Here is a 340,636-nt window from a genome sequence, read left to right on the forward strand (position 1 = left end):
GGGGTGAATCGCTTCACGCCCTGCTGAGCCCGTCTGCGTTGCCGCTTTGCCGTCTCAGTGGTGGCGCATTATAGGGAGTTCTCGCCGGGTGACAAGCACTAATTTCAACTTTTTTATCACCCGGTTAATGTTTGCACAAAACCGGTTATTTATGCCTGTTTAATGCGCGCCGGCAGCTCTGCCAGGCTATTTAACACCCAATCTGCTGCTGCTTCACCTTCAGCGGTAACCGTTTTACCGCTGCGCACCAGTACGCGGGTGCCGACGCCAGCTGCCTGCCCTGCCAGCATATCTTCCAGCTTATCCCCTACCATATAAGAAGCGGCCATATCGATGTTCAGCTCCTGCTGCGCAGACAGCAGCATTCCAGGCTGAGGTTTACGGCAGTCGCAGTTTTGACGGTAAGCAGGCACGGTGGCATCCGGCAGGTGAGGACAATAGTAGATGCCGTCCAGGTCGATATCGCGATCGGCCAGTGACCAGTCCATCCACTCCGTCAGCTGCATAAAGGTATCTTCCGTAAACATCCCACGGGCAATACCCGACTGGTTAGTGACCAGCACCAGCGCGTAACCCATCTTTTTCAGCGCCTGCAGCGCTTCAATGGTGCCTTCTATAAACTGAAAATTGTCGATCTCATGAACATAACCGTGATCAACATTTAATGTGCCATCACGATCGAGAAAAATAGCCGGGACTGGGTTCGCCACGTAAATACTCCTGCTGCAATTAATAGTGCTAAGTATTGCATGATTGGGCATAGCGAGAGAATGGCAGATTGCATTACGTCGATTGATTTAGACGTCTGGATGCCTTACCATCCATTTAGCTTTCGTCCAGCTTCGCTGCTCGAATATTGATACACCACGGACAACGTCAGACGATAATAATTAACTAATGATTAAACTCGAAAATATCACCAAAGTGTTCCAGCAGGGTTCACGCACAATACAGGCGCTCTCCGGTGTCAGCCTGCATGTGCCGGCGGGACAGATTTATGGCGTCATCGGTTCGTCAGGCGCGGGCAAGAGTACGCTGATCCGCTGCGTCAACCTGCTTGAGCGCCCTACCTCCGGTCGTGTGCTGGTCGACGGACAGGATCTCACTGCACTCTCTTCCGGGCAGCTGACGCTGGCACGTCGCCAGATCGGCATGATTTTTCAGCACTTCAATCTGATGAACTCGCGTACAGTGGCCGGCAATGTGGCGCTGCCGCTGGAGCTGGGCAATCTGTCACGCGATCAGATCAAAGCGCGCGTTAGCGAGCTGCTGGAGCTTGTTGGTCTGAATGACAAGCATGACAGCTGGCCGGCTAACCTCTCAGGCGGGCAAAAACAGCGTGTGGCTATTGCGCGTGCGCTGGCCAGCAATCCCAAAGTACTGCTGTGCGACGAAGCCACCAGCGCGCTCGATCCGGCGACCACCCGTTCAATACTGGAACTGCTAAAAGACATTAATCGCCGCCTCGGCATTACTATTCTGCTTATCACCCACGAGATGGATGTGGTTAAGCGCATCTGCGATCAGGTTGCCGTGATCAGTAACGGTGAGCTGATTGAAAAAGATAGCGTCAGCGAAGTCTTTTCACATCCAAAAACGCCGCTGGCGCAGCAGTTTATTCAGTCGACGCTGCATCTGGATATTCCGGAAGATTATCAGGAGCGCATGCGCGCGCAGCCTGCCGCGCAAACTGTGCCGCTGCTGCGCCTGGAATTTACCGGAAAATCTGTTGATGCACCGCTGCTGTCAGAAGCTGCCCGCCGCTTTAATGTGAATAACAACATTATCAGTGCGCAGATGGATTATGCAGGCGGAGTCAAGTTCGGCATCATGCTGGCAGAAATGGATGGCAGTGAAACAGATACGCAGGCCGCGATAAGCTGGCTGAAAGAACATCATGTGAAAGTAGAGGTATTAGGTTATGTCTGAAGCGATGCTGTGGTTACTGACGCGCGGCGTCTGGGAAACGCTGATGATGACCTTTGTCTCTGGCTTTTTCGGGTTTGTTATTGGCCTGCCGGTCGGCGTACTGCTGTATGTTACACGCCCCGGTCAGATTCTGGCGAACAGCACGCTTTACCGGGTGCTCTCTGCTATCGTCAATATCTTCCGCTCAATCCCGTTCATTATATTGCTGGTCTGGATGATTCCGTTTACCCGTGCAATTGTCGGCACCTCTATCGGCCTGCAGGCGGCCATTGTCCCGCTGACCGTTGGCGCCGCGCCGTTTATTGCCCGTATGGTTGAAAACGCCCTGCTGGAGCTGCCGACCGGCCTGATCGAAGCCTCCCGCGCGATGGGTGCCACGCCGCTGCAGATCGTCCGCAAGGTGTTACTGCCGGAAGCGATGCCAGGCCTGGTCAACGCAGCCACCATTACGCTCATTACGCTGGTTGGCTACTCTGCTATGGGCGGTGCCGTGGGTGCGGGCGGTCTGGGCCAGATTGGCTATCAGTATGGCTATATCGGGTATAACGCTACCGTAATGAATACTGTACTGGTGCTGCTGGTCGTGCTGGTATATCTGATTCAGTTCTGCGGCGATCGCATTGTTCGCGCGGTGTCGCATAAATAAGCCAATAACATCAATACTTCTCTATTAAGGAAAGGATATGTCTTTCACATTTAAAAAGATTGCCGCAGCAGGTGCTCTGATTGGTGCTATTGCTCTGGCCGGATGCGATCAGCAGGCAAAAGATCCCAACCATATCAAAGTGGGCGTGATTGTCGGTGCTGAACAGCAGGTTGCTGAAACTGCCGTTAAAGTGGCTAAAGATAAATATAACCTCGACGTCGAGCTGGTGACATTTAACGATTACGTGTTACCTAATGAAGCGCTGAGCAAAGGGGATATTGATGTTAACGCCTTTCAGCATAAGCCCTATCTGGATCAGCAGATCAAAGATCGTGGCTACAAGCTGGTATCGGTTGGCAACACCTTTGTTTACCCGATTGCCGGCTACTCTAAAAAGATTAAGTCGCTGACCGAACTGCAGGATGGCGCGCAGATCGCCATCCCTAACGATCCGACTAACCTGGGCCGCTCCCTGCTGCTGCTGCAGAAAGCGGGACTGATTAAGCTGAAAGAGGGTGTTGGCCTGCTGCCAACGTCTCTGGATATTGTGGAAAATCCGAAGAACCTGAAGATTGTTGAACTGGAAGCGCCACAGCTGCCACGCTCGCTTGACGATCAGCAGATTGCACTTGCGGTTATCAACACAACGTATGCCAGCCAGATTGGTCTGACCCCGGCAAAAGATGGCATCTTTGTGGAAGATAAAGATTCCCCATACGTTAACCTGCTGGTGAGCCGTGAAGATAATAAAGACGCTGAGAACGTGAAGAAGTTTGTTGAAGCGTATCAGTCAGACGAAGTGGCTGAGTCTGCGAATAAAATCTTTAACGGTGGCGCGGTTAAAGGCTGGTAAGTTCACTTCTTTTCTCTCCTGAGGGCGGCGCTGGCCGCCCTTTCTATTTCTGCATGTGGCTGCTGACTTGTTATTTGCGGGCGTCCTTGTTTCAATAACGCCACTTTTATTACAGGAGGATGTTGCCATGCGTTTTTTACCGCTCTGCCTGTTGGCGTTGATGCTGACCGGGTGCGTTCGTGAATATCACCCGATAAGCAGCGCTCCGTCTCGTCCGCAGCAGTCATCCGCTCAGCCGCAGCGCAAGCCGGCTCCGCGCCCGGCTCCGGTGAAAATCTATACCGACGCAACCGATCTGGTCAGCAATCCTTTCCGCGATCTGGGTGAAGTGTCTGGCGAAGATTGCCAGAGCAGCACGCAGGATTCGCCTCCCAATATCAATACCGCGCGTAAACGTCTGCAGATTAAAGCAGCAGGTATGAAAGCCAACGCCGTGCTGCTGCACAAATGTGAAATTGTGACCAGTACGCCAGGCTGCTACCGCCAGGCGATCTGCCAGGGCTCAGCGCTGAAAGTTTCCGGTCAATGAGTGAGTTTGCCGTTGCGCAGATTGGCGTGATCCGCTCCCCGTGGAAAGAGAAATTTGCCGTACCGCGCCAGCCGGGACTGGTTCAGGATGGCGGCGGTGAACTGCATCTGCAGGCCCCGTACAATCAGCCGGAAGCCGTACGCGGTCTGGAGGCGTTCAGCCACATCTGGATCCTGTTTATGTTCCATCAGACCATGGCCGGCGGCTGGCGCCCTACTGTCCGTCCGCCACGCCTCGGCGGTAACGCGCGTATGGGCGTGTTTGCGACGCGATCAACGTTTCGTCCTAATCCGGTAGGCATGTCGCTGGTTGAGCTGAAAGGGATCCGCTGTGAAAAATCGCAGGTTATTCTGCAGCTCGGCAGTCTTGATCTGGTCGATGGCACACCGGTCATTGATATCAAGCCCTACCTGCCGTTTGCCGAAGCGCTGCCCGACGCGCGCGCCGGGTATGCTCAGGCTGCACCTGAAGCGGCCATGCCGGTGCGTTTTTCAGCCGCCGCTCAGCAGCAGATTCAGCAGCAGGCGCATATTCCCCAGCTGCAGCGTTTTATTAGCGACGTTCTGGCCCAGGATCCGCGTCCCGCCTATCGCAAAAGTGAATCGCTGGATCGTGAATATGCCGCCTGGCTGCTCGATTTCAACGTGCGCTGGCGCATTGATGAAGCGGGTACTGAGGTCATTGCCGTGGATCCACGCTAAAACAGGCTTTTGAGCGCTGTTTCTCGCTGGTACACTAACGGCCAGTAACGGTCTGCTCTTCTTCTTCCATATAACTGGAATCATAATTAATGCGTACTACTCAATATCTGCTCTCCACGCTTAAGGAGACGCCTTCCGATGCAGAAGTGATCAGCCATCAGCTGATGCTGCGTGCCGGGATGATCCGCAAACTGGCCTCCGGACTCTATACCTGGCTGCCGACCGGGGTTCGCGTGCTGCGAAAAGTTGAAAACATCGTGCGCGAAGAGATGAACAACGCCGGCGCAATTGAAATCTCTATGCCGGTGGTTCAGCCGGCCGACCTGTGGGAAGAGAGCGGGCGCTGGGAGCAGTATGGCCCGGAGCTGCTGCGCATTAAAGATCGTCACGAACGTCCGTTTGTGCTCGGTCCGACGCATGAAGAGGTCATTACCGATCTCATCCGCAACGAGCTGAGCTCTTATAAGCAGCTGCCGCTTAATCTGTATCAGATTCAGACCAAGTTCCGCGATGAAGTGCGCCCGCGGTTTGGCGTGATGCGTTCCCGTGAGTTCATCATGAAAGACGCCTACTCCTTCCATACCTCGCAGGCGTCGCTGCAGGAAACCTACGATGCGATGTATCGCGCCTACAGTCAGAGCTTTACCCGCATGGGTCTCGATTTCCGCGCGGTGCAGGCTGACACCGGCTCTATCGGCGGCAGCGGTTCACATGAATTCCAGGTACTGGCGCAGAGCGGTGAAGATGATGTGATCTTCTCCAGCGAGTCAGACTACGCCGCCAACATTGAGAAAGCTGAAGCGCTGGCTCCGGCTGGCGAGCGTCCGGCGGCAACACAGCCAATGACACAGTTTGCCACGCCACATGCCAAAACCATCGCGGAGCTGGTTGAGCAGCACCAGATCCCGGTTGAGAAAACGGTTAAGACGCTGATTGTGAAGGCGAGTGAAGAGAGCGGCCATCAGCTGGTTGCTCTGCTGGTGCGTGGCGATCATGAGCTTAACGAAATCAAAGCTGAACATCTCGATATCGTCGCTTCGCCGCTGGAAATGGGCAATGAAGAGGCGATCCGTGCCGTAACGGGCGCAGGCTTTGGTTCTATCGGTCCGGTCGGTCTGACCATCCCGGTCATTGCGGACCGTACCGTGGCAAAAATGAGTGATTTCTCCGCCGGTGCCAACATCGACGGTCAGCACTTTGCCGGCATTAACTGGGGCCGCGATCTGCCGGAAGCGCGGGTTGAAGATATCCGCAATGTGGTCGAGGGCGATCCAAGCCCGGATGGTAAAGGCGTACTGCAGATCAAGCGCGGTATCGAGGTGGGTCACATTTTCCAGCTCGGCACCAAATACTCCGATGCGATGAAAGCAGCCGTACAGGGCGAAGATGGCCGCAACCAGATCATGACCATGGGCTGCTACGGTATCGGTATCACCCGCGTGGTGGCTGCCGCAATTGAGCAGAACCATGACGAGCGCGGCATTATCTGGCCTGCGGCGCTGGCACCGTTTGAAGTCGCTATTCTGCCAATGAATATGCATAAATCTTTCCGGGTTCAGCAGCTGGCGGAATCGCTCTACAGCGAACTGCGCGCCAGAGGCATCGACGTTATCCTCGACGATCGTAAAGAGCGTCCCGGCGTGATGTTTGCGGATATGGAGCTGATTGGCGTGCCGCACACCATCGTGATTGGCGATCGCAATCTCGACAACGAAGAGATTGAGTACAAATCCCGCTCCGCAAGCGAGAAGCAGATGATTAGCCAGCATGAGATCGTCAGCTTCCTGGCCAGCGCGCTGAATAAGTAATGGCAAACGCCTCCTCCGGGAGGCGTTTTTTTATCGTACTTTGCCGCGCATCGCTTTTACGCTGCTGCGCCGCGATTTCCCCTCCAGCCGCCGTTCCTTTGACGCGCGCGTGGGCCGCGTCGCGCGTCGCGCTTTCTCCACCGTGGTTAACTCGCGGATCAGATTGATCAGGCGCTGCAGCGCGGCCTCACGATTCATCTCCTGACTGCGATACTCCTGCGCTTTAATAATGACCACGCCTTCTGCCGTGATCAGGTGATGACTGGCAGCGAGCAGCCGCGTTTTATAAAACTCCGGCAGCGATGATGCGCGAACATCAAACCGCAGGTGAATAGCCGTCGAGGTTTTATTCACGTGCTGCCCCCCTGCCCCCTGAGCGCGGATAGCCGTCAGCTCTATTTCACTCTCCGGGATCTCAACCGTGCGCGACAGCATAATCATCTGTCACCTGCCGGTTCACACGGCGTTCTGTACTGAATTTTCCTGTTCATCAACTTAACCTTTTGTGCGCCAGCCAGCGTCCGGCAGGCCGTGCCAGCCGCTGTTCTGCCACTTTTCTTTCTCTGTTTCCCCGCTTACCCTGGCTGATTTCCGGGAAACCCCTGTGTTATAGTCGCCAGGCAACCAGGGTATTTATGCTCTGCTGAGGAGGTGCATGTGCAAACGTATTGTGAGTTAGTTCGCCAGAAATATGCTGAAATCGGCAGCGGTGAGCTGGGATATGTGCCCGACGCGCTGATGCGCGCGCTGAATGCACTCAATGATATCGCCGCTCATTCCGCGCTAAACTCTTCTGTCAGGGATCAGGCAGCCTGGGCTGCTGCAAACTTAATGGTGAGCGACTATGTTGACAAATGAAGCTTATAAACCCATCAATTGCGATGACTACGACAACCTGGAACTCGCCTGTACCCGACACTGGATGCTGTCACTGCAGCTGAAAAATGGCGACCAGCTGAAGGCGAAAGCGCGGGATATGGTTTCGCGCAAAAACGTCGAATATCTTGCGGTTGACCTCTCCGGGGAAACCCGCGAGCTGCGTCTCGATCACATTGCCAGCTTCAGCCATCCTGAACTCGGCACCGTGGTGGTCAGCGAAGACGAGTAGTCTCGCAGCGGGCGGACCCTCTCCGCCCGCGTTCCTTACGGCTTAAGTCCGCTATAGTAAGCCGCTAAATCCTCAATATCGGTATCGCTTAGTCCCGCCACAAACGCTTTCATCACCTCTGCCTGACCGCCGCTGCGCTCACCTTTCTGATAGGCGTGCAACGCATGCGCCAGATAAGGCGCCTGCTGCCCGGCAAGATGAGGATAGAGAGGGATTGCGCTTTTGCCCTCAGCACCGTGACACGCCATACAGCGAGCTGCTTTCTCTGCGCCCGCGGCCGCATCGCTTTCTGCCCATAGCGGCAGCGATACAAAACATAGCACAGCCGTCAGCCAGTGCCTCATGATACCTTCTCCCTGTCAGGCTGATGCCAGATCGCCTGCCAGCCCCGATCGCTGCAGGCAGCGCCTTCATGGGTAACAAACAGGCCCGGCGCGCAAATCAGCGTCTGGTTATAGTAGAGCAGTGGAATACGTTCCCGCTGCCAGGGCGGGATCGCCAGCTCCTGCCACAGTTTTTTCATTTCGCGTCCGCCCGCCCGCCCCAGCAGATGATAGTAGCCGCGCGCCTGAAAGCGAACGCAAACCGTTTCATCCGCCGCAGGCAGACGCAGCTCCGCGCGTGAGAAGTCAGCCAACAGCTGCCCCACCCCGCCGGGCAGCGCCAGCGGTCGGGTAAGCTGCGGCCAGCAGCATTCCTGGTCACGCAGCGACGGCTGTGGCGGCAGCCAGTAGAGCGCATCGCGATAGCGGCGCAGCGTAAAATTTCCCAGCTGCAGCGCCGGCTGTGCATCAGTCCGGCTTTCGATAACATCGGTACTGATACGCTGCAGCGCCGCACGTGACGGCATCGCCCCACCCTGCCTGGCGATCCAGCGGCGCAGCAGCGCGTTACGCCGCGCTTCGCTCATGCTCTGCAGCGGCGGGAAATGCAGTGCGCCCTGTGGCGTAAGCAGCTGGCTCAGCTCCTGCTGCAGCAGCTCATCCAGCAGCTGCTCCTGCTCTGCGCAGAGCGCGGCGCTGCGGGCGCTGGCGGCGCTGAAGTGCGGCCAGCGCTGATGCAGCAGCGGCATAATCTGCTGACGCAAAAAGTTACGGTCGTAGCGGCTGTCGTTATTGCTCTCATCCTCAATCCAGCTGAGCTGGTGCACAGCCGCCCACTGCTCCAGCTGCTCACGGCTGAGGCTGAGCAGCGGACGCAGATGTTCACGCCCCTGCACTGTGCGCCGCGGCGGCATCGCCGCCAGCCCCGCCGGGCCGCTGCCGCGCTTTAGCGCCAGCAGCAGCGTTTCGCACTGATCGTCCAGATGCTGCGCGGTGAGCAGCTGTTCATCCGGCTGCAGCCGGGCGAACAGCGCCTGATAGCGCTCTCTGCGCGCCGACGCCTCCACGCCTCCGGCCCTGGCATCAACCGTTACCGGCAATACGTCGCAGGCGATATGCCAGCGCTGACACTGCTGCCGGCAGTGTGCCGCCCACCGTTCGGCGTGCGGACTCAGGCCGTGATGCACGTGCAGCGCCCGCACGCGCAGCTGCGGATGCTGCTGCTGCCAGCAAACCAGCTGATGCAGCAGCACGGTGGAGTCGAGCCCGCCGCTGAATGCCACCACGTAGCGACCGGCAGGATCCAGCAGCGCAGCAAGGTGGGAAAAAGACATAGTGCCGTTCCATCTGATGATGCCGCCTGATTGCGGCATTCTGCGGCGGCTATTTTACGCCTGATAAAGCTCCAGCGGCAAACCATCCGGATCGGTAAAAAAGGTGCAGGCTTTACCGGTCAGCGCATCGATACGCACCGGTTCGCAGGTCACGCCTTTCTCTGCCAGCGCGGCAACCGACTGTGCGACATCCTCAACGCAGAATGCCAGATGGCGCAGGCCGCAGGCTTCAGGTGCGGTTACGCGCGGCGGCGGGGAGGGAAATGAGAACAGCTCAATGGTATAGACGCCGTGGAGGCCGAGGTCGCCTTTCCATGAATCCCGCTCAGCGCGGTAGTACTCTCCCAGCAGGGAGAAGCCCAGCACATCGCAGTAGAACGCTTTGCTGCGCGGATAGTCAGTGGCAATAATCGCAATGTGGTGAATCTGTTTGATCTGTAGCATAGCGGCTCCGAAAAAAAATCTGAGCCGCTAAGCCTACGTGCCGGACGTCAGCGTGACCAGAGGCATTTATCCGAAGTCAGGGCTGGGGCGCGTCGCGCAGTACCCGCACCAGATAACGTCCATCCTCTGTCAGCGTGGTGCCGTGAATATCGGTTTCAAAGCCGGGGTAGTGGCGCCCGATGGTGCAGAGCATCAGCAGAAAGTCGAGCACGGCCCGGCTCTGTTCTGTGATCATCTCACCGGGCATGACCAGCGGCACGCCTGGCGGATAGGGCAAGATCATATTGGCGGAGATACGCCCCACCAGCTCGCGGATATCCACGGTTTCAACCTCGCCTTTGACCTGATGCTGGAACGCCTGATGCGGCGTCATTTTCATTTCAGGCAGGACATCAAACGCTTTCAGCATCAGCCGCGGCAGATCGTGCTGCAGGATCAGCTGGTGGATCCCCTGCGCCAGCGTCTGAATCCGCATATTGCGATAGAAATCGGGATCCTCCGCATAGAGATCCGGCAGCATATTTTTCACGCGCAGATTGAGATCGTAGGCGCGTTTAAATTCGGTCAGACCGCGCAGCAGACTCATGGCGCGGGTTTTATCGATCCCGATACTGAACAGAAACAGCAGGTTATAAGGCCCGGTTTTCTCTACTACCACGCCGCGCTGATCGAGGAATTTCGCCACCAGCGCCGCCGGGATCCCCTCTTCTGCCATCGCGCCCAGCTCGCTCATACCGGGCGTCAGGATCGTGACTTTAATGGGATCGAGATACATATGATCGCGATCGGCCTGCTGAAAGCCGTGCCACGCCTCTTCCCCCGGCTGGATCGGCCAGCACTCTGCCTCATCCACCTGCTCCGGCTGCCAGATATCAAAGAACCAGCCGTCCGACTCTTCACGCAGCCGCTGGATCTCGCGCCGGAAGTGCAGCGCGCGCTCGACCGAACGGTTGATTAGCCGCTTACCCGGGTTGCCGCGCAGCATCGCCGCAGCGGTTTCAATCGATGACACAATACCGTAGCTCGGCGAAGTGGTGGTGTGCATCATATAGGCTTCGTTAAAGGTATCGTGGTCGTAGTCGCCCTTGATATGAATCAGTGAAGCCTGAGAAAACGCGGCCAGCAGCTTATGGGTGGATTGCGTTTCATAGATCACCTTGCCTGGGATCCGTTCACCGCTCATGCCGCTTTTTCCGCTGTAGATGGGATGGAAATTGGTATACGGCACCCAGGCGGAATCGAAGTGGATCGACGGCACATCCAGCGTCTGCTTGATATATTCCGTGTTGTAGAGCAATCCGTCGTACGTTGAATTGGTGATCACCGCATGGACCGGCCAGCTGGCGCGCGGCGTGCTATCCACTTTGCTCTGAATACTGTCCCGGGTAAATTCACGCTGCGGAATACCGCCCAGAATGCCCAGCGAATTACGCGTTGGCTTGAGCCAGACAGGCACGATATCGCTCATCATCAACAGATGGGTCAGCGATTTGTGACAGTTGCGGTCAATCAGCACCGTACTGCCTGCCGGGGCGGCGTACATACCGACAATTTTGTTTGAGGTTGAGGTACCGTTGGTCACCATATAGCTCTGCTCTGCCCCAAAGGTACGGGCAATATACTCTTCGGCGTCGAGATGCGGGCCGGTATGATCGAGCAGCGAACCCAGTTCAGTGACGGAGATAGAGACATCGGCTTTAAGCGTGTTGGCACCGAAAAAGTCATAAAACAGGCTGCCGACCGGGCTTTTCTGAAAAGCGGTGCCCCCCATGTGGCCTGGCGTGCAGAAGGTGTATTTACCCTCTTTAACGTAGGTAAACAGCGCTTTGGTCAGCGGGGGTAGAATTTTATCGATGTACTCATCGGTATACTGGCGGATATGCAGCGCGATATCGTCTGCGGTGCTGAGCGCATATTCAAAAAACTGCAGCGCCATGCGCATTTCATTAACGCTGACGTCCATCTGCGAATGGGTGTTGATAAAGGCGTAGAGCGGCAGCGACTCATTGAGCTGGTTGATGTCGCTGCAGAGCGCCATGCTGTACTCATCCCAGTCAAATACGACGCCGCATACGCGCGGGTTGTGCTCAATCAGCTTCAGCAGGTCGCTGGCATTGCTGGGATAAACGGTGTGAAAGCCCTGCAGTTTCAGCGCGGCATCCAGTTCACGAATCGGTTCATCTTTGTAGAACGCGCCGTGCGGTCCCATGATCGCAATAATATTCAATGCTCACCTCCTGTGGTCTTGTGGCACAGAGTAAGGATAGCGAAAAGTGGCCGGAGAATGTTCCGGAATAGCGCCGTTGCGGGATCGCTGCCGCCACAAATGGCGCCCCTGCGGGATCGCTGCCGGGTTTTTGTAGGGTGCGCATTAATGCGCACCGCTATAAATGCCGCACCTGCGGGGTCATTGCGCGGGTTTTATCAGGTCGCCATAAATGGCGACCCTACGGGATCGCTGCCGCCATAAATGGCGATCCTGGGGGATCGCTGCCGGATTTTTGTAGGGGCGCATTAATGCGCACCGCTATAAATGCCGTGCCTGCGGGGTCATTGCGCGGGTTTTATCAGGTCGCCATAAATGGCGACCCTACGGGATCGCTGCCGTCATAAATGGCGCCCCTGCAGGATCGCTGCCGCCATAAATGGCGACCCTGCGGGATCGCTGCCGGGTTTTTGTAGGGGGCGCATTAATGCGCACCGATATAGATGCCGTGCCTGCAGGGAACTCAGGCCCGATCGTGGAAAACAGACATAAAAAAAGCGGACCGGAGTCCGCTTTTTTGCTGCAGGGCTTACCTTACGCGTAACCGTAGTTCATCAGGCGCTGGTAGCGGCGATCGAGCAGCTCTTCCGTGCTCAATCCGTCGAGATCGGCCAGGTCGGCCAGCAGCTGCTGCTTCAGAGAAGCGGCCATATCAACCGGACGACGATGCGCGCCACCCAGCGGCTCAGGAATGATCGAGTCGATCAGCTTCAGCTCCTGCAGACGCTCAGCGGTGATGCCCATCGCTTCTGCCGCCAGCGGCGCTTTGTCTGCGCTTTTCCACAGAATTGACGCACAGCCTTCCGGTGAGATCACTGAATAGGTGCTGTACTGCAGCATATTCACTTTGTCACCCACGCCAATCGCCAGCGCGCCACCGGAGCCGCCCTCGCCAATCACGGTGCAGATCACCGGAATTTTCAGGCCAGACATTTCACGCAGGTTACGGGCAATCGCTTCAGACTGACCGCGCTCTTCAGCGCCCACGCCCGGATAAGCACCCGGCGTGTCGATAAAGGTGATGAGTGGCATCTTAAAACGCTCTGCCATCTCCATCAGACGCAGCGCTTTACGATAGCCTTCTGGTGCAGGCATACCGAAGTTACGGCGAATTTTTTCTTTGGTTTCACGCCCTTTCTGATGACCAATGATCATCACCGGACGGCCATCCAGACGTGCGATACCACCCACAATCGCTTTGTCGTCAGCATAGGCGCGATCGCCTGCCAGCTCGTCAAAGTCGTCAAATGCGTTGCGCACGTAGTCCAGCGTATAGGGACGCAGCGGATGACGCGCCAGCTGCGCGACCTGCCATGCACCTAAATCGGAGAAGATTTTACGGGTCAGTTCAACGCTTTTCTCGCGAAGGCGCTGAATCTCTTCATCCAGATTAATATCGTGTTTCTCATCTGAACGGCCAATCGATTTCAGCGAATCGATCTTCGCTTCAAGTTCAGCGATCGGCTGTTCAAAATCCAGGTAATTAAGACTCATAATGTTCCTGTTTTAGTCAAACTCCAGTTCCACCTGCTCCGATCCTACTAACGACCGCAGGTCGTTAAGTAAACGATCGCTGGGCGAAATACGCCACGCTGCACCAAAGCGCAGCTTTGCCCGCGCATCTGCTCTCTGATAATAGAGATGTACCGGAATGGTCCCGGAACGATGAGGTTCCAGAGACTGGCGGAGACGGTTTAAAAGCTGGTCATCAATTTGCCTGTCCGTCAGCGAGATAGCAAGTCCGCGCGCATATTTTTCCCGCGCTTCATCGATATCCATCACTTCCCTGGCGGTCATTTTAAGCCCACCGCTGAAGTCATCAAAGCTGACCTGTCCGCTGACGATCAGGATACGGTCTTTCTCCAGCAGCTGCTGGTACTTATCTAACGCATCGGTAAATAGCATGACTTCCAGACGACCGGAGCGATCGTCCAGAGTACAAATACCAATTCGGTTGCCGCGCTTGGTCACCATCACGCGGGCGGCGATCACCAGCCCCGCAGCAATAGTGACCTTGCCACGTTCAGTGGGATGCATATCTTTCAGCCGCATCCCGCCGACATAGCGCTCAATCTCTTTCAGATACTGATTAATCGGATGCCCGGTAAGATAGAGCCCCAGCGTTTCACGCTCGCCATCCAGCTGCACCTGCTCTGGCCACGGCGTAATTGACGCATACGATTTTTCGACCTGCTCCGGCTCTTCAGCCAGCACGCCAAACATATCTGCCTGCCCCGTCGCCTCTGCTTTCGCATGCTGGTCAGCGGCTTTCAGGGCATCGCTCAGAGCGCTCATCAGCGCCGCGCGATGGGGCCCGAGCCGGTCAAACGCGCCGGACATGATCAGCTTCTCCATCACCCGGCGGTTGATTTTGCGCGTATCGGTACGCGCGCAGAGATCGAACAGCTCTTTAAAATAGCCGCCCTGATTACGCGCTTCCAGGATCGCTTCAATCGGGCCTTCACCGACGCCTTTGATCGCGCCGATGCCATAGACAATTTCACCGTCATCGTTGACGTGGAACGGATAGAGGCCGGCATTGATATCCGGCGGCAGCACTTTCAGGCCCATGCGCCAGCACTCATCCACCAGCCCGACCACTTTCTCGGTGTTATCCATATCGGCGGTCATGACCGCAGCCATAAATTCAGCCGGATAGTGGGCTTTCAGCCACAGCGTCTGATAGGAGACCAGCGCATAAGCTGCAGAGTGCGATTTGTTAAAACCATAGCCGGCAAACTTCTCTACCAGGTCGAAGATTTTCATCGACAGCTCGCCGTTGATGCCCATGCTTTCAGCGCCCTCTTTGAACACTGAACGCTGTTTCGCCATCTCTTCCGGTTTCTTTTTACCCATCGCACGACGCAGCATATCGGCGCCGCCCAGCGTATAACCCGCCAGCACCTGTGCGATCTGCATCACCTGTTCCTGGTAAAGAATGATGCCGTAGGTGGGCTCCAGTACCGGCTTCAGACTCTCATGCTGCCACTGGATATCGGGATAGGAGAGCTCTTCACGGCCATGCTTACGGTCGATGAAGTTGTCCACCATGCCGGACTGCAGCGGGCCAGGACGAAACAGCGCCACCAGGGCGATCATATCTTCAAAGCAGTCAGGCTTCAGTCGCTTGATCAGATCTTTCATGCCGCGCGATTCAAGCTGGAACACCGCCGTGGTCTCCGAGCGCTGCAGCATATCGAAGCTTTTTTTATCATCAAGCGGAATAGCCGCAATGTCGATCGGCGGCAGCCCCTGCTTTTCACGGCGCGGATTGATCATCTTCAGCGCCCAGTCGATGATGGTCAGCGTACGCAGGCCGAGGAAGTCAAACTTCACCAGTCCGGCATACTCCACATCATTTTTATCAAACTGGGTGACGGGGAACTGGCCGTTTTCGTCGCAGTAAAGCGGGGCAAAATCGGTGATTTTAGTCGGCGCGATAACCACGCCGCCAGCGTGCTTGCCGGCGTTTCGCGTGACGCCTTCCAGCTTACGCGCCATGTCGATCAGCGCCCTGACCTCTTCATCAGCGTCATAGATCTCAGGCAGCTGCGGCTCAGCCTGAAACGCTTTTTCGAGCGTCATGCCCGGATCGGGCGGCACCAGCTTGGAGATGCGATCGACAAAGCCATAAGGATGGCCCAGCACGCGCCCCACATCGCGGATCACCGCTTTCGCCGCCATGGTACCGAAGGTGATAATCTGCGAAACCGCTTCACGACCATACATCTCGGCAACGTGATCGATCACCTGATCGCGCTTCTCCATGCAGAAGTCGACGTCAAAGTCGGGCATGGAGACACGTTCCGGGTTCAGGAAGCGTTCAAACAGCAGGTCAAATTCCAGCGGATCGAGGTCGGTGATCTTCAGCGCATAGGCCACCAGTGAGCCGGCACCGGAACCACGTCCGGGTCCGACCGGGATCCCGTTATCTTTTGACCACTGGATAAACTCCATGACGATCAGAAAGTAGCCCGGGAACCCCATCTGGTTAATAACGTTAAGCTCAATCTCCAGGCGCGCATCGTAGGCCGGGCGCTTCTGCGCACGCAGCTCTTCATCCGGAAAGAGAAACGCCAGGCGCTCTTCAAGCCCCTCGCGTGATTTCACCACCAGAAACTCTTCGGTGGTCATCTCGCCGGTCGGGAACTGCGGCAGAAAATATTCGCCGAGGCGGACGGTGACGTTACAGCGCTTAGCAATCTCCACGCTGTTTTCCAGCGCTTCCGGGATGTCCGAAAACAGCTCGCACATCTCCTCTTCGCTGCGCATATATTGCTGAGGACTGTAATGGCGCGGACGTTTCGGATCGTCCAGCGTATAACCGTCGTGGATCGCCACGCGGATCTCATGTGCATCGAAGTCCTCTTCATTAATGAAGCAGACTTCATTGGTTGCCACGACCGGTATCCCTTCTGCTATCGCCAGCTCAACGGCCGCATGCAGATAGCTCTCCTCATCGGCGCGTCCGGTGCGGAGCAGCTCAAGGTAGTAACGGTCGGGAAAGTGCTGCTGATAAAAGCTCAGACACTGCGCCACCAGCGCGTTATTGCCGCGCAGCAGGCTGCGCCCGACATCGCCGCGTCGTCCGCCTGACAGGACAATCAGCCCTTCGCCCAGCTCAATCAGCCAGTCGCGATCGAGGACAGGTCCGGCAATGCCGTAGCCGCGCTGATAGGCGCGCGAAATCAGCAGCGTCAGATTCTGATAGCCGGTGTTATTCGCCGCGAGCAGCGTAAGCTGCGTAAGCTCATCGCCCATGAGTTCACTGGCGACCTGAAAATCAGCGCCGATAATCGGTTTAACGCCGGCACCGTGGGCGCTGCCATAGAAGCGCACCAGGCCGCAGAGGTTGGTGTAATCCGTAATCGCTATTGCCGGCATCCCCAGCGCCGCGGCTTTTTTCACCAGCGGACCGGTCTTCGCCAGGCCATCGACCATGGAGTAGTCGCTGTGCACGCGCAGATGTATAAAACGAGGTTCAGCCATATCGATTTCCGGTTAAAACAGCGTCAGGCTTAATAAAGCGGCGCGGGTTGTACTGAGGCGTGCAGTTCGGCATCCAGCAGCGCATTGCGCACTGGCGCAAAACTGCGACGATGGTGCGGCGTGGCACCAAACTGTTTGAGCTTCGCCATATGAAGCGCGGTGGGGTAACCTTTATGCTGCGCAAAGCCATACTGCGGAAAGAGACGATCGAGTTCAGCCATTTCGCGATCGCGCGTCACTTTGGCAATGATGGATGCAGCGCTGATTTCCTGCACCAGACTGTCGCCTTTGATCACCGCCTGCGCAGGCATCGCCAGCGCCGGACAGCGATTGCCGTCGATCAGCACAAAATCGGGCGTCAGGTGCAGCCCTGCCACCGCGCGCTGCATCGCCAGCAGCGTGGCATGCAGAATATTGAGCTGGTCGATCTCTTCTGGCTCAGCCCTGCCGAGGTTCCACGCCAGCGCCTTTTCGGTAATTTCATCATACAGCGCCAGACGGCGCTTTTCCGACAGCTTTTTTGAGTCTGCCAGCCCAGCAATCGGGTTAGCAGGATCGAGGATCACCGCCGCCGTTACCACGGCTCCTACCAGCGGGCCGCGTCCGACTTCGTCCACGCCCGCAATACGTTGCGCATCAGGATAGATAAATTCAGCCATGAGCAATCTCCAGTACCGCATCCGCCGCCTGCTCATCGGCATTCCAGCGGATCTGCTGATGCAGTTGAGTAAAGGTTTCCAGCAGCGCGTCGCGTTCGGCACCCGCATGCAGCAGCGGCTCCAGCGCGGCGGCCAGCGTCTGCGGCTGGCACTCATCCTGCAGCAGCTCTTTAACCAGCTCCCGCCCCGCCAGCAGATTAGGCAGCGAGACGTAAGGCGTTTTGACCAGGCGCTTCGCCAGCCAGAAGGTAACGGGTTTCATACGATACCCCACGACCATCGGGCACTTTGCCAGCATACACTCCAGCGCCGCGGTGCCGGATGCCAGAATAGCCGCATCGCTGGCGATCATCGCCTGACGCCCTTTGCCATCCAGCAGGTGCATAGGCAGCTCAGGCGCAACCTCTGCTTTAATCTGTTCAAACTGCGCCCGCCGCTTTGCGTTAACCAGCGGAACCACGATTTCCAGCGCCGGGTAGCGCTGACGCAGCAGCTGCGCCGCGCGCAGAAAATCGGCGCTCAGCATTTCAACTTCTGCACCGCGACTGCCTGGCAGTAAACCGAGACAGATTGCGTCGGCTGCAATACCCAGCTCGCGACGCGCGGCCTGCTTATCAGGCTGCAGCGGCATCGCATCAGCCATGGTATGACCGATAAAACGACACGGCACGTTAAAGCGATCGTAGAACGCTTTCTCGAACGGCAGAAACGCCAGCACCATATCGGTATTGCGGCCAATCTTAAAGACGCGCTTCTGACGCCATGCCCAGACGGAAGGGCTGACGTAGTGCACGGTACGAATACCGGCGCGCTTCAGGTTGCCTTCCAGGGTGATATTAAAATCCGGCGCATCAATACCCACAAACACATCAGGGCGGAGCGCGATGAAGCGCTGCGTCAGGTCTTTGCGGATGGTCAGCAGACGTCGCAGGCGGCCCAGCACTTCGACAATGCCCATCACCGCCAGCTCTTCCATTTCGTACCAGACTTCGCAGCCTTCTGCCTGCATCAGCGGGCCCGCTACGCCGACAAAGCGTGCATCAGGATGACGCGCTTTCAGCGCGCGGATCAGGCCGGCACCAAGAATATCGCCGGAGGTTTCTCCGGCGACCAGGGCAATCGTTAAGGGACGCACTGACATGAATTAACGGATCAATCCACGGGTTGAACGGGCGAAGAAATCAAAGAACGGCTGGACTTCGCTGTGCTGCTGCGCCAGCGCCTCGATTTCAGGCTTGACCTCATCCAGCGTTTTACCGCTGCGGTAGAGCAGCTTGTAAGCGTTGCGAATAGCATGCAGCGCCTCTTTGCTGAAGCCGCGACGCTTGAGACCTTCAATATTGACGCCAAACGGCGTGGCGTGGTTACCCTGCGCAATAATGTATGGCGGAATATCCTGCGCCACGCCGGAACAACCGCCAACCATAACGTGAGCGCCGATAGTGCACCACTGGTGCACGGCCGTCACGCCGCCGATGATCGCAAAATCATCCACGGTAACGTGGCCGCCCAGCGTCACGTTATTCGCCAGAATGCAGCGGCTGCCAATCACGCAGTCGTGTGCAATGTGCGCATTCACCATCAGCAGGTTGTCGCTGCCAACTTTAGTCAGTCCGCCACCCTGCGTGGTGCCGCGATGAATGGTCACGCTTTCGCGGATCCGGTTGCGATCGCCGATTTCGGTGCGGGTAGGTTCACCCGCATATTTCAGATCCTGATTTACCTCACCAATAGAGACAAACTGATAGATCTGGTTCTCTTCGCCGATGCGCGTATGGCCATTAACCACAACGTGTGATTTCAATACCGTACCTGCGCCAATTTCCACGTCAGCACCCACAATACAGAAGGGACCGATATGAACATTTGCACCCAGTACAGCACCCTCTTCAACGATGGCGGTCGGATGGATGGTGGCGGTTGAATCAATCACTAATTATGCCTCCCGGCTACGGGCACACATCATGGTCGCTTCACAGACAATTTTACCATCCACTGTAGCAACGCCTTTAAAACGTGTCAGACCACGACGGGTTTTTTCGAAGGTAACTTCCATGATCATCTGGTCGCCTGGTACTACCGGGCGCTTGAAGCGGGCTTCATCGATACCGGCAAAATAATAGAGCTCGCCAGGTTCCAGTTTGCCAACGCTTTTAAACGCCAGAATACCGGTCGCCTGCGCCATCGCTTCTAAAATCAGAACGCCTGGGAAAATCGGTTTACCAGGGAAGTGCCCCTGGAAAAACGGTTCATTAACAGAAACGTTCTTTACCGCACGCAGATATTTGTGCTCTTCAAAATCCAGCACGCGATCCACCAGCAAAAACGGATAGCGGTGCGGCAGCAGTTCTAAAATCTCTTCGATTTTCAGAGTATGCGTTTCAGTAGTCAAAATACTCTTCCTGTCCTAAAAAATCTGATGGCAACAATAACACGGCCTGCACCGATCAAAATGATCTTTCGCAGGCCGCAAATCAGTTCGGTGGCGTTCGCTTCTCTGCGCTACCTGCTGCCCTTTACCACACTGAAGGGCAAAAGCAGGCAGGCGGCATTGTTATGAAAGCGGGTCGCGCGGATGTGCTTAGCTGTTTTTATCAACTTTGCGTTCGATGGCTTTCAGACGTTTGCTTATGTCATCGATATTCATCACCAGCGCTGCCGTTTTACGCCAGGCTTTGTTCGGTTGCAGTGGGATCCCTGAGGAGTAAACCCCCGGCTCTGTAATGGGACGCATCACCATGCCCATACCGGTTACGGTTACTTTATCGCAGATCTCCATATGGCCGTTAATGACGCTGGCGCCGCCAATCATACAGTAACGTCCAATCTTCAGGCTACCGGCCATGATCACACCTCCCGCAACGGCTGTATTGTCACCAATTACAACGTTGTGGGCAATCTGACACTGGTTGTCTATGATAACACCATTGCCGATCAGAGTGTTATCCAGCGCACCGCGATCGATAGTGGTGCAGGCACCAATCTCTGTCCGGTCACCAATGATGACCGTGCCGAGCTGAGGGATTTTCACCCAGTTGCCGCGATCGTTAGCATACCCGAAACCATCTGCACCGATGACAGTACCTGACTGAATCAGACAATCCTGACCAATCTGAATCTCATGATAAATCGTCACGTTGGCCCAGAGGCGCGTGCCGCTGCCAATCCGGCTCTTTTTGCCGACAAAACAGCCTGCACCAATCACGACGTTGTCACCCAGCTCAACGCCAGACTCAATCACCGCGTTCGCCCCTACCGACACATTTTGTCCCAGCGAGGCGGAAGGATCGATCACCGCGCTGGGCGCGATATTCTGCGCGGGCTGCGGCGTGGTGTCCAGCAGTTGTGCCATGCGGGCATAGGTAAGATAGGGATTTTTCACTACCAGGGCGGCAGTATTGCACCATTCCAGATCCGCTTCCGTCAGCACCACGGCTGACGCCTGAACGCTGGCGAGCTGCTCGCGGTAGCGGCTGTTGGCAAGAAAAGTGATTTGACCAGGGGTGGCGGATTGCATAGAAGCAATGCCGGAGATGACGATATCGCCATCTCCGTGCAATTCTGCATCCAACTGCTGGGCTAAATCAGCCAGTCGAATTGATGACATCGATTATTTAACCTGTTTCAGCACGTCAGCAGTAATGTCTTTCGCATTAGCAGCATAGGCTACGGCGTTAGCATCAATCACGACATCATAACCATCGCTGTCTGCCACTTTCTTCACGGCATCCTGGATACGGCTCAGCAGTTTGTTACGCTCTTCCATCTGGCGACGACGGTTATCCTGTTCGAAAGCCTGGGCTTTGCTGGAGAACGCTTCGCGCTGGGACATGATGTCTTTTTCCATGCGGCTACGCTCGCTCGCCTTCATGGTAGAAGCATCACGCTGCAGTCTCTGCATTTTGGTCTGCAGATCGCGTTCCTGGCCCTGCAGCTCAGTTGCGCGGCCTTTGAACTCATTCTCAAGCTGTTTAGCAACGGTCGCACGTTGCGGTAACTGCTGGAAAATGCTGGACACGTTTACCACTGCAATTTTGTCAGCAGCCTGAACGCCAGCGGAAACCGCTAAAGCAAGACCCAGACCTGCGGCACACAACAACTTTTTCACTATAAACTCCTTACCATCAACGTTTGTGTCTGCGACACAGTGTTTGGCTCGCTTAGCGCTTTGCTGCGCTAAGCTATGCCGTACTTCGCTTCTGCTTCCCTGCTCAGAACATTACCAGGTTTTACCGATGTTAAACTGGAACTGCTCTGCTTTGTCTCCCTCGACTTTCTTCACCGGCTGGGCATAGGAGAAGACCAGCGGGCCCAGTGGCGACATCCACTGCAGCGCCAGGCCTGCAGAGACGCGAATGTTGTTAGGATCGCTGTAGTCCGGAATATCCGCAGCGCGGGTGGCGGCCGTATTCTGCCAGTTAGTATCCCAGACGGTACCGGCGTCCACAAACAGTGAAGTGCGCACGGAGTTAGCGTACTTCTCGCTCAGGAACGGCGTTGGCGTGATCAGCTCAAGGCTGGCAATCGCCATCGCGTTACCGCCCACCGCATCATCTGACTTACAGATCCCGTTTGGATCGGTCAGATTACACGAGGAGGAGCGATCGTTAAGGTAAGCGGCTTTCGGACCAATGGTATTGGAACGGAAACCACGCACCGTACTGGAGCCGCCGGCATAGAAGTTCTCATAGAACGGCATCTCTTTATCCCCGATGCCGTCACCATAGCCCACACGACCACGTCCCAGGACTACCCAGGTGCCGTCACGGTTCAGCGGCACATACTGCTGCGTATCCAGCGTCGCCTTATAGAACGCGTTGTCTGAACCTGGAATCGTCACCTTACCGTTCAGGTTGGTGCGGTTACCGCTCGTCGGGAAGAAGCCGCGATCCAGCGTATTGTAGGTCCAGCCATAGTTAAAGGTAAAATCATCCGCAGAGAAATCGCCTTTATTATTGAGTCCCTGTGGACGCCCGACCGAGTCGAGGTAGCGCCACATTGCTACCTGCGGCCGCATGTTCGACAGATCGTTATGCACATAGCCTAAGCCAACGCGCAGGGTGTTGTTCTCATTAACCGGGAAGCCCAGCGTGCCATCAACACCGTAACTCTTGTTGGTGTAGTCTGACAGATCGGCATCGTCCGCTTTAAAGTCGTTATAGAACAGGCGACCGCCCAGACTCACGCCATCAACCGTAAAGTAGGGATCGGTCAGTGAGAATTCAGCATAGGTCTGATAATCATTTTTGGTGCCGCTGATACCAACGGTATTACCGGTACCGAGCCAGTTATCCTGGGTAACACCCACCTGGAAGCTGACGCCGCTTTCTGTACCGTAGCCCACGCCAAAGTTAAAGGTACCGGTGTTGCGCTCTTTAACTTTGTAGACCACATCCACCTGATCCGGTACGCCTGGTACGCGCTGCGTATCCACATCAACCGTTTCAAAGTAACCGGTGCGGTTCAGACGCTCTTTACCCTGGTCAACCAGATCGCTGCCCAGCCATGCGCCTTCCATCTGACGCATTTCACGGCGCAGCACGGCATCTTTTGAGGTGTCATTCCCTTCAAAACGGACTTTACGCACGTAATAGCGATTACCGGCATCAACGTTGATATGCAGCTTAACGGTTTTGTCAGCGTCGCTGATTTCCGGCTGCGTCACGACGCGCGGATAGGCATAGCCATAGCGGCCCAGCAGCTTTTTGATATCATCTTCCATCTGCGTCACTTTGGTGCCGTTGTAAAGCTCACCATTCGGGATTTTGGTCAGATGTTCAATTTCTGCTGAGTGGCCCGCCATGCTGCCGTTCACAATCACGCCGGCGATTTTATACTGGTCGCCTTCGTTGATGTTGACGGTGATATAGATGCCTTTTTTATCCGGCGTCAGGCTGACCTGAGTCGAGTCGATATTAAAGCGCGCATAACCGCGATCCAGATAGAAACTGCGCAGCGTCTCAAGGTCGCCGGCCAGCTTCTGCTTCTGATATTTGCGATCGCCGACTACGTTCCACCACGGCACTTCATCACGCAGCTGGAAGCGGGAGATCAGTTCATCAGAGCTGAACGCTTTGTTGCCCACGATGTTGATCTGCTGAATTTTGGCAGAGACACCTTCCTGGAAAACAAATTTCAGATCCACGCGGTTACGCGGCAGCGGTGTGGCAATCGCTTTTACGCTGGCGGTGTATTTACCCACGCTGTAGTAGAAATCTTCCAGTCCCTTCTCGATTGAAGAGAGCGTGGTGCGATCCAGCGCTTCGCCGACGCGAATGCCTGATGCCTCGAGGTTCTGCTTCAGCTGATCCTCTTTCACCGCCTTGTTACCGGAGAATGTGATGCTGGCAATAGTCGGACGCTCTTTGACCTGAACAATCAGGGTCGTTCCGTCGCGTAAAACCTGCACATCTTCAAAATTGCCGGTGGCAAACAGTGAGCGAATGGTGTTTCTGATATCATCATCATTCACCGTATCACCGACGCGTACCGGCATGCTGAGCAGAGCCGCGCCGACGGCGACTCGCTGGAGACCTTCGAAATGAATGTCGTTCACCACGAAATCGTCTGCACCGTAAACGGTGGCGCTGCTAAACAGCAGCGACGCTATGAGCAACTTTTTCATCGCCATCGTTGTTATGCGTTTTCCTAACACATCCCGCGCCTGTCTGCGTTCCAGACGTTACAGGCGAGAGAAATCATTGAAAAGTGCAAGCCCCATTAACAGCACCAGCAAAATTGAGCCGATGCGATAACTGAAGTCCTGAACTCGCTCGGACACCGGTCCTCCTTTGATCTTTTCGATCGCCAGAAAAAGCAGATGCCCACCATCTAAAACCGGTAACGGAAACAGGTTGATGATGCCCAGGTTGACGCTTATCAGCGCCAGGAACATCAGATAATAAATCACCCCGTACTCCGCTGATAAACCGGCACCCTGCGCAATCGAAATCGGGCCGCTCAGGTTATTCAGCTTTACATCACCTGTAATCAGCTTACCCAGCATCGACACCGTAAGCTTCATCAGCTGCCAGGTTTTGACCCCTGCCTCACCGATAGCGGCCACCGGCCCATACTGCTTCACCGTTTTATACGCGTCAGGCAGCGGCTGCACGCGCGGAATAACGCCAGCGAACCCCTCTTCAGGCTTGCCCGGCTTCGCGGCTGGCGTCAGCGTCAGGGACTGCCGGGCGCCATTTCGCTCAACCTCAAGCGCCATTGGTTTACCCGGGTTATCCCGTACCTGCCCGGCAAATGCCTGCCACTGCGTTAACGGCTGACCATCGACTTTAACGATCCTGTCGCCCGCTTGCAAACCGGCAGCGCTGGCGGGTGAATCAGCCTGTATTTCTGCCAGCGTGGTTTCAATCTGTGGCCCGCGTGGACGAATGCCGAGCGCTACCACCGGATCCTGCTTGTCTGGCTCAAACTGCCAGTCACGCAGATCAACCCGCTTCTGCTGAGTTGCGCTTTCGCCAAACTGAGAAACGGTCAGCGTGGTACTCTCATCACCGATTTTCCCAATCAGGGCCATGCGCACAGCATCCCAGTCAGGCGTTTCGATACCGTCAACTGCGTTAAGTTCCATGCCTGACTGAATTTGCGCTTCCGCCGCGACGGAGCCGCTCACAATTTCGCCAACCACCGGTCGTACGCCGGGCACGCCATGCATAAAGACCAGCCAGTAAGCGAAGATAGCGAAGAGGAAATTGGCAACCGGCCCCGCGGCGATGACAGCAGCACGCTGCAGCACGGTTTTGTTGTTAAACGCCTCGTGGCGGCGCTCAGCGGAAACGCTCTCTACGCGCTCATCCAGCATTTTGACATAGCCGCCGAGGGGGATCAGCGCAATAACATACTCTGTCCCCTGCCGGTCAGTCCGTCGCCAGAGCGCTTTACCGAAACCGATAGAAAAGCGTTCAACATAGATGCCGCAGCGGCGTGCCACCCAGAAGTGGCCAAACTCATGCACGGTGATCAGCACGCCCAGCGCGACGATGAAAGCAGCAAAACTCCAGAGAATGCTTAACATAGTGGCTGCTCCTAGAGGGTATGAAACACCAGCAGCAGCAGGCAGGCAAATACCGGCACGGCCGCTGTCAGGCTATCGATACGATCGAGGATACCACCGTGGCCGGGAATAAGATTTCCGCTGTCTTTAATGCCCGCTTCACGCTTAAACATACTTTCAGTGAGATCGCCCAGTACCGAGGCGAGCGTGGCAACAACGGCACACGCAATCAGCGTGCCCGGCGCCACCGTCAGCGGAGCCAGCAGCGCAAACAGCCAGGCGATGACAGCGGAGGAGAGCAGCCCGCCAAAAAAGCCTTCCCAGGTTTTACCCGGCGAGACTTTAGGCGCCAGCTTGTGTTTGCCGAACAGACGACCAAACATATAGGCACCCGAGTCCGCGCCCCATACCAGCAGCATAACGAACAGGAGCCACCAGGCACCGGCGAAGTGATCAATGTCGTAGTGATACTGCCGCAGCGCGATCATGCCCCAGAAAAACGGGACGATAGTCAGCACGCCAAACAGCAGACGAAGTGGACGCGAACCGCGCCAGAGTGCGGCAGAGGCGGGATAGAACAGCACCAGAAAGAGCGCAACGACCCACCAGCCAAGTGCGGCCCAGAGCGAGCTTTCCAGCTGAGGCTGATGCACATCGTGAGAATAGGACGGTAAGGTAAACAGCATCGCTGCCAGCAGCAGGCCGCAGAGCAGCGCCAGCCAGACGCGCTGCTGGCGGGTAGCCATACCGGCCAGCTGCCCCCACTCCCAGGCGGCGAGCATGCAGATAGCAATCGTGGTAATCGCGAAACCAGACAGCGGTAACCAGAATAGCGCAGCGATCACCAGCGGAATCAAAATAAACGCGGTGATCAGACGAGACTTCAGCAAAGGTTACCCCCAGGTAGCTCAGGCGCCGCCTGGTGCAGCGCCGCCATAGCGTCGCTCCCGCAGAGAGAATGCATTCAGTGCACCTTCAAAAACATGTTCATCAAAATCAGGCCAAAGAACATCGGTAAACCAGAACTCAGCATAGGCTATCTGCCACAGCAGGAAGTTGCTGATTCGATGCTCTCCCCCGGTCCTTATCACTAAATCCACCGGCGCCAGCTCCTGCATACAGAGGTAGGGAGCAAGGCTTTCTTCGGTTATCTGGTCAGGACGCAGCAGCCCTTCCTGAACCTGTTCGGCCAGTTTCCTGGCACCCTGGATAATATCCCAACGGCCGCCATAGTTGGCAGCAATGTTGAGGGTCAGTCCATTATTTTGTTGAGTCAGTTCCTCGGCGCGGCGAATGCGTTCCTGAATACGACCAGAAAAACGGCTGATATCACCAATAATGCACAGACGTACATTATGCTTATGCAGGCTCTTTACTTCACTGTCGAGAGCCCAGATAAATAATTCCATTAACGCCGTCACTTCCTGCGGCGGTCGGCTCCAGTTTTCACTGCTGAACGCATAGAGCGTTAACGCTTCCAGCTTGTGGCTGACCGCAAAGCTGACGGCACGGCGAACCGATTTTACCCCGGCTTTGTGGCCTGAAATACGCAGTTTGCCCTGATTTTTTGCCCAGCGACCATTACCATCCATAATGATGGCCACGTGACGTGGTGTGCAGTACGACCCGTCATCGATTGTATTGTGATTGTTGGACGACATAACGCGTAATAATTCCTTTCATCAGAAATGCTGTGTTTTCTGAATACATTGCGCCTGCGGCAAAGGCCGGCCCGTAAGCCGGATGACATCGAAACAATGTCGTGCCGTAAAACGCGAGCGACTATACCATTTTCAGCCAGAGCGAACAAATAGCGGGGCTATCAGCCAGCCAGAGTGACGCGTGACAGCAGTGCTTTTGCCCGCTGCCGCGCCAGCCGATCGATTTCCAGCACCTCATCAATACTGGCTGGCTCCGGAGAGCTGAGCGTGGCCAGTACTTCGCTGTTGAGGGCGGCAATGTCGGTAAAGCGAATCTGATGCTGCAAAAACGCTGCTACCGCGATTTCATTTGCTGCATTCAGCGTCGTCGTGGCCGCCTGCCCTGCAGTACACGCATCGATTGCCAGCTTCAGGCAGGGATAGCGTACGTAATCGGGTTCAGCAAACGTCAGCGCTTTCATTCGGGTGAAATCAAGCGGCGTGACGCCAGCGGCGATACGTGCAGGCCATGCCATGCTGTGAGCAATCGGTGTGCGCATATCAGGCGATCCCAGCTGCGCCAGCACGCTGCCGTCACAATAACGCACCATAGAGTGGATCACCGACTGCGGGTGCAGGATGACCTCCATTTGCGCGTCAGTGGCGTTGAACAACCAGCGGGCTTCAATGTATTCAAGACCTTTATTCATCATAGTGGCCGAATCAACGGAGATTTTGCGCCCCATTGACCAGTTCGGATGCGCACAGGCCTGATCCGGCGACATAGCAGCCAGATCGGCCAGTGGCGTGTCACGAAAAGGACCACCCGATCCCGTAAGGAGAATCGAGTCGATCCCGTTCTCCCGCAGATCAGCGTACCCCAACTGATGCTGTATGGAAGCGGGCAAACTCTGAAAAATGGCATTATGCTCGCTATCAACCGGCAGCAGCTGCGCCTGATGCTGACGCACCGCCTCCATAAACAAGCGGCCGCATGTGACAAGTGACTCCTTGTTAGCCAGCAGCACGGTTTTTCCGGCACGAATCGCTGCCAGCGTTGGCTGCAGGCCCGAGGCGCCGACAATCGCCGCCATCACCTGATCAACCTCATCCAGCGCCGCCAGATCGCAGGCTGCCTGAACGCCGGAGAGCACTTCGGTATCGACGTTGAGTGCTCTCAGTCGCTCACACAGGTCAGCAGCGGCGGTCTCATCAGACATCGCCGCATAGCGCGGCCGGAACTGCTGGCACTGCTCAGCCATCAGCGCGGCGTTCTGCCCTGCGACCAGCGCCGTGACCTGATAAAGGTCGGGATTCGCGCCGACAACCGCCAGCGTGCTGGTGCCAATTGAGCCAGTGGATCCCAGAAGGGTTAATTGCTTCATCATGCTATCCCTGTGAAGTCATCATGGGTGCCCGCAACGGCGCCAGGCACAATGTAAAACGCCGCCAGAGTGCATTCGGTACGAATACGGCTCTGAACGGCGTTTTATATCTGTTACAGGCAGGCGCTCACCTGCCTCCAGCAGATACAGATCGGGCTGACAGACTCAGAAGTCCATCAGCTCCTTCTCTTTTTCTGCCAGCGCAGCATCAACATGCTTGATGTGAAGGTCGGTCATTTTCTGGATATCATCCTGTGAACGACGTTCGTCATCTTCGCTGATCTCTTTATCTTTCAGCAGCGCTTTGATCTTATCGTTGGCGTCACGGCGAACGTTACGCACGGAAACACGCCCCTGCTCTGCTTCGCCACGAACGATTTTGATCAGATCTTTACGACGCTCTTCTGTCAGCGCAGGCAGCGGAACACGGATGTCGGTGCCGGCTGAACTTGGATTCAGGCCGAGGTCGGACGCCATGATCGCCTTCTCAACAGCCGGACCCAGAGAGCGATCGAACACGTTGATTTTCAGCGTACGGGAATCTTCCACCGTTACGCTGGCGAGCTGACGCAGTGGCGTAGGAGTACCGTAATATTCCACCACAATGCCGTCGAGCAGTGAAGGTGAAGCACGACCGGTACGCACTTTGCTGATGGTGCTTTTGAATGCTTCCACGCACTTTTCCATGCGTGTTTCGGCATCTTTTTTAATATCGTTAATCACGTTAAAACCCTTGGATTCGGTTTGACCTGGCCATTTCCGCACGCGTCGGAACTGGTATCGATAAACATCGATCATCCTGCTACCTGCTGCTGACGCACAAGTCGTCTGCAGCATCGATTATGTCAGGTAGTGGCGCAGCGTCAGGCACTGCGCTATCAGAATATACCTTATTTTACCTTGCGTCGGATATTAATGCGTAATCAGGGTGCCTTCTTTTTCACCCATTACCACACGACGCAGTGCGCCAGGCTTATTCATATTGAAGACGCGAATCGGCAGCGCGTGGTCACGCGCCAGCGTAAAGGCGGCCAGATCCATAACTTTCAGCTCTTTTTCCAGCACTTCAGCGTAGCTGAGCTGATCGTACAGCGTTGCGTCTGGATTTTTCACCGGATCGGCTGAGTAAACGCCATCTACTTTAGTCGCTTTCAACACGACGTCCGCTTCAATTTCAATACCGCGCAGGCAGGCAGCAGAATCGGTGGTAAAGAACGGGTTGCCGGTACCGGCAGAGAAGATCACTACGCGGTTATTACGCAGCAGGCTGATCGCTTCAGCCCAGCTGTAATTGTCACAAACGCCGTTTAGCGGGATGGCAGACATCAGACGTGCGTTCACATAGGCGCGGTGCAGCGCATCACGCATTGCCAGACCGTTCATGACGGTCGCCAGCATACCCATGTGGTCGCCGACTACGCGGTTCATGCCCGCCTGAGCCAGACCTGCGCCACGGAACAGGTTGCCGCCACCAATCACCACACCTACCTGGATGCCCAGCTCAACCAGCTCTTTCACCTCTTGCGCCATGCGGTCAAGCACGCTCGCGTCGATACCAAAACCTTCGGCACCCTGCAGGGCCTCGCCGCTCAGTTTCAGTAGGATACGTTGGTATACAGGTTTTGCGTTGGTCGCCATGGTCAATTCTTCCTGGAGGATAAGATGAATGAGAAGTTAAATCTGGTGGATCATCCGCTTAGCGCGTCAAAAAAGCTATTGGGATGAGACTGAAAATCGCTGCGCCAAAACGCAGACAAAAAAGAACCGCCTCGCGGCGGTTCCGGTCACTCATTAAGACTGTTTGGACATTGCAGCCACTTCAGCTGCAAAGTCGGTTTCAACTTTCTCAATGCCTTCGCCCACTTCAAAGCGGATGAAGTTGATAACATCTGCGCCTTTCTCTTTCAGCGCCTGACCCACAGTTTTGCTTGGGTCGATAACGAAAGCCTGACCAGTCAGAGAGACTTCGCCGGTGAATTTCTTCATACGGCCTTCAACCATCTTCTCTGCGATCTCTTTTGGCTTACCAGACTGCATCGCGATATCCAGCTGTACCTGGTACTCTTTCTCAACCACGTCAGCAGAAACATCTTCTGGCTTAACGAACTCTGGCTTGCTTGCCGCAACGTGCATTGCGATCTGCTTGCTCAGCTCTTCATCAGCAGCGGTGGTAGAAACCAGAACGCCGATACGCGCGCCGTGCTGGTAGCTGTTCAGCTGAGCGCCTTCCAGTACTGCTACGCGACGGATGTTGATGTTCTCACCGATTTTAGCAACCAGTGCAACACGCTCTTCTTCGAACTGTGCTTTCAGCGCTTCAACGTCGGTGATTTTGCCGGCAGTAGCTGCATCCAGAACTTTGTCAGCAAACGCCTGGAAACCGCCATCTTTAGCAACGAAGTCAGTCTGGCAGTTAACTTCCAGAATCACACCGTAACCATCAACGATTTTGGTTTTGATCACGCCGTCAGCTGCAACGTTGCCTGCTTTTTTCGCAGCTTTGATTGCGCCAGACTTACGCATGTTTTCAATTGCCAGCTCGATGTCGCCGTTCGCTTCGGTCAGCGCTTTTTTGCAGTCCATCATGCCTGCGCCAGTACGCTCACGCAGTTCTTTTACCAATGCAGCGGTAATTTCAGCCATTCCAGAATCCTCGGTTCGTTTCCGGGTGCATGCGCACGCGCAGAAACCTGTTGCGGAAAATTTACTCTGCCCCGCCAGCCCGTAACAGGGAGCGCGACAGACGGAGATAAATAAAAGGGGCCTGTGCGGCCCCTTATACAGATAACATCTGATGTCTAAGGGCTCTCAGAAAGAGCAATCCTTATTAAGCGTTTTCTAAAGACGCGTCTTCAGCCTGCTCAGCCAGGTCCTGTGAACGGCCTTCGCGCACGGTAGTGGCAACAGCAGTCAGGTACAGGCTTACAGCACGGATCGCATCGTCGTTACCAGGGATAACGAAATCAACGCCATCTGGATCAGAGTTGGTATCAACGATAGCAAATACCGGGATACCCAGGTTGTTTGCTTCTTTGATTGCGATGTGTTCGTGGTCAGCATCAACAACAAACAGCGCATCTGGCAGACCGCCCATGTCTTTGATACCACCCAGGCTGTTTTCCAGCTTGGCCAGTTCACGAGCACGCATCAGTGCTTCTTTCTTGGTCAGTTTGTCGAACGTGCCGTCCTGAGACTGAGTTTCCAGATCTTTCAGACGTTTGATTGACTGACGAACGGTTTTCCAGTTAGTCAGCATACCACCTAACCAGCGGTGGTTAACGAAGAACTGGTCGCAGCTCAGAGCTGACTCTTTTACCGCTTCAGCAGCAGCGCGCTTGGTACCAACGAACAGGATTTTACCTTTGCGAGAAGAGATCTTCTGCAGCTCAGCCAGAGCGTCGTTGAACATTGGTACAGTTTTCTCAAGGTTGATGATGTGAACCTTGTTACGTGCACCAAAAATGAATGGCTTCATTTTTGGGTTCCAGTAACGGGTCTGGTGACCGAAGTGAACACCAGCCTTGAGCATGTCGCGCATGGAAACAGTTGCCATGATTACCTCTAAAGTATGTTTGGGGTTGGGCCTCCATGTATCCCATACGACCGACCTCTTTCAAGGCACCCCGGCGTATGTGTCGATACATGTGTGTTTTAGTACACATAATGAGATTTATGCGCTTCCTGCCGTCTCGCTTTCGTAAGACAGCAGAGAATCGTCGGCGCGCTTTATACCATAACAGGGATAAATACGCCAGCGGTTGTTAGCGCAAAACGTGTGCGGCAATCCCGATTTGGCAGCCCATTTGCTGCCTGCTAACATGACTGCCACAGAACTCATTATTGTCGAAAATTTCGGCGATTGCGGAAAAATTCATGGCTATCTCAATCAAAACTCCTGACGAAATCGAAAAAATGCGTGTGGCGGGCCGCCTGGCCGCTGAAGTGCTGGAAATGATCGCTCCTCACGTTGTGCCGGGTGTCACTACCGGTGAGCTTGATCGCCTCTGCCACGAGCACATCACACAGCAGCAGCAGGCGGTTTCTGCCTGCCTTGGCTATCACGGCTTCCCTAAATCGGTCTGCATCTCGGTAAACGAGGTGGTGTGCCACGGTATTCCCAGCGACGATCGCGTCCTGAAAGAGGGTGATATCGTGAACGTTGATGTCACCGTCATTAAAGATGAGTATCACGGTGATACCTCAAAAATGTTTATTGTCGGCAAGCCCACTATCCTCGGCGAGCGCCTCTGCCGCGTGACGCAGGAGAGCCTCTATATCGCTCTGCGTCTCGTTAAGCCAGGCATCCGCCTGCGTGAGCTGGGACGCGCGATCCAGCAATACGTTGAGGCGCAGGATTTCTCCGTGGTGCGTGAGTATTGCGGTCACGGTATCGGCAAAGGCTTTCATGAGGAGCCGCAGGTGCTGCACTATGACGCCGACGACAGCGGTGTGGTGCTGCAGGCCGGCATGACGTTTACCGTGGAGCCGATGGTTAACGCAGGCGATTACCGCATCCGCACCATGAAGGATGGCTGGACGGTGAAAACCAAAGATCGCAGCTTGTCCGCGCAGTATGAGCATACTATTGTGGTGACAGAAACTGGCTGTGAGATTCTGACGCTGCGTGAGGATGACACTATTCCGGCGCGGCTGGAAAACGTCTGATCCTCTCTCTGCTACCCACTGAGCCGGCTTAATGCCGGCTTTTTAATGCGCGAAGGGGCATGTTGATGAGCGGTAACGTGACCGAGGCAGTACACAAAATTCTCACCGATTCACCCGCCGGCTGGGCTGACGACGCGCTAACGCGTGAACAGCTGAAAGCCGCGCTGGAGCAGTTTCAGCACGCGCTGAGCCTCGCCTTTGATGCCGGCAGCGACGTGGAGTCGCTGATCGACACGCGCACGCTGTTTATCGATCGTCTGCTGCGACGACTGTGGCGTTTCTTTGGTTTTGATACGCTAAGTGATATGGCGCTGGTGGCGGTGGGCGGCTATGGCCGTGGCGAGCTGCATCCGCTGTCGGACATCGACATTCTGATCCTCAGTCGCCAGCCCCTTGATGAGGCCGCCGCGCAGCGCACCTCTGAACTGATCACGCTCATGTGGGATCTGCGGCTTGAAGTGGGACACAGCGTGCGCACGCTTGAGGAGTGCCTGCTGGAGGGCTTATCCGATCTTACCGTGGCGACCAACCTGATTGAGTCGCGCATGCTGACCGGCGACGTAGCGCTGTTTCTTGAGCTGCAGAAGAATATTTTCAGCGAAGGCTTCTGGCCCTCGTCGCGCTTTTTTGCGGCCAAAATTGAAGAGCAGCAGGAGCGCCATCAGCGTTACCACGGCACCAGTTACAATCTCGAACCCGATATCAAAAGCAGTCCGGGCGGCCTGCGCGATATCCATACCCTGCAGTGGGTGGCGCGGCGTCATTTTGGTGCCACCACTATGGATGAGATGATGGGCTTTGGGTTTCTGACCGAAGCGGAGCGCAATGAGATCAACGAGTGTCAGGAGTTTCTCTGGCGCATCCGCTTTGCCCTGCATCTGACGCTGCCACGCTACGACAACCGCCTGCTTTTTGATCGGCAACTGACCGTGGCGCATCGCCTCAGCTACTCCGGCGAAGGCAACGAGCCGGTTGAGCGCATGATGAAAGATTTCTACCGCGTAACGCGCCGCATCAGCGAGCTGAACCAGATGCTGCTGCAGCTGTTTGATGAAGCGATCCTCGCCCTGCCAGCGACCGAAAAGCCGCGCGCGCTGGATGATGATTTTCAGCTACGCGGCGATCTGATCGATCTGCGCGACCCGGATCTGTTTCAGCGCGAGCCGCAGGCCATTCTGCGCATGTTCTATGTCATGGTACGCAACGCCTCCATTACCGGGATCTACTCCACTACCCTGCGCCAGCTGCGTCATGCGCGCCGCCATCTGCGGCAGCCGCTGTGCCAGATTGCTGAGGCGCGACGCACTTTTATGGCGATCCTGCGTCATCCCGGCGCGGTAAAACGCGCGCTGCTGCCGATGCATCGCCATAGCGTACTCTCCGCCTATACGCCGCTCTGGGGCAACGTGGTCGGCCAGATGCAGTTTGATCTGTTTCACGCCTACACGGTGGATGAGCACACCATTCGCGTGCTGCAGAAGCTGGAGAGCTTCGCCGATGAGAGCACGCGGCCAAAGCATCCGCTGTGTGTGGAGCTCTGGCCCCGCCTGCCCCAGCCGGAACTGCTGCTGATGGCAGCGCTGCTCCATGATATTGCCAAAGGCCGCAACGGCGACCACTCCATACTGGGCGCGCAGGATGCGCTGGAGTTTGCTGAGCTGCACAACCTCAACTCCCGGGAAACCCAGCTAGTGGCCTGGCTGGTGCGTCATCATCTGCTGATGTCGGTCACCGCCCAGCGTCGTGATATTCAGGACCCGACGGTGATCCAGCAGTTCGCCGAGATAATGCAGAATGAGAACCGCCTGCGCTATCTGGTCTGCCTCACCGTCTCCGATATCTGTGCCACCAATGAGAGCCTGTGGAACAGCTGGAAGCAGAGCCTGCTGCGTGAGCTGTTTTTTGCTACCGAGAAGCAGCTGCGGCGCGGCATGGAAAATAGCCCGGATCTGCGCGAGCGGGTACGCCACCATCGTCTGCAGGCGCTGGCGCTGCTGCGCATGGAGAACCTGAATGAAGAGCGGCTGCACCATATCTGGAGCCGCTGCCGCGCCGACTATTTCCTGCGTCATACGCCTAATCAGCTGGCGTGGCACGCCCGTCATCTGATTGACCACGACCTCAGCCAGCCGCTGGTGCTGGTCAGCCCGCAGGCGACGCGCGGTGGCACGGAGATTTTTATCTGGAGCCCGGATCGCCCCTATCTGTTTGCCGCCGTAGCGGGTGAGCTCGACCGCCGTAATCTCAGCGTGCACGACGCGCAGATCTTTACCAGCCGCGACGGCATGGCCATGGATACCTTTATCGTCCTCGAACCCGATGGCAGTCCGCTTTCACCCGATCGCCACCCGCTGATTATTCACGCATTGCAGCAGGCCATTACGCAGCAGGAGTGGGTGCCGCCGCGTACCCGTCGCCAGTCCGCGCGCCTGAAACATTTCAGCGTGGATACTGACGTGAAATTTTTGCCGACCCACACCGATCGGCGCAGCTATCTGGAGCTGATCGCGCTCGATCAGCCAGGACTGCTGGCGCGGGTGGGTGAAGTCTTTGCCGATCTCGGTGTGTCGCTGCACGGTGCGCGCATCAGCACCATCGGCGAACGGGTTGAGGATCTCTTTATCCTCGCCAACAGCGAACGGCGCGCGCTGAATGCCGAAATGCGCGATGTGTTACAACAACGGTTGACAGAGGCCCTTAATCCAAACGATAAAGTGTCCTGAATCACACTGCACAGATAAATTGAATCCTGTCCGGACACGTCCGGGCATCCGTATGACAGACTCAGGAAATAGCTATGCAACAGTTACAGAGCGTTATTGAATCCGCCTTTGAGCGCCGTGCTGACATCACGCCCGCCAGCGTCGACAGTGCCACCCGTGAAGCGATCAATCAGGTGATTGGTCTGCTGGACAGCGGCGAACTGCGCGTATCTGAAAAAATCGATGGCGAATGGGTAACGCATCAGTGGCTGAAAAAAGCGGTGCTGCTGTCGTTTCGCATCAATGACAATCAGGTTATGGAAGGGGCTGAAACGCGCTTTTATGACAAGGTGCCGATGAAATTTGCTGGCTGGGACGACGCGCGCTTTAAAGCGGCGGGTTTCCGCGTGGTGCCACCAGCAGCCGTACGCCAGGGCGCTTTTATTGCGCGTAACACCGTGCTGATGCCCTCTTACGTCAACATCGGCGCTTTTGTCGATGAAGGCACCATGGTTGATACCTGGGCCACCGTGGGCTCCTGTGCGCAGATTGGCAAAAACGTGCATCTCTCCGGCGGCGTGGGCATTGGCGGCGTACTGGAGCCGCTGCAGGCTAACCCGACCATTATCGAAGATAACTGCTTTATCGGCGCACGTTCTGAAATCGTTGAGGGCGTGATTGTCGAAGAGGGTTCGGTGATCTCAATGGGCGTTTATATCGGCCAGAGCACCAAAATTTACGATCGCGAAACCGGTGAAGTTCACTACGGCCGCGTCCCGGCCGGTTCAGTGGTGGTCTCAGGTAATCTGCCGTCGAAAGATGGCAGCTACAGCCTCTACTGCGCGGTAATCGTGAAAAAAGTTGACGCTAAGACGCTGAGCAAAACGGGTATCAACGAACTGCTGCGCACTATCGATTAACCTCTCTGAGCGCTTTTCTTTCTGGTGACGGCACTGGCAACAGTGCCGTCATTTTTTCTTTACACCCCGCCTGATATAACCTGTTTTGCGCCGCAAATTAACTGGTGCGTTTACTTTTCAAACAGTTCATAATCCGCGCCAGTTAACTCCGGACGCGCACTGTCTGACCCGGTTTTTCGTCTAAAGTTTATAAGTATGCCGTAAGCGTTCCGGATCTGGCCTGGAACGATTGATGACATGTCTGCGCGCTCACTCACTCTCAGAGGGAATTTAAACGCCATGTATGACAACCTGAAAAGCTTAGGTATCAGCAATCCTGAAGACATCGATCGTTACAGTCTGCGTCAGGAAGCGAACAACGACATCCTGAAAATCTATTTCCGCAAAGATAAAGGCGAATTTTTTGCCAAGAGCGTGAAATTCAAATATCCGCGCCAGCGCAAAACCGTGGTGGCCGAACATAACGGTCAGGGCTTCCGTGAAATTCAGGAGATCAGCCCTAACCTGCGTTACGTTATTGATGAGCTGGATCAGATTTGCCAGCGCGATCGGGTTGAAGTGGATCTGAAGCGCAAGATCCTCGACGATCTGCGCCATCTGGAGAGCGTGGTCTCTAATAAGATCGCTGAAATTGAAGCCGATCTCGATCAGCTGACCCGTAACAGCCGCTGATCCGCTTACAAATTGTGCTCAGGCCAGCGCTGCTGGCCTTTTTTACGCCCGCTCATCCAGCTGCAGCGCCACATACAGCAGCAGCCGATCGTCGAAATTGCCGAGATCCAGTCCGGTCAGTTCTGAAATCCGGTTCAGACGATACTCCAGCGTATTACGATGAATAAACAGCGCGCGCGCCGTGGCGCCAGGCTGCACGTTATGGCTGAACCAGGCGAGCAGCGTACGCCGTAATAAACCGTTGCTATCGATGCTTCTGAGTTTTTCCAGCGGACGCGCCAGCTCGCTGGCCTGCCAGCCGCCACGCAGGCTGTCGAGCAGTACCGGCAGCACCAGATCCTGATAAAAAAAACTGCGCTGCTCCGGCATACGCTGCTTGCCGACTGACATAGTGGTGCGGGCAGTACGCCACGAGCGCGCAATGCCGCCCGGTCCGGGAAAATAATTGCCCAGCGCAATCCGCATGCGCACCTGACCACTCTCTTTCATACGCTGCAGCAGCTGGTCAACGCGCCGGCGGTGATCGTCGTGATCGTAACGGCCGTGCGCGTTCAGCGCGGGTTTCAGCACCACCATCTCCGTCAGCGATACGATGGCGATAAGGTTATCGCGATCCGGGGTGGTCAGCAGCGTCTGCAGCTGCTGCAGCTCTGACATTGCGCTGTCCACGCCCAGCTGGCCGCTATCCACTTCCACTACCGCCACCACACGCGGCTGGTTAAGATCGATGCCCAGCCGCTGCGCCCATTCGTTCAGCGTCGGCGAGAGCGTGTCGCTGCGGATCAGGTTAAGCACCAGCTCTTCGCGCAGGCGGCTATCCTGTGCCAGCAGATGCAGCAGCCGCGCCTGTTCCAGCATCATCTCCGCCGTCATACAGACCAGTTCACCGTAATGCCGCAGGGCAGCAGGTTCTCCGGTCAGCCCGATAACCCCCACGATGCTGCCTTCAATACGCAGCGGCAGATTGATGCCAGGCCGCACGCCGTGCAGATGCTTTGCTACTGCTTCATCAATATCCACTACCCTGCCCTGCGACAGTACCAGCAGCGCACCCTCATGCAGCTCGCCGATACGTTCACGATCGCCGCTGCCAATAATGCGCCCGCGCGCATCCATCACGTTGACGTTGCTGTCGATAATTTTCATGGTGCGCGCAACGATATCCTGCGCCAGACGCGCATCAAGATGAGAGGTCGCCATGGATCACTTCCTGAGCAAGGGGCAAACCGACAGAATACGCATCCTGCTGACGGCTGACATTGTGCAATTGCACATAGTGGCGGAGAGATTGCGGAAAATGTTACCGGGCGCACAAAAGAAAAAAGGCGAGCCGCAGCCCGCCCGGTTTATGTATGGAGAATTACTGCATCAGGAGATAAAGCGACGCGTCATCGCGCAGAATATTGAGCGCCAGCACCGGCGGTTTGGTGTCGAGAATTTTACGCAGTTCACCCAGGTTGTTGATCGCCTGCTGGTTAACTCCGAGGATGATGTCACCTTTCTTCAGGCCGATACGCGCAGCCGCGCTGCCTGGTTTCACACTGTCAACGCGCACCCCTTTGTGGCCATTGCTCTCCACGTTGCTGAGATCGGCGCCTTCAATACCGGTGTAAATGGTTGCCGACTGCACTTTATCTTTGGAGCTCTGCTGCAGCTCTACCGTCACGCTCTGGGATTTACCCTCGCGCAGCAGACCCAGCTGCAGTTTGGTGCCCGTCGGCAGCGAGCCCACCTCAGCACGCAGGGCAGCAAAGCTGCTCAGCGGCTTGCCATTCAGTGAAACCACGACGTCGCCGGCTTTCACGCCCGCTTTTGCCGCCGCAGACCCCGGCAGAACCTGGCTGACAAAGGCGCCGCGCTGGGCATCAACCTTCATCGCTTTCGCCAGCTCTGAGTTCAGCTCGGTGCCGAGGATCCCCAGCTCACCGCGTTTAACCTGACCAAACTCCACCATCTGCGCCGTCAGGTTTTTGACCATCGAGCTGGGAATAGCAAAACCGATACCGATGTTACCGCCATCCGGTGCCAGAATAGCCGTGTTAATCCCGATCAGCTCACCGTTCAGATTGACCAGCGCTCCGCCCGAGTTGCCGCGGTTAATGGCGGCGTCTGTCTGGATAAAGTTTTCATAATTCTCCACATTCAGGCCGCTGCGGCCCAGCGCGGAGACGATGCCGGAGGTCACGGTTTCACCCAGCCCGTAAGGGTTACCGATTGCAACGGTATAGTCACCTACCCGCAGCGTATCGGAATCGGCCATTTTGATGGCGGTGAGGTTTTTCGCATCCTGCAGCTGAATCAGGGCAATATCAGACTGCGGATCTTTACCGATGATTTTGGCCTCATAGCGGCGACCGTCGCTGAGCTGAACCTGAATTTTTGTGGCGTTGTCCACTACGTGATTGTTGGTAACCACATAGCCTTTTTCAGCGTTAATAATGACGCCGGAACCCAGTGCGCGGAACGGCTGTTTTTGTGCGTTGCCCGGTGCGCCATCATCTGCGCCGCCGCCGCCCTGACAGAGCGGCGATCCCTGAAAGGGCGATCCATCCTGACAGAAAGGCGAATTATCGCCAAAGAACTGCTGAAACTGCTGCGGCATGCGCGGCGTTTTTACCGCAGTGCTGCCCTCAACGTTAATGCTCACCACGGAAGGCATTACTTTTTCCAGCATGGGTGCCAGACTGGGCAGCTGCTGGCTGGAGGAGGACGCCGTTTCAGCGGCAAATACTGCAGCAGGCGCGCACGCCATACTCAGACTCAGTGCCAGCGCACTCAGCATCAATCTGTTTTTTTTCATTCGTTTTTTCTCTCTGAAAGTTGCAGCCTGACCATTGCTGTGGCCGTCATAACGGAGATAAATTTTATACGCAAAAAAGGCGATAAAGTTTTGACTAAAGGTAAATATTTATGCGTCGTCTTTACAAAACTGGCCCTATTCTACCGCCATCATCCGGCGATATTCGTCCCACGCATAATTATCCGTCATGCCGCTGATGTAATCCTGAATAAGGCGGAAGCGATAATAGCGCTCCCACAATAGCCGCTGATATTTATGCTCAACGACGCGCGCGCGCATCTGCTGCTGATATGCCTTACGGTGTTTACCGGAGAGCTTATGAAACAGACGCGTCTCAATAGGATGGCCTGCCAGATAATCATCATTCATTAAGGTGGTAAATTGCTCATAATTGAGCTGCATCAGCGACTGATAGATCTCCAGCAGACCTTTAATTACCCGGTAACCCTGCAGCTCCAGCTGCTCTACTTCAGGGTGATTAAATACCTGCTGACGCGCCACGGTTTTAAACAGCTTCAGCAGACGCCCTTCATCACCATCATCTTCCAGCAGGGCGTGATTAAAATTGCCGGAAAAAATGGCCGGCAGGTTATCAACAAAGCGTCGTACCGCGTGGCCTACCAGCAGATTCTGCACGTTTACGCGCAGTGACATAAAAAACTGATCGCTGATGCTGCGCCGCTTTTTCTGATTCGCCTCTTTCCAGGCCTCACCAATGGTGCGGCTAAATGCATCACCGGGAATCAGCGGCCCCCAGGCTTTAACCAGCGCGTGATAGAGCGTATCCACGGTAAATATCGCTTTTTCAACGGCGTCATCCAGGTCGGCAATACAGTATGAAATATCATCCGCCGCCTCCATTATCCAGGTCAGCGGATAGCGATGATGTTCCGCCAGATCGGTGGCGACGCGCAGCTCCGCAATATATTCCCGTTCAGAGAGATAAAAGCCGGGTTTTTTCATCAGGACGCTGAATTCAGCCGGCTTCTCACCCTGCCACCAGGCGGGGGCAGTATATTTCAGAATGCAGGCGACCTGGGCATAGCTGAGGTTAAGCTGCAGCAGCGTGTGGACCAGCCGAATCGCCTGCGCATTCCCCTCAAAATTGCACAGATCCTGGCGAATCATTGCATTCAGTTCGTTAAAGTCAGCCTGCTGTTCGTCGCTGGCCACGCCGGCGACCAGCGGATCCACCAGCTCTGCCGGCAGATTATCTTCGAACCAGTCATTAATCGCCGCTTCACCAAAATGGCCAAACGGCGGGTTGCCGACGTCATGCAGCAGACAGGCCATCTCAACCAGCGTCTCCGCGGCGCCTTCAAAGCCGTCCAGGCCATACTGCTCCAGCCCGCCGCCCTGGGTTTTCAGGGTATGGAGGATCTCCTTGGTGATATAGCGGCCGGTCTGCTGAACCTCCAGCGAATGGGTCAGCCGCGAGCGTACGGCTGCGTTGCGCTCCAGCGGGAATACCTGGGTTTTCTGCTGCAGCCGGCGGATAGCGGCGGAGTTAATGATCCGCCCCCGATCGCTCTCAAAATGGCGGGTGATCGCGTATTCACCTTCCGGCGCTTTACGGCTGGTATAAGGGCGCGTGAAACCGATCTTCTTCCTGAAATTAATCGCCACCATAGCGGGCCCTCTTTTTGGTGAATTCATCGCTCTGAAGCCATGATAGACTATGCCTCAGTTTCCTCTTAAACATCTATAAACACAGCGAGATTCTTTATGAAAGCAGGCATTATTGGCGCGATGGAGCAGGAAGTTACCCTGCTGCGTGACAAAATTGAAAACCGTCAGACGCTGAAGCTGGCCGGATGTGAAATCTATACCGGCACCCTCAATGGCGTTGAGGTTGCCCTGCTGAAATCAGGAATCGGGAAAACGGCCGCCGCGCTGGGCACCACCCTGCTGCTGCAGCTCTGCAAACCCGATCTGGTGATCAACACCGGCTCTGCGGGTGGCCTTGCGCCGACGCTGCTGGTCGGGGATATCGTGGTCTCTGACGAAGTACGCTATCACGACGCTGACGTCACCGCTTTTGGCTATGTGCCGGGTCAGATGGCAGGTTGCCCGGAAGCGTTTGTGGCCGACAGCCAGCTGGTGACGGCCGCTGAGCAGACAATCAGCGAGCTGCAGCTGAACGCCGTGCGCGGCCTGGTAGTCAGCGGTGACGCGTTTATCAACGGTGCAGAGCCGCTGGCACGCATCCGCTCACAGTTTCCGCAGGCGATTGCCGTAGAGATGGAAGCCACCGCCATTGGTCATGTCTGTCACCAGTTTAACGTGCCGTTTGTCGTGGTACGCGCCATCTCTGACGTCGCCGACAAAACCTCACACCTGAGTTTTGATGAGTTTCTCAGCGTGGCGGCCAGACAATCCTCTCTGATGACAGAGCGCCTGCTTGCCCGCCTGACGCATGGCTAAGTGGCTGCTCGCCGGGCTGCTGCTGCTCTGCAGCGGCCTGGTGTCAGCGGCTCCGCGCGTCATTACCCTCGCCCCGCATCTTACAGAGATGGCCTTTGCCGCCGGTATCACACCGGTGGCGGTCAGCGCCTGGTCCGACTATCCACCCGCTGCCCGGACGCTGCCGCAGGTCGCGAACTGGCAGGGCATCGGCGTTGAGCAGGTGCTGCAACTGAAACCAGACGTGGTCCTGGCGTGGCGTGGCGGTAACCCGGCGCGTCAGATTGAACAGCTGCAGCACGCTGGCGTCAGGGTGGTCTGGATCGATCCACAAAGCCTGGATGAGATGATGGATACCGTGCAGTCGCTGGCGCGCTGGAGCCCGCGGCCGGAACAGGCTGTTTCAGCCGCGCAGGCGCTGCGGGCGCAGGAGGCCGTATTGCGCCAGCGCTACCGGCACGCTGCTCCGGTGGCGCTGTTTCTGCAGTTCGGGCAGCAGCCGCTGTTTACCGCTTCACGTAATACGCTGCAAAATGAGATCGTCACGCTGTGCGGCGGGCAGAATATTTTTGCCGACAGCCGGGTTAGCTGGCCGCAGGTCAGCCGGGAGCAGGTGCTGATACGGCAGCCGCAGGCGATTGTCATTAGCGGCGATACCGCACAGGCCGCCAGCGTCGCCCAATTCTGGCGCTCACAGCTCAGCGTACCGGTGATTGCCATTAACCCCGACTGGCTGAGCCGCCCCGGTCCGCGCCTGATGCTGGCCGCGCAGCAGCTCTGCGCTGCGCTGCATCCGCTAAAAAAATAAGCGCCCGCGCATAAAGTTCAGCCCGCATGTGTCGACAATAAAGAGAGCAGGCACGGCAGCCACGTAAGCTCCGTGCCCTTTTAGCGCAACGCGCTTTTGACTACACCAGGAATTCATCATGACCCGAGCTGTACTGCTGGCCATTATGCTGGCGGGCGCGGCGTCCGCCATGGCGGCTGGCACCAGCGGCTCGATTGCGGTGTCGCTGACTATCGTGTCGCGCTGCACTGTCTCATCCGCCAGTGCACCGGGGCTGCCCGCAGCTGACTGCGCGGGCGGTAGCGGCGCTCAGCCGCGTATTTCCCGGCAGACGCTCGCGGGCGATGCGCGCCAGCACGACACAACACAGTTAGTCACTATTGAGTGGTAGAACTGGCTGCCGGAACGGCAGCCAGAGTGGCATCAGATACTGAAAGAGGAACCACAGCCGCAGGTGGTTTTAGCATTGGGGTTGGTAACAATAAAGCGCGAACCTTCCAGACCTTCGGTGTAGTCCACCGATCCGCCCACCAGATACTGCAGGCTCATTGGATCCACTACCAGCGATACGCCCTGCTTTTCGATAGTCATATCGCCATCGTTCATCTGGTCATCAAAGGTAAAACCATACTGGAAGCCGCTGCAACCGCCGCCGGTGATATAGACGCGCAGTTTCAGCGCCGGATTCTCTTCATCCGCAATCAGATTTTTTACTTTATTGGCTGCTGCATCGGTAAACTGCAAAGGCAGCGCTGCTACGTCATCACTCATGTTTTACTCCGCGTAAACGTCCAGGTCAGAAAACAACCTTAATCACGCTATTATCTGCCAGCCGCCCGGTGCAATCAAGTAGCGCCCTTGACACTGTGTGCCCCTGAAATGAACTACAGTTTAAACCCTGCGTGCGCGAGGCCCCTGCTGCGCGCCGCGCGGCGGTTCACCGTCGCGGCATCTTCCCGTAGAATGGCGGGATGAATTTTTCCAGACAGCCGGAGCCAAACCATGAGTAAGTCAGAAAATCTATACACCGAAGCGCAACGTCTGATCCCGGGCGGCGTGAACTCCCCGGTGCGCGCGTTTACCGGTGTTGGCGGCGTACCGCTGTTTATTGAACGCGCCGATGGCGCCTTTTTGTATGACGCAGATGGTAAAGCCTATATCGACTATGTCGGCTCCTGGGGTCCGATGGTACTGGGCCACAATAACGCGACCATCCGCAACGCGGTCATTGAGGCTGCCGCGCGCGGCCTGAGCTTTGGTGCGCCAACTGAGATGGAAGTAAAAATGGCGGAGCTGGTGTGCGAGCTGATGCCGGGCATGGATATGGTACGCATGGTGAACTCCGGTACGGAAGCGACCATGAGCGCCATCCGCCTGGCACGCGGTTTCACCCATCGCGATAAAATTATCAAGTTTGAGGGCTGCTATCATGGTCATGCCGACTGCCTGCTGGTGAAAGCGGGGTCTGGTGCACTGACGCTGGGTCAGCCGAACTCCCCTGGCGTGCCGGCTGACTTTGCCCGCCATACGCTGACCTGCACCTATAACGATCTCGCCTCTGTCCGCGCGGCGTTTGAAGAGTATCCGGACGATATCGCCTGTATCATCGTGGAACCGGTTGCCGGCAACATGAACTGTATCCCGCCGCAGCCTGACTTCCTGCCGGGCCTGCGCGCGCTGTGCGACGAGTTTGGTGCCCTGCTGATTATCGATGAGGTGATGACCGGTTTCCGCGTGGCGCTGGGCGGCGCGCAGGCCTACTACAACGTGATGCCTGACCTTACCTGCCTGGGTAAAATCATCGGCGGCGGCATGCCGGTCGGCGCATTTGGTGGCCGTCGCGACGTGATGGAAGCGCTGGCACCTACAGGTCCGGTCTACCAGGCGGGCACGCTGTCGGGTAACCCGATTGCGATGGCAGCCGGTTTTGCCTGCCTGACGCAGATTGCTCAGCCAGGCACGCACGCCACGCTGACCGCGCTGACCACGCAGCTGGCTGAGGGCCTGCTGGCTGCCGCGCAGGCAGAAAATGTCCCGCTGGTGGTTAACCACGTGGGCGGCATGTTTGGTCTGTTCTTCACCGATGCTGAAAGCGTGACCTGCTACGCAGATGTCACCCGCTGTGACACAGAGCGTTTTAAGCGCTTCTTCCATCTGATGCTGAGCGAGGGGATCTACCTGGCCCCCTCCGCCTACGAGGCGGGCTTTATGTCGCTGGCGCACACGCCGGAAGATATTGAGCGTACCGTTGCCGCAGCGCGTCGCTGCTTTGCCCAGCTGTAACGCCGGACTGCTCTGACAGAGCCATAACAAAAAGGTGCGCCACGGCGCACCTTTTTTCTGTCACGCGCGGCGCAGCAGCCAGATGAAATAGGGGGCGCCAAAGAAGGTTGCCATCAGCCCAGCCGGGATCTGATCCGGAAACGCCAGCATCCGGCCGCACCAGTCAGCCACCAGCATCAGTCCGGCGCCGGTTACGCCAGCCATCATCATCTGCGGCAGCGCGCGCCGGAAGCCGAGCATACGCACAATATGCGGTGCCATCAGCCCGATAAAGCTCAGCGGTCCGACCGTCAGCGTCGCGGCGGCGGTCAGCGCGGCGGCCAGCAGCAGCAGCAGCAGTCGTGAGGCCGTCAGTGACATCCCCGCGGAGCGGGCGGTGGCGCTGCCAAGCGGCAGCAGCGTCAGCCAGCGGCTTGCCAGCGGCGCCAGCGCGACCAGTATCAGCGCGATAACCGCACTCTGCAGCGCCTGCGGCAGCGTGATGCTATAGGTGGAGCCGGAGATCCAGCTCAGCAGCCCCTCCATGCGCGGATCGCCGCTCGCCAGCAGCAGCATCAGCAGCGTGGCAAACGCGCTGTTCAGCGCCATCCCCGCCAGCAGCATACGCTGCGGTGAAAAGCCCCCCCGGCTGGCAACCAGCATAATGACGCCGAGCGTTAACGCTGCTCCGGCTATCCCTGCCGGCAGCAGCCACGCCAGCGCATCGCCCGGCACAAAAAAGAGCATCAGTACCACGCCGCACGCCGCCCCGGAGCTGATACCCAGCACTTCCGGGCTGGCCATCGGGTTGCCGGTCAGACGCTGGATCAGCGTACCCGCCACGCCCAGCATCATCCCTACCGCCAGCGCCGCCAGCACGCGCGGTGCGCGCCACGGCAGCAGCTGCTGCAGCATGTCACCGCTGACCCATGCCCAGCCCGTGGCGTTACGGCCAAAGCTGATACCGGCAACGGTCAGCAGCAGCAGCACCGCCAGCCCGGTCAGCACCCAGCGCAGCACACGCTGACGTTCGGCCGGCACCCGATCCCCGGCGTTCATCTCCGGTGGCTGAGAGCCGGCACGCAGCCGCGGCAGCAGCCACAGCAGCAGCAGCACGCCGGTCAGCGCCGTCGCCGTGCCGGTCGAAATCTCACGCCAGTACACCGTGAGCAACTGCACCGACTGGTCGGCCAGCCACAGCAGCAGCGCGCCAATCAGCGGAGCCAGCAGAATGCGGCTGAGCAGCCGCCGCGCACCCAGCATTTTTGCCAGCAGCGGCGCAAACAGGCCGATAAAACCGATAATGCCGGCAATGTTCACCAGCTGCGCGCTAAGCAGAATTGCCAGCGCCAGCGCGGCAACGCGCGCGACGGAAAGCGACAGGCCAAGATTTTTAGCCACGCCATCATCCAGTCCCATCAGCGTCAGCGGACGCAGCAGCGCCAGCGTCAGCACAAACGCCAGCAGCAGCCGGGGCCAGAGCAGCGCCACGTTGTGCCCGTCGAGCTGATTAAGCGCCCCGGTGCTCCAGAGGAACATATTCTGCAGCTGATCGTGATTAAAGATGGCAAAGACCTGATTGACCGCGCCGGCATACAGGCTCAGCACCAGTCCGGCGAGGATCAGCGTTACCGGTGAAAGCCGTCTGCCCCACGCCACGCCAAACACCAGCACGCCGACCAGCAGCGCACCGCCTGTCGCCGCAAACTGCTGCGTAAGCTCACCACCCGGCAGCTGCCAGAGCGTGGCAACGGTAATGCCGAGCTGGGCGCCGGAGGAGATACCGAGCGTAGCAGGCTCTGCCAGCGGGTTACGCAGCACCTGCTGAAACAGCAGGCCCGCCAGTCCCAGCCCGGCGCCGAGCAGCAGCGCCAGTGCCAGACGCGGCAGCAGACTGTAGTGAAAGACCATCTGGCGAATCGCATCGATATCGGGCGCGAAAAACGCCTGCGGCCACTGCGCCAGCGGCAGCGCGTGCTGCAGATTGATAAACGTCAGCAGCAGAGCGATAGCAAATATTGCGCTCAGCAGCGCGGCGGGAAAAAGAGAGATACGCATTAGCGGGGCTCCAGCGCGCTTTCCAGCACGCGTACAAATCGCAGGGCTGCCAGCGTGGCACCGTAATACCATACGGCCGGCACGCGCCGGAAGCGGCCAGCACGCACAAACGGCAATGCCTGCCACAGCGCGGTGCGGGTCACCTGCTGCATATCGCGCTGATTATCGTGGTCAAAGCAGAGCACCTCAACGTTGCCCACTTCAGCCAGCCGCTCCAGGCCGATGACCGCGCTGCCCCAGTAGCTGGTTTCACCCTGCCAGGCGCTGGTAAGACCGAGTCGCTGCATCACATCAAGAAACAGGCTGTTCTGCCCGAAAACAATGGCGTGCCGGCTGTCGAGCAGCGACATCAGCAGGATTGGTCGTCCGGCCCATCCCTGCAGGCGCAACCGGGCCGCCGCCAGCTGCTGTCCGGTCTCCTGCAGATGCTGCTCCGCCTGCGCCTCGCGCCCGATGCGCGCGCCCAGCTGCCGCAGCGAGTGTTGCGCAGCGCTGAACGGTTTGCCGTCGCCGCTGTGAAGCGAAAAACCCAGCGTCGGGGCGATATGCTGCAGCGTTTCTGCTGACGGACCAAAGCCGCTGTAGTACAGGATCAGCGAGGGATCCAGCTGCGTCATCAGCTCCAGATTAGGTTCACCACGCAGACCAAGATCGACGGTGCTGGCGGGCAGCGGCGGCTCGCCAACCCAGATATTGTAGTTGTGCACATCCGCCACGCCGAGCGGTGCCACGCCCAGCGCCATCAGCAGTTCAGCAGAGAGCCACTCCAGCGCCAGAATGCGTGAATTGTCCGGCACGGCGGCACGCAGCGGCGCACACTGCATAAGCGGCGAGAGCGCCAGCGCCGTCAGCAGACGACGACGGGTCAGTGAGATCATCCCTGCTCCTCAGCGAACAAAACTGACGGGTGCGCCGCCCTGCGGGTGCGGCAGTATGCCCATCGGAATACCGTAGATCGTGCCCAGCACGTCAGCCTGCATGATCGCCGCCGGTTCCCCTTCGGCGATAACCTCGCCCTGACGCAGCGCCACCAGCCTGTCGCAGTAGCGCGCCGCCATATTGATATCGTGCAGCACGGCAATCACGGTGAGTCCGCGCTCGCGGCTCAGCCGCTGGATCAGCGCCAGCACCTCGACCTGATGCGCAATATCCAGCGCCGACGTCGGCTCATCCAGCAGCAGGCAGCGGCTGTTTTGCGCCACGAGCATCGCCAGCCAGGCGCGCTGACGCTCGCCGCCGGAGAGGCTATCCACCAGGCGGCCGGCAAAGGGTTTCAGACCCACCAGCGCAATCGCCTCCTCAACCCGGTTGCGATCTTCCGCACCGTAACGTCCCAGCGCACCGTGCCACGGATAGCGCCCCATCGCCGTCAGTTCGCGCACCGTCATGCCTTCTGCCGCAGGCAGCTGCTGAGGCAGATAGGCCACCTGACGCGCAAACGCTTTGCTGTTCCAGTGCGCCACCGGTTCGCCGTTCAGCAGCACTTCTCCTGCCGTCGCAGCATGATGGCGCCCCAGCATTTTCAGCAGGGTCGATTTTCCCGAGCCGTTATGGCCAATCAGAGCGGTCACTTTTCCCGGTGTAAACGTGAGCGACAGCGGATGCAGCAGCGTGCGCCCCGGCACGTGAAAGCTGGCACTCTCCAGCGCAAAAGTGGTTTCGGCGTAGTGCGAATGCAGCATGGTACTCCCTGGCTAACGGGCGCAGCGCGCCCGGATATCAGTCTCAGAAACGGAAGGTAGCGGTACCTACGATACGGCGCTCAGCGCCCCAGTAGCAGGCGTAGTCGCGGTAGCAGCTGGCGACGTAGTCACGATTGAACAGATTGTTGACGTTGACGCCCACAGTCGAACCCGGCAGGCCGAAGCGACCCAGATCGTACTTCAGCGCAGCGTCTACCGTGGTGTAGCTGGCAACACTGAAGTTCTGGTTCACGTTGCTACCGCTGGCATACAATCCTTTGCTTTCACCGACGTAACGCACACCGGCACCGATAGTTACGCCCGATAGCGCCGTGTCATGGAAGGTGTAGTCGCCCCACAGCGATGCCATGTGCTTCGGCACCTGCACCGGCGTGCGGCCTTTCAGCAAGTTATCTTCGGTGTATTCCGCATCGGTATAAGAGTAAGCCGCCGTCAGGTTGATGCTGGCGTTCACCGCGGCTTTCGCTTCCAGCTCCACGCCGCGTGAACGGATTTCGCCGCTCTGCACGCTAAACTGCGGATTATCAGGATCGGCCGTCAGGTTTTTGGTTTTGGTGAGCTGATACACAGCGGCCGTCATAACAATCGGACGATCTTTCGGCACATATTTTACGCCTGCCTCATACTGCTTAGCGCGTGAAGGATCGAACGCCTGACCGTTCCCTGTCGCACCAGCATTCGGGATGAACGCTTCGCTATAGCTGAAGTAAGGTGCAATACCATTATCGAATACGTAGTTAACCCCGCCGCGCCAGGTAAATGCCTGATCATTCTGACGGTCTACGGAATTTTCCACCCGATCGGTAACGGAGTTCATCGCGTAATCGTAGCGGCCACCGAGTGTTAACACCCAGCGGTTCCATTCCATTTGATCCTGCGCATACAGGCCAGTCTGGCGCTGCTGATTTAAATGCTGATAAGGATTGGTATAAGGGGTATAGCTGTCATCACCATATTGCGGATTGAATGGGCTAAGACCACTGGCGACACCAAACTGACCATCAATGTCGTTACGGGTGCGCTGGAAATCAACGCCCAGCAGCAAGGTATGAGCTAAATCACCGGTAGCAAAGTTAGCCTGGGCCTGCGTATCAACCGCGAACTGGTTGAGTTTCTCTTTCGAGAATGCCGCATTACGGGTAATACGTTGATTATCAGGGTTATAACCGAAGCCATAAATGCTGCGGTAATCCGTACGCAGTTCGGCATAGCGCAGGTTCTGCCGCACCGTCCAGGTATCGCTGAAGCTATGCTCAACGCTGTACCCGACCATTTTGGTGTTGCGCGAAATCTTGTTGCTCTCTTCGCCTTCATCAAAATGGGTCGGCAGTTTGTAACTGCTGCCGTCCGGGCGGGTGATGCCCACCACCGTGCCTTCGCGCGGCAGCCAGCCGTAATAGCCGGTTTCCGGCTCATTCTGGAAGTAAGTCAGCAGGTCAACACGCGTATTTTCGTCCGGACGCCAGCTGAACGAAGGCGCAATGGTGTAGCGCTTCTCTTTGTTCATCGCCTGCTGCGCATCAGCGCTGCGCGCGAGGCCGGTCAGACGATAGCTGTAGACGCCTGCGTCATCGAGCGCGCCGCCAAAATCGAAGCCGGTTGAGAACAGATTGTCATTGCCCATCCGGAACTGCACTTCACGCAGCGTCTCCTGTGTGGGGCGCTTGCTGACCAGCGCCACTACGCCGCCCGGATTACTTTTTCCATAAAGCACCGATACCGGGCCGCGCAGCAGCTCCGCACGCTCCAGGAACCAGGGATCGGGGGCGAACTCTGAGTAGTTGTCGCCCTGCAGTTTCAGGCCATCCAGATACTGATTGGTGTTGGTTTCGCTGAAGCCGCGAATCGAGAGTGCGTCAATTACGTCAGAACTGCCGCGGTTACCGGTCAGTACGCCAGGGGTATAGTTGAATGCCCCTTTAACGCTGGTAACGGCATGCATCGCCATCTCTTCCTGCGTCACCACCGAAACCGACTGCGGGTTTTTCTCAATCGGCGTATCGGTTTTGGTGCCGGTGGCGCTCTGCTTCGCCGCAATGGTCGGAGCCGGGCCCCATGCACTCTCCTGCGCCACCGTGCCGGTATCGGCAGCGGTGACAACAACAATCTCTTCTGCCAGCGCCTGCGCGCTCAGCGTACCCAGTGTTAACGCAATGAATAAAGCCAGCGGGCGACGAGGCGTCAGCTCCGGCCGGAAAAAAGTAGTTCGCGCACTCATGAAGGAGTCTCTCAACAGATGAACAATGCGGGCGAATGAAAACGATAATGATTATCAGACGCAAAGATTCTAGGCGAAGCTGCGCGCGATCTGCAAGATGTAATCTGCGCCATCGCCGTAATTACTGCCCGATTGCAGCATCGATTGATCGCGGATAAAAAACCGGAGGCAAAAAAGGGGCGCCGTGGCGCCCCTGAGGAGGAGTTGCTATTTACTGCCGAACATATCTTTGATCCAGCCCGCCACGCCGTCAGAATCCTTTTGCTCATTCTGCTGCTGCTGGGGCTGTTGCTGCTGCTCAGACTGCTGCTGCTGTTGCTGCTGCTGGAACACCTGCTGCTGCTCCATCTGCTGCTGGCAGAGTGCGGCCGGATCCAGCGTCCAGACCGGCAGTGAACGCCAGGTACTGCTGCCGGATCCGCAGACGAAGTTACCCGCAGAATCAACGTTCATCTGCGTGATATCCTCCGGCGGCGTCAGGACCAGCGGCATCGGCGCCTGATTATCGAGATAGCGACGGTAAATCTGCATTGCACCGCTGGAACCATAGAGTTTCGACGTCTGGTTGTTATCACGTCCGACCCAGGTAATCGCCACTTCTTTACCGTCAACACCGGCAAACCAGCTGTCGATCAGATCGTTGGTGGTCCCGGTTTTACCCGCCAGGTGCGCTTTCGGATAGCGTGCGCCCAGGGCATGGGCGGTACCGCGTTCCGCCACCTGCTGCATGGTATAGAGCGTCAGATAGGCCGCCTGAGCAGGCTCCACGCGCTGCGCCTGCGGGAAGCTCTGGAACAGCACCGAGCCATCTTCAGCGATAACCGAACGCACCGCCGACAGCTCAGCCCGGTTGCCGCCGCTGGCGATCGACTGGAACGCCTGCGCCACTTCCACCGGCGTCAGGTTCAGCGCGCCCAGCAGCATCGCCGGCACCGGATGCAGCTGATCTTTCGACACGCCCAGTTTATTCCAGGTATCCACTACCGCATCCAGCCCCAGCGTCATGCCCAGATTAACCGTTGGCACGTTCATGGAGTTAGTCAGCGCATCCACCAGCATCACCTTGCCGCTGAAACGACGATCGTCGTTCATTGGCTTCCAGACGCTGCCGTTGGGCTGCTTCAGCGCAATCGGTTCATCCGCGATCCAGCTGTTCAGCCGGTAGCTGTTGGGCTGACTCAGTGCGGTCAGATAGGTAGCCGGTTTCGCCAGCGAGCCGATAGAGCGGCGCGCCTGCAGCGCGCGGTTATAGCCGGCAAACTGCGGATCGGAACCGCCCACCATGGCACGCACTTCACCGCTGAAGCGGTCTACCACCACCATGGCGGTTTCCAGATCTTTCAGCCCGCGCTGTTTCTTCAGCGTGGGGATCCCCTCTTCTACCGCCTTTTCCGCCGCGTCCTGTGAAACCGGATCGAGCGTGGTGAAAATTTTCACGCCCGAGAGATCTTTCACCTTGTCGCCCAGCTTCGCCTGCAGCTCATTACGCACCATCTGCATAAAGGCGGGCTGCGGGGTGATCACGCCGCCTTTTGGCTGTACGCCCAGCGGACGCGCCGAGAGCATGTCATACAGCTCCTGGTCGATCACCTGCTGCTGCTGCAGCAGACGCAGTACCAGATTACGTCGTTCCAGCGCCAGCTTTGGATTCCGCCACGGGTTATAGAGCGAGGCACCTTTTACCATTCCGACCAGCATCGCCTGCTGATCGAGGCTGAGCTCATCAACCGGGCGCCCGAAATAGTAGAGGCTGGCCAGCGGGAAGCCGCGGATCTGATCGTTACCGGCCTGACCGAGATAGACCTCATTGAGGTAGAGCTCAAGGATGCGATCTTTGCTGTAACGCGCATCCATGATCACCGCCATATAGGCCTCACGTGCTTTACGCCACAGTGAACGCTCATTGGTCAGGAACAGGTTTTTAACCAGCTGCTGCGTCAGCGTACTGCCGCCCTGTACCGCTTTTCCGGCGGTGATGTTGGCCAGAAATGCACGGCCGATTGAGTAAGGGCTGATCCCGTCATGCTCATAGAAGTGACGATCTTCGGTCGCGATCAGCGTATCGACCAGCAGATCCGGGAAGCCGGCACGCGGCACAAACAGACGCTGTTCGCCGTTAGGCGACTGCAGCATGGTGATCAGGCGCGGATCGAGACGAAAGAAACCGAAGTCGCGCCCGGTATCGAGATTTTTAATACCGGAGAGCTCATCGTTGCTGAAGGTCAGACGCGCGTTGATCTGCCCCTCTTTGCTGTCAGGAAAATCAAACGGCCGGCGCAGCAGATCGATAGTATTGCCTTTGACGCTGAACTCGCCCGGACGCGTAATGCGCGACACTTCGCGATACTGCGTGCCTTCCAGCAGCGCAATCATCTCTTTCTTATCATAGGCCATGCCAGGCTCAAGGCTGACCATGCGCCCGTAGACGGCGGCAGGCAGCTGCCAGACTTTGCCATCAATACGGCTGCGGATCTCAGAGTCGAGATAGACGCCCCAGGCCGCCATCACAACAACAACAACGAGGAAGAGCTTAATGAGCCAGCCTAACCAGCGGCGCTTGCCGCGCTGCGGGCCTTTACCCCTTCCTTTACTTTTCGGTGGCACCGGAGCGCTCTCCTCATAATCTTCATCAATATCAGTTTGCCCGATGTGGCCATCAGGCTCTTTGCGGTGCCCGCGCCGCGCGGTCGTGCGCGGCGGCTTTGGCGCTTTTCCTTTGCGCCCAATAGGTTCGCGATCGTTCCCAGACATACTCTCTTCTCTCCAGGCATAGCGGTAGCTGCGGCCGTTACTCTAACTGCTTTCTCCCGCGGCGCATGGCAGAACCCTCTGAATTCGATCCACAGGGTTACGGGGAAAACTTTTTGGTGCGCCTTGTTGGCAGGGCGCTGGCCGGATCGTCCGGCCATGGATGTTTGGGGTAGCGCCCTTTCATCTCTTTCTGCACCTCGGGATACGCGCCGCGCCAGAACGCCGCCAGATCGCGGGTGATCTGCAGCGGACGATGCGCCGGTGACAGCAGCTCCAGCACCAGCGGCACGCGGCCCTCAGCGATAGCCGGATTCTGCGCCTCGCCAAACATCTCCTGCAGGCGAACGGCCAGCGCGGGCGGATTCTCTGCGTGATAGCGGATGGGCAGGCGGCTCCCGGTCGGCACAGTGTAGTGAGTTGGCAGCGCACTATCCAGCCGCTGACGTTGCGACCATGTCAGCAAATGTAATAACGCCCGGCTGAGGTTAACGCCCTGCAGCCCTTTCAGATCGCGCACGCCCGCCATCTCAGGCAGTAACCAGCTTTCCAGTGTATCAAGCAATGCCGTATCGTCCAGCGGCGGCCACCCCTCTTCCGGCAACCACTGCGTCGCGCACTGCAGGCGCAGGCGCAGCTGCTCCGCTTCCGGCGTCCAGCCCAGCACCGACAATCCCTTTTCGCGTATCCAGCGCAGCATGGCGGGATGCAGGATCTCAGCGTCTGGCCGCGCCTGCGGCTGCGCGCTGAGCACCAGCTCGCCCAGCAGTTCGCGTTTCCAGGCGCGCAGCGTGCCTCTCTCCTCGTCCCACTCCACGTCAACCCGGCGGGTAATGAGCTGCGGCAGCGCTGCCCGCAGCGCCGTCAGGTCCACCGGCAGCGCCAGCAGCATGCGTGCATCCGCCGCGCCCGCCCCCTGCAGCAGCGCAGGCGCAATCAGGGCGGGATAGCGACTAAGGCCGTGATCCTCATCCAGCATGGCGCCGAGACCGTTTGCCAGCTGGTAGCGTGCGCTCTCGCCGCGCCGCTGCGCAATGCGGTCGGCAAAACCCGCCGCCAGCAGCAGCGGAATGCGATCGGCATCCACCCGTCCGCCGCTGGCGTGCAGCCGCTGCTGCCACTGCCGCGCCCGCCGCTGCCACTGCGGCTGGGGATGATTCAGCGCGTCACGCAAATCGACGCTGCCGCCGCGCGGCGGATCTTCGAGAATGGCCACCAGCAGCGCCGCGCTGGCAATGGCATCGCTCTCATCACCCGCCGCGCAGAGTATGGCCGCAAGACGCGGATCGCTGCCGAGCCGCGCCATTTTCCGGCCGGTGGCGTTAAGCCGACCGACGCTGTCCAGCGCGCCCAGCTGATGCAGCAGCGCGTCAGCCGCCTGCAGGTTGCGGGCCGGCGGCAGGTCAAGCCACTGCAGCTGCGCTACCGTGCTACAGCCCCACTGCAGCAGCTCCAGCCGCAGACCGGCGAGATCGCTGCTTAAGATCTCTGCGTCACTCTGCGCCGGCGCGCGCAGCGCCTGCTCCTCTGCCAGCAGATGCAGGCAGATACCCGGCTCCAGCCGGCCGGCACGACCGGCACGCTGCGTCATGGATGCCTGACTGATACGCTGCGTTTGCAGCCGGGTGACGCCGCTGCGGGCATCAAACTGCGCGACCCGCTCCAGCGCGCTATCGACCACCAGTCGGATCCCCTCAATGGTCAGGCTGGTCTCCGCGATGTTCGTGGCAAGCACCACCTTACGGCGGCCGGCGGCAGCAGGCAGAATGGCGCGCCGCTGCGCCTCCAGCGGCAGCGCGCCGTAGAGCGGAGCCAGATCGATATCGTCCCCCACCCGTGCGCTCAGCTCCCGCCTGACACGCTCAATCTCCGCCACGCCCGGCAGAAACAGCAGCAGCGAGCCGTGCTCCTCGCGCAGCAGCTGGGCAACCTCGCGCGCCACCGCCTCCTCAAAACGCGTCTGCGGATTGAGGCTGGCATAGCGGCGCGCGACCGGATAACTGCGTCCGGCCGATACAATGGCCGGCGCAGCGGGCAGCAGCGCCTGCAGACGCTGATTATCCAGCGTGGCGGACATCAGCAGCAGCTTCAGGTCATCGCGCAGCCCCTGCTGCACATCCATCAGCAGCGCCAGTGCCAGATCGGCCTGCAGGCTGCGCTCATGAAACTCATCGAGGATCACCAGCGCTACGCCCTCCAGCATGGGATCGCGCTGCAACATGCGCGTCAGGATCCCTTCGGTGACCACTTCGAGCCGGGTATGCGCACCGACGCAGCTCTCACCGCGCAGCCGGTAACCCACGGTTTCGCCCGACGGCTCGCCAAGCTGCTCCGCCAGCCGCTGAGCCACATTGCGCGCCGCCAGACGACGCGGTTCCAGCATAATAATACGCCCCGGCAGCGACGCCTGCTGCAGTAGCTGCAGCGGCAGCCAGGTCGATTTTCCTGCGCCGGTAGGGGCCGCCAGCAGCACCTGGGGCGAATGCTCCAGCGCCGTCAGCAGCGCAGGCAATACCTCGCTGACCGGTAATTCACTCACGCTCTTCTCCTGCTCTGCCTGTGCTAATATGGCGCGCATTGTACACCACCCGGCGCAGATCACCGGAGCACGCTTATGACCACACAACGCCTGTTTTTTGCTCTTGAACTGCCTGCTCCGCTTCAGCAGCAGCTGGTGCAGTGGCGGGCGGATAATTTTGCCGCTGAGGCCGGTACGCCGGTTGCAGCGGCTAACCTGCATCTGACGCTGGCGTTTCTGGGTGAGGTGAGCCGCGAGACGCAGGAGAGCCTGCAACAGCTCGCCGCGCGTATTAGCCAGCCCGCTTTTACGCTTGATCTGGATGATGCCGGACACTGGCCGCGCCCCGGCGTGGTATGGCTCGGCTGCCGCCGCGCACCGCGCGGACTGCTGCAGCTGGCGTCGCTGCTGCGCGCTCAGGCGGCACGACACGGCTGCGCGCAGAGCGCACAGCCTTTTCATCCGCACGTCACCCTGCTGCGTCACGTCACACAGCGCATTGCGCTGCCGCCGCGCGGGTTTCACTGGCAGATGGAGGCGACCCGGTTTGCGCTCTGTTCATCGCTCTTTTCCCGCGGCCGCACGCGCTACAAAACCGTGGCGCGCTGGCCGCTCACTTCAGCCTGAGGATCCACCATGCAGTTTACCCCGCCGCTCAAGCCGGCTCGTCTGGTGGCGCGCTACAAGCGCTTTCTGGCTGACATCGTGACGCCTGAGGGCGATCTGCTGACCATCCACTGCGCCAACACCGGCGCCATGACCGGCTGCGCCACGCCCGGCGACACGGTGTGGTACTCCACGTCAGCCAGCACAACGCGCAAATATCCGCACAGCTGGGAGCTGACAGAGACGCAGGCGGGCCACTGGATCTGCGTCAATACGCTGCGCGCTAACCAACTGGTGCAGGAGGCGCTGCAGCAGCAGCGTATTCCGGAATTATCCGGTTACACCCACTGCCGCAGCGAAGTGAAATATGGCACGGAAAAAAGCCGAATTGATTTCCTTCTGCAGGCAGAGGGCAGATCAAACTGCTATATTGAAGTCAAATCCGTCACCCTTTTACAGAATGGTAAAGGCTACTTTCCGGATGCGGTGACGGTCCGCGGACAGAAGCATCTGCGCGAACTCAGTGCAATCGCGGCAGAAGGTCATCGGGCCGTTTTGTTGTTTGCTGTTCTGCACACGGGGATTGAGGACGTTTCCCCGGCGCGCCATATCGACGCGCACTACGCAGAACTACTGGTACAGGCACAGCGCCGTGGCGTAAAAGTGTTTGCGTATCAGGCCACGCTTTCTCCTGAGCAGATGCAGCTCTCCCGACCGCTGCCGGTGGCAGCCTGCGCTGAGCTGTCATAATAGTGGCGATAAACTGTGTCAGGATGGAGCCGGAGGCGCGCTAAATACGCTTTTACTCACAGGCTTGTCAAGGTGTGTTCAGGAATAATTGCCAACCTTGATTGCTTCTGCTATTTATAGCGGCCTGTTTTTTTCCCTGATGGGAATCGATAAACCCAGAGCAGACAGGCCAGCCGTGCGGCAATCCCGCCGGGCAGTCTGAATCGCAACGGGTAGTGCGTGTTATCCAGGAGAAACAACATGCAAGAAGGGCAAAACCGTAAAACATCGTCCCTGAGTATCCTCGCCATCGCAGGTGTGGAGCCGTATCAGGAGAAACCGGGCGAAGAGTATATGAACGACGCCCAGCTAGGCCACTTCCGCAAGATTCTGGAAGCCTGGCGCAACCAACTCAGGGATGAAGTAGACCGTACTGTGTCACACATGCAGGACGAAGCTGCTAACTTCCCCGATCCGGTTGACCGCGCAGCGCAGGAAGAGGAGTTCAGCCTGGAACTGCGTAACCGCGATCGCGAGCGTAAGCTGATTAAAAAGATCGAGAAGACGCTGAAAAAAGTGGAAGATGACGACTTCGGCTACTGCGAATCCTGCGGTGTTGAAATCGGTATTCGCCGTCTGGAAGCGCGTCCGACTGCCGATCTTTGCATTGACTGCAAAACGCTGGCTGAGATCCGCGAGAAGCAGATGGCTGGCTGATGTCCATCCGCCTGTTCTCACCGCACAGCAGGGAAAATCAATCTTTCCCCGCCGTGCGGTGTATCTTCCAGTGACACCCTCTGCTATGTCCTCCTGTACTGGTCGTTTCGCCCCTTCGCCCTCCGGCGATCTTCATTTTGGTTCCCTGATTGCTGCACTTGGCAGCTACCTCAGCGCGCGCGCGCAGCAGGGCCGCTGGCTGGTGCGTATTGAAGATATCGATCCGCCGCGTGAAGTGCCGGGGGCTGCCATGCGCATTCTGCAGCAGCTGGAGCATTACGGGCTGGAGTGGGATGGTGAAGTGATGTGGCAGTCACAGCGGCATGAGGCATATCGGGCAGCGCTGGCCTGGCTAAGAACACACCGCCAGAGCTATTTCTGCACCTGCAGCCGCCGGCGTATTCAGCAGCTGGGCGGGTATTACGATGGTTACTGTCGCGATCGCCAGCTCCCGCCGGATAATGCGGCGCTGCGCCTGCGCCAGCATGCGCCGGTCCGGCATTTTACCGATCGGCTGCGCGGGGAGCTGCGGGCAGATCCGCAGCTGGCGGAAGAGGATTTTATTATCCATCGCCGGGACGGGCTGTTCGCCTATAACCTGGCGGTGGTGGTCGACGATCATGACCAGGGCGTTACCGAAATTGTACGCGGCGCGGATTTAATCGCCCCGACGGTGCGCCAGATCGCGCTCTGGCAGCAGTTTGGCTGGACGCCGCCGGCATACCTGCATCTGCCGCTGGCGATCGCCGCTGACGGCAATAAACTCTCCAAGCAGAATCACGCCCCTGCCCTGCCCGCTGGCGATCCGCGTCCGCTGCTGGTGCAGGCGCTGCGCTTTCTCGGACAGCCGGCAGAAGAAGGCTGGCAGGATAGCCCGCTGGCGTCGCTGCTGAGCCAGGCCGTTTCGCGCTGGGCGCCGGCGCAGATCCCGTTACATGACGCGCTAAAGCCGGATGAAACGACAACGCCATTCCTAAATGGTTCGCAACAGGCTATGATTAGCCGCTGATTTTATTACCACCCATTTTTTGTCACTGTCGAGGTGTCCCATTTTTACCCGAGTCGCTAATTTTTGCCGGAGAGTCCTCAAGCGTGACGAGGAGGTGCCTGAAGAGGTGGAAGCTGAAAACCAGATGACCATCATTCCCCCGGGAAAACCATAACATCTCACGCAAAGATATCAGCGAAAACGCCCTTAAGGTGCTCTATCGCCTGAATAAAGCAGGCTTTGAAGCTTACCTGGTCGGCGGTGGCGTGCGCGACCTGCTGCTGGGCAAAAAGCCGAAAGATTTCGACGTGACGACCAATGCCACGCCTGAGCAGATGCGCAAACTGTTCCGCAACTGCCGTCTGGTTGGCCGCCGTTTCCGTCTGGCACACGTGATGTTTGGGCCGGAAGTGATTGAGGTGGCGACGTTCCGCGGCCACCATCAGGAAGAGAGCGAAGACGATCGCAACAGCTCGCAGCGCGGCCAGAACGGCATGCTGCTGCGCGATAATATTTTTGGCAGCATCGAAGATGATGCACAGCGCCGCGATCTCACCATCAACAGCCTCTACTACAGCGTGGCGGATTTCACGGTCCGTGACTATGTGGGTGGCCTGCAGGATCTGCAGGAGGGCGTGGTACGCCTGATTGGCGATCCGGAGACGCGCTACCGTGAAGATCCGGTACGCATGCTGCGCGTGGTGCGCTTTGCCGCCAAACTCAATATGCAGATTGCGCCGGAAACCGCCGAGCCGATCCCGCGCCTGGCGACGCTGCTGAATGACGTTCCGCCCGCCCGCCTGTTTGAAGAGGCGCTGAAGCTGCTGCAGGCTGGCTATGGCTACCGTACCTGGCAGATGCTGTGTGAATATCAGCTCTTCCAGCCGCTGTTCCCGACGCTGGCGCGCCATTTTACCGAGCACGGCGACAGCATGATGGAACGCATGCTGGCGCAGGTGCTGAAAAACACCGATACCCGCCTGCACAACGATTTGCGTGTCAATCCGGCGTTTCTGTTTGCCGCGATGTTCTGGTATCCGCAGCTGGAATCCGCTGAGCGTATCGCGCAGGAGAGCGGCCTGACCTACTATGACGCTTTTGCACTCTCCATGAACGATACGCTGGACGAGGCGTGCCGCGCGCTGGCGATCCCGAAACGTATTACCACCCTGGTCCGCGATATCTGGCAGCTGCAGCTGCGTATGTCGCGTCGCCACGGCAAACGCGCATGGAAGCTGATGGAGCATCCGAAATTCCGTGCCGCTTACGATCTGCTGGCGCTGCGTGCTGAAGTGGAAAAGAACCCGGAGCTGCAGCGTCTCAGCCAGTGGTGGGGTGAATTCCAGGCCGCCGTTCCGGTTCAGCAGAAAACCATGCTGAACACGCTGGGTGACGATCCGCAGCCGCGCCGTAAACCGCGCCGTCCGCGCCGCCGCTCCACCGGTCCGCGTCGCGAACAGGGTAACAGCAGCAGCGCATCATGAATCGCGTCTATCTCGCCCTGGGCAGTAACCTTGCCGATCCGCTGCATCAGATTGATGCAGCGCTCGCGGCGCTCGATACGCTGCCGGAGACCTCCCGCGTGGCGACTTCATCATTCTATCGCACGCCGCCCTATGGTCCGGCCGATCAGCCTGACTACCTGAACGCGGTAGTGGCACTCGATACAGCGCTGCTGCCCGAGACGCTGCTGGATCACACCCAGCATATTGAGCTGGAACATGGCCGCGTGCGTAAAGCCGAGCGCTGGGGGCCACGTACGCTCGATATCGATATCATGCTGTTTGGTAATCAGGTGATCCATACGCCGCGTTTAACCGTACCGCACTATGATATGCACAACCGGGCATTTATGCTGCTGCCGCTGCTGAAGGTTGCGCCGGGCCTGCGCCTGCCCGATGGCCGTCCGCTGAGTGGCGTGCTCGCCACGCTGGACTGCAGTGAAATCACCCTCTGGTCTGTCTGAACCGCGATAATTTTCTGCCGGTCATATCCGCCCTGCAATCAATCCAGTACACTGCGCGCATCAGAAACGCCGGAGATTGCGATGAAACCAACCACTATCTCTCATCTGCGCCAGCTGAAAGCCAGCGGGCGCCGCTTTGCCACCCTTACCGCGTATGATTTCAGCTTTGCCCGCCTGTTTGCCGATGAAGGCATTCAGGTGATGCTGATTGGCGATTCACTGGGGATGACGGTGCAGGGGCATGACTCCACGCTGCCAGTCACGGTGGCTGATATCGCCTATCATACTGCCGCCGTGCGCCGTGGCGCGCCGCAGGCGCTGATCATGGCTGACCTGCCGTTTATGAGCTATGCCACCCCGGAGCAGACTTTTGCCACTGCCGCGCAGCTGATGCGCGCCGGTGCCAACATGGTGAAACTGGAAGGGGGTGCGTGGCTGGCGGAGAGCGTACGCATGCTGACCGAGCGCGCCGTGCCGGTCTGCGGTCATCTTGGCCTGACGCCGCAGTCGGTCAATATCTTTGGCGGTTACAAAGTGCAGGGCCGGGATGAGGCGGACGCGGAACGCCTGCTGGCCGACGCCCTGGCGCTGGAAGCCGCTGGCGCACAGCTGATGGTGCTGGAGTGCGTGCCGGTCGCGCTGGCGGCGCGCATCACCCAGGCGCTGACCATTCCGGTGATCGGCATCGGCGCAGGTAACGTCACCGATGGCCAGATTCTGGTGATGCATGACGCCTTTGGCATCACCGGTGGCCACATTCCAAAATTTGCCAAAAATTTCCTCGCCGAAACCGGCGACATTCGCGCGGCAATTCGCCAGTATATTGCCGACGTTGAGGCAGGCACCTACCCTGCCGCCGAACACAGCTTCTTCTGAATCCGGAGATTTATCGTGTTGATCATTGAAACGCTGCCGATGCTGCGCCGCGAGATCCGTCGCTGGCGCCAGGCAGGCAAACGTATCGCCCTGGTGCCCACGATGGGCAATCTGCATGATGGCCACCTGACGCTGGTTGATGAAGCGCGCCAGCGGGCTGATGTGGTCGTGGTTTCGGTGTTTGTTAATCCGATGCAGTTTGACCGCGCGGATGACCTTGCACGCTATCCGCGCACGCTGCAGGACGATTGTGAAAAGCTTAACCGTCACGGTGTGGATGTGGTGTTTGCACCGGCACCGCAGGCGATCTATCCGCAGGGTACAGAGAACCAGACGTTTGTTGAGGTGCCGGTGCTCTCTGCGCTGCTGGAGGGTGCCAGCCGGCCCGGCCACTTCCGCGGGGTCGCGACGATCGTCAGCAAACTGTTCAACCTGGTACAGCCTGACGTCGCCTGTTTTGGCGAAAAGGATTTTCAGCAGCTGGCGATCATACGCAAACTGGTTGCGGATATGGGCTTTGATATCGACATCGTTGGCGTGCCCACCGTGCGGGCGAAAGATGGGCTGGCGCTGAGTTCGCGCAATGGCTATCTTACTGCCGATGAACGCAGGCTGGCACCGGGCCTGAGCCAGGTCATGCAGAGTATGGCGGAGCGCCTCAGCAACGGCGAACGCCACATTGATGAGATTATTGAACAGGCGAACGCCGCGCTGCAGGAAAAGGGGTTTCGTCCTGACGGGCTGGCGATCTGCGATGCCGTTACGCTGCAGCCGCTGACAGTGGAGAGCCAGCGCGCGGTGATCCTGATGGCCGCCTGGCTGGGCAACGCGCGTCTGATTGATAATCAGCAAGTGGATCTGATGGCGTAAGCCGTCGTTTAAACAGCACCTTAAGGGTATACCGCGATGATTCGTACTGTTCTGCAGGGCAAACTGCACCGCGTCAAAGTCACGCAGGCCGATCTGCACTATGAAGGCTCCTGCGCGATCGATCAGGATTTCCTGGATGCCGCCGGCATTCTGCAATATGAAGCGATCGATATTTATAACGTGACCAACGGCCAGCGTTTCTCCACCTACGCCATCGCCGCCGAGCGGGGATCAAAAATTATTTCCGTAAACGGTGCTGCCGCGCGCTGCGCCTGTGCAGGAGACATCATGATTATCTGCTCTTACGTGCAGGTAGAGGATGAAGTGGCGCGCAGCTGGCAGCCAAAGGTGGCCTATTTTGAGGGCGATAATGAGATGAAACGTCTTGCCCGGGCGCTGCCGGTTCAGGTTGCGTAGCGTTCAGCCATATTGCGCTGAGCTGCCGGAAACACCAGGGGCGCCCTTCCGGCGCCCCTGTTTATTTTCCCGCTAAATAAGATTCAGGTGCGTAAGCCGCGACCGCGCTGGATCAGCATATACACCAGCACATAAAACACCACGATAAACGCTAACAGCACCGACAGCGTAAACACCAGCGGCACATCGTTAATGCCGAGGAAGCCGTACCGGAAGCCGCTGATCATATACACCACCGGATTCAGCTTCGAAACTGCCTGCCAGAAGGGCGGCAGCAGCGCCAGCGAATAGAAAACCCCGCCCAGATAAGTCAGCGGCGTCAGCACAAAGGTCGGGATCAGGCTAATATCATCAAACGTGCGGGCGAACACCGCGTTGAGCAGACCCGCCAGCGAAAAGAGCACCGCGGTCAGCAGCAGAGTGATGGCAACCATTGGCCAGGAGAAAACGTGGAACGGCACAAAGAAGAGCGAGACCGCCGTTACCAGGATCCCCACGCAGACGCCACGCGCCACGCCGCCGCCAACATAGCCGGCAATGATGATGTGGGTCGGCACCGGTGCTACCAGCAGCTCTTCAATATTGCGCTGGAATTTTGCGCTGAAAAACGAGGAGGCGACGTTAGCATAGGCGTTGGTGATCACCGACATCATAATCAGGCCCGGCACGATAAACTGCATATAGCTGAAGCCGTGCATGTCGCCAATGCGTGAACCAATCAGGTTACCGAAAATAATAAAGTAGAGCGTCATGGTGATCACCGGCGGAACCAGCGTCTGGATCCAGATACGCGCAAACCGGTTAATCTCTTTGCTCCAGATACTCTTTAACGCGACCCAATAAAGATGCGTCATGCTCTGCCTCCTGCTTTACCCTGTGTCAGTCCTACAAACAGCTCTTCCAGCCGGTTCGCCTTATTACGCATGCTCAGCACCTGCACGCCCTGCGCGCTCAGCTGACTGAATACGCTGTTAAGCCCCTGCTCGCGCATCACTTCCACTTCCAGCGTCGAGGTATCCACCAGGCGATACTGAAAGCCCTCAAGCTGCGGCAGCGCGCTGCGCGGGGCAAGATCGAGAATAAAGGTTTCCGATTTCAGTTTAGAGAGCAGGCCTTTCATAGAGGTATTCTCCACCAGCTCGCCGCTCTGAATAATGCCGATATTGCGACACAGCATCTCCGCCTCTTCCAGATAGTGCGTGGTGAGGATAATCGTGGTGCCTTTCGCATTTAGCTCTTTCAGAAACACCCACATTGAGCGGCGCAGCTCAATATCCACACCGGCCGTTGGCTCATCCAGAATCAGCAGCTTGGGCTCATGCATCAGCGCACGCGCAATCATCAGGCGGCGCTTCATACCGCCTGAAAGCATGCGGGCGCGCTCATTACGTTTGCCCCACAGATCGAGCTGGTTAAGATACTTCTCCGCACGCTTGTTCGCCTCTGCCCGTTCCACGCCGTAATAGCCCGCCTGGTTTACGACGATCTGCATCACGGTTTCAAACGGGTTAAAGTTGAACTCCTGCGGCACCAGCCCGAGCTGGCGCTTGGCATTGACCACATCTTTTTGCAGGTCGTAACCAAATACCCGAACGCTGCCGCCAGATTTATTGACCAGCGAGCTGATAATCCCGATGGTGGTCGATTTGCCGGCGCCGTTTGGTCCCAGCAGAGCGTAAAAATCGCCCGCCTCTACGTTCAGATCGAGACCTTTCAGCGCCTGTACGCCGCCGGGATAGGTCTTGGTCAGCCCGGAAAGTTCCAGTGCATAAGTCATTGCGAGTCCATATCCTGTTGTTGTGACATCAAAGCCTGATGAAAATGATAGTGCGCCCGCGCCAGACGTGCGGCGAATTCAGCAGAATTTATGTTGAAATCAGACGTGGTGCGCCTGCGGGGAGCGCATGACGCGCTGTATCGTGCAGAAAAGTGCATCAGGCCCGCAAGTCAGTCACTTACGGGCGGCTGATTCTATCCCGGAACGGCCAAAATGACCCAGGTAGATTGTGCGGTTATGCGTCCAGCATGGTGACTTTGCCGATATAGGGCAGATGACGATAGCGCTGCGCGTAGTCAATGCCAAAGCCCACAACAAACTCATCGGGAATGGTAAAGCCGACATATTCGACCGGCACCTCAACTTCACGACGCTCGGGTTTATCCAGCAGCGTGCAGATGGCCAGCGATTTTGGCTCACGCAGGCGCAGGATCTCGCGCACTTTGCTCAGCGTGTTGCCGGAGTCGATGATATCTTCCACAATCAGCACATCTTTACCGCGAATATCTTCATCGAGATCTTTCAGAATTTTGACGTCGCGTGACGAAGACATGCCGCTGCCGTAGCTGGAAGCGGTCATAAAGTCGACCTCATGCGGAACATCAATTTCCCGGCAGAGATCGGCCATAAACATAAAGGAGCCGCGCAGCAGACCAACCAGCACCATCTCGCTGCCGCTGTCGCGGTAGGCTTCACTGATCTGTTTGCCCAGCTCGGCAATACGGGTTGCAATCTCCTCACGAGAGATCATCACATCAACGGTGTGTTTCATTGCGTTCGCCTGGTTAAGGTTTTCAGAAAGCTCTGCAGTCTATCACAATGCGCCTGATGGCTAACCGCACCCGCAAAACGCAAACGATTACGTAGCAAAATTTCCCGCGATGGCATTAACTCTATAGCAGGGTTTACGCGCTTTATCCTGATTCAGCCGGAGCTGCTATGGCAAACTCATCCCGCAATAAAGAACCTTCCGATCGGCATACGCTGCATCCGGAAACGCAGATGCTTAATTACGGTTACGATCCGCGACTGTCAGAAGGTGCGGTAAAACCGCCGGTGTTTCTTACCTCAACCTTTGTTTTCAACAGTGCCGAAGAGGGCAAAGATTTCTTTGATTATGTATCGGGTCGCCGTCAGCCGCCTGCTGGCCAGAGCGGCGGGCTGGTCTATTCACGCTTTAACCATCCCAACAGCGAAATCGTTGAAGATCGCCTGGCGATCTATGAAGGCGCTGAGAGCGCGGTGCTCTTCTCTTCCGGTATGTCAGCCATTGCCACTACGCTGCTCGCATTTGCGCGGCCGGGCGAGGTGATCCTGCATTCGCAGCCGCTGTATGGCGGCACAGAAACGCTGCTGAGCAAGACGCTGCACGATCTGGAAATCAAAGCCGTGGGGTTCAGCGAGGGGACGGATGAAGATAAGGTTTATGAGGCGGCAAAGCTGGCGTGGCAGCGTGGCCGGGTCGCCCTGATCCTGATCGAGACGCCGGCCAACCCCACCAACAGTCTGGTAGATATCCGGCTTATTGCGCAGGTGGCGGATGTCATTGCACAGCAGCAGGGTTCGCGTCCGGTTATCGCCTGCGATAACACCCTGCTGGGGCCGCTGTTTCAGCATCCGCTGCAGCATGGCGCAGATATCTCGCTCTATTCGCTGACCAAGTATGTGGGCGGCCACTCCGATCTTATCGCCGGCGCCGCGCTGGGCAGCCGGACGCTGATGAAATCTGTGCGCGCGCTGCGCAGCGCGATCGGCACGCAGCTCGATCCGCACTCAAGCTGGATGATTGGCCGTTCGCTGGAGACGCTGGCGCTGCGCATGGAGAAAGCCGCCGCAAACGCGGAACGGGTCGCCGCTTTTCTGCGCGATCGGCCTCAGGTCGCGGCGCTGTTCTGGCTGCCCTATCTTGACGCCCAGAGTACGGCCGGTGAAACGTACCGGCGCCAGTGCAGCGGCGCCGGCTCGACCTTCTCTTTTGATATTCAGGGCGGTGAGCCTGCGACTTTCCGCTTTCTCAACGCGCTGACGCTGTTTAAGCTGGCGGTAAGCCTGGGCGGCACCGAGTCGCTCGCCAGTCATCCGGCCAGCACCACCCACTCTGGCGTGCCGCTGGCGGTACGTCAGCGCATTGGCATCAGCGACGCGACGGTACGCCTGTCGATCGGGATTGAGCATCCGGACGACCTGATTGCGGATATCAGTCAGGCGCTGGAGGCGGCTGACGGCGGCTGACGGCGATCGGCACAGATACCGCCCCTGCGTTCGTCTGGCCCCGCTACGCGACCGTGAAGCCGAGCATCATGCCGGTATCTTCGTGCTCCAGCAGATGGCAGTGTGCCATATAGGCATGCTCCGCGCTGGCGGCATAGTCGAACCGCACCACAACCTCGCTGCGCCAGCCGTTGACGTTAACCATATCTTTCCAGCCGGCGCGATGCGCGGCGGGCGGCTTGCCGTTTTCTGACAGGATGCGGAACTGCGCACCGTGAATATGGAACGGATGCAGCATCGCATCGCCCTCGCCTGAAATCGTCCACTTCTCGGTTTTACCCAGCGGCACGGCAAACATCGGCTTCTGCATGTTAAACGCTTCGCCGTTGATCTTATTGCCGTGGTGGAAATCGTATGCGGCAGCGCCGTGCGCAGTGTGATCCATCGGCATCGCGCCATGTTCGCTATGATCCATCGGCATGGCATCGTGTCCGCTATGCGTCTCTGCCGCGCCGTGGTCTGCCGCGCCCGCCATCGCCTGATGGCCATAACGATCCATCAGCGCCTGCATCCCCTGCTTATCCAGCTGCGGATCCATCATCAGCTGCAGCCAGCGGTTCTGTACGCCCTCGCTGGCGGGCAGCGGCGGCAGATCCACCAGCGTGTCCGGCAGCGTCCCGCTCGCCATAATGCGCAGCGGCAGGATCTGCACCAGCGGCAGCGGCCGATCAAACGGCGGCAGCGTCATCCCCATCTGCGTCACCGGCAGCGTGACGATATCAAAAGGCTGTCCGTCAGAGGTATCGATCAGCACCTCAAAGCGCTCGCCCGGCAGCAGTGACAGCGACGTCACCTGTACCGGTTCAGCGAGCAGTCCGCCATCGCTGCCCACCACATAGACTGGTCGTTTATCACTGGTGGCGATCTCCAGCGAGCGAGCGTTACAGCCGTTAAGCAGCCGCAGGCGTAGCCAGCCGCGCGGCACGGCGTGCTGCGGATACTGCACGCCGTTGGTCAGCATCATATCGCCAAACCAGCCTACCGCCGCGCGCATCACATCCAGCTGATAATCGATATGCGTGCCGGCGCTGTTAAGCTGTTTATCCTGGAAAATCAGCGGTACGTCATCCGCTCCCCACTGCATCGGCAGCCGCAGCTTGCCGGACGCTTCGTCCTCCAGCAGCACCATTCCGGCTAATCCCTGCGCCACCTGATGACCGGTTTTGCCGTGCAGATGCGGATGAAACCAGCAGGTCGCCGCCGGCTGATCGGGGGTAAAGCTCACCTGACGCGTGGCACCGGGCGCGATAATCGCCTGCGGGCCGCCATCCACCTCGCCCGGGATCGCCAGGCCGTGCCAGTGCACGGTAGTCGCTTCCGGCAGCCGGTTATGAATATTGACCGTGACGCGCTTCTCCCGCTGCAGGCGCAGAACCGGTCCGAGCAGGCTGCCGTTATAGCCCCACGTCGGCACCGCTTTACCCTGCCACTGCGTGCTGCCCGTCATGGCGGTAAGGCTGTAGTGACCACGCGCATCAGGCTCCAGCAGCGCAGGGATCGGCAGCAGCGGCCGCGTAGCCGCCATCAGTGAGCGGCTCCATAGCGGCAGTGCGCCTGCCGCGCTGAGCGCTGCGGTCAGTTTGAGAAAAGAGCGACGTTGCATACGCATATCCTTGTGGTAAAGAGAGACCCAGCCTAAACCCTGCCCCTGCGGGAGGGTCAAGCGCCGGGCAGCAAAATAGTAGCCCGCTATTCGCCAGGGTAAAAGAAGCGGAATCCGGGCGGTAACTGTGCTAACGTCAATGGATTGTCCTTTGCTGAGAACCATTATGACAAAAAGCGTTAAGATCCTGCTGCTGGCGGGACTCTTTGGCTTCTCCACCAGCAGTTTTGCGCTGAGCGAGTCTGAAGCGGAAGATCTGGCTGACCTGACGGCGGTCTTTGTTTACCTGAAAAATGACTGCGGCTACCAGGCGCTGCCGGATGCACAAATCCGCAAAGCGCTGGTGTTTTTTGCCCAGCAGAACCGCTGGGATTTGAGCAATTACAGCAGCTACAACATGAAAGCGCTGGGCGAAGAGAGCTATAAAGATTTGAGTGGCATTGCCATCAATAACGATAAGAAGTGCAAATCGCTGGCGCGTGATTCACTGAGCCTGCTTGCCTACGTTAAGTAAGGACGCGTTATGTGGCGCGGTGCCGGTTATCTGCCCGCAATAAACTGCCGGTAAGCCGCGATCACCGCCAGAAAGTCATCCACGCCGCAGAATGAGAGACTCTCTTCATCGTAGTAGGCCATGCCCTCTTCCAGTCCCTCATCCTCCAGCGCCAGCTGGTTAGCGCGGATCATCACCTCTTCCTCGTCCAGCCACAGCGTGTACTCATGTCCGATACGCTGCCACTGCTGATGGGTGCCTTTTACCGCACGCGCCGCCGCCTCTACTTCATCCAGCAGCCCGGCGTTGTCGCGAACCTCTTCATTAAACCAGTGGCCTACCGCTTCGTGATCCATCGACATGCGCACCCTGACCTGGCCGGTGATATCGCGTAAAAATTCATACTCCATTGGGTTACCTCATACCAGTAGCGCGCCGGACTGCACGTTTATGTGCATTCTGAGCGCAGCGCGCGTAATAAAGTGGGATCGCGCTCGCATTATGCCGGGAGTGCCGCGGGGAAAAAAGGCATAAAAAAAGGGGATGATTTGCATCATCCCCCGATTTACCAGCCGCGTTAGACGGCGGTCTGGAAAATCACGCTGTCCGCTTTCTCGGTATATTGACCCAGCTGGTCAAAGTTGAGGTAGCGATAGGTGTCGTCGGCGGTTTTATCCACTTGCACCATAAACTGCTGATACTCGTCCGGCGTTGGCAGCTTGCCCAGTAGCGAAGCGACGGCAGCCAGCTCGGCTGATGCCAGGAAGACGTTGGCGCCGTTACCCAGACGGTTCGGGAAGTTACGCGTCGACGTGGAGACCACCGTCGCACCGTCCTGCACGCGCGCCTGGTTACCCATGCAGAGCGAGCAGCCCGGGATCTCAATACGCGCACCGCTTTTACCAAAGACGCTGTAGTAGCCCTCTTCGGTAAGCTGCGCCGCATCCATCTTGGTTGGCGGAGCCACCCAGAGACGCGTCGGCAGCTGGCCCTTATGCGCGTCCAGCAGTTTACCGGCCGCGCGGAAGTGACCGATGTTGGTCATGCAGGAGCCGATAAACACTTCGTCAATCTTCTCGCCCTGCACGTCAGAGAGCCAGCGCGCATCATCCGGATCGTTTGGTGCGCACAGAATCGGCTCTTTGATATCCGCCAGATCGATCTCGATGACCGCTGCGTATTCTGCATCTGCATCGCCTTCCAGCAGCTGCGGATCGGCCAGCCATTTCTCCATGCCCTCAACGCGGCGCTCCAGCGTACGGCGATCGCCGTAGCCTTCCGAGATCATCCACTTCAGCAGGACAATGTTGGAGTTCAGATACTCAATGATCGGCGCTTTATCCAGCTTGATGGTACAACCGGCAGCAGAACGCTCAGCGGAGGCATCAGACAGCTCAAAAGCCTGCTCAACTTTCAGATCCGGCAGACCTTCAATCTCCAGAATACGGCCGGAGAAGATGTTTTTCTTGCCCTTCTTCTCTACCGTCAGCAGGCCCTGCTTAATCGCGTACAGCGGGATAGCGTGTACCAGATCGCGCAGCGTAATGCCCGGCTGCATGGCACCCTTAAAGCGCACCAGCACCGATTCCGGCATATCGAGCGGCATCACGCCGGTCGCAGCGGCAAACGCCACCAGGCCGGAACCCGCCGGGAAAGAGATGCCAATCGGGAAGCGGGTGTGTGAGTCACCGCCGGTGCCGACGGTATCCGGCAGCAGCATACGGTTCAGCCAGCTGTGAATAATACCATCGCCCGGACGCAGCGAGACGCCACCGCGGTTCATGATGAAGTCCGGCAGCGTATGGTGTGTGGTCACATCAACCGGCTTCGGATAGGCCGCAGTGTGGCAGAAGGATTGCATGACCAGATCGGCGGAGAAGCCGAGGCACGCCAGGTCTTTCAGCTCGTCGCGCGTCATCGGACCGGTGGTATCCTGTGAACCCACAGAGGTCATCTTCGGCTCGCAGTATGCGCCCGGACGAATACCCTCGACGCCACAGGCGCGGCCTACCATCTTCTGCGCCAGCGAGTAGCCGCGCGTGCTGGTGGCGATATCTTTCGCCTGCACAAAGATGTCGCTTGCCGGCAGGCCGAGTGACTCGCGTGCTTTCGTCGTCAGGCCGCGACCGATAATCAGCGGAATACGGCCGCCGGCGCGGACTTCATCCAGCAGCACATCGGTTTTCAGTTCAAAGGTCGCCAGCAGTTCATTGGTTTCGTGACTGCGAACTTCACCTTTATACGGATAAACGTCAATCACATCGCCCATGTTCAGGCGCTCAACATCCAGTTCGATCGGCAGCGCGCCGGCATCTTCCATGGTGTTGAAGAAAATCGGAGCAATTTTACCGCCGAGGCAGAGACCGCCGCCCTTTTTGTTTGGCACGTACGGGATATCTTCACCCATAAACCACAGCACCGAGTTGGTGGCGGATTTACGTGATGAGCCGGTACCGACAACGTCGCCGACGTAAGTCAGCGGGAAGCCTTTCTGCTGCAGCGCCTGAATCTGTTTGATCGGGCCAATATTGCCCGCATCGTCTGGCTCAATACCATCACGCGGGTTTTTCAGCATCGCCAGCGCATGCAGTGGAATATCCGGGCGTGACCACGCATCCGGCGCCGGAGAGAGGTCGTCGGTGTTGGTTTCGCCGGTCACTTTGAACACGGTGGTGGTGATTTTTTCAGCCAGCTTAGGACGCTTCAGGAACCACTCGGCATCAGCCCAGGATTGCAGGATTTTTTTTGCGTGGGCGTTACCCGCTTTGGCTTTCTCTTCCACATCGTAGAAGTTGTCGAACATCAGCAGCGTATGGGACAGCGCTTCAGCGGCAATCGGTGCCAGTGCTTCGTCGTCGAGCGCTTCAATCAGCGCGTGGATGTTATAGCCACCCTGCATGGTGCCCAGCAGTTCAACAGCTTTCTCGCGCGTAACCAGAGGAGAGTGGGCTTCGCCCGTTGCGACAGCAGCCAGGAAACCGGCTTTAACATAGGCGGCTTCATCAACGCCTGGCGGGACGCGGTTAACCAGCAGGTCAACCAGAAATTCTTCTTCACCCGCAGGCGGGCTTTTCAGCAGTTCAACCAGCGCGGCCATCTGGGAAGCATCTAACGGCTTAGGTACGATTCCCTGGGCAGCACGCTCGGCAACGTGCTTACGGTATTCTTCTAGCACGACGTTCTCCTCGCTCTCATTGTATAGCTTTCCGGTACACCTTGATGCTGTTAAACAGTAGGGTGAGGTGCCCGGTTCTGCGTCGGCCAGCATAGCAGGATTTCGCCTGATTGTTAATCTGTTTACAAAAAAGCAACATCCAGCCCATTTCCGGCATAACTGTCCGGGTATTCCCCTGCAGACGGAAAAAAAAGCGGCAGATATGCGGCGGGCGGTTTTCAGATCATAACTTTCAGCGTGGCAGAGAGTGCTCTGGCTAACCTTTAGTTATGCTTGCAGCGCGACAGCAAAAAAAACGGCCCCCGCAGGAGCCGTTGATCGCAGAAGTGAAACTTACTTCTTCTTCGCTTTCGCGTTTGGCAGATCGGTGATGCTGCCCTCAAAGATTTCAGCGGCAAGGCCAACTGATTCATGCAGCGTCGGGTGCGCATGGATGGTGAGCGCGATATCTTCGGCATCACAACCCATTTCGATCGCCAGACCGATTTCACCCAGCAGCTCGCCGCCGTTGGTGCCGACTACCGCACCGCCGATAACGCGATGCGTCTCTTTGTCAAAGATCAGCTTGGTCATGCCGTCAGCGCAGTCAGAAGCGATAGCACGGCCTGAGGCCGCCCACGGGAAGGTGGAGACTTCGTAGCTGATGCCCTTCTCTTTGGCTTCTTTCTCGGTCAGACCTACCCATGCAACTTCCGGCTCGGTATAGGCGATGGATGGGATCACTTTCGGATCGAAGTAGTGCTTCAGACCAGAGATGACCTCAGCGGCAACGTGGCCTTCATGCACGCCTTTGTGCGCCAGCATAGGCTGACCCACGATATCACCGATAGCGTAGATGTGCGGTACGTTGGTACGCATCTGCTTGTCGACACGGATAAAACCGCGCTCGTCCACTTCCACGCCCGCTTTACCGGCGTCGAGGCCTTTACCGTTTGGCACACGGCCAATGGCGACCAGTACCGCGTCATAACGCTGCGCCTCGGCAGGCGCTTTTTTGCCTTCCATCGACACATAGATACCGTCATCTTTCGCGTCAACCGCGGTGACTTTGGTTTCCAGCATCAGGTTGAATTTCTTGCTGATACGCTTGGTAAAGACTTTAACCACGTCTTTATCCGCTGCCGGGATCACCTGGTCAAACATCTCAACCACGTCAATCTCTGAACCCAGCGCATGGTAAACTGTCGCCATCTCCAGACCGATGATGCCGCCGCCCATGACCAGCAGACGCTTCGGCACTTCACGCAGCTCCAGCGCTGACGTAGAGTCCCAGACGCGCGGATCGTGATGCGGGATAAACGGCAGCTCGATAGGGCGTGAGCCTGCGGCGATGATTGCGTTATCGAAGTTGATGGTGGTTGCGCCACCCTCACCTTCAACCACCAGGGTGTTGGCACCGGTGAATTTACCCAGACCGTTAACAACTTTGACCTTACGGCCTTTCGCCATTCCAGCCAGACCACCGGTCAGCTGATTGATCACCTTCTCTTTCCAGGTGCGGATTTTGTTAATGTCTGTCTGCGGCTGACCAAACACGATGCCGTGCTCTTCCAGCGCTTTCGCTTCTTCAATCACTTTCGCGACGTGCAGCAGCGCTTTTGACGGGATACAGCCTACGTTCAGACAAACACCACCGAGGGTGTTGTAGCGCTCAACCAGAACGGTCTCCAGACCTAAGTCAGCGCAACGGAAGGCTGCAGAGTAACCTGCAGGACCTGCCCCAAGTACCACGACTTGAGTTTTAATCTCTGTACTCATCATGACCTCTTGTTAGATTGCCGGCGGTCAGAGCGACCTTTCCCAGGCTCATGTTACCCTGTCGCCACCGGGACATTTCACCGCGAGAGTTTACAGAATTGTTAATAAACTGCCAACCGCGGTAACAACTGAATGCTTACAACAAGGCCGGCATTTGCCGGCCTTGATTAACTTCACATCACCAGACGGCGAATATCAGACAGCATATTGTTGATGATGGTGATGAAACGCGCACCATCAGCACCGTCGATCACGCGGTGGTCAAACGAGAGCGAGATCGGCATCATCAGACGCGGTGCAAACTCTTTACCGTTCCAGACCGGCTCCATGGCCGATTTGGAGACGCCAAGGATCGCCACTTCCGGCGCGTTGACGATAGGCGCGAAGTGCGTCGTGCCCAGGCCGCCAAGGCTGGAAATGGTGAAACAGCCGCCCTGCATATCGCTGGCGGTCAGTTTGCCATCGCGCGCTTTCTTCGAGGTTGCCATCAGCTCACGCGAGAGTTCAGTGATGCCTTTCTTATTCACATCCTTGAACACCGGAACCACCAGACCATTTGGCGTATCAACCGCCACGCCGATGTTGATATATTTCTTCAGCGTCAGTTTCTGACCATCTTCAGACAGCGAGCTGTTGAAACGTGGCATCTGCTCCAGTGCCGCCGCAACCGCTTTCATGATGAACACCACCGGGGTGAACTTCACGTCCAGCTTGCGCTTCTCGGCTTCAGCATTCTGCTGCTTACGGAACGCTTCCAGATCGGTAATATCGGTTTTATCGAAGTGCGTAACATGCGGGATCATGACCCAGTTACGGCTCAGGTTAGCACCAGAGATTTTCTGGATACGGCCCAGCTCCACTTCTTCCACTTCACCAAACTTGCTGAAGTCCACTTTCGGCCACGGCAGCATGCCTGGCAGACCGCCGCCTGCAGCAGCAGCTGGCGCAGCCTCAGCGCGTTTTACCGCCTCTTTCACGTAAGTCTGCACATCCTCTTTCAGGATGCGGCCCTTACGTCCGGTGCCTTTCACCTTCGCCAGGTTAACGCCAAACTCGCGCGCCAGACGACGGATCACCGGCGTGGCGTGCACATAGGCGTCATTCTCAGCGAACTCACTTTTCGCGTCCGCTTTAGCTGGCGCAGGTGCTGCAGCCGCAGCTGGTTTAGCCTCTGCTTTCGCCGGCGCGGCGGCCGCTTCCGGTTTGGCTGCCGGTGCCGGCGATGGCGCGCCGCCTTCCACTTCAAAGATCATGATCAGTGAGCCGGTGCTGACTTTGTCACCGGTGGCCACTTTCAGCTCTTTTACCGTACCGGCAAACGGCGCCGGCACTTCCATAGAGGCTTTATCGCCTTCAACCACAATCAGCGACTGCTCAGCGGTGACTTTATCGCCCGCTTTCACCAGTACCTCGGTCACTTCAACTTCATCACCGCCGATATCCGGTACGTTTACCTCTTTCGCGCCTGCCGCTGCAGCCGGGGCGGAGGTCGCCTCTTCTTTCATCTGTGGTTTCGCGTCGGCAGCCGGTGCGTCACCTTCTGCGTCAAAGATCATAATCAGTGAACCGGTGTTCACTTTGTCGCCGGTGGCGATTTTGATCTCTTTCACTACGCCAGCAAACGGCGCAGGCACTTCCATTGAGGCTTTGTCGCCTTCAACGGTGATCAGCGACTGCTCTGCTTCAACCTTGTCGCCCACTTTAACCAGGATCTCTGTGACTTCGACTTCATCACCACCGATATCCGGTACGTTAACCTCTTTGCTGGCGGTTGTCGTTGCAGCAGCAGGAGCCGGCGCGGCTTCTGCTTTTTTCTCTTCTGCAGCCGGTGCAGCTTCCGCCGCACCCTCAGCGTCAAACACCATAATCAGCGAGCCGGTATTCACTTTGTCACCGACGGCGATTTTGATCTCTTTAACCACGCCCGCCTGCGGCGAAGGCACTTCCATCGAGGCTTTATCGCCTTCCACAGAGATCAGCGACTGCTCAGCTTCAACGCTGTCGCCCACCTTCACCAGGATTTCGGTGACTTCAACTTCGTCCGACCCGATATCCGGTACGTTAATTTCGATAGCCATTACTCTTTACCTCTTAAGCCAGACGCGGGTTAACTTTATCAGCGTCGATATCGAATTTAGCGATAGCGTCCGCTACCACCTGCTTCTCGATTTCGCCGCGTTTAGCCAGCTCACCCAGCGCAGCCACTACCACATATGACGCATCCACTTCGAAGTGATGACGCAGATTTTCACGGCTGTCAGAACGACCGAAGCCATCGGTACCCAGCACGCGGTAGTCGCTGGCTGGCACGTAGCTGCGGACCTGTTCTGCGAACAGCTTCATGTAGTCGGTTGACGCTACGGCCGGCGCATCGTTCATTACCTGAGCGATGTAAGGCACGCGTGGCGTTTCTGTCGGATGCAGCATGTTCCAGCGCTCGCAATCCTGGCCGTCCCGCGCCAGCTCGGTGAACGAGGTTACGCTGTAGACATCAGAGCCGATACCGTACTCTTTCGCCAGAATCTGCGCCGCTTCGCGCACGTGGCGCAGAATAGAGCCTGAGCCCAGCAGCTGCACTTTGCCTTTCTTGCCTTCGACTTCTTCCAGCTTGTAGATACCCTTACGGATACCCTCTTCCGCGCCCTGCGGCATCGCCGGCATGTGGTAGTTTTCGTTCAGCGTGGTGATGTAGTAGTAGATGTTTTCCTGCGCTTCACCATACATACGCACCAGGCCATCCTGCATGATCACCGCCACTTCATACGCGTAAGAAGGATCGTAGGAGATGCAGTTAGGGATGGTCAGCGACTGAATATGGCTGTGGCCATCTTCATGCTGCAGACCTTCACCGTTCAGCGTCGTACGGCCCGACGTACCGCCAACCAGGAAGCCACGCGCCTGCTGATCGCCCGCCAGCCACATCAGATCGCCAATGCGCTGGAAGCCAAACATGGAGTAGTAGATGTAGAACGGGATCATCGGCAGATTGTTGGTGCTGTAAGAGGTCGCCGCTGCCAGCCAGGATGAACCTGCGCCCAGCTCGTTGATCCCTTCCTGCAGAATCTGGCCTTTCTCATCTTCTTTATAGTAAGCAACCTGCTCGCGGTCCTGCGGCGTATACTGCTGGCCGTTCGGGCTGTAGATACCGATCTGACGGAACAGGCCTTCCATACCAAAAGTACGAGCTTCATCCGCAAGGATTGGCACCAGACGATCTTTGATCGACTTGTTCTTCAGCATCACGTTCAGCGCGCGCACGAAAGCGATCGTGGTAGAGATCTCTTTGCTCTGCTCTTCCAGCAGAGGTTTGAACTCTTCCAGCGTCGGCATTTCCAGCTTCTCAGTGAACTCCGCCTGACGGGTTGGCAGATAGCCACCCAGCTTCTCACGCTGGCCGTGCAGGTAGTTATACTCTTCTGAGCCTTTCTCGAAGGTGACGTAAGGCAGCTCTTCGATTTTCTCATCAGCCACTGGCACATTGAAGCGATCGCGGATGTAGCGTACGCCATCCATGTTCATCTTCTTGACCTGGTGGGCGATGTTTTTGCCTTCTGCAGTATCACCCATACCATAACCTTTAATGGTATGAGCCAGAATCAGCGTTGGCTGACCTTTGGTCTCCTGCGCCTTTTTCAGGGCAGCGTAGATTTTCTTCGGATCGTGGCCGCCGCGATTCAGCGCGAAAATCTCTTCGTCTGACCAGTCTTTCACCAGCGCAGCGGTCTCCGGGTATTTACCGAAGAAGTGCTCGCGCACATAGGCGCCGTCGCGTGATTTAAAGGTCTGATAGTCGCCGTCAACGGTTTCGTTCATCAGCTGAATCAGTTTGCCGCTGGTGTCTTTCTTCAGCAGCTCATCCCAGCGTCCGCCCCAGATCACTTTGATCACGTTCCAGCCAGCACCGGCAAAGATGCCTTCCAGCTCGTTGATGATCTTACCGTTACCGGTGACCGGGCCATCCAGACGCTGCAGGTTGCAGTTGATGATGAAGACCAGGTTATCCAGCTTCTCACGGGTCGCAATGGTGATAGCACCTTTGGATTCCGGCTCATCCATCTCGCCATCGCCAAGGAAAGCGTACACCGTCTGACCAGAGGTATCTTTCAGGCCGCGATGCTCCAGGTACTTCAGAAACTTCGCCTGGTAGATAGCGTTCAGCGGGCCCAGGCCCATTGAAACGGTCGGGAACTGCCAGAAGTCCGGCATCAGTTTTGGATGCGGATAGGATGACAGGCCGTTGCCGTGCACTTCCTGACGGAAGTTATTCATCTGCTCTTCAGTCAGGCGCCCTTCAAGGAACGCACGTGAGTAGATGCCTGGAGAAATGTGACCCTGGAAGTAGACCAGATCGCCGCCATCTTTTTCGCTGCGTGCACGGAAGAAGTGGTTGAAGCACACTTCATAGATTGTGGCAGAGCTCTGGAAAGAAGAGAGGTGTCCCCCCAGCTCCAGATCTTTCTTCGACGCACGCAGAACTGAAACAATGGCGTTCCAGCGAATTGCGGAACGGATACGACGTTCGAGAGAGGTGTTGCCCGGATAGTCCGGCTCATCTTCTGTCGCAATGGTGTTGATATAGTTGCTGATCGCTGCAGCAGCACCGCCACCGCCAGCTACTTTTACACCACCTTTGCGGGCAGCGCTCAGGACCTGATCAATCAGATACTGCGCACGCTCAACACCTTCTTCACGGATGACCGATTCGATCGCCTGTAGCCAGTCACGAGTTTCGATCGGATCCACGTCATTCTGTAAACGTTCTGACATGGGGGGTATTCCTTATCTGTGTCTAATACGTTGAATTATCAGGAGCCTGTCTGCTTGTGTTGTGCTTCAGGTTCACAGCACAAGAAGACAGGCCCGTCGTTTATGTCGCACGTTCGTTGCCGTACGTTATTCCTTGCGTTGCTGTAAACGACGCAGGGAGCGTTCACGACGGCTCTGCTCCCGACTTCTGTCCAGCAAGATTTCCTCTATAAACGCCAGATGACGATGCGAGGCTTCACGGGCCTGTTCCGGCTCGCGCGCCACAATCGCCGCAAAAATACTGGCGCGATGCTCGCTCACTTTCGCCAGCATTTCGCGGCGAGCGTAGAGCAATTCGAAATTCTGACGTACGTTTTGTTCCAGCATCGGGCTCATGGAGCGCAGCAGGTGCAGCAGCACCACATTATGCGCCGCTTCCGTGACCGCAATCTGATACTTCATGACGGCATCCGCTTCGGCGTCGAGATCGCCGCTCTCCTGCGCCTGCTGAATCTGAAGATGGCAGTCGCGAATCCGCTGCAGATCTTCATCGGTACCGCGCAGCGCTGCGTAGTAGGCAGCCACGCCTTCCAGCGCATGACGGGTTTCCAGCAGATCGAACTGAGATTCCGGATGCTGGGCCAGCAGCCCGACCAGGGGGTCACTTAAGCTCTGCCAGAGGTTCTGCTGCACAAATGTGCCGCCACCCTGGCGACGCAGCAGTAAACCTTTGGCTTCCAGACTCTGAATCGCTTCGCGTAGCGATGGACGTGAGACATCAAACTGTTTGGCCAGTTCGCGCTCGGGGAGCAGTTTCTCACCCGGCTGAAGGGTCCCTTCCATAATCAGGGATTCCAGCTGCTGCTCTATCGCATCGGAGAGCTTGGGCTGGCGAATTTTACTATAAGCCATCTTCCCTTCTTATAAGCCAAACGTCTGGAGTAAATTGGTAATACCAATTGAAAAATGGTGCCCGTAAAGTAACAAAGTATTCACCTTGTGTCTATATGGCCACTCTCTTACTTCCAGCCTGATATAGCCCTGAACCCAGGCATCATGCCTTAAGCCGCCGTAGTAACAGGAAAAAGAAACAACTGCGCGAAGTTGTTAACAGATTTCACTTTTACCAAACCTTACACTGCGAAAGCAGTTGTTCTCTTATATGTCATAAGCGAAAGCTATTCGTGTTTAAGCATTATTCATGGCAGAAATAGCGCAAGGGAAACCACAGAGTAAATCGCTGCTTTTTCCATCACTCCTTAGCACAAAAAGCAAAAGCAGGTGCAAAGTCGCGCGCTTATCACTATTCTGGTCGCCTGAATAGCGTCTCGCTACAGAGAGCCAGTCTGAATTCGTAAAGAAAAGATTACACGCAGTATCATAGCCTTAAGTGCGGGCACTGCAGGCGCACAATAACAATACAAAGAGGTTTGTATGGAACAACAGCATGGCGAAGCGCTGCATCGCGGCCTGAAGAATCGCCATATCCAGCTGATCGCGCTGGGCGGTGCCGTCGGCACCGGCCTGTTTCTGGGCAGCGCATCGGTTATTAAATCTGCCGGCCCGGCCGTGATTCTGGGTTATGCCATTGCCGGATTTATCGCCTTTTTAATTATGCGCCAGCTGGGCGAAATGGTGGTTGAGGAGCCGGTTGCCGGCAGCTTCAGCCATTTTGCCTACAAGTACTGGGGCAATTTTGCCGGCTTCGCCTCTGGCTGGAACTATTGGGTGCTCTACGTGCTGGTTGCGATGGCCGAACTCAGCGCCGTCGGCAAATATATTCAGTTCTGGTATCCCGATTTTCCTGCCTGGGCCAGCGCCGCTATTTTCTTTGTCGTCATCAATGCCATTAACCTGACCAACGTCAAAGTGTTTGGTGAGATGGAGTTCTGGTTCGCCATTGTCAAAGTCGTGGCCGTTATCGGTATGATCCTGTTTGGCGGCTGGCTGCTGTTCAGCGGCAACGCCGGTCCGCAGGCATCCGTCAGCAACCTGTGGGCTCAGGGTGGCTTTCTGCCGCACGGCATGACCGGGCTGGTTATGATGATGGCGATTATTATGTTCTCCTTTGGCGGCCTGGAGCTGGTAGGCATTACCGCTGCAGAAGCGGATAACCCGGAAGAGAGCATTCCTAAAGCCACTAATCAGGTGCTGTGGCGCATTCTGATTTTCTACATTGGCTCTCTGGCAGTGCTGCTGTCGCTGCTGCCCTGGACGCGCGTCACAGCTGACACCAGTCCGTTTGTCCTGATCTTCCATGAGCTGGGGGATGCGCTGGTCGCGAATGCGCTGAACGTCGTGATCCTGACGGCAGCGCTCTCGGTCTATAACAGCTGTGTTTACTGCAACAGTCGTATGCTGTTCGGCCTGGCCCAGCAGGGCAATGCGCCAAAAGCGCTGCTCAGGGTTGATCGTCGTGGCGTACCGGTTGCTACCATTATGGTCTCAGCGGTCGCTACCGCGCTGTGCGTGTTGATTAACTATCTGATGCCGGGAGAAGCCTTTGGCATCCTGATGTCTCTGGTGGTGTCGGCCCTGGTTATCAACTGGGCGATGATTAGCCTGGCGCATATGAAATTCCGCCGTAAGAAAGATCAGCAGGGTGTCACTACGCGCTTCCGCGCGGTGCTCTACCCGGCCGGTAACTGGCTCTGTCTGCTGTTTATGGCCGCCGTGCTGGTGATCATGGCGATGACACCCGGAATGGCGATCTCGGTATGGCTGATTCCGGTCTGGCTGGTTATTCTGGCGGTAGGTTACACCATTAAAAACAAAACGCAGAAAGCCTGATAGTTCCGCGTGCCCGGTTCATCTGACCGGGCACCTCTGCCGATCGTCCTCACACTTTTTCCCCTGCACCCGTTTTGTCCATCTACGTGACTCATTGTTGATCACCCCTGCCTGCCGTTTGCGCTGATACTTTTCGCTCCACTTGTCGCAGGAGACGACGATGAAAAGTGCTGCACTCTCATTCAGAGAAAAACTGGGATATGGCATGGGCGATGCCGGCTGTAACATGATTGGTGGCGCGATCATGCTGTTTCTGAACTACTTCTATACCGATGTTTTTGGCCTGGCACCGGCGCTGGTCGGCGTACTGCTGCTTTCAGTACGCGTGCTGGATGCGGTAACAGATCCCATCATGGGCGCGATAGCGGATCGTACTCAGAGCCGATGGGGCCGTTTCCGTCCCTGGCTGCTCTGGGTCTCAGTGCCGTATGTTCTGTTCAGCGTGCTGATGTTTACCACGCCGGACTGGAGCTATGAAAACAAAGTTATCTGGGCCTTTGTCACCTATTTCCTGATGTCGCTGACCTATACCGCCATCAATATTCCCTACTGTTCGCTGGGTGGCGTTATCACCAGCGATCCGGGCGAACGCGTTTCCTGTCAGTCTTATCGCTTCGTGATGGTGGGTGTCGCCACGCTGATCCTCTCACTCTCACTGCTGCCTATGGCGGAGTGGTTTGGCGGTGACAACAAGGCGCGCGGCTATCAGCTGGCGATGAGCGTGCTGGCGCTGATCGGCCTGGCGATGTTTCTGTTCTGTTTTGCTAACGTCCGCGAACGAATCCGGCCGGCGGTGCCGACGCATGACGATCTGAAGAAAGACCTGCGCGATATCTGGAAAAACGATCAGTGGGTGCGCATTCTGCTGCTGACCTTCTGCAACGTCTGTCCCGGCTTTATCCGCATGGCGGCCACCATGTATTACGTGACCTGGGTAATGGGCCAGTCGACGCATTTTGCCACGCTGTTTATCAGCCTTGGCGTGATTGGCATGATGGGCGGCAGCACGCTGGCAAAATATCTCACCGATCGCTGGTGCAAGCTGAAGGTCTTTTTCTGGACCAATATCGTCCTGGCGCTCTTCTCATGCGGATTTTACTGGATCGATCCACACGCTACCGTCACGGTGGTGGTGGCCTATTTCCTGCTGAATATTCTGCATCAGATCCCCTCGCCGCTGCACTGGTCGCTGATGGCCGATGTGGATGACTATGGCGAGTGGAAAACCGGCAAGCGTATTACCGGCATGAGCTTTTCCGGCAATCTCTTTTTTCTCAAGGTCGGGCTGGCGGTTGCGGGTGCCATGGTCGGCTTTCTGCTGTCAGTTTACGGCTATGACGCGGGTGCAAAACAGCAGTCCGCTACCGCCGTCAACGGCATTATGCTGCTCTTTACCGTAATACCCGGTGTCGGCTATCTGATCACCGCTGGCGTGGTGCGCCTGATGAAAGTGGATCGCAAGCTGATGCGCACGATTCAGGATGACCTGGCGCTGCGCCGCGCTAACTTTCGCGATTTGTCCGCCCCATCCCCGGCCGCAACCACTCAACCCGGAGAGATCAAATGACCTGGCCTAACCCTTTTATTACGCAGCGCGCCGATCCCTTTATTCTGCGGCACGGCGCTGGCTACTACTTTATCGCTTCAGTACCGGAATACGATCGGCTGGAGCTGCGCCACGCCAGCACGCTTGCGGGACTGCGTGAGGCACCCGCCGTTACCGTCTGGCGCAAGCCGGATCAGGGTGAATACAGTGAGCTGATCTGGGCGCCCGAGCTGCACCACATTAATGGTCAGTGGGTCATCTACTTTGCGGCGGCGCCGAGCCGGGAGATCAAAGAGGGGCTGTTTCAGCATCGCATGTATGCGCTGGTCTGCGATGATGCCGATCCGCTGACCGGTTACTGGCAGCCCTGTCGCCGGATCGAAACGCAGTTCGATAGCTTTGCGCTGGACGCCACCCATTTCGTCCATCAGGGTAAAAACTGGTATCTCTGGGCACAAAAAGATCCCGCTATTCCTGGTAACTCCAATCTTTATCTGGCTGAGTTGCTTAACCCCTGGACGCTTAAAGGCACGCCGGTGATGCTGAGCCGGCCTGAATATGAGTGGGAGTGTGCCGGCTTCAGCGTTAACGAAGGTCCGGCGGCGATCCGTCACGGCAACCGGCTGTTTGTGACCTACTCCGCCAGCGCGACCGATGAAAACTACTGTCTGGGTATGCTGAGTATTGACGTGCAGGCCGATCCGCGCGATCGCATCGCCTGGCAGAAGTCAGCGCGGCCGGTGTTTACCACCAGCTGGGAGAATCAGCAGTATGGGCCGGGACACAACAGTTTTACGACGGATGAAGCGGGACGCGACGTGCTGGTTTATCACGCCCGCAACTACACGGAAATTGAGGGCGATCCGCTGTGGGATCCTAATCGCCATACGCGCCTGAAATATTTCAGCTGGCGCGAGGATGGCACGCCCGATTTTGGCGTGCCTCCGGCGGATTACACCAGCGTGCCGTAGATAGTCAGGAGCGCCACCACCACCACCAGCACCAGCGAAGTGCGTTTTGCCAGCGCCACCGCCACGCGTGGGGTGGCGACTTTATCTGTGTGCGGATCGCGCGCCAGCGAGAACTGCGCCAGGCTGGTCAGCACCTGATACTGAGCGCGACGGAGGTCGCTCAGAGAAGCAAACCAGGCGGGCAGCGCCCGCTCGCCGTGCCCCAGCAGCGCATAAGCGACGCCCGCCAGCCGCACCGGGATCCAGTCCAGCACGTGCAGCAGCGCATCAACACCTGAGGCAGCGCGTGCCTGATCTGATGCGTGTCGTGCCAGCCAGCTCTGCCAGGCACGCAGAAAAGCGTACCCCACCAGCAGCACCGGCCCCCCGACCACGAACCAGAACAGCGGAGCGAGATAGAAACGGAAGTTGATCCAGATAAGCGCATTCTGCAGCTCGCGCAGAAACTCACGCTCGCTGCAGTTTGCCGGCACGCCATGGATCAGCGTCAGTTCTGCAGCCATCGCCTGGTGCGCCGCCTCATCATCACGGCTGGCAGCCTGCAGATAGTTATGATAGTGCTGTCGTGCAGAACCGGCGCCGATACAGAGCAGTCCGGTCACAATCCAGAATAGCAGCTGTAGCAGCCCGAACAGCAGGCCATGCAGACTCCAGACCACCAGCCACACCAGCAGCATGGCTGCTGCGGTCATCAGAAGCGTGCGCGGCAGCGAAAAGTGCTGCCGGCCACGGAACAGCGACTCCAGCCGGTGATCCAGCTGCCAGTGTTCGCCCATTTTAAACAGGCGTTCCCATCCCAGAACAAGTAACAAACTAAACAACGTCATAATGGCTCCTGCAGTGTCAGGTATTCTCCTGAGTAATACCCTGTTTATAGCGTGACCAGTCAAACGCCGGGCCCGGATCGGTTTTACGCCCGGGTGCGATATCGCTGTGGCCGGTAATACGATCGGTGGCCAGCGGATAGTGCTGCTGCAGCAGCGCGGTGACCTGCTGCAGCATGGCGTACTGGGCGTCGGTGTAAGGCAGCGTGTCGGTGCCTTCCAGCTCAATACCGATAGAAAAGTCGTTGCAGTTTTCCCGCCCGCTGAAAGCTGAAACGCCCGCGTGCCAGGCGCGCTCGTTTAGTGAGACATACTGTACCAGCTCACCGTCACGCCGGATCAGGCAGTGCGCTGCCACGCGCAGCTGCGCGATATCAGCAAAATAGGGGTGTGCATCGGCAGGGAGCGAGCCGGTAAACAGACGATCGATCCACGGCCCGCCAAATTCGCCCGGCGGCAAACTGATGTTGTGGATCACCAGCAGCGACGGCGCTTCATTGTCGGGACGTGCATTAAAGTGGGGCGAGGGCACCTTACGGGCGCTGCTGATCCAGCCCTGTTCCAGTTTCATCTCTCTCATCCTTAGTAAAATCAGGCTGAGAATATCACGATTCAGAGCAGGGTTTAGCGTCTTCGTGCGATAGCGCGCTTTCTCATCCTCCGGTCATTGCCGCTGCCGCTGCAAAAGCAGGTCAGCGTCATAACGCTTCAGGTGGCCCTGTTCAGTCCGGCGTTGTGAGCCCGCCCGGTACTGCAACTGTCGCTTGCTGCAACCGCTAAAAATGGCTGCGCGGCACGCTCCGTTTTTCAGGCGATACGCTTTCATCACCCGCGGGTGCTGCTTATCGTAGCGCTTCAGAAAAAAGGAGCCCTGCTATGGAAAGACAACGCGGTTTTACCCTGATTGAACTGATGATCGTCATCGGCATCGTCGCTATTCTCAGCGCAATTGGCCTGCCTGCTTATCAAAATTACTTGCAGCGCGCTGCGCTGACTGACATGCAGCAAACCATGCTGCCCTATAAAACGGCGGTGGAACTCTGCGCCATTGAGCGCGGGGGTCCGGCACAGTGTCAGGCTGGTGAACACGGCATTCCGGCAGCCAGAGGATCGCGCTATGTCGCCTCGCTCACCGTTACCAGTGGCGTGATTGCGCTTACCGGGCAGGAGAACCTCAGCGGGCTGAGCGTGGAGATGCAGCCAGTATGGAACGCGGCAGAAGGCATGCTTAACTGGCAGCGCAGCTGTACCAGCACCAGCAGCAGCCTGCGCGATAACTGTCTGAACCAGTTCCGGTTTGCAGATAAGGATGAGACTAATGGCTGAGCATGATCCGACACTGCTGGCGCTGTGCGCCCGCTATCAGGCGCGGCTGCTGCAGCATGATGACACCCGGCTGCGCGTAGCCGTTACCGATTCTCCCCACCCGCAGCTGCTGGAGGCGCTTCAGTTCGCCTGCCAGCGCCAGGTAGAGATCGAGTGCTGGCCGGCTGCCCGCATGGAGCAGGCGCTGCACCCGTCACTATCCGATGACCGGCTGCCTGAGCAGCGCAGTGCGGCCTCAGCAACCGAAGCGGTAAGCCAGATCTTGCATCAGGCCGTACAGCGACGCGCTTCAGATGTGCATATCGAGCCTCAGCCGCAGGGCTTGCGTATCCGGCTGCGCATTGACGGCGTGCTACATACCCTGCCGCACTTGCCGAAGGTGCAGCCGGCAGCCGTGCTGGCGCGGCTGAAGGTGCTCGCCGGGCTTGATATTGCAGAGCGGCGTCTGCCGCAGGATGGGCAGTTTACCCAGGAGATAAACGGCAGCGACGCCGCCTTTCGCCTCGCCACGCTGCCGGTCAGCCACGGTGAAAAAGCCGTTGTACGTTTGCTGCAGGGTGAAAGCAGTGCGATTGCGCTGGATAAACTCGGTATGCCGCTGGCCCAGCTGCGTCTGCTGAAACAGGCGCTGGTTAAACCGCAGGGGTTGATTCTGGTGACCGGCCCGACCGGCAGCGGCAAAACCTTTACGCTCTACAGCAGCCTCAGCGCACTGAACGTGCCGGAAAAAAATATTTGCAGCGTTGAAGACCCGATAGAGATCCCGCTGACCGGCATCAATCAGACTCAGGTGCGGCCCCGCAGCGGTCTCGATTTAATCGCGTACTGCGTGCCCTGCTGCGTCAGGATCCGGATGTGATCATGGTCGGTGAAATCCGCGACAGTGAAACGGCCAGTATTGCGGTAAAGGCGGCACAAACCGGCCACCTGGTTCTCTCCACGCTGCATACAAACTCTACCGCTGAAACGCTGACGCGCCTCAGGCAGATGGAGATCCCGGGCTATCTGCTGGGGCCAGCGCTGCAGCTGGTGATTGCACAGCGCCTGGTTCGTCGTCTCTGCCTGCACTGCCGCCAGCCAGCACAGGCTGTCGCTCATCTGCCTGCCACACTCTGGCCCGGCACCCTGCAGACCTGGCGTGCGCCAGGCTGCGACCACTGTTTTTCCGGCTACTATGGGCGCCTCGCGCTGTTTGAAATCCTGCCGGTTAACAGCAGGCTGCAGAACGCTATCTCTTCAGATATGCCGCTGGAACATGTGCTGACGCTCGCCAGCGAGCAGGGAATGAAAACCCTGCTCAGCGCCGGTCTTGAAGCAGTGAGCCGCGGGGAGACATCGTTTGAAGAGATGCAGCGCGTGGTAGGGCTGGATAATGGCTAAACTCTATCACTACCGCTGGCAGGCGCTGGACACCATGGGCGAGCTGCAGGCAGGAGAGTCGCTGCTGCGCGATCGGGCCGCGCTGCTGAATCAGCTCGCCGATCGCGGCATGCTGATCGTGAGCTGGCAACGCGGCCGCTGCTGGCGCAGACGCGACTGGAAATGGCAGCAAAAAATTGAGCTGATGCACCAGCTGGCTACGCTGCTAAAAGCGGGGTTACCGCTGGCTGAAAGTCTGATGCTGCTGGCGCAGGGGCATCCGCATGCCGGCTGGCGCGTAGTGCTCGCGGGTCTGCAGCAGCAGGTGCTGGCCGGAGAGACCTTTTCGCAGGCGCTGCGCACATGGCCCGATCTCTTTCCGCCCCTCTTTCCTGCGCTGATGCAGGTAGGCGAGACCACCGGACAGCTCGACAGCTGCTGCCTGCGCCTGGCGCAGCAGCAGACAAAGCAGCGCCTGCTGCGCCAGAAAGTTGGCAAAGCGCTGCGCTATCCGCTCTTTATCCTGCTGGTCGCGCTGGCGGTCAGTGCCGGTATGCTGTTATTTGTGCTACCGGAGTTTACTGCCGTCTATGCCAGCTTTGATGCACCGCTGCCCGCTTTTACCGCAGGGGTTGTCGCGCTGTCAGAAGGCATGCAGCAGACCGCGCTGCCGCTGCTGCTGCTCGCTGCCGGCTGCGCCATCGCAGCGCGCCAGATTATACGCCGCTCCGCGCGCTGGCAGCGGCGCCTGCAGCATTTTATCCTGCGTCTGCCGCTGATCGCCCCGCTCTGGCGCGGTGCGCAGCTTAGCCAGATTTATGCCATTTTGCAGCTGACGCAGCAGGCAGGGCTTACGCTGCTGCACAGCCTGCAGACAGTAGAAATGACGCTGACGGCGCGCCTGTGGCGCGAAGCGATTATACAGCTGCAGGCGCATATCGCTGCCGGTGCGCCGCTGCACCAGGCACTGCAGCAGCATACGCTGTTTACGCCGCTTTGTGCCCAGCTGACAGGAGCCGGTGAAGAAGCTGGTGCGCTTGATATCATGCTGTCCCGGCTGGCAGAGTGGCATGAAACGGAAACCTCAAACCGGGCGGAAGCGCTGGCTGCTGCGCTTGAACCGGCAATGATGCTGGTGATCGGTGCGATTGTGGGCACGCTGGTTATCGCTATGTATCTGCCGGTATTTGGTCTGGGAGAAGTGATACGTTAGCGGGCGCCTGCTGCGCCCGCCCGGCAGGTTTATCGGGTAAAAACGCGATTCTCCTGCTCTGCCACGCGGATAAACGTTGTACGCTTGGTCAGCTCTTTCAGACGTTCGGCGCCAACGTAGGTACAGGCTGAACGCAGGCCGCCCAGAATATCTTTGACGGTCTCTGCAACCGGCCCGCGCAGCGGCAGCCGTACTGTCTTGCCCTCCGCCGCACGGTATTGCGCTACGCCGCCCACGTGGCGTTTCATCGCCGATTCAGAGCTCATGCCATAAAACAGCATAAACTGTTCGCCCTGCTCTTCCACAAGCGTGCCTTCACACTCATCGTGCGCCGCCAGCATACCGCCCAGCATGACAAAATCAGCGCCGCCGCCAAACGCTTTAGCAATATCGCCCGGCACGGAACAGCCGCCGTCGCTGACAATCTGTCCGCCCAGACCGTGCGCGGCATCGGCGCACTCAATCACCGCCGACAGCTGCGGATAACCGACACCGGTTTTGACGCGCGTTGTGCAGACCGAGCCGGGGCCGATACCCACTTTGACAATATCCGCACCTGACAGGATCAGCTCTTCCACCATCTCTCCCGTCACAACGTTACCGGCGCAGATGGTCTTATCCGGAAAGCGTTCACGCGCACGCTGCAGAAACGCAACAAAGTGCTCTGAATAGCCGTTTGCCACGTCGATGCAGATAAACTGAAGCTGCGGTGAGAGAGCAAGAATCGCGTTCAGTTTAGTGAAATCCGCTTCTGACGTCCCGGTTGAGACCATGACGTACTGCAGCACGGAAGCGGGCACGCGCTGGATAAACGCCTGCCATGCATCAATACTATAGTGTTTATGAACTGCAGTAAGCACCTCAAAACCAGCCAGCGCTTCTGCCATGGTGAACGTGCCAACGGTATCCATATTTGCCGCGATAACCGGCACACCGCGCCACTCCAGAGCGGAGTGCTTAAAGGTAAAGGTGCGTGCCAGTTCAACATCAGACCGGCTTTTGAGCGTTGAGCGTTTCGGGCGGATTAACACATCTTTAAAGCCCAGTTTGATATCTTCTTCAATACGCATAGCAGAGGGTCCTGGTTAGTGAAAACGAACCGCAGTTCGGGTAGCGCTCACGGCTCCAGTGTCGTTATCATACGCGCCATAATGGCGGTGGCAAGGGTGCGAATTTCACTTTACTTACGCTACAATCCGGTAAATCCAGCCGATCGCTAAGTATGTGATCGTCTTCTCACTTTTGTGACACTGCCGCCCTCTGATGCGCTGCATACCGGGAGAAAAATATGCTGTTTACCGTTGCGCTTACCGGCGGCATTGGTAGTGGTAAAAGCACCGTCGCTAACGCCTTTGCCGCTCTGGGCGTGGAGATCATTGATGCTGATGTGATCGCCCGCGAGGTGGTAGAGCCGGGCACGCCAGCGCTACAGGCGATTGTAAAACGCCATGGCGAATCTATTCTGACGGCAGAAGGCACGCTCTATCGCGCTCGTCTGCGGGAGATTATTTTCCAGCAGCCGCAGGAGAAAAACTGGCTTAATCAGCTGCTGCACCCGCTGATTAATGCCCGCACTCAACAGCTCAGGGCGCAGGCGTCATCCTCTTATGTTCTGTGGGTGGTTCCCCTGCTGATTGAAAACAATCTGCAGCGCCAGGCCGATCGCGTGCTGGTGGTCGATGTGGATGAAGCGGTTCAGCTGCAGCGTACGCGTCAGCGCGACGGCGTATCGCTGAGCCAGGCACAACGTATTCTTGCTGCGCAGGTAAGCCGCGAACAGCGCCTCGCCTGCGCCGATGATATTATTGATAATAGCGGCACACCTGAGCAGGTGCTGCCGCGGGTTGCTGAACTTCACCAGCGTTATTTGCGCCTGGCAGCAACCGGACGGGATTAAGATAATGAGTACAGTTGTTCTGTTTGAGCATCCGCTGAATGAGAAGATGCGCACCTGGCTGCGCGTCGAATTTTTACTCAATCAGCTGCATGAAACGGTACCGGTGAATCATTCCGTTGCCGCACTGGGCGTGTTTCGCATTCTTGCCGACCTGCTGGATATTTTTGAGCGTGGCGATATGCGAACCGAGCTGCTTAAAGAGCTGGAGCGTCAGCAGCAAAAACTGCGCGCCTGGCTGGACGTGCCCGGCGTTGATGAACAGACGGTAAGCCAGCTCAGCAACCGCCTCAAACAGCTCTCCGCTGAACTGCTGAACGCACCGCGTATGGGCCAGCATCTGCGTGAAGATCGGCTGATATCGCTGGTGCGTCAGCGTCTCAGTATCCCCGGCGGCTGCTGCAGTTTTGATTTACCTGGTCTGCACATCTGGCTGCATCAGGAGCAGTCGCTGCGCGATACGCAGGTAGCTGGCTGGCTGGCATCGCTTGAGCCGCTGCGTAACAGTCTGATGATGATCCTCGATCTTATCCGCCAGTCTGGCGTATTTCGTCATCAGACCAGCCTGAATGGATTTTATCAGGACAATGCTGAAGGAGCAGACCTGCTGCGGCTGCGGCTGACGCTGGAGGATGCGCTCTATCCGCAGATTTCAGGTCATAAAAGCCGTTACGCTATTCGATTTTTGCCGCTGGATAGCGAACAGGGTGTGGTGCCTGCCCGCCTGAATTTTGAACTGGCCTGCTGTTAGAGGATATTATGCCGGAAGAGATGATTACCGTACCCTGCCCGAACTGCGGCAGAGATGTGATGTGGGATGAACTGAGCCCGTGGCGTCCGTTCTGCAGTAAACGCTGTCAGCTGATTGATCTTGGCGAATGGGCCGCAGAGGAAAAACGCATTCCCAGCAGTGGCGACCTGACTGACAGCGATGAGTGGAGTGAAGAGCAGCAGTAACGCAGCAGGGGCATAGCGCCCCTGTTTCAGAGTTCGTCTGCCACCAGACGGGCAATCAGCGCATGGTTTGCAGCCGGAAACTCCTCTGCAATAAGATCGCGCTGCGCCACCCAGCGCTGCGGCTGCCCCTCGCGTCCCCATGGCTCACCCTGCCACGCTTCCACCAGAAAGAAATGCAGCGTGACGCGCAGGTCATCATACGCATGGTCAGCCTGGCCGATTGCGGTCGCTCGGGTCACCTCAATACCGGTTTCCTCCATCAGCTCACGCTTCAGCGCCTGTTCCGCGCTCTCATTCTGCTCAATTTTTCCGCCGGGGAACTCCCACTTGTTTGCCATGTAAGAACTGGCTGCGCGCTGCGCAAGGAAAATCTGGCGGCTGGCATTACGGATAATGCCGACTGCGACCTGCAGGTGCTTCATAGAGTTGATCCCGCTTTATTATCAAAGAGCGCAAAGTGTAAAACAGCGCGGCGCGGATGTTAATAACCCGGCCTGAACGGCGTCATCACGGCAAAAAAAAGGAGCCCGCAGGCTCCTTTTCCGGGTCAGGCCAGACGGCCGTGACACTGCTTATATTTTTTGCCCGAGCCGCACGGGCAGGGATCGTTACGCCCGGTTTTACGATCGCCACCCTGGGCGGCAAGCGCCTCGGCGGCGGCGGTTGCATCATCCACGTGGCTCAGCTGCTGCTGCTGTGCCAGACGTTCAGCTTCTTCGCGACGCTGCTGCTCCATCGCTTCAACCTCCTCCGGCATCCGCACCTGAACCTTGCTCAGCGTGCTGATCACTTCATACTTCAGCGACTCCAGCATTGCCGCAAACATGGCAAAGGATTCGCGCTTATATTCCTGCTTGGGATCTTTCTGGGCATAGCCGCGCAGATGGATCCCCTGACGCAGATAGTCCATCGCCGCCAGATGCTCTTTCCACAGCGAATCCAGCGTCTGCAGCATCACGCCTTTTTCGAAGTTGCGCATCATTTCGGTGCCGACAACCTCTTCTTTCGCCACATAGCTTTCGCGCGCGCGGGTCATGATCCGTTCACGCAGCGTCTCTTCATGCAGATCCGGCTCTTTATCCAGCCACTCAGCAATTGGCAGATCGAGATCAAAATCGGTGCGCAGACGCTCTTCCAGTCCCGGTACGTCCCACATCTCTTCCAGCGACTGCGGCGGAATGTAGGTGTCGATTGTCGCCTTAAACACATCCTCACGAATGCTGTTAATGGTGTCAGATACGTCAGAAACATCCAGCAGTTCATTACGCTGGCTGTAGATGGCACGACGCTGGTCGTTTGCGACGTCATCATACTCCAGCAGCTGCTTACGAATATCGAAGTTGCGGCTCTCAACCTTGCGCTGCGCGTTAGCGATCGCTTTGGTTACCCACGGGTGCTCAATCGCCTCGCCTGGCTTCATGCCGAGTTTGCGCATCATGTTCGAAACGCGATCGGAGGCGAAGATACGCATCAGTGCATCTTCCATAGAGAGGTAGAAGCGAGAGGAGCCGGCATCGCCCTGACGACCGGCACGGCCGCGCAGCTGGTTATCGATACGACGTGATTCATGACGCTCAGTACCGATGATATGCAGACCACCCGCCGCCAGTACCGCATCATGACGCACTTTCCAGGCTTCTTTGATCGCCTGAATCTGCTCTTCGGTTGGATTCTCCAGCGCGGCCACTTCAGCCTGCCAGCTGCCGCCCAGCACGATGTCGGTACCACGACCCGCCATATTGGTTGCGATAGTCACCGCTCCCGGCTGGCCTGCCTGCGCCACAATATCAGCTTCGCTGGCGTGGAATTTGGCGTTCAGCACGCTGTGTTTAATCCCGGCGCGCGTCAGTTCATTAGAGACCACTTCTGATTTTTCAATCGAAATAGTCCCCACCAGTACCGGCTGGCCTTTTGCCGTACAGGTACGAATATCCTCAATGATGGCGTCGATCTTCTCTTTCTCGGTCATGTAGACCAGATCGGCCATGTCTTTACGTACCATCGGACGGTTGGTTGGCACCACGATAGTGTCGAGCTTGTAAATCGAGCTGAATTCAAACGCTTCGGTATCCGCCGTACCGGTCATACCGGCCAGCTTCTCATACAGACGGAAGTAGTTCTGGAAGGTGATGGACGCCAGCGTCTGGTTCTCATTCTGGATATCCGCGCCCTCTTTGGCTTCAATAGCCTGATGCAGACCATCAGACCAGCGGCGCCCCTGCATGGTACGGCCGGTGTGCTCATCAACAATGATGACCTCACCCTCTTTAACGATATAGTCGACGTCCCGCGTGAAGAGCGCATGCGCACGCAGCGCAGCGGTGACGTGATGCATCAGCATAATATTGGTTGGTGAGTAGAGCGACTCACCCTCTTCCATAATGCCCTGGCTGACCAGCAGCTCTTCAACCTTGACCAGGCCGCGTTCAGTCATGTGCGCCTGACGCGCTTTCTCATCGACCCAGAAGTCGCCTTCTCCCTGGAAGTTGTCAGAATCTTCTTTCTCCTGACGAACCAGGTGCGGGATGATTTTATTGACTTTGATATAGAGATCGGAGCTGTCTTCCGCCGGACCCGAAATAATCAGCGGCGTACGCGCTTCATCAATCAGAATGGAGTCGACTTCATCCACCAGCGCATAGTGCAGCTTACGCTGTACGCGCTCTTCCGGGCTGAATGCCATGTTGTCACGCAGGTAGTCAAAGCCATATTCGTTATTGGTGCCGTAAGTGATGTCAGCCGCGTAAGCTTCACGCTTGGCAACCGCAGGCATGCCTGGCAGGTTGATACCGATGCTCAGGCCCAGAAACTCAAACAGCGCGCGGTTGTTCTCTGCATCACGTTGTGCCAGATAGTCGTTGACGGTAACCACGTGCACGCCTTTGCCGCTCAGCGCGTTCAGGTAAGCGGGCAGCGTGGCGGTCAGCGTTTTACCTTCACCGGTACGCATCTCCGCAATGCAACGCTCATTCAGCACCATGCCGCCAATCAGCTGCACATCAAAGTGGCGCATGCCAAATACGCGCTTACTCGCTTCGCGTACGGTGGCGAACGCTTCCGGGATCAGGCTCTCCAGCGCTTCGCCCTTCTCCAGACGCGCGCGGAATTCATTGGTTTTGGCTTTCAGTTCATCATCTGACAGTTTGACGAACTCAGGTTCCATCTTATTGATGACATCTACAGCTTTGCGCATGCGGCGCAGCGTACGATCGTTGCTGCTGCCAAACACTTTCGTTAACAGTTTGATTAACATGTTCAATTTTTCTCTTATCAGCCGGGATATCGCGGCCGGTTAACTCTTAAAAACGGGAAAAGGTGCGTAATCAGGCAACGAAAGGTCCGGCGCGGATACCATCGCTGGTAGCCTGCCAGTCGGCAACGGCATGAGCTATCGGAGGATGATAGCCGTCGTGCAGCAGTGCCAGATGCGCAGGCTGCGGCTGCACAGGCGATGTCAGCAGCGCCTGCAGTGAATCAATCAGCGCCAGCTTCTGTACGGCCAGTGGCAGCGCGATTTCAGCTTCAGCTTCGGTGGCCGGTGACAGACTGAATGAGAGATGGCGGATCACCGTGCGGATAGCGTGCTGATGCCAGTAATCAACATTAGCACCGGGCCGGCGGGCGCTCTCCTGTAGCCGGATCAGGTGATCAAAGTGAACCACATTGCCGGTAAACAGGCTGCTGACAGGGGAGTCGCTGGCGGCGGAAGGCTCGGCGTTTTGCGCGCAGGCAGGCAGGCCAAGACTGGCCGCCACCATCCCCAGCAGGAGATGTGGCCAGAAATAGCGCCTGCCTAATTGTCGCCAGCGTGAAAAGAGTCCGATCACAATCCGTCCGCAACGTTAATAACACATTCATGCGCCTGACATGCTGTCAGACCGCTTATATGAGCGCCAGATAATAGCACTTATGTACGGCTTCCACAGCAGAGATCGGGCGGCTTACGGCGGATTTCACGCTTTTCGTACAGCATTTCACCAGACAGGCGGGCATTTTGCGGGCGGGCTTCCACGCCATCAGACAGGCGAAAAAAAACGGCGGATACCGCTGACCGGAGAGAGTGTCAGGGTATCCGCCGTTTTTATGACAGGCTGTTAAGCCAGTACTAAATTAGGTGCTTTAAATGCCAGCGGCAGCTCAGCTTCATCTTCGAAAGTGGCCCACTCCCAGGCTTCCTGCTTCGCCAGGACAGCCTGCAGCAGCTTGTTGTTTAATGCATGGCCTGATTTGAATGCCGAAAAGGCGCCAATCACATTGTGACCACACATAAACAGATCGCCGATAGCATCCAGCATTTTGTGCCGGACAAACTCATCTTCAAAGCGCAGGCCATCTTCATTCAGCACGCGGAAATCATCAAGGCCAATCGCACAATCTAAACTACCGCCCAGGCACAGGCCTTTAGACTGCAGATATTCAATTTCACGCATAAAGCCAAAGGTGCGCGCACGGCTGATCTGGCGTACAAATGCCTCAGCTGAGAAGTTAAGCTGGTAACGCTGCGAGCTTGAATCGATAGCCGGATGTTTGAAATCGATAGTGAAATCGAGCGAGAAACCGTTATAGGGTTTGATCTCAGCCCATTTATCGCCATCTTCTACCCGTACCGCCTGCTTAACGCGTACAAATTTTTTCGCGCTGTTAAGCTCTTCCACACCCGCGTCCATCAGCAGATAGACGAAAGGTGCTGCGCTGCCATCCATAATTGGAATTTCTGGTGCATCGACTTCCACAATGATGTTATCGATACCCAGACCCGCCAGCGCGGCGTTCAGGTGTTCTACTGTTGAAATACGTACGCCTTCATCGTTCACCAGGCAGGTACTCAGCATGGTGTCGCGCACGTATTTTGCATCAGCCGGGAAATCAACCGGTGGATTCAAGTCAGTGCGACGATAGATGACCCCGGTATTAGCCGACGCAGGGCGTAAAGTCAGCGTGACTTTTTTGCCGGTATGTAAACCGACACCAGTCGCCTGAACAATACGTTTTAATGTCCTTTGTTTGATCATCGCATTATCTCGCAATATTACCATCCGACCGCCAGTATAAATTACCGGCGGGCGAAGACTTTAGCACAAAGAGCGGGAAATCCCAATTATCAGCTTATTCTTAATCTGCCTGTTTACGCAGGAACGCTGGAATATCAAGATAGTCAGGCTCTTTACCGGAAGCGGCCGGCTGTTCGTTAACAACTTTCGCAGCAGGTTTCTGCTCCTGCGGCAGCGGCGCCATGCCGTGCTGCTGATAGCGGTGATCCATAACCGGCTGCGAAGCAGGTTTATTGGTTACCAGAGTGATTTCCGGACGCTTATCCATGCCGATGCCGGTGGCTACGACGGTGACACGCAGCTCATCATTCATTTCTGGATCCAGTGAAGTACCGATAACCACGGTCGCATTGTCAGAAGCGAATGCGCGAATGGTATTACCGACGGTTTCAAACTCATCCAGACGCAGATCGAAGCCGGCAGTGATGTTAACCAGCACGCCACGTGCGCCAGAGAGGTCGATATCTTCCAGCAGCGGACTGGAAATCGCCATTTCAGCAGCTTCTTCAGCACGATCTTCACCGCACGCCACGCCAGAACCCATCATGGCGTAACCCATTTCTGACATCACAGTGCGCACGTCTGCAAAGTCGACGTTCATCAGACCCGGACGGGTAATCAGTTCAGCAATACCCTGAACCGCACCTTTCAGTACATCGTTAGCTGCACCGAAAGCATCCAGCAGAGAAATGCCGCGACCCAGCACTTTCAGCAGCTTGTCGTTTGGAATCGTGATCAGGGAGTCAACGTGCTTGGAGAGCTCAGCAATACCCTGCTCAGCAAACGCCATACGTTTTTTGCCTTCAAAGTTGAACGGCTTGGTCACGACAGCAACGGTCAGAATACCGAGATCTTTAGCCACTTCAGCGACAACAGGCGCAGCACCAGTACCGGTACCGCCACCCATACCGGCTGCGATAAACACCATGTCTGCCCCATCCAGCGCAGAACGCAGTGCTTCGCGATCTTCTTCCGCTGAGGTACGACCGACTTCCGGGTTAGCCCCTGCGCCAAGACCTTTGGTGATATTGGTCCCGATCTGGATCGTCTGGCCGACCGCTGTTTTACGTAACGCCTGAGCGTCCGTGTTTACAGCAAAGAATTCCACACCTTCGATACGCTCGCGCACCATGTGCTCTACGGCGTTGCCACCGCCACCGCCGACGCCGATGACTTTAATCACCGCGTCATTGGTTAATTCCATAGGTTCAAACATGATTTCTCTCCGTTATGTGCCTGTTCGCCTGGAGATCATAAACATTGCCAGCATGATCTCCTTTTATCAAAATTAAAACTCTTTCTTCAGCCAGCTGTTGATTCGTTTGAACCAGTTGCCGACTGAAGCACGTTTTTCTGTTTCTGCATCACCGTTCAGGTGTGACTCTTTACCATAGTGCAGCAGGCCCACCGCCGTGGAGTAGTAAGACTCCTGAGCGTAGTCGGTCAGGCCCGTAATGTTCAGCGGCTGGCCGATGCGCACCTGCGTATGAAACACGCGTTGTGCACAGGCCGCCAGACCTTCAATTTGCGCCGCGCCGCCGGTTAATACAATACCAGCAGCAAGATGATGCTTCACACCCTGCTGGCGCAGCTGCTCCTGCAGTTGCAGAATCTCGTCGTTCACCAGATTCAGCAGCTCGGTGTAGCGCGGCTCAATGACTTCAGCCAGCGTCTGACGCTGCAGGCTGCGCGGCGGACGTCCGCCAACGCTTGGCACTTCTACATTCTCATCTTTGCCGACAATCGATCCCAGCGCGCAGCCGTGACGTACTTTGATCGCCTCAGCGTCAGTAGGCGGTGTACCAAACGCGTAGGCGATATCGCTGGTCACAACGTTCCCGGCATAGGGGATCACTTTAGTGTGACGCAGCGCGCCGCCGGTATACACCGCGATATCCATTGTACCGCCACCGATGTCGACAACACAGACGCCCAGCTCACGTTCATCTTCTGTCAGGACAGAAAAGCTGGAAGCCAGTCCGGCAAAAATCAATTGGTCAACTTTAAGTCCGCAACGTTCAACTGCTTTTACGATATTTTTCGCCATATCGTTGTGACAGGTGATTAAATGTACTTTGGCCTGCATACGGACGCCGGATAAGCCCACCGGATTCTTGATGCCTTCCTGGTAATCAATGGCGTACTCCTGCGGAATGACATGCAGAATGCGATGCTCATCGCGTACACGCACTGATTTAGCCGTATGGACAACGTTTTCCACATCATCCTGAGTCACTTCCTCTTCGGAAATCGGAACCATCCCGATTTCGTTCTGACAGCTGATGTGTTTGCCCGATAAAGCAAGGTAGACCGACGAAATCTGGCAATCCGCCATCAGTTCCGCCTGATCGATGGCGCGCTGTACGCACTTCACCACCGACTCCAGATCGTTTACGCCGCCTTTGTCCATACCCCGCGACGGGCAGCTGCCCACCCCGATAATATTGACCATACCATCAGGCAGAATTTCTCCAACCAGGGCGGCAACCTTCGCGGTGCCAATTTCAAGTCCTACTACCAGTTTTCTGTCCGTTGCCTTGATCATTATGGTTTAGCCTGTGCCTGGTTCTGTTGCTGATTACTGTCCTGTGGCTCAATCGGTGCCGGAACCCAGCCTACTGCGGCGCCAGAGTCATAGCGTAGATCAACATAATCAACACGCTTGCTTTCATTCTGGCCCTGCAGCTGCAGCTCCGGATAGAGCTCAATAAAACGGTTCAGACGCTTCATGGTATCGCTCCGCCCCAGTTCGATTCGGATATCGTCCCCGGTGACCAGCTGCCATGAGCGACGCGCCGTCATTGACGCGACCTTCAGGGTAAACTTGCTGGCCTGGAGCACATCCCGCAGGGAGTGATAGCCCGCCAGCACCTCTTTTTCACTGCCTTCCGGACCATAGAGCATCGGCAGATTCTCTTTGCCGATATGACTGGCCGGAACGCTGAAGGAGACGCCATCGGCATCTACCATGTGCGAGTCGTTCCAGCGCGCAACCGGAACATACTCCACCAGATTTATCTTCAGCTCATCAGGCCACTGCTTGCGCACGCTGACCTGTTTAATCCAGGGTAATCGTTCAATCTGCTGCTGAATGATATCCACATTCTGCGACATAAAGGTCCCCGGTGCGCCCAGTGACAGAATCGCCTGGCGAATATCATCATGCGTGGTGTAGTGGGTTTGCCCCGTTACGACCAGCTTTGACAGCGGCAGACGAGAAGCGTCATTCATCCACTTCAGGACCACCAGGCCACCGGCTATCATAGTGCCCAGCACCAGCAGCAGAAACACAATGCCAAACAGCCGTGCGCCGTTGCTGCGCCCGGTGCGGGCTCGCTCCTGAGGTTCGCGGTTGCGTACACGTAGCGCTGCCTGAGACATATCAGTCAGCCAGCGCCAGAATACGCGTCACCAGCTGCGGAAAGCTGTAACCCGCCTGCCGTGCCGCCATCGGAACCAGGCTATGGCTGGTCATGCCCGGCGACGTATTGACCTCCAGCAACTGAAAACGGCCTTCGCTATCGGTCATGACATCCACGCGTCCCCAGCCGCTGCAGCCCAGCGACTGCCAGGCAGCCAGCACCAGCTTTTGCAGTTCAGCTTCTTTTTCTGCACTCAGACCGCTGGGACAGAAGTACTGAGTATCGTCAGAAATGTATTTTGCTTCATAGTCATAGAAAGCGCTGGCTGTTTTAATTTTAATGGATGGCAGGATTTCTTCCCCGACAATTGCCACGGTATATTCATCACCGCTTAAAAAAGCTTCAATCAGTACATCATTGTCGTGGCGAAACGCTTCATCCAGCGCCGCTGGCAGCCCGTCAGCGCGCTCAACCCGGCTGATGCCTACGCTGGAGCCTTCACAGCTCGGCTTAACAAACAGCGGTAAACCCAGCGCGTCAATAGCGGTTGCGGTCTGCGCATCGATCCCCTGCTGATACTGCTCCCGTGTCAGCCAGACAAATTTGCCTGACGGCAGTCCCCTGCCCTGCCACAGCAGTTTGCTGCGCAATTTATCCATGGTGATAGCAGAAGCCATCACACCGCTGCCCGTGTAAGGCAGCTGCATAAAGTCCAGCACGCCCTGCAGCGTACCATCCTCACCACCGCGCCCGTGCAGCGCAATAAAGACTTTGTTAAACCCCTGCTCTTTGAGCGTCAGTACCGATACATCACGGGTATCCACACCGTGCGCATCAATGCCCATTTCCTGCAGGCCAGCCAGCACCGCGCTGCCTGAATTCAGTGACACCTCGCGCTCTGCTGAGGTGCCGCCCATTAATACGGCGACTTTATCAGCCATGACGCGCCTCCTGGTTCGGTGCAGGCTGCAGCTGGCTTTCAGCCAGCCGGCGCGCGATTTTGCCGATGTTGCCTGCGCCCTGCACAATCACTAAATCGTTACCAGACAGCAGGGGAGCCAGCGCATCCGGCAGCGCGTCATGCTCAGCCACCAGAATCGGATCGACTTTGCCGCGACTGCGAATCGCCCGGCAGAGCGAACGGCTGTCGGCGCCCGGAATCGGTGCCTCTCCGGCCGGATAGACTTCCAGCATCAGCAGTACATCCACCTGGGAGAGCACGCTGGCAAAATCGTCAAACAGATCGCGGGTGCGGGTGTAGCGATGCGGCTGGAAAACCATCATCAGCTTTTTATCCGGCCAGCCGGCGCGCGCTGCCTTGATCGTGACATCCACTTCGGTCGGATGATGACCGTAGTCGTCAACCAGCATCGCGCTGCCTGGCTTGCCGTTCACTGCAGCCGTATCAAACTCACCCAGCACGTCAAAACGGCGTCCGGTGCCCTGGAAACTCTCCAGCGCCGCAAGGATGGCCGCATCATCAATGCCTTCCTCACTGGCGACCGCTACGGCCGCCGCCGCGTTAAGGGCATTATGGCGGCCTGGCGCATTCAGGGTGACCTGCAGCAGCGGTTTATCGTGACGGCGCAGGGTAAAATGTCCCTGTGCACCGCGCTGCTCATAATTCTCTACCCGTACATCCGCATCGTCGCTAAAGCCGTAGGTGGTAATCTGGCGTCCCACGCGCGGGATCAGGTCGCGGATTACCACATCATCCACGCAGAGTACTGCGCGACCGTAAAACGGCAGATTGTGCAGGAAATTGATAAAGGTCTGTTTCAGGTTCTCAAAATCGCCCTGATAGGTATCCATATGATCTGCTTCGATGTTGGTCACAATGGCGACCATCGGCTGCAGATGCAGGAAAGAGGCGTCGCTCTCATCCGCCTCAGCAATCAGGTAGCGGCTGGTCCCCAGCCGCGCATGCGTACCTGCTGCTTTCACCAGGCCGCCGTTCACAAAGGTCGGATCCAGACCACCTTCCGCGTAGATACTGGTGACCATGGCGGTGGTGGTGGTTTTACCGTGCGTACCGGCAACGGCGATGCCGTGGCGGAAACGCATCAGCTCGGCCAGCATCTCTGCGCGGCGGATCACCGGAATACGCTGCTCGCGCGCCGCCACCAGCTCAGGGTTATCCTGCGCCACCGCGGTTGACACCACGACCACGCTCGCGTCGGTGACGTTCTCCGGACGATGGTTAAAGTAGATCGTCGCTCCCAGCGAAACAAGATGCTGGGTCACCGCGTTGGGTGCCAGATCGGATCCGCTGATGTGATATCCTTCATTCGCCAACACTTCGGCAATACCGCCCATGCCGGCACCGCCGATGCCAACAAAGTGGATGTGCCGGACGCGTCGCATCTCGGGCACAATTGAACGCAGTTTTGCCAGTTGTTGTGTATTCATCGCTCTCTGTTACCTGTTTTCCTGTTCGCATCCGCATACGGATGCAGGCCTATTCATCAGGCCCGAAAATTTACTTTGCAGCGCGCGCCACTTCGCGGGCAACGCGTTCGGTGGCATCCGGAATCGCGACCTGACGAGCCTGTTCAGCCATGGTCAGCAGCGTTGCACGGTCCCACTGGCGCAGCGTCTCCGCCACCCCTTCCGCAGTAAACTGCGGCTGCTCAAAAATTCTGGCCGCGCCCGCGTTTTCCAGCGGCAGCGCATTCCAGTATTGCTGGCGATCTTTATGCTGAAACGGCACGAAAATAGCCGGCAGACCTGCTGCAGCAATTTCGCTCACCGTCAGCGCACCTGAGCGACATACCACTACGTCCGCCCAGGCGTAAGCAGCGGCCATATCGTCAATAAATTCTGTAACCTTATGCTGCGGCTGACCCGCCGCCTGATACGCCTGCTGCACTATTGCCTGGCCGCCTCTGCCGGTCTGATGCCAGAGGGTAATGGCGTCGCCCAGTTCGGCGGCGACCTGAGGCAGCGTCTGGTTCAGGATCCGTGCGCCCTGACTGCCGCCAACGACCAGTACCCGCAGCGGACCGCTGCGATCGCGCAGGCGTTCAGCCGGCAACGGCAGCGCCAGCACATCGGTGCGCACCGGGTTACCGACAATATCCGCCGCAGGGAACGCCCCGGGAAACGCCTGCATCACTTTGGTGGCAATTTTTGCCAGCCACTTGTTGGTGAGTCCGGCGATGCCGTTCTGTTCGTGTAGCACGACCGGGATACCGCAGCTCCATGCCGCCAGACCACCCGGCCCGGAGACATAGCCGCCCATGCCCAGCACCACATCGGGCTGCCACTGTTTCATGATACGGCGCGCCTGACGCCAGGCGTTGAAAATCCGTACCGGAGCCAGCAGCAGCGCTTTGATCCCTTTACCGCGCAGTCCGCTGATGCGGATGAAGTCGATCTCAATACCGTGTTTCGGCACCAGATCCGCTTCCATCCGGTCAGCCGTTCCCAGCCAGCGTACCTGCCAGCCCTGCTCCATCAGATGATGTGCCACTGCCAGACCGGGAAACACATGTCCGCCGGTTCCGCCAGCCATGACCATCAGCCGTTTGCTACTCATCGGGCACCTCGGGTAAACGCCTGCGCTTTCGCCAGGCGCGTTTCATAATCGATACGCAGTAAAAATACGATGGCGGTCGACATAATAATCAGACTCGATCCCCCGTAGCTGATCAGCGGCAGCGTCAGGCCTTTTGTCGGCAGCATACCGGCTGCCGCGCCGACGTTAACCAGTGCCTGAAAGCTAAACCAGACGCCAATTGAGCAGGCGAGAAAGCCGGAAAAACGCTGGTCCAGCTCAAGGGCGCGACGGCCAATCGACATCGCGCGAAAAGCGACGAAGAATACCATTAACAGGGCTAAAACCACACCGACATAACCGAGCTCCTCACCGATTATCGAGAAGATAAAATCGGTGTGCGCCTCCGGCAGATACTCCAGCTTTTGCACTGAGTTACCCAGTCCCTGTCCCCAGAATTCACCGCGGCCAAACGCCATCAGCGACTGCGTCAGCTGATAACCGCTGCCAAACGGATCTTCCCACGGATTCCAGAACGAGGTGACGCGGCGCATACGATAGGGTTCAGCGATAATCAGCAGCACCACGGCAAAGATACCGGAGCCGATAATCGCAAGGAATTGCCACAGTTTGGCACCCGCGAGAAACAGCATCGCCAGCGTGGTCACAAACAGTACGACCACCGTCCCGAGGTCCGGCTGCGCCAGCAGCAGTACGGCGAGGATCACCATCACGCCCATCGGCTTACAGAATCCCCAGAAGTTATTGCGTACCTCTTCCACTTTGCGCACCAGATAGCTGGCGAGATAGCAGAACAGCGAGAGCTTTGAGAGTTCTGCTGGCTGAATACGCAGCGGCCCCAGTGCAATCCAGCGCGATGCCCCGTTAACCGAACTGCCTACGACCAGTACAATCAGCAGCATCAGCACGGACGCCACCAGCATGGCGTTGCTGTAGCGCTGCCAGAAATCCATCGGAATACGCAGGGTGACCAGCGCCATACCGAGTGCCAGCAGAATATAGAACGCATCGCGCTTGGCAAAGTAGAAGGGATCGTCGTTCAGACGCTGTCCTACCGGCATGGAGGCGGACGTCACCATCACAAATCCGATAATAGCCAGACCAAACGTCAGCCATAAGAGCGTGCGATCGTAAAGCACCACCGGTGCGTCGTCGCCATCGCGTGCGCCCATAACCCAGTCGCGCAGACGCACGGAGAGGAAACTGGCAATGGCGGTTCCGGGTATACGCATTAGCCAGACTCCTTCGCCAGCTGCGCGAAGAGATCGCCGCGCTGCTCAAAATTGCGAAACTGATCGAGACTGGCACAGGCGGGAGAAAGCAGCACCATGTCACCAGACTGAGCCGCCGCCGCAATCTGTGCGACCGCCTGCTGCAGCGTTTCGGTACGTGTCGCCACCTCTGGCCGCAGCGCAGCCAGCGCATCACCATCGCGGCCGTAACAGAACAGGCGGATATTATCGCCCTGCAGATAGCGCGCCAGCGGCGAGAAATCCGCGCCCTTGCCGTCGCCGCCGAGCAGCAGCCAGAGCGTACCCGCTACCTGTAATCCCTGCAGCGCCGCTTCGGTACTGCCAACGTTGGTAGCTTTAGAGTCGTTGATCCAGCGCACTCCGCGCGCTTCATGCACTAACTGGAAGCGGTGCGGCAAACCGCTATAGGTCGTCAGCGCTTTCAGGCTCGACGCGCGCGGGATAGCCACGGCATCTGCCAGCGCCAGCGCAGCCAGCGCGTTGGTGTAGTTGTGCTGCCCCACCAGCTTCATCTCAGCAGTGTTCAGGATCTTTTCACCGTGCGCACGAAGCCAGGTACTGCCCTGCTGCCGGGTCAGGTGATAATCGCCCAGGTCGACACCAAAGCTGATACAGCGCCGATCGGCGCCGCGCACCGGCATAGTCATGCCATCATCGGCATTAACGACGCAAATCGCCGCGTTTTCATAAATACGTAACTTGGCGGCGCGATACTGCTGCATGCCCAGTGGATAGCGATCCATATGATCTTCGGTCACGTTGAGGATCGTGGCAGCCGCTGCTTTCAGACTGTGGGTTGTTTCCAGCTGAAAGCTGGAGAGCTCCAGCACATAGAGCTGCGCGGGCGATTTCAGCAGCGTCAGCGCCGGCAAGCCGATGTTGCCGCCCACGCCCACCGCCCAGCCTGCTGCGCGGGCCATTTCACCCACCAGCGTCGTGACCGTGCTTTTACCGTTGGAGCCGGTGATGGCCACCACCGGCGCCTGCGCTTCGCGGCAGAAAAGCTCAATATCTCCCACGATCTCAATACCGGCGTCCGCTGCTTCGCTCAGCGCCGGATGCGCCAGCGCGATGCCGGGGCTGGCGACAATCAGATCGGCGGCCAGCAGCCAGTCGCTGTTGATACTGCCGGTATGACACGCTACCTGCTCCGGCAGCTTATCCAGGCCTGGCGGTGAGAGACGGGTATCCATGACGCGTGGCGTAACGCCCTGCCCCAGGAAGAAATCGACACAGGAGAGGCCGGTAATACCCAGCCCGATAATGACAACGTTTCTGCCCCGATAGTCAGCCATGATTAACGCACCTTCAGCGTTGCCAGGCCAATCAGCACCAGCATCAGCGAAATAATCCAGAAGCGCACGATAACGCGCGGTTCCGGCCAGCCCTTGAGTTCATAGTGGTGGTGAATAGGCGCCATACGGAAAATACGCTGACCGCGCAGTTTAAAGGAGCCGACCTGCAGGATCACCGACAGCGTTTCAACCACAAACACGCCACCCATAATCACCAGCAGAAACTCCTGACGCAGCAGCACTGCCAGCGTGCCCAGCGCGCCGCCCAGCGCCAGTGACCCGACGTCACCCATGAAAACCTGTGCCGGATAGGTGTTAAACCACAGGAACCCGAGCCCGGCCCCGACAATCGCGGTGCAGACAATGACCAGCTCACCCGCGTGACGCAGATAAGGGATATGCAGATATTCAGCAAACTTCACGTTGCCGGTTGCCCAGGCGACCAGCGCAAAACCGGCAGCGACAAACACCGTTGGCATAATCGCCAGGCCATCGAGACCATCGGTGAGGTTCACGGCGTTGCCGGTGCCCACAATGACAAAGTAGGCCAGCACCACATAAAACAGCCCCAGCTGCGGCATCACATCTTTAAAGAAGGGCACCACCAGCTGCGTGGCAGGCGTATCTTTGCCAGCCACAAACAGCGCAAATGCCACGCCGAGTGAGATCACCGACATCCAGAAATATTTCCAGCGCGCGATAAGTCCTTTGGTATCTTTGCGCACCACTTTACGGTAGTCGTCAACAAAGCCAATGGCGCCAAAGCCCAGCAGAACCACCAGTACACACCAGACATAGGGATTGGAAGGATAGGCCCACATCAGTACGGAGATGGTAATTGATGTCAGGATCATGATGCCGCCCATGGTCGGCGTGCCGCGTTTGCTGAAGTGCGACTCCGGGCCATCATTACGTACCACCTGGCCAATCTGCAGCTTCTGCAGCCAGGCGATCAGGCGCGGTCCCATCCATAATGAGATAAACAGAGCGGTCAGCAGGCTGACAATGGCGCGAAACGTCAGATAGGAAAAGACGTTAAAACCGGAATAAAATGCGACCAGATGTTCGGCCAGCCAGACTAGCATGTTCCTTTCTCCTTCAGTCCCTGTACTACCTGCTCCATGGCGGCACTACGTGAACCTTTAACTAAAATAGTGATCTCAGGATGCTGCACGAGCAGCACCTGCAGATGGTCGATCAGTGCGGCTTTGCTGGCAAAATGCTGGCCTCTGCCGCTGCTGTCGCTGATAAAGTGGCTGAGCTGACCGGTGCTGAGCACGGCATCCACGCCGGCAGCCTGTGCTGCGGCACCCACCTGACGGTGGCACGCTTCCGCTTCCTCGCCCAGCTCACCCATGTCGCCCACCACCATAACGCGGAAGCCAGGCATCTCACCCAGCACCTGCGCGGCGGCCGTCATCGACCCCACGTTTGCGTTATAACTGTCATCCAGCAGCAGCTGCGTCGCCGAGAGGCGCACCGGGAAGAGGCGTCCCGGCACCGGCTGCAGCGTTTTCAGGCCAGACTGGATGGCGGTCAGCGGCGCGTCGACCGACAGGGCCAGTGCCGCGGCGGCCAGCGCGTTGGCAATATTATGGCGGCCCGGCAGCGGCAGTTCGATAGCGATATCTCCACGCGGCGTGTGCAGCGTAAAGCAGGTCACGTCAGGCCGCAGTACGATATCGCTGGCGCGAAACTCCGCATCAGTCAGCGGCTGCGGCGAAAAGTGCCACAGCGTTCTGCCGGCAAAATAGGGCTGCCAGTTCGCGAGATCGTGACTGTCGGCGTTTACAATCGCCGTGCCGTGCAGCGGTAAACCGGCAAAGATTTCGCCTTTGGCTTTCGCCACGCCTGCCAGTGAACCAAAACCTTCGAGATGCGCCGCTGCAAGATTGTTGACCAGCGCGGTCTCCGGCTGTACCAGCGCCGTGGTGTAGGCGATTTCGCCCTGATGATTAGCACCCAGCTCAATCACCGCGTACTGGTGTGCCGCGGTCAGACGCAGCAGCGTCATCGGCACGCCGTAGTCGTTATTCAGGTTACCGGCGGTGTAGAGCGTTTCGCCACACTGGCGTAAAATCGCCGCCGTCATCTCTTTCACTGAGGTTTTACCCGATGAGCCGGTCAGCGCCACGACGCGCGCAGTCGACTGCTGACGTACCCAGGCACCAAGCTGGCCGAACGCAATACGCGTATCAGCCACCACCACCTGCGGCAGCGCAACCGGTAACTGCCGGCTCACCAGCAGCGCCTGCGCCCCGCTGTTCATCGCCTGCTCAGCAAAGTCGTGCGCGTCAAAACGCTCACCCACCAGCGCCACAAACAGGCAGCCTGCGGTGACTTTTCGGGTGTCGGTCGTGACTTCATGCAGGGTCGCATCGCTGCCGTGCAGCGTACCGCCGCTGATGTCAGCCAGCGTTTGCAGCGTAATCGGGATCATGCCATTACTCCCAGCAGTCGGGCGACGGTGTCGCGGTCCGAGTAATCGAGACGACGATTGCCGATAATCTGATAATCTTCATGTCCCTTGCCGGCGACCAGCACGATATCTTCAGCTTTTGCCTGCATCACGGCGCTGGTCACCGCCTGCGCCCGGCCAGGCACGACGCGTGCGCGACCCGGGTCGAGCAGTCCGGTCAGAATATCGTCCACAATCGCGGCGGGATCTTCGCTGCGCGGGTTGTCATCGGTGATCACCACCACGTCAGCAAACTGTTCCGCAATCGCCCCCATCAGCGGACGTTTGCCTTTGTCGCGATCGCCGCCGCAGCCGAATACGCACCAGAGCTGGCCCTTACAGTGAAGGCGCGCCGCTTCCAGCGCTTTCTCCAGCGCATCCGGGGTGTGCGCGTAATCCACGACAACGGTGGCTTTGCCCGGTGCACTGAATACTTCCATGCGTCCGCATACCGGCTGCAGGTCTGCAGCGGTTGCCACTAAACTCTTTAGCGGATAGTCCATCGTCAGCAGCGTGGCCAGCGCCAGCAGCAGATTGCTGACGTTAAAGGCGCCCATCAGGCGGCTGTCAAAGGTGCCATCTCCCCAGCTGGAGCTGAAGCGCACGCGTGCGCCACCGTCGTGATATACGACCTCAGTGGCATGGAGCCAGCGCCCGTGCCAGCCGGATGGCAGGTTGTTTGCCATGGTCACCGCGACCGCATCGGGCAGCTGCTGCAGCCAGCGATAGCCGGTCTCATCATCAGCGTTGATAATTGCGTCACCGATCTGATGTTCAGAAAAGAGCAGCCACTTGGCTGACTCATAGCTTTGCATGTCACCGTGGTAGTCGAGATGGTCGCGGCTTAGATTGGTAAATACCGCAGCAGCAAACGGTAATGCCGCCACGCGGTGCTGTACCAGGCCATGCGACGAGACCTCCATCGCTGCCAGGGTGGCGCCCTGCCCCACTAAGTCGTGCAGGATATGCTGAACCTCAACGGCCGAGCCGGTGGTATTCTCTGCTGGCAGCAGCTGACCATACAGGCCGTTACCCACGGTACCCATCACCGCGCCCGTCTCACCCAGCAGGTTAGCCCACTGCGCAATCAGCTGGGTGGTGGTAGTCTTGCCATTCGTCCCGGTAACGCCTGCCAGCTTCAGCTTGCTGCCCGGCTGCTGATAAAAGCGTCCCGCCAGCGCGGAGAGTCGCTGCGGCAGCTGCGCCAGATAGATCACCGGCACGCCGTGCAGTTCACGGATATCGCCGTCACTGGCCTCGCCTTCCGCTTCGGCAATCACGGCGGCAACGCCCTGCGCAATGGCCTGCGGGATAAAGCGCCGGCCATCCGCATGATGGCCCGCTACGGCGATAAACAGATCGCCGGCCGCCGCCGCGCGGCTGTCCAGCGTCATGTCACGAAGGGGACGCGCCGGCGCGCCGGCCACCCAGGGGGCCAGTAAATCGCGCAGGTTACGATCTGTCACTTGATGCCTCACTTCTGTTCTTCACTAATTCGTTTTTATCCACGACAGGCAGCGCGTCCGGCTCAATATTCATGGTGCGCAATACGCCGCCCATGATGGCGCCAAACACCGGCGCAGAGACTGCACCACCATAATATTTGCCGGCCTGTGGATCGTTAATCACCACGACCAGCGCAAAACGCGGCTGGCTGGCTGGTGCCACACCGGCGGTATAGGCGATATACTTATTGACGTAGCGGCCATCGGGACCGACCTTTTTCGCGGTGCCGGTTTTAATCGCAATGCGATACCCTTTGATAGCGGCTTTTACCCCGCCGCCGCCAGGCAGCGCCACGCTCTCCATCATATGCATTACCGTTCTGACCAGGTTCTCCGGAAAGACGCGCTCACCCGCAACTGGCGGATCCACTTTGGTAATGGAGAGAGGACGATTGATGCCGTAGCTGCCAATCGTTGCGTAGACTCGCGCTAACTGTAACGGCGTTACCATTAGCCCGTAGCCGAAAGAGAAGGTGGCCCTCTCTATGTCAGACCACCGTTGTTTTTGAGGGTATAAGCCACTGCTTTCCCCGACCAGCCCCAAATTGGTCGGTTTTCCCAGTCCAAAGCGCGCGTAAGTATCTACCAGCGCTGAGGAGGGCATCGCTAACGCCAGACGTGAAACCCCGACGTTACTCGACTTCTGTAAGACCCCGGTCAGGGTCAGTTCGTTATAGCGCGCCACATCTTTGATCTCATGACCATTTACGCGATATGGCACGGTGTTTAGTACGCTGTTCTCTTTCACCACCCCGCGCTGCAGGGCGGTCATTACCACCATAGGCTTCACCGTTGAGCCCGGCTCAAAAATATCGGTGATGGCGCGGTTACGCATGACATCTTTTGGCGTATTGCTGAGGTTATTCGGGTTGTAGGCGGGGCTGTTTGCCATTGCCAGCACTTCGCCCGTGCTGACATCGACTAGCACCGCCGTGCCCGACTCTGCTTTGTTAAAGGCGACCGCATTGTTGAGTTCACGATAGACCAGCGCCTGCAGCCGCTCATCAATACTCAGCGTCAGATTGTGTGCGGCACGGCTGTCGACCGACGAGATATCTTCAATGACGCGCCCGAAGCGATCTTTACGCACCGTACGCTCGCCTGGCGCACCGGTCAGCCATTTATCGAAGCTTTTCTCAATCCCTTCGATGCCCTGTCCGTCAATGTTGGTGAAACCAATCAGATGCGCAGTGACCTGACCGGCCGGATAGTAGCGGCGCGACTCCTGGCGCAGATAAATACCCGGCAGCTTCAGTTTTTTCACATAGTCGCCAATGGCCGGATTAACCTGACGCGCCAGATAGATGAAGCGTCCTTTGGGATTGGCATTGATGCGTGCGGCCAGCTGATCCAGCGGGATCGACAGCGCATCTGAGAGCGCTTTCCAGCGGCTATCAAGGGTGACGCCGCCGTGACCAATCAGCTCTTTAGGATCGGCCCAGATAGCATTGACCGGTACGCTGACCGCCAGCGGACGCCCGGCGCGATCGCTGATCATGCCGCGCGCCGTCGGCACTTCCTGCACGCGCAGCGAGCGCAAATCGCCCTCTTTAACCAGCCGATCGGGCTTGATCACCTGTAGCCAGGCGACACGCGACAGCAGCCCGCCCAGCGCGAGTAAAATACAGCCGCACAGCAAAGCAAAACGCCAGCTTACAAAGCTGGCCTTATCTTCCTGTTTTTTTAACTTCAGCGTTTTGCCTGCGCCGCTCATTGAGGTCTGCGATTCCTTATTTCTGCACCACAATATTTTCCTGAGAAGGATCAACGTGCCGCAGCTGCAGCTTATCGGTTGCGATCCGCTCTACCCGGCTGTGATCGCCAAGCGCGTTCTCTTCCAGAATCAGGTTGCGCCATTCAATATCCAGCGCATCGCGCTCCAGCACCAGCTGTTCACGCTGCGCCGTTAGCAGGCGCGTTTTGTGCGTTGTGGTCACGACCAGTACCGAAGAGACCAGTACGGCAATCAGCAACAACACCGGGATTTTGCCAAAGCGCAGCAGGTCTCCGCCGATGACGCCGGGGAGACTGTGCCGCTCATTGCCAATCATGGCGCGGTCCTTTCAGCAATACGCAGCACCGAGCTGCGCGCGCGCGGGTTTTCCCGCACCTCTGCTTCGCCCGGAATGAGCTTGCCCAGCGTTTTCAGCTCGCGTCCGCCCAGCGCTTTCAGCTGGCTTTCCGTCATCGGAATTCCCGCCGGAACCTGCGGACCACGGCTTTGATCGCGCATAAAACGCTTCACCAGGCGATCTTCAAGAGAGTGGAAGCTGATGATGGATAAACGGCCACCCGGAGCCAGAACAGAAAGCGCGCCTTTGAGGGCGGTATCAATCTCTTCCAGCTCACTGTTGATCCAGATACGAATAGCCTGAAAGCTGCGCGTCGCCGGGTGCTTAAATTTATCTTTTACCGGCGTCGCGGCGGCAATGACTTCAGCCAGCTCTTTTGTGCGCGTCATCGGCTGCTCCCGATTACGCTCTGTGATAGCGCGTGCAATGCGCTTCGCGAAACGCTCTTCGCCGTATGTTTTCAGCACAAAAGCGATATCAGCTTCTTCTGCCTGCAGCAGCCATTCAGCGGCAGAGTGACCCCGCGTGGGATCCATACGCATGTCCAGCGGCCCGTCGCGCATAAACGAAAAGCCGCGCTCGGCGTCGTCCAGCTGCGGTGAGGAGACGCCCAGATCCAGCAGGACGCCACTGATTTTCCCGGTCAGCCCGCGCGCGTCGACATAGTCTGCCAGCGCTGAAAAAGGACCGTGCACGATAGAAAAGCGCGGATCGTTAATCTCAGCGGCGGCCGCGATTGCCTGCGGATCGCGATCGATGGCCAGCAGCTGTCCATTTTCGCCAAGCTGCGAAAGGATCAGGCGTGAGTGGCCACCGCGACCAAAGGTGCCGTCAATGTAAATGCCGTCTTCCCTGATATTAAGGCCGTTTACCGCCTCATCCAGCAGCACCGTGGTATGTTTAAAATTTTCCTGCATAGCTATAGCGATAAGTCCTGCAACCGCTCAGATAGAGGTTCCTGAGCTGAATGTTCTGCGTCAATATCATCCCTGACTTGTTGATACCAGGTCTGTTCATCCCACAATTCAAACTTGTTGAACTGCCCAACCAGCATCACTTCTTTTTTCAGTCCCGCATGCTGCCTTAGAGTATTTGCCAGCAGCAGCCGGCCTGCACTATCCATCTGGCATTCGCTGGCATGTCCGAGCAGCAGACGCTGTACGCGTCGCTCTGCCGGATTCATACTGGATAAGCGAGCCAGTTTTTTCTCAATAATTTCCCATTCGGGCAGGGTATAAAGCAGCAGGCAGGGCTGATGCAGGTCGATAGTAGAGACCATCTGACCCTGAGACTCTGCGAGCAGTAATTCACGATAGCGTACCGGAACCGCTAACCGCCCTTTACTGTCGAGATTGACTAACGTTGCCCCGCGGAACATGCCAGCCTGACTCCTCAGCTACCGTTTTCACCACTTTATCCCACTTTTTACCACGAAACGAGTTTACGGAGCCGATGAAAACATTGTCAAGCCGCAACGGCAGGTGAATATCACTCTTTACATCCCGGAAAAATAAGCGGAAAGCGAAATAAAAAAGCGCGAGGAATGGCAAAGTAAAATTAAACCGATGAATAACAGTATAAAAATATCTGCCTGCTTCAGACATGATTAAATTTGATTCAGATTTGGCTTAAGTGCAGTAGCGCAGGGTTATGCGACAGCGGCGGCATTTTAGGGGATTTCTGAACGGAAGCCCAGCGCAAGCGCCTGCTGGCAGGGATTAAAGTGACTAACTTTTATCCAGCAGGATTAAATTGATCGCTGTTTTGTGAAAATTAATGGCTGTGATTTACGCTTTTTTACGTCAGATAATTAATTGCCCGCCAGATAGGGAATAAATGGCGGGCATCATCGCGTCCGCTAACTCATTTTGTCAGGCGACTTAACTGGCCGCGATGAAATAAGTTACGGCGAATGCGCGTTAACCCAGGCTTGGGTTTGCGGGGCTCATCAAGAGACGCCAGCACCAGCTCCAGAACTCGCTCTGCAACGTCGCGATGACGCTGCCCCACCGCCAGTACCGGACAATCAAGGAAATCGAGTAATTCGTGATCGCCAAACGTGGCGATCGCCAGATCTTTTGGCAACCGCCCTTCTCGTTTCAGCGTCACATCCATTACCCCCTGCAGCAGACCAAATGATGTGGTAAAAAGCGCATCAGGCATGGGATTTTCATCCAGATAGCGCTCAAACAGGGCAGCCGCAGCCGCGCGATCAAAACTGTTGCAGTAGAGGTAACTGACTGAACGCTCATCATCCTGCCAGGCTTCGCGGAAGCCCATTTCACGCAGAAAACTCACGGAAAGCTCCGGTAGCGCCCCCATAAACAGCACGTTTTTCACCGGGAGCTGACGCAATTCAGCCGCCAGCGCGCGTGCGTCATCCTGATCGGCACCGACAACGCTGGTAAAGTGCTCACGATCCAGCGCACGATCCAGCGCGACAATCGGCAGCGGATCGTTTATCCAGCGCTGGTAGAACGGGTGCTCCGGCGGCAGCGAAGTAGAGACGATGATGGCATCGACCTGACGCTGCAGCAGATGCTCGATACAGCGCATCTCGTTATCAGGCTGATCTTCTGAACAGGCGATAAGCAGCTGATAGCCGCGCTGGCGCGCCTGACGCTCCAGATAGTTAGCAATACGCGTGTAGCTGGTGTTTTCGAGATCGGGGATCACCAGTCCGATAGAGCGCGTGCGCCCTGCACGCAGGCCTGCAGCGACCGCATTGGGGTGGTAGTTATACTCGCGCACCACCGCCATCACTTTCTCAACCGTTTTGTCGCTGACACGATACTGCCGCGCTTTACCATTGATCACATAGCTGGCGGTGGTACGCGAGACGCCGGCCAGACGCGCAATTTCATCCAGTTTCACGATAACACCTTCATGTCGATAAGCCAGAGCTGGCGGAGATATCCGCAACGTAGCTGTGGATAAAATCTTTGTTACATCTAACCGCAGAAAACCAGCCTGAGCAACCGCTTTTCATCAGCAAACAAAGCCGGCGCATAAAATAAAAAAACCCGGCATTACGCCGGGTTAGAGTGAAGTGCGGTGATAACGGCGCGGGATTAACGCATGATTCGCTCGCCGCGTGATACGCCAACGATACCTGAACGTGCCACCTCAACAATCTCTGCCACTTCGCGTACGCTGTTGAGAAACGCATCCAGCTTATCGCTGGTGCCTGCCAGCTGAACCGTGTAAAGCGTCGGTGTGACATCAACAATCTGCCCGCGAAAAATCTCCGCGCTGCGTTTCACTTCTTCACGGCCATAGCCGCTGGCCTGAATTTTGACCAGCATGATCTCACGCTCAACGTAAGCACCCTGCCCCAGTTCAGTGACGCGCAGTACATCCACCAGCTTATGCAGCTGCTTCTCAATCTGCTCAATCACTTTTTCATCGCCCACGGTCTGAATGGTCATGCGCGACAGAGTAGGATCGTCGGTGGGCGCAACGGTCAGGCTCTCGATGTTATAACCGCGCTGGGAGAAAAGTCCGACCACGCGGGACAAGGCGCCTGACTCATTCTCCAGCAGCACCGATAGAATACGACGCATAATTAAGTCCTCTCCGTCTTGCTCAACCACATTTCATCCATTGAGCCGCCCCGAATCTGCATCGGATAGACGTGCTCGCTGCCATCAACGGTGACATCCACAAACACCAGTCGCCCTTTTGCCAGCGTATCCAGCGCCAGCTGCAGCTTCTCTTCCAGCTCGGCCGGATGCTGGATAGCGATGCCGACATGGCCATACGCCTCAGCCAGGCGGACAAAATCGGGCAGCGACTCCATATAGGATTGTGAATGGCGCCCGGAATAGATCATATCCTGCCACTGTTTCACCATGCCGAGGAAACGGTTGTTCAGATTGAGCACCAGCACGGGCAGATCGTACTGCAGCGCTGTCGACAGCTCCTGAATGTTCATCTGGATACTGCCATCGCCGGTGACGCAGATCACCGTCTCTTCCGGCAGCGCCATCTTCACGCCCAGCGCAGCCGGCAGGCCAAAGCCCATAGTGCCAAGGCCGCCGGAGTTGATCCAGCGACGCGGCTTGTCAAACGGATAGTAGAGCGCAGCAAACATCTGATGCTGTCCGACATCAGAGGTCACGTAAGCCTCGCCGCCCGTCAGACGCGCAATTGTCTCTATCACCGCCTGCGGTTTGATTTTATCGCTGCTGCGATCGAACTCCAGGCACTTACGGCTGCGCCAGGTTTCAATGTTCTGCCACCAGTCGCGCAGGCTGTCGTGCTGCTGTTGCCTTTCGCTCTGCGCCAGCAGCTCCAGCATCTGCACCAGCGTCTGTCTGGCATCGCCAACGATCGGAATATCTGCGCTGACCGTTTTTGAAATAGATGTCGGATCCACATCAATATGCATGATGGTGGCATTCGGGCAATATTTTGCCAGATTGTTGGTGGTGCGATCGTCAAAGCGTACGCCGATGCCGAAGATCAAATCGGCGTTGTGCATCGTCATGTTGGCTTCATACGTGCCGTGCATGCCCAGCATGCCGACGCACTGACGGTGCGTCCCGGGAAATGCGCCCAGCCCCATCAGCGAGGTGGTTACCGGGATGTTAAGCTGCTCAGCCAGCTGGCGTAGTTCCGCTTCGCATCCTGACGTGATCGCCCCGCCACCGGCATAGATTACCGGTTTATGCGCAGCCAGCAGCGTCTGCAGCGCGCGCTTGATCTGACCTTTATGGCCCTGCAGGGTCGGATTATAAGAGCGCATGCTGACGCTTTCCGGCCAGGCATACGGCAGCTTGTTTACCGGATTAAGGATATCTTTAGGCAGATCGATTACCACCGGGCCAGGGCGTCCGCTGGCCGCCAGCCAGAATGCCTTTTTCAGTACAGTGGGGATCTCTTCCGTGCTCTTTACCAGAAAGCTGTGTTTGACCACCGGTCGGGAGATACCGACCATGTCACACTCCTGAAACGCATCATAGCCAATCAGCGATGAGGGCACCTGGCCTGACAGGATCACCAGCGGAATCGAATCCATATAGGCGGTTGCGATACCGGTGATGGCATTTGTCGCCCCCGGGCCAGACGTCACCAGCACCACGCCAACTTCGCCAGTTGCCCGCGCCAGACCATCTGCCATATGCACTGCGCCCTGTTCGTGACGCACCAGTACATGGTCAATTCCACCGACCGTCTGCAGCGCATCATAGATATCGAGCACTGCTCCGCCCGGATAACCGAATACCTGCTTTACGCCCTGATCGATCAACGAACGGACGACCATTTCGGCTCCTGACAACATCTCCATTTTCTGCCTCCAGGCGTCAGGAACAGCCGCGACGGGCAGCGCTGTCCAGCGCACGGTGTCGCATCTGTTCCCTTATCGCCAATTAAGATCAAAATCTTATGTTTATGCTCAGAAGAAGGAATTCATTTCCGCCTTCCAGATATCGGGAATCTACCTGAATGAATTCTTTTGAGAGTAGGACGATTACCATAACCGCAGAGCCTGCGGGCTGCAAACCGCCAGGGCCTGTGACGTGCGTTCTCTGACACGCAAGCCTCTGACGTGTCGGGTCAGGGTGCGATGAATAAACTAATCGTCAGGCATAAATTCAGAGGAATATGCTGGCCTGGAGATTATTTTCAGCGAGTTGTAAGAAATATATTTTTGTTATCGCCTGCTGCTACAGCCCACAATATTTTTAACTTCTTTCTTTGCCGCGTGATTAACGTCAAAAATTGCCGGAGGCATTATATTATTCTGCCCTGCAGCCCGAGACTTGTATTTTCATCTGGCGTGAAAATTAAAATAGATAAATAAAATCAGCTGCTTAATCAAAATAATCGATTTGTAATAGCGCGCATTACATCTGACTCTGTGATGCAGTGCGCTATTTTTTTCGCGATCCTCCACAGGCGTCAATATTTCCAGCAGATCGCGCTTTTGGCGTAAGAAAAATAGCCGCTGGCTCAGGGTTGACATCACATCGCTAATCCAGTACCAATATGTACAGCACACATTTTATGGGGTCTGATTCATGTTTCGTTCTTTCCGCCTACTCGGTCTACTACTAAACGCATCCAGTTTGCGCGGTAGACTCGTGGGCGAAATCAACAACTGATTCCAACCCGCTGAAAGTTAAAAACCCGCGCCACTGCGCGGGTTTTTTTATGCTCGTTGCACCGGCGACGTTAATGCAAAAGGAAGATAACCATGAGCCAGCAAGTTATTATTTTCGATACCACTCTGCGCGACGGCGAACAGGCGTTACAGGCCAGCCTGAGTGTTAAAGAAAAATTGCAGATCGCCCTGGCGCTGGAAAGAATGGGCGTGGACGTAATGGAAGTGGGTTTCCCGGTCTCTTCACCCGGTGACTTTGAATCGGTACAGACCATTGCCCGTACGATCAAAAACAGCCGCGTCTGCGGGCTGGCGCGCTGTGTCGAGAAAGATATTGATGCCGCTTACGAATCACTGCGCGTCGCCGATGCGTTCCGTATTCACACCTTTATCGCTACCTCACCGATGCATATTGCGACCAAGCTGCGCAGCACGCTGCCGGAAGTGATTGAACGCGCGGTGCACATGGTAAAACGCGCACGCAACTACACCGATGATGTGGAGTTCTCCTGTGAAGATGGCGGACGCACGCCGATTGACGATCTCTGCCGCATGGTTGAAGCCGCCATCAGCGCCGGTGCTACCACCATTAATATTCCCGATACCGTTGGCTATACCCTGCCTGGCGAGTACGCCAATATTATCGGGCAGCTGGTTAATCGCGTGCCTAACATCGACAAAGCGATCCTTTCAGTGCACACCCATGATGATTTAGGGATGGCAACCGGCAACGCTATTGCTGCGGTACTGGCGGGCGCGCGTCAGGTTGAAGGCACGCTGAATGGTCTGGGCGAGCGTGCCGGTAACTGCGCGCTGGAAGAGGTGATCATGGCGATCAAAACCCGCCAGCAGATCATGAACGTTCACACCGCTATCAATCACCAGGAGATCTACCGCACCAGCCAGATTGTCAGCCAGATCTGTAACATGCCGATTCCGGCGAACAAAGCGGTGGTCGGCTCAAATGCGTTTGCGCACTCTTCCGGCATTCATCAGGATGGCGTGCTGAAAAACCGCGAAAACTACGAAATTCTGACGCCAGAATCGATCGGCCTGCACAAAATTCAGCTGAACCTTACCTCCCGCTCCGGACGCGCGGCGGTAAAACATCGTATGGAAGAGATGGGCTATAAAGAGGCTGACTACAACCTCGACGCGCTCTATGACGCCTTCCTGAAGCTGGCTGACAAGAAAGGTCAGGTGTTTGACTACGATCTGGAAGCGCTCGCCTTTATCAACAAACAGCATGAAGAGCCGGAATTTTTCCAGCTCAACGAATTCAACGTACAGACCGGTTCCAGCGTCACGGCAACCGCTTCAGTCCAGCTCGGCTGTGGTGAAGAGACCAAAGCGGATGCGGCTACCGGCAACGGTCCGGTTGACGCGGTCTATCAGGCAATCAATCGCATTACCGGCTTTGACGCCGAGCTGGTGAACTACAAGCTGACGGCGAAAGGCCACGGCGAAAATGCCCTGGGCCAGGTAGATATCGTAGTGAACTACAACGGACGCAAGTTCCACGGCGTAGGTCTCGCCACCGATATCGTTGAATCCTCTGCCAAAGCGATGATCAACGCACTCAACAACATCTGGCGAGCCCGACAGGTCGAAAAAGAACTGCAGCGTAAATTTAAAGAACAGAAGGAAACGGTGTAACTATGACTCACTCATATCATATTGCGGTCATGCCTGGCGACGGAATCGGCCCGGAAGTGATGGCGCAGGCGATGAAAGTGCTCGACGCGGTTCGCACCCGCTTTGGCATGCGTATCACCACCAGCGAATATACAGACCGGTTCCAGCGTCACGGCAACCGCTTCAGTCCAGCTCGGCTGTGGTGAAGAGACCAAAGCGGATGCGGCTACCGGCAACGGTCCGGTTGACGCGGTCTATCAGGCAATCAATCGCATTACCGGCTTTGACGCCGAGCTGGTGAACTACAAGCTGACGGCGAAAGGCCACGGCGAAAATGCCCTGGGCCAGGTAGATATCGTAGTGAACTACAACGGACGCAAGTTCCACGGCGTAGGTCTCGCCACCGATATCGTTGAATCCTCTGCCAAAGCGATGATCAACGCACTCAACAACATCTGGCGAGCCCGACAGGTCGAAAAAGAACTGCAGCGTAAATTTAAAGAACAGAAGGAAACGGTGTAACTATGACTCACTCATATCATATTGCGGTCATGCCTGGCGACGGAATCGGCCCGGAAGTGATGGCGCAGGCGATGAAAGTGCTCGACGCGGTTCGCACCCGCTTTGGCATGCGTATCACCACCAGCGAATATGATGTTGGCGGTATCGCCATCGATCGTCACGGTGAACCACTGCCGCCTGCGACCGTAGCCGGGGCTGAGCAGGCAGACGCAATTCTGTTTGGCTCTGTTGGCGGCCCGAAGTGGGAGCATCTGCCGCCGGCTGGCCAGCCGGAACGCGGGGCGCTGCTGCCGCTGCGCAAGCATTTCAGACTGTTCAGCAATCTGCGCCCTGCCGCGCTCTATAAAGGTCTTGAAGCATTTTGCCCGCTGCGCAGCGATATTGCAGCGCGCGGTTTTGATATTCTCTGCGTACGCGAGCTCACCGGCGGCATCTATTTTGGCCAGCCAAAAGGACGCGAAGGCAGCGGTGCACACGAGCGGGCGTTCGATACTGAGGTTTACCACCGCTTTGAGATTGAGCGCATTGCGCGTAACGCGTTTGAAGCCGCACGCAAGCGCCGTCATCATGTTACCTCCATCGATAAAGCTAACGTGCTGCAGAGTTCGGTGATGTGGCGCGAAATCGTGAATGAAGTGGCAAAAGCGTATCCTGACGTGCAGCTGGCGCATATGTATATCGACAATGCCACCATGCAGCTGATCAAAGATCCGTCGCAGTTTGATGTCCTGCTCTGCTCCAACCTGTTTGGCGACATTCTCTCTGATGAGTGCGCCATGATCACCGGGTCGATGGGCATGCTGCCGTCAGCCAGCCTGAATGAAGAGGGCTTTGGCCTGTTTGAACCCGCTGGCGGCTCTGCGCCAGATATCGCCGGACAAAATATCGCTAACCCGATTGCCCAGATCCTGTCGCTGTCAATGCTGCTGCGCTTCAGCCTGAACGCCGCCGACGCTGCTGATGCTATCGAACAGGCGGTCAGCCAGGCGCTGGAAGCGGGCCATCGCACCCGCGATCTGGCAGGCGACGGCCCTGCCGTCAGTACGGATGAAATGGGTAGCCTCATCGCGGGCTTCATTGCCGGAGAAAAATAAAAATGAAAAGCTTATACCAGAAGTTATTTGACGCACATGTCGTTCACGAAGCGCCCGATGAAACGCCGCTGCTCTATATTGATCGTCACCTGATCCACGAAGTGACCTCCCCGCAGGCGTTCGACGGCCTGCGCGCGCACGGCCGTAAAGTGCGTCAGCCGGAAAAAACCTTTGCCACCATGGATCACAACGTTTCAACCCAGACGAAAGATATCAATGCGTCCGGTGAAATGGCGCGGATTCAGATGCAGGAGCTGATGAAGAACTGCGACGAGTTCGGCATCCAGCTCTACGACCTGAACCATCCCTTCCAGGGCATCGTACACGTGATCGGGCCGGAACAGGGTATGACCCTGCCGGGTATGACTATCGTCTGCGGCGACTCACATACCGCCACGCACGGCGCCTTTGGTTCACTGGCGTTTGGTATCGGCACCTCTGAGGTCGAGCACGTGTTCGCCACCCAGACGCTGAAACAGGGTCGTGCGAAAACCATGAAAATCAACGTGTCGGGCGCCGCTGCGCCGGGCATTACTGCGAAAGATATCGTGCTGGCGATCATCGGTAAAACCGGCAGCGCCGGCGGCACTGGCTATGTGGTTGAATTCTGCGGCCCGGCGATTGAAGCGCTGAGCATGGAAGGCCGCATGACGCTGTGCAACATGGCGATTGAGATGGGCGCGAAAGCGGGTCTGGTGGCGCCGGATGACACCACGTTCGCCTACCTGAAAGATAAGCAGTTCGCGCCGAAAGGCGACGACTGGGAGCAGGCCGTGGCCTACTGGCGCACGCTGAAGTCAGATCCGGACGCAGTGTTCGACAGCGTGGTGACGCTGAACGCCGCCGATATTGCTCCGCAGGTCACCTGGGGCACCAATCCGGGTCAGGTGATGGCGGTGGATCAGGCGATACCCGATCCCGCCTCGTTTGCCGATCCGGTTGAGCGCGCCTCCGCTGAAAAAGCGCTGGCTTATATGAACCTGCAGCCAGGCGTAAAGCTGACCGATGTAGCTATCGATAAAGTCTTTATCGGCTCCTGCACTAACTCACGCATTGAGGATCTGCGCGCTGCCGCGGCGATTGCCAAAGGGCGTAAAGTGGCACCCGGCGTAATCGCGATGGTCGTGCCAGGTTCCGGCCCGGTTAAAGCGCAGGCGGAAGCGGAAGGTCTGGATAAAATCTTTCTTGAAGCCGGTTTTGAGTGGCGACTGCCGGGCTGCTCTATGTGTCTCGCCATGAATAACGATCGCCTGAATCCGGGCGAGCGCTGCGCCTCGACCAGCAACCGCAACTTTGAAGGCCGTCAGGGCCGTGGTGGCCGTACGCACCTGGTCAGCCCGGCGATGGCTGCCGCCGCAGCGGTCTCCGGCCGTTTTGCCGATATTCGTGAACTGACTCAGGGAGCTTAAGCGATGGCGACTAAATTAACGCAGCACACCGGTATTGTCGCGCCACTGGATGCGGCCAACGTCGATACCGATGCCATTATTCCAAAGCAGTTTCTGCAGAAGGTCACCCGCACTGGCTTCGGTGCCCACCTGTTTCACGACTGGCGTTTTGACGATGATGCCGGCACACAGCCTACCGCCAGCTTTGTGCTTAACAAGCCTGAGTTTGCCGGTGCCAGCATTTTGCTGGCGCGCGAGAACTTCGGCTGCGGCTCCTCCCGTGAGCATGCCCCCTGGGCGCTGACCGACTTCGGTTTCCATGTCGTCATTGCGCCGAGCTTTGCCGATATCTTTTACGGCAACAGCTTTAACAATCAGCTGCTGCCGGTGCGACTGAGCGAAGAGGATGTTGACGCACTGTTCCGGCTGGTTGACGCCAGTCCGGGCATGCGCTTTACGGTGGATCTGGAAGCGCAGACGGTCACGGCAGGCGATAAGATCTATACGTTTGAGATCGACAGCTTCCGCCGCCACTGCATGATTAACGGCCTGGACAGTATCGGCCTGACGCTGCAGCATGAAGAGTCGATCGCGCGCTACGAGCAGCAGCAGCCCGCTTTCCTGCGCTAATGATTAAACGCCGCTACGTCAGGTAGCGGCACGTTTTACGCGCCGGCGATCTCCGTCGCCGGCTGCACATCGCGCACGCGCGCGATCAGCAGCAGCGCCAGCACGGACATGCCCAGCGCCACCTGATAAACCGATTCATGCCCGAAGCGCTCGCTCAGGATCCCCTGCAGCAGGCCGGCTACGATCAGTCCGGTGGAGATAGAGGTGGTAAACAGCGTTGTTGCCGCGCCCGCCCGGCCGGGCATCAGATCCTGAAACCAGAGCATACCAATACCGGCGATAATGCCGATAAAAGCGGCGTTAAACAGCTGCAGCAGCATCAGCGCCGTTTTTGAGGTAAACAGCACCAGCCCGAGATAAAAGAGAATTGCCGCCACGCCCGCCATCAGCATCAGCGCGCGCTTGCCGACGCGCTTCGCGTAAAAGCCCGCCAGCAGCATAATCGGGATCTCCAGCCCGGCGGCCGTTCCCATCAGCAGGCCCGCCAGCTTTTCCGGCAGCCCCAGCGTGTTACTCATGTAGAGCGGCATATCAATAAAATACATGGTGTTACACGCCCACATGATTACTGAGGCGATAAACAGCAGCATCACCTGCGCATCTTTCCACGGGCTGACCTGCAGCAGCAGCTGCTCCGGCGTCGCCACCACGCGCGGTACCGACGGCAGGCCGCGCCAGATCAGCAGCATACTCAGTAAAAACATGCCCGCCACCACGGCGAACAGCGTGACGAAACCGAAATTAAGCGCCAGCGCAAAGGAGAGCGGCGGACCGATGACCCACGCCAGCGACAGCTGCGCCCGCATCACCGAACTGAACATTACCACTTCACGCGCTGATGCGTCCGCGTACTCCCGCGCCAGCGCAAATATCTGCGGCATTGCGACGCTGGCCAGCGCGGAGAGCAGCACGCCCAGGCTTATCAGCGTGGCGTAGTGACGGTTAAACGCAAACAGCAGCGCGTTCAGAATGGCCATCAGGCAGCAAAAGAGGATCAGATGGCGCCGGTCGCCGCGCGTGTCGGAGCGCTTTGCTACCAGCATACTGATCACAATGCCGCCGAGTGCGTTGATGGTGAAAAAGAGTCCGACCCAGAAGGGCCGTACCTGCACCTCGCGGGTCAGAAACAGGCTGAGGGTTGGTGCCTGCAGCGCACCCGCAACGCCTGCCATAAAGGTGACAGCCATAAAAGCGAGATAGACCGGATCGGGGCGGCGCTGCCGCGTTAACAGCGACTTCATGCAGAAATCCCTTTGGAAAAAACAGAAAAGAGTAGCGAAAGAGCGTAGACGATTTCACACCGCTATGAAAAAAGCCAGCAGAGAAAAATCTGCTGGCGGTGTAATTGCACCCTACTCAGAAAAAATGTGCCACACGGGCGACACAGCTGGTTGAGCGCCACCCGGATCGGGTGCCTCCCGCTCTTCCATTAGCTGGCAGTATGCCTCTATTATAGGGCAGCAAACACTGAGCGAAATCGCCACGGAGTTCCCCTTTTATGTCTTCACCTCGTCTGCAGCAGCAATTTATTCGTCTCTGGCAGCAGTGTGAAGGTCAGGATCGGGCGACAACGCTTGATGCACTGGCCAGCAGCCTGCACTGTTCGCGGCGCCATATGCGCAACCTGCTTCAGGCGATGCAGCATGAAGGCTGGCTGACCTGGCAGGCTGAGGCGGGACGCGGAAAGCGTTCGCAGCTGCGCTTCCGCTGTACCGGTCTGGCGCTGCAGCAGCAGCGGGCAGAAGCGCTGCTGGAGCAGGACGGTATTGACCAGCTGGTTCAGCTGGTTGGCGACAAAGCGCAGGTGCGGCAGATGATTGCCGCCCACCTGGGCCGCAGCGTGCGTCAGGGAAAACATATTTTGCGCGTGCTCTACTACCGTCCGCTGCAGAACCTGCTGCCCGCCTCGCCGCTGCGCCGCTCCGAAACGCACCTGGCCCGCCAGATCTTCAGCGGCCTGACGCGCATAAATGAGGAAAACGGGGAAATTGAACCCGATATCGCTCACCACTGGCAGCAACTCTCCGCGCAGCAGTGGCGCTTTTATCTGCGTCCGGCCATCCGCTTTCATCACGGGCGCGAGCTGGAGATGGCCGATATTCTCGATTCGCTGCAGCGCAGCGCCGCTCTGCCGCTATTTGCGCATATCTCGCAGCTGCACTCGCCGGCGCCCTGGACGCTGGATATCACTCTGACCCAGCCTGACAGCTGGCTGCCGTGGCTGCTGGGCAGCGTCAGCGCCATGATCCTGCCGCGCGAATGGCCGTCCCTGCCCGACTTTGCCCGCCAGCCTGCCGGCTGCGGCCCTTACAGCGTGGTACGTAATCAGCAGACGCAGCTGAAAATTACCGCGTTTGACGACTACTTTGGTTACCGCGCGCTGATTGATGAAGTCTCCATCTGGGTGCTGCCGGAAGTCAGTGACGAGCTGGTCTACTCTGGCGTAAAACTGCAGGGCAGCGAGGCGGATGAGATAGCGGAAGAGAGTCGTCTGGAGGAGGGCTGCTACTTCCTGCTATTTGACCAGCGCTCCGCCTGGGGACGCCATGCCCGGTTCCGCCGCTGGGTCAGCGACCTGCTTAATCCGGTTACCCTGCTGCATCATGCCGATCCCGGCTATCAGCGTTACTGGTTTCCTGCCTGGGGCCTGCTGCCGCGCTGGCACCATCGCCGCAATCTGCGGGCGGCGGACAAGCCGGAAGGCCTGACCCGGCTAACGTTAAGCTGGTACAGCGACCACGTTGAGCATGAGGGCATCGCCAGCGCGCTGCGTCCCCTGCTGGCGATGCAGGGGGTTGAACTGATCACGCGAGTGGTGAGCTACGAAGCGTGGTTTGCCGGCGCCGGAGAGAGTGATATCTGGCTCGGCAGCGTTAACTTCACTCTGCCGCTGGAGTACGCACTGTTTGCGCAGCTCTATGAGCTGCCGCTGATGCAGCACTGCATTCCGCTGGCGTGGCATGAGGATGCTGCGCGCTGGCGTGAAAAACGCCTGCCGCTGGCTGAGTGGGCGCGCCAGCTGGTGGATCAGGACTGGCTGCATCCGCTGTTTCACCACTGGCTGCTGCTGGAAGGCCAGCGCAGCATGCGCGGCGTACGGCTGAACACGCTGGGCTGGTTCGATTTTAAATCTGCCTGGTTTGCGCCGCCGGCGTTATGACGCTTTCACGCCGTGGCGGAAATGTCTACACTAAGCCGTTCTCAACGGGGTGCCTGCGTTGTCAGGCTGAGAGAAACCCGTCGAACCTGATCCGGTTAATACCGGCGTAGGGATTTGAGATGTGCCTGCCTCAGATCCTTTGCGACTCACTCATATCCTCTCCTTAAGGAGCGCAAAGTGTTAAAGAACGTTCTGCCTGTCCTGCTGCTGTTATCCGCGCCGGTATTCGCCGCCAGACCGCTACTGACCGTCTATACCTATGATTCGTTCGCCGCTGAATGGGGCCCGGGCCCGGCGGTAAAGAAAGCGTTTGAAGCGGAGTGCGGCTGCGAACTGCGCTACGTGGCGCTGGAGGATGGCGTCTCGCTGCTCAACCGTCTGCGCATGGAAGGGAAAAACAGTAAAGCGGACGTTGTGCTGGGACTGGATAACAACCTTCTGCAGGCGGCGGAGAAAACCGGTCTGTTTGCTAAAAGTCAGGTCGATACCGCGGCGCTGCAGCTGCCTGAGCGCTGGCAGAACGACACCTTTGTTCCCTTTGATTACGGCTACTTCGCCTTTGTATATGACAAAAACCGCCTGAAGAATCCGCCTGCAAGCCTGCAGGAGTTGGTTGAAAGCCCGGAGAAATGGCGCGTTATCTATGAAGACCCGCGTACCAGTACGCCAGGACTCGGCCTGCTGCTCTGGATGCAAAAAGTGTTTGGCGATCGCAGCGACGCGGCGTGGCAGAAGCTGGCGGCGAAAACCGTTACCGTCACCAAAGGATGGAGTGAAGCGTACGGCCTGTTTCTCAAGGGCGAAGGCGATCTGGTGCTGAGCTATACCACTTCGCCCGCTTACCACATTATTGAAGAGAAGAAAGAGAACTACGCCGCTGCCACCTTCAGCGAGGGGCACTATCTGCAGGTCGAAGTCGCTGCACGGCTGGCCGGCAGCAAACAGCCGGCGCTGGCGCAGCGTTTTATGCAGTTTATCGTCAGCCCCGCTTTCCAGCAGACAATCCCCACCGGCAACTGGATGTACCCGGTGATCAAAAGCGATCTGCCGGCTGGCTATCGGGCGCTGAACGTGCCGCAAAAAGCGCTGCAGTTTTCACCGGCAGAAGTGGCTGACCAGCGCGCCGCGTGGATCAGCGCCTGGCAGCGGGCTGTCAGCCGCTGATGCCCGGCTGGCTGATACCCGGCGCGCTGAGCGCGCTGCTGCTGTGCGCCGTGGCGCTGCTCGCGCTGGGGGCGCTGCTGACGGCGGCCCCGCTGCCGGACATGCGCACACTGCTCAGTGACAGCTATCTGCACCACGTGCTGGCGTTCTCATTTGAGCAGGCGCTGCTTTCGGCACTCTGCTCCGTGCTGCCGGCCGTGCTGCTGGCGCGCGCGCTCTACCGCCGCCGCTTTCCTGGCCGCACGCTGCTGCTGCGTTTATGTGCGATGACGCTGGTGCTGCCGGTGCTGGTGGCGGTATTTGGCCTGCTGAGCGTCTACGGCCGCAGCGGCTGGCTGGCGCAGCTCTGCACGCTGCTGGGTATTCCCTACCACTTCTCTCCCTATGGCCTGCAGGGTATTTTGCTGGCGCACGTCTTCTTTAACCTGCCGCTGGCCACGCGCATGCTGCTGCAGGCGCTGGAGAGCATTCCGCCGGAGCAGCGTCAGCTGGCGGCTCAGCTTGGGCTGCGCGGCTGGAATCTGTTCCGGCTGCTGGAGTGGCCCTGGCTGCGCCGGCAGATCCTGCCGACCGCGGCGCTGATCTTTATGCTCTGCTTTGCCAGCTTCGCCACGGTGCTGGCGCTGGGCGGCGGGCCGCAGGCGACCACGCTGGAGCTGGCGATCTACCAGGCGCTGAGTTTTGATTACGATCCCGGCCGCGCCGCGCTGCTGGCGCTGCTGCAGCTCAGCTGTTGTCTGCTGCTGGTGCTGCTCAGTCAGCGCTTCAGTAAAGCGATCCCTGCCGGCAGTCAGACGCTGCAGGGCTGGCGCGATCCGCAGGATAGCGGGTTTGCACGCGTCAGCGACACGCTGCTGATTGCTCTCGCGCTGCTGCTGCTGCTGCCTCCGCTGGCGGCGGTGGTGGCCGATGGCGTGCGCGGCGGTGTGGCCGGCGCGCTGCAGCAGCCGGCGCTCTGGCAGGCCACGCTGACCTCGCTGCGCATCGCCCTTGGCGCGGGCGCACTCTGTGTGATCCTGACGATGATGCTGCTGTGGAGCAGCCGCGAGCTGCGTCAGCGCCAGCATCGGGCGAGCGCACAGGCGCTGGAGCTGAGCGGCATGCTGATTCTGGCGATGCCGGGCATCGTGCTGGCCAGCGGCTTCTTCCTGCTGTTTACCGCCACCTCCGGGCTGCCGGCGCGTGCCGACGGGCTGGTGATCTTTACCAATGCGCTGATTGCCATTCCCTACGCCATGAAAGTGCTGGAAAACCCGATGCGCGATATCACCGCACGCTATGCGCCGCTCTGCGCTTCGCTCGGTCTCTCCGGCCTCAATCGCCTGAAGCTGATTGAGCTGCGGCTGCTGAAGCGTCCGCTGGCGCAGGCGCTCGCCTTTGCCTGCGTGCTCTCGATTGGCGACTTTGGCGTAGTGGCGCTGTTTGGCAACGCCGATTTCCGCACCCTGCCCTGGTATCTTTATCAGCAGATCGGCGCCTATCGCGGTGCCGACGGTGCCGCGACCGCCCTGCTGCTGCTGCTGCTCTGCCTGTTACTTTTTACTCTGATGGAAAAACTGCCGGGACGCCATGCTGACACTCACTGATCTTACTTATCTTTATCAGCATCTGCCGATGCGTTTCAGCTTCAGCGCTCAGGCGGGTGAACGGCTGGCGATACTTGGCCCGAGCGGCGCCGGTAAAAGCACGCTGCTGAGCCTGATCGGCGGCTTTCTGCCGGTCAGCCACGGCACGCTGCTGATTAACGGCCGCGATCACACCCGCAGCGTACCGGCGCTGCGTCCGGTCTCGATGCTGTTTCAGGAGAACAATCTCTTTCCGCACCTTTCGGTGCAGCAGAATCTGGCCCTGGGTCTGCATCCGGGCCTGAAGCTCACGCGCGACCAGCGGCAGCTGCTGGGGGAGATTGCACACCAGACCGGACTGCATGATTTACTGACGCGCTTGCCTGGCGAACTCTCCGGTGGCCAGCGGCAGCGGGTGGCGCTGGCACGCTGCCTGCTGCGCAACCAGCCGGTACTGCTGCTGGATGAGCCTTTTTCCGCGCTCGACCCGGCGCTGCGCCGCGAAATGCTGCAGCTGGTGCGCACGGTGTGTGACGCACGCAATATCACGCTGCTGATGGTGTCGCACAGTCTGGAGGATGCGCAGCAGATTGCCGCACGCAGTCTGGTGATTGCTGATGGCCGGATCGAGTGGGATGGTGAGACGGCGGCGCTGCTTCGGGGTGAGAGCAGCAGCGCCGCGCGCCTGGGTATTACGCCAGCTTAAGCAAAGAAGACTTTCCAGAGCAGCTGCAGGAAAACAGGCATCATCGGATGAAACAGCAGCGCGATAAACGCGGCGCTGCCCGCTATGGCCATCAGCGGCGCCAGCCAGCGCAGGCGCGCTTTCGGCAGGTAGCGGGTTGCCCAGTCGCGCGTTTTGTCACTGCGCCACCAGCGCCAGAGCAGCCAGCCGCCCAGCCAGAGCAGAATCGTTACCAGCAGCAGCAGCCATTTAAAGCTGTCGCCCTGCGCCTGCGGCACATCAATGGCCACACCGGCGAGGATCCCCGGCAGCAGATAGGCGGGCGGCCACAAAATACAGCCGATGATATTGGGCGGCAGAAATTTCCGCGCCGGCAGCTCAAGCATACCGGCCGCCAGCGGGATCAGCGGACGTGTCGGACCGACAAAGCGGCCTACCAGCACGGTAAACATGCTGTGCTGATGCAGCGCATGCTCGGTCTTATCCAGCAGGCTTTGATACTTTTTCAGATACTTCCAGCGGTGCAGCGGCCCCTGAAACTTCCAGCCGATACCGTAGGAGATCCAGTCGCCCAGCAGGCAGCCAATCAGCCCCGCCGCCCACGCCGGATAGAGGCCAATCTGACCGCTGCCCACCAGCGCCCCCAGGCTGGCCATCAGCACGGTACCCGGCAGCAGCAGACCCACAAACGCCAGTGATTCAAGAAAGGTCACCAGAGCAACGGCGAACAGCGCGTACTCCAGCGATTGTGTAAACAGGTGTTGAATCCAGGCTTCCATAGCTATCCTCTGCGGAATATGAAGGCTGGATTGTCCTGAGCCTGCGTCAGGGCGTCAAGCTTTTCCCGCTGCGCTGCAGAGAGTTGCCGACACTGTATAAACATCCATGGTATACTGCGCATAATTTCTTCTCCGGAGTTACCGTGACAGAACCGCGCGCAGGCTATCTGCTGACCCGCCACTGGCGGGATACCCCTTCAGGCAGCGAGATCACGCTGTGGCTGGCAACCGATGCCGGACCGCAGCGGCTGGTGCTGCCCGCGCAGGAGTCAGTGGCGTTTATTCCCGAAGCGTTCCGCCGTCAGACCGAAGCGCTCATCCGCGACGAAGCCCACACCCGTCTGCAGTCGTTGACGCTGAAAGATTTCCATTGCCGTCCGGTGTTTGGCCTCTATTGCCGCAGCCATCGTCAGCTGCAGCAGCTGGAGAAACGTCTGCGGGAGAACGGCATCAGCGTTTATGAAGCCGATATCCGGCCGCCCGAGCGCTATCTGATGGAGCGCTTTATTACCGCCCCGGTCTGGTTCAGCGGCGAGCCGCGCGGTGATACTCTGATCAACGCCCGCCTGAAGCCGCATCCCGGCTACCGGCCGCCTCTGCGCTGGGTGTCGCTGGATATTGAAACCACCGAACGCGGCGAGCTTTACTGTATCGGGCTGGAAGGCTGCGGTCAGCGTCAGGTTTATATGCTGGGCCCGCCCAACGGCGACGCCAGCGCGCTCAGCTTTGAGCTGATTTACGTTGAGAGCCGCCAGCAGCTGCTGGAGCAGCTTAACGCCTGGTTCGCGCGGCACGATCCCGATGTGGTCATTGGCTGGAACGTGGTGCAGTTTGACCTGCGGGTGCTGCAAAAGCATGCCGATCGCTACGGCATTCCGCTGCGCCTCGGCCGTCAGCAGCAGCCGCTGGAGTGGCGTGAACACGGCTTTAAGCCAGGCATCTTTACCGCCCAGCTCGCCGGCCGCGTCGTCATTGACGGCATTGAAGCGCTGAAGTCTGCCTACTGGGATTTCCCCTCGTTCAGTCTGGAATCCGTTGCGCGCGAGCTGCTGGGTGAAGGTAAAGCGATCAATAATCCGTGGCAGCGCATGGAGGAGATCAACTGGCGCTTTGCCCATGATAAACCCGCGCTCGCGACCTATAACCTGAAAGATTGCGAGCTGGTGACGCGCATTTTTCACCATACCGCCATCATGCCCTTTTTGCTGGAGCGGGCCAGCGTTAACGGCCTGGCGCTGGATCGGCACGGCGGCTCGGTTGCGGCGTTCAGTCATCTCTATATTCCGCGTATGCATCGCGCGGGGTACGTAGCGCCCAATCAGGGCGACGTGGCGCCGGAGGCGAGTCCCGGCGGCTATGTGATGGACTCCCGTCCCGGCCTCTATGATTCAGTGCTGGTGCTGGATTACAAAAGCCTTTATCCCTCAATCATCCGTACTTTTCTGATCGATCCCGTCGGGCTGGTTGAGGGCCTGGCCCATCCGTCTGACGCAGAGTCTGTGCCTGGCTTTCGCGAAGCGCGCTTCTCGCGTCACCTTCACTGCCTGCCTGATATCGTGGCGCAGATCTGGCAGGGGCGTGAAGCCGCAAAGCGCGACGGCAATGCGCCGCTCTCGCAGGCGCTGAAAATCATCATGAACGCCTTTTACGGCGTGCTGGGCACCAGCGCCTGTCGCTTTTTTGATTCACGCCTCGCCTCCTCAATCACGCTGCGCGGCCACGCCATCATGCAGCAGACGCGGGCGCTGATTGAGGCGGAAGGGTTTACGGTGATCTACGGTGACACCGACTCCACGTTTGTCTGGCTGCAGGGCAAATATAGCGAGGAGCAGGCAGCGGCCACCGGCCAGCGGCTGACGACGCTGATCAACCGCTGGTGGCAGCAGCATCTGCAGCAGACGCTCGGCCTGACAAGCGCACTGGAACTGGAGTATGAGACGCACTTCAGCCGTTTTCTGATGCCCACCATTCGCAACGCCGAACAGGGCAGCAAAAAGCGCTACGCCGGGCTGAGCGGCAGCGGCGCGCAGCAGCGTCTGGTGTTTAAAGGGCTGGAGTCAGTGCGTACTGACTGGACGCCGCTGGCGCAGCAGTTTCAGCAGCAGCTCTATGGCCGTATTTTCCGCGGGGAGCCCTGGCAGGCCTATATCCGTGAAACGGTCGCGCAGCTGATGGCCGGCCAGCTTGACGATCTGCTGGTGTATAAAAAACGCCTGCGGCGACCGCTGCATGAGTATGAGCGCAACGTTCCGCCGCACGTGCGCGCGGCGCGTCTTGCCGATGAACATAACCGCAGGCTGCAGCGTCCGCTGCAGTACCAGAAAGGCGGTTCCATCCGCTATGTGATGGCGACCGCCGGGCCGGAGCCGCTGGAGGTGCGTACCACGCCACTCGATTACGATCACTATGTCAGCAAACAGCTGCAGCCGATAGCGGATGGCATTCTGCCGTTTGTCGGTGACGACTTTGCTACACTGATTACCGGGCAGCTGGGGCTTTTTTGACAGGTGACGAACGCCCTGCCATCCAGTACCATAGCGCCCTTCCTGTATTTCAGCATGCACAACCTGACCAGACATCTGTCTGGCGCTTTGTTATTGCCTGAGAGCAGGCGAACGTCTTTAAGTCATTCAGAGAATCGAGCAAAAAATATATGGTATTTACACTGGGTCAACGCTGGATAAGTGATACGGAAAGTGAACTGGGACTGGGTACGGTCGTGGCGCTGGATACGCGCATGGTCACGCTGATGTTTCCCGCAACCGGCGAGAACCGCCTCTATGCCCGTCATGATTCTCCGGTCACCCGCGTGATTTTCAATCCGGGTGATACCGTTACCAGCCATGAAGGCTGGCAGATGCTGGTTGATGAAGTGCGGCATGAAAATGAGCTGGTGACCTACATCGGTACCCGTGCTGATACCGAAGAGAGCAACGTGGTGCTGCGCGAAGTGATGCTGGACAGCAAGCTGGTCTTCAGCAAGCCGCAGGATCGCCTGTTCGCCGGTCAGCTCGATCGCATGGATCGCTTCGCCCTGCGCTTTCGCGCGCGCAAATATCAGAGCGAGCAGTATCGCCTTGCCGTCAGCGGCCTGCGCGGCATGCGCACCAACCTTATCCCGCACCAGCTGCATATCGCACACGATGTGGGCCGCCGTCACGCGCCGCGCGTGCTGCTGGCAGATGAAGTCGGCCTGGGTAAAACCATTGAGGCGGGCATGATCATCCAGCAGCAGCTGCTGGCGGGACGCGCCGACCGTGTGCTGATCGTGGTGCCGGAAACGCTGCAGCATCAGTGGCTGGTAGAGATGCTGCGCCGCTTTAACCTGCGCTTTGCTCTGTTTGATGACGATCGTTATACCGAAGCGCAGCACGACAGCGACAATCCGTTTGAAACGGAACAGCTGATTATCTGCTCGCTCGACTTTGTGCGCCGCAATAAACAGCGTCTGGAACTGCTGGCGGATGCGGAGTGGGATCTGCTGGTCGTGGATGAGGCGCACCACCTGGCGTGGAGTGAAGCGGCACCCAGCCGCGAATATCAGGTGATTGAACAGCTGGCGGAGAACACGCCGGGCGTACTGCTGCTTACCGCCACGCCGGAACAGCTGGGGCTGGAGAGCCACTTTGCCCGTCTGCGCCTGCTCGATCCCGACCGCTTTCACGATTTCAGCCAGTTTGTCGCCGAGCAGCAGCACTATCGTCCGGTGGCCGATGCCGTCAGCTCACTGCTGGCGGACCAGGCGATCAGCAAAGATGAGATGAACCTGATCAATGAGCTGATTGGCGAGCAGGATATCGAACCGCTACTGCAGGTTGCTAACAGCGACCGCGACGGTAAAGAGGATGCGCGCAAAGAGCTGGTCTCAATGCTGATGGACCGCCACGGCACCAGCCGCGTTCTGTTCCGCAACACCCGTAACGGCGTGAAGGGCTTTCCAAAGCGCGAGCTGCAGCAGATCCGCCTGCCGCTGCCGGCGCAGTATCAGACAGCGATCAAAGTCTCCGGCATTATGGCGGCCCGCAAGTCGCCGGAGGAGCGCGCCCGGGACATGCTCTATCCAGAGCAGATCTATCAGGAGTTTGAAGGCGATAGCGGCACGTGGTGGAACTTTGATCCGCGCGTTGAGTGGCTGATGGGTTATCTCACCAGCAACCGCAAAGAGAAAGTGCTGGTGATTTGTGCCAAAGCGGCCACTGCGCTGCAGCTGGAGCAGGTGCTGCGCGAGCGTGAAGGTATTCGCGCGGCGGTGTTCCATGAAGGTCTCTCCATTATTGAGCGCGATCGCGCGGCGGCGTTCTTCGCCTCGCAGGAAGAGGGCGCGCAGGTGCTGATCTGCTCGGAGATCGGCTCTGAGGGCCGTAACTTCCAGTTCGCCAGCCGGCTGGTGATGTTCGATCTGCCGTTTAACCCCGATCTGCTGGAGCAGCGTATCGGACGCCTCGATCGTATCGGTCAGCTGCACGATATCCAGATCATGGTGCCCTGGCTGGAGAAAACCGCACAGGCGGTGCTGCTGCGCTGGTATCACGAAGGACTGGACGCATTTGAGCACACCTGCCCTACCGGCCGCGCTATTTATGACGCTGAATATAATCAGCTGATTGAGTTCCTGGCGGCACCGGAAAACCCGCAGGGTCTTGATGAGTTCATCCTGAAAAGCCGTAAGCAGCACGATGCGCTGAAAGCGCAGCTGGAGCAGGGCCGCGACCGCCTGCTGGAGCTTAACTCCAACGGCGGCGAAGCGGCGATGGCGCTGGCTGATACCATTGCAGCTCAGGATAATGATACCGAGCTGGTAAACTTTGCGCTCAATCTGTTCGACATTGTCGGCATCAATCAGGAAGATCGCAGCGACAATCTGATTGTTCTGACCCCTTCCGATCACATGCTGGTACCCGATTTCCCCGGCCTGCCGGAAGATGGCTGTACGATTACCTTTAACCGTAATCAGGCGCTGTCGCGCGAAGATACGCAGTTCATTACCTGGGAGCATCCGCTGATTCGCAATGGTCTGGATCTTATCCTCTCCGGCGATACCGGCAGCTGCGCCCTGTCACTGCTGAAGAACAAGGCGCTTCCGGTCGGTACGCTGCTGGTTGAGATGATCTATGTGGTTGAGGCGCAGGCACCGAAACAGCTGCAGCTTACCCGCTTCCTGCCGCCGACGCCGGTGCGCATGCTGATGGATCGCGCGGGTAATAATCTGGCGGGCAAAGTGGAGTTTGAGAGCTTCAACCGTCAGCTTAACGCGGTTAACCGCCATACCGGCAGCAAACTGGTCAACGCCGTCCAGCAGGATGTGCATGCCATTCTGACGCAGGCGGAGCAGGCCGTGGTGCCGGAAGCGCAGGCGCTGATTGCCGCGGCGAAAGCGGAGGCGGATGAAAAGCTGAGCGCGGAGCTGTCGCGACTCGAAGCACTGCGCGCCGTCAATCCTAACATCCGTGACGATGAGGTTGAGGCGCTGGAGAGCAATCGTGCGCAGGTGCTGGCCAGCCTGAGCGATGCGGGCTGGCGTCTCGATGCGCTGCGCCTGATCGTCGTAACGCACCAGTAAGCAGGCGAGGCTGACATGCTGATGGAACCCTACAATCCGCCGTCCGAACCCTGGCTGCATATTCTGTATCAGGACGCGCACATTATGGTGGTCAACAAACCGAGCGGATTGCTGTCGGTGCCGGGCCGGCTGGAGGAGCACAGGGATAGCGTGATGACGCGCATCCAGCGTGATTTTCCGCAGGCGGAATCGGTGCACCGGCTCGATATGGCGACCAGCGGCGTGATTGTGGTGGCGCTGAACAAGGCGGCAGAGCGCGAGCTGAAGCGTCAGTTTCGCGAGCGTGAGCCGTCAAAGCACTATGTGGCGCGCGTCTGGGGCCATCCGGCAGCGGAAAAGGGCCTGATCGATCTGCCGCTGATTTGCGACTGGCCGAACCGGCCAAAGCAGATGGTAAGTCACGAACTGGGAAAACCGGCTCAGACGGAGTATGAAGTGCTGGAGTATGCCGCCGATAACAGCGCGCGCGTGCTGCTGAAGCCCATTACCGGTCGCTCACATCAGCTGCGCGTGCATCTGCTGGCGCTGGGACATCCGATCCTCGGCGATCGTTTCTATGCACATGAGGCGGCGCTGGCGATGGCAGCCCGTCTGCAGCTGCATGCGGAGTCGCTGACCATTACCCATCCGGCCTTTGGCAGCAGCATGACGTTTCGTCAGCCAGCGGAGTTCTGACCTGCGTCACCCCGCCCTCTTTCCGGTAAAAAGGGCGGGATGGCCGGGCTATTTAAACCCTTTCTCTTTGCGGATCAGGTCGTACGCGGCCTGAATCTCCTGCGCTTTCTGTTTCGCCATCTCCATCATTTCCGGCGGCAGGCCTTTCGCCACCAGCTTATCGGGATGATGTTCACTCATCAGCTTGCGATAAGCGCGTTTAATGGTGGTGTTATCATCACTGCTTTTCACGCCCAGTACGCTGCAGGCGTCTTCCAGCGTGGGTCCGCGCTTCGCCTGCTGCCAGCCGCCGCCTGAGGCACCCGCGCCGCCAAACTGCTGGCCGCCTTCCATCATGCGCAGAAACTGATCGAACTGCTGGCGCGAGATCCCCAGCTCTTCGGCAATCACATACAGCACCTGCCGCTCATTCGGATGCAGAGAACCATCCGCAAATGCCGCCTGAATCTGAATTTCCAGAAACATCCGAATCAGATCGAAGCGGCCAAAACAGGCGCTGCGCAGCTCACGCAGTTTGTTACGTAGCGGATAGTCGCTCTGCTTGCCTTCACGAAAGGCGCGCTGCGCGGCAGTACGCGCTTCTCCATGCAGCTGCATACGATCCATAAACAGCGACGCAATCTGAATATCCGCTTCGGTGACGCGCCCTTTTGATTTGGTCAGATGTCCCATGACCTGAAACGTCGTGCTGAAAAACAGCGTCTGCCGCGACTGATTATTGGCAAAGTATCCCTGCCCTTTTACGCTGCGCACTTTATCAATCAGATGACCAATGATCAGACCCAGGACAATGCCCCAGAACCCCGCGCCTGACATCACGCCAAGCGCAAGACCAATAACTTTTCCCCAGTAGCGCATAAACTCCTCAATTCGCCATGCTTGTGGCTGAAAATTGCATTATCATACCTGTCATTTATCTCCGCGCCTAACGGCAACGCAGACAGAAAAGGATTAACGCTGGCACTACGCCGGGCGGTAAGTTAGTCTCTGTCCGGATTGTCGGCATGATGCCAGTGTCCATGGAATTATCGAAACCGCGTATGAAAAAACGTATACCTACCCTGCTGGCAACCATGATTGGTGCCGCACTTTATAGTCAGCACGCGCTGGCCGACGATTTGATGTCGCAGTGTATGCTGGGCGTGCCAAGCTACAACCGCCCGGTTATTAATGGTGACGCTAACTCCCTGCCGGTAACCATCAATTCCGATTCGGCAAAAGGCAATTATCCGGATGATGCAGTATTCACCGGTAATGTCGATGTGCAGCAGGGTAACAGCCGTCTGCGCGCTGACGAAATGCAGCTGCATCAGCGTCAGCAGGAGGGCCAGACCGCGCCGGTACGCACCGTGGATGCGTTGGGTAATGTGCACTATGACGATAATCAGGTCATCCTGAAAGGTCCGAAAGCCTGGTCCAATCTGAATACCAAAGACACCAACGTCTGGAACGGCAACTACCAGATGGTGGGACGTCAGGGACGCGGTGATGCCGACCAGATGAAGCTGCGTGGCAATAACCGGTATACCATCCTCGAAAATGGCACCTTTACCTCCTGTCTGCCGGGCTCTAACAGCTGGAGCGTGGTGGGATCAGAGGTGATCCAGGATCGTCAGGAAGAGGTGGCGGAGATCTGGAACGCGCGCTTTAAACTCGGCAATGTGCCGGTGTTTTACAGCCCTTATCTGCAGCTGCCGATCGGCGATCGTCGTCGTTCCGGTTTCCTGATCCCGAATGCGAAATATGGCAGTAATAACGGCTTCGAATTTATGCTGCCGTACTACTGGAATATTGCGCCGCAGGCGGATGCCACGCTGACGCCACACTATATGAGCAAGCGCGGTACGCAGCTGCAAACGGAGTTCCGTTACCTTACGGTGTTTGGCGCCGGCCTGATGGAGCTGGATTACCTGCCGTCCGATAAGCAGTATGAAAAAGATCGCGCGGCGCGCTCTTCTATTGAAGACGATCAGGACTCCAAACGCTGGCTCTTCTTCTGGCGCCATTCAGGCGTTTACGATCAGCACTGGCGCTTTGCGGCGGATTATACCAAGGTCAGCGATCCCTACTATTTCAACGATATCGACTCGAAATATTACAGCTCGACCAATAACTATGCGACGCAGAAATTCAGCATCGGCTACGCGGATACCAACTGGGATGCGACGCTCTCGACCAAAGATTTCCAGGTCTTCGGCAATACCAGCTCTGCCAACGTCTACCGTGCTGCGCCGCAGCTTGACGTTAACGCCTACCAGAATGATATCGGTCCGTTTGATGGCCGCGTCTATGCACAGGCGGTGAAGTTTACCAACGTCAGCAACCGGATGCCGGAAGCGACGCGTCTGCACATTGAGCCGACGCTGAATCTGCCGCTCTCCAACGGCTGGGCCAGTCTCGATACCGAAGCAAAACTGCTGGCTACGCACTATCAGCAGGACAATATCGAAAGCTATAACACCCGCTTTAATCCTGACGCCACAAACAACAACAGCGGACGGCTGAAAGATTCCGTAAACCGTACGCTGCCGCAGTTTAAAGTAGATGGCCGTCTGGTATTTGATCGCGATATGGACTGGTCGCAGGGCTATACCCAGACGCTGGAGCCGCGCGTTCAGTATCTCTATATTCCGTATCGCGATCAGAGCAACATCTATCCTTACGACTCTACGCTGCTGCAGACCGACTATACCGGCCTGTTCCGCGATCGCACCTATAGCGGTCTCGATCGCATCGCCTCCTCGAATGAAGTGGCAAGTGGCGTAACGACACGCATTTATGACAACGATCTGGTTGAACGTTTTAACGTTTCTGTAGGTCAAATCTACTCGTTTACTCCGTCGCGTACCGGCGTAAACCAGACAAATAAAGAAGATGATACCGGCAGCCTGGTATGGGCTGGCGACACGTACTGGAAAATCAGCGATCGCTGGAACGTGCGTGGCGGACTGCAGTATGACACCCGTCTCGACAACGTTTCACAGGGTAATACGGTACTGGAGTATCGCCGTGATGCCGATCGCATGCTGCAGCTGAGCTATCGCTACAGCAGCCCGGAATATGTCGCGCAGGCGCGTAACAACGCCAGCCTGATCAACAATCCGATTTATAAAAATGGCATTTCGCAGGTCGGTGCAACCGGCAGCGTACCGATTGCCGATGCCTGGTCGCTGGTGGGGGCATACTACTATGATACCCGCAACAGCCGTCCGGCAGAGCAGCTGGTAGGCGTGCAGTACAGTTCCTGCTGCTACGCTATTCGTCTGGGCTACGAGCGCAAGATTAACGGCTGGGAAAACAACGACAGTAAATATGACAACCAAATCTCATTCAACATTGAGCTGCGTGGCCTGAGTTCCAACTACGGCTTAGGCACTAATGAAATGCTGCGTCAGGGCATTATTCCCTATCAGCGCGCATTCTGATGTTGTGATGTTTGACAGGCGATCCCGCAGTGCGGAAACAATAATGGATAAAGTATGAAGAACTGGAGAATGCTGATTCTGGGTGCGGCGATGTCGGCCGGCACCGCTTTCGCAGCCCCACAGGTAGTTGATAAAGTCGCCGCCGTCGTGAACAACGGCGTGGTGCTGGAAAGTGACGTCGATAACATGATGCGCACGGTAAAATCCCAGGCGCAGCAGGCGGGTCAGCAGCTGCCTGAGGATCGTACGTTGCGTCATCAGATCCTTGAGCGTCAGGTCATGGATAACATTATTCTGCAGATGGGTGAAAAAGCGGGCCTGCAGATCAGCGATCAGCAGCTGGATCAGGCGATCCAGAACATCGCTGCGCAGAACCGTATGAGCATCGATCAGCTGCGCAGTCGCCTCGCCTATGACGGCATGAACTACAGCGACTACCGTGCACAGATCCGTAAAGAGATGCTGATCTCTGAAGTACGTAACAATGAAGTGCGTCGTCGCGTCACCATTCTGCCGCAGGAAGTTGATACGCTGGCGACGCAGATTGGTTCACAGAACTCGCAGGGCACCGAGCTGAATATCAGTCAGATTCTGCTGCCGCTGCCGGAAAATCCGACGCAGCAGCAGGTTGACGATCAGGAAGCGCTGGCACGTCAGCTGGTGGGCGAGATCAAAGGCGGTGCCGATTTCGGTAAGCTGGCGGTGACCTACTCAGCCGATCCACAGGCGCTGAAAGGCGGCAACATGGGCTGGGGTAAAATTGAAGAGCTGCCGACGCTGTTCTCACAGGCGCTGAGCAGCGCGAAAAAAGGCGATGTGGTCGGTCCGATTCGTTCCGGCGTGGGCTTCCATATCCTCAAAGTCAACGATCTGCGCGGTGAGAGCAAGAATATCTCGGTCACTGAGGTACACGCCCGCCATATTCTGCTGAAGCCATCACCGATCCTGAGCGACGATCAGGCGCGTGAAAAAATTACGCAGCTTGCCGCTGACATCAAAAGCGGAAAAACCACTTTTGCCGCTGCCGCCAAACAGTTCTCTGACGATCCGGGCTCTGCTAACCAGGGCGGCGATCTTGGCTGGGCATCACCCGACATCTACGATCCCGCTTTCCGCGACGCGCTGCTGAAGCTGCAGAAAGGTCAGGTCAGCGCACCGGTTCACTCTTCATTTGGCTGGCATCTGATTCAGCTGCTGGATACGCGCCAGGTGGATAAAACCGATGCGGCGCAGAAAGAGCGCGCCTATCGCCTGCTGTTCAACCGTAAGTTTGCAGAAGAAGCGCAGACCTGGATGCAGGAGCAGCGCGCCAGCGCCTACGTGAAGATCCTTGATGGCAACTGATAGCTATCGCGTTGCGATCACGCCCGGCGAACCCGCCGGGATTGGTCCCGATCTCACGGTGCAGCTGGCGCAGCGCAACTGGCCGGTTGAACTGGTGGTCTGTGCTGACGGCGAGGTGCTGCGGCAGCGTGCCGCGCAGCTTGGCCTGCCGCTAACCCTGCAGCCGTGGCAGCCTGATCGCGCACCGCAGCCGCAGCAGGCGGGTACCCTGACGCTGCTGCAGATTGATACAGCGCAGCCGGTGGTGCCGGGTCAGCTCTGCGTGGCTAACGGTGCCTATGTCCTGGAGACGCTGGCGCGCGCCTGTGACGGTGCGCTTCGGGGCGAGTTTGCGGCGCTGATCACCGGGCCGGTGCATAAAGGCGTCATCAACGACGCCGGCATTCCGTTTACCGGCCATACAGAATTTTTCGCCGATCGCGCCGATGGTGACCGCGTGGTCATGATGCTGGCAACCGAGTCACTGCGCGTGGCGCTGGCAACCACCCATCTGCCGCTGAAAGATGTCTCTGCCGCCATCACGCGCGAGAGCCTGCATGAGGTCATCACCATTCTGCATCAGGATTTGCAGCAGAAGTTTGGCCTGGCGCAGCCGCATATCTTTGTCTGCGGCCTCAATCCGCACGCTGGCGAAGGCGGGCATATGGGGCGTGAAGAGATTGACACCATTACGCCAGCGCTGGATGCGCTGCGTCAGCAGGGCATCCGTCTGACGGGGCCACTGCCGGCCGATACGCTGTTTCAGCCTAAGTATCTGCAACATGCCGATGCGGTGCTGGCGATGTATCATGACCAGGGATTGCCGGTCCTTAAATATCAGGGTTTTGGCCGGGCGGTGAATATCACCCTGGGCCTGCCTTTTATCCGAACCTCTGTCGATCACGGTACCGCGCTGGAACTGGCCGGTCTTGGGCAGGCAGAGCCGGGCAGCTTTATCACGGCGCTTAATCTCGCCATCACTATGATCAAGAGCAGTAATGAATAATCGCGTCCATCAGGGGCATTACGCCCGTAAACGTTTCGGGCAGAACTTCCTGAACGATCAGTACATTATCGATAGCATCGTCTCTGCTATTCATCCGCAAAAGCAGGAGGCGCTGGTCGAGATCGGTCCCGGTCTCGGTGCCCTGACCGAGCCGGTAGGCGAACGCCTGGACGCGCTGACCGTCGTTGAGCTGGATCGCGATCTGGCGGCTCGTCTGCAGACGCATCCGTTCCTCGGTCCCAAGCTGACCATTTATCAGCAGGATGCGATGACCTTTGATTTTGCTGCGCTGGCGCAGGAGAAAGGTCAGCCGCTGCGCGTGTTCGGCAACCTGCCCTACAACATCTCCACGCCGCTGATGTTTCATCTTTTCAGCTATACTGGTTCGATCAAAGATATGCACTTCATGCTGCAGAAAGAGGTGGTTAACCGTCTGGTTGCCGGCCCGGGCAGTAAAGCATATGGTCGTCTCAGCGTGATGGCGCAATATTACTGCCAGGTGATCCCGGTTCTTGAAGTGCCGCCGCAGTCGTTTACGCCGCCACCTAAAGTGGATTCTGCCGTGGTGCGACTGGTGCCTTATGCACAGCCGCCTTACCCGGTCAGTGATGTTAAGATCCTGAGCCGCATTACCACCGAGGCTTTTGGTCAGCGCCGCAAAACGTTGCGCAACAGCCTGGGTCATCTGGTTGCGGCGGGTGCGCTGGAAGAGTTAAATATTGATACCTCGCTGCGTGCTGAAAACGTCAGCGTTGCGCAGTATTGTCAGCTGGCAAACTGGCTGGGTAACCATCAGGCAAAAACAGCGGAGAACTAAGTGCATGAGTGATATGGCGCGCGTCTGTGTTCAGGTACTGAGTCAGTATGTGGAATCGCAATCCTCACCGGACGAGGATCGCTACGTGTTTGCCTATACCATCACTATCCGCAATCCCGGGCGCACGCGCGTTCAGCTGCGCAGCCGCTACTGGCTGATCACCAACGGCAACGGCCGCGAAACGGAAGTTCAGGGCGATGGCGTAGTGGGCGAGCAGCCGTTTATCGAACCGGGTGGCGAATACCAGTATACCAGCGGTGCGATTCTGGAAACGCCGATGGGCACCATGCAGGGCCACTACGTTATGATCGATGAAGAGGGCAGCGCCTTTAACGTCGATATCCCGGTGTTTCGCCTCGCCGTGCAAACCCACATTCACTGATCTCCCCCGCCCGGCTCGTCCGGGCGGCGCGTTTTACCGGACTGATATCATGAGTACATATCTGATTGGCGATATCCACGGCTGTTACGATGAGCTGCGCGCGCTGCTGGCGCAGGTAAGCTTTGATCCGCAGCAGGATGAACTCTGGCTGACCGGCGACCTTGTGGCGCGCGGTCCCGGTTCACTTGATGTGCTGCGCTACGTAAAATCACTGGGTGACAGCGTACGCATGGTGCTGGGTAATCATGACCTGCACCTGCTGGCGGTTTTCGCCGGCATCAGCCGTAATAAACCGAAAGACCGTCTGACGCCGCTGCTGGAGGCGGACGATGCTGATGCGCTGATCAACTGGCTGCGGCGCCAGCCGCTGCTGCAGGTGGATGAAGAGAAAAAGCTCGTCATGGCGCATGCCGGCATTACCCCGCAGTGGGATCTCGCGACGGCAAAAGCGTGCGCGCGTGAAGTAGAAGCGGTGCTCTCCAGCGACAGCTATCCGCTGTTTCTGGACGCCATGTATGGCGATATGCCCAACAACTGGACACCGGAGCTGAGCGGCCTGGCGCGCCTGCGATTCAGTACGAATGCCCTGACGCGCATGCGTTTCTGCTTCCCTAACGGCCAGCTGGATATGATCTGCAAAGAGGCGCCCGACTCCGCTCCGCCGCCGCTGCGGCCCTGGTTCAACGTGCCGGGTAAAATGGGCAGCGACTACACGCAGATTTTCGGCCACTGGGCCTCCCTTGAAGGCAAAGGCACACCCGAACACGTTATTGGTCTGGATACCGGTTGCTGCTGGGGCGGCACGTTGACGCTGCTGCACTGGGAAACACAGCAATATTATGTGCAGCGCTCCCGGCGTGAAGCCGTACTGGCCGCTGAAGGCGCCGCCGCGACTCCTCCGCTGAGCAACAATCCATAAAAAAAGCCCCGCGATGTCAGCGGGGCTTTTGCGCAGGGCGCGCATTTATGCACGCCTGGCAGGGATCAATTAACGACGACGATCCAGGATCTCAAAGCAGTAGCTGTGCGAATTTTGCGCATCCGCATCGTGGAACTCGCTGAACGTCGACTGCCACTCATCTGGCTCGTAATCAGGGAACTGCGTGTCCCCTTCCACTTCAGCATCAATGTGCGTCAGGTAAAGACGATCGGCGCGGGGCAACATCTGCTCATAGATACGGCCGCCGCCAATCACCATAATCTCTTCTGCGTCACCGGCTGCCTCGATTGCCGCTTCCGGTGAAGTAACCCAGGTCACCCCCTCGTGCGTACCGGGCTGGCTGCTGACCACAATATTGAGCCGGCCTGGCAGCGGACGGCCAATCGATTCAAAGGTCAGACGCCCCATGATCACCGGTTTATTCAGCGTAGTGCGTTTGAACCAGGCGAGATCGGCGGGTAAATGCCACGGCATGGCGTTTTCCATACCAATAATGCGATCCGCAGCCAGTGCTGCGATCAGACTAATCATGATTAAAAACCTGCTGGAAAAAATTGGCGCAATGATACGTAAAGGCGAAAGTTTCGTCGATAGGCCAGCCGTGCTATTTGCGTAAAGCTCTTTTGCCGCCAGATTCAGGCTGCCGGGCAGAGCTTTACACCGACTTTACTGCGATTAACGGAGAGAGCCGCCATATTCGCCTGCGCAGCTGGCACAACTCAGCGGCATTAGCGGCAGGATTTCAGAAAGGGTGTAAAGAAAAGCGCACTGAGCGGCTCCGCGGGGAGCCGCTGCACTCATCAGAAGTCGTAACGCAGACGGACCAGGTTCACGTTGCCGAGCGCCTTGCTGGTATCGGAGGTGATGACATATTCATAATCAACGCGGAAGCCGTAGTCGAGCTGCGCACTGATGCCCACGCCATTATCGATACGCTTATAGTGGCGTCCGTTGACGAACTCCAGGCGATCGCCCATCACGTAAGGCTGAAGGGTTTTCACCGCGTACTGGCCTATAGCAAATTTATAACCGGCAAAATACTCGATGCCCCACGCGTCATCCGCAAAGTAGTTTGTTGCGCTTTTCAGGCGGGTTGGCGCAAAGTTCTGATACCAGCCGGCGCCTGCCGCCAGCGTCCAGCTATCCGGCGTCCAGCTGACCGAGGTGCCCCAGATATTCTGATCGTAGCGCTCGCTGTCGCCGTTGCCCGGATTGCGTACGGTGGCACGGGTATAATTCCACGCGGTTCCCCACGCCAGCTCATCGCTGATGTGATAGTTGACACCCAGCGATCCGCCGCCGTTGCGCTTGTAGCGCAGGCCGTTACCCGGCAGATATTCGGTATCCTCAAACAGATAAGAGGCGTACAGATCGGCGGCGCCGGCACGGGTTTTATACTTCAGCATTTTGCGCGAGCGATAGCTGCCGTCGTAATCGCCGTTGATACCGACGCCGGAACCCTGGGCCAGCATGTCGTAATCCCAGATATCGGTTTTTGCGCCAACCACATCGTAATAGACGCTGTTTTGCTGACCAAAATAGAGTTCGCCGAGGCTGGCACTTTTAAAACCGGTATAGAGCTGACGACGTGAGGTATCGCGTGCGCCGCTGGCATAGTGATGGTCCCAGCCCCACCACGCCGGGAAGTTAACGCCCAGCTCGTAGTAGCCTACCCAGCTCAGATCTTCTGCGATCGCGTAGTCTGCGCCAAAGCGGAAGCGCGAGCCGCCGTCGTAGCCATTACGCTTGTAGGATGTGTCATTTACGCCATTCTGATGCATAAACTGCGGGCGAATACTGCCGCCCACTTTAAAGCCAAGGCGATCGAACGCATTGTTCGCCTGCGGGTCCTGCTTCAGCAGAGTAATTTCAGCCTGGCTGGCGAGCGGCGCAGCCATAAGTAACGCAGCCACTGCGCTAAGAGTCAAAGCACGCATGTTCATTTTATATTTTCCGGTGAAGGTAAAGGCTCTATGGTTGAGGGCGCCAGATAGTAAGGCGCCCTCACCGGATCGCGGGTTATAATTTTGTGCGAAAAATCTTAAAAAGAGAGACAGCAGCGCCAATAGCTAAAAGTTAAGCCAAATCAGCAGGTTTGCTACGGCTGTTCTGTTTCAGGCAAAAAAAAACGGCCCCATACGGGGCCGCTGTCTCTTACGGACGCTGCGCTTATTTGCCTTTCAGCTGCGCATGCATCTCCTGCACTGAAATCACTTTCTCAGTGGGATCCGCATTCAGGGCCATCGCCGTCGCGAAGCCGCCGTTCAGCGTGGTGTCATAATGCACTTTATACTGCAGCGCGCTGCGGCGAATCAGCTTAGAGTCTTCAATCGCCTGACGTCCCGCCGTGGTGTTAACAATATAGGTGTATTCACCGTTCTTCAGGCGATCCTGAATATGCGGGCGTCCCTCATGCACCTTATTGACCAGGCGTGGATTGATACCGGCTTCACCCAGCACCACCGCCGTACCGTGGGTAGCGTCCAGCTCAAAGCCAAACTTCTGCAGCTTAGCCGCCAGATCGACGATGCGCTTTTTATCGCCTTCACGCACCGAGAGCAGCGCACGACCGCTTTTCTTCATGTTGCTCTGCGCGCCCAGCATCGCTTTACCAAAGGCTTCAGCAAAGGTGCGGCCGACGCCCATCACCTCACCGGTGGAGCGCATTTCCGGCCCCAGAATCGGATCGACGCCCGGGAATTTATTAAACGGCAGCACCACCTCTTTCACCGAGTAGTAAGGCGGAATGACCTCTTCCGTCACGCCCTGCTCCAGCAGGGTTTTGCCCGCCATGACGCGCGCCGCCACTTTGGCCAGCGGTACGCCGGTAGCCTTGGAGACAAAGGGAACGGTACGTGCCGCACGCGGATTCACCTCAATCAGGTAAACCTCGTTATCTTTGACCGCAAACTGCACGTTCATCAGACCGCGTACGTTAAGTTCAAACGCCAGCTTCTCAACCTGCTGACGCATCACGTTCTGGATCTCGCTGCTCAGCGTATAGGCTGGCAGGGAACAGGCTGAGTCGCCGGAGTGAACACCCGCCTGCTCAATGTGTTCCATGATGCCGCCAATCAGCACCCGCTCGCCGTCGCAGATGGCATCCACATCGACTTCTACCGCATCATCCAGGAAGCGATCCAGCAGCACCGGCGCATCGTTAGAGACGGATACCGCAGTCTGGAAATAGCGCTTAAGATCCACTTCGTCATAGACGATTTCCATCGCACGGCCGCCCAGTACATAGGAAGGACGCACCACCAGCGGATAACCGATACCGGCAGCTTTCTCTACCGCCTGCTCCAGCGTGGCAACCGTGGCGTTAGCGGGCTGTTTCAGTTTCAGACGATCCACCGCCTGCTGGAAACGCTCGCGGTCTTCAGCGCGGTCAATCGCGTCCGGGCTGGTACCGATAACCGGTACACCCGCTGCTTCGAGCGCACGCGCCAGTTTCAGCGGCGTCTGGCCACCATACTGCACGATAACGCCTTTTGGCTGCTCAATCCGTACAATCTCCAGCACATCTTCCAGCGTAACCGGCTCAAAGTAGAGGCGATCGGAGGTGTCATAGTCGGTTGAGACCGTTTCCGGGTTGCAGTTAACCATGATGGTTTCATAACCATCTTCACGCAGCGCCAGCGATGCGTGGACGCAGCAGTAGTCAAATTCGATACCCTGGCCGATACGGTTTGGTCCGCCGCCCAGCACCATGATTTTGTCACGATCCTGATTCGGGTTCGCTTCGCACTCCTCCTCATAGGTGGAATACATATAGGCGGTATCCGTCGAGAACTCAGCGGCACAGGTATCCACCCGCTTATAGACCGGATGCAGATTGTACTGCTGACGCAGCTTGCGGATTTCGCTTTCTGCCACACCCGCCAGCGCTGCCAGACGCGCATCGGCAAAGCCTTTACGCTTCAGCGCACGCAGGAAACCGGCATCCAGTGCGTTAACGCCTTCACGTGCAACCTGCTCTTCCAGCCGCACCAGCTCTTCAATCTGTACCAGGAACCAGCGATCGATGTTGGTGAGATTAAATACGCCATCCACCGACATACCGGCACGAAACGCGTCAGCAACATACCAGATGCGGTCCGAGCCGGCGTCTTTCAGCTCGCGGCGGATGCGGGTCAGCGCATCGGCGTCATCCAGATCCACTTTTGGATCAAAGCCGTTAGCACCGACTTCAAGGCCGCGCAGCGCTTTCTGCATCGACTCCTGGAAGGTACGGCCAATCGCCATCACCTCACCCACTGATTTCATCTGTGTCGTGAGGCGATCGTTGGCACCCGCAAACTTCTCAAAGTTAAAGCGCGGGATTTTGGTCACGACATAGTCAATTGAGGGCTCAAACGACGCCGGCGTGCGGCCGCCGGTGATGTCGTTCATCAGCTCATCGAGCGTAAAGCCCACCGCCAGCTTAGCCGCGACTTTAGCAATCGGGAACCCGGTAGCTTTGGACGCCAGCGCGGAGGAGCGCGACACGCGCGGGTTCATTTCGATGACAATCAGACGCCCATCTTTCGGGTTGACCGAGAACTGAACGTTAGAGCCGCCGGTTTCAACACCGATCTCACGCAGCACCGCCAGCGAGGCGTTACGCATGATTTGATACTCTTTGTCGGTCAGCGTCTGCGCTGGTGCTACGGTGATGGAGTCGCCGGTGTGAATGCCCATGGCGTCGAAGTTTTCAATTGAACAGACGATGATGCAGTTATCATTTTTATCGCGCACCACCTCCATCTCATACTCTTTCCAGCCAATCAGCGACTCATCTATCAGCAGCTCGTTGGTCGGGGAGAGGTCGAGGCCGCGTTCACAAATCTCTTCAAACTCTTCGCGGTTGTAAGCGATACCGCCGCCGGTGCCGCCCATGGTAAAGGAGGGACGAATAATGCACGGGAAACCGACCTCCTCCGCAACCTTCAGCGCCTCTTCCATCGTATGGGCGATACCCGAACGGGCGGTATCGAGACCGATGCTTTTCATCGCCACGTCAAAGCGACGGCGATCTTCAGCTTTATCGATAGCGTCAGCCGTGGCGCCAATCATGGTCACGCCAAACTCTTCCAGCACGCCCTGGCGCTCCAGCTCCAGCGCGCAGTTCAGCGCGGTCTGCCCGCCCATGGTAGGCAGTACCGCATCCGGGCGCTCTTTTTCGATGATTTTGCGCACCACTTCCCAGTGGATTGGCTCAATATAGGTCGCGTCAGCCATTTCCGGGTCGGTCATGATGGTCGCCGGGTTGGAGTTAACCAGAATGACGCGATAGCCCTCTTCACGCAGCGCTTTACACGCCTGTGCGCCCGAGTAGTCAAATTCACACGCCTGACCGATAACGATCGGGCCAGCGCCAAGGATCAGGATAGATTTTATGTCAGTACGTTTTGGCATCGGAGGCTCCTGATTACTTCGCGTTTGAACGGTAGGCTTCAATCAGTTCGATAAAGTGATCGAACAGCGGCGCCGCATCGTGCGGGCCAGGACTCGCTTCCGGATGTCCCTGGAAGCTGAAAGCGGGTTTATCGGTACGATGAATACCCTGCACGGTCTGGTCAAACAGCGACACATGCGTCACGCGCAGATTGGCCGGTATCTGGCTCTCATCGACGGCGAAACCGTGGTTCTGTGCGGTGATCATCACAGTATTGTTATCGAGATCTTTTACCGGATGGTTGCCGCCGTGGTGACCCAGCTTCATCTTGACAGTTTTTGCACCGCTGGCCAGCGCCAGTAGCTGATGACCCAGGCAGATACCAAATACCGGGATTTCTGTCTCCAGAAACGCCTGAATCGCGCGGATTGCATAGTCGCACGGCTCCGGATCGCCCGGGCCATTAGAGAGAAAAATGCCGTCCGGATTAAGTGCCAGCACCTCTTCTGCCGGCGTCTGCGCCGGTACCACCGTCAGGCGGCAGCCGCGATCCACCAGCATACGCAGAATGTTGCGCTTGGCGCCGTAGTCATAGGCGACCACGTGATACGGCAGTGCGTCAGCGGACTGCTGCTCAGGCAGGCCATCCTGCAGCGTCCAGCTCCCCTGCTGCCACGTGTAAGTCTCCGTGGTAGCCACTTCTTTCGCCAGATCCATACCTTTCAGCCCCGGGAACGCCTGCGCTTTCTGCAGCGCCAGCGCGGCGTCCGGTGCGTCACTCGCAATGATGCAGCCGTTCAGCGCGCCCTTTTCACGCAGCAGACGCGTCAGCTTACGCGTATCGATATCAGCGATGCCGACAATATTATTGCGCTGCAGCCAGGCAGAAAGGCTCTCTTCACTGCGGAAGTTGCTGGTAATCAGTGGCAGGTCGCGGATCACCAGGCCCTGAGCGTGAATCTGGTTTGATTCATCATCTGCGATATTGACGCCAACGTTGCCGATGTGGGGATAAGTAAGAGTAACAATCTGGCGGGAATAGGAGGGATCAGTAAGGATTTCTTGATAACCGGTCATTGACGTGTTGAAAACGACCTCACCCACTGCCGAACCCGTAGCCCCGATGGCCCGACCGTGGAATTGGGTTCCGTCTTCCAGAACCAAGAGCGCTGACTTAATCAAAACATCCTCCAGGGAATAAACAGTCACAATATATGCATATTAATTCATAATGCTGGCCTGAATCAATGCAAAAACCGCCTGACTGCTCGATTTTTGGCAAATTGCGCGCATTCTAATGATCACCTCTGCTGATGTCTACCCGGAGAGGCTGTTTTTTTATCTTTTTCGGAGGCTATAACATAAATACAGTACAAACAGGTCAAAAGCAGCATCTTAGCGAGGTGATTAATCGGTTGCCTGCTCACCATAAACGCCAAATGAGGGAAGCCAGGGAAAATTTTTGACCAAATGGTCAAATTTAATCTTACAGGCTGATAAAAAGATGAGTTAACTTGAAAATAAAGCCATTACGAAGATATTTTATAACGAAGAGGTTATTTTGAAAAAAAATAAAGGGCAATAAGAATATTACCCTGTCAATCAATGCACTAGCGACTGAAAAACCACATCACGATGGCTCACAACAATCAATTTCTTGCTAAATTAAGCACGTCTCGCATGTCATAAAGACCACTTTTACGCGACTCAACCCATACAGCAGCCCGGACGGCACCTTTTGCAAAGGTCATCCGGCTTGAAGCCTTATGGCTAATCTCTATCCGTTCGCCGATATCAGCAAACAGAGCAGTATGCTCACCAATGATGTCGCCGGCGCGCACCGTGGCAAAACCGATAGTGTGCGGTTTGCGCTCACCGGTATGGCCTTCACGCGCGTAAACCGCATGATCCTCCAGCTTCCACTCCATGGCGTCCGCAATGGCTTCACCCATTGCCAGCGCGGTTCCTGAGGGCGCATCAACTTTATGGCGATGGTGCGCCTCAACGATCTCAATATCCGCATACTCTCCCATCACTGAGGCCGCCTGCTGCAGCAGATTCAGCATCAGGTTGACGCCAACGCTGAAGTTGGCAGCGAACACAATGCCGATCTCCTCTGCCGCTGCACGAATTGCGGCTTTTCCGGCGTCATCAAAACCGGTTGTGCCAATCACCATCGCCTTTTGATGCTGGCGGCAAAAGGCCAGATATTCCAGCGTGCCTTCCGGACGCGTGAAGTCGATCAGCACATCGAAATCGTTCACTACCTTTAACAAATCATCGGTGACGGTGACGCCGGTTTTACCGATGCCCGCCAGCTCACCCGCGTCTGTACCCAGCAGTGAAGAGCCGCTGCGCGCCAGCGCAGCGCCCACCGCCACGCCTTCCGCCTGATGCGCGGCCTGAATCAGATTACGTCCCATGCGGCCCGGCGCACCAACAATAGCTAAGCGGATATCACTCATATTTATTCATTCCTGATACAAAACTATGCATGCAAAGCGTAAACAGGTTAACCATCAGCTAACCGTCACGCCACAATAAAAAAGGGATATAAGAATTTCAGGACAGCGATAAAACATTATCAGTAAAAGCAATCCCGGCGGCTGGTTGTGGCGAGGCACGCAGCCGTACATAAAGAAAAGGCCGAACAATGTCGGCCTGATACGGTAGTAAATGTTAAGCGCTTACTGCACGTTGCGCACGTCAACACGCAGCTCTTTTGGCACTTCGAATACGATATTTTCCTCGCGGCCAATCAGCTCAATGGCCGCTTCACCACCGAGTTCGCGCAGGCGCTGGATCACCTGCTGTACCAGAATATCGGGCGCAGAAGCCCCTGCCGTCACGCCAATACACTCTACGCCGGTTACCCACTCCACCTGAATATCGTCCGCGGAGTCGATAAGCTTCGCCAGCTTGCCTGCGCGCTGCGCCAGTTCAGCCAGCCGGTTAGAGTTAGAGGAGTTTTTTGAGCCCACCACCAGCACCACTTCAGCATCCTGTGCCAGCACGCGCACCGCTTCCTGCCGGTTGGTGGTGGCATAGCAGATGTCATCTTTGCGCGGGCCGATAATGGCCGGGAAGCGCTGACGTAAAGCGTCAATGACGTCAGAGGTGTCATCAACTGACAGGGTAGTCTGCGTCATAAAGCAGAGGTTGTTCTCATCTTTGACGGTCAGCTTAAACACATCTTCCGGTGATTCCACCAGATACATGCCGCCATTAGGGTTGCTGTATTGCCCCATAGTGCCTTCCACTTCAGGATGACCGGCGTGACCAATCAGGATCGCCTCAACCCCTTTACGGCTGGCACGCGCCACTTCCATATGGACTTTCGTTACCAGCGGACAGGTGGCATCAAACAGCATGGTCAGATTGCGCGCTTTTGCCTCAGCGCGTACCGCCTGTGACACACCGTGCGCTGAGAAGATCAGAATGGCACCATCCGGCACTTCAGCAATCTCTTCGATAAAGATCGCGCCACGCTCGCGCAGGCTGCTCACTACATAGCGATTGTGCACCACTTCATGACGCACGTAGATTGGTGCGCCATACATCTCCAGCGCCCGCTCAACGATGCTGATAGCGCGATCCACACCGGCGCAGAAACCGCGCGGGTTAGCTAACAGGATTTGCATTGTTATCCTCCAGCACCGGATCGATCTCCAGTACTTCGATATCAAACCGGACAGGCTGCCCCGCCAGCGGATGATTGAAATCCACAGTGATTGAGTCACCGGAAATTTCACGGATTACGCCAGGCATCTCGCTGCCGCCCATGCCGCTGAACAGCATAATCGCACCGATTTCCGGCTCGCCCGCGTCGATAAAGTCGCGACGCGAAAAGTACTGGATCAGATCCGGGCTGCTGGCGCCGAACGCATCTTCCGGCGCCAGGGTAAAGGCGAGCCGATCGCCCGCTTTGCGCCCCAGCAGCTCGCGCTCCAGCGCCGCCGACAGGCTGCCGTCACCCAGACGGAACAGCGCAGGCTTGCCGTTAGCACGGGTGGATTCGGCAGTAGAGCCATCCTCCAGCTTGAGCGTGAAATGCACCAGCAGCGCGCTATCGGGCTGAACTGTCTCTGTCATCGGTTACCCTTACTCTCTTTTTCATCATGCCCGTGCCTGCAGCCGTGACCGGCGTGCAGGCAGCAGACGTCAGGATGTTGCTTTTTTGCCGCTGGGGCTGAAGAACCCCTCAAGCACCACCAGCGCCGCGCCGATGCAGATGCCGCAGTCAGCGATATTGAACGTGGCGAAGTGCCAGTTACCGACATAGAAGTCGATAAAGTCGACGACAAAACCGTGCCAGGCGCGATCGAACAGGTTGCCAAGCGCACCGCCCACAATCAGCGCATACGCAATATTGCTGAGCCTGTTGCTGGCGCGGTTGCGATACATCATCACCAGCAGTGCGACCACAATGGCAATGGCAATACCGGCAAAGAACCAGCGCTGCCAGCCGCCTTTGTCTGCAAGGAAACTGAACGCAGCGCCATAGTTATGCGCATAGAACAGATTCAGAAACGGCATCAGCGGCTGCGTTTCATGCAGCATCATATTGTTCATGACCCACAGCTTGCTGGCCATATCGATGCCGATAACGACCAGCACCAGCCAGCTCCAGCGCAGTCCGGTAGAACTGAGTTTAGTCATCAGGCAAATTTCCGTACTTCACCGTCGCCGGCTACGTTTGAGTAACAGCGTCCGCACACGTCGGCGTGCTCCGGATTCTGGCCTATGTCGGTAGTATAGTGCCAGCAGCGCGGGCACTTCTCGCCTTCTGCTTTATGCAGAGCGATTTTCAGCCCTTTCAGCAACTCGCTCTGCTGCGCCTCATCGCTCGCCGTTGCGTAATCGGCTACCGACGCGCCGGAGGTCAGCAGCACAAAGCGCAGCTCGTCGCCAAGCGCCTGCAGCTTCGCGCCCAGTTCCGGTTCCGCATAGAGCGTGACCGTCGCTTCCAGCGCGCCACCGATGCGCTTGTCGCTGCGCGCCTGCTCAATCGCTTTGTTAACTTCGCCGCGTACTTTCAGCAGATCGGCCCAGAACGCATCGTTCATCGGCTCATCCGCTGCAAGGCCGAACAGATTGTCATACCACTCTTCAGTGAAGACATACTGCGCGCGTTCGCCCGGCAGATGGCCCCAAATCTCATCAGCGGTAAAGGACATGACAGGCGCCATCCAGCGCACCAGCGCCTCCACAATGTGCCACAGCGCGGTCTGGCAGCTGCGACGCGCCAGGCTATCGCCCTTCGCGGTGTACTGACGATCTTTAATCACATCGAGGTAGAACGACCCCATCTCAATGGAGCAGAAGTGCATCAGACGCTGCACCACTTCATGGAAATCGTAGTTTTCATAGGAGGCAACGATATCCTGCTGTGCAGCCAGCGCACGTCCTACCGCCCAGCGATCGACCACGACCATCTCTTCTGGCTTAACGCAGTCAGTGGCCGGGTTAAAGCCCGCCAGGTTAGCCAGCAGGAAGCGTGCGGTGTTACGAATACGGCGATAGCTGTCGGCTGCGCGCTTCAGGATCTCATCCGATACCGCCATTTCGCCGGAGTAGTCGGTAGAGGCGACCCACAGGCGCAGAATGTCGGCGCCAAGCTTATCCATCACATCCTGCGGCGCTACCGTGTTGCCGATCGACTTCGACATCTTGCGACCCTGACCGTCGACGGTGAAGCCGTGGGTCAGTACCTGACGGTAAGGCGCTTTGCCTTTCATCGCCGTGGAGATCATCAGCGACGACATAAACCAGCCGCGATGCTGATCCGAGCCTTCCAGATACATATCCGGCGCGTGTCCCTCAAACTCCGGACGCGCATCGACCACCGAGAAGCTGGTTGAGCCGGAGTCAAACCACACATCCAGCGTATCCGGCACTTTCACGTACAGATCGGCGTCGTCACCCATCAGTTCGCGCGGATCGAGATCCCACCACGCCTGAATGCCATCCTGCTCCACGCGCTGCGCCACTTTCTCCATCAGCTCCAGCGTGTCAGGGTGCAGCTGCTCGCTCTCTTTATGCACAAACAGCGCCATAGGCACGCCCCAGGTACGCTGACGCGAGATGCACCAGTCAGGACGGTTGGCAACCATCGCTTCGATACGCGCCTGACCCCAGTCCGGGATCCACTGCACGCCTTTGATCTCTTTCAGCGACTGCGCGCGCAGCCCCTGCTGATCCATGCTGATAAACCACTGCGGCGTCGCCCGGAAGATGATTGGCGTTTTGTGACGCCAGCAGTGCGGATAGCTGTGCAGCAGCTTCTCCACATGAAGCAGCGCGCCCTTCTCTTTCAGCAGCTCAACAATCATGTCGTTGGCTTTAAAGACATTAACGCCATCAAGCGACGGATAAGTGCCCGGCAGATAGGTACCATCTGGTGCCACCGGGTTAGCGGTCTCGATGCCATATTTCTGACCGATTACGTAGTCATCCGGGCCGTGTCCGGGCGCGGTATGCACCGCACCGGTACCCGCTTCCAGCGTCACGTGCTCACCCAGCACCACTTTCGACTGAACCTGCGTCAGGAACGGATGCTGAAACAGCTGCAGTTCCAGCGCTGCGCCCTGGCATTCACCCAGCACCTGCCACTCGCTGATGCCGGCACGCTTCATCACGCTCTCCACCAGATCTTTAGCGAGGATCAGGCTGCGGCCCTCAATCTGGACCAGCTGGTACTCAAATTCGGGATGCAGGGAGATTGCGCGGTTGGCGGGCATGGTCCACGGCGTGGTGGTCCAGATCACCAGTGAAATTGGCCCCTCTGAGGCGCTGACGCCAAAGGCTGACCGCACCGCGTCGGCATCCAGCGCGTTGAACATCACGTCGATAGACGGAGAGGTTTTGTCGTAATACTCAACTTCCGCTTCCGCCAGCGCTGAACGGCAATCCATGCACCAGTGCACCGGCTTCGCGCCTTTATGCAAATGGCCGTTACCGATGATTTTACCCAGCGCACGGATGATGTTGGCTTCGGTCGTGAAGTTCATGGTCAGATAGGGACGATCCCAGTCGCCCAGCACGCCAAGGCGGATAAAATCTTTTTTCTGTCCTTCTACCTGCTCAGCGGCATAGCTGCGGCAGGCGGCACGGAACTCCGCCGCGCTGACTTTCTCGCCCGGCTTGCCAATCATCTGCTCAACTTTGTGCTCGATCGGTAAGCCGTGACAGTCCCAGCCCGGAACATAGGGTGAGTCATACCCTGCCATGCCTTTCGACTTAACAATAATATCTTTCAGAATCTTGTTAACAGAGTGACCAATATGAATATTGCCGTTTGCGTACGGAGGGCCATCATGCAGGATGAAGGTTTTTTTCCCTTTTTTGGCGGCGCGGATGATGCCGTAGAGATTGTCATCGTACCAGCGCTGCAGCATGCCCGGTTCGCGTTTGGCCAGATCGCCACGCATCGGGAACCCCGTTTCCGGCAAATTCAGGGTAGATTTATAGTCACTCATCAGATTCTCGATTCCGTCTGTCGGTCATTAAACCGGTGTTTGTAGCCCAAAGAATTGGCGGGCTGTCACCACATCTTTTGCAATTTGTTCTTTCAGCGCATCCAGCGAGGCAAAGCGCTGTTCATCGCGGATCTTCTGTTTCAGCACCACCTCAATATGGCGGCCATAGAGATCCATATGTGTGTCGAGCAGATGAACTTCAAGCTGCTGACGTAAACCTTTTACCGTCGGGCGGGTACCGATATTGGCGACGCCTGGCACCGGCTCTGCGGTCAGACCCAGCACTTCCACGGCAAACACGCCCTTAACCGGCGTGACCGCGCGACGCAGCGGCAGATTAGCGGTCGGAAAACCGATGGTCCGGCCCAGTGCATCACCGTGCACCACGCGACCTGAAATGCTGAAGGGATGGCCAAGCAGCTGTTGCGCCTGCGCAAAATCATCCTGCGCCAGCGCCTGGCGGACAGCCGTACTGCTGATGCGCTTACCGCTGTCGCAGAAGGTCTGGGTGCTGATGACCTCAAAGCCATACTCTGCACCCGCTTTCTGTAATAACAGGAAATCCCCTTCGCGACCAGCGCCGAAGCGGAAATCATCGCCCACCGCCAGAAAACGCACGTCGAGTTTTTCCACCAGCAGCTCGCTGATAAAACGCTGAGCCGGATAAGCGGCAAACTGACGATCAAACCGGATACAGAGCACGGCGTCGACGCCAGCGCGCTGCAGCCAGCGCAGTTTTTCACGCAGCCGCGTCAGACGGGCCGGTGCTTTTTCACCCGCAAACAGCTCCAGCGGCTGCGGTTCAAACAGCATCACCACCACCGGCAGGTTGCGCTTGCGGCCCTCTGCAATCAGCTGCGCCATTAGCGCCTGATGACCGCGATGCACACCATCAAAATTACCAATGGTCAGAACGCAGCCGCGATGCTGCTGTTTCAGATTATAAATACCGCGGATTAACTTCATGGCTGACTCAAACCGGTGGAAATCGGCGGATTATACCCTTGAATAGCGCTGAGGTTAACCCGTATACACGCCTTTCCTGCGCTGAAGCGCCCTCTGGCCCGCCGCCGGGCAACAAACCACCCTACCTGCTGAAGAAATTTCTTGCGAAATACTGTATTCAGAGCGGGGTTGCTGGTAGAATCTTGCGCCATCAATTACGTAAGCGGGTGTCGTGGTTAAAACGACGCTTATTTGCACAAATCCATTGACAAAAGAAGGCGCAAAAGGCATAGTCCTCGGCCTTTGATTTGTCCATATAGAACACATTTGGGAGTTGGACCTTGGCTAATATCAAATCAGCTAAGAAACGCGCCGTAACATCTGAGAAACGTCGCAAGCATAACGCGAGCAACCGTTCTATGATGCGTACTTTCATCAAGAAAGTATACGCGGCTATCGCAACCGGCGACAAAGCTGCTGCGCAGAACGCATTCAACGAAATGCAACCAATCGTGGACCGTCAGGCTGCTAAAGGTCTGATCCACAAGAACAAAGCTGCACGCCATAAAGCAAACCTGGTGGCTCAGATCAACAAACTGGCTTAATCGCCCGTCTGTTTATCGCTTTGTAGAAAGAACCGGCGTATAGCCGGTTTTTTTATGCCTGTTATCCGCCGCTGGCAGAGTAAGAGGAGGCTGACGCCTCCTCTCCGGTTAACGCAGCTTGATCCGCAACAGCGTATAGCCAATGACGGCCGACAGCAGCGAACCGCTGAGAATACCCAGTTTTGAGAAGGTCACCAGCTCTTCATGGGCGGCGTCAAACGCCAGCGAACTGATAAAGATAGACATGGTAAAGCCGATGCCGCACAGCACGCCAATGGCCATGATATCGCGTATCGTTGTCCCGCCCGGCAGCGCTGCCAGACGCAGCTTCACGGCCAGCCAGCAGAACAGCGTAATACCCAGCGGCTTACCGATCAGCAGCCCGAGAATAATACCCAGCGGCTCCGGTGACAGCACGTCACCAAACGTGATACCACTCAGTGAAATTCCGGCGTTAGCAAACGCGAACAGCGGCAGTATCAGCCAGTTTACCCACGGCATCAGGCCGTGTGCCAGGTGTTCAGCGGGTGAGTGCCCCTCTTTCTCCTCCAGTGGTACAAAGAAGCCAACTACCACGCCCGCCAGCGTGGCGTGCACGCCCGACTTCAGCACCGCGGTCCAGAGCACAATCCCGACCAGCATATAGACGGCAATGTTACGTACGCCACAGCGGTTAAGAATGGCCAGCACCACAATGGCGGCAGCCGCCACGCTGAGCGACAGCACAGAGAGATCGCTGGTGTAGAAGAGTGCGATAATCACAATCGCGCCGAGATCGTCGATGATGGCCAGCGCCATCAGGAACACCTTCAGCGCCACGGGAACACGACTGCCAAGCAGTGCCAGCACGCCCAGAGCAAATGCGATATCGGTCGCGGTCGGGATCGCCCAGCCGTTGCGCGCAATCTCATTGTCATGATTGAAAAACAGGAAAATCAGCGCCGGCGCAACCATACCGCCGAGGGCAGCAATGACCGGAAAAATGGCGCGATCGCGACTGGCCAGCTCGCCGCTGATTAACTCGCGTTTTACTTCCAGGCCAATCAGCAGAAAGAACAGCGCCATTAACGCATCGTTGATCCACAGCAGCAGATTCTTGCTGATATCAAGCGCGCCAAAGCGGATCTGTACCGGCTCAGCCAGGAAGCTCTGGTAGCCAGCGGCTGTTTCCGCGCTGTTCGCCAGCACCATAGCTGCGACCGCAGCCAGAATTAATACCATACCGTTGCTGGCATCGCTTTCTATAAAGCTTTTCAGCAACGTTTTGATTGAGCGGGGCTTATTCACTACTCCTCCTGAGCAAAGACAATTTGTTAAGGAGTGTAACCGCGTTAACCCTGTGATAAAAGCCGCTTACCGCGTCTTTACGCCAGTTTAAAAACAATAAAAAAGCGGAGAGTCACCTCTCCGCTTTCGTCTGCAACCCTGCCGCTGAATCAGCGCGTCAGGTCATCAAAGAACTTCTTCACACCATCAAAGAAGCTTTTTGAACGCGGGCTGTTCTTCTCACCGCTCGGACCACCAAAGCTCTCTTCCAGCTCACGCAGCAGCGCTTTCTGCTTATCGTTCAGGCTGACCGGGGTTTCCACCACCACACGACACAGCAGGTCGCCTACGGCGCCACCGCGCACTGATTTCACGCCTTTACCACGCATGCGGAACAGCTTGCCGGTCTGTGTCTCCGCAGGCACTTTCAGCTTCACGCGGCCATCCAGCGTCGGCACTTCAATCTCACCGCCCAGCGCCGCCATCGCAAAGTTGATCGGCACTTCGCAGTAGAGGTTGTTCTCTTCACGCTCAAAGATAGGGTGCTTCTTCACCGATACCTGAACGTAGAGATCGCCCGCCGGCGCGCCATGCTCGCCCGCTTCCCCTTCGCCACTCAGACGAATGCGGTCGCCGGTATCTACCCCCGCCGGAATTTTTACCGACAGCGTTTTCTGACGCTCTACGCGCCCATGACCATGACAGGCGTTGCACGGATCTTTGATGACCGAGCCGCGACCGTGACAGGTCGGACACGCCTGCTGTACGGTGAAGAAACCCTGACGCATCTGTACCTGGCCTGCACCGTGGCAGGTCGGACAGGTCTGTGGCTGCGTGCCCGCTTTGGCGCCGCTGCCGTGGCAGACGTCGCACTCTTCCAGTACCGGGATGCGGATCTCTTTGGTCACGCCGCGTACCGCTTCTTCCAGCGTCAGCTCCATGTTGTAGCGTAAATCGGCACCGCGTGATGCACGCTGACGGCGACCGCCGCCAAAGATATCGCCAAATACGTCGCCAAAGATATCGCTGAAGTCTGCGCCGCCGCCGCCGAAGCCGCCACCAAAGCCGCCGCCACCGCCGCCCTGTTCAAAGGCTGCGTGACCATACTGGTCATAGGCCGCACGCTTCTGAGCATCCGTCAGAATTTCGTACGCTTCCTTCACTTCTTTAAATTTTGCTTCGGCCTCTTTGTCGCCCGGATTGCGGTCCGGGTGATATTTCATCGCCAGGCGCTTATAAGCCTTTTTGATTTCACGCTCATCAGCCGATTTTGAGACGCCTAAGATCTCGTAAAAATCACTCTTAGCCATTTTGTTCTGCCCTTAACATAGTTGCACGGGCGTGGAGAAACTCCTACGCCCGTGCTGGTTTCAACGGCTGTCAGGCCAGCCGTCGCGCCCGGTCAGGGGCAATTATTTTTTATCTTTAACTTCTTCGAACTCAGCGTCGACTACGTCATCCTGCTGCTGTGCTGACGCGTCGCCGGCGTCCGCTGCGCCTGCCTGGCCCTGCTGCTGTGCCATCTCCATCAGTTTGCCGGAGACTTCCATCAGCGCCTGCATTTTCGCTTCAATGGCCGCTTTATCTTCGCCTTTCAGCGCGGTATTCAGCTCAGTCAGTGCAGCTTCGATAGGTGCTTTGTCTTCTGCAGAGAGCTTGTCGCCCGCTTCATCCAGCTGCTTGCGGGTGCTGTGCGCAATCTGGTCACCCTGGTTGCGCGTCTGTACCAGCTCTTCAAACTTGCGGTCAGATTCCGCGTTCGCTTCCGCGTCGCGCACCATTTTTTCGATCTCTTCTTCGTTCAGACCAGAAGAGGCTTTAATGGTGATTTTCTGCTCTTTACCGCTGTTTTTATCTTTCGCTGACACATGCAGAATACCATCAGCATCGATGTCAAAGGTGACTTCGATCTGCGGCATACCGCGTGGTGCAGGCTGGATGCCGTCGAGATTAAACTGACCCAGCGATTTGTTGTCACCGGAACGCTTACGCTCACCCTGCAGCACGTGAATGGTCACGGCAGACTGGTTGTCTTCAGCAGTAGAGAACACCTGACTGTGTTTCGTCGGGATAGTGGTGTTCTTGCTGATCAGCGCGGTCATTACGCCGCCCATGGTTTCAATGCCCAGCGACAGCGGCGTTACGTCCAGCAGCAGAACGTCTTTCACATCACCTGCCAGTACGCCACCCTGAACGGCAGCACCAACCGCTACGGCTTCGTCCGGGTTCACATCTTTACGCGGCTCTTTGCCGAAGAACTCGGTCACTTTCGCCTGCACCATTGGCATACGAGTCTGACCACCTACCAGGATGACATCGTTGATGTCAGAAACTGACAGGCCAGCATCCTGCAGCGCAACTTTCAGCGGCTCAATTGAACGGGTTACCAGATCTTCTACCAGAGATTCCAGTTTCGCACGCGTCACTTTGATGTTCAGGTGCTTAGGACCGGTCGCATCTGCCGTGATGTATGGCAGGTTAACGTCGGTCTGCTGCGCAGAAGAGAGTTCAATTTTTGCTTTCTCAGCGGCTTCTTTCAGACGCTGCATCGCCAGCGGATCGTTATGCAGATCGATACCCTGGTCTTTCTTGAACTCGGCTACCAGATAGTTGATCAGGCGGCTATCGAAGTCTTCACCACCCAGGTGGGTATCACCGTTGGTTGCCAGCACTTCAAAGGTTTTTTCGCCATCAACGTCATCGATCTCAATGATTGAGATATCGAAAGTACCACCGCCCAGGTCATAAACCGCGATAGTGCGGTTGCCCTGGCCTTTATCCAGACCGTAAGCCAGCGCTGCTGCGGTAGGTTCGTTGATGATACGCTTAACGTCCAGGCCTGCGATACGGCCCGCATCTTTAGTCGCCTGACGCTGTGCATCGTTGAAGTAAGCCGGTACGGTAATAACCGCTTCAGTCACCGCTTCACCGAGGAAATCTTCCGCGGTTTTCTTCATTTTCTTCAGCACTTCAGCAGAGATCTGCGGCGGTGCCATTTTCTGGCCCTTCACGTCCAGCCATGCGTCACCGTTGTCAGAACCGGTGATTTTGTACGGCATGATTTTGATATCACGCTGCACTTCTTCGTCCTGGAAACGACGACCAATTAAACGCTTGATAGCGAACAGGGTGTTCTGCGGGTTGGTCACTGCCTGACGTTTAGCCGGCTGACCTACCAGCGTTTCGCCGTCTGCGGTATACGCAATGATTGACGGCGTGGTGCGATCGCCTTCAGCGTTTTCCAGCACGCGTGCCTTGCCGCCGTCCATGATCGCCACACAAGAGTTGGTTGTACCCAGGTCAATACCAATAATCTTACCCATCTAAACGTCTCCCACGTAAATTCTTTGTCAAATTGGGTTGTGATGCAGAGATGTGGTCGTTACCGCCACTTTCAACTGCGACTGCAGGCTTTTTTGCTGCCTCACAACGCCCGATGACAAGTAGATGGGGCCGCTTCGATACGCATCAAGGGTTAAAAGCAAAAAATATTTCGATTCTTTTACCCGGACGGGATAAATGGCGGGAAAATGTACAACTTCAGCAGCAGTACGGCGGAGCAGCGCTGCCCGCCGTACCGGGCTCATCAGGATAAAGAGCGCGAGGAGTGCCCCGCTGGCTGACGTGCGTCACGCCACAGCCAGCAGCCGACAGCGGCACCGATCGCTGCCAGCACCAGTACATACCAGGCCGGTGCCATAGGCGTCAGCTGCATCATCAGCGTTACGCTGACGGGCGTCAGGCCGCCGAAAATCGCGTAAGCAACGTTGTATGAGAAAGAGATGCCGGTAAAGCGTACCGCGGGCGGAAAGGCGCGCACCATGACAAACGGCACTACGCCTACCACGCCGACGCTCAGCCCCACTACGCCGTACCAGAAAAACAGCATCTGCGGCGCGCTGCCGGTGTTTTGGAAAAAGTGCCAGCTGCAGAAAGCCAGCAGCAGCGATCCCGCTATCAGCGTACGCGCCGCACCCGCGCGATCTACGATCCAGCCTGCCAGCACGCATCCGACCAGCAGCATGACGGTCGCCAGGCTGTTGGCCTGCAGGCTCAGCGCAGCAGGCACGCCCTGTTTCTGCATCAGTGCAGGCGCCATTAAAATCACCACCACAATGCAGGCGGAGAGCAGCCAGGTCAGCAGCATTGAGATCGCGATACTGCGCTTGTGGTGCAGCAAAATAGCCTGCAGCGGCAGCCGTTCAGACAGCGTTTTTCGCTGCTGCATCTGCTGAAACACCGGGGTCTCATGCAGCCAGCGACGCAGGTACATCGCCAGCAGTCCAAACAGACCGCCAAGGAAGAATGGCAGCCGCCAGCCGTAGTCGCGCATTGCTGCTGGCGAAATCGTGCTGTTAAGCAGCGTCGCCACCAGTGAACCCAGCAGGATACCGGCAGTGAGGCCTGCGGTCAGGGTGCCGCAGGCAAAGCCGGTACGTTTTTCCGGCACGTGCTCAGCAACAAACACCCAGGCGCCCGGCACTTCACCGCCAATTGCCGCGCCCTGCAGCATCCGCAATAGCAGCATTAGCAGCGGTGCAGCGATACCTATGCTCGCATAGGTGGGCAGCGCGCCCATCGCCAGGGTCGGCAGCGCCATCAGCAGAATACTCAGGCTGAACATCTTTTTCCGGCCGACTTTGTCACCAAAGTGCGCCATAACGATGCCGCCCAGCGGTCGCGCCAGATAGCCGGCAGCAAAAATACCAAACGTCTGCACCTGACGCAGCCAGTCAGGCATATCGGGCGGGAAAAAGAGCTCGCCAATGACGGCAGCAAAGAAGATAAAAATAATGAAGTCGTAGAATTCCAGCGCCCCGCCAAGGGCAGCCAGCGACAGGGTTTTATAGTCCTGCCGGTTAAGTCGATGCGAGGTGAGCGAGTCCATAAGGGTGCGGTATCCAGAGCCGGGAAAGGTAGAGCAGACGTTACTATACCGGCAAACCCGCACCACACCAGCAAGGCTGAATTTTATGCCTGAAAAGTCTTATATTCAGAGGTTTGTCTCACGCCGTGCGCTTTTCGGACGAAATGCTGCTACCACCGCCGCATGCGTCTCGATATAGGGCCCCTCCAGCAGCTGTAAGCAGTAAGGCACGGCGGCAAAAATTCCGGGTACCCTTACGCTACCATCCTCCGCTTTTACCCCTTCCAGCGTCTCTTTAATCGATTTCGGCTGGCCGGGGAGATTGAGGATCAGCGACTGTTTGCGGATAACCCCTACCTGGCGTGACAAAATGGCAGTGGGTACAAACTGCAGGCTGATCTGACGCATCTGCTCACCAAAGCCAGGCATTTCGCGATCCGCTACCGCCAGCGTAGCATCCGGCGTCACGTCGCGGCGTGCCGGTCCGGTACCGCCGGTGGTCAGCACCAGATGGCAGAAACGTTCATCCACCAGCTCACAGATCGCCTGTTCAATCATCGGCTGTTCATCCGGCACCAGGCGCGTCTCCAGCTCGAAAGGTGTAGCCAGCGCACCGCTGAGCCAGCTCTCCAGTGCCGGAATGCCCTGATCCTGATAAATGCCGTTTGCTGCGCGATCGGAAACGGAAATTAATCCAATGCGTAAAGTATCCATAAGAGTATCGCTGTGGTTAGCCGCGTGGCGGCAAAGAAAGAGAGATGCAGAAAGGATAATACAAAGCGCAGAGCAGAGAAATGCGTAATGCCGCGGCGGCAAGGCACCGCCGCGGCGTCATGCTTACAGCAGTTCAGTCAGCATCTTTTCAAGTTTGCCCTGATCAACGGCAAAGTTGCGGATGCCTTCCGCCAGCTTAGTGACCGCCATCGGATCCTGATTATGCTGCCACAGGAACTCCGCTTCGGTCATTTTCGCCGGGCGCTCGCTGATCTCGCCGCTGTAGCTCAGCTTGCGCTCAACGCTGCCTTCGCTCTCAGCCAGCTCTTTCAGCAGGCCCGGAGAGATGGTCAGACGGTCGCAGCCCGCCAGCTCAATGATTTCGCCCACGTTACGGAAGCTGGCACCCATCACCACGGTTTCATAGCCGTGCTGTTTGTAGTAGCTGTAGATTTCAGATACGGACACTACGCCCGGATCTTCATGCGGCGCATACTCTTTTTTGTCGGTGTTCTGCTTGTACCAGTCGAGAATACGGCCTACGAATGGGGAGATCAGGAAAACGCCCGCTTCTGCACAGGCGCGTGCCTGTGCAAAGGAGAACAGCAGCGTAAGGTTACAGTTGATCCCCTCTTTTTCCAGCTGCTCCGCTGCACGGATGCCCTGCCAGGTTGACGCGAGTTTGATCAGAATACGATCGTTGCTGATACCTGCGTCGTTATAAAGTTTGATCAGGCTGCGCGCTTTCGCGATGCTCGCTTCGGTATCGTAGGAGAGGCGTGCATCCACTTCCGTGGAAATGCGGCCCGGGATCAGTTTGAGGATCTCCAGCCCGATGTTGACAGCCAGTTTGTCAGAGACCAGCGCCAGCTGCTCTTCCTTGTTGCTGCTCTGCTGACGTGCCCAGCCGATCGCTTCATCAATCAGCTTGCGGTATTCAGGGATTTGAGCAGCGTTGAGGATCAGGGAAGGGTTTGTCGTGGCATCCTGCGGCTGATAGAGCTTCATCGCTGCAATATCACCGGTGTCGGCGACCACGGTAGTCAGCTGACGCAGGGAAGTAAGTTTATCCGTCATGGTTCTCTTTTCTCTTTGGTTGACTGTCAGGGTATAAAAGGCTGAATCGATAATATCACGCGCAATCAGCGGCGCAACATCGTGGCGTGCCCTTTACGATAGCGCTGACAAATAGGAGTGATTTGCCGATTAATGCCGCTTTTTTGATACACTCCGCGCAATGCATTTTCCGTTAATGTCCTGATATTTAAGCAGGCGCACAAGGAGACCCGGTATGCTGATGGTGATTTCACCGGCTAAAACGCTGGATTATGAGAGCCCGCTTGCCACCCCCCGCTTTACCCAGCCTGAGCTGCTGGAAAAATCGCAGCAGCTGATTGACGTTGCGCGCGCCCTCTCTCCGGCTGATATCGCTTCGCTGATGCGTATCAGCGATAAGCTGGCGCACCTGAACGCCGAGCGCTTTAACCAGTGGCAGCCGCCCTTTTCGCCGGAAAATGCGCGTCCGGCTATTCTGGCGTTCAAAGGGGATGTTTATACCGGCCTGCAGGCTGAACGCTTTAGCGAGGCAGATTTTGATTTTGCCCAGCAGCACCTGCGTATGCTCTCAGGGCTGTACGGCCTGCTGCGTCCGCTGGATCTGATGCAGCCCTACCGGCTGGAGATGGGCACCCGACTGGCAAACCCGGCTGGCCGCGATCTCTATAGTTTCTGGGGCGATACGCTCACGGAAGCGCTGAATCAGGCGCTACAGGCGCAGGGGGACCAGGTGCTGATTAACCTGGCGTCAGATGAATATTTCCGGGCGGTAAAGCCGGCGAAACTGAATGCCCGGCTGATAAAACCGGTGTTTCTGGATGAAAAGAGCGGCCACTATAAGGTCATCAGTTTTTATGCCAAAAAAGCGCGCGGTCTGATGAGCCGTTTTGTAATTGAGCATCGTCTGACACAGCCAGATCAGCTGAAGCAGTTTGATGTGGATGGATACCGTTTTGATGCGGCAGCCAGCCAGGGAAATGAGCTGGTGTTTAAGCGTCAGGAGCAGGCATAAATCAATTGATGCCGGGGCGTCATCACGTTTCGCACGCACATCAATCCGGTCGCCATGAATGGCGCCCCTACGGGGGGATGGGATATCCGTAGGGGGCGCATTTATGCGCCCCTGGCGCTATCACGTTTCGTACGCACATCAACCCGGGCGCCATGAATGGCGTCATCACGTTTCGTACGCGCATCAACCCGGGCGCCATAAATGGCGCCCCTACGGGAACATCCGATATCCGTAGGGGGCGCATTTATGCGCCCCTGGCGCTATCGCGTTTCGTACGCACATCAACCCGGGCGCCATGAATGGCGCCCCTACGGATGGGGTACCTGTAGGGGGCGCATTTATGCGCCCCTGGCTGCCATAAACTACGCCCCGATCTGTTACTGCAGCAGGAATTTGCGCAGTGCGGCAAACTCTGCCGGCATCTGGTGTGACAGCAGCGGCAGATCGGCGCGATCGGCCAGCGCCTGCGGCAGCGTAAGCGTCTGCCCCAGAATCTCCTCTACGCTCTCGCGGAATTTCGCCGGATGCGCTGTACCGAGGAACAATCCATACTCACCTTCCTGCAGCTGATCGCGCAGCAGACGATAAGCGATGGCCGCGTGCGGCTCTGAGAGGTAGCCCAGCTCGGCCAGCTCGCGCATCGTGGCCTGCGTCGTCTCATCAGAGACCGCACCGTAAGCGAGATCGGTCAGACGCCAGGTTTTACGGCGGAACAGCTCTTCCACGCGCGGCCAGTTGTTCGGCTGGCTGACATCCATTGCGTTTGACAGGGTAGCCACGGTGGCATTTGGCTGCCAGGCACCGTTGCCGAGAAAGCGCGGTACTGTGTCGTTGGCGTTGGTTGCGGCAATAAACCGTTTGATTGGCAGACCGAGCGATTTCGCCAGCAGGCCAGCCGTGAGATCGCCAAAGTTACCGCTGGGTACGGAAACCACCAGCTGATTACGCTGCTCCTGCGGAAGCTGTGCGACCGCCTCAAAGTAGTAGCAGATCTGCGCCAGCAGGCGGCTGATATTGATGGAGTTAGCGGAGTTAAGGCCAATCGCTTTTTTCAGCTCCTCATCATCAAACGCCTGCTTAACCAGCGACTGGCAGGTATCGAAATCGCCATCAATCGCGATAGTTTCAATATTGCCACCCAGCGTACAGAACAGTTTTTCCTGCAGGGCGCTGATTTTGCCCTGTGGATAGAGGATTACTACACGCACATTGTCCATACCGTAGAAAGCGTGCGCTACGGCAGCGCCGGTATCGCCTGAGGTCGCAGTCAGAATAGTGATCTGCTCATCTGCGCCGGAGACATAGGAGAGCATCTGCGCCATAAAGCGGCCGCCGAAATCTTTGAATGCCAGCGTCGGGCCGTGGAACAGCTCCAGACAGGCGATATCTTCGCTGACTTTCGCCACCGGTGCCGGGAAGGTAAAGGCCGTTTTGACCCGCTCAGCCAGCTGATGCGGGGTAACTTCATCGCCGATATAAGCAGACAGGATTTTGCTGCTGCGGCTGACAAAGTCCATCTCCAGCATCGCATCGATATCGGTCAGTTCAAATTCCGGCAGCTCCAGTGGAAAGAACAGCCCCTGCTGCGAGCCCAGCCCCTGTTTGACTGCCTGCGAGAAGCTGACCTGCTCGTTGTGATCCTTAAGATTATAGAGTTTCATACGTTATCCCAGTTTACGTGCGCCAGCCGTATCAAGACGGCAGATATGGACGAAGCCTTCTTCATTCTGCAGATAGTGCTGGCTCAGCCAGTCTGCCATCCGCTGTGCCGTTGCCATCTCATTGCAAACAGCGAAAAGCGTCGGACCGGAGCCCGAGATGCCGCAGGCCAGCGCGCCAATATCGGCCGCCGCCTGCCGTGCTGCGGCGAAGCCTGGCAGCAGTTTGGTGCGGTACGGTTCGGCCACCACATCCTGCATTAACTTAGCCGCCAGCTGCGGCTGCCGGGTATGGCAGGCGTGGATAAAGCCAGCCAGCAGGCGGCCATGTTTAATCACATCCTGCTTGCGATATTGCGCCGGCAGAATCGCCCGCGCTTCCGCGGTAGAAACTTTAATGCCGGGATACGCCATAACCCACAGCCACTCATCAAAGCAGGGCACCTGCTGGCTGATAATCCCCTGCTCTTCAATCATCAATTGTACGCCGCCGAGAAAGCACGGAGCCACATTGTCATAATGTACGCTGCCAGAGATACGCCCTTCCAGCTCGCCCATCAGCGCCAGCAGTGCGGTATCGCTGAGCGGCTTGCCGCAGAATTCGTTCATCGCCATTAAGCCTGCCACGACGGAACAGGCGCTGGAGCCGAGGCCGGAGCCGATCGGCATATTTTTCTCCAGCGTCATCGCCACCGGCACTTCTTTGCCAGTCGCCTGACAGAAACGCTCCCAGCACTGATAAACGATATTTTCTTTGGGATCGTCAGGCAGCTTGCTGACAAACCGACCGCGATTCTCAAGGCTGAAACGATCGGCCGCTTCAACTGCCACACAGTCACCCAGCAGCGATCCATCCACCGGCGACACCGCGGCTCCCAGCACGTCAAAGCCAACGCTGACGTTGCCGATGGAGGCCGGTGCATAAATTTTTACCATCATTAAACTCCTAACTTCCACGACAGCGTACGCAGCAAATCAGCAAACACGCCCGCTGCGGTAACATCATTCCCTGCACCATACCCGCGCAGTACCAGCGGAATCGGCTGATAGTAGCGGCTATAGAACGCCAGCGCATTTTCACCGTTTTTCACTTTGCACAGCGGATCGTTGCCGTCTACCGCCTCAATTTTAACGCTGCAGTGACCATCTTCTGCAATCGCTCCGACAAAACGCAACACTTTGCCTTCATCGCGCGCCTGAGCGACGCGTGCTGCAAAGGCGTTATCCAGCTCCGGCAGACGCGCCATAAACTGATCCGCATCCGCCAGTTCAGTCAGACTGGCAGGCAGAAGCGGCTCAATAGTGATATCGCTCAGCTCCAGCTGATGCCCCGCTTCACGCGCCAGGATCAGCAGCTTGCGCGCCACATCCATTCCTGACAGGTCGTCACGCGGATCGGGTTCAGTAAAGCCCATCTCGCGCGCCAGCGTGGTTGCCTGGGAGAGCGACATCCCCTCATCCAGTTTGCCGAAGATAAAAGAGAGCGAGCCGGAGAGAATGCCGGAAAACTTAATCAGTTCATCGCCCGCGTTCAGCAGATTCTGCAGGTTTTCAATCACCGGCAGACCGGCACCGACGTTGGTGTCATAAAGAAACTTGCGGCGCGACTTCGCAGCGGCAGCCCGCATCTGCTGGTAGTAGTTCCACGAAGAGGTGTTCGCCTTTTTATTAGGCGTCACGACATGAAAACCTTCGGCAAGGAAGTCAGCATACTGGTCGGCCACCGCCTGACTTGAAGTACAGTCGACGATCACCGGATTAAGCAGGTGGTACTCTTTTACCAGCCGGATCAGACGTCCGAGGTTAAACGGCTCGCGCGCCTCACTCAGCGCCCCTTTCCAGTCTTTAAGGTCGATGCCATGGACGTTGGTCAGCAGCGCGCGCGAATTTGCGATCCCGCAGACGCGCAGATCGATATGTTTGCCTTTCAGCCACGCCTGCTGGCGATGCAGCTGATCCAGCAACGCACCGCCAACGCCGCCAACGCCGACCACGAACACTTCAATCACCTGATCGGTCGCGAACAGCATCTGATGCACAACGCGCACGCCGGTAGTCACATCGTCATTGCTTACCACGACAGAGATTGAGCGTTCGGAAGAGCCCTGGGCAATCGCCACGATATTAATATTGGCGCGCGCCAGCGCCGAAAAGAATTTTGCGGAGATGCCGCGCAGCGTGCGCATGCCATCGCCTACCACTGAAATCACCGCCAGCTGCTCCAGCACATCCAGCGGATCGAGCAGGCCCTCTTTCAGCTCAAGATGAAACTCCTCTTCCAGCACGCGCCGTGCGCGCGCCTGCTCGCTCTGGGGTACGCAGAAGCTGATACTGTATTCGGAGGAGGATTGAGTGATCAGCACTACGGAGATGCCGGTGCGGGACATCGCAGCAAACACGCGCGCGGCCATGCCTACCATGCCTTTCATTCCGGGGCCGGAGACGTTGAACATCGCCATGTTGTTTAGGTGGGTGATGCCTTTGACCGGATTTTCGTCATCGCTGCCCTCGCCGCCAATCAGCGTGCCGGGCGCCTGCGGATTAGCGGTATTTTTAATTAAGCAGGGGATCTGAAACTGTGCGATTGGCGCAATGGTACGCGGGTGCAGAACTTTAGCGCCAAAGTAGGAGAGCTCCATCGCCTCCTGATAGGACATCGACTTCAGCAGGCGCGCATCGGGCACCTGGCGCGGATCGCAGGTATAGACGCCATCGACATCGGTCCAGATTTCGCAGCAGTCAGCGCGCAGACAGGCGGCCAGCACGGCAGCTGAGTAGTCGGAACCGTTGCGCCCCAGTACGACCAGCTCGCCTTTTTCGTTACCGGCAGTGAAGCCAGCCATCAGGATCATATGATCGGCCGGGATCTGACTGGCGGCAATGCGACGGCTGGATTCAGGGATATCCACGGTGGACTCCAGATAGTGTCCTACGGCGAGCAGCTTCTCAACCGGATCGATCACGGTCACCTGATAGCCACGCGCCTGCAGCAGCGCCTCCATAATGGCGATCGACAGCTTTTCGCCCCGGCAGATGATAGCGGCATTGACCGCGTCCGGGCACTGCCCCAGCAGGCTGATACCGTGCAGCACCTGCTTAAGCTGAGCAAACTCCAGCGCAACAAAGGTGCTGACGCGCTCAACGTCAAACCCTGGCTGAGCGGCCGCAAGGCCCTGCAGGAGATCGGCAAAAATGCGCTCAGCGTCGCTGATATTCGGCAGAGGATCCTGGCCGCTGATGGTTTTTTCAATCATCGCCACCAGGTGATTAGTAATTTTTGCAGGTGCAGAGAGCACGGTGGCAACCTGTCCCTGCTGCGCATTGCTTTCCAGAATGTCCGCTACGCGCAGAAAGCGCTCTGCGTTTGCTACTGAGGTTCCGCCGAATTTCAGCACTCGCATGGTTAAAGCTCTCCTGAATTTTTGCCGAAAAAAAAGCCCGCACTGTTGAGGTGCGGGCTTCTTTTTTATTTTTCCTGTATGCGTCAGCCCGCACCGTTACCTGTGGTAATGGTGGTGGTAATAATTGTTGTGGTGTTCAGGCTGTCGTTACGCATTAAGATTTTTCTGTCTGTCTTTGTCTTGTCCGTCTGCCTTCCAGAAGTAAAGCAAAGCGCACGTTAAGTCAACGAATTTGTCTTTTGCCGCTGAACCTGAAGCCGGGCAGTGCTGCGCTGGATCGGGTAAATGGTGTTGCGATCGTTCAGCCCGGAGGCGAGATGCCCGATCAGCAACTACCCGCTCAGGATTTTGCCGAGTAATGCTCTGCCAGCTTTTTTTCCACATCGTGCAGCAGCCGGTGCAGCATTGCGCTGTCGCGCTGCTCCAGCAGACCGATGCGCTGATCGATCCAGTCCACCATCTTGGTGTCATCGCTCACCTCAAGCGTCGTGAGCAGCTGCTGAAAACGCTGACGCAGCGCCTGCAGCTGCAGCGCATTGGCCGTTTCTGCCGGAGTGACGGTGACCTGATTAAGCGAGGCGAGCTGATAGCAGTAGACCATTACCGCCTGTCCCAGATTGAGTGAGGGATAATCCGCCGCCATAGGAATACCGGTCAGCAGATCGACCTGATCCAGCTCCTCGTTCGTCAGCCCGCTATCTTCACGACCAAATACCAGCGCAATGCGCGGCAGCCACTGCCGCTTTTCCTGCAGAATCGTCTCTACCTGCGCAGGCGTTGCATAGTAGCGAAACTTCGCCCGGCTGCGCGCCGTGGTGGCGACAGAAAAATCGACATCGGCCAGCGCGTCACTTAGCGTGGCATACGTCTGAACATTGTCGAGGATTTCACCGGCGCCGTGCGCAACGCGCCGCGCCGCCGGATCCTGCCACGCATCGCTGGCGACAATGCGCAGCTCAGTAAAGCCCATGGTTTTCATTGCGCGGGCAGCGGCACCAATATTTTCCGGACGGGCGGGTGAAACTAAAATCAGGGGAAAAGACATAATTTTTCCAGTAGCAAATTAACACTATGCGCTATGGTGGCATGCAGCGAAAAAAATACCAATTGTTATGCGGTGATAAAGCAGAATGTTAATAATGTTAAACCGCTGGAATAAATTGTGCCGATGACATTTGTCGCAATCAGACAGATATTATGCGCTTATAAAACATAAATCCTGTTAATTCATCATACTACGTTAGCTATTTATGCAATTTCCATGCGTTCAAAACCGCCGGTTAAATGTAGCGAAAATGCTGCTTTTTGTGAGCTAAGCTGGCAATACAGGAGAAGTTTTTCATAAAAGTGTTAACGTGCTACACTTGCTTTTGATATAAGTCAACGAAGCGTTGTTTTTATGCTTATCGGTTGTTACTGGTGCTGTTAGGTTGCTGTTAATACGGTTAGGATAAACGCTATTCTGATCCCAACGGGGCGCACAGATATTCATTCTGACCGGCTGAGCTGACACTGAAGTTGACCTGATGGATGGTATATTCCGAAGATTATTTCGTACTCCGGCTGCGCACACGCCTTTATTCTGTCGCGGCAACGGCGGTACGCCCTGTTTTCGATTTGTTGGCAAATTTTAGGTAGCAAAACATGCAGACCCCGCACATTCTTATCGTTGAAGACGAACTGGTCACGCGTAACACGCTAAAAAGTATTTTTGAGGCGGAAGGTTACGTGGTCTATGAAGCCACTGACGGTGCTGAAATGCATCAGGTTTTAACAGACAATGACGTAAACCTGGTGATTATGGATATCAACCTCCCAGGGAAAAATGGATTGCTGCTGGCGCGCGAGCTGCGTGAACAGGCAAATGTCGCGCTGATGTTTCTGACCGGTCGCGATAATGAAGTGGATAAAATCCTCGGCCTGGAAATTGGTGCTGATGACTACATCACCAAACCTTTTAATCCGCGTGAGCTGACTATTCGCGCACGTAATCTGCTGTCGCGCACCATGAACCTGGCGATGCCGGGTGAAGAGCGCCGTCAGGTAGAGAGCTACCGCTTTAACGGCTGGGAGCTGGATATCAACAGCCGTTCCCTGATCAGTCCAAACGGTGAGCAGTATAAGCTACCGCGCAGCGAGTTCCGCGCGATGCTGCACTTCTGCGAAAATCCGGGCAAAATCCAGACGCGTGCCGATCTGCTTAAGAAGATGACCGGTCGCGAGCTTAAGCCGCATGACCGTACCGTGGATGTCACGATTCGCCGTATTCGTAAACATTTCGAGTCGACGCCCGATACGCCGGAAATCATCGCCACCATCCATGGCGAAGGCTATCGCTTCTGCGGTGAGCTGCAGGATTAAGTTAAACAATAAAAAACGCCCGTTCGGGCGTTTTTTTTAGCTGCTTTAGTGCCACGGCATAATCGGCACCGCGCTTAGCGCGTTTTTCGGCGATCCATCCACAACCTTATCTGAGTAGCTCAGATAGACCAGCGCGTTGCGTTTCTGGTCAAAAAAGCGCACCACCTGCAGCTTCTTAAACACCAGCGATGTCCGCTTACGAAACACGACTTCTCCCTGCGCCTTGCCTTGTGCGATTTTCTCGCTAAGCTCTACAGGCCCTACCTGCTGGCAGGAGATAGCCGCATCCGATGTATCTTCAGCCAGCCCCAGGCCCCCTTTGATACCGCCGGTTTTAGCCCGGCTGATATAGCAGGTGACATTTTTCACGTCCGGATCGTCGAACGCCTCGACCACGATCTTATGATCGGGGCCGAAAATTTTGAATACGGTGTCAACAGAGCCGATCTCCTCCGCCAGCGCGACGGGAGTGAGCATAAAAGTTGCCAGCGTGACTATAAGAGCGCGATTTATTGTCATTGGGTTACCATTGCAAAGGAAAGAGATGTGGCGATAATGTATCGTCACCAGAACAAAGAACCAAACCTGAACGGGTTATCACCCGCATTGATATAGCACAGTTGATCAACACACAAGCGCCGCGCGTTTGTGCATTTAGTGCTATTATTCGACGACTTCATCGTTGCGCCACCAGAGAGTTATGAGGATGTTTTATGGACCAAGCCGGTATCATTCGCGATTTGCTTGTCTGGCTGGAGAGCCATCTGGATCAGCCGCTTTCACTTGATAACGTTGCACTGAAAGCGGGTTACTCCAAATGGCACCTGCAACGGATGTTTAAAGAGGTTACCGGACACGCCATCGGGGCCTATATCCGTGCGCGTCGTCTCTCTAAAGCCGCCGTGGCGCTACGTCTGACCAGCCGCCCTATCCTCGATATCGCTCTGCAGTATCGCTTCGATTCACAGCAGACATTTACGCGCGCGTTTAAGAAACAGTTTAATCAGACGCCCGCCTGGTATCGCCGCTCATCCGAGTGGAACTCTTACGGTATCCGCCCGCCCATTCGTCTGGATAACCAGCCCGTGCCGGAAGCACAGTTTGTCACGCTGCCGGAGACGATTCTGGTGGGCCAGACGCAGAGTTATACCTGCGCGCTGGAGCAGATCTCCCGCTACCGTGATGAGATGCGCGTGCACTTCTGGAAACAGTTCCTGCTGGAAACCGACACCGTGCCGCCGGTGCTTTATGGTCTGCATCAGGTGCGCGCCAGCCATGAGAAAGATGATGAGCAGGAGATCCTCTATACCACGGCGGTCCCGGCCGATCAGCAGGCGCTGAATATGCAGTCAAATCAGCGCGTGACGCTGGAAGCGGGCGACTACGTGCAGTTCAGCTATGAGGGTCCGCGCGTCGCGCTGCAGGAGTTTATCCTGATGCTCTACGGCACCTGCATGCCGCTGCTGGGGCTGATTCGTCGTCAGGGGCAGGATATTGAGCGATTCTATACCCACGGCGGCAAAAAGCGCAGCGAACCGCCTGCCGATATCCGCTGCGAATACCTGATCCCGATCCGCCCGCAGCCCGTTAATTAATCGCCAAAGAACCTCGCCGGGCGCATTAATGCGCCCCTGGCCGCGGTAAAAAACGTCATCACGTCCCGTGCGCCTATCAACCCGGGCGCCATTAATGACGTCATCACGTTCCGTACGCGCGCCAACCTGGGCGCCATTAATGGCGCCCCTACATTTTCCGTAGGGGGCGCATTAATGCGCCCCTGGCCGCGGTGAAAAACGTCATCACGTCCCGAGCGCCCATCAACCTGGGCGCCATTAATGACGTCATCACGTTCCGTACGCGCGCCAACCCGGGCGCCATTAATGGCGCCTCTACATTTTCCGTAGGGGGCGCATTAATGCGCCCCTCTGGCCGCGGTGAAAAACGTCATCACGTCCCGTACGCGCATTGATACGGGCGCCATTAATGCGCCCCTGGCCGCGGTAAAAAACGTCATCACGTTCCGTACGCGCGCCAACCTGGGCGCCATTAATGGCGCCCCTACATTTTCCGTAGGGGGCGCATTAATGCGCCCCTGGCCGCAGTAAAAACGTCATCACGTCCCGTACGCGCATTGATACGGGCGCATTAATGCGCCCCTGGCAGCTCATCCAGTGCCGGGGCATCCAGATGCGAAACGTCGCCGGCGGTCTCTACGATCCAGCCAGACGCCAGCCAGGCACTCTGCTGATGATCCACGCGTGAAATCGAGCAGTTGCGCAGGCGCAGGCGTCGTTCCGCATGCGCCGGTAAACCCAGAATGGTGCTCACCAGGGCACCCAGCGCCATACCGTGGCTGACCAGCAATGGCCGGCTGCCGGCGGGCAGATCGAGGCAGGCGTTCAGCGCATCATGCATGCGCGCCGCCAGCTCGCTCATCGACTCGCCGCCGGGAATGCGCCCCGCTTCGGTGCCATCTACCAGCGCCTTGCGCCAGCGTTCTTCTTCTGCCGTCAGGCCATCAAGCGGACGCTGCTCCAGACAGCCCATATTCAGCTCGCGCAGACGAGCATCCAGCGTAACCGGGCAGCCGCAGGCGTCAGCGATAATCTCTGCCGTACGTCGGGTACGGCCTAAATCACTGGCGATAACGTGCGTAATGCCCAGCGTCTTCACCCGCTCACCGACCTGACGCGCCTGCTGTTCACCTTTATCCGTCAGAGCACTGTCGGACTGCCCCTGAATGCGTCGGGCCGCATTCCAAACCGTTTCACCGTGACGAACAAGATAGACCTGTAACATGCGTAATTTCCGTTATACTGCGACAAATTTGCCTTGAGGGTTCAACCAATTATGTACCATGTTGTCGCAGCCACCACCAATCCGGCAAAAATTCATGCGGTTGCGCAGGCGTTCAGCGACGTATTCGGTGAGGGATCCTGCCATATTCGCGGGGTAGCGGTCGAGAGCGGCGTGGCGGCGCAGCCGCTTAGCGATACGGAAACGCGCAGCGGCGCACGTCAGCGCGTGATTAACGCCCGCGCGGCTGCGCCAGAGGCAGACTTCTGGGTGGCTATTGAAGCGGGCATCGAAGACGACTGCGCGTTTGCATGGATGGTAGTGGAAAATGCACAGCAGCGCGGTGAATCACGCTCTGCCAGCTTTACGCTGCCGCCGGTTGTACTGGCAGGATTAGCAGCCGGGCGCGAGCTGGGCGATGAGATGGCGCGCCTGACCGGGGTTGACAATATCAAACATAAGGGCGGCGCGATCGGCGCTTTTACGCAGGGCCTGCTGACCCGCTCCAGCGTCTATCATCAGGCGCTGATCCTCGCGCTCTGCCCGTTTACTCATCCGCTTTATCAGCAGTAATCAGCCGCGATTCCAGCCAGCGTCTGAGTTCGGGCGGCGCCTCTTTCAGGCTGTTAGAGCCGCGCGTTATCGTCGCAATGCCCACGCCCAGCTCGTTTTTCAATTCGCGCTGGCTGATATCGCCATTGATCAACGCTTCGATAATGCGCAGCCGCGTGCCGAACGATTCACGTTCATCGGGCGTCATCATCAGCTGCAGCATCGGCAGCGCCACGTTATCGGCAAACGCATGCTGCATCAGGTCGATAAAACGCAGCCAGTGATCGTCAGTGGGCTGCTCAGAAAGGGATGAAGGCATAGTGGCTTCCGTACTCATTAACGAGTACGGAAGCATAGCACACTCAGTAACGCTGATTCCACTCGCTGTCGCTGAGAATCTTGTCAGGTTTCCCCATGAAGTAGCGATAGTAGGCGTCATACGCCAGCACGTTCTTCACGTAGCCCCGCGTTTCAGAGAACGGAATCGTTTCAATAAAGGCCACCGCGTCCAGTTTGCCGCCGCTGTTGTTGCGCCAGCTGCGCACCCGCCCCGGGCCGGCATTATAGGCGGCGGAGGAGAAGATGCGGTTCTGCCCGAACTGCTGATAGACATACTCCAGATACTGCGTGCCAATCTGGATATTGGTTTGCGGATCAAGCAGCTGGCTGCTGTTTACATAGCCGGGAATGTTGTACATCTTCACGGTATGCGCGGCCGTGGCTGGCATCACCTGCATCAATCCGCTGGCCCCGACCGGGGAGCGCGCTTTCGGGTTCCAGGCGCTCTCCTGGCGCGAGATAGCCATGGCGTAGCTCGGATCGATCGCCTTATCACCGGTATATTGCTGATACAGATTGCGCCACGCCAGCGGGAAACGCTCTTTCAGACTATCCCACATTTTTGCGCTAATCGTGGCCTGCACGCTCAGATCCCACCAGTCCTGCTGGTTCGCGTAGTGCGCCAGCATCTGCTGCTGCGTGCGGGTTTTACTGACGATCAGGTTTGCCCACTCGCTGCGCGCCAGGTTATCCATGCCCCAGTACATCAGCTCGCGTACGCGCGCCATCTCCGGTCCCTGCACGATGCTATTGTCCGCGGCCGGCGCGTCATCAATCTTCAGCGGATAGTCGGTGCCAAGACGCTGCGCCGCTACCATCGGATAGAAGCCGCGCTGCTGCATCAGCTTACGCAGGATCTCCTCAGCCTCTTCTTTGCGCCCCTGCGCTATCAGCAAATCTGCCTGCCAGTACTGCCACTCATCTTTTTCTTTCGCTTCCGGCGGCAGGCGCGCAATCCAGGTGTTGAGGCCACGCCGGTCGCTTTCGCTCAGCGCAAGGCGCACGCGACGTTCAATAAGCGCGGTGGATTCACTGTTCATCACTACGGCATCGCGCCAGCGCGCCTGCTCTGAGGTCAGGTCAGCCCCCATCATGCGCCATACCACCGCCTCTTTCAGATCCTGCTCTTCTGCCTGACTCATCTTCTGCGCTTTAACCAGCTGCGGGATCATCATGCGCGCGTTATCCATATCTTCGCGCGCCACGCGCGCAAAGGCGTAGCTGGTGGCCATACGGGTAAAGTCGGTCGGCCCCAGCGTGGCAGCAAACGTCGTTACGGTCTGCGGATTCTGCTGCAGGGCCAGCAGTGCGCTGGCGGTGGTCTGGTAATCCGCCGGCAGCATTTTTGCCAGATAGTTTACCAGGCTATCGTTGCCCGCTTTCATCGCCAGGCGGATACGCTCCAGAATGGTAATCGGCGAAAGCTGACCTGATGCCTGCCAGACTGAGAAGAGCCGGTCGCAGTCAGCGGGCAGTGCCGAACCGCGCAGCCAGATACTTTTCGCGCCGGTAAACGCCGTCTGCTGCTGGCCGGTGGCCCATTTAGCGTAGTACCAGTTGCAGCGCGCCTGCACCGGCTTCGGCTCATCCGGACTGAAACTTAAAATCCCCTGCCAGTCCTGCCGGTGCGCCAGCACGTTCACAAATCGCGTCTGCAGCGATTTGGCCGGCGGCAGCGTCGGATACTGCTGAATAAAGTTTTTGATCGCCAGCCCCGCTTCCTGATCGAGATCCTGCGCCAGCAGGCGATACTGCAGATAGGGATAGAGCGGATAATCCTGCAGCGTCGGCATCAGCTGCTCAACCTGGTCCATCTGTTTGTTATCCCAGGCCTGCTTGATCTGCGCATAGCGCTGTCGTTGCTGATCCAGCGAGTCGGCCCATACGCTGCCTGCCGTGCTGACCAGACACATCCCTATCATCCAGTTACGCCACTTCTCCACTCCGCTCTCCTCTCTGCTTCGGTCCAGCGTATGCCGGACTCCCTTCATGCTAACCAGGGCTTTCGTCTCTCGCCACGTTCTTAACAAAATTTACCTGACGAACGGGCTCCTGCCCCCCTGACCCGCTTGTGCACCTGCAACGCAGTTTACGCCACGGCGCCTTTAAGGCTACTATTGACCACCCGCTGCTGACGGCGCCGCAACCGCCTGAAACCTGTCAGGATTGTTGCGCTCAGAGGCTCAATGGCAAACCGCATCCGCTGCTCTGCGGCAGAACACCACTTTTACCGAGATGCTTATGGAAACCCGGCGCGACGAACGACTCAATAAGCTGGCCCAGGCCCTGAAACGCACCGATAAGCTGCATCTGAAAGAGGCGGCGCAGCTGCTGGGCGTCTCTGAAATGACCATCCGCCGCGATCTCAGCGAATCCGCCTCGCAGGTGGTGCTGCTCGGCGGCTATGTGGTCAGCGATCCGAAAAACCATGCGGGGCACTACTTTGTTTCCGATCAGCACGGGCACAACGCCGCGCGTAAACGGCGTCTGGCGCAGGCCGCCGCCGCGCTGATTCGTGAAAATGATACGGTGTTTTTTGACTGCGGAACCACGCTGCCCTACGTCATCGACGCGATTCCGGACACTCTCGCCTTTACGGCCGTCTGCTGCGCGATGAACACCTTTCTGGCACTGAAAGAGAAGCCCGCCTGCAGCGTGATCCTCAGCGGCGGCGAGTTTCACGCTGATAACGCGCTGTTTACACCGGTCGGTAACCACTCCATTCTGGATGACCTCTGCCCGGCGCTGGCGTTTATCTCAGCAGCGGGAGTGGATCTGCAGCAGGGCGCAACCTGTTACAACCTGAATGAGCTGGCGATGAAGCACCACGCCATGCTGCGCGCGCGTGAACGGGTTCTGGTGGCAGACAGCAGCAAATATGGCAAAGTGCTGCCCGCCCGTATCAGCGCGCTGCACCGTTTCGAGCGGCTGGTCAGCGACAGCGCCCCCGACGCCGCGCTCAGCGCGTGGCTGGCAGAGCAGGCGATTACGCTGCATCTGCCCTGATCGCCGTCAGCGCGTACAATTACGCAGCAGTGCGTCTGACATCACGCCTGTCACGCAAGTTTCACCGCGGCGCGGCTGTGATTAGGCCGTGAAAACCGCTAAACTTCAGCATCTGACGTTCCACTATTTACAGACCAAGAGGCTCATCACAACGTGGCTCAATTCGTCTATAGCATGCATCGCGTCGGCAAAGTGGTACCGCCGAAGCGTCACATTCTGAAGAATATCTCTCTCAGCTTCTTCCCGGGCGCCAAAATCGGCGTACTCGGCCTGAACGGCGCGGGTAAATCGACCCTGCTGCGCATCATGGCCGGTATTGATAAAGATATCGAAGGGGAAGCGCGCCCGCAGCCGGGCATTAAAGTGGGTTATCTGCCGCAGGAGCCGCAGCTCAACCCGGAACATACCGTGCGTGAATCGGTTGAAGAAGCGGTGGCGGAAGTCGCTGGCGCGCTGAAACGTCTTGATGAAGTCTACGCGCTGTATGCCGATCCCGATGCGGACTTCGACAAGCTGGCCGCCGAACAGGGCCGTCTGGAAGAGGTGATTCAGGCGCACGATGGCCATAACCTGGAAACCCAGCTCAACCGCGCCGCTGACGCGATGCGTCTGCCGGAGTGGGATGCCAGAATCGGCAACCTGTCGGGTGGTGAGCGCCGTCGCGTGGCGCTGTGCCGCCTGCTGCTGGAAAAGCCGGACATGCTGCTGCTTGATGAACCGACTAACCACCTGGATGCGGAATCTGTCGCCTGGCTGGAACGCTTCCTGCACGACTTCGAAGGCACCGTGGTCGCGATTACCCACGACCGTTACTTCCTCGATAACGTTGCGGGCTGGATCCTGGAGCTGGACCGCGGTGAAGGTATTCCGTGGGAAGGCAACTACTCCTCCTGGCTGGAGCAGAAAGATCAGCGTCTGGCGCAGGAAGCGTCGCAGGAAGCTGCACGCCGCAAATCCATTGAAAAAGAGCTGGAGTGGGTGCGTCAGGGTGCGAAAGGCCGTCAGTCTAAGGGCAAGGCGCGTCTGGCTCGCTTTGAAGAGCTGAACAACAGCGACTATCAGAAGCGTAATGAAACCAACGAACTCTTTATTCCGCCAGGCGCACGCCTCGGCGATAAAGTGCTGGAAGTGAAAAACCTCAGCAAATCGTATGGCGACCGCGTTCTGATTGACGATCTGTCGTTTTCGCTGCCAAAAGGGGCGATTGTCGGGATCATCGGGCCAAACGGCGCGGGTAAATCGACGCTGTTCCGCATGATGTCTGGTCAGGAGCAGCCCGATTCCGGCAGCATCGATCTGGGCGAAACCGTGAAGCTGGCGTCGGTCGATCAGTTCCGCGATGCGATGGATAATTCCAAAACAGTATGGGAAGAAGTCTCTGGCGGCCAGGATATTATGCGTATCGGTACCACCGAGATGCCAAGCCGTGCCTACGTCGGACGCTTTAACTTTAAAGGCACCGATCAGGGTAAACGCGTGGGCGAACTCTCCGGCGGTGAGCGCGGACGTCTGCACCTGGCGAAACTGCTTCAGGTAGGCGGCAACCTGCTGCTGCTGGATGAACCGACCAACGACCTCGACATCGAAACCCTGCGCGCGCTGGAGAATGCCCTGCTGGAGTTCCCGGGCTGCGCGATGGTGATCTCGCATGACCGCTGGTTCCTCGACCGTATTGCCACCCACATCATCGATTATCAGGATGAGGGCAAGGTTGAGTTCTTTGAAGGTAACTTTACCGAATACGAAGAGTATAAGAAACGCACCCTCGGCGCGGATGCGCTGGAGCCGAAGCGTATCAAATACAAGCGTATGGCGAAGTAATCTGCTGATAAAAAAGGCGCCTCCGGGCGCCTTTTTTATTGTGCTCAGACGCTAATTGCCCAGCCGCTCTTTGACCAGCTCCACACAGCGCAGGAAGCGCGCATCGTAGTTGTCCTCCTGCACGTGCACAAACTCAACGTTATTTTCCCGTAGCATGGTCACCAGAATAGACTGAAACTCGCGCCGGTCCACCGAGCTGCCGAGGCTGCGCAGGCCATCCGCCACCCAGGGCACGTTGTTCTCCAGCAGGATCACCAGGTCAAAGCGGTACTCATCGATCAGCGCCTGCACAAAGGGGTGTTCGCGTCCTTCATACTTCAGGCAGAACGCCTGCGTGGTAATAAAATCGGTATCGATAAAGGCGACTTTATTCGCATACTTGACGGCAAAATCGATGTACTGCGCCTGACCGAGTGCGATTTTATCGTAGTCAGAGTATTGCAGCGCCATCTCGTCGCCGCCGAGGTGAGAGAAGACGTAGTCGCGGCCATACTCCCAGGCGCTGGTGGTATTGAAGATATTCGCCAGCTTGTTGACCAGCGTGGATTTGCCACTCGACTCGCCACCCAGCACCGCGACGGTGCGCACAAAGAAAGGCTTCACTTCAGTCGGAATATATTCCCAGTAGCGAAACGGATCCTGACGGATCTGACTGCCGCTGATGCTCATAAACGATCGATGCGGATCGATCACCCGCGCCGGGATCCCCAGATATTGCTGATACATCGGCGCATCCGGCTCTTCGCTGGTATAGACGCAGTCGGGCATAATCCCCTGCTCCGCCAGAAACGCGCTGACGCCTGCGCTCCAGAGATCCCAGCCGTGCGGATAGGGTTCGATTCCCTCTTCGTTGAACGAGTGAATACGGATGTTTTTCTGGTACTTGAATGTCTGCAGCAGCCAGCGCAGACGATCGCTGATGGTGGGCTGCTGCGACATGGCGCTGTTCTCAAACAGTGCGCGATCGCGCGGCTCGTCGTGGCCCATAATAATATGCAGCTCATCCACCTGACTGCAGGCGCGCTGGATCAGGTAGATGTGGCCAGTGTGCAGCGGATAGAACTTGCCAAATACCACGCCCACGGTTTTCTCACGCCGCGGAAACTCCAGCCCGAGAAAGTGATGCAGCGCCGCCAGTTTCTGCGCGCCGGGGCTTTTTATTTTCGCGTTAAGCAGCTGGCTCAGGTAGCCCTTGGTCATTCCGCTGGCGTCAGCCACCTGCTGCAGCGTATGGCCCTGCTGCCGAATCGCGGTCTTCAAATAGTCAAATGATGACACTCAGTGCCTCCTGCGGATAATAAACGGCAGTGCGGTCTTTAAGACGGTGCGCATAAATGCGCACCCTACATGTCGTAGGGGCGGCATTTATGCCGCCCTGGTTGCGTACACCATCTGAACCAGGAGCGCATAAATGCGCACCCTACATGTCGTAGGGGCGACATTTATGCCGCCCTTGGAAAATTACGCGCATCCTCAACGTAGGGGCGGCATTTATGCCGCCCTGGTTGCATACATCATCTGAACCAGGGGCGCATTAATGCGCCCCCTACATACCGTGGCGGCGGCATTTATGCCGCCCTTGCGAAATTACAGCTCATCCAGAATGGCCAGCGCATCTGCCAGCTTCTTCGCGCTGTAAACCTTCATGCCATCAATCGTTTTCTTCGGCGCGTTGCCGGCCGGCACGATGGCGCGCTTAAAGCCGTGCTTGGCTGCTTCAGAGATACGCTCCTGGCCACTCGGTACCGGCCGGATCTCACCTGCCAGCCCGACCTCACCGAAGATCACCACATCCTGCGGCAGAGGACGATCGCGCAGGCTGGAGACCATCGCCAGCAGCAGCGCCAGATCGGCACTGGTTTCCGTGACTTTTACGCCGCCTACCACGTTAACAAACACATCCTGATCCGCCATCTGCAGGCCGCCGTGACGATGCAGTACCGCCAGTAAAATCGCCAGACGGTTCTGCTCCAGCCCTACCGCTACGCGGCGCGGATTGCCCATCATCGAGTGATCCACCAGCGCCTGGATCTCAACCAGCAGCGGCCGGGTACCTTCCCACACCACCATCACCGAACTGCCTGACGTGATCTCATCGCCGCGCGACAGGAAAATAGCTGAAGGGTTACTCACCTCGCGCATTCCCTGCTCCGTCATGGCGAATACGCCCAGCTCATTCACCGCACCAAAACGGTTTTTATGGCTGCGCAGCGTGCGAAAGCGCGAATCGGCGTCGCCATCCAGCAGCACCGAGCAGTCGATACAGTGCTCCAGCACTTTCGGACCTGCCAGCGAGCCATCTTTGGTGACGTGGCCGACCATGATAATCGCCACGCCGCGCGTCTTGGCAAAACGCGTCAGATAGGCGGCGGTCTCCCGTACCTGCGCCACGCTGCCGGGAGAAGACTGAATATCCGCCATGTGCATCACCTGAATGGAGTCGATAACCATCAGCTTCGGCTCTTCCTGCTCGGCGATCAGGCAGATCTGCTCAATACTGGTTTCGGACAGCATATTCAGGTTATCCGTGGGCAGTCCCAGCCGGTGCGCGCGCATCGCCACCTGCTGCAGCGACTCCTCGCCGGTGACATAGAGCGTCTTCATGCTCTCCGCCAGCTTGCACATGACCTGCAGCAGCAGCGTCGATTTACCGGCACCGGGGCTGCCGCCAATCAGGATAGCGCTGCCCGGAACCACACCGCCGCCCAGGACGCGGTCAAACTCTTTAAAGGTGGTGGTGAAGCGCGGCAGCGCCTCAAGGCTAATTTCCGAGAGCTTCTGCACCCGGCTGCTGCCGGCGTTACCCGCATAGCCGCTCAGGCGCTCATTGCGCGCAGCGGCAGGCGAGGCAGCAATGCGCACCTCGGTGATGGTGTTCCAGGCGTGGCAGGCGCTGCATTGCCCCTGCCAGCGCGGATAGTCTGCGCCGCATTCGTTGCACACGAAGGCGCGTTTTGCCGCTTTGGCCAAATCAGTTCCTCAGTTAACGCTCTTCATGAATCAGGCTGCCGGTCAGGATGCAGAACACCCCCATCAGGTCAGCGTGACGGATAGTGACTTCCGTCTGCTCATTCACTTTAGGTTTAGCATGATAGGCGATACCCAGTGCTGCACGCTTAATCATCGGCAGATCGTTGGCGCCATCGCCCACCGCTACCGTCTGCTGCGGCGCGATATCAAAACGCTGCGCCAGCTGATGCAGGGTATCCGCTTTATATTGCGCATCGACAATCTGGCCGATCACCTCGCCGGTGAGTTTGCCGTCGCGCATCTCCAGCTCATTGGCGACGGCCGCCGCCAGATGCAAGGTCTGACGCAGATGATCCGCATAAAAGGTAAAACCGCCAGACGCAATCGCAACCTGCCAGCCGAGCGCCTGCAGCTTATGCACCAGCGTGGTCAGGCCCGGCATCAGCGGCAGAGTGTCGCGCACCTGTTTAAGGATAGCGGCATCGGCGCCAGCCAGCTGCGCCACGCGCTCACGCAGGCTGGCTTTGAAGTCGAGTTCACCGCGCATCGCCCGTTCGGTGACTTCAGCCACCTGCTCACCGCAGCCCGCCAGTCTGGCGATCTCATCAATGCATTCGATCTGGATCGCCGTGGAGTCCATATCCATCACCAGCAGCCCCGGCGTTTTCAGATGCGGGATTTTGCCCAGCGGCGCCACGTCAAATCCGGCGTCATGCGCCAGCCGGGTGGCGCGCGGCGTCAGCGAACCTGCCAGCCGGATCACCTGATATTCGTCAACGTTCCATGCGCTGACAATCACCATGGCGGCCCCCAGCTGATGCTGATAATCGGTCAGCTGCTGTTTATCGAGTCCGCGCCCATACAGCAGCCAGCCCGTGCGGCCGGCACGGTAGTCCAGCGGCATAACTTCATCACCGCTCAGGGAGAGGGGTAAACCCGGCCAGAGTGAGACATCGGCGGGCAGATCGCACCAGGTAAGACGATTTGGCATTACAGCTCCTGTAGGGACAACAAAACCACGCAAGAGGCTACCTTGTCTGCGCGGGTTCTGGCAACATAATTGCCAGCCTTTCTGCTGCTATGTCACATGGGTTTCTGATGGTTAAAACTGCACTGAAATTTCGCCTGCATCGCACGGTGATTGTTCTTATCTCTCTGGCGTTGCTGGTGGTGCTGATGCAGGGTGCCTCATGGTTCAGCCTGGGTCATCAGATGGCGCGTTCTGAGCAGGTTGAAGAGCTGGCCCATACCCTTACCCGCCAGGTGGCGTTCAGCCTCAAGCCCCTGATGGATAACAGCGATGATAACCGCACACAGATTGCCGCCATTCTCGATCAGATGACGGATAACAGCCGCATCCTTGATGCCTCCGTCTATGCCGACGATGGCAGCCTGGTGGCACACAGCGGTGAAACCATCAACGTACGCGACCGTCTGGCGCTGGATGGCAAACGTGCCGGCAGCTACTTCAATCATCAGATTGTGCAGCCGCTGGAAGGCAAAGAGGGGCCACAGGGTTTCCTGCGCGTGACGCTGGACACGCACGTTCTGGTCACCGAGTCACGTCAGGTAGATAACACCACCAATATTCTGCGGCTGATGATGCTGCTGGCGCTGGCGATTGGCATCATTCTGACCCGTACTCTGCTGCGCGATCGCCGCACCCGCTGGCAGCAGTCGCCCTTCCTGCTTACCGCCAGCCGCGCGGTGAAAGAAGATAAAGAGGAAGAGCCGGCAGAAACACCCGACGCGCAGGAAAAGAAGCGCTAAGCGCCAGCCTGAGCCGCGGGCTCTTCAGACCGATACAAAAAACCAGGCCGCTGCTTCTGCCTGGTTTTCAGTTTTTAACGGCGTGCTTTAAGCGGTAAGAATAGCCTGAAGCTGAGCGAGGTTCTTCACCTGAAAATCAGGAGTAATATCCGCAGGCAACGGGCGCGTGCCGTGATCGATCCAGCAGGTTTTAAGACCCGCATTCATTCCCCCGAGAATATCAGACTCGGGCGTATCGCCGACCATCAGTACGCGCTGTGGCGCCGGATTGCCGAGCAGCTCCAGCGTATGGGCAAAGATTTTTGCGTCCGGCTTGGGGACACCGACCTGCTCTGAAATCACCAGCGCATCGAACATATCGTGAAAGCCCGTGCGCTCCAGCCGCGCCTGCTGCAGGGCCGTAAAGCCGTTGGTGACAATCGCCATTTTGACGCGGCCTTTAAGACTCTGCAGCAGTTCAGGCGCGCCCTCCAGCGGCAGGCAGATCTCCGCCATCGCATTGAGGAAATCACTGTTCAGGATATCCGGTTTTACGCTGAGCTTCTCTCCCCAGAGCGTAAAGCGCTGCGTCTGCAGCTGTGCGGCGGTGATGGTGCCGTTCTGGTAATCCACCCATAAAGGCTTATTGATCGCCTGATAATCGGCGTAATCGCGATCGCTGAACTGCACGTCGTAGCGGGTAAACATGCGCTGCAGTCCGGCAAAGGCATCGAAATGAAACAGTGTTTCGTCAGCATCAAACAGGATGCAGTCCCAGTCGTTTAACATGGTGCTCCTTAATCAGCGGTCAAAGTGTCAGCGCCATAATGATGGCGTCTTCCCGTCCGCCTGCGGTGGGGTAGTAATTGGGGCGCACGCTGACCTGGTGAAAATCGAGCTGCTCATACAGGGCAATCGCCGCGCGATTTGAGGCGCGCACCTCCAGCCAGAGGGTCAGCACATCGCGCTGCTCCAGTTCGCCGATCAGCGTCTGCAACAGCTGGCGCGCGTAGCCGCGGCGCTGAAAGTCGGGATCAACGGCGATGTTAAACAGCGACGCCTCATCCAGCACAACCTGCGTAATGGCAAAGCCGGCAAGGCGTCCATCACTGTGCAGCCCGAAGTTGAGAAAGCGTTCTCCCTGATTGCTGGCGAAGGTCTGTTCACTCCAGGGAAAAGCGTGCGCCCGGCGTTCAATGGCGAGCTGCTGTGGCCGATCGTCAGCCGTGATGAGCGAGATAGTGGTCATGGTTACACATCTGTTGCCACAGCGCGCGCCTGGCTGCGCCGCTGCTAATCAGTTCATTAAGGACGGCGCTGGTGAATACCACACCGTTAAAGGTGTGCCCGCTCTCCACGCCCAGCAGCCAGCCGGGACAGGCTACCTGCTCTGGCAGCATCGGCAGCTGCTCCGGCGTCAGCGTCATCACCTGCGCGGGCGGAATATCCAGCGCCCGCAGCACGTCCCGTATCAGAGGCTCATCCAGTGCCGGCGGGTGTTCCGCTACCAGCAGCAGGCGCGTATCGGGTGCCAGCCTGACGGCGATCTCCCCTTGCAGCACGCGCGGACGCCGCAGCTGATACTGCGTAATCCCCATCTGCTGCAGAAGCCAGTCGCGTCTTGTACTCATGCTGTTTTCCGCTATGCCGTAAGTAATGCGCGCTATGCTAGCAAACCCGTCGAACATGCGCCAACAAAGCACTATAATCCCCGCTCTGATTTAACAGGAGCGTTCCATGTCTGCTTTTACCCCGGCCAGTGAAGTTATTCTGCGCCACAGTGATGAATTTACCACCCGCCACGTGCTGTTTGCGGGTGACCTGCAGGATGACCTGCCCGCCCAGCTGGAAACCGCGCTCAGCCGCGTTCACACCCAGCAGTATCATCACTGGCAGAACCTGAGCCATCGGCTGGGCGATCGCGCCGTATACAGCCTCGTGGCCAGCGCGGCCGATGTGACAGACTGCACCACCCTGATTTACTTCTGGCCCAAAAATAAGCCGGAAGCGCAGTTCCAGCTGCAAAATCTGCTCGCGTTACTCCCTGTCGGCAGCGATATCTTTGTCGTGGGTGAAAACCGCAGCGGCGTGCGCAGCGCCGAAGGCATGCTGGAGCAGTGGGTAACGCTGGAGAAAATTGACAGCGCGCGTCGTTGCGGCCTCTATCATGGCCAGCTGACGCAGCAGCCTGAGTTTGATGCCAGCCAGTTCGGCAATATCTACCAGCTGGACGAGATGACCATCCATACGCTGCCGGGCGTATTCAGCCGCGATGGCCTGGATATTGGCAGCGATCTGCTGCTGTCGACCCTGACGCCGCACACCAAAGGAAAAGTGCTGGATCTCGGCTGCGGCAGCGGTGTCTTAGCCACTGCGCTGGCGCAGCACTCCCCGAAGGTGCGGCTGTGGCTGTGCGATGTGCACGCTGCTGCCATTGAAGCGAGCAAAGCCACGCTGGCGGCAAACGGGCTGGAAGGCGAGGTGTTTGCCAGCAACGTCTTTAGCGACGTTACCGGACGTTTCGATTTGATCATCTCTAATCCGCCGTTTCATGACGGCATGCAGACCAGCCTTGATGCGGCCACCAGCCTTATCCGCGGCGCGGTGAAGCATCTGAGCAGCGGCGGCGAACTGCGTATTGTGGCGAATGCTTTCCTGCCTTATCCGCAGATACTGGATGAGACCTTCGGCAGCCACGAAGTGCTGGCGCAGACCGGCCGCTTTAAGGTTTACCGTGCGGTTTATGGTCGTGGCGCGCGCGGACGCTAAGCGCCTGATACGGCGATAAAGCGTTGCTTTTTGCAGCAGTCGGTTTATCGCCGTAAAATATCTGTTGACGCATTGCGTAAAACCTCTAGAATGCGCCTCCGTGGTTAGCAATACTGTAAAGTGTTGCCGGTATGCGAAGGTGGCGGAATTGGTAGACGCGCTAGCTTCAGGTGTTAGTGTCCTAACGGACGTGAGGGTTCAAGTCCCTCTCTTCGCACCAATAATCACAGAGTTTATATCGCGTGCACTGCGCGAAGGTGGCGGAATTGGTAGACGCGCTAGCTTCAGGTGTTAGTGTTCTTACGGACGTGAGGGTTCAAGTCCCTCTCTTCGCACCATGCGGTGATATAAACAGACAACACGATGCGAAGGTGGCGGAATTGGTAGACGCGCTAGCTTCAGGTGTTAGTGTTCTTACGGACGTGAGGGTTCAAGTCCCTCTCTTCGCACCATGCGGTGATATAAACAGACAACACGATGCGAAGGTGGCGGAATTGGTAGACGCGCTAGCTTCAGGTGTTAGTGTTCTTACGGACGTGAGGGTTCAAGTCCCTCTCTTCGCACCACTGTTGTCACCTCTCCCCCGGCAGTTAATTCCCTGAATGTTACCCCCCTGCTTATCACGCGCTGCGTGATGTTGCTGTTTCTGCGCGCTGCTAACCCAGATGAAAATTTACTGACGCTGCCGTAATGCCGCCCGCCAGCGCGACGCAGGATGGCAGCAATATATAGTGGCGCAGCCGCTGGTGAAACAGCATAACCAGCGTCAGCAGAAGCATAACGATCATGATTGCCCGCCACTGCGCATAGCCCGGTTCCCATAACGCAAACAGCGGCATAGCGGTACAGGGCAGCAGAATACCCCAGCCGCTATCCAGGCGCTTACCCATTATCCAGCTCACACCCCATAAGCCGCAGGCAGCCAGCATTGCTGCAATCATCATTACGCCCCTTAATGATAAGAATTACCATTATCATATGACAACCATTCTCATTCTGCAGCGAATTTTTCACCGCATGACAGAAATACTGGAAAATGCTAAATTGCCGCCGATAACACACCTGATAACAACATGAAACGTGCTGACTATCCGCATAGCAGAATTAACGCTGCCGGGTAGCGCTTTGATATTTCAGGGCTGTCACGGGTAATAACAATGAAATTAAACGCTTACGATGAACTGAAACAGAGCAAATATCGGCTTTCGCTAATGCTATTTTTGTTTCTTAATATCGCCGTTTCACTCTTTTGCCTGCTGCCCTGCCTGAACGTTCAGATACCGGTATTTACCCTGCCTGCGGTGCTGGTCGCGGGTTTCAGCACCACGCTGCTGCTGCTTTGCCTGATAATGCCCGGCCTGCGCTTTCCCGTATTAACGCCGGTCGCGCTGCTGCTCGGGCTGCTGTGGGCGTGGCATATTAATCAGAAATATCATCTGATTTCGGCGTTTGATAGCAGCTATTTAATTATCAGTTTACTTAGCGTCTTTTTTATCAGCGCTATCGCACTGAGCGACTATTTAACGGCATTCTGCCTGCATATTCTGCCGCCGGTGCTGACCGTGCTGCTGCTGGATAACGGACAGCACCTGACTACCATTCTGTTTACTATTACGCTGCCGCTGATTGGATTTTCCCTGCTGCATTTGATGCGCCGGCGTTTTGACCATTTTACCCGGCAGCTGATTGGCCAGCTGTATGAAGAGAAGCAGAGCTTCAGCGCGCTCAGCATGCTCGATCCGCTGACCGGCCTCTATAACCGGCGCGGGCTGCAGAACCGGCTGGAAACGATTCTGGAGAACCATGCCGGCAGCCACTTTATCCTGCTGCTGGATATCGATCACTTCAAAGCCTATAACGACAATTACGGACATGCGATGGGCGACCAGGCGCTGAAGCGCGTATCGGCTGCGATCCGTGACGCCGTCCGCTCGCGCGATGTGGTCACCCGCTATGGCGGTGAAGAGTTTCTGGTACTGCTGACCAATGTCAACGCGTCAATCGCCATGAAGCTCGCCGAGCGCATCCGGCAGTCGGTGCTGGAACTGGAGATCCCCCATCGTTCTAATACCGCGGTATCGACTCACGTCACCGTCAGCGCCGGCATCGCGCCGATGGCTGCGCACGATTTTGAGCGGGCCGTCGCCAACGCTGACCGTGCGCTCTATGTCGCCAAAAACCGCGGGCGCAATACCATCCTGGCCTGGGAGGCGCTGCCGGCACGCCGGCAGGCGATTAACGAGCCGCACTAAAGTGATAAATACAACGCTATAGCAATCTTCTGCTGCTGCTATCTTGCTCACTCAATCAGGAACGATTATCATTTGTTTTTCGTTTCCCGTTATCATTCAGGATTGGCATGGCTACGATTACGCGTCAGGCGCACCGCTTCAGTGAGCAGTCCCCGATCTTCATGCAGCGCGATCGCACGCTGGTACGCGCACTGCAGGAGCTGATCCGTGAGCAGTGCAGCGACCGTCAGGCATATGTCAGACTGGGGGAAACCGCACCGGAAGGCGCTTTGACGCTGGCTGAATGGTCAGCACCGGAGCACTTTCAGTCTCTGACGCAGCGCTACGGTGACTATCTTTATCGCAGCCATCCTGATACGCCGCGGGAGGCGAAGCCGCTGCAGTCACTCTGGGCGCAGTGGTACTTCGGCCTGCTGGTGCCCACGCTGATGATGGCGCTGCTGCATGAGCCGCGTGCCCTGAACTGCTCACCTGAATATATCCGCGCTGAATTTCACGAAAATGGCCATCCTGCCACCTTCTGGCTGGAGGTGCAGGAGGATGAGCCCGCGCGATTTCTCTCTGCTCCGCAGCGTATGGCGCGCCTGATCCAGACCTGCCTGCAGCCCGCCGTGGAAGGCATGACGCAACACGGCGACATCAATGCGCGCCTTATCTGGAACAACATGGGATATCTGATCTACTGGTTCCTGGGTGAACTCCGCGCGCAGCTGCCCGCCGCGCTGATCGACCAGCTGGAAGAGATGCTGTTTTTCACGCCGTCGCTGCCGGACGGCAGCGATAACCCGCTTTACCGCACCATGATTATGCGTCACGGGACGATGGAGCGGCGCAGCTGCTGTCAGCGCTATCGTATTCCTGACGTCGAGCGCTGCGGTAACTGTACACTGAAAGCGCAATAAGCACGCACGCGCCGTAAATTCTCCTTTTCTCTCGTTTACACTTTTTTCGCCTTGTGGCAGCGTTCAGGTTCAGTTTTTACCGGAGAACAACATGAGCCTGGAGTCGGTACAGCAGTTCTTTGCTGAGCATGCGCCGGATATCGAAATTATTGAAACGCCTGAAAGCACGGCCACCGTGGCGCTGGCGGCACGCGTTCACGGCGTCTCACCGGGGCAGATTGCCAAAACGCTGTCGCTGAAAGTGAAAGAGCAGGTGGTGCTGATTGTTACCCGCGGCGACGCGCGTCTGGATAACCGCAAACTGAAAGCCGCCCTGGGGGCCAAAGCGCGCATGCTGAGCGTCGATGAAGTGGTGAACTGGACCGGCCATCCGGTCGGCGGCGTCTCTCCTTTTGGCCTGGAAAACCCGCTGACCGTGTACTGCGATATCTCTTTGCGCAGCTTTGATGAGGTGCTGCCCGCCGCGGGCTCGGTGCGCAGCGCGGTACGCATCTCACCGCTGAGAATGGCGGAGCTGACCCATGCCACCTGGATCGATGTCTGTGAAGCGCTTTGAGGGCGCGGATAGTATCGCGCCGTCGCTGTCACGTTTCAGAGCCGGAGCGGCAGACGGGTAAAAGCCTGTTCTAGCATATCCAGCAGCAGCGCATTATCAACGTGCTGGATGACATGCACCAGCGCCCCGGTTTCCGGCGGGATCCCCACATCAAGTCGCAGCGGTGGACGGTAACGCCAGCTCTTGCCGCGCGTAGCACCAGGACGCAGCTCGATATCCACGTAATAATCGGCGCCTTCCGCCACGCGCTGGTTCAGCAGCCAGGCGACCACCAGCGCATCATGGATCCAGCAGCCTGGCAGCCGCCGGGTCCGCATTGAGTAGTCGATCCAGGGGCCCAGCGTCTCGCGGATAAACTGCGTCAGCGGATGCGGTTGCGCCGTAATGCGTGCGAGATCGTCGCGGGTCAGCAGCGTCTGCGTGGTGGCGTCCATCGGCACCAGGGTGATGGTGGCACCGCTGTGCAGTACCTGATGTGCCGCCTCCGGATCGAGACCAAAATTGGTATCTTTGATGTAGTCATCAAGCGCAAAGACGCCGCCCATGATCACAATCTCCGCTACCGCTTCAGCCATCTGCGGATAACGCTGCAGCGCCTGCGCCACGTTCGTCAGCGGCCCGATAGCGACCAGGGTAAACTCTCCCGGGTTATCGCAGATCAGCTGGCCCATCACGCCGGCAGCATCATTGCCGTCCGCCGCCATCACCGCGGGCTGACGCACGCCCTGCCACAACGCGGCCAGCGCCGGATCGGCCAGATTATCCAGACGCGCCCGCCACGGCAGCGGATCTTCGCGCAGCGCCTGCAGCGCCCCCTGCACCACCGGAATATTCAGCCCGAGACGTTTCAGCAAATCTTTTGCCACGCGCGCCCCCGTCGCGCTGGGCGTGTTACCGGTGACCGTGGTAATCAGTTCCGGCGACAGCGCGGGTGATGCCAGCGCCAGCGCAATCGCCAGTCCGTCATCAGTATTTGCACCTGCGATGCCATTCCCCGGATCGCAATCAATAATCACTCTTTTCATAATGTTTTATCGTTATTGTATTTAAGGCTGCAGGCAGCCACAGGATTCGCCGGTTTCAATGTAGTGCGGCAGCTCGGCCATCACCCCCTCCTCCGGCTGGTTTTTCAGCATAGCAATAGCGCGCTGCGCCAGCTCAGACAGCGGCTGCCGCACCGTGGTCAGTGAAGGCACGTGAAACGCGGCCTGCGTGGTACCGTTAAAACAGACCAGCGCCACATCCTGCGGCACGCGGATCCCCTGCTCGGCAAACGCGCGAATACAGCCAATGGCCTGGCCTTCGTTACTGGCAAACAGCGCACGCGGTACGCGACCGCTGGCGATCATGCGCCGCGCCGCGTCGTAGCCGCCCTGCCGCGAGTAGTCAGCCGGGAAAATCAGGCTTTCATCCACGGTCAGCCCCTGCTCCTGCATCGCATCACGCCAGCCCTGAATACGATCCTGAGCGTTAAACATCGCCAGCGGGCCGCTGATCATGCCTACCTGCTGATAACCGTGACTCAGCAGATGCCGGGTGACATCACAGGCCGCCAGCCGTTCATTCATGCTCAGCACGCTGACGCCGGGCTGCGGCGTAATGCGATCCAGCATCAGCAGCGGCGTTCCGCTCGCCTGCACCACATCAATATAGGGATGACGATCGACGCTGTTATAAAACAGTCCGTCGATCTGACGGTTAAGCATTCCCTGAATCAGCTCCAGCTCACGCTGACGATCGTCACCGGCATCACCCAGCAGCATGATATGGCCGTGGTTAAGCGACTCCTGCAGCAGGACATGCGCCATGGAAGCGACAAACGGGTTTGCAATGTTCGGCACAATCAGACCAAAGGTTTTGGTGGTGCCGGAGGCCAGCGCGCGCGCTACGGCGTTAGGCCGGTAGCCCGTCTGCTTAATGGCAGCCAGCACCCGCTGACGGGTCGCTTCCGCCACCGGGCGCGGCCCGTTGTTGATCACATAGCTGACCACGGCTACCGAGGTGCCTGCGACGCGGGCGACATCGGTACGGGTTACATTTCCGCCGGGAGATTTTGCCAAATTAGCCTCAATATAAATGCCGCTGGCCGGATTCACCGGCCAGCGTTATGTCAATAGTCCTGCCTGCAGCTGCGCGTCAGATGGCATCCTCCGGCAGATTAAGGTCGCGGCCGCGCGTTTCCGGTGCGACAAACGTCGTCAGAAACCCGATAGTGGCCATCGCGCTAAAGTAAACGGCGATGGGCCACCAGTGGCCGGTCCATGAGAGCAGCGCTGCCGCGACCAGCGGCGCCGTGCCGCCAGAAAGAATCGACCCCAGCTCTTTTGCCACTGCCATTTTGGTATAGCGATGCTTTACGCCAAACATCTCAACGCCCCAGGCCGCCTGTACGCCAAATATCCCCAGCGAAGCGAGCGCCATTCCTGTAACGATAACAGCAATAATAATTGTCGGATCGCGGCTATCCATCAGGCTGAAGGCGGGCCACGCATAGATCATCAGCAGCAGGCAGAAACCACGATAGGTAATGCGGCGACCAAAACAATCGGAGAGCCAGCCCGCAAACGGAATAATCAGGAAGCCCAGCAGCGAGGCGATAAATACCGCCGTGGTCGGTACCGACTTATCCAGCATCAGCACTTTTGCAACGTAGCCAACGATAAAGCCCTGGGCCAGGTAAGAGGGGCCATTTTCACCGATGCGCAGACCCACCATGGTCCAGAACGCCCGGGTTCGCTGCCAGACGCTGCGGCTGTCAGTTTCAATATGCGCCCGGGAGAGCGTCTCGCTGCGCTGCGCCTGCAGTTCAGCCTGCTGACGCTCAAACACCGGCGTTTCGCGCAGATGGCGGCGGATCCACAGCGCCACTACGGCGATCAGGACGCTGCTGAGAAAAGGAATACGCCAGCCCCAGGCCAGCAGACTCTCTTTATCCATCTGGATCACCGCCAGCCAGACCAGAGAGGCGATCAGCGTGCCGCTGTTTGATCCCAGCGCGATCACGGAAGAGACCAGGCCGCGTCGCTCAACCGGGGCATACTCGCCCAGCATAACGGTGCCGCCAGAGAGCTCCGCCCCCGCTCCCAGCCCCTGCGTAAAACGCAGCAGTACCAGACAGGCAGGCGCCCAGAGTCCGATTGTTGCATAAGATGGGATCAGGCCAATCAGCGTGGTTGAGGCGCCCATCAGGATAATCGTACTGATCATCACGACTTTGCGCCCTTTGCGATCGCCAATCCAGCCAAACAGCAGCGCGCCTATCGGGCGGGCGATAAAGCCGACTGACCAGGTGGCAAAGCTTGAGAGCAGCGCCATAGCGGGTGTCGCTTCCGGAAAAAAGATGTCGCCAAAGATGATACCTGCCGCCAGGCCATACAGCGCAAAGTCGGCATACTCCATCGCCGTACCGAGCCAGCAGGAGAAGGTTGCGCGCCAGAAATCTTTGCGGCCAGCGGGAGTTTGCAGCCGTTCGTCAGCCGCGGTGAGGTGGGGTGAGTGCTGTGCAGTGGGATGATGTTCCGTCATAACCCTTTCTCTTAGTGAAGTGAAAACAGTAAACGCCCTTCCATGGGTCTGTTCTCTTGCTTAAGCAAGCAGAACGTCCCGGTGACGACGTTCGACAGGCAAATCCTGAAAGATCAGTAAGGAATTCCCTGGTGTTGGAATTCATCTCTCTGCTGCGTTTCGCCGGTGTTTAATTCACCGATCGTATTAGCACAGCAAATGTAACATGGTCATTTCAGGGCCGTAGCCGCGTCTGGCACCGTGAGTTATCACTGGGGAGACAGTCTATCTACGCGCGTAGATAAATCAAGCGGCAAAACGAAAATTAGTTAGATTATTTTGACTATCCTCCCTGATTAATACCAAAAAAATACGAGAATTCAGGTAATTGCATGCGTTTTAATTAAGCAAAAGCCGTATTAAAACGCAGCAACGGGTATCCGTAATTTATCAATAGCTGCACAGTGCCTGCTGTCGCGCCGCCTTTATGCCACCTGCAGATGACAATGAAATGACAGCGGCTGCCTCAGCTCAGCGTAAAATAACTTAACGTCTCACAGCCTGTGCCCGCCTGCGGCGTGGCTATCACCTTTCGTTGCGCCAGATCGATAACGCTTAACGACCCATCGCCTTCGTTGGCGATAAGCAGCGTGCGATTATCTTCACTGAAACAGCCATCTCCTGGCTGGCACCCTACGCGCAGAGTACCTGAGGGATTAAGCAGATCGTCAAACAGCGTAATCAGTGATTCATCATGCCCGATCGCAACCAGCCGTTCGCCACTGGCACTGAACCGCACAACCTGGCAGGGCTGCTGGTGGCCGGCCAGCGTAATGCGCTGCCGGACCCGGTGGCTCTGTCGATCGATCACGTAAAGCAGCGGTGCGTCGGCGGCGCTGGCGACCAGATAAGGATGTCTGGGCGAGGCAGCAATACCGGCTATCGGACCAGGCAGCAGAATGTTATCAATGACGCGGCTTTCTGCCTCACATAAATCGATTACTGTGATGCTGGCGTCCTCTTCATTTTCCGTAAACAGCTTGCGTCCGCTGGGAGAGAGCGTCAGCCGGTGGGCGTTATGCGAAGGCAGCGGGATGATTTTCTCTACGCGATCGGTGTGCGGATCGATAACCGCAACCGCCGCGCTGTTTTCACAGCAGAGATAGACTTTGCCGTCGCGCCCCAGCTGTCCGCTGTGCGGCGACTGCAGTGGCGTAAGGTCGATAAAGCCGCTGATCCGGCGCTGACGCAGATCGATAACAGCGACTTTATGCCCGGGATAAGGGTTATCGCCGTGTACGCCGCTGCCACAGAGCGGGACATAGGCTTTTTCCAGTGCGGGCAGCATCAGCAGCTCGTGCGGGCGCGGCGGAAACGCATTCAGCTCCTGCTCAACAGCAAAGCTTTCCGGATGCAGAAACAGCACCCGGTTCCCCTGTTTATCAACGGCTATCAGACCGCGGGCAGATGACTGCATAATCACTCCTTAAACAGAATGCCTGACTAAAGCGTAGCTAAGCTGTATGACGAAGGTAAATTTCGCTCTGATACCAGACTAAAATCCAGCAGGGATAAACGTTCATTTCTCACCACAATTTTCACATTCCCGCTCTTCAGGCTGCACGCCGGGAACGATCTTAGGATTAATCCTGGCGGGAAAAAGTAAACTGTGAAATTTGTCACGCTGTTATTTTGTTAAATTTTTATTGATAACGGCAGCTTCATTTTCCGCTTTATCTGAAAGAGAAAAAAAGGATTAGCGCAATCGCGAAGAATGTTTTATTAAGCTCATGGTAATACTTTTACACACAGCCCCCGTAAGGAAACATAAGAGCGCCTAAGGCGCCAGCATCAGGGACTCCTTGCCCATAATCACAATAATCAGGTGCATCATGTCAAAAAAACGTCTTCAGCCGGCGCGCGCGCTCTGGCACAACTGGAAAAGAATAGCGTTTACCGGTCAGTCATTACTGCAGAAAAAACAGCATAATGCGCTCTGCGCGCCGGAGTATGATCCCAGCGAAGAGGACAATATCGTGTTACTTTCTGGTGAGAAGACGTTGCCAGAGATCCCGAAAAAAGTATGGCTGTACTGGGATACAGAATATTTACCAAAATCGTTACAGGTGAATATTGCTAAAATACGCCGCGATAATCCTGACCACAGCGTTCACCTGTTAAATAAATATTCTGTAAAAGAAGTCCTGCCCGATTTTATATTTACCTCAGCGCAATTAACGGCACAGCAGAAAAGCGAAGTGATCAGGCTTGAGCTGTTATTACGCTACGGCGGCATCGCTATCGACTGTGCTGCGCTGCTGTTTGAAGATCTGAGCTGGGTACACAGCGCCCATCAGGAACGTCCGATGGATGTGATCGGCTATTATTGCGAACGCTCAACGCTGAATTATCTCGCGCCTGTTATTGAGAACTGGTTCCTTGCTGCTGCGCCAAATAATCCTTTTATTCGCGAATGGCAGAAGCAGTATGCGCCCATCAAGCATCAGGGTGAGCAGAGCTTCTTTAACGAAATGCGCAAGCGTGATGACTTTTCGCTGCTGACGCAGAGAATCGCTGAACCGGCACAGCAGCCGGGTGCGCTGGCGCAGCAGGCGGCCATGCGTGAATATCGCCGCGTTAATCTCTTTCTGCGTAAATGCGAAGCCAGCGCCTTTTACTATCAGCGCCTGAACAACTGGAAAAGCGACGCCTTTACGCATGCCATTCTGTTTCATCAGCGCCCGCATACGCCGCCGCCGGTTATTAAGCTGGATGGTCATGCACAGCTGCATCTCGACTTTAACCTGCGTCTGGGGAACTACAACCGCAGCAGCCTGCTGGGCGCAATGATGCAACCTGCCGCACCGCTCAGCGTGGCGCTGCCCTCACCCGTTAACAAAGCGAGCGCGTAGCCAGTGAATAAAGGTCGTCACCGCACGCGGCACCTGTGCCGCGTAAGGGCGCACCACCCAGAGGCGGTCGGCAAAGGCGTCGACCGCCTGCCACGATGAGAGCACCGGCCGCAGCGCACCGCTTTCCAGCGCTGCGCGGGCGCTGAAATCGGGCAGCATGGCAATGCCTGCTCCCTGTAGCGCGGCGTCCCGAATCGACTCGCTGTTATTGGTGGCAAAATTCCCCTGAATTTTTACCGTCAGCGTTTCGCCGCCCTGATGCGACTGAAAGCGCCACTGCGGCGCATCGGGACCGCGCGGATACCACAGGCAGTTATGCTGAAGCAGCGCGTCCGGCGTCTGCGGCACGCCGTGCTGTGCCAGATAAGCGGGCGAAGCCACCAGCAGCGCGCGCGTGGCGCACAGAGGCAGCGCGACGTGCGTTTCCGGCAGCGACTGGCTGTGACGGATAGCGAGATCAAACCCCTCCCCGCCGAGTGATACCAGGCGGTCAGTCACATCCAGCTGCAGGCGCACCTGCGGATATTCACGCAGAAAGTCGCCGATAATCGGCACCAGCTGCTGCCGGGCAAACGCCACCGGCGCGCTGATGCGTACCTGTCCGCGTACCGGCCCCGCCTCATCGCGCACGCGATAAACGCTTTCCGCTATCCGGGTAAAGGGCTCACGCAGCTCGCCAGCCAGCTGCTCACCGGCTGACGTAAGCCGCACGCTGCGCGTGGTGCGCTGAACCAGAGCAACCCCGGTCAGCGCTTCCAGCTCTTTAATTTTCTGACTCACTGCCGCTTTACTGACATCCAGCCGCTCAGCGGCGCGGGTAAAACTGCCCTGCTCCGCCAGTACCGTCAGCCAGTAAAGATGTGTCCAGAGCGCTTCGGTTTTCATCGCCTTGCCCGCCATTGTTCAAAATAGTGAACAATCATTTTATCGCAGTCGCTTTTTCTTTGCGCGTGCAGCGGGCAGCATAGCCTCACTTAACGCGACTTTTACGCCACTACTGCGAGGATTTATCGATGCCATTACTCACTTTCGATCTGATTCAGGGCCGCTCCGAGGCTGAAGTTCGTACATTGCTGGATGCCGCCCATCGCGCCGTCCTGACTGCGTTCGGCGTGCCTGAGCGCGACCGCTATCAGATTGTTCACGAAAACAAAGCTTATCAGATGGTTTTTCAGGATACCGGACTGGGCTTTTCGCGCACGGATAATCTGGTGATGGTGCGGGTCTACACCAGCCCGCGCAGTGAGGCGCAAAAAAGCTGTTTTATGGCAGAACTGGCGCGCGAGCTGCGTGAAAGCTGCGGCGTGCAGGGCCACGATCTGATGATAAGTTTTATCACCAACAGCAAAGGTGACTGGAGCTTTGCGCACGGTGAAGCGCAGTATCTTACCGGTGCGTTATAAGCCACAGTCTGCCCGATACGCTACCGCCGCCGCGCTTATCGTCCCGCCTGGCGGCACGATTCCGAATGTACCGCACAAATCCCGCCGGACAGGTTGCAGCCCGGTGACAGCCAATATAGATTGACGCAACCCCCCTGAGAGGGCGCGCGGCCGCTGGCGCCGCGCTATTCATATATCGTGAGGATTTGCCGTTGGCATTGCTTTCAATCGTGCTGTTTCTGACCGCCATCATCATTTACGCCTCTAAAGCCGGACGCAATACGTTCTGGTTCAGCCTGATGCTGCTGCTGCTGACGCTGTTTATTGTGCTGAATGCAACGCTGTTCGCCAGCAACTATTTTACCGGTGACGGCATCAATGATGCGGTGATCTACACGCTGACCAACAGCCTGACCGGCGCCGGCGTCAGTAAATATGTGGTGCCCGCTATCGGGCTGATTATTGTGCTGTTTCTGCTGTTCTGCTTTCTTTCATGGATTTTGCGCCGCCATAAACGTCCGCATCACCTCGGCTGGAGCCTGCTGGCGATCGCCTGCGCCGCCGGATCGGTGCAGACCACGCCGGCGTTTCGTCAGGTTAAAGATCTGATTGCGTCGCACGCGCACGCGGGCGACTCCGATTTCGCCACCTGGTACATCACGCCGCAGAACCGTATTGAACAGCCCGCGCTCAACCTGGTCTATATCTACGGCGAGAGCCTGGAGCGCACCTATTTAAATCAGCAGGCTTTTCCCGACCTGGCGCCGGAGCTGAGCCGCGAGCAGGCGCAGAGCCTGGATTTCAGCAATACCGCGCAGCTGCCCGGCACCGACTATACCATTGCCGGCATGATCGCCTCACAGTGCGGTATCCCGCTGTTTGCGCCTTTTGACGGTAACGCCTCAGCCGCGCTCTCCAGCTTCTATCCGCAGAGTCTCTGCCTCGGCGATATTCTCAAAAACAGCGGCTACGAGAACTGGTTTATTCAGGGCGCCGATCTGCGCTTTGCCGGCAAAGATACTTTTCTGCTTTCGCACGGCTTCGCCGCATCGAATCTCTATGGCGCGCAGGAGCTGAAAAGCCGCGTGGCCGATCCTGACTACCGCAACAACTGGGGCTTTTACGACGATACCGTGCTGGATGAGGTGTTTGAGAAGTATGCTGAACTGTCGCAGCAGAACAAACGCTTTGCCCTGTTTACCCTGACGGTGGATACCCATCATCCGGATGGCTTTATCTCCCGCAGCTGCCAGCGTAAAAGCTATCAGTATGAGGGCAAAATGAATCAGTCATTCAGCGCCGTCGCCTGTTCACAGGAGCACGTGGCGCGGCTGATTGAGCGTATTAAAGCTTCGCCGTGGTTTAAAAACACCGTCATCGTCGTCAGCTCCGATCATCTGGCGATGAACAATACCGCCCACCCCTATCTGGCGAAGCTGCCGCGCCGCGATCTCTTTATGGTCATTCGCGGCGATCGGCCGCAGGCGGAGGTGCGCGATGCGCCACGCAGCCCGCTGGATAACGGCGCCACGGTGCTGGAGATCCTCGGCGGTGACAAGGCGCTGGGCCTTGGCCGCAGTTCACTCTCTACGCCGTCGCTCTCCACGCAGTTTGACGACATGGCGAAAAAGGTCAGCAGCTGGAAAGCTGATATTGTGCAGCTGTGGAATTTTCCGGCCAGCATGAAAGAGTTCACTATCGACCAGCAGAAGAATACCTTTACCTTCTCCGGCGCCACGTTCCGCCTGCCGATCCTGTTCCGGCTGGGCAATAAGCAGGTTGAACCGCTGCCGGAGGGAGAGTATGCCGCGCCGCTGCGCTATCAGCTGGCCGATTTTGCCGCGAACGAAAAATTTGTCTGGGCCGACCGCTGCTTCAAAATGGCGCGGCTCTGGAAGCCGGAGCTGGCGCTCTCCACCGATCTCTGCCTGGCGATGGGCCAGATGGGCGGCCAGCCCAGCGTGGTGCGTATCGATCAGCCGCTCTGGCACGGCAAAACGCACTTTCCGCCGCTGCGCGTCAGCCCGGAAACCTGGCGCCTCAACCAGCAGCAGATCCGCATTGAGGATAATGACATTCGCTACGATGCCGACAGCTTTGTGCTGAACGTGCCGGGCGCTCCGCACAGCATCCGGCGCTTTAGCGGCATCTCGCGTCCGGAGAGCTGGGGGCGCTGGTCCAATGCCAATCTGGCTCCGGAGGTGAATATTGAGTATGCCGATCCGCTACCGCCGCGGTTCGATCTGGTGATCACCGCGCGCGCGTTTGGTGCCAATGCGCAGCAGCCGATTCCGGTACGCGTTGGCAGCGAGGAGCAGGTTCTGCGGCTGGACGATAGCTTCTCCACCACTACGCTGCACTTCAGCAATCGCGACGGCAGCCATAATCTGGTGATTGTGCCACCGGCGCCGCAGCTGTCGAATCAGGACAATATTGTGGGTCAGGCGCCGCGCAAGCTCGGCATTGGCATGGCGGAGATCCGCATCGTGCCGCGCCCCTGAGCGCGGGCTCAGTCGCGCGGGCGCAGCGTCTCCAGCCGCTCCCGCTGCGCGCCATCGGCGCTGAAATTACCCGGCGCCAGCCAGCGCTCAAAGGCGTGCTTTAGCACCGGCCAGTCACCATCGATAACAGAGAACCAGCAGGTATCGCGGCTGCGACCTTTGTATACCATTGCCTGACGAAACACGCCTTCGGGCTGAAAACCGAGCCGCAGCGCCGCCTGGCGCGACGGCTGATTGCAGCTGTCACATTTCCATTCGTAGCGGCGATAGCCGAGCTGGTCAAACGCATACGCCATCAGCAGAAAGTGCGCCTCAGTAGCCATACGGGTACGCTGCAGCAGCGGTGAAAACACCACATATCCCACTTCCATTACGCCGTGCTGCGGCTCGATACGCATCAGCGCGAGCGTACCCACCGCCTGCCCGCGCTGCAGATCGATCACGGCAAAATGCAGGTAATCGGGAGTGTGCTGGCAGGCGGCGGCGAACGTCAGCCACTCATGCTGCGATGCCGGACGCTCCACGGGCAGCCAGGTCCAGCTGCTATCGTCCGCGGCGTGTGCATGCGCGGCGCTGAGATCGGACGCGTGGCGTGACGCATCCAGCGGCTCAAGGCGGCAGTAACGCCCCTGAAGCGTGACGCGCTCCGGACGCGGACGCGGCTGCCAGTCAGGCAACGCACTACCCGTCGGCTGGCCAAACTCATTAACGATCGGGGCCATCTTTCCTGCCTCTAAAATAAAACAGGCGGACCCGGTGGCCCGCCTGCTGGCGTTATCCTTTAAAGAAGATGTCGCCCGATTTGCCCATCACGATTTTGCCGCTGTCATCGGTGATCTGAATATAGTTGGCGTTGATGTAAGCCCAGTGTGCACCAGCCTGCGGAGCGGGCAGATGACGCGCCTGCCAGTCAGTGATGGTGTACTCTTTTTTGCGATACTCTTCCGGCACCACATCGCCGACCTTGTGCTCTTTGTAGTCGATAATGATGGTGTGCAGATTGTAGTTGTTGGCGGCGGAAGGCTGCTCGCCGGTGCCGTTGTTAGACGGGCGAACCGGCGCGTCGTCGCCTGATGCAGCGGGTGCCTGAGCGGCGGGCGCATCGGCGTCTGGCACCGGTGCGGCGTCAGGGGCCTGCACATTCGGCTGCTCTGTCTGAGGCGGCATCGGCACGCTATTGGTCTGCTCATCCGCTGCCAGTGCGGCTGGCGTCAGGCTAAGCGCGCCCAGAAACAGGCCGGCAGATAAAAGGGTTACGTGTGTCCTGCGCATTGGTGATTCCCACTCTGATTAATAGTCTGATGTCCATTTACTGACAAGCGCACCGGGCCAATGGTTCCCGCTGCCGTGCGGCGCTCATCGCGTCATGCCACAGCATACCTCAGCCTGGCCCGATTCAGGCGCGCTAAAATTGCAAATAATCGTGATAATGCCGCTATAATCGCGCCATGAGATGCGGGCCTGGCCCGTACAGAATATTACGTGCAGGAGAGAAGCGATGAATCAGGGGCCGTTAACGGAAAAAGAGCTGAACTGGCTGGATGACATGCTGGAGAAGTATGGCAATGCGCACTCCGTGGTGGATACGGCCGAGCTGGATGGGATGCTGACCGCCCTGCTCTCCGGCCCGAATGATATTGAACCCAGCGAGTGGCTGGTAGCGATGTGGGGCGGCCAGAAGCATATCCCTAAATGGGCTAATGAGCGCGAGATGGATCGCTTTATGACCCTGACCTTTCAGCACCTGAACGATATTGCTGAGCGTCTGGCCGAATTTCCGGAGCAGTTTGACCCGCTGTTTGGCCTGCAGGAGATGGAGGGCCAGGAGTTTACCGTTGTCGAAGACTGGTGCTACGGCTATATGCGCGGTGTTGCGCTGGACGCCGACTGGTCACAGCTGCCCGAAGCGCTGGAGCCGCAGCTGCAGGCGATTGCCCTGCACGGCCGTGAAGAGCAGCGTGAAGCGCGCGAAGCGCTCGATCCGGACGCGTTTGAAGCGAGCATGGCGGCGATCCGCCCGGCCGCGCTGGAGCTGCACGAATACTGGCAGGCCGAGCGCATGGCCCAGCCCGATCCCGAGCCACAGCTGCCGTTCTTTGCCGGTGATAAAACCGGACGCAACGATCCCTGCCCGTGCGGCAGCGGCAAAAAATATAAGCAGTGCTGCCTGAATAAATAACCTGCGTTTGGTCGCATAATATCGCGCCCAATCCACCCCGGGGCGCTTTAATGCGGCCCCTACAACAATACCCGCAGGGGCGCCATTCATGGCGCCCTGGCCACACCACGCACCTGACCCCGGGCCGCATAAATGCGCCCCCTACATTGGTATCGGTAGGGGCGCCATTCATGGCGCCCTGGCCGCACCACGCACCTGCCCCCGGGCCGCATAAATGCGACCCCTACATTGGTATCCGTAGGGGCGCCATTCATGGCGCCCTGGCCACACCGCGCACCTGACCCCGGGCCGCATAAATGCGACCCCTACAACAATATCCACAGGGGCGCCATTGATGGCGCCCTGGCCGCACCGCGCACCTGACCCCGGACCGCATAAATGCGACCCCTACATTGGTATCGGTAGGGGCGCCATTCATGGCGCCCTGGCCGCACCACGCGCCTGACCCCGGGCCGCATTAATACGCCCCCTACAACAATATTCATAGGGGCGCCATTCATGGCGCCCTGGCCACATCCGGCACCTGACCCCGGGCCGCATTAATGCGACCCCTACATTGGTATCCGTAGGGGCGCCATTCACGGCGCCCTGGCCACATCCGGCACATGCCCCTGGGCCGCATAAATACGGCCCCTACAGCAATATCCACAGGGGCCCCGTGCGTTCTGCAATCAGGGAGCGGGTCTGACGTCGCTGACCAGCACCGGCAGCTGCCAGGCGCCGCCGGCACGGATGGCGCGGCACATGCCGGTGGTAGCATCGCTGCTCTGTACAAAATTGCGGCCATCCCAGACCCATGCGGCGGTGCTCCAGCAGTCGCCAATACCGCGGCCTTTCTGCGCTTCGCTAATCACCCCGGCGTGATAATCGGAGCCGGAGTCGGTGATCAGCTGCGGTGAACCCTGCAGCGCGCTATCCATCAGCCAGTAGCCATACCCTTCGTTATAGGCGCCGCGCCAGCAGAGGGCGGCGATCAGCACGTGGTCCGCATCCACAGCGGTCAGCGTCGGCGGCTCTGCGCCCTCTTCCGGCTGATCGTCCGCCGGTGCAAGATTATCGCAGCTGTCATCATCCGTCAGCGTAGCGATAAGCGCCGGCTTGATCCGCGCCAGCTCCTGCGGCGTCAGCGGACGCGGCTTTGCCTCAACGGTTCTGGCCTGGATAATCACCGGCATGGGTACGGCGGGCGGCACGCTGCTTTCCGGTTTGCTGCCTTTATGCACCAGCGCACCCGGCGTGCCGATGCGCCCCTGCGCCTCATCCATTTTCAGCAGCACGGCAAAGGCACCGTTTGCAGAGAGATCAAACGGCTCGGCACCGCCACGGAACTCCACGCTGCCGCTGCCTTTAATGGCAGTGATAATCGACCGGGTCTGCGCATCGGTCAGCATCCACTCATCGTTATCAGCCTTTGCCAGTTCACCCAGCGAGCGATCGTCGATCCAGAGCGTCAGCGTATCGACCTGCTTTGAGTCATCATCGCCGGTATCCGCCAGCACCACCCGGCCATGCGTTGCCGTATCCGGCCCGCCCGCCCGCGTCAGCAGCACCGATCCCCCCGCGCCCTCTTCTGCGCTGTAGCCCGCCGCACGACAGGTCAGCGTGTTATCGCACGCCAGCTCCCACTCTTTATGCGCAAACGAGACGCCTTCTTCAGCTATCGCCGGTACCATCAGGGCGTTAAGCAGAGGGAGCGCCAGCAGCAACCGTATCTTCATGCCATGTTTTCCATCAGAATAAAGCAGCAGTGTGAGGATTTTTTGCAGGCAGGAGAAGTGAATTTTTGCAGGGGCAGTAGCGCACGGACCTCTGCCGCTCAGCGCTTAGCGGCTCAGTTCCGCCTGCGCGTCAGCCAGCTCTTCACGCGCCTCAGTGAGTTTGCGCTGCTGTTTTTCAATCTTATCGCGGCGGCCGCTGGTCTGCGCTTTCTGCAAATCCGCTTCGCGCTCAGCCACTTTCTGCTGCTTCTCCGCCACTTTCTCCTGACGCTCCTGCAGCAGGCCCGCATCAGTGCAGTGCTGCTGATTTTCACGCAGCGCTTTCTCCAGCCCGTTAATGCGCGCCTTATTACCAGATTCCCGCGCCATCTCCAGCTCCTGCTGGATCGACTGCTGTTTCTGCTGACAGCCGCCGGCAGCCTGCGCGGCAGTGGCAGAGAGCGCTGCTGCCAGTGTAATCAATGCAATCGCTGTTCTTTTCATGGTTTCATCCTGAAGGTAGAGTAAAGCGCTTATTATACGGCGGGTTCTTAACAGATTCTTAAAAGCGCAGCGTGGCAAAGAGAAAAAGCGGCTTGTTTTGATCGGGATCAGGTTTGTGGCTTTCTGTAGGGGGTGGCGGATGGGGTATTTCGAGAGTAGTAATACGTTGCTGTTAGTACCTGAGCATTTTCATTCAATTGTTTAAAACGAGTACTCGGGGATACTGGAAAATCGCTACAATAAAAATGATCTTACCAAATTTGAAAGGAAGAAATGCTCACCTATTGAAGAATAATAACTCAAATAAAATTTTATTAAACTTGGGTCAAATATTTCAATGATTTTTCTTCAACAACTTAAAGAATACAAAAGCTACAAATCTACTTAAGCCGCATATTTTTTAGAATGAGCATGTGTAATTTATTATGAATATTTTTTAAGTCAAACTCAAGCTAATAAAGCTAAATAGTTTCTATGCCATACGCAAAATGACTTCCCTACTCAACATCAATGCTCTCCTCTAAATACCTCTTTCTTGTGCCATTCTACAAACTGCTCGCCCGGATGATTTTCTTTAACCGATGGCAATGTAATCGCTTTTCCTGCAAAATCCCAGAACAGCCGCTGTACCAACCCACCACCATTTACCGCGCCTGAAACCATCACTCGCATATTTTCATCCAAACCAATCGAGCCACGATCAAACGCCTTGTGATGGATTGCGCACAATGCAAGGCCATTAGATACTTCACAAGGGCCATGATGCTGCTTCCATCTGATATGGGCAGCTTCCAGAGCAATCGGCGCATTGTCATGGCGCATGTTGAAGCCGCAGATAGCGCACTGATAGTTATAGGCACGCAGCACCATCTGGCGGAATTTCGGATCGCGTTGACGGAGAGAGGTGCGAATCTCAAAATCCATCTCATCAGCGATGTCTTGTTGAATACTGGCAGGGAAATGTGCCTCCAGGAGATGCTGCGCTAGCGTATCAATTAACCTGTGATTTTTTGTCACCAACGCAAAATTACAGGCGTCAAACCCACCCGCGACATTATATTCGATGAGTTCACGTCTGGGCGGCTGGCGGCTACCATTGGTTGAGCACAGTTCCGCATTTTGTAGTTCCCAGAAACCATCACCCTTCAGACGCCAGAACGGCATGTCCGGGCGCTGATCTTGGCGCTGCGGCCCATAACGTTCCAGTAAATCCAACAGGGGCTTGTAGATTTCAGATCCATAGCTGAACAGGCGATCATGGCCTTGCCGATAGTGTGAGAGGACGAGCAGCAGCAATAATGGCTTATGTGGCGCACGCTGTTCACCTTTGCGCCAGATAGTAATATTCGATATCGCTTGCTTTAGAGTTTTGTCAGAGGTCATTACGTTGAAAATCCATGAGCACATATTTGTGATGATGCTCGCAACTTTGTAAACGTTCAAGGCATTATTGCAGACATCTTTTTCTGTCGCCTCTTTACGTGTTGAATGAAATTATGATAATAACGATAAAAATAGAAAGACAATCCAGCCCTAATCAGGATGGCTGGTCATTATTATTCAAACATCAACCGAGTAATAAAGGCATTCAATTAACTCAACATTACCCCGATTAATCTTCGCAAAATCAAACGGACTCACCGCCTTCTCCCGATTCGCATCCAGGAAGTCAGACCGCTATTGCAGTATTATTTTTCGCTCATCCAGATGTTCGACCTTATAAATGCAAGCCGCTCGCGCAGGACTACGCTACTGATGATTAATCTGCCCTCCTGTCGCATTTCCTGAAAAGAATCCCGATTCAATCAGCGAACTACAAACTATCGTCCTTAAACCATATCCACACTTCCGTTTTCCTGTCTTAGCCATTAGCCGCAGACTCTTTTTCACCCTATTCATTCTTATTGGTTTACATCAATCATCATCACCCACACAACCAGCTCTCAATTTCAATTCATGGTTTTTGTCTTTTTCAGAATGGTTAAGGCATGTCCCGACAATGAAGCAAAATCAGGCGTCCGCATCTTTGGACCACGCTGGATATGCTTAACACCTTCCCGCCGTTCACTTTTACTGGGAATCGTTCACATAGCCGTTCAAAATTCACTTCTGACCAACGATCAAATGCAGCTCGACTGAATAAATGAAAACCAACAAGGTAAGTTCAGTCAGCGGACGGGTTAACGGCCTGCCAGATTAGCGGTCGATGTGGGGAAATGATTCAGAACGCGATTTGATTCCAGAGCAGCCCAATACTGTCTCATTGTAGTAGCAACCGTACCGGCAATATCTTGCCTGAGGTATAGTCGGTCAAATCGCTTTAGGTGGTAAAGCGCACAGTAGCGGCAGCTTGCTTATTTTTATCAGATTTGACGCTGGTCGATAATAGCGTGCTAACTATGTCGAAAGCAGAAAAAGCTTTTCGAAGACTGGATTTAAGACACAAAAAAAGCTGCTCATGAGCGACTTAGCTGTAACCTGTGGTGCGAAGGCCGGACTAGCAATAAATAGATAAAAAACTGTTTTACAACAAAAAATGAATACCTTAAATTCAAAACGACCACCAGAATGACCCCTACTGCTTTTTGCGATTACCCATCAAAACTTAAGAAATTCTTTATAAAACTCTAGCAGTAAAGATTTCTAAGAGGTATCTTATTGCTTTAGGTTGCATTGCAATGGTGCAAAATCACACATACTAACCTAAATAATAACTAAGGGTGACTTAAATGGGATTTGATACTTCAACAATAGTAATTGGCGCATGTTTGTTAGCAGCAATTCTCGCAGCGCCAGCATGGAAAATTTGTTCAAAAATCATCTTTAAAGGAGGTGTCAAAAACAAACTCAAAAATGTTGATATTGGAGGTGACTATACTGGTCGTGACAGTAAAAAGTAGGTAGCCTAAATGGGTGTTTTTAACCGCTTAAAGCATGTTTTTATTCGCGGGGACTATGTCGGTGGCGACCAAATAACTAACCTTCCGTCTCCTACACAACTAATCCTCCTTCAAGAGGAGTATGAGGAGGAGCTTAAAAGAAATCAAACTTGCTCTGATTTAATAGATGAATTAAATCACTATAATTCCAAGAAAAGCGAAATCAGAGAATTAGGAGAGAAACTTGCATCATCAGGCTACGCATTTTTAATCAAAGAAGGGCAAGAATTAAAAGAGTTAGTAGCCAAGATGATAATAAAACATCAACACTACAAATCTGCTCAAAAAATTATCGTTTACTTGCTTTCAGATGTTCATTCTATTTTTCAGTTCACCATTAAACCTCAAGTCTTATCCCAAATCACACAAGAGGAATTACTTAAAATAATACACATTGAAATAGAAGAAAAGTTAAGTGCAAAGCTTGGAGTTAATTCCTTAGAGATATATAATAGGCAACTTCGAGGTATGGTTTTCTTCTTAACAGGAAACTGTCATTTGGAGTGGGAGAAATGATATTATATAACAAGGCCTTTGATATTAATCACACAACTTTAAGAATGTACTACTGGTTAGCAAACACTAATGAAATTTTTATTTCAATCGATAAATTAAGAGTATATGACTTCATTATTGCTTTTCCATTTTACATATCTTACCTTTCGTTAAGTCGTGAGTTATTAAGTGAAAAATTAAAGTTCAAAAAACTTATAAACCCTTACAATAACTTTGATGCACGCTCATTATTTAATCAAATGGAAGGGGTTCAAAGAGCATCAATTTGCAGCTTAGCCTCAACAGACATATTAATAAAAGAAGACAGCGATAAATATAAAATAAATGTAGAGCTTTTTAAAGAAGTTAATCTGGATCATTTTAGCAGTATTAATATCGAGGCAATCGATTTTATCAAAAACCATCTTGAGCTTATGCCTTATTTTGGAAAAAATGGGCTTAAAGCCGCAAGTAAATTAATGAGCTTTAAATATGATATCTTATAACCCAACCTTGAACATAAAGACCCTCCGTGCTTTTAAAAATTCAGTGGAAGTTCTTTTTATGGAGTTCCATAATGGTTTGAATGTAATTCACGGTTCGAATGGTAGCGGTAAAACCTCAGTAATCCAGCTTCTCGCTTATGTTTTAGGCGCAACCGTCTATAATTGGAAAGAAGAGGCAGGAAGTTGTGACTATGTTATAGCTGAAATTTATGCTAACGAATCCACAATTACAATCGGCAGAGAAATAAAAGAAAGCTCAGCAAGTATGAATTTCTTTTTTGGAGATTATTCTGAAAGCCTAAAAAATGGTAAAGCGGGTTGGTTTAACTATCCTTACAGCATTTCCCCTTCAAGAGAAAGTTTTTCACAAAAATTATTTGAAATATTAAACATCCCTGAAGCCAAATCAGACGGCATAAATAATTTAACTATGCATCAAATATTGAGGCTCATATACAATAATCAATCCAGCCCAGCCACAAGCATATTTAATGATGAGCCATTTGATTCAGCCATCAAACGCGAGTTTGTGAGCAACTATCTACTGGGCCTTTATGATGATAACTTATACAGTAATAAATTAGAACTTATAAAAAAAGATAAAGAATTGACAAAAACTATTTCAGAGCTAAAAGGCTTATATCTATTAGTGGATGGTAGCGATACTGATTTTAGTTACTCAAATACTGAGGAGCATATTGAACAACTACAATTAAGAATTGATCTCTTAGTTAATGCCATCGAAGAAAAGAAAACCATTAATTTATCAATCAACTTTAAGGATGAAACTCAAGCAATAAGCCCAAATGAAATCGTCAAATTAAAAAAAGACTTACTTTTCCTTGAGGTTAGCCTAAATCAACTCAATTATAATATAAGTGACTCAACAAGTTTTATTGAAGAATTAAATCAAAAAATATTAGCAATTGAGGATTCAATTAAATTTGGGAAGGATTATAAATTTAAAGATTTTGATGCTTGCCCTTCATGCTTTTCATTATTAAAACCTGACCCTGATGAAAGTAATTGTTTTTTATGCGGAACCCATAACGCAGCCAATTCAAAAGACATGAATTATGCGCGTATGAAAAATGAGATTTCTATTCAACTAAGAGAATCGAAAGGCATCTTAGAAAAACATGAAAAAGAGAAAGAAAAAACCATCCTTGAAATAAAAGAAACAAAAAAAACCTTGCGTAAAAAAATAAATAAAATTTCTATAGTAAGCAACTCTTTCAATTCAGAAAATGATAGCAAATTATATGATGCTTACAGAGAAGTAGGCGAACTAGAGGAAAAAATAAACGGCCTATCTCAACTTAGTAAAATTTACTTGCAAATAAACAAATTAAAGGAACTTCGAAACTCTTTACAGGACAGAGTCAATTACCTTGAGTCGGAAATTGATAAAAAAGAAGCGTTGCTATTGCTTAAGATGCCAAAAATTCAAGAAAAAATAACGGGATATATGGTTGATATACTTAAAAAGGATATTGAAAACATTGAAGATCCACACGATAAAGCAGAGTTCAGTAATATCGTTAGTATAGAATTTGATTTAGCCTCAAACAGAATTATCATCAATAACAAAGTTTCTTTTTCCGAAAGTTCGATGTACTACCTCAATAACGCCCTACATATCTCCTTACTTAAACTAAGCCTGACTGACAAAACTGTTAGATTACCTCGCTTATTAATACTAGATGGAATTGAAAATGGTGGGATGGAAGATGTTCGTTCTAAAGGCATACAAAGAACCATCAAAGAAATTTCAGATGAGTTTGAAGGAATTAGACATCAAATTATTGTCACTACAAAAGGTATTGACGCTGAAATAGATAACAGAAAATATAGAGTTGGTGAGAAATTCACCAACTCTAATAGAAGTTTAAAAATGTGATTTCAAAATTTTTACTGTATGTCGGCTGAGTTTAGGTCGCTTGAGAAATAGACATACTTAAAAACCCTATCAGTGATGATCAGCTAAATTATAAACATGTCAAGTCGCCATTTAGTTGGGGGCTTGATATCTCAGCGCGCAATGCTATCCCCGCCACGCCTGCCCGCTTTATGCATCGCTTTTCATGCAGATGCATGATACGGGCTGGACCGCGCCCGCTGTGGCCTGAACGGGGGAAAGCGGTGCATGATTTTGCATGCAGATCCATGCACGCTATGCATGCACTGCTCTTTACAAAGCGGCTGGCCAGAAAAAAGGCTTCTGGAAGAGAAAAGATGGACACAAAAAAGCCGCTGGTGTAGCAGCGGCAGTGCAGGATTAATGAACCTGGCGGAATGCAGAACCATAACGGCCCAGCGTCTGACGTTCTCTTGCCGGTTCCGGCGGTGGTGCCGGTATTTTTTCCGGCTGTGGCGGTGCGGTGATGACCTTTGTGATGCTCTCATTCGTCTTGAAAGTACAGGAGCAGTCCAGGTTAGTGCACTGGTGATAACGCTCTTTTACCTGCTCTGACATATAGCGGCTCGATTTAGTATGTGCCGCGCTTTTGCAGTAGGGACAGTGCATCATTTCTGGCTGCCCTCCTGAAGTTTTGCACGCTGCGCCCGGATTGATTCAGCCAGCTTCTGGCGGCGCATAGGATGGCGGTAAAGCTCCATATCAATACCGGTAAGCGGCGGGCGATACAGACCAATATTCTCCAGCAGCGGAGCCTCATTTAGTATGCTGTCTGACAGAGCAGCAGCCGCCCGCGTCAGCGCTTCACCGACCAGATAAGCCACGTCATTAATACTATCCCGGTCGTCTCCGGCAAACGTCGGGGAAAGCTCTTCACGACGGAGACGCAGCTTAATGGCCCACAGTAGCGACGGACTTACGTTACGCAGGGCTGACTGCCAGTGCGCATCCGCGAACCCGGTAAAAGCCTCCTGGTGCGATTCAACATACTCTTTACCACTGCCGCAGCATTTCAGCATCGCCTCCTGCTTATCCAGCGCCAGCTCTTTAAGCAGCCCGCCGAACTCATCGGCCAGTTCCCGGCTGGCGATGCGCTGAGAATGTTCGGCGCGCAGCTCGTCGGTGAGATTGCCTCGCAGGTTGCGAAAGCTCGTGCGCCAGTTGCTCTCGGCTTCTTTCCCTGCCTCGATGGCTGCCTGCTGCTCTTTTTCACAGCGGGCGATATCGGCGCAGATACCGTTATAGGCTTTCATCCTTTCGGTATGTTCAGCGCGGGCTTTCTCGAAGCGTTCCAGTGATGCAGGTTTCTGTTCCGGGGTGGTCATGATTGTCTCTCATCGTCTGTAAAGGATGAGGCCATTCTGTCGTGTACCACAGGACAGCGCATTTCATTGCTTTCCGCCTGTCGATGAACAAACAAGGGCATAACCGGTAGGGGATGGCCCTTAACTGATAATATTTCTTATATAACTGTTCACTGGTATTCACTGAGATAAAAAAGATAATAAATACAGTAATTAATGCAGTGAATACTTTTAAGTTAAGTCTTCACAGAGTATTCACCAGTGTTCACACAGTCTTAGACAACAGCTTTTTTCTGGCGAGCCTTTTCCAGCGTTTAATCCTATCAATAACATCCTTTTGATTGCCTTAAGCTTGCAAATGGCAAATGTTTGCAGTTCATTGCAATTTAATGGCAAAAGATGGTTAAAAAATAATCACTCTTACTTATCTCAGCAAGCCGGACACTTGTTTACTTACCGAAAAATATTCTCAGAATAGGGGGTTACCTGAAGACGCTACCGGAACCGGACAGTACCGGCCGGACTCACAATGAGGTAACACCATGCACGCAGTTTCATCCGTACCGGCCCCTGCCATTCCCGCAATCCGCGATGCCGTTTTCCCGCGCGACCGCTTTATGCGCCTGCCGGAAGTCATCAGCACCTGCGGCCTGTCACGCTCGACCATTTACGACTTAATCAGCCGGGAGCAGTTTCCCTCACAGATTTCCCTCGGCGGTAAAAACGTCGCCTGGCTGGCGTCAGAGATTGACGGCTGGATGCAGGCCCGCATCGCACAGCGTGCCGGAGGTGCAGCGTGATTTCGCTGAATTTTGGCACGAAAACCTTTCCGTTCACCCGCGAAGAAGTCGCCTTTGTTGCGGAAAGTCTGACGGCGTCGGTCAGCGGCAAACCCGCCACGGCATCAGCTTTTACCAGCGGGTTGCACGACCATATCTCCATGCTGAGTCAAAAAGCGAAGCCTGCCAGGCAGCGGGCGAAAAAAGAGAACCGGGAATTCCGATCAAATCCGCCGCAATCCGATCACGTCCTGACCGGTTGCTGAGGAAATAGCCCCGATGTGTGAAAAAAGGCTTTTCTCTGGCGAGCGGCCGTTATACAGTTTTTGTGCTGCCGCAAAATCGGCAGCCGGGCGTAGGAACCCGAGTTACTTATTGGCGACACAACACGCGCCATGCGTGTTTTTTTACGTCGTTGCCTCAGTGCGCCATTTTTCAGCGCAGCGGTTCTTATTCCGTTGCGCCGTCAAAATAATGGTGGCTCAGGCGGGGCAGCCTTCGGGCTGGCCGGTTTCCAATAAGGCCGGTATTCCTACCCCCGTCTGGGCTACCACCCATGAGCGTAGGAACTCCGGTGGTAGCAGTAACCGCTACTTATTGGAGATTGTCCTCATGACAACGGCCCTTACTGCCGCTCACTCTCAATTCACCTTTATTTTTGCCGCCATACGCCGCACCGATGCCGCCGCACGTCCCTGCATGCTGCGCACCGTAGCCGGCGATGAGCGAAGCGCCCGCGCCAGCCTCGCCCGCGATTACGTCCTGTCCTTTGCCGGTCGTCTGCCGGTTAAGGCGGTAGTCGCATGAACACGCTCACAAAACGTCTGAATAACAGTGAGACCTACCCTATTCCACACGCTGACTACCTGCGCCTGCTGCACGCGCACGCGGTCGGCGTGACCGTGCTCGATATGTTCGACTCGGTGAACGGCATGAGCGCGCGCGGCTGCGTGCCGGACGGCGCGGCGCTTGCCTCGGTCGTTGCCCTGCTCACCGACCAGCTCGGTAAAGTTGTTGAAACCTGTGAATCCCGCATGTTAGCCACGGAGGCCCGCCATGATGACCGTTAATCACTCCTGCCTGCCCGTTGAGGTACGCACCGCCGTTTACCGTCGCGCGCTGGCGCAGGGCTACCTGAACGCCTGCAAAGGCCTCGGCATCACCGTGTCAGCGACGATTGATGAGCTTCAGATGACCATTGCCCTTGAGCTGGAGGGCTTCTATGTGCGCCGCCACGGCCCGGACGCAGGCATGGAGATGGCCTGCACGATGCTGGGCGATATGGTTGAGCCGGACCTGCTGACCGCGCCACCGCGGCTGACGCAGCTCGGCGTCACCATGATGGATGAGCTGTTCCGCAGCCAGCTTGCGGCCGCCAGCCGCATCACGCTGCACTGAGGGAGAGCATGCACATGAAACATATCGTCTCTGACACCGTAAAGGCGGCCACCGGATTCTGGCCGCAGCTTCTGCCCGCCCTCGGCATCAGCGTACACGCCGGAGGGCGGCACGGAGCCTGCCCGGCGTGCGGCGGTAAAGACCGTTTCCGATTCGACAATCAGGACGGGCGCGGAACGTGGCTCTGTAATCAGTGCGGGGCCGGTGACGGCCTTAACCTGGTGGAAAAGGCGCTCAGTCTCAGCGCTAAAGAGGCCGCCATGAAGGTTGCCGGGATGCTTGGCTCGCTACCGGAGTCAGCCCCGGTTATGCATGATGAAACCGCAGACAAAAGCCGCACACAGGCAGCCGCAGCCGCACGGGCGCAGGCGCTTATCACCGCCGCTGTCAGCCGCACGGACAACGCCTACCTTTCATCAAAAGGGCTGCACGGTAAACAGGCGCTCACACTTGCTGATGCGCTGCGCTGTGGTGGTATCAGCTTTGCCGCCGGGGATGTGCTCATTCCCCTGACCGGTGAAAACGGCAAGGCCGTAAACGTGCAGCTCATCAGCGCCGCAGGCGACAAGCGCACACTGCCCGGCGGACAGGTGAAAGGCACATACTGGCTGGCCGGTGAACCGGATGGCAAAACGCTGTGGCTCACTGAAGGATACGCAACCGGCCTGACCGTGCACCGGCTGACCGGCCAGGCGGTATACGTGGCGCTGAGCGCCAATAACCTGCCCTCACTGGCAAAGCGGCTGCGTGAGTCATACCCAGGCGCGATGATGCTGATTGCCGCCGACCGCGACGACAACGGCACCGGCCAGCTAAAGGCAGAGGAAGCGGCCAGAGCCTGTAGCGGCAAAGCCGCACTGCCGCCGGTTACGGGTGACTGGAACGACGTGTGGCAGGCGCAGGGCGATATCGCCACGCTGGCGCAGCTCACCGCCTTTACGCAGCCGCAGCCACTCAGCCCGTTTGAATCCGTCAGCGAGGCAGACCTGAAGGCCATGAGCGCCAGCCAGAAAGCGGAGCTGCTGGTCGCCCACTACGGGGAGGCGCTGGCCGTGCCGCCGGTCGGGGAGGAAATCTGCCGCTATGAGAACGGCGCATGGCAGGTGATGGAGGCGAAGACGCTGCGCCGGGAAATCGCCGCGCTGTTTCAGAAGGTACGCGCACCGTTCTCGGCCGCCGGTATCGGCAGCGTGCTGGACACGCTCAAGCTGATGGTGCCGCAGATGGGTGAACCGTCCCGCCGCCTTATTGGTTTCCGTAACGGCGTGTATGACACCACAACAGGCACCTTCGGCCCGCATCGCCGCGAGCACTGGCTGCGCACCGTCAACAGCGTGGACTACACCGCCACGCGTCCGGGTGAGAACCTCGCAGACCACGCCCCGGCCTTCTGGCGCTGGTTAACGCGGGCTGCCGGACACAATCACGACAAGCAGGAGCGTATTCTCGCGGCGTTATTTATGGTGCTGGCAAACCGCTATGACTGGCAGATGTTTCTTGAGGTGACCGGCCCCGGCGGCAGCGGTAAAAGTGTGATGGCCTCGATAGCCACTCTGCTGGCCGGAAAAGACAACACAACGTCCGCCACCATCGACACGCTGGAATCCTCACGTGAGCGCGCCAGCGTGGTGGGTTTTTCGCTCATTATCCTGCCTGACCAGGAAAAATGGAGCGGCGACGGCGCAGGCATCAAGGCTATTACCGGCGGCGACGCAGTAGCCATCGATCCAAAATACCGTGACGCCTATTCAACGCATATCCCGGCGGTCATTCTGGCGGTGAACAACAATCCGATGCGCTTTAACGACCGCAGCGGCGGCGTGTCACGCCGCCGGGTTATCCTGACGTTCCCCGAAGTGATACCGGCAAAAGAGCGCGATCCGCAGCTACTGGACAAAATCAGTACCGAGCTGGCCGTGATTGTCCGTCATCTGATGCAGCGCTTCACGTCACCCGATGAAGCGCGCGAGCTGTTGCAGGCACAGCAGTCATCCGGCGAAGCGCTGGAAGTTAAACGCCAGGCTGATCCGCTGGTCGATTTCTGTGGCTATCTGATGCCTCTGAGCACGCCGAACGGGATGTTCATCGGCAATGCCAATATTCGCCCGATAAACCCGAAGCGCTATCTTTATCATGCGTATTTGTCATTTATGGAATCGCGCGGGCATCAGCACCCGCTCAGCTTAACGGCTTTCGGGCAGGCGGTGCCGCAGACGCTGAAAGAGTATGAGCGAATCCTGTTAAAACGCAGGACAAATAACGGCGTCCAGACCAATCTCACGCTGCATGAGGACAGCGAGGCCGACTGGCTTCCCGCATGCAGTAAATAAACCCCCGCAGCAAACGAACCGGCTCAGGCCGGTTTTTTTACGTCCCGGTCTGTAGTGATCACTCTATATGAACACCTGTGTACACACAGCCCACAAACACCCTCCAGCTAAGCAACTGATTTTAAAAACTTATAATGCAAAGTGAACAGTATGAACACTTGTCATTAAAACTTTTTATTTTGCAAAGCGCTTTGCGAACTCATACGGGGTCACATGTGATCCACTGTTGCTATCTAGATAATCTGCCCACCATTGCACCATAAGACGACGCTCTTCAAGGTGCTCAGCTTTATGGATATACGCAGCTCGCACACCATTTCTTTCTTGATGGCTCATTTGCCTTTCAACCGCATCGTGTGACCAAAGCCCCGACTCAACTAAAGCGCTACACGACATGGCCCGGAACCCATGGCCGCATATTTCCGTTTTAGTGTCGTAACCCATTACTCGTAAAGCATTATTAATAGTGTTTTCGCTCATGGGTTTTGTCGGACGGTGATCACCTGGAAAGATAAGGTCTCTATTGCCGCTCAACTCTTTGATTTCTTCCAATAGCGCCAGAGCTTGCTGCGAAAGCGGAACAAGATGGACGGTACGCATCTTAGAGCCTCGATGAGAGTGTTTAACCCCTTCAATAACTTCACGCTCGGCAGGAATAGTCCAAAGTGCTTTTTTAAAATCAATTTCTCCCCACCGCGCAAACCGAAGTTCACTGGAGCGGATAAATACATACAGGCTGAGTTTCAGGGCCAATCTGGTAAGTAAGCGCCCCCTGCTGGCTTCAACACGTTGAAGAAATTCAGGCAGGCGTTCCAGTGATAAAGCAGGGCGATGAGTCGCTTTTCTAGTTGCGATTGCTCCAGCAAGGTCTTGAGCTGGGTTTCTTTCAATTAGGCCGCTCTGAACGGCATAACGCATTATACCCGTAACACGCTGCTGTAGACGCGAGGCCACATCCAACCGACCGCTTTGCTCAACTTCACGCAAAGGATGCAATAGATCCCGTGTCGTTAAGTCGGCAATGTTCCGCTTTCCGATGGCTGGAAGTATGTTGCGCTCCATATCCCGCCATACTCTCTCTGCATGGCCATCCGACCAGCGCTTGTTACTCGCATGCCAGTCGCGAGCCACCTTCTCAAAAGTGTTAAGCGCAGCCTGCTCTTGTTGTTTAATTTCTTCTTTTTTGGCATTGGGGCTGATGCCATCGGCAAGTAGAAGGCGGATTTCATCACGTTTTTCGCGCGCTTTAGCTAGCGTGATCAGAGGGTATGCGCCGAGTGCAGCTCTGCTCTCTTTGCCTTCATAGCGATATTTAAGATACCAGCGTTTGGATCCGCTTGGTTTGATAAGAAGGTATAGCCCATGGCCATCCGTGAGCTTGTATTCTTTTTCGCGAGGCTTTGCGGTACGGGCCGCAACGTCAGTTATAGGCATGATTTGGGGGTCAAAAGTTTATCGAAGCGAAGTGACCCCTATCTTGACCCCCAACTATGTTGGATGTCAACGGATGTGCCCGGACGGATTTGGACCAAAAAAAAAGCCTTTCGGCTTTAATTTCAGGGAATTATGGACTATCCCGGACGTTCTCGTATATCTCAATGGTGCCGAAGGCCGGACTCGAACCGGCACGTATTTCTACGGTTGATTTTGAATCAACTGCGTCTACCGATTTCGCCACTCCGGCATGGATAAGGATACGGAAAACGCTGGCGATTATACCGTTACCCGTGGGGTGTGCAACCGCTATTGAGCAGCGCGTGCGCTGAGCGTTGAAAAAAACAGCGTCATCATCTCATCAGAAACCAGAACACTCTCAATCTGCATGGCCCTGCCCGCTTCTCCGGAACTTTCTGAGATCTTCCTCCTCATATCCTGCATTATCGGCGTCTGAAAGACGGAACCATGAGGTTATACATGAGTAAATCAATGCAACGCGGCGTTTGGGCATGGGGTATGGCAGCAGCACTGGTCGCGGGCAGCGCGTCGGCGGCGAGCTGGCAGGATCAGCTGAGCAGCGCCGCTTCACAGCTCTCGCAGCAGCAAAACAGCAATACCACCAGCAGCAATGGTGCGCAGAGCGGCGGGCTGTCGCTCTCCACGCTGACTGGCCTGCTGAACGGCGGTGATAAAGCGGTGAGCGCCAGCAATATGACCAACGCAGCGGGCGTGATGGAGTACTGCGTGCAGCATAACGTGGTGGATAACAACGTGAAGTCGGTGAAAGAGCAGGTGCTGAGCAAACTCGGCCTGAGCACGCCGGCGGCGCAGGAGCAGAAAACTGATTATCAGCAGGGTATCGCGGGCCTGCTCAATACCGGTAACGGCCAGCAGCTTAACCTGCAGAGCCTGAACAACTCGCCAATGGGTGAGAAGCTTAAAACCAAAGCGTGTGATGTGGTGCTGAAGCAGGGTAAAAAATATATCGGCATGTAATCAGCGCCGTGTGCCGGGGCGCTGTCCCGGCCTTATCGTGCTGATGAATGAGATTTTTTATGGCCAGATGCGCACGCTGCTGGCCTCCCCATGTTTTTCTGTGCGCCCTGACGCTATAGTGAGATTTTGCAGCAAACAGGACAGCGCGCATGAAAGGCATCAACATAGCGATTTACTTCGATCCCGATCTGATTCGACTCTGCGTACATGAGCAGGATGACAGCTACCTCAACCAGACCTTTCAGTATGACGATAGCGTCATTGAAGAGATCTATCAGTGGCTGGAACAGTACACGCCAAAGCGCACCCATATCTGCCTGATTGAGCACGACACCGCTGATATCCTCGCCGATGAGCTGACCGATAACGGCTATCACGTCCATCAGGTGAGCCAGCATGACCTGCTGAGCTGGTTCGCCAGCGAGCCGCCCGCTACGCCGGATGGATCGCCGGTGCGTGCCCTGCTGCGCTATCTGGAGAGCGAACGCCCGGCGGAGTATGAGTCGCGCACGCCGCAGATTGAAGCGCTGATGGATCTGCTGGATGAGCTCGACGCGCTGGAAGGCGTGGATGAGGTGGAGGATGAAGATAGCCTGCCGGATAACGTGCTGCGCCTGATGAAGCAGAAAAAAATCAGCGCTGATGATGCCGCGCAGCGCCTGCTGCCGGAGGTCAATGAGCGCATCCGCGAACACCTCATTAACTACCCCGAACTGATGACGCCCGAGCTGCTCGAAGATTTTTTCCCCGAGATGATCGAAGCGCTCGACACGCCAAAGCACTGAGTAATACATCCTGTCACAGGGCTGCACACGCGGCCCTGCCCTGCGGAGATGCATGATGCTGGAACTCTTCAAAGCGATAGGCCTCGGGCTGGTGGTGATCCTGCCGCTGGCCAACCCTCTGACGACCGTGGCGCTGTTTTTAGGGCTGGCGGGCGAGATGAATTTTCAGGAGCGTAACCGTCAGGCGCTGCAGGCGTCGGTCTATGTGTTTCTGATCATGATGGTCGCCTGGTACGCCGGCAATGCGGTGCTGCACACCTTTGGTATCTCGATTCCCGGCCTGCGCATGGCGGGCGGGCTGATCGTCGCCTTTATCGGCTTTCGCATGCTGTTTCCGGCAAAACCGGTCGGCCATTCGGTAGAGGCGCGCCATAAAAAAGATGAGCAGGATGCCAGTGACGATCCGCGCGAGACGGTGAATATCGCCTTTGTGCCGCTGGCGATGCCGAGCACCGCCGGTCCGGGTACCATTGCGATGATCATCAGCTCAGCTTCAACGGTGAAAGCGGGCGTCGATTTCCCCGCCTGGGTGGTGATGGTCGCCCCGGTGCTGACCTTTCTGGTAGTAGCCCTGATTTTATGGATTTCACTGCGCAGCTCCGGCGCGATTATGAAGCTGGTGGGCAAAGGCGGCATTGAAGCGATTTCGCGCCTGATGGGTTTTCTGCTGGTCTGTATGGGCGTGCAGTTCGTGATCAACGGCGTGCTGGAAGTGGTGCGCACGTTTCATTGAGTTTGGTGCGGGCCCCGTAGGGGGCGCATTTATGCGCCCCTGGTTGAATTCAGGCGTCATTGAATCCGTGCGGGTATCGGCCAGGGCGCCATGAATGGCGCCCCTACAGGGGATGGATATTATCGAATGTCGTACGAATCCCGTAGGGGGCGCATTTATGCGCCCCTGGTTAAATCCGGGCGTTATCGAATTTCGTGCGGGTATCGGCCAGGGCGTCATGAATGGCGTCATCAAATTTCGTGCGGACATTAACCAGGGCGCCATTAATGGCGCCCCTACGGGGATGGATATTATCGAATGTCGTATGAATCCCGTAGGGGGCGCATTTATGCGCCCCTGGTTAAATCCGGGCGTTATCGAATTTCGTGCGGGCATTAACCAGGGCGCCATGAATGGCGTCATCAAATTGCGTGCGGACATTAACCAGGGCGCCATGAATGGCGCCCCTACGGGGATGGATATTATCGAATGTGGTATGAATCCCGTAGGGGGCGCATTTATGCGCCCCTGGTTGAATCCGGGTGACGGTTAATGCAGGGTTTTGCGGACGTCGGCGACCTGCTCTTTGGTCACGGCCGGGGCGCGGTTGCTCCAGCCCTGGCGAACGAAAGTGGCGAGCTGTGCGACCTCTTCGTCGCTCAGGCGCTGGCCGAAGCCCGGCATCGCCAGCGTCGACGGCGCTTTAGCCGTTGACGGCTGCTGCGCGCCGACGAGGATCGTGTGGATCAACCCCGTCGGATCGCCTGCGTTCACGATCGTTGCCTGATCCAGCTCGGGGAAGATCCCCGGCGCACCCTTGCCGGTCACGAAGTGGCAGGCGCCGCAGTTGTCGAGATAGAGACGTTCGCCTTCGCTCAGGTTCTTCGCTGCCGTCAGCTTCGCTTCGGTCTGCTGCTGCGCCTGCATATTGTAAGCCTGCAGCGGCGGATTGCCGCCGAGGAACTTCAGGTAAGCAGCAATCGCTTTCAGATCGGCATCGGTCATGTGGGAGCTGGAGTGCTCAATCACCGACTTCATCTCACCGCCCACGGCAGCTTTATCGTTCCGCCCGGTCTGCAGGTAATCGATCACCTCCTGCTCGCTCCAGTGCGGCATGCCGCGCAGCGACGGCACATCCCAGTTATTCAGGCTGCCGCCGGCGAGGAAGGTTTTGTCGCTGCTGTCGAGCGATTTCTCATTCATGCCGAGACCGCGCGGCGTGTGGCAGCTGCCGCAGTGGCCAAGACTTTCGACGATATAGGCACCGCGATTCACTTCAGCAGAGGCGCCGCCAATCGGCTGAAACGGCTTGTCGGAGGTAAACGCCCAGTTCCAGAAGCGCATACCCCAGCGCTGGCTGAACGGGAAGCTCAGCTTCGTCTCCTGCGGCTGCTCGCTGCTCGGCTTTACGCCCTTCATAAAGTAGACCCAGAGCGCGTGCATATCAGCATCGCTGATCTTCGCATAGTCCGGGTACGGCATGGCCGGATAGAGGCGTGAACCATCCGGCAGCACCCCTTTACGTACCGCGTCAGAGAACTGCTGTTCGCTGTAGTTACCGATACCGTGCGCTTTGTCCGGCGTGATGTTCGTGGAGTAGATCGTCCCCAGGTTCGACTCAATCGCCAGCCCGCCCGCATAGGCTGCTTTGCCCGCGACGCTGTGGCACGCCATGCAGTCACCCAGCCGCGACAGATACTCACCCTGCTTAATCAGGGCCGCTTCATCTTCCGCCTGCGCCTGCAGCGCCACGCCGCTCAGCGCCAGCGCTACCAGTAATGTTAGTTTTTTCATCTGCTTATGCCTGTACCAGTGGGCCGGGGTTCTTCAGATACTGCTCTTTGATCGCCTGCGCCGCCATCAGGGTGATCGCGCCGATGGTATCGGTCGGGTTCGCCTGGAAGTTTTGTGGGAAGGCGTTGCCGCCCGGCACAAAGACGTTATGCACGTCCCAGCTCTGCAGGTATTTGTTCAGCGCCGAGGTTTTCGGGTTATCACCCATCACCGCACCGCCCACGTTGTGGGTTGAGACATATTTGGTGAGGTCAAAATCGGCGCCCATCGGCAGGAAGCTCATGCTCATGCTGTCCGGGTTCAGCTCTTTGGCAATATCGCCCACGATGCCCTTCAGATGCTGCTGCAGCTTCAGCTCGTTCTCTTTCCAGTTAAAGGTCATACGCAGCAGCGGGTTACCGCGATGATCGGTGTAGTGCGGATCGAGATCGAGATAGATATCGCGATAGGACTGGCAGGTGGTGGTGATGCTGATCTTCATCGAATGGTTGTACCACTGCTCCAGACCCTCTTTGTAGCCCATACCCCAGGCGGGCGTGCCTTTCGGCAGCGCAGCGGCCATCGGCGTGCCGGTCGCCTGCGAGCTGTGGATCTTGGCGCCGCCGAGGAAGCCGAGGCCCGGGCCGTCGAAGTTGCCTGGCGAGATGTCATTGAACATCTGGCCGGTCGCGCCGGCGGTGGCGTAAGAGTTAAAGTTCTTATCTTTAAAGAACAGCGTGGCGCCGCCGTTGGAGAGAAACGCATAGTTGCGCCCTACCACACCCTCTTCAGTGATCGGGTTATACGGCTTGCCGATACCGGAGAGCAGCATCAGACGCACGTTGTAGAGCTGGAAGCTGGAGAGCACCACAATTTTGGCTGGCTGGAACACCTCGTTGCCGTCGGCATCGTAGTAGATCACGCCTTTTGCGGTTTTGCCATCATCGTGCAGCACGACTTTAGCCACTTCAGCGTTCACTTCGTAGGAGAAGTTCGGCAGACGCTTCAGCGCATCCATCACCGCCGTCTGCGGTGACGCTTTGGAGTAGTTCAGGCACGGATATTTTGAGCAGTAGCCGCAGTAGTTGCACGGTGCAATCTGGTTGCCGTAGGGGTTTTTCCACGCGCGCGACACGCAGGCTGAAGGGTTCGGGAACGGATGATAGCCGAGCTTCTTCGCCGCCTCTTTAAACATCACGTTGTTGAGCGTATCGTCCAGCGCCGGCAGCGGGTAAGGCTCTGAGCGCGGCCCTTCAAACGGATCGCCGCCTTCGAGGATCTGACCACGCAGGTTGCCGGTGGTGCCGGACTGCCCGCAGATCAGCTCAAATTTATAGAAGTAAGGCTCAATCTCTTCCCAGCTGAACGGGAAGTCCATAACGCGCATATCATCCTGCAGAATGCCTGGCTTATACGCCTGATCAACATAGGTTTTCAGTTTGATATCGGTCGGGGTCGGACGGATCAGTACTGCCGTCCAGTGCATGCCTGCGCCGCCCACGCCGGTGCCGGGTGCAAAGGCGCCCCATTTGCGGGTAGGCAGCGCGGTCTGGTCCATATTGTAACGCACCGTCACCGCCACCTCTTTTGGTGTGGCGAAGACTTTATTACGCACGTTATAAGCGTATTCATCAGCCGGCTTCGGGTAGGCGAAGTCGGGATAGTCGCGCTCGCCGCCGCGCTCCAGCGCGCGCACCTCAAGTCCGGCCAGCGCCAGCTCGATACTCATCAGCGAGCCGGCCCAGCCGAGGCCGCACACAACGACATCGACTTCTTTTTTTGTAATCTGTGCCATGTTAGTTCTGTCTCATATACCAAATAGGGGAATTCAGGCGCGCTGGCCCAGCAGGCTGACCGGTCCGAGCGGATACGGCACATTGTGCTGCTTCACCCATTCGGTAAAGCTGGCGCGGGCGCCCGGGAAGCCGATAGCGATCCACGCCTTCATGCCTTTATTACCGCCGTACATCGGGTCGGCAAGATAACCATGTTTGGTATCAGCCAGTAGCTGACTGAAGAACTGTGAGGCTTTCAGCGACGGTTCGCCCAGCGCCGCAAAATCGAGGCCATCATTCTTGTTGATACGGGTCAGCACGGCATCTTTCTCTTCCGTGCTCAGCTCGTGGAAGGCTTTCTGATAGGTGGTCTGCGTCCACTGCTCCACCAGCTTGATGGCGGTGCGGTACATCTGCTGCGGCGTAAACGGGATTTGATAGCCCATGGTCGCCGGGGCGTGCACATCAAACGGCCCCTGCAGATAGATTTCTGCGCCAAACTCCGGCGTATGCAGCTGCTGGTCGATAAAAATCGGCACGTTGGTTTCCAGCGCGCCGGGCGCCTTGCCGCTGCCGCCAGCCGGGATCAGACGGTCGGTTGCCGCCAGGATAAACTGCCATTCACTGGCGCTGAAAAAAATCGGTTTATAATCGGCGAGGTCCGGCGCGGCCATTTCTGCCGCCTGCGCGGCGCTCACGCCCTTTAATAAAAGGTCGCTGACCGGCAAAGCCAGCAGCGCCCCGAGTAAAAATTTACGTCTGGTGGTGGGTTTTTCTAACAGCATGGCGCGACAATTCTCACTAGCTAAGAAAGATAATTTATATTTTTGTTAATGACGTTATAAATCGGCAAACAAGCGGGCAATCTTATGGATACAAATATTTCAGGATGTAAAAATTAAATTTAAAATGTGTTTAAGTGAAGGATGGTTATTTCTTTGCAGCGTCATGCGCGTGCAACAGTGCCACTTATTAACTGAAATTGTGGTTTAAACCTGCCAAAAGCAGGGGTTTTTAGCGCTTTACCTTGATATTTTGCTAAAAGCGTTGCAGCAAAGAAATAATCGCCCGGCGCAACTGTTGAAAATAAATCACGCTTGCGCTGCAGTAACGATTAGCGTAAATATTCAGCTTCATTAAGCCTCAGTTCGCTTTTCATCCCTCTGCGTTTTATTTGCCCGTTTAATGCGTAAAAAATCGGCAACATAATTAATACCCGGTATTAATCTTATATTCTGACAAAGCTCAGAACAAACCGGCATTTTGACTCTGCCCGCCGCGCGTTAGATTCAGCGTCTCTCCCTCTGAGGATAATAATAATGCGCTTACTAATTTTACTGGCAGCGGTCTGGAGTAGTGCCTTTACCCTGCATGCTGCCACGCCAGAGGATACGCTGGTGGTGGCGGTACCGCTGGATGGTATCATCAGCTTTGACCCGGCGGAGAGTTTTGAGACGGTCAGCAACAGCGTGCAACGCAATCTCTACCAGACCCTGACCGAGCCGGACCGCAACGCGCCGCAGCAGCTTGCGCCGCTGCTGGCTAGCGAATGGCAGCCCGGCAGTACGCCGCACAGCCTGCGGTTTACCCTGCGGCCCGACGCGCGCTTTGCCAGCGGTAACGCGGTGACAGCGCAGGATGTGGTGTTCTCTCTGACGCGGGCGGTAGAGCTTAACAAAGCGCCGGCGTTTATTCTGGCGGAGTTTGGCTGGACCCCTGCCAATATCGCCAGCCAGTTTCAGGTGCTGAGCGACACACAGCTGGAGATCCGCTGGCCGGCCGCGATTGGACAGGATCTGGCGCTGCGCCTGCTCACCGCGCCGGTGGCGTCGATTGTTGACAGCAAAACGGTACAGCAGCATGCGGTCAACGGTGACAGTGGCAACGGCTGGCTGCACACCCACTCCGCCGGCAGCGGCGCGTTTACGCTGCAGCAGTATGTGCCGCAGCAGGCGGTGGTGCTGAGCGCCAGCCCGCAGGCCAGACCGGCACCGCAGTTGCGGCGCGTGCTGCTCAAAGGGGTAACGGATGCCGGCGCACGCCGCCTGCTGATCCAGCAGGGCGATGTCGATGTCGCCTATCAGCTCGGCCCCGATCAGATCGACGCGCTGAAACAGGATAAGCACCTGCGTATTGAAGCCTTTCCTTCCAGCCTGATTTACTACCTGGCGTTCAATGCCCGCAACGCCGCGCAGCCGGCACTGGCTAACCCGGCGCTGTGGCGCGCCGCGCGCTGGCTGGTGGATTATCAGGCTATCTCACAGCAGCTGCTGAAAGGACAATACCGCATCCATCAGAGTTTCCTGCCGCAGGGATTTGACGGCGCACTGGAGGAGACGCCGTTTCACTATGACGTTGCGAAAGCCAAAGCCATTCTGGCGGAGGGCGGCATTCAGCCCGGCACGCGCATTGCGCTGACGGTCATCAACCAGCCGCCCTATATTGATGTAGCGCAGGCGCTGCAGGCAAGTTTTGCTAAAGCAGATATCGATATCGATCTGCAGCCGGTAGCGGAGTCGGCGCTGTGGAGTAAAATGCGCGGCCGCGACTTCCAGTCGATCTTTATCTACTGGGGGGCAGATTATGTTGATCCCAATACCAACGCCAGCGCCTTTGCCTGGAACGTACCGGGCGGCGCTAAAACGCTGGCGTGGCGGGTGGGCTGGGATATTCCGCAGCTCAGCGCGCAGACGCGGGAGGCGGCGGGTGAAAGCGACGTGGTAAAACGCCGGGCGCTCTATACCGCCCTGCAGCAGCGCGTACAGCAGGACTCCCCGTTTGTGGTCACGCTGCAGGGTGCGCAGCAGGTGGCGATCCGGCAAAACGTGACCCACGTCCAGCAGGGTATCGGCGTCAGCCTGCTCTTCTTCGATACGGTCCGTAAAGGGTAACGCCTCTTCTGCCCTCCGGCACGACCGGAGGGCTTCTCCTTTTCTGCGCAATCAGTTGCGCTACCGCAGGCTGCGCTTGCTATCCTTGGTGTCATAACGCATTGCTGAAGAGCGAGAGATTATGACCACTCCACTGCTGATTGCTCAAACCCACGATATCCGGCTGTCGCTGCTCCCGGCGATGGCCAATCGCCACGGGCTGATCGCTGGCGCCACCGGTACCGGCAAAACCGTTACGCTGCAGAAGCTGGCAGAATCCTTTTCACAGGCCGGCGTGCCGGTCTTTATGGCTGACGTCAAAGGCGATTTAAGCGGCATTGCCACTCCCGGCAGCGCCTCTGAGAAGCTGCAGGCGCGGCTGGCACAGATTGGCGTCAGCGACTGGCAGCCGCATGACAACCCGGTGATGCTGTGGGATATCTTCGGTCAGCAGGGCCATCCGGTACGTGCCACCGTCACCGATCTGGGCCCCCTGCTGCTGGCGCGGCTGCTGGGGCTGAATGAGGTGCAGTCGGGCGTATTGCAGATTATTTTCCGCATTGCAGACGATCAGGGGCTGCTGCTGCTCGATTTCAAAGATCTGCGCGCAATGACGCAGTATATCGGCGACAACGCCAAAGCCTTTCAGACGCAGTATGGCAACATCAGCAGCGCATCAGTGGGGGCGATTCAGCGCGGCCTGCTGGCGCTGGAGCAGCAGGGAGCGGAGCATTTCTTTGGTGAGCCGATGCTCGATATCCGCGACTGGATACGCTGCGATGCGCAGGGCCGCGGCTATATCAATATTCTCGCAGCAGAACAGCTCTATCAGATGCCGAAACTCTACGCCACCAGCCTGCTGTGGCTGCTGGCGGAACTCTATGAGCAGCTGCCGGAAGCGGGCGACCTGGATAAGCCAAAAATGGTCTTCTTCTTTGATGAGGCGCATCTGCTGTTCAGTGATGCACCGCCCGTACTGCTGGAAAAGATTGAGCAGGTCATCCGCCTGATCCGCTCCAAAGGCGTGGGCGTCTGGTTCGTGACGCAGAACCCGTCAGATATTCCGGACAAGGTATTAGGCCAGCTCGGCAATCGCGTGCAGCACGCCCTGCGCGCTTTCACGCCGCGCGATCAGAAAGCGGTGAAAAGTGCCGCTGAGACCCTGCGCGCCAACCCGGCGTTTGATGCCGTCGCGGCGCTTCAGGCGCTCGGCACCGGTGAGGCGCTGATCTCTTTCCTCGATGAGAAAGGCAGTCCATCCATCGTGGAACGCGCTATGGTGATCGCCCCCGGCTCACGCATGGGGCCGCTGACGCAGGATGAGCGCAACGTTCTGATCAACCACTCGCCGCTTTATGGCAAATATGATGATGAGGTTGATCGCGAGTCGGCGTTTGAGCGCCTGCAGCAGGGGATCGCCGCCGCGCCGCAGCAGTCAGCGGCGCCGGGCGTTAAAGGCGCTGACGTGAAGGTAGACAGCGGCATTCTTGGCGGTCTGAAAGATATTCTGTTTGGCACGACCGGACCGCGCGGCGGTAAACGCGACGGCGTGGTTCAGAGCGTGGCCCGCAGCGCAGCGCGCCAGGTCACCAGCCAGATCGTGCGCGGCATGCTGGGCAGCCTGCTCGGCGGGCGCCGCCGTTAAGGACTCTCTGCTAAGATCGGATAATGGATAAATATCAACAACTGAAGCGCAGCAAACAGCTGGCGCTGGCGCTGCTGCTGGCGGCAGCGGCAACCTTTATCGTTACGCTGTTTCTGCCCGCTAATTTCTGGGTGCTGGGCGTTAAAGCGATCGCTGAAGCGGCTATGGTCGGCGCACTGGCCGACTGGTTTGCGGTGGTGGCCCTGTTTCGCCGCGTACCGCTGCCGCTGATTGCGCGCCATACGGCGATTATTCCGCGTAATAAAGATCGCATCGGCGAAAACCTCGGTCGCTTTGTGCAGGAGAAGTTTCTCGATACCGATTCGCTGCTGGCGCTGATCCGCCGCAACAATCCGGCACAGCTGCTGGCGCAGTGGCTGAACGCGCCGGGCAACGCCGATCGCGTAGGGCGTCATCTGCTGCAGGTTATGCGCGGTTTTCTCGATCTCACTGACGATGCCCGCATTCAGCAGTTTATGCGGCGCGCCGTGCACCGCGCGCTGGATAAGGTCGATCTCACGCAGTCCAGTGCGATGATCCTCGACAGTCTGACCAAAAATAACCGCCATCAGGCGCTGCTGGATGCGGCCATCGAACAGCTGCTGCTGCTGCTGCATAAGCCCGGCACGCGTGAGTTTATCGCGCTGCAGATTGTGCGCTGGCTGAAGCGTGAGCATCCGGTCAAAGCCAAAGTGCTGCCGACCGAGTGGCTGGGTGAACACAGCGCCACGCTGGTCGCTAACGCGGTAGATTCCATTCTCGACGACGTGGCACGCGATCAGGGGCACGAGCTGCGTCTCGGCTTTAATCGCGCGGTGCAGCGGTTGATTGACCGGCTGAAAAGCGATCCGGAGATGACAGCGCGCGCGGAGTCAGTGAAGCAGTGGCTGAAAGAGGATGAGTCGCTGAATCGCTATATCGGTGAGCTGTGGCAGGATCTGCGCGCCTGGCTGAAGCGCGATCTCAGCAGCGACGATTCCCGCGTACAGGAGCGGGTGCGGCTGGCGGCGCTGTGGCTGGGAGAGACCCTGCTGGCCGATGAGGCGTTACGCAGCTCGATGAATCAGCATCTGGAGGATGCGGCGCGCAGCGTGGCCCCGGAGTTTGCTGCTTTTCTGACGCGTCATATCAGCGATACGGTAAAAAGCTGGGATGCACGCGATATGTCGCAGCAGATTGAGCTGAATATCGGCCGCGATCTGCAGTTTATCCGCATCAACGGCACGCTGGTCGGCGGCACCATCGGCCTGCTGCTCTATCTGCTGTCGCAGTTGCCCGCGCTTCTGCAGACCCTGCCCTGAACCGCAGAGGGGGATCCAGGGCGCCATGAGTAACCCAGGGCGCCATGAATGGCGCCCCTACGTTATCCACCCTGTAGGGGCCTCATTAATGAGGCCCTGGTTCAGGCCGAATACCAAAAAATCGGGGTGCCATAAATAACCAGGGCGCCATGAATGGCGCCCCTACAGGATAACGTAGGGGGCGCATTAATGCGCCCCTGGTCCAGGCCGAATACCAGAAAATCGGAATGCCATAAATAACCAGGGCGCCATGAATGGCGCCCCTACAGGATAACGTAGGGGGCGCATTCATGCGCCCCTGGTCCAGGCCGATTACCAAAGAATCAGGGCGCCATAAATGGCGCCCTGCGTTTATCTGTAGGGGCCTCATTCATGAGGCCCTGGCGTATTTATGCGCCCCTGGATCTCTCCCGCTTAACGTCGTTTCAGCAGCAGATAGAGACTGATAGCGAAGAAAGCGCCGCTGGGCAGGATTGCCCCTAATATTGGCGGCAGGCCGTAGACCAGGCTCAGCGGACCAAAAATCTGATCCAGCACGTAGAACAGGAAGCCGAAGCTGATACCCGTCACCACGCGCACGCCCATCGATACGCTGCGCAGCGGTCCGAAGATAAAGGAGAGCGCCATCAGCATCATGACCGCTACCGAAAGCGGCTGGAAGATTTTACCCCACATATTGAGCTGATAACGACCTGACTCCTGCCCGCTCTGCTTCAGATATTTACTGTAGTTATACAGGCCGCTGATGGAGAGCGCGTCCGGATCCAGCGCCACCACGCCCAGCTTGTCTGGCGTCAGGTTAGTTTTCCACTCGCCGTTCAGGCTCTGCGAACCGGTGATCTGCTTTGGATCGGTGAGGTCTGACTCATCCACCTGCGCCAGCTCCCAGCGCTTACGCGCCTGATCCCAGGTCGCGGTGGCCGCATAGCGCACGCTCTGCAGACGGCGGGCGTCGTTAAAGCGGTAGATGCTGACCCCATCAATCTCGTTATCACCCTTGATGCGTTCGATATAGATAAAGTCGTTGCCATCCTTCGCCCAGAGGCCATTCTGCGTGGAGACCAGCGACCCGCCGTAAAGCTGCTGCGCGCGGAAATTACGCGCCATCTGCTCGCCCTGCGGCGCCACAAACTCGCCAACGGCCATGGTCAGCAGCACCAGCGGGATCGCGGTTTTCATGACGGAGAGCGCCACCTGCAGGCGGGTAAAGCCGGACGCCTGCATCACCACCAGCTCGCTGCGCTGAGCCAGCGTGCCGAGGCCAAGCAGCGCGCCAAGCAGTGCCGCCATCGGGAAGAAGATCTCGATATCTTTCGGCACGCTCAGCAGAGTGTAGTAGCCCGCATCCAGCGCAGAATACGCGCCCTGCCCGGTTTTACGCAGCTGATCGACAAACTTGATAATGCCCGACAGCGACACCAGCATGAACAGCGTCATCATGATGGTGTTAAAAATGGTTTTACCGATATAGCGGTCAAGAACCTTAAACATCACACTGACCCTCCGCGGCTGAAACGCGCCCGCAGACGTCGCATCGGCACGGTATCCCAGGCGTTAAGCGCCACCGCCAGTGCCAGATACGCAATGTTGACGGTCCACATCCAGATAGCCGGATCGAAGCGGCCTTTAGCCGCATTGGAGCGCAGCGAACTCTGCAGCAGGAAGAAGATCAGATAGAGCAGCATCGCAGGCAGCATCGACAATACGCGGCCCTGACGTGGATTGACCACGCTAAGCGGCACGACCATCAGCGCCATAATCAGCACCGAGAAGACCAGCGTCAGGCGCCAGTGCAGCTCAGCCTGGAACTGCGGCGTTTTGGTGTTGATGAGCGTAAGCAGATCGGCCTGATCGGCATCGTTAGGATCGAGCGTCGCTTCTTTATAGCCTACCACCGCCTGATAGTTCACAAAGTCAGTGATGCGGAAATCACGCAGCAGCGCGGTACCCTCAAAGCGGGTGCCTTTATCCAGCGTCACCACCTGCGAGCCATCCTTGCGCTGCTCCATATGGCCGCTGTCCGCCAGCACCACCGACGGACGCGCATTGCCCTTAGGCCGCAGCTGCGCCAGGAACACGTTGCCAAAGGTATTGCCTTTCACATCCTCGACAAACAGCACGGTATTGCCGTCGCTGGAGGTCTGGAACTGGCCTGCGGCCAGCGCAGCGGCGCCCGGGTTAGCTTTGGCATTCTGCGTAACCTCATCCTGGTAACGCGATGACCAGGGACCGAGCCAGATCACGTTGACCGCCGCCACCAGCGAGGTCATCAGCATCAGGATCATCGCTGCTTTAACCAGTAACCCTTTACCCAGGCCGCAGGCGTGCATCACCGTAATTTCACTTTCGGTGTATAGCCGACCCAGCGTCATTAAAATCGCCAGAAACAGACTTAAGGGTAATATAAGTTGCGCCATTTCAGGCACACCGAGTCCTAACAAGGTCAGAACCAGATTTGTGGGGATTTCGCCATCCACCGCCGCCCCTAAGATCCTGACTAACTTCTGGCAAAAGAAGATTAGCAGCAGGATAAACAGGATAGCCAGCTGGCTTTTGAGCGTTTCCCGAACCAGATATCTAATAATGATCACGCTTAGTACGCCTGTGAAAACTTGTCTTTTTGCAGGAAAATCGCTAGTTTCAACGCTTATCAGCCATTTTTCTTCATCAATGGCCATATTGGTCGCTAAAATGGTCTGTTAATGCGTCAGGGTGGTGAAAAAACATCACATAGTCACCCCACTCATTATGACCAGCGGCGTTAAATTGTCATGGCGTCGCGCCAAATAATGGGTGACGAACGCGCTACATTCTAACGACAGCTACGGCCGTTGTCTTTAAGATTCAGGAGAGTGCATGGAGTTCAGTGTAAAAAGCGGCAGCCCGGAAAAACAGCGGAGCGCCTGCATTGTTGTAGGCGTTTTTGAGCCGCGCCGTTTATCGCCTATTGCCGAACAGCTGGATAAAATCAGCGACGGCTATATCAGTGCGCTGCTGCGCCGCGGCGAACTGGAGGGCAAAGTCGGCCAGACGCTGCTGCTGCACCATGTGCCGAATATTCTCTCTGAACGTATTCTGCTGATTGGCTGCGGCAAAGAGCGCGAGCTGGACGAGCGTCAGTATAAGCAGGTGATCCAGAAGACCATTAATACGCTGAATGACACCGGCTCAATGGAAGCGGTCTGCTTCCTGACCGAACTGCATGTTAAAGGCCGCAACACCTACTGGAAAGTGCGCCAGGCTATCGAAACCTCGAAAGAGGCGCTCTACAACTTTGATCAGCTGAAAAGCAATAAAGTTGAGCCGCGTCGTCCGCTGCGCAAGCTGGTGTTCAACGTTCCTACGCGCCGCGAACTCACCAGCGGTGAGCGCGCTATTCAGCATGGCCTTGCCGTAGCAGCCGGCGTGAAAGCGGCAAAAGATCTCAGCAATATGCCGCCAAATATCTGTAATGCGGCCTATCTCGCTTCGCAGGCACGCCAGCTGGCGGACGCTTACAGCAAAAATGTTACGACCCGTGTTATCGGCGAACAGCAGATGAAAGAGCTGGGCATGAATGCCTATCTTGCGGTCGGTGCCGGTTCGCACAATGAGTCGCTGATGTCGGTCATTGAGTACAAAGGCAACAGCGATCCGGACGCGCGTCCTATCGTGCTGGTGGGTAAAGGGCTGACCTTTGACGCCGGCGGCATCTCCATCAAGCCTGCTGAGGGCATGGATGAGATGAAATATGATATGTGCGGCGCGGCCTCGGTCTATGGCGTAATGCGCATGGTGGCAGAGCTCAATCTGCCGCTGAACGTTGTGGGCGTGCTGGTGGGCTGTGAAAATATGCCGGATGGCCGCGCAATGCGCCCGGGCGATGTTCTGACCACAATGTCAGGCCAGACGGTTGAGGTGCTGAATACCGATGCTGAAGGTCGTCTGGTGCTGTGCGACGCCCTCACCTACGTTGAACGTTTTGAGCCTGAAGTGGTAATTGACGTGGCGACCCTGACCGGTGCCTGCGTGATTGCGCTGGGTCATCACGTCAGCGGCCTGCTTTCGAATCACAACCCGCTGGCGCATGAGCTGATCAGCGCTTCTGAACAGTCAGGCGACCGCGCGTGGCGGCTGCCGATGGCCGATGAGTATCAGGAGCAGCTGGAGTCGAACTTTGCCGATATGGCGAATATCGGCGGACGTCCGGGCGGTGCGATTACGGCCGCCTGCTTCCTGGCGCGTTTTGCACGCAAATATAACTGGGCGCACCTCGATATCGCCGGCACCGCATGGCGCTCCGGTAAAGCCAAAGGCGCTACCGGTCGTCCGGTGCCGATGCTCTCTCAGTTCCTGCTGAACCGTGCGGGTCTGAACGGCGACGATTAACCGGTATCGTACGTTCAAACGGTACGGTTATTGAGCAGGAGCGCATCGGTTTGGCCAGGGGCGCATAAATGCGCCCCCTACGGTGGTATATCTCCCCGTAGGGGCGCCATTCATGGCGCCCGGGTTGATACGCGTACGGGACGTGATGACGTTCAATACGGTGCGGTGTTTGACCAGGGGCGCATAAATGCGCCCCCTACGGCGGCGTTTTTTCCCGTGATGACGCCATCAACAACATTCCTGCTGCTGATATCGGCCTTAATGTTGGACGCACGCCGCGCGCTGACGCACAATGCTCTCTGTTGTTACTGATGGAATTGAGCCCGCCATGAAAAACGCCACCTTCTATGTTTTAGAGTCAGAAAGCGCCAGTGATGGCCTTAGCGCTATTGAAGCGCTGGTGTGCGATCTGGCTGCTACCCGCTGGCGTGAAGGCAAACGTATCCTGATCGCCTGTGAAAGCGAAGCGCAGGCGAACCGGCTTGATGAAGCGCTGTGGCAGCGCCCGGCTAACGCCTTTGTGCCGCATAATCTGGCAGGTGAAGGCCCGCGCTACGGTGCGCCGGTAGAGCTTGCCTGGCCGCAGCGCCGCAGCAGTGCGCCGCGCGATTTGCTGATCAGCCTGCTGCCGGCATTCGCAGATTTTGCCACCGCTTTCCATGAAGTGATAGACTTCGTACCGTATGAAGAATCCCTGAAACAACCGGCGCGCGATCGCTATAAAGCCTATCGCAGCGTTGGTTTCCAACTGAAAACGGCGCCACCCCCCCCGCCGCAAACGACATAGCAGAAATGGACAAGACATATAACCCGCAAGATATCGAGCAGCCGCTCTACGAGCACTGGGAACAGCAGGGCTACTTTAAACCTAATGGCGACACCAGCCAGGAAAGCTTTTGCATCATGATCCCGCCGCCGAACGTCACCGGCAGCTTGCATATGGGTCACGCCTTCCAGCAGACCATTATGGATACCATGATCCGCTACCAGCGCATGCAGGGTAAAAATACCCTGTGGCAGGCGGGCACTGACCATGCCGGTATCGCAACGCAGATGGTTGTGGAGCGTAAGATCGCCGCCGAAGAGGGAAAAACGCGCCAGGATTATGGTCGTGACGCCTTTATCGATAAAATCTGGGAGTGGAAAGCGGAATCAGGCGGCACCATTACCCGCCAGATGCGCCGCCTCGGCAACTCTGTGGACTGGGAGCGCGAGCGCTTCACCATGGATGACGGCCTCTCAAATGCGGTGAAAGAAGTCTTTGTGCGCCTCTATAAAGAGAACCTGATCTACCGTGGCAAACGCCTGGTAAACTGGGACCCTAAACTGCGCACCGCTATCTCCGATCTGGAAGTAGAAAACCGCGAAAGCAAAGGCTCGATGTGGCATATCCGCTATCCGCTGGCGGATGGCGCGACCACGGCAGACGGCAAAGATTATCTGGTTGTCGCCACCACCCGTCCGGAAACCCTGCTGGGCGATACCGGCGTTGCCGTCAATCCGGAAGATCCACGCTATAAAGATCTGATCGGCAAAGAGCTGATCCTGCCGCTGGTGGATCGTCGCATTCCGATCGTGGGTGATGAGCACGCCGATATGGAAAAAGGCACCGGCTGCGTGAAGATCACCCCGGCGCACGATTTCAACGACTATGAAGTGGGTCGTCGTCACAAGCTGCCGATGATCAACATTCTGACCTTTGACGGCGATATCCGCAGCCGTGCCGAGGTGTTCGATACCAACGGTGAAGCGAGCTCCGCCTGCTCCGATGAAATCCCGGCGGCGTTTCAGGGTATGGAGCGCTTTGCCGCGCGTAAAGCGATTGTCGCTGCCGTGGATGAAGCGGGCCTGCTGGATGAGATCAAGCCACACGACCTGACGGTGCCGTACGGCGATCGCGGCGGCGTGGTGATTGAGCCGATGCTGACCGATCAGTGGTACGTGCGTACCGCCCCGCTGGCGAAAGTTGCGGTAGAAGCGGTAGAGAACGGCGATATCCAGTTTGTACCGAAGCAGTATGAAAATATGTACTTCTCCTGGATGCGCGATATTCAGGACTGGTGTATTTCACGCCAGCTCTGGTGGGGTCATCGCATTCCGGCGTGGTATGACAACGACGGCAACGTCTATGTCGGCCGCACTGAAGAAGAAGTGCGTCAGGAAAATAACCTGGCTGCAGACGTGGCGCTGCGTCAGGATGATGACGTGCTGGACACCTGGTTCTCCTCCGGCCTGTGGACCTTCTCTACCCTTGGCTGGCCAGAGAACACCGAAGCGCTGCGCACCTTCCACCCGACCAGCGTGCTGGTGAGCGGCTTCGACATTATCTTCTTCTGGATCGCGCGCATGATCATGCTGACCATGCACTTTATCAAAGATGAAAACGGCAAGCCGCAGGTGCCGTTTAAGACCGTCTATATGACCGGTCTGATCCGCGATGAAGAGGGACAGAAGATGTCGAAGTCGAAAGGCAACGTCATCGATCCGCTCGATATGGTTGATGGGATTTCGCTGGAAGCGCTGCTGGAGAAACGTACCGGCAACATGATGCAGCCGCAGCTGGCGGAAAAAATCCGCAAGCGTACCGAGAAGCAGTTCCCGGAAGGCATCGTGCCCTCAGGCACTGACGCCCTGCGCTTTACGCTGGCCGCGCTGGCCTCAACCGGGCGCGATATCAACTGGGATATGAAGCGTCTTGAAGGCTATCGCAACTTCTGTAATAAGCTGTGGAACGCCAGCCGCTTTGTGCTGATGAATACCGAAGAGCAGGATTGCGGCCAGCAGGGTGGCGAATTGAAGCTGTCGCTGGCGGATCGCTGGATCCTGAGCGAGTTTAACCGCACGGTGAAAGCGTACCGTGAGGCGCTGGACAGCTATCGCTTCGATATCGCGGCCAATATTCTGTATGACTTCACCTGGAACCAGTTCTGCGACTGGTATCTGGAGCTGACCAAGCCGGTGATGAACAGCGGCAGCGAAGCGGAGCTGCGCGGCACGCGCAACACGCTGGTAACGGTGCTGGAAGCCCTGCTGCGTCTGGCACACCCGATTATTCCGTTTATTACGGAAACTATCTGGCAGCGCGTAAAAGTGCTGAAAAACATCGATCACGACACCATTATGCTGCAGCCGTTCCCGCAGTATGAGGTGGCGAATGAGGATGCAGCAGCGCAGGCTGATATCGAGTGGATGAAGCAGGCGATTGTGGCAGTGCGTAATATTCGTGCTGAGATGAACATTGCGCCGAGCAAGCCGCTGGATGTGCTGCTGCGCGACTGCTCCGCTGATGCACAGCGTCGCGTGGAAGAGAACCGCAACTTCCTCTCCCGTCTGGCGCGTCTCGCGAGCCTGACGATCCTGCCGGCGGGCGACAAAGGCCCGGTCTCTGTGACCAAGATCGTCGAGGGCGCAGAGCTGCTGATCCCGATGGCCGATCTGGTCAACAAAGAGGCGGAGCTGGAGCGTCTGGCAAAAGAGCTGCTGAAGCTGGATGTTGAGATTGAGAAGATCCAGACCAAGCTGGCGAACGAAGGCTTTGTGTCGCGCGCTCCGGAAGCGGTGGTCGCGAAAGAGCGCGAGCGCGTGGCGGAGATGGAGCAGTCAAAAGCAAAACTGATTGAACAGCAGGGCGTGATTGCGGCATTGTAATCGCTTAAGACCTGTTCGTTAACCGAAGCCGGGCTCTGCCCGGCTTTTTTATCACCGGAATTCTGCCATGAGCACCCTCACCTCACTGAATCTGCAGGTCCGCCCGATCTGCGCCGCGGACAACCTGCCGATTGCACAGGTGATCCGCACGGTGTCAGCCGAGTTTGGCCTGACCGCGGATAAAGGCTATACCGTCGCCGATCCTCAGCTTGATAGCCTGTTTGAACTCTACAGCGTCCCAGGTAGCGCCTACTGGATCGTGGAGCTGGAAGGCAGCGTCGTGGGCGGCGGCGGCATTGCGCCGCTGGCGTGCAGCGCGCCTGATATCTGCGAACTCCAGAAGATGTATTTTCTGCCGCAGGTGCGCGGGCTCGGTCTGGCGCGTGAACTGGCGCTGCGCGCGCTGGCGTTTGCGCAGGCGCAGGGGTTCCGCCGCTGCTATCTGGAGACCACCGCCAGCCTGACGCGGGCGATTGCGCTTTATGAAGCGCTGGGATTTACGCACATTGACCGCGCCATGGGCTGTACCGGTCACGTGGATTGCGAAGTGCGGATGCTTAAAATGCTGGCGTAAATGCCCGCACTCAGAATGCGGGCACGCCGCTGTGAAAGCGCAGTTCCGTATCCGGCTCGCCGATCAGGCGCGCTTCCGCTGCGCCGATCGCCTGCACGCGCGGTGTAATATCGCGCGGTGAGATCTGCGCTGCCAGCGCCAGGTAGTCCTGATAGTGACGCGCTTCTGAACGCAGCAGCGAGATATAGAACTTCTCCAGCTGCGCATCCAGATGTGGTGCCAGGCTGGCAAACCGTTCGCAGGAGCGCGCTTCAATATAGGCGCCGCAAATCAGTTTATCCACCAGCGTATCGGGCTCATGGGTGGTGACCTCCCGCAGCAGCCCTTTTGCGTAGCGGCTGGCGGTGATTTTGCGGTAAATCAGACCGCGCGCCTGCATGATCTCCCATACCTGATAAAAGTGGTGCAGTTCCTCTTTGATTAGCAGCACCATCTTCTCCACCATCTCATCCGCCCACGGCAGTTCGTTGCGCACGATAACGCTTTTGGTCAGGTTTTTATGCGCATTGATGAAGTCGCTGCTGTGCGCTTCGCCAAAGACAAACGCCTCATAAGGTTCGAGCCACGCCAGAATCGCCTCGCCGCTCGGTTTATCCGCCACATATTTACGGATCAGCCATACGGCGGTCTGCGCCGCTTTCAGCTCACATACCATGTGATCGGTCAGCAACAGCGTGAGGTTTTCCGGCTTGCGCGCCTCTGCGATCCACGCCTCAGGTGTGCGGCAGTGCAGGAACTGGTGAATAGGTGCTAATAGCGGGGCGTAATTCATCGGTGGTCTTTACGGGCAGGTAAGTAAAACGGGCAGCGTGCGCCGCCCGGTACGATCAGTGACGGACGCCGTTATCCTCGCCGTCATCATCCATCTCTTCATCTTCGTCTTCGTCATCTTCCGCGTTGGGATCTTCGAAGTAGGTGCCCCAGCCGTCATAATCGACGTTATATTTGCCCACCAGGTTCACCAGCTGCTCAACCTGCGCATCGATCAGTTCAGGTTTCAGCGCGGATTCGCTGAGGATATCCACACACATTACCGTGGTGCCATCTTCCAGCTCCAGCTCTTCCGGCTCGGTGACTTCATAGCCCAGCTTAAACGCATCAACTGCCGCTTTTTCCAGCGAGTCGAAGTTGTTGCAGGAGAGATGATGTTCAATGGTGTAGAGCGCGTCCGGATCGCTTCCGTCATCCAGCAGCTCTTCGATGATCAGACGCGTCTCTTCGCGCTGTTCTTCCAGCAATGCTTCGTATGCCATGGGTGAGTCCTCAAAATGGTGGCAGTGAATGCAATTATTTTCCCATACTGCCTCGCGCGCCACTACACAAAACAGAAAGTTTATTTGCGCCGGGCTTGAAAATGAATATTCATACCATTAAATTGAATTTTAATTCATTATTAAGCAGCTTACGGAGCAAAGCATGAGCCAGTTATATTCGAAACATTTCCTGCGGTTGCTGGATTTTACTCCGGCAGAGATCGCCAGCCTGCTGTCGCTGGCCGCTGAATTGAAGCAGGCCAAAAAAAGCGGCAGTGAACCGCGCTACCTTACCGGCAAAAATATTGCGCTCATCTTCGAAAAAGACTCGACCCGTACCCGATGCTCTTTCGAAGTTGCCGCTTACGATCAGGGTGCAAACGTGACCTATCTCGGGCCAGGCGGCAGTCAGATTGGTCATAAAGAGTCGATGAAAGACACCGCCCGGGTGCTGGGACGCTTCTATGACGGTATTCAGTATCGCGGCTATGGTCAGGCATTGGTGGAAACCCTGGCTGAACACGCCGGTGTGCCGGTGTGGAACGGTCTGACCGATGAGTTTCACCCTACGCAGCTGCTGGCCGATCTGCTTACGATGCAGGAGCAGCTGCCGGGCAAAGCGCTGAGCGACATGACGCTGGTGTATGTGGGCGACGCGCGCAATAACATGGGCAACAGCATGCTGGAGGCCGCCGCGCTGACGGGGCTCGATTTGCGTCTGGTAGCGCCTGAGGCGTGCTGGCCGGAAAGCGGGCTGGTAGAGACGTGCCGGGCCGCGGCGGCGCAAACCGGCGGCAAAATTACGCTGACGGAGAATATCGCCGAAGGCGTACAGGGCGCAGACTTTATCTATACTGACGTCTGGGTCTCAATGGGCGAGGCGAAATCGGTGTGGGAAGAGCGTATCGCTCTGCTGCGCCCCTATCAGGTTAACAGCGCGATGCTGGCGCTGACCGGTAATCCGCAGGTGAAGTTTCTGCACTGCCTGCCCGCTTTTCACGATGACAAAACCACGCTGGGCCAGCAGCTGGCGGCGCAGTACGGGCTGGAAGAGGGAATGGAAGTCAGCGACGAGGTATTTGAGTCGGCGCACAGCGTCGTATTCGATCAGGCGGAAAATCGCATGCACACCATCAAAGCGGTGATGGTGGCTACGCTGGCTCAGCGCTGATTAACGCCAGGCAAACGTTTACTTAGCGCTTGCTGCCCGCCCGCGAATGCGTATAATGCGCCACAATTTGCCGGAGGAAATATGCCACAGCGCCAGCCACATTTTGCCGCTCCCGTCCGCCTGAACGCAGGCGGCACCGCTGTTTCTTTCCGCTATTCACCGATCGTAATAAAGCCCCTGTAAAGGGGCTTTTTTTTGTCCGCTATCCGGCAGCATTGAGGAGAAAGCTATGGCTAACCCGCTATATCGCAAACACATCATTTCCATCAACGATTTCAATCGCGATGAACTGGAGCTGGTGCTGCACACCGCTGCCCGGCTTAAGGCGCAGCCGCAGCCTGAGCTGCTGAAGCATAATGTGATTGCCAGCTGTTTTTTCGAAGCCTCTACCCGGACCCGCCTCTCGTTTGAGACGGCGATGCATCGCCTGGGCGCATCGGTGGTCGGGTTCGCCGACGGCGGTAATACCTCGCTGGGCAAAAAAGGCGAAACGCTGGCCGACACCATTTCCGTCATCGGCACCTACGTTGACGCTATCGTGATGCGCCATCCGCAGGAGGGTGCGGCGCGTCTGGCCACGGAATTTTCCGGCGGCGTACCGATCCTCAACGCCGGCGATGGTGCGAATCAGCACCCGACGCAAACCCTGCTCGATCTCTTTACCATTCGTGAAACGCAGGGGCGGCTGGATAATCTCAGCGTCGCGATGGTCGGCGATCTGAAATATGGCCGCACCGTGCATTCGCTTACGCAGGCGCTGGCGAAATTCACCGGCAACCGTTTCTACTTTATCGCCCCGTCTGCGCTCGCCATGCCTGCCTATATCACCGATATGCTGGATGAACAGAACATCGTCTGGACGCGGCATGACAGCATTGAAGAGGTGCTGCCTGAACTCGACATTCTTTATATGACACGTGTTCAGAAAGAGCGTCTCGATCCGTCAGAGTACGCCAACGTTAAGGCACAGTTCATTCTGCGCGCCGCCGATCTGCACGGCGCGCGCGGCAATATGAAGGTGCTGCATCCGCTGCCGCGCGTGGATGAGATCGCCACCGACGTCGACAGCACGCCCCACGCCTGGTATTTCCAGCAGGCAGGTAACGGCATTTTTGCCCGCCAGGCGCTTCTGGCGCTGGTACTGAATAGCGAACTGACAGACTAAGGAGCCGACGATCATGACCCAGGATAATAAACTGCAGGTAGAAGCGATTAAACGCGGCACGGTAATCGATCATATTCCCGCCCAGACGGGATTTACGCTGCTGTCGCTGTTCCGCCTGACGGAAACCGATCAGCGCATTACCATCGGCCTTAACCTTCCTTCCGGCGAGATGGGACGTAAAGATCTGATCAAAATCGAGAACACTTTTCTTACTGAGGATCAGATCAATCAGCTGGCGTTTTACGCGCCGCACGCCACGGTAAACCGTATCGAAGAGTATGAGGTAGTCGCCAAAATTACCCCAACGCTGCCGGCGCGCATTGAGCAGGTGCTGACCTGCCCGAACAGCAACTGTATCAGCCGCAGCGAGCCGGTTTTTTCCAGCTTTGCGGTAAAGCAGCGTGAAGATGATATCCACCTGCAGTGTAAATATTGTGAGAAGTCGTTTGCCCGCCATGTGGTGCTGGGTCACTGGTAATCATCTGACCGCTCCCTATAATGGGAACCCTTGCTTACGCGGCGGGCGTCCCGCTGGCCGCGCACTTCTGAGGAGAAACGATGTCTCGCGAAATCAGTACGGAACAGGCTCCCGCCGCTATCGGTCCCTATGTGCAGGGCGTGGATCTCGGCAGCATGATTATCACCTCCGGACAGATCCCGGTCGATCCGGCAACCGGCGCGGTCGCCGATGACGTGGCAGCCCAGGCGCGCCAGTCGCTGGAGAATGTAAAGGCGATTGTTGAAGCAGCCGGTCTGCAGGTTGGCGACATTGTCAAAACCACGGTCTTTGTCAAAGATCTCAACGACTTCGCCACGGTTAACGCTACTTACGAGGCGTTTTTTACTGAGCATCAGGCCAGCTTCCCGGCACGCTCCTGCGTGGAGGTCGCCCGCCTGCCTAAAGATGTCAAAATTGAGATTGAAGCGATCGCCATACGTCGCTGATCCCCTGCCCCTCTCCCGACCGGGAGGGGGGACTCACCACTTCCTTGCGGCATATCAAGCCATACGCAATTAATCCCGCCCCGGACACAACATATAGTCATTACACTACCTGAAATATCTATATATAGCTCAGGAGTGGTGAATGGCGACGACGGTTATAAAACGCGACGGCTGCAGAGTCCCCTTTGATATACAGCGTATTGAACAGGCCATTGCGGCGGCGGCAGAGGCAGTGGCGCAGTACGATCCCGCCTGGTGCCGGGCGCTGGCTGAGCAGATTGGTCAGCAGCTGGCCGCGCGCGCGGAAGTCGATATCCATGAGATCCAGCTGGCGGCGGAAGAGGCGCTGATGCATGCCGGTAAACCGGCGGTGGCGCGCGCATGGATTGAGTATCGCCACGACCGGGATCGGGCGCGCGAGCAGCGCAGCCGGCTTCATCACGCGATCAGGGGGCTGGTGGAGCAGACCGACACCGCGCTGCTGCATGAGAATGCGAACAAAGACAGTAACGTCATCCCGACCCAGCGCGACCTGCTGGCGGGCATCGTGGCAAAACATTATGCGCAGCAGCATCTGCTGCCGCGTGCGGTGGCTGAGGCGCATGAGCGCGGCGAGATCCACTATCACGATCTCGATTACGCCCCCTTTTTCCCGATGTTCAACTGCATGCTGGTCGACCTGCGCGGCATGCTGACCCGGGGCTTCAAAATGGGCAATGCGGAGATCGAGCCGCCGAAATCGATCGCCACCGCCACCGCCGTCACCGCGCAGATCATCGCGCAGGTCGCCAGCCATATTTATGGCGGCACGACGCTTAACCGCATTGATGAAGTGCTGGCGCCGTTTGTGGAATTAAGCATGGCGAAGCATCGGCAGGTCGCAGCGGCGTGGCAGATCGCCCGCGCGGAGGAGTATGCCCGGGAACGCACTGAAAAAGAGTGCTTTGACGCGTTTCAGTCGCTGGAATATGAAGTTAATACGCTGCACACCGCCAACGGCCAGACCCCGTTTGTGACCTTTGGCTTCGGGCTTGGCACCTGCGAAGCTGCGCGCATGATCCAGCGGGCGATTCTGCACAACCGCATCGCCGGGCTGGGTAAAAACCATAAAACGGCGGTATTTCCCAAGCTGGTTTTTGCCATCCGCGAAGGGATTAACCGTCGACCGGGCGACATAAATTACGATATTAAACAGCTGGCGCTGCGCTGCGCCGCTAAACGTATGTATCCCGATATCCTCAATTATGATCAGGTTGTGGCGGTGACCGGCTCATTTAAAACGCCGATGGGCTGCCGCAGCTTTCTCGACCGCTATGACATGCAGGGAGAACCGGTTCATGACGGGCGCTGCAACCTCGGCGTGGTGACGATCAATCTGCCGCGCATTGCGCTGGAGGCGCAGGGAGATGACGCTCGCTTCTGGCAACTGCTCGATAAGCGGCTGGCGCTGACAAAGCAGGCCCTGATGACGCGTATCGCGCGTCTTGAACGCACCAAAGCGCGCGTGGCGCCGATTCTTTACATGGAGGGGGCATGCGGCATACGGCTGCAGGCGGATGAAGAGATTGGCGTTCTGTTCCGCAACGGACGCGCGTCGGTTTCGCTTGGCTTTATTGGTCTGCATGAGACGCTGAATGCGCTGAGCGGTAATGCGCAGCACCCTTACGATTCGCCCGCGCTGCAGGCAAAAGGCGTGGCGATTGTTTCCCGCCTGCGCGCGGCGGCCAGCGCGTGGAAAGCGGAGAGCGGCTACGGCTTTAGCCTCTACAGCACGCCGAGCGAAAACCTGTGCGATCGCTTCTGTCGCCTCGATGCAGCGGAATTTGGTGTGGTTCCGGGCGTGACAGATAAAGGCTACTACACCAACAGCTTCCACCTCGATGTAGAGAAGAAGGTGAATCCGTACGACAAAATTGATTTTGAAGCGCCCTATCCGGCGATCAGCAGCGGCGGCTTTATCTGTTACGGCGAATATCCCAGCCTGCAGCACAATCTAAAAGCGCTGGAAGACGTCTGGGACTACAGCTATCACCGCGTGCCCTATTACGGCACCAATACGCCGATCGATGAGTGCTACGCCTGCGGCTTCAGCGGCGAGTTCAGCTGCACCAGCAAAGGCTTTACCTGTCCCGCCTGCGGCAATCGCGACCCCGCCCGGGTTTCCGTCACGCGCCGCGTCTGCGGTTATCTTGGCAGCCCGGACGCCCGTCCCTTCAATGCCGGTAAACAGCAGGAGGTGCAGCGACGCGTGAAGCACATGAGTGGCAGGCTGCCGAAATGATGCGTATCCATGGCTATTATGACATTGACGTGGTGAACGGACCGGGCACGCGCTGCACGCTGTTTGTCGCGGGGTGCGAGCATCGGTGCCGGGGCTGCTATAACCCGCGCACCTGGCGCACCGACACGGGCACACCCTTTACGCTGCAGATGGAAGAACAGCTGATTGCCGATCTCAGCGATACCCGCGTACCGCGTCAGGGCTTATCGCTCAGCGGGGGCGATCCGCTGCATCCGCACAACGTACCGCATATTCGCCGGCTGGTGCGTCGCGTGCGGCGTGACTGCCCCGGTAAAGATATCTGGCTCTGGACCGGCTATGAGCTGGCTGAGCTTTCTGCCGCTCAGCGGGTGATACTCGACGCTATCGATGTGCTGATTGATGGCCGCTTTGTTGAGGCTGAAAAGGATGCACGGCTGCAGTGGCGCGGCAGTCGTAATCAAAAGATCTGGTGGTTACGCCAGCCACCGCCCGCGGAAGACATTACGCCGTCGGGCTTGCGTTTCACCCAATAGCGTCCAGACTTGTCAGGTCACTCATGCAACGAACCCTGTGTTCGTGAACCACATGGAGAAGAGAAGATGGGCAAGAAAATAGCGGTTCTGATCACCGATGATTTTGAGGATTCTGAATTTACCTCACCAGCGGATGCTTACACCCAGGCGGGCCATGAAGTGGTCACCATTGAGATGCAGGCAGGAAAAACGGTAAAAGGTAAACAGGGCAAAGCGGAAGTGAAGATTGATAAAGATATCGATCACGTCAGTGCAGCAGAATTTGATGCACTGCTGCTGCCGGGCGGCCACTCCCCCGACGCACTGCGCGGTGACGATCGCTTTGTCAATTTCACCAAAGAGTTTGTTGCCAGCGGCAAACCGATTTTCGCTATTTGCCATGGTCCGCAGCTGCTGATCAGCGCCAACGGCGTGCGCGGCCGCAAGATGACCTGTGTGAAAGCGATTGCGATCGATCTGCGTAACGCGGGTGCCGATTTTTACGATAAAGAAGTGGTTGTGGATGATGACAAGCTGGTCACCAGCCGCACCCCGGAAGATCTGCCGGCATTTAACCGCGAATCGCTGCGCATCCTGAGCGCATCATAATATTCCGGCCGCCCGCAGTATCCAGGGCGGCACGATACATCTCACCCAGGGGCGGCATTTATGCCGCCCCTGGTGTATGCGATATACCTGACCCTGGGCGGCATGAATGCCGCCCCTACAGTTACACGATACCTGACCCAGGGCGGCATAAATGCCGCCCCTACAATTGTAGGGGGCGCATTCATGCGCCCCTGGTGCATTCATGCGCCCCTGGTGTATTTATGATGCGATACGCTGCCAGATGATTTTCTTGCCAAAACCCAGTGTGTTATCCGTCATCTTCAGCTCATCTATCGTGAGCTGCCAGAGGGGTGCGGTAACTTTTTTTGCGACCGGAAAACGGCGCTGATAGGCGCTTAACGCCTGCGCATCCTCACTTAGCCGGATATGTCCGCGATACTGGACGCCTTTAAGCAGCTGAACACTTTTCGGCTGGCCATTGATGGTGCCTGCGACCTGCGGGTTATGCAGCATCATGGTGCCGTGACGCGTGGCGGTGTCGCTCATCAGCCAGAATGCCATCTGTGCTTCATCAAACAAATAGTAGCAATTAGCGCACCACAGCTCTTCCGGTGCGCTGGCACAAAGCGAAAGCACATGCTGTTTCTTCAGGTAGCGCAGTAAATGAGACAGATCGGACAAAGGTCGCTCCCTGCACATAGCCGTGAACGCGGCGGCACGTTACACTGCTGGTGCTTTGTTTTGAGGTCTGAGAAATGGAACAGAACTGGCAGCTTTATATGCTGCAAACCGCTGCCGGGATGATCTATACCGGAATTACCACCGATGTGGCGCGCCGGCTGCTGCAGCATCAGCAGGGACGCGGCGCCCGCTCGCTGCGCGGCAAAGGACCGCTGACGCTGATGTTTCACTGCCCTGCCGGTGACCGCGCTGCGGCTTCACGCCTGGAGTATCAGGTTAAGCAACTCGCCCGTACCCACAAACTGCTGCTGATAGCGCAGCAGCCGGCGTGTCTGACCACCTGGTTTACTCAGCGTGGTTGAACGGCGCAGCAAATACCACTAACCCTTCTGCGCCGCTGAACGCATCGTCTGCCAGCTTATAAATCTGAAATGTCGCATCGCTGTCGGGCCAGCGGCAGTGCAGCCCGTGATGAGCCGCCGGCTCGAAGCCCAGCGGCTGGTAAAATGCGGGATCGCCCAGCACCACAACCGCGCTGTAGCTGAATTCATTCAGAGAATCGAGCCCCTCATAAACCAGCTGCTTTGCCAGGCCCTGCCCGCGCACCGAACTGTCAACGGCCAGCGGAGCCAGCGCCACCCAGTTACGATCTTCACCCTGCAGCGTTACCGGACTGAAAGCAGCATAGCCCAGCACCTGACCCTCATCATCGGTCGCCACCACGCCCAGCGTGAGCAATCCATCTTCGCGCAGCTGCTGTACCCGTTCAGCTTCAGCTGTGGTCGCAAAACTGCGTTTTAGCAGGCTGTCGATGCCGGCAGCATCAACGCCAATCTCAGTACGAATTAACATGGCATCCCCGTGCGTGACGCATAAGCCTGCGCCTTCTGTTTCCCTTCTGCCTTAGCCCGAGCAGCTACCAGCAGCAAGTCGTTGGCTTCGCCGCGAAACCCGGCATCTGCTTCGGCGTCGCGTGAAACGGTCAGACGCCTCCTGCAGCGTGGCGATGCGGCAAAACTGACTCGCAGCCATCCGATCGCCCAGGCCGCGCCCTTGCAGAAAGTCTAACTCACCTTCAGCGAAAACATGACGAAATTGCGCGTTTAAGAGTTGTTGCAAAAGAGTTTTTTCCATCTCCGCACCCGCTTTGACCGTAATATACGCCTAATCAGCAGACTTTTTCCCCTAACCGGCGGCGTACGGTCGCGAACGGTGTGGCTCTGCATATTTATAACAGGCTATCAATTATGTCATCTCTGTGGCGCAGTGCTCCCTGCTGAGATCAACAAGGCTGCTATTACGCGTCAGGAAAAAGGCGCAGCGGCAGGAGTCTGCCTTCCGGAAAAATGGTTAATAAAGGCACAATCCGGCTATATCACTCCCCTTAATAGCAGTTTTAATATGGGTAATGTTGCGTAATACTTATGGCAGCAGGCTGCTCAACGCCTGCGCCATCATTTGCTGGAGTACTCATGTCTGAGAAAAAACCTGTTCGCCTGTCCGTGCTGGATCTGGCCCCTATTCCGCAAGGCGCGTCTGCACGCGACGCCTTTCACCATTCACTGGCGCTGGCGCGTCAGGCGGAAGCGCTGGGTTTCCACCGCTACTGGCTCGCTGAGCATCACAACATGACCGGTATTGCCAGCGCGGCGACCTCGGTGCTGATCGGGTATCTCGCGGCAAATACCGAAACCCTGCGGCTTGGATCCGGCGGGATTATGCTGCCTAACCATGCGCCGTTGGTGATTGCCGAGCAGTTCGGCACCCTGGAGTCGCTCTACCCTGGTCGCATCGATCTCGGGCTGGGCCGTGCCCCGGGTTCTGACCAGCGCACGATGATGGCGCTGCGTCGTCATCTCTCCAGCGCCCAGGCCGACAGCTTCCCGGAAGATGTTGCTGAGCTGCTGCGCTGGTTTGATGCTGAAGAAGGTGAGCATCATCCGGTACAGCCGGTACCGGGCCTCGGCCTGAAAATTCCGGTGTGGCTGCTCGGCTCAAGCCTTTACAGCGCTCAGCTGGCGGCGAAGCTCGGCCTGCCGTTTGCCTTCGCCTCGCACTTCGCCCCGGATCTGCTGCTGCAGGCGCTGCATCTGTATCGGGAGAAGTTCCAGCCTTCGGCGCGCCTGGCTAAGCCATACGCTATGGTCTGTGTGAATATCGTGGCGGCAGAGAGTGAGCGCGACGCGCGCTTCCTGTTTACCTCCATGCAGCAGCAGTTTATCAACCTGCGCCGCGGTAAACCGGGTCCGCTGCCTGCGCCGGTGGAAAATATGGATAGCCTCTGGTCGCCGTCAGAGCAGTATGGCGTGCAGCAGGCGCTGAGCATGTCGATTGTGGGTGACAGCGAAAAGGTGCGTCACGGTCTGGCAGCGTTGCAGCGTGAAACGCAGGCGGATGAGATCATGGTCAATGGTCAGATCTTCGATCCCAAAGCGCGGCTGCGCTCGTTTGCGCTGGCGATGGAAGCTGCTGGCACGCTGTAGCGGTTGAGTAAAAGAGATAAAAAAAGGGACGCCATGCGGCGTCCCTTTTTATTGCTTAATGTTTAGCTATCAGGCATCACGACGACGTGAAGTACTTTCATCGCGACGTGGGCCACGGCCCGCTTCACGGCTAAAGCGTCCGCCTTCGCGGCCACCTTCACGACGCTCGGAGAAGCGACGCGGTGCGCCTTCGCCACGTGGTGCATCACCACGCGGTGCGCTGCTGCGACGCTCGCCACCGAAATCACGACCGCCGCTGCGGCGCTCAGTACGCTCGTGTGGCTGTGCATCACCCAGCAGCTGCATATTCATCGGCTTGTTCAGAATACGCGTGCGCGTGAAGTGCTGCAGAACTTCACCCGGCATGCCTTTTGGCAGTTCGATGGTGGAGTGCGTGCCAAACAGCTTGATGTTACCAATGTAGCGGCTGCTGATATCGCCTTCGTTAGCGATAGCACCCACAATGTGGCGAACTTCAACGCCGTCATCGCGGCCCACTTCAATGCGATAGAGCTGCATGTCGCCAACGTCACGACGCTCACGACGCTCACGACGTGGACGATCGCCGTCACGGCTGTCGCGGTCACGACGCGGACGATCGGCACGGTCATCACGATCGCGGAACTCGCGACGCTGCGGACGCGGTGCGTCAGCTGGCACGATCAGTGGACGTTCACCCTGAGCCATTTTCAGCAGGGCAGCCGCCAGCGTTTCGATATCCAGCTCTTCTTCCGGCTGCATTTTGCTCAGCAGCGCGCGATACTGATCCAGATCGCTGCTTTCCAGCTGCTGCTGTACTTTTGCTGCGAATTTAGCCAGACGACGCTCACCCAGCAGCTCTGCGTTTGGCAGCTCTACTTCCGGAATAGTCAGCTTCATGGTGCGTTCAATGTTACGCAGCAGACGACGCTCGCGGTTCTCAACGAACAGCAGCGCACGGCCAGCGCGGCCCGCACGACCGGTACGGCCGATACGGTGAACATAAGACTCCGCATCCATCGGGATATCGTAGTTAACAACCAGGCTGATACGCTCAACGTCCAGACCGCGCGCCGCAACGTCGGTTGCAATCAGGATATCAAGACGGCCATCTTTCAGGCGCTCCAGCGTCTGCTCACGCAGTGCCTGGTTCATGTCGCCGTTCAGCGCGGCACTGTTGTAGCCACTGCGCTCTAATGCTTCAGCCACTTCCAGCGTTGCGTTTTTGGTACGCACGAAAATGATGGCTGCATCGAAGTCTTCTGCTTCCAGGAAACGCACCAGCGCTTCAGTTTTACGGCCGTAAGCGGTCCAGTAAGACTGTGAAATATCCGGGCGCGTGGTCACGCTTGACTGGATACGCACTTCCTGCGGATCTTTCATGAAGCGTTTGGTAATACGACGAATCGCTTCTGGCATAGTTGCAGAGAACAGTGCGGTCTGATGACCTTCCGGGATCTGCGCCATGATGGTTTCAACGTCTTCGATGAAGCCCATACGCAGCATTTCATCAGCTTCGTCCAGAACCAGACCACGCAGGTTAGAGAGGTCCAGAGTACCACGCTTCAGGTGGTCCAGCAGGCGGCCCGGGGTACCCACAACAATCTGTGGTCCCTGACGCAGGGCGCGCAGCTGTACGTCATAACGCTGGCCGCCATACAGGGCCACGACGTTGACGTTACGCATATGTTTAGAGAATTCTGTCATTGCTTCAGCCACCTGCACCGCCAGTTCGCGGGTCGGTGCCAGCACCAGGATCTGTGGTGCGCGGACAGAAGGATCAACGTTGTTTAACAGCGGCAGTGAGAACGCCGCGGTTTTACCACTACCGGTCTGCGCCATACCCAGAACATCGCGGCCCGCCAGCAGGTGAGGAATACACTCAGCCTGGATTGGGGAAGGCTTAACGTAGCCCATACCGTTCAGAGATTCGAGGATGTCGGCGTTCAGGCCCAGATCAGCAAAAGTGGTTTGAATATCAGTCATGTAGTACACGTGCCTCTTAGATTGCGGCGGCCAGTCTACATAACTCGTCGTGAAAATTTTCAGTCATTTTCATCAAAAAGTGTGAACCGGCTCAAATTAGAAGTTTTGACGAACAGAAAAGCCCTCACCTCTGGAGATGATGACTTTACAGGTACAACAGGCAATAAAAGTTCGTCAGCTATTGCTGGTCAGATTCTGATAAATCGTCTTGTGTCTGGCCAAGTTGCGCCAGTTCCAACAATGCGTATCGGTGTTCAACAAAGTTGTTAACGTTGTTAGACACCGCCAGTTTGAACAACGCTTTCGCGTCATCCTTCTCCCCCAGACTTAGGTAGTACTTACCTAAATAGAAGTTGGTTTCACTGAGATGTTCAGCGAGCGAGGTGTTATCCGTTGCGTCCGCCTTGAGACGTTCCATCAATGTTTTTTCACTGATGTCGCCCAGGTAGAACTCGACAATATTCCATCCCCATTGGTCCTTAGCCGCTTTGTCATAACGCTGTTTCAGCGCTACTTTAGCCTGGTCTTTATCTATCTCGCTTTCAGTGAGATAGAGCCAGAGGCTGCGGAACGGATCGTTAGGATCGTCTTGATAAAACGCCAGCAGATCATCTTGCGCTAACCTGTATCGACCACCGTAGTAGAGAGCGATACCGCGGTTTAAATGCGCATAATTGTAAGTTGGATCAAGCTCAAGTACAGAATCAAACGCTTCGTAGGCGGCATCAAAGTTGCCAGCCTGCGTTAAGTATATACCAAGATAGTTAAACACTTCTGGCATATCTGGTCTTATAGACAGCGCTTGCGAGAAATCGTTCCGCGCCAGTGCCCTCAGACCCAAACTATCATACAACACTCCGCGCTCATATAACAGCTGTGCGCGTTCATCGTCGGTCAGGGCCCGACTGGCAAGAATTTGTTCCATTCGCGCCAGAATGACCTCTTGCTGCAGTGTGGGCTGCAAAGGTACTGCCAGAACTTCGTTCTTACGCCAATTGGAGTTGCTGCATCCTGCCAGCGAAATAGCTGTCGCAACAATACACCAGCGCAAAAAAGGCTTCATTTCCCACTCCCGATACAAACATTGGGATAACCATCCTGTCATCCGCCTGCTATGCACAAGGGTTCCCGCCCTCGCGATGATACCCTGGCAGTGTCAACTTATCGGCACAGCGACCGTGAGTTGACGCTACCAGAGTATACAAACACCCCTTTCTGCCGGGCAGAAAGGGGCTAATCAGGACACGCTTATTCAGCGTCAGAAGCGTCCACAGCAGCAGCAGCTTCTGCCGGCTTCTGCTCAGTTGCCTCTTTGATGCTCAGACGTACGCGGCCCTGACGGTCAACTTCCATCACCTTAACCGGTACTTCCTGACCCATCTGCAGGTAATCGGTCACTTTCTCTACGCGCTTATCGGCGATCTGAGAAATATGAACCAGACCTTCTTTACCGCCACCGATAGCCACGAACGCACCGAAATCAACGATACGGGTAACTTTACCGGAGTAGATGCGGCCCACTTCGATCTCAGCGGTGATCTCTTCGATACGACGGATTGCTTCTTTCGCTTTCTGACCGTCGGTCGCAGCGATTTTTACAGTGCCGTCATCTTCGATTTCAATGGTAGTGCCGGTCTCTTCGGTCAGCGCACGGATTACCGAGCCGCCTTTACCAATCACATCTTTGATCTTGTCAGAGCTGATCTTGATGGTGTAAATACGCGGTGCGAACTCAGAGATTTCCTGACGCGGCGTGCTGATAGCCTGTTCCATGACGCTCAGGATATGCAGACGCGCACCTTTAGCCTGGTTCAGCGCAACCTGCATGATTTCGCGGGTGATGCCTTCGATTTTGATGTCCATCTGCAGCGCGGTAATACCCTCACGGCTACCTGCTACTTTGAAGTCCATATCGCCGAGGTGATCTTCATCGCCCAGGATGTCAGACAGCACGACAAACTTCTCATCTTCCTTCACCAGACCCATAGCAATACCGGCAACGGCTGCTTTGATCGGTACGCCTGCGTCCATCAGTGCCAGTGAAGCACCGCAAACGGAAGCCATAGAAGAAGAACCGTTTGATTCAGTGATTTCTGATACAACGCGTACGGTGTACGGGAACTCTTCCTGCTTAGGCATAACTGCCAGCACGCCGCGCTTCGCCAGGCGACCGTGACCAATTTCACGACGCTTCGGTGAGCCAACCATGCCGGTTTCGCCCACTGAGTATGGAGGGAAGTTGTAGTGGAACAGGAAGCTGTCGGTACGCTCGCCCATCAGCTCATCCAGGTTCTGCGCATCGCGTGCGGTACCCAGCGTGGCAGCAACCAGCGCCTGCGTTTCACCACGGGTGAACAGCGCAGAGCCGTGCGTACGTGGCAGTACGCCAGTACGGACGTCCAGACCACGGATCATATCTTTTTCGCGACCATCGATACGCGGTTCGCCGCTCAGAATGCGGGTACGAACCACATTCTTTTCCAGGCTATGCACGATATCGCCGATTTCTGCATCATCCAGCGCAGCATCTTCAGCCAGCAGGGCAGCGATCGTCTCATCTTTGATCACGCCAACCTGTGCGTAACGCTCCTGCTTATCGGTGATGCGGTAAGCATCAGCGATGCGCGCTTCAGCCAGCGCGGCAACACGTGCAATCAGTGCATCGTTAGTCGCTTCTGGCTTCCAGTCCCAGCGCGGTTTGCCCGCTTCGGCAACCAGCGCGTTGATGTTTTCGATAACAACCTGCTGCTGGTCGTGGCCAAATACCACGGCGCCGAGCATCTGCTCTTCAGTCAGGATATCGGCTTCAGATTCAACCATCAGTACCGCGTTCTGGGTACCGGCAACCACCAGATCCAGACGTGACTGTTTGATCTCATCTGCGGTCGGGTTCAGCACATACTGGTCGTTGATGTAACCAACGCGAGCAGAACCGATTGGGCCGTTGAACGGAATACCAGACAGTGACAGCGCAGCAGAGGCGCCAATCATTGCCACGATGTCCGGGTTGACCTGAGGGTTAACAGAAACGACAGTGGCGATAACCTGCACTTCGTTAACGAAGCCTTCCGGGAACAGCGGGCGCACCGGGCGGTCAATCAGACGCGCAATCAGGGTTTCGCCTTCACTTGGACGGCCTTCGCGACGGAAGAAGCTGCCCGGGATACGACCAGCAGCGTAGGTACGCTCCTGATAGTTAACGGTCAGCGGGAAAAAGTCCTGGCCTGGTTTCGCTTTCTTCTGGCCAACAACGGTTACAAATACCGCTGTGTCATCCATGCTTACCATAACAGCCGCGGTAGCCTGACGTGCCATCATGCCGGTTTCCAGCGTGACGGTATGCTGACCATATTGGAATTTGCGTACGATCGGATTCAGCAAAATTAACATCCTTAAATTCAGGGCAGAGCCATTGCGGCTCGCCAGTGATAACCGATCTTTGTCGCATCCTCGCGACTAATGACAACCCTCAACCGCCCCTGCGGCAAAGCCTCTCATTAGCCGCGCGAACCTCTGCAAACAAAGATCACACTCAGCAACAATACATGAGTTTGGTCTGGATTGCTGCGGATTGCTCGAAAAAAGGGGCCTTAAAGGCCCCCTTTTCGCGAAACTCGCACAAATCTGATCGTCAGATGCGTTTTTTTGCATAGTGCATGCGCTACACCCCCGATCAGATTCTTCAGACTTAGCGACGCAGACCCAGGCTCTCGATCAGGCTGGTGTAGCGAGCAACGTCTTTACGCTTCAGGTAGTCCAGCAGCTTACGACGCTGGGATACCATGCGCAGCAGACCGCGACGGCTGTGGTGGTCTTTCTTGTGCTCAGAGAAGTGACCCTGCAGGTGGTTAATCTGAGCAGTCAGCAGAGCAACCTGAACTTCAGTTGAACCGCTGTCGTTAGCGCCACGACCATATTTAGCAACGATCTCTGCTTTAGCTTCTACGCTTAGAGACATAATAAACTCCAGTAAAAAAATGAATGTATGGGTGCCGATCTCTAATTCAGCAGCCCGCTTTTAAAGCCGCGCTATTCTACTCCGCGCCCGCAGGCAACGCAAATGCGCTGTTGCAGCAAAGATGAGCAGCACGGTTAGCCAGGAAACTCCACCACCAGCCGGCGTGGCGCTACCCGTCCATCGGCGGCGATTTCAGCCATGCCGATGAATTTTTGTGCCTCACCTTCCGTGACCCTTACCAGACCTGCTGCCGGCGTATCCGCCGCCTGGACCGGCATACCCTGCTTAAAGCTGGCGGCAACCGTAACGGGCAGATTGACCACCGGAAAATCTTCCGCCGGGCTGTCCATTGGCAGCAGCAGCGCATCAAGCGCGCTGTAGTCAGGCGTTTCAGCTGCGGTGGCTTCTGCTGCCACCGCCTGCAGCTGCTCCAGCGTCATCATTCGTGCAATCGGGTAGCGTGCGACCTGCAGGCGACGCAGCATAATGACATGCGCGCCACAGCCCAGCCTCTCACCCAGATCGTCGATGATGGTACGAATATAGGTGCCTTTGGAGACGTGGATCTCCAGCTCCAGCTCATCACCTTCATAGCGAATAAACTGCAGCTCAAATACGGTGATGGGTCGGGCTTCACGCGGCACGGTCACGCCTTCGCGCGCATACTCATAGAGCTTGCGACCCTGATATTTCAGCGCCGAGAACATGGTCGGCACCTGCATCGTATCACCGCAAAAACTCTCCAGCGCCGCATCCAGCTCAGGCTGGCTGAAGGTCACCGGACGGGTTTCCACAATGTTGCCATCTGCGTCTGAGGTATCGGTACGTTCGCCCAGCCGGGCGATAACGCGATAGCGCTTATCAGAGTCGAGCAGATACTGCGAAAACTTGGTGGCCTCGCCCATACAAATCGGCAGCATACCAGTGGCAAGGGGATCCAGCGCACCGGTATGACCCGCTTTGTTAGCATTAAACAGGCGCTTAACTTTTTGCAGCACATCATTGGACGACGCGCCCTGATGCTTATCCAGCAGGAAGACACCGTGTACGTCGCGGCCGCGACGACGAGGACGACTCATCAGTCCTCCTTGTCATCTTCCGCCGGGGTTTCACCGCGCCGTTCTGCATCGTTTCTGATCACGTTAGAGACCAGATTTGACATGCGCATTCCTTCAATCAGTGAGTTGTCATAGAAGAAGGTCAGCTCCGGCACAATGCGCAGACGCATCGCTTTACCCAGCAGAATACGGATGTAGCCTGACGCCTCTTTCAGCGCTTTCAGACCATTTTTTACCGCTTCTTCATCCTGATCGTTCAGGAAGGTCACAAATACTTTGGCATAGGCCAGATCGCGCGACACTTCAACGCCAGAGACCGTCACCATCATACCCAGACGCGGATCTTTGATTTCACGCTGCAGAATAATCGCGATCTCTTTTTGCAGCTCCTGAGAAACCCGCTGCGGGCGACCAAATTCTTTCGCCATAATGATATCTCCCAAATAATTCGGGAGGCCAGTGGCCTCCCAAATTGCAGTACATCGATAAGTGAATTATGCGATGGTGCGTTTAATTTCAATGACTTCGAACACTTCGATCATATCGCCAACGCGAACGTCGTTGTAGTTCTTCACACCGATACCACACTCCATGCCGTTACGCACTTCGTTGACGTCATCTTTGAAGCGACGCAGGGATTCCAGCTCGCCTTCATAGATAACCACGTTGTCGCGCAGGACACGGATTGGGTTGTGACGCTTGATGTTGCCTTCGGTAACCATACAGCCCGCGATCGCGCCAAATTTCGGTGATTTAAACACATCACGTACTTCGGCCAGACCGATGATCTGCTGTTTGAATTCCGGCGCCAGCATACCGCTCATCGCAGCTTTTACTTCGTCAATCAGATTATAGATGACGGAGTAGTAACGCAGGTCGACGTTTTCAGCATCAATCACGCGACGCGCAGAAGCGTCAGCACGGACGTTAAAGCCGAGGATGATCGCATTGGAAGCGGCCGCCAGCGTAGCGTCGGTTTCGGTGATACCACCCACGCCAGAACCGATAATCTTCACCTTCACTTCGTCGGTGGAGAGTTTCAGCAGCGAATCGGAGATCGCTTCTACCGAGCCCTGTACGTCAGATTTCAGAACGATGTTCAGCTCAGAGACTTCGCCTTCAGTCATGTTCGCAAACATGTTTTCCAGCTTCGACTTCTGCTGACGCGCCAGTTTCACTTCGCGGAATTTACCCTGGCGATAGAGAGCAACTTCACGCGCTTTCTTCTCGTCACGGACCACGGTCGCTTCATCACCCGCTGCCGGCACGCCAGAGAGACCCAGGATCTCAACCGGAATTGATGGGCCTGCTTCCTGTACTTCGCGTCCCAGTTCGTCACGCATCGCACGTACGCGGCCATACTCGAAGCCACACAGTACGATATCGCCTTTGTTCAGCGTACCTTCACGTACCAGTACGGTAGCGACCGGACCACGACCTTTATCCAGGAAGGATTCGATAACCACACCGCTCGCCATACCTTCACGAATAGCGGTCAGCTCAAGCACTTCCGCCTGCAGCAGAATGGCGTTCAGCAGATCGTCAATACCGGTACCCGCTTTCGCAGAAACGTTGACGAACATGTTTTCGCCGCCCCACTCTTCCGGAATGATGCCGTACTGAGTCAGCTCGTTCTTCACGCGATCCGGATCGGCTTCTGGTTTATCGCACTTGTTCACTGCAACCACAACCGGTACGCCGGCCGCTTTTGCGTGTTGAATCGCTTCGACGGTCTGTGGCATTACGCCATCATCCGCAGCTACGACCAGGATAACGATATCCGTTGCCTGCGCACCGCGAGCACGCATAGCGGTAAACGCGGCGTGTCCCGGGGTATCCAGGAAGGTGACCATGCCGTTTTCGGTTTCAACGTGATAGGCACCGATATGCTGGGTAATACCACCCGCTTCGCCAGAGGCGACTTTCGTTGAGCGGATGTAATCCAGCAGGGAGGTTTTACCGTGGTCAACGTGACCCATGATGGTCACGACCGGCGCACGGCTCTCCTGCGCTGCATCAGTATCACGATCGTCCATTACCGCTTCTTCCAGCTCGTTCTCGCGGCGCAGGATCACTTTATGACCCATCTCTTCCGCGACCAGCTGTGCTGTTTCCTGGTCGATAACCTGGTTGATAGTCGCCATTGCGCCCATCTTCATCATCGCTTTAATGACCAGTGAACCTTTCACTGCCATCTTGTTCGCCAGTTCAGCTACGGTGATGGTTTCGCCGATAATCACGTCGCGGTTAACGGCCTGCGCTGGCTTGTTAAAGCCCTGCTGCAGTGCGCTAGGTTTGCGATGCTTACCGCCTTTACCGCCGCGAACCTGCGCACGCGCTTCTTCACGATCGGTTTTAGCTTCGGAGTGCTTGTTGCCTTTTTTGGCAGGACGCGTGGCTTTAGCAGTGGTGCGTGCACGTGCACGACCCGCTTCAACCTGACGATCGTTTTCGTCTTCTGCCTGACGGGCATGAGTTGAAGTTGTGACGTGATAGTCACCTTTATCTTCTTCCTCAGGTTTGTCCCACTCAGCGCCTTTCTCTTCTGCCAGGCGGCGTGCTTCTTCCGCTACGCGGCGTGCACTCTCTTCGAGCTTACGACGGGCTTCCTCTTCAGCTTTACGCTTCAGTTCAGCCGCTTCAGCTTCGCGACGGGCTTTATCAGACTGCGCAGCCTTGGTCACTTCATCGGTAGGTTGGTTTGTCACTTTATCTTTTTCCGCTGCTTCACGCTTAGCCTTGTCAGCGGCTTCGCGCCTGGCTTTATCTTCGGCTTCACGTTGCGCTTTTAATTCAGCCTCGCGACGGGCTTGTTCTTCCGCCTCGCGACGCGCCTGCTCTTCCGCTACGCGCTGTGCCTCAGCTTCCGCTTCCGCCTGAGCCTGCTGCTCAGCCTCTGCATCACCCTTCACATATGTGCGCTTTTTGCGAACTTCAATTTGCACCGATTTACTTTTACCCCCGGTGCCCGGAATATTCAAGGTGCTGCGCGTTTTGCGCTGCAACGTCAGTTTACCTGAACTGGTTTGACCGTGCTCACGGTTCAGGTGGGACAGTAAGGTCTCTTTCTCTTGCTGGGACACCGCGTCGTTTTCAGACTTAGGGATCCCCGCATCAGCAAATTGCTGTACCAGGCGATCGACCGGGGTCTGAATTTCGGCGGCCAGCGATTTTACGGTTACATCTGTCATGCTGTTCCTTCCTGTTATTACGCGTCATCGCCGAACCAGCAGATATTACGTGCAGCCATAATCAGCGCACCAGCCTTCTCATCATCCAGCCCTTCAATATCTGTCAGATCGTCAACACCTTGCTCAGCGAGATCTTCCAGCGTGCAAACGCCTTTTGACGCCAGGCGATAGGCCAGCGCACGATCCAGGCCTTCAAGATTCAGCAAGTCCTCAGCGGGCTCCTGATTACCAAGGCTTTCTTCTTTCGCTAATGCCAGGGTGGTTAACGCATTTTTGGCTCGTTCACGCAGGGCTTCAATGGTCTCTTCGTCGAGGCCGTCAATTTCCAGCAGCTCGTTCATTGGCACATAGGCCAGTTCTTCCAGCGAAGAGAAGCCCTCTTCCACCAGTATGGTGGCGAACTCTTCGTCGATGTCGAGATGTTTCGTGAACATATCGATTGCTGCGTGAGCTTCAGCCTGATGCTTAGCCTGCAGATCGTCGACGGTCATCACGTTCAGCTCCCAGCCGCTCAGCTGGGAAGCCAGACGCACGTTTTGGCCATTACGGCCGATCGCCTGAGCCAGATTACCGGCCTCAACAGCGATATCCATGGTGTGATTATCTTCATCCACCACGATTGACGCCACATCGGCAGGCGCCATGGCGTTAATTACAAACTGTGCCGGATTATCATCCCACAGCACGATATCGATACGCTCGCCGCCCAGTTCACTGGAAACAGCCTGCACGCGTGCGCCGCGCATACCGACGCAGGCACCTACCGGATCGATACGTTTATCGTTGGTTTTTACCGCAATTTTAGCGCGTGATCCCGGATCGCGGGCAGCCGCTTTAATTTCGATAACTTCTTCACCAATTTCCGGCACCTCGATGCGGAACAGTTCGATCAGCATTTCTGGTTTGGAACGGGTAACAAACAGCTGAGCACCACGCGCTTCAGGACGCACGGCATACAGCACGCCGCGAATACGGTCGCCCGGACGGAAGTTCTCACGCGGCAGCATATCTTCACGTACGATCACCGCCTCGGCGTTGCTGCCCAGGTCCAGCGTGATGTTGTCGCGATTCACTTTCTTCACCTGGCCGGTGATGATGTCGCCTTGCTGCTCGCGGAACTGATCCACAACCATTGCGCGTTCAGCTTCGCGTACTTTCTGAACAATAACCTGCTTCGCAGTCTGTGTGGTGATACGGTCAAAGGTGACAGATTCAATCTGATCTTCAACGTAATCGCCCAGATTGAGCGCTTCATCTTCGAAGCGAGCGGCGTCCAGCGTGATTTCACGCGTAGGCTGAGTAACTTCATCAACGATTACCCAACGACGGAACGTGTCGAAATCGCCGCTGCGACGATCAATACTGACGCGCACGTCGATCTCCTGCTCATACTTCTTTTTGGTCGCAGTGGCCAAAGCGCTCTCCAGCGCTTCGAAGATTTTCTCACGCGGCAGAGCTTTTTCATTAGAAACGGCTTCTACTACAGCTAAGATTTCTTTATTCATCCTGGTTAGCCTCAATCCGGACTTTTAAAAGTGGGGGACCAGGTTCGCTTTCTGAATATTGCTCAGTGCGAACACTTCATCGTTGCCCTCGACGGTCACTGTGATCATCTCGCCTTCCACCGACTTGATGATGCCCTGCCATTTGCGACGGTTCTGTACCGCCATCCGCAGGACCAGGCTGACTTCCTCACCCGCAAAGCGCGCATAGTGTTCTGCAGTGAAGAGTGGACGATCGAGACCCGGCGAGGAAACTTCAAGGTTGTAAGCCACCGTAATCGGATCTTCCACATCCATCACAGCGCTCACCTGGTGGCTAACATCGGCGCAATCATCAACATTGATACCCTCTTCGCTATCAATATAGATGCGCAAGGTTGATGTGCGACCACGAACGAATTCAATACCGACCAGTTCGTAGCCAAGCGCTTCTACCGGAGCAGAGATCAACTCTGTCAATTTTTGCTCTAATGTGGACAAGCCCACCCCCAAGACATAAAAAAAGGGCCTAAAGCCCAGTGTTACGATTTCCTGATAACAAAAAACCCCGAAAAATCGGGGCTTTTTATGACTGGACCCTGTATGCCGCAGCGCGGCTTCGGCGCACAATCCAGAAGAATTTTTTTCAAAAACTCACTGATAGTGCGTCCGTCGATGCATACAGTATATTTGAAAAAGAACTCTAAGGGAAAGTGGTTGCGGGGGCCGGATTTGAACCGACGACCTTCGGGTTATGAGCCCGACGAGCTACCAGGCTGCTCCACCCCGCGTCCGAAAACGTGGCGAATATTACGCCGATCTTGCGAAAATAGCAAGTTTTACTGAGAATTGGTACCGAGGACGGGACTTGAACCCGTAAGCCCTTTCGAGCACTACCACCTCAAGGTAGCGTGTCTACCAATTTCACCACCTCGGTACTGCACTGACTGCGACGATAGTATAGTCGCTTAAGCGTTGACGATTTACTGCTTACTGCGGGATATCATTGCCCGGGGTTGCCGGTTTAGCTGGCTGAGTCTGCTGTTCAGACTGAGCTGGCGCAGTGAGGTTTTCCCACTCGCTTCCTTTGGAAGTCTTATTGCTGTTCAGGTTACCCAGAATCAGACTGATAATGAAGAACAGGGAAGCCAGTATCGCGGTCATACGTGTCATAAAGTTACCTGACCCATTTGAACCAAACAGCGTACCGGAAGCGCCTGCACCAAATGAGGCTCCCATATCAGCGCCTTTGCCTTGCTGCAGCATGATCAGACCAACCAGGCCAATCGCCACAATAAGGAAAACAACTAACAGAGCTTCGTACATAATCAACCTGTTTCCTTGCGCGTAACCGCACAGTTAAAGCTTCAACCAATACAGACGGGTAGTCTCGTCATTACCCATCAGAAGCGGGTGTGAATACTAACCAAAGGCGCCTGGCTCTGCAAGCGCAATTTTAGCCATAAAATTCAATTGCAGAAAAAAGCGCCAGCATGATGATTTACCAGGCGAAAAGGCACCCCGCCTGCCGCCTGGCCGGGTTTAAACTGCTTTTACCGCGGCGGCAATATTATGCGCCAGCGCGCTTACCTGCGCTTCATCTTCGCCTTCCACCATCACGCGGATCAGCGGCTCCGTACCTGATTTACGCAGCAGTACCCGCCCGCGTCCTGCCAGCGCCTGCTCCGCTTCGGCAGCCGCAGCTTTAACGCTTTCACTCTCCAGCGGGTCGTGGCTGCCGGTAAAGCGCACGTTAACCAGGATTTGCGGCAGCATTTTCATGCCGCTGCACAGATCGTGCAGACTCATGTGGTTACGCACTATGGCAGTAAGCACTTGCAAACTTGCTACAATTCCATCGCCGGTACTGATTTTATCCAGCAGAATAACGTGCCCGGAGTTCTCAGCTCCCATGCGCCAGCCTTTCTCCTGCATCTTTTCCAGTACGTAGCGGTCGCCCACTTTGGCACGGGTGAACGGAATGCCCAGCTGTTTCAGGGCCAGCTCCAGCCCCATGTTACTCATCAGCGTCCCGACCACGCCACCGCGTAGCTGCCCCTGACGCAGCGCTTCGCGCGCAATGATGTAGAGGATCTGGTCGCCATCCACTTTCTGTCCCAGATGATCCACCATCATAATGCGATCGCCATCTCCGTCATAGGCGAGACCAAGGTTGGCCTGCTCTTCCAGGACGCGCTGCTGCAGCTGACGCAGGTCGGTTGCCCCGCACTCCTTATTGATGTTCATGCCGTCCGGCTGCACGCCAATCGCGATGACCTGCGCACCCAGCTCACGCAGCACGTTAGGGGCAATGTGATAGGTGGCACCATTGGCGCAATCGACCACAATTTTCAGACCGTTGAGACTCAGCTCGCCGGGGAAAGTGCCTTTACAGAATTCGATATAGCGGCCGGCAGCATCCACGATACGGCTGGCACGCCCCAGTTCGGCAGACTCCACGCAGGTCAGCGGTTTTTCCAGCTCGCGCTCAATCGCTTCTTCCACATCATCCGGCAGCTTGGTGCCTTCGGCTGAGAAAAATTTAATGCCGTTATCATCAAACGGATTGTGAGAGGCGGAAATCACGATCCCCGCTTCCGCACGAAACGTTCGTGTCAGGTAGGCGATTGCCGGGGTTGGCATCGGTCCGGTAAACGCTGCCGAGAGGCCTGCTGCTGCCAGCCCCGCTTCGAGCGCCGACTCCAGCATATAGCCGGAAATGCGCGTGTCTTTGCCAATCAGTACTTTTCTTGAACCTGAACGCGCCAGCACTTTGCCTGCGGCAAACCCCAGCTTCAGTACAAAATCGGGCGTGATCGGCGCTTCGCCTACTTTGCCGCGAATGCCATCTGTACCAAAATATTTACGCTCACTCATGCCTGTTATCCTTTTGCTCTCTGGGTCGCTTCCACGATGCGCATCGCTTCAACTGTCTCTTTCACATCATGCACGCGAATAATCTGCGCGCCCTGCATCGCAGCAATGACTGCGCAGCTCAGGCTGCCGGTAAGACGCTGTGCCGGGCCGACATTAAGCAGCTGACCAATCATTGACTTACGCGACATTCCCACCAGCAACGGTAAGCCGTAATGGTGAAAATGGCTCAGGTGGGCCAGCAGCTCATAGTTATGGCTGAGATTCTTACCGAAACCAAAGCCCGGGTCGAGCAGCAGTTGCGCTTTTTTGATACCCGCCGCCTCACAGCGTGCAATCTGCGCAGCGAAGTAAGCATCCACTTCGCTGATTACATTGTTATACGTGGGTGTCTGCTGCATGGTACGGGGTTCACCCTGCATATGCATCAGACAAACCGGCAAACCGCTCTCTGCCGCCGCGCCGAGCGCCCCAGGCTCTGAAAGCGAGCGGATATCATTGATGATGTGAGCACCCGCTCTCGCTGCTTCGCGGATGACCTCAGGCTTTGAGGTATCTACTGAGATCCAGACTTCAAACCGCTGTGCAATAGCCTCCACGACCGGGATAACTCGCTCCAGCTCCTCCTCAACGCTGACCTCGTCCGCTCCGGGCCGGGTCGACTCGCCGCCGACATCGATGATTGTCGCGCCAGCATTTACCATCTCATTGGTATGCGTCAGCGCGTTTACCAGAGAGTTATGCGCACCGCCGTCAGAAAAGGAGTCGGGCGTCACGTTCAGAATACCCATTACGTGGGGAAAGGAGAGATCGAGAAAGGAATCACGCGCGTGGAGTTTCATGACAGGTATGGTCCTGAAGTGGTCAAACGGTAAATGTAAAAAACCCCGGACTGGCCGGGGTTTTTGCTGAGGTGATGGCCTCTTATTTATTGAACTGCTCAGACATGGTATTACCCGGATTCGGCGTACGCGGTTCATCAACCGGACGTGGCGCCTTTGGCGTACCGTTGCTGTCAGAGTTGTTGCTGCCCGGATCTTCCCAGCCAGCTGGCGGTCGCACATCGCGGCGCGCCATCAGGTCATCAATCTGCGGAGCGTCGATGGTTTCATACTTCATCAGCGCATCTTTCATCGCGTGAAGAATATCCATGTTCTCGCCCAGAATACGACGTGCACGCTGGTAGTTGCTGTCAATCAGGTGTTTAACTTCCTGGTCGATGATGCGCGCGGTCTCATCTGACATATGCTTGGCTTTCGCTACGGAACGGCCAAGGAACACTTCACCCTCTTCTTCCGCATAGAGCAGCGGGCCGAGCTTCTCTGAGAAGCCCCACTGCGTCACCATGTTACGTGCCAGATTGGTCGCTACTTTGATGTCGTTAGACGCACCGGTAGAAACATGTTCTGCGCCGTAGATGATCTCTTCAGCCAGACGACCGCCATAGAGCGTGGAGATCTGACTTTCCAGCTTTTGACGACTGGCGCTGATCGCATCACCTTCCGGCAGGAAGAACGTCACGCCCAGCGCACGGCCGCGCGGAATGATCGTGACTTTATGTACCGGATCGTGTTCTGGCACCAGACGGCCGATAATCGCATGCCCGGCTTCATGGTAAGCGGTTGACTCTTTCTGCGCTTCCGTCATCACCATGGAGCGACGTTCTGCACCCATCATGATTTTGTCTTTGGCTTTTTCAAACTCGACCATCGACACTACGCGCTTGTTGCCACGGGCAGCAAAGAGTGCGGCTTCGTTGACCAGGTTTGCCAGGTCAGCTCCCGAGAAGCCCGGTGTACCGCGTGCGATAATAGCCGCATCAATGTCGGTTGCCAGCGGCACACGGCGCATATGCACTTTCAGGATCTGTTCACGACCGCGTACGTCCGGCAGGCCAACGACAACCTGACGGTCAAAACGGCCGGGACGCAGCAGCGCAGGGTCGAGTACATCCGGACGGTTGGTTGCAGCGATAACAATAATGCCTTCATTGCCTTCAAAACCATCCATCTCAACCAGCATCTGGTTCAGCGTCTGCTCACGCTCATCGTGACCACCGCCTAAACCAGCGCCACGCTGACGTCCCACCGCATCGATCTCATCGATAAAGATGATGCACGGCGCGGCTTTCTTCGCCTGTTCGAACATGTCACGCACGCGGGATGCGCCCACGCCGACAAACATTTCTACGAAATCGGAACCGGAGATAGTGAAGAAAGGCACTTTCGCTTCGCCGGCGATAGCTTTAGCCAGCAGCGTTTTACCTGTACCCGGCGGGCCCACCATCAGGACGCCTTTCGGTATTTTACCGCCCAGCTTCTGGAAACGGCTTGGTTCACGCAGATACTCTACCAGCTCACCCACCTCTTCTTTCGCTTCATCACAGCCAGCGACGTCGGCAAAGGTGGTCTTGATCTGGTCTTCCGTCAGCATGCGGGCTTTGCTTTTACCGAAGGACATTGCGCCCTTACCGCCGCCGCCCTGCATCTGACGCATAAAGAAGATCCATACGCCAATCAGCAGCAGCATCGGGAACCAGGAAATGAAGATAGAAGCCAGCAGGCTTGGCTCTTCAGGCGGTTCACCCACTACTTTGACGTTTTTGGTCAGCAGGTTATCGAGTAACTTGGGATCGTTGACAGGAATGTAGGTGGTATATTTATTACTGTCTTTTTTGGTTACGTTAATTTCACGCCCGTTAATACGTGCCTCGCGGACCTGATCCTGGTTCACTTCCGACAGGAAGGTTGAATAATCAACCCTACGGCCATTCGACTCGCTGGGCCCAAAGCTCTGGAATACTGACATCAGCACGACCGCGATGACTAACCAGAGAATCAGGTTTTTCGCCATGTCACTCAAGGGATTAACCTCATATTACAACGGTGTTAACAGACAGCGTAGGGTACTATATATCCTTCATGCCTGGAATCGCAGCATGGATAAATTTGCTGGTTTACCCTGAAACTCAGAATCAGGCCGGGATAAACGCACTATTCAGCTTGCTTTGACGCCGGTATTCAGGCCTACAGTTTGCGCCCTGTCGCCACAATATACACTTCACGTGAACGTAACCGCGAAGCGTCTGGCTTACGAATTTTCACTTTCGTAAATAGGGAGCGAATTTCCCGGAGGTATTCATCGAAGCCATCTCCCTGAAACACTTTCACAACAAAACTGCCGCCGGGAGCCAGTACATCCCGACACATTTCCAGCGCCAGTTCAACTAAATACATCGAACGAGGAATATCCACAGCCGGCGTACCGCTCATGTTGGGTGCCATATCTGACATCACCACCTGAACTTTCTGGTCCCCTACCCGCTCAAGCAGCGCTTTCAGCACGGCCTCGTCACGGAAGTCACCCTGCATAAAATCAACGCCGACAATCGGGTCCATTGGCAGCAGGTCGCAGGCAATCACCCGCCCGCTGTTGCCAATCTGCTGTACCACATATTGTGACCAGCCGCCGGGTGCCGCGCCTAAATCCACCACGGTCATACCGGGTTTAAACAGCTTGTCACCCTGCTGAATTTCATCAAGTTTAAACCAGGCGCGCGAACGCAGCCCTTTTTTCTGTGCCTGAAGCACATATTTATCGCTAAAGTGTTCCTGAAGCCAGCGACTGGAACTGGCCGAACGCTTTTTACCCGTCATAATTTTTCCAGTTAAATCGTCATCGTAGCGATAAATCAGCGCGCAATGGGTAGCGATGATTTGGCGATATACCCGAGATGGCGGTAGAATGACCCGTTTTCAATCCCTGAGTAAGCAAAAAATACGATGAATCTGAGTACCAAACAAAAACAGCACCTGAAAGGCCTGGCCCACCCACTGAAGCCGGTGGTCATGCTGGGCGGCAACGGCCTTACTGAAGGCGTGCTCGCCGAAATCGAACAGGCGCTTGACCATCACGAACTGATTAAGGTGAAAATTGCCTCAGAAGATCGCGAAACCAAGCAGCTGATCGTCGAGGCCATTGTGCGTGAAACCAAGGCCAGCAATGTGCAGGTTATCGGCAATGTGCTGGTGCTGTACCGCCCGGCGCAGGAGCGCAAAATCACGCTGCCTCGTTAAGCTATATACTAAGCACGGCGCGGCGGGCAGAGAAAGTGCCACGCTCACGCATGCGATAAAAGGCCGCCATGCGGCCTTTTTCCTTTCTTTACATTCTGCCCGGCATGACAACAGCGGGTACTTACAGATATTCAACCTTCAGCACTTCATACTCCACGTCACCGCCCGGCGTTTTCACAATGGCTACGTCATCGGCCTCTTTACCCACCAGACCACGCGCCATTGGCGAGTTAACCGAGATCAGATTTTGTTTAAAATCTGCTTCATCGTCACCCACAATGCGGTAAGTAAACTCTTCGTCAGTATCTACATTCAGCACAGTTACCGTGGCACCGAAAATGACGCGACCGGTTTTTGGCATAGATGTGATGTCGATCACCTGCGCATTAGAAAGTTTAGCTTCAATCTCCTGAATACGCCCTTCGCAAAACCCCTGCTCTTCACGCGCAGCATGGTACTCGGCGTTCTCTTTCAGGTCGCCATGCTCACGAGCTTCAGCGATGGAGGCGATGATGCGCGGACGCTTTACGGTTTTCAGTTCGTTCAGCTCTTCACGCAGCTTCTCAGCGCCTTGTAACGTCATCGGAATCTGATTCATTTTGGCTCCTCGTCTCTATCCTGGTTAACGGTGTCATCCTGACTGGTGACAGCAGAATAATCGCTTCTGCGGCACACGGCCCCTTTTCAAAAGCAAAAGAACCCTGACCCGGAAAGCTTTCCGGGTCAGGGATCGGTTTTGCATTTTGATACGTATTTTACCCCAGAGTTCCCTGTGGGTCATCGTTTACTTTGCCCTGCCCGGGGACGTAGTATTGACGCCCCATCCGTCAGTTACCGCGAGATTATGCGATTTTCACGACTTGTTACCGGATTAACCTGCGCGGTAATGCTGCAGGCACAAGCGGCCCCCGTTGAAGAATACATGCAGTATTTACCTGACGGCGCGAACCTGGCGCTGATGGTACAGAAAGTGGGCGCATCAACCCCTATTATTGACTATCACGGAAAACAGATGGCTCTACCGGCCAGCACCATGAAAGTGATCACGGCGCTGGCAGCACTTCTGGAGCTGGGACCCGACTTCCGCTTTCAGACCACGCTTGAGACTCGCGGGGCCATTACCGACGGCACGCTGAACGGCGATCTGGTGGCCCGCTTTGGCGGCGATCCTACGCTGAGCAGGCAGAATCTGCGCAATATGGTCGCCGCGCTGAAGCAGCAGGGTATCACTCATATCAAAGGCAACCTGGTGATTGATACCTCCGTATTTGCCAGCCACGATATGGCTCCCGGCTGGCCCTGGAACGATCTGACTCAGTGCTTCAGCGCACCACCCGGCGCGGCGATTGTCGACAAAAACTGCTTCTCGGTTTCGCTCTACAGTGGCAAAACTGCTGGTGAAACCGCCTTTGTGCGTATCGCGTCTTACTATCCGGCCCATATGTTCAGCCAGGTCCGGACGCTTGCCCCTAACAGCGGCGAAGGTCAGTATTGCGAGCTGGATGTAGTGCCTGGTGAGCTTAACCGTTATACGCTGACAGGCTGTATGCGCCAGCGGTCAGAACCGCTGCCGCTCGCCTTTGCGGTCCAGGATGATGCAGCCTGGTCGGGTGAAATCCTGAAAGGAATGCTGCGTGCGGCTGATATCGACTATAGCGGTCATCTGGTACGCCAGACGCAGGTCACGTCGCCGGGTACCGTGCTGGCCTCGACCCAATCTGCGCCGCTGCATACGCTACTGCGTATGATGCTGAAAAAGTCGGACAACATGATTGCAGATACCGTGTTCCGCACTATCGGCCATCACTACTTTAACGTGCCGGGTACGTTTCGTGCCGCCTCTGACGCCGTGCGTCGTATTCTGCGCGAAAAAGCGGGTATCGATATGGGCAACAGCATTCAGGTTGATGGCTCCGGCCTGTCGCGTCACGATTTGATCTCGCCGGAAACAATGATGCAGGTGCTGCAGTACATTGCCAAAAATGACGCCACGCTCAACTATATCTCTATGCTGCCGCTGGCCGGCTACGACGGCACGCTGCAGTATCGTGGCGGTCTCCATGAAGCGGGTCTCGATGGCAAAGTCTCAGCAAAAACCGGTTCTCTGCAGGGCGTCTATAATCTGGCAGGGTTTATCACCACCTCCAGCGGTGCGCGCGTCGCCTTTGTGCAGTTCCTGTCAGGCTATGCCGTACCCCCGGAAAATCAGAAAACGCGGCGTATTCCGCTGGTTCGCTTTGAAAGCCGCCTCTACACGGACATTAACAAGAACAACTAATGAAATTGTTGATTGTTGAAGATGATGCGCTGCTGCAGTCGGGCCTGGCACAGGCGCTGGGCGCTAAGGGCTATGCAACAGATTGCGCCAGCAGCGCCGCAGAGAGTAATGCGCTGTTGCGCAGCGGTCAGTATACGCTGATCGTGCTGGATCTTGGCCTGCCGGATCGCGACGGCGCTTCGCTGCTGCGCCAGTGGCGGCGCGAGGGCGTTGCGATCCCGGTGCTGATCCTCACGGCGCGTGATGCGCTGGAGGATCGCGTGGAGGGCCTGGATGCCGGCGCGGATGATTATCTGATCAAGCCTTTTGCACTGGCAGAGCTACAGGCGCGGGTTCGGGCGCTGATCCGCCGCTATCAGGGTCACAGCGATAACCAGCTGCAACAGGGCGATCTGACGCTCAATCTCAGCACTCAGCAAGTGCTGCTTGAAAATCAGTCGGTAGATATTACGCCGAAAGAGTTTGCGCTGCTGACGCGCCTGCTGATGCGTATCGGACAAAATGTGCATCGCGAAACGCTGCAGCAGGATCTCTATAGCTGGAACGACGATCCCGGATCGAACACGCTGGAAGTGCACATTCATAATCTGCGCCGCAAGCTGGGAAAAGATCGGATTAAAACGGTGCGCGGTGTGGGCTACCGGCTGGAACTGCGCGAATGAACAGTATGCGGCAGCGCTTACTGATTATGCTGGCGCTGATCCTGCTTATCTGTCAGGTCATGAGCGTGATCTGGCTCTGGCATGAGAGCCGGGAGCAGATCAGCTTTCTTGTTAATGAGACGCTCTCGGCTCAGGCGCGCAATCAGCGGGTCGAGAATGAGATCCGCGAAGCGATCGCTTCGCTGCTGCTGCCCTCACTGGTGATGGTATGCCTGACGCTGCTGCTCTCGTTCTGGGCGATTAACTGGATTATTCGCCCGCTTAAGCTGCTGCAGGATAGCCTGGCGCATCGTTCCGCCGACAACCTCACTCCCCTGCCAGTGTATGCAGATATGGATGAAATCGTTGCGGTTACCGGCGCCATCAACCAGCTCTTCTCCCGTCTGGACCATACGCTGCAGCAGGAGCGGCTTTTTACCGCCGATGCTGCCCATGAACTGCGTACGCCACTGGCCGGGCTGCGGCTGCATCTGGAACTGCTGCAGCAGCAGCAGGTGCCGCAGAGTGAAATGCTGATTAGCCGCATCGATCAGCTGATGCACACCGTAGAGCAGCTACTCATGCTGTCACGTGCCGGCCAGGCGCTGGCGGGCGGACACTATCAGCAGCTGTGGTGGCTGCAGGATATCATGCAGCCGCTGAAACCAGAGATGGATGAGCTGCTGCTACAGCGTCAGCAGCGGCTGCGCTGGCCAGAGGGGAGTGATATCCCGCAGCAGGGCGAAGCGGTACTGTTGCGCCTGATGCTGCGCAATTTGCTGGAGAACGCCTCGCGCTATAGTCCGGAAAACAGCGAGGTGCAGGTTAAGCTATACCGGGATGCGCAGCAGGTAACAGCAGAAGTATGGGATGAAGGGCCGGGTATTGATGCCGGAGCCGCAGAGGAGTTAACCCAGGCCTTTCGCCGTCGCGATCAGCGCTACGGCGGCAGCGGACTGGGTCTGAATATTGTGCTGCGTATCGTGCAAATGCACCGCGGTACGCTGACGCTGGAAAACCGTGAAGACCGCAGCGGACTGATTGCCCGCTGTACGCTGCCATATCAGATCAATGGCTAAAGGCTGCGCTGCTTTTCAGATAAAAAAAGCGGCCCGAAGGCCGCTTTTAGCTGTGATTAACGCTGATAGATAATTTCGACGCCTTCGTCGTCTTCATCATCCCAGTCGTCATCCCAGTCATCATCTTCTTCCACTTCCTGAGCGGTTTCCAGCGCTTCACGATGGTAATCATCCCACATGAACGCGACCTTCTCAGGCTGCTTCTCTTCCTGTTCCGCTTCTTTAGGATTAGCGATGATAAAGCTCATCACATCCCAGCAGAGTTCATTAACGCCGGTACGGCTGGCGGCAGAGATAAGGTAATATTTGTCATCCCAGCCGAGTGCCTCTGCAATCGCTTTAGCACGGCTTTCAGCCTCTTCCTGACTCAGCAGGTCAGTTTTGTTAAACACCAGCCAGCGCGGCTTCTGATAGAGCTTATCGCTATATTTCTCCAGCTCGCCAAGAATGATGCGGGCGTTTTCAACCGGATCGGTTTCGTCGATAGGCGCAATGTCGATCAGGTGCAGCAGAACGCGACAGCGCTCAAGATGCTTCAGAAAGCGAATGCCCAGTCCGGCACCTTCCGCTGCGCCTTCAATCAGCCCCGGGATATCTGCCACGACAAAGCTTTTTTCACTGTCCATGCGCACAACGCCCAGGCTGGGAACCAGCGTGGTAAACGGATAGTCCGCCACTTTTGGCTTCGCTGCAGAGACGGCGCGAATAAAGGTCGATTTACCCGCATTCGGCAGACCCAGCATGCCGACATCGGCCAGCAGCATCAGCTCCAGCTGCAGATCGCGTTTCTCACCTGGGGTACCCATGGTTTTCTGGCGCGGCGTGCGGTTAACCGAAGATTTAAAACGCGTGTTGCCAAGACCGTGCCAGCCGCCTTTCGCTACCATCAGCTTCTGCTCATGGCGCGTCATATCGCCCAGCGTTTCGCCGGTGCCCTGATCGATTATGCGCGTACCGACCGGCACTTTGATGGTGACATCTTTACCACGTTTGCCGGTGCAGTCGCGGCTCTGACCATTCTGGCCGCGCTCAGCGCGGAACGCTTTTTCAAAGCGATAATCGATCAGGGTATTGAGGTTTTCATCTGCCAGCAGATAGACGTCACCGCCGTCACCGCCGTCACCGCCGTCCGGGCCGCCTTTCGGAATATATTTCTCGCGGCGGAAGCTAACGCAACCGTTGCCGCCATCGCCTGCGACCACAAGGATCGTCGCTTCATCAACAAACTTCATTCTATTTCTCCGTCACACTGTCGTCTGTCGCTGCAGAGAGCGGCAGACGGGTCCGCCAGGGTCTTCTGTGCTGACCGGCGGCGGATAATGCAAATCTGGTAATATGATATGTACAGAAAGTGTACAACAAACCGCGCAGCTCAGTTAGCGGGGATTCGATAACCGGCCGCAGAATGTAAAAAGCCCCGCAAAGCTGCGGGGCCTTTCCTTCGTGTGTTCAGACGATTATCGTCTGCAGCACGACAACCTTACTCAGCAACGATGCTGATATATTTACGGTTGTTCGGGCCTTTCACTTCGAATTTAACTTTGCCGTCTGTGGTAGCAAACAGGGTGTGGTCACGACCACAGCCTACATTGGTACCGGCGTGGAACTTGGTGCCACGCTGACGAACGATGATGCTACCTGCCAGAACAGATTCACCACCGAAACGCTTAACACCCAGACGTTTTGCGTTGGAGTCGCGACCGTTACGGGTCGAACCACCAGCCTTTTTATGTGCCATTTGTCAGATCTCCTCTTACGCGCTGATCGTCGTGATTTTCACATCAGTGAACCACTGACGGTGACCAGCTTGCTTACGGTAGTGTTTACGACGACGAAACTTAACAATCTTAATTTTTTCGCCGCGACCGTGAGCAACAACTTCTGCCTTGATCATTCCGCCTGAAACCAGTGGCGCGCCGATTTTCACGTCTTCGCCATTTGCAATCATCAGAACCTGGTCGAACTCAATGGTTTCGCCGGTTGCGATGTCCAGCTTTTCCAGGCGAACGGTCTGACCTTCGCTTACTCGGTGTTGTTTACCACCACTTTGGAAAACCGCGTACATATAAAACTCCGCTTCTGCGCTTGCCTTTCTGTGTAATCAGGCGGCGCGATAATATTCACAATAGGGCGCGAATTCTACGCAAATATCCAGCAGAAAACAAGCGCACTTTGCACTCTCCTGCAGAAAAAAAGCGCAGAGTGAATGCAACCGTTTCTCATCCTGAATTTTCAAGTACAATCAGTAACAGATTACCTGAACTCACGCTGGGTAAAAGCGCCTACCATGCAAAAAACGAGTCAAAGCTGAACAGACGAATGAACCTAGAACAAATTAACGAACTAACCGCGCAGGACATGGCGGCCGTCAACCAGACCATCCTCGACCAGCTGAATTCAGATGTCTCACTGATCAACCAGTTGGGCTACTACATTGTCAGCGGCGGAGGTAAACGCATTCGTCCGATGATTGCCGTGCTTTCAGCGCGGGCGCTCAACTATCAGGGTTCGCTGCATGTCACTAACGCAGCGCTGATTGAATTTATCCATACGGCAACGCTGCTGCATGATGACGTGGTGGATGAGTCTGACATGCGTCGCGGCAAAGCGACCGCGAATGCGGCGTTTGGTAATGCCGCCAGCGTGCTGGTGGGTGATTTTATCTATACGCGCGCTTTTCAGATGATGACCAGTCTCGGATCCTTAAAGATCCTCGCGCTGATGTCAGAAGCGGTGAATGTGATCGCCGAAGGCGAAGTGCTGCAGTTGATGAACTGTAACGATCCTGACATCACTGAAGAGAGCTACATGCGCGTCATCTACAGTAAAACGGCGCGTCTGTTTGAAGCTGCTTCTCAGGCCTCCGCAATTCTGGCAGAGGCTTCGCCCGCTCAGGAGAAAGCGCTGCAGTATTATGGTCGCTACCTTGGCACCGCTTTCCAGTTAATTGACGATCTGCTCGACTACAGCGCAGATGGCGAGACGCTGGGTAAAAATACCGGTGACGATCTCAGCGAAGGGAAACCGACGCTGCCCCTGCTGCATGCTATGCATCATGGTACACCCGAGCAGGCCGCTATGATCCGCAGCGCGATTGAGGAAGGCAACGGGCGCCATTTGCTGGAGCCGGTGCTGGCCGCTATGCAGCAGACAGGTTCGCTGGAGTGGACGCGCAAACGCGCTGAAGAAGAAGCGGACAAAGCGATCGCCGCGTTACAGCTACTGCCTGAGAGTCCGTGGCGCACTGCGCTCGAAGCGCTGGCGCATATGTCAGTGCAGCGCGACTTTTAATCTCCGACGGAGCCGCCCGGCTCCGTTTTTTATTCCCCGCCGTTTCCTGCATCGTTTGCATAATTTTGCACGCTTTTTGCGAATACCCGCCAGATTTTGCTACCTGGGTGTAACAATTACTGGAAATTAATGGAACCTTTTTGCTATATAGAGCCGTTAATTTCCAGTTTTACCCTTCACTGCTGCAGCAGCGATTACGCATTACATGGATATGGAGAACAAGTTATGCAGACAAGGAAAGAGGATTGGCATCCTGCAGATATTATCGCAGCGCTACGCAAACGTGGCACTTCACTGGCGGCTCTGTCACGTGCGTCAGGGCTTTGCTCTTCAACGCTCGCCAATGCGCTGTCTCGTCCCTGGCCCAAAGGTGAGTGGCTTATCGCGATGGCGCTTGAGGTGCATCCGGCAGAAATCTGGCCAAGCCGCTACTACGATCCTGACACCCTGCTTCTGCTGGATCGCAAAAAGCGGATCCGATCGCCCGATAGTCTGAAAAAGATCCCGGCTAAAAAATAAGAAAAAAAAACCAGCCACGCTGCTGTGACTGGTTCTGTTTCGTCATACTGACTGGCTTATTCGCCGCTGATACGCTCGATGTTCGCGCCCATCGCTTTGAGCTTATCTTCGATATGCTCATAGCCGCGATCGATATGGTAAATCCGGTCAACAACCGTAGTGCCTTCAGCAATACAGCCTGCCAGTACCAGACTCGCCGAAGCACGTAAATCGGTCGCCATAACCTGTGCACCCGAGAGCGTTTCCACACCGTGACAAATCGCCGTGTTGCTCTCGATTTCCGCATGCGCACCCATACGGATCAGTTCCGGGATGTGCATAAAGCGGTTTTCAAAGATGGTTTCCGTGATCACGCCCGTGCCTTCCGCCAGCAGGTTCAGCAGAGTGAACTGCGCCTGCATATCGGTTGGAAAACCCGGATGCGGTGCAGTGCGGATATTCACCGCTTTTGGCCGCTTGCCGTGCATATCAAGGCTAATCCAGTCATCACCGGTTTCAATTTCAGCACCCGCGTCGCGCAGTTTCGCCAGCACCGCATCCAGCGTATCCGGCTGTGCATTGCGGCAGATGACTTTGCCACGCGAGATAGCCGCAGCCACAAGGAAGGTGCCGGTTTCGATACGATCCGGCAGCACGCGATAGACACCGCCACCCAGACGTTCCACACCTTCAATCGTAATTTTGTCCGTGCCTGCGCCAGAAATTTTGGCACCCAGCGTATTGAGGAAGTTTGCCGTATCAACAATCTCCGGCTCGCGCGCCGCGTTCTCGATTACCGTGGTGCCGGTTGCCAGCGTTGCCGCACTCATAATGGTTACGGTCGCGCCGACGCTGACTTTATCCATAACAATGTGCGCGCCCTTCAGGCGACCATTGACCGAGGCTTTAACATAGCCCTCTTCCAGCTTGATCTCCGCGCCGAGCTGTTCCAGGCCGCTGATATGCAGATCGACCGGACGGGCACCAATCGCGCAGCCGCCCGGCAGTGATACCTGACCCTGACCAAATCGTGCCACCAGCGGTCCGAGCGCCCAGATAGAAGCACGCATCGTTTTAACCAGATCGTAGGGAGCGCTGAAGACGTTAACTTCGCGCGCATCAACATGCACCGAACCGTTACGCTCTGTGCGTGCACCCAGCAGGCTTAGCAGCTTCATGGTGGTATCAATATCACGCAGCTGCGGGACATTCTGAATTTCTACCGGCTCTTCTGCCAGCAGCGCGGCAAACAGAATCGGCAGCGCTGCATTTTTTGCGCCGGAAATGGTCACTTCACCACTTAAGCGGGTGGGGCCTTGCACACGAAATTTGTCCATTAACACGGCTCTCAATTATCTATCAACAAAACAACCAGACTGGTACTCAGAATCCGTTAAGTTTACGGTCGCGAGCCCACTCGGCGGGGGTATAAGTCTTGATGGAAACCGCATGAATGCGATTATCCGCAATGTATTCCATCAGCGGCGCATAAACAGCCTGCTGTTTTTTTACCCGGCTCAGTTCACCAAACATTTCGCCCACGGCGATTACCTGGAAATGGCTGCCGTCGTTGCTCATCACGTGGACTTCATCTAATGACAGCGCCTGCATCAGGACTGCCTGAACTTCACTATTTTCCATGGTTTATAACTTCACTTGATAATAATAAGGCGGATATCTTAGAGGAAAGCGGCTGAGTCTTAAATATGCAAAAGCCCCTGAACGCATCAGGGGCCTGGTTTTTCAGCCGTCAGATCAGACGCTTTTCTCCGCAGAAACAATAATCTGCTGAAGATTATAAAGCGTAATAAGAGAATGGAGTTTATCTGTCACACCCGTGAACAGCGGCGTACTTCCCTGCGCGCGTACCATCTCGCGCAGATGCACCAGCAGTGCCAGCCCGGCCGAATCGACCCGTTCCAGCGCCGCGACATCAATGACGTTTATATTCTGCATAACCGTTTCACGCTGCTGCCATAGTGTCAGCAGCGTATCCCGGTCAAGCTTGCCGCTCAGTACCAGCGTATCAGTACTGCGCTGCCAGCGTAACGATTCACTCATTATTGCTGTTTATCCAGTGTAATAGGTTGTGCCGCGTAGGTTTTCAGCTGTGCAGTCAGGCCATCGATGCCTTTAGTGCGCAGCAGATCGCTCCACTCATTCTGCTTGGTGGTGATCATACTGATCCCTTCGGCAATCATATCGTAAGCCTGCCATTTTCCGCTCTGGCTGTTTTTACGCCACTGAAAATCGAGGCGCACCGGCGGACGGCCGTTAGGATCAACAATGGTGACGCGAATAGCCACAATATTGGCATCGCCCAGCGGTTTTTCTGGCTGAATCTGATAAGTCTGACCATGATACAGCGCCAGCGCCTGCCCGTAAGCCTGGGCCAGGTAGTCACCGAATGCGGCAAAATAGGCGTCGCGCTGTGCCGGCGTCGCTTCACGATAGTAGCGGCCTAAAACCAGCGCGCCGGCATATTTGATCTGCACATAGGGCAGCAGCTCCTGGCGTACAATGTCACGCAGATAGTTAGGATCCTGCTTGATTTTCGGCTGCTCATTTTTCAGCCGGGTGAAGGTTTTGGCTGCGGCTTCGTTCATCAGCTTGTACGGATTACTCTGGTTCGTATCCGCTGCCGTGGCAGCCAGGGGAGCGATTGCCAGCAGGGCAACCATCAGAAAACGTTTCAACATCGTGTTTTACCTCTCTGGATTATTCCGTTGTGGCAGGCGCAGGTGCACGCTCGCCATCCTGTGACTGATTCTCTTTGCTGCCGTCGCCGCTTTTATACAGGAACTGACCAATCAGATCCTCAAGCACCAGGGCAGATTTGGTGTCGCGCAACGTTCCGCCATCTTTCAGCATAGCTGAACCGAGATCCGGATCGTCAAAGCCCAGATTCAGCGCCAGAAACTGTTCGCCCAGCAAACCCTGCGTACGAATAGCCAGAGAACTGGTATCCGGGATTTTATCGGCATACTGTTCGCTGATATCCATGGTCACGCGCGGCGACAGGCTTTTCTCATCCAGTGAAATATCCGTTACGCGGCCAATGACGACACCGCCAATTTTCACCGGTGAACTGATTTTCAGGCCGCCAATATTGTCAAAGGTGGCGTAGAGCTTCCACGTGGGCTCGGTGCCCAGCGATTTGAGATCGGCCACGCGCAGACTGAGAAACAGCAGCGCCACCAGCGCCGCCAGCATAAATACCCCTACCCAAATTTCATTTTTCTTGCTTTGCATTGCATCAGTTCCCAAACATCAGTGCGGTCAGCACAAAATCAAGCCCAAGCACCGCCAGTGAAGCGTGTACGACGGTACGCGTTGTTGCCCGGCTGATACCTTCCGATGTCGGAATCGCATCGTAGCCGTTAAACAGCGCAATCCAGGTTACCGTAATGGCAAAAACTGCGCTCTTGATCAGGCAGTTAAGGACATCGTTATGAAAATCTACCGCGCTTTGCATCGCGGACCAGAAAAAGCCCGGATCGATACCCTTCCAGCCAACGCCAACCAGTGCACCACCGGCAATACCGACGGCCGTAAAAATCAGCGTTAACAGCGGCATGCTGATAAAGCCCGCCCAGAAGCGTGGCGAGACCACGCGGCGCAGCGGATCCACCGCCATCATCTCCATACTGGAGAGCTGCTCTGTGGCTTTCATCAGGCCAATCTCTGCCGTCAGCGCTGAGCCGGCTCGCCCGGCAAACAGCAGCGCCGTAACAACCGGCCCCAGCTCGCGCAGCAGCGACAGCGCTACCAGCATGCCAAGACTGGTCTCCGCGCTGTAGGTGGTCAGCACCAGATATCCCTGCAGTCCCAGCACCATGCCGATAAACAGACCAGAAACCACAATAATCAGCAGCGAGAGTACGCCAACGCTGTAAAGCTGCCTGATCAACAATGGAGCATGGCGGCGAAAAGCGGGTTTTCCCACCAGCGCATGAAACAGCATCAGACCGGCCCGACCAAAGGTCGCACAGCTGTTTATTCCCCGACGCCCGAACGACGCCAGTGCCTGTAACACCATGAGTTTACTCTCTCCCTGTCCGGGTCAAATCACTAAGATAGTCGCCGGCGGCGAAACGAAACGGCACCGGACCATCAGCATGCCCATCGATAAACTGGCGTACGCGCGGATCGGCGTTCTCCTTCAGCTGCCGGGTGCTGCCTTCGGCAATGATTTTTTGCCCGGCAACAATATAGGCGTGATCGGCGATGCTCAGGACTTCAGGCACATCATGCGATACCACAATACAGGTCACGCCGAGCGAGTGGTTCAGCTCATCAATCAGCTTGACCAGCACGCCCATGGTTATGGGATCCTGCCCCACAAACGGCTCATCAAACATGATGAGTTCCGGTTCCAGCGCAATGGCACGTGCCAGCGCAGCGCGTCGTGCCATCCCGCCGGAGAGTTCTGCCGGCATAAGTTTTGCCGCGCCGCGCAGTCCGACCGCTTCAAGCTTCATCATCACCGTGCTGTGCAGCAGTTCCGGCGGCAGCTGAGTGTGCTCGCGCAGCGGCCAGGCGACGTTTTCATAAACGTTGAGATCGGTAAAGAGCGCGCCTGACTGAAACAGCATGCTCATTTTCTTGCGGGCTTCATAGAGCTTGCGCCGTGACAGGCCGGGAATATTCTGGCCCTGAAACCAGATTTCGCCGTGGTCAGGCTGCAGCTGACCGCCAATCAGGCGTAACAGCGTAGTTTTTCCGATACCGGAAGGTCCCATAATCGCGGTCACTTTGCCCGCCGGAACCGTAAGTGAAATATCATCGAATATCGTGCGATCGCCACGGGTGAAACTCACACCGCGCACCTCGACCAGATTCGTTTGCTGCTGAGTCATTATTACCTCGTTAAGCGGGTCGGGCGTACTAAATGGGGTGGATGGTAGCCTGGTAAACCGCAATTCACGATAGTTTTACAGAAACTTACCGGTTCAGTGTGGCGAAAACGGTCATTAAATTTACTTTTGTCGCTCAGAGAGTCAAAATCAGCGGCTGACTCCCCCGCATCTCAGGCTTTTTTGCCGGCCAGGGTCCGCCGGCACCGTATCCATCAAGGATTTTTCATGTTTGTAGCTACCGCCCTGTTGTTTATCGGATTGCTGTTACTGGTTTACGGGGCCGATCGACTGGTCTTCAGCGCCGCCATTCTGTGCCGCTCGTTTGGTATTCCGCCGCTGATTATTGGCATGACGGTAGTCAGTATCGGCACATCGCTGCCGGAGCTGATTATTTCGTTTTCAGCTGCGCAACATGGACAGATGGATTTGGCTGTAGGCACCGCGCTGGGCTCAAACATTACGAATATCCTGTTAATTCTGGGTGGCGCCGCGCTGCTTCATCCTTTAACCGTACACTCCAATTTGATTCGGCGCGAACTTCCACTGCTGCTGCTGGTCTCTTTGCTGAGCGGCATTATGCTGTTTGATAATTACCTGAGCCGGCTGGATGGTGTGGCGCTGTTGCTGATGGCGCTGTTCTATCTGCTGATCGTGATCCGCATTGCCCGCCGCGCCGGACATGACAACAGCGATACACTCACCCGGGAACAGCTGGCAGAACTGCCGCGCGATGAAGCGGGTAACACGGTAGCCTTTCTCTGGCTGGCGGTCGCGCTGATTATATTGCCGATGTCGACCCGTATGGTTATCGACAATGCCACCGTCTTTGCTGATTACTTTGGCGTAAGCGAGCTGGTGATGGGACTGACGCTTATTGCGGTAGGGACCAGCCTGCCGGAGCTGGCCACGGTTGTCGCGGGTGCGCTGAAAGGTGAAGATGATATGGCGATTGGTAATCTGATCGGCGCCAACATTTTCAACCTGGCGATTGTTCTTGGCCTGCCCGCGCTGTTTCATCCGGGCGAGGTCAATCCGCTCGCGTTTAGCCGTGATTACTGGGTCATGCTCGGCGTCAGCGTACTGTTTGCCCTGTTTTGTCTGCTGCGTAAGCGGCGCGTCGGCCGGACAGCCGGCGCGCTGTTACTGAGCGGATTTCTTCTCTGGGTGCTATGGCTGTGGCTCAGCCCCACCCTTCTTACTGGCTATTAAGGATGCACTGATATGTCACAGCAGCATGCAGAGTTTGATTTTCAGCAGGCGGGTAAAAAGGTTCTGCGCATCGAACGTGAAGGTCTTGAACAGCTTGACCAGTATATCAATGACGACTTCAGCCGTGCCTGCCAGCTGCTTTATGCCTGCCAGGGCAAAGTCGTGGTGATGGGCATGGGCAAATCAGGACATATCGGTAAGAAAATGGCCGCGACCTTTGCCAGCACCGGCACCGCCTCCTTTTTTGTGCATCCGGGCGAGGCGAGCCATGGCGACCTCGGCATGGTGAGCGCCAGCGATGTGGTTATCGCCATCTCGAACAGCGGCGAATCAGCAGAGATCCTGGCGCTGATCCCGGTGCTGAAGCGACAGAAAGTGCAGCTGATCTGTATGACCAGCCGTCCGGAGAGCGCCATGGGCCGCGCGGCAGATGTTCATCTGTGCGTGAAAGTGCCGCAGGAAGCGTGCCCGCTTGGGCTGGCGCCCACGTCCAGCACCACGGCAACGCTGGTGATGGGCGATGCGCTGGCGGTGGCGCTGCTTGAAGCGCGCGGTTTTACGCCAGAGGATTTTGCGCTGTCGCACCCTGGCGGCGCGCTGGGTCGCAAACTGCTGCTGCACGTCAGCGACATTATGCACAGCGGCGATGAAATTCCGCACGTCACGCGCGAGGCGTCGCTGCGTGATGCCCTGCTGGAGATCACGCGCAAAAACCTCGGCCTCACGGTGATCGTCGATGACTTAATGAAAATTGAAGGGATTTTTACCGATGGCGATCTGCGCCGTATTTTTGATATGGGCGTCGATTTTCAGTCAGCGCGTATTCAGGACGTCATGACGCGTGGCGGCATCCGCGTCCGGCCAAATATGCTGGCGGTAGAGGCCCTGAATCTGATGCAAAATAAAAATATCACTGCCGTACTGGTAGCCGATGAAGATCGGCTGCTGGGCGTCGTCCACATGCATGACATGCTGCGCGCTGGCGTAGTCTGAACAGGAATAATAAATGAACGCTGAAAATGCGCTGGTCGCCACCTGCTATGGTCCGGTATCAGCTGAAGTCATGGCACGGGCAGCGCAAATCCGTCTGCTGATTTGTGATGTTGATGGCGTCATGTCAGACGGCCTGATCTATATGGGAAACAGCGGTGAAGAGCTGAAAGCGTTTAATGTGCGGGATGGCTACGGCATACGTTGCCTGCTGACCTCCGGCATCGAAGTCGCTATTATAACCGGCCGTCGCGCCAGGCTGCTGGAAGATCGCTGTGAGACGCTGGGCATTACGCATCTTTACCAGGGACAATCAGATAAGCTTTTGGCGTGGCGCGAACTTCTGGATAAACTGTCACTGGACAGCACGCAGGTTGCCTATATTGGCGACGATCTGATCGACTGGCCGGTCATGGCGCAGGCGGGTCTGAGTGTTGCCGTAGCGGATGCACATCCGGTCCTGCTGCCGCGTGCAGACTATGTCACACGCATCGGCGGCGGACGCGGTGCGGTGCGCGAAATATGCGACCTGATATTACTGGCGCAGAATAAATTTGAGGATGCCAGAGGGCAATCAGTATGAGTAAAAGCAGGCGTTGGATAACGCTGATTCTGGCTCTGGTCGCGCTGATATTGATCGGCTGGAACCTGACGAATCAGGATGAGAGCACCACGCCGTTGGCTTCAAACGATCAGGAGCCAACCTACACCAGCGCGAACTCTAATACCGTGGTATACAACCCAACAGGTGCACTGGCCTACAAGCTTGTCTCCGATAAAGTGACCTATTTTTCAGCTGATGAAGTCAGCTGGTTTGATCGTCCCGTTATGACAACCTTTGATGAAAACAAAGTACCAACCTGGTCAGTACGGGCGGACAAAGCAAAGCTAACGAAAGATCGTATGCTTTATCTGTATGGCCATGTTGAAGTGCATACGCTGACGCAGGATTCTCAGCTGGAACGCATTATCACTGATAACGCGCAGGTCAATCTGGTGACCCAGGATGTCATGTCTGACGACCAGGTGACGCTATTTGGCCGCAGTTTTAACTCCACGGGCATGAAGATGCGCGGCAATTTGCGGACAAAAAATGCCGAATTGCTTGAAAAGGTCAAAACCTCTTATGAAATTCAAAATGAACAAAAATAGCGTTAACGCGCTGCTGCTGGGATCGCTGCTGATTGGCAGCCTGCCCGCGCTGGCTGTCACCGGCGACTCAGAAAAACCGGTCAATATCGACTCCGTTAATCAGGCGCTGGATCTGCAGGGCAACGTGGCGACCTTTACCGGCAATGTTATCGTCACGCAGGGCACGATTAAAATTACAGCGGATAAAGTCGTGGTGACCCGTCCCGGCGGCGACAGCAACAAAACGATTGTTGATGCCTATGGCAATCCGGCTACGTTTTATCAGATGCAGGACAACGGCAAGCCGGTTAAAGGCCATGCCGCTAAGCTGCACTATGAGCTGGCCAACGATTTTGTCGAGCTGACCGGTAATGCTTTCATTGAACAGCAGGACAGCAACATCAAAGGCGATCGCATCACCTATCTGGTGAAAGAGCAGAAAATGCAGGCCTATAGTCAGGGTCAGAGCAAACGCGTCACCACGGTGCTGGTCCCTTCACAGCTGCAGGATAAAAACGGTTCCGCTGCGAGCCCTAAAAAGAGTAACTGACCGATGGCAACTTTAGTCGCTGAAAATCTGGCCAAAGCGTATAAAGGCCGCCGCGTAGTGGAAGATGTCAGCCTGCAGGTTAAATCGGGCGAGATTGTCGGACTGCTGGGTCCTAATGGTGCCGGTAAGACCACAACATTTTATATGGTTGTCGGCATTGTCCCGCGCGATGCGGGCCGCATTATTATCGATGATGAGGATATCAGCATCCTGCCGCTGCACGCCCGTGCGCGTCGCGGTATCGGCTATCTGCCGCAGGAAGCCTCTATTTTCCGGCGGCTGAGCGTGTATGACAATCTGATGGGCGTGCTGCAGATCCGCGACGATCTGACCGAAGAGCAGCGCCAGGATCGCGCCAATGAGCTGATGGAAGAGTTCCATATTGAGCATCTGCGTAACAGCCTGGGTCAGGCGCTCTCCGGGGGAGAACGTCGCCGCGTTGAAATTGCCCGCGCGCTGGCAGCGAATCCAAAGTTCATTCTGCTGGATGAGCCGTTCGCCGGGGTTGATCCCATTTCCGTTATCGATATCAAAAAGATCATCGAACATTTGCGCGACAGCGGCCTTGGTGTCCTGATCACTGACCATAACGTGCGTGAAACGCTGGCCGTCTGCGAACGCGCCTATATTGTCAGCCAGGGCAATCTGATTGCACACGGCACGCCGGATGAAATTCTGGCAGATGAGCAGGTTAAGCGGGTTTATTTGGGCGAAGAGTTCAGACTCTGATAAGGTGTCGATTAACCCGATATTCGCTTAGGACATTCAAGCCGGATTATGAAGCAAGGTTTGCAACTCAGGTTCAGCCAACAGCTGGCGATGACCCCCCAGCTGCAACAGGCCATTCGCCTGCTGCAGCTCTCTACGCTTGAACTCCAGCAGGAGCTCCAGCTGGCGCTGGAGAGCAATCCGCTGCTTGAGCAGACCGATATTCATGATGAAGTGGACGCACGCGAAACGCAGGAAAGCGATACGTTAGATACCCGTGAGGCGCTGGAACAGAAAGAGATGCCTGACGAGCTGCCGCTGGATGCGTCATGGGATGAAATTTATACCGCCGGCACCCCTTCCGGCACCGGAACAGATTATCAGGATGATGAACTGCCTGTGTATCAGGGAGAAACCACGCAGTCGCTGCAGGATTACCTGATGTGGCAGGTGGAGCTGACACCGTTTACCGATACCGATCGCGCTATTGCAACATCCATTGTTGATGCGATCGACACGACCGGTTATCTCACCGTTACGCTGCAGGAAATTTGCGACAGTATTGGCGACGATGAGCTGACGCTGGATGAGGTGGAGGCGGTTCTCAAACGCGTCCAGCGGTTTGACCCGGTTGGCGTAGGCGCGCGCGATCTGCGCGACTGTCTGCTGGTTCAGCTATCGCAATATGCGACTGACACTCCTATGCTAAAAGAGGCGCGCCTGATTGTCAGTGAACATCTCGATCTGCTGGCTAATCACGACTTCCGCAGCCTGATGCGGGTGACCCGTCTGAAAGAAGAGGTGCTGAAAGAGGCGATGCTGTTGATACAGTCGCTCGATCCGCGCCCCGGACAATCGATCAATACGGGTGAACCGGAATATGTTATTCCGGATGTGCTGGTGCGCAAAGCGGGCGCACGCTGGATAGTGGAACTGAATGCTGAAAGCCTGCCGCGTCTGCGAATCAACCAGCACTATGCCGCCATGGGCGGCTCAGCGCGCAGCGATAGCGACAGCCAGTTTATTCGCAATAATCTGCAGGAAGCGCGCTGGCTCATCAAAAGTCTGGAGAGTCGTAATGACACTCTGCTCAAAGTTACCCGCTGTATCGTTGCGCAGCAGCAGGCGTTTTTTGAGCAGGGCGAAGAGTATATGCGTCCGATGGTGCTGGCAGATATTGCGCAACAGGTTGATATGCACGAGTCCACCATTTCACGTGTGACCACGCAAAAATATCTGCACAGTCCGCGTGGTATTTTTGAGCTGAAATATTTTTTCTCCAGCCATGTCAGCACGGAAGGCGGCGGCGAAGCCTCGTCTACGGCTATACGTGCGCTGGTAAAAAAACTGGTCGCGGCAGAAAATCCCGCAAAACCCTTGAGCGACAGCAAACTGACCGCCATGTTATCTGAACAGGGTATTATGGTAGCGCGACGTACGGTTGCGAAGTATCGCGAGTCTTTATCTATACCGCCATCAAACCAGCGTAAACAGCTGGTCTGACCGAACTGAGAAGGAAGACCTATGCAGCTAAACCTTACCGGACTGAATGTCGAAATCACTGACCCGCTGCGCGAATTTGTGAACAGCAAATTTGGCAAACTTGAACACTATTACGATCGCATCAATCAGGTTTATATTGTTCTGAAAGTGGAAAAAGTGACTCAGATTGCAGAGGCAACTCTGCACGTTAACGGCGGTGAGCTGCACGCCACAGCGGAAGCGGAAGATATGTACGCGGCCATTGACGGGCTGGTTGATAAGCTGGCACGTCAGCTGACCAAACACAAAGACAAACTGAAAAAACACTAATCTTCACGTTTGCAGAGCGCTGACCCGTTCAGCGCTCAGGGAAAAATGGGGCAGAAAAGCGCCCCGTTTTATCATCTGCGCAAGCGCCAGCAGAGCTTTAGCTCTGTGGCTATGTGAACTCGCAAGTGAAACCACGATGAACAACGATCTGACACTGGAATTGAGCTCGGTTCTGACGCCTGACTGCACCCGCAGCGGCGTACACTGCCAGAGTAAAAAACGCGCGCTGGAGATTATCAGCGAACTGGCAGCTAAGCAGCTCAATCTGCCGCACCAGACGCTTTTCGAAGCGATTCTGACCCGCGAGCGTATGGGCAGTACCGGCATTGGCAATGGTATTGCTATTCCGCATGGCAAACTGGAAGAGGATACGCTGCGGGCGGTGGGCGTGTTCATCAGCCTCGATCAGCCTATTGCTTTTGATGCAGTGGATAATCAGCCGGTCGATCTGCTGTTCGCTCTGCTGGTGCCTGCCGATCAGTGTAAGACGCACCTTCATACCCTGTCGCTGGTCGCAAAACGCCTGGCAGATAAAACGGTCTGCCGTCGCCTGCGCGCGGCCCAGAGTGATCAAGAGCTCTATGCCATTATCACAGAAGCTCAGGAAGCGCATTCGTAATCAGTACATAGCGTTACCGGTCTGCGGGCCGGATAAAACAGGGGAGAATTGTGATGGTGCTGATGATCGTCAGTGGTCGATCAGGCTCAGGTAAATCAGTTGCGCTGCGTGCCCTGGAGGATATGGGCTTTTACTGTGTCGACAATCTGCCGGTAGTCCTGCTGCCTGAGCTGGCGAATACGCTGACAGAACGGAATATTTCGGCGGCGGTAAGTATTGATGTACGCAACATGCCGGAGTCGCAGGAAGTATTTGAGCTGGCGTTAAATAATCTGCCTGACTCTTTCTCTCCTCAGCTGCTGTTTCTGGATGCCGATCGCAATACGCTGATCCGGCGCTACAGCGACACCCGTCGTCTGCATCCGCTCTCCAGCAAAAACCTGTCGCTGGAAAGCGCTATTGATGAAGAGAACGATCTGCTGGAGCCGCTGCGTTCGCGTGCCGATCTGATTATTGATACCTCAGAGATGTCAGTGCATGAGCTGGCTGAGATGCTGCGCACCCGCCTGCTGGGCAAGCGCGAACGCGAACTCACGATGGTGTTTGAGTCGTTCGGTTTCAAACACGGTATCCCGATTGATGCCGACTACGTGTTTGACGTACGCTTTTTGCCTAACCCGCACTGGGATCCCAAGCTGCGTCCGATGACGGGCCTCGATCGACCGGTGGCGGCGTTCCTGGATCGGCATACCGAAGTGCACAATTTTATCTACCAGACGCGCAGCTATCTTGAGCTATGGCTGCCGATGCTGGAAACCAACAACCGCAGCTACCTTACTGTGGCGATTGGCTGTACCGGTGGCAAACATCGTTCCGTGTATATTGCCGAGCAGCTGGCTGACTATTTCCGCTCGCGCGGTAAAAACGTGCAGTCGCGTCATCGTACCCTGGAAAAGCGTAAATCATGACCGTAAAGCAAACTGTGGAAATCCGTAACAAGCTGGGCATGCATGCGCGCCCGGCGATGAAGCTGTTTGAGCTGGTACAGAGTTTTGACGCGGATGTTCTGCTGCGCAATGAAGCGGGTACCGAGGCTGAGGCCAGCAGCGTCATTGCACTGCTGATGCTGGATTCAGCCAAAGGCGGTCATATTGAAATTGAAGCCAGCGGACCGCAGGAAACCGCGGCGCTGGCCGCCGTTATAGAGCTGTTTGAATCGGGCTTTGACGAAGAGTAAAGGTTTTAGTGCAGACGGTAGCGATTCAGGAACCCCTCCCCTCCCAGCTGGCGCATCTGACGCATAATCCACTGCTGACGCTGGCGAACATAGCCTGAAGGCGCATCCGCGCGAAACCGGATCGGATTAGGCAATACGGCGGCCAGCAGAGCAGCCTCTGCGATAGTCAGGCGGCTGGCGGGCTTATGGAAATAGTGCTGCGCTGCGGCCTCAGCGCCAAAAATACCGGGACCAAACTCAGCAATATTAAGATAGACCGTCAGAATACGACGTTTACTCCAGACGGTTTCAATCCCAATCGTCATGCCCGCCTCCAGCCCTTTACGCAGCCAGCTACGTCCGTCCCACAAAAAGAGATTTTTCGCGGTCTGCTGAGAAAGCGTTGACGCGCCACGCATGCGCTCGCCGCTGCTGCTGTCGAGCACCTGCTGAATAGCGCCGACGTCGAATCCCCAGTGCTCAGGGAATTTCTGATCTTCGGCGGCAATCACGGCCAGCGCCATCCACGGAGAAATGTTATCCATGCTGACCCACTCCGAATGCGCGACATAACCGATATCCCCGTGCAGCCAGGCGCCTGCCTGACGTTCCGCCATAACCGCGGAAAATGGCACGGGTAAAAAAGCGAAAACGGCAATTCCCCCGATCCAGAGTACTGCCCATGCCAGCAGACATTTAATCATCAGCGCCCTGAAACGGCTGACCCATTTTCCTCTGTGTTTTTTCATTACGTCTTCCTGTATCCCTTCCCTGCATTAATTAATCACTCTGGTCATGATTGCGTCCAGTGCTCATTGTTATACCCGCCTGCATCCAGCCAGTCGGTTTCCGAAGCTGAAAAAGCGTTCAGGTCAGCAGTAGCTCTTCTGCTGATACCCTGAAACATCAATGACTTCCATCTTTAAGGAATCGGTTCCATGCATAAAAATCGTGCAACGCAAACTTCAGACTGCAGTTAACCTGCACTAATAATCATGTTAATAAGACTTTCATATAGCTTAACATTCACAGGAGACAGCTTAGCCTTTCCTGACTATCGTCTGCTATGAGATCGGTTTCAGACACATATTATGCTGCCGGAAAGCCCAATCCCCCGGTAATTGTCCGTAAATCAAATTTTACACTCTGATCGGCCTGTTTTTCAGTATGACCGATCTGGAAGTTTAACTGCCTGCTTTCCAAAACGTTTCGGATAAATGCGATGCAGTGCGGCTATTTTTGTTACAAAACAAGAGCATAAATACGATTTACCGGACAACAATCGGTCTTCTGAGGGCCATCCGGCATTTCGCCGCTTCGCTCAATCCTGACGGCTAAAAATCAGCCAAAACCGGCAAATATTGACTAAATAACGAACAAATCAGCGGGGAAATTGATTCCCCGCTTGACAGTGTTGTCAAATTAATGTTTTCTGTAGCGGAACGTTGTTCAACATCACACAATTTAATGAATCTTGTCGCGCAGGCTGACAAATTTGCTAAGGTGATTTTGTAACGTTAACCAATACCCGACTGCTGCTTTTTACTTCAATTAACCATAACAGCAGCAGTCGCTTTTTCCCTGGTGTTGGCGCAGTATTCGCGCACCCCGGTTTCGACCGGGGTCATTTTTTTTAGCGCTTCTGATTTTCCCGCCCGGCAACCCATTCACGCAGCACGGCAACATCCTGTCGCCACTCCTGCTTCAGTTCATCGATCCACTCCTGCACATTGTCCCACCAGGCCGGCAGTTCCGGTGACTGAATCTGTTTTGCCAGCTGCTGCAGATGCAGCAAACCTACCGATCCCGCGGCACCTTTTATTTTGTGCCCCTCTTCAGCAATGCCTTTCTGATCGCGCGCCATCATGTTGGAATCGAGAACATCAAGATAGCCAGGCATCATCTGCTCAAACATCGTCAGGCTCTGCGTGATCAGGCCAGGCCCGACCAGCTCGATATACTGCTCCAGCATCGCCACATCCAGCAGCATGCGCGACTGCGTATCCGCGACAGGCATATCTGTCTCTTCTGCCTCGCCCTGATAATCCCAGAATTTTTTGATCACCGCCGTCAGCGCCGGTACCGCCAGCGGTTTACTGAGTACTTCATCCATTCCGGCATCGAGATACTCTTTTTTATCTTTAAGCACGTTGGCCGTCAGCGCGACCAGCGGCGGCAGCTGCACGCCCTTATGCTGCTGATGGATAGCGCGCGCAACGTCCAGTCCGGTCATATCCGGCAGCTGAATATCCAGCAGCACCAGGTCAAACTCCTGCGGATCAAACAGGCTTAGCGCGTCATGGCCGTTCATGGCGACCTCAACGCTGCAGCCGAGCTTCTCCAGCACCGAGCGGGCGACAATCACATTCAGTTCAATATCCTCCACCAGCAGTACGTGCAGCGCCGGCAGCGGCAGGCTGTCATCCAGGCCGGTATCTTCCACTTCGTCAGCCACGCGCGGCGCGTTAATCTCAACCACAAAGCAGGAGCCTTTACCCGGCGCGCTGCTAACGGTGATATCTCCGCCCATCGCCTGCGCCAGGCGACGCGACACCGCCAGCCCGATACCGGTGCCGGTCGCGGGCTTGCCGCCGTGCTGATCTTTGACCTGATAATACATGGCAAAGATTTTGTCCTGCTCCTCCTGCGGAATACCCATTCCTGAATCCTGCACTTCAAAGCGCAGCGTTTCATTCGCGCTGTACGCGACCCGCACGACAATCTCTCCCTCGCGGGTGAATTTCACGGCGTTCCCAATCAGGTTCCACAGGATCTGCCGTAAGCGCGTGCCGTCAGCCAGAATTTTATGCGGCAGCGGCAGCGCGGGCTGCATAACAAACTTCAGATCTTTCGGCTGGGCCAGCAGGCCGGATAGGTTTTCGAGATCGGCAAGGAAACCGGTGAAATCAAGCGGCTGGTTATCCAGCTGAACTTTGCGCCGCTCGATTTTGTCCACTTCGATCACATCGTTAAAGATATTGCCCAGCGTGATAGCGGAGACGTGAATCGTTTTCAGGTACTTCAGCTGCTCCTGGCTGAGTTCGGTATCCAGCAGGATACGGCTCAGACCCACGATGCCGTTCAGCGGCGTACGCAGCTCGTGACTGATCGTTGAAATAAAGGTGGTTTTCTCCCGGCTGGCGTTCTCCAGCGCATCCTGATAGCGCTTACGCTCCGTGATATCGCGTCCGAAGCCCATCAGGCCGCTGCGCTTGCCCACCCGATCGTAATAGGGCACCTTACGGATTTCAAAACAGGCTTTGCGCCCGTCCGGATACTGCAGCCACTGCTCATAGGTGAGCGATACGTTATGGCGAAACACCTTTTCGTCTGTTTCCAGTACCTTGGTCGCGGCCTCATCATCATAAATATCGCGCGGCGTCAGTCCGATCAGCTGTTTTTCACTTAAGCCGGTCAGCAGCTCCATGGCACGGTTGCAGCCGGAGAACTGTTTGTCGATATTACGGTAAAAGACCAGATCGGGCGATGCATCCAGAAATGAGCGCAGGAAAGAGGATTGCTGCTCCAGCTCAATCTGCGCCTGCTCGCGGCGCGTCATCTCTTCACGCAGCTTATCCATCACCTGTTTACGCGCCTCTTCTGCGCTGATGCGATCGCTGATCTCCTGATTCAGCTGCGTGATGGTCTGTTTCATCTGCTGGTTAAGCTCGAGATCGCGCGTGCGCATCTCTTCCAGCTTATCAACCAGCTTCGAGAGCCGCTGACGCGACTCCTCCAGCTGATCGACCACGACTGACAGGAAATAGACCGCCCAGGGCGTAATCAGCAGACCAAAGAAGACCGAGCGCACAACGTCGATACTTTCCACATGCCCGCGCAGCACCATGGTGACCGCCATCTGGACAATCATCGCCAGCACCACCAGCGCCGACGCCAGCAGCAGTGAAAAGCGCACCAGACCGAGTTTGACCATCAGGTCGACATAATATTGAGCTAACAGACGAATTTGTTTCATGGCAGATCCCCTGAACGAATGGCGCCATCATAACGTAATTAGCCTGCGTCTGCCCGGGCTGACCGGGATATTGCGCCCGCCTGACGCCCCATCATAGTGCATCCGCGCCCGCTCTAGCCGCTATCTGGCGCGCGCTGAGTAAAGCACTTGACTAATTTGCACAGGTGAATAATCTGAAAGGCCGTCTGCGCGCAGCTAAGCGTCAGACCTTATTGCTCTCTTTCGCCTGTGGCAGCTGATTTCTCAGTATATTGCCACCCCTCCTTATTGCATACTGATTCACATTTAACGCAGTTTTACTCAGTTACTTTCTGATTAGTTTTGCTTATACAGACCTATATTTAATTCAAAATAGACGCCATAAGAAAAACAGATACATGACATGCCGGCTGGCATAGCTACGATATTTTATGCTGCTATAAACAGCACTGCCAGCAGGGTAAAGTAAGATCGCCGCCTGCAGATAGTGAGACGGCTCACACTTAGCAGGGGTTTAAATCGGCGCTTATTGACATAAATTTACTGTTAAAAAACATAAAATTCATAAGGTTAACCTTTTTTTTCTCCAGATATAGGGCTCAGCGCTCTCTATTTGACCTCTGTGCGCTTTCCCGATAAGTTGAAATTCCGCTGGATGCTTTCCAGTCGGGACTGTGTCTCGACATATCTATGCAGCAAGAAGACTCCCTCTGGATGCAAGTTATCTCCCGTTAGAGACCGGATTGAAGAGCAACTCATCAAGGACGTTATACCCGGATCCTGAGAGTCATTGCTCGGTGTGGCGACGCCCGCGTACAGCGCGGAAAAAACCAGTGAAACAGCACGCGTCAGCGCTCTGTGCCTGAAACAGAACAGGCAATGTCTAAAGCAGTTTAAGGAGACTCTCAATGTCCACGCAAAAACCTCATTCCTATGGTTTGTACGACCCGGCCGCAGGCAGCGATAGCTGTGGTGTAGGTTTTATTACCCGCAAGGACGGCGAGCAGACACATGACATTCTGCAGATGGCGCACAGCGCACTCTGCACCGTGCCGCATCGCGGCGGGATGTCCGCAGAGGGTGTCGGTGATGGTGCCGGCGTTAACGTCGATCTCTCACTTAACTTTTTCCGTAAATTAACCGGCCAGGCGCTGGAAGCTGGCCAGTTTGGCGTAGGCAACTTTTTTGTCCCGAAAGATGCCGCGCTGCGGGCTAATGCCGAACGTCTGGTTGAAGAGACGCTGGCCGCATGGAATTTCCCGGTGCTGCTGAAGCGCGATATGCCGCTGGATAATAGCGTAACCCGCCCTGCCGCCGTGGCGTTTCAGCTGCCGATTGTGCAGTGGGTGTTTGCCGCTCCGCCTGCGCTGACGAATCAGACTGACTTCGAACGTCAGATCTACCGGGCGCTGCTGGATATCGAAGCGCGCGCGTTCACCGAAAGTGAGTTTGGCGGCCTCTATCCGCTCTCACTCTCTTCCCGCACGCAGGTGTTTAAGGCGCGTCTGAACTCGAATGAAGTGATCCCTTACTTCAAAGATCTCACCGACAGCGATCACCAGGTGCGCGGACTCTTTTTCCATACCCGCTTCTCGACCAATACCGATCCCCATACCACTATGGCACAGCCGTTCCGCCTGATGGCGCATAACGGCGAGCTGAATACCGATCGTAAAAACCGCATTGCTGAAGCGGCGCTGATGCTGGCGCGCGGTAAAAAAATTGTCCGCCCTAAAGGCCAGTCTGACAGCTCGCGTCTTGACCAGAGCATTCACAGCCGCCTGATGGAAGACGACCTCGATCTGATCACCGCTGTGGTCTCCATGATGCCCCCGGCGTGGGAGAACGACAGTTCACTCTCCGCTGACGTGCGGGCGATGCTGGAGTACTTTTCGCTGTATGAAGAGAAAAATGATGGTCCGGCCGCGCTGATTTTCGGCAACGGCGAGGTCATCGGTGCCCGTCTGGATCGCCTGGGCCTGCGTCCGCTGCGTTCAGTGGAAACTGCCGACTATATCGGTGCCATGTCCGAAGCGGGCCAGATTGCCTTTCCGCCAGAAAGCGTGCTGCGTCGCGGCCGCATCGAAGCGGGCGGGATGCTCTATTACGATCACAAAGAGAAGCGCGCCTATACCACGACCGAAGCGCTGGAAAAACTGGCGGCCGCAAAAGATTATCGTGCTCTGCTGCAGGCGGCGCGCGTCGAGCTGCATGAGCTGCCGGAAATTCCGGCCGAGAAGCTTGGCTCTCCGCTGCGCTATCGCGGCGATCTCAAAACCTACCAGCGTTTTGTCGCCTACTACTACAACCAGGAAAGCTTCAAGTTCATGATGGATCCGATGCTGCAGACCGGTGCGGAGAAGATCTCCGCAATGGGTTACGGCAACGCCATCAATGGCCTTTCCGATCATGAAGGCGGCATGGCGCACTACTTTTCGCAGCGCTTTGCGCAGGTGACCAACCCGCCGCTCGACTCTATCCGTGAAGCTGATGGCATGACGCTGCGCGTGGCGCTGGGCGCAAAACCCCATCTTGGCCGCAGCAAAGGGCAGCAGATTATTGTGCCCAGTCCGATCCTGACCCACCTTGATATGCTGCGCCTGCGCGAGCAGAACGTGGCGCCTTACGCGCGCTTTGAAATGCTTTATGAGCCGGTGATCGGTAAAGATATCGTCAGCCGCGCCGCTAACGCCAGCGCGCTGGAAAAAGCGATAGACCATCTGGCTCAGCAGGTGGTGGATTTCGCCCGTGCGCAGGGCGGCATTGCCGTGATCACCGATCGTCATGTCTCAACCACGCATGCCGCTATGCCGATGCTGCTGGTGATCTCCGCCATTAACCAGCGTCTGGTGCAGGAAGGGCTGCGTCTGGATGTCTCTCTGGTCGTGGAGAGCGGTCAGAGCATCTCGTCGCACCATATCGCTGCCACGCTGGGCTTCGGTGCTTCCGCCGTCTATCCGCTGGGCGTACAGATGCGCGCAGAAGAGAAATTTGGCGAAGGTGAAGAGGGTAACAAGGCGTTCAGGCGCTATGCCAAAGCCGCTGAGAAAGCGCTGATGAAGACCATGGGTAAAGTGGGCCTCTGCACCGTCGAGAGCTACAGCTGCGGTGAGTTCTTTGAGCCTAATTTTCTCGATACTGAAGATCCGGTGCTGAAAAAATATTTCCCGAATATCAAAACTCCGGTGGGCGGCGCAGGCTTCCCGGCGATCGCCCAGATGGCAGTGGACTGGCATCAAAGCGCGCTGAAAATCCAAGGTGAAGCGGAAGTGCCGCTGCTTGGCCTGTTCAAAGAGCGTGCGGAAGGTGCTGGTCACTCCTATGGCACCATCGCCGTGCGAACCTTCATCGATATGACTGAACAGCCGATCCGCTTTGCCGATAAGGCGCGCGAAGAGGATAACTTTATCCGTCTGATGACGCTTGCCAGGCTGGAAAACGCGTTTGGTATCAAAGCGGATGCATTCAAAGAGAGCAGCTTCGAACGGATCCCGAATGCGGTCATCGATACCTTTGCCATTACGCCGGATTACCGTCAGTTCTCCAGCCTGATGCATGCCGAGCGCAAACGCCGTCCGGCAGCGCTGCGTGACATTCTTGCCCTGCCCTGCGATCTGACCCACGTTGACAGTGAAGCGGAGTTTGGCCGCAAGCTGGGCCGCTATTCGCTGGTGAACAATGGCTTCGCCATCCGTGGCCTGCAGTGTCAGGCGGTAGCGGGCAGCCTGAACCAGTTTGAACTGCGCCTGATCGACGCGATTGCCGGCCTGAAACCGGAGCAGGAGCGTCTGGCGGCGCTGGCGCGTGCGCTCAGCACCCGCTTCCGGGATGATATTGAAAGCAGCAGTGTGGAAGAGAGCGTGCTGCGCATTACCGCCTATGGTAAAGCCGCAGAGTATCTGGCAAAAATCTTCACGGCGCAGCCTTCGCTGCCGCTGGAGGAGATTCAGCCGGCACACGAAATCACCCGCACCTTCGCCTCCGGCGCGATGAGCCACGGAGCGCTGGTTGCGCCTGCGCATGAAGCTGTCGCGCACGGCACTAATATGGTGGGCGGCATGAGTAACTGCGGTGAAGGCGGCGAGCACTATTCGCGTCACGGCACGATCCGCGCCTCGCGCATTAAACAGCTGGCCTCAGGACGTTTTGGCGTCTGGGCGGCCTACCTGGCCGATCCGATGCTGGAAGAGCTGGAGATCAAAATTGGCCAGGGTGCAAAACCTGGTGAAGGCGGTCAGCTGCCGGCGCCTAAAGTCACGGTAGAGATTGCTGCGGCACGCGGCGGCACGCCGGGTGTGGAGCTGGTGTCGCCTCCGCCTCACCATGACACCTACTCTATTGAGGATCTGGCGCAGCTTATCCACGACTGCAAAGCCGCGCGCGTGCGCGTTATTGTCAAACTGGTCTCTTCAGAAGGTATCGGCACCATTGCGGTGGGCGTAGCCAAAGCCGGCGCCGACGTCATTAACGTGGCGGGCAACACCGGCGGGACCGGTGCGGCATCGGTAACCAGCCTGAAATATACCGGCCGCGTGGCAGAAATCGGTATCGCTGAAGTCCATCAGGCGCTGTGCGCTAATGGCCTGCGTGACAAAGTACAGCTCCGCTGCTCCGGCGCGCAGCAGACCGGCAGCGATGTGATTAAATCCGCGCTGCTGGGCGGCGACAGCTTTGAGTTTGGTACCACGGCACTGATGATGCTGAAGTGCGTGATGGCGAAAAACTGCAATGTGAAATGTCCGGCGGGTTTAACCACCAATGCCGAAGCCTTTGATGGCGATCCGCGTCAGCTGGCGCAGTATTTCATTAACGTGGCGCAGGAAGTGCGTGAGTTTCTTGCCCGCCTCGGCCTGCGCTCTCTGCGCGAGGCGCGCGGCCGGGCCGATCTGCTGCACCTGATGGATCATCCGCTGGAAGTGGGCAAACTCGATCTGCGCGCCATGCTGACGGTAGTACCGGAACAGAAAATCGCGCATCCGGTCTATCTGGAAAAAGATTTTACGCTCGACGACGGCTGGGTAACGGAAGTGACGGCGCAGCTGGTTGAGCAGGCAGGCCGTGAGGTTACGCTGGGCAACGGTGTCACCCTGAATAACCGCAATAAAAGCGTTGGCGGACAGCTGGCTATCGATATTGAGCGTCTGCTGAACCATACGCTGCCTGCTGAGCAGCGCCTCCTGCTGCCGGCGGTGCTGAAGGACGATCGCGGGCGCCACTACCTGGCGCCGCGCACGGTGCAAATCCATACCCAGGGCGCAGCCGGACAATCATTCGGGGCGTTCTGTAACGACGGCATGCTGATGCAGCACTACGGCACCTGTAACGATGGCGTAGGTAAAGGTCAGTGCGGCGGTGAGCTGGTGGTGATGTCACCAGGCGGCGGCGCACAGGATAGCGACGGCAACGTGCTGATCGGCAACTTTGCGCTATTTGGTGCCACCGGTGGCCGGCTGTTTGTGCAGGGCCAGGCGGGCGATCGCTTCGCGGTACGTAACTCCGGCGCCACCGCCGTGGTGGAAGGCGTGGGCGATTTCTGCTGCGAATATATGACCAACGGCGCCATCCTTAACCTCGGCACCTTTGGCAAAGGCTTTGGCAACGGCATGAGCGGCGGCTTCGCTTATCAGTATGATCCTTACGGCAACCTTGCCGGCCATGCAGCGGGAGACTCCGTACTCTTTGGTTCCATTGCGGATGATAACGAGATGGCGCGCGTGCATAAGCAGGCGGTAGTGACCATGCTGAACTGGCATCTGGAAGCGACCCGCTCGCCACGCGCCGCCTGGCTGCTGGCGAACTGGGAGAGCGAATGTCAGCACTTTGTGTATGTTATGCCGCGTTCGCTGCTGCTCTACCAGGATGGCGGCGAGATCCTGAAAGCAAAATCGCGCAAAGATCTGCTGGAAGAGCTTTCAACCTCGCTGGCTGCGCATCAGGTAGCCAAATTTAAAGCGGCGTGGCGCAGCGGCAAAACCATTGCTGACGGGGCCGTACCCGCCTACGGTGCGACCGATACGCAGGAGATGTTTGTCCTGCTTAACAACTACACCGTGCTGAGCTTTGCGCAGCAGCTGGCGCTGGGCAAGCTGCCGAAAGGCACCGCAGTGGAAGATCCGGCGGTTGAAAAAGCCGTACGCAATCTGCTGATGACCGAAGACTTTGCGCTGGTCAGTAAGCTGCAGCGGCACGCCCGCGCGGCAATTGAGAGCTACAGCGATGATGAGCTGGCAAGCCTGATCGCGGCAAAACGCATGGCTGATTACAAAGCGGCATTAACGCAGCGTAATATCCGCTCTATGGATAGCCTGGCGACCTATGGCTGGATCATCTATCAGGATGCGCGCCATCGCGAGGTGCTGGGTCATCTGCCGGACTTTGAAGAGCTGTTTGCGCGTGCGGCGCTGCCGGAAATTGCCGCTGCGGTCGGAAAACTTTCCTGAACGCGTCAGTCCGGCATTTGAGCCTTAAGAGAGAACACTACTAACAGGATTGAGTACCCGTATCATGAAGATTCCTTACATTCCTGAAGACGCACCGTTTAACGGTGAGCAGAAATACTGGCTGGCGGGCTTTCTCGCCGGTCTCCACTCGCGCCTGTTAGTGCTGGAAGATAAGCAGACGGCACCTGCCGCTGGCGCCAGCGCAACCACGCAGCTGCACATTCTGTTCGGCTCCCAGACCGGCAATGCCGAAGCGCTGGCCCAGACTGCGGCTAAAGCGGCTCGTGCCAAAGGTCTGGTTCCGGTGGTGCAGGCGCTGGGTGAGGTCGATCTCGAGGTCTTCACCACCATGCGTCATGTGCTGATTGTGACCTCAACCTATGGTGAAGGTGAGATGCCTGACAATGCGCAGCTGTTCTGGCAGGCGATTTCAGCCAGCACCGCACCGCGTCTGGAGCAGATGCACTTTGCCGTACTGGCAATTGGTGATACCGGCTACGACGGCTTCTGCCAGGCGGGTAAATTTATCGATATGCGTCTTGAACAGCTGGGTGCACGCCGCGTGGTGGATCGCATCGACTGCGATATCGATTTTGAAGAGCCATCCAATGCCTGGATTGGCAGCGCGATGCCGCAGTTTGCCGCCAGCGCCGGCAGCAGCGGCACCGTGCTGGAGAGTGCACCGGAAGCGCCGGTGATCCCTGGCAGCAATAAGCAGAACCCTTATGCGGCTGCGCTGACCACCAATAAACGCCTCTCTGGCGAACAGTCTGCCAAAGATATCCGCCACTTTGAATTTGATCTCAGCGGCAGTGGCCTGAAATATGAAGCGGGCGATGCGCTGGGAATTATTCCGGTTAACGACGCCGCGCTGGTCACGCTGCTGCTGACTGAGCTGAAAGCGGACTATGAAACGCCGGTACCGGGCTTCGATCGCAATCTGGGCGATCTGCTGACCTATCAGTTTGAAATCGCCGAGCCGTCACGCAAGCTGATTGAGTGGATTGGCCAGCACACCGCTAACCAGGAGCTGCTGCATGTGCTGCAGCATGACGATAAAGATACGCTGGCCAACTGGCTGTGGGGCAAAGACAGCCTCGATCTGCTGCAGCTGGAGCTGAAGCGCAACCTGTCGGTGCCGGAATTTGTGGCGATGCTGCGACCGCTGCAGCACCGCGCTTACTCCATCTCCTCCAGCGCCAAAGCGCATCCCAATCAGGTGCACCTGACCATCGCCTCTGTGCGCTACCACAGCGGCGGACGGGAGCGTAAAGGCGTCTGTTCCACTTATCTGGCAGAGCGCGTCCGCCGCGGCGAGAAACCGGCTATTTTTATTTCGCCTAATAAGGCGTTCCGCGTGCCGGCTGATGGCAATGCACCGCTGATCATGGTCGGACCGGGTACCGGTATCGCGCCGTTTCGCGCGTTTCTGCAGGAGCGTCAGGCAACGGAAGCAAAAGGCAAAAACTGGCTCTTTTTCGGCGATCAGCATCAGGAACATGACTATATCTACAGTGATGAGCTGCACGGCTGGCAGCAGAGCGGTCTGCTGACGCACCTCGATCTCGCCTTCTCGCGCGATCAGGAAGAGAAAATTTATGTTCAGAACCGGATGCTGGAGAAAGGCGCTGAGCTCTACGCCTGGCTGCAGGAAGGCGCATACTTTTACGTCTGCGGTGATGCATCGCGCATGGCGAAAGATGTCGATGCCGCACTGTATGAAGTGGTACGCCAGGCTGGCGGTCTGTCCGGTGAACGCGCCGCGGCCTATATCGACCAGCTGAAGAAAGAAAAACGCTATCTGCGCGACGTCTACTGAGTTGCAGCATAAAAAAACGGGCCATCAGGCCCGTTTTTTCTGCGCGAAGAGATTACTTAACGACGCGCAGTGAAGGACGTCCGCCGCGCGGCGGTGGCTCGTCATCAGGAGAATGATCCTCATCCTGAGCATCATCCGGACGATCGCCATCGATAACGGACATGACCGTCTCTTCCTGACCCGCTTCCTGATCGTCCATCGCCTGATCGTAGACCGGCTCCGGTTCGAACATGGTGCCCGCGCCATTTTCACGCGCGTAGATTGCCATTACAGCAGCCATCGGCACGGAAACCTGACGCGGCACGCCGCCAAAGCGCGCGTTGAAGCGCACTTCGTCATTGGAGAGATCGAGATTGCCAACCGCACGCGGCGCAATATTCAGCACGATCTGTCCGTCGCGCGCATACTCCAGCGGTACCTGTACGCCAGGCAAATTGATATCCACCACCAGATGCGGCGTCAGCTGATTATCCAGCAGCCAGTCATAAAATGCCCGCAGCAGATAGGGGCGACGCGCGGTGAGTTGCGACATTTCCATACTTAGCCCCGAGCCTGCAGGCGCATTTCCCGCTCAGCTTCCGTCAGTGAAGCGAGGAAGGAGTCGCGTTCAAATACGCGTGTCATATAGCCTTTCAGCTCTTTCGAGCCGGCACCACTCAGATCAACGCCCATCTGCGGCAGACGCCACAGCAGCGGCGCCAGGTAGCAATCCACCAGGCTGAACTCTTCGCTCATAAAGAACGGCGTGCGCGCAAACAGCGGCGCAATCGCGAGCAGCTCTTCACGCAGCTGTTTGCGCGCCGCATCTGCCTCGGCACCGCTGGTGGTTTCGATGGTACGCAGCAGGCTATACCAGTCCTGCTCGATGCGGTGCATCATCAGGCGGCTTTCACCACGCGCAACCGGGTAAACCGGCATCAGCGGAGGATGCGGGAAACGCTCATCCAGATACTCCATGATGATGCGTGATTCATACAGCGTCAGTTCACGGTCGACCAGCGTAGGTACAGTGCGATACGGGTTGAGGTCAATCAGATCCTGCGGCAGATTATCTGGTTCAACCTGCTCGATCTCCACGCTGACGCCCTTTTCAGCCAGTACAATACGTACCTGATGGCTGAAAATGTCAGTCGGACCAGAAAACAGCGTCATTACCGAACGTTTGTTGGCAGCGACAGCCATGAAAACCTCCAAGTTTGTTCACAAAAATATACTGCGAATAGCCAACCACACGGCGACTCACCCGATCATCAGACTCGCACACTGCCGGGCAGCGCTGATATCCGGCTCATGTCCGGAGCGGAGCGTCAGTTCAGGCCGCGGCTCGCGGGCGCAAAGTGTCAGTGAGTTTACCAGATTTTAAGCAGCTTGTGGGGCGGGGTTGCGCATTTGCGGGCAAATAGCCGGGAAAGCTCGCGTTTTTACACTGCTTTACCGGGATAACAGCCAATAAAAAACCCGCCGAAGCGGGTTTTTTGAGCCAATTGACACTGCCGAAGCAGTAAGCAATTAACGCTTGGAGAACTGAGGACGACGACGTGCTTTACGCAGGCCGACTTTCTTACGTTCAACCTGACGAGCATCACGGGTAACAAAGCCCGCTTTGCGCAGTTCTGCACGCAGAGATTCGTCGTATTCCATCAGAGCGCGGGTGATACCGTGACGGATCGCACCAGCCTGACCAGAAATACCACCACCTTTAACGGTGATGTACAGATCCAGTTTACCAACCATATCAACCAGCTCCAGCGGCTGACGCACGACCATGCGTGCAGTCTCACGACCGAAGTACTGCTCCAGAGAGCGCTGGTTAATTACGATGTTACCGCTACCCGGCTTGATAAAGACGCGAGCGGCAGAGCTTTTGCGGCGACCAGTGCCGTAGTTTTGAGTTTCAGCCATTGCCTATAATCCCGATTAAATGTCAAGAACTTGCGGTTGCTGCGCCGCGTGGTTGTGCTCGTTGCCTGCGTAAACTTTCAGTTTACGGTACATAGCACGACCCAGTGGGCCTTTTGGCAGCATGCCTTTAACCGCGATTTCAATCACACGCTCAGGACGGCGGGCAATCATCTCTTCGAAGGTCGCCTGCTTGATACCACCGATGTGACCAGTGTGGTGATAGTAAATCTTGTCGGTACGCTTGTTGCCGGTTACAGCAACTTTGTCCGCGTTCAGAACGATGATGTAATCACCGGTGTCAACGTGCGGAGTATATTCCGCTTTGTGCTTACCACGCAGACGGCGCGCCAGTTCAGTCGCCAGGCGACCCAGGGTTTTGCCAGTTGCGTCAACAACATACCAGTCACGCTGTACGGTTTCTGGTTTAGCTGTAAAAGTTTTCATTGAAAAGCTTACCCAAATAAAAGTTACACGTTGGTGAAATCCCAAACGCTAAGTTAACGATTGAGGCTCACGCGACCATTTCGCCCAGCAAGCCCACCCCCTCAGGTAGAGTTACCGGATCACACAGCTTTCCGGGAAAAGAAATGCTGTGCTGTAACGTGGGGTCGCAAGATTATAGAGAAGTCAGATTTAAAAATCGAACCTTTTTGCGACAAAATTCACGATTTCTGGCCGGGCGTCACGGCAGATGCGGCAGCCGGAGATACTCCTCGCTCTGCATCTCCTGCAGGCGTGACAGGCAGCGCTGATACTCGAACTTCAGCCGGGTTCCCTGATAAATCTCAAACAGCGAGGTTTCCGCTGCCACCACCAGTTTGACGTGGCGTTCATAAAATTCATCCACCAGCGCCAGAAAGCGGCGCGCCTGATCTTCAGTTTTATAAATCATGACCGGCACATCAAACAGCAGCACGCTATGGAAACGCCGCGACAGCTCAATGTAGTCGTGCTGGCTGCGCCCCGCCCCGCACAGCGTCAGAAAATCAATGGCGAGCACGCCTTCATGTACTCCACGGGTGGGCATCTCCCGGTGATTGATCTCCAGCACCGGTGCATCATCGGGCGCTCCGCCCGCCAGCGCACGAAACATGCGCGTCATCTCTGCCTGCGTGGCGTCGTTAAGCGGATGGTTCCACAGATGTGCTGACGTCAGCGTACGCAGGCGATAGTCGATGCCGGCATCCACGTTCATCACTTCACAGTGCTGTTTAATCTGCTCGATAGCGGGCAGAAAGCGCGCGCGCTGCAGACCGTTGCGGTAGAGATCGTCCGGCGGAATATTGGAGGTGGCGACCAGGGCGATCCCGCGTGCGAACAGCGCCTCCATCAGCGTACCCAGCAGCATGGCATCGGTAATGTCGGAGACAAAAAATTCATCAAAGCAGAGGATATCGGTCTCCGCTTTAAAACGGTCAGCCACGATCTGCAGCGGATCGCTCTGCCCCTGCAGCTGCGTCAGCTCCTCATGTACCCGCAGCATAAACCGATGAAAGTGCAGTCGCAGTTTACGATCGCCAGGAATTGACTGAAAAAACAGGTCCATGACCCAGGTTTTTCCCCGGCCCACACCGCCCCACATATAGAGACCGCGTACCGGTGCTTCCGGCTCTGCTTTTTCTTTGCCGACCAGCCGGGAGAGGCGTCCCAGCAGGCCGCGGCCGCTGTTTTCACGCGGCTGCTGACGGGCAATCAACCCTTGCTGGATAGCGTCTAAGCGGGTTATAGCTTCACGTTGTACGTCGTCCGGGCGGAACTCGCCCTGCGACAGCGCCTGCTCATAGCGCGCAAGCGGAGATGAGGTTTGCATGGTTCTCTCAGAATCCCTGAAAAGTCCGATTCACGTGTCGGTTGCTGAAAATTAGGCCGCTCTACACTAAGCGATACAGTCCGATAGTTCCACTTCCTGCAGATTAACGGGTATAGTGACTTATAGTGAAGCTGAAGTTGAAGTTGAAGCAATGCCCTACGAAGCAACGGAAATTACACGGGAGTTATTATGACCTGGGAATACGGGCTGATTGGTTTAGTGATTGGCATTATTGTCGGCGCAGTCGCTATGCGTTTTGGCAACAAAAAATTGCGCGAACAGCGCAGCATGCAGTATGAACTGGAAAAATCAAAAGCGGAGCTGGCAGATTATCGCGAAGAGCTCACCAACCATTTTGCCCAGAGCGCAGAGCTGCTGGACAATATGGCGCGCGATTACCGCCAGCTTTATCAGCACATGGCAAAAGGATCCAACGATCTGCTGCCTAATCTGCCGGGTGAAAAAAATCCGTTCGCCTATCAGCTGACGGAAGCGGAAGCGGATAACGATCAGGCGCCGGTGCAGATCCCGCGCGACTACTCTGAAGGCGCTTCCGGGTTACTGCGCGGCAGCGATCGCACTACCCCGCCCCGCAGTTAATCTTTTCAGGGCACCGCCTCATGCGGTGCCCTTTTTGTTTCGAACACTTGCAGTAAACGATTGTCACACTTTCTGTACTCCCCTATTCGCAGCGAGAGCCTGATAACCCATGAAAAAACAAACAAAACTATTAAGCGCACTGGCGCTGAGTATCAGCATGAGCCTGGCCGCAACGTCAGGCGCGATGGCCGCGCTTCCGGCACAGATTCAGGGGCAGGCGCTGCCAAGCCTGGCACCGATGCTGGAGAAAGTGCTGCCGGCGGTGGTCAGCGTGCACGTAGAGGGCAGCGATAGCGGTCAGCAGGCGCAGGAGATCCCGGAACCGCTGAAGCGTTTTTTTGGCCAGGCGCCCGGCCAGTCGCAGCCTCAGCCGTTTGAAGGTCTGGGTTCCGGTGTCATTATCGATGCGGCAAAAGGCTACATTCTGACAAATAACCACGTCGTAAACGGCGCGGACAAAATCAGCGTCCAGCTCAGCGACGGCAATGAGTATGATGCCAAACTGATTGGTCACGATGAGCAGACAGATATCGCGCTGATTCAGGTTGAAGGGGCTAAAAACCTGACGCAGGTGAAAATCGCCGATTCTGATGCGCTGAAAGTCGGCGACTTTGCGGTAGCCATCGGTAATCCGTTTGGTCTGGGTCAGACGGCCACCTCCGGGATCATCTCGGCACTCGGCCGCAGCGGCCTTAATCTTGAAGGACTGGAGAACTTTATCCAGACGGATGCGGCGATTAACCGCGGTAACTCCGGCGGCGCGCTGGTCAACCTTAACGGCGAACTGATCGGTATTAACACCGCGATCCTGGCATCAAGCGGCGGCAATATCGGTATCGGCTTTGCCATCCCCAGTGATATGGCGATCAACCTGGCGCAGCAGCTGATTCAGTTTGGCGAAGTGAAGCGCGGCCAGCTGGGTATCAAAGGCACCGAGATGACGGCGGATATTGCGAAAGCGTTTAACGTTGACGCGCAGCGTGGCGCATTTGTCTCTGAAGTATTGCCAAAATCCGCCGCAGAGAAAGCGGGGATAAAATCGGGCGATATCATCACCTCTATCAACGACAAGCCGATCGCCAGCTTCGCCGAACTGCGCGTTAAAGTAGGCACTACGCCGCCAGGCCAGCAGGTGAAAATCGGTCTGCTGCGCGACGGTAAGCCGGTCAGCGTGACCGTTACGCTGGAGCAGAGCGCGCAGAGCACCGCCAGCGCGCAGCTGATGTCTCCTGCTTTGCAGGGCGCGCAGCTGAGCGATGGCGCTACCAAAACAGGTGATAAAGGCATTAAAGTCGACACCATCGAAAAAGGTACGCCGGCTGAGCAGGTCGGTCTGCAGAAAGATGATGTGATTGTGGGCGTAAACCGTACCCGGGTGCAGAGCCTCGCTGAGATGCGCAAAGTGCTGGAGGGCAAACCGCCGGTGCTGGCGCTGAATGTGGTGCGTGGCGACGAGAGTATCTACCTGCTGCTGAGATAATCCTCCCGACAGGCGGACAAGCAGGTGTGTGTCCGCCTTTCTCATGTTATTCTGCCCTGCGATCTCACCTGGCTTGAAATAACACCATGTTTCTTAAACTTTTGCGTGCAGTGGTGATGGGCCTGATCGTAGCAGGCTTGCTGCTTGTTGCGATTCCGGCGCTGCGTATGGGCAGCGACGTCACTTTTGATCATGAAAGCAGCGCTGACGAAACCCCTTTCAGTTTTAACCCGGGGGTGCGCCGCGCCGTGCCCGCCGTAGTCAACGTTTACAACCGCAGCGCCCACGGTAACAATAATCGCGGTATCACCACGCTCGGCTCAGGTGTGATCATGAACGCGAAAGGGTACATCCTTACCAACAAACACGTTATCAATAACGCCGATCAGATCATCGTAGCGCTGCAGGATGGCCGCTTTTTTGAAGCAACCCTGGTGGGCTCCGACGCCATGACCGATTTAGCCGTGCTCAAAATCAGCGCCTCAGGTCTGCCGGTTATCCCCATTAACGCCGCGCGAATAGCGCACATTGGTGACGTCGTGATGGCGATAGGCAACCCCTATAACCTCGGGCAGACGGTCACACAGGGCATTATCAGCGCGACCGGACGCGTCGGCCTGAGCTCTTCCGGCCGGCAAAATTTTCTGCAGACCGACGCCTCTATTAATCAGGGCAATTCAGGCGGCGCGCTGATCAATTCGCTGGGCGAACTGATGGGTATCAACACGCTGACCTTTGATAAGAGCAACGACGGAGAAACACCGGAAGGTATCGGCTTCGCTATTCCTACCGCGCTGGCGGCCAAAATCATGGATAAACTGATCCGCGACGGGCGGGTGATCCGCGGCTATATCGGCATTACCGGACGTGAACTGCCGCCGCTGCACGGCCAGGGCAGCAATCTCGATCGCGTACAGGGAATAATTGTTAACAGCGTCGCGCCGGGCGGTCCGGCCGATAGCGCCGGGATCCAGGCCAACGATGTGCTGCTGCAGGTCAATGGCAAGCCTGCGCTCTCCGCGCAGGAGACGATGGATCAGGTGGCGGAGATCCGCCCCGGCTCAGTGATTGATGTGCAGGTGCTGCGCAATGAGCAAAAAATGACGCTGCCGGTTACGATTCAGGAGTTTCCGGAAGCTGCCGCGCCCGTAACCACCGCCCAGTAAGCCGCGGCGCCAGCCAGCGCCGCGCTTAACCTGACGCTCTCAGCTTCTGTCGACCGGAAACGCGATGACGTCGCTCAGCGCGCTGGCTTTCAGCGCCAGCATAATCAGGCGATCCACGCCCAGCGCCACGCCGGAACAGGCCGGCATACCATGCGCCAGCGCATCCAGCAGATAGTGGTCAATCGGATGCTGCGGCAGCCCGCGCGCCGCACGACGGCGGTTATCCTGTTCGAAACGCTGACGCTGCTCACGGCTGTCGGTCAGCTCGCGAAAGCCGTTCGCCAGCTCAACCCCTTTATAATAAACCTCGAAGCGTTCAGCAACGCGATGATCTTCCGTGCTGATCTCCGCCAGCGCAGCCTGACTTGCCGGGAAGTGATAGACGAAGCAGGGTTTATCGTTGCCAATTTTCGGCTCCACGCCCAGCATAAACAGCAGCTGCAGCAGCGTATCGCGATCCTCTTCGCGCTGCGCCAGCTCACCCTCGCCGAGTTTTGTCGCGGCTTCGCGCAGCTGCGTTTTATCCGCAGAGAGCGGATCAATCTCCAGATGACGGATAAATGCCTGCTGGTAGGAGAGGGATTCTGCGGTGTCGCACTCCAGCACCTGCTGCAGCAGATCGTCCACCTCGTTCATCAGGCGATACATATCGTAGTGCGGGCGATACCACTCCAGCATGGTGAATTCAGGATTGTGATGACGCCCCGCCTCTTCATTACGGAAGCAGCGCCCCATCTGGTAGATCGGCCCGCTGCCAGCGGCCAGCAGCCGTTTCATATGGTATTCCGGGCTGGTCATCAGCCAGAGATCGCGGCCTTCGCTGGCGCCAGGTCCGACAAAACGCGTCTGAAACGGCACCAGATGGATATCGGTAATAGTGGCCTGGCTCATCGCCGGGGTATCCACTTCAAGCACGCCGCGATCGGCAAAGAAACGCCTGATTTCCGCCAGAATCGCGGCGCGTTTCAACAAATTGGCAATGGGTGCGCTCGGCTGCCAGCTTGCCGTTTCGCTCATGGTGATGACTCCTCATACAAATAAGGGGTGGAAGTCTACCCGGAACAGAAGCTGCAAACAACGAGGCGTAGCGGAAGAGAAGCTGGCAGGTCAGAGAAAAAAAAGAGCGGTGCGAAAGCTTTCGCACCGGCAGATTTTACTGGGTGCTGCGCTGAATTGCCTGACCACCCGCTTCGACATCTTCACCAACGCCGCGCGTGGTGTTACAGCCGCTCAGTACCGAAGAGAGCACCAGCACAGAGAAAATTGCGACAATACTTTTCTTAAACATAGCCATATCCTTGTTGGTTGCAGTAAAAGTACAGCTTTTAAAGCATAGTCCGCTTCTGCAGCCCTGGTAGCTGCGCCCCGGAAAAATTCACGCCGGCATCGCGTTTTGCAGGCATAAAAAAAGGCGCATCATTGATGCGCCTGATTGAGTGCTGTTGTCGTGCTTATTTTACGCGGGAAACGTATTCACCTGAACGGGTATCGACTTTCACCACTTCGCCAATCTGAACGAAGAGTGGCACTTTAATGACTGCGCCGGTCGACAGGGTCGCTGGCTTGCCGCCGGTTCCGGCGGTGTCGCCTTTCAGACCCGGATCGGTTTCGGTAACTTCTGCTTCGATGAAGTTAGGCGGCTGAACGGCAATCGGTTTGTCGTTCCACAGGGTTACGATACACTCTGCGTTGTCCTGCAGCCACTTGGTCACGTCGTCCAGTACTTTTGCTTCAACCTGGTACTGTTCAAACGACTCAGGGTGCATAAAGTAGAAGAAATCACCGTCGTTGTAAGAGTACTGCAGCGTCATATCACGAACGTCTGCGCCTTCGGCAGAGTCGGTAGATTTGAAAGTCTTCTCAACGCGAGAACCGGTCAGCAGACGACGCATTTTAACGCGTGCGAAAGCCTGGCCTTTACCCGGTTTTACGAATTCACTGGATTCGATGGCATAAGGTTCGCCTTCGAACATGATTTTAAGACCGGAACGAAAATCGTTGCTAAGATAAGTCGCCATAAAGGCCCTCTGTAGATATTAACTGGTAATAGCCAAAAAAATGGCACACATTGTAACCCTAAATTCCCCTGTCAGAGAAGATTGGTTGCAGCAACTTGCTGATGTTGTCACCGATCCTGCTGAATTACTGCAACTTTTAGGCCTCGAACATCATCAGGAATTAGCTGCCGGCCACGCTGCACGCCAGCTTTTTGCCCTGCGCGTGCCGCGCGCCTTCATCCAGCGCATGCGCCACGGCGATGCCGGTGACCCTCTGCTGCTGCAGGTACTGACCAGCCGCCAGGAGTTTACCGATGCGCCGGGCTACACTACCGATCCGCTCGATGAGCAGAGCAGCGTGGTGCCGGGCCTGCTGCACAAGTATAAAAACCGCGCGCTGCTGCTGGTCAAAGGGGGCTGTGCGGTAAACTGCCGCTACTGTTTCCGTCGTCACTTTCCTTATCAGGATAATCAGGGCAACAAGCGTAACTGGCAGGCGGCGATCGACTATATTGCCGCGCACCCGGAGCTGGATGAGATTATCCTTTCCGGCGGCGATCCGCTAATGGCTAAAGATCATGAGCTGGCCTGGCTGATTGCGGCGCTGGAGCAGATCCCGCATCTGAAGCGACTGCGTATCCACAGCCGGCTGCCGGTGGTGATCCCGGCGCGCATTACGGAAACGCTGTGCCAGCTGCTGACTGACACCCGCCTGCAGGTGCTGCTGGTAAGCCATATCAATCATGCGCAGGAGATTGATGAGGCGCTGCGCGCGCGCCTGCAGCTGCTGAAACGATCGGGCGTGACGCTGCTGAATCAGAGCGTGCTGCTGCGCGGCGTTAATGATAATGCGGATACGCTGGCTGAGCTGAGCAATGCGCTGTTTGATGCCGGCATTCTGCCCTACTATCTCCACGTGCTTGACAAAGTTCAGGGCGCTGCCCACTTCTTTGTTTCAGATACCGAAGCGCGCGCGCTGATGCGCCAGCTGCTTAGCCAGGTCTCCGGCTATATGGTTCCCAGACTGGCGCGTGAGATTGGCGGTGAGCCGAGCAAAACCCCGCTGGACCTGCAGCTGCGTCAGGAGTAATGCTCGCTCTCCGGTGCGCATGAATGCGCACCCTGTAAACAGACGTGCCGCAATTGATGCGCGCCCGGCGTGCTTATGCAGGGTCGCCATTCATGGCGACCATAGCGGCTCGTAACCCCCACATTCCGCCGCAAATAAAAAAGCCGCTCACGCGGCTTTTTTATTGCTGCTCTGCTATTACGGACACTTGTAAACCTGGCCGGTCATTTTGCTGTCGAGCGGTGCGAACGCAGAAAGCAGATTCTGCGTCGGGCTGGTGGCACCATAAATAACGTTGCCGCCCATTTCAGCCGCCCGGTTGCGCAGATCGTTGGCAGCACCGCGCAGCGCGCTGTTTTCGCCGCCTGCCCCGCTCAGCCAGTTGCTCTGTGAGCCGGTGACGTTGCCCAGAAGCTGACATTGACTTGCTGGCTGCTCATCGACAAACGTAACGCGTTCGCCAGCGGCGCTCAGCTGATTTGAGCTGCTGCAACCCGCCAGCAGCATGATACCCGCTGCCAGTCCGGGTAAGAGGTTAATCCGCATTGTAATCCCCATTTTATTATCATCAGTGTCGGGCGGCAGCGTAGCAGAAAAGCGCACTTTTTTTCTGAACATTCATTGCCCTGAACCCACAAAGCCGAAAGATTGCGTCCCTACTTATACCCTGTTCGCCAGCAAAAGAAAAACCCCCGACAGTTTCCGGTCGGGGGTTTCGCAGATAGCTTACGCTGTCGGGGACAATTACATCATGCCGCCCATACCGCCCATGCCACCCATACCGCCTGCGCCCGCGCCTAAATCAGGTGCGTCGCCTTTAGGCAGATCGGTAACCATGCACTCGGTAGTGATCATCAGACCAGCTACAGAGGCCGCGTACTGCAGCGCAGAACGGGTTACTTTGGTCGGGTCCAAAATACCGAAGTCGATCATGTTGCCATACTCTTCGGTCTGCGCGTTGTAACCGTAGTTACCGTCGCCGGCTTTCACGTTGTTTGCTACAACGGAAGGCTCTTCACCGGCGTTGGAAACGATCTGACGCAGCGGAGCTTCCATTGCGCGCAGCGCAACTTTGATACCGACGTTCTGATCTTCGTTCTGACCACGCAGATCGGTCAGCTGAGCCGCAACGCGAACCAGCGCTACGCCGCCGCCCGCTACCACGCCTTCTTCTACCGCAGCACGGGTAGCGTGCAGGGCATCTTCAACGCGCGCTTTCTTCTCTTTCATTTCCACTTCAGTAGCGGCGCCTACTTTCAGTACGGCTACGCCGCCTGCCAGTTTCGCTACGCGCTCCTGCAGCTTCTCTTTATCGTAATCTGAGGTCGCTTCTTCGATCTGCTGACGGATCTGCGATACGCGGCCAGAGATAGCACCCTGATCGCCCACGCCATCAATGATGGTGGTGGTATCTTTGTTGATCACGACGCGCTTCGCCTGACCCAGATCTTCCAGCGTAGATTTCTCCAGCTCCATACCGATCTCTTCAGAGATCACGGTACCGCCGGTCAGGATAGCGATATCCTGCAGCATCGCTTTACGACGGTCGCCAAAGCCTGGCGCTTTCACCGCAGCCACTTTCACGATACCGCGCATGGTGTTCACCACCAGCGTTGCCAGTGCTTCACCTTCCACATCTTCCGCGATGATCAGCAGTGGTTTGCCCGCTTTCGCAACGGCTTCCAGTACTGGCAGCATTTCACGGATGTTGGAGATTTTTTTGTCAGCCAGCAGAATGAACGGGCTTTCCAGCTCAACTGCGCCGGTTTCTGGCTTGTTGATGAAGTAAGGAGAGAGGTAGCCGCGATCGAACTGCATACCTTCCACTACGTCCAGCTCGTCCTGCAGGCCGGTGCCTTCTTCAACGGTGATAACGCCTTCTTTACCCACTTTTTCCATCGCCTGGGCGATCAGGGTACCCACGCTCTCATCGGAGTTAGCAGAAATAGTACCTACCTGCGCGATTGCACGGGTATCCTGGCAAGGTACAGACAGCGCTTTCAGCTGCTCAACAGCAGCGATAACGGCTTTATCGATACCGCGCTTCAGATCCATCGGGTTCATGCCAGCCGCAACGGCTTTCAGGCCTTCGTTGACGATAGACTGTGCCAGAACGGTTGCGGTGGTGGTGCCGTCGCCTGCTGCATCATTTGCTTTAGACGCGACTTCTTTCACCATCTGTGCACCCATGTTCTCGAACTTATCTTCCAGCTCGATTTCACGCGCAACAGAAACACCATCTTTAGTGATGGTCGGTGCACCAAAAGATTTATCCAGAACCACGTTACGGCCTTTCGGGCCCAGGGTAACTTTTACTGCATCTGCCAGTACGTTCACGCCACGCAGCATTTTTACGCGTGCGTCATTACCGAATTTTACGTCTTTAGCTGCCATTTCAAATTTCCCTTAAATTCGTTTCGTTCAGTGAATTACGCGTAAATTACGCTTCGACAATCGCCAGGATGTCGCTTTCAGAGATGATCAGAACTTCTTCGTTGTCGATTTTCTCGGTTTTTGCACCGTAGCCTTCGCTGAAAATCACCAGATCACCCACTTTCACGTCCAGCGGCTTGATCTCGCCGTTGTCCAGGATGCGGCCATTGCCAACAGCCAGAACTTCACCACGGGTTGATTTGCCAGCTGCAGAGCCGGTCAGAACGATACCGCCTGCTGATTTAGCTTCAACTTCTTTACGCTTGACGATAACGCGATCGTGCAACGGACGAATTTTCATTTGGTAGCTCTCCTTTGAGAAGTCCAATCATTCATTTTTGGGTTGAACGCCGGGCTTGAGGGTTCCGGCCTCGTGCAGGAAGAGATAGGGGCAGACAGAAGAGTTTCAAGGGGAAAAAAATAAAAAAATTTTTGTTTGTGCTACAGGTGCTTAAAAAGAATACAAATAAGGCGGCTTGCGCCGCCTCGCTTGCCTCAGCGATCTTTATCGTGGCCGATGCGATCCTGATCTTTACGCTCAAATTCACCATCCATCGTTACGCCGCTGTCTGGCCCCTGCCCCGGACCGCGCCAGACGCGCAGATGCGGCATCAGCCTCAGCGTCAGGAGCTTTTGCACCGGCGGCAGCAGCAGCAGCAGGCCGAGAAAATCGGTAAAGAAGCCGGGCAGCAGCAGCAGCACACCGGCGATGATCAGCGAGACGCTTTTAATCATCTCCACCGCCGGACTTTCGTTACGCGCCAGCTTCTCCTGCATCAGCATAAAGTTTTTCATGCCCTGATTTTTCACCAGCGACACGCCGATACAGGAGGTAAAAATCACCAGCAGCATGGTCAGCAGCACGCCCAGCGCGTGCGCTACCTGGATAAACAGCGTGATCTCAATCCACGCCAGGACAAAAAAGAGTAAAAACGGTAACCAGCGCACCGGTGTCTCCTGTGAGTTGGGCCGCCTCGCGACAGGCCAGGCGGCAGAAACAGAGCGATCGTGACGATCATAGGCAGAGAGATGGGCATCCGCGCGGCGGATTTCAACCGCACCGGCCAAATAAATCCTTTTGACATAAAAGTGAGAGATACATCACATATCGTTATTACCACTTGCCGGGCAAATGTCCGTAAAGTGATCTGTGTACGAGCATTTCTGCCGTGACAGAATATGATCGTGCCCGCCAGCCCGAAGATGGATAAAATGTCGGCACTGGTATTCCACGACAATATAATTGCTTCACCTGCGTGTTATTCGCTCTCCATCCATGCCGGATGCGTGGCGGTATCAGAGCAGCAATAATAAGAAGGTAATCATGGCGAACAACATTCGTATCGAAGAAGACCTGTTAGGCATGCGCGAAGTGCCGGCGGATGCTTACTACGGTGTTCATACTCTGCGTGCGATTGAAAATTTCTATATCAGTAGCAGTAAAATCAGCGACATTCCTGAGTTTGTCCGCGGCATGGTGATGGTCAAAAAAGCAGCCGCGCTGGCCAACAAAGAGCTGCAGACGATCCCACGCAACATTGCGAATACCATCATTCAGGCCTGCGATGAGGTGCTGAACAACGGCAAATGCATGGATCAGTTTCCGGTAGATGTTTATCAGGGCGGCGCCGGCACCTCGGTGAACATGAATACCAACGAAGTGCTGGCAAATATCGGTCTGGAACTGATGGGTCACCAGAAAGGTGAGTATCAGTACCTCAACCCCAACGACCACGTTAACAAATGCCAGTCAACCAACGATGCCTACCCGACCGGCTTCCGGATCGCGGTTTACGCCTCTATTCTCAAGCTGCTGGATGCGATCGCCCAGCTGAGTGAAGGCTTTCAGCGCAAAGCCGTGGAGTTTGAAAACATCCTGAAGATGGGCCGCACCCAGCTGCAGGATGCGGTGCCGATGTCGCTGGGCCAGGAGTTCCACGCGTTTAACGTGCTGCTGAATGAAGAGACCCGCAGTATTCTGCGCACCGCTGAGCTGCTGCTGGAAGTTAACCTTGGCGCAACCGCAATCGGTACCCGCCTGAATACGCCGGACGGCTATCAGCAGCTGGCTGTACAGCGTCTGGCGGAAGTCAGTAATCTGCCGGTGGTGCCAGCGGAAGATCTGATTGAAGCGACGTCAGACTGCGGCGCCTACGTGATGGTGCATTCAGCGCTGAAACGTCTGGCGGTGAAGCTGTCAAAAATCTGCAACGACCTGCGTCTGCTCTCTTCCGGCCCGCGCGCCGGCCTGAACGAAATCAACCTGCCGGAACTGCAGGCGGGCTCCTCGATCATGCCAGCCAAAGTCAATCCGGTGGTGCCGGAAGTGGTTAATCAGGTCTGTTTTAAAGTTATCGGCAACGATACCACGGTGACCATGGCGTCTGAGGCGGGTCAGCTGCAGCTCAACGTGATGGAACCGGTGATTGGACAGGCGCTGTTTGAATCCGTCAGCATCCTGACTAACGCCTGCTATAACCTGCTGGAAAAATGCGTTAACGGCATTACGGCGAACAAAGCGGTCTGCGAAGCGTACGTATTCAACTCTATCGGTATTGTCACCTATCTCAATCCCTACATCGGCCATCACAACGGCGATATCGTGGGTAAAGTCTGTGCTGAAACCGGCAAAAGCGTACGTGAAGTGGTGCTGGAGCGCGGTCTGCTGACCGAAGCGGAGCTGGATGATATCTTCTCTGTCCAGAACCTGATGCATCCGACCTATAAAGCGAAACGTTATACCGACGAAAACGAACAGTAATCTGTTTCCGATCATGTCGCCCCGGGCACGCCTGTATACAATACGGCGTGCTTTTTTTATCTCTGGCGACTACAACATTCAGGGGGCACGTTCTGCAGCCTGAGGAGAGAAACGGATGATAGCAGTGGAACTGGCAGTGGTATTCATGGCGATCTGGCTCGGTGCCCGCCTGGGCGGTATCGGAATCGGCTTTGCCGGCGGACTGGGAGTGCTGATACTGACGCTGGTGTGCGGCATGAAGCCCGGCGCAATCCCGTTTGATGTGATCGAAATTATTATGGCCGTTATCGCCGCGATTGCTGCTATGCAGGTCGCAGGCGGCATGGATTACCTGGTCGGGCTGGCGGAAAAGCTGCTGCGCCGCCACCCGCGCTACGTCACTTTTCTGGCGCCGCTGGTCACCTATCTGATGACGCTGCTGGCCGGCACCGGCCACACCGCGTTCTCCACGCTGCCGGTTATCGCTGAAGTCGCCAAAGAGCAGGGCGTCAGGCCATCGCGTCCGCTCTCCATCGCGGTGGTGGCCTCCCAGATTGCGATCACCGCCTCACCGCTCTCCGCCGCAGTGGTATTCTTTGCCTCTATACTCGAACCACGCGGCGTCAGCTATCTGGCGCTGCTGGGCGTGGCGCTGCCCTCCACGATGGCGGCAATATTCTGCGCGGCGGTGATTACCAACTTTCTCGGTACGGAACTAAAGGATGATGCTATCTATCAGGCGCGACTTGCCAGAGGCGACGTGACGCTGCGCGGTGAGAAAGTGTATGCCATCCGGCCTGGCGCGCGCCGCGCCGTATTACTGTTTCTCACCGGCATTGTGGCAGTGGTGCTCTATGCCACCGCCATCAGCGACAGCGTGGGCCTGATCGCCAACCCGGTGTTGCCGCGTAACGAAGCGATCGTCGTGTTTATGCTCACGGTCGCTACGCTGATCTGCCTGACCTGCCGCGTGGACAGCAGTGAGATCCTCAGCGCCAGCACCTTTAAGTCGGGCATGAGCGCCTGTATCTGCGTTATGGGCGTGGCGTGGCTGGGCGACACCTTCGTTAAAGCGCATCTGAGCGAGATCCAGACTCTGGCGGGTGACATGCTGCAGCGCTATCCCTGGATGCTGGCGCTGGTGCTGTTTTTTGCCGCCACCCTGCTCTATTCGCAGGCGGCAACCACCAAAGCGCTGATGCCGGCAGCGCTGATGCTCGGCGTCTCGCCGCTGGCGGCAGTGGCCTCTTTTGCTGCGGTATCAGCGCTCTTTGTTCTGCCTACCTATCCGACGCTGCTGGCCGCAGTGGAGATGGATGACACCGGTTCGACGCGAATCGGCAAGTTTGTCTTTAACCACTCCTTTATCATTCCGGGCATACTGGCCATCGCCTTTTCCGTGGCGTTTGGCTTTCTGTTTGGCAGTCTGATCCTCTGACGCCGTTACATTGTGAAATCCTGTGCCGAAGCGGGCGTGCTATGCTCACCGCTTCTGCACTACCGGAGTTGATTAATCTGTTATGGCTGCATCTTTTTCCCGCCTGCTGACGCTCTGCCTGACGCTGCTGCTTTGCCTGTCGGCTCAGGCCGATCTCTTTGCGCCGAAATCCACCAGCCGCTTTGTGCCGGTCGATCAGGCCTTTCAGTTTGATTTTTCTCAGCGGGGCTCAACGCTGACGCTGAACTGGCAGGTCAGGCCCGGCTACTATCTCTATCGTCAGCAGATGAAGATTACGGCTCAGCATGCGCAGCTGGCCCCGCTGACGCTGCCGCCAGGTGAGGCGCATGAGGATGAATTTTACGGCAAAAGCGAGATTTATCGTCAGGCAGTGACGCTGCCGGTAACGCTGCAGCGGGCGGATGCGGGCGCCACGCTGACGGTGACGTATCAGGGCTGCGCCGCGGCCGGATTCTGCTACCCGCCGGAGAGCCGTACTATTCCGCTGAGCGCCGTCAGCGGCGGCAGCACGCCGGTTACGGCGCAGCCCGCTGCCGCGCCGCTGCCCTTCTCGCCGCTCTGGGCGCTACTGATCGGTATCGGCGTCGCCTTTACCCCCTGCGTCCTGCCGATGTACCCGCTAATCTCCGGCATTATCCTCGGCGGCGCACGCCGCTACAGCGCTGGCCGGCTGCTGGCGCTGGCGCTGGTCTATGTGCAGGGCATGGCGCTGACCTACACGCTTTTGGGCGTTGTGGTCGCGGCGGCCGGGCTGCGCTTTCAGGCGGCGCTGCAGCATCCATACGTCCTGGCGGGTCTGTCGCTGCTGTTTATTCTGCTGGCGCTGTCGATGTTTGGCCTGTTTTCGCTGCAGCTGCCCGCCAGCCTGCAGACGCGTCTTGCGCTCTGGAGCAATCAGCAGCGCGGCGGCTCGCTGCCTGGCGTATTTATCATGGGCGCGCTGGCCGGACTTATCTGCTCCCCCTGCACCACGGCGCCGCTCAGCGCGATCCTGCTGTATATCGCGCAGAGTGGAAACCTGTGGGCCGGCGCCGGTACGCTGTGGCTCTACGCCGTGGGAATGGGGCTGCCGCTGATCGCCGTGACGCTTTTTGGCCATCGTCTGCTGCCCAAAAGCGGCCCGTGGATGCAGACGGTAAAAGAGGCGTTCGGGTTTGTTATCCTGGCGCTGCCGGTATTTCTGCTGGAGCGTATCCTCGGCGACACCTGGGGTTTGCGGCTCTGGAGCCTGCTGGGCGTAGCGTTTTTCAGCTGGGCATTTATTCACAGCATCAACGCGCGCGGCAAGTGGCGCGTTGTACCGGTGGTGATGTTAGGGGCAGCGCTGATTATGGCGCGGCCGCTGCAGGAGTGGGCGTTTGGCGCTACGGCAAGCCAGAACGTGGCCCACCTGCCCTTTAAGCGCATCAGCAGCAGCGCGGAGCTTGAGCAGGCGCTGCAGCAGGCACCAGGGCGCATCACCATGCTCGATCTCTATGCCGACTGGTGTGTCGCCTGCAAAGAGTTTGAAAAATATACCTTCAGCGATCCGGCAGTCGCCAGCGCGCTTGCTGACGTGCAGCTGCTGCAGGCGGATGTCACCGCAAACAGCGCGCAGGACAACGCCCTGCTGAAGCAGCTGCAGGTGCCGGGATTACCGACCATTCTGTTTTTTGACGCGCAGGGTCGCGAGATCCCCGATTCCCGTATCAGCGGCTTTCTGCGTGCGGCAGCGTTTCGCGCGCATTTGCAGAATCTGCCGCGTTAAACGACACTGGTTCAGCCACTGCCCGCTCATCGACGAGCGGGCCGATATTCCAGAGGAGAGTCATGTGCAACGCGAACAAATTCTGGAGCATGCGCTGAATGTGCTCGAACAACACGGCCTGGCGGCTACCCTGTCGCTGCCGCAGCTGGCGGGTGAAACCGGCCTCAGCACCGCACAGCTGACCCGCTACTGGCCCGACTGCGATGCGCTGCTCTATGATGCACTGCGCTATCACGGTCAGCAGATCGACAGCTGGCGACGTCAGGTACAGCTGGATGAGCGGCTCAGCCCCGCGCAAAAGCTGATGGCGCGCTATGACGTGCTGGCAGAGTATGTCAGCAAAGGCCGGTTTCCTGGCTGCCTGTTTATTGCTGCCTGCAGCTTCTATCCGCAGCCTGACCAGCCGGTGCACCAGCTGGCGGAGCAGCAGAAGCGCCACTCATGGCAGTTTACCCATGAGATCCTGGTGGAGCTGGCGCTGGACAATCCCGCGATGGTGGCCGATCAGATGGAACTGATCCTCGAAGGCTGCCTGAGCAAACTGCTGGTGAAACGTAACGTACAGGATGTGGCGACCGCCCGGCGTCTGGCGGAAGATGTATTCAGTATTGCGCTCTGTCGTCAGAACGGCGCGCTCGCCTGAAAAAGGGCTGACATGCCTGAAAAGCAGGCAGTCAGTCACGGATAGCGCGCTTTTTTGCTAAAACCCGTTGACGATCTGCGGCCATTAAGGTTTAATGCGCCCCGTTGCCCGAATAGCTCAGTCGGTAGAGCAGCGGATTGAAAATCCGCGTGTCCCTGGTTCGATTCCGGGTTCGGGCACCAAAATCCAGAAAACCCGGCCTTATGGCCGGGTTTTTGCTTTTCTGCGTTATCCATTTCGCCTGCCCTGCTGCTTTTCCACCCCGTACCAGGTGCCATACTGATGGTTTTACATCAGCAAAATCGTAGAACGTGCCGGCCTCCCTTCCTATAGTGGCTGATAAACACACTCTCTGTCTGCCTGGCGTTTCTGCATCAGCTTCCGCCTGTCCGAAACAACGCTGGCAGCGAAATAGCGCAGGAGAAGCGACAGCATGAAAATTGCTTTTGACGTGGACGTTATCCGGGATCTCGGCATTACCCGGATGGTGCATCAGGTGGCGGAATGGGGCTATAAATATATTGAGCAATCACCCCATCCGCAGATCAATCCCTTTTATAAACACCCCAAAGCCAGCCGCGAAATCCTGCGCGAATATAAAAATGCGCTGAACGCCACCGGCACCGAGATCTCTTCTTTCATTACGGTTTATCGCTGGTCGGGGCCTGACGAGCTGCGGCGTCAGGCGGCGGTAAAAAACTGGAAGCGCATGATTGAAATTGCGGTTGAAATGGGCGTGCAGGTTATCAATACCGAGCTCTCCGGCAACCCTAATGAGCCAGAGATCTGCGAAGAGATGTTCTACCGCTCTATGGAGGAGCTGCTGCCGATTGTCGAGCGTGAAGGGATCCGCATTGAAATCCAGGCGCATCCGTGGGATTTCTGCGAAGAGAGTAATGAAACGGCAGATATCGTTAAGTCGTTTCGCAGCGATAACGTGAAGTATATCTATAGCGCGCCCCACACCTTCTATTACGACAAAGGCAAAGGGGATGTAAAAAACATGCTGCATTATGCCGGTGACGATCTGTCGCATATGCTGATTGCCGATACCATGAACCACACCAAACACTGCCGCTATATTGTGAACCCGCCTGGCGTGGACGCAACCATTCACCAGCACGTCGCGGTGGGAGAAGGCGAAGTCAACTTCGATGCGCTGTTTGAAGCGCTGCGCGAGATGGATTTTGCCCGTCGCAGCTTCAAAGTCGGCGGTGAGTCGATTATCTCAGCGGCGCTGTTCGGCTATCCGGAGAAGATGCGCTATCAGGCGGTGGAGACGCGCGAACTGATTGAGCGCGAGCTGCTGAACCTCTGACTGCAGTATCAGGCAGTATTTTCCCCCTGTGCCCTGCAGGGGGAAACGCACCGCTTACATCGCGCCAGGCTTCACCGCGCCCTTCTGCAGCAGCACTATTATCACCGCCCTATCAACATCAAAGCTGCGGATCTCCTCCTTTAGCTCACACTTCAGAATGCCCTGTCTTGTCAAAATATCCCGTTCTGGCAGGCTGTCAGAACGCAGTTTTTGATGGAATTAACTCAAATGAAAGCAACCACGCTGGCCGGACTGGCTAAGCGCGCAGGCGTTGGCGTCGCAACCGTGGATCGGGTTCTGAACGATCGCGGGGGCGTCTCGCCTGCGATGACGCGAAAAGTGCTGCAGGCAGCCCGGGAGGCGGGCTTAAAACGTATTCTGCCGGAGGAGCATCGCCACAGCTGGCAGATTGAGGTCATCCTGAGCGGCAACGGCTCATTCTTCTTTCAGCAGCTGGCGCAGGAGTTCGCCCGCCTGGCAGATGCGCTGGGCTACCGGCGCGTCCGGCTGCATCGCACGCTTATCCCGGAAGATGCGCCGGAAAAGCTGGCGGCCCATATCGATGCCGGCAGTAAAAGAATGGACGGGCTGATTGTGTTTGCTCACGCCAGCCCGCTGATCTATCAGGCGCTGGCCAGCTGCCAGGCGCGGGGCGTGCCGGTCATCACGCTGGTGAGCGATCTGCCTGACGCGCCGCGGCTCTGCCATGTCGGTATCGATCAATACAAAGCGGGACGCACGGCGGGCCTGATGCTCGGCAGCATGGCGGCCAGTACAGGGGATGTGGTACTGATCAGCGGTCGCGCTGACTACCTCGCGCACCAGCAGCGTATTGAAGGTTTTCAGCAGGTGCTGGCTGAGCGCTTTCCGCAGCTGCGGCTGCGTGAGATCCTCGCCGGCCAGGACGATCGTGAACGTATCAGCCGGCTGCTGGAGAAAACGCTGGCGGGATCGCGCCAGATCGCCGGACTCTACAACACCGGCATGGGCAATACCCAGATTTATGAAGCGCTGGCGCGCCATCGGCTGTGCGGCAGCACAGTTTATGTGACGCATGAACTTTATGCGACTACGCGCCAGCTGCTGCAGCAGCGCATCCTGACCCTGACCCTTGATCAGAACACGCAGCGCCATGCTGAACTCGCTCTGACCCTGCTGCTGCGGCATCTGGAAGAGCGCGAGCAGCCTGATACTTACGCGCCGGGCAAAGTCGACTTTATGCTCTATACCCAGGAGAACTGTACCTGATCCCGCAAACCCGCTCACCGCCAGCGCGGTTAAATCGGCGCGGAATGGCGCTGCTACACTCAGTGGCAGCGCAACGCTCACGACCATAAGGTGAAATGACGATGTCAGATAATCAGTATCAGCCCGCAAAAGTCTGGACCTGGGAACCGGAAGCCAAAGGCAACGGCGCCAGCACGAACCGCCCTGCCGCTGGCGCCACGCATGAGCAGGCGCTGCCGGTCGGGAAACATCCGCTGCAGCTCTACTCGCTCGGCACGCCAAATGGTCAGAAGGTTACCATTCTGCTGGAGGAGCTGCTGGCGGTGGGCGTAAAAGAGGCGGAGTATGACGCCTGGCTCATCCGCATTGGTGAAGGCGATCAGTTCTCCAGCGGTTTTGTTGATGTGAACCCTAACTCTAAAATTCCGGCGCTGAGCGACCACTCCGTGACGCCGCCGCAGCGGGTGTTTGAATCGGGTAATATCCTGCTCTATCTGGCGGAGAAGTTTGGCTACTTTATTCCTGAAGATGTGGCGGGCCGTACTGAAACCCTGAACTGGCTCTTCTGGCTGCAGGGTTCTGCGCCCTATCTTGGCGGCGGCTTTGGCCACTTCTACCACTATGCGCCGGAAAAAATTGAGTACGCCATCAACCGCTTTACGCTGGAAGCGAAGCGTCAGCTGGATGTGCTGGATCGCCAGCTGGCGGATCGCCGCTTCCTTGCAGGTGACGCCTATACTATCGCGGATATCGCGACCTGGCCCTGGTATGGCAACCTGGTGCTGAATGGCCTGTATGGCGCAGCAGAGTTTCTGGATGTGCAGGCTTACACCAACGTGGTGCGCTGGGCGAAGGAGATCGCAGAGCGTCCGGCGGTCGTACGCGGGCGCAAAGTTAATCGCGCTTTTGCCGCTGAACCGCAGGATCAGCTGCTGGAGCGGCATGACGCCAGCGATTTTGAGCACAACACCGAAGATAAACGTCAGGCACGGGGAGAGAAGTAATGACCGCTTACATGGTAATGATTAAGGATGAGACGCTGGATAAAGATGAGCTGGCAACCTACTCACAGAAAGCGGGCGACGCGCGTGGCGATCATCAGATCACGCCGCTGGCTTTTTATGGCGAGCAGGAAGTGCTGGAAGGCCGGGATGCCGAAGGCGTTGTCGTTCTGGCGTTTGCCGATATGGACGCCGCGCGCGCCTGGTATCACAGTCCGGCTTATCAGGAAGCGAAAGCGCACCGCGTGAAAGGCGCTAACTACCGCGTTATCCTGGTCAACGGCGTGGCATAACGCGCCGACGCCAGGCAGACCGGCTGCCGGTCTGCTGATGTGCCCGGCGGCGTTACGCTGCGCCGGGCGCTCTCATCTACACGTTGCTTTCACTCTCCAGCTTTTGCCGTTTGCGCAGATGCGGGAAAAGCGTCATCCAGACGGCGACCACTATCAGCGTACCTATCCCGCCCAGCGCGGCCGCCGGTACCGCCCCCAGCCATGCGGCCAGCAGGCCAGATTCAAACTCCCCCAGCTGATTGGACGTATTGATAAAAATAGCGTTCACGGCGTTGACGCGACCCCGCATATCATCCGGCGTATCGAGCTGTACCAGCGCACCGCGGATCACCATACTGACCATATCAAATCCCCCCAGCGCAGCCAGCGCCAGCAGCGACAGCCAGAGCTGGGTAGAAAGCGCAAACAGCAGCGTCGCCAGACCAAAACCGGCAACCGAGCCAAACATGATCATACCGACGTGCTTCTCCAGCTTATTACGGCTAAGCCAGACGCCCACCACCAGCGCCCCGACTGACGGTGCGCCGCGCAGCATGCCCAGTCCCCACGGCCCGGTATGCAGAATATCCTGCGCAAAAATCGGCAGCAGCGCCGTGGCCCCGCCCAGCAGCACGGCAAACAGGTCAAGCGAGATCACGCCCAGCACATCTTTGCGCTCGCGGATAAAACGCACGCCAGCGAACATGTTGGTCAGGTTCATTGGCATGCGCGACTGCGGCGGCCGCGCGTAGCGCAGGCGGCTAATCAGTACGAGAGAGAAGAGATAGAACAGCGCGGAAACGCCATACACTACTTCAGGCCCGGCGACATAAAGCAGGCCGCCCAGCGTCGGGCCAACGATCACCGCCGCCTGACCGCCTACTGAACTGGCGGCCATTGCGCGGGCCAGAACCGGCGGCGGCACCAGCGCCGGCAGCATAGAGGTGATAGCCGGCCACTCCAGCGCCTTTGCTACAGAGATCAGAAACACCAGCCCCCAGATCTCAACGCTTCCTGCCCAGTGCAGCAGCGTCAGCGCCACCAGCGCAAGCAGCGCTGCCCACTCAATCAACTGCCCCACCAAAACAATGCGACGACGGTCGTGCTGATCGGCCAGATGACCAGCCGGCAGCGCCAGCAGTACCGAGGGTAAAAACTGCATTAAGCCGATCATACCCAGCGCCAGCGCGCTGTGTGTCAGGGCATAGATTTGCCAGCTGACCGCCACTGAAAACATCTGAAAGCCAAATGACGAGCAGGTGCGCGCCAGCCAGAAAGCCACAAACGATCGATGCCGCAGCAGGGAGTCGTCTGCAGCAGAGCTTTTTATACCTGTCATGTGATCCCATCCTGAAATGATTAACTGATTAGCGTCATTGCACTAATCTGGTCAGAAGCCAGGCAGTGGCTTCTGTTATCGTTTTGTCTCTCTGAGAGTGCGCGATATCACTCTGGCAGGCAATGGCGGGTTGTGCGCTTTTGAAACAAAAACTTAACTGCCTGGCAGATAAACATTGGTCTCTATATATCAGGAGAGTGATTGTTATTGATTGAATACCGGTATTGATTTATTGATTACTGAATTAACAGCTTAATTATCCCTTTTAACGCCAGGAATATCTCTGTATCAGAGACAGGTAAAAAAAGGTGATTTAACACGCTCTTTCGATCTATATTAACCGCCGGCAAATTTCAGACATAACACGCATTTATAATAAAACATATCTTTCCGGTTAATAATTTTTTTGCAGAGATACATGAAAAACAGTACTTATAATCCTTATGTTACTGAGCGTATTCATCGCTTTGACAACACGCTGTGCGGCGTGTGTTATTCAGCACCCTTTATGCATTGCGAGCAGGACGCTGATACATTACTTAATGGACACAACATAATTGCTTTGCATAATCAGTTGCCTGATACCCCTGAACTAATAATTATTCCGCTGGCGGGAAATAGCCTGATGGAATTTTTACGCGCCCCGGAAAATTATCCGATGCTGCAGGCTGCCCACGTCCGTCTGGCAATTGATTATGCAGGGCTGCTACAGGGTGGTGCCCCTCTGCTTGCCGCTGCGCACCACTTCTCATTCTGGCTGTGCGATCTCGCGCCGCCGGGAACAGAGTGGAAAAAGATCCTGGCGTTTCCATTTAGCGGTGTGGTTTTAGCCGAAGATTTTTTTAACGATAATTACCTCAAATTCAGCTTTCCGTTTTTAATTGAGTCTCTGAGGGAAAGAGAAGCAGACGTTATATTACGCACTGCACAGCTGACGCTGAATAGCGAACATTACCAGCGTCTGCAGTTAAGCGGCTGGCAGCAGCAGCGCACACCCGGCACGCTTTTTTAGGGTAACCGTTTACACAATCTGCTACTCCGCGCCGCAGCCACCTGATTTGATCGGAATTAACGCCGCTATTCCGCCATAAAATGTCGTCTGATTTGGTCCGACAGAGTTAAAACCGCTAAAAAAAGCAAACTCGTTAACGTTTTTAAGATAAAATTTAACGCAAAGGGATCATATGGCGTCACGGAAGAACGCTGCGTGAACATTTCTGCTCACTTCGTACTCTATGTCGGGAAACAGCCTGAAGCGTTGTTTCCTTTGTTTTTCTATGGCAAAGAAAGAGGTCAATATTATGGGGAAAGCTTCCTCATCTTTTGGCGTAATCCGCCTGCTCACGGTGCTGTTCGCACTGCTGACGGGCGCGTTTATGCTGGTTGGTGGCATTTGGTTAGCCACCATTGGAGGTTCCTGGTACTACGTTATTGGCGGTGTGATGATGCTGATCACCGCTGTTCTGCTCTGGCGTCGCAGCAGCGCCGCGCTGCTGCTGTATGCGCTGCTGCTGCTCGGCACGCTGATCTGGGGCGTATGGGAAGTTGGCTTTGACTTCTGGGCGCTGGCACCGCGCACCGATGTACTGGTGATTTTCGGTATCTGGCTGATCCTGCCTTTCGTCTATCGCACGTTCAATCCTGCCGGCAGAGGCGCAATGCTGGTGGCGCTGATTGCCAGCGTACTGGTTCTGGCATGGGCCGTCTTCCACGATCCGCAGGAGCTGAACGGCGAGCTGCCCGCTGCAGCGACCACCCCGCAGACCCAGCCTATCAGCAATATTGCTGATGCTGACTGGCCGGCGTACGCGCGCGATCAGCAGGGTACCCGCTTTTCTCCGCTGAAGCAGATCAACACCAGCAACGTTAAAGAGCTGCAGGTCGCCTGGCAGTTCCAGACCGGCGATCTGAAAAATGCTAACGATCCGGGTGAAATCACTGATGAAGTGACACCGATTAAAATCCGCGACACGCTCTATCTCTGCTCACCGCATCAGATCCTGTTTGCGCTGGATGCCACAACCGGTAAGCAGAAGTGGAAGTTTGATCCGGCGCTGAAGCAGAATCCGACCTTCCAGCACATCACCTGCCGCGGCGTTTCCTATCATGAAACCCCTGCAGCAGCGGATAGCGCGGCAACTCAGCCGGCACTCTGCGCACGTCGCATCTATCTGCCGGTCAACGATGGTCGTCTGTTTGCTCTGGATGCGGAAACCGGCGAACGCTGCCCGGCATTTGGTAACAACGGTGAGCTGGACCTGCAGCACAAGCAGCCGGTTACCACCCCTGGCCAGTATGAACCGACCTCACCACCGATTATCACCGATACCACTATCGTGATCGCCGGTGCTGTAACCGATAACTACTCTACCCGTGAGCCATCGGGTGTGATCCGCGGCTTTGACGTCAACACCGGCAAACTGCTGTGGGCATTCGATCCGGGCGCGAAAGATCCTAACGCGATTCCGGAAGATGAGCACACCTACACCCTGAATTCACCGAACTCATGGGCACCGGCGGTTTACGATCCGAAACTGGATATCGTTTATCTGCCAATGGGCGTCTCCACCCCGGATATCTGGGGCGGCAACCGTACGCCTGAGCAGGAGCGTTATGCGAACAGCGTTCTGGCGCTGAATGCCACCACCGGTAAGCTGGTCTGGTCTTATCAGACCGTGCATCACGACCTGTGGGATATGGACCTGCCTTCTCAGCCGACGCTGGCTGATATCACCGACAAAGATGGCAACACCGTTCCGGTGATCTACGCGCCGGCGAAAACCGGTAACATCTTTGTGCTGGATCGCCGCAACGGCAAGCTGGTTGTGCCGGCACCGGAAACCCCGGTTCCGCAGGGCGCAGCGAAAGGTGACCACGTATCACCGACGCAGCCTTACTCTGAGCTGACCTACCGTCCTAAACAGAACCTGACTGACAAGGATATGTGGGGCGCGACGATGTTCGACCAGCTGGTGTGCCGCGTAATCTTCAAGCGCCTGCGCTATGAAGGTCCGTTCACGCCGCCGTCTGAACAGGGTACGCTGGTCTTCCCGGGTAACCTCGGTATGTTTGAATGGGGTGGTATCGCCGTTGATCCACATCGTCAGATTGCTATCGCTAACCCAATGGCGCTGCCGTTTGTCTCAAAGCTGATCCCACGCGGACCGGGCAACCCGGCTGAGCCACCGAAAGGTGCGGAAGGCGGTTCCGGTACTGAAACCGGCGTGCAGCCGCAGTATGGCGTGCCGTTTGGCGTTGAGCTGAATCCATTCCTGTCACCTTTCGGCCTGCCGTGCAAACAGCCAGCCTGGGGTTACATTTCAGCGGTGGATCTGAAAACCAACGAAACCGTATGGAAAAAACGCATTGGTACCGTGCGCGACAGCGCGCCTCTGCCGCTGCCGTTTAAGATGGGTATGCCAATGCTGGGCGGCCCAATCACCACGGCGGGACACGTTGCCTTTATCGGCGCAACGGCAGATAACTACCTGCGTGCGTTTGATACCAACACCGGTGAAATGCTGTGGCAGGCGCGTCTGCCAGCCGGTGGTCAGGCAACGCCGATGACCTATGAAGCGAACGGCAAGCAGTACGTTGTCATCGCGGCTGGCGGTCACGGCTCGTTTGGAACCAAACTGGGCGACTATATAGTTGCCTATGCACTGCCGGATGCGAAATAACCTTTCGTAACAGCAGAATAAATCAGGCGGGCCGGTGGCCCGCCTTTTTTATGCGCCCCGTCTCTCCCGTACTGCGCCGCGTACCAGTAAAGCACACAGCGCCATCGTCAGCGCGGTAAGCAGAAACACCGGCTGCATGCCAAACACCCCGCTAATCATCCCGCCGCAGAGCGGTCCGGTCACCTGCCCGGCATATTGTGCCGAGGTCGCATAGCCCAGCATTTTTCCCGTCTGCTGTTGCGGAACGTGGTGGCGTATCAGTGCGGTAATGCAGGGCAGCAGTCCACCCAGCGCCACGCCCATCAGAAAACGCAGGCCGGTAAGCTGCCATACGTGGCTGATAAACGCCTGCGGGATCAGCAGCAGCGCGCTGGCCACCAGCCCGGCAAGCAATACACGTCCGTGCCCGATGCGATCCGCCAGCCGCCCGGCCAGCGGCGCAGCAAGGATACTTCCCAGCGCCGCCGCTGCCATCACGATCCCGGCGTTAACGGTTATCGCGTGCTCTCCCTGCACAAACTGCGCAATATAGAGCGTGATAATAGGTTCAACAGACATGGTGGCAAACATCATCAGCATCGCCGTGAGCCACATCAGCCGCACCACCCGAAGATTCGCCGGCGGCTCATCAGCAACCTGCCCTGCCGTGGCGGCACCTTTTGGCTGCCGCGGCGCCTCTTTCAGCAGACACGCCGTGCCGAGAAACGTGAGGAAGATCGCCGCGCCCGTCAGCCAGAAGGTGCGACGGATGCCAATCAGCGGCGGCAATATTCCGCCCAGCAGCGGCCCCGCGACGTTGCCCGCCATAATGCCCGCTGAGAGGATACCCAGCGCCCAGCCGGTATGGGCTTTCGGCGTCTGCGCCGCGACCAGAATCGTGGATCCGGAAGCGTATCCCCCCAGCAGCCCGGCCAGCAGACGCAGCGCCACCAGCTGCCAGGGTGCGGTTGCCATACCAATCAGCGACATGGCTATCGCCATGCCCAGACTGGCGCGGATCAGCATCAGTTTTCGTCCATAGCGATCCGCCAGCCGGCCCCACAGCGGAGCCGTCAGCGCGGCGCTCAGAAACGTGGCCGCATAGGCGGCACCCGACCAGCGGGCGATCGCCGCCGGCTCCTCAACCCCAAGCTGCTGAACATAGATCGGCAGAAACGGCAGCAGCAGCGTCATGGCGACGATGGTGGTAAATGACCCCAGGGTGCAGACCAGCAGGTTGCACTTCCAGTGTTGCTGTTCAGCTGTTAATAATACTGAAGCGTGTGACATACCCTCTCCCGCAGGCTGTTTTTTATCAGGCTACCTGCGCGGAGAGAGAGAAAACAGAGGGCGCCGGAGAGTTACCTGCCAGCCTGCTACTGTTGCCACACAGCAACATTCAGGGTGTCTGCAGCGCGGTGATCAGCGCATCGCAAAGCTGCGTAACCGGAGAGGAGGGCTGCGGCTGCTCTTTCAGCAGCAGATAGCTGTGAAAACGATCCATTTGCCAGTCGCTCAGCACCGGCTGGATATCGCCGCGCGCCAGCGCCTCACGCGTCATATAGGAGGGCAGATAGGCAATGCCGCCGCCGGCCAGCGCCGCGTTAAGCAGCGCCATGCTGTTGTTGGCGCGCAAGCGGCTGCGCACTTCCAGCGCCAGCCGCTGCTTATCACGCCGGAACGGCAGAGCGGCGGTATGTGCCGGCCCGTGAAACAGCAGCAGGTTGTGGCGGGCCAGGGCGCGCGGATGATCAATCAGCGGATGCGCGGCCAGGTAGCCGGGCGTAGCGTAAAGGCCCCAGTCGATGACACTGAGTTCGCGCCAGGCGCCTTCCTGCGGCGCGCGGCTGCGGACCACAATAGCGACATCAGCATCGGGGTGAGGGTCTTCGCTGGTGGTAAGATCCAGATCCACATGCAGATGAATATGCCGGCGAATAAAGGCGTCCACCACTGGCGCTACACACTGGCAGCCAAAGGTTACCGGGGCCTGCAGGCGAAGATTACCGGCCGGCAGCTGGTGCAGCTGCTGCACAAACGCATCCGCCTGATGCAGCTCGTCCAGCATACGCAGGCAGAAGGGGTAGTACGCCTGCCCGTGTCCGGTCAGCGCAACATGACGCGTGGTACGCTGCAGCAGTTTGATCCCCAGCCGCACCTCCAGCCGGGCAATTTCACGGCTGACATAGGATTTGGAGACGCCGAGGATACGCGCGGCTTCGCTAAAGCTTTGCCGCTCCGCTACGTGCGCGAACAGCAGCATGGCTGTCAGATTATCACCAGGGTTCATGGGTCCGGCTGTCAGAGAAACATGACCCGCAGCTTAAAAGGTATTGCGCTGTTCTGCACCCGCTTTTCTTTGCGCTGCTGGCCGGTCATACGGCGACGGCAAAAGGCAGCAGCAGCCGCTCCGGCTCAACGCGACGCTGACGGCGCAGCTGGCCTGGCGTAATGCGAAAATAATTTTTGAAGGTGCGGGTGTAGGCCTGCTGCGTATCAAAACCGTAGTTCATGGCGACCTGTAAAATGGCGTCGTCGCTGTTAAGCAGCGTTAACGCCGATTCAGTCAGGCGGCGCTGGCGGATATACTCAGCCAGTGAAAAACCGGTGTGCTGACGAAACAGACGCTGCAGATGCCAGCGTGAATAGCCCGATCGACGCGCCACCTCATCCAGATGCAGATCGTGGCCTAAGTTATCTTCAATCCACTCCAGTAAACTACGGATAAACTCTCGCTGATTCATCGCACCCTCCGGCTTAACAGACTGTTCCTGAAGAGCCACTGTAGCGCAGGAGATTTATCCCTTAATTAGCGAAGAATTAGCGCAGAATTAGCAAAGCGCGCAGCGGTAAAATTCAGCGGTGATAATTTTTCGCTAAGAATGCGGCGTTACACTGCCCCACACTGATAAGGAGACTCCATGCGCGTGCTGCTGGTAGAAGATGATGAAATGATTGGTGCCAACCTGCAGCAGGCGCTGGAAGCCGCAGGCTGGTCGGTGGACTGGGTACGCGACGGCCGGTTTGCCTCGCACGCCTGGTCGGAAAGCAATTACACCTGCGTGCTGCTCGATCTTGGCCTGCCGCGTGAAGATGGTATTGACGTGTTGCGGCGCGCCCGCGCGCGCGGTGATATGACGCCGGTACTGGTGCTGACCGCCAGGGACAGCGTTGCCCAGCGTATTCAGGGGCTGGATAGCGGCGCGGATGATTACCTGCTCAAGCCCTTTGATCTGCAGGAGGTGCTGGCACGTATGCGCGCTATCACCCGGCGCCGCCACGGTGCCGCCGACTCGCTGCTCGGCAGCGGCGACGTGCAGCTGGATATGATGACGCGCGAAGTGCTCTATAAGGGCCAGCGTGAACAGCTTACCGCTCGCGAATATGCACTGCTCTATGCGCTGCTGGAGCGGCCCGGCGCGATCCTTTCACGCGAACAGCTGGAGAATCGCATCTATGGCTGGGGCGAAGAGGTCACCAGCAACGCCGTTGATGTGCTGATCCACGGCATGCGGCGCAAACTGGGCAACGAAGCGATTCGCAACGTGCGCGGCCTCGGCTGGCGGGTACCGGCACAATGAAAAATTTTACGTTTCTGCGCTCCCTGCGCAATAAGCTGCTGATGAGCCTGGTGCTGCTGCATCTGGCGATGATTGGTGGCGTAACCTGGTACTTCTTCCACTGCTACGGCGACATGATGGGCTCGATGAAGGACGATCAGCTCGCAAAAGTGGCCGACGTCTGGTCAGCCAGTCAGACCATGCCCGCGCTGATCCCGACGATCCCCGATCAGGACCGGCTCAAAAGTGCTTACATTGTCCAGCTGTGGGATACGCATAATCAGCTGCGTGCCAGCTCGTGGCCGGCGCTGAAAGCTCCGCTGCAGGCGGTGCACGGCTGGTCCGATTTACGCCTTGGCGACTGCGGTGACGATTGTGAATGGCGCGTCTATACCCGCCCTGGCGAAGCGGGCAGTGAAATCGGCACGGTTCAGGTGCTGCATAATATCGGCTATATGAAAAGCCTGATGGTAAAACGCGTGCTCTCGGCGGTGATCCCGCTGATCCTGATGATGCCGCTGTCGCTGCTGCTGATCTGGCTGATCGTACGCGCCATTACGCGCAATCTGCTGGTGGCATCCCGGCAGATCGCGGCGCAGGAGAGCCTGCACCCGCATACGGTATCGCCGGATGGCCTGCCTGACGAAGTGCTGCCGCTGGTCGCCGCCTACAATGCGCTGCTGGATAAGCTGCGCGCCGCCTGGTCCGCCCAGCGGCAGTTTCTGGAGGATGCCGCGCATGAGCTGCGCACGCCGGTCACCGCGGTTACGCTGCAGCTGGAGAATCTGCGCCAGCATATTCAGCCCGGCGAGGCGCGCCGTCAGTTTGATCAGCTGGAAGCGGGCGTCACCCGCACCCGTCATCTGGTGACGCAGCTGCTGGATGTGTCACGCCAGGAGGATCGGTCCGCGGTGCCGGTCGCGGAAATAATCGAACTCGACGATCTGCTGAAGGAGAGTATTGAGCAGCTGATGGTGGTTGCCGATAAGCGCGGCATCGATATCGGCTATAGCGGCAGCACGCGCTACCGGCTGCAGGCCAGCCGCTCTGAGCTGCGCACCCTGTTTGATAACGTCATCGGCAACGCGATGCTGCATACGCCAGAAGGAAGCCTGGTCGATGTGCTGCTGCACCGCGCAGGCGATCGTACGGTGGTCGATATCGTCGATAACGGTTCCGGTATGCCGGAGTCGTTTCTTGAGCGGGCGTTTGACCGCTTTACCCGTTCACCGGACGTACAGGCGCAGGGCAGCGGTCTCGGCCTGTCGATTGTGCGCAGCGTGGCGCAGAAGCATCAGATGCAGGTGGCGCTCTCTAACTGTCTTACCCCTCAGGGCGAGCGCTGCGGACTGCGGGTGCGGGTGACGTTGCCATAGGGGCTGGCGCTGAGCAGCGCGAGGCTGGGTGCGGCAGCGCGGGGCACTGAGGGGGTTCCGCCCGCCAGGCTTCTGGCAGTTTCAGCGGCATCTCCGCACGCGGACGGGCTAAGGGGCGGGTGGGCGCGCCCCTTAGCAATCCGCGCCCCGC

The 340,636-nt window shown here is 56.7% G+C and carries 302 protein-coding genes, 8 tRNA genes, 5 pseudogenes, 1 riboswitch and 1 other annotated feature; of the genes and pseudogenes, 142 read left to right on the forward strand and 173 right to left on the reverse strand.

The genetic code is table 11. The annotated features are described in order from the left end of the window. Positions 1-149 precede the first annotated feature (149 nt). Positions 150-710, reverse strand: a complete 561-nt coding sequence (gene gmhB, locus AC2CF9_RS09045) for a D-glycero-beta-D-manno-heptose 1,7-bisphosphate 7-phosphatase (protein ID WP_071669039.1) — start codon at positions 708-710, stop codon at positions 150-152. A gap of 187 nt (positions 711-897) precedes the next feature. On the opposite strand from gmhB, the gene metN reads away from it, so the two are divergent. The 6 genes from metN (at position 898) to proS (ending at position 6,466) form a co-directional block, all read left to right on the forward strand. Further along, on the forward strand, positions 898-1,929 hold the full coding sequence (gene metN, locus AC2CF9_RS09050; protein WP_039382790.1) for a methionine ABC transporter ATP-binding protein MetN: 1,032 nt from the start codon (positions 898-900) through the stop codon (positions 1,927-1,929). Beyond that, positions 1,922-2,575, forward strand: a complete 654-nt coding sequence (locus AC2CF9_RS09055; protein ID WP_484556804.1) for a methionine ABC transporter permease MetI — start codon at positions 1,922-1,924, stop codon at positions 2,573-2,575. Before metN ends, AC2CF9_RS09055 begins: the two co-directional genes overlap by 8 nt. Positions 2,576-2,612: 37 nt before the next feature. After that, entirely contained in the window at positions 2,613-3,428 is an 816-nt protein-coding gene (locus tag AC2CF9_RS09060; protein WP_484556805.1) for a MetQ/NlpA family lipoprotein, read from the forward strand. A gap of 127 nt (positions 3,429-3,555) precedes the next feature. Next, a complete protein-coding gene (rcsF, locus tag AC2CF9_RS09065) occupies positions 3,556-3,957 on the forward strand; it encodes an Rcs stress response system protein RcsF (RefSeq protein WP_150017906.1) in 402 nt (133 codons plus the stop codon). Next, entirely contained in the window at positions 3,954-4,658 is a 705-nt protein-coding gene (gene tsaA, locus AC2CF9_RS09070; RefSeq protein ID WP_150017907.1) for a tRNA (N6-threonylcarbamoyladenosine(37)-N6)-methyltransferase TrmO, read from the forward strand. The genes rcsF and tsaA overlap by 4 nt, the downstream gene beginning before the upstream one ends. Before the next feature lie 89 nt (positions 4,659-4,747). Beyond that, positions 4,748-6,466 (forward strand): proline--tRNA ligase, encoded by a 1,719-nt coding sequence (gene proS / locus AC2CF9_RS09075; RefSeq protein WP_071669042.1) that lies wholly within the window; start codon positions 4,748-4,750, stop codon positions 6,464-6,466. Between the two features lie 30 nt (positions 6,467-6,496). Here the strand turns inward: proS and arfB are convergent, their stop codons facing one another. Next, positions 6,497-6,907: an alternative ribosome rescue aminoacyl-tRNA hydrolase ArfB gene (gene arfB, locus AC2CF9_RS09080; RefSeq protein ID WP_039382771.1), complete on the reverse strand. Its 411-nt coding sequence runs from the start codon at positions 6,905-6,907 to the stop codon at positions 6,497-6,499. Positions 6,908-7,123: 216 nt separating this feature from the next. On the opposite strand from arfB, the gene AC2CF9_RS09085 reads away from it, so the two are divergent. Together AC2CF9_RS09085 and rof are read left to right on the forward strand one after the other, a co-directional pair. Beyond that, the gene (locus AC2CF9_RS09085; RefSeq protein WP_484556806.1) at positions 7,124-7,324 is read left to right on the forward strand and encodes a YaeP family protein; all 201 of its coding nucleotides are present in this window, start codon (positions 7,124-7,126) and stop codon (positions 7,322-7,324) included. Continuing rightward, on the forward strand, positions 7,311-7,574 hold the full coding sequence (rof, locus tag AC2CF9_RS09090) for a Rho-binding antiterminator (RefSeq protein WP_039382769.1): 264 nt from the start codon (positions 7,311-7,313) through the stop codon (positions 7,572-7,574). The genes AC2CF9_RS09085 and rof overlap by 14 nt, the downstream gene beginning before the upstream one ends. Before the next feature lie 35 nt (positions 7,575-7,609). Here the strand turns inward: rof and AC2CF9_RS09095 are convergent, their stop codons facing one another. From AC2CF9_RS09095 to rpsB, 21 genes are all read right to left on the reverse strand, one after another. Beyond that, positions 7,610-7,918, reverse strand: a complete 309-nt coding sequence (locus tag AC2CF9_RS09095) for a c-type cytochrome (protein ID WP_484556807.1) — start codon at positions 7,916-7,918, stop codon at positions 7,610-7,612. Further along, on the reverse strand, positions 7,915-9,231 hold the full coding sequence (gene tilS, locus AC2CF9_RS09100) for a tRNA lysidine(34) synthetase TilS (RefSeq protein ID WP_484556808.1): 1,317 nt from the start codon (positions 9,229-9,231) through the stop codon (positions 7,915-7,917). Before tilS ends, AC2CF9_RS09095 begins: the two co-directional genes overlap by 4 nt. Before the next feature lie 54 nt (positions 9,232-9,285). After that, complete coding sequence (locus AC2CF9_RS09105; RefSeq protein WP_065650076.1) at positions 9,286-9,675, reverse strand: VOC family protein; 390 nt, start codon at positions 9,673-9,675, stop codon at positions 9,286-9,288. A gap of 76 nt (positions 9,676-9,751) precedes the next feature. Beyond that, on the reverse strand, positions 9,752-11,902 hold the full coding sequence (locus AC2CF9_RS09110; RefSeq protein ID WP_484556809.1) for a lysine decarboxylase LdcC: 2,151 nt from the start codon (positions 11,900-11,902) through the stop codon (positions 9,752-9,754). A gap of 573 nt (positions 11,903-12,475) precedes the next feature. Next, positions 12,476-13,435, reverse strand: a complete 960-nt coding sequence (gene accA / locus AC2CF9_RS09115; RefSeq protein ID WP_150017912.1) for an acetyl-CoA carboxylase carboxyl transferase subunit alpha — start codon at positions 13,433-13,435, stop codon at positions 12,476-12,478. Between the two features lie 12 nt (positions 13,436-13,447). After that, complete coding sequence (dnaE, locus tag AC2CF9_RS09120) at positions 13,448-16,930, reverse strand: DNA polymerase III subunit alpha (RefSeq protein WP_484556810.1); 3,483 nt, start codon at positions 16,928-16,930, stop codon at positions 13,448-13,450. Between the two features lie 29 nt (positions 16,931-16,959). Beyond that, positions 16,960-17,589, reverse strand: coding sequence for a ribonuclease HII (gene rnhB, locus AC2CF9_RS09125; protein WP_150017914.1), 630 nt, complete (start codon positions 17,587-17,589; stop codon positions 16,960-16,962). Further along, a complete protein-coding gene (gene lpxB, locus AC2CF9_RS09130; protein WP_484556811.1) occupies positions 17,582-18,730 on the reverse strand; it encodes a lipid-A-disaccharide synthase in 1,149 nt (382 codons plus the stop codon). The genes rnhB and lpxB overlap by 8 nt, the downstream gene beginning before the upstream one ends. A gap of 3 nt (positions 18,731-18,733) precedes the next feature. Then, positions 18,734-19,522, reverse strand: coding sequence for an acyl-ACP--UDP-N-acetylglucosamine O-acyltransferase (gene lpxA / locus AC2CF9_RS09135; RefSeq protein WP_039382744.1), 789 nt, complete (start codon positions 19,520-19,522; stop codon positions 18,734-18,736). A gap of 3 nt (positions 19,523-19,525) precedes the next feature. Continuing rightward, complete coding sequence (gene fabZ, locus AC2CF9_RS09140; RefSeq protein ID WP_007893924.1) at positions 19,526-19,981, reverse strand: 3-hydroxyacyl-ACP dehydratase FabZ; 456 nt, start codon at positions 19,979-19,981, stop codon at positions 19,526-19,528. Positions 19,982-20,170: 189 nt separating this feature from the next. Further along, complete coding sequence (gene lpxD / locus AC2CF9_RS09145) at positions 20,171-21,196, reverse strand: UDP-3-O-(3-hydroxymyristoyl)glucosamine N-acyltransferase (RefSeq protein ID WP_039382740.1); 1,026 nt, start codon at positions 21,194-21,196, stop codon at positions 20,171-20,173. A gap of 3 nt (positions 21,197-21,199) precedes the next feature. Then, positions 21,200-21,697: a molecular chaperone Skp gene (skp, locus tag AC2CF9_RS09150; protein WP_039382739.1), complete on the reverse strand. Its 498-nt coding sequence runs from the start codon at positions 21,695-21,697 to the stop codon at positions 21,200-21,202. A 111-nt stretch (positions 21,698-21,808) separates the two neighbouring features. Beyond that, positions 21,809-24,220 (reverse strand): outer membrane protein assembly factor BamA, encoded by a 2,412-nt coding sequence (gene bamA, locus AC2CF9_RS09155; RefSeq protein ID WP_150018000.1) that lies wholly within the window; start codon positions 24,218-24,220, stop codon positions 21,809-21,811. Positions 24,221-24,271: 51 nt separating this feature from the next. After that, positions 24,272-25,621: a sigma E protease regulator RseP gene (rseP, locus tag AC2CF9_RS09160; RefSeq protein ID WP_150017917.1), complete on the reverse strand. Its 1,350-nt coding sequence runs from the start codon at positions 25,619-25,621 to the stop codon at positions 24,272-24,274. Between the two features lie 11 nt (positions 25,622-25,632). Beyond that, complete coding sequence (cdsA, locus tag AC2CF9_RS09165) at positions 25,633-26,490, reverse strand: phosphatidate cytidylyltransferase (RefSeq protein ID WP_484556812.1); 858 nt, start codon at positions 26,488-26,490, stop codon at positions 25,633-25,635. Positions 26,491-26,508: 18 nt separating this feature from the next. Next, entirely contained in the window at positions 26,509-27,261 is a 753-nt protein-coding gene (ispU, locus tag AC2CF9_RS09170; RefSeq protein ID WP_039382733.1) for a (2E,6E)-farnesyl-diphosphate-specific ditrans,polycis-undecaprenyl-diphosphate synthase, read from the reverse strand. A gap of 161 nt (positions 27,262-27,422) precedes the next feature. Then, positions 27,423-28,625 (reverse strand): 1-deoxy-D-xylulose-5-phosphate reductoisomerase, encoded by a 1,203-nt coding sequence (ispC, locus tag AC2CF9_RS09175; protein ID WP_484556918.1) that lies wholly within the window; start codon positions 28,623-28,625, stop codon positions 27,423-27,425. A 165-nt stretch (positions 28,626-28,790) separates the two neighbouring features. Beyond that, positions 28,791-29,348 (reverse strand): ribosome recycling factor, encoded by a 558-nt coding sequence (gene frr / locus AC2CF9_RS09180; RefSeq protein WP_150017920.1) that lies wholly within the window; start codon positions 29,346-29,348, stop codon positions 28,791-28,793. A gap of 189 nt (positions 29,349-29,537) precedes the next feature. Next, a complete protein-coding gene (gene pyrH, locus AC2CF9_RS09185; protein WP_039382729.1) occupies positions 29,538-30,263 on the reverse strand; it encodes a UMP kinase in 726 nt (241 codons plus the stop codon). Between the two features lie 153 nt (positions 30,264-30,416). Continuing rightward, on the reverse strand, positions 30,417-31,268 hold the full coding sequence (gene tsf, locus AC2CF9_RS09190) for a translation elongation factor Ts (protein ID WP_039382726.1): 852 nt from the start codon (positions 31,266-31,268) through the stop codon (positions 30,417-30,419). Positions 31,269-31,452: 184 nt separating this feature from the next. Then, positions 31,453-32,178: a 30S ribosomal protein S2 gene (rpsB, locus tag AC2CF9_RS09195; RefSeq protein WP_150017921.1), complete on the reverse strand. Its 726-nt coding sequence runs from the start codon at positions 32,176-32,178 to the stop codon at positions 31,453-31,455. Between the two features lie 320 nt (positions 32,179-32,498). On the opposite strand from rpsB, the gene map reads away from it, so the two are divergent. The 4 genes from map (at position 32,499) to AC2CF9_RS09215 (ending at position 37,584) form a co-directional block, all read left to right on the forward strand. Beyond that, the gene (map, locus tag AC2CF9_RS09200) at positions 32,499-33,290 is read left to right on the forward strand and encodes a type I methionyl aminopeptidase (protein WP_039382722.1); all 792 of its coding nucleotides are present in this window, start codon (positions 32,499-32,501) and stop codon (positions 33,288-33,290) included. Between the two features lie 65 nt (positions 33,291-33,355). After that, a complete protein-coding gene (gene glnD / locus AC2CF9_RS09205; RefSeq protein ID WP_484556813.1) occupies positions 33,356-36,013 on the forward strand; it encodes a bifunctional uridylyltransferase/uridylyl-removing protein GlnD in 2,658 nt (885 codons plus the stop codon). A gap of 74 nt (positions 36,014-36,087) precedes the next feature. Then, entirely contained in the window at positions 36,088-36,912 is an 825-nt protein-coding gene (dapD, locus tag AC2CF9_RS09210; protein WP_039382717.1) for a 2,3,4,5-tetrahydropyridine-2,6-dicarboxylate N-succinyltransferase, read from the forward strand. A gap of 279 nt (positions 36,913-37,191) precedes the next feature. Beyond that, on the forward strand, positions 37,192-37,584 hold the full coding sequence (locus AC2CF9_RS09215) for a DUF3461 family protein (RefSeq protein WP_039382714.1): 393 nt from the start codon (positions 37,192-37,194) through the stop codon (positions 37,582-37,584). Between the two features lie 42 nt (positions 37,585-37,626). Here the strand turns inward: AC2CF9_RS09215 and AC2CF9_RS09220 are convergent, their stop codons facing one another. From AC2CF9_RS09220 to dgt, 3 genes are all read right to left on the reverse strand, one after another. After that, entirely contained in the window at positions 37,627-38,784 is a 1,158-nt protein-coding gene (locus AC2CF9_RS09220) for a CdaR family transcriptional regulator (protein ID WP_150017923.1), read from the reverse strand. A 160-nt stretch (positions 38,785-38,944) separates the two neighbouring features. Further along, on the reverse strand, positions 38,945-40,384 hold the full coding sequence (gene degP / locus AC2CF9_RS09225; RefSeq protein ID WP_484556814.1) for a serine endoprotease DegP: 1,440 nt from the start codon (positions 40,382-40,384) through the stop codon (positions 38,945-38,947). Between the two features lie 135 nt (positions 40,385-40,519). Then, the gene (gene dgt / locus AC2CF9_RS09230) at positions 40,520-42,013 is read right to left on the reverse strand and encodes a dGTPase (RefSeq protein ID WP_484556815.1); all 1,494 of its coding nucleotides are present in this window, start codon (positions 42,011-42,013) and stop codon (positions 40,520-40,522) included. A gap of 96 nt (positions 42,014-42,109) precedes the next feature. Here dgt and mtnN point away from each other — a divergent pair, with 96 nt between their 5' ends. The 3 genes from mtnN (at position 42,110) to AC2CF9_RS09245 (ending at position 43,965) form a co-directional block, all read left to right on the forward strand. Beyond that, on the forward strand, positions 42,110-42,808 hold the full coding sequence (gene mtnN, locus AC2CF9_RS09235; RefSeq protein WP_484556816.1) for a 5'-methylthioadenosine/S-adenosylhomocysteine nucleosidase: 699 nt from the start codon (positions 42,110-42,112) through the stop codon (positions 42,806-42,808). After that, positions 42,801-43,595: a vitamin B12 ABC transporter substrate-binding protein BtuF gene (gene btuF / locus AC2CF9_RS09240; RefSeq protein WP_484556817.1), complete on the forward strand. Its 795-nt coding sequence runs from the start codon at positions 42,801-42,803 to the stop codon at positions 43,593-43,595. The genes mtnN and btuF overlap by 8 nt, the downstream gene beginning before the upstream one ends. 118 nt (positions 43,596-43,713) lie before the next feature. Continuing rightward, positions 43,714-43,965 carry a hypothetical protein gene (locus AC2CF9_RS09245; RefSeq protein ID WP_484556818.1) on the forward strand — a complete coding sequence of 84 codons (252 nt, stop codon included), beginning with the start codon at positions 43,714-43,716 and terminating at the stop codon, positions 43,963-43,965. A 32-nt stretch (positions 43,966-43,997) separates the two neighbouring features. On the opposite strand, the gene erpA is transcribed toward AC2CF9_RS09245, so the two are convergent. Beyond that, positions 43,998-44,345: an iron-sulfur cluster insertion protein ErpA gene (gene erpA / locus AC2CF9_RS09250; RefSeq protein WP_039382693.1), complete on the reverse strand. Its 348-nt coding sequence runs from the start codon at positions 44,343-44,345 to the stop codon at positions 43,998-44,000. A gap of 231 nt (positions 44,346-44,576) precedes the next feature. On the opposite strand from erpA, the gene hemL reads away from it, so the two are divergent. Next, entirely contained in the window at positions 44,577-45,857 is a 1,281-nt protein-coding gene (hemL, locus tag AC2CF9_RS09255; RefSeq protein ID WP_150017928.1) for a glutamate-1-semialdehyde 2,1-aminomutase, read from the forward strand. Between the two features lie 60 nt (positions 45,858-45,917). Here the strand turns inward: hemL and fhuB are convergent, their stop codons facing one another. The 6 genes from fhuB to hrpB all read right to left on the reverse strand — a co-directional run bounded on the left by fhuB (position 45,918) and on the right by hrpB (position 57,141). Continuing rightward, positions 45,918-47,894 carry a Fe(3+)-hydroxamate ABC transporter permease FhuB gene (gene fhuB / locus AC2CF9_RS09260; RefSeq protein ID WP_484556819.1) on the reverse strand — a complete coding sequence of 659 codons (1,977 nt, stop codon included), beginning with the start codon at positions 47,892-47,894 and terminating at the stop codon, positions 45,918-45,920. Further along, a complete protein-coding gene (fhuD, locus tag AC2CF9_RS09265) occupies positions 47,894-48,772 on the reverse strand; it encodes a Fe(3+)-hydroxamate ABC transporter substrate-binding protein FhuD (RefSeq protein WP_150017930.1) in 879 nt (292 codons plus the stop codon). Before fhuD ends, fhuB begins: the two co-directional genes overlap by 1 nt. A gap of 9 nt (positions 48,773-48,781) precedes the next feature. Beyond that, positions 48,782-49,576 carry a Fe3+-hydroxamate ABC transporter ATP-binding protein FhuC gene (gene fhuC / locus AC2CF9_RS09270; RefSeq protein ID WP_150017931.1) on the reverse strand — a complete coding sequence of 265 codons (795 nt, stop codon included), beginning with the start codon at positions 49,574-49,576 and terminating at the stop codon, positions 48,782-48,784. Between the two features lie 43 nt (positions 49,577-49,619). Beyond that, positions 49,620-51,815, reverse strand: a complete 2,196-nt coding sequence (gene fhuA, locus AC2CF9_RS09275) for a ferrichrome porin FhuA (RefSeq protein ID WP_484556820.1) — start codon at positions 51,813-51,815, stop codon at positions 49,620-49,622. 207 nt (positions 51,816-52,022) lie between these two features. Then, a complete protein-coding gene (gene mrcB, locus AC2CF9_RS09280; protein WP_484556821.1) occupies positions 52,023-54,566 on the reverse strand; it encodes a bifunctional glycosyl transferase/transpeptidase in 2,544 nt (847 codons plus the stop codon). Between the two features lie 97 nt (positions 54,567-54,663). Then, positions 54,664-57,141, reverse strand: coding sequence for an ATP-dependent helicase HrpB (gene hrpB / locus AC2CF9_RS09285; RefSeq protein WP_484556822.1), 2,478 nt, complete (start codon positions 57,139-57,141; stop codon positions 54,664-54,666). A gap of 36 nt (positions 57,142-57,177) precedes the next feature. Between hrpB and thpR the strand changes: the two genes are divergently transcribed. The 9 genes and pseudogenes from thpR (at position 57,178) to panD (ending at position 64,250) form a co-directional block, all read left to right on the forward strand. Continuing rightward, on the forward strand, positions 57,178-57,708 hold the full coding sequence (gene thpR, locus AC2CF9_RS09290) for an RNA 2',3'-cyclic phosphodiesterase (RefSeq protein ID WP_484556823.1): 531 nt from the start codon (positions 57,178-57,180) through the stop codon (positions 57,706-57,708). A 9-nt stretch (positions 57,709-57,717) separates the two neighbouring features. Then, the gene (gene sfsA / locus AC2CF9_RS09295; RefSeq protein ID WP_484556824.1) at positions 57,718-58,437 is read left to right on the forward strand and encodes a DNA/RNA nuclease SfsA; all 720 of its coding nucleotides are present in this window, start codon (positions 57,718-57,720) and stop codon (positions 58,435-58,437) included. Between the two features lie 240 nt (positions 58,438-58,677). Continuing rightward, positions 58,678-59,133 (forward strand): RNA polymerase-binding protein DksA, encoded by a 456-nt coding sequence (dksA, locus tag AC2CF9_RS09300; RefSeq protein ID WP_039382663.1) that lies wholly within the window; start codon positions 58,678-58,680, stop codon positions 59,131-59,133. 85 nt (positions 59,134-59,218) lie between these two features. Further along, a complete protein-coding gene (gene gluQRS / locus AC2CF9_RS09305) occupies positions 59,219-60,142 on the forward strand; it encodes a tRNA glutamyl-Q(34) synthetase GluQRS (protein ID WP_484556825.1) in 924 nt (307 codons plus the stop codon). 40 nt (positions 60,143-60,182) lie between these two features. Further along, positions 60,183-61,605 (forward strand): annotated as a pseudogene (gene pcnB, locus AC2CF9_RS09310) (polynucleotide adenylyltransferase PcnB). After that, entirely contained in the window at positions 61,602-62,087 is a 486-nt protein-coding gene (folK, locus tag AC2CF9_RS09315; protein ID WP_484556826.1) for a 2-amino-4-hydroxy-6-hydroxymethyldihydropteridine diphosphokinase, read from the forward strand. Before pcnB ends, folK begins: the two are co-directional and overlap by 4 nt. An 81-nt stretch (positions 62,088-62,168) precedes the next feature. Further along, the gene (gene panB / locus AC2CF9_RS09320; protein WP_150017940.1) at positions 62,169-62,963 is read left to right on the forward strand and encodes a 3-methyl-2-oxobutanoate hydroxymethyltransferase; all 795 of its coding nucleotides are present in this window, start codon (positions 62,169-62,171) and stop codon (positions 62,961-62,963) included. A gap of 15 nt (positions 62,964-62,978) precedes the next feature. Continuing rightward, positions 62,979-63,833 (forward strand): pantoate--beta-alanine ligase, encoded by an 855-nt coding sequence (gene panC, locus AC2CF9_RS09325; RefSeq protein WP_484556827.1) that lies wholly within the window; start codon positions 62,979-62,981, stop codon positions 63,831-63,833. Positions 63,834-63,869: 36 nt separating this feature from the next. Beyond that, positions 63,870-64,250 carry an aspartate 1-decarboxylase gene (panD, locus tag AC2CF9_RS09330; protein WP_039382649.1) on the forward strand — a complete coding sequence of 127 codons (381 nt, stop codon included), beginning with the start codon at positions 63,870-63,872 and terminating at the stop codon, positions 64,248-64,250. Between the two features lie 83 nt (positions 64,251-64,333). Here the strand turns inward: panD and AC2CF9_RS09335 are convergent, their stop codons facing one another. The 3 genes from AC2CF9_RS09335 to hpt all read right to left on the reverse strand — a co-directional run bounded on the left by AC2CF9_RS09335 (position 64,334) and on the right by hpt (position 66,799). Beyond that, complete coding sequence (locus AC2CF9_RS09335; RefSeq protein WP_150017942.1) at positions 64,334-65,104, reverse strand: ABC transporter permease; 771 nt, start codon at positions 65,102-65,104, stop codon at positions 64,334-64,336. Continuing rightward, the gene (locus AC2CF9_RS09340) at positions 65,101-66,027 is read right to left on the reverse strand and encodes an ABC transporter ATP-binding protein (RefSeq protein ID WP_039382642.1); all 927 of its coding nucleotides are present in this window, start codon (positions 66,025-66,027) and stop codon (positions 65,101-65,103) included. Before AC2CF9_RS09340 ends, AC2CF9_RS09335 begins: the two co-directional genes overlap by 4 nt. A 235-nt stretch (positions 66,028-66,262) precedes the next feature. Continuing rightward, positions 66,263-66,799, reverse strand: a complete 537-nt coding sequence (gene hpt, locus AC2CF9_RS09345; protein WP_039382640.1) for a hypoxanthine phosphoribosyltransferase — start codon at positions 66,797-66,799, stop codon at positions 66,263-66,265. A gap of 167 nt (positions 66,800-66,966) precedes the next feature. Here hpt and AC2CF9_RS09350 point away from each other — a divergent pair, with 167 nt between their 5' ends. Next, complete coding sequence (locus tag AC2CF9_RS09350; protein WP_484556828.1) at positions 66,967-68,259, forward strand: cystathionine gamma-synthase family protein; 1,293 nt, start codon at positions 66,967-66,969, stop codon at positions 68,257-68,259. A 43-nt stretch (positions 68,260-68,302) separates the two neighbouring features. Here the strand turns inward: AC2CF9_RS09350 and cueO are convergent, their stop codons facing one another. Continuing rightward, positions 68,303-69,901 (reverse strand): multicopper oxidase CueO, encoded by a 1,599-nt coding sequence (cueO, locus tag AC2CF9_RS09355; protein WP_484556829.1) that lies wholly within the window; start codon positions 69,899-69,901, stop codon positions 68,303-68,305. Positions 69,902-70,067: 166 nt separating this feature from the next. Here cueO and AC2CF9_RS09360 point away from each other — a divergent pair, with 166 nt between their 5' ends. Then, positions 70,068-70,415 (forward strand): YacC family pilotin-like protein, encoded by a 348-nt coding sequence (locus tag AC2CF9_RS09360; protein WP_484556830.1) that lies wholly within the window; start codon positions 70,068-70,070, stop codon positions 70,413-70,415. 26 nt (positions 70,416-70,441) lie between these two features. Here the strand turns inward: AC2CF9_RS09360 and yacL are convergent, their stop codons facing one another. The 6 genes from yacL to pdhR all read right to left on the reverse strand — a co-directional run bounded on the left by yacL (position 70,442) and on the right by pdhR (position 80,985). After that, positions 70,442-70,804, reverse strand: coding sequence for a protein YacL (yacL, locus tag AC2CF9_RS09365; protein WP_039382633.1), 363 nt, complete (start codon positions 70,802-70,804; stop codon positions 70,442-70,444). Positions 70,805-70,971: 167 nt separating this feature from the next. Further along, entirely contained in the window at positions 70,972-73,569 is a 2,598-nt protein-coding gene (gene acnB / locus AC2CF9_RS09370; RefSeq protein ID WP_150017946.1) for a bifunctional aconitate hydratase 2/2-methylisocitrate dehydratase, read from the reverse strand. Positions 73,570-73,902: 333 nt separating this feature from the next. Continuing rightward, complete coding sequence (lpdA, locus tag AC2CF9_RS09375) at positions 73,903-75,327, reverse strand: dihydrolipoyl dehydrogenase (protein ID WP_039385712.1); 1,425 nt, start codon at positions 75,325-75,327, stop codon at positions 73,903-73,905. A 173-nt stretch (positions 75,328-75,500) separates the two neighbouring features. Next, a complete protein-coding gene (aceF, locus tag AC2CF9_RS09380) occupies positions 75,501-77,405 on the reverse strand; it encodes a pyruvate dehydrogenase complex dihydrolipoyllysine-residue acetyltransferase (protein ID WP_484556831.1) in 1,905 nt (634 codons plus the stop codon). Positions 77,406-77,418: 13 nt separating this feature from the next. Continuing rightward, positions 77,419-80,094: a pyruvate dehydrogenase (acetyl-transferring), homodimeric type gene (gene aceE / locus AC2CF9_RS09385; protein WP_039382627.1), complete on the reverse strand. Its 2,676-nt coding sequence runs from the start codon at positions 80,092-80,094 to the stop codon at positions 77,419-77,421. Between the two features lie 126 nt (positions 80,095-80,220). Continuing rightward, complete coding sequence (gene pdhR / locus AC2CF9_RS09390; RefSeq protein ID WP_039382625.1) at positions 80,221-80,985, reverse strand: pyruvate dehydrogenase complex transcriptional repressor PdhR; 765 nt, start codon at positions 80,983-80,985, stop codon at positions 80,221-80,223. A gap of 522 nt (positions 80,986-81,507) precedes the next feature. Between pdhR and aroP the strand changes: the two genes are divergently transcribed. The 3 genes from aroP to AC2CF9_RS09405 all read left to right on the forward strand — a co-directional run bounded on the left by aroP (position 81,508) and on the right by AC2CF9_RS09405 (position 85,380). Continuing rightward, positions 81,508-82,863: an aromatic amino acid transporter AroP gene (aroP, locus tag AC2CF9_RS09395; RefSeq protein WP_150017948.1), complete on the forward strand. Its 1,356-nt coding sequence runs from the start codon at positions 81,508-81,510 to the stop codon at positions 82,861-82,863. Positions 82,864-83,023: 160 nt separating this feature from the next. Continuing rightward, entirely contained in the window at positions 83,024-84,430 is a 1,407-nt protein-coding gene (locus tag AC2CF9_RS09400) for a glycoside-pentoside-hexuronide (GPH):cation symporter (protein WP_484556832.1), read from the forward strand. Further along, a complete protein-coding gene (locus tag AC2CF9_RS09405; protein WP_150017950.1) occupies positions 84,427-85,380 on the forward strand; it encodes a glycoside hydrolase family 43 protein in 954 nt (317 codons plus the stop codon). The genes AC2CF9_RS09400 and AC2CF9_RS09405 overlap by 4 nt, the downstream gene beginning before the upstream one ends. Here the strand turns inward: AC2CF9_RS09405 and ampE are convergent. Both ampE and ampD read right to left on the reverse strand, forming a co-directional pair. After that, positions 85,362-86,207, reverse strand: coding sequence for a beta-lactamase regulator AmpE (ampE, locus tag AC2CF9_RS09410; RefSeq protein WP_484556833.1), 846 nt, complete (start codon positions 86,205-86,207; stop codon positions 85,362-85,364). The two genes, AC2CF9_RS09405 and ampE, sit on opposite strands and share 19 nt — an antisense overlap. Positions 86,208-86,223: 16 nt before the next feature. Beyond that, entirely contained in the window at positions 86,224-86,775 is a 552-nt protein-coding gene (gene ampD / locus AC2CF9_RS09415) for a 1,6-anhydro-N-acetylmuramyl-L-alanine amidase AmpD (RefSeq protein WP_484556834.1), read from the reverse strand. Between the two features lie 305 nt (positions 86,776-87,080). Between ampD and ppdD the strand changes: the two genes are divergently transcribed. From ppdD to hofC, 3 genes and pseudogenes are all read left to right on the forward strand, one after another. Next, positions 87,081-87,530, forward strand: a complete 450-nt coding sequence (gene ppdD, locus AC2CF9_RS09420) for a prepilin peptidase-dependent pilin (RefSeq protein ID WP_484556835.1) — start codon at positions 87,081-87,083, stop codon at positions 87,528-87,530. After that, positions 87,523-88,910 (forward strand): annotated as a pseudogene (gspE, locus tag AC2CF9_RS09425) (type II secretion system protein GspE). The gene ppdD and the pseudogene gspE overlap by 8 nt, the downstream one beginning before the upstream one ends. Further along, positions 88,903-90,102, forward strand: a complete 1,200-nt coding sequence (gene hofC, locus AC2CF9_RS09430; RefSeq protein WP_484556836.1) for a protein transport protein HofC — start codon at positions 88,903-88,905, stop codon at positions 90,100-90,102. The pseudogene gspE and the gene hofC overlap by 8 nt, the downstream one beginning before the upstream one ends. A 29-nt stretch (positions 90,103-90,131) precedes the next feature. On the opposite strand, the gene AC2CF9_RS09435 is transcribed toward hofC, so the two are convergent. After that, on the reverse strand, positions 90,132-91,172 hold the full coding sequence (locus AC2CF9_RS09435) for a GMP reductase (RefSeq protein WP_150017956.1): 1,041 nt from the start codon (positions 91,170-91,172) through the stop codon (positions 90,132-90,134). 218 nt (positions 91,173-91,390) lie between these two features. Here AC2CF9_RS09435 and coaE point away from each other — a divergent pair, with 218 nt between their 5' ends. Genes coaE through yacG form a run of 3 tightly spaced genes read left to right on the forward strand, consistent with a single transcriptional unit; the run spans position 91,391 to position 92,953 of the window. Next, complete coding sequence (gene coaE, locus AC2CF9_RS09440; protein ID WP_039382604.1) at positions 91,391-91,999, forward strand: dephospho-CoA kinase; 609 nt, start codon at positions 91,391-91,393, stop codon at positions 91,997-91,999. Positions 92,000-92,003: 4 nt separating this feature from the next. Continuing rightward, positions 92,004-92,747: a cell division protein ZapD gene (gene zapD, locus AC2CF9_RS09445; protein ID WP_150017957.1), complete on the forward strand. Its 744-nt coding sequence runs from the start codon at positions 92,004-92,006 to the stop codon at positions 92,745-92,747. 8 nt (positions 92,748-92,755) lie between these two features. Next, the gene (gene yacG, locus AC2CF9_RS09450; RefSeq protein WP_150017958.1) at positions 92,756-92,953 is read left to right on the forward strand and encodes a DNA gyrase inhibitor YacG; all 198 of its coding nucleotides are present in this window, start codon (positions 92,756-92,758) and stop codon (positions 92,951-92,953) included. A 26-nt stretch (positions 92,954-92,979) separates the two neighbouring features. On the opposite strand, the gene mutT is transcribed toward yacG, so the two are convergent. The 22 genes from mutT to ilvI form a co-directional block, all read right to left on the reverse strand. Next, the gene (gene mutT, locus AC2CF9_RS09455; RefSeq protein ID WP_039382599.1) at positions 92,980-93,375 is read right to left on the reverse strand and encodes an 8-oxo-dGTP diphosphatase MutT; all 396 of its coding nucleotides are present in this window, start codon (positions 93,373-93,375) and stop codon (positions 92,980-92,982) included. A 125-nt stretch (positions 93,376-93,500) separates the two neighbouring features. Then, positions 93,501-96,206: a preprotein translocase subunit SecA gene (secA, locus tag AC2CF9_RS09460; protein ID WP_150017959.1), complete on the reverse strand. Its 2,706-nt coding sequence runs from the start codon at positions 96,204-96,206 to the stop codon at positions 93,501-93,503. A gap of 70 nt (positions 96,207-96,276) precedes the next feature. Continuing rightward, positions 96,277-96,780, reverse strand: a complete 504-nt coding sequence (gene secM, locus AC2CF9_RS09465; protein ID WP_150017960.1) for a secA translation cis-regulator SecM — start codon at positions 96,778-96,780, stop codon at positions 96,277-96,279. Positions 96,781-97,047: 267 nt separating this feature from the next. Beyond that, the gene (gene lpxC / locus AC2CF9_RS09470; RefSeq protein ID WP_039382593.1) at positions 97,048-97,965 is read right to left on the reverse strand and encodes a UDP-3-O-acyl-N-acetylglucosamine deacetylase; all 918 of its coding nucleotides are present in this window, start codon (positions 97,963-97,965) and stop codon (positions 97,048-97,050) included. A gap of 100 nt (positions 97,966-98,065) precedes the next feature. Then, entirely contained in the window at positions 98,066-99,220 is a 1,155-nt protein-coding gene (gene ftsZ / locus AC2CF9_RS09475; RefSeq protein WP_039382590.1) for a cell division protein FtsZ, read from the reverse strand. Between the two features lie 72 nt (positions 99,221-99,292). Further along, a complete protein-coding gene (gene ftsA, locus AC2CF9_RS09480; protein WP_039382588.1) occupies positions 99,293-100,549 on the reverse strand; it encodes a cell division protein FtsA in 1,257 nt (418 codons plus the stop codon). Continuing rightward, positions 100,549-101,385, reverse strand: a complete 837-nt coding sequence (ftsQ, locus tag AC2CF9_RS09485) for a cell division protein FtsQ (RefSeq protein WP_150017961.1) — start codon at positions 101,383-101,385, stop codon at positions 100,549-100,551. Before ftsQ ends, ftsA begins: the two co-directional genes overlap by 1 nt. A gap of 1 nt (position 101,386) precedes the next feature. After that, positions 101,387-102,307: a D-alanine--D-alanine ligase gene (locus AC2CF9_RS09490; protein ID WP_150017962.1), complete on the reverse strand. Its 921-nt coding sequence runs from the start codon at positions 102,305-102,307 to the stop codon at positions 101,387-101,389. Next, complete coding sequence (murC, locus tag AC2CF9_RS09495) at positions 102,300-103,775, reverse strand: UDP-N-acetylmuramate--L-alanine ligase (protein ID WP_150017963.1); 1,476 nt, start codon at positions 103,773-103,775, stop codon at positions 102,300-102,302. Before murC ends, AC2CF9_RS09490 begins: the two co-directional genes overlap by 8 nt. 70 nt (positions 103,776-103,845) lie before the next feature. Beyond that, a complete protein-coding gene (gene murG / locus AC2CF9_RS09500; RefSeq protein WP_484556837.1) occupies positions 103,846-104,904 on the reverse strand; it encodes an undecaprenyldiphospho-muramoylpentapeptide beta-N-acetylglucosaminyltransferase in 1,059 nt (352 codons plus the stop codon). Next, on the reverse strand, positions 104,901-106,115 hold the full coding sequence (gene ftsW / locus AC2CF9_RS09505; RefSeq protein WP_039382578.1) for a cell division protein FtsW: 1,215 nt from the start codon (positions 106,113-106,115) through the stop codon (positions 104,901-104,903). The genes murG and ftsW overlap by 4 nt, the downstream gene beginning before the upstream one ends. Further along, positions 106,115-107,431 carry a UDP-N-acetylmuramoyl-L-alanine--D-glutamate ligase gene (gene murD / locus AC2CF9_RS09510; RefSeq protein ID WP_150017965.1) on the reverse strand — a complete coding sequence of 439 codons (1,317 nt, stop codon included), beginning with the start codon at positions 107,429-107,431 and terminating at the stop codon, positions 106,115-106,117. Before murD ends, ftsW begins: the two co-directional genes overlap by 1 nt. A gap of 2 nt (positions 107,432-107,433) precedes the next feature. Next, positions 107,434-108,516 carry a phospho-N-acetylmuramoyl-pentapeptide-transferase gene (gene mraY / locus AC2CF9_RS09515; protein WP_039382574.1) on the reverse strand — a complete coding sequence of 361 codons (1,083 nt, stop codon included), beginning with the start codon at positions 108,514-108,516 and terminating at the stop codon, positions 107,434-107,436. Further along, positions 108,510-109,871 carry a UDP-N-acetylmuramoyl-tripeptide--D-alanyl-D-alanine ligase gene (gene murF / locus AC2CF9_RS09520; RefSeq protein ID WP_484556838.1) on the reverse strand — a complete coding sequence of 454 codons (1,362 nt, stop codon included), beginning with the start codon at positions 109,869-109,871 and terminating at the stop codon, positions 108,510-108,512. Before murF ends, mraY begins: the two co-directional genes overlap by 7 nt. Continuing rightward, on the reverse strand, positions 109,868-111,355 hold the full coding sequence (murE, locus tag AC2CF9_RS09525; RefSeq protein WP_484556839.1) for a UDP-N-acetylmuramoyl-L-alanyl-D-glutamate--2,6-diaminopimelate ligase: 1,488 nt from the start codon (positions 111,353-111,355) through the stop codon (positions 109,868-109,870). Before murE ends, murF begins: the two co-directional genes overlap by 4 nt. Beyond that, the gene (locus AC2CF9_RS09530; RefSeq protein ID WP_039382568.1) at positions 111,342-113,108 is read right to left on the reverse strand and encodes a peptidoglycan glycosyltransferase FtsI; all 1,767 of its coding nucleotides are present in this window, start codon (positions 113,106-113,108) and stop codon (positions 111,342-111,344) included. Before AC2CF9_RS09530 ends, murE begins: the two co-directional genes overlap by 14 nt. Positions 113,109-113,124: 16 nt before the next feature. Next, positions 113,125-113,445 (reverse strand): cell division protein FtsL, encoded by a 321-nt coding sequence (gene ftsL / locus AC2CF9_RS09535; protein ID WP_039382567.1) that lies wholly within the window; start codon positions 113,443-113,445, stop codon positions 113,125-113,127. After that, a complete protein-coding gene (gene rsmH / locus AC2CF9_RS09540; protein WP_039382565.1) occupies positions 113,442-114,383 on the reverse strand; it encodes a 16S rRNA (cytosine(1402)-N(4))-methyltransferase RsmH in 942 nt (313 codons plus the stop codon). Before rsmH ends, ftsL begins: the two co-directional genes overlap by 4 nt. Positions 114,384-114,385: 2 nt before the next feature. Next, positions 114,386-114,844, reverse strand: a complete 459-nt coding sequence (mraZ, locus tag AC2CF9_RS09545; RefSeq protein WP_039382563.1) for a division/cell wall cluster transcriptional repressor MraZ — start codon at positions 114,842-114,844, stop codon at positions 114,386-114,388. Between the two features lie 485 nt (positions 114,845-115,329). Continuing rightward, positions 115,330-116,340 carry a catabolite repressor/activator gene (gene cra / locus AC2CF9_RS09550; RefSeq protein ID WP_039382560.1) on the reverse strand — a complete coding sequence of 337 codons (1,011 nt, stop codon included), beginning with the start codon at positions 116,338-116,340 and terminating at the stop codon, positions 115,330-115,332. 197 nt (positions 116,341-116,537) lie between these two features. Then, the gene (gene ilvN / locus AC2CF9_RS09555) at positions 116,538-117,029 is read right to left on the reverse strand and encodes an acetolactate synthase small subunit (protein ID WP_039382558.1); all 492 of its coding nucleotides are present in this window, start codon (positions 117,027-117,029) and stop codon (positions 116,538-116,540) included. 2 nt (positions 117,030-117,031) lie between these two features. After that, positions 117,032-118,756: an acetolactate synthase 3 large subunit gene (ilvI, locus tag AC2CF9_RS09560; protein ID WP_484556840.1), complete on the reverse strand. Its 1,725-nt coding sequence runs from the start codon at positions 118,754-118,756 to the stop codon at positions 117,032-117,034. Between the two features lie 733 nt (positions 118,757-119,489). On the opposite strand from ilvI, the gene leuL reads away from it, so the two are divergent. The 7 genes and pseudogenes from leuL (at position 119,490) to leuD (ending at position 124,841) form a co-directional block, all read left to right on the forward strand. Further along, positions 119,490-119,573 (forward strand): leu operon leader peptide, encoded by an 84-nt coding sequence (leuL, locus tag AC2CF9_RS09565; RefSeq protein WP_108569992.1) that lies wholly within the window; start codon positions 119,490-119,492, stop codon positions 119,571-119,573. Positions 119,574-119,665: 92 nt separating this feature from the next. Continuing rightward, positions 119,666-121,228, forward strand: a complete 1,563-nt coding sequence (leuA, locus tag AC2CF9_RS09570; RefSeq protein ID WP_484556841.1) for a 2-isopropylmalate synthase — start codon at positions 119,666-119,668, stop codon at positions 121,226-121,228. Between the two features lie 2 nt (positions 121,229-121,230). Further along, positions 121,231-121,401: pseudogene (locus AC2CF9_RS09575) on the forward strand (isocitrate/isopropylmalate family dehydrogenase); the annotation flags it as partial. Next, positions 121,355-121,729 (forward strand): annotated as a pseudogene (locus tag AC2CF9_RS09580) (alpha-isopropylmalate synthase regulatory domain-containing protein); the annotation flags it as partial. The pseudogenes AC2CF9_RS09575 and AC2CF9_RS09580, both read left to right, overlap by 47 nt. Positions 121,730-121,731: 2 nt before the next feature. Further along, entirely contained in the window at positions 121,732-122,823 is a 1,092-nt protein-coding gene (leuB, locus tag AC2CF9_RS09585; protein ID WP_484556842.1) for a 3-isopropylmalate dehydrogenase, read from the forward strand. A 2-nt stretch (positions 122,824-122,825) separates the two neighbouring features. Further along, the gene (gene leuC, locus AC2CF9_RS09590; RefSeq protein WP_484556843.1) at positions 122,826-124,232 is read left to right on the forward strand and encodes a 3-isopropylmalate dehydratase large subunit; all 1,407 of its coding nucleotides are present in this window, start codon (positions 122,826-122,828) and stop codon (positions 124,230-124,232) included. Between the two features lie 3 nt (positions 124,233-124,235). Next, complete coding sequence (gene leuD, locus AC2CF9_RS09595; RefSeq protein ID WP_484556844.1) at positions 124,236-124,841, forward strand: 3-isopropylmalate dehydratase small subunit; 606 nt, start codon at positions 124,236-124,238, stop codon at positions 124,839-124,841. A gap of 35 nt (positions 124,842-124,876) precedes the next feature. On the opposite strand, the gene AC2CF9_RS09600 is transcribed toward leuD, so the two are convergent. After that, entirely contained in the window at positions 124,877-126,082 is a 1,206-nt protein-coding gene (locus tag AC2CF9_RS09600; protein ID WP_150017972.1) for an MFS transporter, read from the reverse strand. Positions 126,083-126,339: 257 nt separating this feature from the next. Between AC2CF9_RS09600 and sgrR the strand changes: the two genes are divergently transcribed. From sgrR to thiQ, 4 genes are all read left to right on the forward strand, one after another. After that, a complete protein-coding gene (gene sgrR / locus AC2CF9_RS09605; RefSeq protein WP_484556845.1) occupies positions 126,340-128,001 on the forward strand; it encodes an HTH-type transcriptional regulator SgrR in 1,662 nt (553 codons plus the stop codon). Positions 128,002-128,036: 35 nt separating this feature from the next. After that, positions 128,037-128,132: riboswitch (TPP riboswitch) on the forward strand. 46 nt (positions 128,133-128,178) lie between these two features. Next, a complete protein-coding gene (gene thiB, locus AC2CF9_RS09610; protein WP_039382540.1) occupies positions 128,179-129,165 on the forward strand; it encodes a thiamine ABC transporter substrate binding subunit in 987 nt (328 codons plus the stop codon). Further along, positions 129,141-130,751: a thiamine/thiamine pyrophosphate ABC transporter permease ThiP gene (gene thiP / locus AC2CF9_RS09615; RefSeq protein ID WP_484556919.1), complete on the forward strand. Its 1,611-nt coding sequence runs from the start codon at positions 129,141-129,143 to the stop codon at positions 130,749-130,751. The genes thiB and thiP overlap by 25 nt, the downstream gene beginning before the upstream one ends. Next, a complete protein-coding gene (thiQ, locus tag AC2CF9_RS09620) occupies positions 130,735-131,436 on the forward strand; it encodes a thiamine ABC transporter ATP-binding protein ThiQ (RefSeq protein ID WP_484556846.1) in 702 nt (233 codons plus the stop codon). The genes thiP and thiQ overlap by 17 nt, the downstream gene beginning before the upstream one ends. Here thiQ and AC2CF9_RS09625 read toward each other — a convergent pair. Next, a complete protein-coding gene (locus AC2CF9_RS09625) occupies positions 131,433-132,194 on the reverse strand; it encodes a DedA family protein (protein WP_484556847.1) in 762 nt (253 codons plus the stop codon). The genes thiQ and AC2CF9_RS09625 overlap by 4 nt on opposite strands. A 143-nt stretch (positions 132,195-132,337) precedes the next feature. On the opposite strand from AC2CF9_RS09625, the gene polB reads away from it, so the two are divergent. The 3 genes from polB to rluA all read left to right on the forward strand — a co-directional run bounded on the left by polB (position 132,338) and on the right by rluA (position 138,429). Continuing rightward, positions 132,338-134,698 (forward strand): DNA polymerase II, encoded by a 2,361-nt coding sequence (polB, locus tag AC2CF9_RS09630; protein ID WP_484556848.1) that lies wholly within the window; start codon positions 132,338-132,340, stop codon positions 134,696-134,698. Positions 134,699-134,847: 149 nt separating this feature from the next. Further along, a complete protein-coding gene (gene rapA / locus AC2CF9_RS09635) occupies positions 134,848-137,754 on the forward strand; it encodes an RNA polymerase-associated protein RapA (RefSeq protein ID WP_484556849.1) in 2,907 nt (968 codons plus the stop codon). A gap of 15 nt (positions 137,755-137,769) precedes the next feature. Continuing rightward, the gene (gene rluA / locus AC2CF9_RS09640) at positions 137,770-138,429 is read left to right on the forward strand and encodes a bifunctional tRNA pseudouridine(32) synthase/23S rRNA pseudouridine(746) synthase RluA (RefSeq protein WP_150017979.1); all 660 of its coding nucleotides are present in this window, start codon (positions 137,770-137,772) and stop codon (positions 138,427-138,429) included. Positions 138,430-138,477: 48 nt separating this feature from the next. On the opposite strand, the gene djlA is transcribed toward rluA, so the two are convergent. After that, positions 138,478-139,287 (reverse strand): co-chaperone DjlA, encoded by an 810-nt coding sequence (djlA, locus tag AC2CF9_RS09645; RefSeq protein WP_484556850.1) that lies wholly within the window; start codon positions 139,285-139,287, stop codon positions 138,478-138,480. A 182-nt stretch (positions 139,288-139,469) separates the two neighbouring features. Between djlA and lptD the strand changes: the two genes are divergently transcribed. From lptD to apaH, 6 genes are read left to right on the forward strand one after another with little or no spacing between them, the layout of a single operon-like run. Continuing rightward, positions 139,470-141,854, forward strand: a complete 2,385-nt coding sequence (gene lptD / locus AC2CF9_RS09650; protein ID WP_052246515.1) for an LPS assembly protein LptD — start codon at positions 139,470-139,472, stop codon at positions 141,852-141,854. Between the two features lie 54 nt (positions 141,855-141,908). Further along, positions 141,909-143,198 carry a peptidylprolyl isomerase SurA gene (gene surA, locus AC2CF9_RS09655; protein WP_484556851.1) on the forward strand — a complete coding sequence of 430 codons (1,290 nt, stop codon included), beginning with the start codon at positions 141,909-141,911 and terminating at the stop codon, positions 143,196-143,198. Next, a complete protein-coding gene (gene pdxA, locus AC2CF9_RS09660; RefSeq protein ID WP_484556852.1) occupies positions 143,188-144,183 on the forward strand; it encodes a 4-hydroxythreonine-4-phosphate dehydrogenase PdxA in 996 nt (331 codons plus the stop codon). The genes surA and pdxA overlap by 11 nt, the downstream gene beginning before the upstream one ends. Continuing rightward, entirely contained in the window at positions 144,176-145,000 is an 825-nt protein-coding gene (gene rsmA, locus AC2CF9_RS09665; protein ID WP_039382519.1) for a 16S rRNA (adenine(1518)-N(6)/adenine(1519)-N(6))-dimethyltransferase RsmA, read from the forward strand. Before pdxA ends, rsmA begins: the two co-directional genes overlap by 8 nt. 4 nt (positions 145,001-145,004) lie before the next feature. After that, positions 145,005-145,382 carry a Co2+/Mg2+ efflux protein ApaG gene (gene apaG, locus AC2CF9_RS09670; RefSeq protein ID WP_039382517.1) on the forward strand — a complete coding sequence of 126 codons (378 nt, stop codon included), beginning with the start codon at positions 145,005-145,007 and terminating at the stop codon, positions 145,380-145,382. A gap of 49 nt (positions 145,383-145,431) precedes the next feature. After that, the gene (apaH, locus tag AC2CF9_RS09675; RefSeq protein WP_150017984.1) at positions 145,432-146,301 is read left to right on the forward strand and encodes a bis(5'-nucleosyl)-tetraphosphatase (symmetrical) ApaH; all 870 of its coding nucleotides are present in this window, start codon (positions 145,432-145,434) and stop codon (positions 146,299-146,301) included. Between the two features lie 69 nt (positions 146,302-146,370). On the opposite strand, the gene folA is transcribed toward apaH, so the two are convergent. From folA to ribF, 10 genes are all read right to left on the reverse strand, one after another. Next, on the reverse strand, positions 146,371-146,853 hold the full coding sequence (gene folA, locus AC2CF9_RS09680; RefSeq protein WP_039382513.1) for a type 3 dihydrofolate reductase: 483 nt from the start codon (positions 146,851-146,853) through the stop codon (positions 146,371-146,373). Positions 146,854-147,122: 269 nt separating this feature from the next. Further along, positions 147,123-148,265, reverse strand: coding sequence for a porin (locus AC2CF9_RS09685; protein ID WP_484556853.1), 1,143 nt, complete (start codon positions 148,263-148,265; stop codon positions 147,123-147,125). A gap of 226 nt (positions 148,266-148,491) precedes the next feature. Continuing rightward, positions 148,492-151,719: a carbamoyl-phosphate synthase large subunit gene (gene carB / locus AC2CF9_RS09690; protein ID WP_065650166.1), complete on the reverse strand. Its 3,228-nt coding sequence runs from the start codon at positions 151,717-151,719 to the stop codon at positions 148,492-148,494. A gap of 13 nt (positions 151,720-151,732) precedes the next feature. Next, a complete protein-coding gene (gene carA / locus AC2CF9_RS09695; RefSeq protein ID WP_484556854.1) occupies positions 151,733-152,881 on the reverse strand; it encodes a glutamine-hydrolyzing carbamoyl-phosphate synthase small subunit in 1,149 nt (382 codons plus the stop codon). A gap of 467 nt (positions 152,882-153,348) precedes the next feature. Continuing rightward, a complete protein-coding gene (gene dapB, locus AC2CF9_RS09700) occupies positions 153,349-154,164 on the reverse strand; it encodes a 4-hydroxy-tetrahydrodipicolinate reductase (protein ID WP_150017987.1) in 816 nt (271 codons plus the stop codon). 222 nt (positions 154,165-154,386) lie between these two features. Next, the gene (ispH, locus tag AC2CF9_RS09705; protein WP_484556855.1) at positions 154,387-155,340 is read right to left on the reverse strand and encodes a 4-hydroxy-3-methylbut-2-enyl diphosphate reductase; all 954 of its coding nucleotides are present in this window, start codon (positions 155,338-155,340) and stop codon (positions 154,387-154,389) included. Then, a complete protein-coding gene (gene fkpB / locus AC2CF9_RS09710; RefSeq protein ID WP_484556856.1) occupies positions 155,321-155,791 on the reverse strand; it encodes an FKBP-type peptidyl-prolyl cis-trans isomerase in 471 nt (156 codons plus the stop codon). Before fkpB ends, ispH begins: the two co-directional genes overlap by 20 nt. A 69-nt stretch (positions 155,792-155,860) precedes the next feature. Beyond that, positions 155,861-156,358, reverse strand: coding sequence for a signal peptidase II (gene lspA, locus AC2CF9_RS09715; RefSeq protein WP_039382492.1), 498 nt, complete (start codon positions 156,356-156,358; stop codon positions 155,861-155,863). Next, positions 156,358-159,177, reverse strand: a complete 2,820-nt coding sequence (gene ileS, locus AC2CF9_RS09720; RefSeq protein WP_484556857.1) for an isoleucine--tRNA ligase — start codon at positions 159,175-159,177, stop codon at positions 156,358-156,360. Before ileS ends, lspA begins: the two co-directional genes overlap by 1 nt. Positions 159,178-159,204: 27 nt before the next feature. Beyond that, entirely contained in the window at positions 159,205-160,143 is a 939-nt protein-coding gene (gene ribF / locus AC2CF9_RS09725; RefSeq protein ID WP_150017991.1) for a bifunctional riboflavin kinase/FAD synthetase, read from the reverse strand. A 320-nt stretch (positions 160,144-160,463) separates the two neighbouring features. Here ribF and rpsT point away from each other — a divergent pair, with 320 nt between their 5' ends. Beyond that, the gene (rpsT, locus tag AC2CF9_RS09730) at positions 160,464-160,727 is read left to right on the forward strand and encodes a 30S ribosomal protein S20 (RefSeq protein ID WP_039382484.1); all 264 of its coding nucleotides are present in this window, start codon (positions 160,464-160,466) and stop codon (positions 160,725-160,727) included. A 108-nt stretch (positions 160,728-160,835) separates the two neighbouring features. On the opposite strand, the gene nhaA is transcribed toward rpsT, so the two are convergent. The 6 genes from nhaA to tal all read right to left on the reverse strand — a co-directional run bounded on the left by nhaA (position 160,836) and on the right by tal (position 168,651). After that, positions 160,836-162,014: a Na+/H+ antiporter NhaA gene (gene nhaA / locus AC2CF9_RS09735; protein WP_484556858.1), complete on the reverse strand. Its 1,179-nt coding sequence runs from the start codon at positions 162,012-162,014 to the stop codon at positions 160,836-160,838. A gap of 149 nt (positions 162,015-162,163) precedes the next feature. Further along, positions 162,164-163,303: a molecular chaperone DnaJ gene (gene dnaJ, locus AC2CF9_RS09740; protein ID WP_071669092.1), complete on the reverse strand. Its 1,140-nt coding sequence runs from the start codon at positions 163,301-163,303 to the stop codon at positions 162,164-162,166. A 102-nt stretch (positions 163,304-163,405) separates the two neighbouring features. Beyond that, positions 163,406-165,316, reverse strand: coding sequence for a molecular chaperone DnaK (gene dnaK / locus AC2CF9_RS09745; protein WP_484556859.1), 1,911 nt, complete (start codon positions 165,314-165,316; stop codon positions 163,406-163,408). Between the two features lie 263 nt (positions 165,317-165,579). Next, entirely contained in the window at positions 165,580-166,881 is a 1,302-nt protein-coding gene (locus AC2CF9_RS09750; RefSeq protein WP_484556860.1) for an MFS transporter, read from the reverse strand. 105 nt (positions 166,882-166,986) lie between these two features. After that, a complete protein-coding gene (gene mog / locus AC2CF9_RS09755) occupies positions 166,987-167,574 on the reverse strand; it encodes a molybdopterin adenylyltransferase (protein ID WP_065650178.1) in 588 nt (195 codons plus the stop codon). Positions 167,575-167,697: 123 nt separating this feature from the next. Then, complete coding sequence (tal, locus tag AC2CF9_RS09760; protein ID WP_094110716.1) at positions 167,698-168,651, reverse strand: transaldolase; 954 nt, start codon at positions 168,649-168,651, stop codon at positions 167,698-167,700. 214 nt (positions 168,652-168,865) lie between these two features. On the opposite strand from tal, the gene yaaA reads away from it, so the two are divergent. Beyond that, entirely contained in the window at positions 168,866-169,642 is a 777-nt protein-coding gene (gene yaaA / locus AC2CF9_RS09765; protein WP_150017996.1) for a peroxide stress protein YaaA, read from the forward strand. A gap of 377 nt (positions 169,643-170,019) precedes the next feature. On the opposite strand, the gene thrC is transcribed toward yaaA, so the two are convergent. From thrC to AC2CF9_RS09790, 5 genes are all read right to left on the reverse strand, one after another. Beyond that, complete coding sequence (thrC, locus tag AC2CF9_RS09770) at positions 170,020-171,303, reverse strand: threonine synthase (RefSeq protein WP_150017997.1); 1,284 nt, start codon at positions 171,301-171,303, stop codon at positions 170,020-170,022. 3 nt (positions 171,304-171,306) lie between these two features. Next, a complete protein-coding gene (gene thrB / locus AC2CF9_RS09775) occupies positions 171,307-172,236 on the reverse strand; it encodes a homoserine kinase (protein WP_484556920.1) in 930 nt (309 codons plus the stop codon). A gap of 2 nt (positions 172,237-172,238) precedes the next feature. After that, positions 172,239-174,701 (reverse strand): bifunctional aspartate kinase/homoserine dehydrogenase I, encoded by a 2,463-nt coding sequence (gene thrA, locus AC2CF9_RS09780; protein ID WP_484556861.1) that lies wholly within the window; start codon positions 174,699-174,701, stop codon positions 172,239-172,241. 26 nt (positions 174,702-174,727) lie between these two features. Then, positions 174,728-174,849 (reverse strand) — a sequence feature (Thr leader region). Beyond that, complete coding sequence (thrL, locus tag AC2CF9_RS09785; RefSeq protein WP_071669149.1) at positions 174,785-174,856, reverse strand: thr operon leader peptide; 72 nt, start codon at positions 174,854-174,856, stop codon at positions 174,785-174,787. (Overlaps the previous feature by 65 nt.) A gap of 185 nt (positions 174,857-175,041) precedes the next feature. Then, positions 175,042-175,746 carry a tRNA/rRNA methyltransferase gene (locus tag AC2CF9_RS09790; RefSeq protein ID WP_150017999.1) on the reverse strand — a complete coding sequence of 235 codons (705 nt, stop codon included), beginning with the start codon at positions 175,744-175,746 and terminating at the stop codon, positions 175,042-175,044. Positions 175,747-176,345: 599 nt separating this feature from the next. On the opposite strand from AC2CF9_RS09790, the gene arcA reads away from it, so the two are divergent. After that, on the forward strand, positions 176,346-177,062 hold the full coding sequence (gene arcA / locus AC2CF9_RS09795; protein WP_039382461.1) for a two-component system response regulator ArcA: 717 nt from the start codon (positions 176,346-176,348) through the stop codon (positions 177,060-177,062). 45 nt (positions 177,063-177,107) lie between these two features. On the opposite strand, the gene creA is transcribed toward arcA, so the two are convergent. Beyond that, positions 177,108-177,581 carry a protein CreA gene (creA, locus tag AC2CF9_RS09800; protein ID WP_039382459.1) on the reverse strand — a complete coding sequence of 158 codons (474 nt, stop codon included), beginning with the start codon at positions 177,579-177,581 and terminating at the stop codon, positions 177,108-177,110. A gap of 194 nt (positions 177,582-177,775) precedes the next feature. Between creA and robA the strand changes: the two genes are divergently transcribed. Next, on the forward strand, positions 177,776-178,657 hold the full coding sequence (gene robA / locus AC2CF9_RS09805) for an MDR efflux pump AcrAB transcriptional activator RobA (protein ID WP_039382458.1): 882 nt from the start codon (positions 177,776-177,778) through the stop codon (positions 178,655-178,657). Positions 178,658-179,207: 550 nt separating this feature from the next. Here robA and gpmB read toward each other — a convergent pair. Then, positions 179,208-179,861 (reverse strand): 2,3-diphosphoglycerate-dependent phosphoglycerate mutase GpmB, encoded by a 654-nt coding sequence (gene gpmB / locus AC2CF9_RS09810; protein ID WP_039382453.1) that lies wholly within the window; start codon positions 179,859-179,861, stop codon positions 179,208-179,210. A 51-nt stretch (positions 179,862-179,912) separates the two neighbouring features. On the opposite strand from gpmB, the gene yjjX reads away from it, so the two are divergent. Then, positions 179,913-180,431 (forward strand): inosine/xanthosine triphosphatase, encoded by a 519-nt coding sequence (gene yjjX, locus AC2CF9_RS09815; protein WP_150018736.1) that lies wholly within the window; start codon positions 179,913-179,915, stop codon positions 180,429-180,431. On the opposite strand, the gene trpR is transcribed toward yjjX, so the two are convergent. Together trpR and sltY are read right to left on the reverse strand one after the other, a co-directional pair. After that, positions 180,406-180,729 (reverse strand): trp operon repressor, encoded by a 324-nt coding sequence (gene trpR, locus AC2CF9_RS09820; protein ID WP_150018737.1) that lies wholly within the window; start codon positions 180,727-180,729, stop codon positions 180,406-180,408. The two genes, yjjX and trpR, sit on opposite strands and share 26 nt — an antisense overlap. Before the next feature lie 43 nt (positions 180,730-180,772). Further along, positions 180,773-182,692: a murein transglycosylase gene (gene sltY / locus AC2CF9_RS09825; RefSeq protein WP_150018738.1), complete on the reverse strand. Its 1,920-nt coding sequence runs from the start codon at positions 182,690-182,692 to the stop codon at positions 180,773-180,775. 298 nt (positions 182,693-182,990) lie between these two features. On the opposite strand from sltY, the gene deoR reads away from it, so the two are divergent. Together deoR and ettA are read left to right on the forward strand one after the other, a co-directional pair. Next, a complete protein-coding gene (gene deoR / locus AC2CF9_RS09830) occupies positions 182,991-183,755 on the forward strand; it encodes a DNA-binding transcriptional repressor DeoR (protein WP_150018739.1) in 765 nt (254 codons plus the stop codon). 153 nt (positions 183,756-183,908) lie between these two features. Continuing rightward, positions 183,909-185,576, forward strand: coding sequence for an energy-dependent translational throttle protein EttA (gene ettA, locus AC2CF9_RS09835; protein ID WP_484556862.1), 1,668 nt, complete (start codon positions 183,909-183,911; stop codon positions 185,574-185,576). Positions 185,577-185,627: 51 nt separating this feature from the next. Here the strand turns inward: ettA and nadR are convergent, their stop codons facing one another. The 3 genes from nadR to serB form a co-directional block, all read right to left on the reverse strand. Next, positions 185,628-186,854 (reverse strand): multifunctional transcriptional regulator/nicotinamide-nucleotide adenylyltransferase/ribosylnicotinamide kinase NadR, encoded by a 1,227-nt coding sequence (gene nadR / locus AC2CF9_RS09840; protein ID WP_039382440.1) that lies wholly within the window; start codon positions 186,852-186,854, stop codon positions 185,628-185,630. Between the two features lie 309 nt (positions 186,855-187,163). Further along, on the reverse strand, positions 187,164-188,546 hold the full coding sequence (gene radA / locus AC2CF9_RS09845) for a DNA repair protein RadA (protein WP_039382437.1): 1,383 nt from the start codon (positions 188,544-188,546) through the stop codon (positions 187,164-187,166). Between the two features lie 13 nt (positions 188,547-188,559). Beyond that, positions 188,560-189,537 (reverse strand): phosphoserine phosphatase, encoded by a 978-nt coding sequence (serB, locus tag AC2CF9_RS09850; protein ID WP_039382434.1) that lies wholly within the window; start codon positions 189,535-189,537, stop codon positions 188,560-188,562. Positions 189,538-189,644: 107 nt separating this feature from the next. Between serB and AC2CF9_RS09855 the strand changes: the two genes are divergently transcribed. Then, the gene (locus tag AC2CF9_RS09855) at positions 189,645-190,316 is read left to right on the forward strand and encodes a YtjB family periplasmic protein (protein ID WP_150018741.1); all 672 of its coding nucleotides are present in this window, start codon (positions 189,645-189,647) and stop codon (positions 190,314-190,316) included. Positions 190,317-190,403: 87 nt separating this feature from the next. Here AC2CF9_RS09855 and yjjG read toward each other — a convergent pair whose 3' ends face one another. From yjjG to AC2CF9_RS09870, 3 genes are read right to left on the reverse strand one after another with little or no spacing between them, the layout of a single operon-like run. Further along, entirely contained in the window at positions 190,404-191,084 is a 681-nt protein-coding gene (gene yjjG / locus AC2CF9_RS09860; RefSeq protein ID WP_484556863.1) for a pyrimidine 5'-nucleotidase, read from the reverse strand. 19 nt (positions 191,085-191,103) lie between these two features. Next, positions 191,104-191,544, reverse strand: coding sequence for a ribosomal protein S18-alanine N-acetyltransferase (gene rimI / locus AC2CF9_RS09865; RefSeq protein ID WP_039382428.1), 441 nt, complete (start codon positions 191,542-191,544; stop codon positions 191,104-191,106). Beyond that, on the reverse strand, positions 191,516-191,926 hold the full coding sequence (locus tag AC2CF9_RS09870) for a DNA polymerase III subunit psi (RefSeq protein ID WP_145339437.1): 411 nt from the start codon (positions 191,924-191,926) through the stop codon (positions 191,516-191,518). The genes rimI and AC2CF9_RS09870 overlap by 29 nt, the downstream gene beginning before the upstream one ends. A 106-nt stretch (positions 191,927-192,032) precedes the next feature. On the opposite strand from AC2CF9_RS09870, the gene rsmC reads away from it, so the two are divergent. The 5 genes from rsmC (at position 192,033) to AC2CF9_RS09895 (ending at position 193,630) form a co-directional block, all read left to right on the forward strand. Further along, on the forward strand, positions 192,033-193,064 hold the full coding sequence (rsmC, locus tag AC2CF9_RS09875) for a 16S rRNA (guanine(1207)-N(2))-methyltransferase RsmC (RefSeq protein WP_484556864.1): 1,032 nt from the start codon (positions 192,033-192,035) through the stop codon (positions 193,062-193,064). Positions 193,065-193,197: 133 nt separating this feature from the next. Beyond that, a tRNA-Leu gene (locus tag AC2CF9_RS09880) sits at positions 193,198-193,284 on the forward strand. Between the two features lie 31 nt (positions 193,285-193,315). Continuing rightward, a tRNA-Leu gene (locus tag AC2CF9_RS09885) sits at positions 193,316-193,402 on the forward strand. Between the two features lie 27 nt (positions 193,403-193,429). Beyond that, positions 193,430-193,516 (forward strand) — tRNA-Leu (locus AC2CF9_RS09890). A gap of 27 nt (positions 193,517-193,543) precedes the next feature. Beyond that, positions 193,544-193,630, forward strand: a tRNA-Leu gene (locus AC2CF9_RS09895). A gap of 90 nt (positions 193,631-193,720) precedes the next feature. Here the strand turns inward: AC2CF9_RS09895 and AC2CF9_RS09900 are convergent. After that, a complete protein-coding gene (locus tag AC2CF9_RS09900) occupies positions 193,721-194,005 on the reverse strand; it encodes a DUF1435 domain-containing protein (RefSeq protein ID WP_071669150.1) in 285 nt (94 codons plus the stop codon). Between the two features lie 216 nt (positions 194,006-194,221). On the opposite strand from AC2CF9_RS09900, the gene AC2CF9_RS09905 reads away from it, so the two are divergent. The 3 genes from AC2CF9_RS09905 to AC2CF9_RS09915 all read left to right on the forward strand — a co-directional run bounded on the left by AC2CF9_RS09905 (position 194,222) and on the right by AC2CF9_RS09915 (position 196,774). Beyond that, positions 194,222-195,316 carry a GGDEF domain-containing protein gene (locus tag AC2CF9_RS09905; protein ID WP_484556865.1) on the forward strand — a complete coding sequence of 365 codons (1,095 nt, stop codon included), beginning with the start codon at positions 194,222-194,224 and terminating at the stop codon, positions 195,314-195,316. Positions 195,317-195,477: 161 nt separating this feature from the next. Next, on the forward strand, positions 195,478-196,218 hold the full coding sequence (fhuF, locus tag AC2CF9_RS09910; RefSeq protein WP_484556921.1) for a siderophore-iron reductase FhuF: 741 nt from the start codon (positions 195,478-195,480) through the stop codon (positions 196,216-196,218). A gap of 91 nt (positions 196,219-196,309) precedes the next feature. Next, positions 196,310-196,774, forward strand: a complete 465-nt coding sequence (locus tag AC2CF9_RS09915; RefSeq protein ID WP_071669106.1) for a YbaK/EbsC family protein — start codon at positions 196,310-196,312, stop codon at positions 196,772-196,774. 35 nt (positions 196,775-196,809) lie between these two features. Here AC2CF9_RS09915 and AC2CF9_RS09920 read toward each other — a convergent pair whose 3' ends face one another. The 4 genes from AC2CF9_RS09920 to AC2CF9_RS09935 all read right to left on the reverse strand — a co-directional run bounded on the left by AC2CF9_RS09920 (position 196,810) and on the right by AC2CF9_RS09935 (position 201,755). Then, entirely contained in the window at positions 196,810-197,799 is a 990-nt protein-coding gene (locus AC2CF9_RS09920; RefSeq protein WP_150018745.1) for a nucleoside hydrolase, read from the reverse strand. Between the two features lie 21 nt (positions 197,800-197,820). Further along, positions 197,821-198,834, reverse strand: a complete 1,014-nt coding sequence (locus tag AC2CF9_RS09925) for a LacI family DNA-binding transcriptional regulator (protein WP_484556866.1) — start codon at positions 198,832-198,834, stop codon at positions 197,821-197,823. 76 nt (positions 198,835-198,910) lie between these two features. Continuing rightward, on the reverse strand, positions 198,911-200,299 hold the full coding sequence (locus AC2CF9_RS09930; protein WP_484556867.1) for an MFS transporter: 1,389 nt from the start codon (positions 200,297-200,299) through the stop codon (positions 198,911-198,913). Positions 200,300-200,804: 505 nt separating this feature from the next. Next, the gene (locus AC2CF9_RS09935) at positions 200,805-201,755 is read right to left on the reverse strand and encodes a beta-propeller fold lactonase family protein (RefSeq protein ID WP_484556868.1); all 951 of its coding nucleotides are present in this window, start codon (positions 201,753-201,755) and stop codon (positions 200,805-200,807) included. A 415-nt stretch (positions 201,756-202,170) separates the two neighbouring features. Here AC2CF9_RS09935 and AC2CF9_RS09940 point away from each other — a divergent pair, with 415 nt between their 5' ends. Continuing rightward, on the forward strand, positions 202,171-203,190 hold the full coding sequence (locus AC2CF9_RS09940; RefSeq protein ID WP_150018748.1) for a glycosyltransferase family 32 protein: 1,020 nt from the start codon (positions 202,171-202,173) through the stop codon (positions 203,188-203,190). Here the strand turns inward: AC2CF9_RS09940 and AC2CF9_RS09945 are convergent. Next, positions 203,164-204,075, reverse strand: a complete 912-nt coding sequence (locus AC2CF9_RS09945; protein ID WP_484556869.1) for a LysR family transcriptional regulator — start codon at positions 204,073-204,075, stop codon at positions 203,164-203,166. The two genes, AC2CF9_RS09940 and AC2CF9_RS09945, sit on opposite strands and share 27 nt — an antisense overlap. Positions 204,076-204,203: 128 nt before the next feature. Here AC2CF9_RS09945 and AC2CF9_RS09950 point away from each other — a divergent pair, with 128 nt between their 5' ends. Continuing rightward, positions 204,204-204,593, forward strand: a complete 390-nt coding sequence (locus AC2CF9_RS09950; RefSeq protein WP_071669111.1) for a tautomerase family protein — start codon at positions 204,204-204,206, stop codon at positions 204,591-204,593. A 191-nt stretch (positions 204,594-204,784) separates the two neighbouring features. Next, a complete protein-coding gene (gene opgB / locus AC2CF9_RS09955) occupies positions 204,785-207,073 on the forward strand; it encodes a phosphatidylglycerol--membrane-oligosaccharide glycerophosphotransferase (protein WP_484556870.1) in 2,289 nt (762 codons plus the stop codon). An 8-nt stretch (positions 207,074-207,081) separates the two neighbouring features. Here opgB and AC2CF9_RS09960 read toward each other — a convergent pair whose 3' ends face one another. Together AC2CF9_RS09960 and AC2CF9_RS09965 are read right to left on the reverse strand one after the other, a co-directional pair. Further along, the gene (locus AC2CF9_RS09960; protein ID WP_484556871.1) at positions 207,082-207,795 is read right to left on the reverse strand and encodes a GNAT family N-acetyltransferase; all 714 of its coding nucleotides are present in this window, start codon (positions 207,793-207,795) and stop codon (positions 207,082-207,084) included. 52 nt (positions 207,796-207,847) lie between these two features. Beyond that, complete coding sequence (locus AC2CF9_RS09965; RefSeq protein ID WP_484556872.1) at positions 207,848-208,345, reverse strand: RcnB family protein; 498 nt, start codon at positions 208,343-208,345, stop codon at positions 207,848-207,850. 226 nt (positions 208,346-208,571) lie between these two features. Between AC2CF9_RS09965 and AC2CF9_RS09970 the strand changes: the two genes are divergently transcribed. Beyond that, positions 208,572-209,252, forward strand: a complete 681-nt coding sequence (locus tag AC2CF9_RS09970) for a YecA/YgfB family protein (RefSeq protein ID WP_484556873.1) — start codon at positions 208,572-208,574, stop codon at positions 209,250-209,252. Between the two features lie 671 nt (positions 209,253-209,923). Here AC2CF9_RS09970 and AC2CF9_RS09975 read toward each other — a convergent pair. The 3 genes from AC2CF9_RS09975 to AC2CF9_RS09985 form a co-directional block, all read right to left on the reverse strand. Further along, a complete protein-coding gene (locus AC2CF9_RS09975) occupies positions 209,924-210,970 on the reverse strand; it encodes a DUF1176 domain-containing protein (protein WP_484556874.1) in 1,047 nt (348 codons plus the stop codon). A gap of 105 nt (positions 210,971-211,075) precedes the next feature. After that, a complete protein-coding gene (locus tag AC2CF9_RS09980; RefSeq protein ID WP_484556875.1) occupies positions 211,076-211,453 on the reverse strand; it encodes a DUF1090 domain-containing protein in 378 nt (125 codons plus the stop codon). 507 nt (positions 211,454-211,960) lie between these two features. Then, positions 211,961-212,836, reverse strand: a complete 876-nt coding sequence (locus tag AC2CF9_RS09985; protein ID WP_484556876.1) for a phosphorothioated DNA-binding restriction endonuclease — start codon at positions 212,834-212,836, stop codon at positions 211,961-211,963. Between the two features lie 1,346 nt (positions 212,837-214,182). Between AC2CF9_RS09985 and AC2CF9_RS09990 the strand changes: the two genes are divergently transcribed. The 4 genes from AC2CF9_RS09990 to AC2CF9_RS10005 are packed head-to-tail and all read left to right on the forward strand — an operon-like array spanning position 214,183 to position 217,293. Further along, complete coding sequence (locus AC2CF9_RS09990; RefSeq protein ID WP_195910810.1) at positions 214,183-214,353, forward strand: hypothetical protein; 171 nt, start codon at positions 214,183-214,185, stop codon at positions 214,351-214,353. A gap of 9 nt (positions 214,354-214,362) precedes the next feature. Continuing rightward, positions 214,363-214,908, forward strand: coding sequence for an ABC-three component system protein (locus AC2CF9_RS09995; RefSeq protein ID WP_058957583.1), 546 nt, complete (start codon positions 214,363-214,365; stop codon positions 214,906-214,908). Further along, positions 214,905-215,393: an ABC-three component system middle component 5 gene (locus AC2CF9_RS10000; RefSeq protein ID WP_058957584.1), complete on the forward strand. Its 489-nt coding sequence runs from the start codon at positions 214,905-214,907 to the stop codon at positions 215,391-215,393. Before AC2CF9_RS09995 ends, AC2CF9_RS10000 begins: the two co-directional genes overlap by 4 nt. Beyond that, a complete protein-coding gene (locus AC2CF9_RS10005) occupies positions 215,380-217,293 on the forward strand; it encodes an AAA family ATPase (protein ID WP_484556877.1) in 1,914 nt (637 codons plus the stop codon). Before AC2CF9_RS10000 ends, AC2CF9_RS10005 begins: the two co-directional genes overlap by 14 nt. A 378-nt stretch (positions 217,294-217,671) precedes the next feature. Here the strand turns inward: AC2CF9_RS10005 and AC2CF9_RS10010 are convergent, their stop codons facing one another. Both AC2CF9_RS10010 and AC2CF9_RS10015 read right to left on the reverse strand, forming a co-directional pair. Further along, positions 217,672-217,923 carry an ogr/Delta-like zinc finger family protein gene (locus AC2CF9_RS10010; protein ID WP_484556878.1) on the reverse strand — a complete coding sequence of 84 codons (252 nt, stop codon included), beginning with the start codon at positions 217,921-217,923 and terminating at the stop codon, positions 217,672-217,674. Next, entirely contained in the window at positions 217,920-218,636 is a 717-nt protein-coding gene (locus AC2CF9_RS10015; RefSeq protein WP_484556879.1) for a hypothetical protein, read from the reverse strand. The genes AC2CF9_RS10010 and AC2CF9_RS10015 overlap by 4 nt, the downstream gene beginning before the upstream one ends. Positions 218,637-219,157: 521 nt before the next feature. Between AC2CF9_RS10015 and AC2CF9_RS10020 the strand changes: the two genes are divergently transcribed. Genes AC2CF9_RS10020 through AC2CF9_RS10045 form a run of 6 tightly spaced genes read left to right on the forward strand, consistent with a single transcriptional unit; the run spans position 219,158 to position 223,122 of the window. Further along, positions 219,158-219,415: a helix-turn-helix transcriptional regulator gene (locus tag AC2CF9_RS10020; protein ID WP_264250130.1), complete on the forward strand. Its 258-nt coding sequence runs from the start codon at positions 219,158-219,160 to the stop codon at positions 219,413-219,415. Next, a complete protein-coding gene (locus AC2CF9_RS10025) occupies positions 219,412-219,660 on the forward strand; it encodes a hypothetical protein (RefSeq protein WP_285720157.1) in 249 nt (82 codons plus the stop codon). Before AC2CF9_RS10020 ends, AC2CF9_RS10025 begins: the two co-directional genes overlap by 4 nt. A 13-nt stretch (positions 219,661-219,673) precedes the next feature. Then, the gene (locus AC2CF9_RS10030; RefSeq protein ID WP_484556880.1) at positions 219,674-220,201 is read left to right on the forward strand and encodes a host cell division inhibitor Icd-like protein; all 528 of its coding nucleotides are present in this window, start codon (positions 219,674-219,676) and stop codon (positions 220,199-220,201) included. Further along, the gene (locus AC2CF9_RS10035) at positions 220,198-220,464 is read left to right on the forward strand and encodes a hypothetical protein (protein ID WP_058781704.1); all 267 of its coding nucleotides are present in this window, start codon (positions 220,198-220,200) and stop codon (positions 220,462-220,464) included. The genes AC2CF9_RS10030 and AC2CF9_RS10035 overlap by 4 nt, the downstream gene beginning before the upstream one ends. Next, positions 220,451-220,792: a DUF5375 family protein gene (locus AC2CF9_RS10040; protein ID WP_167428847.1), complete on the forward strand. Its 342-nt coding sequence runs from the start codon at positions 220,451-220,453 to the stop codon at positions 220,790-220,792. Before AC2CF9_RS10035 ends, AC2CF9_RS10040 begins: the two co-directional genes overlap by 14 nt. Before the next feature lie 14 nt (positions 220,793-220,806). Continuing rightward, on the forward strand, positions 220,807-223,122 hold the full coding sequence (locus tag AC2CF9_RS10045; RefSeq protein ID WP_484556881.1) for a primase-like DNA-binding domain-containing protein: 2,316 nt from the start codon (positions 220,807-220,809) through the stop codon (positions 223,120-223,122). Positions 223,123-223,296: 174 nt separating this feature from the next. Here AC2CF9_RS10045 and AC2CF9_RS10050 read toward each other — a convergent pair whose 3' ends face one another. After that, the gene (locus tag AC2CF9_RS10050) at positions 223,297-224,556 is read right to left on the reverse strand and encodes a tyrosine-type recombinase/integrase (RefSeq protein WP_058957591.1); all 1,260 of its coding nucleotides are present in this window, start codon (positions 224,554-224,556) and stop codon (positions 223,297-223,299) included. A 165-nt stretch (positions 224,557-224,721) separates the two neighbouring features. Continuing rightward, positions 224,722-224,806, reverse strand: a tRNA-Leu gene (locus AC2CF9_RS10055). A gap of 230 nt (positions 224,807-225,036) precedes the next feature. Here AC2CF9_RS10055 and AC2CF9_RS10060 point away from each other — a divergent pair. From AC2CF9_RS10060 to AC2CF9_RS10075, 4 genes are all read left to right on the forward strand, one after another. Further along, on the forward strand, positions 225,037-225,555 hold the full coding sequence (locus AC2CF9_RS10060; protein WP_484556882.1) for a YjjA family protein: 519 nt from the start codon (positions 225,037-225,039) through the stop codon (positions 225,553-225,555). A 149-nt stretch (positions 225,556-225,704) separates the two neighbouring features. After that, entirely contained in the window at positions 225,705-226,340 is a 636-nt protein-coding gene (locus AC2CF9_RS10065) for a hypothetical protein (RefSeq protein WP_071669124.1), read from the forward strand. Between the two features lie 55 nt (positions 226,341-226,395). Then, entirely contained in the window at positions 226,396-227,073 is a 678-nt protein-coding gene (locus AC2CF9_RS10070; RefSeq protein WP_065650243.1) for a MarC family NAAT transporter, read from the forward strand. A 94-nt stretch (positions 227,074-227,167) separates the two neighbouring features. Then, positions 227,168-227,605 (forward strand): hypothetical protein, encoded by a 438-nt coding sequence (locus AC2CF9_RS10075; protein WP_484556883.1) that lies wholly within the window; start codon positions 227,168-227,170, stop codon positions 227,603-227,605. On the opposite strand, the gene AC2CF9_RS10080 is transcribed toward AC2CF9_RS10075, so the two are convergent. From AC2CF9_RS10080 to AC2CF9_RS10090, 3 genes are read right to left on the reverse strand one after another with little or no spacing between them, the layout of a single operon-like run. Continuing rightward, positions 227,602-228,846: a c-type cytochrome gene (locus AC2CF9_RS10080; protein WP_484556884.1), complete on the reverse strand. Its 1,245-nt coding sequence runs from the start codon at positions 228,844-228,846 to the stop codon at positions 227,602-227,604. The genes AC2CF9_RS10075 and AC2CF9_RS10080 overlap by 4 nt on opposite strands. A gap of 4 nt (positions 228,847-228,850) precedes the next feature. Continuing rightward, complete coding sequence (locus AC2CF9_RS10085; protein WP_039382349.1) at positions 228,851-230,620, reverse strand: GMC family oxidoreductase; 1,770 nt, start codon at positions 230,618-230,620, stop codon at positions 228,851-228,853. A gap of 33 nt (positions 230,621-230,653) precedes the next feature. Then, entirely contained in the window at positions 230,654-231,385 is a 732-nt protein-coding gene (locus AC2CF9_RS10090) for a gluconate 2-dehydrogenase subunit 3 family protein (protein WP_484556885.1), read from the reverse strand. Positions 231,386-231,919: 534 nt separating this feature from the next. Between AC2CF9_RS10090 and AC2CF9_RS10095 the strand changes: the two genes are divergently transcribed. The 3 genes from AC2CF9_RS10095 to AC2CF9_RS10105 all read left to right on the forward strand — a co-directional run bounded on the left by AC2CF9_RS10095 (position 231,920) and on the right by AC2CF9_RS10105 (position 236,416). Then, the gene (locus AC2CF9_RS10095) at positions 231,920-233,491 is read left to right on the forward strand and encodes an ABC transporter substrate-binding protein (RefSeq protein WP_484556886.1); all 1,572 of its coding nucleotides are present in this window, start codon (positions 231,920-231,922) and stop codon (positions 233,489-233,491) included. Between the two features lie 121 nt (positions 233,492-233,612). Continuing rightward, entirely contained in the window at positions 233,613-235,115 is a 1,503-nt protein-coding gene (locus AC2CF9_RS10100) for a helicase HerA-like C-terminal domain-containing protein (protein ID WP_484556887.1), read from the forward strand. Between the two features lie 23 nt (positions 235,116-235,138). Then, the gene (locus AC2CF9_RS10105) at positions 235,139-236,416 is read left to right on the forward strand and encodes a DUF445 domain-containing protein (RefSeq protein WP_150018786.1); all 1,278 of its coding nucleotides are present in this window, start codon (positions 235,139-235,141) and stop codon (positions 236,414-236,416) included. A gap of 414 nt (positions 236,417-236,830) precedes the next feature. On the opposite strand, the gene lptG is transcribed toward AC2CF9_RS10105, so the two are convergent. Continuing rightward, a complete protein-coding gene (gene lptG / locus AC2CF9_RS10110) occupies positions 236,831-237,907 on the reverse strand; it encodes an LPS export ABC transporter permease LptG (protein WP_039382335.1) in 1,077 nt (358 codons plus the stop codon). Next, positions 237,907-239,007 carry an LPS export ABC transporter permease LptF gene (gene lptF, locus AC2CF9_RS10115; RefSeq protein WP_108570018.1) on the reverse strand — a complete coding sequence of 367 codons (1,101 nt, stop codon included), beginning with the start codon at positions 239,005-239,007 and terminating at the stop codon, positions 237,907-237,909. Before lptF ends, lptG begins: the two co-directional genes overlap by 1 nt. A 265-nt stretch (positions 239,008-239,272) precedes the next feature. Between lptF and pepA the strand changes: the two genes are divergently transcribed. From pepA to AC2CF9_RS10135, 4 genes are all read left to right on the forward strand, one after another. Further along, positions 239,273-240,784 carry a leucyl aminopeptidase gene (pepA, locus tag AC2CF9_RS10120; protein ID WP_039382329.1) on the forward strand — a complete coding sequence of 504 codons (1,512 nt, stop codon included), beginning with the start codon at positions 239,273-239,275 and terminating at the stop codon, positions 240,782-240,784. Positions 240,785-241,112: 328 nt separating this feature from the next. Further along, positions 241,113-241,571 (forward strand): DNA polymerase III subunit chi, encoded by a 459-nt coding sequence (locus tag AC2CF9_RS10125; protein WP_039382327.1) that lies wholly within the window; start codon positions 241,113-241,115, stop codon positions 241,569-241,571. A gap of 5 nt (positions 241,572-241,576) precedes the next feature. Next, positions 241,577-244,432 (forward strand): valine--tRNA ligase, encoded by a 2,856-nt coding sequence (locus AC2CF9_RS10130; RefSeq protein ID WP_484556888.1) that lies wholly within the window; start codon positions 241,577-241,579, stop codon positions 244,430-244,432. 67 nt (positions 244,433-244,499) lie between these two features. Next, on the forward strand, positions 244,500-245,006 hold the full coding sequence (locus AC2CF9_RS10135; RefSeq protein ID WP_484556889.1) for a GNAT family N-acetyltransferase: 507 nt from the start codon (positions 244,500-244,502) through the stop codon (positions 245,004-245,006). Positions 245,007-245,016: 10 nt separating this feature from the next. On the opposite strand, the gene miaE is transcribed toward AC2CF9_RS10135, so the two are convergent. Together miaE and rraB are read right to left on the reverse strand one after the other, a co-directional pair. Further along, positions 245,017-245,778, reverse strand: coding sequence for a tRNA isopentenyl-2-thiomethyl-A-37 hydroxylase MiaE (gene miaE / locus AC2CF9_RS10140; RefSeq protein ID WP_039382319.1), 762 nt, complete (start codon positions 245,776-245,778; stop codon positions 245,017-245,019). A 55-nt stretch (positions 245,779-245,833) separates the two neighbouring features. Continuing rightward, positions 245,834-246,259 (reverse strand): ribonuclease E inhibitor RraB, encoded by a 426-nt coding sequence (gene rraB / locus AC2CF9_RS10145; RefSeq protein ID WP_039382316.1) that lies wholly within the window; start codon positions 246,257-246,259, stop codon positions 245,834-245,836. Between the two features lie 163 nt (positions 246,260-246,422). On the opposite strand from rraB, the gene argF reads away from it, so the two are divergent. From argF to AC2CF9_RS10180, 7 genes are all read left to right on the forward strand, one after another. Continuing rightward, on the forward strand, positions 246,423-247,430 hold the full coding sequence (gene argF / locus AC2CF9_RS10150) for an ornithine carbamoyltransferase (RefSeq protein ID WP_150018813.1): 1,008 nt from the start codon (positions 246,423-246,425) through the stop codon (positions 247,428-247,430). Between the two features lie 229 nt (positions 247,431-247,659). Then, positions 247,660-248,595 (forward strand): aspartate carbamoyltransferase, encoded by a 936-nt coding sequence (gene pyrB / locus AC2CF9_RS10155; RefSeq protein ID WP_484556890.1) that lies wholly within the window; start codon positions 247,660-247,662, stop codon positions 248,593-248,595. Between the two features lie 13 nt (positions 248,596-248,608). Then, positions 248,609-249,073, forward strand: coding sequence for an aspartate carbamoyltransferase regulatory subunit (gene pyrI, locus AC2CF9_RS10160; RefSeq protein ID WP_094110682.1), 465 nt, complete (start codon positions 248,609-248,611; stop codon positions 249,071-249,073). An 80-nt stretch (positions 249,074-249,153) separates the two neighbouring features. Beyond that, complete coding sequence (gene ridA, locus AC2CF9_RS10165) at positions 249,154-249,540, forward strand: 2-iminobutanoate/2-iminopropanoate deaminase (RefSeq protein WP_484556891.1); 387 nt, start codon at positions 249,154-249,156, stop codon at positions 249,538-249,540. Positions 249,541-249,682: 142 nt separating this feature from the next. Beyond that, on the forward strand, positions 249,683-251,821 hold the full coding sequence (nrdD, locus tag AC2CF9_RS10170; protein WP_484556892.1) for an anaerobic ribonucleoside-triphosphate reductase: 2,139 nt from the start codon (positions 249,683-249,685) through the stop codon (positions 251,819-251,821). Further along, a complete protein-coding gene (gene nrdG / locus AC2CF9_RS10175) occupies positions 251,818-252,336 on the forward strand; it encodes an anaerobic ribonucleoside-triphosphate reductase-activating protein (RefSeq protein ID WP_150018817.1) in 519 nt (172 codons plus the stop codon). Before nrdD ends, nrdG begins: the two co-directional genes overlap by 4 nt. Positions 252,337-252,402: 66 nt before the next feature. Beyond that, positions 252,403-252,924 (forward strand): type 1 glutamine amidotransferase domain-containing protein, encoded by a 522-nt coding sequence (locus AC2CF9_RS10180; RefSeq protein ID WP_039382303.1) that lies wholly within the window; start codon positions 252,403-252,405, stop codon positions 252,922-252,924. A gap of 219 nt (positions 252,925-253,143) precedes the next feature. Here AC2CF9_RS10180 and AC2CF9_RS10185 read toward each other — a convergent pair whose 3' ends face one another. Next, the gene (locus AC2CF9_RS10185) at positions 253,144-253,566 is read right to left on the reverse strand and encodes a YhbP family protein (RefSeq protein WP_484556893.1); all 423 of its coding nucleotides are present in this window, start codon (positions 253,564-253,566) and stop codon (positions 253,144-253,146) included. A 74-nt stretch (positions 253,567-253,640) separates the two neighbouring features. Between AC2CF9_RS10185 and AC2CF9_RS10190 the strand changes: the two genes are divergently transcribed. After that, positions 253,641-253,928, forward strand: coding sequence for a GIY-YIG nuclease family protein (locus tag AC2CF9_RS10190; protein ID WP_039382299.1), 288 nt, complete (start codon positions 253,641-253,643; stop codon positions 253,926-253,928). On the opposite strand, the gene AC2CF9_RS10195 is transcribed toward AC2CF9_RS10190, so the two are convergent. After that, positions 253,912-254,418 carry a GNAT family N-acetyltransferase gene (locus AC2CF9_RS10195; protein ID WP_150018271.1) on the reverse strand — a complete coding sequence of 169 codons (507 nt, stop codon included), beginning with the start codon at positions 254,416-254,418 and terminating at the stop codon, positions 253,912-253,914. The two genes, AC2CF9_RS10190 and AC2CF9_RS10195, sit on opposite strands and share 17 nt — an antisense overlap. A 56-nt stretch (positions 254,419-254,474) precedes the next feature. After that, positions 254,475-254,700 (reverse strand): annotated as a pseudogene (locus tag AC2CF9_RS10200) (ubiquinone anaerobic biosynthesis accessory factor UbiT); the annotation flags it as partial. A gap of 338 nt (positions 254,701-255,038) precedes the next feature. On the opposite strand from AC2CF9_RS10200, the gene AC2CF9_RS10205 reads away from it, so the two are divergent. Next, the gene (locus tag AC2CF9_RS10205) at positions 255,039-256,049 is read left to right on the forward strand and encodes a luciferase-like monooxygenase (protein ID WP_039382294.1); all 1,011 of its coding nucleotides are present in this window, start codon (positions 255,039-255,041) and stop codon (positions 256,047-256,049) included. A gap of 69 nt (positions 256,050-256,118) precedes the next feature. Here the strand turns inward: AC2CF9_RS10205 and AC2CF9_RS10210 are convergent, their stop codons facing one another. The 17 genes from AC2CF9_RS10210 to rlmE form a co-directional block, all read right to left on the reverse strand. Next, positions 256,119-258,014, reverse strand: a complete 1,896-nt coding sequence (locus AC2CF9_RS10210; RefSeq protein WP_484556894.1) for a DEAD/DEAH family ATP-dependent RNA helicase — start codon at positions 258,012-258,014, stop codon at positions 256,119-256,121. 16 nt (positions 258,015-258,030) lie between these two features. Then, complete coding sequence (gene yrbN, locus AC2CF9_RS10215; RefSeq protein WP_100229640.1) at positions 258,031-258,087, reverse strand: protein YrbN; 57 nt, start codon at positions 258,085-258,087, stop codon at positions 258,031-258,033. Between the two features lie 105 nt (positions 258,088-258,192). Then, entirely contained in the window at positions 258,193-259,077 is an 885-nt protein-coding gene (gene nlpI / locus AC2CF9_RS10220) for a lipoprotein NlpI (RefSeq protein ID WP_039382290.1), read from the reverse strand. 185 nt (positions 259,078-259,262) lie between these two features. After that, positions 259,263-261,395: a polyribonucleotide nucleotidyltransferase gene (pnp, locus tag AC2CF9_RS10225; protein ID WP_039382288.1), complete on the reverse strand. Its 2,133-nt coding sequence runs from the start codon at positions 261,393-261,395 to the stop codon at positions 259,263-259,265. A 307-nt stretch (positions 261,396-261,702) separates the two neighbouring features. Further along, complete coding sequence (gene rpsO, locus AC2CF9_RS10230; protein WP_010615981.1) at positions 261,703-261,972, reverse strand: 30S ribosomal protein S15; 270 nt, start codon at positions 261,970-261,972, stop codon at positions 261,703-261,705. 134 nt (positions 261,973-262,106) lie between these two features. Further along, entirely contained in the window at positions 262,107-263,051 is a 945-nt protein-coding gene (gene truB / locus AC2CF9_RS10235) for a tRNA pseudouridine(55) synthase TruB (RefSeq protein WP_484556895.1), read from the reverse strand. Continuing rightward, positions 263,051-263,458, reverse strand: coding sequence for a 30S ribosome-binding factor RbfA (gene rbfA / locus AC2CF9_RS10240; protein ID WP_039382283.1), 408 nt, complete (start codon positions 263,456-263,458; stop codon positions 263,051-263,053). The genes truB and rbfA overlap by 1 nt, the downstream gene beginning before the upstream one ends. Before the next feature lie 66 nt (positions 263,459-263,524). Then, complete coding sequence (gene infB / locus AC2CF9_RS10245) at positions 263,525-266,221, reverse strand: translation initiation factor IF-2 (RefSeq protein WP_150018268.1); 2,697 nt, start codon at positions 266,219-266,221, stop codon at positions 263,525-263,527. Positions 266,222-266,238: 17 nt separating this feature from the next. Continuing rightward, positions 266,239-267,726, reverse strand: a complete 1,488-nt coding sequence (gene nusA, locus AC2CF9_RS10250; RefSeq protein ID WP_039382278.1) for a transcription termination factor NusA — start codon at positions 267,724-267,726, stop codon at positions 266,239-266,241. A gap of 24 nt (positions 267,727-267,750) precedes the next feature. Further along, entirely contained in the window at positions 267,751-268,203 is a 453-nt protein-coding gene (rimP, locus tag AC2CF9_RS10255; protein WP_039382276.1) for a ribosome maturation factor RimP, read from the reverse strand. A 213-nt stretch (positions 268,204-268,416) separates the two neighbouring features. Beyond that, positions 268,417-268,493: transfer RNA gene (locus AC2CF9_RS10260), tRNA-Met, on the reverse strand. Between the two features lie 59 nt (positions 268,494-268,552). Beyond that, a tRNA-Leu gene (locus tag AC2CF9_RS10265) sits at positions 268,553-268,639 on the reverse strand. A 53-nt stretch (positions 268,640-268,692) separates the two neighbouring features. Continuing rightward, the gene (gene secG / locus AC2CF9_RS10270) at positions 268,693-269,028 is read right to left on the reverse strand and encodes a preprotein translocase subunit SecG (protein ID WP_039382274.1); all 336 of its coding nucleotides are present in this window, start codon (positions 269,026-269,028) and stop codon (positions 268,693-268,695) included. 216 nt (positions 269,029-269,244) lie between these two features. Then, positions 269,245-270,579: a phosphoglucosamine mutase gene (gene glmM / locus AC2CF9_RS10275; RefSeq protein WP_150018267.1), complete on the reverse strand. Its 1,335-nt coding sequence runs from the start codon at positions 270,577-270,579 to the stop codon at positions 269,245-269,247. A 5-nt stretch (positions 270,580-270,584) separates the two neighbouring features. After that, positions 270,585-271,418 (reverse strand): dihydropteroate synthase, encoded by an 834-nt coding sequence (gene folP, locus AC2CF9_RS10280; protein WP_484556896.1) that lies wholly within the window; start codon positions 271,416-271,418, stop codon positions 270,585-270,587. A gap of 82 nt (positions 271,419-271,500) precedes the next feature. Next, positions 271,501-273,429 (reverse strand): ATP-dependent zinc metalloprotease FtsH, encoded by a 1,929-nt coding sequence (gene ftsH, locus AC2CF9_RS10285; protein ID WP_039382268.1) that lies wholly within the window; start codon positions 273,427-273,429, stop codon positions 271,501-271,503. A 173-nt stretch (positions 273,430-273,602) separates the two neighbouring features. After that, positions 273,603-274,232, reverse strand: coding sequence for a 23S rRNA (uridine(2552)-2'-O)-methyltransferase RlmE (gene rlmE / locus AC2CF9_RS10290; protein ID WP_039382266.1), 630 nt, complete (start codon positions 274,230-274,232; stop codon positions 273,603-273,605). Between the two features lie 126 nt (positions 274,233-274,358). Here rlmE and yhbY point away from each other — a divergent pair, with 126 nt between their 5' ends. Then, positions 274,359-274,652, forward strand: a complete 294-nt coding sequence (yhbY, locus tag AC2CF9_RS10295; RefSeq protein ID WP_145339389.1) for a ribosome assembly RNA-binding protein YhbY — start codon at positions 274,359-274,361, stop codon at positions 274,650-274,652. A 121-nt stretch (positions 274,653-274,773) separates the two neighbouring features. Here the strand turns inward: yhbY and greA are convergent, their stop codons facing one another. Beyond that, on the reverse strand, positions 274,774-275,250 hold the full coding sequence (gene greA / locus AC2CF9_RS10300) for a transcription elongation factor GreA (protein WP_039382260.1): 477 nt from the start codon (positions 275,248-275,250) through the stop codon (positions 274,774-274,776). Positions 275,251-275,496: 246 nt separating this feature from the next. Between greA and dacB the strand changes: the two genes are divergently transcribed. Genes dacB through pmrB form a run of 3 tightly spaced genes read left to right on the forward strand, consistent with a single transcriptional unit; the run spans position 275,497 to position 278,650 of the window. Beyond that, positions 275,497-276,930, forward strand: a complete 1,434-nt coding sequence (gene dacB / locus AC2CF9_RS10305) for a serine-type D-Ala-D-Ala carboxypeptidase (protein WP_484556897.1) — start codon at positions 275,497-275,499, stop codon at positions 276,928-276,930. Beyond that, entirely contained in the window at positions 276,930-277,592 is a 663-nt protein-coding gene (gene pmrA / locus AC2CF9_RS10310; RefSeq protein ID WP_039382256.1) for a two-component system response regulator PmrA, read from the forward strand. Before dacB ends, pmrA begins: the two co-directional genes overlap by 1 nt. Further along, positions 277,589-278,650, forward strand: coding sequence for a two-component system sensor histidine kinase PmrB (pmrB, locus tag AC2CF9_RS10315; protein ID WP_150018265.1), 1,062 nt, complete (start codon positions 277,589-277,591; stop codon positions 278,648-278,650). Before pmrA ends, pmrB begins: the two co-directional genes overlap by 4 nt. Positions 278,651-278,706: 56 nt before the next feature. On the opposite strand, the gene cgtA is transcribed toward pmrB, so the two are convergent. From cgtA to rplU, 3 genes are all read right to left on the reverse strand, one after another. Next, positions 278,707-279,882, reverse strand: a complete 1,176-nt coding sequence (gene cgtA, locus AC2CF9_RS10320; RefSeq protein ID WP_484556898.1) for an Obg family GTPase CgtA — start codon at positions 279,880-279,882, stop codon at positions 278,707-278,709. Positions 279,883-280,130: 248 nt separating this feature from the next. Further along, positions 280,131-280,388, reverse strand: a complete 258-nt coding sequence (rpmA, locus tag AC2CF9_RS10325; protein ID WP_039382249.1) for a 50S ribosomal protein L27 — start codon at positions 280,386-280,388, stop codon at positions 280,131-280,133. 15 nt (positions 280,389-280,403) lie between these two features. After that, complete coding sequence (gene rplU / locus AC2CF9_RS10330; protein ID WP_039382246.1) at positions 280,404-280,715, reverse strand: 50S ribosomal protein L21; 312 nt, start codon at positions 280,713-280,715, stop codon at positions 280,404-280,406. A gap of 254 nt (positions 280,716-280,969) precedes the next feature. Here rplU and ispB point away from each other — a divergent pair, with 254 nt between their 5' ends. Next, a complete protein-coding gene (gene ispB / locus AC2CF9_RS10335) occupies positions 280,970-281,941 on the forward strand; it encodes an octaprenyl diphosphate synthase (protein WP_484556899.1) in 972 nt (323 codons plus the stop codon). A 225-nt stretch (positions 281,942-282,166) separates the two neighbouring features. After that, positions 282,167-282,460 carry a helix-turn-helix domain-containing protein gene (locus AC2CF9_RS10340; RefSeq protein WP_150018263.1) on the forward strand — a complete coding sequence of 98 codons (294 nt, stop codon included), beginning with the start codon at positions 282,167-282,169 and terminating at the stop codon, positions 282,458-282,460. 56 nt (positions 282,461-282,516) lie between these two features. Here the strand turns inward: AC2CF9_RS10340 and murA are convergent, their stop codons facing one another. From murA to mlaF, 7 genes are all read right to left on the reverse strand, one after another. Further along, positions 282,517-283,776: a UDP-N-acetylglucosamine 1-carboxyvinyltransferase gene (murA, locus tag AC2CF9_RS10345; protein ID WP_484556900.1), complete on the reverse strand. Its 1,260-nt coding sequence runs from the start codon at positions 283,774-283,776 to the stop codon at positions 282,517-282,519. Between the two features lie 46 nt (positions 283,777-283,822). Then, positions 283,823-284,080 carry a BolA family iron metabolism protein IbaG gene (gene ibaG / locus AC2CF9_RS10350; RefSeq protein WP_039382236.1) on the reverse strand — a complete coding sequence of 86 codons (258 nt, stop codon included), beginning with the start codon at positions 284,078-284,080 and terminating at the stop codon, positions 283,823-283,825. Between the two features lie 114 nt (positions 284,081-284,194). Further along, a complete protein-coding gene (gene mlaB, locus AC2CF9_RS10355) occupies positions 284,195-284,500 on the reverse strand; it encodes a lipid asymmetry maintenance protein MlaB (RefSeq protein WP_039382234.1) in 306 nt (101 codons plus the stop codon). Further along, a complete protein-coding gene (gene mlaC / locus AC2CF9_RS10360) occupies positions 284,500-285,138 on the reverse strand; it encodes a phospholipid-binding protein MlaC (RefSeq protein WP_150018262.1) in 639 nt (212 codons plus the stop codon). The genes mlaB and mlaC overlap by 1 nt, the downstream gene beginning before the upstream one ends. 19 nt (positions 285,139-285,157) lie before the next feature. After that, a complete protein-coding gene (gene mlaD / locus AC2CF9_RS10365; RefSeq protein ID WP_094110672.1) occupies positions 285,158-285,691 on the reverse strand; it encodes an outer membrane lipid asymmetry maintenance protein MlaD in 534 nt (177 codons plus the stop codon). Between the two features lie 4 nt (positions 285,692-285,695). Further along, on the reverse strand, positions 285,696-286,478 hold the full coding sequence (gene mlaE, locus AC2CF9_RS10370; RefSeq protein WP_039382227.1) for a lipid asymmetry maintenance ABC transporter permease subunit MlaE: 783 nt from the start codon (positions 286,476-286,478) through the stop codon (positions 285,696-285,698). 4 nt (positions 286,479-286,482) lie between these two features. Further along, entirely contained in the window at positions 286,483-287,298 is an 816-nt protein-coding gene (gene mlaF, locus AC2CF9_RS10375; RefSeq protein ID WP_150018261.1) for a phospholipid ABC transporter ATP-binding protein MlaF, read from the reverse strand. Positions 287,299-287,523: 225 nt separating this feature from the next. Here mlaF and AC2CF9_RS10380 point away from each other — a divergent pair, with 225 nt between their 5' ends. From AC2CF9_RS10380 to npr, 11 genes are all read left to right on the forward strand, one after another. Beyond that, a complete protein-coding gene (locus AC2CF9_RS10380) occupies positions 287,524-288,507 on the forward strand; it encodes a calcium/sodium antiporter (protein ID WP_484556901.1) in 984 nt (327 codons plus the stop codon). A gap of 12 nt (positions 288,508-288,519) precedes the next feature. Beyond that, positions 288,520-289,500, forward strand: coding sequence for an arabinose-5-phosphate isomerase KdsD (gene kdsD, locus AC2CF9_RS10385; protein WP_039382218.1), 981 nt, complete (start codon positions 288,520-288,522; stop codon positions 289,498-289,500). A 13-nt stretch (positions 289,501-289,513) separates the two neighbouring features. Beyond that, the gene (gene kdsC / locus AC2CF9_RS10390) at positions 289,514-290,080 is read left to right on the forward strand and encodes a 3-deoxy-manno-octulosonate-8-phosphatase KdsC (protein ID WP_484556902.1); all 567 of its coding nucleotides are present in this window, start codon (positions 289,514-289,516) and stop codon (positions 290,078-290,080) included. Next, complete coding sequence (gene lptC / locus AC2CF9_RS10395; protein ID WP_150018257.1) at positions 290,077-290,649, forward strand: LPS export ABC transporter periplasmic protein LptC; 573 nt, start codon at positions 290,077-290,079, stop codon at positions 290,647-290,649. The genes kdsC and lptC overlap by 4 nt, the downstream gene beginning before the upstream one ends. Beyond that, complete coding sequence (lptA, locus tag AC2CF9_RS10400; RefSeq protein ID WP_039382207.1) at positions 290,624-291,178, forward strand: lipopolysaccharide ABC transporter substrate-binding protein LptA; 555 nt, start codon at positions 290,624-290,626, stop codon at positions 291,176-291,178. Before lptC ends, lptA begins: the two co-directional genes overlap by 26 nt. Positions 291,179-291,181: 3 nt before the next feature. Further along, a complete protein-coding gene (lptB, locus tag AC2CF9_RS10405; RefSeq protein ID WP_039382204.1) occupies positions 291,182-291,907 on the forward strand; it encodes an LPS export ABC transporter ATP-binding protein in 726 nt (241 codons plus the stop codon). 48 nt (positions 291,908-291,955) lie between these two features. After that, entirely contained in the window at positions 291,956-293,389 is a 1,434-nt protein-coding gene (gene rpoN, locus AC2CF9_RS10410) for an RNA polymerase factor sigma-54 (protein WP_150018255.1), read from the forward strand. A 21-nt stretch (positions 293,390-293,410) separates the two neighbouring features. Continuing rightward, positions 293,411-293,698: a ribosome hibernation promoting factor gene (gene hpf, locus AC2CF9_RS10415; protein WP_039382198.1), complete on the forward strand. Its 288-nt coding sequence runs from the start codon at positions 293,411-293,413 to the stop codon at positions 293,696-293,698. A gap of 136 nt (positions 293,699-293,834) precedes the next feature. Beyond that, a complete protein-coding gene (ptsN, locus tag AC2CF9_RS10420; RefSeq protein WP_039382195.1) occupies positions 293,835-294,317 on the forward strand; it encodes a PTS IIA-like nitrogen regulatory protein PtsN in 483 nt (160 codons plus the stop codon). Positions 294,318-294,370: 53 nt separating this feature from the next. Further along, on the forward strand, positions 294,371-295,225 hold the full coding sequence (gene rapZ / locus AC2CF9_RS10425) for an RNase adapter RapZ (RefSeq protein ID WP_039382191.1): 855 nt from the start codon (positions 294,371-294,373) through the stop codon (positions 295,223-295,225). Beyond that, positions 295,222-295,494 (forward strand): PTS phosphocarrier protein NPr, encoded by a 273-nt coding sequence (gene npr / locus AC2CF9_RS10430; RefSeq protein ID WP_039382188.1) that lies wholly within the window; start codon positions 295,222-295,224, stop codon positions 295,492-295,494. The genes rapZ and npr overlap by 4 nt, the downstream gene beginning before the upstream one ends. A gap of 5 nt (positions 295,495-295,499) precedes the next feature. Here the strand turns inward: npr and mtgA are convergent, their stop codons facing one another. Continuing rightward, positions 295,500-296,222 (reverse strand): monofunctional biosynthetic peptidoglycan transglycosylase, encoded by a 723-nt coding sequence (mtgA, locus tag AC2CF9_RS10435; RefSeq protein ID WP_484556903.1) that lies wholly within the window; start codon positions 296,220-296,222, stop codon positions 295,500-295,502. Positions 296,223-297,106: 884 nt separating this feature from the next. Next, positions 297,107-299,449 carry an aerobic respiration two-component sensor histidine kinase ArcB gene (arcB, locus tag AC2CF9_RS10440; protein ID WP_484556904.1) on the reverse strand — a complete coding sequence of 781 codons (2,343 nt, stop codon included), beginning with the start codon at positions 299,447-299,449 and terminating at the stop codon, positions 297,107-297,109. 887 nt (positions 299,450-300,336) lie between these two features. On the opposite strand from arcB, the gene AC2CF9_RS10445 reads away from it, so the two are divergent. Then, the gene (locus AC2CF9_RS10445) at positions 300,337-305,868 is read left to right on the forward strand and encodes a glutamate synthase-related protein (RefSeq protein WP_484556905.1); all 5,532 of its coding nucleotides are present in this window, start codon (positions 300,337-300,339) and stop codon (positions 305,866-305,868) included. Between the two features lie 64 nt (positions 305,869-305,932). After that, positions 305,933-307,687, forward strand: a complete 1,755-nt coding sequence (locus AC2CF9_RS10450; protein ID WP_484556906.1) for a sulfite reductase subunit alpha — start codon at positions 305,933-305,935, stop codon at positions 307,685-307,687. Positions 307,688-307,739: 52 nt separating this feature from the next. On the opposite strand, the gene sspB is transcribed toward AC2CF9_RS10450, so the two are convergent. The 5 genes from sspB to zapE all read right to left on the reverse strand — a co-directional run bounded on the left by sspB (position 307,740) and on the right by zapE (position 311,399). Next, positions 307,740-308,225 carry a ClpXP protease specificity-enhancing factor gene (sspB, locus tag AC2CF9_RS10455; protein ID WP_039382169.1) on the reverse strand — a complete coding sequence of 162 codons (486 nt, stop codon included), beginning with the start codon at positions 308,223-308,225 and terminating at the stop codon, positions 307,740-307,742. A gap of 2 nt (positions 308,226-308,227) precedes the next feature. Further along, positions 308,228-308,869: a stringent starvation protein SspA gene (gene sspA, locus AC2CF9_RS10460; RefSeq protein WP_039382163.1), complete on the reverse strand. Its 642-nt coding sequence runs from the start codon at positions 308,867-308,869 to the stop codon at positions 308,228-308,230. Between the two features lie 327 nt (positions 308,870-309,196). Beyond that, the gene (gene rpsI / locus AC2CF9_RS10465; RefSeq protein ID WP_039382160.1) at positions 309,197-309,589 is read right to left on the reverse strand and encodes a 30S ribosomal protein S9; all 393 of its coding nucleotides are present in this window, start codon (positions 309,587-309,589) and stop codon (positions 309,197-309,199) included. A gap of 15 nt (positions 309,590-309,604) precedes the next feature. Continuing rightward, complete coding sequence (gene rplM / locus AC2CF9_RS10470; protein ID WP_039382157.1) at positions 309,605-310,033, reverse strand: 50S ribosomal protein L13; 429 nt, start codon at positions 310,031-310,033, stop codon at positions 309,605-309,607. A 238-nt stretch (positions 310,034-310,271) separates the two neighbouring features. Then, positions 310,272-311,399: a cell division protein ZapE gene (zapE, locus tag AC2CF9_RS10475; protein ID WP_484556907.1), complete on the reverse strand. Its 1,128-nt coding sequence runs from the start codon at positions 311,397-311,399 to the stop codon at positions 310,272-310,274. Between the two features lie 189 nt (positions 311,400-311,588). Here zapE and zapG point away from each other — a divergent pair, with 189 nt between their 5' ends. The 3 genes from zapG (at position 311,589) to degS (ending at position 314,645) form a co-directional block, all read left to right on the forward strand. Continuing rightward, positions 311,589-311,999, forward strand: coding sequence for a Z-ring associated protein ZapG (zapG, locus tag AC2CF9_RS10480; RefSeq protein WP_094110668.1), 411 nt, complete (start codon positions 311,589-311,591; stop codon positions 311,997-311,999). 109 nt (positions 312,000-312,108) lie between these two features. After that, a complete protein-coding gene (degQ, locus tag AC2CF9_RS10485; RefSeq protein WP_484556908.1) occupies positions 312,109-313,479 on the forward strand; it encodes a serine endoprotease DegQ in 1,371 nt (456 codons plus the stop codon). An 86-nt stretch (positions 313,480-313,565) separates the two neighbouring features. Next, complete coding sequence (gene degS, locus AC2CF9_RS10490; RefSeq protein ID WP_150018249.1) at positions 313,566-314,645, forward strand: outer membrane-stress sensor serine endopeptidase DegS; 1,080 nt, start codon at positions 313,566-313,568, stop codon at positions 314,643-314,645. A gap of 39 nt (positions 314,646-314,684) precedes the next feature. On the opposite strand, the gene epmA is transcribed toward degS, so the two are convergent. The 3 genes from epmA to efp form a co-directional block, all read right to left on the reverse strand. After that, positions 314,685-315,662, reverse strand: coding sequence for an elongation factor P--(R)-beta-lysine ligase (gene epmA / locus AC2CF9_RS10495; protein WP_039382145.1), 978 nt, complete (start codon positions 315,660-315,662; stop codon positions 314,685-314,687). 136 nt (positions 315,663-315,798) lie between these two features. Beyond that, on the reverse strand, positions 315,799-315,933 hold the full coding sequence (locus AC2CF9_RS10500) for an entericidin A/B family lipoprotein (protein WP_039382142.1): 135 nt from the start codon (positions 315,931-315,933) through the stop codon (positions 315,799-315,801). 163 nt (positions 315,934-316,096) lie between these two features. Then, on the reverse strand, positions 316,097-316,663 hold the full coding sequence (gene efp / locus AC2CF9_RS10505; protein WP_150018248.1) for an elongation factor P: 567 nt from the start codon (positions 316,661-316,663) through the stop codon (positions 316,097-316,099). A 40-nt stretch (positions 316,664-316,703) separates the two neighbouring features. On the opposite strand from efp, the gene epmB reads away from it, so the two are divergent. Further along, entirely contained in the window at positions 316,704-317,732 is a 1,029-nt protein-coding gene (gene epmB / locus AC2CF9_RS10510) for an EF-P beta-lysylation protein EpmB (RefSeq protein ID WP_150018247.1), read from the forward strand. A 177-nt stretch (positions 317,733-317,909) separates the two neighbouring features. On the opposite strand, the gene AC2CF9_RS10515 is transcribed toward epmB, so the two are convergent. The 4 genes from AC2CF9_RS10515 to AC2CF9_RS10530 all read right to left on the reverse strand — a co-directional run bounded on the left by AC2CF9_RS10515 (position 317,910) and on the right by AC2CF9_RS10530 (position 321,092). Beyond that, positions 317,910-318,257: a DUF4156 domain-containing protein gene (locus AC2CF9_RS10515; protein ID WP_039385686.1), complete on the reverse strand. Its 348-nt coding sequence runs from the start codon at positions 318,255-318,257 to the stop codon at positions 317,910-317,912. A 198-nt stretch (positions 318,258-318,455) separates the two neighbouring features. Continuing rightward, on the reverse strand, positions 318,456-320,105 hold the full coding sequence (groL, locus tag AC2CF9_RS10520) for a chaperonin GroEL (protein ID WP_104085595.1): 1,650 nt from the start codon (positions 320,103-320,105) through the stop codon (positions 318,456-318,458). Positions 320,106-320,151: 46 nt separating this feature from the next. Next, complete coding sequence (locus AC2CF9_RS10525; protein WP_039382130.1) at positions 320,152-320,445, reverse strand: co-chaperone GroES; 294 nt, start codon at positions 320,443-320,445, stop codon at positions 320,152-320,154. Between the two features lie 194 nt (positions 320,446-320,639). Beyond that, a complete protein-coding gene (locus tag AC2CF9_RS10530; protein ID WP_190315032.1) occupies positions 320,640-321,092 on the reverse strand; it encodes an FxsA family protein in 453 nt (150 codons plus the stop codon). 376 nt (positions 321,093-321,468) lie between these two features. Between AC2CF9_RS10530 and aspA the strand changes: the two genes are divergently transcribed. The 9 genes from aspA (at position 321,469) to AC2CF9_RS10575 (ending at position 330,572) form a co-directional block, all read left to right on the forward strand. Next, positions 321,469-322,905 (forward strand): aspartate ammonia-lyase, encoded by a 1,437-nt coding sequence (gene aspA / locus AC2CF9_RS10535; protein ID WP_065650517.1) that lies wholly within the window; start codon positions 321,469-321,471, stop codon positions 322,903-322,905. 115 nt (positions 322,906-323,020) lie between these two features. Beyond that, complete coding sequence (locus AC2CF9_RS10540; protein WP_484556909.1) at positions 323,021-324,322, forward strand: anaerobic C4-dicarboxylate transporter; 1,302 nt, start codon at positions 323,021-323,023, stop codon at positions 324,320-324,322. A gap of 82 nt (positions 324,323-324,404) precedes the next feature. Continuing rightward, the gene (locus AC2CF9_RS10545; RefSeq protein WP_484556910.1) at positions 324,405-326,090 is read left to right on the forward strand and encodes a protein-disulfide reductase DsbD; all 1,686 of its coding nucleotides are present in this window, start codon (positions 324,405-324,407) and stop codon (positions 326,088-326,090) included. 64 nt (positions 326,091-326,154) lie between these two features. Beyond that, complete coding sequence (dicD, locus tag AC2CF9_RS10550; protein ID WP_150018243.1) at positions 326,155-326,733, forward strand: division control transcriptional repressor DicD; 579 nt, start codon at positions 326,155-326,157, stop codon at positions 326,731-326,733. Positions 326,734-326,839: 106 nt separating this feature from the next. Then, positions 326,840-326,915, forward strand: a tRNA-Phe gene (locus tag AC2CF9_RS10555). Positions 326,916-327,166: 251 nt separating this feature from the next. Beyond that, positions 327,167-328,051 carry a sugar phosphate isomerase/epimerase family protein gene (locus AC2CF9_RS10560; protein ID WP_484556911.1) on the forward strand — a complete coding sequence of 295 codons (885 nt, stop codon included), beginning with the start codon at positions 327,167-327,169 and terminating at the stop codon, positions 328,049-328,051. A gap of 228 nt (positions 328,052-328,279) precedes the next feature. Further along, positions 328,280-329,299 (forward strand): LacI family DNA-binding transcriptional regulator, encoded by a 1,020-nt coding sequence (locus AC2CF9_RS10565; protein WP_039382113.1) that lies wholly within the window; start codon positions 328,280-328,282, stop codon positions 329,297-329,299. 101 nt (positions 329,300-329,400) lie between these two features. Next, a complete protein-coding gene (gene yghU, locus AC2CF9_RS10570) occupies positions 329,401-330,282 on the forward strand; it encodes a glutathione-dependent disulfide-bond oxidoreductase (protein ID WP_484556912.1) in 882 nt (293 codons plus the stop codon). Next, entirely contained in the window at positions 330,282-330,572 is a 291-nt protein-coding gene (locus tag AC2CF9_RS10575) for a DUF1330 domain-containing protein (protein ID WP_039382107.1), read from the forward strand. The genes yghU and AC2CF9_RS10575 overlap by 1 nt, the downstream gene beginning before the upstream one ends. Positions 330,573-330,648: 76 nt before the next feature. Here the strand turns inward: AC2CF9_RS10575 and AC2CF9_RS10580 are convergent, their stop codons facing one another. Continuing rightward, positions 330,649-331,890: an MFS transporter gene (locus AC2CF9_RS10580; RefSeq protein WP_484556913.1), complete on the reverse strand. Its 1,242-nt coding sequence runs from the start codon at positions 331,888-331,890 to the stop codon at positions 330,649-330,651. Between the two features lie 625 nt (positions 331,891-332,515). Between AC2CF9_RS10580 and AC2CF9_RS10585 the strand changes: the two genes are divergently transcribed. Both AC2CF9_RS10585 and AC2CF9_RS10590 read left to right on the forward strand, forming a co-directional pair. Next, positions 332,516-332,902 (forward strand): hypothetical protein, encoded by a 387-nt coding sequence (locus AC2CF9_RS10585; RefSeq protein ID WP_484556914.1) that lies wholly within the window; start codon positions 332,516-332,518, stop codon positions 332,900-332,902. 289 nt (positions 332,903-333,191) lie between these two features. Next, positions 333,192-335,570, forward strand: a complete 2,379-nt coding sequence (locus AC2CF9_RS10590; RefSeq protein ID WP_484556915.1) for a glucose/quinate/shikimate family membrane-bound PQQ-dependent dehydrogenase — start codon at positions 333,192-333,194, stop codon at positions 335,568-335,570. Positions 335,571-335,618: 48 nt separating this feature from the next. Here the strand turns inward: AC2CF9_RS10590 and AC2CF9_RS10595 are convergent, their stop codons facing one another. The 3 genes from AC2CF9_RS10595 to AC2CF9_RS10605 all read right to left on the reverse strand — a co-directional run bounded on the left by AC2CF9_RS10595 (position 335,619) and on the right by AC2CF9_RS10605 (position 338,293). Then, entirely contained in the window at positions 335,619-336,839 is a 1,221-nt protein-coding gene (locus tag AC2CF9_RS10595) for an MFS transporter (RefSeq protein ID WP_484556916.1), read from the reverse strand. 109 nt (positions 336,840-336,948) lie between these two features. Next, positions 336,949-337,839 (reverse strand): LysR family transcriptional regulator, encoded by an 891-nt coding sequence (locus tag AC2CF9_RS10600; RefSeq protein ID WP_150018236.1) that lies wholly within the window; start codon positions 337,837-337,839, stop codon positions 336,949-336,951. Positions 337,840-337,924: 85 nt separating this feature from the next. Beyond that, positions 337,925-338,293 (reverse strand): helix-turn-helix domain-containing protein, encoded by a 369-nt coding sequence (locus AC2CF9_RS10605; protein WP_039382095.1) that lies wholly within the window; start codon positions 338,291-338,293, stop codon positions 337,925-337,927. Between the two features lie 177 nt (positions 338,294-338,470). On the opposite strand from AC2CF9_RS10605, the gene AC2CF9_RS10610 reads away from it, so the two are divergent. Further along, a complete protein-coding gene (locus AC2CF9_RS10610) occupies positions 338,471-339,130 on the forward strand; it encodes a response regulator (RefSeq protein WP_039382093.1) in 660 nt (219 codons plus the stop codon). Continuing rightward, positions 339,127-340,485 carry a sensor histidine kinase gene (locus tag AC2CF9_RS10615; RefSeq protein ID WP_484556917.1) on the forward strand — a complete coding sequence of 453 codons (1,359 nt, stop codon included), beginning with the start codon at positions 339,127-339,129 and terminating at the stop codon, positions 340,483-340,485. Before AC2CF9_RS10610 ends, AC2CF9_RS10615 begins: the two co-directional genes overlap by 4 nt. Positions 340,486-340,636 lie beyond the last annotated feature (151 nt).

The organism is Pantoea sp. SYBGC1, from assembly GCF_057197005.1.

What these genes read in the sequence shown, in the direction of transcription:
- dnaE (WP_484556810.1), bottom strand. Translation starts at nt 16,930, where the DNA reads ATGGCTGAACCTCGTTTTATACATCTGCGCGTGCACAGCGACTACTCC.
- fhuB (WP_484556819.1), bottom strand. Translation starts at nt 47,894, where the DNA reads ATGCGTATCTCTCTTTTTCCCGCCGCGCTGCTGAGCGCAATATTTGCT.
- AC2CF9_RS10020 (WP_264250130.1), top strand. Translation starts at nt 219,158, where the DNA reads ATGCACGCAGTTTCATCCGTACCGGCCCCTGCCATTCCCGCAATCCGC.
- AC2CF9_RS10030 (WP_484556880.1), top strand. Translation starts at nt 219,674, where the DNA reads ATGTGTGAAAAAAGGCTTTTCTCTGGCGAGCGGCCGTTATACAGTTTT.
- lpxB (WP_484556811.1), bottom strand. Translation starts at nt 18,730, where the DNA reads ATGTCAGTGCGTCCCTTAACGATTGCCCTGGTCGCCGGAGAAACCTCC.
- ilvN (WP_039382558.1), bottom strand. Translation starts at nt 117,029, where the DNA reads ATGCGTCGTATTCTATCGGTGCTGCTGGAGAATGAGTCAGGCGCCTTG.
- AC2CF9_RS09935 (WP_484556868.1), bottom strand. Translation starts at nt 201,755, where the DNA reads ATGCAGTCATCTGCCCGCGGTCTGATAGCCGTTGATAAACAGGGGAAC.
- rsmH (WP_039382565.1), bottom strand. Translation starts at nt 114,383, where the DNA reads ATGCAGGAAAATTTTAAACATACCACGGTGCTGCTGGATGAGGCGGTA.
- AC2CF9_RS09900 (WP_071669150.1), bottom strand. Translation starts at nt 194,005, where the DNA reads ATGATTGCAGCAATGCTGGCTGCCTGCGGCTTATGGGGTGTGAGCTGG.
- lptB (WP_039382204.1), top strand. Translation starts at nt 291,182, where the DNA reads ATGGCAACTTTAGTCGCTGAAAATCTGGCCAAAGCGTATAAAGGCCGC.
- metN (WP_039382790.1), top strand. Translation starts at nt 898, where the DNA reads ATGATTAAACTCGAAAATATCACCAAAGTGTTCCAGCAGGGTTCACGC.
- AC2CF9_RS09965 (WP_484556872.1), bottom strand. Translation starts at nt 208,345, where the DNA reads ATGCGCAGGACACACGTAACCCTTTTATCTGCCGGCCTGTTTCTGGGC.
- creA (WP_039382459.1), bottom strand. Translation starts at nt 177,581, where the DNA reads ATGACAATAAATCGCGCTCTTATAGTCACGCTGGCAACTTTTATGCTC.
- btuF (WP_484556817.1), top strand. Translation starts at nt 42,801, where the DNA reads ATGGCTAAGTGGCTGCTCGCCGGGCTGCTGCTGCTCTGCAGCGGCCTG.
- AC2CF9_RS10180 (WP_039382303.1), top strand. Translation starts at nt 252,403, where the DNA reads ATGGGCAAGAAAATAGCGGTTCTGATCACCGATGATTTTGAGGATTCT.
- AC2CF9_RS09915 (WP_071669106.1), top strand. Translation starts at nt 196,310, where the DNA reads ATGAGCCTGGAGTCGGTACAGCAGTTCTTTGCTGAGCATGCGCCGGAT.
- ibaG (WP_039382236.1), bottom strand. Translation starts at nt 284,080, where the DNA reads ATGGAAAATAGTGAAGTTCAGGCAGTCCTGATGCAGGCGCTGTCATTA.
- rbfA (WP_039382283.1), bottom strand. Translation starts at nt 263,458, where the DNA reads ATGGCGAAAGAATTTGGTCGCCCGCAGCGGGTTTCTCAGGAGCTGCAA.
- ileS (WP_484556857.1), bottom strand. Translation starts at nt 159,177, where the DNA reads ATGAGTGACTATAAATCTACCCTGAATTTGCCGGAAACGGGGTTCCCG.
- AC2CF9_RS09060 (WP_484556805.1), top strand. Translation starts at nt 2,613, where the DNA reads ATGTCTTTCACATTTAAAAAGATTGCCGCAGCAGGTGCTCTGATTGGT.
- AC2CF9_RS10205 (WP_039382294.1), top strand. Translation starts at nt 255,039, where the DNA reads ATGTCTGAGAAAAAACCTGTTCGCCTGTCCGTGCTGGATCTGGCCCCT.
- pmrB (WP_150018265.1), top strand. Translation starts at nt 277,589, where the DNA reads ATGAACAGTATGCGGCAGCGCTTACTGATTATGCTGGCGCTGATCCTG.
- gluQRS (WP_484556825.1), top strand. Translation starts at nt 59,219, where the DNA reads ATGTCCTCCTGTACTGGTCGTTTCGCCCCTTCGCCCTCCGGCGATCTT.
- AC2CF9_RS09685 (WP_484556853.1), bottom strand. Translation starts at nt 148,265, where the DNA reads ATGAACATGCGTGCTTTGACTCTTAGCGCAGTGGCTGCGTTACTTATG.
- zapD (WP_150017957.1), top strand. Translation starts at nt 92,004, where the DNA reads ATGAGTACAGTTGTTCTGTTTGAGCATCCGCTGAATGAGAAGATGCGC.
- AC2CF9_RS09985 (WP_484556876.1), bottom strand. Translation starts at nt 212,836, where the DNA reads ATGACCTCTGACAAAACTCTAAAGCAAGCGATATCGAATATTACTATC.
- aceE (WP_039382627.1), bottom strand. Translation starts at nt 80,094, where the DNA reads ATGTCAGAACGTTTACAGAATGACGTGGATCCGATCGAAACTCGTGAC.
- fhuD (WP_150017930.1), bottom strand. Translation starts at nt 48,772, where the DNA reads ATGATCTCACTGACCCGTCGTCGTCTGCTGACGGCGCTGGCGCTCTCG.
- lpxD (WP_039382740.1), bottom strand. Translation starts at nt 21,196, where the DNA reads ATGTCATCAATTCGACTGGCTGATTTAGCCCAGCAGTTGGATGCAGAA.
- epmA (WP_039382145.1), bottom strand. Translation starts at nt 315,662, where the DNA reads ATGAGCGAAACGGCAAGCTGGCAGCCGAGCGCACCCATTGCCAATTTG.
- AC2CF9_RS10605 (WP_039382095.1), bottom strand. Translation starts at nt 338,293, where the DNA reads ATGAATCAGCGAGAGTTTATCCGTAGTTTACTGGAGTGGATTGAAGAT.
- npr (WP_039382188.1), top strand. Translation starts at nt 295,222, where the DNA reads ATGACCGTAAAGCAAACTGTGGAAATCCGTAACAAGCTGGGCATGCAT.
- kdsD (WP_039382218.1), top strand. Translation starts at nt 288,520, where the DNA reads ATGTCACAGCAGCATGCAGAGTTTGATTTTCAGCAGGCGGGTAAAAAG.
- ppdD (WP_484556835.1), top strand. Translation starts at nt 87,081, where the DNA reads ATGGAAAGACAACGCGGTTTTACCCTGATTGAACTGATGATCGTCATC.
- ribF (WP_150017991.1), bottom strand. Translation starts at nt 160,143, where the DNA reads ATGAAGTTAATCCGCGGTATTTATAATCTGAAACAGCAGCATCGCGGC.
- glnD (WP_484556813.1), top strand. Translation starts at nt 33,356, where the DNA reads ATGAGCGGTAACGTGACCGAGGCAGTACACAAAATTCTCACCGATTCA.
- fhuA (WP_484556820.1), bottom strand. Translation starts at nt 51,815, where the DNA reads ATGAGTGCGCGAACTACTTTTTTCCGGCCGGAGCTGACGCCTCGTCGC.
- mlaC (WP_150018262.1), bottom strand. Translation starts at nt 285,138, where the DNA reads ATGTTGAAACGTTTTCTGATGGTTGCCCTGCTGGCAATCGCTCCCCTG.
- cueO (WP_484556829.1), bottom strand. Translation starts at nt 69,901, where the DNA reads ATGCAACGTCGCTCTTTTCTCAAACTGACCGCAGCGCTCAGCGCGGCA.
- thrA (WP_484556861.1), bottom strand. Translation starts at nt 174,701, where the DNA reads ATGCGAGTGCTGAAATTCGGCGGAACCTCAGTAGCAAACGCAGAGCGC.
- ftsL (WP_039382567.1), bottom strand. Translation starts at nt 113,445, where the DNA reads ATGATTGGCAATGAGCGGCACAGTCTCCCCGGCGTCATCGGCGGAGAC.
- mraZ (WP_039382563.1), bottom strand. Translation starts at nt 114,844, where the DNA reads ATGTTCCGCGGGGCAACGTTAGTCAATCTCGACAGTAAAGGGCGGTTA.
- AC2CF9_RS10445 (WP_484556905.1), top strand. Translation starts at nt 300,337, where the DNA reads ATGTCCACGCAAAAACCTCATTCCTATGGTTTGTACGACCCGGCCGCA.
- murC (WP_150017963.1), bottom strand. Translation starts at nt 103,775, where the DNA reads ATGAATACACAACAACTGGCAAAACTGCGTTCAATTGTGCCCGAGATG.
- AC2CF9_RS09975 (WP_484556874.1), bottom strand. Translation starts at nt 210,970, where the DNA reads ATGAAGATACGGTTGCTGCTGGCGCTCCCTCTGCTTAACGCCCTGATG.
- AC2CF9_RS09600 (WP_150017972.1), bottom strand. Translation starts at nt 126,082, where the DNA reads ATGAAGTCGCTGTTAACGCGGCAGCGCCGCCCCGATCCGGTCTATCTC.
- yjjG (WP_484556863.1), bottom strand. Translation starts at nt 191,084, where the DNA reads ATGTTAAACGACTGGGACTGCATCCTGTTTGATGCTGACGAAACACTG.
- AC2CF9_RS09950 (WP_071669111.1), top strand. Translation starts at nt 204,204, where the DNA reads ATGCCATTACTCACTTTCGATCTGATTCAGGGCCGCTCCGAGGCTGAA.
- AC2CF9_RS10000 (WP_058957584.1), top strand. Translation starts at nt 214,905, where the DNA reads ATGATATTATATAACAAGGCCTTTGATATTAATCACACAACTTTAAGA.
- sspA (WP_039382163.1), bottom strand. Translation starts at nt 308,869, where the DNA reads ATGGCTGTCGCTGCCAACAAACGTTCGGTAATGACGCTGTTTTCTGGT.
- murG (WP_484556837.1), bottom strand. Translation starts at nt 104,904, where the DNA reads ATGAGTAGCAAACGGCTGATGGTCATGGCTGGCGGAACCGGCGGACAT.
- tsf (WP_039382726.1), bottom strand. Translation starts at nt 31,268, where the DNA reads ATGGCTGAAATTACCGCTGCATTGGTAAAAGAACTGCGTGAGCGTACT.
- AC2CF9_RS10380 (WP_484556901.1), top strand. Translation starts at nt 287,524, where the DNA reads ATGTTTGTAGCTACCGCCCTGTTGTTTATCGGATTGCTGTTACTGGTT.
- arcA (WP_039382461.1), top strand. Translation starts at nt 176,346, where the DNA reads ATGCAGACCCCGCACATTCTTATCGTTGAAGACGAACTGGTCACGCGT.
- ampE (WP_484556833.1), bottom strand. Translation starts at nt 86,207, where the DNA reads ATGACGTTGTTTAGTTTGTTACTTGTTCTGGGATGGGAACGCCTGTTT.
- argF (WP_150018813.1), top strand. Translation starts at nt 246,423, where the DNA reads ATGAGCCAGTTATATTCGAAACATTTCCTGCGGTTGCTGGATTTTACT.
- hpf (WP_039382198.1), top strand. Translation starts at nt 293,411, where the DNA reads ATGCAGCTAAACCTTACCGGACTGAATGTCGAAATCACTGACCCGCTG.
- AC2CF9_RS10540 (WP_484556909.1), top strand. Translation starts at nt 323,021, where the DNA reads ATGATAGCAGTGGAACTGGCAGTGGTATTCATGGCGATCTGGCTCGGT.
- rnhB (WP_150017914.1), bottom strand. Translation starts at nt 17,589, where the DNA reads ATGGCTGAATTTATCTATCCTGATGCGCAACGTATTGCGGGCGTGGAC.
- carB (WP_065650166.1), bottom strand. Translation starts at nt 151,719, where the DNA reads ATGCCAAAACGTACTGACATAAAATCTATCCTGATCCTTGGCGCTGGC.
- AC2CF9_RS10085 (WP_039382349.1), bottom strand. Translation starts at nt 230,620, where the DNA reads ATGGCACAGATTACAAAAAAAGAAGTCGATGTCGTTGTGTGCGGCCTC.
- ftsA (WP_039382588.1), bottom strand. Translation starts at nt 100,549, where the DNA reads ATGATCAAGGCAACGGACAGAAAACTGGTAGTAGGACTTGAAATTGGC.
- robA (WP_039382458.1), top strand. Translation starts at nt 177,776, where the DNA reads ATGGACCAAGCCGGTATCATTCGCGATTTGCTTGTCTGGCTGGAGAGC.
- AC2CF9_RS09945 (WP_484556869.1), bottom strand. Translation starts at nt 204,075, where the DNA reads ATGAAAACCGAAGCGCTCTGGACACATCTTTACTGGCTGACGGTACTG.
- degP (WP_484556814.1), bottom strand. Translation starts at nt 40,384, where the DNA reads ATGAAAAAAAACAGATTGATGCTGAGTGCGCTGGCACTGAGTCTGAGT.
- rapZ (WP_039382191.1), top strand. Translation starts at nt 294,371, where the DNA reads ATGGTGCTGATGATCGTCAGTGGTCGATCAGGCTCAGGTAAATCAGTT.
- fhuC (WP_150017931.1), bottom strand. Translation starts at nt 49,576, where the DNA reads ATGCTGCATTCGCACTACGCCGAAACCACTTTTGCGCTGGAGAGTGCC.
- tsaA (WP_150017907.1), top strand. Translation starts at nt 3,954, where the DNA reads ATGAGTGAGTTTGCCGTTGCGCAGATTGGCGTGATCCGCTCCCCGTGG.
- ftsQ (WP_150017961.1), bottom strand. Translation starts at nt 101,385, where the DNA reads ATGTCTCAGGCAGCGCTACGTGTACGCAACCGCGAACCTCAGGAGCGA.
- AC2CF9_RS10035 (WP_058781704.1), top strand. Translation starts at nt 220,198, where the DNA reads ATGAACACGCTCACAAAACGTCTGAATAACAGTGAGACCTACCCTATT.
- yjjX (WP_150018736.1), top strand. Translation starts at nt 179,913, where the DNA reads ATGTACCATGTTGTCGCAGCCACCACCAATCCGGCAAAAATTCATGCG.
- AC2CF9_RS09940 (WP_150018748.1), top strand. Translation starts at nt 202,171, where the DNA reads ATGTCAAAAAAACGTCTTCAGCCGGCGCGCGCGCTCTGGCACAACTGG.
- AC2CF9_RS10565 (WP_039382113.1), top strand. Translation starts at nt 328,280, where the DNA reads ATGAAAGCAACCACGCTGGCCGGACTGGCTAAGCGCGCAGGCGTTGGC.
- ftsH (WP_039382268.1), bottom strand. Translation starts at nt 273,429, where the DNA reads ATGGCGAAAAACCTGATTCTCTGGTTAGTCATCGCGGTCGTGCTGATG.
- AC2CF9_RS09870 (WP_145339437.1), bottom strand. Translation starts at nt 191,926, where the DNA reads ATGAGTACAAGACGCGACTGGCTTCTGCAGCAGATGGGGATTACGCAG.
- groL (WP_104085595.1), bottom strand. Translation starts at nt 320,105, where the DNA reads ATGGCAGCTAAAGACGTAAAATTCGGTAATGACGCACGCGTAAAAATG.
- nusA (WP_039382278.1), bottom strand. Translation starts at nt 267,726, where the DNA reads ATGAATAAAGAAATCTTAGCTGTAGTAGAAGCCGTTTCTAATGAAAAA.
- mlaD (WP_094110672.1), bottom strand. Translation starts at nt 285,691, where the DNA reads ATGCAAAGCAAGAAAAATGAAATTTGGGTAGGGGTATTTATGCTGGCG.
- AC2CF9_RS09095 (WP_484556807.1), bottom strand. Translation starts at nt 7,918, where the DNA reads ATGAGGCACTGGCTGACGGCTGTGCTATGTTTTGTATCGCTGCCGCTA.
- folP (WP_484556896.1), bottom strand. Translation starts at nt 271,418, where the DNA reads ATGAAACTCCACGCGCGTGATTCCTTTCTCGATCTCTCCTTTCCCCAC.
- yacL (WP_039382633.1), bottom strand. Translation starts at nt 70,804, where the DNA reads ATGGAGTATGAATTTTTACGCGATATCACCGGCCAGGTCAGGGTGCGC.
- mlaB (WP_039382234.1), bottom strand. Translation starts at nt 284,500, where the DNA reads ATGAGTGAATCGTTACGCTGGCAGCGCAGTACTGATACGCTGGTACTG.
- pyrI (WP_094110682.1), top strand. Translation starts at nt 248,609, where the DNA reads ATGACCCAGGATAATAAACTGCAGGTAGAAGCGATTAAACGCGGCACG.
- truB (WP_484556895.1), bottom strand. Translation starts at nt 263,051, where the DNA reads ATGAGTCGTCCTCGTCGTCGCGGCCGCGACGTACACGGTGTCTTCCTG.
- rplU (WP_039382246.1), bottom strand. Translation starts at nt 280,715, where the DNA reads ATGTACGCGGTTTTCCAAAGTGGTGGTAAACAACACCGAGTAAGCGAA.
- rplM (WP_039382157.1), bottom strand. Translation starts at nt 310,033, where the DNA reads ATGAAAACTTTTACAGCTAAACCAGAAACCGTACAGCGTGACTGGTAT.
- rpsI (WP_039382160.1), bottom strand. Translation starts at nt 309,589, where the DNA reads ATGGCTGAAACTCAAAACTACGGCACTGGTCGCCGCAAAAGCTCTGCC.
- ftsW (WP_039382578.1), bottom strand. Translation starts at nt 106,115, where the DNA reads ATGCGTATACCCGGAACCGCCATTGCCAGTTTCCTCTCCGTGCGTCTG.
- map (WP_039382722.1), top strand. Translation starts at nt 32,499, where the DNA reads ATGGCTATCTCAATCAAAACTCCTGACGAAATCGAAAAAATGCGTGTG.
- AC2CF9_RS09990 (WP_195910810.1), top strand. Translation starts at nt 214,183, where the DNA reads ATGGGATTTGATACTTCAACAATAGTAATTGGCGCATGTTTGTTAGCA.
- murF (WP_484556838.1), bottom strand. Translation starts at nt 109,871, where the DNA reads ATGATCCCGATTACGCTGCAAACGCTGGCTGACATCAGCGGCGGTACG.
- dapB (WP_150017987.1), bottom strand. Translation starts at nt 154,164, where the DNA reads ATGAGTGATATCCGCTTAGCTATTGTTGGTGCGCCGGGCCGCATGGGA.
- AC2CF9_RS10090 (WP_484556885.1), bottom strand. Translation starts at nt 231,385, where the DNA reads ATGCTGTTAGAAAAACCCACCACCAGACGTAAATTTTTACTCGGGGCG.
- infB (WP_150018268.1), bottom strand. Translation starts at nt 266,221, where the DNA reads ATGACAGATGTAACCGTAAAATCGCTGGCCGCCGAAATTCAGACCCCG.
- erpA (WP_039382693.1), bottom strand. Translation starts at nt 44,345, where the DNA reads ATGAGTGATGACGTAGCAGCGCTGCCTTTGCAGTTTACCGATGCAGCA.
- AC2CF9_RS09930 (WP_484556867.1), bottom strand. Translation starts at nt 200,299, where the DNA reads ATGACGGAACATCATCCCACTGCACAGCACTCACCCCACCTCACCGCG.
- AC2CF9_RS09340 (WP_039382642.1), bottom strand. Translation starts at nt 66,027, where the DNA reads ATGACTTATGCACTGGAACTTTCCGGGCTGACCAAGACCTATCCCGGC.
- AC2CF9_RS10045 (WP_484556881.1), top strand. Translation starts at nt 220,807, where the DNA reads ATGAAACATATCGTCTCTGACACCGTAAAGGCGGCCACCGGATTCTGG.
- AC2CF9_RS09960 (WP_484556871.1), bottom strand. Translation starts at nt 207,795, where the DNA reads ATGGCCCCGATCGTTAATGAGTTTGGCCAGCCGACGGGTAGTGCGTTG.
- panD (WP_039382649.1), top strand. Translation starts at nt 63,870, where the DNA reads ATGATTCGTACTGTTCTGCAGGGCAAACTGCACCGCGTCAAAGTCACG.
- AC2CF9_RS10210 (WP_484556894.1), bottom strand. Translation starts at nt 258,014, where the DNA reads ATGACTGATATTCAAACCACTTTTGCTGATCTGGGCCTGAACGCCGAC.
- nrdD (WP_484556892.1), top strand. Translation starts at nt 249,683, where the DNA reads ATGGCGACGACGGTTATAAAACGCGACGGCTGCAGAGTCCCCTTTGAT.
- yhbY (WP_145339389.1), top strand. Translation starts at nt 274,359, where the DNA reads ATGAATCTGAGTACCAAACAAAAACAGCACCTGAAAGGCCTGGCCCAC.
- pyrH (WP_039382729.1), bottom strand. Translation starts at nt 30,263, where the DNA reads ATGGCGACCAACGCAAAACCTGTATACCAACGTATCCTACTGAAACTG.
- fhuF (WP_484556921.1), top strand. Translation starts at nt 195,478, where the DNA reads ATGCAGCGCGATCGCACGCTGGTACGCGCACTGCAGGAGCTGATCCGT.
- zapG (WP_094110668.1), top strand. Translation starts at nt 311,589, where the DNA reads ATGACCTGGGAATACGGGCTGATTGGTTTAGTGATTGGCATTATTGTC.
- AC2CF9_RS10615 (WP_484556917.1), top strand. Translation starts at nt 339,127, where the DNA reads ATGAAAAATTTTACGTTTCTGCGCTCCCTGCGCAATAAGCTGCTGATG.
- lspA (WP_039382492.1), bottom strand. Translation starts at nt 156,358, where the DNA reads ATGACTAAACTCAGTTCTACCGGACTGCGCTGGAGCTGGCTGGTGCTG.
- mlaE (WP_039382227.1), bottom strand. Translation starts at nt 286,478, where the DNA reads ATGGTGTTACAGGCACTGGCGTCGTTCGGGCGTCGGGGAATAAACAGC.
- ridA (WP_484556891.1), top strand. Translation starts at nt 249,154, where the DNA reads ATGTCTCGCGAAATCAGTACGGAACAGGCTCCCGCCGCTATCGGTCCC.
- hemL (WP_150017928.1), top strand. Translation starts at nt 44,577, where the DNA reads ATGAGTAAGTCAGAAAATCTATACACCGAAGCGCAACGTCTGATCCCG.
- rpsO (WP_010615981.1), bottom strand. Translation starts at nt 261,972, where the DNA reads ATGTCTCTAAGCGTAGAAGCTAAAGCAGAGATCGTTGCTAAATATGGT.
- aceF (WP_484556831.1), bottom strand. Translation starts at nt 77,405, where the DNA reads ATGGCTATCGAAATTAACGTACCGGATATCGGGTCGGACGAAGTTGAA.
- AC2CF9_RS10015 (WP_484556879.1), bottom strand. Translation starts at nt 218,636, where the DNA reads ATGACCACCCCGGAACAGAAACCTGCATCACTGGAACGCTTCGAGAAA.
- rraB (WP_039382316.1), bottom strand. Translation starts at nt 246,259, where the DNA reads ATGGCATACGAAGCATTGCTGGAAGAACAGCGCGAAGAGACGCGTCTG.
- mlaF (WP_150018261.1), bottom strand. Translation starts at nt 287,298, where the DNA reads ATGACTCAGCAGCAAACGAATCTGGTCGAGGTGCGCGGTGTGAGTTTC.
- AC2CF9_RS09490 (WP_150017962.1), bottom strand. Translation starts at nt 102,307, where the DNA reads ATGGCTGATAAAGTCGCCGTATTAATGGGCGGCACCTCAGCAGAGCGC.
- rseP (WP_150017917.1), bottom strand. Translation starts at nt 25,621, where the DNA reads ATGTTAAGCATTCTCTGGAGTTTTGCTGCTTTCATCGTCGCGCTGGGC.
- AC2CF9_RS09750 (WP_484556860.1), bottom strand. Translation starts at nt 166,881, where the DNA reads ATGGACTCGCTCACCTCGCATCGACTTAACCGGCAGGACTATAAAACC.
- aroP (WP_150017948.1), top strand. Translation starts at nt 81,508, where the DNA reads ATGGAACAACAGCATGGCGAAGCGCTGCATCGCGGCCTGAAGAATCGC.
- leuC (WP_484556843.1), top strand. Translation starts at nt 122,826, where the DNA reads ATGAAAAGCTTATACCAGAAGTTATTTGACGCACATGTCGTTCACGAA.
- pyrB (WP_484556890.1), top strand. Translation starts at nt 247,660, where the DNA reads ATGGCTAACCCGCTATATCGCAAACACATCATTTCCATCAACGATTTC.
- ptsN (WP_039382195.1), top strand. Translation starts at nt 293,835, where the DNA reads ATGAACAACGATCTGACACTGGAATTGAGCTCGGTTCTGACGCCTGAC.
- glmM (WP_150018267.1), bottom strand. Translation starts at nt 270,579, where the DNA reads ATGAGTGAGCGTAAATATTTTGGTACAGATGGCATTCGCGGCAAAGTA.
- AC2CF9_RS10600 (WP_150018236.1), bottom strand. Translation starts at nt 337,839, where the DNA reads ATGAACCCTGGTGATAATCTGACAGCCATGCTGCTGTTCGCGCACGTA.
- AC2CF9_RS10580 (WP_484556913.1), bottom strand. Translation starts at nt 331,890, where the DNA reads ATGACAGGTATAAAAAGCTCTGCTGCAGACGACTCCCTGCTGCGGCAT.
- AC2CF9_RS10500 (WP_039382142.1), bottom strand. Translation starts at nt 315,933, where the DNA reads ATGTTTAAGAAAAGTATTGTCGCAATTTTCTCTGTGCTGGTGCTCTCT.
- AC2CF9_RS10340 (WP_150018263.1), top strand. Translation starts at nt 282,167, where the DNA reads ATGCAGACAAGGAAAGAGGATTGGCATCCTGCAGATATTATCGCAGCG.
- AC2CF9_RS10590 (WP_484556915.1), top strand. Translation starts at nt 333,192, where the DNA reads ATGGGGAAAGCTTCCTCATCTTTTGGCGTAATCCGCCTGCTCACGGTG.
- ispB (WP_484556899.1), top strand. Translation starts at nt 280,970, where the DNA reads ATGAACCTAGAACAAATTAACGAACTAACCGCGCAGGACATGGCGGCC.
- AC2CF9_RS10100 (WP_484556887.1), top strand. Translation starts at nt 233,613, where the DNA reads ATGACCACTCCACTGCTGATTGCTCAAACCCACGATATCCGGCTGTCG.
- mrcB (WP_484556821.1), bottom strand. Translation starts at nt 54,566, where the DNA reads ATGTCTGGGAACGATCGCGAACCTATTGGGCGCAAAGGAAAAGCGCCA.
- AC2CF9_RS10105 (WP_150018786.1), top strand. Translation starts at nt 235,139, where the DNA reads ATGGATAAATATCAACAACTGAAGCGCAGCAAACAGCTGGCGCTGGCG.
- nlpI (WP_039382290.1), bottom strand. Translation starts at nt 259,077, where the DNA reads ATGAAGCCTTTTTTGCGCTGGTGTATTGTTGCGACAGCTATTTCGCTG.
- secG (WP_039382274.1), bottom strand. Translation starts at nt 269,028, where the DNA reads ATGTACGAAGCTCTGTTAGTTGTTTTCCTTATTGTGGCGATTGGCCTG.
- lpdA (WP_039385712.1), bottom strand. Translation starts at nt 75,327, where the DNA reads ATGAGTACAGAGATTAAAACTCAAGTCGTGGTACTTGGGGCAGGTCCT.
- AC2CF9_RS10080 (WP_484556884.1), bottom strand. Translation starts at nt 228,846, where the DNA reads ATGAAAAAACTAACATTACTGGTAGCGCTGGCGCTGAGCGGCGTGGCG.
- deoR (WP_150018739.1), top strand. Translation starts at nt 182,991, where the DNA reads ATGGAAACCCGGCGCGACGAACGACTCAATAAGCTGGCCCAGGCCCTG.
- AC2CF9_RS09905 (WP_484556865.1), top strand. Translation starts at nt 194,222, where the DNA reads ATGAAATTAAACGCTTACGATGAACTGAAACAGAGCAAATATCGGCTT.
- secA (WP_150017959.1), bottom strand. Translation starts at nt 96,206, where the DNA reads ATGTTAATCAAACTGTTAACGAAAGTGTTTGGCAGCAGCAACGATCGT.
- AC2CF9_RS10075 (WP_484556883.1), top strand. Translation starts at nt 227,168, where the DNA reads ATGGCGCCCCTACAGGGGATGGATATTATCGAATGTCGTACGAATCCC.
- AC2CF9_RS10010 (WP_484556878.1), bottom strand. Translation starts at nt 217,923, where the DNA reads ATGATGCACTGTCCCTACTGCAAAAGCGCGGCACATACTAAATCGAGC.
- sfsA (WP_484556824.1), top strand. Translation starts at nt 57,718, where the DNA reads ATGCAGTTTACCCCGCCGCTCAAGCCGGCTCGTCTGGTGGCGCGCTAC.
- rlmE (WP_039382266.1), bottom strand. Translation starts at nt 274,232, where the DNA reads ATGACGGGTAAAAAGCGTTCGGCCAGTTCCAGTCGCTGGCTTCAGGAA.
- arcB (WP_484556904.1), bottom strand. Translation starts at nt 299,449, where the DNA reads ATGAAACAAATTCGTCTGTTAGCTCAATATTATGTCGACCTGATGGTC.
- surA (WP_484556851.1), top strand. Translation starts at nt 141,909, where the DNA reads ATGAAGAACTGGAGAATGCTGATTCTGGGTGCGGCGATGTCGGCCGGC.
- AC2CF9_RS10610 (WP_039382093.1), top strand. Translation starts at nt 338,471, where the DNA reads ATGCGCGTGCTGCTGGTAGAAGATGATGAAATGATTGGTGCCAACCTG.
- efp (WP_150018248.1), bottom strand. Translation starts at nt 316,663, where the DNA reads ATGGCGACTTATCTTAGCAACGATTTTCGTTCCGGTCTTAAAATCATG.
- rcsF (WP_150017906.1), top strand. Translation starts at nt 3,556, where the DNA reads ATGCGTTTTTTACCGCTCTGCCTGTTGGCGTTGATGCTGACCGGGTGC.
- fkpB (WP_484556856.1), bottom strand. Translation starts at nt 155,791, where the DNA reads ATGACAGAGACAGTTCAGCCCGATAGCGCGCTGCTGGTGCATTTCACG.
- thpR (WP_484556823.1), top strand. Translation starts at nt 57,178, where the DNA reads ATGACCACACAACGCCTGTTTTTTGCTCTTGAACTGCCTGCTCCGCTT.
- rsmC (WP_484556864.1), top strand. Translation starts at nt 192,033, where the DNA reads ATGTCTGCTTTTACCCCGGCCAGTGAAGTTATTCTGCGCCACAGTGAT.
- djlA (WP_484556850.1), bottom strand. Translation starts at nt 139,287, where the DNA reads ATGCGCTACTGGGGAAAAGTTATTGGTCTTGCGCTTGGCGTGATGTCA.
- leuD (WP_484556844.1), top strand. Translation starts at nt 124,236, where the DNA reads ATGGCGACTAAATTAACGCAGCACACCGGTATTGTCGCGCCACTGGAT.
- tal (WP_094110716.1), bottom strand. Translation starts at nt 168,651, where the DNA reads ATGACGGATAAACTTACTTCCCTGCGTCAGCTGACTACCGTGGTCGCC.
- AC2CF9_RS10070 (WP_065650243.1), top strand. Translation starts at nt 226,396, where the DNA reads ATGCTGGAACTCTTCAAAGCGATAGGCCTCGGGCTGGTGGTGATCCTG.
- dnaJ (WP_071669092.1), bottom strand. Translation starts at nt 163,303, where the DNA reads ATGGCTAAGAGTGATTTTTACGAGATCTTAGGCGTCTCAAAATCGGCT.
- AC2CF9_RS09360 (WP_484556830.1), top strand. Translation starts at nt 70,068, where the DNA reads ATGACAAAAAGCGTTAAGATCCTGCTGCTGGCGGGACTCTTTGGCTTC.
- pdxA (WP_484556852.1), top strand. Translation starts at nt 143,188, where the DNA reads ATGGCAACTGATAGCTATCGCGTTGCGATCACGCCCGGCGAACCCGCC.
- AC2CF9_RS10125 (WP_039382327.1), top strand. Translation starts at nt 241,113, where the DNA reads ATGAAAAACGCCACCTTCTATGTTTTAGAGTCAGAAAGCGCCAGTGAT.
- AC2CF9_RS10065 (WP_071669124.1), top strand. Translation starts at nt 225,705, where the DNA reads ATGAAAGGCATCAACATAGCGATTTACTTCGATCCCGATCTGATTCGA.
- lptD (WP_052246515.1), top strand. Translation starts at nt 139,470, where the DNA reads ATGAAAAAACGTATACCTACCCTGCTGGCAACCATGATTGGTGCCGCA.
- lptA (WP_039382207.1), top strand. Translation starts at nt 290,624, where the DNA reads ATGAAATTCAAAATGAACAAAAATAGCGTTAACGCGCTGCTGCTGGGA.
- rsmA (WP_039382519.1), top strand. Translation starts at nt 144,176, where the DNA reads ATGAATAATCGCGTCCATCAGGGGCATTACGCCCGTAAACGTTTCGGG.
- AC2CF9_RS09530 (WP_039382568.1), bottom strand. Translation starts at nt 113,108, where the DNA reads ATGAGCGGCGCAGGCAAAACGCTGAAGTTAAAAAAACAGGAAGATAAG.
- aspA (WP_065650517.1), top strand. Translation starts at nt 321,469, where the DNA reads ATGGCGAACAACATTCGTATCGAAGAAGACCTGTTAGGCATGCGCGAA.
- AC2CF9_RS09625 (WP_484556847.1), bottom strand. Translation starts at nt 132,194, where the DNA reads ATGGAAGCCTGGATTCAACACCTGTTTACACAATCGCTGGAGTACGCG.
- rimI (WP_039382428.1), bottom strand. Translation starts at nt 191,544, where the DNA reads ATGACCACTATCTCGCTCATCACGGCTGACGATCGGCCACAGCAGCTC.
- mutT (WP_039382599.1), bottom strand. Translation starts at nt 93,375, where the DNA reads ATGAAGCACCTGCAGGTCGCAGTCGGCATTATCCGTAATGCCAGCCGC.
- rapA (WP_484556849.1), top strand. Translation starts at nt 134,848, where the DNA reads ATGGTATTTACACTGGGTCAACGCTGGATAAGTGATACGGAAAGTGAA.
- AC2CF9_RS09435 (WP_150017956.1), bottom strand. Translation starts at nt 91,172, where the DNA reads ATGCGTATTGAAGAAGATATCAAACTGGGCTTTAAAGATGTGTTAATC.
- AC2CF9_RS09405 (WP_150017950.1), top strand. Translation starts at nt 84,427, where the DNA reads ATGACCTGGCCTAACCCTTTTATTACGCAGCGCGCCGATCCCTTTATT.
- trpR (WP_150018737.1), bottom strand. Translation starts at nt 180,729, where the DNA reads ATGCCTTCATCCCTTTCTGAGCAGCCCACTGACGATCACTGGCTGCGT.
- folA (WP_039382513.1), bottom strand. Translation starts at nt 146,853, where the DNA reads ATGATTAGTCTGATCGCAGCACTGGCTGCGGATCGCATTATTGGTATG.
- AC2CF9_RS10515 (WP_039385686.1), bottom strand. Translation starts at nt 318,257, where the DNA reads ATGCGGATTAACCTCTTACCCGGACTGGCAGCGGGTATCATGCTGCTG.
- gpmB (WP_039382453.1), bottom strand. Translation starts at nt 179,861, where the DNA reads ATGTTACAGGTCTATCTTGTTCGTCACGGTGAAACGGTTTGGAATGCG.
- dksA (WP_039382663.1), top strand. Translation starts at nt 58,678, where the DNA reads ATGCAAGAAGGGCAAAACCGTAAAACATCGTCCCTGAGTATCCTCGCC.
- dgt (WP_484556815.1), bottom strand. Translation starts at nt 42,013, where the DNA reads ATGGTGGCGATTAATTTCAGGAAGAAGATCGGTTTCACGCGCCCTTAT.
- accA (WP_150017912.1), bottom strand. Translation starts at nt 13,435, where the DNA reads ATGAGTCTTAATTACCTGGATTTTGAACAGCCGATCGCTGAACTTGAA.
- AC2CF9_RS09995 (WP_058957583.1), top strand. Translation starts at nt 214,363, where the DNA reads ATGGGTGTTTTTAACCGCTTAAAGCATGTTTTTATTCGCGGGGACTAT.
- hofC (WP_484556836.1), top strand. Translation starts at nt 88,903, where the DNA reads ATGGCTAAACTCTATCACTACCGCTGGCAGGCGCTGGACACCATGGGC.
- AC2CF9_RS09350 (WP_484556828.1), top strand. Translation starts at nt 66,967, where the DNA reads ATGGCAAACTCATCCCGCAATAAAGAACCTTCCGATCGGCATACGCTG.
- AC2CF9_RS09970 (WP_484556873.1), top strand. Translation starts at nt 208,572, where the DNA reads ATGAATCAGGGGCCGTTAACGGAAAAAGAGCTGAACTGGCTGGATGAC.
- ftsZ (WP_039382590.1), bottom strand. Translation starts at nt 99,220, where the DNA reads ATGTTTGAACCTATGGAATTAACCAATGACGCGGTGATTAAAGTCATC.
- AC2CF9_RS09400 (WP_484556832.1), top strand. Translation starts at nt 83,024, where the DNA reads ATGAAAAGTGCTGCACTCTCATTCAGAGAAAAACTGGGATATGGCATG.
- degQ (WP_484556908.1), top strand. Translation starts at nt 312,109, where the DNA reads ATGAAAAAACAAACAAAACTATTAAGCGCACTGGCGCTGAGTATCAGC.
- AC2CF9_RS10545 (WP_484556910.1), top strand. Translation starts at nt 324,405, where the DNA reads ATGGCTGCATCTTTTTCCCGCCTGCTGACGCTCTGCCTGACGCTGCTG.
- pdhR (WP_039382625.1), bottom strand. Translation starts at nt 80,985, where the DNA reads ATGGCTTATAGTAAAATTCGCCAGCCCAAGCTCTCCGATGCGATAGAG.
- coaE (WP_039382604.1), top strand. Translation starts at nt 91,391, where the DNA reads ATGCTGTTTACCGTTGCGCTTACCGGCGGCATTGGTAGTGGTAAAAGC.
- mraY (WP_039382574.1), bottom strand. Translation starts at nt 108,516, where the DNA reads ATGCTAGTCTGGCTGGCCGAACATCTGGTCGCATTTTATTCCGGTTTT.
- murA (WP_484556900.1), bottom strand. Translation starts at nt 283,776, where the DNA reads ATGGACAAATTTCGTGTGCAAGGCCCCACCCGCTTAAGTGGTGAAGTG.
- AC2CF9_RS10560 (WP_484556911.1), top strand. Translation starts at nt 327,167, where the DNA reads ATGAAAATTGCTTTTGACGTGGACGTTATCCGGGATCTCGGCATTACC.
- AC2CF9_RS09105 (WP_065650076.1), bottom strand. Translation starts at nt 9,675, where the DNA reads ATGCTACAGATCAAACAGATTCACCACATTGCGATTATTGCCACTGAC.
- hpt (WP_039382640.1), bottom strand. Translation starts at nt 66,799, where the DNA reads ATGAAACACACCGTTGATGTGATGATCTCTCGTGAGGAGATTGCAACC.
- proS (WP_071669042.1), top strand. Translation starts at nt 4,748, where the DNA reads ATGCGTACTACTCAATATCTGCTCTCCACGCTTAAGGAGACGCCTTCC.
- rpsB (WP_150017921.1), bottom strand. Translation starts at nt 32,178, where the DNA reads ATGGCAACTGTTTCCATGCGCGACATGCTCAAGGCTGGTGTTCACTTC.
- AC2CF9_RS09245 (WP_484556818.1), top strand. Translation starts at nt 43,714, where the DNA reads ATGACCCGAGCTGTACTGCTGGCCATTATGCTGGCGGGCGCGGCGTCC.
- folK (WP_484556826.1), top strand. Translation starts at nt 61,602, where the DNA reads ATGAATCGCGTCTATCTCGCCCTGGGCAGTAACCTTGCCGATCCGCTG.
- lptG (WP_039382335.1), bottom strand. Translation starts at nt 237,907, where the DNA reads ATGTTTAAGGTTCTTGACCGCTATATCGGTAAAACCATTTTTAACACC.
- AC2CF9_RS09855 (WP_150018741.1), top strand. Translation starts at nt 189,645, where the DNA reads ATGGTTAAAACTGCACTGAAATTTCGCCTGCATCGCACGGTGATTGTT.
- mog (WP_065650178.1), bottom strand. Translation starts at nt 167,574, where the DNA reads ATGGATACTTTACGCATTGGATTAATTTCCGTTTCCGATCGCGCAGCA.
- AC2CF9_RS09790 (WP_150017999.1), bottom strand. Translation starts at nt 175,746, where the DNA reads ATGTCTTTTCCCCTGATTTTAGTTTCACCCGCCCGTCCGGAAAATATT.
- AC2CF9_RS10450 (WP_484556906.1), top strand. Translation starts at nt 305,933, where the DNA reads ATGAAGATTCCTTACATTCCTGAAGACGCACCGTTTAACGGTGAGCAG.
- panB (WP_150017940.1), top strand. Translation starts at nt 62,169, where the DNA reads ATGAAACCAACCACTATCTCTCATCTGCGCCAGCTGAAAGCCAGCGGG.
- AC2CF9_RS10595 (WP_484556916.1), bottom strand. Translation starts at nt 336,839, where the DNA reads ATGTCACACGCTTCAGTATTATTAACAGCTGAACAGCAACACTGGAAG.
- AC2CF9_RS10095 (WP_484556886.1), top strand. Translation starts at nt 231,920, where the DNA reads ATGCGCTTACTAATTTTACTGGCAGCGGTCTGGAGTAGTGCCTTTACC.
- sgrR (WP_484556845.1), top strand. Translation starts at nt 126,340, where the DNA reads ATGTCTTCACCTCGTCTGCAGCAGCAATTTATTCGTCTCTGGCAGCAG.
- dapD (WP_039382717.1), top strand. Translation starts at nt 36,088, where the DNA reads ATGCAACAGTTACAGAGCGTTATTGAATCCGCCTTTGAGCGCCGTGCT.
- apaG (WP_039382517.1), top strand. Translation starts at nt 145,005, where the DNA reads ATGAGTGATATGGCGCGCGTCTGTGTTCAGGTACTGAGTCAGTATGTG.
- ampD (WP_484556834.1), bottom strand. Translation starts at nt 86,775, where the DNA reads ATGAAACTGGAACAGGGCTGGATCAGCAGCGCCCGTAAGGTGCCCTCG.
- ilvI (WP_484556840.1), bottom strand. Translation starts at nt 118,756, where the DNA reads ATGGAGATGTTGTCAGGAGCCGAAATGGTCGTCCGTTCGTTGATCGAT.
- nrdG (WP_150018817.1), top strand. Translation starts at nt 251,818, where the DNA reads ATGATGCGTATCCATGGCTATTATGACATTGACGTGGTGAACGGACCG.
- leuA (WP_484556841.1), top strand. Translation starts at nt 119,666, where the DNA reads ATGAGCCAGCAAGTTATTATTTTCGATACCACTCTGCGCGACGGCGAA.
- AC2CF9_RS10575 (WP_039382107.1), top strand. Translation starts at nt 330,282, where the DNA reads ATGACCGCTTACATGGTAATGATTAAGGATGAGACGCTGGATAAAGAT.
- kdsC (WP_484556902.1), top strand. Translation starts at nt 289,514, where the DNA reads ATGAACGCTGAAAATGCGCTGGTCGCCACCTGCTATGGTCCGGTATCA.
- mtnN (WP_484556816.1), top strand. Translation starts at nt 42,110, where the DNA reads ATGAAAGCAGGCATTATTGGCGCGATGGAGCAGGAAGTTACCCTGCTG.
- rpmA (WP_039382249.1), bottom strand. Translation starts at nt 280,388, where the DNA reads ATGGCACATAAAAAGGCTGGTGGTTCGACCCGTAACGGTCGCGACTCC.
- thrB (WP_484556920.1), bottom strand. Translation starts at nt 172,236, where the DNA reads ATGGTAAAAATTTATGCACCGGCCTCCATCGGCAACGTCAGCGTTGGC.
- AC2CF9_RS09335 (WP_150017942.1), bottom strand. Translation starts at nt 65,104, where the DNA reads ATGACGCATCTTTATTGGGTCGCGTTAAAGAGTATCTGGAGCAAAGAG.
- rof (WP_039382769.1), top strand. Translation starts at nt 7,311, where the DNA reads ATGTTGACAAATGAAGCTTATAAACCCATCAATTGCGATGACTACGAC.
- sspB (WP_039382169.1), bottom strand. Translation starts at nt 308,225, where the DNA reads ATGGAAATGTCGCAACTCACCGCGCGTCGCCCCTATCTGCTGCGGGCA.
- AC2CF9_RS10190 (WP_039382299.1), top strand. Translation starts at nt 253,641, where the DNA reads ATGGAACAGAACTGGCAGCTTTATATGCTGCAAACCGCTGCCGGGATG.
- yacG (WP_150017958.1), top strand. Translation starts at nt 92,756, where the DNA reads ATGCCGGAAGAGATGATTACCGTACCCTGCCCGAACTGCGGCAGAGAT.
- lpxC (WP_039382593.1), bottom strand. Translation starts at nt 97,965, where the DNA reads ATGATCAAACAAAGGACATTAAAACGTATTGTTCAGGCGACTGGTGTC.
- hrpB (WP_484556822.1), bottom strand. Translation starts at nt 57,141, where the DNA reads ATGCGCGCCATATTAGCACAGGCAGAGCAGGAGAAGAGCGTGAGTGAA.
- cgtA (WP_484556898.1), bottom strand. Translation starts at nt 279,882, where the DNA reads ATGAAGTTTGTTGATGAAGCGACGATCCTTGTGGTCGCAGGCGATGGC.
- bamA (WP_150018000.1), bottom strand. Translation starts at nt 24,220, where the DNA reads ATGGCGATGAAAAAGTTGCTCATAGCGTCGCTGCTGTTTAGCAGCGCC.
- rpoN (WP_150018255.1), top strand. Translation starts at nt 291,956, where the DNA reads ATGAAGCAAGGTTTGCAACTCAGGTTCAGCCAACAGCTGGCGATGACC.
- pepA (WP_039382329.1), top strand. Translation starts at nt 239,273, where the DNA reads ATGGAGTTCAGTGTAAAAAGCGGCAGCCCGGAAAAACAGCGGAGCGCC.
- AC2CF9_RS10040 (WP_167428847.1), top strand. Translation starts at nt 220,451, where the DNA reads ATGATGACCGTTAATCACTCCTGCCTGCCCGTTGAGGTACGCACCGCC.
- epmB (WP_150018247.1), top strand. Translation starts at nt 316,704, where the DNA reads ATGGCACACATTGTAACCCTAAATTCCCCTGTCAGAGAAGATTGGTTG.
- pmrA (WP_039382256.1), top strand. Translation starts at nt 276,930, where the DNA reads ATGAAATTGTTGATTGTTGAAGATGATGCGCTGCTGCAGTCGGGCCTG.
- greA (WP_039382260.1), bottom strand. Translation starts at nt 275,250, where the DNA reads ATGAATCAGATTCCGATGACGTTACAAGGCGCTGAGAAGCTGCGTGAA.
- arfB (WP_039382771.1), bottom strand. Translation starts at nt 6,907, where the DNA reads ATGATTATGCTGTCGCGCACGGTTGAGATCCCGGAGAGTGAAATAGAG.
- zapE (WP_484556907.1), bottom strand. Translation starts at nt 311,399, where the DNA reads ATGCAAACCTCATCTCCGCTTGCGCGCTATGAGCAGGCGCTGTCGCAG.
- tilS (WP_484556808.1), bottom strand. Translation starts at nt 9,231, where the DNA reads ATGTCTTTTTCCCACCTTGCTGCGCTGCTGGATCCTGCCGGTCGCTAC.
- apaH (WP_150017984.1), top strand. Translation starts at nt 145,432, where the DNA reads ATGAGTACATATCTGATTGGCGATATCCACGGCTGTTACGATGAGCTG.
- AC2CF9_RS10005 (WP_484556877.1), top strand. Translation starts at nt 215,380, where the DNA reads ATGATATCTTATAACCCAACCTTGAACATAAAGACCCTCCGTGCTTTT.
- lptC (WP_150018257.1), top strand. Translation starts at nt 290,077, where the DNA reads ATGAGTAAAAGCAGGCGTTGGATAACGCTGATTCTGGCTCTGGTCGCG.
- AC2CF9_RS09920 (WP_150018745.1), bottom strand. Translation starts at nt 197,799, where the DNA reads ATGAAAAGAGTGATTATTGATTGCGATCCGGGGAATGGCATCGCAGGT.
- AC2CF9_RS09055 (WP_484556804.1), top strand. Translation starts at nt 1,922, where the DNA reads ATGTCTGAAGCGATGCTGTGGTTACTGACGCGCGGCGTCTGGGAAACG.
- AC2CF9_RS10135 (WP_484556889.1), top strand. Translation starts at nt 244,500, where the DNA reads ATGAGCACCCTCACCTCACTGAATCTGCAGGTCCGCCCGATCTGCGCC.
- thrC (WP_150017997.1), bottom strand. Translation starts at nt 171,303, where the DNA reads ATGAAACTCTATAATCTTAAGGATCACAACGAGCAGGTCAGCTTCTCG.
- AC2CF9_RS10195 (WP_150018271.1), bottom strand. Translation starts at nt 254,418, where the DNA reads ATGTTAATTCGTACTGAGATTGGCGTTGATGCTGCCGGCATCGACAGC.
- yaaA (WP_150017996.1), top strand. Translation starts at nt 168,866, where the DNA reads ATGCTGATGGTGATTTCACCGGCTAAAACGCTGGATTATGAGAGCCCG.
- AC2CF9_RS09220 (WP_150017923.1), bottom strand. Translation starts at nt 38,784, where the DNA reads ATGGCGACCTCTCATCTTGATGCGCGTCTGGCGCAGGATATCGTTGCG.
- yghU (WP_484556912.1), top strand. Translation starts at nt 329,401, where the DNA reads ATGTCAGATAATCAGTATCAGCCCGCAAAAGTCTGGACCTGGGAACCG.
- serB (WP_039382434.1), bottom strand. Translation starts at nt 189,537, where the DNA reads ATGCCAAATCGTCTTACCTGGTGCGATCTGCCCGCCGATGTCTCACTC.
- rluA (WP_150017979.1), top strand. Translation starts at nt 137,770, where the DNA reads ATGCTGATGGAACCCTACAATCCGCCGTCCGAACCCTGGCTGCATATT.
- dacB (WP_484556897.1), top strand. Translation starts at nt 275,497, where the DNA reads ATGCGATTTTCACGACTTGTTACCGGATTAACCTGCGCGGTAATGCTG.
- dnaK (WP_484556859.1), bottom strand. Translation starts at nt 165,316, where the DNA reads ATGGGTAAGATTATTGGTATTGACCTGGGTACAACCAACTCTTGTGTG.
- ispH (WP_484556855.1), bottom strand. Translation starts at nt 155,340, where the DNA reads ATGCAAATCCTGTTAGCTAACCCGCGCGGTTTCTGCGCCGGTGTGGAT.
- AC2CF9_RS10525 (WP_039382130.1), bottom strand. Translation starts at nt 320,445, where the DNA reads ATGAAAATTCGTCCGTTGCACGATCGCGTTATCGTCAAGCGTAAAGAA.
- murD (WP_150017965.1), bottom strand. Translation starts at nt 107,431, where the DNA reads ATGGCTGACTATCGGGGCAGAAACGTTGTCATTATCGGGCTGGGTATT.
- leuB (WP_484556842.1), top strand. Translation starts at nt 121,732, where the DNA reads ATGACTCACTCATATCATATTGCGGTCATGCCTGGCGACGGAATCGGC.
- AC2CF9_RS09215 (WP_039382714.1), top strand. Translation starts at nt 37,192, where the DNA reads ATGTATGACAACCTGAAAAGCTTAGGTATCAGCAATCCTGAAGACATC.
- miaE (WP_039382319.1), bottom strand. Translation starts at nt 245,778, where the DNA reads ATGAATTACGCCCCGCTATTAGCACCTATTCACCAGTTCCTGCACTGC.
- AC2CF9_RS09980 (WP_484556875.1), bottom strand. Translation starts at nt 211,453, where the DNA reads ATGAAAAGAACAGCGATTGCATTGATTACACTGGCAGCAGCGCTCTCT.
- AC2CF9_RS10130 (WP_484556888.1), top strand. Translation starts at nt 241,577, where the DNA reads ATGGACAAGACATATAACCCGCAAGATATCGAGCAGCCGCTCTACGAG.
- ispU (WP_039382733.1), bottom strand. Translation starts at nt 27,261, where the DNA reads ATGTCGTCCAACAATCACAATACAATCGATGACGGGTCGTACTGCACA.
- leuL (WP_108569992.1), top strand. Translation starts at nt 119,490, where the DNA reads ATGTTTCGTTCTTTCCGCCTACTCGGTCTACTACTAAACGCATCCAGT.
- mtgA (WP_484556903.1), bottom strand. Translation starts at nt 296,222, where the DNA reads ATGAAAAAACACAGAGGAAAATGGGTCAGCCGTTTCAGGGCGCTGATG.
- ispC (WP_484556918.1), bottom strand. Translation starts at nt 28,625, where the DNA reads ATGAAGCAATTAACCCTTCTGGGATCCACTGGCTCAATTGGCACCAGC.
- degS (WP_150018249.1), top strand. Translation starts at nt 313,566, where the DNA reads ATGTTTCTTAAACTTTTGCGTGCAGTGGTGATGGGCCTGATCGTAGCA.
- thiQ (WP_484556846.1), top strand. Translation starts at nt 130,735, where the DNA reads ATGCTGACACTCACTGATCTTACTTATCTTTATCAGCATCTGCCGATG.
- AC2CF9_RS10060 (WP_484556882.1), top strand. Translation starts at nt 225,037, where the DNA reads ATGAGTAAATCAATGCAACGCGGCGTTTGGGCATGGGGTATGGCAGCA.
- AC2CF9_RS10050 (WP_058957591.1), bottom strand. Translation starts at nt 224,556, where the DNA reads ATGCCTATAACTGACGTTGCGGCCCGTACCGCAAAGCCTCGCGAAAAA.
- AC2CF9_RS10585 (WP_484556914.1), top strand. Translation starts at nt 332,516, where the DNA reads ATGGAATTTTTACGCGCCCCGGAAAATTATCCGATGCTGCAGGCTGCC.